The organism is Streptomyces sp. NBC_00005, from assembly GCF_045160215.1.
Classification (GTDB): domain Bacteria; phylum Actinomycetota; class Actinomycetes; order Streptomycetales; family Streptomycetaceae; genus Streptomyces.
Genome location: NZ_CP108316.1, coordinates 7,924,287 through 8,385,659 on the forward strand (window position 1 = coordinate 7,924,287; position 461,373 = coordinate 8,385,659).

General features: G+C 69.8%; 395 protein-coding genes, 1 tRNA gene, 13 pseudogenes and 1 riboswitch (2 of these 410 running past the window's edge). Of the genes and pseudogenes, 227 read left to right on the top strand and 182 right to left on the bottom strand.

Annotation, left to right across the window (positions count from 1 at the left end; all coding sequences use genetic code 11):
- Positions 1 to 1,673 carry the 5' portion of a bifunctional metallophosphatase/5'-nucleotidase gene (locus OG303_RS36300; RefSeq protein WP_405877664.1) on the bottom strand. 124 nt of this gene lie to the left of the window's left edge, so only the first 1,673 of its 1,797 coding nucleotides appear in the window; the start codon lies at positions 1,671 to 1,673; its stop codon lies off the left edge, out of view.
- Positions 1,674 to 1,822: 149 nt separating this feature from the next.
- On the opposite strand from OG303_RS36300, the gene OG303_RS36305 reads away from it, so the two are divergent.
- Entirely contained in the window at positions 1,823 to 2,539 is a 717-nt protein-coding gene (locus OG303_RS36305) for an SIMPL domain-containing protein (protein ID WP_405873824.1), read from the top strand.
- Between the two features lie 176 nt (positions 2,540 to 2,715).
- Positions 2,716 to 4,152: a pyruvate kinase gene (gene pyk / locus OG303_RS36310; protein ID WP_405873825.1), complete on the top strand. Its 1,437-nt coding sequence runs from the start codon at positions 2,716 to 2,718 to the stop codon at positions 4,150 to 4,152.
- 14 nt (positions 4,153 to 4,166) lie between these two features.
- Here pyk and OG303_RS36315 read toward each other — a convergent pair whose 3' ends face one another.
- Both OG303_RS36315 and OG303_RS36320 read right to left on the bottom strand, forming a co-directional pair.
- On the bottom strand, positions 4,167 to 4,955 hold the full coding sequence (locus OG303_RS36315; protein WP_405873826.1) for a helix-turn-helix domain-containing protein: 789 nt from the start codon (positions 4,953 to 4,955) through the stop codon (positions 4,167 to 4,169).
- 105 nt (positions 4,956 to 5,060) lie between these two features.
- A tRNA-Leu gene (locus OG303_RS36320) sits at positions 5,061 to 5,135 on the bottom strand.
- 99 nt (positions 5,136 to 5,234) lie between these two features.
- Between OG303_RS36320 and OG303_RS36325 the strand changes: the two genes are divergently transcribed.
- Complete coding sequence (locus tag OG303_RS36325) at positions 5,235 to 5,891, top strand: ANTAR domain-containing response regulator (protein WP_405873827.1); 657 nt, start codon at positions 5,235 to 5,237, stop codon at positions 5,889 to 5,891.
- 83 nt (positions 5,892 to 5,974) lie between these two features.
- On the opposite strand, the gene OG303_RS36330 is transcribed toward OG303_RS36325, so the two are convergent.
- From OG303_RS36330 to OG303_RS36365, 8 genes are all read right to left on the bottom strand, one after another.
- Positions 5,975 to 6,691, bottom strand: a complete 717-nt coding sequence (locus OG303_RS36330; RefSeq protein WP_405873828.1) for an ABC transporter ATP-binding protein — start codon at positions 6,689 to 6,691, stop codon at positions 5,975 to 5,977.
- Positions 6,688 to 7,572: an ABC transporter ATP-binding protein gene (locus tag OG303_RS36335; protein WP_405873830.1), complete on the bottom strand. Its 885-nt coding sequence runs from the start codon at positions 7,570 to 7,572 to the stop codon at positions 6,688 to 6,690. The genes OG303_RS36330 and OG303_RS36335 overlap by 4 nt, the downstream gene beginning before the upstream one ends.
- On the bottom strand, positions 7,569 to 9,353 hold the full coding sequence (locus tag OG303_RS36340) for a branched-chain amino acid ABC transporter permease (RefSeq protein ID WP_405873831.1): 1,785 nt from the start codon (positions 9,351 to 9,353) through the stop codon (positions 7,569 to 7,571). The genes OG303_RS36335 and OG303_RS36340 overlap by 4 nt, the downstream gene beginning before the upstream one ends.
- A gap of 5 nt (positions 9,354 to 9,358) precedes the next feature.
- Complete coding sequence (locus tag OG303_RS36345) at positions 9,359 to 10,291, bottom strand: branched-chain amino acid ABC transporter permease (protein WP_405873833.1); 933 nt, start codon at positions 10,289 to 10,291, stop codon at positions 9,359 to 9,361.
- 115 nt (positions 10,292 to 10,406) lie between these two features.
- Positions 10,407 to 11,630: a branched-chain amino acid ABC transporter substrate-binding protein gene (locus tag OG303_RS36350; RefSeq protein ID WP_405873835.1), complete on the bottom strand. Its 1,224-nt coding sequence runs from the start codon at positions 11,628 to 11,630 to the stop codon at positions 10,407 to 10,409.
- A 177-nt stretch (positions 11,631 to 11,807) separates the two neighbouring features.
- A complete protein-coding gene (locus OG303_RS36355) occupies positions 11,808 to 12,569 on the bottom strand; it encodes a hypothetical protein (protein ID WP_405873836.1) in 762 nt (253 codons plus the stop codon).
- A gap of 79 nt (positions 12,570 to 12,648) precedes the next feature.
- Positions 12,649 to 13,119 carry a PaaI family thioesterase gene (locus tag OG303_RS36360; RefSeq protein WP_405873838.1) on the bottom strand — a complete coding sequence of 157 codons (471 nt, stop codon included), beginning with the start codon at positions 13,117 to 13,119 and terminating at the stop codon, positions 12,649 to 12,651.
- Positions 13,120 to 13,170: 51 nt separating this feature from the next.
- Positions 13,171 to 15,450 carry an FdhF/YdeP family oxidoreductase gene (locus OG303_RS36365; protein WP_405873839.1) on the bottom strand — a complete coding sequence of 760 codons (2,280 nt, stop codon included), beginning with the start codon at positions 15,448 to 15,450 and terminating at the stop codon, positions 13,171 to 13,173.
- Between the two features lie 160 nt (positions 15,451 to 15,610).
- Here OG303_RS36365 and polA point away from each other — a divergent pair, with 160 nt between their 5' ends.
- Both polA and OG303_RS36375 read left to right on the top strand, forming a co-directional pair.
- Positions 15,611 to 18,337 (top strand): DNA polymerase I, encoded by a 2,727-nt coding sequence (polA, locus tag OG303_RS36370; protein WP_405873841.1) that lies wholly within the window; start codon positions 15,611 to 15,613, stop codon positions 18,335 to 18,337.
- 581 nt (positions 18,338 to 18,918) lie between these two features.
- Positions 18,919 to 19,278 (top strand): hypothetical protein, encoded by a 360-nt coding sequence (locus OG303_RS36375; RefSeq protein ID WP_405873843.1) that lies wholly within the window; start codon positions 18,919 to 18,921, stop codon positions 19,276 to 19,278.
- Between the two features lie 99 nt (positions 19,279 to 19,377).
- On the opposite strand, the gene OG303_RS36380 is transcribed toward OG303_RS36375, so the two are convergent.
- Positions 19,378 to 20,244 (bottom strand): DUF4184 family protein, encoded by an 867-nt coding sequence (locus OG303_RS36380; protein WP_405873844.1) that lies wholly within the window; start codon positions 20,242 to 20,244, stop codon positions 19,378 to 19,380.
- Positions 20,245 to 20,576: 332 nt separating this feature from the next.
- Here OG303_RS36380 and OG303_RS36385 point away from each other — a divergent pair, with 332 nt between their 5' ends.
- From OG303_RS36385 to OG303_RS36395, 3 genes are all read left to right on the top strand, one after another.
- Complete coding sequence (locus tag OG303_RS36385) at positions 20,577 to 22,286, top strand: lytic murein transglycosylase (protein ID WP_405873845.1); 1,710 nt, start codon at positions 20,577 to 20,579, stop codon at positions 22,284 to 22,286.
- Between the two features lie 138 nt (positions 22,287 to 22,424).
- Positions 22,425 to 22,559 carry an SPW_0924 family protein gene (locus tag OG303_RS36390; RefSeq protein ID WP_405873846.1) on the top strand — a complete coding sequence of 45 codons (135 nt, stop codon included), beginning with the start codon at positions 22,425 to 22,427 and terminating at the stop codon, positions 22,557 to 22,559.
- A 21-nt stretch (positions 22,560 to 22,580) separates the two neighbouring features.
- Positions 22,581 to 23,573, top strand: a complete 993-nt coding sequence (locus OG303_RS36395; protein ID WP_405873847.1) for a DUF3068 domain-containing protein — start codon at positions 22,581 to 22,583, stop codon at positions 23,571 to 23,573.
- Here OG303_RS36395 and hrpB read toward each other — a convergent pair.
- On the bottom strand, positions 23,563 to 26,040 hold the full coding sequence (gene hrpB, locus OG303_RS36400; RefSeq protein WP_405873848.1) for an ATP-dependent helicase HrpB: 2,478 nt from the start codon (positions 26,038 to 26,040) through the stop codon (positions 23,563 to 23,565). The two genes, OG303_RS36395 and hrpB, sit on opposite strands and share 11 nt — an antisense overlap.
- A 126-nt stretch (positions 26,041 to 26,166) precedes the next feature.
- Positions 26,167 to 27,041: pseudogene (locus OG303_RS36405) on the bottom strand (class I SAM-dependent methyltransferase).
- 317 nt (positions 27,042 to 27,358) lie between these two features.
- Here OG303_RS36405 and rpsA point away from each other — a divergent pair.
- From rpsA to OG303_RS36430, 5 genes are all read left to right on the top strand, one after another.
- Positions 27,359 to 28,867: a 30S ribosomal protein S1 gene (rpsA, locus tag OG303_RS36410; protein ID WP_405873850.1), complete on the top strand. Its 1,509-nt coding sequence runs from the start codon at positions 27,359 to 27,361 to the stop codon at positions 28,865 to 28,867.
- A 362-nt stretch (positions 28,868 to 29,229) separates the two neighbouring features.
- Positions 29,230 to 30,756, top strand: a complete 1,527-nt coding sequence (locus tag OG303_RS36415; protein ID WP_405877666.1) for a flavin monoamine oxidase family protein — start codon at positions 29,230 to 29,232, stop codon at positions 30,754 to 30,756.
- A 128-nt stretch (positions 30,757 to 30,884) separates the two neighbouring features.
- Entirely contained in the window at positions 30,885 to 31,823 is a 939-nt protein-coding gene (locus OG303_RS36420; protein ID WP_405873851.1) for a PAC2 family protein, read from the top strand.
- A gap of 45 nt (positions 31,824 to 31,868) precedes the next feature.
- Positions 31,869 to 32,498 carry a dephospho-CoA kinase gene (coaE, locus tag OG303_RS36425; RefSeq protein ID WP_405873852.1) on the top strand — a complete coding sequence of 210 codons (630 nt, stop codon included), beginning with the start codon at positions 31,869 to 31,871 and terminating at the stop codon, positions 32,496 to 32,498.
- Positions 32,499 to 32,548: 50 nt separating this feature from the next.
- Positions 32,549 to 32,929, top strand: a complete 381-nt coding sequence (locus OG303_RS36430; RefSeq protein WP_405873854.1) for a tetratricopeptide repeat protein — start codon at positions 32,549 to 32,551, stop codon at positions 32,927 to 32,929.
- Positions 32,930 to 32,966: 37 nt separating this feature from the next.
- On the opposite strand, the gene OG303_RS36435 is transcribed toward OG303_RS36430, so the two are convergent.
- The gene (locus OG303_RS36435) at positions 32,967 to 33,242 is read right to left on the bottom strand and encodes a DUF6343 family protein (RefSeq protein WP_405873855.1); all 276 of its coding nucleotides are present in this window, start codon (positions 33,240 to 33,242) and stop codon (positions 32,967 to 32,969) included.
- A 69-nt stretch (positions 33,243 to 33,311) separates the two neighbouring features.
- Between OG303_RS36435 and OG303_RS36440 the strand changes: the two genes are divergently transcribed.
- Both OG303_RS36440 and OG303_RS36445 read left to right on the top strand, forming a co-directional pair.
- On the top strand, positions 33,312 to 34,211 hold the full coding sequence (locus tag OG303_RS36440) for an acyltransferase domain-containing protein (protein ID WP_405873856.1): 900 nt from the start codon (positions 33,312 to 33,314) through the stop codon (positions 34,209 to 34,211).
- A gap of 169 nt (positions 34,212 to 34,380) precedes the next feature.
- On the top strand, positions 34,381 to 34,827 hold the full coding sequence (locus OG303_RS36445) for a DoxX family protein (protein ID WP_405873858.1): 447 nt from the start codon (positions 34,381 to 34,383) through the stop codon (positions 34,825 to 34,827).
- A 102-nt stretch (positions 34,828 to 34,929) separates the two neighbouring features.
- Here OG303_RS36445 and OG303_RS36450 read toward each other — a convergent pair whose 3' ends face one another.
- From OG303_RS36450 to OG303_RS36460, 3 genes are all read right to left on the bottom strand, one after another.
- Positions 34,930 to 35,490, bottom strand: a complete 561-nt coding sequence (locus tag OG303_RS36450; protein ID WP_405873860.1) for an RNA-binding S4 domain-containing protein — start codon at positions 35,488 to 35,490, stop codon at positions 34,930 to 34,932.
- A gap of 359 nt (positions 35,491 to 35,849) precedes the next feature.
- Entirely contained in the window at positions 35,850 to 36,281 is a 432-nt protein-coding gene (locus OG303_RS36455) for an SRPBCC family protein (RefSeq protein WP_405873862.1), read from the bottom strand.
- Between the two features lie 107 nt (positions 36,282 to 36,388).
- The gene (locus OG303_RS36460) at positions 36,389 to 36,556 is read right to left on the bottom strand and encodes a hypothetical protein (protein WP_405873864.1); all 168 of its coding nucleotides are present in this window, start codon (positions 36,554 to 36,556) and stop codon (positions 36,389 to 36,391) included.
- A gap of 137 nt (positions 36,557 to 36,693) precedes the next feature.
- Here OG303_RS36460 and OG303_RS36465 point away from each other — a divergent pair, with 137 nt between their 5' ends.
- A complete protein-coding gene (locus OG303_RS36465; RefSeq protein WP_405873866.1) occupies positions 36,694 to 37,389 on the top strand; it encodes a uracil-DNA glycosylase in 696 nt (231 codons plus the stop codon).
- Between the two features lie 37 nt (positions 37,390 to 37,426).
- Positions 37,427 to 38,389 (top strand): prolyl aminopeptidase, encoded by a 963-nt coding sequence (gene pip, locus OG303_RS36470; protein ID WP_405873867.1) that lies wholly within the window; start codon positions 37,427 to 37,429, stop codon positions 38,387 to 38,389.
- A 536-nt stretch (positions 38,390 to 38,925) separates the two neighbouring features.
- Here the strand turns inward: pip and OG303_RS36475 are convergent.
- The 5 genes and pseudogenes from OG303_RS36475 to OG303_RS36495 form a co-directional block, all read right to left on the bottom strand.
- Positions 38,926 to 39,819 carry a helix-turn-helix transcriptional regulator gene (locus OG303_RS36475; protein ID WP_405873869.1) on the bottom strand — a complete coding sequence of 298 codons (894 nt, stop codon included), beginning with the start codon at positions 39,817 to 39,819 and terminating at the stop codon, positions 38,926 to 38,928.
- 27 nt (positions 39,820 to 39,846) lie between these two features.
- A complete protein-coding gene (locus tag OG303_RS36480; protein ID WP_405873870.1) occupies positions 39,847 to 40,653 on the bottom strand; it encodes an SDR family oxidoreductase in 807 nt (268 codons plus the stop codon).
- Between the two features lie 214 nt (positions 40,654 to 40,867).
- The gene (locus OG303_RS36485; protein WP_405873871.1) at positions 40,868 to 41,329 is read right to left on the bottom strand and encodes a hypothetical protein; all 462 of its coding nucleotides are present in this window, start codon (positions 41,327 to 41,329) and stop codon (positions 40,868 to 40,870) included.
- 8 nt (positions 41,330 to 41,337) lie between these two features.
- Positions 41,338 to 41,855: pseudogene (locus OG303_RS36490) on the bottom strand (transposase); the annotation flags it as partial.
- 67 nt (positions 41,856 to 41,922) lie between these two features.
- Positions 41,923 to 42,588 (bottom strand): GntR family transcriptional regulator, encoded by a 666-nt coding sequence (locus tag OG303_RS36495; protein ID WP_405873872.1) that lies wholly within the window; start codon positions 42,586 to 42,588, stop codon positions 41,923 to 41,925.
- 179 nt (positions 42,589 to 42,767) lie between these two features.
- On the opposite strand from OG303_RS36495, the gene OG303_RS36500 reads away from it, so the two are divergent.
- A complete protein-coding gene (locus tag OG303_RS36500) occupies positions 42,768 to 44,240 on the top strand; it encodes an NCS1 family nucleobase:cation symporter-1 (RefSeq protein WP_405873873.1) in 1,473 nt (490 codons plus the stop codon).
- 5 nt (positions 44,241 to 44,245) lie between these two features.
- On the top strand, positions 44,246 to 44,968 hold the full coding sequence (locus OG303_RS36505) for an aspartate/glutamate racemase family protein (protein WP_405873875.1): 723 nt from the start codon (positions 44,246 to 44,248) through the stop codon (positions 44,966 to 44,968).
- Between the two features lie 204 nt (positions 44,969 to 45,172).
- Here the strand turns inward: OG303_RS36505 and OG303_RS36510 are convergent, their stop codons facing one another.
- From OG303_RS36510 to OG303_RS36525, 4 genes are all read right to left on the bottom strand, one after another.
- On the bottom strand, positions 45,173 to 45,619 hold the full coding sequence (locus OG303_RS36510) for a GNAT family N-acetyltransferase (RefSeq protein ID WP_405873876.1): 447 nt from the start codon (positions 45,617 to 45,619) through the stop codon (positions 45,173 to 45,175).
- A gap of 118 nt (positions 45,620 to 45,737) precedes the next feature.
- Complete coding sequence (locus tag OG303_RS36515) at positions 45,738 to 46,136, bottom strand: RidA family protein (RefSeq protein WP_405873878.1); 399 nt, start codon at positions 46,134 to 46,136, stop codon at positions 45,738 to 45,740.
- Positions 46,137 to 46,340: 204 nt separating this feature from the next.
- A complete protein-coding gene (locus OG303_RS36520; RefSeq protein WP_405873879.1) occupies positions 46,341 to 46,913 on the bottom strand; it encodes a hypothetical protein in 573 nt (190 codons plus the stop codon).
- 163 nt (positions 46,914 to 47,076) lie between these two features.
- The gene (locus tag OG303_RS36525; RefSeq protein WP_405873881.1) at positions 47,077 to 51,498 is read right to left on the bottom strand and encodes a LamG-like jellyroll fold domain-containing protein; all 4,422 of its coding nucleotides are present in this window, start codon (positions 51,496 to 51,498) and stop codon (positions 47,077 to 47,079) included.
- A 298-nt stretch (positions 51,499 to 51,796) separates the two neighbouring features.
- On the opposite strand from OG303_RS36525, the gene OG303_RS36530 reads away from it, so the two are divergent.
- The 5 genes from OG303_RS36530 (at position 51,797) to OG303_RS36550 (ending at position 61,162) form a co-directional block, all read left to right on the top strand.
- Entirely contained in the window at positions 51,797 to 59,605 is a 7,809-nt protein-coding gene (locus tag OG303_RS36530) for a ricin-type beta-trefoil lectin domain protein (RefSeq protein WP_405873882.1), read from the top strand.
- Positions 59,598 to 59,996 carry a toxin-antitoxin system YwqK family antitoxin gene (locus OG303_RS36535; protein ID WP_405873883.1) on the top strand — a complete coding sequence of 133 codons (399 nt, stop codon included), beginning with the start codon at positions 59,598 to 59,600 and terminating at the stop codon, positions 59,994 to 59,996. The genes OG303_RS36530 and OG303_RS36535 overlap by 8 nt, the downstream gene beginning before the upstream one ends.
- Positions 59,997 to 60,225: 229 nt before the next feature.
- Positions 60,226 to 60,738, top strand: a complete 513-nt coding sequence (locus OG303_RS36540; RefSeq protein WP_405873884.1) for a hypothetical protein — start codon at positions 60,226 to 60,228, stop codon at positions 60,736 to 60,738.
- A gap of 80 nt (positions 60,739 to 60,818) precedes the next feature.
- Positions 60,819 to 60,977 carry a hypothetical protein gene (locus OG303_RS36545; RefSeq protein ID WP_405873885.1) on the top strand — a complete coding sequence of 53 codons (159 nt, stop codon included), beginning with the start codon at positions 60,819 to 60,821 and terminating at the stop codon, positions 60,975 to 60,977.
- The gene (locus tag OG303_RS36550) at positions 60,974 to 61,162 is read left to right on the top strand and encodes a hypothetical protein (RefSeq protein WP_405873887.1); all 189 of its coding nucleotides are present in this window, start codon (positions 60,974 to 60,976) and stop codon (positions 61,160 to 61,162) included. The genes OG303_RS36545 and OG303_RS36550 overlap by 4 nt, the downstream gene beginning before the upstream one ends.
- Before the next feature lie 829 nt (positions 61,163 to 61,991).
- On the opposite strand, the gene OG303_RS36555 is transcribed toward OG303_RS36550, so the two are convergent.
- From OG303_RS36555 to OG303_RS36565, 3 genes are all read right to left on the bottom strand, one after another.
- A complete protein-coding gene (locus OG303_RS36555) occupies positions 61,992 to 62,891 on the bottom strand; it encodes a replication-relaxation family protein (protein ID WP_405873889.1) in 900 nt (299 codons plus the stop codon).
- Between the two features lie 584 nt (positions 62,892 to 63,475).
- A complete protein-coding gene (locus OG303_RS36560; protein ID WP_405873890.1) occupies positions 63,476 to 63,931 on the bottom strand; it encodes a hypothetical protein in 456 nt (151 codons plus the stop codon).
- Between the two features lie 14 nt (positions 63,932 to 63,945).
- Positions 63,946 to 64,686 carry a hypothetical protein gene (locus OG303_RS36565; RefSeq protein WP_405873891.1) on the bottom strand — a complete coding sequence of 247 codons (741 nt, stop codon included), beginning with the start codon at positions 64,684 to 64,686 and terminating at the stop codon, positions 63,946 to 63,948.
- A gap of 147 nt (positions 64,687 to 64,833) precedes the next feature.
- On the opposite strand from OG303_RS36565, the gene OG303_RS36570 reads away from it, so the two are divergent.
- The 7 genes from OG303_RS36570 to OG303_RS36600 all read left to right on the top strand — a co-directional run bounded on the left by OG303_RS36570 (position 64,834) and on the right by OG303_RS36600 (position 77,308).
- Positions 64,834 to 65,553 carry a Crp/Fnr family transcriptional regulator gene (locus OG303_RS36570; protein WP_405873892.1) on the top strand — a complete coding sequence of 240 codons (720 nt, stop codon included), beginning with the start codon at positions 64,834 to 64,836 and terminating at the stop codon, positions 65,551 to 65,553.
- Positions 65,554 to 65,721: 168 nt separating this feature from the next.
- Complete coding sequence (locus tag OG303_RS36575; protein ID WP_405873893.1) at positions 65,722 to 68,124, top strand: ATP-binding protein; 2,403 nt, start codon at positions 65,722 to 65,724, stop codon at positions 68,122 to 68,124.
- A gap of 11 nt (positions 68,125 to 68,135) precedes the next feature.
- Positions 68,136 to 68,381 (top strand): hypothetical protein, encoded by a 246-nt coding sequence (locus OG303_RS36580; RefSeq protein ID WP_405873894.1) that lies wholly within the window; start codon positions 68,136 to 68,138, stop codon positions 68,379 to 68,381.
- Positions 68,382 to 68,791: 410 nt separating this feature from the next.
- Positions 68,792 to 70,399, top strand: a complete 1,608-nt coding sequence (locus OG303_RS36585; protein ID WP_405873895.1) for a TIGR02677 family protein — start codon at positions 68,792 to 68,794, stop codon at positions 70,397 to 70,399.
- Positions 70,399 to 71,841, top strand: a complete 1,443-nt coding sequence (locus OG303_RS36590; protein ID WP_405873897.1) for a TIGR02678 family protein — start codon at positions 70,399 to 70,401, stop codon at positions 71,839 to 71,841. The genes OG303_RS36585 and OG303_RS36590 overlap by 1 nt, the downstream gene beginning before the upstream one ends.
- Positions 71,838 to 76,016 carry a TIGR02680 family protein gene (locus OG303_RS36595; RefSeq protein ID WP_405873898.1) on the top strand — a complete coding sequence of 1,393 codons (4,179 nt, stop codon included), beginning with the start codon at positions 71,838 to 71,840 and terminating at the stop codon, positions 76,014 to 76,016. Before OG303_RS36590 ends, OG303_RS36595 begins: the two co-directional genes overlap by 4 nt.
- Positions 76,013 to 77,308, top strand: coding sequence for a TIGR02679 family protein (locus OG303_RS36600; RefSeq protein WP_405873899.1), 1,296 nt, complete (start codon positions 76,013 to 76,015; stop codon positions 77,306 to 77,308). The genes OG303_RS36595 and OG303_RS36600 overlap by 4 nt, the downstream gene beginning before the upstream one ends.
- Before the next feature lie 194 nt (positions 77,309 to 77,502).
- Here OG303_RS36600 and OG303_RS36605 read toward each other — a convergent pair whose 3' ends face one another.
- The 14 genes from OG303_RS36605 to OG303_RS36670 form a co-directional block, all read right to left on the bottom strand.
- Positions 77,503 to 78,300 carry a hypothetical protein gene (locus OG303_RS36605; protein WP_405873900.1) on the bottom strand — a complete coding sequence of 266 codons (798 nt, stop codon included), beginning with the start codon at positions 78,298 to 78,300 and terminating at the stop codon, positions 77,503 to 77,505.
- Positions 78,301 to 78,339: 39 nt separating this feature from the next.
- Positions 78,340 to 78,831 carry a hypothetical protein gene (locus OG303_RS36610; RefSeq protein WP_405873901.1) on the bottom strand — a complete coding sequence of 164 codons (492 nt, stop codon included), beginning with the start codon at positions 78,829 to 78,831 and terminating at the stop codon, positions 78,340 to 78,342.
- Positions 78,828 to 80,105 (bottom strand): MCE family protein, encoded by a 1,278-nt coding sequence (locus OG303_RS36615; protein WP_405873903.1) that lies wholly within the window; start codon positions 80,103 to 80,105, stop codon positions 78,828 to 78,830. The genes OG303_RS36610 and OG303_RS36615 overlap by 4 nt, the downstream gene beginning before the upstream one ends.
- Positions 80,102 to 81,262 (bottom strand): MlaD family protein, encoded by a 1,161-nt coding sequence (locus OG303_RS36620; RefSeq protein ID WP_405873904.1) that lies wholly within the window; start codon positions 81,260 to 81,262, stop codon positions 80,102 to 80,104. Before OG303_RS36620 ends, OG303_RS36615 begins: the two co-directional genes overlap by 4 nt.
- On the bottom strand, positions 81,259 to 82,383 hold the full coding sequence (locus OG303_RS36625; protein WP_405873906.1) for an MCE family protein: 1,125 nt from the start codon (positions 82,381 to 82,383) through the stop codon (positions 81,259 to 81,261). Before OG303_RS36625 ends, OG303_RS36620 begins: the two co-directional genes overlap by 4 nt.
- Positions 82,380 to 83,360, bottom strand: coding sequence for an MCE family protein (locus tag OG303_RS36630; RefSeq protein WP_405877668.1), 981 nt, complete (start codon positions 83,358 to 83,360; stop codon positions 82,380 to 82,382). Before OG303_RS36630 ends, OG303_RS36625 begins: the two co-directional genes overlap by 4 nt.
- Positions 83,361 to 83,539: 179 nt before the next feature.
- Positions 83,540 to 84,577, bottom strand: coding sequence for an MCE family protein (locus OG303_RS36635; RefSeq protein ID WP_405873908.1), 1,038 nt, complete (start codon positions 84,575 to 84,577; stop codon positions 83,540 to 83,542).
- Positions 84,574 to 85,818, bottom strand: a complete 1,245-nt coding sequence (locus OG303_RS36640; RefSeq protein WP_405873910.1) for an MCE family protein — start codon at positions 85,816 to 85,818, stop codon at positions 84,574 to 84,576. The genes OG303_RS36635 and OG303_RS36640 overlap by 4 nt, the downstream gene beginning before the upstream one ends.
- 5 nt (positions 85,819 to 85,823) lie before the next feature.
- Positions 85,824 to 86,648 (bottom strand): MlaE family ABC transporter permease, encoded by an 825-nt coding sequence (locus OG303_RS36645; protein ID WP_405873911.1) that lies wholly within the window; start codon positions 86,646 to 86,648, stop codon positions 85,824 to 85,826.
- 3 nt (positions 86,649 to 86,651) lie between these two features.
- On the bottom strand, positions 86,652 to 87,422 hold the full coding sequence (locus OG303_RS36650; RefSeq protein ID WP_389034282.1) for an MlaE family ABC transporter permease: 771 nt from the start codon (positions 87,420 to 87,422) through the stop codon (positions 86,652 to 86,654).
- The gene (locus OG303_RS36655; RefSeq protein ID WP_405873913.1) at positions 87,419 to 88,363 is read right to left on the bottom strand and encodes an ABC transporter ATP-binding protein; all 945 of its coding nucleotides are present in this window, start codon (positions 88,361 to 88,363) and stop codon (positions 87,419 to 87,421) included. The genes OG303_RS36650 and OG303_RS36655 overlap by 4 nt, the downstream gene beginning before the upstream one ends.
- Positions 88,364 to 88,542: 179 nt before the next feature.
- On the bottom strand, positions 88,543 to 89,583 hold the full coding sequence (locus tag OG303_RS36660) for a sigma-70 family RNA polymerase sigma factor (RefSeq protein WP_405873914.1): 1,041 nt from the start codon (positions 89,581 to 89,583) through the stop codon (positions 88,543 to 88,545).
- Positions 89,584 to 89,637: 54 nt separating this feature from the next.
- Positions 89,638 to 90,690: a lytic transglycosylase domain-containing protein gene (locus OG303_RS36665; RefSeq protein ID WP_405873916.1), complete on the bottom strand. Its 1,053-nt coding sequence runs from the start codon at positions 90,688 to 90,690 to the stop codon at positions 89,638 to 89,640.
- 1,177 nt (positions 90,691 to 91,867) lie between these two features.
- A complete protein-coding gene (locus tag OG303_RS36670; protein ID WP_405873917.1) occupies positions 91,868 to 93,412 on the bottom strand; it encodes a choice-of-anchor P family protein in 1,545 nt (514 codons plus the stop codon).
- A gap of 563 nt (positions 93,413 to 93,975) precedes the next feature.
- Here OG303_RS36670 and OG303_RS36675 point away from each other — a divergent pair.
- The 7 genes and pseudogenes from OG303_RS36675 to OG303_RS36705 form a co-directional block, all read left to right on the top strand.
- Positions 93,976 to 96,075, top strand: coding sequence for a UvrD-helicase domain-containing protein (locus OG303_RS36675; protein ID WP_405877670.1), 2,100 nt, complete (start codon positions 93,976 to 93,978; stop codon positions 96,073 to 96,075).
- Positions 96,076 to 96,365: 290 nt separating this feature from the next.
- Positions 96,366 to 99,671, top strand: coding sequence for a type ISP restriction/modification enzyme (locus OG303_RS36680; RefSeq protein ID WP_405873919.1), 3,306 nt, complete (start codon positions 96,366 to 96,368; stop codon positions 99,669 to 99,671).
- Positions 99,672 to 100,460: 789 nt separating this feature from the next.
- On the top strand, positions 100,461 to 101,393 hold the full coding sequence (locus tag OG303_RS36685; protein WP_405873921.1) for a transposase: 933 nt from the start codon (positions 100,461 to 100,463) through the stop codon (positions 101,391 to 101,393).
- Between the two features lie 35 nt (positions 101,394 to 101,428).
- A complete protein-coding gene (locus OG303_RS36690; RefSeq protein WP_405873922.1) occupies positions 101,429 to 101,929 on the top strand; it encodes an NUDIX domain-containing protein in 501 nt (166 codons plus the stop codon).
- A gap of 85 nt (positions 101,930 to 102,014) precedes the next feature.
- Positions 102,015 to 102,371, top strand: a pseudogene (locus OG303_RS36695) (transposase family protein); the annotation flags it as partial.
- Positions 102,372 to 102,422: 51 nt separating this feature from the next.
- A protein-coding gene (locus tag OG303_RS36700; RefSeq protein WP_405863487.1) for an IS3 family transposase occupies positions 102,423 to 103,675 on the top strand; the annotation gives its coding sequence in 2 pieces (ribosomal slippage) (positions 102,423 to 102,705 and positions 102,705 to 103,675; 1,254 coding nt in all).
- A 29-nt stretch (positions 103,676 to 103,704) separates the two neighbouring features.
- Positions 103,705 to 104,115, top strand: a pseudogene (locus OG303_RS36705) (transposase); the annotation flags it as partial.
- Between the two features lie 231 nt (positions 104,116 to 104,346).
- Here OG303_RS36705 and OG303_RS36710 read toward each other — a convergent pair.
- Together OG303_RS36710 and OG303_RS36715 are read right to left on the bottom strand one after the other, a co-directional pair.
- Positions 104,347 to 105,504 (bottom strand): IS4 family transposase, encoded by a 1,158-nt coding sequence (locus tag OG303_RS36710; RefSeq protein ID WP_405873924.1) that lies wholly within the window; start codon positions 105,502 to 105,504, stop codon positions 104,347 to 104,349.
- 172 nt (positions 105,505 to 105,676) lie between these two features.
- A complete protein-coding gene (locus tag OG303_RS36715; protein WP_405873926.1) occupies positions 105,677 to 105,868 on the bottom strand; it encodes an HNH endonuclease in 192 nt (63 codons plus the stop codon).
- 145 nt (positions 105,869 to 106,013) lie between these two features.
- Between OG303_RS36715 and OG303_RS36720 the strand changes: the two genes are divergently transcribed.
- Positions 106,014 to 107,306, top strand: coding sequence for a hypothetical protein (locus OG303_RS36720; RefSeq protein WP_405873927.1), 1,293 nt, complete (start codon positions 106,014 to 106,016; stop codon positions 107,304 to 107,306).
- A gap of 482 nt (positions 107,307 to 107,788) precedes the next feature.
- On the opposite strand, the gene OG303_RS36725 is transcribed toward OG303_RS36720, so the two are convergent.
- The gene (locus tag OG303_RS36725) at positions 107,789 to 107,980 is read right to left on the bottom strand and encodes a hypothetical protein (protein ID WP_405873929.1); all 192 of its coding nucleotides are present in this window, start codon (positions 107,978 to 107,980) and stop codon (positions 107,789 to 107,791) included.
- Between the two features lie 338 nt (positions 107,981 to 108,318).
- Complete coding sequence (locus OG303_RS36730) at positions 108,319 to 110,025, bottom strand: TIGR04141 family sporadically distributed protein (RefSeq protein WP_405873930.1); 1,707 nt, start codon at positions 110,023 to 110,025, stop codon at positions 108,319 to 108,321.
- 131 nt (positions 110,026 to 110,156) lie between these two features.
- Here OG303_RS36730 and OG303_RS36735 point away from each other — a divergent pair, with 131 nt between their 5' ends.
- Positions 110,157 to 111,812: an N-6 DNA methylase gene (locus tag OG303_RS36735; protein ID WP_405873931.1), complete on the top strand. Its 1,656-nt coding sequence runs from the start codon at positions 110,157 to 110,159 to the stop codon at positions 111,810 to 111,812.
- Between the two features lie 15 nt (positions 111,813 to 111,827).
- Here the strand turns inward: OG303_RS36735 and OG303_RS36740 are convergent, their stop codons facing one another.
- The 3 genes from OG303_RS36740 to OG303_RS36750 are packed head-to-tail and all read right to left on the bottom strand — an operon-like array spanning position 111,828 to position 117,061.
- Positions 111,828 to 113,963 carry a UvrD-helicase domain-containing protein gene (locus OG303_RS36740; RefSeq protein WP_405873932.1) on the bottom strand — a complete coding sequence of 712 codons (2,136 nt, stop codon included), beginning with the start codon at positions 113,961 to 113,963 and terminating at the stop codon, positions 111,828 to 111,830.
- Between the two features lie 30 nt (positions 113,964 to 113,993).
- Complete coding sequence (locus OG303_RS36745) at positions 113,994 to 115,247, bottom strand: McrC family protein (protein WP_405873933.1); 1,254 nt, start codon at positions 115,245 to 115,247, stop codon at positions 113,994 to 113,996.
- Positions 115,244 to 117,061: an AAA family ATPase gene (locus OG303_RS36750; protein WP_405873934.1), complete on the bottom strand. Its 1,818-nt coding sequence runs from the start codon at positions 117,059 to 117,061 to the stop codon at positions 115,244 to 115,246. The genes OG303_RS36745 and OG303_RS36750 overlap by 4 nt, the downstream gene beginning before the upstream one ends.
- Before the next feature lie 152 nt (positions 117,062 to 117,213).
- Between OG303_RS36750 and OG303_RS36755 the strand changes: the two genes are divergently transcribed.
- Genes OG303_RS36755 through OG303_RS36775 form a run of 5 tightly spaced genes read left to right on the top strand, consistent with a single transcriptional unit; the run spans position 117,214 to position 126,244 of the window.
- Positions 117,214 to 118,692, top strand: coding sequence for an RNA polymerase sigma factor RpoD/SigA (locus OG303_RS36755; protein ID WP_405873936.1), 1,479 nt, complete (start codon positions 117,214 to 117,216; stop codon positions 118,690 to 118,692).
- Between the two features lie 60 nt (positions 118,693 to 118,752).
- Positions 118,753 to 121,902, top strand: a complete 3,150-nt coding sequence (locus OG303_RS36760; RefSeq protein ID WP_405873937.1) for a helicase-related protein — start codon at positions 118,753 to 118,755, stop codon at positions 121,900 to 121,902.
- The gene (gene drmB, locus OG303_RS36765) at positions 121,899 to 123,773 is read left to right on the top strand and encodes a DrmB family protein (protein WP_405873939.1); all 1,875 of its coding nucleotides are present in this window, start codon (positions 121,899 to 121,901) and stop codon (positions 123,771 to 123,773) included. Before OG303_RS36760 ends, drmB begins: the two co-directional genes overlap by 4 nt.
- 5 nt (positions 123,774 to 123,778) lie before the next feature.
- On the top strand, positions 123,779 to 124,891 hold the full coding sequence (locus OG303_RS36770) for a hypothetical protein (RefSeq protein ID WP_405873940.1): 1,113 nt from the start codon (positions 123,779 to 123,781) through the stop codon (positions 124,889 to 124,891).
- A gap of 45 nt (positions 124,892 to 124,936) precedes the next feature.
- Positions 124,937 to 126,244, top strand: a complete 1,308-nt coding sequence (locus tag OG303_RS36775) for a hypothetical protein (protein ID WP_405873942.1) — start codon at positions 124,937 to 124,939, stop codon at positions 126,242 to 126,244.
- A 78-nt stretch (positions 126,245 to 126,322) separates the two neighbouring features.
- On the opposite strand, the gene OG303_RS36780 is transcribed toward OG303_RS36775, so the two are convergent.
- From OG303_RS36780 to OG303_RS36790, 3 genes are all read right to left on the bottom strand, one after another.
- Positions 126,323 to 126,742 carry a PIN domain nuclease gene (locus tag OG303_RS36780; protein ID WP_266440277.1) on the bottom strand — a complete coding sequence of 140 codons (420 nt, stop codon included), beginning with the start codon at positions 126,740 to 126,742 and terminating at the stop codon, positions 126,323 to 126,325.
- Positions 126,742 to 126,996 (bottom strand): type II toxin-antitoxin system VapB family antitoxin, encoded by a 255-nt coding sequence (locus tag OG303_RS36785; protein WP_405873943.1) that lies wholly within the window; start codon positions 126,994 to 126,996, stop codon positions 126,742 to 126,744. The genes OG303_RS36780 and OG303_RS36785 overlap by 1 nt, the downstream gene beginning before the upstream one ends.
- Positions 126,997 to 127,118: 122 nt before the next feature.
- Positions 127,119 to 127,553, bottom strand: a complete 435-nt coding sequence (locus tag OG303_RS36790; protein ID WP_405873945.1) for an ATP-binding protein — start codon at positions 127,551 to 127,553, stop codon at positions 127,119 to 127,121.
- A gap of 166 nt (positions 127,554 to 127,719) precedes the next feature.
- Between OG303_RS36790 and OG303_RS36795 the strand changes: the two genes are divergently transcribed.
- Together OG303_RS36795 and OG303_RS36800 are read left to right on the top strand one after the other, a co-directional pair.
- A complete protein-coding gene (locus OG303_RS36795) occupies positions 127,720 to 128,607 on the top strand; it encodes a Scr1 family TA system antitoxin-like transcriptional regulator (RefSeq protein ID WP_405873946.1) in 888 nt (295 codons plus the stop codon).
- Positions 128,604 to 128,795: a DUF397 domain-containing protein gene (locus OG303_RS36800; RefSeq protein WP_405873948.1), complete on the top strand. Its 192-nt coding sequence runs from the start codon at positions 128,604 to 128,606 to the stop codon at positions 128,793 to 128,795. The genes OG303_RS36795 and OG303_RS36800 overlap by 4 nt, the downstream gene beginning before the upstream one ends.
- A gap of 79 nt (positions 128,796 to 128,874) precedes the next feature.
- On the opposite strand, the gene OG303_RS36805 is transcribed toward OG303_RS36800, so the two are convergent.
- The 4 genes from OG303_RS36805 to OG303_RS36820 form a co-directional block, all read right to left on the bottom strand.
- Positions 128,875 to 129,291: a hypothetical protein gene (locus OG303_RS36805; protein ID WP_405873949.1), complete on the bottom strand. Its 417-nt coding sequence runs from the start codon at positions 129,289 to 129,291 to the stop codon at positions 128,875 to 128,877.
- A 150-nt stretch (positions 129,292 to 129,441) separates the two neighbouring features.
- Complete coding sequence (locus OG303_RS36810; protein WP_405873950.1) at positions 129,442 to 133,554, bottom strand: Eco57I restriction-modification methylase domain-containing protein; 4,113 nt, start codon at positions 133,552 to 133,554, stop codon at positions 129,442 to 129,444.
- On the bottom strand, positions 133,554 to 136,505 hold the full coding sequence (locus tag OG303_RS36815) for a DEAD/DEAH box helicase (RefSeq protein ID WP_405873952.1): 2,952 nt from the start codon (positions 136,503 to 136,505) through the stop codon (positions 133,554 to 133,556). The genes OG303_RS36810 and OG303_RS36815 overlap by 1 nt, the downstream gene beginning before the upstream one ends.
- Before the next feature lie 44 nt (positions 136,506 to 136,549).
- Entirely contained in the window at positions 136,550 to 142,957 is a 6,408-nt protein-coding gene (locus OG303_RS36820) for a protein kinase domain-containing protein (protein ID WP_405873953.1), read from the bottom strand.
- A 1,400-nt stretch (positions 142,958 to 144,357) separates the two neighbouring features.
- Between OG303_RS36820 and OG303_RS36825 the strand changes: the two genes are divergently transcribed.
- Complete coding sequence (locus tag OG303_RS36825) at positions 144,358 to 144,615, top strand: transposase (RefSeq protein WP_405873954.1); 258 nt, start codon at positions 144,358 to 144,360, stop codon at positions 144,613 to 144,615.
- A gap of 393 nt (positions 144,616 to 145,008) precedes the next feature.
- Here OG303_RS36825 and OG303_RS36830 read toward each other — a convergent pair whose 3' ends face one another.
- Genes OG303_RS36830 through OG303_RS36840 form a run of 3 tightly spaced genes read right to left on the bottom strand, consistent with a single transcriptional unit; the run spans position 145,009 to position 146,647 of the window.
- Positions 145,009 to 145,863, bottom strand: a complete 855-nt coding sequence (locus tag OG303_RS36830; RefSeq protein WP_405873955.1) for a helix-turn-helix domain-containing protein — start codon at positions 145,861 to 145,863, stop codon at positions 145,009 to 145,011.
- A gap of 24 nt (positions 145,864 to 145,887) precedes the next feature.
- The gene (locus OG303_RS36835) at positions 145,888 to 146,415 is read right to left on the bottom strand and encodes a DUF6879 family protein (RefSeq protein ID WP_405873957.1); all 528 of its coding nucleotides are present in this window, start codon (positions 146,413 to 146,415) and stop codon (positions 145,888 to 145,890) included.
- A complete protein-coding gene (locus tag OG303_RS36840) occupies positions 146,387 to 146,647 on the bottom strand; it encodes a hypothetical protein (RefSeq protein WP_405873959.1) in 261 nt (86 codons plus the stop codon). The genes OG303_RS36835 and OG303_RS36840 overlap by 29 nt, the downstream gene beginning before the upstream one ends.
- A 606-nt stretch (positions 146,648 to 147,253) precedes the next feature.
- Between OG303_RS36840 and OG303_RS36845 the strand changes: the two genes are divergently transcribed.
- From OG303_RS36845 to OG303_RS36885, 9 genes and pseudogenes are all read left to right on the top strand, one after another.
- Positions 147,254 to 147,394 carry a hypothetical protein gene (locus tag OG303_RS36845; RefSeq protein ID WP_405873960.1) on the top strand — a complete coding sequence of 47 codons (141 nt, stop codon included), beginning with the start codon at positions 147,254 to 147,256 and terminating at the stop codon, positions 147,392 to 147,394.
- A gap of 131 nt (positions 147,395 to 147,525) precedes the next feature.
- On the top strand, positions 147,526 to 147,765 hold the full coding sequence (locus OG303_RS36850; RefSeq protein ID WP_405873961.1) for a hypothetical protein: 240 nt from the start codon (positions 147,526 to 147,528) through the stop codon (positions 147,763 to 147,765).
- A gap of 454 nt (positions 147,766 to 148,219) precedes the next feature.
- Entirely contained in the window at positions 148,220 to 148,531 is a 312-nt protein-coding gene (locus OG303_RS36855) for a hypothetical protein (protein WP_405873963.1), read from the top strand.
- A gap of 11 nt (positions 148,532 to 148,542) precedes the next feature.
- Positions 148,543 to 153,060 carry a DUF6531 domain-containing protein gene (locus tag OG303_RS36860; RefSeq protein ID WP_405873964.1) on the top strand — a complete coding sequence of 1,506 codons (4,518 nt, stop codon included), beginning with the start codon at positions 148,543 to 148,545 and terminating at the stop codon, positions 153,058 to 153,060.
- Between the two features lie 55 nt (positions 153,061 to 153,115).
- Complete coding sequence (locus OG303_RS36865) at positions 153,116 to 154,114, top strand: hypothetical protein (RefSeq protein WP_405873965.1); 999 nt, start codon at positions 153,116 to 153,118, stop codon at positions 154,112 to 154,114.
- A gap of 102 nt (positions 154,115 to 154,216) precedes the next feature.
- Positions 154,217 to 154,644, top strand: a pseudogene (locus OG303_RS36870) (DNA/RNA non-specific endonuclease); the annotation flags it as partial.
- 56 nt (positions 154,645 to 154,700) lie between these two features.
- Entirely contained in the window at positions 154,701 to 155,243 is a 543-nt protein-coding gene (locus tag OG303_RS36875) for an SMI1/KNR4 family protein (RefSeq protein WP_405873966.1), read from the top strand.
- A gap of 28 nt (positions 155,244 to 155,271) precedes the next feature.
- The gene (locus OG303_RS36880; protein ID WP_405873967.1) at positions 155,272 to 155,421 is read left to right on the top strand and encodes a hypothetical protein; all 150 of its coding nucleotides are present in this window, start codon (positions 155,272 to 155,274) and stop codon (positions 155,419 to 155,421) included.
- Between the two features lie 224 nt (positions 155,422 to 155,645).
- Positions 155,646 to 156,062: a contact-dependent growth inhibition system immunity protein gene (locus OG303_RS36885; RefSeq protein WP_405873968.1), complete on the top strand. Its 417-nt coding sequence runs from the start codon at positions 155,646 to 155,648 to the stop codon at positions 156,060 to 156,062.
- Between the two features lie 156 nt (positions 156,063 to 156,218).
- Here the strand turns inward: OG303_RS36885 and OG303_RS36890 are convergent, their stop codons facing one another.
- The 4 genes and pseudogenes from OG303_RS36890 to OG303_RS36905 form a co-directional block, all read right to left on the bottom strand.
- Positions 156,219 to 156,764, bottom strand: coding sequence for a hypothetical protein (locus OG303_RS36890; protein ID WP_405873970.1), 546 nt, complete (start codon positions 156,762 to 156,764; stop codon positions 156,219 to 156,221).
- Between the two features lie 957 nt (positions 156,765 to 157,721).
- Positions 157,722 to 158,235, bottom strand: a pseudogene (locus OG303_RS36895) (transposase); the annotation flags it as partial.
- Entirely contained in the window at positions 158,235 to 158,876 is a 642-nt protein-coding gene (locus OG303_RS36900; protein ID WP_405873972.1) for a DUF6461 domain-containing protein, read from the bottom strand. The pseudogene OG303_RS36895 and the gene OG303_RS36900, both read right to left, overlap by 1 nt.
- Positions 158,877 to 158,962: 86 nt before the next feature.
- Complete coding sequence (locus OG303_RS36905; protein ID WP_405873974.1) at positions 158,963 to 160,879, bottom strand: hypothetical protein; 1,917 nt, start codon at positions 160,877 to 160,879, stop codon at positions 158,963 to 158,965.
- Between the two features lie 648 nt (positions 160,880 to 161,527).
- On the opposite strand from OG303_RS36905, the gene OG303_RS36910 reads away from it, so the two are divergent.
- The 3 genes from OG303_RS36910 (at position 161,528) to OG303_RS36920 (ending at position 165,664) form a co-directional block, all read left to right on the top strand.
- Positions 161,528 to 162,298, top strand: a complete 771-nt coding sequence (locus OG303_RS36910; protein ID WP_405873975.1) for a nucleotidyltransferase domain-containing protein — start codon at positions 161,528 to 161,530, stop codon at positions 162,296 to 162,298.
- A gap of 79 nt (positions 162,299 to 162,377) precedes the next feature.
- Positions 162,378 to 163,109, top strand: a complete 732-nt coding sequence (locus tag OG303_RS36915) for a hypothetical protein (protein WP_405873977.1) — start codon at positions 162,378 to 162,380, stop codon at positions 163,107 to 163,109.
- Positions 163,110 to 163,756: 647 nt separating this feature from the next.
- Positions 163,757 to 165,664 (top strand): FUSC family protein, encoded by a 1,908-nt coding sequence (locus OG303_RS36920; protein ID WP_405873979.1) that lies wholly within the window; start codon positions 163,757 to 163,759, stop codon positions 165,662 to 165,664.
- Positions 165,665 to 165,749: 85 nt separating this feature from the next.
- Here the strand turns inward: OG303_RS36920 and OG303_RS36925 are convergent, their stop codons facing one another.
- Both OG303_RS36925 and OG303_RS36930 read right to left on the bottom strand, forming a co-directional pair.
- Positions 165,750 to 167,714 carry a glycoside hydrolase family 3 protein gene (locus OG303_RS36925; RefSeq protein ID WP_405873980.1) on the bottom strand — a complete coding sequence of 655 codons (1,965 nt, stop codon included), beginning with the start codon at positions 167,712 to 167,714 and terminating at the stop codon, positions 165,750 to 165,752.
- A gap of 358 nt (positions 167,715 to 168,072) precedes the next feature.
- On the bottom strand, positions 168,073 to 169,227 hold the full coding sequence (locus tag OG303_RS36930) for a GH12 family glycosyl hydrolase domain-containing protein (RefSeq protein WP_405873981.1): 1,155 nt from the start codon (positions 169,225 to 169,227) through the stop codon (positions 168,073 to 168,075).
- An 866-nt stretch (positions 169,228 to 170,093) separates the two neighbouring features.
- Here OG303_RS36930 and OG303_RS36935 point away from each other — a divergent pair.
- On the top strand, positions 170,094 to 170,759 hold the full coding sequence (locus tag OG303_RS36935; RefSeq protein WP_405873983.1) for a TetR/AcrR family transcriptional regulator: 666 nt from the start codon (positions 170,094 to 170,096) through the stop codon (positions 170,757 to 170,759).
- 80 nt (positions 170,760 to 170,839) lie between these two features.
- Here the strand turns inward: OG303_RS36935 and OG303_RS36940 are convergent, their stop codons facing one another.
- The gene (locus tag OG303_RS36940; protein WP_405873985.1) at positions 170,840 to 171,352 is read right to left on the bottom strand and encodes a winged helix-turn-helix transcriptional regulator; all 513 of its coding nucleotides are present in this window, start codon (positions 171,350 to 171,352) and stop codon (positions 170,840 to 170,842) included.
- A 100-nt stretch (positions 171,353 to 171,452) separates the two neighbouring features.
- On the opposite strand from OG303_RS36940, the gene OG303_RS36945 reads away from it, so the two are divergent.
- Positions 171,453 to 171,887: a nuclear transport factor 2 family protein gene (locus tag OG303_RS36945; protein WP_405873987.1), complete on the top strand. Its 435-nt coding sequence runs from the start codon at positions 171,453 to 171,455 to the stop codon at positions 171,885 to 171,887.
- On the opposite strand, the gene OG303_RS36950 is transcribed toward OG303_RS36945, so the two are convergent.
- Positions 171,876 to 172,517 carry a response regulator gene (locus tag OG303_RS36950; protein WP_405873988.1) on the bottom strand — a complete coding sequence of 214 codons (642 nt, stop codon included), beginning with the start codon at positions 172,515 to 172,517 and terminating at the stop codon, positions 171,876 to 171,878. The genes OG303_RS36945 and OG303_RS36950 overlap by 12 nt on opposite strands.
- Positions 172,514 to 173,740 carry a sensor histidine kinase gene (locus OG303_RS36955; RefSeq protein WP_405873990.1) on the bottom strand — a complete coding sequence of 409 codons (1,227 nt, stop codon included), beginning with the start codon at positions 173,738 to 173,740 and terminating at the stop codon, positions 172,514 to 172,516. Before OG303_RS36955 ends, OG303_RS36950 begins: the two co-directional genes overlap by 4 nt.
- Positions 173,741 to 173,923: 183 nt before the next feature.
- Between OG303_RS36955 and OG303_RS36960 the strand changes: the two genes are divergently transcribed.
- The gene (locus OG303_RS36960) at positions 173,924 to 174,697 is read left to right on the top strand and encodes a class I SAM-dependent methyltransferase (protein WP_405873992.1); all 774 of its coding nucleotides are present in this window, start codon (positions 173,924 to 173,926) and stop codon (positions 174,695 to 174,697) included.
- Between the two features lie 57 nt (positions 174,698 to 174,754).
- On the opposite strand, the gene OG303_RS36965 is transcribed toward OG303_RS36960, so the two are convergent.
- Positions 174,755 to 175,708, bottom strand: coding sequence for an endonuclease/exonuclease/phosphatase family protein (locus OG303_RS36965; protein WP_405873994.1), 954 nt, complete (start codon positions 175,706 to 175,708; stop codon positions 174,755 to 174,757).
- 139 nt (positions 175,709 to 175,847) lie between these two features.
- Here OG303_RS36965 and OG303_RS36970 point away from each other — a divergent pair, with 139 nt between their 5' ends.
- The 3 genes from OG303_RS36970 (at position 175,848) to OG303_RS36980 (ending at position 178,778) form a co-directional block, all read left to right on the top strand.
- Positions 175,848 to 177,230: an amidohydrolase gene (locus tag OG303_RS36970; protein ID WP_405873995.1), complete on the top strand. Its 1,383-nt coding sequence runs from the start codon at positions 175,848 to 175,850 to the stop codon at positions 177,228 to 177,230.
- Positions 177,231 to 177,348: 118 nt separating this feature from the next.
- Positions 177,349 to 177,561, top strand: coding sequence for a hypothetical protein (locus OG303_RS36975; RefSeq protein WP_405873997.1), 213 nt, complete (start codon positions 177,349 to 177,351; stop codon positions 177,559 to 177,561).
- 35 nt (positions 177,562 to 177,596) lie between these two features.
- A complete protein-coding gene (locus OG303_RS36980) occupies positions 177,597 to 178,778 on the top strand; it encodes a cytochrome P450 (protein WP_405873998.1) in 1,182 nt (393 codons plus the stop codon).
- A 21-nt stretch (positions 178,779 to 178,799) separates the two neighbouring features.
- Here the strand turns inward: OG303_RS36980 and OG303_RS36985 are convergent.
- A pseudogene (locus tag OG303_RS36985) lies at positions 178,800 to 178,892 on the bottom strand (pentapeptide repeat-containing protein); the annotation flags it as partial.
- Between the two features lie 57 nt (positions 178,893 to 178,949).
- Between OG303_RS36985 and OG303_RS36990 the strand changes: the two are divergent.
- Both OG303_RS36990 and OG303_RS36995 read left to right on the top strand, forming a co-directional pair.
- The gene (locus tag OG303_RS36990) at positions 178,950 to 179,639 is read left to right on the top strand and encodes a DUF899 domain-containing protein (protein WP_405873999.1); all 690 of its coding nucleotides are present in this window, start codon (positions 178,950 to 178,952) and stop codon (positions 179,637 to 179,639) included.
- 165 nt (positions 179,640 to 179,804) lie between these two features.
- Complete coding sequence (locus tag OG303_RS36995) at positions 179,805 to 179,990, top strand: hypothetical protein (protein ID WP_405874000.1); 186 nt, start codon at positions 179,805 to 179,807, stop codon at positions 179,988 to 179,990.
- A gap of 44 nt (positions 179,991 to 180,034) precedes the next feature.
- Here the strand turns inward: OG303_RS36995 and OG303_RS37000 are convergent, their stop codons facing one another.
- The 3 genes from OG303_RS37000 to OG303_RS37010 all read right to left on the bottom strand — a co-directional run bounded on the left by OG303_RS37000 (position 180,035) and on the right by OG303_RS37010 (position 183,259).
- Positions 180,035 to 181,891: an ABC transporter ATP-binding protein gene (locus tag OG303_RS37000; protein WP_405877672.1), complete on the bottom strand. Its 1,857-nt coding sequence runs from the start codon at positions 181,889 to 181,891 to the stop codon at positions 180,035 to 180,037.
- A gap of 256 nt (positions 181,892 to 182,147) precedes the next feature.
- Positions 182,148 to 182,588 (bottom strand): hypothetical protein, encoded by a 441-nt coding sequence (locus OG303_RS37005; RefSeq protein WP_405874001.1) that lies wholly within the window; start codon positions 182,586 to 182,588, stop codon positions 182,148 to 182,150.
- On the bottom strand, positions 182,579 to 183,259 hold the full coding sequence (locus OG303_RS37010; RefSeq protein WP_405874002.1) for an ATP-binding protein: 681 nt from the start codon (positions 183,257 to 183,259) through the stop codon (positions 182,579 to 182,581). The genes OG303_RS37005 and OG303_RS37010 overlap by 10 nt, the downstream gene beginning before the upstream one ends.
- A gap of 272 nt (positions 183,260 to 183,531) precedes the next feature.
- Between OG303_RS37010 and OG303_RS37015 the strand changes: the two genes are divergently transcribed.
- The 3 genes and pseudogenes from OG303_RS37015 to OG303_RS37025 all read left to right on the top strand — a co-directional run bounded on the left by OG303_RS37015 (position 183,532) and on the right by OG303_RS37025 (position 185,465).
- Positions 183,532 to 184,392, top strand: coding sequence for a helix-turn-helix transcriptional regulator (locus OG303_RS37015; protein ID WP_405874003.1), 861 nt, complete (start codon positions 183,532 to 183,534; stop codon positions 184,390 to 184,392).
- Complete coding sequence (locus OG303_RS37020) at positions 184,393 to 184,647, top strand: DUF397 domain-containing protein (RefSeq protein ID WP_405874004.1); 255 nt, start codon at positions 184,393 to 184,395, stop codon at positions 184,645 to 184,647.
- A 50-nt stretch (positions 184,648 to 184,697) separates the two neighbouring features.
- Positions 184,698 to 185,465: pseudogene (locus OG303_RS37025) on the top strand (SAM-dependent methyltransferase).
- 17 nt (positions 185,466 to 185,482) lie between these two features.
- Here the strand turns inward: OG303_RS37025 and OG303_RS37030 are convergent.
- The gene (locus OG303_RS37030; protein ID WP_405874006.1) at positions 185,483 to 185,623 is read right to left on the bottom strand and encodes a hypothetical protein; all 141 of its coding nucleotides are present in this window, start codon (positions 185,621 to 185,623) and stop codon (positions 185,483 to 185,485) included.
- Positions 185,620 to 187,116 carry a PLP-dependent aminotransferase family protein gene (locus OG303_RS37035; RefSeq protein WP_405874007.1) on the bottom strand — a complete coding sequence of 499 codons (1,497 nt, stop codon included), beginning with the start codon at positions 187,114 to 187,116 and terminating at the stop codon, positions 185,620 to 185,622. Before OG303_RS37035 ends, OG303_RS37030 begins: the two co-directional genes overlap by 4 nt.
- 47 nt (positions 187,117 to 187,163) lie before the next feature.
- Here OG303_RS37035 and OG303_RS37040 point away from each other — a divergent pair, with 47 nt between their 5' ends.
- Positions 187,164 to 187,685: a carboxymuconolactone decarboxylase family protein gene (locus OG303_RS37040; protein WP_405874008.1), complete on the top strand. Its 522-nt coding sequence runs from the start codon at positions 187,164 to 187,166 to the stop codon at positions 187,683 to 187,685.
- A gap of 34 nt (positions 187,686 to 187,719) precedes the next feature.
- On the opposite strand, the gene OG303_RS37045 is transcribed toward OG303_RS37040, so the two are convergent.
- The 3 genes from OG303_RS37045 to OG303_RS37055 form a co-directional block, all read right to left on the bottom strand.
- Positions 187,720 to 189,207: a glutamate synthase subunit beta gene (locus tag OG303_RS37045; protein ID WP_405874009.1), complete on the bottom strand. Its 1,488-nt coding sequence runs from the start codon at positions 189,205 to 189,207 to the stop codon at positions 187,720 to 187,722.
- Positions 189,208 to 189,373: 166 nt separating this feature from the next.
- A complete protein-coding gene (locus OG303_RS37050) occupies positions 189,374 to 189,853 on the bottom strand; it encodes a DUF1772 domain-containing protein (RefSeq protein ID WP_405874011.1) in 480 nt (159 codons plus the stop codon).
- A gap of 186 nt (positions 189,854 to 190,039) precedes the next feature.
- Positions 190,040 to 190,735 carry a DUF2293 domain-containing protein gene (locus OG303_RS37055; protein ID WP_405874012.1) on the bottom strand — a complete coding sequence of 232 codons (696 nt, stop codon included), beginning with the start codon at positions 190,733 to 190,735 and terminating at the stop codon, positions 190,040 to 190,042.
- 138 nt (positions 190,736 to 190,873) lie between these two features.
- Between OG303_RS37055 and OG303_RS37060 the strand changes: the two genes are divergently transcribed.
- From OG303_RS37060 to OG303_RS37070, 3 genes are all read left to right on the top strand, one after another.
- Positions 190,874 to 191,515 (top strand): uridine kinase, encoded by a 642-nt coding sequence (locus tag OG303_RS37060; RefSeq protein ID WP_405874014.1) that lies wholly within the window; start codon positions 190,874 to 190,876, stop codon positions 191,513 to 191,515.
- A 98-nt stretch (positions 191,516 to 191,613) separates the two neighbouring features.
- Positions 191,614 to 192,027 carry a PPOX class F420-dependent oxidoreductase gene (locus OG303_RS37065; RefSeq protein WP_405874015.1) on the top strand — a complete coding sequence of 138 codons (414 nt, stop codon included), beginning with the start codon at positions 191,614 to 191,616 and terminating at the stop codon, positions 192,025 to 192,027.
- Between the two features lie 135 nt (positions 192,028 to 192,162).
- Positions 192,163 to 192,591, top strand: a complete 429-nt coding sequence (locus OG303_RS37070) for a CBS domain-containing protein (RefSeq protein ID WP_405874017.1) — start codon at positions 192,163 to 192,165, stop codon at positions 192,589 to 192,591.
- An 18-nt stretch (positions 192,592 to 192,609) separates the two neighbouring features.
- On the opposite strand, the gene OG303_RS37075 is transcribed toward OG303_RS37070, so the two are convergent.
- Positions 192,610 to 193,737, bottom strand: coding sequence for a magnesium and cobalt transport protein CorA (locus OG303_RS37075; protein ID WP_405874019.1), 1,128 nt, complete (start codon positions 193,735 to 193,737; stop codon positions 192,610 to 192,612).
- Between the two features lie 274 nt (positions 193,738 to 194,011).
- Between OG303_RS37075 and OG303_RS37080 the strand changes: the two genes are divergently transcribed.
- Positions 194,012 to 194,806, top strand: coding sequence for a methyltransferase domain-containing protein (locus tag OG303_RS37080; RefSeq protein WP_405874020.1), 795 nt, complete (start codon positions 194,012 to 194,014; stop codon positions 194,804 to 194,806).
- 439 nt (positions 194,807 to 195,245) lie between these two features.
- Positions 195,246 to 195,674 carry a VOC family protein gene (locus OG303_RS37085; RefSeq protein WP_405874022.1) on the top strand — a complete coding sequence of 143 codons (429 nt, stop codon included), beginning with the start codon at positions 195,246 to 195,248 and terminating at the stop codon, positions 195,672 to 195,674.
- Positions 195,675 to 195,751: 77 nt separating this feature from the next.
- Here the strand turns inward: OG303_RS37085 and fdhA are convergent, their stop codons facing one another.
- The 3 genes from fdhA to OG303_RS37100 all read right to left on the bottom strand — a co-directional run bounded on the left by fdhA (position 195,752) and on the right by OG303_RS37100 (position 198,575).
- Positions 195,752 to 196,978: a formaldehyde dehydrogenase, glutathione-independent gene (gene fdhA / locus OG303_RS37090; RefSeq protein WP_405874023.1), complete on the bottom strand. Its 1,227-nt coding sequence runs from the start codon at positions 196,976 to 196,978 to the stop codon at positions 195,752 to 195,754.
- 118 nt (positions 196,979 to 197,096) lie between these two features.
- A complete protein-coding gene (locus OG303_RS37095; RefSeq protein WP_405874025.1) occupies positions 197,097 to 197,651 on the bottom strand; it encodes a methylated-DNA--[protein]-cysteine S-methyltransferase in 555 nt (184 codons plus the stop codon).
- A gap of 48 nt (positions 197,652 to 197,699) precedes the next feature.
- On the bottom strand, positions 197,700 to 198,575 hold the full coding sequence (locus OG303_RS37100) for a glycerophosphodiester phosphodiesterase (RefSeq protein WP_405874026.1): 876 nt from the start codon (positions 198,573 to 198,575) through the stop codon (positions 197,700 to 197,702).
- A 280-nt stretch (positions 198,576 to 198,855) separates the two neighbouring features.
- Between OG303_RS37100 and OG303_RS37105 the strand changes: the two genes are divergently transcribed.
- The 7 genes from OG303_RS37105 (at position 198,856) to OG303_RS37135 (ending at position 207,546) form a co-directional block, all read left to right on the top strand.
- Positions 198,856 to 199,722 carry an MHYT domain-containing protein gene (locus tag OG303_RS37105; protein WP_405874028.1) on the top strand — a complete coding sequence of 289 codons (867 nt, stop codon included), beginning with the start codon at positions 198,856 to 198,858 and terminating at the stop codon, positions 199,720 to 199,722.
- 40 nt (positions 199,723 to 199,762) lie between these two features.
- On the top strand, positions 199,763 to 201,901 hold the full coding sequence (uvrB, locus tag OG303_RS37110; RefSeq protein ID WP_405874029.1) for an excinuclease ABC subunit UvrB: 2,139 nt from the start codon (positions 199,763 to 199,765) through the stop codon (positions 201,899 to 201,901).
- 160 nt (positions 201,902 to 202,061) lie between these two features.
- Positions 202,062 to 202,640 carry a TerD family protein gene (locus OG303_RS37115; RefSeq protein WP_405874031.1) on the top strand — a complete coding sequence of 193 codons (579 nt, stop codon included), beginning with the start codon at positions 202,062 to 202,064 and terminating at the stop codon, positions 202,638 to 202,640.
- 82 nt (positions 202,641 to 202,722) lie between these two features.
- The gene (locus OG303_RS37120) at positions 202,723 to 204,717 is read left to right on the top strand and encodes a TerD family protein (protein WP_405874033.1); all 1,995 of its coding nucleotides are present in this window, start codon (positions 202,723 to 202,725) and stop codon (positions 204,715 to 204,717) included.
- Between the two features lie 224 nt (positions 204,718 to 204,941).
- A complete protein-coding gene (locus OG303_RS37125; protein WP_405874035.1) occupies positions 204,942 to 205,943 on the top strand; it encodes a TerC/Alx family metal homeostasis membrane protein in 1,002 nt (333 codons plus the stop codon).
- A gap of 127 nt (positions 205,944 to 206,070) precedes the next feature.
- A complete protein-coding gene (locus OG303_RS37130) occupies positions 206,071 to 206,385 on the top strand; it encodes a hypothetical protein (RefSeq protein ID WP_405874036.1) in 315 nt (104 codons plus the stop codon).
- A 60-nt stretch (positions 206,386 to 206,445) separates the two neighbouring features.
- A complete protein-coding gene (locus tag OG303_RS37135; protein WP_405874038.1) occupies positions 206,446 to 207,546 on the top strand; it encodes a calcium:proton antiporter in 1,101 nt (366 codons plus the stop codon).
- On the opposite strand, the gene OG303_RS37140 is transcribed toward OG303_RS37135, so the two are convergent.
- The gene (locus OG303_RS37140) at positions 207,536 to 208,840 is read right to left on the bottom strand and encodes an MFS transporter (RefSeq protein WP_405874039.1); all 1,305 of its coding nucleotides are present in this window, start codon (positions 208,838 to 208,840) and stop codon (positions 207,536 to 207,538) included. The two genes, OG303_RS37135 and OG303_RS37140, sit on opposite strands and share 11 nt — an antisense overlap.
- 62 nt (positions 208,841 to 208,902) lie before the next feature.
- Positions 208,903 to 209,949, bottom strand: a complete 1,047-nt coding sequence (locus tag OG303_RS37145) for a S66 peptidase family protein (RefSeq protein ID WP_405874040.1) — start codon at positions 209,947 to 209,949, stop codon at positions 208,903 to 208,905.
- Between the two features lie 103 nt (positions 209,950 to 210,052).
- Here OG303_RS37145 and aroQ point away from each other — a divergent pair, with 103 nt between their 5' ends.
- Positions 210,053 to 210,526 carry a type II 3-dehydroquinate dehydratase gene (aroQ, locus tag OG303_RS37150; protein ID WP_361277639.1) on the top strand — a complete coding sequence of 158 codons (474 nt, stop codon included), beginning with the start codon at positions 210,053 to 210,055 and terminating at the stop codon, positions 210,524 to 210,526.
- A 25-nt stretch (positions 210,527 to 210,551) separates the two neighbouring features.
- Here aroQ and OG303_RS37155 read toward each other — a convergent pair whose 3' ends face one another.
- The 5 genes from OG303_RS37155 to OG303_RS37175 all read right to left on the bottom strand — a co-directional run bounded on the left by OG303_RS37155 (position 210,552) and on the right by OG303_RS37175 (position 214,827).
- Positions 210,552 to 211,304 (bottom strand): amino acid ABC transporter ATP-binding protein, encoded by a 753-nt coding sequence (locus OG303_RS37155; RefSeq protein ID WP_405874042.1) that lies wholly within the window; start codon positions 211,302 to 211,304, stop codon positions 210,552 to 210,554.
- A complete protein-coding gene (locus OG303_RS37160; protein WP_405874044.1) occupies positions 211,301 to 212,218 on the bottom strand; it encodes an amino acid ABC transporter permease in 918 nt (305 codons plus the stop codon). The genes OG303_RS37155 and OG303_RS37160 overlap by 4 nt, the downstream gene beginning before the upstream one ends.
- Entirely contained in the window at positions 212,215 to 213,102 is an 888-nt protein-coding gene (locus tag OG303_RS37165; protein ID WP_405874045.1) for an ABC transporter substrate-binding protein, read from the bottom strand. Before OG303_RS37165 ends, OG303_RS37160 begins: the two co-directional genes overlap by 4 nt.
- Positions 213,103 to 213,428: 326 nt before the next feature.
- Complete coding sequence (locus OG303_RS37170) at positions 213,429 to 214,085, bottom strand: MBL fold metallo-hydrolase (RefSeq protein WP_405874046.1); 657 nt, start codon at positions 214,083 to 214,085, stop codon at positions 213,429 to 213,431.
- A gap of 55 nt (positions 214,086 to 214,140) precedes the next feature.
- Positions 214,141 to 214,827, bottom strand: a complete 687-nt coding sequence (locus tag OG303_RS37175; protein ID WP_405874048.1) for a maleylpyruvate isomerase family mycothiol-dependent enzyme — start codon at positions 214,825 to 214,827, stop codon at positions 214,141 to 214,143.
- Positions 214,828 to 215,050: 223 nt separating this feature from the next.
- Between OG303_RS37175 and uvrA the strand changes: the two genes are divergently transcribed.
- Complete coding sequence (gene uvrA, locus OG303_RS37180; RefSeq protein WP_405874050.1) at positions 215,051 to 218,080, top strand: excinuclease ABC subunit UvrA; 3,030 nt, start codon at positions 215,051 to 215,053, stop codon at positions 218,078 to 218,080.
- 165 nt (positions 218,081 to 218,245) lie between these two features.
- Here the strand turns inward: uvrA and OG303_RS37185 are convergent, their stop codons facing one another.
- The 4 genes from OG303_RS37185 to OG303_RS37200 form a co-directional block, all read right to left on the bottom strand.
- Positions 218,246 to 219,157, bottom strand: a complete 912-nt coding sequence (locus OG303_RS37185) for a carbohydrate kinase (RefSeq protein ID WP_405874051.1) — start codon at positions 219,155 to 219,157, stop codon at positions 218,246 to 218,248.
- Entirely contained in the window at positions 219,138 to 220,265 is a 1,128-nt protein-coding gene (locus OG303_RS37190) for a LacI family DNA-binding transcriptional regulator (protein ID WP_405874052.1), read from the bottom strand. The genes OG303_RS37185 and OG303_RS37190 overlap by 20 nt, the downstream gene beginning before the upstream one ends.
- Positions 220,266 to 220,378: 113 nt before the next feature.
- Positions 220,379 to 221,335 (bottom strand): hypothetical protein, encoded by a 957-nt coding sequence (locus tag OG303_RS37195; protein WP_405874053.1) that lies wholly within the window; start codon positions 221,333 to 221,335, stop codon positions 220,379 to 220,381.
- Positions 221,336 to 221,546: 211 nt separating this feature from the next.
- Complete coding sequence (locus OG303_RS37200; RefSeq protein WP_405874055.1) at positions 221,547 to 221,921, bottom strand: response regulator; 375 nt, start codon at positions 221,919 to 221,921, stop codon at positions 221,547 to 221,549.
- A gap of 257 nt (positions 221,922 to 222,178) precedes the next feature.
- Between OG303_RS37200 and OG303_RS37205 the strand changes: the two genes are divergently transcribed.
- The 3 genes from OG303_RS37205 (at position 222,179) to OG303_RS37215 (ending at position 226,772) form a co-directional block, all read left to right on the top strand.
- Complete coding sequence (locus tag OG303_RS37205; RefSeq protein ID WP_405874057.1) at positions 222,179 to 223,510, top strand: ABC transporter substrate-binding protein; 1,332 nt, start codon at positions 222,179 to 222,181, stop codon at positions 223,508 to 223,510.
- A 220-nt stretch (positions 223,511 to 223,730) separates the two neighbouring features.
- A complete protein-coding gene (locus OG303_RS37210) occupies positions 223,731 to 223,961 on the top strand; it encodes a hypothetical protein (RefSeq protein ID WP_405874058.1) in 231 nt (76 codons plus the stop codon).
- Between the two features lie 9 nt (positions 223,962 to 223,970).
- Positions 223,971 to 226,772 carry a PAS domain S-box protein gene (locus tag OG303_RS37215; protein ID WP_405874060.1) on the top strand — a complete coding sequence of 934 codons (2,802 nt, stop codon included), beginning with the start codon at positions 223,971 to 223,973 and terminating at the stop codon, positions 226,770 to 226,772.
- A 109-nt stretch (positions 226,773 to 226,881) separates the two neighbouring features.
- Here the strand turns inward: OG303_RS37215 and OG303_RS37220 are convergent, their stop codons facing one another.
- Complete coding sequence (locus OG303_RS37220; RefSeq protein ID WP_405874061.1) at positions 226,882 to 227,034, bottom strand: hypothetical protein; 153 nt, start codon at positions 227,032 to 227,034, stop codon at positions 226,882 to 226,884.
- A gap of 211 nt (positions 227,035 to 227,245) precedes the next feature.
- Between OG303_RS37220 and OG303_RS37225 the strand changes: the two genes are divergently transcribed.
- The 14 genes from OG303_RS37225 to OG303_RS37290 all read left to right on the top strand — a co-directional run bounded on the left by OG303_RS37225 (position 227,246) and on the right by OG303_RS37290 (position 244,606).
- Positions 227,246 to 227,920: a response regulator gene (locus OG303_RS37225; protein ID WP_405874062.1), complete on the top strand. Its 675-nt coding sequence runs from the start codon at positions 227,246 to 227,248 to the stop codon at positions 227,918 to 227,920.
- 64 nt (positions 227,921 to 227,984) lie between these two features.
- Positions 227,985 to 230,069 carry an excinuclease ABC subunit UvrC gene (gene uvrC, locus OG303_RS37230; RefSeq protein WP_405874064.1) on the top strand — a complete coding sequence of 695 codons (2,085 nt, stop codon included), beginning with the start codon at positions 227,985 to 227,987 and terminating at the stop codon, positions 230,067 to 230,069.
- Positions 230,066 to 231,019 carry an RNase adapter RapZ gene (gene rapZ / locus OG303_RS37235; protein WP_405874065.1) on the top strand — a complete coding sequence of 318 codons (954 nt, stop codon included), beginning with the start codon at positions 230,066 to 230,068 and terminating at the stop codon, positions 231,017 to 231,019. Before uvrC ends, rapZ begins: the two co-directional genes overlap by 4 nt.
- Positions 231,016 to 232,083 carry a uridine diphosphate-N-acetylglucosamine-binding protein YvcK gene (yvcK, locus tag OG303_RS37240; protein WP_405874066.1) on the top strand — a complete coding sequence of 356 codons (1,068 nt, stop codon included), beginning with the start codon at positions 231,016 to 231,018 and terminating at the stop codon, positions 232,081 to 232,083. The genes rapZ and yvcK overlap by 4 nt, the downstream gene beginning before the upstream one ends.
- A complete protein-coding gene (gene whiA, locus OG303_RS37245) occupies positions 232,074 to 233,063 on the top strand; it encodes a DNA-binding protein WhiA (RefSeq protein WP_393868114.1) in 990 nt (329 codons plus the stop codon). Before yvcK ends, whiA begins: the two co-directional genes overlap by 10 nt.
- 170 nt (positions 233,064 to 233,233) lie before the next feature.
- Positions 233,234 to 236,188 (top strand): M14 family zinc carboxypeptidase, encoded by a 2,955-nt coding sequence (locus OG303_RS37250; protein ID WP_405874068.1) that lies wholly within the window; start codon positions 233,234 to 233,236, stop codon positions 236,186 to 236,188.
- A gap of 223 nt (positions 236,189 to 236,411) precedes the next feature.
- On the top strand, positions 236,412 to 237,422 hold the full coding sequence (gene gap / locus OG303_RS37255; protein WP_405874070.1) for a type I glyceraldehyde-3-phosphate dehydrogenase: 1,011 nt from the start codon (positions 236,412 to 236,414) through the stop codon (positions 237,420 to 237,422).
- A gap of 134 nt (positions 237,423 to 237,556) precedes the next feature.
- On the top strand, positions 237,557 to 238,768 hold the full coding sequence (locus OG303_RS37260) for a phosphoglycerate kinase (RefSeq protein ID WP_405874072.1): 1,212 nt from the start codon (positions 237,557 to 237,559) through the stop codon (positions 238,766 to 238,768).
- Positions 238,769 to 238,774: 6 nt separating this feature from the next.
- Positions 238,775 to 239,551, top strand: a complete 777-nt coding sequence (tpiA, locus tag OG303_RS37265) for a triose-phosphate isomerase (protein ID WP_405874073.1) — start codon at positions 238,775 to 238,777, stop codon at positions 239,549 to 239,551.
- Positions 239,552 to 239,647: 96 nt separating this feature from the next.
- The gene (gene secG / locus OG303_RS37270; RefSeq protein ID WP_405874075.1) at positions 239,648 to 239,884 is read left to right on the top strand and encodes a preprotein translocase subunit SecG; all 237 of its coding nucleotides are present in this window, start codon (positions 239,648 to 239,650) and stop codon (positions 239,882 to 239,884) included.
- Positions 239,885 to 240,096: 212 nt separating this feature from the next.
- Entirely contained in the window at positions 240,097 to 240,432 is a 336-nt protein-coding gene (locus tag OG303_RS37275) for an RNA polymerase-binding protein RbpA (protein WP_078856302.1), read from the top strand.
- A gap of 133 nt (positions 240,433 to 240,565) precedes the next feature.
- A complete protein-coding gene (locus OG303_RS37280; RefSeq protein WP_405874076.1) occupies positions 240,566 to 241,834 on the top strand; it encodes an MFS transporter in 1,269 nt (422 codons plus the stop codon).
- A gap of 55 nt (positions 241,835 to 241,889) precedes the next feature.
- Positions 241,890 to 243,545 (top strand): glucose-6-phosphate isomerase, encoded by a 1,656-nt coding sequence (pgi, locus tag OG303_RS37285; protein ID WP_405874077.1) that lies wholly within the window; start codon positions 241,890 to 241,892, stop codon positions 243,543 to 243,545.
- A 98-nt stretch (positions 243,546 to 243,643) separates the two neighbouring features.
- Positions 243,644 to 244,606 carry a proline-rich domain-containing protein gene (locus OG303_RS37290; protein ID WP_405874078.1) on the top strand — a complete coding sequence of 321 codons (963 nt, stop codon included), beginning with the start codon at positions 243,644 to 243,646 and terminating at the stop codon, positions 244,604 to 244,606.
- A gap of 27 nt (positions 244,607 to 244,633) precedes the next feature.
- Here OG303_RS37290 and OG303_RS37295 read toward each other — a convergent pair whose 3' ends face one another.
- The 3 genes and pseudogenes from OG303_RS37295 to OG303_RS37305 all read right to left on the bottom strand — a co-directional run bounded on the left by OG303_RS37295 (position 244,634) and on the right by OG303_RS37305 (position 248,688).
- On the bottom strand, positions 244,634 to 247,342 hold the full coding sequence (locus OG303_RS37295) for an FtsX-like permease family protein (protein ID WP_405874080.1): 2,709 nt from the start codon (positions 247,340 to 247,342) through the stop codon (positions 244,634 to 244,636).
- A gap of 84 nt (positions 247,343 to 247,426) precedes the next feature.
- Positions 247,427 to 248,080: pseudogene (locus OG303_RS37300) on the bottom strand (ABC transporter ATP-binding protein); the annotation flags it as partial.
- A gap of 92 nt (positions 248,081 to 248,172) precedes the next feature.
- Positions 248,173 to 248,688, bottom strand: a complete 516-nt coding sequence (locus OG303_RS37305) for a PadR family transcriptional regulator (RefSeq protein WP_405874081.1) — start codon at positions 248,686 to 248,688, stop codon at positions 248,173 to 248,175.
- 128 nt (positions 248,689 to 248,816) lie between these two features.
- On the opposite strand from OG303_RS37305, the gene OG303_RS37310 reads away from it, so the two are divergent.
- The 5 genes from OG303_RS37310 to OG303_RS37330 all read left to right on the top strand — a co-directional run bounded on the left by OG303_RS37310 (position 248,817) and on the right by OG303_RS37330 (position 255,517).
- Positions 248,817 to 250,091 (top strand): ABC transporter substrate-binding protein, encoded by a 1,275-nt coding sequence (locus OG303_RS37310; RefSeq protein WP_405874083.1) that lies wholly within the window; start codon positions 248,817 to 248,819, stop codon positions 250,089 to 250,091.
- Positions 250,092 to 250,234: 143 nt separating this feature from the next.
- Positions 250,235 to 251,860: a glycoside hydrolase family 13 protein gene (locus OG303_RS37315; RefSeq protein ID WP_405874084.1), complete on the top strand. Its 1,626-nt coding sequence runs from the start codon at positions 250,235 to 250,237 to the stop codon at positions 251,858 to 251,860.
- Positions 251,861 to 251,987: 127 nt separating this feature from the next.
- The gene (locus OG303_RS37320) at positions 251,988 to 253,313 is read left to right on the top strand and encodes an ABC transporter substrate-binding protein (protein WP_405874085.1); all 1,326 of its coding nucleotides are present in this window, start codon (positions 251,988 to 251,990) and stop codon (positions 253,311 to 253,313) included.
- 6 nt (positions 253,314 to 253,319) lie between these two features.
- Positions 253,320 to 254,681: a carbohydrate ABC transporter permease gene (locus OG303_RS37325; protein WP_405874087.1), complete on the top strand. Its 1,362-nt coding sequence runs from the start codon at positions 253,320 to 253,322 to the stop codon at positions 254,679 to 254,681.
- Positions 254,678 to 255,517 (top strand): carbohydrate ABC transporter permease, encoded by an 840-nt coding sequence (locus OG303_RS37330; RefSeq protein WP_405874088.1) that lies wholly within the window; start codon positions 254,678 to 254,680, stop codon positions 255,515 to 255,517. Before OG303_RS37325 ends, OG303_RS37330 begins: the two co-directional genes overlap by 4 nt.
- 164 nt (positions 255,518 to 255,681) lie before the next feature.
- Here the strand turns inward: OG303_RS37330 and pgl are convergent, their stop codons facing one another.
- From pgl to tkt, 5 genes are read right to left on the bottom strand one after another with little or no spacing between them, the layout of a single operon-like run.
- Positions 255,682 to 256,464 carry a 6-phosphogluconolactonase gene (gene pgl, locus OG303_RS37335; RefSeq protein WP_405874089.1) on the bottom strand — a complete coding sequence of 261 codons (783 nt, stop codon included), beginning with the start codon at positions 256,462 to 256,464 and terminating at the stop codon, positions 255,682 to 255,684.
- Entirely contained in the window at positions 256,461 to 257,570 is a 1,110-nt protein-coding gene (opcA, locus tag OG303_RS37340; RefSeq protein WP_405874090.1) for a glucose-6-phosphate dehydrogenase assembly protein OpcA, read from the bottom strand. Before opcA ends, pgl begins: the two co-directional genes overlap by 4 nt.
- Positions 257,567 to 259,105, bottom strand: a complete 1,539-nt coding sequence (gene zwf / locus OG303_RS37345) for a glucose-6-phosphate dehydrogenase (RefSeq protein WP_405874091.1) — start codon at positions 259,103 to 259,105, stop codon at positions 257,567 to 257,569. The genes opcA and zwf overlap by 4 nt, the downstream gene beginning before the upstream one ends.
- Before the next feature lie 4 nt (positions 259,106 to 259,109).
- The gene (gene tal, locus OG303_RS37350; RefSeq protein ID WP_405874093.1) at positions 259,110 to 260,228 is read right to left on the bottom strand and encodes a transaldolase; all 1,119 of its coding nucleotides are present in this window, start codon (positions 260,226 to 260,228) and stop codon (positions 259,110 to 259,112) included.
- Positions 260,229 to 260,261: 33 nt separating this feature from the next.
- A complete protein-coding gene (tkt, locus tag OG303_RS37355) occupies positions 260,262 to 262,349 on the bottom strand; it encodes a transketolase (protein ID WP_405874095.1) in 2,088 nt (695 codons plus the stop codon).
- Between the two features lie 377 nt (positions 262,350 to 262,726).
- Here tkt and OG303_RS37360 point away from each other — a divergent pair, with 377 nt between their 5' ends.
- From OG303_RS37360 to OG303_RS37370, 3 genes are all read left to right on the top strand, one after another.
- Positions 262,727 to 263,680: a heme o synthase gene (locus OG303_RS37360; RefSeq protein ID WP_405874096.1), complete on the top strand. Its 954-nt coding sequence runs from the start codon at positions 262,727 to 262,729 to the stop codon at positions 263,678 to 263,680.
- 93 nt (positions 263,681 to 263,773) lie between these two features.
- Positions 263,774 to 264,106: a hypothetical protein gene (locus OG303_RS37365; protein ID WP_405874098.1), complete on the top strand. Its 333-nt coding sequence runs from the start codon at positions 263,774 to 263,776 to the stop codon at positions 264,104 to 264,106.
- 104 nt (positions 264,107 to 264,210) lie between these two features.
- Positions 264,211 to 265,317, top strand: coding sequence for an amidohydrolase family protein (locus OG303_RS37370; protein WP_405874099.1), 1,107 nt, complete (start codon positions 264,211 to 264,213; stop codon positions 265,315 to 265,317).
- A 22-nt stretch (positions 265,318 to 265,339) separates the two neighbouring features.
- Here OG303_RS37370 and OG303_RS37375 read toward each other — a convergent pair whose 3' ends face one another.
- The 4 genes and pseudogenes from OG303_RS37375 to OG303_RS37390 form a co-directional block, all read right to left on the bottom strand.
- A complete protein-coding gene (locus tag OG303_RS37375; RefSeq protein WP_405874101.1) occupies positions 265,340 to 266,350 on the bottom strand; it encodes a COX15/CtaA family protein in 1,011 nt (336 codons plus the stop codon).
- A gap of 49 nt (positions 266,351 to 266,399) precedes the next feature.
- Positions 266,400 to 267,173, bottom strand: coding sequence for an ABC transporter permease (locus OG303_RS37380; RefSeq protein ID WP_405874103.1), 774 nt, complete (start codon positions 267,171 to 267,173; stop codon positions 266,400 to 266,402).
- Positions 267,170 to 268,093, bottom strand: coding sequence for an ABC transporter ATP-binding protein (locus OG303_RS37385; RefSeq protein ID WP_405874104.1), 924 nt, complete (start codon positions 268,091 to 268,093; stop codon positions 267,170 to 267,172). Before OG303_RS37385 ends, OG303_RS37380 begins: the two co-directional genes overlap by 4 nt.
- 10 nt (positions 268,094 to 268,103) lie before the next feature.
- Positions 268,104 to 268,964: pseudogene (locus tag OG303_RS37390) on the bottom strand (aminoglycoside N(3)-acetyltransferase).
- A 172-nt stretch (positions 268,965 to 269,136) separates the two neighbouring features.
- Between OG303_RS37390 and OG303_RS37395 the strand changes: the two are divergent.
- The 9 genes from OG303_RS37395 to OG303_RS37435 all read left to right on the top strand — a co-directional run bounded on the left by OG303_RS37395 (position 269,137) and on the right by OG303_RS37435 (position 276,134).
- Complete coding sequence (locus tag OG303_RS37395) at positions 269,137 to 269,889, top strand: helix-turn-helix transcriptional regulator (RefSeq protein WP_405874105.1); 753 nt, start codon at positions 269,137 to 269,139, stop codon at positions 269,887 to 269,889.
- Positions 269,886 to 271,310: a Fe-S cluster assembly protein SufB gene (sufB, locus tag OG303_RS37400; RefSeq protein ID WP_405874106.1), complete on the top strand. Its 1,425-nt coding sequence runs from the start codon at positions 269,886 to 269,888 to the stop codon at positions 271,308 to 271,310. The genes OG303_RS37395 and sufB overlap by 4 nt, the downstream gene beginning before the upstream one ends.
- A 62-nt stretch (positions 271,311 to 271,372) precedes the next feature.
- Positions 271,373 to 272,554, top strand: coding sequence for a Fe-S cluster assembly protein SufD (gene sufD / locus OG303_RS37405; RefSeq protein ID WP_405874107.1), 1,182 nt, complete (start codon positions 271,373 to 271,375; stop codon positions 272,552 to 272,554).
- Positions 272,554 to 272,874 carry a non-heme iron oxygenase ferredoxin subunit gene (locus OG303_RS37410; RefSeq protein ID WP_405874109.1) on the top strand — a complete coding sequence of 107 codons (321 nt, stop codon included), beginning with the start codon at positions 272,554 to 272,556 and terminating at the stop codon, positions 272,872 to 272,874. Before sufD ends, OG303_RS37410 begins: the two co-directional genes overlap by 1 nt.
- A 7-nt stretch (positions 272,875 to 272,881) precedes the next feature.
- Positions 272,882 to 273,646: a Fe-S cluster assembly ATPase SufC gene (gene sufC / locus OG303_RS37415; protein ID WP_405874110.1), complete on the top strand. Its 765-nt coding sequence runs from the start codon at positions 272,882 to 272,884 to the stop codon at positions 273,644 to 273,646.
- Positions 273,643 to 274,899, top strand: a complete 1,257-nt coding sequence (locus OG303_RS37420) for a cysteine desulfurase (protein ID WP_405874112.1) — start codon at positions 273,643 to 273,645, stop codon at positions 274,897 to 274,899. Before sufC ends, OG303_RS37420 begins: the two co-directional genes overlap by 4 nt.
- A gap of 16 nt (positions 274,900 to 274,915) precedes the next feature.
- Positions 274,916 to 275,383, top strand: a complete 468-nt coding sequence (gene sufU / locus OG303_RS37425; protein WP_405874114.1) for a Fe-S cluster assembly sulfur transfer protein SufU — start codon at positions 274,916 to 274,918, stop codon at positions 275,381 to 275,383.
- On the top strand, positions 275,380 to 275,712 hold the full coding sequence (locus OG303_RS37430; RefSeq protein ID WP_028809645.1) for a metal-sulfur cluster assembly factor: 333 nt from the start codon (positions 275,380 to 275,382) through the stop codon (positions 275,710 to 275,712). The genes sufU and OG303_RS37430 overlap by 4 nt, the downstream gene beginning before the upstream one ends.
- Before the next feature lie 44 nt (positions 275,713 to 275,756).
- Positions 275,757 to 276,134: a VOC family protein gene (locus OG303_RS37435; RefSeq protein WP_405874115.1), complete on the top strand. Its 378-nt coding sequence runs from the start codon at positions 275,757 to 275,759 to the stop codon at positions 276,132 to 276,134.
- Between the two features lie 36 nt (positions 276,135 to 276,170).
- Here OG303_RS37435 and OG303_RS37440 read toward each other — a convergent pair whose 3' ends face one another.
- Complete coding sequence (locus OG303_RS37440; RefSeq protein ID WP_405874117.1) at positions 276,171 to 276,998, bottom strand: AbfB domain-containing protein; 828 nt, start codon at positions 276,996 to 276,998, stop codon at positions 276,171 to 276,173.
- Between the two features lie 216 nt (positions 276,999 to 277,214).
- Here OG303_RS37440 and OG303_RS37445 point away from each other — a divergent pair, with 216 nt between their 5' ends.
- The 3 genes from OG303_RS37445 (at position 277,215) to dapD (ending at position 279,216) form a co-directional block, all read left to right on the top strand.
- Positions 277,215 to 277,535 (top strand): DMT family transporter, encoded by a 321-nt coding sequence (locus tag OG303_RS37445; RefSeq protein WP_405874119.1) that lies wholly within the window; start codon positions 277,215 to 277,217, stop codon positions 277,533 to 277,535.
- The gene (locus OG303_RS37450; protein ID WP_405874121.1) at positions 277,535 to 278,098 is read left to right on the top strand and encodes a TetR/AcrR family transcriptional regulator; all 564 of its coding nucleotides are present in this window, start codon (positions 277,535 to 277,537) and stop codon (positions 278,096 to 278,098) included. Before OG303_RS37445 ends, OG303_RS37450 begins: the two co-directional genes overlap by 1 nt.
- A 128-nt stretch (positions 278,099 to 278,226) precedes the next feature.
- Positions 278,227 to 279,216 carry a 2,3,4,5-tetrahydropyridine-2,6-dicarboxylate N-succinyltransferase gene (dapD, locus tag OG303_RS37455; RefSeq protein WP_405874122.1) on the top strand — a complete coding sequence of 330 codons (990 nt, stop codon included), beginning with the start codon at positions 278,227 to 278,229 and terminating at the stop codon, positions 279,214 to 279,216.
- Between the two features lie 53 nt (positions 279,217 to 279,269).
- Here dapD and OG303_RS37460 read toward each other — a convergent pair whose 3' ends face one another.
- The gene (locus tag OG303_RS37460; protein WP_405874123.1) at positions 279,270 to 279,773 is read right to left on the bottom strand and encodes a hypothetical protein; all 504 of its coding nucleotides are present in this window, start codon (positions 279,771 to 279,773) and stop codon (positions 279,270 to 279,272) included.
- A gap of 137 nt (positions 279,774 to 279,910) precedes the next feature.
- On the opposite strand from OG303_RS37460, the gene OG303_RS37465 reads away from it, so the two are divergent.
- Positions 279,911 to 280,471 (top strand): SigE family RNA polymerase sigma factor, encoded by a 561-nt coding sequence (locus tag OG303_RS37465; protein WP_405874125.1) that lies wholly within the window; start codon positions 279,911 to 279,913, stop codon positions 280,469 to 280,471.
- Positions 280,468 to 281,688 (top strand): WD40 repeat domain-containing protein, encoded by a 1,221-nt coding sequence (locus OG303_RS37470; RefSeq protein WP_405874126.1) that lies wholly within the window; start codon positions 280,468 to 280,470, stop codon positions 281,686 to 281,688. Before OG303_RS37465 ends, OG303_RS37470 begins: the two co-directional genes overlap by 4 nt.
- 4 nt (positions 281,689 to 281,692) lie before the next feature.
- Here OG303_RS37470 and dapA read toward each other — a convergent pair whose 3' ends face one another.
- Complete coding sequence (gene dapA, locus OG303_RS37475; protein WP_405874127.1) at positions 281,693 to 282,595, bottom strand: 4-hydroxy-tetrahydrodipicolinate synthase; 903 nt, start codon at positions 282,593 to 282,595, stop codon at positions 281,693 to 281,695.
- A 162-nt stretch (positions 282,596 to 282,757) separates the two neighbouring features.
- Between dapA and OG303_RS37480 the strand changes: the two genes are divergently transcribed.
- From OG303_RS37480 to OG303_RS37510, 7 genes are all read left to right on the top strand, one after another.
- Positions 282,758 to 282,895 (top strand): hypothetical protein, encoded by a 138-nt coding sequence (locus tag OG303_RS37480; RefSeq protein WP_405874129.1) that lies wholly within the window; start codon positions 282,758 to 282,760, stop codon positions 282,893 to 282,895.
- Positions 282,892 to 283,566: a hypothetical protein gene (locus OG303_RS37485; protein WP_405874131.1), complete on the top strand. Its 675-nt coding sequence runs from the start codon at positions 282,892 to 282,894 to the stop codon at positions 283,564 to 283,566. The genes OG303_RS37480 and OG303_RS37485 overlap by 4 nt, the downstream gene beginning before the upstream one ends.
- Positions 283,567 to 283,725: 159 nt before the next feature.
- The gene (locus OG303_RS37490; RefSeq protein ID WP_405874132.1) at positions 283,726 to 284,139 is read left to right on the top strand and encodes a phage holin family protein; all 414 of its coding nucleotides are present in this window, start codon (positions 283,726 to 283,728) and stop codon (positions 284,137 to 284,139) included.
- Positions 284,136 to 284,723 (top strand): DUF3618 domain-containing protein, encoded by a 588-nt coding sequence (locus OG303_RS37495; protein WP_405874133.1) that lies wholly within the window; start codon positions 284,136 to 284,138, stop codon positions 284,721 to 284,723. Before OG303_RS37490 ends, OG303_RS37495 begins: the two co-directional genes overlap by 4 nt.
- 52 nt (positions 284,724 to 284,775) lie before the next feature.
- Positions 284,776 to 285,477: an antibiotic biosynthesis monooxygenase gene (locus OG303_RS37500; RefSeq protein WP_405874135.1), complete on the top strand. Its 702-nt coding sequence runs from the start codon at positions 284,776 to 284,778 to the stop codon at positions 285,475 to 285,477.
- Positions 285,478 to 285,580: 103 nt separating this feature from the next.
- Positions 285,581 to 286,192, top strand: a complete 612-nt coding sequence (locus OG303_RS37505; RefSeq protein WP_405874136.1) for an ArsR/SmtB family transcription factor — start codon at positions 285,581 to 285,583, stop codon at positions 286,190 to 286,192.
- Positions 286,193 to 286,208: 16 nt separating this feature from the next.
- On the top strand, positions 286,209 to 286,943 hold the full coding sequence (locus OG303_RS37510; RefSeq protein WP_405874137.1) for an SRPBCC domain-containing protein: 735 nt from the start codon (positions 286,209 to 286,211) through the stop codon (positions 286,941 to 286,943).
- Between the two features lie 19 nt (positions 286,944 to 286,962).
- Here OG303_RS37510 and OG303_RS37515 read toward each other — a convergent pair whose 3' ends face one another.
- Positions 286,963 to 288,789, bottom strand: a complete 1,827-nt coding sequence (locus tag OG303_RS37515; RefSeq protein ID WP_405874139.1) for an endonuclease/exonuclease/phosphatase family protein — start codon at positions 288,787 to 288,789, stop codon at positions 286,963 to 286,965.
- 277 nt (positions 288,790 to 289,066) lie between these two features.
- On the opposite strand from OG303_RS37515, the gene OG303_RS37520 reads away from it, so the two are divergent.
- Complete coding sequence (locus tag OG303_RS37520) at positions 289,067 to 290,503, top strand: hypothetical protein (protein ID WP_405874140.1); 1,437 nt, start codon at positions 289,067 to 289,069, stop codon at positions 290,501 to 290,503.
- Positions 290,504 to 290,562: 59 nt separating this feature from the next.
- Here OG303_RS37520 and OG303_RS37525 read toward each other — a convergent pair whose 3' ends face one another.
- From OG303_RS37525 to OG303_RS37535, 3 genes are all read right to left on the bottom strand, one after another.
- Positions 290,563 to 291,009: a hypothetical protein gene (locus tag OG303_RS37525; RefSeq protein ID WP_405874142.1), complete on the bottom strand. Its 447-nt coding sequence runs from the start codon at positions 291,007 to 291,009 to the stop codon at positions 290,563 to 290,565.
- Positions 291,010 to 291,046: 37 nt separating this feature from the next.
- Positions 291,047 to 292,207 (bottom strand): hypothetical protein, encoded by a 1,161-nt coding sequence (locus OG303_RS37530; RefSeq protein ID WP_405874143.1) that lies wholly within the window; start codon positions 292,205 to 292,207, stop codon positions 291,047 to 291,049.
- Between the two features lie 72 nt (positions 292,208 to 292,279).
- Entirely contained in the window at positions 292,280 to 292,519 is a 240-nt protein-coding gene (locus tag OG303_RS37535) for a hypothetical protein (RefSeq protein WP_260326520.1), read from the bottom strand.
- Positions 292,520 to 292,831: 312 nt separating this feature from the next.
- On the opposite strand from OG303_RS37535, the gene OG303_RS37540 reads away from it, so the two are divergent.
- From OG303_RS37540 to OG303_RS37575, 8 genes are all read left to right on the top strand, one after another.
- Complete coding sequence (locus OG303_RS37540; protein ID WP_405874144.1) at positions 292,832 to 294,280, top strand: alkaline phosphatase PhoX; 1,449 nt, start codon at positions 292,832 to 292,834, stop codon at positions 294,278 to 294,280.
- A gap of 517 nt (positions 294,281 to 294,797) precedes the next feature.
- A complete protein-coding gene (locus tag OG303_RS37545) occupies positions 294,798 to 296,381 on the top strand; it encodes a TROVE domain-containing protein (RefSeq protein WP_405874145.1) in 1,584 nt (527 codons plus the stop codon).
- An 84-nt stretch (positions 296,382 to 296,465) separates the two neighbouring features.
- On the top strand, positions 296,466 to 297,119 hold the full coding sequence (locus tag OG303_RS37550; RefSeq protein WP_405874147.1) for a GntR family transcriptional regulator: 654 nt from the start codon (positions 296,466 to 296,468) through the stop codon (positions 297,117 to 297,119).
- 20 nt (positions 297,120 to 297,139) lie between these two features.
- Positions 297,140 to 298,156, top strand: coding sequence for a 1-aminocyclopropane-1-carboxylate deaminase (locus tag OG303_RS37555; RefSeq protein WP_405874149.1), 1,017 nt, complete (start codon positions 297,140 to 297,142; stop codon positions 298,154 to 298,156).
- Positions 298,157 to 298,238: 82 nt separating this feature from the next.
- Positions 298,239 to 299,279 (top strand): LacI family DNA-binding transcriptional regulator, encoded by a 1,041-nt coding sequence (locus tag OG303_RS37560; RefSeq protein WP_405874150.1) that lies wholly within the window; start codon positions 298,239 to 298,241, stop codon positions 299,277 to 299,279.
- A gap of 171 nt (positions 299,280 to 299,450) precedes the next feature.
- Positions 299,451 to 300,737, top strand: coding sequence for an ABC transporter substrate-binding protein (locus OG303_RS37565; RefSeq protein WP_405874152.1), 1,287 nt, complete (start codon positions 299,451 to 299,453; stop codon positions 300,735 to 300,737).
- A 1-nt stretch (position 300,738) separates the two neighbouring features.
- On the top strand, positions 300,739 to 301,758 hold the full coding sequence (locus OG303_RS37570; RefSeq protein ID WP_405874154.1) for a carbohydrate ABC transporter permease: 1,020 nt from the start codon (positions 300,739 to 300,741) through the stop codon (positions 301,756 to 301,758).
- Positions 301,748 to 302,617 (top strand): carbohydrate ABC transporter permease, encoded by an 870-nt coding sequence (locus tag OG303_RS37575; RefSeq protein WP_405874155.1) that lies wholly within the window; start codon positions 301,748 to 301,750, stop codon positions 302,615 to 302,617. The genes OG303_RS37570 and OG303_RS37575 overlap by 11 nt, the downstream gene beginning before the upstream one ends.
- A gap of 17 nt (positions 302,618 to 302,634) precedes the next feature.
- On the opposite strand, the gene OG303_RS37580 is transcribed toward OG303_RS37575, so the two are convergent.
- Positions 302,635 to 304,083: an MFS transporter gene (locus tag OG303_RS37580; protein WP_405874156.1), complete on the bottom strand. Its 1,449-nt coding sequence runs from the start codon at positions 304,081 to 304,083 to the stop codon at positions 302,635 to 302,637.
- A 138-nt stretch (positions 304,084 to 304,221) separates the two neighbouring features.
- Here OG303_RS37580 and OG303_RS37585 point away from each other — a divergent pair, with 138 nt between their 5' ends.
- Positions 304,222 to 304,788, top strand: a complete 567-nt coding sequence (locus OG303_RS37585) for a TetR/AcrR family transcriptional regulator (protein ID WP_405874158.1) — start codon at positions 304,222 to 304,224, stop codon at positions 304,786 to 304,788.
- Positions 304,789 to 304,917: 129 nt separating this feature from the next.
- On the opposite strand, the gene OG303_RS37590 is transcribed toward OG303_RS37585, so the two are convergent.
- The 7 genes from OG303_RS37590 to OG303_RS37620 form a co-directional block, all read right to left on the bottom strand.
- The gene (locus tag OG303_RS37590; protein ID WP_405877674.1) at positions 304,918 to 306,132 is read right to left on the bottom strand and encodes a TerD family protein; all 1,215 of its coding nucleotides are present in this window, start codon (positions 306,130 to 306,132) and stop codon (positions 304,918 to 304,920) included.
- A gap of 109 nt (positions 306,133 to 306,241) precedes the next feature.
- The gene (locus OG303_RS37595; protein ID WP_405874159.1) at positions 306,242 to 307,231 is read right to left on the bottom strand and encodes a zinc-dependent alcohol dehydrogenase family protein; all 990 of its coding nucleotides are present in this window, start codon (positions 307,229 to 307,231) and stop codon (positions 306,242 to 306,244) included.
- Positions 307,228 to 308,073, bottom strand: a complete 846-nt coding sequence (locus OG303_RS37600) for a carbohydrate ABC transporter permease (protein WP_405874161.1) — start codon at positions 308,071 to 308,073, stop codon at positions 307,228 to 307,230. Before OG303_RS37600 ends, OG303_RS37595 begins: the two co-directional genes overlap by 4 nt.
- Positions 308,070 to 309,008, bottom strand: a complete 939-nt coding sequence (locus tag OG303_RS37605) for a carbohydrate ABC transporter permease (protein WP_405874163.1) — start codon at positions 309,006 to 309,008, stop codon at positions 308,070 to 308,072. Before OG303_RS37605 ends, OG303_RS37600 begins: the two co-directional genes overlap by 4 nt.
- On the bottom strand, positions 309,005 to 310,378 hold the full coding sequence (locus OG303_RS37610; protein WP_405874165.1) for an ABC transporter substrate-binding protein: 1,374 nt from the start codon (positions 310,376 to 310,378) through the stop codon (positions 309,005 to 309,007). The genes OG303_RS37605 and OG303_RS37610 overlap by 4 nt, the downstream gene beginning before the upstream one ends.
- Before the next feature lie 77 nt (positions 310,379 to 310,455).
- Positions 310,456 to 311,226, bottom strand: coding sequence for a DeoR/GlpR family DNA-binding transcription regulator (locus OG303_RS37615; protein ID WP_405874167.1), 771 nt, complete (start codon positions 311,224 to 311,226; stop codon positions 310,456 to 310,458).
- A gap of 282 nt (positions 311,227 to 311,508) precedes the next feature.
- Positions 311,509 to 312,333, bottom strand: a complete 825-nt coding sequence (locus OG303_RS37620; protein ID WP_405874168.1) for an NAD-dependent epimerase/dehydratase family protein — start codon at positions 312,331 to 312,333, stop codon at positions 311,509 to 311,511.
- A 296-nt stretch (positions 312,334 to 312,629) separates the two neighbouring features.
- On the opposite strand from OG303_RS37620, the gene OG303_RS37625 reads away from it, so the two are divergent.
- A complete protein-coding gene (locus OG303_RS37625) occupies positions 312,630 to 313,571 on the top strand; it encodes a 5-dehydro-4-deoxyglucarate dehydratase (protein ID WP_405874169.1) in 942 nt (313 codons plus the stop codon).
- Entirely contained in the window at positions 313,568 to 314,731 is a 1,164-nt protein-coding gene (locus OG303_RS37630) for a hypothetical protein (protein WP_405874170.1), read from the top strand. Before OG303_RS37625 ends, OG303_RS37630 begins: the two co-directional genes overlap by 4 nt.
- Here OG303_RS37630 and OG303_RS37635 read toward each other — a convergent pair.
- Positions 314,668 to 315,903, bottom strand: a complete 1,236-nt coding sequence (locus tag OG303_RS37635) for an MFS transporter (protein WP_405874172.1) — start codon at positions 315,901 to 315,903, stop codon at positions 314,668 to 314,670. The two genes, OG303_RS37630 and OG303_RS37635, sit on opposite strands and share 64 nt — an antisense overlap.
- Before the next feature lie 111 nt (positions 315,904 to 316,014).
- Between OG303_RS37635 and OG303_RS37640 the strand changes: the two are divergent.
- The 3 genes and pseudogenes from OG303_RS37640 to OG303_RS37650 form a co-directional block, all read left to right on the top strand.
- A pseudogene (locus tag OG303_RS37640) lies at positions 316,015 to 316,161 on the top strand (DUF6010 family protein); the annotation flags it as partial.
- Positions 316,162 to 316,215: 54 nt separating this feature from the next.
- The gene (locus tag OG303_RS37645; RefSeq protein ID WP_405874174.1) at positions 316,216 to 316,803 is read left to right on the top strand and encodes a TIGR03086 family metal-binding protein; all 588 of its coding nucleotides are present in this window, start codon (positions 316,216 to 316,218) and stop codon (positions 316,801 to 316,803) included.
- A 3-nt stretch (positions 316,804 to 316,806) separates the two neighbouring features.
- A complete protein-coding gene (locus OG303_RS37650; protein WP_405874175.1) occupies positions 316,807 to 316,959 on the top strand; it encodes a hypothetical protein in 153 nt (50 codons plus the stop codon).
- Here the strand turns inward: OG303_RS37650 and OG303_RS37655 are convergent.
- Genes OG303_RS37655 through OG303_RS37665 form a run of 3 tightly spaced genes read right to left on the bottom strand, consistent with a single transcriptional unit; the run spans position 316,940 to position 319,454 of the window.
- A complete protein-coding gene (locus tag OG303_RS37655; RefSeq protein ID WP_405874177.1) occupies positions 316,940 to 317,758 on the bottom strand; it encodes an ABC transporter permease in 819 nt (272 codons plus the stop codon). The genes OG303_RS37650 and OG303_RS37655 overlap by 20 nt on opposite strands.
- A complete protein-coding gene (locus OG303_RS37660) occupies positions 317,755 to 318,762 on the bottom strand; it encodes an ATP-binding cassette domain-containing protein (RefSeq protein WP_405874178.1) in 1,008 nt (335 codons plus the stop codon). The genes OG303_RS37655 and OG303_RS37660 overlap by 4 nt, the downstream gene beginning before the upstream one ends.
- Before the next feature lie 26 nt (positions 318,763 to 318,788).
- A complete protein-coding gene (locus OG303_RS37665) occupies positions 318,789 to 319,454 on the bottom strand; it encodes a DUF4097 family beta strand repeat-containing protein (RefSeq protein WP_405874180.1) in 666 nt (221 codons plus the stop codon).
- Positions 319,455 to 319,750: 296 nt separating this feature from the next.
- Between OG303_RS37665 and OG303_RS37670 the strand changes: the two genes are divergently transcribed.
- From OG303_RS37670 to OG303_RS37760, 19 genes and pseudogenes are all read left to right on the top strand, one after another.
- The gene (locus OG303_RS37670; RefSeq protein WP_405874182.1) at positions 319,751 to 320,494 is read left to right on the top strand and encodes a helix-turn-helix domain-containing protein; all 744 of its coding nucleotides are present in this window, start codon (positions 319,751 to 319,753) and stop codon (positions 320,492 to 320,494) included.
- 189 nt (positions 320,495 to 320,683) lie between these two features.
- Positions 320,684 to 321,340, top strand: coding sequence for a GntR family transcriptional regulator (locus OG303_RS37675; protein ID WP_405874183.1), 657 nt, complete (start codon positions 320,684 to 320,686; stop codon positions 321,338 to 321,340).
- On the top strand, positions 321,337 to 322,248 hold the full coding sequence (locus OG303_RS37680) for a dihydrodipicolinate synthase family protein (RefSeq protein WP_405874184.1): 912 nt from the start codon (positions 321,337 to 321,339) through the stop codon (positions 322,246 to 322,248). Before OG303_RS37675 ends, OG303_RS37680 begins: the two co-directional genes overlap by 4 nt.
- The gene (gene araD, locus OG303_RS37685) at positions 322,245 to 323,984 is read left to right on the top strand and encodes an L-arabinonate dehydratase (RefSeq protein WP_405874185.1); all 1,740 of its coding nucleotides are present in this window, start codon (positions 322,245 to 322,247) and stop codon (positions 323,982 to 323,984) included. Before OG303_RS37680 ends, araD begins: the two co-directional genes overlap by 4 nt.
- Positions 323,985 to 324,097: 113 nt before the next feature.
- Positions 324,098 to 325,033: a carbohydrate ABC transporter permease gene (locus tag OG303_RS37690; RefSeq protein ID WP_405874187.1), complete on the top strand. Its 936-nt coding sequence runs from the start codon at positions 324,098 to 324,100 to the stop codon at positions 325,031 to 325,033.
- A complete protein-coding gene (locus OG303_RS37695) occupies positions 325,030 to 325,914 on the top strand; it encodes a carbohydrate ABC transporter permease (RefSeq protein WP_405874189.1) in 885 nt (294 codons plus the stop codon). The genes OG303_RS37690 and OG303_RS37695 overlap by 4 nt, the downstream gene beginning before the upstream one ends.
- On the top strand, positions 325,914 to 327,245 hold the full coding sequence (locus tag OG303_RS37700) for a polysaccharide lyase family 1 protein (protein WP_405874191.1): 1,332 nt from the start codon (positions 325,914 to 325,916) through the stop codon (positions 327,243 to 327,245). The genes OG303_RS37695 and OG303_RS37700 overlap by 1 nt, the downstream gene beginning before the upstream one ends.
- Positions 327,242 to 328,396 carry a Gfo/Idh/MocA family protein gene (locus OG303_RS37705; protein ID WP_405874192.1) on the top strand — a complete coding sequence of 385 codons (1,155 nt, stop codon included), beginning with the start codon at positions 327,242 to 327,244 and terminating at the stop codon, positions 328,394 to 328,396. The genes OG303_RS37700 and OG303_RS37705 overlap by 4 nt, the downstream gene beginning before the upstream one ends.
- Positions 328,396 to 329,241: a PmoA family protein gene (locus OG303_RS37710; protein WP_405874193.1), complete on the top strand. Its 846-nt coding sequence runs from the start codon at positions 328,396 to 328,398 to the stop codon at positions 329,239 to 329,241. The genes OG303_RS37705 and OG303_RS37710 overlap by 1 nt, the downstream gene beginning before the upstream one ends.
- Positions 329,238 to 330,773, top strand: a complete 1,536-nt coding sequence (locus tag OG303_RS37715) for a family 43 glycosylhydrolase (RefSeq protein WP_405874194.1) — start codon at positions 329,238 to 329,240, stop codon at positions 330,771 to 330,773. Before OG303_RS37710 ends, OG303_RS37715 begins: the two co-directional genes overlap by 4 nt.
- 33 nt (positions 330,774 to 330,806) lie before the next feature.
- Positions 330,807 to 331,883 (top strand): annotated as a pseudogene (locus tag OG303_RS37720) (polysaccharide lyase family 1 protein); the annotation flags it as partial.
- Between the two features lie 121 nt (positions 331,884 to 332,004).
- Positions 332,005 to 333,342: an ABC transporter substrate-binding protein gene (locus OG303_RS37725; protein WP_405874195.1), complete on the top strand. Its 1,338-nt coding sequence runs from the start codon at positions 332,005 to 332,007 to the stop codon at positions 333,340 to 333,342.
- A gap of 134 nt (positions 333,343 to 333,476) precedes the next feature.
- Positions 333,477 to 334,283 (top strand): rhamnogalacturonan acetylesterase, encoded by an 807-nt coding sequence (locus OG303_RS37730; RefSeq protein WP_405874196.1) that lies wholly within the window; start codon positions 333,477 to 333,479, stop codon positions 334,281 to 334,283.
- Between the two features lie 17 nt (positions 334,284 to 334,300).
- Positions 334,301 to 335,614 (top strand): polysaccharide lyase family 1 protein, encoded by a 1,314-nt coding sequence (locus OG303_RS37735; RefSeq protein WP_405874198.1) that lies wholly within the window; start codon positions 334,301 to 334,303, stop codon positions 335,612 to 335,614.
- Between the two features lie 126 nt (positions 335,615 to 335,740).
- Positions 335,741 to 336,874: a pectinesterase family protein gene (locus OG303_RS37740; protein ID WP_405874200.1), complete on the top strand. Its 1,134-nt coding sequence runs from the start codon at positions 335,741 to 335,743 to the stop codon at positions 336,872 to 336,874.
- Position 336,875: 1 nt separating this feature from the next.
- Positions 336,876 to 337,910 carry a pectinesterase family protein gene (locus OG303_RS37745; protein ID WP_405874202.1) on the top strand — a complete coding sequence of 345 codons (1,035 nt, stop codon included), beginning with the start codon at positions 336,876 to 336,878 and terminating at the stop codon, positions 337,908 to 337,910.
- A 21-nt stretch (positions 337,911 to 337,931) separates the two neighbouring features.
- Positions 337,932 to 339,122 carry a dienelactone hydrolase family protein gene (locus tag OG303_RS37750; protein ID WP_405874204.1) on the top strand — a complete coding sequence of 397 codons (1,191 nt, stop codon included), beginning with the start codon at positions 337,932 to 337,934 and terminating at the stop codon, positions 339,120 to 339,122.
- 81 nt (positions 339,123 to 339,203) lie between these two features.
- Positions 339,204 to 340,316, top strand: a complete 1,113-nt coding sequence (locus OG303_RS37755; protein ID WP_405874205.1) for a right-handed parallel beta-helix repeat-containing protein — start codon at positions 339,204 to 339,206, stop codon at positions 340,314 to 340,316.
- Between the two features lie 118 nt (positions 340,317 to 340,434).
- On the top strand, positions 340,435 to 341,232 hold the full coding sequence (locus tag OG303_RS37760; protein WP_405874207.1) for an HAD family acid phosphatase: 798 nt from the start codon (positions 340,435 to 340,437) through the stop codon (positions 341,230 to 341,232).
- Here the strand turns inward: OG303_RS37760 and OG303_RS37765 are convergent.
- On the bottom strand, positions 341,225 to 343,435 hold the full coding sequence (locus OG303_RS37765; protein WP_405874208.1) for a family 43 glycosylhydrolase: 2,211 nt from the start codon (positions 343,433 to 343,435) through the stop codon (positions 341,225 to 341,227). The genes OG303_RS37760 and OG303_RS37765 overlap by 8 nt on opposite strands.
- A 237-nt stretch (positions 343,436 to 343,672) precedes the next feature.
- On the opposite strand from OG303_RS37765, the gene OG303_RS37770 reads away from it, so the two are divergent.
- A complete protein-coding gene (locus tag OG303_RS37770) occupies positions 343,673 to 344,827 on the top strand; it encodes a right-handed parallel beta-helix repeat-containing protein (protein ID WP_405874209.1) in 1,155 nt (384 codons plus the stop codon).
- Positions 344,828 to 345,142: 315 nt separating this feature from the next.
- Here OG303_RS37770 and OG303_RS37775 read toward each other — a convergent pair whose 3' ends face one another.
- A complete protein-coding gene (locus tag OG303_RS37775) occupies positions 345,143 to 345,976 on the bottom strand; it encodes a hypothetical protein (protein ID WP_405874210.1) in 834 nt (277 codons plus the stop codon).
- Entirely contained in the window at positions 345,973 to 346,539 is a 567-nt protein-coding gene (locus OG303_RS37780) for a SigE family RNA polymerase sigma factor (RefSeq protein ID WP_405874211.1), read from the bottom strand. Before OG303_RS37780 ends, OG303_RS37775 begins: the two co-directional genes overlap by 4 nt.
- Positions 346,540 to 346,771: 232 nt before the next feature.
- On the opposite strand from OG303_RS37780, the gene OG303_RS37785 reads away from it, so the two are divergent.
- A complete protein-coding gene (locus OG303_RS37785; RefSeq protein WP_405874213.1) occupies positions 346,772 to 348,223 on the top strand; it encodes an NCS2 family permease in 1,452 nt (483 codons plus the stop codon).
- Positions 348,224 to 348,233: 10 nt separating this feature from the next.
- On the opposite strand, the gene OG303_RS37790 is transcribed toward OG303_RS37785, so the two are convergent.
- The 4 genes and pseudogenes from OG303_RS37790 to OG303_RS37805 form a co-directional block, all read right to left on the bottom strand.
- Positions 348,234 to 349,691 carry a peptidoglycan D,D-transpeptidase FtsI family protein gene (locus OG303_RS37790; RefSeq protein ID WP_405874214.1) on the bottom strand — a complete coding sequence of 486 codons (1,458 nt, stop codon included), beginning with the start codon at positions 349,689 to 349,691 and terminating at the stop codon, positions 348,234 to 348,236.
- A 55-nt stretch (positions 349,692 to 349,746) separates the two neighbouring features.
- A pseudogene (locus OG303_RS37795) lies at positions 349,747 to 349,968 on the bottom strand (response regulator transcription factor); the annotation flags it as partial.
- Between the two features lie 10 nt (positions 349,969 to 349,978).
- Positions 349,979 to 350,449: a GNAT family N-acetyltransferase gene (locus tag OG303_RS37800; protein WP_405877676.1), complete on the bottom strand. Its 471-nt coding sequence runs from the start codon at positions 350,447 to 350,449 to the stop codon at positions 349,979 to 349,981.
- 12 nt (positions 350,450 to 350,461) lie between these two features.
- A complete protein-coding gene (locus OG303_RS37805) occupies positions 350,462 to 351,235 on the bottom strand; it encodes an IclR family transcriptional regulator (RefSeq protein ID WP_405874216.1) in 774 nt (257 codons plus the stop codon).
- Positions 351,236 to 351,379: 144 nt separating this feature from the next.
- On the opposite strand from OG303_RS37805, the gene OG303_RS37810 reads away from it, so the two are divergent.
- Together OG303_RS37810 and OG303_RS37815 are read left to right on the top strand one after the other, a co-directional pair.
- Positions 351,380 to 352,909 carry an aldehyde dehydrogenase (NADP(+)) gene (locus tag OG303_RS37810; protein WP_405874217.1) on the top strand — a complete coding sequence of 510 codons (1,530 nt, stop codon included), beginning with the start codon at positions 351,380 to 351,382 and terminating at the stop codon, positions 352,907 to 352,909.
- Between the two features lie 46 nt (positions 352,910 to 352,955).
- Positions 352,956 to 353,564 carry a DUF1349 domain-containing protein gene (locus tag OG303_RS37815; RefSeq protein WP_405874219.1) on the top strand — a complete coding sequence of 203 codons (609 nt, stop codon included), beginning with the start codon at positions 352,956 to 352,958 and terminating at the stop codon, positions 353,562 to 353,564.
- A 95-nt stretch (positions 353,565 to 353,659) separates the two neighbouring features.
- Here OG303_RS37815 and OG303_RS37820 read toward each other — a convergent pair whose 3' ends face one another.
- Positions 353,660 to 355,027: an MFS transporter gene (locus tag OG303_RS37820; protein WP_405874220.1), complete on the bottom strand. Its 1,368-nt coding sequence runs from the start codon at positions 355,025 to 355,027 to the stop codon at positions 353,660 to 353,662.
- A 70-nt stretch (positions 355,028 to 355,097) separates the two neighbouring features.
- Here OG303_RS37820 and OG303_RS37825 point away from each other — a divergent pair, with 70 nt between their 5' ends.
- The 6 genes from OG303_RS37825 (at position 355,098) to OG303_RS37850 (ending at position 360,278) form a co-directional block, all read left to right on the top strand.
- Positions 355,098 to 356,093, top strand: coding sequence for a GlxA family transcriptional regulator (locus tag OG303_RS37825; RefSeq protein WP_405874222.1), 996 nt, complete (start codon positions 355,098 to 355,100; stop codon positions 356,091 to 356,093).
- Positions 356,090 to 356,596, top strand: a complete 507-nt coding sequence (locus tag OG303_RS37830) for a GNAT family N-acetyltransferase (RefSeq protein ID WP_405874223.1) — start codon at positions 356,090 to 356,092, stop codon at positions 356,594 to 356,596. Before OG303_RS37825 ends, OG303_RS37830 begins: the two co-directional genes overlap by 4 nt.
- 74 nt (positions 356,597 to 356,670) lie before the next feature.
- Complete coding sequence (locus OG303_RS37835; protein WP_405874225.1) at positions 356,671 to 357,387, top strand: DsbA family oxidoreductase; 717 nt, start codon at positions 356,671 to 356,673, stop codon at positions 357,385 to 357,387.
- A gap of 99 nt (positions 357,388 to 357,486) precedes the next feature.
- The gene (locus OG303_RS37840) at positions 357,487 to 358,536 is read left to right on the top strand and encodes an aminotransferase class V-fold PLP-dependent enzyme (RefSeq protein ID WP_405874226.1); all 1,050 of its coding nucleotides are present in this window, start codon (positions 357,487 to 357,489) and stop codon (positions 358,534 to 358,536) included.
- 73 nt (positions 358,537 to 358,609) lie between these two features.
- Positions 358,610 to 359,224 (top strand): RNA polymerase sigma factor, encoded by a 615-nt coding sequence (locus OG303_RS37845; RefSeq protein ID WP_405874227.1) that lies wholly within the window; start codon positions 358,610 to 358,612, stop codon positions 359,222 to 359,224.
- A gap of 49 nt (positions 359,225 to 359,273) precedes the next feature.
- Positions 359,274 to 360,278 (top strand): maleylpyruvate isomerase family mycothiol-dependent enzyme, encoded by a 1,005-nt coding sequence (locus OG303_RS37850; RefSeq protein WP_405874228.1) that lies wholly within the window; start codon positions 359,274 to 359,276, stop codon positions 360,276 to 360,278.
- Positions 360,279 to 360,303: 25 nt separating this feature from the next.
- Here OG303_RS37850 and thpD read toward each other — a convergent pair whose 3' ends face one another.
- The 5 genes from thpD to OG303_RS37875 all read right to left on the bottom strand — a co-directional run bounded on the left by thpD (position 360,304) and on the right by OG303_RS37875 (position 364,947).
- Positions 360,304 to 361,191: an ectoine hydroxylase gene (gene thpD, locus OG303_RS37855; protein WP_405874229.1), complete on the bottom strand. Its 888-nt coding sequence runs from the start codon at positions 361,189 to 361,191 to the stop codon at positions 360,304 to 360,306.
- Between the two features lie 6 nt (positions 361,192 to 361,197).
- On the bottom strand, positions 361,198 to 361,602 hold the full coding sequence (locus tag OG303_RS37860) for an ectoine synthase (protein ID WP_405874230.1): 405 nt from the start codon (positions 361,600 to 361,602) through the stop codon (positions 361,198 to 361,200).
- 21 nt (positions 361,603 to 361,623) lie between these two features.
- Positions 361,624 to 362,895, bottom strand: coding sequence for a diaminobutyrate--2-oxoglutarate transaminase (gene ectB, locus OG303_RS37865; RefSeq protein WP_405874231.1), 1,272 nt, complete (start codon positions 362,893 to 362,895; stop codon positions 361,624 to 361,626).
- Between the two features lie 58 nt (positions 362,896 to 362,953).
- Positions 362,954 to 363,460 (bottom strand): diaminobutyrate acetyltransferase, encoded by a 507-nt coding sequence (ectA, locus tag OG303_RS37870; protein ID WP_405874233.1) that lies wholly within the window; start codon positions 363,458 to 363,460, stop codon positions 362,954 to 362,956.
- Between the two features lie 386 nt (positions 363,461 to 363,846).
- Positions 363,847 to 364,947, bottom strand: coding sequence for a pyridoxal-phosphate-dependent aminotransferase family protein (locus tag OG303_RS37875; protein WP_405874234.1), 1,101 nt, complete (start codon positions 364,945 to 364,947; stop codon positions 363,847 to 363,849).
- 186 nt (positions 364,948 to 365,133) lie between these two features.
- Between OG303_RS37875 and OG303_RS37880 the strand changes: the two genes are divergently transcribed.
- The 10 genes from OG303_RS37880 to OG303_RS37925 all read left to right on the top strand — a co-directional run bounded on the left by OG303_RS37880 (position 365,134) and on the right by OG303_RS37925 (position 376,915).
- A complete protein-coding gene (locus tag OG303_RS37880; protein WP_405874236.1) occupies positions 365,134 to 365,985 on the top strand; it encodes a transporter substrate-binding domain-containing protein in 852 nt (283 codons plus the stop codon).
- A complete protein-coding gene (locus OG303_RS37885) occupies positions 365,982 to 366,815 on the top strand; it encodes an amino acid ABC transporter permease (RefSeq protein WP_405874237.1) in 834 nt (277 codons plus the stop codon). The genes OG303_RS37880 and OG303_RS37885 overlap by 4 nt, the downstream gene beginning before the upstream one ends.
- Entirely contained in the window at positions 366,812 to 367,609 is a 798-nt protein-coding gene (locus OG303_RS37890; protein ID WP_405874239.1) for an amino acid ABC transporter ATP-binding protein, read from the top strand. The genes OG303_RS37885 and OG303_RS37890 overlap by 4 nt, the downstream gene beginning before the upstream one ends.
- Positions 367,610 to 367,715: 106 nt before the next feature.
- Positions 367,716 to 368,807, top strand: coding sequence for an amidohydrolase family protein (locus OG303_RS37895; RefSeq protein WP_405874241.1), 1,092 nt, complete (start codon positions 367,716 to 367,718; stop codon positions 368,805 to 368,807).
- Between the two features lie 244 nt (positions 368,808 to 369,051).
- Positions 369,052 to 369,990, top strand: a complete 939-nt coding sequence (locus OG303_RS37900; protein ID WP_405874242.1) for an SCO1860 family LAETG-anchored protein — start codon at positions 369,052 to 369,054, stop codon at positions 369,988 to 369,990.
- A gap of 285 nt (positions 369,991 to 370,275) precedes the next feature.
- Positions 370,276 to 371,130 carry an ABC transporter permease gene (locus tag OG303_RS37905; RefSeq protein WP_405874244.1) on the top strand — a complete coding sequence of 285 codons (855 nt, stop codon included), beginning with the start codon at positions 370,276 to 370,278 and terminating at the stop codon, positions 371,128 to 371,130.
- Positions 371,127 to 372,014, top strand: coding sequence for a carbohydrate ABC transporter permease (locus tag OG303_RS37910; protein WP_405874246.1), 888 nt, complete (start codon positions 371,127 to 371,129; stop codon positions 372,012 to 372,014). The genes OG303_RS37905 and OG303_RS37910 overlap by 4 nt, the downstream gene beginning before the upstream one ends.
- 92 nt (positions 372,015 to 372,106) lie before the next feature.
- On the top strand, positions 372,107 to 373,756 hold the full coding sequence (locus OG303_RS37915; protein WP_405874247.1) for a sugar ABC transporter substrate-binding protein: 1,650 nt from the start codon (positions 372,107 to 372,109) through the stop codon (positions 373,754 to 373,756).
- 43 nt (positions 373,757 to 373,799) lie between these two features.
- Positions 373,800 to 374,861 carry a LacI family DNA-binding transcriptional regulator gene (locus OG303_RS37920; RefSeq protein ID WP_405874249.1) on the top strand — a complete coding sequence of 354 codons (1,062 nt, stop codon included), beginning with the start codon at positions 373,800 to 373,802 and terminating at the stop codon, positions 374,859 to 374,861.
- Positions 374,862 to 374,974: 113 nt separating this feature from the next.
- On the top strand, positions 374,975 to 376,915 hold the full coding sequence (locus OG303_RS37925; RefSeq protein WP_405874251.1) for a DUF2264 domain-containing protein: 1,941 nt from the start codon (positions 374,975 to 374,977) through the stop codon (positions 376,913 to 376,915).
- Here OG303_RS37925 and cobC read toward each other — a convergent pair.
- From cobC to cobM, 6 genes are read right to left on the bottom strand one after another with little or no spacing between them, the layout of a single operon-like run.
- Positions 376,857 to 377,939, bottom strand: coding sequence for an Rv2231c family pyridoxal phosphate-dependent protein CobC (cobC, locus tag OG303_RS37930; RefSeq protein WP_405874253.1), 1,083 nt, complete (start codon positions 377,937 to 377,939; stop codon positions 376,857 to 376,859). The genes OG303_RS37925 and cobC overlap by 59 nt on opposite strands.
- Positions 377,929 to 378,855 (bottom strand): sirohydrochlorin chelatase, encoded by a 927-nt coding sequence (locus OG303_RS37935; RefSeq protein WP_405874255.1) that lies wholly within the window; start codon positions 378,853 to 378,855, stop codon positions 377,929 to 377,931. The genes cobC and OG303_RS37935 overlap by 11 nt, the downstream gene beginning before the upstream one ends.
- Positions 378,852 to 379,466, bottom strand: a complete 615-nt coding sequence (locus OG303_RS37940; protein WP_405874257.1) for a precorrin-8X methylmutase — start codon at positions 379,464 to 379,466, stop codon at positions 378,852 to 378,854. The genes OG303_RS37935 and OG303_RS37940 overlap by 4 nt, the downstream gene beginning before the upstream one ends.
- Complete coding sequence (gene cobJ, locus OG303_RS37945) at positions 379,463 to 381,196, bottom strand: precorrin-3B C(17)-methyltransferase (protein ID WP_405874259.1); 1,734 nt, start codon at positions 381,194 to 381,196, stop codon at positions 379,463 to 379,465. Before cobJ ends, OG303_RS37940 begins: the two co-directional genes overlap by 4 nt.
- Positions 381,193 to 382,428, bottom strand: coding sequence for a precorrin-6y C5,15-methyltransferase (decarboxylating) subunit CbiE (cbiE, locus tag OG303_RS37950; RefSeq protein WP_405874260.1), 1,236 nt, complete (start codon positions 382,426 to 382,428; stop codon positions 381,193 to 381,195). The genes cobJ and cbiE overlap by 4 nt, the downstream gene beginning before the upstream one ends.
- Positions 382,425 to 383,243: a precorrin-4 C(11)-methyltransferase gene (gene cobM / locus OG303_RS37955; protein WP_405874262.1), complete on the bottom strand. Its 819-nt coding sequence runs from the start codon at positions 383,241 to 383,243 to the stop codon at positions 382,425 to 382,427. Before cobM ends, cbiE begins: the two co-directional genes overlap by 4 nt.
- 130 nt (positions 383,244 to 383,373) lie before the next feature.
- Here cobM and OG303_RS37960 point away from each other — a divergent pair, with 130 nt between their 5' ends.
- Positions 383,374 to 384,102 (top strand): ZIP family metal transporter, encoded by a 729-nt coding sequence (locus OG303_RS37960; protein WP_405874264.1) that lies wholly within the window; start codon positions 383,374 to 383,376, stop codon positions 384,100 to 384,102.
- A gap of 65 nt (positions 384,103 to 384,167) precedes the next feature.
- Here the strand turns inward: OG303_RS37960 and cobI are convergent, their stop codons facing one another.
- From cobI to OG303_RS38010, 10 genes are all read right to left on the bottom strand, one after another.
- On the bottom strand, positions 384,168 to 384,920 hold the full coding sequence (gene cobI, locus OG303_RS37965) for a precorrin-2 C(20)-methyltransferase (RefSeq protein WP_405874265.1): 753 nt from the start codon (positions 384,918 to 384,920) through the stop codon (positions 384,168 to 384,170).
- A complete protein-coding gene (locus tag OG303_RS37970; protein ID WP_405874267.1) occupies positions 384,917 to 386,374 on the bottom strand; it encodes a cobyrinate a,c-diamide synthase in 1,458 nt (485 codons plus the stop codon). The genes cobI and OG303_RS37970 overlap by 4 nt, the downstream gene beginning before the upstream one ends.
- Entirely contained in the window at positions 386,374 to 386,973 is a 600-nt protein-coding gene (gene cobO / locus OG303_RS37975) for a cob(I)yrinic acid a,c-diamide adenosyltransferase (RefSeq protein WP_405874269.1), read from the bottom strand. Before cobO ends, OG303_RS37970 begins: the two co-directional genes overlap by 1 nt.
- A complete protein-coding gene (locus OG303_RS37980) occupies positions 386,973 to 388,985 on the bottom strand; it encodes a putative cobaltochelatase (protein ID WP_405874272.1) in 2,013 nt (670 codons plus the stop codon). Before OG303_RS37980 ends, cobO begins: the two co-directional genes overlap by 1 nt.
- Positions 388,982 to 392,638 carry a cobaltochelatase subunit CobN gene (gene cobN / locus OG303_RS37985; protein WP_405874273.1) on the bottom strand — a complete coding sequence of 1,219 codons (3,657 nt, stop codon included), beginning with the start codon at positions 392,636 to 392,638 and terminating at the stop codon, positions 388,982 to 388,984. Before cobN ends, OG303_RS37980 begins: the two co-directional genes overlap by 4 nt.
- Positions 392,635 to 394,170, bottom strand: a complete 1,536-nt coding sequence (locus OG303_RS37990) for a cobyric acid synthase (protein ID WP_405874274.1) — start codon at positions 394,168 to 394,170, stop codon at positions 392,635 to 392,637. Before OG303_RS37990 ends, cobN begins: the two co-directional genes overlap by 4 nt.
- The gene (locus OG303_RS37995) at positions 394,167 to 395,150 is read right to left on the bottom strand and encodes a cobalamin biosynthesis protein (protein ID WP_405874276.1); all 984 of its coding nucleotides are present in this window, start codon (positions 395,148 to 395,150) and stop codon (positions 394,167 to 394,169) included. The genes OG303_RS37990 and OG303_RS37995 overlap by 4 nt, the downstream gene beginning before the upstream one ends.
- 99 nt (positions 395,151 to 395,249) lie before the next feature.
- Positions 395,250 to 395,392: riboswitch (cobalamin riboswitch) on the bottom strand.
- Positions 395,393 to 395,535: 143 nt separating this feature from the next.
- Entirely contained in the window at positions 395,536 to 395,757 is a 222-nt protein-coding gene (locus OG303_RS38000; protein WP_405874278.1) for a hypothetical protein, read from the bottom strand.
- A gap of 35 nt (positions 395,758 to 395,792) precedes the next feature.
- Positions 395,793 to 397,040, bottom strand: a complete 1,248-nt coding sequence (locus tag OG303_RS38005) for an anion permease (RefSeq protein WP_405874279.1) — start codon at positions 397,038 to 397,040, stop codon at positions 395,793 to 395,795.
- 154 nt (positions 397,041 to 397,194) lie between these two features.
- Entirely contained in the window at positions 397,195 to 397,944 is a 750-nt protein-coding gene (locus OG303_RS38010; RefSeq protein WP_405874280.1) for a lysozyme, read from the bottom strand.
- A gap of 196 nt (positions 397,945 to 398,140) precedes the next feature.
- Between OG303_RS38010 and OG303_RS38015 the strand changes: the two genes are divergently transcribed.
- The 7 genes from OG303_RS38015 (at position 398,141) to OG303_RS38045 (ending at position 405,781) form a co-directional block, all read left to right on the top strand.
- The gene (locus tag OG303_RS38015) at positions 398,141 to 398,872 is read left to right on the top strand and encodes a class II aldolase/adducin family protein (RefSeq protein ID WP_405874282.1); all 732 of its coding nucleotides are present in this window, start codon (positions 398,141 to 398,143) and stop codon (positions 398,870 to 398,872) included.
- 113 nt (positions 398,873 to 398,985) lie between these two features.
- Entirely contained in the window at positions 398,986 to 400,104 is a 1,119-nt protein-coding gene (locus OG303_RS38020; RefSeq protein WP_405874284.1) for an alpha/beta hydrolase family protein, read from the top strand.
- 179 nt (positions 400,105 to 400,283) lie between these two features.
- Positions 400,284 to 401,684, top strand: coding sequence for a hypothetical protein (locus OG303_RS38025; RefSeq protein ID WP_405874285.1), 1,401 nt, complete (start codon positions 400,284 to 400,286; stop codon positions 401,682 to 401,684).
- 151 nt (positions 401,685 to 401,835) lie between these two features.
- Entirely contained in the window at positions 401,836 to 402,600 is a 765-nt protein-coding gene (locus OG303_RS38030) for a hypothetical protein (RefSeq protein WP_405874287.1), read from the top strand.
- Between the two features lie 90 nt (positions 402,601 to 402,690).
- Positions 402,691 to 404,289, top strand: coding sequence for an ABC-F family ATP-binding cassette domain-containing protein (locus tag OG303_RS38035; protein WP_405874288.1), 1,599 nt, complete (start codon positions 402,691 to 402,693; stop codon positions 404,287 to 404,289).
- A gap of 335 nt (positions 404,290 to 404,624) precedes the next feature.
- Positions 404,625 to 404,846 carry a helix-turn-helix domain-containing protein gene (locus OG303_RS38040; RefSeq protein ID WP_004002281.1) on the top strand — a complete coding sequence of 74 codons (222 nt, stop codon included), beginning with the start codon at positions 404,625 to 404,627 and terminating at the stop codon, positions 404,844 to 404,846.
- Between the two features lie 131 nt (positions 404,847 to 404,977).
- Complete coding sequence (locus OG303_RS38045; RefSeq protein ID WP_405874290.1) at positions 404,978 to 405,781, top strand: enoyl-CoA hydratase/isomerase family protein; 804 nt, start codon at positions 404,978 to 404,980, stop codon at positions 405,779 to 405,781.
- Between the two features lie 4 nt (positions 405,782 to 405,785).
- On the opposite strand, the gene OG303_RS38050 is transcribed toward OG303_RS38045, so the two are convergent.
- Entirely contained in the window at positions 405,786 to 406,517 is a 732-nt protein-coding gene (locus OG303_RS38050) for a nucleopolyhedrovirus P10 family protein (protein WP_405874292.1), read from the bottom strand.
- 88 nt (positions 406,518 to 406,605) lie between these two features.
- Between OG303_RS38050 and OG303_RS38055 the strand changes: the two genes are divergently transcribed.
- Genes OG303_RS38055 through amaP form a run of 5 tightly spaced genes read left to right on the top strand, consistent with a single transcriptional unit; the run spans position 406,606 to position 408,977 of the window.
- A complete protein-coding gene (locus OG303_RS38055; protein WP_405874294.1) occupies positions 406,606 to 407,094 on the top strand; it encodes an Asp23/Gls24 family envelope stress response protein in 489 nt (162 codons plus the stop codon).
- Positions 407,095 to 407,138: 44 nt separating this feature from the next.
- A complete protein-coding gene (locus tag OG303_RS38060; protein ID WP_242774341.1) occupies positions 407,139 to 407,324 on the top strand; it encodes a hypothetical protein in 186 nt (61 codons plus the stop codon).
- On the top strand, positions 407,321 to 407,740 hold the full coding sequence (locus tag OG303_RS38065) for an Asp23/Gls24 family envelope stress response protein (RefSeq protein ID WP_405874296.1): 420 nt from the start codon (positions 407,321 to 407,323) through the stop codon (positions 407,738 to 407,740). Before OG303_RS38060 ends, OG303_RS38065 begins: the two co-directional genes overlap by 4 nt.
- Positions 407,737 to 408,393, top strand: coding sequence for a DUF6286 domain-containing protein (locus tag OG303_RS38070; protein WP_405874298.1), 657 nt, complete (start codon positions 407,737 to 407,739; stop codon positions 408,391 to 408,393). The genes OG303_RS38065 and OG303_RS38070 overlap by 4 nt, the downstream gene beginning before the upstream one ends.
- Positions 408,394 to 408,398: 5 nt before the next feature.
- Positions 408,399 to 408,977, top strand: a complete 579-nt coding sequence (gene amaP / locus OG303_RS38075; protein WP_405874300.1) for an alkaline shock response membrane anchor protein AmaP — start codon at positions 408,399 to 408,401, stop codon at positions 408,975 to 408,977.
- A 45-nt stretch (positions 408,978 to 409,022) separates the two neighbouring features.
- Here amaP and OG303_RS38080 read toward each other — a convergent pair whose 3' ends face one another.
- From OG303_RS38080 to OG303_RS38100, 5 genes are read right to left on the bottom strand one after another with little or no spacing between them, the layout of a single operon-like run.
- Positions 409,023 to 409,778 (bottom strand): SDR family oxidoreductase, encoded by a 756-nt coding sequence (locus OG303_RS38080; protein WP_405874301.1) that lies wholly within the window; start codon positions 409,776 to 409,778, stop codon positions 409,023 to 409,025.
- A 5-nt stretch (positions 409,779 to 409,783) separates the two neighbouring features.
- On the bottom strand, positions 409,784 to 411,568 hold the full coding sequence (locus tag OG303_RS38085; protein ID WP_405874303.1) for a glycoside hydrolase family 15 protein: 1,785 nt from the start codon (positions 411,566 to 411,568) through the stop codon (positions 409,784 to 409,786).
- Between the two features lie 34 nt (positions 411,569 to 411,602).
- The gene (locus tag OG303_RS38090) at positions 411,603 to 411,893 is read right to left on the bottom strand and encodes a hypothetical protein (protein WP_405874305.1); all 291 of its coding nucleotides are present in this window, start codon (positions 411,891 to 411,893) and stop codon (positions 411,603 to 411,605) included.
- Positions 411,890 to 412,477 (bottom strand): RNA polymerase sigma factor, encoded by a 588-nt coding sequence (locus OG303_RS38095; protein WP_405874307.1) that lies wholly within the window; start codon positions 412,475 to 412,477, stop codon positions 411,890 to 411,892. The genes OG303_RS38090 and OG303_RS38095 overlap by 4 nt, the downstream gene beginning before the upstream one ends.
- Positions 412,474 to 414,012, bottom strand: a complete 1,539-nt coding sequence (locus OG303_RS38100) for a sodium:solute symporter (protein ID WP_405874308.1) — start codon at positions 414,010 to 414,012, stop codon at positions 412,474 to 412,476. Before OG303_RS38100 ends, OG303_RS38095 begins: the two co-directional genes overlap by 4 nt.
- Positions 414,013 to 414,176: 164 nt before the next feature.
- Here OG303_RS38100 and OG303_RS38105 point away from each other — a divergent pair, with 164 nt between their 5' ends.
- The 4 genes from OG303_RS38105 to OG303_RS38120 all read left to right on the top strand — a co-directional run bounded on the left by OG303_RS38105 (position 414,177) and on the right by OG303_RS38120 (position 417,998).
- Complete coding sequence (locus tag OG303_RS38105; protein ID WP_403455193.1) at positions 414,177 to 414,389, top strand: DUF3311 domain-containing protein; 213 nt, start codon at positions 414,177 to 414,179, stop codon at positions 414,387 to 414,389.
- Positions 414,390 to 414,529: 140 nt separating this feature from the next.
- Positions 414,530 to 416,629: a carbon starvation CstA family protein gene (locus OG303_RS38110; protein ID WP_405874309.1), complete on the top strand. Its 2,100-nt coding sequence runs from the start codon at positions 414,530 to 414,532 to the stop codon at positions 416,627 to 416,629.
- Positions 416,626 to 416,814, top strand: coding sequence for a YbdD/YjiX family protein (locus OG303_RS38115; RefSeq protein ID WP_405874311.1), 189 nt, complete (start codon positions 416,626 to 416,628; stop codon positions 416,812 to 416,814). Before OG303_RS38110 ends, OG303_RS38115 begins: the two co-directional genes overlap by 4 nt.
- A 251-nt stretch (positions 416,815 to 417,065) precedes the next feature.
- A complete protein-coding gene (locus OG303_RS38120) occupies positions 417,066 to 417,998 on the top strand; it encodes a hypothetical protein (RefSeq protein ID WP_405874313.1) in 933 nt (310 codons plus the stop codon).
- Positions 417,999 to 418,001: 3 nt separating this feature from the next.
- Here the strand turns inward: OG303_RS38120 and OG303_RS38125 are convergent, their stop codons facing one another.
- From OG303_RS38125 to OG303_RS38135, 3 genes are all read right to left on the bottom strand, one after another.
- Positions 418,002 to 418,793, bottom strand: coding sequence for an SURF1 family protein (locus OG303_RS38125; protein WP_405874315.1), 792 nt, complete (start codon positions 418,791 to 418,793; stop codon positions 418,002 to 418,004).
- A gap of 63 nt (positions 418,794 to 418,856) precedes the next feature.
- On the bottom strand, positions 418,857 to 419,090 hold the full coding sequence (locus tag OG303_RS38130; RefSeq protein ID WP_405874316.1) for a hypothetical protein: 234 nt from the start codon (positions 419,088 to 419,090) through the stop codon (positions 418,857 to 418,859).
- An 83-nt stretch (positions 419,091 to 419,173) separates the two neighbouring features.
- Positions 419,174 to 420,166, bottom strand: coding sequence for a DEDDh family exonuclease (locus OG303_RS38135; RefSeq protein WP_405874317.1), 993 nt, complete (start codon positions 420,164 to 420,166; stop codon positions 419,174 to 419,176).
- 182 nt (positions 420,167 to 420,348) lie between these two features.
- On the opposite strand from OG303_RS38135, the gene OG303_RS38140 reads away from it, so the two are divergent.
- The 6 genes from OG303_RS38140 to OG303_RS38165 all read left to right on the top strand — a co-directional run bounded on the left by OG303_RS38140 (position 420,349) and on the right by OG303_RS38165 (position 426,568).
- A complete protein-coding gene (locus tag OG303_RS38140) occupies positions 420,349 to 421,146 on the top strand; it encodes an acetoacetate decarboxylase family protein (RefSeq protein WP_405874319.1) in 798 nt (265 codons plus the stop codon).
- A complete protein-coding gene (locus tag OG303_RS38145) occupies positions 421,146 to 422,030 on the top strand; it encodes an SDR family NAD(P)-dependent oxidoreductase (RefSeq protein ID WP_405874321.1) in 885 nt (294 codons plus the stop codon). Before OG303_RS38140 ends, OG303_RS38145 begins: the two co-directional genes overlap by 1 nt.
- Before the next feature lie 21 nt (positions 422,031 to 422,051).
- On the top strand, positions 422,052 to 423,344 hold the full coding sequence (locus OG303_RS38150) for an amidohydrolase family protein (protein ID WP_405874322.1): 1,293 nt from the start codon (positions 422,052 to 422,054) through the stop codon (positions 423,342 to 423,344).
- Positions 423,341 to 424,573 (top strand): amidohydrolase family protein, encoded by a 1,233-nt coding sequence (locus OG303_RS38155; RefSeq protein WP_405874324.1) that lies wholly within the window; start codon positions 423,341 to 423,343, stop codon positions 424,571 to 424,573. The genes OG303_RS38150 and OG303_RS38155 overlap by 4 nt, the downstream gene beginning before the upstream one ends.
- An 84-nt stretch (positions 424,574 to 424,657) precedes the next feature.
- Complete coding sequence (locus tag OG303_RS38160; RefSeq protein WP_405874325.1) at positions 424,658 to 425,368, top strand: VIT family protein; 711 nt, start codon at positions 424,658 to 424,660, stop codon at positions 425,366 to 425,368.
- 153 nt (positions 425,369 to 425,521) lie between these two features.
- Positions 425,522 to 426,568, top strand: a complete 1,047-nt coding sequence (locus OG303_RS38165; RefSeq protein ID WP_405874327.1) for a zinc-dependent alcohol dehydrogenase family protein — start codon at positions 425,522 to 425,524, stop codon at positions 426,566 to 426,568.
- Positions 426,569 to 426,647: 79 nt separating this feature from the next.
- Here the strand turns inward: OG303_RS38165 and OG303_RS38170 are convergent, their stop codons facing one another.
- The 3 genes from OG303_RS38170 to OG303_RS38180 form a co-directional block, all read right to left on the bottom strand.
- Complete coding sequence (locus OG303_RS38170; RefSeq protein WP_405874329.1) at positions 426,648 to 427,658, bottom strand: CopD family protein; 1,011 nt, start codon at positions 427,656 to 427,658, stop codon at positions 426,648 to 426,650.
- 100 nt (positions 427,659 to 427,758) lie between these two features.
- Positions 427,759 to 429,123, bottom strand: coding sequence for a CoA transferase (locus OG303_RS38175; protein ID WP_405874331.1), 1,365 nt, complete (start codon positions 429,121 to 429,123; stop codon positions 427,759 to 427,761).
- A 109-nt stretch (positions 429,124 to 429,232) separates the two neighbouring features.
- Positions 429,233 to 430,762 (bottom strand): S8 family peptidase, encoded by a 1,530-nt coding sequence (locus tag OG303_RS38180; protein ID WP_405874333.1) that lies wholly within the window; start codon positions 430,760 to 430,762, stop codon positions 429,233 to 429,235.
- A gap of 251 nt (positions 430,763 to 431,013) precedes the next feature.
- Here OG303_RS38180 and OG303_RS38185 point away from each other — a divergent pair, with 251 nt between their 5' ends.
- From OG303_RS38185 to moaA, 3 genes are all read left to right on the top strand, one after another.
- Positions 431,014 to 431,370 carry a DUF485 domain-containing protein gene (locus OG303_RS38185; protein WP_405874334.1) on the top strand — a complete coding sequence of 119 codons (357 nt, stop codon included), beginning with the start codon at positions 431,014 to 431,016 and terminating at the stop codon, positions 431,368 to 431,370.
- Positions 431,367 to 432,992, top strand: a complete 1,626-nt coding sequence (locus OG303_RS38190) for a cation acetate symporter (RefSeq protein ID WP_405874336.1) — start codon at positions 431,367 to 431,369, stop codon at positions 432,990 to 432,992. Before OG303_RS38185 ends, OG303_RS38190 begins: the two co-directional genes overlap by 4 nt.
- A 163-nt stretch (positions 432,993 to 433,155) precedes the next feature.
- Positions 433,156 to 434,145, top strand: a complete 990-nt coding sequence (gene moaA, locus OG303_RS38195) for a GTP 3',8-cyclase MoaA (RefSeq protein ID WP_405874338.1) — start codon at positions 433,156 to 433,158, stop codon at positions 434,143 to 434,145.
- Positions 434,146 to 434,181: 36 nt separating this feature from the next.
- On the opposite strand, the gene OG303_RS38200 is transcribed toward moaA, so the two are convergent.
- Entirely contained in the window at positions 434,182 to 434,397 is a 216-nt protein-coding gene (locus OG303_RS38200; protein ID WP_405874339.1) for a hypothetical protein, read from the bottom strand.
- A 235-nt stretch (positions 434,398 to 434,632) separates the two neighbouring features.
- Positions 434,633 to 435,028: a DUF3099 domain-containing protein gene (locus OG303_RS38205; protein WP_405874340.1), complete on the bottom strand. Its 396-nt coding sequence runs from the start codon at positions 435,026 to 435,028 to the stop codon at positions 434,633 to 434,635.
- Between the two features lie 246 nt (positions 435,029 to 435,274).
- Here OG303_RS38205 and OG303_RS38210 point away from each other — a divergent pair, with 246 nt between their 5' ends.
- The gene (locus tag OG303_RS38210) at positions 435,275 to 435,556 is read left to right on the top strand and encodes a GlsB/YeaQ/YmgE family stress response membrane protein (RefSeq protein WP_405874342.1); all 282 of its coding nucleotides are present in this window, start codon (positions 435,275 to 435,277) and stop codon (positions 435,554 to 435,556) included.
- A gap of 112 nt (positions 435,557 to 435,668) precedes the next feature.
- On the opposite strand, the gene tyrS is transcribed toward OG303_RS38210, so the two are convergent.
- Genes tyrS through OG303_RS38225 form a run of 3 tightly spaced genes read right to left on the bottom strand, consistent with a single transcriptional unit; the run spans position 435,669 to position 439,896 of the window.
- Entirely contained in the window at positions 435,669 to 436,937 is a 1,269-nt protein-coding gene (tyrS, locus tag OG303_RS38215; RefSeq protein WP_405874344.1) for a tyrosine--tRNA ligase, read from the bottom strand.
- A gap of 44 nt (positions 436,938 to 436,981) precedes the next feature.
- The gene (locus OG303_RS38220) at positions 436,982 to 438,376 is read right to left on the bottom strand and encodes a metallopeptidase TldD-related protein (protein ID WP_405874345.1); all 1,395 of its coding nucleotides are present in this window, start codon (positions 438,374 to 438,376) and stop codon (positions 436,982 to 436,984) included.
- Positions 438,373 to 439,896 (bottom strand): TldD/PmbA family protein, encoded by a 1,524-nt coding sequence (locus OG303_RS38225; RefSeq protein ID WP_405874347.1) that lies wholly within the window; start codon positions 439,894 to 439,896, stop codon positions 438,373 to 438,375. Before OG303_RS38225 ends, OG303_RS38220 begins: the two co-directional genes overlap by 4 nt.
- A gap of 274 nt (positions 439,897 to 440,170) precedes the next feature.
- Here OG303_RS38225 and fabG point away from each other — a divergent pair, with 274 nt between their 5' ends.
- The 3 genes from fabG to OG303_RS38240 all read left to right on the top strand — a co-directional run bounded on the left by fabG (position 440,171) and on the right by OG303_RS38240 (position 442,170).
- Complete coding sequence (fabG, locus tag OG303_RS38230) at positions 440,171 to 440,875, top strand: 3-oxoacyl-[acyl-carrier-protein] reductase (protein WP_405874349.1); 705 nt, start codon at positions 440,171 to 440,173, stop codon at positions 440,873 to 440,875.
- A gap of 5 nt (positions 440,876 to 440,880) precedes the next feature.
- Entirely contained in the window at positions 440,881 to 441,648 is a 768-nt protein-coding gene (gene fabI, locus OG303_RS38235; protein ID WP_405874351.1) for an enoyl-ACP reductase FabI, read from the top strand.
- Between the two features lie 174 nt (positions 441,649 to 441,822).
- Positions 441,823 to 442,170: a hypothetical protein gene (locus OG303_RS38240; protein ID WP_405874353.1), complete on the top strand. Its 348-nt coding sequence runs from the start codon at positions 441,823 to 441,825 to the stop codon at positions 442,168 to 442,170.
- Here OG303_RS38240 and OG303_RS38245 read toward each other — a convergent pair.
- The gene (locus OG303_RS38245; protein WP_405874354.1) at positions 442,151 to 442,840 is read right to left on the bottom strand and encodes a FadR/GntR family transcriptional regulator; all 690 of its coding nucleotides are present in this window, start codon (positions 442,838 to 442,840) and stop codon (positions 442,151 to 442,153) included. The two genes, OG303_RS38240 and OG303_RS38245, sit on opposite strands and share 20 nt — an antisense overlap.
- A 70-nt stretch (positions 442,841 to 442,910) precedes the next feature.
- On the opposite strand from OG303_RS38245, the gene OG303_RS38250 reads away from it, so the two are divergent.
- From OG303_RS38250 to OG303_RS38265, 4 genes are all read left to right on the top strand, one after another.
- On the top strand, positions 442,911 to 444,215 hold the full coding sequence (locus tag OG303_RS38250; protein ID WP_405874355.1) for a CynX/NimT family MFS transporter: 1,305 nt from the start codon (positions 442,911 to 442,913) through the stop codon (positions 444,213 to 444,215).
- 43 nt (positions 444,216 to 444,258) lie between these two features.
- Positions 444,259 to 444,375 (top strand): SGM_5486 family transporter-associated protein, encoded by a 117-nt coding sequence (locus OG303_RS38255; protein ID WP_097262240.1) that lies wholly within the window; start codon positions 444,259 to 444,261, stop codon positions 444,373 to 444,375.
- Positions 444,376 to 444,546: 171 nt separating this feature from the next.
- Entirely contained in the window at positions 444,547 to 444,753 is a 207-nt protein-coding gene (locus OG303_RS38260; RefSeq protein ID WP_405874357.1) for a hypothetical protein, read from the top strand.
- Between the two features lie 89 nt (positions 444,754 to 444,842).
- Entirely contained in the window at positions 444,843 to 445,361 is a 519-nt protein-coding gene (locus OG303_RS38265) for a SixA phosphatase family protein (RefSeq protein WP_405874359.1), read from the top strand.
- 86 nt (positions 445,362 to 445,447) lie between these two features.
- Here the strand turns inward: OG303_RS38265 and serB are convergent, their stop codons facing one another.
- Positions 445,448 to 446,662, bottom strand: a complete 1,215-nt coding sequence (gene serB / locus OG303_RS38270) for a phosphoserine phosphatase SerB (protein ID WP_405874360.1) — start codon at positions 446,660 to 446,662, stop codon at positions 445,448 to 445,450.
- Positions 446,663 to 446,841: 179 nt separating this feature from the next.
- Positions 446,842 to 448,776 carry a streptophobe family protein gene (locus OG303_RS38275; protein ID WP_405874361.1) on the bottom strand — a complete coding sequence of 645 codons (1,935 nt, stop codon included), beginning with the start codon at positions 448,774 to 448,776 and terminating at the stop codon, positions 446,842 to 446,844.
- A gap of 240 nt (positions 448,777 to 449,016) precedes the next feature.
- Between OG303_RS38275 and OG303_RS38280 the strand changes: the two genes are divergently transcribed.
- Positions 449,017 to 451,548 carry an FHA domain-containing protein gene (locus tag OG303_RS38280; RefSeq protein WP_405877678.1) on the top strand — a complete coding sequence of 844 codons (2,532 nt, stop codon included), beginning with the start codon at positions 449,017 to 449,019 and terminating at the stop codon, positions 451,546 to 451,548.
- Positions 451,549 to 451,642: 94 nt separating this feature from the next.
- On the opposite strand, the gene OG303_RS38285 is transcribed toward OG303_RS38280, so the two are convergent.
- The 3 genes from OG303_RS38285 to OG303_RS38295 all read right to left on the bottom strand — a co-directional run bounded on the left by OG303_RS38285 (position 451,643) and on the right by OG303_RS38295 (position 454,484).
- On the bottom strand, positions 451,643 to 452,404 hold the full coding sequence (locus OG303_RS38285) for a transglycosylase SLT domain-containing protein (RefSeq protein WP_405874362.1): 762 nt from the start codon (positions 452,402 to 452,404) through the stop codon (positions 451,643 to 451,645).
- A 299-nt stretch (positions 452,405 to 452,703) separates the two neighbouring features.
- A complete protein-coding gene (locus OG303_RS38290) occupies positions 452,704 to 453,789 on the bottom strand; it encodes an S-adenosylmethionine:tRNA ribosyltransferase-isomerase (RefSeq protein ID WP_405874363.1) in 1,086 nt (361 codons plus the stop codon).
- Entirely contained in the window at positions 453,786 to 454,484 is a 699-nt protein-coding gene (locus OG303_RS38295; protein ID WP_405874365.1) for an SDR family NAD(P)-dependent oxidoreductase, read from the bottom strand. The genes OG303_RS38290 and OG303_RS38295 overlap by 4 nt, the downstream gene beginning before the upstream one ends.
- Before the next feature lie 226 nt (positions 454,485 to 454,710).
- Here OG303_RS38295 and OG303_RS38300 point away from each other — a divergent pair, with 226 nt between their 5' ends.
- From OG303_RS38300 to chpE, 3 genes are all read left to right on the top strand, one after another.
- Positions 454,711 to 455,856: a GAF domain-containing sensor histidine kinase gene (locus tag OG303_RS38300; protein WP_405874366.1), complete on the top strand. Its 1,146-nt coding sequence runs from the start codon at positions 454,711 to 454,713 to the stop codon at positions 455,854 to 455,856.
- Positions 455,849 to 456,490, top strand: a complete 642-nt coding sequence (locus OG303_RS38305) for a response regulator (protein WP_405874367.1) — start codon at positions 455,849 to 455,851, stop codon at positions 456,488 to 456,490. The genes OG303_RS38300 and OG303_RS38305 overlap by 8 nt, the downstream gene beginning before the upstream one ends.
- A 171-nt stretch (positions 456,491 to 456,661) precedes the next feature.
- On the top strand, positions 456,662 to 456,904 hold the full coding sequence (gene chpE / locus OG303_RS38310; RefSeq protein WP_405874369.1) for a chaplin ChpE: 243 nt from the start codon (positions 456,662 to 456,664) through the stop codon (positions 456,902 to 456,904).
- Between the two features lie 223 nt (positions 456,905 to 457,127).
- On the opposite strand, the gene OG303_RS38315 is transcribed toward chpE, so the two are convergent.
- The gene (locus tag OG303_RS38315; RefSeq protein WP_405874370.1) at positions 457,128 to 457,916 is read right to left on the bottom strand and encodes a hypothetical protein; all 789 of its coding nucleotides are present in this window, start codon (positions 457,914 to 457,916) and stop codon (positions 457,128 to 457,130) included.
- A gap of 138 nt (positions 457,917 to 458,054) precedes the next feature.
- Between OG303_RS38315 and OG303_RS38320 the strand changes: the two genes are divergently transcribed.
- The 3 genes from OG303_RS38320 to OG303_RS38330 all read left to right on the top strand — a co-directional run bounded on the left by OG303_RS38320 (position 458,055) and on the right by OG303_RS38330 (position 460,454).
- Positions 458,055 to 458,852: an ABC transporter ATP-binding protein gene (locus OG303_RS38320; protein ID WP_405874371.1), complete on the top strand. Its 798-nt coding sequence runs from the start codon at positions 458,055 to 458,057 to the stop codon at positions 458,850 to 458,852.
- A 94-nt stretch (positions 458,853 to 458,946) separates the two neighbouring features.
- Complete coding sequence (locus OG303_RS38325; RefSeq protein ID WP_405874373.1) at positions 458,947 to 459,378, top strand: NfeD family protein; 432 nt, start codon at positions 458,947 to 458,949, stop codon at positions 459,376 to 459,378.
- A 131-nt stretch (positions 459,379 to 459,509) separates the two neighbouring features.
- Positions 459,510 to 460,454, top strand: coding sequence for an SPFH domain-containing protein (locus OG303_RS38330; protein ID WP_405874374.1), 945 nt, complete (start codon positions 459,510 to 459,512; stop codon positions 460,452 to 460,454).
- Positions 460,455 to 460,527: 73 nt separating this feature from the next.
- Here OG303_RS38330 and OG303_RS38335 read toward each other — a convergent pair whose 3' ends face one another.
- Entirely contained in the window at positions 460,528 to 461,034 is a 507-nt protein-coding gene (locus OG303_RS38335; RefSeq protein ID WP_405874375.1) for an HNH endonuclease, read from the bottom strand.
- Positions 461,035 to 461,177: 143 nt separating this feature from the next.
- A protein-coding gene (locus OG303_RS38340) for a YbhB/YbcL family Raf kinase inhibitor-like protein (protein ID WP_405874376.1) crosses the window boundary here: on the bottom strand, positions 461,178 to 461,373 show its 3' end. 344 nt of this gene lie beyond the right edge of the window; 196 of the gene's 540 nt are visible here — the last part of the coding sequence; the start codon falls outside the window, past its right edge; the stop codon is at positions 461,178 to 461,180.

Sequence of the window (461,373 nt, forward strand, 5' to 3'; positions counted from 1 at the left end):
CACACCTCCGTCGCCGACGCCACATGCGGGAACGCACCACCACCATTGGCACGGTAATTGTTCACCGCCAGCACGAACTGCTGCGCGTCATCCAGCGCGGCACCGCCATAGGTCAGGTTCTTGATCCGCGACCCCGCCGCCTGAGCGACATCGATCTCGTACCCGAGCCCCGACACATAGTCGTAGTTGTAGTCCGGGCGGCCGTTCGCATTGGTCAGCTTCTCCACGTCGACCACCGCACCGGCCGCCGTCTGCACGAAGTACTCCGCCGAATACTCCAGATACGCCCGCAGCTGCGCACCCGTCATCAACTTCGCGACCAGCGTGTTGTCGTACACATACAGACCCGACAGATCCCGGATCGTCACCTCACCCGCCGGAATCTCCGAAGTCCGCGAGAACGGCGACGCCTGCGCGATGACCGGCAGCGAAGCAAACGAAGTGCCCGCCAGCGCCGCCTTCACCACGTCCTCCTGGACCTTGGTGATCAGATCGATGATCGGCGCATCCTTGTACCGCGCCTCGAGAGTCGTCAGCGCCTGCGTCGCCGTACCCACCACCTGGTTGACGTACTCGACGACCTTCGCATGCTCGTCCGACAACAACTTCGTGATCTTCGGATCGTCCGCGACCGACTTCGAGTTCAGCAACGACGCGGCCACCGACTCGACCTCCCACCGGCCCTTGCTGAACACCAACTCGAAGTCGAACAGGCTCAACCGCTCGGCGAAGCACAACGGCTCCGACAACACGACCGTCCTGCCCGTCTGCTCATTGGTGACCTTCAACTCCGGTATCTCCACATGCGCGTGCCCGACCAGAATCGCGTCGATCCCCGGCACCCGCTGAGCCACCAACGCCGCCGAATTCTCGACATACGGCAACTGATCACCATACGACGACGTCCCCGACGAACCCGAATGCGCCGACACGACCACGACATCCGCACCCATCGCCCGCAGCTTCGGCACCCACTTCGCCGCCTGCTCCTCCAGCCCCGGAAACGTCAACTTCCCCTGCACATACGCCTTGTCCCAGATCGCGATACCCGGATTCGTCAGACCCAGCACCGCAACCTTCACCGGCGGCAGACCCGGAACACGCAACGTCTTCATCAAATACGGCGGGAAAGCCGGCTTCTGCGTCTTCGCGTCCAGCGCATTCGCACCCAACAGCGGGAAATGCAGCTGGTCCTCGAACTTCCGCAACGTCTCCAGGCCGTAGTTGAACTCGTGGTTGCCCAGCGCCGCGGCGTCGTACCCGATCGCGTTCATCGCCTGCGCCATCGGATGCACCGGACCACCCTTCGCGGTGATCGGATCAACCTTCGCGTAGTAGTACGTCAGCGGAGTGCCCTGAATCGTGTCGCCCGCATCCAGCAGCAGCGTGTTGCAGCGGCCCTTCTCGGCCCGCACCTGGTTCACCAGCGTCGAAATACGCGCCAGCCCCATCGCGTTGCCGGCCGCGTCGCCGTACTCCGCGTCCTTGAAGTAGTCCCAGTTGAAGACATGACCGTGCAGATCGGTCGTGCCCATCACAGTGAACGAGTACCGCTTCACAGGCCTCCTCGCCTCCGCAGCCTCGGCCGCCGGAGCCGCCACCGCACCCGCCAGCGCCACCCCCGCCCCGGTCGCGGCCGACTTCTTCAGGAACTTCCGACGGTTCAAGGGCATGTCTGGATCTCCTAGAGGAACGGTCAACAACGCGCGTAGATTCTGACCCGGACACGGCAAGAGACAACAGACCCCGCAGGTTTCGATCTGATGACCCAACCCCGCCACCCCCAGCCCGAAAACAGCCAAGGAGTGACAGAGTTGGACGTATGACCACCCCTCCCACAGACGACTCCCACCCCGCCGTCCCCTACGGCACCCCCGACGCCCCCCGCATCGCCGTCCGCGGCGAAGCCCGCCTCGAAGTCGACCCCGAAATCGCCCGCATCGGCATCACCGTCACCTCCCGCGGCAAAGACCGCCGCGCCGCCCTCGACGACCTCACCCGCCGCAACACCACCGCCCTCGACCTCATCAAGACATACGGCGACGCAGTCGAACACCTCGAAACCGGCTCCTTCTCCATCACCCCCGAACTCAAAGAACACGGCCGCGGCGAACGCATCCACGCTCACCACGGCCGCGTCCACATCACCGCCGAACTCGCGGACTTCACCGCCCTCGGCGAACTCACCACCCGCCTCGCCGACCTCGAACTCACCCGAGTCGACGGCCCCTGGTGGGCCCTCAGACCCGACTCACCCACCCACCGCCAAGCCCGCCAACAAGCAGTCAAAGAAGCAGTCCAACGAGCCAGGGAATACGCCGAAGCACTCGGCACCACACTCGCCGCACTCGTAGAACTCGCCGACATCGGAGCCGAAGACGCACACCCCTACCCACCCGCCCCCGGCACCCGCATGCGCTCCATGGCCTACGGCGCAGCCGCCGAAGACACCCCGGCAGCACTCGACCTCGAACCCCAACGCCAACGAATCTTCGCCGCAGTCAACGCCCGATTCACCATGGCCCCACCACAGCTCTAAAGCTCTGAAGCTCTGAACACCGGCACCGCAATATCCACATACACAAGGCCGTTCGAATGCTCATCAGAGCACGTCCGCGCACAATTCAATACTTGTCAACGACCCTTCACCCAAAGGTTGTTGAGCAGTCACGCACCACCAATTCGCTACCCACCGGTAAGGCCTAGGCTCACACCATGCGCCGAGCAAAAATCGTCTGCACCCTCGGGCCCGCCACCGACACCTACGACCAGATCAAAGACCTGGTCGACACCGGAATGGACGTCGCCCGATTCAACCTCAGCCACGGCACCCACGCCGAACACGAGGAGCGCTACCAACACGTACGAAAGGCCTCCGACGAAACCGGCCACAGCGTCGGAACCCTCGCCGACCTTCAGGGCCCGAAGATCCGACTCGGCCACTTCACCGAAGGCCCCGTACTCCTTGAACGCGGCGACACCTTCACCATCACCGTGGAAGAAGGCGCCGAAGGCAACGGCCACACCTGCGGCACCACCTACCCCGGCCTCGCCACCGACGTCACCCCCGGCGAACGCATCCTCGTCGACGACGGCAAAGTCTGCCTCGAAGTCACCACCATCGACGGCCCCCGCATCCACACCACCGTCATCGAAGGCGGCATCGTCTCCGACCACAAAGGCCTCAACCTCCCCGGAGTCGCCCTCTCCGTACCCGCCCTCTCCGACAAAGACGAAACCGACCTGCGCTGGGCGCTGCGCACCGGCTTCGACGTCATCGCCCTCTCCTTCGTCCGCAGCGGCCGCGACATCAAAGACGTCCACCGCATCATGGACGAGGAAGGCCGCCGCCTCCCCGTCATCGCCAAGGTCGAAAAACCCCAGGCCGTCGACGCCATCGACGACATCGTCGCCGCCTTCGACGCCATCATGGTCGCCCGCGGAGACCTGGGCGTGGAGATGCCCCTCGAACAGGTCCCCATCGTCCAAAAGCGAGCGATCAAGCTGGCAAAGCGCAACGCCAAGCCGGTCATCGTGGCCACACAGATGCTCGACTCGATGATCGACAACTCCCGCCCGACACGAGCGGAGGCGAGCGACGTCGCGAACGCCGTCATCGACGGCACGGACGCCGTGATGCTCTCCGGCGAGACCAGCGTCGGCAAGTACCCCATCGAGACCGTCCGGACGATGGCGAAGATCGTCGAGGCGGCCGAGGAAGACATCCTCGCCAAGGGCCTCCCGCCCCTGACCGAACACAACAAACCCCGCACCCAGGGCGGCGCGGTCGCCCGCGCGGCAGCAGAAATGGGCGACTTCCTCGGCGCCAAGTTCTTGGTCGCCTTCACCCAGTCCGGCGACACAGCCCGCCGCCTGTCCCGCTACCGCTCCCCGATCCCGCTCCTGGCCTTCACCCCGGAGCCGGCAACGCGGTCGCAGCTCAACCTGACGTGGGGCGTGGAGACGTTCCTCGGCCCCGCCGTGGACTCCACGGATGCGATGGTCTCCCAGGTGGACGAGCTGCTGCTGAAGTACGGCCGCTGCCAGAAGGGCGACGTCGTGGTCATCACGGCGGGGTCGCCGCCCGGGGTGTCCGGCTCGACGAACATGGTGCGGGTGCATCACATCGGGGAGGACGACAGCCCCAAGTAGCTTGCGCTGGGCGGCTAGTACTTGGGGCCCACGTGGGTGTCCATCAGGGCTACGGAGGCTTTGCGGGCGATGGAGATGTTGAACGGGTCGCTGCCGCGGGCGAGCGTGGTCCACTCGACGCCGACCTTGTCGAGTGTGTTGGTGAAGAGCCTCCGGATGTCGTCCGACTTGTTGGCGAAAAAGTAGCGCGGGTATTCGTAGCGTTTGCGTTCACCGGCTACGAGGCGGGTGGTCCAGTTGGTGATGCGGCAGCCGTCGGAGTGGATGAGGCCGCGGATGAATTCCCACGGGTGGGCGTCGACAATGGCTTGCTGCCAAGGTTCGAGGGTGATGGAGCGCTCGTGCTTCTTGCCGGGGCCGTGCTGGGGGAAGAGGCAGTACAGGTGCTTGGAGTAGACCTTCACGTTGCGGCAGCCGATCTTGCGGACGCGGCAGACGGAGTTGTCGGGGAACACTGAGCGCATGGCTCGTTCGCAGTCATCCATGAGCCCGGGCCAAGAGTCAGCACACGTGATCATGAGGTTGGGTACGCGGTGCGCGGAGTGGTGGCTGATATGGCCGTCGCCCAAGTAAAGCCCGAGCAAGTAGCTGTATGCAGCTGTGTCGAGGTCTCGTCCATCGCACTGAGGGCACTTCGGATCGTGCCCCCCGGGGCATTCGCCGCGTTTCGCGCGATCGAGGTGCTTCCAGTACGAGATGGTGCCTGGCGGCACGTTGAACTCGCGGGCGACCTCTGCGTTCTTCGCGCCGTTGCGGAGTAATGCCAGGGCCCTTTGTCGAACCTCAGTTCCGTGGAAGATCATGTGGACACTCTGTGCGAGCGGCCGGAGTGGCGTGCAGCAAAAAGCGGATGTTCACGAGAACGGGAACATCCGCTTCTTGGGTCAACCTTGGAATCTAAGGAAAAGTGCCCCAGGTGGGATTCGAACCCACACTGTCCGCTGTTTGAGAGCGGCCTCTCTAACCGGTTGGAGTACTGGGGCCTTCGAAAGGAAGGAGAACTGCAACCCCTCGCGCACCCACCTTACCGCAGCTAGGTAGGCTCTTGTCAGCAGCACCCCTGCCCTGAACAAGGAGCCCCCGTGACCGCCCCCGAGTCGCCCCAGCCCGTAGACGCGCCCGACGACGACAAGTCGCACGTGCCTCCGCTGACGACCCGTGTCGTCATCGCCGAGGACGAGGCCCTGATCCGTCTCGACCTCAAAGAGATGCTGGAGGAGGAGGGCTACAGCGTCGTCGGTGAGGCCGGTGACGGTGAGCTGGCCATCGAGCTCGCCCGTGAGCACCGGCCGGATCTCGTGATCCTCGATGTGAAGATGCCGAAGCTCGACGGCATCTCGGCGGCCGAGAAGATCGCCGAGGAGCGGATCGCTCCGGTGCTGATGCTTACCGCGTTCTCGCAGCGCGACCTTGTGGAGCGAGCCAGGGACGCGGGTGCGATGGCCTACCTCGTGAAGCCGTTCAGCAAGAGTGATGTCGTGCCGGCCATTGAGATGGCGGTCTCCCGGTTCACGGAGTTGAAGGAGCTGGAGAACGAGGTCGCCGACCTCACGCTGCGTCTGGAGACGCGGAAGCTGGTGGATCGTGCGAAGTCGGTTCTGCAGACCGAGTACGGGTTGAGTGAGCCGGCTGCGTTCCGGTGGATCCAGAAGACGTCCATGGATCGGCGGATGTCGATGCAGCAGGTCGCGGAGGCGGTCATTCTGGACGCGGACGAGAAGAAGGCGGCCAAGGGCTGACCTCGAGGACCCAAGCGCATAACGAGGCCCGCGTCCCTGTTTCAGGGGCGCGGGCCTCGTCGTACGGCAAACGCGGTGGGGACTCAGTCTTCGCCGAGGTAGGCCTTTCGGACCGACTCGTCGTGGAGGAGGTCCTGGCCCGTCCCGGAGAGGACGATGTTGCCGACTTCCATGACGTGGCCCTGGTCGGCGAGTGAGAGGGCTGCCTGGGCGTTTTGTTCGACGAGCAGGATCGTTGTGCCCTGGGACTTCAGCTCGACGATGGTCGACATGATCTTCTGCATCATGATCGGGGAGAGGCCCATGGAGGGTTCGTCGAGCATGAGCAGTTTGGGCTGGGACATGAGTGCGCGGCCCATGGCGAGCATCTGCTGTTCTCCGCCGGACAGGGTGCCTGCGGCCTGTTTGCGGCGTTCCCCGAGGATGGGGAAGAGGTCGTAGGCGCGCTGGATGTCCTTTTCGATGCCTTCTTTGTCCTTGCGGAGGAAGGCGCCGAGTTGGAGGTTTTCGGTGATGGTCAGGCGGGGGAAGATGTGCCGGCCTTCGGGGGAGTGTGCGAGGCCGAGGGCGACGATCTTGTGGGCGGGGGTGCCTTTGAGGGGCTTGCCTTCGAAGAGGATGTGGCCGTTGCTGGGCTTGAGGAGCCCGGAGAGGGTGCGCAGGGTGGTGGTCTTGCCGGCGCCGTTGGTGCCGATGAGGGTGACGATCTGGCCGGCTTCGACGGTGAAGGAGATGCCCTTGACGGCTTCGATCTTGCCGTAGGCGACCTTGAGGTCCTCGACCTCGAGTAGTGCGGTCACGGGGCGGTTCCTTCCTTGCTGGTGGTGCTCTGCGCTCCTCCGCCGGCTTCGGCTGCTTCGACTTCGGCGAGTTCTTCTTCGCCGGGGGCGCCTTCGAAGGGGGTGCCGAGGTAGGCGGCGATGACGCGTTCGTCGCCCTGGACGACGTCGGAGGTGCCTTCGACGAGTTTTTCGCCTTGGACGAGGCAGGCGACGCGGTCGCACAGGTTGAAGATGAAGCGCATGTCGTGCTCGATGACGAGGACGGCGATGCCCTTGTCGCGGATGGCGAAGACGAGTTCTTCGGTGGCCCGCGTTTCTTGGGGGTTCATGCCGGCGGTGGGTTCGTCGAGGAGGAGCAGGCCGGGGTCGCTCGCGAGGGCTCGGGCGATTTCGAGCTTGCGCTGTTCGCCGTAGGGGAGGTTGCGGGCGAGGTGGTCGGCTTTGTGGGCGAGGCCGATGAACTCGAGGAGTTCCATGGAGCGTTCGCGGGAGGCGGCTTCGGCTTTGCGGAAGCCGGGGCCGCGCAGGAGGGCGGACCAGAGGCCTTCTTTGGTGCGGGTGTGTCGGCCGACGAGGACGTTTTCCAGGACGGTCATGTTGGCGAAGAGCCGGATGTTCTGGAAGGTGCGGGCGATGCCGGCGCTGGTGACGAGGTGTGGTTTGGGCGGTAGGACGGTGCCTTTGTAGGAGACCTTGCCTTCGGTGGGGATGTAGAGGCCGGTGAGGCAGTTGAAGAAGGTGGTCTTGCCTGCGCCGTTGGGTCCGATGAGGCCGACGATCTCGCCGCTGTTGACGGTGAGGTCGACGCTGCGTACGGCGGTGAGGCCGCCGAAGCGCATGGTGACGCCGCTGGCTTCGAGGACGGGGCTGGTGGCCGTGGTGGTGGTCATGGTGGTCACGCCCCTGCCTTGGTGACGCCGACGGTGGTGTCGGGAAGGCTCTGTTCGGGGATGTCGAGTTGTTCTGATTCGTGGAATTCGAGTTGGCGGCGCCGGTTGGCGATGATGCCTTCGGGGCGGAAGCGCATGAGGATGACGAGGGCGAGGCCGAAGGCGAAGAGTTGGTACTCCTTGAGGAAGCTGAGTTTCTCGGGGAGCAGGTAGAGGAGCGTGGCGCCGAGGATGGGGCCGCCTACGGTGCCCATGCCGCCGAGGACGACTGCGGCGAGCAGGAACGCGGAGTTGGGCGGTACGGAGCCGGCGAATTGGTAGGGCGCCGGGTTGACGCTGTAGCCGACGTGGGCGCTGACGGTGCCGGCGAGGCCTGCGAGGGAGGCGCCGAGGGCGAAGGCGATGAGTTTGACGCGGAAGCCGTTGATGCCCATGGCGGTTGCTGCGGTTTCGTCTTCGCGGATGGCGATCCAGGAGCGGCCGATGCGGGAGTCGGCGGCGCGGTTGAAGACGAGGACGACGATGGCGGTGATGATCAGCATCAGCAGCAGGTAGTTGGCGAATCGGCCGATGGTGATGGAGCCGATGCTGTGGGTGCTGCCGAGGTTGAAGCCGAAGATCTCCAGGTCGGGGATCATCGAGATGCCGTTGGGGCCGTTGGTGATGTTGGGTCCGGAGGAGCCGTCGAGGTTGTTGACGGTGATGCGGAAGATTTCTCCGAAGCCGAGGGTGACGATGGCGAGGTAGTCGCCGCGCAGTCGCAGGGTGGGGGCGCCGATGAGGACGCCGAAGATGAGCGATGCGGCCATGCCGGTGAGCATGGCGGCCCAGAAGGGGAATTGGACGCCGGAGAAGCGGGAGAACTCGGAGCCGGAGACGAGGGCTGCGGCGTAGGCGCCGACGCCGAGGAAGGCGACGTATCCGAGGTCGAGGAGTCCGGTGAGGCCGACGACGATGTTGAGGCCGAGGGCGACGGTGGCGACGACGAGGATGTTCACGCCGAGGTTGGCGTTGTGTTCGTTGTTTTCGACGAAGGGGAAGAGTGCGGCGGCGAGGAAGGCCATGGAGGTGGCGAATCCTTTGTGCCGGGCGTTGAGGGTGGAGAAGCGGTCGGCGAGGCCGGCGGCGATGAGTGCCCAGGTGCCGAAGATGACGAGCAGGAGGTAGCCGATGAACGTTTCGCTGGCGTCGGGGTCGACTCCGATGCCGTAGGCGAAGACGGTCAGGGCGAGGGCGGTGGCCGCGGTGATGACGAGGCGTTCGGCCCAGGGGGGGAGTTGGTCGGCGGGGGGGATGTTGTCGGGCTTGCTGATCCAGGCCTTGAGTGTGTTGCCGGGGCTGGGCAGTGCGAGAGCGCCGAGGAGGGCGATCAGGGAGGCGACGGCGGCGACGTAGGCGCCGGGGTCGAGGTTGGCGAGACCGCCGAGGTCGACCGCGATCGCGATGGCGGTGAACCAGCTGACGGCGAAGGCGGATGCGGCGGCGAGGAACACGGGTGCGGTGGCGCCGGCCGGGTTGAGCCAGGTGAGGCCGCGTATGTTCCAGCGGGTGAGGGCGAAGAGCAGGGTGAGGATGCCGGCGACGAGGGCGAGGATCTGGAGTCCGGCGGGGGAGCCGTAGTAGGTGAGGTCTCCGGGGAAGTCGGAGGTCCAGGTCCAGCTCATGTAGGTGCTGGCGATGGTGCCGATGGCGCCGAGGGCGATGAGGACGCGGGCGGCGGACTGGGGCAGGGCGATGAGGCCGCGCGGGGTGTCCGGCGTGGTGGGCGTGGTCTTTTCGGTGGTTGTCATGGTGGTCACGCCCTGTCCGCGACGCGTTCGCCGACGAGGCCTTGTGGCCTGAAGAGCAGTACGAGGATGAGGAGGACGAAGGCCCAGACGGAGGACCAGCCGCCGCCGCCGAGCTGCTGCATGCCGGGGATTTCGTCGATGTAGGAGGTGGCCATGGTTTCGGCGAGGCCGAGGACGAGGCCGCCGATCATGGCGCCGTAGATGTTGCCGATGCCGCCGAGGACGGCGGCGGTGAAGGCTTTGAGGCCCATCTGGAAGCCCATGTCGTATTTGATCTGCCCGTAGCGCAGGCCGTAGGCGACGGCGGCGACGGCGGCGAAGAAGCCGCCGATGGCGAAGGCGATCACGATGATGCGGTTGGTGTCGATGCCCATGAGCTGGGCGGTGTCCGGGTCTTGGGCGGTGGCCTGCATGGCGCGGCCGGTGCGGGAGAGGCGGACGAAGAAGGCGAGGGCTGCCATGCAGATGGGGGCGGCGATGATGACGAACAGGGAGCCGCTTTGGATGTTGATGGAGCCGAGGTGCCAGGGGCCGGCGTCGATCTGGGGGAAGTTCCGGTCGGTCTTGGCGTTGGGGTACCAGTTGAAGACGGCCTGTTGGAGTGCGAGGGAGAGGCCGATGGCGGTGATGAGGGGGGCGAGGCGTGGTGCGCCGCGCAGTGGCCGGTAGGCGAAGCGTTCGGCTCCGACGGCGATGAGGACGGAGACGAGTCCGCCGCCTATGAGCATCGCTGGGAGGGCTATCCACATGGATGTGCCGTTGGGCAGGACGTAGAGGTAGACCGTGAGCGCGCCGAAGCCGCCGGTCATGAAGATCTCGCCGTGGGCGAAGTTGATGAGCTGGACGATGCCGTACACCATCGTGTAGCCGATGGCGATCAGCCCGTACATCGAGCCGAGGAACAGCCCGTTGGCCAGCTGCTGCGGCAGGGTGTTCACCGCATGGCCTCCATGTGGTGGGGAGTGAGCAGGGGCGTGGAACGGGCCGCGCGGTGACGGTGGTCGGCCGCGCGGCCCTGGGGGTGGTGCTAGCGGCAGTTCGGGCTGGTTTGGGTCAGCCGGTGAACGTGCCGCTCTTGACGGCCTTCCACTTGCCGTCGGTGACCTGGTAGACGGTCAGCTGCTTGTTGGTGGTGTCGCCGTACTGGTCGAACGCGACGGGGCCGGCGACGCCGTCGAACTTGGTCTTCTGGACCTCGGAGACGATCTGGGCGCGGGCGTCGCTGGGGATCTTGCCGTCCTTCACGACGTTGCCAATGGCCTTGATGATGGCGGTGGCTGCGTCGTAGGAGTAGCCGCCGTAGGTGCCGTAGTCGCCCTTGAGGCCGGCTGCCTTGTACTTCTTGATGAAGTCCTGGGCGGAGGCGAGGGTGTCGACGGGCTGGCCGACGGAGGTGACGAGGTCGCCTTCGGAGGTCTTGCCGGCGGTCTCGATGTAGGTCGGGGTGAACATGCCGTCGCCGCCGAAGAGCGGGATCTTGGCGCCGCCGTCCTTGAGCTGCTTGGTGAGCTTCTCGGACTCGTCGTACTGGCCGCCGTAGTAGACCAGGTCGGCCTTGGAGGTCTTGATCTTGGTGACGAGGGCGGAGAAGTCGGTGTCGCCGGTGTTGACGTGGTCGGTGCCGGCGACCTTGCCGCCGGCCTTGGTGAAGCCGGCCGTGAACAGCTTGGCGAGGCCCGCGCCGTAGGTCTGCTTGTCGTCGACGACGAAGACGCTCTTCTTCTTGAGCGTGTTGTACGCGTAGTCGGCCGCGAAGCCGCCCTGGAGGGCGTCGGTGGTGGCGGTGCGGAAGTAGGTCTTGAAGGGGCGGACCTTCTTCGTCTGCCAGTTCTTGCCCTGGGTGAGCTCGGGAGCGGTGTTGGACGGCGAGATCTCGACCAGGTTGGCGGTGGCGAAGACCTGCTGCATCTGGGTGGCCACGCCGGAGTTCAGCGGGCCGACGACGCCGAGCACCTTGTCGTCGTTGACGAGCTGGGTGGCGTTCTGCTGGCCGCTGGCGGGGATGGCCTTGTCGTCGAGCGCCTGGACCTTGAAGGTCACGCCGGGGACGAGGTTGTTCTTGTTGGCGTCGTCGACGGCCACCTGGACGCCGCCCTGGATGCCGAGACCGGTGGCGGAGTTCTGGCCGGTCAGCGGTGCGTCGACGCCGATGATGACCTCGGTCTTCTTGCTGCCGCTGTCCCCACCCTTGTCGTCGTCACGCGATCCGCAGGCGGTCAGCGTGAGAGCGCCCGTGGTGAGTACGGAGGTGAGTATGACCAAAGAACGGTGTCGCACGTTGAATCCTCTCCCTGGCGCCGGCGGCCCTGCTGGGCTGCCGTGTATCTCGCCGGGCCGTACTGGGGTGGTGCTGGGCCGTGCTGCAGACGCGCCCGGCGGCGCGGTGACTGGGCGTGACTCTAAGCCTGTCTGTCTGGCGGCGGCATCGGTGTGGGCTGGCTTGTGACTTTCTTGTTATGACGTGCCGGAAGATGAGCTTGTGTGAAGGTCGTTCTCGGCCGGTTTGGCGGGAAGGTGTCGGGTCCACATCGTGAGAACCCGCACTTCCCGTTGGACGTGGGGCTGGGGGAGTGCCCGGGTGGCGTCGCAGGCCGTGTGAAGGAGGTCGGAGAGGTCGCGGGAGTAGCGGCCGCCGAAGATGAAACTGTACTGCTGTATTGCGTTTTTGTTACGCAGCGTTACGTCGAGGAAGGGGAGGTTGACGTTGCGGGGGAGTGCGGTGCAGTCGGTGACGGTGATCCGCACGGTGAGGTGGTGGGGGCGTCCGGCGTGGACGGTGAAGGACGTCGGGGGTGTGGTGCGGGTGCGCAGGCCGGCGGGGGCGGCGTCGATGTCGGAGACGGTGACGGGCGGTCCGTCGTGTACGGACACGTCGAAGAGGAAGTTCCTGCTGGTGGCGGCGCCGGGGTTGTCCGCAAGTCCCTTGTAGTGGAAGGCGGTTGTGGCCGAGGGCCGGGGGGTCGGCGGGCGGTCGGGTGGCGTGTTCGGGGGTGGTGCGGGCAGGAGCCACACGGCCGCGGCGGCGAGGGCGGCCGCGGCTGTCGCGAGTGCGGTGGTGCGGGTGCGTGGGGGCAGGGCGCGCCAACGTTCGGTCAGGCGGGGTGAGTCGGTGCCGATGACGTCGGGTGGCGGCCCGGCCTGGGGGGTGTGGGGGGTGTCGCCGCGGGGGTGTGCCTCGGTGGGGTCGGCGGGTTCGACGGGGCCGACGCCGCTCATGTCCGGGGCCTCATGGGGGAAACGGTAGGTGCGGCGGGCGCGCCGGGACAGGGTGCGGTGGGAGAAAGGCGAGGACCGGTCAGCCGGCGGCGGGCAGTGGTACCTCGCGCAGCAGGCAGGTCAGCCGTGCGCTGCACACGCGCCGTCCGTCTTCGTCGCTGATGACGATCTCGTACGTGGCTGTGGTGCGGCCCCGGTGGACGGGGGTGGCGACGCCGGTGACCAGGCCGGAGCGGACGCCTCGGTGGTGGGTGCAGTTCAGGTCGACGCCGACGGCGATCTTGGAGCTGCCGCCGTGCAGCATGGAGCCGACGGAGCCGAGGGTCTCGGCGAGTACGGCGGAGGCGCCGCCGTGCAGCAGTCCGTAGGGCTGGGTGTTGCCCTCGACCGGCATGGTGCCGACGACGCGGTCCGCGGAGGCTTCGATGATCTCGACGCCCATGCGGGTGCCGAGGTGTCCGGCGGAGAAGAGGGCCGGGAGGTCGACGCCGAGTGCGGCGTACTCGTCGATGACCTCCTGCGGGAACTTCACGTACTGCTTCTCGCCCATGGCCCTGCTCCGTTCGTCCTGATCATTCGTCCAGCCTGCCTGAGCAAACGCTCAGTCGGTTGCCGATTGTTCCAGACGTACGACGACGGACTTGCTGGCCGGGGTGTTGCTGGTGTCGGCGGTGGCGTCGAGCGGGACCAGCACGTTGGTCTCCGGGTAGTAGGCGGCCGCGCAGCCGCGTGCCGTCGGGTAGTGCACGACCCGGAAGCCGCTCGCCCTGCGCTCCACGCCGTCCTTCCACTCGCCGACCAGGTCGACGTACGACCCGTCGGCGACCCCGAGCGTCCGCGCGTCGTCGGGGTTGACGAGCACGACCCGGCGGCCGTTCTTGATGCCGCGGTAGCGGTCGTCGAGGCCGTAGATCGTGGTGTTGTACTGGTCGTGCGAGCGCAGGGTCTGCAACAGCAGCCGGCCTTCGGGCAGTTCGGGGTACTCGACGGGGGCCGCCGTGAAGTTCGCCTTGCCCGTCGCCGTGGTGAAGCGGCGTTCGTCGCGCGGGGCGTGCGGGAGGGTGAAGCCTCCGGGGTGGGCCACGCGCGCGTTGAAGTCGTCGAAGCCGGGGACCACGCGCGCGATGCGGTCACGGATCGTGGCGTAGTCCTTCTCGAACTCCTCCCACGGCACGGTGCTGTCCTCGCCGAGCACGCGGCGTGCCAGGCGGCAGACGATGGCCGGTTCGGACAGCAGGTGGGTGCTCGCGGGCTCCAGGCGGCCGCGGGAGGCGTGCACCATGCCCATGGAGTCCTCGACGGTCACGAACTGCTCGCCGCTGCCCTGGAGATCGCGCTCGGTGCGTCCCAGGGTGGGCAGGACGAGCGCACGCGCGCCCGTGACGGCGTGCGAGCGGTTGAGCTTCGTCGACACGTGGACGGTGAGGCGGGCGCGCCGCATGGCCGCCTCGGTGACCTCGGTGTCGGGGGAGGCGGAGACGAAGTTGCCGCCCATGGCGAAGAAGACCTTCGCCCGGCCGTCGCGCAGGGCTCGGATGGCCTCGACGACGTCGTAGCCGTGCTCGCGCGGCGGTGCGAAGCCGAACTCCTTCTCCAGGGCGTCCAGGAAGGCGGGTGCGGGGCGCTCGAAGATGCCCATGGTGCGGTCGCCCTGCACGTTCGAGTGGCCGCGCACCGGGCACACGCCCGCGCCCGGGCGGCCGATGTTGCCGCGCAGGAGAAGGAAGTTGACGACCTCGCGGATGGTCGGCACGGAGTGCTTGTGCTGGGTGAGGCCCATCGCCCAGCACACGATGGTGCGCTGCGAGGCGAGCACCATGCGCAGCATCTGCTCGATCTCCTCGCGGGTGAGTCCGGTGGCGGCGAGGGTCTCGTCCCAGTCGGCGGCGCGGGCGGCTGCCGCGAACTCCTCGTAGCCGTGGGTGTGTTCGTCGACGAAGGTCTGGTCGACGGCGTCCTCGGTCTCGAGGATCAGTTTGTTGAGGAGGCGGAAGAGGGCCTGGTCGCCGCCGATGCGGATCTGCAGGAACAGGTCGTTGAGGGCGGCGCCCTTGAGCATGCCGTGCGGGGTCTGGGGGTTCTTGAACCGCTCCATGCCCGCCTCGGGCAGCGGGTTGACGCTGATGATCTTGGCGCCGTTCTCCTTGGCCTTCTCGAGGGCGGAGAGCATACGCGGGTGGTTGGTGCCGGGGTTCTGGCCGGCGACGATGATCAGGTCGGCCTTGTAGAGGTCCTCCAGCAGGACGCTGCCCTTGCCGATGCCGATCGTCTCACTCAGTGCCGAACCGGACGACTCGTGGCACATGTTGGAGCAGTCGGGCAGGTTGTTCGTGCCGAGCTGCCGGGCGAACAGCTGGTAGAGGAAGGCGGCTTCGTTGCTGGTGCGGCCCGAGGTGTAGAACAGCGCCTCGTCGGGGGAGCCGAGGGCGGCGAGCTCCTCGGCGACGATGTCGAAGGCACGCTCCCAGCTCACCGGCTCGTAGTGCGTGCCCCCTTCGGGGAGATACACGGGGTGCGTCAGCCGCCCTTGCTGGCCCAGCCAGTAGCCGCTGCGGTTCGCGAGGTCGGCGACGGAGTGCGCGGCGAAGAACTCGGGGGTGACCCGGCGCAGGGTGGCCTCCTCGGCCACCGCCTTCGCGCCGTTCTCACAGAACTCCGCCTTGTGCCGGTGGTCCGGCTCCGGCCAGGCGCAGCCCGGGCAGTCGAAGCCGTCCTTCTGGTTGACGCGCAGCAGGGTCAGCGCGGTCCGCTTCACGCCCATCTGCTGCTGGGCGATGCGCAGGGTGTGCCCGATGGCGGGGAGTCCCGCCGCTGCGTGCTTCGGCTCGGCGACCTGCGGCGCGTCCTGGACCGGGTCGCTCTGGGGCGGCTTCGTCGCCATCGCGCACTCTCCTTCACAGACACATGCGGGATACCCCTTCACAGACATGTGCGAGGCACCACTTCGATCCTCGCACGTGCCGGTGACAGCGAGGCTGTCAGGAGGGCGACCGGGGCGTGCGGGGGTCGGAGTGTCAGTGGCTCGTGGCAGGATCGGGGTCGTGGCAGAGACAGCATCGAAGAAGACCGAGAAGACCTCCGGCGGCAAGCGGCCCCGCCTCATGCTCATGGACGGGCACTCGTTGGCCTACCGCGCGTTCTTCGCGCTGCCCGCGGAGAACTTCACGACCGCGACGGGCCAGCCGACGAACGCGATCTACGGCTTCGCGTCGATGTTGGCCAACACCCTGCGTGACGAGGAGCCCACACACTTCGCGGTGGCCTTCGACGTCTCCCGAAAGACCTGGCGCTCCGAGGAGTTCACGGAGTACAAGGCGAACCGCTCCAAGACCCCGGACGAGTTCAAGGGCCAGGTCGAGCTGATCGGCGAGCTCCTCGACGCGATGCACGCGTCGCGGTTCGCGGTGGACGGCTTCGAGGCGGATGACATCATCGCCACCCTCGCCACCCAGGCCGAGGCCGAGGGCTTCGAGGTGCTGATCGTCACCGGCGACCGCGATTCCTTCCAGCTGGTCAGCGAGAACACGACGGTGCTGTACCCGACGAAGGGCGTCTCCGAGCTGACCCGGTTCACCCCGGAGAAGGTCTTCGAGAAGTACGGGCTGACGCCCGCGCAGTACCCCGACTTCGCTGCCCTGCGCGGCGACCCGTCCGACAACCTGCCGGGCATCCCCGGGGTCGGCGAGAAGACCGCCGCGAAGTGGATCAACCAGTTCGGTTCGTTCGCGGAACTCGTGGAGCGCGTCGAGGAGGTCAAGGGCAAGGCCGGGCAGAACCTGCGCGACCACCTGGAGTCCGTCCAGCTCAACCGCCGCCTGACCGAGATGGTGCGCACGGTAGAGCTGCCCAAGGTGGTCGCCGACCTGGAGCGCGCTCCGTACGACCGCACGGCCGTCGCGATGGTCCTGGACACCCTGGAGATCAGGAACCCCTCGCTGCGTGAGCGGTTGTTCGCGGTGGACCCGGGCGGCGAGGAGGCCGGGGCGACTCCGGTGGCCGCCGCCGGCGTGGAGGTGGACGGGACGGTGCTGGGCACGGGCGAGCTGCCCGGCTGGCTCACCGAGCACGGCGTGCAGCCGCTCGGCGTCGCCACGGTCGACACCTGGGCGCTGGGCACCGGCTCGGTCGCCGAGGTCGCCCTCGCCACTGCCGAGGGTCCGGCCGCCTGGTTCGACCCGTCCCAGCTGGACGAGGCCGACGAGAGCGCATGGGTGGCCTGGCTGGCCGCCGACGACCGCCCCAAGGTCCTGCACAACGCCAAGGGCGCCATGCGGGTCTTCGCCGAGCACGGCTGGAGCGTCGCCGGTGTCTCGATGGACACCGCGCTGGCCGCCTACCTGGTCAAGCCGGGCCGCCGCTCCTTCGACCTGGACGCGCTGTCCCTGGAGTACCTGGGCCGCGAGCTGGCCCCCGCCGCGGCGGCCGACGGGCAGCTCGCCTTCGGTGCCGACGACGGTGCCGAGGCCGAGGCCCTCATGGTGCAGGCCCGCGCGATCCTCGACCTCGGGGAGGCGTTCCGGGGCCGGCTGGAGGAGGTCGGCGCCGCGGACCTGCTCCAGGACATGGAGCTGCCCACCTCCGTCCTCCTCGCCCGCATGGAGCGGCACGGCATCGCCGCCGACCGGGCCCACCTGGAGGCCATGGAGCAGATGTTCGCCGGCGCCGTCCAGCAGGCGGTGAAGGAGGCGCACGCGGCGGCCGGGCACGAGTTCAACCTGGGCTCGCCCAAGCAGCTCCAGGAGGTCCTCTTCGGCGAGCTGGGCCTGCCCAAGACGAAGAAGACCAAGACCGGCTACACCACGGACGCCGACGCCCTGGCCTGGCTCGCCGCCCAGACGGACAACGAACTGCCGGTCGTCATGCTCCGCCACCGCGAGCAGGCGAAGCTGCGGGTCACCGTCGAGGGCCTGATCAAGACGATCGCCGCCGACGGCCGCATCCACACCACCTTCAACCAGACGGTCGCCGCGACCGGCCGCCTGTCGTCCACGGACCCGAACCTGCAGAACATCCCGGTCCGCACGGACGAGGGTCGCGCGATCCGCCGAGGCTTCGTCGTAGGCGAGGGCTTCGAGTCGTTGATGACGGCCGACTACAGCCAGATCGAACTGCGCGTGATGGCCCACCTCTCCGAGGACGAGGGCCTGATCGAGGCGTTCACCTCCGGCGAGGACCTGCACACCACCGCGGCCTCCCAGGTGTTCGCCGTCGAGCCCGCCGGGGTGGACGCGGAGATGCGCCGCAAGATCAAGGCCATGTCGTACGGCCTGGCGTACGGCCTGTCGGCGTTCGGCCTGTCCCAGCAGCTGAACATCGACGCGGGCGAGGCGCGTGGCCTGATGGACGCGTACTTCGAGCGCTTCGGCGGCGTCCGGGACTATCTGCGCCGGGCGGTCGACGAGGCGCGGGCGACGGGCTACACGGCGACGCTCTTCGGCCGCCGCCGCTACCTCCCCGACCTCAACAGCGACAACCGCCAGCGCCGCGAGGCAGCCGAGCGCATGGCCCTCAACGCGCCCATCCAGGGCACCGCCGCGGACATCGTCAAGATCGCCATGCTCAAGGTGGACGGCGCACTGCGGACGGCGGACCTCACGTCCCGCATGCTCCTCCAGGTCCACGACGAAATCGTCCTGGAGATCGCCCCCGGCGAGCGCGCGGCGGTGGAGGAGATCGTCCGCCGCGAAATGTCCGACGCAGTCCAGCTGAACGTCCCGCTCGGGGTTTCGGTGGGCGTGGGGGCGGACTGGGAGTCGGCTGCGCATTAGCCTCCGGCGGGGGGCGGGGTCTTGGCTTGCGCCCGGTAGTGCGGCGGGCGCATTCTCCGTGCGGGGGTGCGCCTGGGGGGGCGTCTGCTGTGGGATGGCGGGTGCTGTGTCCCTGCGGGCGCCGCTGGACGTGTTCGCGGGAGTCGGCGGTGGGACAGGGCCCAGGCCCGCATCCGGCAGTGCCGGGACTGGCCCTCCGCGGCAGCGGCGGGTAGTCGTGCCGGCGCGGTCCCGCAGTCTCGCGGCACCGGACCGACCCGGGCACCCGCGACCGGCCGATCCGCAACATCCCCGGCCCAGGCCCGCACCCGGCAGTGCCGGGACCGACCCTCCGCCGCAGCGGCGGGCAACCATTTCGGCGCAGTCCCGCAGTCCCGCAGTCCCGCAGTCCCGCAGTCCCGCAGTCCCGCAGTCCCGCAGTCCCGCAGTCCCGCAGTCCCGCAGTCCCGTGACACCGAACCGACCCAGGCACCCGCGACCGGCCGATCCGCAACATCCCCGGCCCAGCCCCCGCAGGGCCCGTCACTCAGGTGGCCCCCGCGAAAAGGCCCCCACCGCCTTCGCCCCGTCAGGATGCGGGCATGGGTATACGCATGCTCAACCGCCGGCCGGCGAGAGCGCAGGCGAGTGCCGAGGTGGCCTCCGCCGAGCCACCCGCGCCGGTGCCGGCCTTCGCAGCCGGCGCAAGCACCGCCCGCATCCCCACCGACCTCGCCGTCGTCCTGCGCCGCACGGCGGCGGACCTACGGCGCCGACTGCCCTGGCGTGCAACGGGTCCCTCGGAGCCGCGCGCCTGGCGGCTGTGGGCCGGACTGGGCCGCAGTTATCTGGCCGGGTTCGTCGTCCGCGTCCGCCGGTGCCGCTCCGCACGCACCGTCACGGTGTTCATCGTGACCGCCGGCACCCTCACCGACCGCCCGGACGGCCCGGCTCCGCGCTGACCGGCTCCGGTTCCCCGACGGCCGCCGCTGGGCGCCGCACGCTGGCCCCCGCCGCGTAGAGCAGCATGCTCAGCACGAGCCCCGCGCTGGCCGGCACCCTCACCGACCGCCCGGACGGCACGGCTCCGCGCTGACCCGCTCCGGTTCCCTGACAGCCGGCGCCGGGCGCCACACCCTGACCCCCACCCCGTACAGCAGCACGCCCAGCACCAGCCCCGCGCCCGCCCCGAAGCACACCGTCGGGATGAGTTCCCACGGCTTCGCCGTCGAGCCCCAGTACGCCCACCACTTGCTCGCGCGCTGCGCGGCCCCCACCACCGCACATCCGCCGATCAACGCCCCGGCGCACCACCGATCCCGAACCGACAACACGGCGACACCCACCGGGCCCGTGCCCGGTGCCTCCGCCGGTACCCGCGCCAACGCACGTGCCAGCCACACCGCGATCACCACCGCGGCCACCGCAGAACCCCCGTACTGCAGATACCAGTACAGAGGAAAGCCCGAGAAGTCCCGGCCCAGTACGGGAAACAGCCGCATGCCCCACCGGTCGAGATGCGTGAAGGCGTCCCACACCACGTGGGTCAGTGCGCCGAGGGCCGCGGAGACGTACCAGCGCGCGACCAGGGACGGTCGTACACGCGCGCGTGGCGTCCCGCACCGCAGCAGGGCGGCCGGGCGTGGCTGCCAGGTCGGGGGCAGCAGTGCCACCAGTGGCTCGCGCAGCAGCAGCCACAGTCCGACCAGTGCCCAGGCCACCAGCACGTCGACCGTGAAGACGCCGGGGAAGGAGTGCGTGACGTCCCCGAACTCCATCGCCCCGGACACCGCACTCGCCGCGTAGTAGGTCATGTCGGGCGCGAAGGAACCGGCCACGAGCATGGCCGGAACCAGTCGGCCTCGGCCGGTCCCGTCGGGACGTACGGCGGGCAGCATGGCGGCCGCATGGCTCAGGGTGAACGGCAACTGGGCTCCTCGCACGGGACGTTGCCCGGGCGCAGCCGTGTCGGCGCCGGCCCGGGTGATCACTTCGGTCCAGTATGCGGGCCGTGACGCCGCCCCGATGGGACATGGCCAACTGGTGAAATTCGGGCACGAACGGGTCCCCGTGGAAAGGAAGTTGTCGTAGGGTCGCCTGGGTCACCGTGCCGGGTGGCACGGTCGAACAGGCGAACGGAACAACTCGACAGCAGTACGAGGGCAACCCGCACGCCGGGTCGCTCGTCCCAACAGGGGCGAGCACGCACGCTCGGCAGACGAAGAGGGACGCTCGCGCGTCCACGGGAGGGGTTCACTCTATGGCGGCGCAATTCGGCAGGAGGCTGGCCAAGGGGGCGGCAACCACCGCCGTGGCCGCGGCCGCGGTCGCAGCCCTGTCCGCGTCCCAGGCTCCGGGAGTCTCGGTCGACGACCACGGCAGACGGACCGCCTCGGACGCGCAGCCCTCACCCGATGCGACCGCCGGCGACGGCGCCGCGACCGGCAACTCGCCGTACTACACGGACCTGCCGCCGCTCAACAGCCCGAGCCCCTCGCCGACCATAGGCACTCCGGTCTCCACGGGCGACTCCGAGTCCGGCATCCCCGCGACCGTCCTCGACGCCTACAAGAAGGCCGAGGCCGAGCTGCGCGGCTCCAAGCCCGGCTGCAACCTGCCCTGGCAACTGCTCGCCGCGATCGGCAAGGTGGAGTCGGGCCAGGCCCGCGGCGGCAACGTCAACGCCGACGGCACCACGATCACCCCGATCCTCGGCCCGCAGCTCGACGGCAACGGCTTCGCGCTGATCAAGGACACCGACAACGGCCAGTACGACGGCAACAGCCATTACGACCAGGCCGTCGGTCCCATGCAGTTCATCCCGTCCACCTGGGCGTGGGCGGGCCGCGACGGCAACGGCGACGGTGTGAAGGACCCCAACAACGTCTACGACGCCGCCCTCGCCGCCGGCCACTACCTGTGCCGCAACGACTGGGACCTGTCCGCCCACGCGGACCTCAACCGCGCGATCCTCAGCTACAACAACTCGCAGGACTACCTGAACCTCGTCCTGTCGTGGCTGGAGTACTACCGCAAGGGCACCCACGAGATCCCGGACGGCACCGGCTCCATCCCCTCGGGCCGCAGCGACGACTCGACCGGGGCCAGCACCTCTCCGTCTCCCTCGGAACCGGACAAGTCGAGCCCGAGCCCGAGCCCCACCAAGCCGGGCGGCAGCACCAGTCCGACCACGCCGAGCGACCCGACCACGCCGGGCAGCCCGTCCCCCACCCCCACCGACACGGTGGACCACCTGGAGGACGCGGGCACCGCGAAGCTCACCGCGATGGCCGGCGACGCCTTCGCCAAGAAGATCAGCACCAAGGCCGAGACCAAGGCCGGCAAGGCCGTCGGCAAGGTCAGGGTCCGCTTCACCATCGTCGGCGACACCGACACCACCTTCACCGGCGGTGAGAGCGTCGCCACGGTCACCACCAACAGCTCCGGCGTGGCCGTCGCCCCCACCCTGCAGGCGGGCGAGAAGACCGGCGACCTGACCGTCCGCGCCACCGTCGTGGGCCGCTCGGTCACCGGCCTCGACTACAAGGCCACCGTCACCGAGCGCGTCGCCGACACCCTCGTCCGCACCAGCGACACCGCGCTGACCTGCACTCCGGGCGGCACGTTCGCCGACCAGGTCGAGGTGAAGGCCACCTACAAGGGCGCCGTCGCCGACAAGGTCGCGGTCACCGCCATGCTGATCAAGTCGGCGCTCGACCCGACCGAGGACGACAAGGGCCCGTACTTCAAGGACGCCGACGGCAAGACCGTCCGCACCCTGACGGGCCTCACGACGGATGCGAAGGGCCTGCTGGAGCTGCCGAAGCTGTACTCCGACGACAACACCGGCACCTTCATGCTCCGTGTCACCACTGCGGGCGGCGCGGCGATCAACGTCCCGCTGACCGTGGCCGCCGCCGACACCTCGGCGAGCCCGTCCCCCAGCCCATCGGCGAGCCCCTCCGCGTAACACCTCACGATCGGGCGCCCCTTCCGCTTCGGCGGCAGGGGCGCCCTCGTGTGTGTGCAACGTGTTCTCATCTCGCCCACCCGTTGCTACGGTGCCGGACCTGACGATGTATCAGTTCCAGTCCGTCGGGAGGCAGGCATGCGCGCCCTGATCGCCGCCGCGACCGGTCTCGCCCTCGCGCTCGCGCTGGTCTTCACCATCACGGCCATGGGCAGTCCCACCGGCAAGACGTCCCCGAAGCCGATGCTGACGACGGTGCCCGCACACCCGTAACCGCCCGGGAGGGAGGCCGAGATGCGCCGCAAGGCCAGTCTGGTCCTGCTCGCCTTCGCCGTGTTCTTCGCGGCGCTGTCCCCGCTGCTGCGCTACTACGCCTTCCCGCGCCTGGCAAAGATCCCCGCCAACCAGTACCAGGACATGGTCCTGGAGGCGAAGGGCGCGACCCTCCTCGACTACGGCACGATGAAGGCGCGGAAGGTCTCCAAGGTCACCATCGTGCAGACCCTCAAGGGCAACGTCGAGGCCGCGAAGAAGATCGACAAGACGGCCGGCCGGGACGTCGTCGTCTGGGACGGCCTGTCCTATGTCCAGGGCCCCGACGGCAAGATGGTCTCCAAGATCCCCGAGCGCTACATCTTCGACGCACACAGCCAGGCCCCGGTCCACGCCACCGGCGAGATGGTCGACGGGGACGCGGTGAAGCGGACCGGCATCGAGTTCAAGTGGCCGTTCCTGACGCAGAAACGGGACTACGAGTACTTCGACGCGCAGACCCGCACCACCAACCCCATCCACTACAAGGGCACCCAGAACTTCCGCGGCCTCGAGGTCTACTACTTCGAGCAGACCATCCCCTGGACCAAGGTCCACTTCCCGAAGACCATGCCGGTCAAGGGCGTCACCCAGGAGTCGCTCGCCAAGACGGGGACGAGCATCTGGTACACCACGGTCCGCAAGTTCTGGGTCGAGCCGGTCACCGGCGCGCCCGTCTACGGCGAGGAGATCCACAAGGAGGAGCTCCGCGGCGGCACCCTGCTCGGCGGCCGCGACAAGGTCACGGCCTTCGCCGGTCACGTGAAGATGCGCGAGGACTACATCAAGCACACGGTCGCCCTGGTCAAGTCCAACCGCACCCTGGTCCTGCTGATGACGTCGTATCTGCCCTGGGGCTTCCTGATCCTCGGCGCGCTCCTGCTGTCGCTCTCCCTCTACCTGGAGGCGCGCAGCCGCCGCCCCGGCGACCCGGAACCGGCCGAATCCGCCACGCCGGAACCGGTCACCGCCTGAGCCGTTGGTTGGTGTAGCGCGTCGGTTCGGCGGTGGCGGGATCCTCGGGCCACGGATGCTTCGGATACCGGCCGCGCAGCTCCGCCCGTACGCCCTTGTAGCCGTCCTTCCAGAAGGAGGCGAGGTCGGCGGTGACGGCGGCCGGGCGGCCGGCGGGGGAGAGGAGATGCACGAGCAGCGGCACGCCCGCGACGGCGGGCGACTCGTGCAGCCCGAACATTTCCTGCAACTTCACGGCGAGCACGGGCTGTTCGGGGTTGCCGTAGTCGATGCGAATCCTGGACCCACTCGGTACGGCGATCCGTTCCGGCGCGAGTTCGTCGAGCCGCGCGGCCTCCCCGGACGCCCACGGCAGCAGCCTGCCGAGCGCCTGCCCGGCGTCGATCCGCGCGAGGTCAGCGCGCCGCCGGGCCCGGCTCAGCTCGGGCTCCAGCCACTCGTCCACGCGCGCGTGGAGCGCATCGTCGGATACCTCGGGCCACGGCTCCCCGAGGTGCAGGCGCAGGAACGCGAGCCGCTGACGCAGTACGCCGGCGTCGGGCGTCCACCGCAGCAGCCCGAACCCTTCCTGCCGCAGCCCTTCGAGAAGCGCATCGCGTACGAGTACGGGGTCGGCGTCCCTCAAGGGCCGCACCGCCAGCTCGATCGCGCCCAGCCGTTCCACCTGCCGCGCCACGACGTCGCCGTCGGCCCAGTGGACCTCCTGGGCCTCGGAGTACAAAGACGCCGCCGCCGACCGGGCCGTGTCCTCGTCGACCACGGCGGCCAGCTGCACGCGCGCGTGCCCCTTGCCGACGGGACGATCCGCGACGGCCACGGCGATCCACGGGGCACCGCGCAGCGGGCTGCCGTCGCGGAGCTCGGCGCGGGTGCCGGAGGCCATGAGGTACGAGCCGCCGTCGGCCCTGGCGACCCGCTCGGGGAAGGCGAGGGCGGCGACGAGTCCCGCGGTGCGGTCGTCCGCGCTGTGCGCCGATGAGTTCTCGCCGTTCGCCCGTAGCCGCCGTACCTCCGCACGCCATCGCGCCGCATAGGCGTCACCTCCACGCCGAGCAGTGCGCAGGGCGGCCGCCAGGTCGTCCCCGTACTCCCTCGGCGCCTCCTCGCTCAGCAGCGCGACTGCCTCGGCCCCGGCACCGGAAGTGTCCAGCAACGCCCGCCCCAGCCGCGGATGCACGCCCAGCCGAGCCAGCGCACCGCCCCGCTGCGTGGCCCGGCCGGCCAAGTCCACCGCCCCGATGGCCACCAGTACGCCTCTCGCCGCCGCCATCGCCCCGGCCGGCGGCGGATCCAGCAGGGCCAGCCCGGACGCTTCCGGGTCCCCCCAGCACGCCGCCTGCAGGGCGAACGCCGTCAGGTCGGCCACCTTGATCTCCGGCGACGGGAAGCGCGGCAGACGCGCGTCCTCGGCCTCCGCCCAGCACCGGTACACCGCACCCGGCGCCTCACGCCCGGCCCGCCCGGCCCGCTGCCGTCCGGCCGCCTGCGAGGCCCGCACCGTCGTCAGCGCGCTCAGCCCGCGCGCGTGATCGACGCGGGGCTCCCGCGCCAGCCCCGAGTCGACGACCACCCGGACACCCGGAACGGTCAGCGACGACTCGGCCACCGAGGTCGCCAGCACCACCCGGCGCCGCTGCCCGGGAGCCAGCACCGCGTCCTGCACGGCGGCCGGAGCCCGCCCGTGCACCTGCAGTACCTCGATGCCGCCGAGATCCCCCAACTGCCCCGCCACGCGCGCGATCTCGCCCACGCCCGGCAGAAAACACAGCACGTCCCCGTCCCGCTCGGCCAGAGCCCGCCGCACCAGCGACGCCACATGCGCGAGCAGCGCCGGATCGACCCGCATGCCGTGCGGCGGCCGCACGGGCCGTACCGGCGGCGCCCACACGACGTCGACCGGATGCGCGGCACCGTCCGCCTCCACCACCGGCGCCCCGCCCAGCAGCCGCGCCCACCCCTGCGCGTCGGTCGTCGCCGACGCGGCCACCAGCCGCAGCTGAGGCCGCAGCGTCTCCCGTACGTCCCAGAGGAAGGCCGCCGCGGTGTCCGCGTCCAGGTGCCGCTCGTGGCACTCGTCGAGCACCACCACGTCGACGCCGGCCAGCTCCTGGTCGCGCTGCAGCCGCTGGAGCAGCACACCGGTCGTGACGACCTCCACGCGCGCGTGGCGCCCGACGACCCGCTCGCCGCGCACGGTGTACCCGACGCTCTCGCCGACCTTCTCGCCCAGCAGCCACGCCATCCGCCGCGCCGCCGCCCGCGCCGCGATCCGCCGCGGCTCGGCCACGACCACCCGCCGTGCCGGCCCGTCACCGAGCAGCCCCGCCAGCGCCAGCGGCACCAGCGTCGTCTTGCCCGTACCGGGCGGCGCCACCAGGACAGCGGTGCCGTGCCCCTCCAGCGCGTCGGTCAGGGCAGGCAGAGCACCGCGTACGGGCAGCACGTCCAGGGCGTCGTAACGGATCACGCCCCTAGTGTCGTACGTCCGCGAAAACGCCCCGCACGCGCGCGTGCGCGAAAACGCCCCGCACGCGCGCGTGCGGGGCGAGCTCCTCCGCGTACGCGCGCGTGCGGATGAAGATGAAAAAGCGAATCAGTCCCGCTCGCACACGAAGATCGCCGTACCGGGGATCAGGTTCCCGCGCAGTGGTGACCAGCCGCCCCACTCCGAGGTGTTCCAGGCCGGCCACTCCGGCTCGACCAGGTCGACGAGGCGGAAACCGCCGGCCACCACGTCGCGCACCCGGTCGCCGAGCGTCCTGTGGTGCTCGACGTAGACCGCGCCGCCGTCCTCGCCCTGCTCGACATAGGGCGTGCGGTCGAAGTACGAGGAGGCGACGGACAGGCCCTCGGGGCCCGGCTCGTCCGGGAACGCCCAGCGGATCGGATGGGTCACCGAGAAGACGAAGCGGCCGCCCGGACGCAGCACCCGGCGCACCTCCCTCAGCACCAGCACCGGGTCGGCGACGAAGGGCAGCGCCCCGTAGGCCGAACACGCCAGGTCGAAGGAGCCGTCCGCGAAGGGCAGCGTGCCCGCGTCGGCGCACACCAGAGGGAACGACGCGCCGATGCGCAGCGCGTGCTGGAGCTGGCGGTGCGAGATGTCCAGGGCGACCGGGCGGGCGCCCTGGGCGGCCAGCCAGCGCGCGCACTGGGCCGCGCCCGCGCCGATCTCGAGGACGTCCCTTCCCTTCAGCTCCTCCGGCGGGCCGAGCAGCTCCGCCTCCACCTCGTCGAGTCCCTCGGGACTCCACACGAACCTGTCGTCGCCGAGAAACGTGCCGTGCTCGACCTGGTACTCGTCCGCGTTCCGGTCCCACCAGCCCCGGTTCGCCCGGGCACTTTCCGCGGCGCCCGACGCGCGCCGGGTGGCCTCGGGCTCGAACGCTTCGCCCTCTTGGATGATCGGCTCCCTCGTCGTACTCTTCCGTCACCTTCACGACACCACCGACCCACTGGCGGTGTCACAGAAGGGGTCTCTCAGGCCTGCGTGGCCTCCAGAGACGGTTCTTGTGCCGGGTATGCGGCGATCCGCCCCGGGTGTGCGCCTTCGCGCATTGACCCTGCCCGGCTGCCCCCGTATGCTACAAGTTGCGCTGCGGGCCTGCGCTCCTCAGACGTAGCAGGCTGCGCTCGCATCTGTCGTATGTCCCCTCGGTTGTCGAGGCGCCATCACCATTGTCCGGTGGGGCGCTTCCTTGGCTGTCCGGCTTCTTCAGAGCGATACGGGCTCCCGGCGTAGCAGTACCTACGACTTCAATGTCCGTACCGGAGCCCTTTCCCACATGACGAGCAGCACCGAGACCACCGCAACGACCCCGCAGGTTGCGGTCAACGACATCGGTAACGAGGAAGCATTCCTCGCCGCGATCGACGAGACGATCAAGTACTTCAACGACGGCGACATCGTCGACGGCGTCATCGTGAAGGTCGACCGGGACGAGGTCCTGCTCGACATCGGTTACAAGACCGAAGGTGTCATCCCGAGCCGAGAGCTCTCGATCAAGCACGACGTCGACCCCAACGAGGTCGTCAAGGTCGGCGACGAGATCGAGGCCCTTGTTCTCCAGAAGGAGGACAAGGAAGGCCGCCTGATCCTCTCGAAGAAGCGCGCCCAGTACGAGCGCGCCTGGGGCACCATCGAGAAGATCAAGGAAGAGGACGGCATCGTCACCGGTACCGTCATCGAGGTCGTCAAGGGTGGTCTCATCCTCGACATCGGCCTCCGTGGCTTCCTCCCGGCCTCCCTGGTCGAGATGCGCCGCGTTCGCGACCTCCAGCCCTACGTGGGCAAGGAGCTCGAGGCCAAGATCATCGAGCTGGACAAGAACCGCAACAACGTGGTCCTGTCCCGCCGTGCCTGGCTGGAGCAGACCCAGTCCGAGGTCCGCCAGACGTTCCTCACGACCCTCCAGAAGGGTCAGGTCCGCTCCGGTGTGGTCTCCTCGATCGTCAACTTCGGTGCCTTCGTGGACCTGGGTGGCGTCGACGGTCTGGTCCACGTCTCCGAGCTGTCCTGGAAGCACATCGACCACCCCTCCGAGGTTGTCGAGGTCGGCCAGGAAGTCACCGTCGAGGTCCTCGACGTCGACATGGACCGCGAGCGTGTCTCCCTGTCGCTGAAGGCGACCCAGGAAGACCCGTGGCAGCAGTTCGCCCGCACCCACCAGATCGGCCAGGTCGTGCCCGGCAAGGTCACGAAGCTGGTTCCGTTCGGTGCGTTCGTCCGCGTGGACGAGGGCATCGAGGGTCTGGTGCACATCTCCGAGCTGGCCGAGCGCCACGTGGAGATCCCGGAGCAGGTCGTCCAGGTCAACGACGAGATCTTCGTCAAGGTCATCGACATCGACCTCGAGCGCCGTCGCATCAGCCTCTCGCTGAAGCAGGCCAACGAGGCCTTCGGTGCCGACCCGGCGACGGTCGAGTTCGACCCGACCCTGTACGGCATGGCCGCGTCGTACGACGACCAGGGCAACTACATCTACCCCGAGGGCTTCGACCCCGAGACCAACGACTGGCTCGAGGGCTACGAGTCCCAGCGTGAGGTGTGGGAGAACCAGTACGCCGAGGCGCAGACCCGCTTCGAGCAGCACCAGCAGCAGGTCATCAAGTCCCGCGAGGCGGACGCTGCGGCTGCCGCCGAGGGCGGCGACGCTGCGGGTGCGGCTCCGGCCGCGTCCGGTGGCGGCGGCGGTGGTTCGTACTCCTCCGAGGGCCCGGACAACTCCGGCGCGCTGGCCTCGGACGAGGCGCTTGCCGCCCTGCGCGAGAAGCTGGCCGGTGGTCAGAGCTGAACGCTGCCGCTGAGGCTTAGCCGTTGAGCTTGAGGGCCCGTACCTTTCGAGGTGCGGGCCCTCAGTGTTGCCCAGAAGCAGGGTTGTCGTTCGGCTGCGGGCCGGCGGGGGCTTGTCGCGCCCACGCGGCGGAGCCGCACATCGATACAGCCCCGCGCCCCCAAAGGCATTCACGTCACCCCTTGCAGAAACGTGCGGGATACACGAGTAACTGATGGGCCGTAACGCGGCGTTGGGAGGCTCCCCCGGTCATTCGGGATCGGGAAAAGGGGAGCCGACAGATGGCACACACTCAGCACACCTCCGGCGGCAGCCGCCGCGCATTCCTTCGCAACGTAGGCCTCACCAGCGGTGCAGGCGCCATGTTCGCCACCATGGGGGCCCTGGGCCTCGCCCCCACCGCGCAGGCCGCCCAGCGCGAACAGCCCTTCCGGGCCCTCAACGCAGGCGACTTCAGCCTCACCGGACGCGGAGCCGCCAAGGTCGTCATCGTCGGCGGCGGCATCGCGGGGCTCGCCACCGCGTACGAACTCGGCAAGGCCGGCTACGACTGTACGGTCCTGGAGGCCAGAGGCCGCACCGGCGGACGCAACTTCACCGTGCGCGGCGGCGACACGACGACCGACCTGTACGGCAACACGCAGACCGCCCGCTTCACCGACGGCCACTACATGAACTGCGGGCCCGCCCGCATCCCGCAGTGGATGGTCACCCTCGACTACTGCCGTGAACTCGGCGTCCCCATCGAGGTGTTCACCAACGTCAACGCCGACGCGTACCTCTACAACGAGTCCGCCGGAATGACCAAGCCCATGCGGTACCGGACGGCGAAGGCCGATGTCTACGGCTACGTCTCGGAGTTGCTCGCCAAGGCCACCAACAAGGGTGCGCTCGACAAGGAGTTGACCTCCAGCGACCAGGAGCGGCTCGTCGACTTCCTCAAGGACTGGGGCGAGCTCGGAGACAAGTTGACGTACGAGGGCGGCGAGCGCCGCGGGTACACGACGGTGCCGGCCGCCGCCGGCACCCCGGGCGTGCTGCTCGGGGACGTTCCCTCCGCCTCCGAGGTCTTCGCCAGCGGGGTCGGGCGCTACTTCTCCTTCGAGTTCGGCTTCGACCAGGCCATGTTGATGTTCCAGCCCGTCGGCGGCATGGACCAGATACCCAAGGCGCTCACGCGCGCGATCGGCGCCCACCGCATCCGTACCGGCGCGGTCGTCGCGAAGATCACCGACAAGGGGAGCGGCGTCTCGGTCACCTACACCCAGGGCGGGCGCACGAAGGTCGTCGACGCCGACTACTGCGTCGCCGCGCTGCCGCCCAACATCCTCGCCAAGGTCCCGCACAACCTCGGCTCCGGAGTGCAGACCGCGCTGGAGGCCATCACTCCGTCCTCCGCGGCCAAGATCGGCCTGGAATACCGGTCCCGCTGGTGGGAGCTCGACCACCACATCTACGGCGGCATCACCGAGACGGATCAGGACGTCACCCACATCTGGCACCCCTCGTACGGCTTCCATGGTGAACGAGGCGTCCTCATCGGGTATTACAACTATGACGACGACGCGGACTCGTACGCGAAGCTCACCCCGAAGGGGCGGGAGGAGCGGGCGGTGGCCGCCGGCGTGAAGATCTACGGCGACAAGTACCGCACCGAGCTCGCGTCCTCCTTCTCCCACCACTGGCGCCAGACGCCCCACCTGGAGGCCGCCTGGCACGACACCCCGGGCGGCCCCGACGACGTCCGCTACAAGCCGCTGAACGAGCCGACCGGACGCGTCTGGTTCGCCGGCGATTGGCTCAGCTACACCGACGCCTGGCAGCACGGCGCGTTCACCTCCGCGCGCAGGGCGGTCACCTCGCTGCACGCGCGCGTGCTGTCCTCGTAGGTCTGCGGCAGGGGAAACCGCGGCAGGCCATGAAAAGCCCGTAAGAGACGCCTGATCAGGGGCACGGGCGGGAATGCCCGTGTCCCGGGGCGCGTTGTGCTGTACGAACACGAGGAGGAGCGGTCACAGTGCTTGATCCGCAGGGTTTGTACGCATGGGAGCCGAAGGGCCTGGCTGCAGTCGACATGGCGCTCGCCCAGGAGTCGGCCGGCCTTGTCATGCTCTACCACTTCGACGGATACATAGACGCGGGCGAGACCGGCGACCAGATCGTCGACCGGCTCCTCGACTCGCAGCCCCACCAGGTCGTCGCCCGCTTCGACCACGACCGGCTTGTGGACTACCGCGCCCGCCGCCCGCTGCTGACCTTCAAGCGTGACCGGTGGACCGAGTACGAGGAGCCCACGATCGACGTGCGGCTCGTGCAGGACGCCACCGGAGCGCCCTTCCTGCTGCTGTCCGGACCCGAGCCGGACGTGGAGTGGGAGCGCTTCTCCGCGGCCGTCCAGCAGATCGTGGAGCGGCTCGGCGTCCGCCTGTCCGTGAACTTCCACGGCATCCCCATGGGCGTCCCGCACACCCGCCCCGTGGGCCTGACCCCGCACGGCAACCGCAACGACCTCGTCCCGGGCCACCGCAGCCCCTTCGACGAAGCGCAGGTCCCCGGCAGCGCCGAGTCCCTGGTCGAGTACCGCCTCATGGAGGCCGGGTTCGACGTGCTGGGCGTCGCCGCGCACGTGCCGCACTACATCGCCCGGTCCGTGTATCCCGACGCTGCCCTGACCGTCCTGGAGTCCATCACGGCCGCCACCGGTCTGGTGCTCCCCAGCATCGCGCACTCCCTGCGCACGGACGCGCACCGCACACAGACGGAGATCGACCGGCAGATCCAGGAGGGCGACGAGGAGCTCACCGCTCTCGTCTCCGGCCTGGAGCACCAGTACGACGCCGCGGCCGGCGCCGAGAGCCGGGGCAACATGCTCGCCGAGCCCGTCGACATCCCGTCCGCGGACGAGATCGGGCTCGAGTTCGAGCGCTTCCTGGCGGAACGCGAAGGCGACAACTGACGGCCGCCGAGCCCGCTGTCAGTGCCAGGCCCTAAGCTTCGGCTCATGCTGAAGGTGGGCCTGACCGGCGGGATCGGTGCCGGCAAGAGTGAAGTGTCGCGACTGCTCGTCGAGTGCGGTGCCGTGCTGATCGACGCCGACCGCATCGCGCGCGAGGTCGTCGCGCCGGGGACGGCCGGGCTGGCGGCGGTCGTCGAGGCCTTCGGCGACGAGGTGCTCACCGCCGACGGCAGCCTGGACCGGCCCAGACTGGGGTCGATCGTCTTCGCCGACCCGGAGAAGCTGGCCGTCCTGAACTCGATCGTGCACCCCCTGGTGGGCGCGCGGTCGCACGAGCTGGAGGCAGCGGCCGCCCAGGACGCCGTCGTGGTGCACGACGTGCCGCTCCTCGCCGAGAACAGCCTGGCTCCCCTGTACGACGTCGTGATCGTCGTCGACGCGAGCTCCGAGACCCAGCTCGACCGGCTCGTGCGGCTGCGCGGCATGACCGAGGAGGACGCCCGCGCGCGCATGGCCGCCCAGGCGACCCGCGACAAGCGCCGGGAGATCGCGGACGTCGTGATCGACAACGACGTACCACTGGCAGAGCTGGAGCGCCGCGTGAAGGACGTCTGGGCGGACCTGCTCCGCAGAGCGCATGCGGGCACCGCCTCGTCCCAGCGGTCCCAGGAATAGCGGCCCCCTTCCGGGGCGTTGAACCGTTCCAGTGAGGGAAGGACTTTGCCGTGCCCGAGATCAGCGGTTCGACCGGACGTACTCCGGAGACGCATGTCATCGACTTCCGTGCCGCCGAGCAGCTGCTCAACGCACGGGACCCGCGGGGCGCGGTGAAGCTGCTCGACTCAGTCATCGCCGCGCACCCGGAGAACACCGCCGCCCGGCTGCTGCGCGCGCGTGCCTTCTTCGCCGCCGCCCAACTGCGGCCCGCGGAGCTGGAGTTCACGATCGTCCTGGAGCGCGAGCCGGACAACGCGTTCGCGCACTTCGCGCTCGCCCGGACCTTTGAGCGCCGGGGCGAAGCCGAGCAGGCCAAACGCCATTTCAGACTGGCCGCCGCGCTGGACCCCAACCCGGAGTACCTGAAGGCGGCGCGGTTCGAGTCGTGAGCGCCGGCCAGGGCCGCCTGTCCGGCGGATCAGGCCCTCAACGGGGCCGGCTCTCCGGCGGACGGTACGGGGGAATGTTGCGGCCAGGCTGGTAGTGCGGACCCTCGCGGATGTGCTTGAGGATGACGGCCATGTCGACCGTGATCACCAGCCACAGCACCCCGCAGGCGGCCGCCCACCCGGGGCGCCCCACGAGGGCGAACGCGGCCGTACCGAAGATCGCCCAGACCAGCCCCCACACGCTCAGCCAGAAACGCGCACGCAGCGCACTGCGCGCGGTCGTCGGCTCACTGCCGGTACGCATCGCAATCATTGCTCCTGTTGGCAACGTACTCTTCGGGACGGACGTTCACCAACGGGAACGGGACTAGGGGGTCGCCGCGTGCTGCCGGATGCCGATGAGCTGGCCGAGGTACTGCTCGACCTCGCCGTACCGCACGAGGACATCAACCAACTCGTACGGATGGGCCGACGCGTGACGGACGACCCCGAGCTGCGGCGCTTCCTCGAGGCGTCGGTCGACGAGCTGGTGCGGGGCATGGGGGAGATCGGCGGCCCGGTCGACCTGCCCCAGCTCGACTGGGCGTCGGGGCCGCTGCAGCGCTGCTTCCCCGTGTACGTGTTCGTGGCCGCGCTGCCGCACACGCGCGCGTACCACCGCGCGCGGGGCATCCCCGACGACGTCTCCCGGCGCACCCTCGCCGACCTCGGCCGGAACATGGCCGTGCACCACAGGCGGTACGGCCGGGCGGGCCTTCAGGCGCCGTGGTGGCTCACCCACCACTTCCGGGGAGAGCTGTACCAGCTGGGGCGGCTGCAGTTCGAGCGGGCGCGGCACGGGCAGCGCACGTCGCGGGTGCTCGCGGCGGCCGGCCTGGACGTGGCGCCCGGCACTCCCTGCCTCAACGTCCATGTCCCCGACTACTTCGGCCCGCTGTCACCGGCAGCGTGCGAGCGCTCGCTGGCGCTGGCGGAGGAGTTCTTCGCGCGGCACTACCCGGAGGAGAAGTACCGGGCCGCGCTCTGCCACTCCTGGCTGCTGGACCCGCAGTTGAAGGAGTATCTGCCCGCGGACTCCAACATCGTGCGGTTCCAGGATCGCTTCCGGGTCGCCCGCGAGGACCGGGAGACGGCCGACAAGGAACCGGTGCAGTTCGTGTTCGGCGACCCGGAGCTGCCGGTCGAGAACCTGCCCCGACGTACCGCGGTGGAGCGGGCGGTCGGTGACCACCTGCGGGCGGGCCGGCACTGGTACATCGGGCACGGGTGGTTCCCGCTCTAGTGGCAGTGCCAGTGCCTGTCGCGGCACTAGGCCTTCTGGGACTCCAGGGCCCCGGTGCTCCACGTCGCCCGCGCGTCCACGAAAGTCCGCCGGCCGGCGATGAGTTCCGCGGCGACGGTCGGTCTACCCGTGTGACAGCAGCACGCACCGCTTCCCACAGGAGAACCCGATGTCCGAGACCGCCGCCCCCGTCGCATCCGCCCCCGTCATCGCCGAGTCCGCGGCCGCCCGCGGCCGCCGCGCCCGCATCGCCCTGCGCACCGTGCAGGTACTGCTCGCCCTTTTCTACGGCCTCGCGAGCGCCCTGCCCAAGCTGATCGGGAACTCGTACGCCGTCGACGCCTTCGACAAGATCGGCTGGGGCAGCACGGGCATGTACATCATCGGCGCCCTCGAACTGGCTGGCGCCGTGGCCCTGTTGATCCCGGTGCTGCAGTCGGTCGCGGCGGTCGCGCTGAGTGGTCTCATGGTGGGCGCGTTCGTCGTCCAGACCACCGTCTTCGACGGCGAGAACGCGGCGACCCCGCTGATCCTCATCCTGCCGCTTGCCCTGATCGCCTGGGCCCGGCGCGGTTCCAACACCGATCTGCTGCGGCTGGTACGACGACGGGCGTGACGCCCTGCATACGATGCTCCGCCACGACGGCGGTGGCGCCCGGCGGGACCTGGGAGGTCCGGGCCGGACGCCACCGCCGTATGTCGTCGCCGTCCCTCCGCGTCACCGTCCGCCGGGACGTTCCGCAGCGCCACCGCCATCGCCGCCCATCAGGCCCCGCAGGCGTTCCATGTCGCGGCGGTCGCGCTTGGTCGGGCGGCCTGTGCCGCGGTCGCGGATGCCGGCCGGGGCGACGATCTGGCGGGGCGGCGGGGGCGGTGAGTTGTCGACGTAGCACTGGGCCGCCACGGGGGCGCCGACCCGCTTGCGGATCAGCCGCTTGACGATGACGACCCGCTCCCAGCCCTCCTGCCGCACGCGCACCTCGTCGCCGATCCGCACGGAGTAGGCGGGCTTCACGCGCTCACCGTTCACATGCACATGTCCGCCCTTGCAGGCGGCGGCGCCCAGCGAGCGGGTCTTGGCCAGACGTACGGCCCAGATCCAGCTGTCGATCCGCACGTTCGCGCCGTCCGCCGGGCCCGCGGCCTCCGCGGCGGCGATGGCGGCGACGATCTTGGGGTCGACGGGCTCGGGGGTGGCGGCCTTGGGCCCGGCGGCCTCGGGAGCCGTTTCCTCGGCGGAGCCCGGGCCGCCCGTCTCCTCGTCAGCTTCGGAAGCCATGCCTTCGACCTTAGTCCCCTGATGCGGGTGAACCGGACGGAATTCTTTGCCCGGGGTCACGCAGGAAGAGTGCGCTGGTGAGGACGCCGAGCAGTACGACGGCCGTGTTCAGGGCGACCGCCGTCGCCTGCACCGCCGAACCCGGTTCCTCCGCTGAGGCGGCCCTGCGCCTCCTGGGTGGCGTCACTTCCCCGGCGGCCACGGCGGCAGCCGCACCGGCCGTATGCCCACCGGCCACGACTGAGGCGACGTACTCGGGAACGCGTCCCTGACCAGCGGCGATGACGAGCCGCCACGGACCGTGGACTCTGTGCACCACCGTGACCGGGAGTCCGCAGAGCCTGGTCTTCCCGCTCGTGTCACCGCCTTCGTTCCACGTACGTCTTGAAGTGCTGCAGATCGTTGCGGACGACCCGCTCGATGGTGCTCGCCTGGGCGAATCCTCTCGGACCGCCGAAGCTGTCCCTGAGAGTGTCGGGGTCGTACTCGAGGCGTGCCTGGATCCGGGTGCGGCTCTGGTCGATCGGCTGCAGGGAGAAGGAGCCCATCAGCTCGGGGGCGCCCATGGTCTGCCACTCCATCACGCGTTCCCCGCTGCGGTCGGAGACCTCGGCCTCGAATTCCCGGGCCCGGCCGCCGGCCTCGACGTCCAGATGCGCCCGCCCTTCCGTCTCCATACGGGCGCCGCGCACTCCATCCACGAAGCGCGAGTAGTTCTCCACCTCGTGGAGGCTCTCCCAGGCCTGGTCAATCGGGACTCCGACATTGACGTGTTCTACGAGGGTGCTCATGGCCCACCTCCGGGTTCGGCTCATCGCGCATGGCCTGCTGTCCCCAGTGTGCGCCCGCGACCCCTTGGCAGGCGCCCCGGGAGGCAGCCTTCGGGATCATCCGGCGGCTACGTTGTGCCGTTCCACGCGTACGGTCCGCCGCCGCGCCATTCGATCAGCTCAGGGTCGTCGACGGCCAGGTCCTCCCGGGCAGGCAGGCAGGCCCGCACGTGCAGGCAGTCCAGTACGTCGAAGAGGCTGTAGGCGGTGCCGTCGGGCTCGGCGTGGATCGTCACGCGCCGTCCGCCGCCCGCCGTCCGATTGCAGGGGAAGCACGACGACAGGGGGGTGCACGTCCATGACTCCGGCATGCGTCGGGATGGGCAGACCTGCCGTTCGGCGCCCGCGCATCCGGAGGCCATACGGTTGAGCCATGGACAGCCTGGCCGATCTCGACGCCCGCATCGCCGGATGCGCGGCCTGTCCTCGGCTGGTGGAGTGGCGCGAGGAGGTCGGGCGGACCAAACGGGCGGCCTTCCAGGACTGGACGTACTGGGCGCGGCCGGTCCCCGGCTTCGGGCCCGCCGACGCGTCGCTGCTGATCGTCGGCCTCGCCCCCGCCGCCCACGGCGGCAACCGCACCGGCCGCATGTTCACCGGCGACCGCTCCGGGGACGTGCTGTACCGGGCGCTGTACGACGTGGGTCTGGCGAACCAACCGACCTCCGTCACCGCCGACGACGGCCTGGAGCTGCACGGCGTCCGCATCACTTCGCCCGTGCACTGCGCCCCGCCCGAGAACAAGCCGACCCCGGGTGAGCGGGACACCTGCCGGCCCTGGCTCGTCGAGGAGCTCACGCTGCTGCGGCCCACCCTGCGCGCGGTCGTCGTGCTCGGCGCCTTCGGCTGGCAGGCCGCGCTGCCCGCGTTCGCCGCGGCGGGCTGGACGGTGCCCCGGCCGCGGCCTGTCTTCGCGCACGGCGCGCGCGTGGCGCTCGACGGCCTCGACCTCTTCGGCTGCTTCCACGTCAGCCAGCGCAACACCTTCACCGGCAAGCTCACCCCCGAGATGCTGCGGGACGTGCTGCGTACGGCGGGGGAGGCGGCGGGGCTGCCCGTCCGAAATTGAGGAGCACGGGCGGCGGCAAGGACGCTACGGTGCCCCGATGGCGCGCTATCCGGAGATCGAACCGTACGACCACGGCATGCTCGACGTCGGCGACGGCAACCGCGTCCACTGGGAGACCTGCGGAAACCCGCACGGCAAGCCCGCGCTGGTGCTGCACGGCGGCCCGGGCTCCGGCTGCACCCCCTACTTCCGGCGCCTCTTCGACCCCGCCGCCTACCGGATCGTGCTGCTCGACCAGCGCGGCTGCGGGCGTTCCACACCGCACGCGAGCGCGTACGACACCGACATGAGCGTGAACACGACCGCCCACGTCATGGCCGACCTGGAGCTGCTGCGCCGGCAACTGGGCATCGAGCGCTGGCTGGTGTGGGGCGCGTCGTGGGGGGCGGTGCTGGGACTGCGGTACGCGCAGACGCATCCGGGGAGCGTCTCCGAGCTGGTGCTGACCGGGATCGCGACCGGCTCCAACCCCGAAGTGGCCTTGCTGACCAGGGGACTTGGGCAGATCTTCCCGGAGGCCTTCGAGAGGTTCCTCGCCGAACTGCCCGTCGGGGAACGCGAGGGCAACCTCGCCCTCGCCTACAACTGGCTGATCGAGTCGCCCGACCCCGAGGTGCGGGCGCGGGCGGCGCGGGCCTGGACCGACTGGGAAACGGCGGTGGCTCCCGCGCCGCCGAGGTCGATCGCGCGGTTCGAGGACCCGGCGTTCCGCATGGGCTTCGCCCGCACCGTCACCCACTACTTCGGCAACGACCACTTCCTGGGCGAGGGCAACGACGAGGGCGTCGTCCTGCGCGACGCGCCCCTGCTGAAGGACATCCCGGGCACCCTCGTCCAGGGCAGCCTCGACCTCGGCAACCTCCTCGGGATCACCTGGCGGCTCCATCACGCCTGGCCCGGAAGCGAGTTGGTCGTGGTGGACGACGTGGGACACAACGCGGGCGCGCCGGACATGGCGACGGCGCTGGTGGCGGCGACGGACAAGTACGCCGGACGCTAGCGCCTCGGCAGACAGTGTTCGCCCCGTCGCGCAAACACTGTCTGCCGCGGCACTAGGGCCTGGGTGTGGTTGCGATCAAGCAGTGTGACTGAGCGCCCGAGTTGGTTGTGACCGCGCCTCCGTGATGACTACGGCTGGAGGCGGATTCTCGCCGTATGCAGGACAGGTATGGCCTCCCTCCACATCTGCTGCTCTGGTCATTTCGATGTGGCTGATGTGACCTTGGGCCACGCCGACGCCAGAGGGTTGGTCCAGCCGTCGGTGGCAACATCAAGATCCTCATAGCAGGTGTCGAGTCAGCTGATTCACCGATCCGAACCTGGACCGATTACCCGGCCAAGGCCGCGTGACGAGCCACTAGCGCGTTGTCGTAGGCATCCCCCTACTGCTAATCGATGATGCAATTCCATCCAGCGCAGCAGTTTCCGCAATCGCATTCGAGTTGTATTGGCCCGGCATCGCTGTGATGGATCAGCCCGTCACCGACACGGAGTCGGGCGTCATCGCGCCGCCACAGCGCCATCTTCGGGGTTGGACTATCCGTTGTGTGCTTCGAGCTCGGTCGCCAGCGTCTGTTGGGTGGCCGCCCACGACGCCAGGAGCGCCAAATTGTCAGCGGTCGGTGTGCCCGCGGGTGCGGTGTAGACGTTGAGGTGCAGGCCGGGTTCGGCGGGCAGTTCCAGGGACTCGACGTCCAAGTCGAGCTGGCCCACGATCGGATGGCGCACACGCTTGCGGCCGGACCGGTGCAGCCGCACGTCCTGAGATGCCCACCGCTGCCGAAATAGCTCACTGCACGTTGACAGTTCGCCGACTAGGGCGATCAGCTCCTCGTCGTGCGGATTGCGGCCGGCTTCCATGCGTAGCTTCGCGGCCGCGTCACCGGTAATTTGGTCGTAGTCGACAAAGAAATCTCTGGCCGCCTCGGGGTTTAGATAGACGAACCGCGCTGTGTTCGCGGGCCGTCGCGGGTCGGCCAGCACCGGTGAATACAGCGCGCGAGCGAGTTGATTCATGGCGAGCACGTCATAACGGCCGTTACCGATCCAGGCCGGCGCATCGGAGATCGCGTCGAGCACCTGCTGCAGCGTGGAGCGCACCGTCACGGCAGGCCTACGCCGGCGTGGGCCGCTGGGCGCCCTGGATTGGCGCGCGAGATGGAACAGGTGGTCGCGCTCGGCCTCGTCGAGTTGCAAGGCAGAGGCCAACGCGTCGAGCACGCCATCGGAGGCACCGGCGAGGCTGCCGCGCTCCATGCGCACGTAGTAGTCGACCGATACCCCCGCCAGTAGCGCTACCTCCTCGCGGCGCAGACCTTTGACCCGACGGTTGCCGCCGTAAGCGGGCAGGCCCGCCTGCTCGGGTGCGATGCGGGCGCGACGCGAGCTGAGAAACTCCCGGATCTCGGTGCGTAGATCCATCGTGGCCATCCCCTCACCGTAAGCCCGTCCCGCAGTTTAAGGGGTACCCGATGCGGTCGTCGCGATGCCGCCGTCTACCGGGATGACGGCGCCCGTGAGGTAGGACCCAGCCCGGCTAGCGAGAAACACGGCGATACCCGCCATGTCGTCGTCGCGGCCGAGCCGGCGCAGAGGGGCCGCCGCTGCGATCGTGTCGCCGATGGCATCGAGCGTGGACGCCATCATCTGCGACGGGAACACTCCCGGTGCTACCGCGTTCACCGTGACGTGCTGTGGGCCCAGCTCTCTGGCAAGCACCCTGGTGAGTTGATGGAGTGCCGCTTTGCTGCTGGCGTACGAGTAGTTGGGTGACTGGGCGACGTGGATGGCGGCGATACTGCCGATGTTAATGATCCGCGCGGGATCATCGGCGGTGCCCGCCTTGCGAAGTGCGGGGAGCAGCGCCTGCACCAGCCAGAACGGCGACTTGAGGTTGAGGTCGATCACTGCGTCCCAGGCCTCGTCCGGGAACGTCGCCAGCGGCTCGCGCCACATCGCTCCCGCGTTGTTGACAAGGATGTCCAGGCGTTCCGAGTCGACCTTGACAAGATCAGCGAGGCGCTGACACTCGTCGTGCCTGGACAGGTCGGCGGGGATTGCTTGAACGTCGCCGAATTCGGACAGCAGATGCTGTGCCTCCGCGCACGTGTCTGCCTTGCGTGAGCTGATGACGACGCGGGCGCCCGCCTGGAGAAGGCCGCGCGCTATCATCATCCCAATGCCCCTGGTGCCGCCAGTGACAAGGGCGTACTTCCCACTCAGATCGAAAAGTTCTGTGTGAGTGGTGAATTGGTTATCCGCCATTGGTCTCCGTCCCTTCTGTCGTGGAAGAATGCGCCGACATGGTCGCGCATTCGGGGCAGCTGAATTGAACTGATGGGGGTAAAGCTGCCGTGCGTGTCCATGGAGTGTTGTCGGCGCTTTCGACTCAACCAGGTTGACAGGCGTTTTGGGCGTCTGGGAGACCCTGGTGATGCAGGTACTGTGAGAGCCCCCCTTGCCTGGTGCGCTGACTCCGTCAGGAGACGAGTGGCGGGGGCTCTCCACTTGGATGAGCCGGGTCGATGTGGTAGGGCTGGAATGCGGAGTTGGCGGCGGGAGCGTAGGGGCGATTGGACATACGTGTGACCAGCTGCCACATGCGGCGCTCATCCTCCAGGCTCTTCGGGAGGGCGAGCCCGAGTCCATCGGCAAGTGGTTTGCGGCCAAGGTTGACCAGAGCTCGTACAGCTGCGGCCCATTCGTCGGTGGCGGCCACAGCAGCGTGGTACCAGACCGGGGTCAAGATAATCAGGCAGATACCTGTGGAAATGAGCACCGGACGATCGGCGCGCGAGGCAGACAGCGAGGCGAACGCGGTGATTGCCACAACTGCGTGCCCGTATAGCAGGGCTACGAAGAAGTCGACGTTCGTGCGGGCAGTGACGACCTGTTTGTTGGTCGACTCCGGGACAACGCTGGTCAGTTCGTTCCACAGCAACTGCGTGTCCGGGACCTGCCGAGCAGGGCTTGCTTCAAGCGGAGTTTGCGCCGTCGCCGCTCGTCCTGCTCGGGGTCTTCACTGCTTTCCTGCCCGTTCTGCTCCTGCGGGCCTCCCCCTTTTTGCCGGGCCTGCTCCTGCTCGGCGGCGGCTTCCTCAAGGGCGTCCATGACTTCCTTGCCGATGCGCATCCCGGCGGCGTCGTGGTGGGCGCGGGCGGTAGTGGAGTCGACGCTGACCAGGGACAAGTCAGTCTTCCTCTGGCGGGCGGCCTCGGTGATCAGGCCTTCCAGCAGCGCGGTGAAGACGTCGGCGTCCCTCCAGACCCGGTAGCGGCCATAGACCGTCGGCCAAGGACCGAACTCATGGGGCATCTCCCACCACTGAGCGCCGGACCGGAACCGCCAGATCACCCCCTCAAACTGCTCCCGTAGCCGCTCGGGGTACGGGCCGAACCCGCCGACCGGCAGTAGGGCTCGATCAACTTCCGCTGATCGTCGGTGAGTTGCCTGCGCGTCTCGCCCAGCGTCTTACGGGATCCCGTCCTTGCACGGGGACGGAACTCGAAGACTGATCACAACGTCACACAGACCCTAGGTGGGTTCGCCCTCGCCGAACAGATGCCGCACCGTCGACCGGTAGTTGGTCTGCACGTGGGCGAGTGCGTGGGCGCGGGCGCGGTCCGGGTCGCCGGAGGCGATGGCCTCGTACAACTCGCGGTGTTCCACGAGGAGTTGGGGCCACTCCTCGTTCCGTCGGGTCATCCAGCGCAGCCGGCCGGCGACCGGCTCCAGGGCTTCGGTCAGCAGGCTGTTGCCCGCCATCGCCACGATGCGGTCGTGCAGGCGGCTGTTGATGTCCGTGATCAGCTCCGCGTCCGCCGCCTCGGTCGCGGCGGCCGCGCGGTCCAGGAGCTCCTCGACTTCGGCCAGATCCTCCGGTGTCGCGTGTGAGGCGGCGAGTCCGGCCGCGTAGACCTCCAGGGCCTCGCGCAGTTCGAACAGTTCCCGCACGTCGTTCGGGGTGAGGCGGCGTACGACCGTGCGGCGCGGTGTCTCGAAGTGGACGAAGCCTTCGGCGACCAGCGCGCGGATCGCCTCGCGGACCGGCACCCGGGAGACCCCGAGGCGGTCGGCCAGCTCCCGCTCGACCAACCGGTCGCCGGGGCGGAGGCTGCCTGCGATGATCTCCTGCCGCAGGCTCGCCAGGACGCGCTCGCGGACCGCGCCAAGGGGTTCGATCTTCGTCGTGGAGCTCATGGAGCCATTTTTGCCGACTCCGGGGGTGTTTTACGGAGCGTTAACAGTGACGACATCGGTCGGAATGCTTGACGGCGGGACCATGTCGGCAGTTTGGTATACCAAACGAGGTTCACCGAACGACCGGAAACCGACCGAACAGCAGCGCTCCTCCTCCGTCCCCGTCCCATGGAGGCCCCGTGTCCCTCGCCGACCGTGCCGAAGCCACCGGCGCACCAGCGTTCGTCCCCGACCCCCGGCTCACCAACGAAGACCTCGCGCCCGCCGGGAAGCGCAACTGGAAGGTCTTCGACCTCTTCGCCATGTGGATGTCCGACGTCCACAACCTCGGCAACTACACGTTCGCCGCCGGCCTGCTGGTCCTCGGCATGAACGTGTGGCAGGTCTTCACGTCCCTGCTCGTCGGCTTCGTACTCATCTACGTCGGCATGAACTGGATGGGGAAGATCGGCCAGGCCCACGGCGTCCCGTTCCCCGTCATCAGCCGCATCAGCTTCGGCGTGTGGGGCGCCAACATCCCGGCCCTCATCCGGGCCGTGATCGCCATCATGTGGTACGGCATCCAGACCTACCTGGCCTCGGTCGCCGTCAACGTGATGCTGCTGGCCGCCTGGCCGGGCCTGGAGTCCTGGACGCACCACTCCTTCCTGGGACTTGACGCGCTCGGCTGGGTGTCGTTCCTGTCGCTGTGGCTGATCCAGGCGCTGATCATCACTCAGGGCATGGAATCCGTAAGGAAGTTCCAGGACTTCTGCGGCCCGGCGATCTGGCTGGTGATGATCGCACTCGCCCTCTGGATCCTGTCCAAGGCCGACTGGACCATCTCACTCACCTCCACCCCGCACCCGGTCTCCTTCGGCGAGCAGTGGCGGCAGTGGTTCGGCGCGATCGGCCTGATCCTGGCCACGTACGGCACGCTGATGCTCAACTTCTGCGACTTCTCGCGCTTCGCGCCGGACTACAAGACCGTGCGGCGCGGCAACTTCTGGGGCCTGCCCATCAACTCCACGGCCTTCGTGGTCGTTTCGGTGATCGTCACGGCCGGTTCGCTGGAGGTGTTCGGCCAGGCCATCACGGACCCCGCGGAGTTGGTGGCGAAGGTCGGCAACACCTGGGTGCTGGTCGTGGGCGCGTTCACCTTCGCCGTCGCGACCATGGGCGTCAACATCGTCGCCAACTTCGTCTCACCGGCGTACGACCTGGCCAACGTCTGGCCGCAGAAGATCACCTTCAAGGTCGGCGGCATGATCAGCACGGTGGCGGCCCTGGTCGTGACCCCGTGGAACCTGTTCTCCAACCCCACGGTCGTCAACTACTTCCTCGGCGGCCTCGGCGCCTTCCTCGGCCCGCTGTTCGGCGTGATCATGCTCGACTACTACTGGGTCAAGCGCGGCCGCGTCGACGTGAACGAACTGTTCGACGCCACGCCCGGCTCCCGCTACTACTACCGCAAGGGCGTCAACCCGAAGGCCCTGTGGGCGTTCCTCCCCTCGGCCGGTGTCGCGGCCGTACTCGCGCTCGTGAAGACCTTCAGCGACGTGGCCCCGTACTCGTGGTTCATCGGCACGGCGCTGGCGGCCGGCCTGTACGCGCTGCTGTGCCGGTCCGAGCGGACCGCTTCCGCGACTGTTCCCGCCGCTGTGGAGGTCTGACGAACGTGCGGATCGTCGTCACCAACTGCAACACCACGCAGGAGATGACCGAGGAGATCGTACGAGGTGCCCGGGCCGCGGCAGGCCCGGGCACCACCGTGCTCGGGCTGACCCCCGCGTGGGGCCCCGAGTCGGCGGAGGGCTGGCTCGACAGCTATCTGTCGGCCGCGGCCGTCCTCGATCTGCTGCGGACGTATGAGGGACCGTCGTACGACGCCGTCGTCATGGCCGGGTTCGGGGAGCACGGGCGGGAGGGCGTCCGGGAGTTGGTGGACGTGCCGGTGGTCGACATCACGGAGGCAGCGGCGCATCTGGCGTGCCTGTTGGGGCGGAGATACGGGGTCGTCACGACGCTGGAGCGCTCCTGCGGCCAGATCGAGGACAGCCTGGAGCTGGCGGGGGTGGGGCGCAACTGCGCCGCCGTGGTCGGGACGGGACTGGGTGTCCTCGACCTGGGGGACGGGGAGCGGACGGAGGCGGCGTTCCTGGCGGCCGCTGAGCGGGCCCGCGAGGCCGGGGCGGAGGTCCTGGTGCTCGGCTGCGCCGGGATGACAGGGCTGCAGCGGGCGGTGGGGGAGAAGCTCGGGCTGCCGGTGGTCGACGGGGTCGCGGCGGCCGTGAAGCTGGCGGAGTCGCTGGTGACGATGGGGCTGAGCACGAGTCGGGCAGGGAGTTATGCGAAGCCGGTGGTGAAGAGGCGGGCGTGGGGGCGACCGCAGAGCTTGTAACCACGTTCATCGACGCTGAGCGGCATGAACCTTCCCGGCGGACTCACCTCGGTGGCCGACGGACTCCACCTGTGGGCTCGGGGTCACCGGGCACCTGAGCACCTGGGGCTTGCGGCCCGGGTGGCGGACTGGGCGTTCTGGCGTTGCTACCGCGGCGTAGACGGCCGACCACGCAACGCACAAGCCTGAGACGGTCGTTGGAGCTCAGGGCCGCCACACGTACCGCACATCCGGCTCCCGCTCCTCGTTCCCGCTGCCGTCCGTGTACTTGGCGCAGACGAAGCCGTGCCGCTCGTAGAACCGGTGGGCGGGCTTGTTGACCTGGAAGGTCCACAGGCTGAGTCCGTCCGGACTCCGCTCCTTGGCCAGCTCGACGAACCGGTCGCCGATGCCTCGCCCTCGCCAGTCCGGGTGGAGATAGAGCTGGGAGAGCTCGTCGTCCTTGAGCACCATCACCCCGACGATCCCGCCCGCGTCCCCGGCATCCGCCACCCAGGTCTCGCGCAGTGGCACCACCACCTCGCGGAAGTAGTCCCGCACTTCGGCGGCGGACCTGGGGCTGACGACGGTCGGTAGCGCGTTGGCGAAGGAATGCAGCCAGACGTCGGCTGCCGCGGTGGCATCGGGGGCGGTGGCTCGGCGGAGGGCCACGGTGAAGGGTGCGGATGGTTCGGATGGGACGGATGGTTCGGAAGGCAAGGGCGGATCCCGTCAGTCGTCGTCTTGGCCGTCGTCTCGGTTGTCGATTCAGTCGGCGATGCTGTGGTCGTCAGGGAACAACGGCGGTCGCCGTAATCTCCACCAGCTGCCCGGTGTACCCGAGACACGCCACGCCGATCAGCGTCGAGGAGTGCGGCCCGACGCTGAGCCCGGACGCCTCGACGACGTCCCAGACGGCGGACAGCGTTGCGGTGTCGCTGCTGACCACGTACACATCGGTCGCCAGGACGTGCGCGAAGTCGCTGCCGACGGCGCGCAGTTGTTCTTCGAGGTTGGCCAGCACCTGCTCGGTCTGCCGGACGGGGTCACCCTCGCCGACCAGATTTCCGGCCGCGTCGAGGGGGACGGACCCGGCGAGGAACGCGAGCTTGGTGCCGGCCTCCACGACGGAGGCATGGGAGTAGGTGGGCGGCGGGAAGAGGGCGGGGGAGGTGACACGCCGGATCACGAGTGCGGCTCCTTGAGTGGACGTGGGACAACCCGACGATGGTCCGGCCTGTCGACCGGGGGCGCATCCGAATTTCCACGGGACGCGAGCGCGTTGCGCTTGTGCCACGGGGCGACGGCCATGATGTCCAGCGGTCAGCCCTGCCACGTGCTGTGCAGATCCCCCACCTCCTGAACGCACTGACGGAGGCTTCGGCCGCGTCTGTCATCCTGGCGGTGGACCGTACTCCCGTTCACGCAGCTGCCGTTCGCACTCCCGCGCAAGGTCCGGGTACGCCTCGGAGATGGCCATGTAGACCCTGCGCCGCAGCAGTTGCTCCGCCGCCGAGCGGCCGGTGCTTCCGAACAGCTCGTCCAGCAGATCGTCGTAGCGGGTCAGGCGGTGGCGCAGGTAGTTGACCTTCCAGCGAGCCAGCGCGGCGGGATCGACGCTCTCGACCGTGGCGGGATCCGGGACGTGGGTCCAGCGCTCATACGCCCGCTCCTCGTCCCGGCGATTGCGGTGCTCGACCGCCAGCGCCGCGAGCCTGGGTGTGGTCAGGCGCGGCACCTCGATCGGTTCCGCCGCGATCCGCGCCAGCACCTCCCGTCGCCTGCGCTGCGCGGACGCCTTCGCCGCGTCGGACCGCCGCGTGGCCGTGGCCGACGCAGCCCTGAACTCGTCGCTCCGCTCGGCGGCTTCGACGCGCTCGATGGAGTAGAGGCGGGTCTGCGGGGCCGCGCGGAAGTACGGGTTGGTGCGGAGCAGATCGGGTTCACCGAGGAGCTGGCGGACCATCCCGGCCGTCCATCCGCGCGCCCGCAACCGCGCCAACGAGAGGTGCGTACCCGCGAAACCCCCTTTCTCCCCGCCCCCTGGATCCTTGTCGCATGACGTCATCGCCGACTCCCCCGTCGTTACACTGAGTGACGACTTCATTGATAACGCACGCCACTGACAGTCACCCGAGCTGCGTCAGCGTCGGAGTACCACCGGGCGCCGTCGCGTCCGCCGGAGGAAGGGCCGTCGGGTAGAGACGGACGTCGCTCAGGCGGCCGTTGGCATATTCGCCGTAGGCGCCCTGGAACATGCGGCGGCCGAACTGGACGGGACCCGCGGCGTTCCAGGTCGTGCCGGCGTAGGCCTTGGTGGCGGACAGGTGGCCGTTCACGTAGAGGAGCAGTTGGTCTGCGTCGGCGTCGTAGACCCCGACGAGGTGGGTCCACTTGCCCGCCACGGCCTTGGCGCCATAGGCCGCGGTGAAGGCGGTGCTGGTGGAGTCGTCGTTGTGGCGGCCGAAGGCCCAGACCTGGGCTCCGGAGGAGTAGTAGAGCTGGAAGCCGTTGGCCGCGCCGACGGAAGGGGCGTCCGACTGGGACACGAACGTCGAGTTGCTTCCGGACAGGGAGTTCAGCTTGACCCAGGCCGAGACGGTGAAGCTGCCGCTGGTGTCCACGCCGGGGCCGGATGTGGCGGCGTAGGCGGTCGTGCCGTTCAGGTTCAGGGCCGTGCCGCGGTCGGTGTCGGCTGCCCAGGCGGCCCCGCCGGTCAGTGTGGCCGCTGCGTTGCCCGTCGGATCGGCCGCGGTGCTGCCCGTGCCGTCGTCGAGGTTCCAGCGGTGGGTGGCGGTGTCGGTGACGGTGCCGAGCGAGACGGGGTCCGCGAAGGCGGCGGTGGTGCCGGACGGGGTGGCACCGGGGTACTCGGTCAGCTGGCCTGCGGTGTCGGTGGCGTAGAGATCGGGCTTGCCGTCCGGGCCGCCGGTGGCGCTGTTGACGTCGCCGGGGGAGGCGACGGTCGGGTAGTCGCGGGCGCGCAGGAGCATGGGCAGGCCGGTAGCGGGGTGTGCGTTCCAGCCCGTGGTGGCGCTCGTCGTCCAGTTCTGCGCGGCCGAGGCGTTGCAGGTGTAGAGGCGGACCTGGGTGCCGTTGGTCGTGCTCGCGCCCGGGTTGTCCACACACTTGCCGGACTGCGGGTTGACCAGGCTGCCGGAGGAGCCGATGGTCCACTTCTGGGATCCAGCGCCGTTGCACTTGTAGAGCTGGAGCAGGGTGCCGTTGTCCGTGCCGCCGTCGGTGGCGTCGAGGCACTTGCCGAGGACGCGCAGGGAGCCGTCGTCGTGCAGGACCCACTGCTGGGCCGCGCCGCCGTTGCACGTGTAGATCTGGATCTTGGTGTGGTCGGCGGTGTGTGAACCCGCGTCGTCCAGGCAGAGCGTGCCGCCGGAGGAGGTCTTCACGGCGGAGACGAGCGCGGTGCGGACCGGGGCGTGCAGCAGCTTCGGCAGGAGGGTGCCTGCGTCGACGTCGATCGGGAACGTGTAGACGGTGCCCGAGGAGTCGTCGCGGGCCCACAGGGTGGGCGTACCGCCGGTGAGCTTGCCGTTGCCGTCGTCGTCCACGGAGAAGGTGCCGCCGACCCGGCCGGGGGCGATCAGGGTCAGGCCCGACCAGTCGCCGTCGCCGAGCAGGAGCGGGTGGCCGAGGTGGTTGACGCCGTAGGTCTGGTACAGCCAGAGCTTGTTGTTCTCCACCGTGATCACGGCGGGGTGGTCGGCGTTGCCGTACACGTCTCCGTCGACGACCAGTTGGGAGATGTCCCAGGGTTTCGCCGGGTCGTAGCCCGCGCCGGCGCAGCGGTCGGTGGGGACGGTGTCGGTGGCCTCGCAGTCGTCCTTGGTGACGACGTCGTAGCGGCGGCCGACGTAGCCCGGGAAGGTGGAGTAGGGCGTGCGCGGGAAGGCGCCGTCGTCCTTCGGGTCGAGGTCGTTCTTGACCACGTACAGCTGCTGGGTTTTGCGGTTGTAGGCGAGCAGGTCGTCGTGGGTTTCGCCGTGCAGGTTGCCTCGGTGGGCGATCAGGTAGTCGTTCCAGGTGCCGGTGGGCGCGCCTTTCGCGGTCGACACGATGACCGGGCCGGTGATGGTCGGCGCGGTGCCCTCGACCGGGCCGTCCTGCGCCGGGGCGGGGGACTGGGCGGGGTCGCTGTCACCGGGGACGAGTTCCAGGTCGCCGGTGCTGGTGGTGGCGAGCAGGTCGGGGCTGCCGTCGCCCGTGACGTCCCCCGGGGCGATCTTCGTCTTGGGGTTCCAAGGCGCGGTGAAGGTGTAACTGGCCGGGTTCTGGGAGAGGTTGCCGGCCCGGTCGACCGCGGCGACGTACAGATTGTGCACGCCCCAGTCGGTGACCGGGATCGTGACGGTGCCGGAGGCGGTGGCGCCGCTGGTGGCGGTCACCTTCGCCGTATGGCCGGTCGTGGCGGTGGGCTGGCTGTCGAGCTGCCACAGGAAGTGGTCGATGCCGCTGGACTTGCAGCCTGCCGGGTCGCAGGTGTCGGCCGGGGTGTTGTCGGCGGCGGAGACGGGGAAGTCCGCGGTGACGCCGCTGCCCGCGTAGGTGTCGCCGGCGCCGCTGCCGACCGGCGGGAAGTGCGGGTTGTCGGCGACCGTCGGTGTCTGCGGCGGGGTGAAGTCGGTGTCGAACCAGCAGTGGTCGCTGAGGTCCGACTTCAGCTTGATCGAGGAGTTGTCCTGGGCGTAGACGTCCCAGCCGTACTCGTGGCCGTCCTTGAGCGTGAAGCCGATCGGTGCGTCGGCGTCCTGGCCGGAGGCCACCATGCCGCTGTCCGGAGTGCCCTTGTCCACCGGGTTGCCGTCGGCGTCGAGGTCGGTGCGGTCCCAGACGTGGTAGTGGGCCTCGGCGTGCTCTCCGGAGATGTGGGTGGTGACGGTGGAGTGCAGCTGGATGTTGCTGCCCGCGTTGCTGTAGGTCGTCGCGCCGATCCAGCCGATCGCGCCGCTGCCGGTGACGCAGTCGCCGTCCGCGCCCAGCGGCTTGGGCGTGGTGCGCACCTTGGTCGGAGTGTCCGGCGGGATGTCGAAGTTGGTGGTGAGAGTGAGGACCTGGGACATACGGAGGTAGTCGAGGTTGGAGCTGGTCTTCGACTCGTTGCCGAACAGACCGATGGTCCAGGTGCCCTTGTTGCCCTTGGCGATTTTCTGGATCTGGTCGTCGACGCGGAAGGAGGCCGTGCTGTTGGAGCAGTTGCTGTTGCCGTTCGCCCCGCTGGGGACGGTGGTCTTCACGGCCGGATAGCCGTTGTCGTCGAGGGTGTCGGGCTGGTGCTTCCAGTCGGTGTTCTCGTTGATGGTGCCGGTGGTGTGCAGGGTGATCGGCTGGTCGTGGGAGCAGTCGACGCTGGCCGCGTAGGTGGTGCTGACCTTCACCTCGGACTTGATGACGGTCATGGACGGGTCGAGACCGGCCGTGTTGACGGCGTAGTACGACCGCTCCAGGCCGACCCCGCAGGCGCCGCCCCACTGTTGGTAGCCGACGCCCTCGCCGTTGGTCTGCGGCTTGTTGTACTGCGGGGCGTCGGAGCAGGCCGAGCTGGAGTACACCTCGTCGAAGGCACCGGACTTGCCGGTCACCGGGTTTTCGAACGGGTCGATGTAGACGGGGTAGTGGGTGCCGGGGTCGTCGAGCACCGAGGTCTTGGGCGCCAGGGTGAGGGAGTCGGCGGTGGTGGTCATCGGCACCTGGTCGACCTGGGCGCCGGGGCCGGGGCCGGCCGCGGAGGAGGCGGCGGCGGAGGGCGCCGGGTCGTCGGTGGCCGCGCGCACGAAGGACGCTGCTCTGGCGGTCGCCGCTGTGTTCGTCGTCGCTGTCGTGCTGGAGTCCCACATCAATGGCGGCGGGCTGGTGTACGACACCGAGCCGTCGGGTGCGCTCGCCGTCATGCCGCCGGCCGAAGTGGCCGCCAGATCCAGGCCGTCGGTGTCCGTCGCGACCGCGAGCCTGCGGACGCGGGGGTCGGCCGCGGCCTGCGCGTCATGCACGATCAGCACATCGCTGAAGCCGCCCTGGTCCGTCACGGTCACCGACAGGTCGACGCCGGGCAGGACGGACGGGTACAGCGCCGTGTCGCCGCTGACCTGCGGTGCGGGCAGGGCGAAGGGCATGGTCAGGCTCATGCTGTGCCCGGCGGGATCGGTGAGGGTGGCCAGCGGCCCGTTGCCGCCGTCGGACAGGCGTACGCCGCTGGGCGTGGCCTTGGGGGAGTACGTGCCGTCGGCGCCGGCGGTGAGCGTGGCGTCCACCGGAACCCAGGCGCCGTCCTGCCGGACCCGCACGGGAAGGACGGCCGAGGTCGTGGTGAACGAGCCGTCCGGATTCGCGGTTACGGTGTCGGTCTCGCTGGTCAGAGCGTCGACCGGTACGGAGGTGCCGTCGGTGACCGCCTGCGCTTGTGCTGCGAGCAACGGGTCGGACGTGTCGGCGGGTTCATCGGCGGCGACGGCACCGCCTGGAACAGCGAGTGCGGTCAGCAGCAGCGCGGCGAGCGCGGGAAACAGCGCCAGTCTGCGGGCGGATGACGGCAGCACAGAACAACTCCTTCGCACAGCGGACAGGGCAGACGCGAGATCTGCGACCATCCGCGCCTGGATCGGCCCGCTGGACGGCGGTCAGGACGTCAGCGGTGGCGTGCGGCGGTGATGTTCGCTCCCCCGGCACCGAACGTACACAGAAAAAGCCAAAAGCAATCACAAAGTTGTCATGGCATTGGCAAAGAGTCTTGAGTCTCGTTCAAGACTCTTCCTAGCCTCGCCTCCTGGATCACGCCGACCACGTGACCTTTCACAACGGACCGTCAAGTCCGTTCCATACGGGGGTACTTCTCACGTGGGTGTGCGAAGAACGCTGACGCTGCTCTCTGCCTTCGTCGCCGCCATGACGTTGCTGGTGACCGGTGCGGTGGCGCAGAACGGCGTCGGGCCGTACGTCTTCCACGGCGACTTCTGGAAGCCGAAGCCGCTGCCGACGACGCCTGCCGTGGGCGACCACGAACTGAGCCGCCCGAAGACTCTCCACCCTCGTGGCTACCGTCCGCTGACCCGCTACAAGACGACCAAACCCGCCTGGCCACAGGCTGGTTCACACACGGTCGCCCTCCAGAGCAAGCCGGCCAGGGCGGGCTCGTTGCCGGTGTGGGTGGCATCGGCGAGCGGCAAGGGTGCTTCGGGGGTGCGCGTCCAACTTGCCTCCCGCACACAGGCGTTGAGTGCCGGCGCCGACACCGGCCTTCTGGTCGGACTGGGCCGTACCAAGTCCCGTACCGCCAAGGTCGGCGTCGTCATCGACTACTCCTCCGTCGCCAAGGCCTACGGCGGCGGCTACGGCTCCCGACTCACCCTCACCCGTCTCCCCGCCTGCGCCCTGACGACGCCTCAGCGCCCCGCCTGTCGCACCCGCACACCGCTGAAGGCCACCAACCGGGCCGCCGCGAACCAGCTCACCGCGACCACCACATCGGACTCGGCCATCGCCGTCACCTCGGGCAGCCGGGGCTCGCAGGGCGATTACTCGGCGACTTCGCTGACCGCGGAAGGGAGTTGGCAGACCAGCGGCACCGGCGCGTACACGTACTCGTACCCCATCGAGGCACCGGCCGGCGTCGGGGACACCGGCCCCTCCGTGGCGCTGTCGTACGACTCGCAGTCCGTGGACGGCGAGACCTCGGCCCGCAACTCGCAGGCATCGTGGATTGGTGACGGCTGGGGCTACCAGCCGGGCTTCGTGGAGCGCTCGTACCGCTCCTGCGGCTCGCTCCTCGACTCCGACGGAAAGAAGATCCTCAAGGGCTCGGGCGACGACTGCTGGGGCGGCGCCAACGCGACCGTCTCCTTCGGCTCGCACTCCGGCGTCCTCGTCCCGACCGACAGCTCCGGAGTCCCGGGCGAGATACGGGAGTTCAGGCTCCAGGGCGACGACGGCACCGTCGTACAGGAGCTGTCCGGGGCAGCCAACGGCCTGCACGACGGCACCTACTTCCGCGTGCTGACCACCGACGGCACCGCCGCGTACTTCGGCGCCGACCACTCGCCGACCGGCCCCGGCACCAAGGGAGCGGCCTCCTCCGACTCCGGCGACGACTCCACGCACGCGGCCTGGGGTGTGCCGGTGCTGCACCCGCGGTCCTCCGACCCGTGCCACAGCGACGCAGACGGCAAGAAGTCCCGCTGCGACAAGCCCGAGGGCTGGCGCTGGAACCTGGACTTCGTCGTCTCGCCCAGCGGATTCGTACAGCGTTACGACTACGCGACCGAGACCGGCTACTACGACCTCGGCGGTGGCCAGGCGGCGGCGACCGACGACAAGGACGACACCGGCGACCTCACCTCGTACACCCGCGGCGGCACGCTCACCTCGATCTCGTACGGCTACACCCTCGACGACGAGCAGACGGGCCGTATCCCGTCCGCGCAGGTGGCCTTCGCCTCCAAGCAGCGCTGCCGGACGACGTCCTCCTTCACCGACTGCTCGGCGGGCAACCTCGACGACAACACCGCACCGCACTGGCCGGACGTCCCCTGGGACCTGCACTGCGACTCGACCGACAAGACCAAGCTGCCGGACGACGCCACCAAGGTGCCCACGGATGTCTGCGTCACCTCGGCGCCGACCTTCTGGTCCACGACCCGGCTGGACTCCATCACCACCAAGGTCCACGTCAAGGACGGCGACACCGACAAGCTCGTCCCGGTCGACTCCTACGACCTCGGGCAGGTGTACTCCGATGCGGGCGGCACCGTCGACCCGGTCACCGGCACCACTGTCGACCCCAAGGACGCGGGCTCGCTCCAGGCCGTGATGTGGCTGCAGTCCATCAAGCACACCGGCCAGGACACCTACGGCAACGGCAACAAGGACATCGCGCTCAACCAGGTGTCCTTCACCGGCACCGAGATCGACAACCGGGTGGACGACGACTCCCCGTCCGCGCCCCCGCTCTACCGTCCGCGCATCTCCAACGTGCAGACGGAGACCGGCGAGTCGATCACCGTCGAGTACGACCAGAACCCGTGCGCGGGCAAGTCGCTCGACATCAAGTCGGCCGACTCCAACACCAACTCCTGCTATCCCGTGTACTGGACGGTGCCCGGCGCCTCCAAGCCGATCGCGGACTGGTTCAACAAGACCACCGTCCACAGCGTCACCGTCGCCGACCTGACGATCGCCGCCCAGTACAACCCGGACGCCTCCAAGATCCCGGCGGGCTCCGAGGCGCACGTCTCCACGTATGCCTACTCGGGCGCCGCCTGGCACCGCGACGACTCCGACCTGACCGACGACCAGTACCGCACCTGGGACCAGTTCCGCGGCTTCCGCAACGTCACCGTGCGCACAGGCAAGGCCCCCGAGCCGGTCACCCAGCAGACGACCACCTACCTCCAGGGCATGGACGGCGACTACAAGGCCGACGGCAGCCGCCGCTCCGTCAACGTGGCCGCCACGGTCGGCGGCAAGACCGTCGAGACGGTCCCCGACGCCGACCAACTCGCAGGTACCGCACTGCAGTCGGACACGTACACCGCCTCCGGCGGCACGGTAAACGCCTCCACGGTCAACGGCCCGTTCGACTTCACCACCACCGCACACGCGGACCGCACCTCATGGACGGCCTGGACCCAGGAGGACCACCCCGGCGAGACCAAGCCGGACAAGGCCACCCTGCCCGACCTCACCGCCCGCCGCATCAAGTCCACCCAGACGCACGGCTACTCCCTGCTGGCGGACGGCAGTTGGCGGCACACCCGCAGCGACACCGCGTACGACGACCAGGGCCGTGTGCAGTCTGTGGACGCGCACGGGGACGTCTCCGTGGCCGCGCAGGAGAAGTGCGCCTCCACCGACTACGCGACCCCGCCTTCCTCGGCCGGCAACAGCATGCTGCTCGCCTACCCGGACCGCATCACCACGGTCTCCGGGCCCTGCGGCACCAAGCCCGGCACCGACACCCTGCTCTCGGACAAGAAGGTCTACTACGACGGAGACGGCTCCGTCACCGACCTCGGCTCCTACGGCACCGTGGTCCACCCACGTGTGACGGGCACCCAGGTCGCCACCGGCTTCGGCGGCGACGGCACCGAGAACTGGCGTACCACCAGCGGTATTTCCTACGACGTCGCCGGCCGCGTCACCGATGCCCTCGACGTCACCGGGAACGGCACCCACACCGACTACCTGCCCAAGTGGAGCAGCGCGGGCGGCAACACCAACCCGACCAGCATCGTCTCCACCAACCAGAAGAACTGGACGGTCACCTCCACCCTCGACCGCCTGCGCGGCCTGCCCCTCGAGAACCTCGACGCCAACAACCGCGTCACGGACATCACTTACGACGCCCTCGGCCGCCGTACCGCCGTCTGGCTGCCCGGACGCGACAAGGCGACGCAGAGCGCGGACATGACGTTCGCGTACTCCATCAATCCCGGCGCGGTCCCCGCCCCCGGCGGCACCATCACCCAGCCCGGCGACCCGTCCTCCGTCACCACGCGCACCCTGCGCGAGGACGGCACGTACTCGACGTCGATCAGCATCTACGACGGGATGCTGCAGCCCCGCCAGGTCCAGGCGCCCGCCGACGGCGACTCGGACTCCGGCCGGATCATCTCCGACACGTTCTACGACTCCCACGGCTGGCCGAGCGCCTCGTACGCCCCGTACTCGGAGCCGGACCACTCTCCGTCCGCCACCCTCTACGCGGCCAACGAGAACGAGATCCCGGCCGAGACCACGACCGCCTACGACGGCCAGGGTCGCGCCACCGAGAGCACCCTGTGGCACCAGGCGGTCAAGCAGTGGAGTACCAGCACGACCTACCCGGGCGCCGACGAGACCGACAGCACCCCACCGGCCGGCGGCTCGTCGACCGCCGCCTTCACCAACGCCCTCGGCCAGACGGTGAAGTCGGTGGTGAAGAACACCGGTGCCACGGTCACGCTCAAGGGCGGCAGCATCATCCCGTCCGGCACCTCACTGACCTCCAACAGCGTGCGCCTGACCATGCAGGCCGACGGCAATCTGGTCCTCTCTGCGCTCGCGAGCGGCAAGACCCTCTGGTCCAGTGACACGAGCGGAAACCCGGGCGCCTACGCCCAGTTCGGCACGGACGGCAACCTCGCCGTCTACACCGCCTCCGGCACCTCCAAGTGGACCACCGGCCTGACTGCGACCACGGGCGCCACCCTCCGGGTCCGTACGGACTCCACGCTCGCCGTCGTCGGCAGCGACGGCAACACGGTGCTGTGGAAGCAGGGCACGGCGGGCGCGGTCCCGGCCGCCGACGCCATCACGCGCTACACCTACACGCCCGCCGGTCAGATCGACTCGGTCAGCGACAGCGCGGGCAACTCCTGGTCGTACAAGTACGACCTGCTCGGCGAGAAGACCTCCCAGACCGACCCCAACACGGGCACGACGAGCTTCGACAAGTACGACGTGCAGGGCAACCTGCTGCAGACCACCGACCCACGCGGCCAGACGCTGTCGTACAGCTACGACTGGGACAACCGCGTGACAGCGGAGTACGCCGCGCCCTGGTCGGCCACGCCCGACCCGGCCAAGCAGCAGTCCTCCCGGGTCTACGACACCCTGGCCAAGGGCTATCCGACGTCTTCGACGCGGTACGTGGGCGGGGCGGCGAGCGGCAGCGCGTACACCGAGGCCGTCACCGGCTACAACACCGCTTACCAGCCGTTGGGTTCGACGCTCACGATCCCGGCCGCCGACGGCTTCCCGGGCACGGCGGGCAAGGACAGCGGCACGGTCACGTACACGCTGACCTCGACGTACACCCCCAACACGGGCCTGCTGGCGACGACCCAGTACCAGGCGGACGGCGGCCTGCCGGCCGAACGCATCGGCTACGGCTACACGTTGCAGGGCGCGCTGGACGGTTTCGGCGGCTACATCAACGCGGCCAACACGCCCTCATATCTGGACGGCACGGTCCACGACCCCTTCGGCCGGGTCCTGCAGACCAACTACGGCCCCACGGGCAAGGAGTTGGCCACCTTCGCCCAGTACGACGTGACGACGGGCCGCACCACGCAGACCAGCAGCATGCTGCAGACGTCGACCACGGCCCTGGACGTCGCCAACTACCGCTACAACCAAGCCGGCGAACTCACGGCTTCGGACGACCTCCAGGACAACACGACTCACGACACGCAGTGCTTCGCCTACGACTCGTTCCAGCGGCTGACCGCCGCCTGGACGGACACCGCAGGGATCACCGACTCCGGAACCGCACCGGTGGGCGCGGTCGGCGGCTGCACCACGGCCTCCGTGCAGACCGGCGCGGCGCCGGTGAAGACGAAGACGGTCGGGGGACCGGCGCCGTACTGGCAGACCTACACCTACGACCTGCTCGGCGACCGCACGGGCACGGTGAACCACGACACGGCCGGCAACGCGCTGGCGGACACCACCCAGGCGACGTCGTACCCGGGCACGGACGGCACGGCTTCTGTGGGGCACCCGGACCAGGCGGGCGCGACGACGACCAGCAACCCGGGTACGGGTACGGCGACACAGACCCCGTCGTACACGGATGCGGCCGGCAAGAACGCGGGCAACACGGTCAGCCGGGCGACGAAGACGACGGGTCAGATCACGACCGGCTTCACCCTCTCCGGCGGTGGCAAGCTGTGCGTCGAGGAGACGGGGTCCGGCGCGAAGGTCGACGTCAACACGTGCAGTTCGTCGGCCGCGGCCCAGAAGTGGGCGATCGGCACCGACGGCACGGTGAAGGCGGGCGGCTTCTGCCTGGACACCGCGGGCAACGCGACCGCGTCCGGCACGGGCGTGGTGGCCGAGGCCTGTTCCTCGGACGCCACACAGAAGTGGCGCGTCACGTCGACCGGGACGCTGGTCAACGCGGCCAAGAGCACCCTGTGTCTGACCGACCCGAGCGCCAGCTCCACCAAGGGCACCCAGCTGACGCTGGCCACCTGCGGCGGCAAGGGCCAGAACTGGTCGACGATCACGGCGGGCGCGCTGCCGGCGGGGCAGACGCAGACGTTCACGTACGACGCCGAGGGACGGACGGCGACGGTCTCGACGCCGTCCGGCACGACGAACCGTACGAGCAAGTACCTGTACGACGCCGACGGCAACCTGCTGGAGCAGACGGCGTCGGTCGACGGCACGGACAAGACGCGGGTGCTGTATCTCTTCGGCGGGGCAGAGCAGCTGACGCTGGACGTGGCGGCGAAGACGTGCACGGCGCTGCGCTATTACTCGGGTCCGGACGGGACGCGGGTGACCCGTTCGAGCTCGGGTGATGTGACCTACCAGGTCGCCAACGCGCAGGGCACGGCTACGACTTCGGTGGCCGCGGACGATCTCGCCGTCACACGTCGGTACTACGACCCGTACGGCAACCCGCGCGGCGCGAAGCCGTCGTCGTGGGTTGCGGCGGACGAGAACCACGGGTTCCTGGGCAAGCCGAGCGACTCGGTGACGGGTCTTGATCTGCTGGGTGCGCGGAACTACGACCCGGTGCTGGGGAGGTTCCTGACGGCGGACCCGCTGTTCGAGGCGGGCGATCCGAACCAGATGGGCGGGTACACGTACGCCGGGGACAATCCGGCGACCGGCAGCGACCCGACCGGCACCATCAGGGTCAACCCTGACGGCACGCAATGCAGCGGTGGCTGGAACGAGTGCGGGCCAGGGAACGTTAGCTCCGGAAACTCTGGAAGCACCGGCAACACCAACACCTCCAGCGGCAACACCGGAGGTTCGCCCACTCCTTCCCCCTCGCCGGAAGCGCCCCCGACTCCCGGGCCTTACCCTCCTGCGCCCCACAATTTCGTCAACGACGTCGCCTTCAGCATCGTCAAGACGGTCTATGACCTTGCCAACTGCGAGTTCTGGCTCAGCGGAGGCGGCCCAGACCACGACGCCTCCTGCGAAACCGCCGGCGGTGTCGTTTCGGGCGGCGGCCTCGAAGGCGGCGCCGCCGGGGTGGCGGAACGCGGTGCGGCGGTGGACGTCGAGGGCGCGGTCGAGGGCGCTGCCGAAGGCGACGCGGCCGCTGCGGCAGGCGCGGGCGCCAAGGCGGTCGACGACGCGGCGGCCGACATGGCGGACCTCGTGGCCATGAAGCGGGCGAATGCGCAGGCGCGGGCGGAGGAGGCGGACGCCGAGGCGGCCAAGGCCAGCAAGCCGACAACCGGGGCGTCAGGCACCACCAAGCCGTCGGGCGGCGGTGCGAGCGCCGACCAGGACGCGGCCGACGAGACGCTGCGGACTGCCGTTCACCAGAGATACAAGGATGTCACCACGCAGGGCAGTCCCCGCTACCAGACCAACAGAGAGCGGGGGCCCGTGCTCACCGGCGCCATGGACAACGTGACGGGTGACATTACCTTCGGCCAGAACACAGGCATTCCCAGCCCCCTTCACCCCACCTTCCAGGACCGCATCGACAACTTCGAGGGCGAGCCCGCAGAGTTCAAGGGAGTGCCCGGGAGCCACTCCGAGATCAATGCCCTGAACGAAGGGATGCTGGCTCGTCCCGGCTCCATCCTCGAAGAATTCACTGTCTACAATGTGCGACTCAAGGGCACTCTGAAGGGGCAACGCATCATCCGGTGCGACAACTGCCAGCAGATAACGGACGGGGCACGGGAAATTGAATGAGGTTCCCGACGACGACCTCGATTTCGACGAGGATCTGATCTACACGTACCGGGGCGAGCTGTTCACAGGGGTTGGATACGAAGAGTCCGACGGCCGACGGATCTCCGAGATCCATTACGTGAACGGCAGGCAGGAGGGCGTCTCCCGCGGCTGGCATGCGGACGGGAGCCTGTGCGAGGAGACCTCGTACCGGCAGAACGTCCTGCACGGGACGCGCTTCCGCTATGACACCGAGGGGCATGTGCGGCTGGAGGAGAAGTACGAGTACGGAATCCTTCTGTCCAAGGTCGAGCGCAATGCCCAAAGGGAAGTGACGGACACCTTCGAACTGACGCCTACGGATCCGCTGTGGAAAACCCTGATCGACTTCCGAGGCCGTTTCAAATGGTGAGTGTCCGGGACTGAAACAACGTCAACCGGACACGTTCTCGTGCCGACCGGGAGTTGCGTGTGCGTCGACGCCAGGCCGTGACGCTGGACTTCATGCCGGCGGCGAGCTGCGCCTGTCGGCTCGCCCGTCCCCGGTTGCCCGTCAGAGAAAACGGGACGCGGCGCGAAAGAGGTCTGGGACGAGATGCCCATCCATATGGTCGTCCCCACCTGACACCGGAGGTACGGCGATGGCAGTCAGACTCTCGTTGATCCAGGCCGAGCGGGTCGACTGGGGTTCGCTGCGGTGCGGATGCGGCAAGACGGGCGCGCACATTCCCGAGACCTTCGCCAGTCTGCTCGTGGCCGGCACGCCGCAGGAGATCGCAGACGCATCTCTGGAGGGACACGTCTACATTCAGTCCCTGCTTTTTGAAGTGGCAGTGCCGGTAACCTCCATGATCGTGGCGGCGCTGAGCGAGGAGACGTCGGAGGCCGTGCACATCCGGCTTATCGATGAGCTCATTTCCTGCGTCGGAGGAGAGTCTCATTGGACCGAGGTCGAGGCGGGTGCTCCGGAACTCGAGGTCGACTGCCAGATCGTGGCGCGCGAGGGGATCTGGACGCTCTATCAGGAGTACGCGACCGGCCGTGCGTCGATGGCTCGGATGATCCTTGACGCGGTGGACACCGATCGCGAACGGTTCGAGTACTTCGACGCCAAGTTGATCGACCGGGTGAGAAAGCGGGCAAAGCGGCGGTGACCGACGGGCGGCGTCGCGCCTTGTCCCAACCCCGTCGTTCGTGGGGTGAGTTGGCGACTTGATGAGGAGCGGTCCCACGTATGCGATTGATCGATGTGGAGATCGGTCGGTACAACTGGTCAGCGTTCGCCTGCGGATGTACGAAGACGGCCGCGCACCTGACCGATGACCTGCTGCGGCTGGCAGCGGAGCAGTCCAGCGAGGAGGCACGGGCGCTTCACATCGAAACCACGCCATGATTCAGTCGATTCCGCAGGAACCGGCGGCGCCCGTCGCCTCGGTGCTCATGGCGGCGCTTGCGGGCGACCTTTCCCCTGGGGCGAGGTTCGTATGCCTGGATCTGCTTGGCGGGCTGGTGTTCAGCGACGACGACTCGTCGGAGTTGTGCCAGCAGATCGCGCGGCAGGGGCTCTGGTTGCTGTAACGGGACCTGCGGTCAGGCACCTTGCCTGGAATTGTCGCTTGCGCCTATCACGTCCTGAGGGTGATCGAGGACGATGAGGACCGGCTCCGCGCCTACCGGAATGCAGGGCAGCTCAATCTGCCCGACTACCTCGCCGACTGAAGATCCGGACAAGGCCATGAGTCTCGCGCAGGCGGAGTTGGAGAGGCATGCCTCCGGACCGATGGTGTCTGGATCTGGCCGAGAAGTCTTGCCTACTACGTCGTCAGGTACCACGTGGAGCTACCGGGTGACTTCCTGCGGCACATGGAGGCCTCCCGACGGACGGCACCAATCCCGGACGACGACGCCCTGGACGCCGTCGTCGATCAGTTCATGCTGGAGGAGTCCGTGTTTCTTCCACGGCACCGGTGAGGTCGCCAAGTAGGAAGTGGCACTGGGCCAGGCCAATGCGGTCCAGGGCGTGGCTGCGGATGTCCTCGGGACCCTGAAGGGTCAGGGCCTGGCGGATTTCGCCGGCGCGCAGGGCGGGGCGCTGGGCGGCCGCGTGTGCGCAATCGGATGGTGGCCGGGTTGCGCGCACGCGCCTCTGGGCGGCTGCGCAGGCTTCGATTCGCCCGCGTGCGCTGACTGCGCAGCCGTCCACGAGTACTGCGCACCTGCTGCGCGCTCGGTGTGCGGTTCTTTGCGCAATGCTGTGGTCGGGGCTGTGGTCGGGGCTGTGGTCGGCCCCATGGTCGGGGTTGTGGTCGGCCCCATGGTCGGGGTTGTGGTCGGGCCCGTGGTCGGGCTCTGCGCAGCCGCTGCGCACCGACGCGGTGGGTGGGTGCGCAGCGGCTGCGCAGGCCGTCTACGCATCCTGGGACTGGCTCCAGACGACTCTGCTGTCGGGGTCCCGGATGGGGCGCCACACCGGCGACGAAGGACCGTTGTTGCGCAGGTCGGCCAGCGATGCGGCCACAACGAGGACGTCGCGTAGGAACAAGTCCAGCTTCCAGTCGCCCGGGGCCGAATGCAGGGCGCGGATGCGGGTGTTGACGCCGGCGGGGCCGGTGCCGTCCAGGACGAACAAGAGGCGGGGGAAGAGCGGGTAGCGCTTTCGCCATTCCTCCTGCTCCGGTTCCTGTCCGATGGTCGGCCGGCGGCGCCCGGGGGCGGCGGGCACGTAGTGGTAGAGGCGGGCGTAGGCGGTGAGCTTGGCGGCCAGGCGTTCCGGGCCCATGGTGGCCCGGTCGACCTCGACGAATGCCCGCAGCATTGACCCGTTGCCGTCGGCGGGTCCGCGCCGGTAGTACATCAGTGCGTCGGGGATGACGGCCTCACCACTCCCGATGGGGTGGTAGACCTCGGGCAGCCAGTCCAGCGGCCTGCACAACTCGCCGCGGCGGCGCGCGTCCTCAAGAAAGAGGAGCGCGGTCTCGGTCACTGTCAGGGTGTGTCCGACCCGCAGCCGCGCTGCAGTCGGATCGGCCACAGTCTTCGGTGGCCGCCGTCCCCGCAACTCCGGCCACTCGGAGGCGATTCGCACACCGTACGAGGTGGGAAACCACACGCGCAGTCGCCCGGCCTGGGGCAGGGTGATGCGGTCGACGAGCCCCTCTTCGCGCAGTTTGGCAAGCCGCCGCCGGGTCTGCTCCCTGCGCACTCCAGGGGCGATCACCCGGTGCATCTGTTCGGTGGTGGCCATCCGGTACTGCGTCAGCACCGCCAGCGCCATCCGGTCGTCACCGCTCGTATCCACGTCGGTCATCGTCGGGCCGTCTTTCCTGTACGGGGCGGCGCCGTCCTGCCCGGCGCCGCGCATACCGGCCACAGCAGCAGCCGACCCCGACCGGACCACCGACCACGAAGCCCCGACCACGGTCACGATGCGACAACACCGCCCCCGACCGTGCCGATATCCCCGCCGACAACTGTCCCTGCGCTGCTGCCTCGCCAGCGCCATTCCTGCAGGTCACCACGCATCCTTTGGCGTGGTCGCCAGCCCGACATCCCCCTCTGCACACCCCCACGCACGCCCCAAAGACAAAAGAAAGGCAGGGGACGGCGGGCGAACGGGCGGGCGCGTGCCGGCGGGGGATCGGGGCCGCAGTTGTCCGTGTTGCGCGTCGGCGGAGCCTCCGCGCTCGTGCGCCGCGGGAATGCGGCGCGCACAGCAGCACCGACGAGAGGGTGGGGTCGGATTCGTGCACCTCGGCCATGACGGCCCTGCCGTGGGTGCTTTGAGCTCGTAGCAGGAGCTGGTTGAAGTGCCCTGGTCGGGCGTGACCGATGTGATGATTCGGCTGTTCGAGAGGGCATGAGCACCCGGCCGTGGATCGTGGACGACGGTGGCTATGCCCCCGCACCGGGTTGAGATCCGCCGTGGCCCGGCCAGTGCACGGTCTGGTCGCCGCCTTGGACGGCGAAGACCGGGCCGGAACCGTGAGCGGTGTTGGTCTGCTCCAGGTGCGCGTGGACAACCTCCCGGCGGTCGTCCGGCATCGTGCGCCGTACCTCCTCTACCAGGCGCGCGAGTGGCTCACGGCAGGACGGTTCCCGGCGGAGCAGGGCTTCTAGTTCCACTTCCCAGGAACCCAAGAGTGCCCGCCGTACGACGTCGGGGGCCGCGGCCCCCTCGACGAGCGCGGCGTGGCTGTCGAGTCGGGTCGTGATCTCCCGGCGCCGCCGACCGGACCGGCGGAACAGGTCGGCTACGCCGTCGCGCATGGTCTGCCACAGTTCTGTGGTCATCGCGGCGACCAGGGCGGTCGCTCCGGCTCCCGCGAGCGCGGCCAGTTCGTCCTCCACGTAACTCCCCTTCCTCACTCAGGCGTGCGTCCGTTGACGGTCAGGTCCCCGTTCTGCGTGGCGTAGACGACGCCGTGCCCTGAAGCCTTGTTGACCATCTTCGAGAGGCCCGCCGGACGGTCTTTTCGGTGCGGCTCGACGGCCTGGTCCGGGGCAGCCGCTGCCTCCGGCAGAGCGACTGCCCCGGGCAGGTGCAGCCAGGCGCTCGCCGAGTACTCCTTCACCGCGACGTCAACCCGCCGGAAGGACTCGGGATCGATGCCCGGGTAGCCGTGCCGCACCGTTTCGTCGTAGAAGTGCTGCGAGACAAGGAGCGACGCGGGCACCGTGTCGGGTGCCCCGGCCAGCGCCTCCCGGGCCGGGCTGGCGTCAAGCAGTCGGGCGAGCACCTCCAGCGGCCCTCCAGCGGCACCGGTCCGTCCGAGCCACACGTCACCGGCATGCAACGCCACCCTGAGGCGGATCCGCGTCGACCGGGCGGCCGTCCGGTTGTGCGCGTGCAGCCGGACCACCAGCTCGTGGAACAGCGGGTGGATCAGCCTGGACTTCGGCACCCGCGCCGGGGCGACGATCCGAAAGCCGTCCCCGAGGTCGTTGAACCGGCATGCCTGCCAGTCGATTCCGCTCTCCTTCAGCGACTCCTGAAGCATGGTCAGGAGCACCTCGCGGATGCGCAGCAGGGCCACGTCGCCCCGGCCCCCCGAACGTTCGATGTCCACAGCCACCATGGGCCGGTACTCCAGTACTGCGTCCATGCGTTCCTCCCGGTCCTGCCGCGCCCCTAACTGTGCACCAGGCGTGGGCAGGAGATCCCGTCCCCATACGGAATCCGTCGAAGTCGTCTACAAACACGGGCTGTTGGGAGCCATGGTCGGTACCGCGCCGGGGTGCACACTGGTGCCGTGGTGAATCCTGGGGAGCGGGGGGTCGGGCAGTGGCCGCGCGAGACGTGGGCGTGGCCGTCGGCGAGCGTACTCGGGGGGCTTCCGCAAGCGGCGCGTGACCGGCTGCTCGCGCTGGGGGCCCTCGCGCGCTACCCGACCGGCCGGGTGCTGATCCGTGAAGCGGAGGAGAGCACGTTCATGCTGATCCTGCTCGACGGGGTGGTCAAGGCGACCGGACGCACCAACGACCACCGGGACGCTCTCCTGGCCGTTCGTATGGGTGGCGACCTGGTCGGCGAGTTCGCCGCGGTCGACGGGAGGCCACGGTCCGCGACGGTGACAACGTGCGGGCCGGTCATCGCCCGCGTCGTGACCCGGGTCGACTTCCTCGACTGCATGCGGCACGACCGGCGGATCGCTCAGGCGGTCAACGAGTCGATCGTCGCGAAGCTGCGGGTCGCGACGAGCCACCGCATCGACTTCACCGGCTGCGACGCTCCGACCCGGCTGGTCCGGGTGCTCTACCAGATCACCATGACCTACGGAGAGCGCAGCGGCGAGGGCGCCGTCATCCGCTGGCCGATCACCCAGCCCGAACTGGCCACCCTCGCCGGCACGGCGGAGCCAACCGTGCAGAAGGCACTGCGAAGGCTCCGTGAAGCAGGTGTGGTGTCCACCGGCTACCGGACCTTCAGGGTCGAGAATCTCGCTCAGCTACGCCAACTCGCCTTCGCCTGAAGGCCCGTACGGTCCCGAGTGAACGTGGGGAAACCGTCGTAGGACGGTATTCGGGCGGCAGCAGGCCATTAGCGTGACAGCGGGCCGACGGCCTCCTGGACGGGGGAGGGCCTGATGTCTCGCGACAGAGGCGACGACAGCGGACGACCGCACGAAACAGGGGGAGCGATGCCAGACGCGGACGACGACACCTCGACACCTGTCGGACCGAGCGTGGCGCACCGGATCGACGTTGGCGGCAGTGTCACCGGCTCCGTGATCGCGGGCAACCACAACGTGGTCGTCGACGCGCAGCACGGCTCGCAGGTCACCGTGGTGGTGGGTCCCGAACGGCCCCACCCCCAGCGCCGGGAGCGGGCCGAGGTGCTGCCCCGGAGCCTGCCGGAGCCGGTGGGCCGGGAGGAGGCGGCGCAGGCGCTGGCGGCGGCCGTCCGTGCCGGAGGACCGGTGCAACTGTGGGGGCCGCCCGGAGTCGGCAAGACCACGCTGTTGCGGCACGCCGCGCGGCTGCTGCCTCCTGGGCCGGACGGGACGGTGTTCCTGGGCGGGGCCAATCGCGACGTCGAGGATCTCGCCCAAGACGTGTTCGAGGCCTGCTACGAGGCCCCCGGGTACGCGCCGAACCGGACCGAGCTGCAACGGTTGATGACCGGTGTGCGGGTGACGGTGTACGTGGACGACGCCGACCTGACGTCCGATCAGCTGCTGGAGCTGATGGACGCGGCTCCCCAGGCGACGTTCGTCTTTGCCAGTGCCGAGCGGACGCTATGGAGCGGCGGCACGGCGCTGGAACTGTGCGGTTTGTCGCAGACCGCCGGACTTGAGCTCCTGGAAAGGGAGTTGGGCGGCCCGCTGCCGGGCATGGACCACGAGACCGCCGCCGCCCTGTGGCAGGCCGCCGGCGGCCTGCCGCTGCCGCTGCTGCGGGCGGCTGCGGTGGCGCGCTCCGACCCTCAAGGCGAGGGCAGACTCCCGCGCGTCGGCGAAGTCACCGACCTGCTCCCGGCGTTGCTCGACCAACAGGCCGAGGACGAGTCGGTGATGGGGGTGCTGCACCTGCTCGCGACCTTCGACGGGGCCGAGGTGGCGGCCATACATGTAGGGGCACTGACGGACGTGGCGGAGCCCGACGCAGTGTGCGACCGCCTGGTGCGCCTGGGACTGGCACGTCTCGGCGAGTACGGCTACGCCTCCGTCGCCGACACGGTGCCGGTGGTGCGCGGACGGTTTCCCGCACCGTTCCCGGCCGAGCGGCTGTGCGACCACTTCACGCGGTGGGCGACGCTTCGGGAAACCGCGCCGCAGGAACTGGCCGCCCACGGCCGGGTGCTGGAGAAGGTGGCCGAGGTGGCCGAGTCGGCGGGGCGCCCGGACCTGGCTGTGCGACTCGCACGGGCCACGTCACCGGGGCTGGCCCGCTCGCTCAGGTTCGGCGTGTGGGGGCGGCTGCTCGGCCGTGGCTGGGTCGCGTCGCGCGCCGCGGGCGACCGGCAGGCCGAGGCGTACTTCCTCCACGAGGAGGCTGTTCGGGCCCTGTTGATCGGCAGGCGGGTCGTGTACGCGGCGCTACTGGCCCAGGCGGCGTGGCTCGGGCATGAGCTGGCCGCCGGCTCGGCGAACGGTGCCGGCGGAGGAGCGGCGGCTCACGCGAGCGGTGGGCAACCTGCCTTCGACGTCCATCACTACATGGGCCAGCATGGCTTCGGGTCGGCCCACTCCGGTGCTTCCGTCGGTCACGGCGCTGTGGCCCAGCCGTCGGCGGGGGCTGGAGGCGGAGGGTCCTGGGGCGGGGCCTCGGGGCATGGAGATGGTGGTGCGTCTGCTGCTTCGGGGCACGGAGGTGGCGGTGCGTCTGCCGCTTCGGGGCACGGAGGTGGCGGTGCGTCTGCTGCTTCGGGGCACGGAGGCAGCAGTGCTTCGGCTCTCACGGGCCACAGCGGGGCGTCCGGCGGCGCCGCACACTCGTTGGGCGCCGGTGGCGGTTCCTGGGGCGGCGTCACGACCGCGTCGTCCGGTGCCGCGACAGCAACGACAACGGCGACGGCGGCGGGTGCGGGCGTGAGCAGCCTGGTCACAACCATCGTCTCCCTGGTCATCGCCTGTGCGCTCGTCGGCGGCGTGGGCTACGCCATCAGCTCGTCCAGTTCCCACGACGGACAGTCGCGGTCGGGTGACGCGCGCAACGAGGCGCTGCCGACCCCGTCGTTCTCCCTCCCGTCAGAACTGACAGATACCTCGACCCCCACCGACGATCCCCTCGCGAACCCGCCAGGGTGTGATGAGGAGTCCGACGCGCACCAGAAAAACGATCAGACCATGGCAACGGCGCCGATCACGAACCCCGGCGCTGATCAAGCGTGGGCCTCATCCGAGCAGCAGCTCTCCGAGGACCTGGCAGCAGCGGCGGATGTGGCGACCGACCCATCGATCAAGGCGGCGATCCAGAAGGAGTCTTCCGACAGCGCCTCTCTCGCGAGCGCGATCACCGGCAATGACAACGCGGCCGTGAGCCGGTACGTCGAGGCCACCGGCGCCGACTCATCTGCGGTGCTAGATCTCTGCTACTCGTAGGAGCCATCATCGTGTCACCGTCACAACCGCCGCCGTCGGGCGACGAGTTCACCATCCGGATCGGCGGCGACGTGTCCGGCCCGGTCGTCGTCGGCCACGACAACCACGTCGAAGTGCACCAACCTGCCCCCGCGACCCCATCCGTGCCCGAACCGGACCCCGCGACGTCGACCCAGACCAACACGGCGAAGGACCACGGCACTGTCTACGCCGTCACCAACGGCGACATGCACATTCACCAGGACGGCCCGACCTGAGACACCGCGGCTCAGCCGCCCACAAACACGGTCACCAGGCAGACCCTCTCCCGCAGTCCAACTCGGTCACTCGGGAGTGGTCACTACCTGGCTCGCCGGTTCCGGAAACGCCGCCGAATACCCGATGCGCGAGCGCTGGTACCCGACTGACATGACCGACGGGGAATGGGTGGCGGGGAGGCCGTTGCTGCCGGTGCCGGGCTGGATGCCCGATTCGCCTGCCATCAGAGTCCGGCTTGGGCTTGAAGCGTGATCGCAGCTCCCCGGTTCGGCTGAGCTCGGTCTTCCGCGCCAGCAGTTCCCACCGGGACATGCACGCGCTGTACATCGGCGGCCGGAGAGCCCGCACCGCCCAGCCGATTTTCCCGACTTCCTCCGGAGTGTCAGTGGCGGTCCGTACGCTCGGAAGCATGAAGGGGGACGAACTGCACGAGGGATTGGGTGGCGAACGATCAGGTGAGGGGAGCGACAGCGAGGTCTGGCAGCGGCTGAGTGCGTACGCCTATCTCAGTGCGCCCGAGCGGCTGGAGTACGTCGCGGTGATGCGGGTGTTCTGCGGCACTCTGCTCGCGGACCTGGCCGTACCCGATGTGCTCGGCAAGCTGGCGCAGGCGGGTGGTCCGGTGGCGGCGCTTGGTGCGGAGACGCTGACTGCTCGGCTTGAACAGCTTGTGCGTTGGGGGAATCTGCTGCGCAGCACGCACACGGTCACGGCGACCAGCATCGCCGAGTACCAGCGCTCCCGGTCTCGTTATCAGCTGTCCAAGCTGGGGGAGCGCGTACAGCGCGACGCGGACGAGGTGCTGGCCGGAGCGGACGCCGCGCGTGAGGTCAGCAGTGAGCTGCTCACGCTCGTCGACCGGGGCCTTGGCGAGATCGCCGCTCTGGCGGCCGCCCCAGGTGGCGCGGACCCGCAGCAGGCACTGGAGAAGATCAGCACCCTCTTCGCGCAGTTCGCCGAATTCGCCGAGTCGGTGCGGGACTTCTACGCCTACCTGGGCCAGGTACTCGCCCGCTACGACCTCGATGGAGCCGAGTACCAGGGGTTCAAGGAGCTGCTGCTCGACTATGTGGAGGCGATCACCGAGGACGTGTCCTTCCGCGCACCGCGCATCGCCGCGCACCTGCGGGCGATCTGGCCGCACTTGCCCACGCTGCTGAGTCGTATCGACGCCCATGCGGCAGGCATTGGAGCGCTCTCCAGTGCCTTGCCGGAGACGCGGGTGCAGCGCAGCCGGGGGCGTGAACTGGCTGACTGGGAGGGGCTGCGCGACTGGTTTGCCGACAGCGACGGTCAGGGCAGCCAGGTGGACCAGCTGCGGGATGCGACCCTGCGTGCCCTGCAGTCGTTGCTCGCCAACGCCAAGCGGATGCTGCGTTCGGCGTCGGGAGAGATGTCCCGGCGCAGGGACCTGTTGAGGCTCGCGGCCTGGTTCGATGCGGCGGAGCCGGAGGAGGCCCACGACATCGCGGTCGCCGCATTCGGGCTGTACGGGGCACGTCACCTGGGCGTGGCGCCGAATCCCGATGCGTCTGTGCCGGCGTATGTGAGCTGGTGGACCGGGCCCGTTGTGGATGTGCCGGTGGCGTTGCGCGAGCGCGGCAGCCGCGCCCTGCGCGGGCGGTCCGCGGCGGTGGAGGACCACGGCGAGCAGAAGCGGCGCCTGGTGGAGCAGGCACGTGAGCAGGTCGCCGCGCGTCAGGCCGCTGCCGCCGAACTGCGCAGCGCCTCGGGGCGGTTCGACCAGGTCAGGCTGGGCTCCGCCGCCATGCGGCTGCTGCTGGAGCTGCTCACCACCGCCCTCGGCAATGCCCAACTGCACACAGAAGCCGGTGAGTTCCTGCTCGAGGGTGCGCAGGCCGGTGACGAGGACCTGGGCATCAGGCTCACCGCCTGGCGCACCCCGGGCCGGCACACCGTGCTGCGTTCCGTGGACGGCGACCTGACGGCGGACGATCTGACCCTGGTCGTCGACAGCAGCGCGTCGGCGCCCGCCGCCCGGGAGGCGAGCGCCTGATGGCCCTGCCCTCCGCCCACGACGTGGCGCTGGCCGCCGAGCGTCGTACCGCCGCACGTCTGCTGCTGGCCCACCCCCTGGTCACCAGCGGCGGCCCGTACAGCGACTCCTTCCCGCTGATCCGGCGCCACGCCGACTGGCTCGCCCAGCGCTTCCAGCAGGTGTTCGGCTATCGGCTGCTCGTCGAGGCGTCGTACGCCCGCCTGTTCAAGGCGGGCCTTGGCCCCGGATCCGGTCACCGGCTTCAGCGACCGTCCACCGGTACGCCGTTCACGCCACGGACGTACGCCTACCTGGCTCTTGCCCTGTCTGTCCTGGTCACCGCCCCGGAACAGCTCCTGCTCTCCCAGCTCGTCGCCGATCTGAGGGCCGCGGCCGTCGACGCCGGGATCGACATCGACGACACCGGGCGGCAGGCCGAGCGGCGCACGCTGGCAGCCGCGCTGCGGCAACTCGTCGACTGGGGTGTCCTGACGGAGACCGAGGGTCATGTCTCCGCCGTCGCCGAGGAACGGGGCGGCGAGGCGCTCCTCACCGTGGACCGTGAGATTGCCCGTACGGTCGTCGCCGGCCCGCTGGGGCCGAGCCGCGACGGAGCGGATCTGGTGCGTCGCGCAGCCGACCCCGGCTTCGGCGGCCCGCGTACGTACGTCCGCAGGCGACTCGTCGAGACTCCCGTCGTCTATCTCGACGATCTCGCGGGCGCGGAGCGCGAATGGCTGCGGACCCGGCAGCGACGCGAGTCCCAGGCCTTCTCCGAACTGCTGGGCCTGGAGGCCGAGATCCGCGCCGAGGGCATCGCCCTCGTCGATCCGGACGACGAACTCACCGACCTGCACCTGCCCGGTACGGGCACGGTCGCTCAGGCGGCGTTGCTCCTCGTGGAGCGGCTGGTGGACCGGCTGCGCCCCACCGACCCCGGTCACCCGGCGGTCGGCGGCCGGCTGGTCATCGGGGTGCCCGTCCCGGACGGGCTGTTGCCGGAGCTGCTCGACGAACTGGTCGAGGCATACGGACGGCGCAGCAACTGGCAGCGCGGCCTCCTGGACGACCGGGACGCGCTGCTCGCCGCCGTCCTCGACCTCCTGGTCCGCATGCGGCTGATTGCACCTGCTGGTCCGGTGCGCGCGGACGGTCATGGCCTGCCCGAGGGATACGAGGACGCCGTGCCGGACGGCCGCGCGGTCACCGACGTGTCGGGGGCCCGCGCGGCGGGCAGCGGCGGCTGGGTGCTGCTCGCCGCGGCTGCCCGGTTCGCCACGACCGTGGCCGTGAAGCCCGCCACAACCGTGGCCGTGAAGTCCGCCACCACCGTGACCGTGAAACCCCGTACGCCCCGTGCGGAACAGCCCGAGGCTGACAGCGCCGCCCCCGTCAATGCCGAGTCCGTCACTGCCGATTCCGTCACCGCCGATTCCGTCATTCAGGAGCAGCCCCGGTGAACCGCACGCCGTCCCCGCACCGCTACCGCCTGCACCGCGCCGGCATCCGCAACGTCTGGCAGTACGACGAGCAGGAGTTCTCTTTCGGCGAGGGCCGCCTGCTGCTGCGCGGCAAGAACGGCGCGGGCAAGTCCAAGGCTCTTGAGATGTTGCTGCCGTACCTCCTCGACGGGGACGCCCGCGCCCTGGACGCCACCGGCACGGGCCGTACCACGCTGCCGTGGCTGATGCTCGACGGATTCGAGCAGACCAACCGGCTGGGCTACCTGTGGGTGGAGTTCGCGCGGACGGACGCGGAGGGGGAGCAGCACCATCTCACTCTCGGTGCGGCCATCCGGGCCTCTCAGTCGACCAGGACGGCCAAGCCCTTCTTCTTCGTCACCCCGCTGCGGGTGGGCGAGGACCTGCACCTGGCCCCTGCAGCACAGCCGCTCCCCATCGACCAGCTCAAGTCGTGTGTCGGCGCGGAGAATGTCACCGACCGCGCCGTGGAGCACCGGGCACGCGTTGCCCGCGAACTGTTCGGCCTCACCGATCCGGCGCGCTACCGCAACCTGCTCCACCTGATGCACCGCCTGCGCCGCCCCACCATCGGCGACCGCATCGACTCCGGCGGCCTGGTCAGCGTCCTCGCCGAGACACTGCCCGCGCTCGACGACGAGGTCGTGGAGAAGGTGGCCCGCAACCTCGACGACCTGGACGCCGTACGCAACGACCTCGGGCGCCTGGAGCGGACCGACGAGGCATTGCGGACCTTCCTCTCCGGTTACCGCGGCTATCTGCACGGGGCGCTGCGCCGCCGGGCCGGCCAGGTGAGTGACGAACTGGAACGGCTGGCGCAGTACCGGCGCGCGGCGAGCGACGCGGCGCGGAAGGCGACCGAACTCCGTACGGACGAGGAAGAAATCGCCGCCCGCCTCGACGTTCTCGTGGCGGAGTCGGAGGCGGCCGAGACGGATCTCGCTGCCCTGCACGCCAGTGCCGCCTACCGCAGCCTGCAGGAGCTCGGGGAGAAGCGCGCCACGGTGAGCGCGCTGCACAGCGCGGCAGCGACCGCATTCAAAGCCCTGCGCCAGGCCCACAGCGGTCAGGAAGAGGCAGGGCGACGGCTCACCGACGATGCCGGAAGGCTTGGTGCGGAGCTGACCGAACTCGCCACCGCCCACGGAGAGTTGCTGCGGGAAGCGGAGCGCTCCGGACTCGATCCCGTACACCTGGGAGAGCCCCCGCTGGCCCCTGTGGCGCCGCTCGCCCCCGCCGCGGCAGCTCAACTCACGGCACCGGACGGCGACTTCCACCTCATCCGGCACAGCGAAGTACTGGCCCTCGACACGCAGACCTGCGCCGACGCCCTGCACGCCTGGGACACCCAACTGGACGCCGCGGGATCGGTGATCAGAAACCGTGTCCGGGCCGTCACCGAGTTGATCGCGCTCCTGGAGAAGGCACGCCTGGCGCGGCGGGAGGCACAGGAGGCCGACGCTGCCCGGGAACGCCTGGAGGAGCAGGCGGAGGAGACACGTGCCCGGGCCGGGCGCCGCCGGGAGGAGGCGGCACGCGAGGGCGAGGCGTACGCCGACGCCGTCCGGGTCTGGACCGGGCGACTGCACAGCCTCACCGGTGTGCCGCTCGACGCGTTGCGCGCGCTGACCGTTCACGACCCGGCACAGGATCCGCTGCCTGCGCACGTTCCCGAAGCGGTGGCCGACACGGCACGCTCACTCCTCGACGAGTGGCTGGCAGCACTGGGCGAACAGCGCGACACCCATGCCGTGGCGATCCGTGAACTCACGGCCGAACACCGCCGCCTGCGCCACGACCGGGACGACTGGGAACGCCGTACCGACCCCGCGCCCACACCCCCACCGCACCGCTCGGCACCGCGCACAGCCGGCACCGGCGCACCCCTGTACCGGCTCGTGGACTTCAAGGTGGACTTGAAGGACGGCACAAGTCCGGCCGCAGGCCCAGGGCTGGAGGCCGCACTCGAAGCGAGCGGCCTGCTCGACGCCTGGGTGCTGGCCGATGGCACCGTCCTGGACCCGAACGCGCTGGACACCCTCCTCGTCCCCCAAACCCCTGCCGCCGGCCCCACGCTCGCCGACGTGCTGCGTCCGGTCGCGGCGCCGGACAGCGGGGTGACGGCCGAGCGGGTCGAGAGTGCGCTGCGGGCAGTGGCCTTGGTGACCGAGGGAGCCATGGAGGCGACCGGGGAGTCCGTGATCGGCACGGACGGCTCCTGGAAGCTGGGCGCCGCCTGCGGTCGACACATCAAACAGACCGCCGAATACGTCGGTGCGGAGGTGCGCGCCGAGACCCGCCGCCGAGCCCTGGCCGAACTCGACCGGCAACTCGCCGAGGTGCAGGAGCAGTTGATCGAGCAGGAGCGGAGGCTGCGCCTGCTGACGGAGCACCGCACGCAAGTGGCCGACACCCTGAGCCACCCGCCCGCCGCACGGGGCCTGACCGACGCCTGGGCCCGCGCCGCCGAGGCCGAGCGCACCGCCCAGGTCCTTTCCGGCCAGGCGTCCGCGGCCGCCCGCGAGGCGGAGCAGGCGCGCGCCCGCGCGGTCGCCGCCCGCCGCGAGACCGAAGCCACGGCAGGCGCACACGACCTCCCCGCCGATCCCACCGCCCTCGACTCCGTACGACTCGCCCTGGACCGTCTCACCACCGGTACCCAGCGGCTGCGCGGGCGGCTGCGCACCGTCGCCGCATCCGCCGACGGCCACCGCCAAAGCCGCGAGGACTACGAACGTGCTCTGACCTCCCGCGCAGAGGCGGAGTCCGACTATGCCGAGCCGCTCACCCGCCTGGACGCGGCGCGCCGCACGGTGCAGGCCTTGGAAGAGGCCCTGGGCGCGTCGGAGCAGGAGATCCTCGCTCGTGAGAACGAAACCAAGCGCCGCCTGGAGGCGGTACGGCGCCAACTTCCCGGCGTACAGCGGGACATGGGCGACACCCACGACGCACGTGTGCGCGCGGAGGAGGACGAGCGGGTACGACGCCAGGCGCAGGTCGAGCAGGAGGGCGAGGCGATCGCGAGCGGAAGACGACTGCGTACGGCCTTGTCCCTACCGGGCGTTGGCAGAGGCGCCGGCCTCGACCTCCCGACTCAAGAGGAGGCAACTGCCGCCGAGGACGACGCAAGCGACCGCACCAGGGCACTGCGCCGACTGACGGAAACCGTGCGAGGCTCCCTGGACGCCGAGCGACGCGACCTCTCGGACACCGCCCTCCTCAACCGTCACACGGAGCTGCGCGACCAGCTCTCCGGGGGCTACGACGCCACCCTCGAGGAACACGACGGCATCAAGGTCTGCCGCCTCGTCGACGACCACGGCGCACACGACATCGCCGTGGTGGGCGAACGCATCGCCGCACAGGCGGCCGACGCACGCGAACGGCTGACGGAACGCGAACGCGAGGTGTTCCAGCGGTTTTTGACGGGAGAGCTGGGCGACCACCTGTCGGCCCAGGTCCTGGCCGCCGGGGCGTTGGTGGCCGCCCTGAACACCACCCTGTCCACGGTCCGCACCTCACACGGACTGGGCATCACGCTCGACTGGAAACTGGCCGATGCAGTGGAGGCCGACGTCAGGGCGGCCGTCGACCTCCTGCGCAGCCCCTCCGGACTGCGCACACGCGACCAGTCCGAACAACTCCGCGACGCCCTGCAGCGCCGCATCGAAGACGCCCGCCGCGCCGACCCGGCCGCAGGCTACGCGGCCCACCTGCGCACCGCCCTCGACTACCGAGACTGGTTCACCTTCACCCCCTGGGTCGTCAACGACGCGGCACCCGCCAGCCGCCGCAAACTCTCCGGCCGCACCGGTCTCAGCCAGGGCGAGCAACGCGTCCTGTCCTACCTCGTCCTCTTCGCCGCCGCAGCGGCACACTTCACCAGCCTCGCCGAAGCAGCCCCGCACGCCCCCCGCCTGATCCTGCTCGACGACGCCTTCGCCAAGGTCGACGAGCCCACCCACGCCCGCCTCGGCCGCATCCTGGTCGACCTGGACCTCGACTTCGTCCTCACCAGCGAACGCCTCATCGGGAACTGGCCCGACGTACCGTCCCTGCACATCTACGAGTGCCTGCGCGACCCGCACGTACGAGGTGTGGCCACCCTGCACTACACGTGGAACGGACGACAGCGGCGGCTGATGTCGGTATGACGCACCGAGACGCCCAAACCGAGCCCCGGGACGCCGAGACCCTCACCTTCCTCACCCGCCCGGGCCTCACCCGCCTGTGGACCGCCGCGCGGACCCGCCTGGAACGCAACGGCCTGCAGCCGACCGGCACGATCAGGCTCCAGAACCTGGACGCTGAGGAACGCGAAGCACTGTCCCTCCTGCTGGCGCGACCACTCAGCACCCCCACCGCCACGATCCGCCTGCCGGACCTCGATACCCGCCTGCGCACCAGCGCACTCGCCCAAGGCCTGACCGCGACCCTGGAAGAACTGGGCCCACCCCTGACCGACCGCCGCGCGGCCCGCGACGAGGCGGTGGCCCAGCGCGCCGGTCTGTGGTCCGCGGCGGAGGCGGCCCTCGCCGCGACCTCCCTGTCCGCACAGCCGTGGGCGGTCCGCTGGCTGGAGGAGACCCGACGTGCCGGCACGATCGCCCGCCAGGACCCACATACCGCAACCACCGTCCTCACCCAGGCGATCGGAACCCTGGCAACGCTCTTCCCCGGCACCGACGCGAACCCCACCCCCGTCGTCTGGGGCCGCGGCGAACTGGCCACCCGCACCACCGGTTCAGCGCACGGTTTGGACGACGGCACGGTCCTCGCCCGCCTGGTCCTGCGCGGCATCGCCCTGGCCACGGGTGCCGAGCAGCCCACCGATGCACCGGGACGCCGGGCCCTGTGGCGCCTGGCCTCGGTCACTCCGGACGAGGTGTCCAGCACGGTGCTCACCTACGGCCTGCGGCCGACGGGAGGGACCTGGGGCGAGCAGCTTCTGTGCCGGCGGGCAGACCACCACCTGGAAACCCACCTGACCTTGCGCGAACTGCGCGCCCTGCAGCTGGAGTTGCCTGCCCACACCCGCATCCACGTCTGCGAAAATCCACGCGTGGTCGAAGCCGCGGCCGACGCCGGCTGCACCGCGCCCCTGATCTGCACCTCGGGCAACGCGACGACGGTCGTACTGACACTGCTGGACGCACTCGCCGCCACCGGATGCGTCTTCGCCTACCACGGTGACTTCGACTGGCCGGGCATCGCCCTGTCCAACCGCGTCATGGATCGATACGGCGCCGAGCCTTGGCGGATGAGAGCGCAAGACTACGAATACCTCGCCACGCGCACCCAAGTACACGGCACACCACAGCTACTCCTGTCCGGGCCGAGGATCGAGGCCATCTGGGATCCGGAACTGGCCTCGACGATGGATGCCTTGGGAATCGTCCTGCACGAGGAGGCGGCTCTCGATCTGCTGTTGGAAGACCTGTCATAGACGGGCGACGCGCGCCCGACAACGTGTCGCGGTGTCGAAGAGGAGGGGCTGCTGCGCAGAACGATGTGCGGTGACAGCCCACGATGGTGAACCAGCGGTTATCGCGGCTCGTGGAGACCGTTGTCTCGGGCTCCGGGAGGAACCAGGGGAACAGAACCCGGCGTACAGCCCGACTCGTCTGGGAGAAGCGGATGTCAGAGCGCGTCGACGGTGCTCACCTTCCAGCCGTCGGCCGTAAGGGACAACGTCATCCGCACCCGGTTCAGGTCCACCCGGGAGCCCGAGACCTGGGTGCTCGTGGTCACCTGGTTGACGAAGAGGAGAAGCACGGCCCGGTCCGCAGAGACTGAGACCACGGAGGCTGCCGGGGAGCCGCCGGTGGGCTGCGCCACCGTCGCTTTCACCACCCCGTGGTACTTCCTGGCTGTCGGCCCGACCACCGTCGTGGTGGTCTTCTGGTATTCGTCGCGGAAGTGCCCGGTGAGCCGGGCGCGCGCCGCGGCGAAGTCGCGGTCCAGATGCCGGTAGTCGTACGACAGAACGACAGGCGCCGCCTGCCGCGCGGCCGTGAGTGCCTGCACCCGGGCCTGCTCGGCCCGCGCGTCCTCCCGGTACCGCCACCCGAGCACGCCGACCGCGACCAGGCCCGCCGCGAGCAGGACGCACAGGACCGCGTTGAGTCGCCGCCGCAGACCGCGCCGCGTCGCCGTACCTGGGCCGGGCTCGCCCTCCTCCTCCGGCCGGTCCTCCCCGAAGGACTCCGGCGAGGGCTCGGGCGGGTCGTCCCAGCCGTCCTCCCCTTGGGCCTCGATGAGCACGGTGCGTCCGGCGTCGGGTGCCTTGGGCTGCCCCGGGGCCTCCTCGTCGGTGGCCGCCGGGCCCGGCTCGCGGTGGCCGCGCTCCGCGCGCTTGGCCGCCGCGCGGGCGGCCGCGGTCATGGTGCGCCGGGTGCCGGGACCGGAGCCGCTGCCTCGGGTGGTCGTCTTCGCCACGGTCTTACTCCTCATGGTGGTACGGCGGGGAGGGTGCGGTCAGCCGACGAACTCGACGTCGGAGGTCAGCCAGCGGCCGTCCCCGTGCACCAGGTCGAGCTGCAGCCGATAGGTGCGCGCCTCGCCCTTGGGCACGGCGGTGTTGGTCACCTTGCTGTCGGCGACCACCAGGACGCGGGCCGAGTGCTCGTCGGACCGGACGATGCCCGCTTCGAGGACCTGGCCCTCGGACACGGACTTGTTCTCGGCGACGAGCTTGGTCAACTGCCCGGTCTGCGCGGCGAACTGCTTCTTGAAGTCGCCGGTGGCGTCCTCGAGGACGTTCGCGCTGTCCCGGTCGTAGTGCCGGTAGTCGAGCGAGGTGAAGTTCAGCGCCGACTGGCGGGCCGCAGCCAGGATGTCCTGGCGCCGCTGCTCCGCCTCGCGTTGGTCGTGGAGCCCAAGGCTCAGCCAGAGCGTCAGCGCGGTCGTGAGGACGGTCGCCACGACGAGCCCCACCGACCACGCCCTGCCCGTCAGGGCCCTGCTCATGCCATCGGTCCAACGAGCAGCCATTGCCACGACTCCTTTCCGAACACGGCCTGTTGGCCGCCCGTCGAGCCGATCTCGACGGGCCTTCCGTCCGGACCGGTGGCAGTGCCGGTCTCCGGGTCGTACGGCGTGACGTACGCCGTCTGGTTCGTACCGCCGGAAGTGGCGGACGCGCCGGGGGCGTTCTGCGCGCCCCGCACCGACGTCTTGCTTCCGCGCGGGGCCGTGCAGCGCGCGTCGGTGTTCGCCTTGCGCGTGCTGGTGTCCGCGGGGTCGCGCCATGTCGTTCCGTATCCCTGGGTGCACGGCGGCGGGTCGTCGGCGTTCACCACCAGGCCGAAGTGGGTGGTGCCGTCGCCCGGAACGACCGTGTAGCTGCCCGCGACCAGTGCCGGGAAGGTGACCAGGGTCTGCTCCACGCCGGGCAGGTGTGCCAGGGTGACCTGGCCGCCGCTGATCAGGTTGGCCAGCAGGACCGACAGCCGTGGTCCGGTGGACTTCAGCAGCGAGTTCACCTGTTGCGCGGCCGGCGTCGCGTTGCCGATCAGCTTGCGCAGGTCCCCGTCGCTCGACTTCAGCTGTGCGGAGAGTGCCGCCAGATCGTGCGCGAACGACTTGATGGACGAGCCCTGGTCGGCCTGCGTCTTGAGGACCTTCCGCGAGTCCTCGATGAGTGAGATCGTCTGGGGCAGTGAGTCGGACGCGGACTCGACGAGCGCGTTGCCCGAGTCCACCAGCCGGCTCAGGTTCGGTCCGGTGCCGGAGAAGGCCTTGCCCAACTCGTCGACGGTGACCCGTAGATCGTCCTTGCCGACCGAGTTCACCAGCCGGTCCAGGCTGAGGACCAGGTCCGTCGTGGGCAGCGGCACGCGGGTGCTGCCGCGCGGGATGGAGCTGCCGTCGAGCAGATACGGGCCGTGGGAAGTGCGCGGCTGCAGATCGACGTACTGCTCGCCCACCGCCGAACGGTTCGCCACCACGGCGAGCGTGTCCGCCGGGATGTGCGGCGCGCCGTCCTTGATGTCGAGGGAGACCGAGACCCCGTCGGAGCCGGTCAGCCGCAGCGCGCCGACGCGACCCACCGGCACCCCGCGGTAGGTGACCTCGGCGCCGGGGAAGATGCCCCCGGAGTCGGCGAAGTCCGCCTGCACGGCGTAACCGCGGCCCAGGAGGTCGTCCACCAGGCCCGTGTACTCGGCGCCGACATACGACACTCCGACGGCGGTGACGACGGCGAAGGCGAGCAACTGGACTTTGACCGTACGTGTGATCACGGCTGAACCCCCTTCAGCATCAGTTCCGCGAGCGCCAGGTCGATCCCCTCGGGCAGCTCTCCTTGGGTGGTGTAGCTGCTGGTGCACACCGGCGGGCACAGCGGACCGCCGCCGCCCGATGGGGCCGACGGGACCGAGGGGGACGGCACACTCGGGGTGCTGGGCAGCGCGGTGGGCGTCGGGACGGCCGGCAGGTCCGGAAGATCGGGTACGTCGGGGGTCTCGGGTTCCTGGGAGTTGTCGTTGCCGGACTTGCCGGAATCGCCCGCCAGGTTGCCGTAGAGGTCCGACAGATCGAGGTCGGCGGTCAGGTCGAGGTTGACGTAGTCGCCCTTGACGGCGTCCACCGCGTTGCGCGGGAACGGGTAAGTGGTCAGCAGTTCGAGGGAGTTGGGCAGGTCGTTGCCCGCCTTGTTCAATTGCTGCAGGATCGGCCGCAGTTGCCTGAGGTTCGCGACCGTGTCGTCGTGCGAGGCCGTGACCACCTTGGTGCCCGTCTTGCCCAGCTTCGACAGGGCGGTGAGCATCTTCGTCAGATCGCGCCGCTGGTCGGCAAGGACCTTCAGGGCGGGCGGCATCGTGTCGACGGCCTTGGCGATCGTCTTCTTCTCCTTCCCGAGCCGCTTGGCGAGCGCGTCGACAGCCTTGAGGGCACGGACGATGTCCGCGCGCTGGGCGTCCAGGCCGCCGACGAACGTGTTCAGCTCCTTGAGCAGCGATCTGACCCGGTTCTCCCGGCCGTTCAGGGCCTTGTTCAGCTCCACGGTGATCGTCTTGAGCTGGGCCACTCCGCCGCCGTTGAGCAGTGCGGACAGCGCCACGTACTTCTCGCCGAGCATGCTGGTCTGGCGCAGCTCGGCGACCGCGTTGGCGGGCAGCTTCACCGAGTCGGCGACCCGCAGCCGTACGCGCGCGTGCCAGCCGTTGAGCTGCACCTTCTCGACCGCGCCCACGGTGACGTTGTTGACCTTCACCGCCGACTGCGGCACCAGGTCGAGTACGTCGCGGAACTCGACGGTGACGTGGTAGGCGTGGCCGTCCGCGGCGGCACCGCCGGGCAGCTGGACGTCGTACCAGCCGTTGAACTCGCAGCCGGTCAGCAGCAGCGAGCCGACGGCTGCCCAGGCGACCGCCCCGCCCTTGCGCAGTGCGCTCATGCGTTGGCCCCCAGAATTCCGCCGAGCGTGCGGTCGACCGTGCCTGTCACCGCGGAGCCCTGAGGCACCTTCGGCAGGGAGTCGAAGAGCTCCTTGAGCTCCTTGCAGTCGGGGTTCTTGCCGCCTTCGTCGCCGGTCGTTTTCAGTACGGAGCACAGCAGCGAGGCCGGATCCTGCGCCTGCTGGGCGTTGTTGCGGGTGTCGAGGGTGCCCGAGGACGGGTTGTAGGCGTTGTTCAGGTTCGACAGACCCGTGGGAGCGACCTTCAACAGCTCCTCCAGCGCGGCCCGTTGGGTGACGAGTACCTTGGTCACCTTGCTCAGACCCTTCACGTCAGAGGTCAGCGACTTCTTGTTCTTCTTCACGAAGTGGGAAACGTCGCCGAGCGCCGTTGCCAGGTTCTGCAGCGCCGCCGCGAGGTCCTTGCGCTCACCCGCGAGCTGCCCGGCGACATCGGCGAGGCTGGTGTTGAACGACCGCACGCTCTTGTCGTCGGCGGCCAGCGCCGCCGTGAACACCTGCAGATTCCGGACCGTGCCGAAGAGGTCCGTGCGGCCGTCGGACAGCGTGGTGACCGCCTGCGAGAGGTCCTCGACCGTCTGGTTGAGGTTCTTGCCCTGGCCGTGGAGGTTGTCCGCGCTCACCCCGAGCAGCCGCGACAGCGAGCCGTCCTTGTTGGCGCCCTTGGGGCCGAGCGCTTCGGCCGTCGTGTGCAGACTGTCGAAGATGCGGTCCAGCTCGACCGGTACGGCCGTGCGCTTCTCGGGGATGACGGCGCCGCTGCGCATCGCCGGACCGCTGCGGTAGACCGGCAGCAGTTGTACGTAACGGTCGCTGACCACCGAGGAGTTGATGATCGCGGCCTTGGCGTCGGCCGGGACCTTGCGGCCCGCGTCGTACTCCAGCTCCACCCGCACCCGCTCGCCCTGCGGCGTGATCCTCTTGACCTCGCCGATCCGGACGCCGAGGACGCGGACGTCCGAGCCGGGGTAGATGCCGACGGTGCGTGGGAAATACGCGGTGACGTGCACGGACTCGGAGCGCGGCCACAGCACGTAGGTGAGAGCGGCGACCAGGGCGAGTGCGGTGAGCAGGGCCAGGCGCCTCTTCAGGTTCTTCACTGCGAGCCTCCCGTCCGCGGTACCACCGGAGCGGCGACCAGGTTCTGGACGTAGCTGTCGAACCAGCGGCCGTTGCCGAGGGCGTTGGTGAAGACCCGTACGTAGGGCGCGAGCAGCCCGACGCTCCGGTCGAGGCTGGACTCATTGCGTTCGAGCATCTGCACCACGCGGCCCAGGCCCTTGAGCGCGGGCCCGATCTCCTTGTCGTTGTCGTCGACCAGGCCGGAGAGCTCGATGCCGAGCGTGGCGGAGCTCTTCAGCAGCTTGTGGATCGCCTTGCGCCGCTTGCTGATCTCCTTGAACAGCTTGTCGCCGTCCGTGACCAGCGCGGAGAAGTCCTTGGAGTGGTCGGCCAGTACGCCCGTGACGCCGTTCGCGTGGTCCAGGAGTTCGCTCAGCGCCTTGTCGCGCGAGGCCACCGTCCGGGAGATCTTCGACAGGCCCTTGATGGACGCCCGTACCTCGGCGGGCGAGTCCTGGAAGGTGGTGGAGATGGTGTCCAGCGCCTTCGCCAGCCGGTCGGTGTCGACGTCCTCCGTGGTCGTGGTGAGGTCGCTGAAGGCCTGTACGACGTCGTACGCCGGAACCGTCCGCTTCAGCGGGATCTCGTTGCCGGGCTTCAACTGCCCCGGTCCCTTGGGGTACAGCGCGAGGTACTTCGCGCCGAGGATCGTCTTGACCCGGATCGACGCGCCGGTCTCGGTGCCGAATTTCGGATCGCCCTTGATCTTGAAGGTGACTTTGACATGGTCGCCGTCCAGATCGACGTCATCGACCTTGCCGACCTTGACGCCGGCGATCCGCACCTCGTCGCCGGGCTTGAGGCCGCCCGCCTCCGAGAAGGCCGCGCTGTACGTCTCGCCGTCGCCGATCAGCGGCAGGCTGTCGGCGTTGAACGCGGCCACGGCCAGCAGCCCGAGGACGGTGAGACCGACGGCGCCGATCACCACGGGATTGCGCTCCCGGAACGGGGTCAACCGCGGGCGGCGTACCCGGATACGGGGCAGCTTGGGTGGGTCGATGCGGACTTTCACCAGGGGTTCCGGGTGGCGGGGGCGGGGTGCCCGGCGCGGCAAGAGCCGTATTTTCGGGAGCTTGGGTGGGTCGATGCGGACCTTGACCAGCGGCTCCGGGCGGCGCTTGCGGGAGCGCTTCATCATGCGCCGCACCTCGCCCTCGCCACGTGCAGCTCCGGTGTGAGCACCTGCTTTGTCTTCGGCAGCACGATCCGGCCGTCGAAGTCGCAGAGGTAGAAGTTGAACCACGAGCCGTAGGACGCCGTCCCCGTCAGCTCGCCCAGCTTGTTCGGCAGCCGCTTCAGCACGCCCTCCACGGTCTTCTCGTTCTTGTTGAGCGTTCCGGTCAGATCGGTCAGCTCGGCGATGTCGCCCTTCAACGGTGGACGCGCGTCCTTGAGCAGCCCCGAGGTGGCGTCCGTCAGGTCGCCGATGCTCACCAGCGACTGCCCGATGGGCTTGCGGTCGGCGGACAGTCCCGAGATCAGCCGGCGCAACTGCTTGAGCAGCCCGGAGAAGCGGGTGCCGCGCTTGTCCAGCGTCTCCAGCACGGTGTTGAGGTTGTCGATCACCGAGCCGATCAGCTTGTCGCGGCTTGCCAGGGTCGTGGTGAGCGAAGCCGTGTGCACGAGCAGGCTGTTCACGGTGCCGCCCTCGCCCTGGAGTGTCCGGATGATCTCGGTGGCGAGCTGGTTGACGTCTTGCGGGCTGAGCGCGGCGAACAGTGGCTTGAAGCCGTTCAGCAGCGCGTTGAGGTCCAGCGCGGGCTGGGTGCGCGACAGCGGGATCGTGGCGCCGGGCTTCAGCCGGGTGCCGTCTCCCGCGCCCTCGGTCAGGGCGACGTAACGCTGTCCGACCAGGTTCCGGTAGCGGACGACCGCGCCGGTGCTGCTGCGCAGCGGACGGTCCGCGCTGACCGTGAAGGTGACCTGCGCCAGCGTCCGGTCCTTGATGCTGATGCCCTCGACCTCGCCGACTCGTACCCCGGCCACCCGGATGTCGTCGCCCTTCTCCAGGCCGGTGACATCGCTGAACACCGCGCGGTACGTGTGCTCGGGGGTGAGGGAGATGTTGACGATGGTGGCGGCGAGCAGGGCCGTCGCCAGGATCGTCACCAGGGCGAAGAGGCTGAACTTGATCAGCGGTGCGGCGGCCTGTCGGGCTCCTGTGGTCCTCATGTGACACTCACCGCCGTCCCGCGCGCCATCGGCCCGAACAGCAGGGTCGCGACCGGCGGCACCTGGTCGGCGGGCACGCCCATGACGGGCGCCACGAGCGAGCCGACGGCGCGCTGCTCGGCCCGGGTGGCGGACACGCCGACCGGGCCGGACGAACTCCCCTTCTTCGAACCGTCGTTGAGGTGGACCCCGGGCGCGGGCACCGGCGGATGGGGCAGCTCGCGGCAGTTGGGCCCCGACCGTTCGCCGTAGCGGGGATACTCACCCGGTTCGTACGCCCCCTGCTGGCGGACGACTTCGAGCGTGATGTGCATCTTGCCGCCGCGGAACGCCTGCTCGGAGGCCTGCTCCTCGCGGACCAGGCCGGCCAGGAGGCAGGGGTACTCGGGCGAGTAGCGGGCGAAGAGGTCGAGCGTGGGGCGGGAGATCCGGCCCAGGGTGATCAGCCGGTCGCCGTTCGCGTCGAGGAAGTCGTCCGCGGTGCCCGCGGCGGTGGCCGTCGTGGTGAGCGCGGACGCGAGCCGGTCCCGCTGCTCGACGATGGTGCGGCTGGTGGTGACGGTGTTGCGCAGGATCTCCATCAGGTCGGGAGCCGCGTCGCCGTACGCCTCGGCGACGTCGGCCAGGCGTGCGAAGTCCTCGGTGAGGGACGGCAGGTGGGGATTGAGGCGGTGCAGATAGTCCTCCACGCGCGTGAGGTTGTCGCCGATCCGGTCGCCGCGCCCTTCGAGGGCGGTGGCGAACGCGGAGAGCGTGGCGTTGAGCTTGCCGGGCTGCACGGTCCGCAGCAGCGGCAGCAGGTCGTTCATCAGCTGCTGGAGCTCGATGCCGACACGGGTGCGGTCCTGGGTGATGACGTCCCCGGCGCGGATGGGGCGAGCTGACGGGTGCGCGGAGTGCGCGGGCGCGACCAGATCGACGTACTTCTCGCCGAACAGCGTTTTGGGCAGCAGGCGGGCGTGCACGTCGGAGGGGATGTGGGCGACGTACTGCGGCTTCAGCGCGATGTCGAGCGTCGCCTTCGTCCCGTCGGCGTGCACCGCGCGCACCTCGCCGACCAGCAGTCCGCGCAGCTTGACGTCGGCCCGCGGATCGAGCTGGTTGCCGAGGCTGTCGGCCTCCAGCTTGATCCGTACGGCCGGGGTGAACACCTGCTGGTACACGGCGACGGACAGGGACAGCAGCAGGCCGAGCACAGCGAGGAACACCAAGCCGTACAACCGCAGTCTCAGCACTCTCATACGGCTCACCCCGCAATCCGCACGGTCGTGTTGGCGCCCCAGATCGCCAACGACAGGAAGAAGTCCAGGACGTTGATCGCGACGATCGAGGTCCGCACGGCGCGGCCCACGGCCACGCCGACGCCCGCCGGGCCGCCGCTCGCGTAGTAGCCGTAGAAGCAGTGCACCAGGATGATCAGGACGGCGAAGACGAGCACCTTCCCGAAGGACCACAGCACGTCGACCGGCGGCAGGTACTGCTGGAAGTAGTGGTCGTAGGTGCCCGCGGACTGCCCGTAGTAGCCGGTGGTGATGGTGCGGGCGGCGAAGTACGAGGACAGCAGCCCGATCACGTACAGCGGGATCACCGCGACGAAGCCGGCGATCATCCGGGTGGTCACCAGGAACGGCAGCGAGGGGACGCCCATGACTTCGAGCGCGTCGGTCTCCTCGCTGATCCGCATCGCGCCGAGCTGCGCCGTGAACCCGGCGCCGACCGTGGCGGACAGGGCGAGCCCGGCCACCAGCGGGGCGATCTCCCGGGTGTTGAAGTACGCCGAGAGGAACGCCACGAAGTTGGAGGTGCCGAGCTGGTTGAGCGCGGCGTACCCCTGCAGGCCCACCTCCGTGCCGGTGAAGAACGACAGGAAGGCGATGACGCCGACCGTGCCGCCCACGACGGCGAGCGCGCCGCGGCCGAAGCTCACCTCGGCGAGCAGCCGCAGGATCTCCTTCTTGTAGCGGCGCACGGTGCGGCCCGTCCACGCCAACGAGCGGCCGTAGAAGGAGAGTTGGGCGCCCAGCGCCTCGAGTGAGCGCAGCGGGCGGGCGAGGAGTCTTTGAGGTCGCATCGGCTAACCCCTCTGCGGGACGACCTGGAAGTACACCGCGGTCATCACGAAGTTCGTCACGAACAGCAACATGAAGGTGATCACCACCGACTGGTTCACCGCGTCGCCCACGCCCTTGGGCCCGCCCTTCGCCGTAAGTCCCTTGTACGAGGCGACGATTGCCGCGATCGCGCCGAACACCAGCGCCTTGATCTCCGCCGCCCACAGGTCGGACAGCTGGGCCAGCGTGGTGAAGGAGGCGAGATAGGCGCCCGGTGTGCCGTTCTGCAGCACGACGTTGAAGAAGTAGCCGCCTGCGACACCGACGACGGACACCAGGCCGTTGAGCAGCACCGCCACCACCATCGACGCCAGCACGCGCGGGACGACCAGCCGGTGAATGGGGTCGATGCCCAGCACCTGCATCGCGTCGATCTCCTCGCGGATCTTCCGCGCCCCGAGGTCCGCACAGATGGCCGTGCCGCCGGCGCCCGCGATCAGCAGCGCGGTGACGATCGGCGATGCCTCCCGCAGCACCGCAAGGACCGAGGCGGCCCCGGAGAACGACTGGGCGCCGAGCTGCCGGGTCAGACTGCCGATCTGCAGCGCGATGACCGCGCCGAAGGGGATGGACACCAGGGCCGTCGGCAGGATGGTGACGCTCGCGACGAACCAGGCCTGCTGGATGAACTCCCTTGCCTGGAAGGGCCGTCGGGGCATGGTCCGGACGACGTCCAGGGCCATCGCGAAGAGGTTCCCCGACTGCCTGAGCGCCCCGGTCGGTGACAGGCTCATGCGTCCGCCACCGCCTTCCGGTGCAGCTCGGCCTCGCGTCTCGCGATCGCCTCCCAGCGGGGCGGGCGGGTGATGCCGGGGCCCGGCAGCAGGCGCGGCGTCATGTCGTTGCCGACGTGGCGGGCTTTCCGGTCCGCTTCGCCGAGCCGCGCCAGCTCCTGCTCGACCTGCGCGGCGTCCTTCTCCTCCGCCATGCCGATCGGGCCCTGCATCCGGCCGTTCAGGAACTGCCGTACGACCGGCTCGTCACTGGTCAACAGCTCCTCGCGCGGCCCGAACATGACCAGCTCGCGCCGGAACAACAGCCCGATGTTGTCCGGCACTTGGCGGGCCGAGGCGATGTCATGGGTGACGATCAGAAATGTCGCGTTGATCTGCGCGTTGAGGTCGACGATGAGCTGGTTGAGGTACGCGACGCGCACCGGGTCGAGGCCCGAGTCCGGCTCGTCGAACAGGATGATCTCCGGGTCGAGCACCAGCGCCCGCGCCAGCCCGGCCCGCTTGCGCATCCCGCCGGAGATCTCGCCGGGCAGCTTTCCCTCGGAGCCGATCAGCCCGACCATGTCCATCTTCTCCAGCACGATGCGCCGGATCTGGCTCTCGGGCTTACGGGTGTGCTCGCGCAGCGGGAAGGCGATGTTGTCGTACAGGCTCATCGAGCCGAACAGCGCCCCGTCCTGGAACAGCACGCCGAAGAGCTTCCGCACTTCGTAGAGCTCGTGCTCGCGCAGTTTGGTGACGTCCCGGCCCGCGACTTTCACGGAACCGCGCTCCGGCTTCAGCAGTCCGACAAGCGTCTTGAGGAACACCGACTTGCCCGTACCCGAGGGGCCGAGCATGACCGAGACCTCCCCGGCGGGCAGCGTCAGCGAGACGTCCTGCCAGATGACCTGGTGACCGAAGGACTTGGTCAGCCCTTCCACACAGATCTCGACACCCATCCGGTCCACCCTTCAGCCGTGGAGCAGCTCCGACATCTGCTCTACGGGGAGGGGCGGGGCGTCCGTCGCGACGGACGCGGATTTTTTTTCCGGCCTCTTGCGGCCGGGGTTCCACCGGGTGGACGGCAGCGTTTTTTCCGGCGGTTCTACGGGTTCCACGGCGTGCTTTGGGCGCGGTTCTACGGCAGTGCGGTCGGCGTCGGTACCTCGACCGGGGCGGAGGGCGTGGCGAGAGCATCAGGGACGGCCGGAAGCGTCGCCGGGACCGTGGACGTGGCCGGCAGATCGGGGCGGCCGGGCACGCTCGGCAGGTCGGACACGCCGGGGACGTCGGGGACGGACGGCGCCGGTGACAGCGAGGCGTCCGGCAGCGGTGGCACCGACAGCGGCAGCAGCGACCGGTCGTGATTGCCGGACGGCACCGTCGGCGCCGTCCCGGGAGGCGTCGAAGCGGCCGACAGACCGCGGGCGTTCGGGGCGGCTGCCCGGCCGGCGCCGTCGGGCCGGACGGTCTGCGTCGTCGCCCGGGACATACGGGACGCGGAGGGGCGAGCCGTGCCATGCCCGTCCCCACCGTGGACGTACGGCAGCACGAGCCCCGTCACCACCAGGGTCGCGGCTGTCGAGGTCACCGCCACAGCCTGCGCGTGTCCGCCTGCGCGCAGCTTTCCGCGCCCCCACAGGAAGAGGGCGAGGCCCAGCGTTCCGGCCAGCGAGTTGCGCAGCGTGCGCCGGGCCCGGGCGAGCAGCGACTCGACGGTGCGATAGCTCAGCCCCATGCGCACGGCGACCTGGCCGACGTCGAGGTCCTCGGACTTCAGCCGGAGCGCTTCGGCCTGGCGCGCGGGCAGTTCCCCGCTGCGCACGGCCAGCCACTTGGCCTCGGCCCGGTCGCACACCGCCTCCTCGACGGGCACCGGGCCCGGTGCGACGAGCGTGGGGCTGCTGCGTACCTCGGCCTCGCGGTTGACCTGGCGGTACCGGTCGACGCACAGCCGCATGGTCACCGTCGTCAGCCAGGCGCCGATGCGCTCGTCGTCCAGATCGGGGCGCTCCGCGGCGCGCAGCATCGCCTCGTGCACCGCGTCCTCGGCGTCCTCCGGGCTCATCGACCTGCGCCGGGCCACCTTGAGCAGTTGCTCGCGGTGGCTCCACATGCGCTGCCAACGGTCATGGGCCGCCTGTATATCCGCGGGCATGTCGGGCATGTCCATCGCCATGAGGGCCCCTTCGCGCTCACCCGCCGGTCCGGTGCCGTCCGGCGGGTGGCGACATTACCGCCCAGTATCCGCAGTTGTGGAGGGGGCGGAGGCCATCGAATCCACACCGTTGCTGGTCAGCGGGCCGCCGCTGGGCAGCAGGTCGCCGCCGGGCAGTTCGATCTCCGTGCCGGGCGCGGGGAGTTGGGGTTCCTTCGTCTCCTTGCCCCCGCCCGCCGAACGGGACGTGCCGGGGGTCGGCGAGGCAGGTGCGGACGGAGTCCGGGACGGGGAGGCGCTGGGACGGGGGGACGGTGTCGGCTTCGGCGTGGGTTTCGGCCGCGACGGCTCGGGGCGTGCCGAAGCCTCCGCGGAACTGTCCGGCACCACCCGGTGCCCTTGCAGGAAGTACGCGTACCAGGCCCTGACCGTGCGGAGATACGCCCCTGAGTGGTTGTAGCCGAGGGCCGCCCGGTCCAGCTCGGCCGGGTCGGAGAGGTCCCGCCCGCCCGCGCACAGATAGCGCCCGGCGGCGAGTGCCGCGTCGAAGACGTTGTCCGGGTCGGCCCGCCCGTCGCCGTTGCCGTCCGTGCCCCAGCGCGCCCAGGTCGACGGGATGAACTGCATCGGTCCGACCGCCCGGTCGTAGACCGGGTCCCCGTCGTACGCGCCGCCGTCGGTGTCCCGCACGACGGCGAAGGCGCCGCCGTCCAGCCGCGGCCCCAGGATCGGCGCCGCGGTGGTACCGTCCGCCGTCACCCGACCGCCCCGCGCCTGCCCGGACTCCACCTGGCCGATCGCGGCCAGCAACTGCCACCGCAGCCGGCAGCCGGGCGCGGTGCGCGCGAGCTCCGCCTCGGCGTGCCGGTAGGCGGCGAACACGCTCGCCGGCAGCGCGGCGCCCGCCACCGACGCCCCGCGCTTGCCTTCCTGGGCCCGCAGCGGCGGGAGGTCGGTGCGGTACCGGGTGTCGCCCGACACACTCGGCTCGTGCTCGGCGGGAGCCTGCCGCGGGAGCACGGAGGCCTGCGACGGGACCGCCCCCGGCGGCTGCGACGCGGTCAGCGCCGCCATGGCCACCGCCGCGATCGTCGCACCCCTGGCGCCTCTGGCTCTGTGCCCTGCCATGTAGCGCTCCCCTCCTTGTGGGCTGATGTCGTCTGCTCTACGGAGGAGGGCGGCGGGTCCGTCGCACGGAGCGGGGCGATTTCGGGAAGAGGGTCCGCATGCGCGTCCATCAAGACCTCCCTGAGCGGCCGGGGCGGTCCGGTCCCGACGGGGGACCCGAGCTGGGCGCGCACGCGGGAGAGGCTGCTGCGCAGAACGATGTGCGGTGACAGTCCACGGTTGTGAACCAGCGGTTATCGCGGCTCGTGGATGGCGTCCCAGGCTCCGCGAGGAATCCGGGGGAACAGCCCCGGCGTACAGCCCAACTCGTCTGCCGGCTGGGTTCTGGCTGCCTCCTCCTGGAGGACCTCAGACGAGGGGAATGCCCCTCACGGCTGACGATTCAAGGCGAACCATGCCGGTGCCTTTCTGGCTGGCACGACGGGGCAGTCACCTGGCACCGGCTGCTGGCAGAAACTGGCTGCGTTCACCGTGCCACGAAACACGCAGCGCCTCACGTGCCCGGGTGCAAACGACAAACAGCAGGCTCAACTCACCCAGGAGGTCCTCTCGGTGCTGCTGAGGGTCGATCTATTCGGCAGTGACTGCGCTGCGCATGGGGACGACTCCGTCGTTCACCCCGGCGACAGCCATGCAACGGAACTCCAGGCCCTTCATCCGGTGCATCGTCCCGATACGTACCCCGTCACCCGTCGCTGATGACATACCAAGGACAGTCGCGGACACACCGCGCTGAAAGGCCAACCACCCGCCAGCCGCGTCCCTAACCTCACGGGTCAATACACCTAGGACGGCCAGTTCGAGAGGAGGAATTGCGCGTTGAGCCGACGCTCGTGAGGGCGCGTTTCACAGGTCGACTGGCGACGTGTCGTCGCCGAGCTGTGGGACCACGCGTGTCATCAAGCGCTCTTCCAGGACGGACGCGTAGATGGCGGCTCGGGTGGTGGCGGGGTGGCTCGGTGGCCAGATCCCGCGGTGGAAGACGCAACGGCGACCGCGGAAGAGCATCACTGTCGTGGCGGCGATGACCACGTCGCCCGTGGTGTCGGGTACGACTTCGCAGGCGACTGACTCCAGTTCGCCGCCCCGTCGTTCGCAAAGATCCTGGACAGCCCGGAGGGCGGACCGGAGGAATACGTCCGTGTATTCCTCCGGTCCGCCCCAGCTGGCGGGGTCGTCAGTCACCGCAGTTGTGCATCGCGCTGTCCGTCGAGGCAAGAACGACCTCGCCGCCGCCGTCGGGAAGGACGAGGCGGATGCCGTTGACCTTGAGGCCGGCGTCGGTGCCGGTCGAGGGCAGTTGTTCGTTCACGATGAGCCGGCCACCTCCGACGAGCGGGATCTCCTTGTTGGGGTCACCCGACACGGTAACCGGAGCTCCCGCGATCTTCAGGGTGAGTGTGGTGCTGCCCGTGGTCTTGCCGCACTCGCTGCTGGAGTTCGCGGTGAGCCCGGACACCTCGATGAGGGGCACACCGGGCAGTCCGATGCGTGCCTGCGCCACGGTCGAGGTCGCCGTGACCTTGCCGGGGGCGAGCGTCGTGGTGACCTTGGGGCACAGCTTCTGCACGGACAGCAGGAGCGAGGTGTACTCGGCCGAGCACGGGGTGTCGGTCGCGGTCGCGTCCGCCGTGCGGACGGTTCCGGTGTCGGGTTGCGGGTCGATCTCCAGCAGCGGTACGCCGATGAGGCCGACGTGCGCCGAGATGCCGTAGGCGCGGCCTGTCGCGTATTGGAGCTTCAGCTGTGCGGAGGTGTCGGAGGCCAGGTAGCCAGCGTCACCGGCAAAGGACGCGTGCAGCGGGACGGTGGCAGAGTCGGTCAGCGGCTGGTCCACCGACGCGACGGTGCAGCTCGCGGTACCCGTGTCGCTCGTCGTTCCCGTGCACGTCTGCTCGTCGTCTCCGGTTCCGAGGTCGAAGCGCACACTACGTCCGGGCACCGGGTCTCCGTGGAAGTCGGTGAGCTTGGCGGCCAGTTGGGCCGGGGTGCCGTTGGCGAGGTGCGTCACTCCGGTGTAGTCGAGTTTGGTCGGTGAGGTTAGGCCCACTTCGGCGGACGTGCTGGAGGGGTTGTAGTCGTCATCGCCGCCGAAGGTGACCGCGACAGGCACCGTGTTGGACGTTCCTTGCGGCTGTTCGACGGAGGCGATGGTGCAGGTCGCCGTGCCGGATGCGGTGGTGGTGCCCGTGCACGTCTGCTGTGTGGCCCCCGTGCCCAGCGCGAACCGCACGGCACGACCGTTGATCGGCGTCCCGAAGTTGTTGGTGAGCTTCGCCGAAAGGCTGGCCGGTGAACCATTCTCCGCGCTGTCGGCACCGGTGTAGGTGAGGGCCGTGTCCACCTTGTGGGGCTGCTCGGGACCGGTGCAGTCAGCGGCCTGGAAGCAGGGCAGGAAGTAGTAGGCGGTGATGATTCCGAACGGCCTTCCGTCGCCCGAGCGTGGGTCGTTGTGGGTGACGTACACGACGACGAGGCTGAAGTCCGTATTGGTGCAGATCACCCGGTTGTCCGGGGCGGGGACACAGAGGCCCTCGGTGCCGACGGTCTCCTGGATGTCCTCGTGGTCGGGCACCACACCGTGTTCCAGGATGTGACGCCTGCCGAAGCCGTCCACGGGCGGATTGCACTCGGGGCTCTTGCAGTCGCTCTGCCCCTCGCGCAACGGGATGTCGTTGCCCGCCGTACCCCGGAAGGAGTCGACGACGGTCCAGTCGATCATGTGGGGGTTCGGATCCCCGGGATCGGCGGTTGCAGTACCGGGTGTGACGAGAGCACCCAGCAAACCCAGGAGCAGGGCGAGCAGGGCTGATGTCAGATTTCGACGGGCCCGGTTATACGCCGGGACACGCGTGGGCGTGCGCGGGTGACCGTGAAGAACCGGCACGGAATCCCCTCCTTGTGACCGGGCCGCCCGATGACGGCCCGGCGCCCCCGCGACGTCCTGACCGCCCCGGGGATACCCACCCTGCCGTCAGGTAAGGGACATGACAAACCCTTGTTGTGTGACGGCGAGTCGGTCAGCGCACGGTCAGCAGTTACATGCGTTTGGAGGCCAGTGATCAGGCCCTTCATTCGCCGCAGAATCCCCAATCGGCCACGGCGTCGCAGTGTTCTCGGTGGCGGGTGGTCTGTCGACGGTGCGCCGGCTTCAACGCCATGTGCCCGATGACCGCAGGCATGGCTGAAGTCGTTCGGTGGGGATGAACTTGGTCAGTCGTGCGCCCTGCCCTGTCCATCGCTGATCGTCTTAAGATCACTACTCTGCGTACGAGGGAGCGTGGCATGGCGGCTGGTGGATCGGCATCACGGCGCGCGCAGGAAGCGCGGCGGCAGGAGCGGCTGCTCAAGGAGCAGTGGCAGACGGCCCGACGGCAGGCACGCCGTTGGGAAGCCGCGAGCGAGGGCGAACGCAGGGTCGCCGCCCAGCTGTTGGTCCTGACGGCGCGCGGGTGGCGGTTACTCGTTGACCGCAGGTGGCCGGGAACGCGGGCGGCCAACGTGGACATGCTGTTGGTCGGCCCCGGAGGTGTGTTCGTTCTCGACGTCAAGAACTGGCGCACCGCACCAGAGGCTTCGGAGGGAAAGCTCCGTGTCGGCGGAGAGGCCCGCGATGAGCACGCTACCAAGCTCTTGGCCGTGACGAAGGCGGCCGAGTCGGCGGTGGCGTCCTTGGGGATGTCCCCAGTCGCGGTCCAACCCCTCATGGTCTTCGCGGGCCACCGCGTAGATGCCTGGCTGGGCAGGATCCGGCTACTGGGGGAGCATGAGGTTGGGCCGGCCCTGCTGTCGGAGCGCAGTCGACTTCGCGCCGAATCCGTACGTGCCATCGCTGACCACCTGGAGCGGGTCTTCCCCGAGCACGAGGGATCGTCCGTAACACAGACAGAGCCGTCCCTGCCTCAAGTGCAGCCCCAAGGAGAGCTGTCCGACGGCTTGTTCGACCTTGACGGCCTGCGCGAGGCGGCTCTGGAAGAAGCGCTGCGGGCCCCGATCGAACAGTGGATGACCTTCCTCCACCCCGATCAGGTAGCTCTGGTACGCCGCAACTGGGCCGGTCCCGCACGGATCAGCGGCCCGGCAGGCACTGGCAAGACCGTCGTCGGCCTGCACCGCGCGGCACACCTCGCTCAGCGCACCACCGGCCGGCTCCTGTATGTCACCTTCGCCAACAACCTCCCGCGGGTGCAGGCGACTTTTCTCAAGACCATGTCTCCCGCCGTGGCCGACAGGGTCGACTTCCGAAGCCTGCACTCCTGGGCCCAGGAGTTCCTGCACGACAGCGGTGTCCCCGTCCGGTTGCACGGAGACAAGGCCCAGACCGCTTTCAGCCTCGCCTGGAAGAACGTCGGCAGGGACAGCGCCCTGACTGAGATCGACCCGGCCCCGGGATACTGGAAGGAGGAGATCGACCACGTCATCAAGGGTCGCGGCATCACATCCTTCGAGGAATACGCCACGGTGCCCCGCCGACGCCGTCGCGCGAGTCTGCGGCGTCCGCATCGGCAGGCTGTCTGGGCTCTGTACGAGGCGTACGAAGCGCTTCGCATCGAGCGCGGCGTGCACGACTTCAACGACGTCCTCTCCCTCGCCCTGGCAGAAGCGTGGCGCAACACAGCACAACACCGCTATGCGGCAGTGATCGTCGACGAGGTCCAAGACCTGACCTTGATCGGAGTACGGCTCCTACACGCTCTCGTTGGCGACGAGCGCAACGGACTGCTTCTGGTCGGCGACGGCCAACAGGCTGTCTACCCCGGCGGCTTCCGCCTGTCCGACGCTGGCATCGACATCCGCGGCGACCGCGGGCAAGTGCTGCGAACCAACTACCGCAACAGCAAGGAGATCCTCGACACGGCGCTTGCGGTCGTCGCCGAGGACTCCTTCGAGGACATCGACGGGCTCCGAACGCCAGGTCGCCGAGACGTCGATCTCACGTATCACGACGGCAACGTGATCCGCGTTTCGAAGCCGACACTGGCCGAGCACGACCAGGCCCTCCTGGAGGCCCTGCGCGACCTGCCGCCCGGAGCTCGCCCGGACACCGCGGTGCTGTGCCCGTCCATGCGCGCCATCGGCCACTACCAGCGGCTCCTCGAACGGGCGGGCATCTCTGTATGCCTGCTGGAGCACTACGACGGCCGCCCCGTCGACGCCGTCAAACTCGGCAGCTACCGCCGAGCCAAGGGTCTGGAGTTCAAGCGCGTCTACCTCCCAGAGCACGACGCGGCCTTGGCGAACGGCTCCCGCACGCCCGACGCGGAAGCCTCCGAAACCGAACGCGAGCGCAACGAGCTGGCCCGCAGCCAACTCTTCGTGGCCATGACCCGAGCGCGTGATGTGCTGTGGCTGGGGAGTGTGAACCGGTATACGGAGGGGCGATGACGGACAGGACATGTGGGCCAATGCGCGTACCGGAATCCCGGTTGCGATTCAGAGTGGCAGGCCCCTGCTGCTCGCACGGCGTCGTCTGTGGTTTGAAACCAGGGACCCCTGCCGCTGATCGGACGGTGGCTTGGGGCGGCTGCGGCGCGGGATGCGCTCTTCACAATCTGCTGTCTGCTCTTTACATTCGGTAAGAGCGTGATGTCGGGATAGGGCCCGGAGTGTTCGAGAGCAGGGTGCGGCCGTGAGGTTCGCACAACCGTCGGCCGCTTTGACCGCAAGGGGGCGGCATGGCGGTACGAGCAAATCAACGCGGCACCTACGAAGAAGCCGTGCGGGTGGCCGTGTCCGCCTTCGGGGCCGAGGTCACCCCGAAGCTAAAAGGCGGTGGGTGGCAAGAGGACCAACTCCGTGGCCCGCTCGAGACCTTGATCCGGGCTGTCGGAGCACGCTTGGGGTTCACCATGACCCTGACCGGTGAGGTTCCGCTCGTGGATCTACGGGCCAGGCCCGACTATGCGGTGTCGGTTGACGGATCCCTCGTCGGTTACATCGAGTTGAAGAAGCCCGGGCGCGGGGCAGATCCCTCCCTCTTCACTGGGGACAGCGCCGCCCAGTGGGAGAAGCTACGTCTATTGCCCAACATCCTGTACTGCGACGGCGACGAGTTCGCGCTGTATCGCAGCGGCCAAATCGTCGGGCAAATCGCCCGTATGAAGGGTTCAGTCCTCACATCGGGGACCCGACTCACTCCCGACGGCGGCGCGCTGGCCCGGGTGCTCCAGGACTTTCTCACCTGGCAGCCGAAGCCACCCCGTACCACCACGCAGTTGGTTCGGTCTGTCGCCGGTCTGTGTCGTCTGCTCTGTGACGAGGTGGCCGAGTCGATGGTTCAGGAGAAGGCCGGCAGGCGCCGCCGAATTTTCACAGAGATCGCCGAGGAGTGGCGACGACTGCTCTTCCCCGAGACAACCGATGATGAGTTCGTTGAACAGTTCGGCCAGACAGTGGTATTCGCCCTTCTGTTGGCTCGGGTTGAAGGCATCGCATTCGAGGGAGAGTCCGTACACGCCATCGCCTCGAAGCTGGGCAAGCGGCATTCCTTGATGGGCAAGGCTCTCGATGTCCTCACCGAAGAGTCGGCGACCGGTGACCTGTCCACCACGCTCGACACGTTGCTGCGGGTGGTGGGGGCCGTCGATTGGAGCCGACTTGACGACGGTTCCGGAGATTCCTACCTCCTCCTGTACGAGGACTTCCTGCAGATCTATGACCGTGAGTTGCGCGTGCGTACCGGCTCGTACTACACGCCGCATGGCGTGGTCGAGGCCATGGTTCGCCTGACCGAGGAGATTCTGAAGAGGTCTTTCGGGATCACGACGGGGTTTGCGTCATCGGAAGTGGTCGTCGTTGACCCTGCCATGGGGACGGGCACCTTCTTGTTGTCGGTCCTCAAGCGGGCCGCAGCCACCATCACTGATGAAGAAGGCCCCGGAGCGCTCGGTCCCCGGCTCCGGCAGTTGGTTGGCCAGCGGCTCATCGGTTTCGAACGACAGATCGGCCCATACGCCGTGGCGGATCTGCGGATGCACGCACTGTTGAAGGACTACGGATCCGCTGCTCCGAGACAGGGATTGCGCCTCCTGGTGGCCGACACTCTCGACAATCCGAGGGCCGAGTTCAACTGGATCCCCCACACTTATCGCCCCCTCGCGGAATCCCGTCGGCAGGCCAACAAGGTCAAGCGGGACGAGCGCGTCATGGTGGTCATAGGCAACCCACCCCACGATGCCGTTACCCGAGGTGCGGGCAAATGGATTGAGGCAGGTGATCCAAATGTCGGAGAGGACCCGCCGCTCGACGACTTCCGACTGCCTGGCAACGGTACCTACGAGTCGAAGCTGTCGAACCTGCACGTCTTCTTCTGGCGCTGGGGGACATGGAAAGTTTTCGACGCCCACTCTGATGCACCATTCGGTGTGGTTGCTTACATCACGCCGAAAGCCTGGCTGAAGAGCCGCGCCTTCGCTGGCATGCGCCGCTACCTGCGGAAATCGGCCGATGAAGGCTGGGTCATCGATCTCTCCCCCGAAGGCCAACGATCTGCCGTGGCGAACCGCCTCTTCCCGGATGTCGCCCAAGAGCTATGCATCGCGGTATTCGTGCGTCGACGAGACGACCACCGCGAGGACAGTGCTCTCGTGCACCATCTGAAAGTGCACGGGCATCGAGACGACAAGGCCCGGCGCTTACTCAGCTTGACCCTCGACGACCCCGAGTGGCGTGACTGCGCAACGGAAGACACAGATCCCTTCCTTCCGGAAGGAGACGACTTGTGGATGGGCGCTCCCCTGCTCAGGGACCTGATGCCGTGGTCCTCACGTGGGGTGACGCCCGGCCGCGTATGGGTCTATGCACCGGATGAGGCGACGCTCCGCAAGAGATGGCGCATCTTCCTGGGAGCCGACTCAACCGAGCGCAGAAAACTCTTCGGAGAGGCCAGGGACCGTACGATCGACAGCCGAGTGACACCTCTTGCCGGAACGACCGGATACGACGCAACTCCATTACGACAGGAGAGGCGACCACAGCCCGATCCCGTCCAGGTTGGGTACCGCTCCTTCGACCGCCAGTTGATCCTGCCGGATCACCGGCTCATGGTGGTCGCGCGGCCCGACCTCTGGCGGGTCCGGGGAGATCATCAGGTGTTCACCGTGGAGCAGAACGCCCATCCCGTCGTAAGCGGACCGGCCCTCGTGTTCAGCGCGCTGATCCCTGACATGCACTACTTCAACGGACGCAGCGGTTGTGCCCGGCCGCTCTACCGCGATGCACAGGGCGAATCTCCCAACATCGCTCCCGCCCTGCTCGACGTGCTCTCACGACGGCTCGACACGCCAGTCACGCCGGAAGACTTACTTGCCTATGTCGCCGGGGTCGTCTCCCATTCCGCCTACACTGAGCGCTTCCGGGAAAACCTCGAAGACCCTGGCGTCCGGGTACCACTGACCGGCGATGTTCTTCTGTGGGACCGTGCGCTTCGTATCGGCCGTCGAGTGCTGTGGCTGCACACGTATGGGGACCGCTTCTCGGACCAGGCAGAAGGACGCACGCGCGAGACGCTACGGCTTCCCTCTGACCGTCCTCGCTGTGTCGTGGAGATACCAGACACGGAGGAGGGAATGCCGCAAGACCTGCGACACGAGCCGGACGAGCAGCGCCTGTGGATCGGTTCGGGATGCATCGCTCCCGTGCCGCCATCCACCAGGGAGTATCAGGTCTCCGGGATGAACGTATTGGACAAGTGGTTCGGCTATCGCCGGAAGAAGCCTGCGGGCAAGCGACGTCTGGAACTCGACCATGTGGTGGCCCGTCGTTGGTCTCCCGACTGGACAAGCGAGTTGCTGACGCTGCTCAACATCCTTGGCTTGTTGGTCCAGGAGGAACCGGCTCAACGAGAACTGCTGGAAACGGTCTGCTCTGGCCCCCTCATCTCCGTACGGGACCTGGCAGAGGGGGGCGTTCTCCCGGTGCCACGGCAGGCACTCAAGCCCGTCACACCCGCCGCTGGGCGAGACACAATGCCGGGGTTGTGACGCCTGGGGGCGGGCCCCAGTCCTATGTCACCAAAGGGCGGCTGTGCACCTGTTAGACGAGGACACGCGTTGTGGTCGTCGAGACGTCCTGAGCGATGGCCGGCTATCGGCGATGACCCGAAGGAACGTGGGACGGCCTCGCATGGTGACTACGGTCAGCCGTCGGTCCTGGATTCGCGAACGTGCAGCCCGGAGAGCGATCGGCTGTCCAATCCTGAGCGGCCCCAGCGAGTAACCCTTGGGAGACCCCGACCAAGATCTTCTCCCAGATTTCTCCCAAACAATCTCCAGGAACCACTCAGGGACCCGACGCGCTAAGCGGATCAGCCCCTGACCTGGTACTTCACTGTCAGGGTGGCGGGATTTGAACCCACGACCTCTTCGTCCCGAAGCAACTTGGGTGGGGGCGCTGCCTTGGAGCGGAGTTCCTCTCACCTGCGCTGATGGTCCGCAGGCGTCCGTACTCGTCCGCCGTTGTTCGTCGGCGTTGTCACGCAGTTAAACACTCACATGGGGTCTGGCCCACTCCCGAGCTGGGCTGGCATCTGTGGTGCGGCTGCCGCCATGAGTGCCCGGCGAAGCGCGCGCTGGCCATGCTTCCGCTCCAGGCCGCTGTCTGAGCTTCCCCCGGTGTGCGGGAGGTGCTGATCAGCTGGTCAGGGCGGGTTGACGGGGTTTCAGGTTCGTTCGTTCGGCCGTTGCCTGGTCGGCGTAGTGCTTCTCCTCGAACTCGACGGGGCTGAGGTAGCGAGTCGTTTCTGGATGCGCCGGGAGTTGTAGAAGCCGTCGATGACCCCGTTGCCCAATTCGGGGGATTTTCAATTGATCACCGTCCCGATGGTCGTCCAGGGGGCGATCCTGCTGGTCAAGGGCGGGCCGGATGGCTCGGAGCAGCCCTTTTTCGAGCTGGGGGTGACGGCGATGTCGATGGGGGCGACTCGTGGGGAAGAAGTTCCTGAAGCGACAAGCGACATCGCTCGTGCGGTGTTCCCGAAGGGGTGCCTCGCGATACGGATTCGCGATCAACTCGGCCTCGTTTTCTGCGACGACGAGTTCCGGGAAGCGTTTGGGGTCCGGGGCCGCCCTGGCATCTCACCTGGTCAACTGGCGTTGGTCAGTGTGCTGCAGTTCGCCGAGAACCTGACTGATCGGCAGGCTGCGCATGCGGTGCGCTCCAGGATCGACGTGAAGTACCTACTCGGGCTGGAACTGTCCGATTCCGGCTTCGACTTCACCGTACTGTCTGGGTTCCGGCAGCGACTGCTGGAGCACGGGCTGGAGAACAGCATCTTGGACTTGCTGCTGAAACGGCTGACAGGGCTCGATCTGGTCGCGGCCGGCGGCCGGCAGCGCACCGACTCCACCCACGTGCTGGCGGCCGTCCGCAGCCTGAATCGGCTGGAGTTCGTTGGTGAGACCCTGCGCGCTTCATTGGAAGCACTGGCCGTTGCGGTCCCGAACTGGCTCGTGAGCTGGATGGATCCGTCGTGGCAGGAGCGTTACGGGGCACGGACCGACGCTTACCGTCTGCCTGCTGACCGGGCCGAGCGAGATCGGCTCGCTCAGCAGATCGCCGCCGACGGATATCAGCTCCTCGAAGCCGCGCATGCCCGCACCGCGCCGGGATGGCTGCGCGAAGTGCCTGCCCTGTCCGTGTACCAGCGTCGCAAAGTGCCTGGGGCCGCCGAACTCGCCCGCCGCGCACGAGAGGCACTGACCTAAGCTGCCCACCAACCGGCCGACGAAGGGACGTAACCGTGGCTCAGCCGCAGACCGATGACCAGCCCAAAGCCCTCAAGCCCGCTCTCGAATCCATGACCTTGCTGGTTGCCGCCGTCATCGTCCACGACCAGTCCACCAACCGCGTCGTCCTCCTCCAGCGCAGCCAGAACGCCAAGTTCGCCCAGGGCATGTGGGACCTCCCTGTCGGCAAGAGCGAACCTGGCGAGCCCATCACCGAAACAGCCGTGCGGGAGCTGCACGAGGAGACTGGCCTGACGGTAAAGCCGGAGTCCCTCAGAGTCGCCCACATCATCCACGGCGCATGGGGAGTCGAAGCGCCCAACGGCTTCCTCACTGTCGTCTTCGCCGCCCACGAATGGTCCGGTGATCCGGAGAACCGGGAACCGCGCAAGCATGCGCAGGTCTGCTGGGTTGACGCCGATGCCATCCCCGAGGCGTTCGTGGACACCACCGCCAGCGCCCTGCGGCGGTATCTCACCGGCGGGCCCCAGGTGTCCCTGGACAGCTGGAAGTAGGGAGGGCTTTCGTGCCGGCCCGTTGGCGTGGTGTTGGTTAGAGGTTGTCCCGTAACCGGTGGGGCGGTTGGTGCCTTGGCTGGGCATGGGTGGGGTGATTTCAGCTGATGATCCGAAGTGGATCGAGCCGTTCGCCGGGTTGAGCGAGGTGCAGTTCGCCAGGCTGGTGGCGTTGGTGCGGCGTCGTGGTGGTGACGTTCAACGGGGCCGTCCCTGGCGGTTGCCGCTGGAGGACCGGGTGTTGCTGGTGGCGACGTACTGGCGCACGAACCTGACGTTGCGGCAGGTGGCACCGTTGTTCGGGGTCTCGAAGTCCGCGGCCGACCGCTTCCTCGATCACCTGGCACCGCTGCTGGCCATCGCGCCGGCCCGACGTCCGCGCAAGGACACCGTCTACATCGTCGACGGCACCTTGGTGCCCACCCGGGACCGCAGCGTCGCAGTGAACCGTTCCGGGTTCGGTAGGGACTCGATCGTTTGAGAGGATCGAGTTATGGCACGTCCTTCCCAGTACCCGCTTGAGCTGCGCCGTCGTGCGGTGCGGATGGTCGCCGAGGTGCGGCCGGAGTACGACACCGAGTGGGCCGCGATGAAAGCGGTCGCCCAGAAGCTGGGCATCGGCACGACCGAGACGCTGCGCAAGTGGGTGCGGCAGGACCAGATCGACGCCGGGACCCGTCCGGGCACGACGAGCGAGGAGTCGGCCGAGCTGAAGCGGCTGAAAAAGGAGAACGCCGAGCTGAAACGGGCCAACGACATCCTCAAAGCCGCGGCGTCTTTCTTCGCGGCCGAGCTCGACCGGCCACACACACGCTCGTAGCGTTCATCGACGAGCACAAGGACCGCTTCGGCGGCGTCGAGCCGATCTGCCGGGTCCTCACCGACCACGACTGCAAGATCGCCCCGTCCACCTACTACGCCCACCACAAACGCCAGGCCGCACCCGCAGCCCGCACCGTCCGCGACGCCGAACTGAAGACTCTGATCACACAGGCGTACGAGGCCAACTACCGTGTCTACGGCGCCCGGAAGATCTGGCGGCACCTGAACCGCCAGGAGGTCGCGGTCGCCCGCTGCACCGTCGAACGCCTCATGCGCGAACTCGGCATCACCGGAGCGGTCCGCGGCAAAAAGGTGATCACCACGATCCCCGACGCGAGCGCGGAACGGGCCCCGGACCTCGTGGACCGCGACTTCGTCGCCCCCGCCCCGAACCGCTGCTGGGTCGCCGACTTCACCCACGTCACCACGTTCGCCGGCGTCGTCTACGTCGCCTTCGTCGTGGACACCTTCTCCCGCCGCATCGTCGGCTGGGCAGCAGCCACATCGAAGGAGACACGGCTCGTCCTGGACGCCCTCGAGATGGCCTTGTGGCAGCGCGACCGAGACCAACGCCCTTACGAGAAAGGCGAGTTGATACATCACTCCGATGCCGGCTCGCAGTACACATCGTTCGCGCTCGCCGAACACCTCGACCGCGCAGGCATCGCCGCGTCGATCGGATCGGTCGGCGACGCCTACGACAATGCCCTCATGGAGTCCATGATCGGCCTGTTCAAGGCCGAGTTGATCAAGCCCCGTCGGCCCTGGAAGACGCTTTCCGAGGTCGAACTCGCCACCGCCGAATGGGTCGACTGGTACTGCCACCGTCGGCTCCACGGTGAAATAGGGCACATCCCGCCCGCCGAATACGAGACCAAGTACTACCGCGAAACCACGAAACCCAAGGTCACAGTCACGACCTAGAGTCTCGATCAAACCCGGAACGGTTCACAGCGTCCAGCAAGAACTATCGGTACTCGACGAATCTGCAGGTCGTCGTCGATGCCAACAGCCGCCTGGTGGTGGCGATCGGCCTCCCGCTGCCCGGCAGCCGCAACGACTGCCGGGCCTTCACCGAGTCCGGCATCGACCGGGTCTGCCGCGGCGCCCCGACCATCGCCGACGGCGGCTACCAGGGCACCGGCCTGCTCATCCCGCACCGCAGACGACGAGGTCAGAGACACCTCAGCCCGCAGCAGGAAGCAGAGAACGCCGTCCACCGCCGGGCACGGGCACGAGTCGAACACGCCCTGTCCCGGCTGAAGAACTGGAAAATCCTGCGGGACTGCCGACTGAAGGGCAACGGCGTTCACCAAGCGATGCTGGGCATCGCCCGGCTCCACAACCTGGCCCTCACTGAATAACTCACACCCCATACGGGACAACCTCTAGGGCCAATGCCGTTGCTTTAGTGGTCGTGCCACCGGTTGTTCAAGGTCACGGCGACCGGTGGGCGACGGCTGCTGGAGGGTTCGTCAGGAGCTTTGCTGACGTAGCCGGTGACGCAGGAACGAATCTTGCGAGGGCAGTCACGGGATCTTCGGCGGGGCAGCAGACTGCGACCGATTTCAGAGAGTCCCAGGCGTCGGTCCCTCTTACGGGCTGAGGGGGGAAAAGCCGCTCGGTGAGATCACAGAGCGGCGGACGACGTGCAGAGCCCGGGTGAACGAGGTCCGCTCAGCGATGCTGCAGTGCAGGCGGGCGGCCTCCTCCAGCAGATCCCGGGTGGCATGGTGCACGATCAAGTGCGCATAGATCTCCTGCCGCACGCCGTCCGGTGTCTGCGACCTGAGCACCGGCCGCCCGCGTTGGTGGGTCTTGATCTCATCGAAGACGAGCTCGATCTCCCAGCGCCGGGCGTAGAGGACGGCGAGTTCTTCGGCGGGGTACTTCTCGTGGTCGGTCAGGCTGGTGATGAGCCGGACGATGTCGGCCTGCCCGTCGACGCGGTACTCGATTACCCGGACCAGCGCCGGCGGCGCCTTGACGGTTCCGGCCGCCTTGCTGTGTTTGTTCGCCTCGATCCGGGCAAGGTAGCTGCCGTCGGGCAGAACGTCCTGGACTCGGCGGGCTTTGCGTCGTTCGATGCGCCACAGCAGGTGTGTTCCCTGGTCCCGGAGCCGGTGCCAGCGGGCCAGACCCCACAGTCCCCGGTCGGCCAGTAACAGCGTGCCCGTCCCGATATGGGCGTCCAGAGCGTCGGAGACGATGCGCTCGGAATCCTTGAAACCGCCGATCGCGGCGTCCAGGACGGCGTGAGAAGAACACTCGGCCACCGCGACCACTCTGGCCTGCGGATAACCCATGGGACTGCGCTGGGAGCCGGACTTGCCAAAGGCATCGTTGTTGCCCGCGGAGTCGGGCACGGCCAGAAGTATCCCGTCCAGGGCCAGCACTCGTAGCCCTCGGAACAGCTCACCGTCAGCGCCGAGCGGCCGGGCCACGGACCGGAACAGTTCCCGCATCACCGGCCAGCCGAGCCGCTGCCGGGCCCTGCTCAGCGACGACTTGTTCACCCCCGACCAGGACCGCAGCCCTTTGTCGCCGGTCTTCACCAGCCGCAGGACCTCCAGGTAGTCGGCCTGCGGGAACAAGCACATCGCCAGGACGAAGTACACCGTGAACCGGGCGGACAACAGACGCCGACGCTTCTCCGAACGCCCTGCCTCACCCACCACCCGGTCCACCAGCTCAGGCGGACACGACCGGGTCAGGACTCCCAACCCCAGTCGCTCAAGTCGCGATATCAGCACACGACTTCAACCGCTCGACCCTCGCAAAAGCAACGGCATTGCCTCTAGGGCAGGGGTGTCGTTGCACCGGCGTAGCAAGCTGACGAGGAGGATTGAGGTGCTTCGCGCTGAGGTGGAGTCCCGACGGCAGGCCGCGACGGTGGCGGGCATAGGGGGTGATGCCGACTCGGGTTCACCATCTTCGGGAGGCCTTCAGTGACACTGCTCCGGCCGCTCGGTTGCCCCGAGCGCTGTTGCAGGTGTGATGTGCTCTGCGGGCGTTCTCCGCGTCGAGGAGGTCGCCGCTGCGGCTGAGGGGTACGGCGTGGTCGAGGGTGAACGCGTCGTGTATGGCTGGCTGCAGTGCTTCGGCGATCGTCTCCATGACCTCCTGCCGTCCTTCGTCGGGCAGTTCGGCAACTCGCACGGCAGCGCCTGTGTTATTGAGAGTGCATGTTTTTCCGCGTCCTCTGTGGGAGACTGGCGCAGCTTCCCGGGGGGGTAGCACCGAGAACTCTCAGGTGAGACATATGAGCGAAGCCCCGTGGCATGTTCGCACGCTTGCACTTTGGCACCCGATCAGGCAGCGCATGGAAGCTGCGAAACCCAAACAACTGCGTGCCGCGTTCCGAGCAAGAGCCGAACGCAAGGTTTCCGACGCTGTACGTCGGGAATTTGCGAATGTGCGACCAGCGACATTGCCTTTGCATGGCATCGAGAATGGCGCACGCATCGATATTCAAAAGAGGATTAGGTGGGCACTATATAGGGAGGCGAGCATTAGTGCCAAACGTGCTATCGGTGAAAAGATCTACGCGACGATCTTAAAAGCGGTGCTCGCTCTCACGCTTGGCTTTATTGTATTTGTTAACGGCTGGTACGTACTGCTGGGTATCGGACTTTGGTACGTGGGATGTATTCCATTCGCTCTGCTTTTGCTCGCATTCGATTGGCTCCCTAAGAGGGTAGCAATCGCTGCCCTCCTCGCACTCGTTCTATACATTATTGGCGGTCCGCTTGTCGCTGCGGTAGCGTACTTCCTGAGTCCTTCCTCCCTCATGCCGGAGACTGTATTCGGCTTCCTCGAAGAGAGTACTGCGCGTAATCTAGGTGCTGGTATTGCGGGCGCTGCATACTTTATCCTCGGATGCCTTCTTGTAGTCGTCATCGGCGATATTGTTAATTCTCTGCTTGGTAAATACCTGAGCATGCAGGATCCCGCATCCGGGCCGTACGATGAGTCCATCTCGAAGTGGGCCCAAGCGCTTCGATGCCTGGTTTCTGCGGCGCCAAATTGGCCAACTCGCCGTTTGGTGGCAAGTGTGAACCGAGAGCTTAGTGGCCTTGCGTTCATAGTAGAGTCCGAACTTTCTATGTCATGGCTTCGCCCTTTCGTTCCAGGTCTATTTCCTCAGCTCAACTCGGAAGCGCACAGAGTGTCCGAGTGTATCCGCCAGAACAGAAACGTACTGCTTCGTTGTGGTCGGGGGGCGGAGTTCGAACGGGTCGTCGAGTCAATTTCGCATGGCCTGGTTTCACTGGCTTTGGGGAGCCGTGAACGACTTCTCGATAATGCCCCCGAGGTTGCAAAAGGCACCATCGTGAAGGATGTTATTAAGCGAATGTATCCGGGATTTGTATTCCTTGGCGCGGGAATTCTCCTCCCTCTGATTCCGCAGATAGCAGAGCAAGGAGAGGTGGCTACGAATGTGCGGATTGCGTTCATCGTGATGGGTGTTCTGGCGATTGCTTCTGCTCCCACAGAGGCAGCGCAGAAGGTGAACGACGTTATTGCCAAGATCCTCCCCCTTGGCAAACCCTGACGGTCCAGCCCACAGACCTCAGGAAGTCCGTGGATCTCACTTGAGATCTCATTGCTGATCCCGGGAGCTGGAGCGAGGGGACGTCGTGGGAGGCCCGCCGGCTCTGGCCTTCCTTGCTATTGACGAAGCCAAGTCCCGAGACCCGAGAGGAGCTCACGACCTGACAGCCAGACTGAGGGGCGGCCACTACCTCTTCGTCCCGAAGCAACTTGGGTGCGTGCTCCACCAACGCGACGGCCAGAGCGGACACGGTCGACGAGCAGTTGCCTGCCGTGAACGGTCAGCCGGGCATTACGGTGGGACATGAGGGCCTCCGTGCGGTGAAGATTCGACACCTCCACCACACACTGAGGCCTTCGCCATGATCAAGTCCGGTCAGGGTTAACAACGCTCGTGATCAATACGCCTAGACGCCATGTCGATCGTCCCGTCACTGACCAGGAGATACGAGGCGAACTCCCTGGTTCAGAGCAGGACGGGGTTCACCTGCTGCCCGACTTGATCCACGGCCACTTAACAGTGCAGACCACTACGGGCACGACGAGCATGGTCAGCATCCACAATCCCACGCTCGCCGGCGAGTAGATGTAGTACTGCCATTCCTCGGGTAGAGCCGACGGCGCGAGCAAGAGCACGATCAGCATGGTCCACGTGACCAGCACTGATGCCGCCATGCGTACTGCCACCATCCCTGTGGCCCTCTCTGCAACTGCCCGTCTCTTGGGGACGAATGATAGAACAGGTCGCCTCCCTGCCCACGCCACCCATCGTGGCCCGCCGGATTTGATACAAGATGATCAAGCTGGCGCTTCCTCGGCTCCTGCTCCACGACGGGGCCGCTTCAAGTACGGGACAGTCCTTAGCGTGCCGTCGCGGCTGTCATCGGGCAGCTAACGAAGGCTGTGGCGCCCAAATGGTTTGGGAGTGCCATCGGTTCCCCGCAGATAGGCGAGTGTGGCGGTCTGAGGCTCTCTGTCGACCGGAGAAGAGAGCGAACCAGCGGCCAAGGTTGTCAGTCGGGGACAGCCGCCCCGACGCCTACGCGATTTGAGGGAAAGAGCAGTGCGTTTACCCTGCCCTCCGGAATACCGACGACCTCGACAGTCACCCCTCGTGCTGCCAGGGCCTTCGCGGTCTGGGCGATGGCGATCTGGGAGAAGCCGAAGACGGAGTCCGGGGTCAGGTTCTCGCGGTTCTTGAGGAGCATGGCGAGGACGATCCGTTTGGGCGTGAAGTCGTCCGGGAGTACGAGTTCGCCCCGGCTGAGCCGGGCCACCTTCGCGGTGAACTCCGCGCGGACCCGAGCGGACTCCTGGAGCAGCTCCACCGCCACCCTGGCCTGGTTGAACAGGTGACTCAGCGGACCGGAACCGCCCGCGCGCTTGACGAGGACGAGCGTGCCGTCGGGCATGAGCAGGTCGCAGATCTCGACCTGGTCCCTGGGACGGAGTGGATTGGCGACGTTCCTGGTGTCGAGGCAGAGCCAGTCGGTCCGTTCCTCGTCGGCCACCCTGTTGTTGTAGGCGTTCTCCGGCTCACCGTCGATCCACGCGGGAAGGGAGACGGAGGGCGACGGCGAGAACAGCGCCGCCACGGCCGCCCGGCACTCGTCCACGTAGGCGGCCCCGGCCTCGTACCACTCACCGTCCATCAGGAAGAACCGTCTGGAGCCCAGGGAGATCCCGGCCTCCAGCCACGTCAGCGCGCTGGTGACGGCGAGCGTGTCGGCCACACCGGCCCGACGATCCCTGGCAAGGGTCACGGTCCCCTCACGCAGCGCCCTGATGCGCGCGCCGGGCGGTGCGAGTCGGGCCCGGGTGAGGACGTAGTCGGGGTCGAAGTCGTCGGAGCGACGGGCACCGGAGCTGTTGATCCGCGTCACGTACATGGTGGCCTCCGCGTATGCCGCATGGTGTTCGGACGGGACGGAGACGGAGATCCGTCCGTCGGCGGGACGCCCGAGGAGGTCGTCCAGGGCCTGGTCGAGGACGTCGAGGGCGGTCGTGTCCTCGACCGGCACGATGTGGTCGACGAACTCCAGTTCCTGGTGCGGGATGTCCTCGCGGCAGATTCTGGCGATGGCCCGCAGATCGGAGAGCAGTGCCTCGGGTTCGACCCCGAGGGCGATTCTCAGCCCGCACCCGCCCTGGGCGCTGACGGCCCTTCCGCGGGTGTACCGCGACCGGGTGAGCGGCAGCTCGTCGAGGTAGCCGCCCAGGCTGCGCACGATGCGCGAGTGGTCGCGGATGCCGAGCAGCGGGACCGGGGCGCCGCCCGGCACCAGGGAGATGTCGGTGCGCGCCTGCCCGAGAGACCGGCAGACCGCGCCACGGATCAGGTTCGGATCCATCTGCCGGACGGCGAAGGAGAGGCCGAAGCGCTTGTCCTTGAGGTGGTCGGGGATCAGCCGGTACCCCTGGTCGCAGCCGATGGCGTACACCGTGCCGTCGACGGCGAGCAGGAGCACGGCGGCGGTGCGCCGGACGCCTTCGGTGATCGTGATGCCGGTGGTGCGCGCCATGGGGGCGCACCAAGGGGCCTCCATGCGCTCCATTCCGCAGGTGACGTACACGGCCGGGACCCCGAGCGCCTCGGGTAGATGCGGATCGGCGCCGAGCCTATCCAGAAGTTCGAGGTTGAGGGCGTCCAGCATGGCGTCCTGAGTGGGAGCGACGCCGGACAGCCGGTAGACGGTGCGTACTTCGGTGTTCGATGCCATGAGGGTGCCTCCGTGGGCCGCTGTAGTTCAGGAGAAGTCCAAGTACACGAGGGAGGGTGACATCAATCTGTGTACATTGTCAACAGAGTGACCTGCTGGAAGGTGGACGATGATCCGTGTACGCTGGGGCTATGACGGACAACGCCGCTTCATCGGTCGGCCCGCTTGTCACCGGCGCCGAGATCGCTCGGCTGGCCGGAGTCACCCGGGCCGCTGTCTCCAACTGGCGCCGGCGCTACGACGACTTCCCCGCACCGGCGGGGGGCGGCGCGAACAGTCCGCTCTACGCGCTCGCCGAGGTTCAGGATTGGCTGGACAGGCAGCGCAAGGGCCAGGAGGTCTCTCCCGAGGTCGAGTTGTGGCAGGCCCTGCGGACCGCGTACGGGGATCAGATGGTCGCGGGCCTGGCCGCGGTCGCCGCAGTGCTGGCAGGGGAGTCCGAACCGGGGCTGCCGGACGATGTCGCCGCCCGCGTGCGGCAGCTCGCCGAAACAGAGGCACCCGTCGGTGTCGTAAACGGTCTGACCGACCGGTTCATGGACTCCGCCCGGCGTGCGGGATCCGACCAGGTGACGCCCGAGCGTGTGGTGCGGGCTGTGTGCCACTTCGCGCCCGAACTGCCGGCCGGTGCCACCGTCTTCGATCCTGCCTGCGGTATCGGGGTGCTGCTTCTGTCGGTCGCCTCCGAGGCGGGGACGCGCTGCCGTGGCCAGGAAATGGATGCTGACAGCGCCCGTTTCGCCCAGCTACGTGCCGACCTCCTGGGCCGTTCCGAGGTGCGCGTCGTGGCGGCTGACTCCCTGCGCGCGGACGCATGGCCGGACCTCAAGGCGGATCTGATCGTCTGTGACCCGCCGGCCGGCGTGACGGAGTGGGGGAGGGAGCAACTGCTGCTCGACTCCCGCTGGGAACTCGGCACCCCGTCCAAGGCCGAAGGGGAACTCGCCTGGCTCCAGCACGCGTACGCGCACACCGCGCCCGGCGGCCAGGTCCTCATGGTCATGCCGGCCTCGGTCGCCTATCGCAAGGCAGGTCGCCGCATCCGGTCGGAACTCGTACGCCGGGGCATCGTGCGCCAGGTGGTCGCCCTGCCGCCGGGGACGGCGACCTCGCACTCCCTGCCCGTCCATCTGTGGTGTCTACGGCGTCCCGAGAACACCTCGGGTGCGGACACGCACCACACCGTGCGCATGATCGACCTGACCGACAACAGCCCCGACGGGGGCCTGGAGCCCCGGGCCGACCAGACCGTGGACGTACCACTGATCGAGCTCCTCGACGACACAGTCGACCTGACCCCCGGCAGTCACCTGCGCTCCCGGCACCGTGACTACCCCGGTGAGTACGAGGCCCTGCGCAAGCAGTTGCAGGAGCAGGTGCGCCGGCTCGCCGCCTTCCTGCCCGAGCTCGCTCCCGGCGGCGGACCGGGCTCGCTGGACGGTGCCACCACGAGCGTCGCGGATCTCGCCCGTGCCGGACTCGTGGAGTACCACGGCCCGGAACCGGTCTCGGCCAGCGAGCAACTCGACACGGACTATCTGCAGGGTTTCCTGCGCAGCTCCGGCAACGCCCGCCGCTCCACCAGCGCGAGCGGGACCTACCGTTTCGACGCCCGGGGCTCGCGCATCCCCCGCATGGACATCGAGGAGCAGCGCCGGTACGGCTCCGCGTTCCGGGCGCTGTCCGCGTTCGAGGAAGGGCTGCGCAAGGTCGACGAGCTGAGCCGGCAGCTCGCCGAGGTCGCCCGGGACGGCCTCGCCACGGGAGCCCTGGCTCCTCAGGAGTGAGGACCGGGCGGACGCTCAGGCGGCGTGCGGCAGAAACGGACTCGCTGCTCCGCTCCACGTCACGCTCAGCGCCTCGCGGGCCCGGGTGCAGGCGACGAAGAGCAGGCAGCGTTCCCGGAGGAGGTCGGCGTAGTGTTGCAGCGGGTCCGCCTCACGTGGAGTGATCTCACGGGCGAATGGGACGGTGCCCTCGGTGACACCGAGGACGGACACCGCCCGGAACTCCAGCCCCTTCATCGCGTGCATCGTCGCCAGTCGTACCCCCTCGGCCCCCTGCGCGATCTGCCCTTTGACCCGAAGTACGGGGATCCCGGCGGTCTTCAGTTTCTCCTCGGCCGTGTCCAGAGAGAGGTTGAAGCGTGCGCACACGCCGATCTCGTGCGTCGCGAGGCCCTCGGCGAGCAACGCCCGAACCCGGTCCACCAGCGCCTCGGTCTCCTCCTGCCGGGTCGTGTAACCCTGCACCTGGGGATAGCGCCCGTGGAGCAGGGAGCGGTACCCGGCCAGCGAGTCCGTCCCCTCGCCTTCGAGCGCGTCGACGGTGACGGGCGCCAGGAGCCGCGCCGACCAGGCGAGGATCTCCTCCGTGGAGCGGTAGTTGAGGCGCAGCCGGAAGCTGCGGCCGGCCGTCATGATGCCCAGGGAGCCGAGCGAGACGCGGGAGTCGTAGATCCGCTGGTGCGGGTCTCCGGTGGCGAACAGGTCGTCGGGACCGGGGGTGACGGCAGCGCGCAGCACCCGCCACTGCGCGGGGTGCAGGTCCTGCGCCTCGTCGACGACCACATGGGCGTACGGAGCAGGCTCGCCGGCGAGGAGTTCTGCCGCGCGGGCGCAGATGCGTAGGTGTGTGGTCTCGCCGCGGTCGCGCAGGAACTGCTCAAACCGCTCCACGCCGCTCCACACCTCCCGGCGGCGTGTGGGACCGAGACCGGTGCCGCGGCCGCGGCGGCTCGCGCCGAGGTAGGCGTCCAGGTCGCGGAGGTTCTGGCCGAGCACGACGTGCCGGTACTCCTGGGCAAGGAACTGGGCGGTGAACGGCAGTCCGAGCTGCTTGACGGTCTTCTCCCACAGCTGCCGCTGTTCCCGGTCCCCGATCGGCTTGGGCGCGGCCGCCGACTTCGCGCGCACGACGCCGTTGGCACAGGCGTCGACCGTCGTCACGTCGACCCGCGCCAGCAGCTTCTCGTCCCCGTCGAGGAGCAGGCCGAGCATGTCGCGCAGTCCGGCGGCGAGGGCGTTCGTGTAGGTGGTGAGCAGGATGCGGCCGTCCTTGGAACGACCGAGCAGGTGCTTGACCCGGTGCAGGGCGGCCACCGTCTTGCCTGTCCCGGGTCCGCCGGTGACCTGGACGGGGCCGCCGTACGAGGTGCGGTAGGCGACGCGCCGCTGGGAGGGGTGGAGGAAGACGCGCCAGGCCTCGAACGGCTTCTCCAGCATCTCCTCCAACTCCCGCGGCCCGGTGACCAGTCGGATGCGTGCGGGAGTGTTGGCGATGACCGTGGCCAGGTCCTCGACCGGCTCGGCGGGCGCGTCGGCGGGCCGACGGACGGCGACGACGTCCCGGTAGACGTCTTCCGGGCTGAAGCCCTCGGCGAGGTACTGGAGCACCTCGAGCTGATCCTCCGGCAGGAGGGTGGAGAACGCCTCCAGCTGGGCCTTGTCCACCAGCGAGCGCGCGGCGCGCAGCACTTGGTCGTCGATGCCGAGCTCGCGCAGGGTGCCGTCGGAGACATCCGCGAACAGCAGCCGAGGTGCCGTGCGAGCGGCGCTCTCGTACAGCGGCGTCAGCTCGTCGAGGGCGACGGCGTTGCGCACCTCCAGGGCACGCGTGGCGGAGTTGGCGCTGTACAGGCGCTTCGCCGCCCAGGTGTAGGCGTCGTCGTGCGGCAGGACGTTGACCAGCAGGAACGTATCGCTGCCGTCGTCGGGGGCGAGGACGACGCCCCGCCAGAAGTCGGTGATGCGGATCGTGCGCATCCGTGTGTCACGGGCGTTCTCGACGGACTCCAGGTGCAGTCCCTTGTCGGCGTTGAGTTCGGCAACGCTCAAGGCATGGAATTTCGCCATGGCCTTGCGCACTCCGGCTCGGACGGGCTTCTCCAACGTGTCGTAGCCGTCCCAGAAACTCTGGGCGAAGGCGAGCCGGGGCATGAGGTCCCTCCCTTTCTGCCTGACGGTGTCTCATGATCGTGGAAGTGGGGCGGTCCCGGCCAGACGTCCGGCGATGTTCCCCAGAGCTGACAGGAGTTGGCCCGGCTCGCGGGAGAGGTCGAGGCTGTGCTGGTACAGCCGTACGCCCCGGCCGTCCGGCCCGCCGGTCGTGCCGCGCACCTCGTGGAAGCGCTCGGGCCGCCGCCCGGCCGCGTACACGAGATGCGCCTCGCGCAGGCCGAGCACGGTGGCGTACGCGAGCGCCTGGTACAGGTCGGCATTGTGCAGTCCGTCGGCCTTCTCGACCTTGTACTTGGCGTCGACGACGGCCAGCGGTGTGCGGCCGTCACCAGTGCGGACAACCAGGTCGGGGCGCATCCCCACGAGACCCGCGAGGTCGAGGCGATGGGGGTCCTGGAGTCGTGCGGTCAGGCCGTGCTCCCGGAGGGCCTCGCGCAGGGCGACCGTGACGAAGTCCTCGAACAGTTTGTTCATGTCGAGCAGGAAGCCGTCCACGGCCAGCGGGTCGGCCCCGGCCGGCCGGTGCTCCGGCGAGGTGCCGCGCAGGACGGCCTCGGCGAGCCGCAGCGCCGGCTGGTAGCGGGAGTTGAGGCGGGACGGCTGCCAACGCGGCAGTTCCTGCCCCCGTATCAGCGGCAGCGCGTCGGCGAGACGTACCCGCTGATGGGCGAGGCGCCGCCGGACCGGACCCGGAACGCCCGGCAGACGCAGCAACCGCTCGGTGGCGGCCCGCAGGATGCGGTTCTCGGCGGTGTCGGCGGTGTACGCGTCGTAGGTGATCTCCACGGGTGGTGTACGGCCGAAGTGCCGCCGGATCTGCTCGGCCTCGCGCAGCCGCCCACGCACGACCAGCGCGGACTCCTCCACCGCGCGGTAGCCCTGGAGGACCCCCTGTCGCAGTGCCGCGTCGATCCGCCGCTCCACGGCGTGCGCGAGGGCGGGGACGACGTCGTCGTGGGCGCCGGTGTCGACGGTACCTTCCCGGCTGTCGCGCCAGGCGCGTGCCGGGTCGAGGCTGAACCCGAGCAGGAAGAACAGCCGGCTCACTGGGGTCTTGGGCATGATCCGTACGACCGGACCGCCGGGCGTGCGCACGGCGCCGACCCGGCTGCCCGCTCGCAGCAGCCAGTGCCCGTCCTGGCCGGGATCCGGGGTCGCGCTCTCCAGGATGCCGGAGGCGGCGAGGGCCCGCCCGGCCGTGGCGCCCAACGGGACGGAGACGGCGGGTCCGTACTCGCGCAGAGTCACCTCCAGCACGGTCATGGGCGCTGCTCGCGCAGCGAGTCGAGGCCGTAACGGGCGGCGACGTCGAGGCCCTCGCCGTAGTGGTGCTCCTCGAGAAGCGGCAGGATCTTCGTGCGCCAGGTCCGTTCGAGGCCGCCGTCGCGGTACACACCCGGCTTCATCAGGTACGAGGGCCCGATGGCGAAGTCGGTGTCGTCGATACGGGCGTTGAGGGCGTCGAGCAGGCGGGCGGGTTCCAGGTCCCGGCCCTCGCGCTTCAGCCAGCGCGCGAGCAGCCCGGCGGTCGGCTCGGTGCGCGGGGACAGCTCCACGAACGCGAAGCGGCGCCGCATCGCCGCGTCCACCAACGCGATCGAACGGTCGGCGGTGTTCATCGTGCCGATCACGAAGAGGTTGGGCGGCAGTGCGAAGTCGTCCCCGGAGTAGGTGAGTCGGACGGACCTCGTCCGGTACTCCAGGAGGAAGTAGAGCTCGCCGAAGACCTTCGCCAGATTGGCCCGGTTGATCTCGTCGATGATCAGGAAGTGCGGGATGTGCCGGTTGCCCTCGCGGGAGGCGAGATCGGCGAGCTCCCGGAGCGGGCCCGCCGTCAGCCGGAAGGCCACTTCCCGCGTCTCGGGGTCCTCCACGGGCCGGAACCCCTCGAAGAAGTCCTCGTAGGCGTACGAGGGGTGGAACTGCACGATCTTGACCTGCTCCGGGCCGCCGCCGAAGTACTCGGCCAGCTTCATCGCCAGATACGTCTTGCCGGTGCCCGGCGGGCCGAAGAGCACCAACTGCCTTTCGTCAAGGAGGAGTTCACGCATCTCGTCCAGCCATGCCCGGTCGTGGACGAGGAGGTCGGTGGCGAGTGCGCCGGTGATGTCCGGCAGTGACAGCTCCCGTTGCACGGGCCGTTCGGCGGCGGGGCGCTCGCCGCCTGTCGCCGGAGCCGTGTGCTCGGCCTGTCCTGCGAGCCCGTCCAGCGCGTCCAGGACACCGGTCAGATCGACGACGTCATGCTGCACGGACAGCTTCTGCTGCACTTCCTCCGGAAGCTCCTCGTACGCGTGGCTGTCCGCCTGCCAGGCGACCGTCCGCCGCAGATTGGACAACCCGCCCGGCGACGCGCTCTGCACGGCTTCCCCGGTGACGCGCCCGACGTGCAGCAGGCCGTCGCTGATTGCAGCCACCGTGTCACCGACGCGCATCTGCGTCAGAAAGGCGTGCAACTCGTCGACGAGGCCCCGCTTCTGGTTGTACGAGGCCGCCCCTTCGTACCCGTCCTCGACGAAGCGGCGCAGCGTGCTCTTGGTCGGATCGGTCTCCTCCAGGGGCGGCAGATGCGCGCCCGCGAGCGAGACGAACTCCTCCTGCAGCCACAGCTGCCGCACCAGGTTGTGCCCCGAGACATTGGAGCCGCGCACCAGCCACGCCTTGCGTGGGGCGCGCCAGCCGGTGGACAGATAGTCGGCGAGGGGGTGGCCCTCGGTGGTGCGCCAGGACTCCGGGCCGGAAGCGTCGTAGCCGTACACCAGCGCGGCGGCGGCCGAGGAGGAGTTGCACTCGATGTCCCGTGCCGCCACCCACCGGGGCGGTGCCTGCGGCCGGTCGGGATCGGTGGGTGCGTCGACGAGCCCGCCATTCGCGCGCAGCTCCGCGCGGGTCCGGCGGGCGTGGTCGCCGAGCCCGGGCCATGCTTCGCCGGCCACCGTCGAACCCTGCTCCAGGAGGAACTTGTGCGTGCCGTTGCCGCCGAACTCGGCGAGCAGATGCCCGCGAGCCTCACCGCCGTCCTGGAGGAGCTTGATGCGGAACTCGGGCGTGCCGGGGAGGCGTTCGGGCTGAGGCATGGATTCACCTTACCTGTTGACACTGTCAAAGTACCAGGAGTACAAGTAAACGTATGCACAGAATGTGTTGACGATGTAAACGTATCGATCGTAAAGTGTGGATGTCTCAGGTGGGCTTGTTGGTGCTGGGGGGTGCCATGAGGGGGAAGCCGATGGCCGAGGTCGAACGGCGCACGATCGAGGCGGAGTTGCCGTCCGTCATCGAAAGACTGCAACACCGCGCCTCCCGTGCGGGCATGGTCAGTCAGCGGGTCTTCGCGGAGGAGGCGGACCGGCTCGGGCTCGGGACCGACGAACAGCGGCGACGGCTCCGCAACGGGCTAGCCTCGCTCGGCATCCATGTGAAGCCCTCGCGCAGGGCCGCAGTCCCGTCGGTAAAAGCGTCGGTGGAAGTGCCCCCCGTCGCACCGCCCGCCGTCCCTTCAAAAGCTGCCAGGCGCCTGGCCCAGGCCCGGCAGATGCTGGCCCGCTACGCCGACGCCGGTGGCACCGTCAGCAAGCTCGCCCACGACGGCGTCGTACGACTTCACGGGCTCGGCCCCGCCGAAGCGCGTGAACTGACCGCCGACTTCCCGATCACCCGCCCTCGTCCGCCCCGCGTGCCGGTCCAGGCGGTGACGGGCGGTCAGGCCGGGCCCGCGGCGCCCGCCAAGGCGCCGATCGCCAAGAAGCCCGCCCGCTCCGCCGTTTCCGCCACGGAGCCGCGACTGGCCGACGCCGTGCGCGCGGCCCGGGCCGTGCTGGAGGCGGACCGGTGGCGGCGGGGCACAACCAAGGTGCTGCTGAAGGCGGAGGAGGAGGTCGGCCTCGCCGTTCTCCTCCGCGGCGGTGAGGACCGCCTCGGCCGTACCGACCGCCTCGGCCGTGATGTTCCGGTGGAGGAGATCGCCGCACTGCCCCGCGACAGCGAGCGGTGGCGCGCTTACGAATGCCTCGTCCTGCACAATCAGCGGCTCGTGTGGAAGCTCGCGCTCGGCTACCAGGGACGCGGACTGGACGTCGAAGATCTCGTCCAGCACGGAACCATCGGAGTGATGCGCGCGGTCCGCAAGTTCGACGCCACCAAGGGCTTCAAGTTCTCGACCTATGCGACCTGGTGGATCAAGCAGACCATCACGAGGGCCATCGCCGACGAAGGCACCCTGATCCGACTGCCCGCGTACGTCCACGAGAAGGTCAGTAAGGTCGCCGTCGCTGAGCGCAAGCTCCTGAACGAAGGTCGCCCCAGGACCGTCGACAACGTGGCCTACGTCAGTGGCCTCACCTTCGCCGAAGTGGAGGAGGTCCGCAGGATCAGCCGGCCCACCGACTCCCTGGACCGGATCATCGGCGAGGACACCGCACTCGGTGACCTGATCATCGGGCCGAGCCGCTTGCCCGGACCCGCCGTCGTGCTAATCCGCAAGGAGCTGATGGCGCAGCTGCGGCTGGTCCTGGAGCACCTCAACGAGCGCGAGCGGTACATCCTGATCCGGCGCACCGGACTCGACGGCGACGAGCCGGACACGCTGGACGAGATCGGGGTCGTCTACGGCGTCACCCGAGAGCGCATCCGGCAGCTCGAGTCGAAGGCCAAGGCGAAGTTCGAGGGACACCTCCTCCGCCACGGGCTGCTGTCGCGGCCCCGCTGAAGCCGACGCATCCCACATCGTCCCCTCTCCCCCCGCACCCTCTTCCGAAGGAACCCGCACATGGACCCGCGCCAGGAGCTGGTCGACTACCTCACCCGCCAGCTCGTCGGTCCCGTCGGCGGTGCCGACGAGGTGCTCGACGCGCCGCCCGACCGGCAGTACCTGATGGGCACGCTCTACCCCCAACAGGCCGACCTCCAGCGGCAGCTCGCCCTTGCGGCCGACGACCCCGAGGCGCCCTGCGCCGAGCAGGACGCCCCCGACGTGGACCCGGATCCCGACCCGGTGCCCGAGACCAACAGCTGGCTGCCCGCGTCCCTCGGCGTCAGCTTCTACACCGACGCCGTGGACGTCGAGGTGAGCTGCGCCGCCGCCCGCTACGAGACGCGGCGCAACGAACCGGGCCGCGGTAGGCGTTGGCAGCGGATGTCCCTCAAGCCCGAGACGCACACCGTCGGCCCGGACCGGACGGAGGTGCCCGTCCTCGATGGCCGTGCGAAGATCCAATTGACCCGCCGCTCCTACGGCGATGGCACCCTCGTCACCGTTGCCCTGGTCAACGAAGCCCGCCACGACGGCTCCGACGGCAAGGCGCCGAGCTGGGACGACATGCTGTTCCAGTGCCGACTCACAGCCCGCCCCGCCGACGGCGCCGTGCTGCCCTATCCCAGCGTCCGGCTCGCCAGCCGTGACCCCGAGGAACGCGAACTGCGCCTCCAGTACCGGCATGTCGTCACCCATGCCGTCGGCCACGGCTGCGCCGTCCGCGAGGAGTACGGCGAGGACGGCGGCGTCGCCCTCCTCGCCTGCGAGGCCCTGCCCCGCGCCGAGGTGCCAGCCATCCGGGCCGGCGGCCCGCTCGACGCCCCCGTGCTCACCATCTCCCACCTTGCCGACCCGACTGTCAGCGGCGACCAACTCCGCGAAGAACTAGCCGAGTTCGCCGCCTCGTACCACGCCTGGTACGTGGGCCAGCGATCCGTCGAGGTGCCGGACTGGGGACGGGAGGCAGCGGAGCGGATCCTCGACCGCGTCCGCCAGGCGGTCACCCGCATCGAGGCGGGCGTGCGCACCCTGTGCGACCCGGACCGCCCCGAACTCCTCGCCGCTTTCCGCATCGCTCAGCGCGCCATGCTGCTCCAGATGCGGCACTCCGCCCCCGACCAGGCCGGTCGGCGATGGCACCGCTCGGACTCGGTGGCCATCGACCCGCCCGTCGACACCCAGGCCACCTGGCGCCCCTTCCAGCTGGCCTTCTTCCTCCTCGCTCTCGACGGGGTCGCCGACCCCGGACACCGCGACCGGGAGACCACTGATCTGATCTGGTTCCCCACCGGTGGTGGCAAGACCGAGGCCTATCTGCTGCTGGCCGCCTTCACCATCGCCCTGCGCCGGATCCGTGGCGAAGGCGACGGCACCGCCGTGCTCAGCCGCTACACCCTGAGCCTGCTCACCACCCAGCAGTTCCAGCGCGCCGCCACCACGATCTGCGCCCTGGAGCACCTGCGCCGCACCGAACCGGAACTCGGTCTGGGCGGCGAGCCGATCACCATCGGCCTGTGGGTCGGCGACAGCACGACCCCCAACGACTTCGAGAAGGCCGAGCGCACCTTCGACGAGCAGCGTCAGGCCTCGCACCCCGAGGATGTCTTCATCCTCGACCGCTGCCCGTGGTGCGGCACCCGCATCCTGCCGGCGACCTGGTCCAGCGTCCGCTCCGACTACGGAGTCCACGCGGAGAAGGACGACTTCGCCTTCAACTGCACCCGTGACGAGTGCGCCTTCCACGACGTCCTGCCGGTCGCCGTCGTCGACCAGCACCTCTACCGGAACCCGCCCACCTTCGTCCTCGGCACCGTCGACAAGTTCGCGCGGCTCGCCTGGGAGCCCGGCTCCGGCCGTCTCTTCGGCGCCGGCACCGGCAACCCGCCCCCGTCGCTGATCATCCAGGACGAGCTGCATCTGCTCACCGGACCGCTCGGCACCACGGTCGGTCTCTACGAAGCGGCCATTCTCGAGCTGTGCACCGACCAGGACGGCCGCCCGCCCAAGATCGTCGCCGCCACGGCCACCATCCGGCGCTCCACCGAGCAGGTCCGAGCCCTGCACCACCAGGACGTCCAGCTCTTCCCGCCGTCCGGACTCGACGCCCGCGACAGCTTCTTCGCCGTCCCCGACACCGGCCGCCCCGGCCGTCTCTACCTGGGTGTCATGGCGCTCGGCCACACCGCGGGCCGCGGCGCCGTCGCCACCACGGCGGCCATGCTCCAGGGCGTCCACCAGCTCCCCGAGGAACACCGCGACGACTACTGGACGCTCGTCGCCTACCACCACAGCCTGCGGGAACTCGGCCGCACCGTCACCGCGGCCGGCGACGACATCCCCGCCCAGCTCCGTTCCCTCGACGAGGGCGCGGGCACGCGCGCGCTGGGCGGCGAGCAGGTACAGCAACTCGACAGCAGCGTGCCGCGCGCCGAACAGCCGATCCTCCTCGACCGCCTCGAGAAGCCCCGGACGGATCCCCGGTCGGTGTCGTTCCTGCCGTGCACCAACATGCTCTCCGTCGGCGTCGACGTGAAGCGGCTCGCCTACCTCCTCATGCAGGGCCAGCCCAAGACCACCGCCGAGTACATCCAGGCCACCAGCCGCGTCGGCCGTCACCACGTGCCCGGACTCGTCGTCACCTACTTCAACGCCACCCGCCCACGCGACCGTTCGCACTACGAGACCTTCATCGACTACCACCGGGCCCTCTACCGGTACGTCGAACCCGCCAGCGTCACCCCGTGGTCGGTGCCCGCCCGCCGCCGCGCCCTGCACGCCGCGCTCGTCATCCTCGTCCGCCACCGGCTCGGCCTGGCCGCCGAGAACCAGGCCGGACTGCTCACCCGCCACAAGGACGAGGCCACGCGGATCGCCGACGCCCTCGCCGAGCGGGCCGCGATCGCCGAGCGCGACGCCACGGGAGCGGACGCCGCCTCCGTACGCGCCGACGTCCGCGAGGAACTCGGCCACCTCCTGGACGCCTGGTACCGCCAGGCCGAGTCGGCCGAAGCCGAGGGCAAGAAGCTGTACTACCGCAGCCAGGGCAAGGGGCAGCACAACCTGCTCAAGTCCTTCGAGCAGCGCTACGGCCTGTGGGAGACCCTGAACTCCATGCGCAGCGTCGACCGAGAGTGCCAGATCACCGTGACGGGAGCAGGAAAGTGACGCGCAAACTCCGGGTCCGCCAGGCGCAGACCGTGCTGCCGTTCGGCGTCGGCGCCGTCCTCGACGTGCAGGGCGAGTCCTTCGTCGCCGCCGGCATCGAGACCTGGCCGCAGGCCAAGACCCCCGTCCCCTCCGAGCGGCTGGCCACCCGCCTGGGCGCCACCGGCTTCTACGCCGCACCCCACACCCTCAACGACCGCTACGACCAGCCCGACCGCCCCGGCGTCCCCTATGTGCGCTTCCCCGGCTGGCTGTTCTGCGGGTCCTGTCGGGCCATGGTCCGCTTCCTGCGCGAGCACGAGAAGCCCGGCGAGCCGCCCGTCTGCACGTCCTGCTCCGCCGCACCCCGCCTCACCCCCATGCGGTTCGTCCGTATCTGCGCGGACGGGCACCTCGACGACGTCGACTGGTGGTACTGGGCCCACTCCAGCCTCGCTCCCGAACTGCGGGCCGCCTGCTCCGAGGCGAAGCACGCCTGGAAGGCACGCCGGCTCAGCTTCCGGGTTGCCGACCGCGCCTCCGGACTCGAAGCGCTCTCGGTTCGCTGTGGAGCGACCCGGGACGGCGGCAAGCCGTGCGGTGCCGAGCGGGATCTGCTCGACATCCTCGGCCCCCAGGGCGGCCGCTGCTCGGGCCGCAACCCCTGGCAGCGCCGGAACGAGAACTCCTCCTGCAGCCAGCAGGTCCACAACGTGCAGCGCACCGCCGGCAACGTGTACTACCCGGTCGTCTTCTCGGCCCTCGACATCCCCCAAACCGCCGAACCGTCGCGGGCGGAACAGGACTTGGCGGAAGCAGTCCGCGGCCACGGCTACTGGACAAACCTGATCGACACACTCGGCACGTCCCGAGCCGACCTCTTCCGCGGCATGATCAAGGAAGACACCGACGCCCCCGACAGCCTCATCGACCAGCTCCTCGCAGAGGCCACCGGCGCCCCCGCGCCCCTGCCCGCCGACCGGCCGGAGCCCGCGAAGCTCGACCTGAGCCGCGACGAGTGGTACGCCTTCGACGCCGTCGAACTCCCCGAACCCACCAAGGAGTTCGAGATCCGTCGCGGTGGACTCGACCTCGACGGCGAGACGGAGGAGCCCTGGGCCACCCTCGACGCGCACATCGACGGCATCGTCCTCGCCGACCGCCTGCGCGAGGTACGGGCCCTGACCGGATTCCGCCGCCACTCCCCGCACGGCACCCTCGTACGCGCCGACACCAGCGGCCGCCTGCGCTGGCTGCCCGCGACCGAGGTCTACGGCGAGGGCATCGTCCTCACCCTCGACGAGCAGCGCCTGACCGACTGGGAAAACGACCCCCGTGTCCGGGCACACGTCCACGGCGTCCGTACGGACCTGGACGCGTCGTTCCGCGACGAGCAACTCGCCGAGACCGTGGGCAGCGAACTCTCCCCCCGCTTCCTGCTCCTGCACACACTCGCCCACCTCCTCATCCGCCAGCTCTCCTTCGACTCCGGCTATACCACCGCCAGCCTGCGCGAGCGCGTGTACGGCCGCCCCGAGTACGGCCAGCGCGGACTGCTGATCTACACAGCCGCCGGTGACGCGGAGGGCACCCTCGGCGGCCTGGTCCGGCAGGGCGAGGCACCGCACTTCGCCGAGACGCTCATCCGCATGCTGGAAGCCGCCGCCTGGTGCTCCGCCGATCCGCTCTGCGCCGAGCACACCGGCCAGGGCTTCGGCAACCTCAACCGGGCCGCCTGCCATGCCTGCACCCTGCTGCCCGAGACGAGTTGCCAGACCGGCAACACCCTCCTCGACCGCGCCCTGGTTGTCGGCTCCGCCCGCGTCCCCGGCTACTTCACCGACGTCCTCACCGCGAGCCGCGAGTACGCGGCCGCCATGGCACTGGGATGACGCCCATGACCACCGCGAACGCCGCCGTCCTCCACCCCGACCTCATCCACGTCCAACGCGACTGCCTGGACGCCCTGCCGCTGACCGGCCACCACGTCGTCAGCGGACCGCCCGGCAGCGGCAAGAGCCTGCTCGCCGCGCACCGGGCCGTCCACCTCGCCCTCACCGGCAGACCCACCCTGCTGCTGTCCCGCTCCAACCTTCTGCGCCAGCTCCTGCGGGACACCCTCCAGGGCCTCACGGTCCCCGGTGCCCCCGCCGAAGCCGCCACCGTCCACGGCTGGATCCAGCGCCGCTTCGGCCACGACGCACCGCGCACCGAGGACGGCTGGTTCGACTGGACGGCCCTCACCGGCCGCGCCGCCGAGACACTCGGCAGGGACGAGGCGGCCACGCCCCACCTCGTCGTCGACGAGGGTCAGGACCTGCCGCCGGGCTTCTACCGGTTGGCCCGTATCGCCGCCGCCTCCGTCACGGTGTTCGCCGACGAGTGCCAGCGCCTCACCGAGACGAACTCCACCCTCACCGAGATCACCGACGCCCTCGGCCGCTCCACGGGACGTGCCGAGGTCGGCGGCAACCACCGCAACACCCGCGAGATCGCAGCCCTGGCCGAGCAGTTCCGCATCGGCGGTACCCGCCCCAGCCTGCCCTTCCGCAGCGGCCCGGTGCCCATCGTCCGCCACTACTCGGGCGACAAGGATCTCGCCGCCGACATCGCCACGATGGCCGCCGGACAGCCGCGGCACCGCATCGGCGTCATCGTCAACTCCCTGCGTACGGCGGCCGACCTGATGCGGCGCCTGGAACGGGCCGGCCTCGCTCACGAGCCCCAGCTGTACAGCTCGGCGGCCTCCGCCGGCCGCTACCGCGACCTGGAGCTCACCCGCCCCGGCGTCGTCCTCGTCCACCGGGCCAGCGCCAAGGGCCTCGACTTCGACACCGTCGTCATCGCCGACGCCGACTCCGACTCCGCCACCGACCCCACGGCGGCGACCCTGCGGATGGCGTACTACGTCATGATCACTCGCGCCCGGGAGCGGCTGGTGCTGGGCTGGCAGGGAAGTCGGATGCCGCGGCATCTGGAGGGGCTGCCGGGATGGGCGCACATGCGGTGATGGCGCGACTGAGGCCACGAGCATGTGGGAAGACAAGGGGAGACGATGACTGACGACCACAAGACGACCGTGCCCGTGTGGACACTGGCGACCGCTGACGTCCGGGTGCCAGGGTTGACCGCGGGCGAGTCGATGACGGCTGAGCGCCTGGCTGAACTGCGCGGAGTGCTGGCCGTCCTGGCCGACGAGCCGATCGTCACACTTGAGGTGCATCCGCTGCCCGACACGATCGACCGCGGCCGTGGCATCCCGCTCGACGCCGTGAGTCCCTTGGCGCAGCACCTGTCGGAGTTCATCACGCAATCGGCGCGAAGTTCCCTTACGGCGGCCAGGGCGACCGCTTCCGGGGAGAATCTGTATCGCATGGTGGTCCCGGCGAAGGTCGCCGCCCAGTTCGGGCAGGGCATCGTTCGACCGATGGCGTCGAAGGCGGCGGCCGGTGGCATCCACGGTGCACTCATGAACTCAACGGGCATCGCCGCCAATGCGACGTTCGTGCCGGTCGGAGGAGCGGCAGCGGCGGGCGCAGTCGGTGGGGCCGGTGCGACCGCCGGCGCCGCGGTCGCCGGGGGCACGGCGCTGACCGTCGCCGCTCCGCTCGTGCTCATGGCCGTGGCGGTGGGGGTGAGCGCCCATGCCGACCACAAGCGCCAGCAGGCCATCGAACACATCACGGAACTGCTGGAGCAACTTCAGCAGGACAAGCTCGACGACGAGCACAGCGCACTCAACGGCTGCCGTGCCGCCATCGACAAGGCCACGGCCATCCTGCTCGACCAGGGCAAGCTCGGTGCCTCGCTGGGACTCGACTCGGCGGTGCACACCATCGACACGGCGTTGAGCAAAGCAGACCTCCGCCTGGCCCGATGGCAGAGTGCGCTCGACAGACTGCCCGAGGGCGAGGCCGTCGAACTCGGCACGCTGACCAAGTCGTTCCCCGGCGTCGACGACCATGGCGGCACGTTCCGCACCCACCTCGAACTCGCTTCCCTGGCTGTCGCGCTGATGCGGCGGGTCGTCGTCCTCCAGGCCGTCGAGCATGCCCAGAGCGACCCCGGCAATCCGTTCGAGAACTTCACCCGCGCACTCAAGCGCGATCAACAGCGCCTCGACGAAAGGGAGTCGAGCATCGCCGGTGTCCTGGTACGCCTGTCGGCACTGGAACTGGCACGCCCGAACGGTTTGCGACCCGTTTTCACGACGGGCGAAGTCGATCGCCTGATGAGTGCGGCACACCGGATTCACAAGCTGGGCGACGGCGTCACGGCCAACAGCCGCACTACAGACGTGGCGATTGAGATCGCCCGCGACAAGGACGGCTCCGTGGTCGTGTTCCCTGCGCTGCCCGCGTAGGCGTGACGCGCTCGCACTCACTTGATGAGTGGTGCGGGGTTGCCCGAAACTTCGAACGTGGTCGTGACTCCCTTCGCCTCACCGGTCGGCACTGCCGGGTGGGACGACCCATTCAGTGGGTTGGCCGGTGAGGGAGGCGATCATGTCGAAGTCCCCGTCGTAGTGGAGGACCGTTCGCCGGTTCAGTTCCGCTGTGGCGGCGATCAGCAGGTCGGGGAGGGACAGAGCGCGGTGGAAGCCTGCGTTGAGGGCATGGCGCTGGTTCTCGAGAGCGCGGGTGAAGGTGTCGTCGTCGGTGCCGAGGTAGTCGAAGGCGCGGAGCCAGGTGCTGATCCGTGTCGCCTCCGCGCTGTCCCGTGCGGAGTGGATCATCTCGAACTCGGTGGGCCGGCACACGGCGAGGAGGTAGCGCTCGTGCAGAGGCTTGAGCACCGCCTTGACGCTCGGCTTCGTCCAGCGGGCGAGGGCGGACTTGTCGATCAGATAGCGGTCCTGCATCAGGCGACCCGGCCTCCGTTGCGGTCACCGTCGCGCTTGAGGGAGCCGTCTGCGTTGCGAGGCCCGGTGTTCTCGACGATCTCACTGAAGTCGAGCTCCCCGGCCTCCATGGCGTCGAAGCCCTCCTGCCGCAGATGCCTCTTGACGGCGTCCTCCATGGCGAGGCGGACGGCTTTGGCCTTCGTTTTGGTCCCATAGATGCGCATGGCCTCGGCGACCATGTCCTCATCGAGGTCGATGACGGTTCTGGCCATGTGGATGATCCCTTCGGAGGCAGTCTCAACTCGTGAAACGATACCATTCTTCACTCATTATAGATATCGTTTCAGGCCGAGGGGTGGGTGGTGGATGCCGGCTGTGGCGTTCGTAGCCGTCCTCACGGTGTCGAGAGCGCGGCCCGGACGGTCTTGCCGCTGGGCGGGTAGGGGACGCAGTCCCAGTGGTCGGCGAGGGTGGCGACGAGGAAGAGGCCGCGCCCGCAGGGGTGGAGCGGGTCGGTGTCCATCGGCGGGATGTGCGGGAGCAGGTCCCCGCGGGAGTCGGTGACTTCGACTCCGAGGTGGCCGGCCAACGGGTTGAAAGCGAGCGTGAGCCGGAAGCAGCGGCCTGGCAGGCGGCCGTGGAGGGCGGCGTTCGCGGCGAGCTCCGCCACGACGATCTCGGCACGCTCCGTGAGGTCCTGCCCGGCGCCCCAGGACTGCAGTTGGGTCACGGCAAGCAGCCGGGCGAGCCGGGCGCCTCGTCGCGTAGACGACAGCAGTTGCGTGAAGGCGAGGGTGGGGGCTGCCAGTTGGGGAGCAGGTTGGTTCATGACGCCAGCGTGGCGGTCGCGCACGGGTGGGTGGGAGTACGGCACCCCGTACGCGGAGTCAGCGTACGGGCACGGGGAGTGGACAGTACGAGGTGCCTGCCGTCACGCTGAGTGGCGAGTGCGGGTGGCGTGCGGAGCCGCCGCGGTACGGAGAGAGGGGCGGCGGATGGGCATCGTCGAAGGTGACGCGGACGCGGCCGGGGGCGTCGAGACGCGGGCGGTTCCGGCGGGGGAGTGGGAGCGGGAGCCCCATCCGTCCGACAGTCTGCGCACGTTCGGCGCGGTCGTCCAGGCACTGCGCGAACATGCCGGGCTCAGCCGGGCCGACCTCGCCGCGCGAGTCCAGTACTCCAAACACACCGTGGAATCCGTGGAGTTGGGACGTCGCATGCCGGATGCGGCGTTCGTGGACCGCGCGGAGGAGGTGACCGGCAACACCGGTGCGCTACGGAAGGCCGCCCGGCATCTCACGCGAGGCGAGGCGGGACTGGCGGCCTGGTTTCGGCGGTGGGCTCGGCTGGAGCGGGAGGCGGTGAGTTTGTGTACGTACGAGTGTCGGCTGGTGCCGGGGCTGTTGCAGTCGGAGGCGTATGCGCGGGCGGTGTTCGAGGGCACGATCCCGCTACGGACGGATGAGGAGCTGGAGGCGCAGCTTGCGGCTCGGATGGAACGGCAGGCGGTGATGCGGGAGCGGCCTACCGTGCCGTTCAGCTTCATCGTCGAGGAGCATGTGTTCCGGCGGCGATTCGGGGACGCGGAGGCGATGCGGGAGCTCCTCGATCACGTGCTGGAGCGGAGCACTCCGCGCAACGTGACGCTTCAAGTGGTGCCGCTGGATGCCGGGTTGCACGCGTGCCTGGATGGGCCCGTACAGATTCTGGAGACCCCGGAGGGGCAGCGGCTCGGCTACTCCGAGGGACAGAAGAACGGGCGGCTGATCTCCGACCCGAAAGAGGTGAGTGTCCTCTGCCAGCGCTATGACACACTGCGCTCGCAGGCCCTCAACCCGAAGGAATCCCGGGACCTGCTGGAGCGACTGCGAGGAGAGCTATGAGCAGCGGTACGACGGAACTCGCCTGGTTCAAGTCCAGCTACAGCGGCAGTGAGGGCGACAGCTGCGTGGAGATCGCGATTGCCGAACAGGCCGTTCACGTACGGGACTCCAAGGACGTGGGTCGCCCGGCGTTCGCGGTCGGACGTGAAGGCTGGACGCCGTTCGTGCGGTTCGCGGCAGGGCGTTGAGCAGTGGTTGGTGTGCCGTCCGTCGCCGGGATGCCGGAGTGGCGGGCGGTACGCGGTTTCCGGGGGTGCCCGTGCCGTCTCATGCCTCGTCGATCGGCGTGTAGCCGAGGGCGGCACGGTTGATGTAGCGGTCGCCGAGGTCGCGGGCGGGGGTGGGCTTCGGCTGCTGCGTGGGGGATTTCGCCGTGGACTTCTTCGCGGTGGGCTTCTTGCCGGTTGCGGGGGCGGCGGCCGGCGTTGATTTCGGCTTTCTGGTGCCTTTGGCGCTTCTGGCGTTCTTCGTGGCCGTCGTGTTCCGCGCCTCGAACTTCTTGCGGAGCTCGGAGAGTTGCTCGCGGTGCTGGGCGGTCTGTTCGGTAGGGAGCGCGTTCACGATGGCGCGGGCCCGGCTCAGCATGTAGCGCGCCTGATGCCAACGCTTGGCCTTGATCGCCGTGCGGGCCAGCTCGATGGTCTGCTGCAACGCCTTGAGCTTCGCCTTTTCCTTCCGGGGCATGGGAGATTCCGCCCCGCTCCCACGTCGTTGCACGGCAGCGCGTTGACCCCAGTCGGTTCCTGACGTCAGGACGACGGTGGTGCGGGGGTTGCTGGTCTGGCTTCGACGTACCACGGGGCGTCAGCTCCTCGGGCGGGCGTTGCGGAGGGTTCAGTCGTGGCGGGGGCCGTGGCCCGGGGGCGGGGTGAGAGTGGAGCGGTAGGTGCCGGACTCGCCCTCGGTGAGGGGGGTCTCCAGGGTCAGGCCCGCGGTGGCCATGCGGTCGTATTCGGCGAGGATCAGGTTCTTGGTGCGGTACTCGCCGTGGGCCTTCACGTCGTTGTCGCGGGTGACGTTGAAGGTGTCCAGGATGTAGGCGGTGTCGTCGCGGTCGATCCCGTAGAGGTGGAAGAAGAGGGCGTCCAGCTCGGCGTGGATTACTGAGCGGCGGTCCTCATCCCAGCAGAACGGGGCGCCGGTGTCACCTAGGTCGCGGGCGAACGCGGCCATGTCGGCAGCGGTGTAGACGAGTTCGAGCACGCGAGTTGTGATGAAGGCCGTATGAGGAGCAAGCTGTTGAGGTGACGCGATGGGAAGCTGTTGCATCGTAAAGAACTTGATATGGCTACCGCCGACTTTCTGACGCGCGGCGAAGTCCGTTACCAATGAGGATAGGCATGCCAGTAGCCCAGATTTCGGGTCAGCTTCGGGAAATACGAGGAGGGTACTGCCAGGGGGCGCTGAACGGGGGAAGGCAAAACTGATTAGGGTGCGTTCATCGCTTGCGCGGCAGATGTCGCGCCAGCCAAGCAGCCAGCCCCGATCCCAACCCTTCTTGGCAAGTAGCGTGGCAACACCGGCTGCCTTGAGCTCAGCTCCTGTTTTCTTGTCGAATTCTCCCGTCGGTGCATTCTGCTCCGGCGCCCAGTAGTGCGGCATCGCGATGGCCGAGGGGTCTTGGTGTTGTGCCAGGGTGAAGCGAGGGAGTGTTCCTTTATTGAGGTGCTGTGCCGTGGCTTTCTCATACGTTGAGAAGCGGTGGTCGTAGTGATGGAGCATCTTTGCCTCGTATAGCGGAAGCAGGCGCTCGCCACCTCGGACCAGGACGTTGCCGTCGAGGCGCCAGCCATCCCTGATGAGGTCGTCGAAGGTCTCGCCCTTTTGCGCAGACGGGCGGAAGAGGTGAGAATCGCTCGTCATGTTGAACAAGCCCTGCATGAAGGTGACGCCCCACGGGTTGCCGTCTGCCCGGTTGGCGTCGACCAAGACAGGGACGCGGCGATAGATTCCCAGGGTGATCTCGGCGTCCCGGCGGCTACTGAACACCGGGCATGTACCAGTGTTGGGGTTCATGAGGAGAAGCTCCGCTGCCGTCAACTGGTAACTGCGCTCGGGAATTTGCTCGGGCTGGCGGATCTTGAAGACGATCTGGGCCGGATTGTGAAGATCGCCCTGGCTGCGCAGCGTGAGGAGGCAGAAGGAAACGCGATTGGTGACCTGGGGGAAGAGTTTCTCTTCGTTGTCAAAGCTGAAAAGGGCCGCCAGTTGTCCCTTGCTCACCAATTCCTTGAAAAAGTCCTGCGTCGTCGCGTCCGTGGCGATGCCTGATGGGACAATGACGCCGGTCCGCCCTGTCGGAGCGCTCAAGCGGCGGTCTTGCTCTGTGAAGATGGTGTCGGTCTTGATGCGTCCACGTCCGCACAGCGGATAGAGCTCAGATACGCTGGCGAAGTGTCGCGTTCCGTCGATGGCTCGCTTGGCCTTCTCGTAGGCCATGTAGAGGCCGGCATTCTCGGACCGCAGGCGAGCGATTAGCCTTTTGCGTTGGGCGCCTGACGCCTCTGCGATGTCAGGGGCGGGTGAGGCGAAGAACTCCTGTTCCTTGAGCTCAAGGTTTTCCCACGGCGGATTCCCCACCACCGCGTCGAACCCCCCGACCCACCCCGTTCCCGGCTGCACGCCGACGCCCGACTCCGGGACCGCGAACACTTCCGGGAACTCCAGGTGCCAGTGGAAGAAGTGGTATTGGTCCCGTAGCCGCAGGATCTCCGTATACGTGGCGTCCGAGACAGCGGACTGGTTGCGGCTGCGCAGGGCGCGGAACACCTGGTCGGTCGGGGCCTCTGCGGCGCCCTCGTGCTTTGGCCACACGAACGCGGCGCACCACGCATCGGCGGCGTGCAAGTCCTGGACATAGGACGTGGACTCGACGTAGGCCCTGTACGCGGATTCCTGGGCCCGTACCTGCTCCAGGGAGTCGGCCGGGGCGGCGGTGATCCGGGCGAGCTCGGCGGCGTACTGGTCGTTGCTGGGCAGGGTCTCCGTATCGAAGGACAGCTCGTCCTGGCCGCCGCGCTGGGTCTTGTTCCGCTTGACCAGACCGGCCGCGTACTTCCTATCGTCGCCCTCGATCGGCTTGAACGCGTCGTCCGGGACGCCCTCCGCCAGCAGCTTCGGCGTCGCGCCGATAAGCCCGTTGCCCTGCTTGACGTGGGCGTCGAGGAAGCCGAGCGGCTTGCCCGGCTCCAGGGCCTCCAGCCACAACGAGACCTTCGCCAGCTCCACGGCCATCGGGTTGAGGTCGACGCCGTAGATGCAACGGGCGATGACCTCGTGCAGAGCGTGGCGCACGGCGTCAACGGTCGGTTCCGGATTGCGCTCACGCACCGATGCGACGCGCTTGGCGATGCGCCTAGCCGAGGCGACGAGGAAGTGTCCGGAACCACAAGCCGGGTCACAGACCGTCAGGGACAGCAGCTCGTCGACGATGTCGTCAGCTGGGTCGGGGCGACCGGCCGCCGTGGCGCGCTGCTCGCCACGCTTGACCGCGTCATCGATCACCGGGTCGAGAGTCGTGTCCAGCAGGCACTCGATGAGCGAGGCCGGGGTGTAGTAACTGCCCGTCGTCTTACGGCTGTTACCTGCCACCTCCACCAACTCGAAGGAGCGGTCCGTCGCGGAGTGCTTCGGCTCCAGCTCCAGCAGGGACTCGTAGACCGAGCCCAACTCCTCAGCGTCTAGGTGGCGGTAGTCGACGGAGCGCCAGCGACGTGCGCCCGGGTCGCGTACCTGGGCGAGGTGGCGGACGGCCGCCAGCAGCGACTCGTTGGACAGCTTCAGGCCGTCGAGCGGCGCGTCGGTCTCTGTGTGGGAGAACAGGCCACCGAGGCCGGGCAGCCCCAGCTCCGGGCGGCCGCCCTCCGTACCCAGGGCGGCGAGGACGATCCGCAACGCCTCGTACTGGTCACCGTGAGCCGTCCCCTGACGTCGGCGGGCCCGCACACGCAACCGGGCCGAAGAGAAATACCGCTCGTACGCCTCCCGCTCCCGCTCACCCGCCTTCGGGTCGAGCAGCGCCTCCCGGTCCTCCGCGACGAAGACGAACAGCAGCCGATAGACCAGCCGCAGCAAAGCATCCCGAAGTGCCTTCGGGTCGATGTCCTCGCGCAGCCGGGCATTGTCCGGATGCCGCAGGAACCCGGTCCCGAGCACGGTCAGCGCGTTCTGTACCCCCAGCCGCAGCTGATCCAGCGCCCGCGCCCCCGAAGTAACGGCTTCCGTCCGCCACTTCTCCAGCCAGCACCCCGAAGCCGCCGCCCCCTCCGCCACCTCGAACCGCGACGCGTGCAGCACGCAGTACAGCAGCACGAACTCGCTGAACAGCTCGCCGTCGAAGATGGCTTCCAAGTCGAAGTCGACGTAGGCGGCCGTCGCGAAGGACGACGAGTCGCGCAGCAGGCGCAGGCGACGGCCGTTGGTGAGGACCGCCCACAAGTGGGCCTCGGTGCGGTTGAGGCAGTCCTGGAGCATGGACTGGGCCGGGACCTGGCCCGCCGCCGGGCGCTTGTCCAGGTCCTGGTTCCAGGGGATGAGGTGGACGAGGGCCGGGCCGTGGCGGTGGGAGACCGGGAAGCGCTTCTCCGGGTCGGAGTCGGCCGGGATGCCCGTCGCGCCGACCTCCGTCAGCGCGCCGAAGTCCAGCTTGCGGAAGAGCTGGGAGAGCCAGTCGGTGCCGGCGCGGCCGGTCGGGTCGGCGGCGGGGGCGCCGGTCTCGGGGTCGGCGGGCAGGGCGGTGCGCAGGTCGCGCCAGAGGGGCTTGAGGTACTCCCAGGCGCGCTCGGCCTCTTCGCGTACGGGGACCGAGGAGGGCAGGCCGTAGTCGGCGGACTTGGTGCCCGGCAGGTTCCGCGCCTCGGGGATGCGCAGCAGCATGTCGGCGGGGAGCAGTCCGCCGACCGTGGTGACGGCGGTGAAGGCCAGGGCGGTGCGGGTGGCGGCGGACATCAGGCTTCGGCTCCGGACACGGTAGAGGCGGGCTGCGGCAGGTACACGTACACGCCGAGGACGTCGGCGGGCTCCTGCGGGACGACCTTCAGGCCGCGGACGATCTCCTCGTTGGCCTTGCGGACCCGGCGGTGCGAGGCGTCGAGGTCGGCGGCCAGCCGCGTGCCGTACTCGGTGAGGTGCGCGGCGAGGTCCGGCAGGCCGTCCAGGTCGCGGGTGATCTGGTTGCGGGCCCGCTGCTCGTGGGTGTTGGCACTCGCGTGGGCCGCGAGGAGTGCGGCGGCCGCTTCGTCGTCCAGCCAGCGGGCACGGGAGGGCAGGCCCTCGTAGGCGAGCAGGCGGGCGTCCTCGGCGACCAGCTGTCGCTCGCCGGTGCGGGACGGGAGTGTGAGGTGGAAGCGGTAGCGGACCAGGAGGAGCGTGGTGCGGATCGAGACCGCGTCCGTGGTGACCACACCGCAACGGCGGGCCGGGCGGGGGCCCTGGGTGTTCGCGTCCAACGCGGAGTCCAGGACGTACGAGGCGACGGCTCCGATCGCTGGGTCGGTGCGGACCAGGGCGGCCTCGCCGCGGGCGATCGCCGGGGTGGTGCGGAACGGGATCTCGCGGTCCTCCTCGACGAGCCGGCCGCCGAGGGTGGCGGCGAGCGCGTCGCGCAGGCCCGCCGGGGTGCCGCCGACCTGGGCGGTGAAGTCGCCGCTGTCGTCGCGCGGGTCGCGGACCAGCGCGTCCAGGTCGCGGAGCGCCTCCAGGGCGAAATCGCGGACCTCGTCGGCGCCGCCGAGCGCGGCTCGTACGGCGGCGACCTCGCGGGCCACCTCCTCCGGATGGATGGTGCGCTGGGCGTACTTGGACTGGGAGGTCTTCTCCCGCTCGGCGGCCGAGGTCCACTCTCGTTCGACGCGGTCGAAGGACTCCTGGTGGCCGTCCATGTCGAACAGGCTTTCCTGGCTGCCCTGACGACCGTGCAGCAGCAGCCACTCCACGACGGCGTCGGTGACGCCGGAGGCGGTCTCGTCGGGGACGGAGACGGAGATGCCCAGGTCTTTCTTGATCTGCCGGTGCTTGGCGAACAGCACCTCCAGGACCTTGCCGTCGATGCCGTTGTCCTCGCCGAACATGGTGATGACCCGGACTTGGTCGCGCTTCTGGCCGTACCGGTCGACGCGGCCCTCGCGCTGGTCGTGGCGGGTCGGGTTCCACGCGAGGTCGTAGTGGACTACGGCGTCGAAGTGGTGCTGGAGGTTGACGCCCTCGGAGAGGCAGTCGGTGGCGATCAGCACGCGGCGGACGGCCGGGTCGCCGGCCTCCTCGGCGGACTCGGCGCCGAGTTCCTCGATGCGCTCCAGACGCTGCTGCGGGGAGAGGGTGCCGGTCACGGCGGCGATCTTCGTCTTCTTGCCGAGCTTGCCTTCGAGCTGCTCGGCGAGGTACTCGGCGGTGGGGATGTAACGGCAGAAGACGATCGGGTGGTAGCCCTCGGCGAGAAGGCTCTTCAAGTGCCGGGTGAGTGCTTTCAGCTTCGCGTCCTCGGCCGGGCCGACCAACTGCGCGGCCCGCTGGGAGAGTTCGAGCAGCCGGGCGCCCGCCTCCTCCGACTCGGCGGCGCCCGGCGCGACGTCCACGCCCTCCAGCCGGTCGTTGTCCGCGGAGTCGGCGGCCACCTTGGCGCCCAGCGCGTCCGCCTCCTGCGCGGTGCGGGCGGCGGCGGACTCGGAGCGGGTCTTCAGGGTCTGCGCGGCGGCCGCCGGCGAGGACACCATCGAGCGCAGCAACGCGATCACCGACCACCAGGCGACCCGGGCCTCCCGCTTGCCCTGCCCCCCGGCCGCCTCGACACGGTCCCTGGCGTAGGCGATGGCGTCGTCGAGCAGCGCCCGGTAGACGGGGGTCAGCTTGTACGGCTCGTCCTTCGTCCAGCGGTCGGACGGGAAGGCGGTCCGCTCGGCCAGGGAGTCGTCGGCGAGGCCGTCCTCCTTGGTGAGGTAGGTGCGGACGTCGGCGCGCTTGCGGGCCACGAAGTACTCGGCGAGCTTCGCCCGCCCTGCCGGGGCTTCCAGGTTCACCGTCGCCAGGTCGGGCCGCACCAGGCCGAGCAGGTTGCGGAACGCGGACTCCTTGCCGGAGTGCGGGGTCGCGGTCAGCAGCAGCAGATGACGGTTCGCGTCGGCGGAGACCCTCCGCAGCAGCTCGTAGCGGAGCTGGTGAGAGTTCGAGGAGGACGACGTGCCGCCCTGCGTGGCGTCGTCGGCGGCCACGCAGGAGTGGGCCTCGTCGACGATCACCAGGTCGGGACAGTGCCGTACGAAGTCCTCGCGGTGACGGGTCGACTTGATGAAGTCCGTCGAGATGATCGTGAACTGGTGCTTGTCGAACAGGGACTGGCCCAGCTCCAGGCCGCGCTCCAGACGCGACACCGTGGAGGCCAGGACCAGTTCGGCGTCGATGCCGAACTTCTCCCGCAGCTCGCCCTGCCACTGCTCGGCCAGGGCCGGGGAACAGAGCACGGCCAGCCGGGTCGCCTCGCCCTGCGCGAGCAGCTCCTTGGCGATCAGACCCGCCTCGACCGTCTTGCCGATACCGACGTCGTCCGAGATCAACAGCCGTACGGTGCGCTGCCGCAACGCCATCAGCAGCGGCACCAGTTGATAGGCGCGGGGTTCCACGGCGATCGACGCCAGAGAGCGGAACGGGCCCGCGCCCGACCGGAACCCGATGCGCAGCGCCGTACGCAGCAGACCGGCGGCCCGCTGGTCTCCCAGGTCGGCCGCGCTCGGCGCCGCGAACTCGGCGGGCCGCACCTCCTCGAACGAGGGGAACACGGCCGCGATGTCGTCCTCGCTCCCGCCCAGCGGGCGCAGCACCAGCATGTCGGCGGCGCTCTCGGGCAGCACCACCCATTCCCGGCCACGGGCGGCGACCAGCGAGCCGGCTGTGTACGTGAGGCTCATGAGATGTCTCGGTTCCTAGCGGTCGTGGGAAGCGGCGGGAGTGGTCAACGGAGGTGGAAATAGGTGGCGTTGTGGTCGGCGATGGCGTCCCAGTCCGCGTCCGTGGGGAACCGTAGAACGTCCCAGCCGGCCTCCTCCAGGCGGTACCCGGCCTCCAGGTCACGGCCGGTGTCGGGCGTGTGGCCGGGGACGTCGACGAACACGGCGAGGTCGGCGCCGTCCAGGTGGAAGACGAGGTCGGGGCACGCGTCCGCCTCCGGGACCCGGACGCGGACGTCGTCGGGGAGCCGGTAGCCCTTCGCCCTCAACCAGCCGAGCAGGTCACCGTCCGCGACGAGGGCCGCCAGGTCGGCCTCCACCGGGGTCGGCGAGGTGCTCCCGGACCCGGAGGACGTCGGGGTGGGTGAGGTGCTCTGGGATCCGGAGGCCGCCGGGGTCGCTGAGGCGCCCTGGGTTCCGGAGGCTGCCGGGGCCAGCCTGCGGAACTGTTCGCTGCGGGACTCGCCGCGGTCCTCCCGCTCGGTACGGGCCTCGGCCAGCCGCACCAGAAGAGGGCGGGCGGTGTGTCGGCTCAGCTGACGGTGGTGCGTCTGGTTGGCGTAGGTCAGCAGGCAGGCGTAGCAGCCGCGGGCGCACTTCTCTCCGTCCGCCGGTCCGCCTTCGTCCTCGCCGGTCTCCGGGTCGAAGTGGCAGATCTCCAGGGCGGTCTTCGCGGCCTTGGCGAGGGCGTCCGTGTCGTGCTGGATGCGGCGCAGCACACCGGCGCCGCCCTCGGCGGCCTCTGTGAACAGCATGCGGCGGCGCGGGCCGTCGTCCGGCGGCAGCAGCTCCGCGGTCAGCTCTGAGTCCTCCAGCTCGAACGCCGCCTCGATGCCCCGCTCCAGCGCGTACAGGCACGACAGGGCCACCGGCTCGGGCAGTGGCTCTTCCAGGGTGACGACAAGGATGTTGCGGCGGTCCTCCACGAACGGCAGGACCCGCTTCTTGCGGCGCTTCTCGTTGCCGTCCTCGTCGACCACCGGCATGCCGGTGCCCTCGATGGCGTCCGCGGCTGCCCGGTCGTTGAGCCAGCGGCCGTCGCCGAGGTCCAGCCAGTAGCCGTCCGGCTCGTTCTCCTTGTCGCGGACGCGGCCGAGATTGGTGATCCGGACCGTCGCCGAGTCGCCGTAGTCCAGGTCGAGGACGGGCGCCCCGTCGGCGTCGCCGACATGCGAGGTGAGGCGGCCCTTGCGGGCGCCGTGGTCCTGGAAGGCGTACGAGGTCTCCAGTCGGAACCCGGCCCGGCGGCGCTCCTCCTCGTCGGAGGAGATCCGCTCGCGCGGCGTGGTGTACACGGTGTGCAGATGGAGCAGACCGGTGCGCTTGCCGCGCAGTTGCTCCCCGCACATGTCGCACTGGTCGGCGCCGGGCCTGACGACGTAGTGATAGCCGCAGCCGTCGCACCGCCGGGCCTCCGCTGTCGCCAGCTCGCCCGAGGCGTCCGGCGGCAGCTGCACCCGGGTGACCTGGTAGCGGGCACCCTCGTGGTAGATGAGCGCGCCGGGGCCGAACTCGCGGATCGCGAGGAACCGGGGACGCTGGAGATAGTCGCCGTCGGCGTTGCGGCGGTTGCCGGAACGCGGGATGTACGCGGCCAGCGGCAGCCGCGGGAAGCTGTAGCCGGGCAGGAACCCCTCGGACGCCAGATACCGGTACGGATTGAAGTCGCTCATGACGGACTTGCTGTCGACGGAGCGGTTCAGCAGCAGGTTCGTCTGCGTCTCGGCCTCCCGGCGGCGGCTGCGCGCCCGGCTCTGCTCGCCCTGCGAGAGGGTGTGGTCGACGACGCGCCTGTTCTGCTCGTACTGGTCGATGACGGCCGCCCGGAACAGGTCGCGCCACCGGTCGAAGGCGGCGTCGAACTCCGCCGGTGCGCGCTCGATCCGGTCCTCGATCCACTCGTCGTACCACCACGTTGTCGCTTTGAAGTCCGCGATCAGTGGGGCGAGAACGGTACGGGCGGTGTCGGCCGCGCGTCTGCGGGCGTCCTCGTCCAGGGACCGGTTGAGGAATTCGGAACGGAGTGGCAGTGGCATCAGCGGATCGGGGCGGTCGTCGCCTTCGGGGTCGTAGGCGACGTCGATGACCTCCGGTATCGCGGCGCCGAGCTTCATGTCGGCCTCCGCCAGCCAGATGCCCTGGAGGTGGGAGCGGACCAGATCCTCGTTGGCCAGGTCCAGGCGCGGCGGGGCCACCTGCCCCGACACCATGGCCTGGGAGCGGCGGAAGTAGTACTGGTCGTGGCTGTTGCCCGTCGCGCAGTACGTGGTCACCAGCGCGGGCTGACCGGAGCGGCCCGCCCGGCCCGAGCGCTGCGCGTAGTTCGCCGGGGTCGGCGGCACATTGCGCATCAGCACGGCGTTGAGCGAGGAGATGTCCACGCCCAGCTCCATCGTCGGCGAGCAGTACAGCAGGGGCAGTTCGGCGTCCCGGAACTGCCGCTCGCGCTCCAGCCGGTCCTCCGGAGTGACCTGCGCGGTGTGCTCCCGCGCGTACATTCCGGCCAGCTCGGCGGCCGCGGTCCGGTACAGGTCGCGGAAGAACGGGTTGACGCGCGGGCCCTCGCCGCTGCTGTAGGTACGCGCCAGCGGGTCGACCGCGCCCCGTTCACCGTTTCCGGCCCGCCAGATCAGTGCGGCGGCGGACACCCGGTAACCGGTGCGCTTCTGAGCCGCACGGCGGCGGTAGGCCGGGCCGGAGTGCTCGGGGGCGCTCTCCACCTCGCGCACCAGCTGCTTGTCGCGCAGCACCTTCAACAGGTCCTCGATGACGGTCTGGACGTCGTCCAGAGGGAGGTCGCGCAGTTCGGGCATGTTCCGCCGCAGGTACTTGCCGAACTTGCCACGGGCCGACAGGAACTGCGCGGAGCGCTCCATACCGGGCCGTGAACCGTAGGGATAGGCGGTTCCGACGGTCGGCCGGTCGCTCTCGCCCAGCACCCACGGCCCGGTGAGGCGCTCCTCGCTCGCCCGCTGAAGGGTGTCGAAGTCGTCGCGGAAGTACTGCACGTCGATGGCGAGGGCACGCCGCATGAAGTCGAGCAGCGTACGGCCGATCTCCTCGCGCAGCGCCGGGTCGGCGTCGCGCAGCACGGCGTGTGCGGACTGCCAGCACTCGGGGTTGGCGGCGATCCAGTCCAGATCCTCGTAGTCGATCCGCAGCAGCCCCGTCTGCTCCAGGTTCGGCATGGTGATGCGCCAGCCGCGCTCCAGGTCGCGGTAGAGGCGGTATCCGACGACGTCCCGGAAGGCCTTCGTGGCCCGGCGCTCCATGGACGGAGCCAGGTCCGCGCCGGCCGCGTACTCGCGGGGCGCGAGGCCCATCACCTCGGTGACGGCCTCGGCGAGTTCGTCGTGATGCAGCCCTTCCTCACCGGCTCGCACCGCGGCCTGGTAGAGGGCGCCGCGCAACTGGGTCACCTGGGCGAAGTCGTTGAAGTGGCCGGCCTGCAGCGAGGCGTCCTGTCGGTTGTCGACGAAGGTGAGAAGTTTGCGCGCCTCCTTGCCCAGGCTCTCCTCCGGCACCGCGCGCAGGGACTTCACGATCGACGCGGAGATCAGCGAGGTCGCCGAGGAACGCCCCTCCTGGTCCAGGGTGGCCAGCTTGGCGAAGTCCCGGCCGCGGGTCTGCTCATAGGAGACCTGGCAGTGCACGCAGAACAGGAACGGCGCCGGCACGAACGCCGCGACCAGCCCCTCGCCCGACTCGTTTCCGTGAGCGTCCACGACGACCCGCTTGGGCACCCGGGGCCTGTAGGACTTCTTGACGACCGTCACGCCCTGGGCGTCCGGCTCCAGCCACGACTCCGGCAACCGCCGGTCGTCCACGGCCTTCTGCGGATCGGCCGGCCACTCGTAGTCCTCCCCGGTCATGCCCAGGTACAGATAGCCCTCACCCTGGCGGCCCCCGGACGCGGAGGTGTTCCGACGCGGCTCGTACCGGAACGCGCCGCCGTCCTCGGTACGCCAGACGGTCAGGTACTCCTGGCCGCACTCACGGCAGAACGCCAGTGGGAACAGCGGCTTGCCGTCGCTGTCCGGTTGCTCCAGCTGGTAGGTGCGGGTGAGCGGCCGGGTGAGCGGATCCTCCAGCGTCGTGTAGACGGTGTCGCCCTTGGAGAGGAACTGGTGCAGCCGGAACGCGAACAGCGGCCGATCCGTCCTCGGGTTCTTGGCCTGTGCGCCCGCCTCCAGGGTGGTCCTGATTGCGTCGCGCACGCTCTCCTCGGCGACCCCGGACTCGGCGGCCAGTTCCTCCGCCGCCTTCTCGACCGTGCCCGGGGCGCAGCGCCGCAGCGGTCCCGTATCTTCCTCGCGCTCCAGACCGAACCGGGACTCCACCCAGCGGGCCAGCGGGTCCTTCGTCAGCGCGTCGTACGAGCGGGGCGCCGCCGGGACCCGCAGCCGCTCGGCGGGTACGGTCGCGGGCGCCTCGTCCGTCGCTCGGACCAGGGTCTCGCCGATGACCCGTTTCGGCAGCACCGTGGTACCGAACAGCCGGCCGGCGACCTTGGCCACCTCGCGCTGCTGGTCCTCCCACGAGCCCTCGGTGGACATGGTCGCCGAGGTGCCGATGCACTGCAGGCTCGCGGAGGCGCGGCAGGCCTCACGCACCCGGCGGATCAGGAACGCCACGTCCGCACCCTGCCGGCCCCGGTAGGTGTGCAGCTCGTCGAAGACGAGGAACTGCAGCCCCTCGGCCATGCGGATCAGGCTGGTCCGGTCGTCCGGCCGGGTCAGCATCAGCTCCAGCATCACGTAGTTGGTCAGCAGGATGTCCGGAGGGTCCTTGCGCAGCTTCCGACGATCCTCGTCGGACTCCTGGCCGGTGTAGCGGGCGAAGGTGACCGGCTCCCGGCCATTCCCGAAACCGTGGCGCAGAAACTTCTCCAGCTCCCCGAGCTGCGAGTTGGCCAGCGCGTTCATCGGGTAGACGACGATCGCGCGTACCCGGCCCCCCGCGGCCGTTCCCGCCGCCTGACGCTCCTTCAGTACGCGGTCCACGATCGGGACGATGTACGCCAGCGACTTGCCGGAACCGGTGCCGGTGGTGAGCACATAGGAGTCGCCCGCCTGCGCGGCCTCGATCGCCTGCCGCTGGTGGAGGTGGAAGTTCAGCGGCCGACCGTCCGGGCGCGGCGAGGTCTCCTTCTTGCCGGCCTGGAAGATCTCCGCGCACTTGGGGTGGAGCACCCCGTCCCGCACGAGGTCGGTGACCTGGCCACCGTCGGCGAAGAACGGGTTCAGCGACAGCCACGGGTCGGGCCACTGCGACTTGGCGGCAAGGTCGTCCGCGACGAAGCCGTCGATCCGGGCGTCCCGGATCACTGTCGCACTCTTGGTGAAGTCCTCGTACTCGCTGATCAGATCGGCGTGGATACCGAAGACGTCCATCGCCTCGGGCAGGCGCGGTTCCCTGCGCGGCACGAGTGCGGGCACGGCCGGGGCGGGCTCGGGGAGCAGGGCGCGCAGCCGTGCCACCGGGTCCATCGCCTGCCAGTGCGGAGCCAGCAGGGCGGCCGTGTCGTCCGGCGCGAACGCGAGCGGGATCAGCGCCTCACGGACCAGAGCGGCGTTGTCGGGCCGCAGTTCGGCGTCCTTCTCCAGCAGGCGGTCCACCAGCCGGACCAGCTCGGGGGGCAGATCCGGGCGCACCAAGGTGAGCCGGGGCGGCCGCTCGTGCTGGTGCTGTTCGGAGAGCTCGTAGGGGGTTCTCGCGGAGAACGGCGGCCGTCCGATCAGCAGCTCGTACAGGATGCAGCCGAGCGCGTAGAGGTCGGCGGACGCGGAGACCTGTTCGGCGCGGAACTGCTCGGGCGCCATGTAGCGGGCCGTACCGACGCTGACCCCCGTACTGGTCAGGCGTGTCTGGTCGGGATCGTCGACGACCGAGCCCATGCCGAAGTCGAGGACTTTGACGGTGCCGTCGCGGGTCAGCATCGCGTTGGCCGGCTTCAGATCGCGGTGGACGACCCCGGCGGTGTGCGCGGCGGTGAGACCGGCGGCGATCTGCGCCCCGATGGCGGCGGTCCAGGAGACCGGGAGCTGGGGCTCCTCATCGATGAGGTCCGCGAGCGGATGGCCGTCCAGCAGTTCCATGGCCAGGTAGGGCAGGCCGCTGCCGCCCGGCGCCTGGTCCACGCCGCCGTCGATCAGCAGGGTGAGGTTCGGGTGGCCCTGGGAGAGCATGCGCATGATCCGCACTTCGCGGCGGAAGCGGTCGATCTCCTTGCCTGATCCCGAGGCGTCAACCGCGATTCCGGTCCGGCTGCGCAACACGGTCTTGACGGCGACCTGCCTGTGCGGGGATTCCGGGGCGGCCTGAAGGTCTTCAGCCCGGTGCACCTCGCCCATGTTTCCGCGCCCCAGGATCCCCGCGATCCGGAAGCGTCGGTCGACCGTCTCCAGGCCCACTGGCCCTCCCCCGCTTCACCCGTCGTATACAAGGTGGGTACATCCCGTAGGGAGCGTAGTACCTTCACCCGTTGAAAAGGATGAGGTATGCGTGTTGACGGTGTCAACGGATCTCTGCTTGTGGTCGAGTGATTAGTGAGCTGGTGGTGGTAGGCCGCAGGTCATCCAGTGGTCGCGCCTGGGTGGTGTGAACGCTGATTGAGCTGATTTGGCCCCACGGCGAAGGGAGGGAATGGCCGTCTCGGATCGATTCCTGACCGCATCTCTTCTGCTCGCCCAGTGCCGCAGGGAGCCATTCCAATGACTCCGTGCCCAGAACCACGCCTCCACCGATCCCGGCGGTTCAATTCGTCCTTTTGGCTCGATTGATACTCCAGCGTCCTCCAGGCTGAGGTCGGCGAAGTCTCAATGGCCGAGTCAAGTCGTCCGCAGCCCGGTCTGCCACTCGATGCGAACTATGGGCGGGACGGTGGCTGAGGTCTGCCCGGCTGATCAGACGATCGCTGGCGGTTGGCGTTGGTCGGCTGCGGTCGCGGCGGTTGCTGTACTTCGCTGCTGTACGGCAACCGGCTCCACATCATCGGTCCTGCCGCCGTCGTCTACGACGCAACCCCCCGAGCCTCTGCTTTTTCAGGCGAGTTGATCGTACGGCCAGGATCATGATCCGGCCCGACAACGACAGACGTCGACGCCCCGTGACATACCGCTGCGTACGCTGATGTCCGTTGCCGTTGCCGTCAGACTGCGGTCAGGGGCGTCGGCCAGGGATGGTGTCGGGCACGGGCACCTTCTGATTAATCGGACATACGGTGGCTACGACGGAGTCGCCAGGCGCGGATCTCGCCGTAGAGCACGGATGCCGCAAGTATGAAGAGCACGGTCTCTATGCTCGCTGACCACGGTTCAGGCACCCACCAGTGACCTATGACCGCCCACCCAGCGAGGATTAGCACGGCAAGGATGTAGCCGCGCAGACGCACACGCAGCCGACGCACATCGTGCCGTGGTTCAACTGCCATGATGGCCCTGTGTCATTGCGGGATTATGCTTGATCACAAAGCGTATGCTGCTCACCTCTGCCCGGTAGGTCAATACTCCAGCAGGGACTCGGTGTTGGATCACGTATCGGCTAGTTCTTCTGGAAGTGATGAGCGAGGTCTCCCACGTGCACCGCTCCCCTATCGCCTGCCTTCTGACCAGCGCCGTTCCCGGGGCTAGTTGTCATCGTCTGTAAACGCCGGTTCGCCTCGCACGGCCCAGGGGCGGGGTTGCGTCCAGGGAAGTGGTGTACGGGTTCGACCTGATCCGGGGGTTTGCTCCGGCTTCAGGGTGATGCCCGCATAGACAAACGGCCACCGGCTGATCTTCGAAGTGTCGAAGCCTCGAAGGAGATCAGCACGATGACCGCACCAGACAGTCCGCCCCTGCACGCCCTCGCGGAAGACAACCTTGCCGCGGCGAGTCCCGACCTGCTGCGCGCGATGGTCAAGACGTTCGCCGACGCGCTCATGTCCGCGGAGGCCGATGCCCTCTGCAATGCCGAATACGGGCAGGTCAGCGACGAACGCGTCAACCACCGCCGTCAGCACCAGCACATCGCTCCAGACGAAGATCGCAACGGCGGTCTTCAACTCCGGGAAGTGCTCCTCATCGAATGACAGCCCACCCAGTGCAAGCACCTCAGCCAGCACCGAGAGCCAGAGCAGCGTGCAGAAGAGGGCGAGCCCCCACTGCAGACGCGCTGGGGTGTTGACGAGTAAGTCACGGAGACGGCGAGGCACACCCATTGATGGAGGACATCCACTACCGAGTCCACGATGCCGATAGCGGGGCACTACTCGGGTCCGGGACCGGACGCAAAGGATCTCTCGGAGCGGTGGTCGACCATTGCGCCCGGATCCAGGCGGCCCACCCTGATCGACATCTCGTCATACGACCATACGACCAATCCGCTGGCCTCAAATCTGACAGGCCGCTGGGACCGCAGACGGCTCTCACCCAGGAGCGTCAGGCCTCAACCCGTGAGTGCGGGGCAACGAGGATGACCACGGTCAACGCAGCGCGCCGATGGCCTTCACGATCAGGGCGCGCGCGTCGGCCCCGTACACCGCCATGCCGCGCAGTTCCTCGAAAGCCCTGACGTACAGCTCAATCTCGGAGGGCTGGTTGATCCGCACACGGGCGGAGACCAGCTCGACGGACACGAGCTTGTCGTCGTACACATGGAAGGTCTCGCGCGGCCAGTGAGAACGCAGGCGCGCGGCTGCCGGGATGACGCCGAGGGACACGGTGGCTATCGCGCCGGCGGTGAGGAGGTAACCGAGCTGCGCGGCCATGGCGTCCGCTTCGGCGATCTGGCAGTACAGGACGGACTCTTCGATGAGCAGGACGAAGCGGCGGCCGGGGTCGTGGATGATGCGCGAGCGCTCGACCCGGGCGTGCGCGGCTTCGGTGCTGTCATCGTCAGGGAGCTGACGAAAGCGGGCCGCCGCGCCGAGGACGCCGGCTGCGTAACCCTCGGTCTGCAGGAGACCGGGGACGAGCGTGGACGAGTACACGCGGAACAGGTCGGTGGTGCGGAAGAGCTTGCCGGTGTTCTGCTGCAGCTCGGTGAGACCCCTGCGGGTTTGGTGGCGCCATTCCCTGTACATCGACTCGGCGTTCACCGATTGCACGATGATGTCGTGCGCCTGGGGCTTTGCCCCGGTGGCAGCGCACCACTGGCGGATGTCGTTGGTGGTGGGGGCAGTGATCGAGTTCTCGATGCGGGACGTCTTGGAGTGGTGCCAGCCGCACCGGTTGGCCAGCTCGGTGATCGTCAGGCCTGCCTCCTTGCGGAGGTCGCGCAGCCGTCCGGCGATGGCTGCGCGCGCGGCCTGGGCGGACGAGGATGGGGAGACGGGCATGAGCTGGCTTACCGGCGCTTCCTGCTAGTGGATCTCGTACTGGTCGTGAGGGACGGCCCTGGCCCACACCTCGTCGAATGCGGTGGCGCACAGCTTGGCGGCGGCGGGATCGTCGGAGAGTTCCTGACCTGCCGACCAGCCGTCGCCAGTGAAGTGGTTCCACCGGATCAGGCGGTTGTCGAAGAGCCAGAAGTCGTTGCCCGGCAGCGGGATGTCGGATGCGCGCCGGCGGGGCAGCCACCGCACCTCTTCGCCCGCGGCGACGTTGGTGAAGGTGCCGGAGTGCTCGAAGCGGATGTACTCGCTGACGGGCTCGGACACGATCCGCGCACGCCGTACAGCAACCCCGCGGGCAACGGTCTCCTGGACCATGTCGAGCCACGGCCGCCACCAGGAGGCCCGGTCCGCCGGGTCGTGGCGGAACCCCTGGCGCCATGCCTCGAACTGCTGCCGCTCTTTGTCGACCGAGTAGGCGTCGCGCATCTCCAGGTGCACCGCGGTGTGGGTACAGCCTGCGATGAGTTCAGCGAACGTCGGCACGCTCGACGGCATCGCACGCCTCCCTGATCATCGGCACCATCCGGGCGGGGATACGGATCACGGCCTCATGCTCCGGGATGCCCACCGCATGGCCGGGGACGGTGAACTCGGCGCACTCCGCTTCGAGTTCGGGGCTGGGCTTCCAGCCCTGGAGGACGAGTTCGTCTTTCTCCTGGTCGACCCAGACTGTAGGGCTCTCGTCGTCGCCGGTGTTCGGGTCGATACCGATGAACTGCAGTGCCACGGCTGTCTCCCTCGATGTGTTGTGCAGTTTTCTGCAATACCGTCACGCCATACGGCCGCAGGGTCAAGGGCACGAATCCGCCAACGTTCCTCTACAGATGAGGTGTGCTGCACAGTTCTGCACATTGCTGGCTGCGCTGCCCGTCGCGCTCCTAGCGTTGGGAGACATGACGAAACCCGGCGGCCGCTGTGAACGGCCCCGGGCGTGGCCGACTGGATGGAGTCGACATGCCGGAGAATACGCAGACTGCGGGCACCGCGAACACCCCCACTGGCTACGGCTGGTGCGCATGGCACCAGGCATATAGCCGAGGCGTGCGGCTCATCTCCGCGCAGGACGCAGGCTCAGGTCCGGGCACGCAGATGAGCTGCTTCGCCTGCCACTCCTGCCGCCAGGCATACGACCTGGTGCCGCTCGCTGACCGGCCGTGAGCGGCGAGAGCTCCAGCCCCGAGTGCGCGTTCCTCATGCACAAGCTGTGCGCCGGGCCCAAGGTGATCCGCCGGAAGGGCGCGCCGGCATGGGAGGCACCCCTCCTGACTCTGCGCTGCGGCTGCCCCTGTCACGGTCGCCGCCGGTCGAACGCTGTGAAGACGGGAGCCGCCTCGTGAGCCAAGCCACCCTGCCCCGCCTGTCGAACGGGCACCGCTACTGCTGGGCCGAGCACCCGCGCACGCACGTCCGCTGCACCGACCCGGCCGGGCACTCCGGTACGCACTGGCACGCGTACAGCAAGACCAGTTGGTAGACCCCCGAGCCCGGCGCGACGGTGTGCCGGGCACGGGTACAGCCCGTCCGTCCCTGTACCCCGTGAGCTCTGGGGGCGGACGGGATCAGGCCCCGGAGGGTACGGCCTGTGTCGGCTTGGGATATCAGGTCGTGGCAGACATCCCCGACGAATTGATCAAGCTGGAACGTTCCGCCAAGGACGCGCGAGAGAAGCTCACCGGCCTCGACGGCGAGGCGCACGACGTCCAGCGGAAGGTGTGGCGCGCGGCGGCCGTGGACTTCCAAGCCGCGGTGACGGAGCACGGAGCGCGCGAGGGCGTGAGCATGTCGCGGCACGAGTTGGAGCAGGCGGTGAAGAAGGCCGTGCGGCACGCAGTGCCGGAGGGCTGACGGCTACGCCTCGTCAGGCCGCGTGCGGCCAGGTACTGGAACACCACCTCCGCCGTGCCGCCACGCCCGCCACCCGGGTAAAGCATCAACGGCCAGATCCCGCGGCCCGGTGCGCCCGCCTCCCCGAGCATGAAGAACGCGCTGGTCGTGACCTGGCCAGCCCTGTGCCCGATCCAGGCGCCGAGCTCCTCCCAGCGGGCGAAGAGCGCGCGTACTGCCTCTACCGTCTCGGATGAGTCGTCCGCCGCGAGCTGACGGAACCGGTCGGCGTGTGTCCTCGGCCTGGCCGCCGGGGGTGCGCTGCGCGGTGTCCTCGCCGTTGGCTTTCCGGAGATGTGGGAGACGATGACGATCTTTGCTCGCGCTTGGGGTGCGCAATACCTCCCGCTTAACCCCTCTCCATAGTGTCTTGGGGTTGGCATGTGCACAGAGTGAAGTACGGGGGCTGGGTGGCGTGTCGGACCTGAAGAAGGAAGCCGCATCCATGCACAAGGCGGCCTCGGGGCTGCGCAAGGTGGGGCATCACACGGCGAAGCCGTTGCAGGAGTTCAAGGCGGAGTCGCACGACTTGTCGGCGCTGGGCGCGCTGGGCGACCTGCTCTCCGCCACGAACGAGATACGTGAGGGCATGACCACCCTGGCCAAGCTGACCAAGCAGCTGGACGAGGAGTGGGAGGACGAGGCAAAGCTGTTGGGCGAGGTCTCCGACGCCTTCGACCTCCTCGACGTGTTGCTGGCGGCCGCGGCGCAGGCGAAGAAGGGCTGAGCGGCCCAGCGATGGTGGACCTCAACCCGCTGCACTACGTCAACAAGTTCAACCACATGTTCGGCGACACCCTCGCCAGCGGTCTGGAGTTTTTGGGCATCACTGACCCCGCGGTGGATCCGGATGGCGTGCGGGAGATCGCCAAGAAGTGGCGGCATCTGGCCACGGGTCTGGACGATGCGGCGGAGGCCGCGCGCAAGTCGCTGGCGGATGTGGAGTGGGAGGGCAAGGCCGCCAAGGCGTTCACCAAGCGGTCCAAGGCGGCCCGCAAGCAGGCCACAGAGATGGCGCACTCCCTGCGCGAGGGCGCGAAGGCGCTGGACGACTTCGCGGAAAAGGCACACGAACTCCTCTCCGAGATCGGCGTGATGCTGGCGGAGATCGCCGAGTTCGAGATCGCGGGTCTGGCGCTGGACGTCCTGACGTTGGGTGCGTCATCGGTGGCTTCCACGCTGATGGCGGGCGAACGCGCGCTGAAGGTGGTCGCGTTGATCGGGCGGATCGAGCGGGAGGGCAGCGCGCTCGCCTCCGTGATCCGCGAGGTGATGGAGGTCATCCGGGGGGTGGAGCGGGCGCTGAAGGCGCTGAAGGAGATCCGGGGCGTCTCCGCGGTGGCCAAGATGGCCAAGGAGGGCATGAAGTTCTCCGCCTTCGAGACGCTGCTGACGGACCCGTCCGCGTTCAAGGACCCAGGGAAGCTGGCCGGCATCCTCACCGAGGGCGCGGTGATGGGCGTCGGCTTCGGCGTCCTCGGCAAGGCCCTGGGCAAGGGCCTGAAGGCCCTCAAGCCCAGTGAACTGGCCAAGCTGTCCAAGGCGTTGAAGCTGAGCGGAAACGATTTGTCCCGACTCAAGCTGCGCCCCGGCGAGCTCGAGAAGCTCGAGGCGGGGATTCAGGCGGCGGAGAAAGAGTGCAAGCTCGACCCGATCGACGTGGCCACCGGTGCCATGTTGCTGCCGCAGACCGACGTGGAGCTGCCCGGTGCCCTGCCGCTGATCCTGGAGCGCACCCACATATCCTCCTATCGCTGGGGTGGATGGTTCGGGGCGTCCTGGGCCTCCACCATCGACCAGCGGCTCCAGGCTGCCGACGATGGCATCACCTACGCCGCCCCCGACGGCTCCAGACTCGTTTTCCCCCGCCTCAGTCCCGACACGAACGAACCGGTGTACCCGGAAACCGGTCCGCGAATATCCCTGGCCTGGGACCTCGAGGTCGACGGCGCGATGAGGATCACCAACGCCGCGACCGGGCTGGCTTACATATTCCACACCCCGCAGCCCACCGACGACGCCGAGTCGGTCGACCTGCCCCTGCAGGCGATCGAGAACCGCCACGGCCAGCGCATCACCGTCCACTACGGTGACGACGGCACCCCTGCCGAGGTATCCCACTCCGGCGGCTACCGCATCGCCCTCGACCGCCATCCCGACCTCCCCCGCATCGCCGCGCTGCGCCTGCTCGACCCCGAACACGCCGATGGCCGGGGAACGGTGCTCGTGTCCTACGGGTACGACTCGGACGGCCACCTCAGTGAGGTCCGCAATTCGTCCGGACAACCTCTGCGCTTCACATACGACGCGGAGGGTCGGATCACCTCCTGGACCGACCGGAACTCCAACTCGTACTCCTACACATACGACGACCAGGGCCGAGTCGTGTACACCGAAGGCAGCGGTGGCTTCCTCACGGGCACGCTCACCTACGACGACACCACCCGCACCACCACGGTCACCAACGCCCTCGGCCACAGCACCCGATACGAGCACAACGAGGCGTTCCGGCTCGTCCGCGAAACCGGCCCCCTCGGCAACACCACACACCAGGAGTGGGACACCTACGGTCGACTGGCCGCCGTCACCGACTCCCTCGGCCACACCACCCGCCACCACTTCGACGAGCAGGACCGCCTGACGTCGGTCGTCCATCCGGACGGCCGGGAAACCGTGGCGGAGTACGACGACCGCGGCCTGCCTGTGGCGATCACCGGGCCCGACGGCGGCGTCTGGCGCCAGGAGTACGACGACTCCGGCAACCGGACATCGGTCACCGACCCGGCGGGCGCCACCACGTGCTACGCATACAGCGCGGCGGGCTTCCTCAGCTCCATCACCGACGCGCTCGGCAACACCTCGCACTTCCGCTACAACAAGGCAGGTCTGCCGGTCGAAGTGTCCAATCCGCTTGGCGCCGTGACCTCGTACGCCTACGACGCCCTGGGACGGCAGGCCGTCGTCGCGGACGCCCTGGGCAACACCACCCGCCTGGAGTGGACCCCGGACGGACAACCGGTCCGTAACACAGCCCCTGACGGCAGCAGCGAATCGTGGACCTACGACAGCGAAGGCAACTGCATCTCGCACACCGACGCGCTCGGCGGCGTCACGCGCTTCGAGCACGGCGACTTCGACCTGCTCACCGCCCGCACCGGCCCGGACGGCGCCCGCTACACCTTCACCCACGACACGGAGCTGCGCCTCACCCGAGTCACCAACCCACAAGGCCTGTCCTGGAGTTACGAGTACGACGCAGCCGGACGCCTGATCTCCGAAACGGACTTCGACGGCCGCACGCTGAGCTACACCTACGACGCGGCCGACCGCTTCGTCTCACGGACGACCTCGCTCGGCCAGACCATCACGCACGAGCTCGACGCCGCAGGCCGCATCCTCGCCAAGGACGTCGACGGTAAGCGCACCACCTACACCTACAACAGTGCGGGCCACCTCGCCACGGCCACGACCGAGACGTCGAACCTCGTCCTCGAACTCGACGCTCTGGGCCGGGTTCTGGCCGAAACGGTCGACGGTCGCACGACGCGTTACACCTACGATGCCCTCGGCCGCCGCACCACTCGTACGACCCCACGCGGTGCCGTCACCCGCCTGACACGGGATGCGGGCGGCATGCCCACGGGTGTGTCCCTGGCGGGACATGTCCTCGCCCTCTCCCGTGACGTGCTCGGTCGAGAGACGACCCGCGCTTTCGGGCCGTCCTCCGCCCCCGTCACGCTCAGCCACACCTGGGACGAGTTGAACCGACGCACCGGCCAGCGCCTGGCGACCACGCAGCGCACTCTGCGCTCCCGCGCATACGACTACCGCCCTGACAGCAGCCTCACCGGCATCACTGACCAAGTCACGGGCGAGCAGCGTCGCATCACGCTGGATTCCGTCGGACGCCCGTTGGCAGTCACGGCCGACGGCTGGTCCGAGTCGTATGCCTACGACCTGGCCGGCAACCAGACGACCGCACGCTGGCCCGACAGCGCCCCGCATCCCGAAGCCCGAGGGGAGCGCTCCTACGCCGGAACGCGCATTCGCACCGCGGGCGCCATCCGATACGAACACGACGCCGCAGGGCGCACCACCCTGCGCCAGAAGATGCGCCTGTCCCGGAAACCGGACACCTGGCGCTACGCCTACGACGCCGAGGACCGCCTCGTCTCCTGCACCACACCCGACGGCACGGTGTGGACCTACAGTTACGACCCCCTGGGCCGCCGCACCGCCAAGCACTGCATGGCCGCTGACGGCGAAACCCCACAGGAGACCGTCCACTTCACCTGGGACGGAACCGACCTCGCCGAGCAGGCCGACACCTCCACCGGCGTCATCACCACCTGGGAGTACGAGGGCGACCACCCCATCGCTCAGCTCGAACGGAGACTCGACGTCCCCGCATCCCCTCTCGGCAAGGCAAGCCAGGAAGAAATCGACACCCGCTTCTTCGCCATCGTCACCGACCTGGTCGGCACCCCCACCGAGCTCGTCGACGAACACGGCGCCATCGCCTGGCACACCCGCGCCACCCTATGGGGCACCACGAGCTGGAACGCCGACGCCGGCGCCTATACGCCGCTCCGCTTTCCCGGCCAGTACGCGGACCCCGAAACCGGCCTCCACTACAACTTCTTCCGCCACTACGACCCGGATACCGCTCGCTACACCACCCTGGATCCCTTCGGCCTGGTGCCGGCCCCCAATCCTCTCGCCTACGTCCACAACCCCCAGACGTGGAGCGACCCCCTCGGCCTGGTGCCGAAAGCCTGCAAGATGGACAGGTACAAATGGGACGGGAGTATTCGATTCGGCAAGCTCGACGATCTGAACCGCCCGACGGGAGTCTGGGCGTCGCTGCGCAAGGAGATGCTGCGCACAGGCAGCGAAGCAGGCACCACATGGACGCCCGGCTGGCGAGGTGACGGAACAGCCTTCAACGAAGCGCGCGGCCATCTGCTCGCCAACATCCTGGGCGGTCCGGGCAAGGGCCCCCTGGCGCGCCACAACCTGGTCACGCTGACCCAGAACCCGGTGAACACGCCGGTGATGAAGCAGCTCGAGGCCAAGGTCTTCGAAGCCGTGAAGAAGGGCGAAAATGTTCAATACTCGGTGACGCCCCACTACGAGGGAACCAATCCGATCCCGACCAAGCTGAACATATCCGCTCACGGAAACCGCGGATTCTCGTTGACCGAGGTGCTGGAGAATCCTGCCTCGGGCGTTCGGACGGCGATTCCTAAACTGTGACGCAGCCGCCACAACCTCAAGGACGATCATGACTCGTACCACGCCCCCGCGCCCCGTGGACATCGAGGCAGAGTTTCCCGAACTGTCCGGCTATCGCAAGGTATGCACGAGGCTCCATCCGCGGCCCGGGACGCCGAAGCCGCAGGAGAGCTCGGTCGGTGGCCCGTTCCTGTGGCCTCGGGACGAACCCTGGCCGACCTGCCGGGCGCCGCATCCGCGGGATCGGGGCAGGCGTGTCGAGAACGTCCATGAGTGGCGCCGGATCCTCGCGGAAGCCTGGCGCCGCGACCCTGACGTGGGGCCCTCGGCAGAGGAGCTGGACATCCTGTCCGCTCTCGAGCGGGAGTACCACGTCCCAGGGCTCGGGGAGACGGACCCTGTGCCCCTTCTGCCCGTGGCCCAGGTGTTCGTGACGGATGTCCCGGGCCTTGCGGCACCTGCAGGTTGTGACCTCCTCCAAGTGCTGTGGTGTCCATTCGATGCCCATGGCGCGCAATCAGGTCCCGACGTGCACGTGCAGTGGCGCAGTTCGGCCGGGATCGGCGAGACACTTGCCGATCCTCCCTGCCCCGAGGTGATCGGCGACGCCGGATATGTTCCGGAACCCTGCGTGCTGGATCCCGAACAAGTGGTGGAGCACGAATACAGCGAACTCCTGAGTGATGATCTGCAGGAGCGGATCGAGGCCTGGGAGGCCGAAGCCGAAGAAGCGGCCGAGGAGTCGTATGACGAAGAAGAGGCCGACTTCATTACCTACCACCATGATCTGTCCATTGCGCCGGGTTGGAAGATCGGCGGCTATGCGTCGTGGAGCGTGACCGGACCGTCGGAAATGACGTGTTCCTGTGGGGAGCCCATGCAGCTTCTGCTGACCATCGACAGCAGGGAGTGGGATGGAGGAACGCTCAGCTGGGTTCCCGTGGAAGACCGCGACCTCATCAACGAGTCCGAGGCGAACGCTCCTACACAGGTGACCGTCGGCCGAGGAGGATCCCTCAACATCTTCACCTGCTCCGCGAACCCGGCCCACGAGCACAGGGTGAGCATCCAGTGAGCCGCCGATAGCTTGCACCTCAACGCCGACCGGCGGGACGGCCGTCGACCGCGCGGCCGGGAGAGGTCGCTCCGTCGGCGTCGAGGAACAGGTCGGTGAGCGCCCGGCGACGAGGGCCATGTCACCTGGGGCGGTCGTGTCTGCTACTGGGCAGCGGGGCCCGGCGGTCGCGCCACAGGTATGGAGGCCACCATCGAGCCCGACATGACCGGAGGAAAGGCCAACCATCAGGCCAACGTGCCGGGTTACCAGAAGTACATGAAGCTCAACGAGACTCACCTGCTCGGTGCCCAGATAGGCGGCTCGAACAAGGACCGCGCAATTTCGTCACCATGCATCGATTCGCCAACTCGCCGGTCATGCGGAAGGTTGAAGACCAGATCAGAGCAGCGGTCGACCGAGGCGAAACCATTCACTACTCTGTGACGCCCATCTACCGGTCCAACGACCCGAGCGAGGTCGTACCGCTGGGACTCACTTTGAAGGCCCGGGGCAGCAGCGGCTTCACCTTCACTCCCTACGAACGCGGACACTGTCTTGAACGTTCACAAGCCCAAGTACCCCCTGCAGAAAGGATCCGCCCGCATTGCACCCTGCCGTGGAACGCCTTTCCGGGATCATTCCTCCGGGTGCTCCGCGCCGCTCACGCGACTGGCCGGCCGCCGAGCAACGGCTCGGTACCCCCCTGCCGGAGGACTACAAGGAACTCGTCGAGACCTACGGAGGCGGCGTCTTCGACGAGACCATCTGGCTTCTGGACCCGGATTGTCCCGACCAGGACTACAACCTCCTCGGCCAGGCCACGGAGCGCGCAGAGATCCTTGCCAACCTGTGGCAGACCGAAGCCAAGCCGACGGAACTCCAGAGCGATGCCGACGCGCAGGTCCTGCCCTGGGCCTATCTCGAGGACAGCGGCGCGTACCTGTACTGGCTGCGGCAGCCGGGACAGAAACCGACCGAGTGGACGGTCATGCTCAACGAAGGACGAGGCCCGGAATGGGAACACCACCCCACCCAGTGCGCCCCCTTCCTCCTTTCCGTCCTGACAGGGGAAGCCGAGACCGAGTACTTTGCCGACCTGCCCATCGACAGTCACCAGTTCGATTCCAACGACGAAATTCTCGCGTAGCCGCGACGTGAGTCGTCGATGAGTACAGGTGGACGGACCCGACCAGGCGGTTCGAACGCCGCGCACGTCCTCTTTGGAGCTTACGCACAAGGAGCACATGCGGGGCATTGGCCGCGTCATCGCCGACTCCTGGCCCTACGACGACCCGCTGGGCTGCGTGATCCTCGAAAAGGCGTGATTTGCCGAAAATTTCCTCAAGAGCGTCGCCTCACCTGTATGAAATGGTCAAAATAGATGCCTTGTTGGATGAACGACGTCATGGGCGCATCCGTCGACGAACTCGAGTCGCCTCAACGTCGGTCGGCGAGACGGCCGTCGGCCGCGCGGCTGGGAGCGGCCCCTGCCGATGCGAACAGCAGAACTGGTTCTCCTCGGTAGCCAGGTACACGGAAGGAACCGTCGATGCCCCAGCCTGTCGACCGTACTCAGTCCCTTGAGCAGCTCGAGAGACAACGCTGGCCAGATCCCGCCGAAGACACGACCCCCATGGTCAAGAACGTCCATGAGCTGCGTCGTCGCCCCATCGGAACGTTGGAGCCGCACGAGCTGGCCCGGTTGATCGGTCAGGACGTTGGCTTGCCATTGCTGCTTCCGCTTGCCGTGGAGATCCTGCGAGACACCGCCCCCAACCAGGCAGTCGGCGGCTGGTACGACGACGACCTGCTGTACGCGGTCGTGACCAGAGGGCCGCAGGTATGGGCAGAGGCCCCGGACCTGGCACGCAATCTCAAGGAGACCGCAGCGATGCTGAGCGACCTTTCACGCTACGTTAAACAGGAGGTTGACGACTTCCTCGCCTCGCTCCCCGAGGGGATTTGACGTCAAACCGGGGGTGCAGTGCCATGCTTCGCAAATCGCGCCAGGAACTGGTTCAAGTCGTTCAGCAACTTATCGATGCAGCGCTGCCAGAAGATGAAGAGGATCGCCTCCTCGGAGAACTTAAGGGGAGTGTTCTGTATCCACGGGTCAGCGACCTCATCTATTATTCCGACCCTCCTTTGACGGCTGAAGAAGTGGTAGACCGAGCTCTCGCATATCGTCCGATCGAGCTGTAGTCCGGTCGGCCTCCGACGAGTTCTGTGGCTTGGGGAGCTTCAACGTCGGCATGTGAGACGGCCGTTCGGCCGCATGGCCGGGAGAGGTCGCTCCGCCGGCGTCGAGGAACAGGTCGGTGAGCGCCCAGACACAGGAATCGAGCAGGTGCGGGGACTTCTCTTCGGCTTCGGAGGCGCCGACGTACGTCGTCATCTGCTCCAGCACCGCGAACGTACGTGGCGGGCCGGCGTGGCTGATGCGGGACTGGGACTGCTCGTACAGCATCGCCACCGGCGCCGCGCGGGCGCGTTTGCCGCGGGTGGCGTGGACGATGCGGCACGGGACCGTCGGATCGACCTCGGCGAGGAGGGCGGGGAGGTAGTCGCCGCCGTTGTTGACCTCGATGACCACGTAGTCGGCCTGGTGCTCGTGGTAGAGGGCTGCGGCGCATCGCCGTCGTCGGCGTGTAGGGGGCCTGTTCTGCATGGAAGGCGTAGCCGCGGGGGCGGCGGTCGCCGTACCTCTGCTCCAGAGGGAAGCAGCAGCCGGCCACCGTGAAGGCGGTCAGGTCCGCGGAGTCAGTCGTCGTGACGGCCGGGTCGACGGCGATGACCAGGCGGTCGAGGGGCGGGACGGCGGTGCGGGCGATGCGGAAGCCCTCGACCTCGAACATCCACTGCTTCCACAGGGCGCCCTCGACGTCCTCGATGAGGACGCCGTCGAACTCCTGGCGGCCCAGGCGGGTCCCGCCCGTACTCGGAGTCGAGTTCGGCGAGAGCGGCGGGGGAGAGGTTGGCGCGGTTGTCCTCGGTGCGGCCGAAGGTCAGGACGACGGTGGAGCCGGAGCGACGACCGCGGTCGACGAGGCGCTTAACGTGGGGGAGCGGCTTGGGAGTGGTGGAGATGACGACCTGCAGGGACGGGGCCTCGCGCAGGCAGAACCACAGCATGTCGTACACCGACTGGGCGGTGTGGCGGTTCCACGCCGCGTAGGGGAGGCGGCCCAGATGCGCCCAGCCTCGGCAGCCGACTTCGCTTGCCCCAGCCGCGGCCCGTCAGCATTGTCCAGGCCGGCCATTCGCCTTCAGGGAGTCGCTGCGAGGCACGGTCGTGGTGGTGCAGCCATTTCTCGTGCGGGAGGCTGCCGCAACCGGCGCACGATCGCAGGCCCAGCGGCGCGCCGACACTGCGTCGGCCTGGATCAGTCCGGAGACCTCGGCCTGCAACCCGGCGTCGGACATCCCGGCCGGGTCCGAAGCGCGGCAGGCGGATCGGCCGTCAGGTCTGATCGCCGCCCAACGTGCCGATGCGTGCCTCGAGTTCGCGGGGCAGTTGTTCCATGCGGGCGCGGCGGTCCTCGTCCGTCATGCTGGAGACGTCTGCCGTGTCCGCGCCCGCGGGCCGGGCGAAGGTCTCGGTCAGGTCCATGCCGTACGCGGCGCTGCTGCGGATGCGGGCGCGTTCCTTGTGCTCGGCGGCCAGGGCGTCGCGGTGGCGGGCGCTGGCGTTGCGCCATCGCAGGTAGGCGTGCAGGGCCTGGGTCTGCACGGTGTGGTTGGGGTGGTTCGAAGTTGGCGATGGTGAACTGCCGCAGTGGTCCAAAGTGGGCTTCGAGCGGGTTCGCCCAGGACGCGTAGGTCGGGGTGAAGCAGAGCTTGACCTTGATCTTCTTCGCCCAGCGGCGGATGTCGGACCCTTTGTGGGCGGACAGGTTGTCCGGATCGACTTCAGCGCGGCCAGCGTGTTGGCGGCACTCTTTTTTGCGGCGGTTGACGGCCCACAGGCGGTTGTCGCCGACCGAGTAACAGCCGTGGAAGTAGCGCACCCCGTGGCTGCGGTGGTAGGTGGCCGGCACCCGGTCGGGGCGTTTGCGTTCGGCCCAGCCCGAGCCTGCGGTGGGCCAGATCCCGAGCTGGCCGAACTCGTCGAAGGCGAAGATCCGGTCCGGGAAGGTGGTCACCAGGAGGACGGAGGTGAGGTGCGGGTGACCACGGCAGGAAGCTGCCCGCTTTCGATCACCTGCCGCGGGAGTGACAGCCCGAAATGCTCGCCGACGACCTTCAATACCCGGCGCTTCTCTTCGGCAGGCGACAGCTCCTCGTCCTCGCCGAGCAGGTCGTCGATGCTGTCTTCCGGCGGGATGACTCCGGCCGCTTCCAGCGCCGGGCGCAGTAGGTCGGGCTGGGCTCCGACGGGGTCGTAGCCGAAGCCCAACTCGAAGTGCAGCTGCAGCTCACCGTCGGCGAGGTACGTGAAGAAGGAGGGTGGATCGTCCGGCCGTGGGTCGAAGATCAGGACCTCGGCGCCGCGGGACGTTGCTGGGTCCAGGGCCCAGCCGTCACTGCCCACGCACTCCACGATGAACGACCAGTCGCCGCTTTGGCCGATGCGGCCGACGCAGTAGATCTGCGTGAGGTCGACCATGCGGTGCGCTTCCTGGATGGTGAGGGCGGGCCCGACCTCGACAGGCTCGTGGTCGGCCATGCGTTCGGCCAGCTGCTGAGGGCTGAGGCCGCGGGCGCAGGTGATGTACAGGTCGGTGGCGCTCGGGCTCGTGCCGCGCCAGGCATCGGCGATCCATGCGAGGTTTTCAGGCATTGCGGTTCACTCCTTCCGTGCACAACGTGGTGCTGGTGGGGCACAGCGAGAACCAGTGCTGTGCCCCACCAGCGGTCAGAAGACTGTCACGGCTTGGGAACCGTGCAGGTCACGGTCGCCTTGGATGCGTCGCAGTGCGTGAACTGGGGGAAGTTCACCCAGTACGGGTCCTGGTCGAGCAACCGGTACTTGCCGGAGAAGCCCCCGCTGAACGCTCCACCCATCGAGGTGGAGTTGATCCATCCCGACATGGCTGAGCGGCCACAGACTTCCTTCCATGTCGGAGCAGGCACACGGATGTCGTCGTACAGGTGCCATTCGCCCTGCTTGACCCGGGTGGCGTAGGTCTGCACGCAGTCGTTGCCGGTGTCGACCTCGTTCATGCCGCCCATGCCTGCGGGCATGCCGCCGGAGTTGTAGGTAGAGGCGTAGGCGAACTCGTCACATGACGCCTTGTCGGTCGCGCTGATCTCGGGAACGGTGGTGGCGTCCGGGTTGCCGTAGGTGGCCGCCCATCCGTCAGGGCAGATCACCTTGCGGTTGTCGTCCGGGTCACGGTTGTGCGCGTTCTTGTCCTCGGCAGGAAGAAAGAACAGTGGCTTGTTGGCTGCCTTGCTCCCGGGGTGGGTGGGCAGCTTGGACTGCATCAGCCACGCGTGTGCGACGGCCGGCGGCGTCTTGGCGAAGTTCATCACCCACGTCGGGATGTACTTGTAGAAGGCGCAACCCGGTGTGTCCGAGGAAATCTTGTCGCAACGGATCTGCGCACCATCGGCCTGCCACCGCGTCGCGGCCGGGTTGGCCACCGGTGAGTAGGCGGTGATCTTCGTGGACAGGTCCAGCTTGTCCGCGTTGTTAGCCGCGTTCCAGGTGTGGTCGATCTTCCCGACCGCCGAGTGCGAGAACGGATCCGCCCCCGTCCACTCCAGCGCCCCGTCCCACGACTGCGGTCCGTTGGAGCACCGGTCAGCCAGGAGGCAGTCGAACTCCACGTTGAGTGTCACCGAACCGAACTTCGGGTCGACCTCCACCGGCACGAGGACGAGCTGCTGCGTGAACGTCGCCGAGTTCCCCGCCAGTTTCACCTCCTGGCCGACGGCCCAAGAGGCGTTCAGGATTTCACCGGTGGGCTTGCCGTCCTTGACGACGATGCCCTGGTACTCGTACGTGAAGCTGCCGATGCATGCCTCGTACCTCTTGATGTGCGAGTCGAGGAGGTTCGCACACCAGTCGACCAGGTGGGGCAAGGCCGCGTTCGCCCCCTTGGTGAGGGCGTCGCGGGTCTTCTTGCTGTCATCCGGTACCAGCCGCGAACACGGCTGAATCCCCGTCTTCTTGTTCAACTCGCCGCAGTTCCAGCCGCCTTCGGCGCTCAGACCGATGGGCGGTTCGGTCGGCTCGACCGCGACCATGGACGGCTGAGCGATCTTCTGCGGCTCCTGGTAGTCGTCCTGATTGACGGTCGGAGCGTCCTTGTTCGGCTCGGGCAGGGTGATGCTCACAGCCCGGCCGCGCGTGTGGAACTTCGCCCATGACGACCAGTCGGTCTCGTACAGGCTGCCGTCGAAGGCGCTGGTACGGAAGGCGTAGGTGGTGTTCGTCTTCAGGTCGCCGTATCTGAGGGTCACCGACGCCGTTCCGCCGGATGTCACGAAGTCGGACACGACCACACCGTACGCGGCGGGTTTGCCGGTGTCGGGGTCGGTGAGCTGGACCTGGTCCTTCGGGTTGCCGCTGGCGTCCGTCGTGTAGACCTGGAAGGTCAGGTCCGCCTTGTCGCCGTCGGCGTCGGTGACGGTGTTGCTGAGTGTGACGTTGGTGCGATTGGTCTGCCACACGCCCGCCGAGTCCTTGGTGGATGGCGGGCCGGCCTTGAGGTTCTTTCCTGAGACGGGCCGGTTGTTGTTGGCCTTGATGAGTGCCTCCGGGCCTGCCGCAGGCCGGGAGGACGGCGCATAGTCCCAAGCGGGAGTGCTGTCGCCGCTGTCGGCTGCGGCGGCCACGCCGCCGGATCCCAGGAGCAGGATCGAGCAGGCCCCGAGGGCGAGTTTCGACAGGATGCGTCTTCTTCTGGAGCTTGCTAACAAGAGAGATTTCCCCTCTGGCCCCGCCCACAGGTTCCCTCTGAGCGAGGCTCGTCGGTTGCAATTGGTCGCACTGACGTTCTATGGACAGTTGACCTGGGCGGCAAGGTCATCAACAGAGGCACACACCATGAAATGGATGTGGTGGACGTGACGCTGGACACGGTTGTGCGCTGCGGGGTCACGATCCTGTGAGGAGGCTGTGAAGGCGCCTGAGTGCCTTGAAGGGAATCTGAGGTTCAACATCGAAGCGGCGTCAGCGGTTTCAACGCCGCGGTGGGTTCATTGCCGGCCCCCTGTCCCGCCCCTTCACCCCGTGACCGTTGTCGAGTCCCGTTACGGATGTGTCTACGAGCCCGGCGCCTGGCTCGCGTTTCCGTGCCCCCTCGACGAGTTGCCGGACGGGTGGGACGAAGCTGACGTTCCTGCATGAGGTTCTGGGACGAGAATCCCCATGCGGCGGGAGGCGGGAGCACGCCGGCCGAGGCGTACACGGCGCTCATGGCTCGCCTTCTCCCATGACGATGCGGATACCCACTGCCCGATCGACCGACAGGAGCCGTAATCGTGCCCGCCTTCACCGACCAGGCCTTCCTCGACGACATCGCCGACCGCCTCGCCGCCCTCCCCACGGTCCAGGCCGTCGCCCTCGGCGGCTCCCGCGCTCAGGGCACGCACCGGCCCGACAGCGACTGGGACCTGGCCGTCTACTACCGAGGCCCCCTCGACCCCGCCGACCTCCGTGCCCTCGGCTGGGAGGGCGAGGTCTCCGAAGTGGGCGGCTGGGGCGGTGGCGTCTTCAACGGCGGCGCCTGGCTGACGATCGACGGGCGGCGCGTCGATGTGCACTACCGCGATCTCGACGTGATCGAGCACGAGTTGGCGGAGGCGGAGGAGGGGCGGTTCCGGGTGGAGCCGTTGATGTTCCATCTCGCCGGGATTCCGAGCTACCTGGTCGTCGCGGAGCTGGCGATCAATCAGGTGCTCCGGGGTGAGCTGCCACGGCCGGCCTCGTACCCGGAGGAGCTGCGTGTCTCCGCCGTCGAACGCTGGCGCGGCACCGCCCACGCCACCCTCGCCTACGCGAAGGCCAACCACGCCCCAGCCGGCCGCCTTACGGAGGTCGCGGGCTGCGTAGCCACGGCCGCCATGCAGACCGGGCATGCCGTGCTGGCGGCGCGCGGGGAGTGGGTGACGAACGAGAAACGGTTGCTGGAGCGGGCCGGGCTGCGGGGGATCGATGCCGTGCTCGGGCAATTGGGACCGGATCCGGAGGCGTTGGCACGGGCGATCGCCGACGCGGAGGCGCTTTTCGCGTCCGTCTTCCCGGCCGCGTGATCTGCATCCCTGTCTGCCGCCGGCGCTGGGGCAAATAATCCTTCGAGTTGCCCCAGTTCCCCCTGCTACCGTCCCTCACGTGGCGAAACTCAATCAGATCATCGCAGTGGAGAAGGGCATCAAGTCCAAGGCCCATCAGGACCTGACGGCTGCTCATCACGGGCTGCAGAAGCCCGCGTTGCTGGCCGGTATCTCGCGTACGTACCAGCCGAAGGACGAGGAGGGTGAGCAACTGCCGCCCGAGTCGACGCGAGTTCAGGTGCAGGCCGAGGGCGTGTTGCGGGAGACCGCGGCGACCCTGACCCGGCTGTTCGACGTGACCGCCACCAAGGACTGGGCCAACTGTGCCGCTCGTGCGGACGTGAAGGTGGATGGGCGGGTGCTTGTCGCCGATGTGCCCGTCTCTTACCTCCTCTTCCTTGAGAAGCAGCTTGTCGATCTCAACACGTTCGTACGGAAGTTGCCCGTCCTCGACGCCTCCGAGTCGTGGGTTCAGGACCCGTCCACCGATGCTTGGAAGACCGAGCCGGTGCGCACCCTTCGTACGAAGAAGGTGCCTCGCAACCACGTCAAGGCGGAGGCCACCGAGAAGCACCCGGCCCAGGTCGAGGTCTACTACGAGGACATTCCCGTCGGGTACTGGACCACCGTGAAGTTCTCCGGTGCGCTTCCGGCCCGTCGCGTCAATGAACTCCTCGACCGCGTCGAGAAGTTGCAGCAGGCCGTGAAGTTCGCGCGGGAGGAAGCGAACGGCGTCGACGTCGTCGACCAGCGGGTCGGGGACGCCGTGTTCGGCTACCTCTTCCAGTAACCCAGTAACCCAGTAACCCGGCTATCCCAGTAGCCGAGTAACCTTTAGACTCCCCGGTCCCTTGCGACCGGGGTGCGCGAAGAGCGCAAGCTGAAGCTGAAGCTTGTCGTGAATGCGCGGTTCCAGTGGAGGTTCGAGTCCTCCTCGCGGCACTCAAGAGCAACTCCCTTGCCGCGGTAGCCCAACTGGCAGAGGCAGACCGCGATCAATCTCAGACTCTCGCTCCAGACTCAGCATTCGCCGTCGATCGCCGGATCGACCGGGTTCAGGCCCCAGTACGTCGAGATGCTGGTTCAAGTCCAGTCCGCACAGCTCGATGTGCGGTGGTCCAAAGGCAGGACGCGACGACCTCAGACTGACCTGGACCCTCAAGTGTGCCGGCGTGCGAACATGGGCGGCATCACAGGGCCCGGGGGCAGGCTACGCCCCCGGGTCCGCCTTCGTTTCCGCAGTCGCGCAGCCGCCGTACCGGGATTGCGTTCATAAAGAACGCGGCTTTCCCTTCGATCGTCACATCGCGGAAATACGAGCGTTCCCGTACCTCCAAGTACGCCATCTACCGTGGACACCACACCCGCCCACAGCCCGGCCACCGTCGCCCGAAGGCTCACCCCCGCCCTCGTCGAGACGACAGGAGCCCACTCTCCGTGTCCCGCCCCGCCGCCCGCACCGGCACCCGGCCCCGTACTTTCGCCCTCCCGCCCTGGCTCGCCCACGCCCTCCGTGCCCAGCGCGGGCCCGTCCCCTGGAGTGCGGTCGTGCGCGGGGCCCTCGCCGCCGGGCCTCTTCTCCTCGCTGCTGTCCTTCTCGACCGCACCTCGCTCGGTGTCGTTGCCGCCATCGCCGCCATGCTCGCCGGGATCAATGACCGGCCCGGCAGTCGGCGGGCTTCCGTCCGGCGGCTTGGGGTGCCCGCGCTCGCGGGAGCGGGCGGGCTGCTGGTCGGGACGTATGCCGGAGAGCATGTCGGAGCGGTCGCGCTCACCGTCCTTCTCACCGGCATCGGGCTCTTCGCCGGTGGGATCAGTGCCATCGGCCCTGTCGCCTCCGGCGCCGGTACGCAGTTGCTCGTCGCCTCCGCGATCGGGGCCGGGATGCCGGTCCCGGAGGCGGGGTGGCTGCGCGCCCTTGCCTATCTCGCGGGCGCCGGGTGGCTGATCGCGCTGCGACTGCTCCTCCCTACGCCCGGTGCCACCGCCGGCGACTTCCGGTTCGACGGGGAGCGGGACGCCGTAGCCGCTGTGTACGACGCCATCGCCGACCTTCTCGAGGCTGCCGGGAGTGATGACGCAATCGCCCGTCGCGTCGCGCTGACCGCTGCGCTCGACCATGCGCAGGACGCCCTCGCCGGGCCGCGGTTGCGGCGGTACGCCTCCTCCTCCCACGAGCGGCGGCTGCACGCGCAGTACGCCGCCGCGCTGCCGTTGGGCGAGGCCGCGACTGCTCTCGCCTGGGCCGGGGAAGCCGTCACCGGGCGGGCGTCCGAAGGGCCCCGGCGGCTCGCGGCCGCCGTGCGCGGCAGCTCCCATACCGGGCCGCTGCCCGCGCCCCACCGTTCCGCCCCCGCCCTGCGCGCCCTCGACGACGCCCTCCTCCACGCCGCCGACGCCTTCGACCAGGGAGAGGGGAGCGATCTGCACACCCGGAGGAGGACGGCAAGAAGTCTGCTCCGGCTCGCCTTTGGTGCCGGCGGGCGTGAGTACGGGCTGCGGGTCGCCCTGTGCTTCGGGGCCAGTGCCGCCGTGGCCCAGGCCCTGCATCACGCCCGCTGGTACGGGCAGCACGAGCACTGGTACTGGCTGCCCGCCACCGCCGTTTTCCTCGTCAAGCCCGATCTCGGGCCGCTCGCGTCCAGGGTGTTGAACCGCGCGGCGGGCACCGTACTCGGTGCTCTCCTGTTCGCCGGCTTCGCCGCGGTACTTTCCCGGCCCGAGGGGCTCATCGCGCTCGTGGCCGTCAGTGGGGCCCTGATTCCTGTCGCCACGCGGCACTTCGCCGCCCAGACCGCCGTCGTCACCGTGCTTGTCCTGGCCCTGGTGATGGTCGGCGGGGAGCCGCAGGCCTCCGCCGGCCGGATCGGCGAGACGCTGCTGGCTTGCGCGATCGTGCTCATCGTCGGGCATCTGCCGATGCCGGGGCAGCGGGGCGGGCGAGTGCAGGCCCGGCTCGCCGCGGCGGGCAGCGCCGCGTACGCCTACCTCCACCACGTCCTTGGTGAGTCCCGCGGCCCGGACCCGACAACGGGCCCCGACTCCCGTGCCACCCGCTGGACCCTCCGCCGCGAGGCCTACCGCAAGCTCGCCGAGGCGCGTACCTCCATCGCCCTCGCCGCCGCCGAACTCCCCGCGCTCGCCCGGCACTCGGAGGGCGCGGACGAGGTCGTCGTCACCCTTGAACGGCTCGTGGACGCCACCACCGCGTGCGCCGTGCACCTCGACGACTCGGGCCGTCTCTCACACCGGGACCGTGCGCAACTCGCCGAGCTTCTCGGCGAGTTGGAACACAGCCGCGAGCGCACGGGGCTACGACTGCCCGAGTTGCCCCACGCCGTGTAGCGGACGAGGCTACGACTCCCCAGAACTTCCCCCAACTGCCCCTGGCTGCACCGTTGTTGAGAGCGGGTCTGGACAGGAGGGTCAGTCAGTGCTTGGTGGTCAGGCCGTAGCCGTAGGGGAACAGCGGGTCGTAGTTAGCGTCGCCGATGTTGATCGGTTCCTGGGCCTCGCTGCGGGGCCAGGTGACGGGGAGTTTTCCGGTGAAGGGGTGCTTGCCGAACAGCACGTCGGCGACGCCTTCGCCTTCGCTGCCGGGGAGCCAGGACATCACGAAGGCGTCCGCCTTGGGCAGTTGGCCGGTGATGATCTGGGGGCGGCCGGCGACGTCGAGGACGATGCAGGTTTTGATGGCGGAGCAGACGCGGTCGATGTTCGCGCGGTCGGTGGCGGAGAGGTTGAGGGTGTGGCCGCCGGTACCGACGTCTCCCATGCCTTCGGCGTAGGGGGTTTCGCCTACGACGACGATGCCGACGTCGGAGCCGGTGGTGGGGGCGGTGGCGTCGGCGCTGTAGGTGACGTTCTTCGCGTTCTGCTTGATGCCCTGGAGGATGGTGGTGCCGGGGAAGGCGGTGTTGCCGGACTGGCCCTGCCAGGAGACCGTCCATCCGCCGGCCTGGTTGCCCAGGTCGTCGGCGTTGACCCCGGCGACGTAGAGGTGTTGGGAGGGCCTGAGCGGCAGCGCGTGGTGGTCGTTCTTCAGGAGCACCTGGGATTCGGCGACCGCGCGGCGGGCCACGGCACGGTGGGCGGGCGAGCCGACGGTGCCGATGTGGGTGCGGTCGGTGTAGGGGTGCTCGAACAGGCCGAGTTGGAACTTCGTTCGCAGGATCCGGGACACGGCGTCGTCGATGCGGGACATCGGTACCCGGCCGGCCTGGACCTCGGCGGTGAGGGCCTGCTCGAACTGCGGCGCGTCATAGGGCTGCATGAACATGTCCATGCCGGCGTTGACGGAGGTGCGGACCTGGGTGGCGAAGTCGCCCGGGAGTTCGGTGATGGCGTCCCAGTCGCTGATGAGGAATCCGTCGAAGCCGATCTTCTGCTTCAGGACGTCGGTGAGCAGTTCCTTGCTGGCGCTCATCTTCACCGGCTTGCTGCCGGGCACGTCGGTCCACTGGACCGAGGAGTAGGAGGGCATGATGCTGCCGACATGGTGGAGCTGGACGGCGGTGACATACGGCGCGAGATCGATGTCCTGGAAGCGCCGGTGGCTGGTGATCGTCACACCGCGGTCGATGGTGTAGTCGTTCGTGGTGGATGTGCCGTAGGTGGTGTCGCCGTCACCGGCGAAGTGCTTGACGGTGGCCAGCACGCGGTCGGGCCGGGCCAGATCGCTCGTACGAGTGCCCTGGAAGCCGTCGACGGCAGTCGTCATGCGCTGCACCAGCCGTGGGTCTTCGCCGAAGCTCTCGTAGGTGCGGCCCCAGCGTTCGTCGCGGGTGACGCACACGCACGGGGCGAAGACCCACTGCGGGCCGGTGGCGCGGGTCTCGGTGGCCGTGATGTGCTCCTCTGCGGCCACCAGTTGAGGGTCACGGGTGGCACCCATGCCGATGTTCTGCGGGAAGATCGTCGCGCCGACCAGGTTGCCGGCACCGTGCACGGAGTCGATGCCGTACAGCAGCGGGATGTGCAGCCGAGTCGTCAGCGCTTGCTTCTGGTAGCCGTCGACCATGTCCGCCCACGCCTTGGGCGTGTTGGGCGTCGGAGCGGAGCCGCCGCCGGACAGGAGCGAGCCGAGGTTGAGGTTCGCGATCTGCGTGGGGTCGGCGTCGACCGAGCCGCGTTCGGCCTGGGTCATCTGACCGATCTTCTCCGCCAGGGTCATGCGGCCGAGCAGGTCCAAGACCCGCTGCGCCGTGGGCAGTTCGGGGTAGAGATAAAGCGGCGTCCGGCTGTCGGCGGTGGCCGCGATGCCGGGTTCGGCCAGGGCCGATGAGGCCGGGATCGCCGTGGCGACCAAGGCAGTTGCGGCCAGCAGCAGGCCTGCCGTGCGTCGGCCGGTGGTGAGTCGTGGCGCCAGGACGTGGCGTGCGGGCTGATGTCTCACGTCGATGCTCCCTTGGATGGGGCCGCCCCGCTCGGAGCGGCCGGGATGCAGTGGTGCAGTGCTGTCCGGGGTGGCGCCCCGCAGCCTCGTTCGCGCTGCGGGGCGCCCGCCGTTGCAGTCGGGGTTCACTCAGGCCGCCGTGCGACCGGGGGGAGAGGCGTGACACGGCAGATCGCTGGGACCTACCTCTCGCGGCAGGTCGCTGGAACCTGCCTCACGCCTCGGCAGCACGTCTCCTTCATGAACACCCTCGGGCTACGGCACCCGCCGCCCGCGGCGCACCATCCCGTGGTGCGCGGCCCCAGGCGGCAGCCTGGTCATACGTCCCGGCGTCGAGCCTTGCCGCGCCGGGGCGTCGCTACTTCTGCGTCCAGACCTGGTTGGGCTGTATGCCGCCGCCGTAGCAGTCCCACAGCTGCAGCAGCGCGCCGTTGCCGGAGCCGGCGGCGTCCAGGCACTTCCCGGACTGGGGGTTGGTGATGGTGCCGTTGGCGTTGGACTGCCACTGCTGGGCGCCGGTGCCGTTGCACGACCAGAGCTGCACCCTGGCGCCGTTGGCCGTGGAACCGGCGGCCACGTCAAGGCACTTGCCGGACTGCGGGTTGACGAGCGTGTCGCCGGTCCGCGTCCACTTCTGGTTCGAGCCGGTGCCGCAGTCCCACAACTGGACGGGGGTGCCGTCGGCCGTGCCCCAGTCCTTCAAGTCCAGGCAGCGGCCGCTCTGCTGCCCGACGATCGTGCCGGACGTACCGCCACCGTCACCGCCGCCATCGCCCGAGCCGTTGGAGTCGTAGGAGAAGGAGTTCACCGCCAGGCCGGGGCCGCCGACCCAGGGCTCGAAGCCGAACTGCACGCTGGTCATGTACCACGCCGATGACAAGTAGCCGCGGCTGAGCGAGTCGTTGGTGAAGTCCTTGATGTTCACCGTGATCGCGTTGGTGGGCTGCTGGCGGACGTAGGAGACGGTGTTCCAGGCGATGCCGCTGCCCTGACGGCCGTACCAGACGTCCCAGTTGGCGCCTTCGATCCACGCCGTCCCGACCATGGTGCCGAACGGCGTGGGCGACCCGGAGTGGTTGGCCCAGATCATCATTTCCTCGCCGTTGTTCTGGCCCGACGGGTTGGGGCTGGTGTCAAACCAGATGTCGTACGCGGCGTCCCACTGCCCGTCGGCGGTCGAGAAGTCGACGCTGGACTGCGGGTTGCCGAAGGCCGACACCTGCAGCGGCAGGCCGTTGCCGCTGGAGCAGTTGCCGTAGTGGCAGCCGGCGTAGATCGAGGGATACGCCGCCGGCGCGCCGCTGGTGCCCACGTCGTGCCAGCCGGTGGTGACCTTGAAGCCGTCGTCCGACACGTCGATGCACTGGGGGATCGAGTCACCCCACTCGTTGTTCTGGACGACGTACTTGCCGCCCGAGACCTTCATGCTGTCGGTCTTGCCGCACAGGGTCGTGTTCGCGGACGCCGGCGAAGCACCGGCCAGGGAGAGGGCAACCAGGAACAGGGCAGCCACGACTGCCGCGACTGCCGCAGCCCCACGGCGCGGCTTCATTCGCGATCTGGTCAGGCGCGGCTTCATGCGTGCTCTGGGCATGCGTGATCTGGGCATAGGAATCCTTTCGATCGCCGGGCGTCTGCGGCTGCCCGGACGGTGGGGGATGGATTCGAGGTGCTGGGAGCGCTCCCATTCGCGGAAACGCCGACGCCGGAATCTTCCGGAAATGAAATGAGGGGGGTCCGCGTCAAGGCGGCCCGTCAGTGCCGCCTTTGAGGCGGAGCCAGTACGCGGCATGCGAGCTCGCCCAGCTCACTCACGCCGCGACACATGAAGCCAGCGGGGCTGATTGCCTGTCAAGCGGTCTGCATGCGTTCACTTTGTGAAGCAATTGCGGTGTGCGTCTGACGAGCGCGAATGGGTCGGTCTCGAACCGGACCGATCTCGAACAAGCCCCTGCCGGATGCCGCATGCTGGTCGCCGCACCCCTGGATGGCCACTTCGGCGAGCGCTGTGATGACTTCGCGCCTCGGCGTCTGTGAATTCACCGGTCGAACATGCCCCTTGCCGATGCTTCCGGACGGGTCTAAGGTGCCGTCCTAGATAAGTCACTAGCTAGTAGCTACTAACTAACTCGCCCTGGTAGCCACTGGTAGTCACTGGCAGGGACAGGCTGCGGGCCATCGTCGGCCCGGGAGCGGAAGCGGGTGATGCCCAAGATCGGTCAGCCACTGGACGGTTCACGCATCGCAGTATTCGACCGCCGTGGTCGCCCACCGAGGCGGGTCGGGTGATGAGACACTGACGGCCACTCGGGGAACGTACTGTCCCTTCAGCGCTGTCCCGCAACGACGGTGACGCCCGACGGAGAGGTCCTGGCGAACATGGCTGAGGGGGCGCCCGCGTACCGGCGCGACCGGCCACGACTGCCTGCCGCCGAGCGGCGGCGCCAGATCATCGACATCACCTCCGCGCTTGTCGCGGATCGCGGTTTCTGGGGTCTGTCGATGCAGGACGTGGCCGATCGGTGCGGGCTCACCGTTCCCGGTGTGCTGCGCCACGTCGGCTCCAAGACCGGCTTGCTCGTCGCGGTGCTGGAACACCGGGATGTCGAGGATGCCCGATCGCTTCGCGCCCAACTCGGCGTCGGTGAGGACGAGGTCCCGGACGAGTGGTCCGCCGGCGGCCCCGACGGAGTCGGCCTGCGGCAGTTGTGCTCGGCGACGATGCGGCGCAATGCGCAGCAGCCGGAGATCGTACGGCTCTTCACCGTGCTCGAGGCCGAGTCGTTGACACCGAGCCATCCGGCGCACGCCTACTTCGTGAAGCGACAGAAGCAGGCGATTGCCGCCTTCACGTCCTTGGCCAGGGAGCTCAGCGAACGTCCGGACTCGCTCGCCCGGCACATCGTGGCGATGATGGACGGCCTGCAGATCCAGTGGCTGCGCGCTCCGCAGACGTTCGACCTGGTCCGGGAGTGGGAGGACGCCGCTGAGGTGCTCTTCGGCGAACCCGAGGATGCCGCGCCCAGGCAGAAGCGGACCGGCTGACCGAACCGACGCGGTGGCTCCGGACCGGGAGCAACTCACCAAGCTGCTGGGCGAGTTGGAGAAACCGCGAACGGACCGGGCTATGGCTGCCCCATCTGCCCCACACCGTGCAGCACCGTGTCCACCAGCGCCGTCCCCGGCGCCCTCCGCCCGCCCGGCCCCGCCGTGTGCCTGACCTCCCCCGGCCTCAGCTCGCCCCCGCACTCCGAGCACGTGACCCGTGCCTGGGCCACGTCCCCGCACGTCTCGTGCACCAGTACCAGCGGCGGTCCCGCCACCGCCCGGTGCCGGTCGCCCCACGTCAGCAGCGTCAGGACGGCGCCGTACAACTCCCGCCCGGCATCGGTCAGTTCGTACTCGTAGCGCACCGGACGCTCCTGGTACGCCACCCGCTCCACCACTCCCTCCGCGACCAGGTGGTCGAGGCGGTCCGCCAGGATGTTGGTGGCGATGCCGAGGTCGGCGCGCAGGTCCTCGTAGCGGTTCAGGCCGAGGAAGAGGTCGCGCAGGATCACGACCGTCCACTGGTCCGCCACGACGGCCGCGGCCCGTGCCACCGAACAGTGCATCCGCGAGAAACGCTCACCCTTCATACGGCCAACGGTATCCCTTGCAATCCACAAGTGACCTGCCTAGCCTCTTCATGGAGGGTCACTTGCAAAGAGCAAGCCATTCTCAGGAGTGAGGTACCGCATGTACCACGCCATCGTCCGCCGCAAGGTCCGCAACCTCTGGCGCACCGTCGGCAGCGGGGACGCCGGCGGCTATCGGCAGGCCGTCGCCCTCGCCGCCCCCGACGTGCACTTCCGCTTCGTCGGCGACACTCCGATGGGCGCCGATCTGCGCGGCCGGGACGGCTTCGCCGACTGGTTCGAGCGTTTCGAGCGGACGTTCCCCGGGCTGCGGCTGACCCTCCAGGACATCGCCGTGCAGGGTCCTCCGTGGAACACCACGGTCGTCACGCGGCTGCGCGTGCGCGGCACGCTCGCGGACGGCGGCGCGTACGAGAACGAGGCCATGCAGTGGGTACGGCTGCGCTGGGGGCGGATGGTGGAAGACACCGTTCTGGAGGACACGCTCCGGCTCGACCAGGCCTGTCGGCGGCAGGAGGCAGCGTCACGCCAGTAGCCGCCGCTCCTTCGCCACCGCCACCGCCCCCGCCCGCGTCTCCACCCCCAACTTGCCGTAGATCCGGCCCAGATGGGTCTTCACCGTCGCCTCGCTGATGAACAGCGCTCGGGCGATCTCGCGGTTGCCGAGGCCGCGGGCGAGCTGGCCGAGGATCTCGTGTTCGCGGTCGGAGAGGGTGGGGCGCGGGCTGCGCATCTGGGCCAGCAGGCGGTCGGCGACCGGTGCCGAGAGGGCCGTACGGCCGGAGGCGGCGCTGTGGATCGCCGCGAAGAGTTCGTCCGGGCGTTCCGCCTTCAGCAGATACCCCGTGGCGCCCGCCTCGATGGCTCGGGTGATGTCGGCGTCGGTGTCGAACATCGTCAACACCAGGACGCGGGGCGCCACTTCAGCGTATTCACCGCCGGCTGTCAGGTGACGGGTGGCCGTCACGCCGTCCATGCCGTCCCCGAGTTGGAGGTCCATCAGTACGACGTCGGGGTGCACGCGCGCGGCCATGGCGAGCGCCTCCTCGCCGCTGCCCGCCTCGCCGACCACCTCGATGCCGGCCGCGCTCGACAGCAGGGCGCGCAGGCCGGCCCGTACCACTGCGTGGTCGTCGCACAGCAGAAGACGGACGGGGGTACTCACGAGACGCGCTCCTTGAGGGGTTCGGCGACGAAGGGGACGGTGACCGTGACGACCGTGCCCTCGCCCGGCGTCGATTCCAGGATGAGCGTGCCGCCCGACTGGCGGGCCCGGATGCGCATGGCCGGCAGGCCGTGACCCCGCGTGCGGCCCGGTTCCGTCGGCAACTCCGCCACCTCGAACCCCCGCCCGTTGTCCGCGACGTCCAGCGAGATCTGGTCGTCCAGGCAGGTCAGGGTCAGCGCGGCCCGGGTCGCGGCGGAGTGCTCGCGTACGTTGGCCAGCGCGCCCTGGGCGATGCGCAAAAGGGCGGCCTCGATGCGTTCGGGGAGCGGGCCCGCCTCGCCGTCGAGGTGGAACTCCACCGCGAGACCGGGACCGCTCTCCCGTTCGGCGAGCGCGCTCAGGGCCGCGGGCAGGGAGTTCTCCGCGAGGTCGGCCGGTGCCAGGTCGTGGACGAAACGGCGGGCCTCGGCGAGGCTGCGGGAGGTGATTCCGGCCGCCTTGCGGAGGTGCGCGCGGGCCGCGTCCGGGTCTGTCTCCCATACGCGCTCGGCGGCCTGCAGCAGCATCTGCTGACTGGACAGGCCCTGCGCGAGGGTGTCGTGGATCTCCGTCGACAGCCGCTGCCGTTCCGCCAGGACGCCCGCCCGGCGTTCGGTGGCCGCGAGGTCGCGGCGGGTGCGGACGAGGTCGTCGATCAGGACGCGCTGCCGGGCCGCCTGACGCTGGAGACGGACCAGTACGGCGATGGCGACCGCGGCGACGGCGGGCGGAGCGATGACCATGTTGGGGTTGAGCGTGCCGTCGGCCACGCGTACCTCGGTGACGACGACCAGCCCGGTGAGTACGGCGGCCAGCGGCACCGACAGCCGCGGGGGCAGCGCGTGCAGACCGGCGAACAGCAGCGGCATCGCGCACCAGGTGGCGCTCGGCGCGAGGACGAGCAGCACCACCCAGACCGCGGACACCGTAGCCAGCCAGGCCAGGTGGCGTGCGGTCGGCGGCGAACCGGGGCGGGGGGCCGGGGCCACGAAGTGCCCGAGGACGTAGATCAGGCAGAAGATGGTGAAGAGAGCCACCACCCATCCCGTACGGGCACCGCCCTGGTCGCGGGTCAGGAAGCGCGCGAACGACGAGCACAACAGCAAAAAGAACGCGCCGTGCACGACCGCGGCCAGCCGGCGCTCGTCGGGATCGGTGGCCGTGGGGGACGGCCGTCTCATCGTTCGCTGCCTCATCCTCCGTGTCTAACGCGACGCACTCCCGACCGCATCAACCGATCGGCTGACATCGCGTTCACCCGAACCGCCCTCGGACCTGCTCCTGTCGGCCGAGCCGTCCGCCCCGTCCACGCCCCGAGGCTGGAAGCTGACCCCATGCCACCAGCTCGGAAAGGCAACGGCGCCATGCCTGCCAAGAACCTCACCGCCGACCGCTCCGCCCTCGGCCACCGACTCACCTACGCCCTGCGCCATCCCGACCGGGTGCCCCGCCATCTGGCACGCGCCGCCAGGGACATGTGGCTGAGCCGCCGCCACCCGGACCACGTCTCCTACTACCGCGCCGTGATGCGCTCGGACACCCGCGCCGACCCGGACGCGGCGGTCGGCAGCCGCAACCGGGAGCGCTGGCTGGCGCTGGGGGCCATGCAGTTCGACTACCTCGTCGGCCACGGCCTGCGGCCCGAGCACCACATGCTGGAGATCGGCTGCGGCAACCTGCGCGGCGGCTGGCGGTTCATCCGGCACCTGGAGCCCGGGCACTACTACGGCATCGACATCTCGCCCGACATCCTGGTCGCCGCGCAGGACACAGTCGTGGACATGGGCCTGGAGAAGCGGCTCCCCACCCTCACTCCCGTACGCGACCTGACGCTGACCTTCCTGCCCGACTCCCACTTCGACGTCGTCCACGCGCACAGCGTCTTCTCGCACTCCCCGCTCCCGGTCATCGAGGAGTGCCTGTCCCACGTCGGGCGGGTGCTCGCACCGGGCGGCTGGTTCGACTTCACCTTCGACCGCACGGAGGGCGAGGAGCACCAGGTGCTGAGGGAGGACTTCTACTACCGCACCGAGACGCTGGTGGCGCTGGCCGAGAAGCACGGGCTGCGGGCCCGCTTCATGGAGGACTGGGAGGAACTCCCGCACGGCCAGTCCAAGATCCGGGTCACCGCACCCTGAGCTGCCGCCTGCCGCCTGCCGCCTGCCGCCTGCCGCCTGCCGCCTGCCGCCTGCCGCCTACGGCCCCAGCCGCACCCACACCGGCGCATGGTCCGACCCCGGCTTTCCCCGCCGGTCCGCCGGATCCGGCCCCACCGACGGCAGCCGCAGCGTCCCGTCGCCCGGGAGGCCCGTGCCCGCCGCCGTCACCCGCCGGACCAGGCGGTGGCTCACCAGGATGTGGTCGATCAGCTCACGCCGTCCGGAATTGATGCGGGAGTAGCGCTGCTCGGCGGGGATCAGCGGGGCCACGTCCCACAGCCGCAGCGCGTCGCCCTGGTCCGGCCTGTCGTAGCCGGGTGTGCCGATCTCGGAGCCCGGCGGGCCGAGCAGGATCTGTGTGGTCGCGGCCTGCACCTCGTCGTTCAGGTCGCCCAGCACGGCGACGTCCCGCTCGCGTCCGTCCCCGGCCAGCAGGACGTCGGCCAGCGCGCGCAGCGTCGTCGCCTCGGCGGCCCGCCGGTAGAGGGCGTAGGCGCCGTAGCGGGCCCGTTCGCCCTCGTCGTGGGGGAAGAAACGGCCTCCCGGGTACGACAGCAGTTTCGACTTGAGATGGGCCACGGCCACCCGCAGCGGGCCGAAATCGGTCGCCACCTCGATCGCCAGGAAGCCGCGGCCCGCCGCCGACACCTGCGCACCGGAGTCGTTGTCCTGTATGGGGCGCAGCTTCGCCGGGAACGCGTTCGTGTCCGACAGCACCTCCATCGCCCTACGACCGAGGAATCCGACCCGGATGCCCCGGCCGTCCGGATGCTCCGACAGCGCGACGTGCCAGTCGCCGTCCAGCATGTCGACCAGGTCGCCCAGCGCCTCGGGCTCACCGACCTCCTGTACGCCGAGCAGCGTCGGGTCGAGGTCCGTGAGCACGGCGGCCAGGGCGGCCAGCTTCGTCTCGTAGGCGGCCTTGTCCTTGGGCCCGAAGGGGCCGCCGGGCCGGTACAGGTTCTCCAGGTTCCAGGTGCCGAGGATCATGCCGGGCCCCTCTCCAGAAGCCTTCGGACGAGCCGTGGTGTGAGGCCAGGGTCCCTGTCCGGCCGATTCCGCGACAGAGCCGCGACCGGATGCGCGGTTCGGCTCACGCGACCCGACGACCGCGTCGTACGTTGGCGGGATGACCGACTCTCCCGCCGATCCGTCTCCTGCCGATCACTCTCCAGCCGATCTCATCATTACCGGCTGCACCGTCCTCGTGCACGACGATCAAGAACGGACCGGGTTCGAGGAGGACGCGGCCGTCGTCGTACGGGACGGGGTCGTCGAGTCGGTGACGACCGCCTCCGCGGTGGAGCACCTCGCCGCGGCCGAGCGCATCGACGGGCGCGGGCAGGTCGCGATGCCCGGCCTGATCAACTGCCACACGCACGCGCCGATGGTCGCGCTGCGCGGCGTCGCCGAGGACCTGCCCACCGAGGAGTGGTTCAACGACGTCGTCTGGCCCATCGAGTCCAACCTCACGGAAAAGGACGTGGAGTTGGGGGCGCGGCTGGCCTGCGCCGAGATGATCCGCGGCGGCGTCACCTGCTTCGCGGACCACTACTTCGCCATGGACGCGGTCGCCGCCGTAGTCGCCGAGTGCGGGATCCGGGCCCACCTCGGAGAGGCGTACTTCTCCTCCCAGGGGCCTCAAGGCCGGGAGAAATCCCTGGAGTTCGCGCTACGACACCGGGGCGGCGCCGGCGGCCGCATCACCACCGCCCTCGCCCCGCACGCGCCCTACACCGTCGACGACACCGACCTCACCGCCACCGCCGAACTCGCCCGGGAACACGGCCTGCCGGTCCACATCCACGCCGCCGAGAACCGCGACCAGACCGAGGTCAGCCTCGACCGCCACGGCATCACTCCCGTCGAGGTCCTCCACCGCACCGGACTCCTCGACGCCGACGTCCTCATCGCGCACGGCACCGGCATCCTCGACCGCGACCTGCCCCTTCTCGAAAACGCCAGCGGCCGCGTGGCCGTCGCCACCGCGCCCCGCGGCTACCTCAAGTTCGCCTGGCCCACCACGACTCCGGTCCGCGCCCTGTACGACATCGGCGTCCCCGTCGGACTCGCCACCGACGGCGCCGCCTCCAACAACTCCCTCGACGTGTGGGAGGCGATGGCGCTCACCGCCCTCATCCAGAAGTCGACCACGGGCGACCCGCGATGGCTGACGTCCCGTCAAGCCCTGCACCACGCAACGCTGCAGAGCGCGCGGGCGGTAGGCCTCGGCGACACCCTCGGCACCCTGCGCCCCGGCCGCCGGGCGGACATCATCCTCGTCGACCTCACCGGTCCGCACACCCAGCCCGTCCACGACCTCGCCGCCACCCTCGTGCACAGCGCCCGCTCCTCCGACGTACGGACGACGATCGTCGACGGGCGGGTACTGATGCGCGACCGCGAGCTGCTCACCCTCGATGTCCCGGCGGTGGTAAGGGAGTTGGGGGAGCGGATGCCGGCCCTCCTCGACCGGAGCCATGGTCGGCGCATCCAGGATTACAAGACCTAGAAACCGGCCTCATACAAGTACTTTGCCGCCAACCAGCAGTAACCAGGCGGTCGCGCTGGGTGGTTTCACGCTACACAAGAAGGCCGGGACAGACTCGTCCGAGGGGAAGGGCCGGCCGGTGGAGCTGACGATCGATGTCGGGGTGCTGCTCGCTGTGATCATTGCCGTGCGGCTGGGGCGCCGCACCGAGGCTCGCAGCCGGAACGACGAGAAGCTCACCGTGGCCATCGTGTTGGTGTTCGGCATACTGATCGCCCCCACCGCTTTCGGCCAGGGCGTTCTCGACGTCGTCGGTCAACTCGCCCAGGGCATAACCCAGTCGGGCAGGTGATCTCGTCGGCGCCCCGGCGCCCCTAGGGTGAGGTCATGGATCCCGCCGACGGCCTCCTCGACCACCCGTACGACGTCTACCGGCGCCTGCGCGACACCGCGCCCGTGCACAGCATCGCCGGACCGGACGGCACTCCCGCCTGGATCGTCACCCGCTACGACGACGTGCGTGCGGCCCTCGCCGACCCACGGCTCTCCGTCGACAAGCGGCATGCCACGGCGGGCACCTACAAGGGCTTCTCCCTGCCGCCCGCGCTCGACGCCAACCTTCTCAACATGGACCCGCCCGACCACACCCGCATCCGCCGCCTGGTCGGCCGGGCCTTCACCACGCGCCGCGTCGAGCAGCTCCGTACGCCGATCCGGCGCACCGCCGACCAACTCCTCGACGCGCTCGGCCCGCACGGCACCGCCGACCTGGTCGCCGCCTACGCCGCACCCCTGCCGATCACCGTCATCTGCGACCTGCTCGGCATCCCGGAGCAGCAGCGCCTGGACTTCCGCGTCTGGACCGACACCCTCATCGCCCCCGACCCGGCGCGTCCCGAAGCGGCCAAGGAGGCGGTGGTCGCGATGCTCGGCTACCTCACCCAACTCCTCGTGGACAAGCGCCGGGAACCGGCCGACGACCTGCTCTCCGACCTGATCGCCGTGCGCGACGAGGGCGACCGGCTCAGCGAGGACGAGTTGATGTCCCTCGCCTTCCTCATCCTCTTCGCCGGATACGAGAACACGGTGCAGCTCATCGGCAACGCCGTGCTCGCCCTGCTGCAACACCCCGAGCAACTGGCCGACCTGCGCGAGGACATGTCGCAACTCCCCACCATGGTGCAGGAGTTCCTCCGCTACGAGGGCCCCGCCCTGCTCGCCATCCGGCGCTTCCCCGTCGAGGACGTGACGATCGGCGGCGTCACCGTCCCGGCCGGCGAGACCGTCTGGGTCTCCCTGTCCGCCGCCGACCGCGACCCCGCCCGCTTCCCCGACCCCGACCGCCTCGACCTCGCCCGCGACGCCTCCGGCCACCTCGCCCTCGGCCATGGCATCCACTACTGCCTGGGCGCACCCCTGGCCCGCGCCGAGACCGAGATCGCCGTCGCCGCCCTCCTGGAGCGCTTCCCCGAACTCACGCTCGCGGACAAGGACCTGCGATGGCGCCGCTCCCTGCGCGCCCGCGGCCTGGTCGACCTTCCGGTGACGTACGCACAGAAGAACTCCTGACAGACGATCACCTGACAGGCGAACTCCTGACAGACGTACTCCTGACAGACGTACTCCTGACAGACGAGCTCGCGACAGAAGAACTCCCGGCAGAAGAATTTCTGAAGCAGCGATGAGTTCTGCCCCTCCGCACGGTCACCACCCGGAAGGGACCGTTGCACAGGAGGGGCCATGTCGCTTCCGGAGATCGTCTCGCGCGAGCAGTGGCGTGCCGCACGCGAGGAACTGCTCGCCAAGGAGAAGGCGCTCACGCGCGCGCGTGACGCGCTCAATGCCGAGCGGCGTCGGCTGCCGATGCTCGCGGTGGACAAGGAGTACGTCTTCGAGGGCGGCGACGCGAAGGCCACCCTTCCCGACCTGTTCGAGGGGCGGCTCCAACTCGTCGTCTATCACTTCATGTTCGCGCCCGAGTGGGACGCCGGCTGCCGCAGCTGCTCGGGATTCCTGGACCAGATCGGGCATCTGGCACATCTGAAGGCGCGGGGCACGACCTTCGCGGCCGTCTCCCGGGCGCCGTACACGAAGATCCTGCCGTTCAAGGCGCGGATGGGGTGGACGCTGCCCTGGTACTCGTCGTACGGCAGCGACTTCAACCACGACTTCGACGTGACCCTGGAGCATGAGGGGGAGCCGGTTGAGCGGCCCGGCGTCAGCTGTTTTCTGCGGGACGGCGAGCGGGTCTTCCACACCTACTCGACCTACGAGCGCGGTCTCGACGGACTCGGCTCGACCACCAGCTTCCTGGACCTGACCGCGCTGGGCCGGCAGGAGGAGTGGGAGGAACCGGAGGGGCGGGCGTCGGTTCTGGGGGCGCCAGCAGGCAGCGAGCGCATTCGGTATCACGATGAGTACGAGGAATGAAACGGAAAGTAGTCGATTTGTGTCCGGGATCTTCACTAAGTGACCGGATCCTCACACTCCGCGCTGAACGAGTGTCAACTACGTCTCAGTCCCGCAACTGAGCGAGGCGTTCTGCCCCTGGAAGGCGTTAACTCCTACAAGCACGACGCTTTCTGGAGGTGCAGGATGGTGAACGGGCGAACAGTGCTCGAACGCTTTCCCGCGGGTGGCCCGCGGGGATCGTGGCCGGCCGAGGAGTTCGCGCACGCGCGGCGCCTGGAAGGGCTGGCCGCCGAGGTCGTCATGGACCTCGCGACGGACACGTTCCTGGTGGTCGTCGGCGGCGACGCGGCCGTGGACGCGGTCGCCTGACGACGTGAGCCCGCTCTCAGGGCGGGCCTTCACGCCACTCCTCCTCATCCGGCCTTGGGCACCGGCGCCGTGAACTGCTCCGCCTGGAGCGAGTACAGCTCCGCGTAGATGCCACCGCTCGCCAGCAGCTCGTCCGGGGTGCCGGACTCCGCGAGGCGGCCCTGGTCGAGGACGTGCACCAGGTCCGCGTGGCGCACGGACGCCAACCGGTGAGTGATCAGGACGACGGTCTGGCCGGCCGAGGCCAGGGCGCGGATCTTCTCGAAGACCTCCAGTTCGGCCCGGGCGTCCAGGGCCGCCGTCGGCTCGTCCACGACCAGGATCCGGCCGCGCCGGTACGCAGCCCGCGCGATGCCGAGCCGCTGCCACTGACCGCCGGACATCTCGTGGCCGCCGCTGAAATTGCGGGCCAGCAGGGTGTCCAGGCCGCGCGGCAGATCCTCCACCACGTCCTGGGCCCCGGCCTCGGCGAGCGACGTGGCCATGCGCTCCTCGGTCAGGGGCGCGGAGGAGCGGCCGACGGCGACATTGACGCGGGCCGTGAACGGCCAGCGCTTGAAGTCCTGAGCCAACATCGCGACCCGCTCGGCGAGTTGATGCCGGTCCGCGGTCGCCGCGTCGACGCCGTCCCACAGGATCCGGCCCCCGTCCGGTTTGTACAGGCCCGCGAGCAGCTTGATCAGGGTCGTCTTGCCGGAGCCGTTCTCGCCGACCAGCGCCACGATCCGGCCGAGCGGGAGGGAGAGCGTGACGTCGTCGAGGGCGGGGCGGGAGGACTCGCCCGGGTAGCGGAACGTGACGTTCTCGAAGCGGATCTCCCGTGGCTCCTCGGGCAGCGGGTCGCCGCCGACCGGAATCGCCCGTTCGGCCGCCTCGACGTAAAGCTTCTGCAGATCGCCCACGAACAGGGCCTCCTGGTGGAGCGAGTTGATCTCCAGGACCAGGCTGTCCAGGCTCGAGGAGCCCGTACGGATCGCGATCACGGCCGTCCCCGCAACCGACAGGGCCATCGCCCCGGACAGCAGCAGCCCGCCGAGCGTCGCGTACGTCGCCGTGGTCGCGAGGCCCGTCCAGGTCGCCGCGATCAGCCCGGTGCGCGCCGTGAGCCGGGCCAGCCGGGCCTGCTCCGCCTCCGCGGTCTCCGACATCGCGCGGAAGTGACGCAGCAGGAAGGGCCCGATGCCGTGCACCCGGATCTCCGGCGCGGCGGCGGGCTCGGTGAGCAGCCCGCTGATCAGCTGCCCGGCACGCACGTGCTGCACCCAGATGTGGAAGGACTCGTAGCGGCGCCGGGCGTTGGTCAGCGCGCTCCACGCGCTGGGCAGCGTCATCGTCGCGAGCAGCGGGAGCAGCGCCGGGTGCAGCACGGTCAGCACGCCCGCCGCCGCGATCAGCGAGATCATCGCGTTCACCACGCGCGTGGCGTACGAGATCATCCGCCGGGCCGAGGCGGCGCCGTACTGCGCGGTGTCCAGGAGCTTGTGGAAGGCGTGGTCCTCGATCGCGGCCAGTTCCACGGCCGCCGCCCGCTCCAGATACAGCTCCGTGGCCACCCGCTCCACCTTGGGCTCCAGGCGTCCGGTGGCATACGTCGACGCGGCCCGCAGCAGGGCCCCGACCAGCATGACGGCGGCCATGGCGATCAGCGCGGGTGCGGCGCCGCGCAGCCGGTCCTCGATCGGGCCACCGGTGATCAGCCGGCCCAGCACGCTGTTGACCGCGAGCAGACTCACCGCCTGGGTCGCGCCCCGGCTGACCTCGGCCGCCAGCACGATCCGCGCCGCCTGCCGGTCGGCCTGCCACGCGAGCCGGAAACTCGATCCCAGCAGGCCCGGCAGCCGCGTCACCATGGCCCGGAAGTTCAGCTCCAGAAACGTGTCCCGGTGCTGGCTCCAGCCCATGTCGTAGCGCAGGGGTCCCCCGAAGAGCAGCTGCTCCGACTCGGAGACCTCGGGAGTTCCCGAGTCACCCCGCTTCTTCCGCCCTCCCGAGCGTCCCCTCTCCTCCCGCCATTTCCCCACGGTCGGCCTCCCCCGATCCACGTCGACGAAGGGTCACTATCGCCGGGCCGCGTCCCGTCGGGCAGGGCGCGCGGGGGAGAAGGGCGAGAGCGCGGGCGTACGCCCTTCAGCAGCGGGATGTTTACGCAATCACGGTCTACGCGATGGCCGGCCGCGACCACGTCGGCGTCGTCCCCGTCACCCGGCACAGGGCCAGGTACAGCGGGATCGGCGGCGTGTACGGGAGCTTGCCGGTCGGCCGGTGGATGAGGTCGGGGACCGCCGGGGCGTCCGGAACTACCGCCCCGGCGGCGTACTGCGTGGGCGCCGGCCACTCGAGTGCGTAGTCGGAGTCGGACGGGACGAGCAACCACCAGTGCGCCTCGTCGGCGTAGACGCACCCCACGCGCGGCAGCCGGGGCAGCACCAGCGGGCCGAAGCGGGCGGGTATCTCCACCGCGTCGCAGCCCAGCGGGGCCGTCATACCGTCCGGCACGGGCAGCCGCCGGGGCGTGCCCGGGGTGTGCAGTCCGCGCCGGAGGCGGACCAGCGTGTCCAGGGTCAGTACCTGGCCGCCGGAGACAGCCCTCACCGCCATGCGCCCCCCGTTCCGTGCTGCCTGTGGTGTGCGTCCGCCTCGTCCTCGTCGCCCGAACCGCCGGGCGGGCCCGGCTTGGGGCGGGCTCCCCAGCCCAGGTCGTTGTACGGCTCGTTCGCCTCCGGGGGCGCCGCAGCAGATGTGCAGGGCCCGCAGTCGTGGCCGAGCGTGTCCGGGAAGGCGGCCTGGCGCGGCAGTTCCGCCCAGACCAGCAGTCCCGGGCCGTGTTCGCGTGCGCCCCAGGCGTCACAGAGCGCGTCGATGAGGAGCAGTCCCCTCCCGTGCTCCTCCTCGGGCCGCGCCCGCAACGGATGGGGCTCACCCGGTGCGCAACCTTCGTCACGCACGGCTATGCGCACCAGCTCGTCGTCGTCGTGCAGCTCGCAGACTATGTGGCTGCTCGCCGTGTGCACGAGGGCGTTGGTGACCAGCTCGGAGATCACCAGGGCCGCGGTGTCGCAGATGTCCTCGCACACCGACCACACGTTCAGCCGGGCCCTCGTCAGGCGCCTGGCCTGCGCGGGAGAGCCCGGATGTGCGGCCAGCTCGAAGCGGAACCGGCGCTCGGCAGCGGCCCTGTCGGGGCCTGCTGCCGCCGCGGTACCGAGACCGAGCGGGCGGCCTGCGGCAGCGTCTGTTCCTAATGGCGCGGACGGAATCACGCTTGCCACTATCGCCCCGCCGTGAACACTTGGCAAGTGTCACTCTGAAAAATGCAGAGTGCTGTGTGACGTGGTGAAGGGCCGTGGCACACTGCTCGCAACAGCACGTTGAGCGGCGCCAGTTGGGATCGATGGAGATCCGTACGAAACCGTACAGATCTTCTAATGGGTCTTCGAATGGCGCCGCAGGGCTGTCAGCATGCTTTCGAGGCAGGCGTGAACCCCTCGCGGCCGTCCTGCCAGGGATTTCAGGGACGTCGGCGACTTGGTGGAGGTGGAGCGTGAGTGAACCGCGGTCCGCGCCGACGGTCGGTCAAGTCGTGCTCGGTCGCCGTCTGTTGGACCTGCGGGAGCGTGCGGGCCTCAAGCGTGAGGAGGCCGCCCGCATCCTCCGCGTCGCCCCCGCCACGGTCCGCCGCATGGAGATGGCCGAGGTCTCCCTCAAGATCCCCTACCTCCAGCTGCTGTTGAAGGCTTACGCCGTCTCCGACGAGGAGGCCGAGGCCTTCGTGCAGCTGGCCGAGGAGGCCAACAGGCCCGGCTGGTGGCAGCGCTTCCACGACATCCTGCCCGGCTGGTTCTCCATGTACGTCAGCCTGGAGGGTGCGGCCGGCCTCATCCGCTCGTACGACCCGCACTTCGTGCCCGGTCTGCTGCAGACCGAGGACTACGCGCGGGGAGTGCTGCGGTCGGGCGCCATAGGCCAGACCAGGCCCGACGACATCGAGCGCCATGTCGCCCTGCGCATACAACGCCAGGAACTGCTCACCCGTCAGGACGCGCCCCGTTTCTGGGCCGTCATGGACGAGACCGTGCTGCGCCGCCCGGTCGGCGGCCCGGAGGTGATGCGTGCCCAGATCGACAGGCTGCTCGAGGCCACGAAGCTGCCCAACGTGACCCTGCAGGTCGCGCCCTTCACCAACGGGCCGCACCCCGGCACGTTCGGGCCCTTCGTGCTGTTCCGATTTGCCATGTCAGAACTGCCGGACATGGTCTACAGCGAGTACCTGACCGGCGCCGTCTATCTCGACGCGCGCGCGGAGGTGGCGACCCACCTCGAGGTCATGGACCGCATGGCGGCGCAGGCCGCTACGGCACATCGCACGAAGGAGATCCTCCTGGATCTCCGCAAGGAGCTGTGAATGGATCGCATCAAGTCGCGCAAACACGTCTACAACGGCATGCCCGCGCGGGAGTTGGGCAGCGAGGGCTGGCACAAGCCGTGGAGCGGCGGCAACGGCGGGAACTGCTTGGAGGCCATGAAGCTCGCCGACGGACGGATCGCCGTCCGCCAGTCCACCGACCCGGACGGGCCGGCGCTGATCTACACCACCGACGAGATGACGGCGTTCATCGAGGGTGCCAAGGCGGGGGAGGCCGACTTTCTGCTGTCGTGACGTGTGATGGTCCGACGCTCGTTCAACTCCCTGCTCTTGATATTGAATTGATGGATAATCAGTTAATGGTTGAGATTGACACCGGCAAGCCGCATCCGGCGCGGATGTACGACTGGTACCTCGGCGGCAAGGACAACTACCCGGTCGACGAGGCCATGGGCCGGCAGATGCTCGCCCTGGACCCGCGCGTGCCCGTCATGGCACGTGTCAACCGGGCGTTCATGCACCGCGCCACCCTCCCCCAGGGCTAAACGCCCGGGGGGACCCCCAGGCTGGCCCAGCACGGCGTACGGCAGTTCCCGGACGTCGGCACCGGCATCCCCACCGAGCCCAACCTCCACCGGATCGCCCAGGAGATCGCACCCGAGGCCCGCGTCGTCTACTGCGACAACGACCCGATCGTGCTCGCCCACGCCGCCGCCCTGCTGAGGGGCGCGGACGGGGGCGTCACGGAGTACCTGCAGGCCGACGTCCGCGATCCGGACGCCGTCCTCGAAGGCGCCAGGAAGATCCTGGACTTCGGCCGGCCCGTGGCCCTGTCCCTCGTGGCGCTGCTCCACTTCGTCTCCGACGAGGACGGCGCACACGAGCTCGTCCGCCGGCTGCTGTCCGAACTCCCCTCCGGCAGCTACCTGGTGGCCAGTCACGCGACCGCCGACTTCACCCCCGAGGAGTTCACGCGCTTCGTCGACGGTCCGGAACTCGTCGCGCCCGGAGTCGAGGTGCCGCAGCTGTGGCACCCCGAGCTGGGCGAGCCGGTCCCCGGGCAGGACGACGGGGTCATTCCGGGGTACGGGGCGGTGGCGCGCAAGCCGTAGCCACCCGGCGGCCGGGCTCACACCCACGACCGGATGCGTCGCGGGGCGTCCACGAGACGGCTCACGACCACCACCGGGAGCGGCGGCTGCTCGGTCTTGCCGGGGCTGAGGTTCAGCCCCGGCTCAGACCTGCTCGAGCCGGTGCCGGGGCGGCTCATCCAGGGGCAGGATCCCGGAGCCCGCCCGGCGGCAGGATCCGGCACAGCGCCTCCAGTGCGGCCCCGTACGCGTGCTCCGAGGGCGTCGCGTATCCCACGACGAGACCGTCGCGCGCGGCGGTGTCCGTCTCGGGGTGCCGGAACTCGGCGAGGCCGTCGAGGGCGATGCCCTGCCATGCGGCGGCCTTGACGGCGGACGGCTCGGTGCCGGGCGGCAGTCGCAGCACGGCGTGCAGTCCCGCCGCGACCCCGGTGACCTCGATGTGCGGTGCCTGCGCGGCGAGCGCCGCGACGAGGCGGTCCCGGCGGCTCCGGTACCGCTGCCGCATACGCCGTACGTGACGGTCGTACGAGCCGGAAACGATGAAGTCGGCGAGGCTCAGCTGGTCGAGGACGCTCGCCCAGGCCTCGCGCTCGCCCTTGGCCGCGAGCACGCCGCCGACGTACCGCTCCGGCAGCACCATCCACCCCAGCCGCACCGCGGGCGACAGGCTCTTGCTGACCGAGCCGAGGTAGATCACCCGCTCGGGATCGAGGCCCTGGAGGGCCCCGACGGGCTTGCGGTCATAACGGAACTCCCCGTCGTAGTCGTCCTCCACGACCACCCCGCCACGCGCGCGTGCCCAGTCGACGACCGCGGCGCGGCGCTCGGCGTGCAGCGGTCCGCCGGTCGGGAACTGGTGGGCGGGCGTGAGCAGCACGGCACGCTCGCGTGCCAACCGCTCCACGCGGGCGCCCTGTTCGTCCAGGGGGAGCGGTACGGTCCGTACGCCCGCGGCCGCGAGCAGCTCCCGGTGGAAGGGCAGCCCGTACGCCTCCACGGCCAGGGGTCCGCCGAGCACGCGGTCCCGGCCGCCGAACAGCAGCCGCAGCCCGTGCGCGAAACCGGAGCAGATCACGATCCGGTCCGGCTCGGTACGCACACCACGCGCCCGTGCCAGGTACTCCGTGAGCGCCTCCCTCAGCTCGACGCGACCGGCAGGGTCGCCGGGCCCGAACACCTCGTTGGGCGCCTGCTGGATGGCCCGTCGGTAGGACGCGAGCCAGGCCGAGCGCGGGAACGCGGACGCGTCCGGGGTGCCCTGGCGGAGATCGTGCCGTGGGCCGCCGGGATGGGGCGGCGGCTTCGGACCACGCGCGCGTGGAGGCGCTGTCGACGCACGCGCGCGTGGAGGTGCCTTTACGGGCGCGCGCTCGGCGTGTCGTAGGGGTTCGGCCCGCTCCGCGACCCGGGTGCCCGAGCCCTGGCGCGCGGTCAGCCAGCCCTCCGCGACGAGCTCCGCATACGCGTCGGCCACCGTGTTGCGGGCGACACCGAGGTCGGCGGCGAGCGAGCGGTACGGCGGCAGCCGGGTGCCCGGAGCCAGCCGCCCACTGCGCACGGCCTCGCGCAGCGCCTCGGTCAGCGCGGCACGCCGCCCACCCGCACCGGCCAGTTCCAGATGCAGGTCGGCCCCGATCCGCTCGGCGGAATTGACCCACGTTTTCGCCATGGAAATGCACCCTACCGTGGGTCTTTTTACCTCATAGGTTGGAGCACATGACGACGAACACCACGCACCTGACGACGAACGCGACCGTCCCTTCCGCCACACCCGCCGTGGCCGAAAAGACCCGCCTCGACTTCGCGAAGTCCGCCCCGAAGGTCTTCCGCGCCCTCATCGGCTTCGACGCCGCCGCCCGCGAGGGCCTCGACCCGGCCCTCGTTGAACTGATCCAGATCCGCGCCTCGCACATCAATCACTGCGCGTACTGCCTCCACATGCACACGGGCGACGCCCACAAGGCCGGCGAGAGCGAGGACCGGCTGCACATGGTCGCCGTCTGGCGCGAGGCCCGCCACTTCTTCACCGAGCGGGAACAGGCGGCTCTCGCCCTGACGGAGGCGGTGACGCTGGTGGCCGACGGCGGCGTCCCGGACGAGGTCTACGCGCAGGCCGCGGCCCACTTCGACGAGCAGGAACTGGCCCATGTCCTGGCCCTGATCTTCACGATCAACACGTGGAACAGGGTGGCGCTGTCGACGGGCAAGGTGGCGGGCACGGACGAGCGGCGCCGCTGACGCGCCGCTCCGACATCGACTTCCGAACGGCGCTCTACACGGTCATCGGGCGGTCGTACGGCCCGATCGGCGCCGGCAGCCGCGAACTCCCCGTCAGATAACGATCGACCGCCGCCGCCACCGCCCGCCCCTCGGCAATCGCCCACACGATGAGCGACTGTCCGCGGGCGGCATCCCCGGCGGCGAACACGCCGAAGGCACTCGTCGCGAACCCGGCGTCCCGAGTGATCGTCCCGCGAGGCTCCATCGCCAGCTCCAACTGGTCGATGAGCCCGTCCCCCCGGTCGGGCCCGGAGAAGCCGAGCGCGAGCAGAACGAGATCGGCGGGCAGCGTCCGCCCGGTGCCGTCCACCGGCTGCCGCCGCGCGTCCACCTCGACCAGGTGCAGCGACCGCACATGCCCGCTCTCGTCGCCCGAGAAGCGGAGCGTGGACGCCGCGAACAGCCGCGCGTCCGCGTCCGCCGCCGGCGCCGTCTCCAGATCGCGGGCCTCCTCGTGGGCGGCCGACAGCCGGTAGATCTTCGGGTACGTCGGCCACGGCTCGGCGTCCTCGTCGCGATCGGCGCCGGGCTGGGCGTAGATGTCCAACTGCGTGACGGACGCGGCCCCTTCACGCACCGCGGTCCCCAGGCAGTCCGCCCCCGTGTCACCGCCGCCGACGATGACGACGTGCTTCCCGGCGGCGGACATCGGGGAGCTCTCCAGATCCCCTTCCCGCACCCGGTTGGACAGCGGCAGATACTCCATCGCCTGCTCTATCCCAGCCAACTCCCGCCCCTGCACGGGCAGTTCACGCCACGCGGTCGCCCCCGTCGCGATCACCACGGCGTCGTAGCGCGCCCGCAGCTCGGTCGCCCCGACATCCCGCCCGACCGCCGTCGACGTACGGAACTTGGTCCCCTCGGCCCGCATCTGCTCCAGCCGCCGGTCGAGATGGCGCTTCTCCATCTTGAACTCGGGGATGCCGTACCGCATCAGCCCGCCGAGCCGGTCGTCCTTCTCGTACACGGCGACCGTGTGCCCCGCCCGGGTCAATTGCTGTGCCGCCGCCAATCCCGTGGGCCCCGAACCGATCACCGCGACGGTCCGCCCGGACAGCCGGTCCGGCGGCCGCGGCGGCGCGAACCCCAGCTCCCACGCCTTGTCGGCGATGGCGACCTCGACGTTCTTGATGGTGACCGCGGGCTGGTTGATGGCAAGCACACACCCCGCCTCGCACGGCGCCGGACACAACCGGCCGGTGAACTCGGGGAAGTTGTTCGTCGCGTGCAGCCGGTCGGCCGCCGCCCGCCAGTCGTCCCGGCTGACCAGGTCGTTCCACTCGGGGATCAGATTGCCCAGCGGACAGGCGTCGTGGCAGAACGGGATGCCGCAGTCCATGCAGCGATCGGCCTGCTTGGTGATGATGGGCAGCAGCGCCCCGGGGACGTAGACCTCGTCCCAGTCCCGGACCCGCTCCTCCACCGGCCGGCGGGGCCAGTCGCGGCGAGGCGTGGTCATGAATCCCTTGGGATCGGCCATGGCCGTCTCCCTTGCGTACGCGTACGACGAGCCGTACGACATCGGGCAGCACCCTTTCGGCCACGATACGACTCCCCGGCCAGGTGCGCAGAGGGGACGGACAGCGCTTTCCGCCCCCTCTTCTCAGAGATCCCCCAGGGCTCGCCCCGAACTTCTCAGCACCCTCTCAGGTCAGCGCGAGCACAAACGCCAGCGCCGAGCCGGCCGAGGCGACCGTGCGGACGTGGTTCCAGAACGTCCACTCGCGCACGTACGACGGCCAGTACGCGGCCGCCTCCTGCGTGCCCGGGTCCAGCTTGGCCAGCACGTCGTTGCGCGGCACGTTCGCGACCATGGTCACGCCGAAGCAACCGAACAGATACAGCGCGCTGCCCACCAGCAGCTCCACCCTCCCGTCGCCCGGCCACAGCACGAACGTCACCACGGCGATCACCGCGCACAGCACCGCCGACCCCACGAACACGAGCATGAACGCCGGCATCACCGCGGTCACGTTGATCGCGTTCATCGCGGCGACCCCCTGCGCCGGCGGCAGCGCGGCGAGCGCCCTCATCACGAACGTCGAGAAGCCGCAGAAAACCCCGGCCACCAGGCCGGTCCCGAGCACACCCAGCACCGTCAGCCAGAAGTACGGTCCATCGATCACGTCAGGTCAACTCCCCGTATCGGGCCGAGACTTGCCCGGCACCTCCCGTCACCACAAGTGAAATTCCGTACGAGCGCGGTGACCATGGCCGAAGAACGCGGGCACATACGCGAGCGTCCAACCATGATCCACCGGTCCGCCGCCCGTGCAAGGTGAGCCCGGCGCCCGCCGCCCGCTTCCCCTTCGTCAACCGACCCCCGCCCTTCCCGATCGCCACCCCCGCAGCACCGTCTCCACCCCCGCCCCGATCCGCCGCCGCGCCTCGTGCCGCGGCACCCCGCTCATCAGCAGCTGGTCGTACGGCGTGTCCGTGTGCCGTACGGACGCCACCACCGCCGAGACCACCGCCGGCTCGGACAACGCCCGCCCCGCCGCGCTCCGGCCCACCCGCCCGCTGCCCCGCGCCGACGCGTGCGCCGCGATCGCCTGGGCCCGCTTGGCCGGGCAGCCGGGAAACAGCCGCCGTATCTCCGCCGTGAATGCCTCCGTGAACCGCACGTCCTCCGTGGCCCGCCGCCGGGCGTCCCGCACCCGGCGCCGCCGCCGCGCCTCCGCGTCCGCGAGGCACCGCTCCTCGGCCCGGGCGAGCCCCGCCTCCTCGACCAGGACGCCCTGCCGCTCGTACCGCCCCTTGCGCCGGTTGAACCGCACCACCACCGCCGACAGCGTGCTCTCCTCCCGCGACCGCCGCGTCAGCGCCGTGTCGCCGCGCGGCAGGAACACCAGATGCCCGAGGTCGGCACAGTCGAGACACCGTGGCGCGCTCTCTTCGAGCACGAGCAGCGCCAGCGGTCCGGCGTGACACTCCTTGCAGTGCCGTCTCTTGAGTGGCTGGAAGACGAGAAGCCCGGTGCGTGGCGGGGGAGTTGCAAGACGTGCCATAAGTGATTCATTCCCCCTGACGGGACTCCGGACTACCGCGAAATCACGCCCTCTGCACCCTCGCCCTGCGCACCCTCCTCCTGGGCACGCGCCTCTCCCGCCGGTGCACACCGCATCCCGACCGGCGGCTGACGCATCATGGGCCGTGTGCGACTCGAAGCGATCACCTGGGACCGGCTCGGCGACCTCCTGGCCGAGCGGCTGCTCGACCTCAAGCCGGCCGACGGCAGCCCCTGGCCGCGCATCGCCTTCGACGGCGCCCCGGCAGCCCGCCCGGGAGACCTCGCCGAGCGCGTCGCCGAAGCCCTGCGCATACGCGGCCGCCCCTCGCTGACCGTCGGCGCCGAGGGCTTCCTGCGCCCCGCCTCGCTCCGCCTGGAGTACGGCCACCAGGACGTCGACGCCTACTACGACGGCTGGTTGGACACCGGCGCTCTGTGGCGCGAGGTGTTCGGCCCCCTCGAACCCGGCGGCGACGGACGAGTCCTGCCCGACCTGTGGGACCCCGTCACCGACCGCGCCACCCGCAGCCCCTACGTCCAACTCCCGCCCGGCGGCTTCCTGTTGCTGCACGGCCCCCTCCTGCTGCGCCACTGGTTCCCCTTCGACCTGACCACCCACGTCCTCCTCTCACCCGGCGCCCTGCGCCGCCGCACCCCTGAGCCCGACCACTGGACGCTCCCCGCCTTCGAGCGCTACGCGGACGAGACCGACCCGGCCGGCGCGGCAGACGTCCTGGTGCGCGCCGACGACCCGCGCCATCCGGCGTGGAGAGGTTGATCGGCCGGAGAGGCCGATTGGTCGGAGAGGCAAGTTGCTCGGAAAGGTTGATCGGCAAACCGCTTTTATATGCACGCGCATGTAGTTACTCTGGCTCCATGACGACCTCATCGAGTGATCCCGTCCCCTTCGCCGACTCGGTCCGCGCTCTTCTCGACGGCAAGAACTTCGCCAGCGTCGCCACCCTCGGCCCCGACGGCGCCCCGCAGAACTCCGTGGTCTGGATCAAGCGCGAGGGCGACACCGTGCTCTTCTCCTCCACCGACGGGCGCCAGAAGGTGCGCAACCTCCGTCGCGACCCCCGCATCAGCCTCTCGGTCTTCGACCTCGCCAACCCCTACACCTCGGTCGAGATCCGCGGCACCGCCGAGATCCTCCCCGACGAGGGCAAGCGGCTCCCGCACGAGCTCTCGCACAAGTACCTGGGCATCGACCCGCCCGCCGAGAAGGACGACGAGGTCCGCGTGATCATCCGCGTCGTCCCGCGCAGGATCGTCGGCTTCTCGGCCTGAACACAGTCACCCCGGGACGTCTGTTACCGCGGAGTTCCAGGTGCACGGGCCACGCCGCGCGGCGAGAATGTAGGGCGCCGGGACTAGCGGTGCGTTCCCGCGCCGCGCCGGCCGTCCGGCACCGGGAGGTACTCCATGACCACCGCCGGAGACATCATGCACCGTGGCGCCCAGTGGATCCCCGCGCACGAGACGCTGGACCGCGCGGCCCAGCTGATGCGCGACCTGAACGTCGGAGCCCTGCCCATCAGCGACCAGAACGAGCGGCTCTGCGGCATCCTCACCGACCGCGACATCGTCGTCGGCTGTGTGGCCATGGGCCACGACCCGGCCAAGGTCACCGCGGGCGAGATGGCCCACGGCACCCCGCGCTGGATCGAGTCGGGCGCCGACGTCGGAGACGTGCTCCGGGAGATGCAGGACCACCAGATCCGCCGGCTCCCCGTCATCGAGAACAAGCGGCTGGTCGGCATGATCAGCGAGGCCGACCTGGCCCAGCACCTGGCGGAGAACCAGATCGCCGACTTCGCCCACAGCGTGTACGCGAGGAGCACGACGCGCTGACCCGTCCCAGGGACCGCGTCACAGCCAGCCGTTGCGCCGGAAACCGCGGTACAGCACCAGGCACGCCACCGAAATCACGCCTATGACCAGGGGGTATCCGAACCTCCAGTGCAGCTCCGGCATGTGATCGAAGTTCATGCCGTACACACCGCAGACCATCGTCGGCACGGCGATCACCGCGGCCCAGGCCGTGATCTTCCGCATGTCCTCGTTCTGGGCCACGGTGACCTGCGCGAGGTGGGCCTGCAGGATCGAGTTGAGCAGTTCGTCGAAGGCGGCGATCTGCTCCTTCGCCCGCATGAGGTGGTCGAGGACGTCCCTGAAGTAGGCCTGTATCTCCGGGCCGACCACCCGTATCGGCCGGGTGGCGAGCTCCTCGACCGGGCGGCCGAGCGGGACGACGGCCCGCTTCAGCTCCAGGAGTTCACGCTTGAGCTGGTAGATCCGGCCCGGGTCGGCCCGCGCGCCGTTCTCCGCGAACACGTCCATCTCCACCTGGTCGATGTCCGCCTGCACCGAGTCGGTGACATGCAGATAGTCGTCGACGACATGATCCGCGACCGCGTGCAGAACGGCAGACGGCCCCTTCGCCAGCTGCTGCGGGTCGGACTCCAGCCCCTCGCGCAGAGGGCCCAGCGAGCCGTGCATCCCGTGCCGGACCGTGATCACGAAGTCCTCGCCGACGAACACCATGATCTCGCCGGTGTTGACCACCTCGCTCGTCGCCGTCAGCTCCTCGTGCTCGACGTAGCAGACCGTCTTGAACACCGCGAACAGCGTCTCGCCGTACCGCTCCAACTTCGGGCGCTGGTGGGCCTCGACCGCGTCCTCGACCGCCAGCGGATGCAGGTCGAAGAGCTCGGCGATGCCCGCGAACTCCTGGTCCGTCGGCTCGTGCAGCCCCAACCACACGAACCCGTCCCGGTGCTTGCGCACGCGCTGCACGGCGTCGACCAGATCGCTGCCCCCGGGCGCCCGCACACCGTCCCGGTAGGTCACACAGTTCACCACCGAGGAGCCCAGCGGGGACCGGGCCGGGTGACTCAGGTCGACGCGGGGGCGCCGCCGGGCCAGCCGTGCCACCCTGCGAAGGCCGCCGACCCTGCCGAGGTTCGTGACCTTCCGCAGATTCCCTGCCATGGACATCTGGATCTCCTTGCGTGGATCTCCGTGCTCGATGCGCGGTTTGCGGTTCGCCTCCGTGGTGAGCCGCCTGTCTTTGCCTTGGCGGGCCAGTTTGCCAGGTCTGTGTAAGCGGCGGGTGAGCCTGTGGGAGCAGGGCATTCCGCTTGGTTCCCGCCTGTGGACGACGGGTTCGCCGCCGGGGGCGTCAAGGTGCGCCGAATCAGGCTTCGGCCATCTCGTCGCAGGCGCCGCGTCGGCCGCTTCCGGAAAGCAGGGCAACTGGGATCATCGCGCCATGACGCGATCCGACGGGTATCTCCTCGACAACCGGCAGACCGAGGCGCGAGAGCGCTTCGACGCCTTCGCCACCCTCTTCGACCCCACGACCTTCCGGCACCTCGAAGGGTTCGGCATCGGCTCCGGCTGGCGCTGCTGGGAGGTGGGCGCGGGCGGCACCTCGGTGGTGTCCTGGCTGGCCAAGAAGGTCGGTCCGACCGGAAAGGTCGTCGCCACCGACATCGACACGTCCCTGCTCGCCTCCGTGGCCCGGCCGCCGGTGAACGTGCGCGTCCACGACGTGGGTGCCGAGGAGCCGCCGGGCGAGGACTTCGACCTGGTGCACGCCCGGCTCGTTCTCGTCCATGTGCCGGACCGCGAACGGGCGTTGCGGTCGATGATCAAGGCCCTGCGCCCCGGTGGCCGGCTCCTGCTCGAGGACGCCGACCCGGCCCTGCAGCCCCTGGTCTGCCCCGACGAGCACGGCCCCGAGCAGCAGCTCGCCAACCGCCTTCGGCACGGTTTCCGCAAGCTGCTCGCCGACCGGGGCGCCGACCTCGCCTACGGGCGCCGCCTCCCGCGCCTGCTCCGCGAGGCCGGTCTGCGCAACGTGGAGGCCGAGGCCTACTTCCCCCTCACCTCCCCGGCCTGCGCCGCCCTCGAGTCGGCCACGATCCGCCAGGTCCGCGAACGCCTCGTCACCGCGAACCTCGCCACGAACGAGGACATCGACCGCCACTTGGCGAACGTCGCGGCCGGCGGGATGGACCTGGCCACAGCCCCGATGATCTCGGCGTGGGGGCGCAAGGCGTAACCCTGCGGGGAGGCGGCGGGGTGCCGGAGGGGCTGCGGCAACTCCACCGGGGCTGCCGTTGCCGAGCTGCGGCCGGCAGCCGGAGGGCAGCGCGCCGCCCGCTCACCGGCCGACGTCGCCCCCCGGCCCCAGACGGGTACTCGCTCACGGCCCGCCGACGCCGCCGACCGCCCCGCGTGCCGCCCGCTCACCGGCCGATGTCGCCCCCCCGGCCCCCGACGGGTGCTCGCTCGCGGCCCGCCGACGTCGCCCGTCCAGCGCGGAGGCCCGTCTGTGGCTGGGTGGTGCCCGCGACGTGCGGCTCGGCCTCGTCGGCGCCACCTGCACCATGTGCGTGCGTGTGTCCTGTCCGACTCCCTCGGCTCTGGCGCGCGGCAGGCGCGCGGTAGCTCCGGCCAGACCCTTGCGGCCTGTGAGGGACGACACCAGGCTGAAGAACATGACGGACAACACGACACGTCTCGACCATGTCGTCCTGTGGGTACACGACCCGGTCGCCTCGGCCGACTTCTACGAGAAGGTGATCGGGCTGCGGCCACTGCGGATCACCGAGTTCTCCGCGGGGAAAGTCTCCTTCCCTTCAGTACGGCTCAACGACGAGACCATCCTCGACCTCATGCCCCACTCCATGGCAGAGCGCATGAAGATGCTCCCGGGCGCCGCCGACAGCGCGGGCCACCCGGTCAACCACGTCTGCTTGGCCCTGCCCGGCGACGACTTCGACGCCCTGCACAGCCGCCTCCAGGAACGCGCCGCCCCCGTCTCCGAGCTCTCGTACGACTCCTACGGCGCCCGGGGCAAGGCCACGCGCAGCTTCTACTTCCGTGACCCGGACGGAAACGTCTTCGAGGCCCGGCACTACGACTGACGACCAGCCGCGGGTGCAGAAAGGGGTGCCCACGCGTACGCGTGGGCACCCCCTCTTCTTTCCTGCTGTTCAGGAGCTCAGACAGGTCGTACGCCGCTCAGCGCTCCGTGTGGATCGAGCACGTACTTGCGGCTGGCGCCCTGGTCGAACTCGGCATAGCCGCGCGGTGCGTCGTCCAGGCCGATGACGGTCGCGTTGACCGCCTTGGCGATGTGCACGCGCCCGTGCAGGATCGCCATCATCAGGCCCCGGTGGTACTTCATCACCGGGCACTGCCCGGTCGTGAAGTGATGGCTCTTGGCCCAGCCGAGGCCGAGCCGCACCTTCAGCGTCCCGGACTTCGCGTCGTCGTCGATCCCGCCGGGGTCGTCCGTGACGTACAGCCCGGGGATGCCCAGGGCACCGCCCGCGCGCGTGACGCCCATCAGCGAGTTCAGGACCGTCGCGGGCGCCTCGGGAGCGTCCTTGCCGTGGGCCCGGGCCTCGAAGCCGACCGCGTCGACCGCCGCGTCCACCTCGGGCTCCCCGAGGATCTGCGCGAGCTGGTCCTCGATGCTGCCCTGCGAGACGTCGACGGTCTCACAGCCGAAGCTCCGCGCCTGGGCGAGGCGTTCGGCATTGAGGTCGCCGACGACGACCACGGCGGCACCCAGCAGCTGCGCGGACGCGGCTGCCGCCAGACCGACCGGGCCCGCCCCGGCGACGTACACCGTCGAACCCACACCGGCGCCCGAGCTCACCACGCCGTGGAAGCCGGTCGGGAAGATGTCCGACAGCATGGTCAGGTCGAGCAGCTTCTCGCGCGCCTCGGCCGCGTCCGGGAACTTCAGCAGGTTGAAGTCCGCGTACGGGATCATGGCGTACTCGGCCTGGCCGCCGACCCAACCGCCCATGTCGACATAGCCGTAGGCCGCGCCGGGGCGAGCCGGGTTGACGTTCAGGCAGATGCCTGTCTTGCGCTCCTTGCAGTTGCGGCACCGCCCGCAGGCGATGTTGAACGGTACGGAGACGATGTCGCCGACATCGATGAACTCGACGTCCGGACCCCGTTCGACGACCTCTCCGGTGATCTCGTGTCCTAGAGCCAGCCCCTCGGGCGCGGTCGTCCGCCCGCGCACCATGTGCTGGTCACTTCCGCAGATGTTGGTGGCGAGCACCTTGAGGATCACACCGTGCCGGCACTTGCGGCCGACGTTGTCGGGTGCGACCCCCGGCCCGTCCTGGAGTTCAAGCGTCGGGTAGTCGATGGTCCTGACTTCCACCGCGCCCGGCTTGAGATATGCGACTGCCCTGTTTCCGGTCATGCGTGATCGCCGTCCCTTCGGCTCCGAGCTTTCGGATGCCAGTGGCTGTACGCATCACCGAGTCTGCTACTGCCTCCGCTTCCCGGCCACCCTTCGCGTGCCCCTCAGAACCTGTGGCTCAGAACAGCGGCTCGGGCAGCACCCCCTCCAGAGCGAGCAGCTTGCGCTTCGTCTCGAGCCCGCCCCCGAACCCGCCGATGCCCCCGTCGCTCTCCACCACCCGGTGACAGGGCACGACGACCGGCAGCGGATTGGACCCCATCGCCACTCCCACCGCCTGGGCCGCGCCCGGCTGGCCCACCCGCCCGGCCAGGTCGCCGTAGCCCACGACCGCGCCGTACGGGACGCCTGCTGCCAGTTCGCGCAGCACCTGCCGGTTGAAGCCCGAGATCAGCGACCAGTCCAGCGGCAGCTCGAAGTCGCGCCGCTCACCAGCGAAGTACGCCTGGACCTGCCCTATCGCGTCGGCTAGCAGCGGCGAGTCGGGTGCCTCCACGGGCTCGCCGCCCAGCCGGGACGCCAGCCGGTCGAGCGCCTTGTCGCGCACCGCCTCGGTGGCGTGGAACACGACGTTGACCAGGCCTTCGCGGGTCGCGGCCAGCAGCAGCGGACCGATGTCGGTGCCGACAATCGCCCACACGACCTGCTGTTCGTACTGCCCATCGCTGTCCATGCGCCCACCGTACGACCCGCCACTGACAACGCCCCGGGGAAGCCGGGCTCAGGGTGCCTGCAGCGCGGCCCGGACCACGTCGGGCTTGTTGGTGATGACGCCGTCGACGCCGTACCGGGCGACCTTACGGGCGGTGTCCGCGTCGTCGACGGTCCATGCGAAGACGGTGAGCGGCCGGCCGTGCGGTCCCGTGACGGAGTGCACGGCGGCGACGTAACCCCGCGAGATCGAGCCGTACGACGGATTGATCCCGTCGGTGAAGCTCGCGTACCCGGGCAGGTCCGCGACGCGCGGCGTGCCGAGGAAACCCGTCGTGACGGCGGGCTTGAGGTCATGGACGATCCGCAGGCTGTCCGCGCTGAAGCTCTGCACGATCAGCCGGCCGGCCAGGTGCTGCCGGTCGAGCCAGCCCTCGTTGCCGAGGAGCTTCAGGGTCTGCTGCTCGATGCCCGGGTACAGCTCGGGGTTCTTGATCTCCAGGAGCAGCTTCTGGTGGTTGTGCTCGACGCGGCGCATGTACTGCTTCAGTGTCGGCACGCGCGTGCGGCTGTACTGGGGGCCGAACCAGCTGCCCGCGTCGAGGCGCGCGATCTCGGCGGCCGTGAAGTCCTTGATCTTCCAGGGCGCCCGGCCGGGGAAGACCTCCTCGACGTCGGTCGTGCGCTGCAGGCTGTCGTCGTGGATGACGACGAGCTCGCCGTCCTTGGTGCGCTGGACGTCGTTCTCGACCCACGGGATGCCCAGCTGCGCCGCCCGGTCGATGGAGGCCAGCGTGTTCTCGGGGGCGTAGGCGGACGCGCCCCGGTGGCCGATGACCAAGGGCCCCTCGCCGACGTCGCCCGCCCGGGCGTCGGAGCTGGGCACCAGCAGGGCGGCGGCCCCCAGGAGCGCCGTGGCGATGGCGGCGACTGCGCGCGCGTACATGCGTACTCCTCACGTCGATCGATCACGGACAGCTCAACTGTGACAGCAGAGCGTCAACGACGGCGGGGTACAGGATGGCCACACAATGAATGGAGTTGGCCAAGTCCGCTCACTGGTGCCGCACAACTGAGGCAACGGCGTGTTTCTTTGCCGGAAAATCGTTCGACCATTCCGGTGGGAGTCATACTCTCTGCCTCAGCCCTGACCGCTCGGGCGGTCCTGGCAGGGGGCGCATTTCAGGGAATTCCGGGACGTAAGAGGGCGGGAAGGGCAGCCGCGCATGCAAGGCACGGTCGACGGATTCAGCTACGGACTCGTCACACCGCTGGTGGCCTATCTCATGGCCTCCTTGGGCGGAGCCCTGGGGCTGCGCTGCACCACCAGATCCATGCTCGTCGCGCGCTCCTGGAGGCCCGGCTGGCTGGCCCTCGGTTCGGCGGCCATCGGCTCCGGCATATGGACCATGCACTTCGTCGCGATGATGGGGTTCACCGTCAAACAGGCGCCGATCCACTACGACAGGCTGACGACGTTCGCCAGTCTCGGGGTCGCCATCCTCATGGTGGGCATCGGGATCTTCATAGTCGGCTACAAGGGTGCGAAGGGGGCGGCGCTGTTCACCGGAGGCACGATCACCGGCCTGGGAATAGCCTCGATGCACTATTTGGGCATGGCCGGAATGCGCCTGAACGGACAGCTGGAATACAACACGCTGACCGTCGCCGCCTCCGTCGTCATCGCGATGGTCGCCGCGACCGCGGCCCTGTGGGCGGCCGGACAGGTCCGGGGGTTCCGGTGGAGCGTGGGCGCGAGCCTCATCATGGGACTCGCCGTCAGCGGCATGCACTACACGGGCATGGCAGCCCTCAGCGTCCATCTCCACGACACGGCCGCCCCCACCACCGGTGACGACCCCGCGGCGCTGCTGTGGCCCATGCTGGTCGGCCCCCTGGCCTTCCTGCTCCTCGCCGGCGTGGTCGTGGTGTTCGACCCGCTGATGGTCATGGGGAAGCCCGACTGGACCCCCGTCGAGAAGAAGCCGGGCGTCCCGGCCCACCCGGCCGTCCACCACCCCACCCACCGCCCCCCGCTCCGCCCGGTCCGGCAGCCGGGCCGACGCGGTTCCCGCACCCCGCAGAACCGCTGATCGGACCGCGTTGTCAGTGGCGGGTCGTACGGTGGATTCCATGCGGCCCGTTTCCAACATCGAACGCACGGTGGCGCCCTTCGAGGTCGTCAGCTCCTACCAGCCCAGCGGCGACCAGCCGACGGCCATCGCCGAGCTGGCCAAACGCATCGAGGCAGGTGAGAAGGACGTCGTCCTGCTCGGCGCGACCGGCACCGGCAAGTCCGCCACCACCGCGTGGATGATCGAGAAGCTCCAGCGCCCCACCCTCGTCATGGCGCCGAACAAAACCCTGGCCGCCCAGCTGGCGAACGAGTTCCGTGAACTCCTGCCGAACAACGCCGTCGAGTACTTCGTCTCGTACTACGACTACTACCAGCCAGAGGCGTACGTCCCGCAGTCGGACACCTACATCGAGAAGGACTCCTCGATCAACGAGGAGGTCGAGCGCCTGCGCCACTCCGCGACCAACTCGCTGCTCACCCGCCGCGACGTCATCGTGGTCGCCTCGGTCTCCTGCATCTACGGCCTGGGCACCCCGCAGGAGTACGTCGACCGGATGGTCCCCCTCAAGGTCGGCGACGAGATCGACCGCGACCAGCTGCTGCGCCGCTTCGTGGACATCCAGTACACGCGCAACGACCTGGCCTTCACCCGCGGCACCTTCCGCGTCCGAGGCGACACCATCGAGATCTTCCCGGTCTACGAGGAACTCGCCGTCCGCATCGAGATGTTCGGCGACGAGATCGAGGCCCTCTCCACCCTCCACCCCCTCACCGGCGAGATCATCAGCGACGACGAGCACCTCTACGTCTTCCCTGCCACGCACTACGTCGCGGGACCCGAGCGCCTCGAACGGGCGGCCAACGACATCGAGAAGGAGCTGGGCGAGCGCCTCGCCGAGCTGGAGAAGCAGGGCAAGCTCCTGGAAGCCCAGCGCCTGCGGATGCGCACCACCTACGACCTGGAGATGCTCCGCCAGATCGGCTCCTGCTCCGGCGTCGAGAACTACTCGATGCACTTCGACGGTCGACTGCCCGGCTCCCCGCCGAACACCCTGCTGGACTACTTCCCGGACGACTTCCTGCTGGTCATCGACGAGTCCCACAACACCGTCCCGCAGATCGGCGCGATGTACGAGGGCGACGCCTCCCGCAAGCGCACCCTCGTCGACCACGGCTTCCGACTGCCCTCCGCCCTGGACAACCGGCCCCTGAAGTGGGAGGAGTTCCAGGAGCGCATCGGGCAGACGGTCTATCTGTCGGCGACCCCGGGCAAGTACGAGCTCTCCCGCGGGGACGGCGCCGTGGAGCAGATCATCCGCCCCACCGGCCTGATCGACCCGGAGGTCGTGGTCAAGCCCACCGAGGGCCAGATCGACGACCTGGTGCACGAGATCCGGGCGCGCACCGAGAAGGACGAGCGCGTCCTGGTCACCACGCTCACCAAGAAGATGGCCGAGGACCTCACGGACTACTTCCTGGAGCTCGGCATCCAGGTCCGCTATCTGCACAGCGACGTCGACACCCTGCGCCGCGTCGAGCTGCTGCGCGAACTGCGCTCCGGCGAGTTCGACGTCCTGGTCGGCATCAACCTCCTGCGTGAGGGCCTCGACCTGCCCGAGGTGTCCCTGGTGGCCATCCTCGACGCCGACAAGGAGGGCTTCCTGCGCTCCGGTACGTCGCTGATCCAGACCATCGGCCGCGCGGCGCGCAACGTCTCCGGCCAGGTCCACATGTACGCCGACAAGATCACCCCGGCGATGGAGAAGGCCATCGAGGAGACCAACCGCCGCCGGGAGAAGCAGGTCGCGTACAACACGGCGAACGGCATCGACCCCCAGCCGCTCCGCAAGAAGATCAACGACATCGTCGCGCAGATCGCCCGCGAGGACGTCGACACGGAGCAGCTGCTCGGCTCGGGCTACCGCAAGCTCAAGGACGGCAAGGCCGCCAAGGCACCCGTGCCCGCCCTCGGCGGCAAGGCTGCCGGCGGCGCCAAGTCGGCCAAGGGCAAGGCGAAGGAGACGGTCCCCACCGACCGCCCCGCGGCCGAACTCGCCGAGCAGATCGAGGAGATGACGGCGCGCATGCGCGCCGCCGCCGCGGACCTCCAGTTCGAGATCGCGGCCCGGCTGCGCGACGAGGTCTCGGAGATGAAGAAGGAACTGCGACAGATGAGGGAGGCGGGCCTGGCCTGACCTCCCGCAGCCACCGCCGGACCTCGGCACATGCGCTCTGTGTTGCAAGACCGACACAAAGCACGGGTCGGGGTACGGCAGTGTCAGTGGCGCTGCGTAGGGTTCTGGTCAACCGCGGACTCCGCGGCAACAGGGGACAGTTCGAGAGGGGAATCAGCGCGTGACCGTCAACATGACCAAGGGTCAGGCCATCAGTCTGCAGAAGAACGACGGAGGCAGCCTGACGTCGGTGCGGATGGGTCTCGGCTGGCAGGCGGCTCCTCGGCGCGGCCTGTTCGGCACCCGCACCCGGGAGATCGACCTCGATGCCTCCGCCGTCCTGTTCGCGGACAAGCAGCCGGTCGACGTCGTCTTCTTCCGCCACCTGGTGAGCGACGACGGCTCCGTGCGCCACACCGGCGACAACCTCGTCGGCGGTGTCGGCCAGGGTGGCGACGACGAGGCGATCCTCGTCGACCTGGCGCGCGTCCCGGTCCACATCGACCAGATCGTCTTCACCGTGAACTCCTTCACGGGCCAGACGTTCCAGGAAGTGCAGAACGCGTTCTGCCGTCTGGTCGACGAGACCAACGGCCAGGAGCTCGCCCGCTACACGCTCGCGGGCGGTGGCGCGTACACGGCCCAGATCATGGCGAAGGTGCACCGCTCGGGCCCGGGCTGGACGTTGACGGCCCTCGGCACGCCGGCCAACGGCCGCACCTTCCAGGACCTGATGCCGTCGATCCTGCCGCACCTGTAGGACGCTCCCGTCAGGGCCTGTCCGAGGACTGGCCCTGACGGCACACGACACGACACACCAGCTACACGGGGGGACGAGGGCGATGACGGCCGAGCTGGTGCGGGGACAGAACCACCCGCTCTCCCAGGCCCGTCTCGAGATCCGGGTCTCGGCAGGCACACCGATCGTGGCCTCGGCCACACTCAGCGACGAGCACGGCAAGGCCCGCGGAGTCGAATGGGTGGCCCACCCGGGCGCGCCCACTCAGCCGGGGCTCGAGGTCTCCAGGCAGGCCGCCGCCGACCACCGTCTCGCGGTGGATCTGGACGCCGTGCCGGAGGCCGTGCACCGGGTCAATGTGCTGCTCGCCCTGCCCTTGGAGGGCGGGGGAGGCCCCGTCCGCTTCGGCGCCGTCGCTGCCCCGTTCGTCGCGGTCACCGGTCTCGACGGCACCGAGGTCGCCAGCTACACGATCACCGGTCTGGACGCCGAGTCGGCCGTCGTCGCCCTGGAGCTCTACCGCCGGCAGGGCGCCTGGAAGGTGCGTGCCGTCGGCCAGGGGTACGCGGGCGGCCTCGCCGAACTCCTCGCCGACCAGGGCCTGCCGGAGGCCCACCACCTCGCGGGCACCATCAATGAGGCGGTGGCCCAGGGCCTGGCCCGCTCGGTGCCGGCGCCTCCGCAGCGCACGGCGGACGGCGACCGCACGCGCCAGGCCGCCGCACCGGTGCAAGGCCCCGACCAGGGCGGCCCCGCACCCCAGGGCAACGGTCGTACAACCCCGCAGCCCACGTCTCCGTACGGACCGCAGGGTACGCAGCCCGGTTACCCCGCGGACCCGTCCGCGGTCACCCAGCCGTCCACGCCCACCGCAGGCGGCCCGGTCGACTACAGCCACCCGGGACGGCAGACCGCCGCCCCGCCGCCGCCCCCGCCGACCGCACCCCCGGCCCCGCCCGGCCGGCCCGCGCAGCCCGTCGCGGGCGACGCGACCGGCTGGTCCATGGACGAGCGGCTGTACAACCAGGTCTGGGGCATGTTCGAGGACCTGGCCCGCACCACGGCCGCGTACCGCAGCGCCGTCGACTTCGCCGAATCGCGCATGGAGAAGGAGCTCGACCAGGCTCTGTCCGACCCGCGCAGCAGGATCGGCGGGCAGGGCGACGCCGCGCGCGAGGCGGCCCGCGCCAAGCACGCGCAGCTCGTCGATCAGGCCCGGAAGGCGCTCGACCGGGACCTCGCCCAACTCGCCGCCGAGGCCGATGTCGTCGAGCCCGCGCTGCCGCCCGCGTTCGCGCGCTGGGACAACCCCGTCTGGCACGGCTACCAGGTGCCGATGGAGATCCCCATGGCCCTGCGCGTGGGCGACCTCTATCTGCCCGAGAGCGAGCTGCTGCGGATCCCGATGCTGGTCCGCCTGCCACTCGAGCGTGGCCTGTGGATCGACAGCGGACGTGCCGGATCACTCGACGAGTCGTTCGCGGACGCCCACGAACTGCGGCACCTCGCGATGGACACCGCGGTGGCGCTGGCGGCCCGGCTGCTCGCGGTCCATCCGGCGGGTGAGTTCACCGTGCACGTCATCGACCCGGCGGGCTCCGCGGTCAAGGCGCTCGCGCCGCTGGTGCAGAGCGGCGTGCTCGCGGCCCCGCCCGCCCTGGGTGCGGCGGGGGTGGCGGACGTCCTGACCCGGCTCACACAGCGCGTCGACCTGGTGCAGATGGCAGTGCGCGGCGGTGCGGCCGACGCGCTGCCGCCCGGCCTCGACACTGCCGAGCAGCTCCTGATCGTCAACGACTTCCCGCACGGCTTCGACGACCGGGCGGTGACCCAGCTGCGCTACCTCGCGGACGAGGGTCCGGCCGTCGGCGTCCACCTGATGATGGTCGCGGACCGCGAGGAGGCCGCCGGCTACGGGCCTTTGCTCGACCCGCTGTGGCGTTCGCTGCTGCGACTGACCCCGCTGCCCGACGACCACCTCGCCGACCCGTGGGTCGGCCATGCCTGGACGTACGCGCCGACGCTCGTGCCGCCCGGCAGCCAGGTGCTCCTTCAGGTGCTCACCCAGCTCGCGGCAGCGCGTACCAAGTACATGTAAAGCGCCCTGACCAGGGAACTTGGTCCTTCTTTTACCAATCGCTTTACCTTTCCTTGGTGATTGGGGTACTGTTTTCCACACGGAGGGGAGTACTCCCTATCTGCTGCGGCGTACCCGTCAATACGGATCAGGCCAGATCCCGGGGCGTCGGCCCATCTTTGGGTGGAAGAGACCTCCGGCAGCGACGACGCTGACATTTGCCGTTACGTACTGCCGGAGGCGCAGTGGATGTTTCCGTGAACCTATGGGTTCTGACCATCGTGGGCCTTGCCGCCCTCATCGCGGTCGACTTCTTCATCGGCCGTAAGCCGCACGACGTCTCGATCAAGGAAGCCGGGATCTGGACGGTCGTCTGGATCGCCCTCGCCGGGCTGTTCGGGCTCGGCCTGCTCGTCTTCGGCAGCGGCCAGGCCGGCGGCGAGTTCTTCGCCGGCTTCATCACCGAGAAGTCGCTGAGCGTCGACAACCTCTTCGTCTTCGTCCTGATCATGGCGAAGTTCTCGGTGCCCTCGCAGTACCAGCAGCGGGTCCTGCTCGTCGGCGTCCTCATAGCCCTGGTGCTGCGGGCGATCTTCATCGCCGCCGGTGCGGCGATCCTCGCCAGCTTCGCCTGGGTCTTCTACATCTTCGGCGCCTTCCTCATCTGGACCGCCTGGAAGCTCATCCAGGAAGCCCGGTCCGACGACGAGGACGAGGAGTTCGAGGAGAACAAGCTGCTCAAGGCCGCCGAGCGCCGCTTCGGCGTGGCCGACCGGTACCACGGCACCAAGCTGTGGATCCAGCAGAACGGCAAGCGGGTCATGACGCCGATGCTGGTCGTGATGCTCGCGATCGGTACCACCGACGTCCTGTTCGCACTCGACTCGATCCCGGCGATCTTCGGCCTGACCCAGGACCCGTACATCGTGTTCACCGCCAACGCGTTCGCGCTGATGGGTCTCAGGCAGCTGTACTTCCTCATCGGCGGACTGCTGAGGAAGCTGGTCCACCTCAGCTACGGCCTGTCGATCATCCTGGGCTTCATCGGCGTCAAGCTGGTGCTGCACGCGCTGCACGAGTCCGGGGTCCACGTTCCGGAGATCTCCATACCGGTCTCCCTCGGCGTGATCTGCGCGGTCCTGATCGTCACCACGATCACCAGTCTGAGGGCGTCCAAGAAGCAGGCGGCGGCCGAAGCGGCGCGGGCGGAGAGCGAAGGCGCTCCGAAGGACAGCATCGAGGCCTGACCCCGACCGACGTAGAAACAACCATCACCGGGAGCGGTGCGCGGCGAATTGCCGACCTCCGCTCCCGGTGCTTCGTTGGGTGCTGGGCGCTCCCGCCCCGGGAGAGCCATGGCCGGGTGGAGGCACCGTGGACGCACCGATGAAGTTCGTGCAGATCGTCGACTTCGAGACCGACCGCATCGAGGAGATGCGGGCCCTGTCCGAGGGGATGGACGAGAAGTTCGCCGGCCGCAGCGGCGGCCCGACGCACCGCCTCGTCCTGCACGACCGCAACAACCCCAACCGCTACCTCGTCGTGATGGAGTTCAACTCCTACGAGGAGGCCATGCGCAACAGCAACGACCCCGAGACCACGAAAATGGCCGAGCAGATGGCCGTGTTGTGTACCAGGCCGCCGTCCTTCACGGACTGCGACGTGGTGGAGATGACCGAGTTCAAGTGACGCCCACGGGCCCCGCACCGCCGGAGTGCGGGGCCCGTACGCCTCTGCGACGATCGCTTCATGATCGCTCGGCTGAGGTCGCTCACGACACAGTGGACGTCCGTCGTGCCGGTGCTCGCGATCGTCCTGCTGGCCTTCACCTGGGGGCGCGACCTGCCCGGCGCGGTCGTCGCGGTGGTGACACTCGTCCTCGCGGGCGCCGTGCTCGCCGCCGTGCACCACGCCGAGGTGGTCGCGCACCGGGTCGGCGAACCCTTCGGCTCCCTGGTGCTCGCCGTCGCCGTCACGGTCATCGAGGTCGCCCTGATCGTCACCCTCATGGCGGACGGCGGCGACAAGAGCTCGACCCTGGCCAGGGACACCGTCTTCGCGGCCGTGATGATCACCTGCAACGGCATCGTCGGCATCTGCCTCCTCGTCGCCTCCCTGCGCCACGGCACCGCCGTCTTCAACCCCGAGGGCACCGGCGCCGCCCTCGCGACCGTCGCCACCCTGGCCACGCTCAGCCTGGTGCTGCCGACGTTCACCACGAGCAAGCCGGGCCCGGAGTTCTCTTCCGTGCAGCTCACCTTCGCCGCGATCTCCTCGCTGATCCTCTACGGCCTGTTCGTCGCGACCCAGACCGTGCGGCACCGCGACTACTTCCTGCCCATCACCCGGCAGGGCGAGGTGATCACCGCGGACGACCACGCCCACGCGCCGTCCGCCCGCACCGCCTGGATCAGCCTCGGTCTGCTCGGTCTCGCGCTGATCGGCGTGGTCGGGCTGGCCAAGGGCGTCTCGCCCACCATCGAGTCCGGGGTGGAGGCCGCCGGACTGCACCAAGCCGTCGTCGGCGTGATCATCGCCCTGCTGGTGCTGCTCCCCGAGACCATCGCCGCCTTGCGCTCCGCCCGCCGCGACCGGGTGCAGACCAGCCTGAACCTCGCCCTCGGCTCCGCCATGGCCAGCATCGGCCTGACCATTCCCGCGGTCGCCCTGGCATCCCTGTGGCTCTCCGGCCCGCTCGTCCTCGGCCTCGGTGCCACGCACATGGTGCTGCTCGCGCTGACCGTGGTGGTGAGCTCCCTGACCGTGGTGCCGGGCCGGGCCACGCCACTGCAGGGAGGGGTCCATCTGGTGCTGTTCGCGGCGTACTTGGAGCTGGCGATCAATCCATGACCGCCTTCGCGACCACCACCGGCGCCGGCCGCGTCTCGGGCAGCAGCGCGAAGCACCCCAGGCTCAGCAGCGCGATCCCCGTCAGATACGCGCCCACGCCCCACGGCACCCGACCCCCGTGCGCGGCGAGCGCCGTTGCCGCGATCGGCGTGAGCGCGCCCCCGAGCACCCCGCCGAGGTTGTAGCCGACCGCCGCTCCCGTGCAGCGCACCCGCGGCTCGTACAGCTCGGGCAGATACGCGGCGATCACGCCGAACATCGTGATGAACGCGAGCAGCGCGCCCAGGAAGCCGGTGAACATCAGCAGCGGCTCACCGGTCGCGAGGAGGGCGACGGTCGGAAACATCCACAGGACGGCGGCGGTGCACCCGGCCAGGCACATCGGCCGTCGTCCGTAGCGGTCCCCGAGCAGCGCGGCCAGCGGTGTGAGCGCGCCCTTCACCACCACCGCGGCCATGATGCAGGTCAGCATGACGGTACGGCTGACTCCGAGCCGTTCCGTCCCGTACGCGAGGGACCAGGTCGTCACGGCGTAGAAGATCGCGTACCCGACCGAGAGCGCCCCGGCCGTCAGCAGGACGAGGCGCCAGTGGTCGCGCACGACCTCCGCGAGTGGCACGCGCGCGTGGTCGTCGATTTCGAGGAAGCCGGGGCTCTCGGTGAGCGACGACCGCAGCCACAGCCCCAGCGTGGCCAGCACTCCCGCCACCCAGAACGGCACTCGCCATCCCCACTGCGCGAACTGGGCGTCGGACAGCGTCGCCGACAGCGCCAGCACCACTCCATTGGCGAGCAGGAACCCGAGGGCGGGCCCGACCTGCGGGAAGCTCGACCACAGTGCGCGCCGTTCGGCCGGCGCGTGCTCGGCGGTGAGCAGCACGGCCCCGCCCCACTCGCCACCGAGCCCCAGTCCCTGCACAAAGCGCAATACGAGCAGCAGCACGGGCGCAGCCACACCGATCGACCCGTACGTCGGCACACAGCCGACCGCGACCGTGGCGGCGCCGGTCAGCAGCAGCGAGCCGACGAGGACCGGCCGGCGTCCGCGCCGGTCCCCGATGTGCCCGAACAGCACCGAACCCAGGGGCCGCGCCACGAACCCCACGCCGAACGTCGCGAAGGCGGCGAGCGTCCCCGCCAGCGGCGAGAACGCCGGGAAGAACAGCGGCCCCAGGACCAGTGCCGCGGCGGTCCCGTAGACGAAGAAGTCGTAGAACTCGATGGCCGTGCCGGCGAGCGAGGCGGTCGCGAGCCGCAGCATGGAGGGTGCCCTTACGGAGCGTACGTCGTGCATGCCGCGTCAACTACCCACGGTGACCGCGGGTTACGGGGGCGTGCGGGCGCGATCGGGCCTGGTCAGTACGTGACCGTGATGCGCCGGGCGGGGCCGTCGACGCGGACGACGCCGCCGTAGGGGATGACGAGTTGTGGATCGGTGTGCCCGAAGTCCACGTCGAAGACGATCATGGTCTCGGGGGCGTACGTCCGCATGGCCCGCAGCACGGCCTCGCGCTGCCCGGCGGCGTAACGGGCGGCCTCCTCCGGGCTGTTGGGGCGCTCGAAGGACCAGGTCTTCGCGCGGCCCATCAGCAGCACGGAGAAGCGCTGCAGGAGCCCGCGCTCGCCCATGTTCCGCAGGGTGCGGAAGACCTCGTCGGCGCTCGGCAGTTCCTCCGAGGTCTCCAGCAACAGCACACCGCCGTCGTACTCGCCCAGGTCGTGCGAGATCTCCCGGTCGGCCATCAGCAGCCAGCCCAGGATCTCCAGGTTGCCGCCCCAACTGCGGCCCTCCACCGACCGGTCGGCGTTCACCCAGGTCCAGCCGGTGCCGGGCCGGGTGTCCGGTTCCGCGTCGAAGGTCGCGGGGTCCGCCCAGTCGCGATTGACGTCGTTCCAGCCCTCGGCGGGCTTCAGCTCGTACTCGCCGGAGGTGAACAGCGCCGCCCGCAGGGAGTCGGCGGTCTGCGGGTGCATGGCGCCGGGGCGGCCGAGTTCGCACATCACCGTCGCGCCGTGGTAGGCGACGATTCCGGAGTTGCGCAGATACACGAGGAGGTTCGTGTTGTCGCTCATCCCGAAGAACGGCTTCGGGTTCGCCCGGATCAACTCCCGGTCCAGCAGCGGCAGGACGGTGATCTGGTCGTCGCCCCCGATGGACGCGATGACGGCCTTGACGTCAGTGTCGGCGAACGCGGCGTGGATGTCGTCGGCCCGCTCCTGGGGCGTCGAGCCCATCGTGCGGGTCGCCGGATACTCGACCGGTTCGAGCCCGTACTCCTTGCGCAGCCGCTCGAGACCGAGTTCGTGGGGGCGCGGAAAGAGCCCGGGGAGGCCGGCGCCGGGCGAGATCACGGCCACACGGTCGCCGGGCGAGGGCTTGGGAGGGTACGAGATCGTCGTCATGACGGGAGGGTACGGGCCGTCCCGCCGCGAACGCACCGTGATAAACCGGGTCCGAACAGCGGTCCTCGCCGGATCGCCGCAACCCCACCGGACCGGAGGAACCGTGCCCCGCACCCTGGCCAACGCCCCGATCATGATCCTCAACGGGCCCAACCTGAACCTGCTCGGCCAGCGCCAGCCGGAGATCTACGGCAAGGACACCCTCGCCGACGTCGAAGCCCTGTGCGCCAAGGCGGCGGCCGCGCACGGCGGCACGGTGGACTTCCGGCAGTCCAACCACGAGGGCGAGTTGGTCGACTGGATCCACGAGGCGCGGCTGAACCACTGCGGGATCGTGATCAACCCCGGTGCCTACTCCCACACGTCGGTCGCGATTCTGGACGCACTCAACACCTGTGACGGACTGCCGGTGTTGGAGGTCCACATCTCCAACATCCACCAGCGCGAGTCGTTCCGGCACCACTCGTACGTCTCGCTCCGCGCCGACGGAGTCATCGCCGGGTGCGGTGTGCAGGGCTACGTGTTCGGCGTGGAGCGCGTCGCGGCGCTGGCGGGGGCGGCACGGGCCGACGCGTAAGCCCCGACGACCAGGAGCGCGACTCTTACAGCCGCCCCGCCTCCACGATCCGCCGCAGGAAGCGCTGCGTGCGCTCCTGCTGCGGGTCGCCGAAGACCTGCTCGGCGGTTCCGCGCTCCAGGACCACGCCCGAGTCCAGAAAACAAACCTGGTCGGCGACGTCACGGGCGAAGCCCATCTCGTGCGTGGCCAGCACCATGGTCATGCCGTCGTCCTTGAGGTCGCGGACGACGGCGAGGACCTCGCCGACGAGCTCCGGGTCCAGGGCAGCGGTGACCTCGTCGAGCAGCAACAGCCGGGGCCGTACGGCAAGGGCACGGACGATCGCCACACGCTGCTGCTGGCCGCCGCTCAGCCGGTCCGGGTACTCGGCCGCCTTGTCGCCCAGCCCGAGCCGCTCCAAAAGCTCCCGTGCGCGCTCCTCGGCCTCCGCGAGGGCCACGCCGTGCACGCGCCGCGGGGCGAGGATGATGTTGTCCAGGACGGTCATGTGCGGAAAGAGGTTGTACGCCTGGAAGACCACGCCGATACGGCGCCGGACCGCGTCCTGGTCGACGCGCGGATCGGTGATCTCCTCGCCGTCCAGCCAGATCGCCCCGTCGTCGATGTCCTCCAGGAGGTTCGCGCACCGCAGCAGCGTCGACTTGCCGGAACCGGAGGCACCGATCAGCGCGGTCACCGTGTGCGGGGCGACCTCCAGGTCGACGTCCCGCAGGACGACCGAATCGCCGAACGTCTTGCGGACGGACTCCATGCGCAGCACGGGCGCGTCGCTCATATCGATCCTCCCTGGGCCCGCCGGCGGTCCATCCGGGCCGTCACCCAGTCCGTGAAGCGGGTCATCGGGATGGTCAGCGCCACGAAGACCAGGCCCGCGACGATGTACGGCGTGTAGTTGAGGCTGCGCCCCACGATGATGTCCGCGGCGCGTACGGCGTCGATCGCACCGCCGATCGACACCAGCCCGGTGTCCTTCTGCAGCGACACCAGGTCGTTGAGCAGCGGCGGCACTTGACGGCGTACGGCCTGTGGCAGGACGACGTACCGCAGCGCCTGCCGGTTGCTGAGGCCGAGCGAACGGGCCGCCGCGCGCTGCGAGGGGTGGACGGACTCGATGCCGGCGCGGAACACCTCGGCCACGTACGCCGAGTACGTCAGCGTGAGCGCCGTACCGCCGAGGAGGACCGGGTCGACGGTCACGCCCTGCAGGCGCAGCGCCGGAACGCCCAGGACGACGATCATCAAGTTAATGATGAGCGGAAGCCCGCGGAAGAAGTCCGTGTAGGCGGCGGCCAGGAAGCGCAGTGGGAAGAACACCGGGCCGCGCAGCGTACGCGCGATGGCGATGAGCATCCCGAGGACGAGTACGGCGACGCCGCAGATCAGCAGCAGCCGGATGTTGAGCCACAGTCCTTCGAGGACCTTGGGGAACGCCTCGCGCGCATACTGCCAGTCGAAGAACGTCTCCTTGGTGCGCGGCCAGCCGGGCGCGTTGACGACGATCAGGTAGAGGACGACGCCCGTCACGAGCGTGGAGAGCGCGGCGATCGCCGTTGCGCGGCGGGCACGCGCGCGCTTGAACGCCTCGCGCTCGATCCGCCGCTGCGACGGGACGTAGCCGTCGCCCCCGCCGCGCATGTCGCCCTTGTCGTCCGCGCCCTCCTGGCCGGACTCGTCCTTCGTGACCGTCACTTGAGCACCGGGGCGTCGACGGCGTCGGAGAGCCACTGCTTCTCGATCTTCGCCAGCGTGCCGTCCTTGCGCAGGGCGTCGACGGCGCCCGTCACGCACGAGGTGAGCGCACTGCCCTTGTCGAGCACGAGCCCGAACTGCTCCGGCGTACCGGCCTGGTTCTCGAACTGCCCGACGATCTTGGCGTTCGTCACCTCGGCCGCGGTGATGTAGAACGCGGTCGGCAGGTCGACGACGATGGCGTCGACCTGGCCGTTCTTGAGCGCGGACTTGGCCTGGTCGTTCTTGGCGTAGACCGCGGCCTGCTGGGTCGGCTTCACCACGTCGTCGATGTAGTCGAGGCTGGTGGTGCCGACCTGGGCGCCCAGCTTGAGACCCTTCAGGTCCGCCACGCTCGTCGCCTTCGCGGCCTTCGAGCCCTTCAGCGCGATGACGGCCTGGCGCACGTCGTAGTAGCCGGACGAGAAGTCCACGGCCTTCTTGCGCTCGGCACTGATCGACACCTGGTTGATGTCGAAGTCGAAGGTCTTCACGCCGGGCGCAAAGGCCTTGTTGAAGGGCACGCTCTGCCAGACGACGGCGCTTTTGTCATAGCCGAGCTGCTTCGCCACCGCGTACGCGACCGCCGACTCGAAGCCCTTGCCGTTGGCGGGCTTGTCGTCCTTGAACCACGGCTCGTACGCGGGCTCGTCCGTGGCGATCGTCAGCTTCCCGGACGTCTGGGTGGCCAACTTGCCCTTGGCGCAGGTGTTTTTGGCCGACCCGGACGGCGAGGCAGCCGCCTTCTCGTCCGGCTGCGGAGCACAGCCGACAGCGGTGGCGAGCAGGGCTATGGCTGCGGTGGCAACGGCGCGGCGCGGTACGCGACGAGGGGCAAGGTGCATGGCGGGAGATTGGCAGTCCGGCATCCCGTTTGTCGAGGTCACGACCACGAATGTCCGCATAGTGGGAACGCGTGTTGCGGTCTTGTGAACACTTCGCCGGAGGATGCACGCCGGGGCCGCCGGTCGAGGGCGGGGATCGAAAGACCGGCGGCCCGTACCGCGCAGGAGCCGTCATCCTGTGCGGGGCTGCTTCCAGTTGACTGCGCAACAAGGTGCGCGGGGAGCGCGCGCATGACTCCGGCTCGTGTGAATGCTTCACACGGGGCGTGCGCGGTGAGCCGCGCGCGGGGCGTCGGCCGTTCCCGCGCGCCCCCGCCCAACGGCGGTCACCACCCGCGCGCGTGCCACTCCGGCAGATGCGGTCGCTCCGCGCCCAGGGTCGTGTCGTTGCCGTGTCCCGGGTAGACCCAGGTCTCGTCCGGCAGTGCGCCGAAGATCTTCGTCTCGACGTCGTGGATCAGACTGGCGAACGCCTTCGCATCCTTACGGGTGTTGCCGACACCTCCCGGGAACAGGCAGTCCCCCGTGAACACATGGGGATGCCCGTGCGGGTCGTCGTAGACGAGGGCGATCGAGCCCGGTGTGTGCCCGACCAGATGGCGCGCGGTGAGCTCCACGCTCCCCACCCGGACGGTGTCGCCGTCGTCGACGAGGACGTCGGTCGGCACGGGGATGCCGGTGGCGTCGTCCCGGCCCGCGTACGTGCGGGCGCCGGTGGCCGTGACGACCCGGGCGAGCGCCTGCCAGTGGTCGCCGTGCTGATGCGTGGTGACGACGGAGGCGATGCCGTCGTCACCGATCATGCCGAGCAAGGTGTCCGCGTCGTTGGCCGCGTCGATCAGCAACTGCTCGTCGGTGGCCCGGCAGCGCAGCAGATAGGCGTTGTTGTTCATCGGGCCGACCGCGATCTTGGTGATCATCAGGTCCTTCAGCTCGTGCACGTCCGCCGGGCCGCCGACCGTCACCTGTCCGCTGTACGTCATGCCGGTCAGCCTATAGCGGGGGAGTGCGCCCGGGCTCCCGCGGTGGGCCGCGCGGTCACAGCGGGGGAAGCGCCGGCAGCGAGCCGCCCGCCACGGTCAGCGCGGAGCCGTCGCGGCGCCCGGCGAGCCACCCGAGCAGCTCGGGTGCCGGGCCCGAGACGGTGATCTCCGGCTCCGTCGTCTCCCGGCCCGTCCGCCACGCGCGCGTACCGTCCGTCAGACGCGTGGAGGTCACCTCGGGGTGCCCGGAGTAGCGCTCGGTGAGGAAGTCGATCTCCCGCTGGGAGAACTCCGCCGGCACATCCTCCAGCTCGTACCCGATGCCGAGGTCCACATGGTGCAGCTCCACCTCGCCCCACCGGCGGAAGGGCACCATGGACGCCGAGTCGGTGACCCCGTTGCGCAGCTCCACCGTGCGCGACCAGTCCGCCGGTGCGGCCTCCGTCTCCTGGAAGCGGGCCGCGCACGCGCGCAGGTCGGCGAGCTGGACGTCGAGGGGGCGCGGGGCGTCCCGCTCGATGTCGGCGTCGCGGGCCTCGCCGGACGCGTACATGGGGCGGCCCTCGAGGACGTTCACGAGAGCGTCCGCGTTGCGGGCGAGGTGGGCGAGGATGTGGCCGCGGGTCCAGCCGGGGAGCCGTGACGGCTCGGCCAGCGAGGCGTTGTCCAGTTTGGCGGCTGCGGTGAGCAGCCGGTCCGTCGCGTCACGTACAGACGCCAGGTCATGACCGTGATCAATCATGGTGCTGACCCTAGCCCCGCCACACCTTTGGGTGAAGGTGGTGAAGCTGTGCCGTAAATCGAATGCACGTGCTATATGGTCGGGAGCGGCGTCGGGCATGCTGGAGGGCCGGGGATTGTTATGCATCCGGGAATCCGACCGGCGTTGTCAGTGGCTCCCCCTAGTCTGAGAAAGCACGGGGGCCTCGCCCCTGTCACTTCTCTCAAGAAAGGTGCGGACCGGCGTGGCCGACCGTCTCATCGTCCGTGGCGCGCGCGAGCACAACCTCAAGAATGTCTCGCTCGACCTGCCGCGCGACTCGCTCATCGTCTTCACGGGCCTGTCGGGGTCGGGCAAGTCCTCGCTGGCCTTCGACACCATTTTCGCCGAGGGGCAGCGGCGCTATGTGGAGTCGCTCTCCTCGTACGCCCGCCAGTTCCTCGGTCAGATGGACAAGCCGGACGTCGACTTCATCGAGGGCCTCTCTCCGGCCGTCTCCATCGATCAGAAGTCGACCTCGCGCAATCCGCGCTCGACGGTCGGCACCATCACCGAGGTATACGACTACCTGCGTCTGCTCTTCGCGCGCATCGGCAAGCCGCACTGTCCCGAGTGCGGCCGCCCGATCTCGCGCCAGTCGCCGCAGGCCATCGTCGACAAGGTCCTGGAGCTGCCGGAGGGGAGCCGCTTCCAGGTGCTGTCGCCGTTGGTGCGCGAGCGCAAGGGAGAGTTCGTCGATCTCTTCGCCGATCTCCAGACCAAGGGCTACAGCCGTGCGCGCGTGGACGGCGAGACCATCCAGCTCTCCAACCCGCCCACGCTGAAGAAGCAGGAGAAGCACACCATTGAGGTGGTCATCGACCGCCTCACGGTGAAGGAGTCCGCCAAGCGTCGTCTCACCGACTCGGTGGAGACCGCCCTCGGCCTCGCCGGCGGCATGGTCGTGCTCGACTTCGTCGACCTCCCCGAGGACGACCCCGAGCGCGAGCGCATGTACTCCGAGCACCTGTACTGCACGTACGACGACCTGTCCTTCGAGGAGCTGGAGCCCCGCTCCTTCTCGTTCAACTCGCCCTTCGGCGCCTGCCCCGATTGCTCCGGCATCGGCACGCGCATGGAGGTCGACGCCGAACTGATCGTCCCGGACGAGGACAAGTCCCTCGACGAGGGCGCCATCCACCCCTGGTCGCACGGCCACACCAAGGACTACTTCGGCCGCCTGATCGGCGCCCTCGCGGACGCGCTCGGCTTCCGCACGGACATCCCCTTCGCGGGTCTGCCGCAGCGCGCCAGGAAGGCCTTGCTGTACGGCCACAAGACGCAGATCGAGGTCCGATACCGCAACAGGTACGGCCGCGAGCGCCTGTACACGACGCCCTTCGAAGGCGCCGTCCCCTTCGTCAAGCGCCGGCACGGCGAGGCCGAGAGCGACGCCAGCCGCGAGCGCTTCGAGGGCTACATGCGGGAGGTGCCCTGCCCCACCTGTGAGGGCACCCGCCTGAAGCCGCTCGTCCTCGCGGTCACGGTCATGGAGAAGTCCATCGCCGAGGTCTCCGGCATGTCCATCAGCGACTGCGCGGACTTCCTGGGCGAACTGAAGCTCAACGCCCGCGACAAGAAGATCGCCGAGCGCGTGCTGAAGGAGGTCAACGAGCGGCTGCGGTTCCTGGTCGACGTCGGCCTGGACTACCTCTCGCTGAACCGCGCGGCCGGCACGCTCTCCGGCGGCGAGGCCCAGCGCATCAGGCTTGCCACCCAGATCGGCTCCGGCCTCGTCGGCGTCCTGTACGTCCTCGACGAGCCGTCCATCGGCCTGCACCAGCGCGACAACCACCGGCTGATCGAGACCCTGGTCCGGCTGCGCGACATGGGCAACACGCTCATCGTCGTCGAGCACGACGAGGACACCATCAAGGTCGCCGACTGGATCGTCGACATCGGTCCCGGCGCGGGCGAGCACGGCGGCAAGGTCGTGCACAGCGGCTCCCTGAAGGAACTGCTGGACAACGCCGAGTCGATGACCGGTCAGTACCTGGCGGGCAGGAAGTCGATCCCGCTGCCCGACATCCGGCGACCGCAGGACCCGTCCCGCCGGCTCACGGTGCACGGCGCCCGCGAGAACAACCTCCAGGACATCGACGTCTCGTTCCCGCTGGGCGTGTTCACGGCCGTCACGGGCGTGTCCGGTTCCGGCAAGTCGACGCTGGTCAACGACATCCTGTACACGCACCTGGCCCGCGAACTGAACGGCGCGAGGAGCGTTCCGGGACGGCACACGCGCGTGGACGGCGACGACCTCGTCGACAAGGTCGTGCACGTCGACCAGTCGCCCATCGGCCGCACCCCGCGCTCCAACCCGGCGACGTACACCGGCGTCTTCGACCATGTCCGCAAGCTGTTCGCCGAGACCACCGAGGCGAAGGTCCGCGGCTATCTGCCCGGCCGCTTCTCCTTCAACGTCAAGGGCGGCCGCTGCGAGAACTGCGCGGGCGACGGCACCATCAAGATCGAGATGAACTTCCTCCCGGACGTGTACGTCCCGTGCGAGGTCTGCCACGGCGCCCGCTACAACCGGGAGACCCTGGAGGTCCACTACAAGGGCAAGTCCATCGCCGAGGTCCTGAACATGCCGATCGAGGAGGCGACGGCGTTCTTCGAGGCCGTCCCCGCGATCGCCCGTCACCTGAACACCCTGAAGGACGTCGGTCTCGGCTACGTCCGGCTCGGCCAGGCCGCGACCACATTGTCCGGCGGCGAGGCCCAGCGTGTGAAGCTCGCCAGCGAGCTGCAGAAGCGCTCCACCGGCCGTACGGTCTACGTCCTCGACGAGCCGACCACCGGTCTGCACTTCGAGGACATCAGCAAGCTGCTGAGGGTGCTGTCCGGCCTGGTCGACAAGGGCAACACGGTCATCGTCATCGAGCACAACCTCGACGTGATCAAGACCGCCGACTGGGTCGTCGACATGGGCCCGGAGGGCGGCGCCGGCGGCGGACTCGTCGTCGCCGAGGGCACGCCCGAGGAGGTCGCCGGGATCCCGGCGAGCCACACCGGCAAGTTCCTGCGGGAGGTCCTCGGCGCCGACCGGATCAGCGACGCGGCCCCGGTGCCTGCCCCGCGCAAGACGGCGGCCAAGGCGGTCGCGGCCAAGTCGACGGCGAAGACGACGGCGACGGCCAGGACCGCCAACAGCACGGCCACCAAGAAGGCGGCGGCCGGCACCACGAAGAAGGCGGCACCCGCGAAGAAGACGACGCGGGCGCGGAAGGCCTGAGCAGATCCGGAGCAGGGCCTGAACAGGACCGGAGGAGGTCCGGAACAGGGCCTCAGCAGGACCGGAGAAGGTCCAGAGCGGTGCGGCGCCCCGCGGGAGAACTCCCCGCGGGGCGCCGCGCGTTGTAGGCCTGCTGCCGGGCCGCCCCCGAAGGGCGAACGGCCCCTATACCTCGCCCACTTCGGACGCGTACGGCGGTTCGGCGCCCGCGCGGGAGCATGTGATCGCCGCCGCCCGGGCCGCGAACCGCAGCAGCCGGGTCCAGCCTTCGGCGCCCAGACCCGCGAGCCCCTCCGCGGACAGGGCGTCGCGGGCGGACAGGCCGTGCAGCAGGGCCGCGTTCACCGTGTCGCCGGCGCCGATGGTGTCGACGACTTCGACCTTCTCGCCCGGCACGGGGTACACGGATCCGTCCCGGGTGAAGGCGGTGAGCCCGTCGCCGCCATGGGTGATCACGACCGCCGAGGGGCCCGCGGCCAGCCACTCGCGCGGGGTGCCGCCCAGCCACTGGGCGTCCTCCTCGGAGAGCTTCAGCAGGGACACCGAGGGCAGCCAGCTCTTGAAGCGGGCCCGGTAGGCGTCCGCGTCGGGGATCAGGCCCGTCCGGATGTTGGGGTCGAGCGCGGTGAACACGCCCTGGGCGGCCGCCCTGCGCAGCACGGTCTCGTAGGCGGTCGCGCCCGGCTCCAGGACGAGCGAGCAGGTGCCGAAGGACACGGCTCGCGTCCCGGCGGGGAGTTCCTCGGGCGCCGCGAACAGGCGGTCGGCGGTGCCCTCGACGTAGAAGGCGTAGGACGCCGAGCCCTTCACGTCGAGCGTGGCGACCGCCAGGGTGGTCGGCTCCGCACCGCGCTGCACGGCCGAGACGTCCACGCCCGTCTCCCGGAGCCGGTCGAGCAGCGCCTCACCGAAGGCGTCGTACGAGGTGCGGGAGCAGAAGGCCGTGGGGGAGCCGAGGCGGCCAAGCGCCACGGCCGTGTTGAACGGGCCGCCGCCGAGCGCCGGCTTCAGGCCCGCCAGGGCACCCGTGCCCTGCGGTACCAGGTCGATCAGGGCCTCACCGGCGACGACGATCACGAGACGGTTCCTTTCTCGAACTCTCGGGCTTCTTGGGCTGCTCCGACTTCGCGGGCAGTTCGGGGTGTTCGGGCCGCGCCTGGGCGGGCGGCTCCTCCGGGCAGCCGCACGAGGTGCGGTGAACGAAGGTGCACGGAAGCCGCATGGTGCGTGCGGGGCGGTCCGGGGCGGCGAGTCGTTCCAGGAGCACCCGCACCGCCTGGGCGCCGATCTCCTTGCTGGGCTGGGCGATGGCGGTGAGCCGGGGCGAGAACAGGTCCGCCCAGGCGAAGTCGTCGAAGCAGCACAGAGCGATGTCGCCGGGCACCGACAGACCGCGTGCGCGCAGGGCACGCAGGGTGCCGATGGTCATCGCATTGTTGGCGGTGACGAGTGCCGTGGGCGGGGCGGCGAGGGAGAGGAGCTCCTCGGTGGCGCGTTCGGCGCCGGAGGACTCGGAGTCGCCGTGCACCACGAGGCGCTCGTCGTGAGGGAGCCCGGAGGCGGCGAGGCCGCTGCGGTATCCGGCGATGCGTTCGCGGGTGGTGCTGTACCCGGGCAGCCCGGCGACCAGGGCGATACGGCGGTGGCCGAGCTCGGCGAGATGGCCGACCAGCCGGGCGGTCGGTTCGGCGCTCTCGGCGCAGACCTGGTCGTAGCGCGGTGTGCCGTCGGCCGCGGTGTCGACGAGCCGGTCGAGGAAGACGGCCGGTACCTCGTGCCGGCCGAGGTAGGCGACGAGCTCGCCCGGGTGCGCGGAGGGGGCGACGATCATGCCGTCGACCCGGCGCTCGTGCAGCAGTTGGACGACCTTGCGCTCGTGCTCCGGGTCGTCGTGCGGATCGGCGATGAGCAGGCTGTAGCCGTGCTCCAGGGCACCGGCCTCGACGCCCTGGAGGATCTCCGTGAAGTACGGGTTGCTGATCGCCGACACCGCGAGCCCGATGGACCGGGTGCGCGAGGTCACCAGGGAGCGGGCGAGCGTGTTCGGGGTGTAGCCGAGCCGGTCGATGGCGTCCAGGACCGCCTGGCGGGTGTGGGGGAGGACGGGCCGGGTGTCGTTCAGGACGTGCGAGACGGTCGCCACGGAGACCCCGGCGCTCCGAGCGACATCGGCCATGGTGGCCATCGCGTTCCCCTTCCTGAGCCGCACCCCTGCGCCGACGGCGCGTGGCCTTCCGGCCGGGACGCTATCCCATTCGAGGGCAGACGTAAACGCTTGCGCAAACGTTTACGTCCGGCTCACTCCCAGTCCCACCCGATCCCCACGATCCCTGTCCGGACCCGGGGCTCGACGAGGTGGACCGAGTGGTGGCGGCCGCTGAGGGGGAGTTCCTGGCGGCCGCTGCGCGGGGCCGCCGGTGAGTGCTGGGCGAAGCGGTGGCAGCGGGACGGCAGGGCGTGTTCGTCGAAGCGCACCTGGAGCGCGTACTGCCCGCCGGCCGGCCCGAAGCCGCGGACGTACTCGCGGGACACGCCCGCGGTGCCGTCCTCGACGCCGTAGCGGAAGAGGAAGGTGTCGCCGGCCCGCAGGCGGGTGTCGAAGAGGAGCTCGGCCACGAGTACGCCGGTGTCGTGGTGCACGCGTATGCGTCCCGTGCGGCAGTTCTCCAGCGCCTGCACCCGCATGCGTTCCGGTGTGCAGCCCGGGTCGCCGTGGTGGACGGCCACGAAGCGGTCGACGCCGTCCTTGTGGGCGCGCACGATGTGGTGCGACTCGCGCCCCGCCAGCTCGCGCCGCGGGCCGATCCGTACCAGCTCGTGGTGCCCCAGGGTGTGCAGCCCGCCGTCGAGGGGCGAGCCCAGCTCGGCCATCAGCCGCTCCAGGACGCCCGACGCCTCCACCAGGGACCGGTAGGAACGGCCCGCGGGCCGCTGCGCGGACGGGTCCTCGTCGGTCGTGGCGAGCAGCCGGATCAGGGACTCCTCCGGCAGCTGGAGGATCTCCTCCAGTGCCCGCACGGCCCGCAGGGACTCGGGGCGCTGCGGGCGCCGGGCACCCTGCTGCCAGTAACTCAGGCTCGTGACGCCGACCTTGACCCCGTAGCGCGACAGATGGTGCTGCACGCGCTGCAGCGGCAGTCCGCGGGCGGCGATCGCGGCACGCAGCGCCACGTGGAAGGGGCCGCCCCGCAGGGCGGAGTCCAGTTCCGCGGTCGCGACGGCGGCGACGTCCGCGTGCTGTGTGGCGTGCGGCATGCAGGGGCTCCTCTGTGAATGCTCGCCACGGCTGGTCGGGCCGTGTCCACGCTGTCTTTCGGGGCCACCCCGTCGGCGTCGGGGGGTCTTCACATCCGTACGCCGTCGTTCACGGCCCCGAGTTCCCCCGCATTGAAGCGTGTTGACCAAGTCCCGACAACACCTGACGCCCAACACCGGCGTACTCCTGGCCGAGACGCGAGCGGCGGTCTCAAGCCGGTGCGGTGGTCCCGTCGTCGCCGAGCACCTCCCTGATCGCCCGCGCGGACAGGTCGGACTTGTGCAGGAAGCCGCGGGCCGGGCTGCCGGCGACGAGTTCCTGGAAGTCCTCCAGGGTGTGCGTGGAGATCAGGATGATGACGGAGGAGACACGGTCGGCCAGTTCCAGCGCGATGTCGAAGCCGCTCTCGCCGTTGAGCTCGAGGTCCACCAGGACGATGTCCGGAACGAGCTCCGCCGCCCGCGCGACAGCCTCCGCACCCGTCGAGGCCATGCCGACGACGGGTATCCCGTCGCGCTCCAGCAGAGTGCGTGCGGCCTCCAGGAACCGGATGCTGTCATCGACGAGGAGACAGCGCATGGACATGCTCACAGGGTGCCCATCGACAGGTGATTGCGCCTTCCGGCTACCCGGAAAGAGTGGGTGCCAGAGCTACCGGTCAGCTGGAATGTGCTCAAGTCCGGTGCCGAATCCGCCGGTTCGTGCTCACGTAGCGCAGCGAGAGGTCACGAGCGGTAGCATGAGGTCGCCCTGGAGAGGCCGTGGAAGCCCGGTCGAGTGGGGGGTGCGCGATGAAGGCGGCGCTCAGCAACTTCGGAGTCCCTCATAGGTGTCGCGCCCTGATGTCCGGGCTGCTGGGGATCGCGCTGCTGCTGGCCGGATGCGGTGCCGGTGGGAGCGGCGACAACAAGGCGAAGAAGGCGCCGGGCGACACGACCTGCGACGGCAGGATCGACGGCACCGCCCATGTCACGGTGTGGTTCCACCAGGGCCCGCCCGGTGAGGTCGGCACGCTGCAGAGCCAGGTCAAGGAGTTCAACAAGGCGCAGAACAAGGTGCGCGTCGAACTCGTCAAACTGCCCGAACAGCGTCCGTACGCCGATCTGGTCGAGTCCGCCGCGGCCAGCGGCGACCTGCCCGACCTGCTCGACTTCGACGGCCCCAACCTCTACAACTACGCCTGGTCCGGCAAGCTCAAGCCGATCGACTCCTGCGTGCCCGAGAGTGTCCGGGAGGACCTGCTGCCCTCGGTCCGCCGACAGGGCACCTACGCGGGGCGGTTGTGGGGCATCGGCACCTTCGACTCCGGGATGGGACTGTACGTCCGTCCGTCGGTGCTGAAGAAGGCCGGCGTCCGCATCCCCAAGGGCATCGGGGACGCCTGGACCGCCGACGAGTTGACCGGGATCCTGGCCAAGCTCCGCAAGCGGGGCTACCGGACGCCGCTCGACCTGGGGCTCGTCTACGCGGCGCGGGGCGACGAGTGGAGCACGTACGGCTTCGCGCCCGCCGTGTGGTCGGCGGGCGGTGATCTCATCGACCCGAAGACGTTCCGCACGGCCGACGGCTTCCTCAACAGCCCGGAGTCCGTCAAGGCGCTCACCACCATGCAGGGCTGGGCCAAGGCCGGCTACACCGAACCCGACAAGGACGAAAAGGCCTTCGACGAGGGTCGTAGCGTCATCTCCTGGGCCGGCCACTGGCGGTATCCGCAGTACACCAAGGCGTTCCCCGGCGACGTGGCGATCGTGCCGCTGCCCGACTTCGGGAACGGCACCGTCACGGGAATGGGCTCCTGGCAGTGGGGCATCACGTCCGGGGCCACCGACGGCGACGCCGTCTGGAGCTTCCTCGCCTATCTGCTCCAGCCGCGGCAGGTCCACCGGATGAGCGTGGCCAACGGCGGAATCCCCGGCACGGACAAGGCCGTGAAGCTGTCCCCCAAGTACGACGTGGGCGGCGGCGAGCACCTCTTCATCGAGCAACTGCGCGCCGGGATCGCGCGACCGCGACCGCAGACGCCCGCCTATCCGGCGATCACCAGCGCCTTCGGCCGTGCCTTCACGAAGATCATGCTGGACAGGGCTTCGGTGAAGGCGGCGCTCGACCAGGCGGTCGAGGCCATCGACAAGGATGTGGCAGCCCACGACGGCTATCCGCAGAAGGGGCCATGACCGCCGGCTCCCCGGCCCGTACGGCGATGCCGCCGGGGCCGGCCGCCTCCCGGGTGCGCCGAGGGCGCCTGGACCGTCGGCGCGTTCAGGGGCATGCTGAGGAAGCTCCGCAAGCGGGGCTGCAAGGCGCCGCCCGGCTCGGGCTGTTGTGCTCGACCCAGGGCGTGGACGGAACGCGTACGGCTTCGCGCCCGCGGTGCGGTCGGCGGGAGGTGACCTCATGGGCTCCTGGCAGTGGGCGGTCCCGGCGATTCCAGTGATCCCCGCCACCGGCGCCGACCCGGATCCCGGCCGGCGCTTCCCGGCCTTCCTCCCGAGCCCCGACGAGGTGGTGTGCATGACGGACGTCAACCGTGCGATCCCGGCGACCGGACCGGCGCTCGACCGGGCGGTCGAGGCCATCGACCAGGACCTCGCCGACCACCAGTACTACCCGCCCACCGGCCGCTGAGGACCGGCCATGAGCCGCTCCCCGCTCACAGGACGCCTCCCGCTCGGCAGACGCTCACCGCTCGCCCGGCAAAGGCGTACGGCGGCCAAGTCGCCTTCCCCGCGCGGGAACCGCACGCCCTTCCTCGCCCGCCTGCGCGTCGGCCGCAAGCTGATGCTGCTCGTGCTGCTGCCGGTGACCGGGATGCTGGTATTCACCGTCTTCAGCGCGGTCGCCCAGTGGCAGGAGGCACGCAGGCTGGACCGTTTCCACACGGCGACCGCGGTGTCGTTCGCGACCACCGAGGTCTCCGACGCCGTCGCGCGCGAGCGGATCGCCGCCGTGCTGGCCCGACTGCGCCCCGGCCCGGTCACCCTGGCCGAACGGTCCGCGGCCGAGCGGGCCACCGACCGCACACTGCTGCGGGCCACCGCCCGGGCCGCCTCCTGGCCACACGCCGACGTCGCCGGCGAACTCGAAGCCGTCGGCCGCCAACTCCACGCGGCACGCGTGCAGACGGGCACCGCCTCGCTCACCGCGCCCGCGGTCGTCCAGCAGTACCAGACCATCGAGGACGAACTGCTCGACTCCGTCTCCGCCCTCGAATCCGGGCGCCCCACCAGGGCGGCGGGCCGTGCGGCCGACGCCCACATCGCGCTGGTGAGGGCCATCGAGGCCGCCGAACGGGAGCGGGCCGAGCTGGCCGTCGTGCTCGCCGAGCCCGCCGACCGGCGCCCCACCGCCGCCGGACGCTGGAGTGCGCTGGAGGAGGCCCAGCTGCGGGAGTTCCGGCAGAACACCTCCGACCGGCTGAGCGCCGAGCTGTACAGCACGCAGTTCGAGGCCCCCGGACGAGCCGTGCGCAAGGTCCGCGACATGCTGACCTCCGAGCCCCGGGCCGTGCACTGGCCCACGTACGACCGCTGGCTCGCCGACTCCAAGGCCCGCATCGAATCCCTGCGCGGCATTCAGGACCAGGCCGCGCAGGCACTCGACGGGACGAGCGCCCACGACCTGCACGTCGCCGAGAACAAGGCGGCGCGCGACCTCGCCGGCTCCCTGGCGGTCCTCCTGGTCGTCACCGTCCTCGCCCTGGCCCTGCGGCGTTCGATCACCCGGCCGCTGAGCGAGGTCTCCGCGGGCGCGCGGGCGCTGTCGTCCGGCGATCTGTCGTACGACATCCGCTACGCCGGGCGCGACGAACTCGGCGATGTCGCCGACACGTTCCGCGAACTGCGGGTGAGTACGGAACGACTGGCCGCCGAGATCCGTTCCATGAACACGGCGATCGACGACAACCGGCTCGAACACCGGGCCGACGTCGCCTCCTTCGACGGCACCTGGGCCCAGCTGCTGGGCGGCATGAACGGCACCATGGCGTCCTTCGCGGCGGCGCACGGGCGGCGCAAGAAGGCCGAAGAGGAACTGGAGGGCATCTTCAACCTCTCCCTCGACCTGTTGTGCATCTCCGGTGTCGACGGCTGCTTCAAGCGCGTCAACCCGGCCTTCGAGCGCATCCTCGGCTACCCGGCAGAGATGCTTCTGTCCAGGCCGTACATCGAGTTCGTCCACGAGGAGGACCGGGCCGGCACCCTCGCGGCACTCGAACGGCTGGCCGGCGGCGTCGAGTTGGCCGAGTTCGAGAACCGCTACCTGCGCCGGGACGGCACCGAGTGCTGGCTCCAGTGGAGCGCCCGGCCGGTCCCCGAGGAGGGCCTCATCTACGCCGCCGCCCGCGACGTCACCGAGAGCCGCCGCACCGCCCGGGAACAGGCCGCGCTGCGCCGGGTCGCCACCCTGGTGGCCCGCGGTGCCCCGTCGTCCGAAGTGTTCGCGAGGGTGGCGCAGGAGGTGGGGGACCTGCTGAACACGACCGCGGCCGTCCTGCGGCACGAGCCCGACGCCAGCCGTACGGTCCTCGGGACCGCGCACGGGATCCTGGATGAGGCCGAGCGGACGACACGCGAGGCACGCCGCGACGCGGGGCGAAGGGCGATCGATGAGGTGGCCCGGACTCGGCGTGCGGCCCGCGTCGGCCGCGCCGTGGCCTCGCCCATCGTCGTCGACGACCGGCTGTGGGGCTTCATCGTCGCGGCCTCCTCGCTGCAGTCGCTGCCCGAGGGGACCGAGTCGCGGCTGGGCGACTTCACCGAACTCGTCGCCACCGCCATCGCGAACGCCGACAGCCGCGCCCAGTTGACCGCTTCACGCGCGCGCGTGGTGGCCGCCGGGGACGCCTCCCGGCGCCGGATCGAACGCGATCTGCACGACGGAGTCCAGCAGCGGCTCGTCGCGCTCCAACTGGACCTGCGGCTGGCCGAGTCCATGCTCGCCGAGCCGACGTCCGAACTCGCCGAACAGCTGGCCCACGTCAGCAAGGGCCTCGACGACGCCTCCCGGGACCTGCTGCAGGTGGCCCGCGGCATCCACCCGGCCATCCTGTCCAAGGGCGGCCTGGGTCCCGCCCTGCGCTCGCTGGCCCGGCGCTCCGCCGTCGCCGTGGAACTCGACCTCAGACTGCCCGCCCCACGCCTGCCGGAGCAGTTGGAGGTGGCCGCGTACTACGTGACCTCCGAGTGCCTCACCAACGCCGTCAAACACGCGCACGCGGGCGTGGTGGGCGTCGAGGCCGAGATCCGCGACGACGTCCTGGAGCTGACCATTCGCGACGACGGCACGGGAGGCGCCGAACCCGGCCGCGGCTCCGGCCTGATCGGGCTCATCGACCGGGTCGAGGCGATCGGCGGCAAGCTGGACGTCAGCAGCCCACGGGGCCGGGGGACGACGCTGCACGTGCGGCTGCCGCTGAGCGGGCCCTCGACGGACGGGTGACCGCCCGGGCGTACGCGGGGGGAGTAGTCCAGGACGGGGGAACCTTGGACTTGGTGACGTTCGCGTACGACCGGGCGGTCGTGTCGGACGGAGAGGCAGCCGTCCGGTTCTAGGGGCGGTCGATTCCGCCGTGTTGTTCGTCCCGCAGGCGCTTGGCGCGCACCACATCGGGGTCCCTGGGGTCCAGGACGTCACTCCACGCGTGCGTGTCGTCCGTGTACCGGCGGGCGCGGACCGACCGCCGTGGTTTCTCGATCCGCATCCGACGCATCCCGCAGCCCTTCGAGCCGTGACCCGCCCGCTCTCGCCCGAGCCGGCCGGTCCACCTGCATCTGCACTGGTACGAGAATCGCCTGGATACGTTCCCATGTCGTCACGGCAGGCCCCCAATTCCGTTTCCGGCTAGCCGGAAACGGACGGGTCGGGCAGGCTGTTGGGCGCGCACCGATCGGGGGGTAAGGGGGGCCGGGGCCATGGACGACGCATCGCAGCAGCCCGCGCGGGGACGGGTGGTCCTCGCAGACGACGACGTGCTGCTCCGGGAGGGGCTGGCCAGCCTGTGCGAGCGGGTCGGATACGACGTCGTCGGGCAGGCGGGGGACGCCACGCAGCTCCTGGAACTGGTCGCCGCCGAACGCCCCGACCTCGCGATCGTCGACATAAGAATGCCGCCGGACCACTCCACCGAGGGCCTCAAGGCGGCCCGCCGGATCCGCGAGCGCCACCCCACCACCGGCATCCTCGTCCTGTCGGCGTTCATCGAGGTCGAGGAGGCCCTGGAACTGCTGGCGAGCGGCCGCAAGGTCGGCTATCTGCTCAAGAGCCGGGTCACCGTCGTCGACGAGTTCATCGAGGCACTGGAGCGCATCCACCGGGGCGGTTCGGTCGTCGACCCCTCCCTGGTGCAGGAGCTGTTCTCCGCCCACCGCCGCGACGACCCGCTGTCCCACCTCAGCACCCGGGAGCGCGAGGTCCTGGCCCTGATGGCGGAGGGCCGCTCCAACGCGGGCATCGGCCGCAGGCTGTGGGTCACCGAGGGCACCATCGAGAAACACGTCCGCAGCATCCTGGGCAAACTCCACCTCACCGAGGACACCGACGACCACCGACGCGTCCTGGCCGTTCTCACCTTCCTCGAGACCCGGTAGCCCCCGCTACGGCGTTGTCCACAGGCCCGCCGCACTGTCACCCCTCGCCAGTAGGGTGTGAGACATGGCCGATCCCTCCAGCTACCGCCCCAGGCCGGGTGAGATCCCGGACTCTCCGGGGGTGTACAGGTTCCGTGACGAGCACCGCCGGGTGATCTACGTCGGAAAGGCGAAAAGCCTGCGCCAGCGCCTGGCGAACTACTTCCAGGACCTGACGAACCTCCACCCCCGCACCCGCACCATGGTCACCACGGCCGCGTCCGTGGAATGGACCGTGGTGTCCACGGAGGTCGAGGCCCTGCAGCTGGAGTACTCCTGGATCAAGGAGTTCGACCCCCGGTTCAACGTCAAGTACCGCGACGACAAGAGCTACCCGTACCTCGCGGTGACGATGAACGAGGAGTTCCCGCGCGTCCAGGTGATGCGGGGCCAGAAGCGCAAGGGCGTGCGCTACTTCGGGCCGTACGGGCACGCGTGGGCGATCCGCGACACCGTGGACCTCCTCCTGCGCGTCTTCCCCGTGCGCACCTGCTCGGCCGGCGTCTTCAAGAACGCCGCCCGCACCGGCCGCCCCTGCCTGCTCGGCTACATCGGCAAGTGCTCGGCGCCCTGCGTCGGCCGCGTCACCCCCGAGGAGCACGGCGAACTGGCCGAGGAGTTCTGCGACTTCATGGCCGGCCGCACGGGGACGTACATCCGCCGCCTCGAGAAGCAGATGACGCTGGCGGCCGAGGACATGGAGTACGAGCGGGCGGCCCGCCTGCGCGACGACATCGAGGCCCTGAAGAAGGCCATGGAGAAGAGCGCGGTCGTGCTCGCCGACGCGACCGACGCCGACCTGATCGCGGTCGCCGAGGACGAGCTGGAGGCGGCCGTCCAGATCTTCCACGTCCGCGGCGGACGCGTCCGCGGCCAGCGCGGCTGGGTCACCGACAAGGTCGAGGAGATCACCACCGGCGCCCTCGTCGAGCACGCCCTGCAACAGCTCTACGGCGAGGAGAAGGGCGACTCCGTCCCCAAGGAGGTCCTCGTCCCGGCGCTGCCCGACCCGGTCGAGCCCGTCCAGGAGTGGCTCACCGAGCGCCGCGGCTCCAACGTCTCCCTGCGCATCCCGCAGCGCGGCGACAAGAAGGCCCTGATGGAGACGGTGGAGCGCAACGCCCAGCAGGCGCTCGTGCTGCACAAGACCAAGCGCGCCTCCGACCTGACCACGCGCTCGCGTGCCCTGGAGGAGATCGCCGAGGCCCTCGACCTGGACAGCGCCCCGCTGCGGATCGAGTGCTACGACATCTCGCACCTCCAGGGCGACGACGTCGTGGCCTCCATGGTCGTCTTCGAGGACGGCCTGCAGCGCAAGAGCGAGTACCGCCGCTTCCAGATCAAGGGCTTCGCCGGGCAGGACGACGTCCGCTCCATGCACGAGGTGATCACCCGCCGCTTCAGGCGGTACCTCGTCGAGAAGGAGAAGACCGGCGAGTGGGTCGAGGACGGCCCGCAGCGCGACGGCCTGCAGGACGACGGTCTTCAGGACGGCAGTGTCCCGAACGGCGGCCTCAAGGACGACGAAGGCCGCCCGAAGAAGTTCGCCTACCCGCCCCAGCTCGTCGTCGTCGACGGCGGCCGGCCCCAGGTCGCGGCGGCCAAGAGGGCCCTCGACGAGCTCGGCATCGACGATGTCGCCGTGTGCGGCCTCGCCAAGCGTCTGGAGGAGGTGTGGCTGCCGGACGACGAGGACCCGGTGGTCCTGCCCCGCACCAGCGAGGGCCTCTACCTGCTGCAGCGCGTCCGCGACGAGGCCCACCGCTTCGCGATCACCTACCAGCGCGCCAAGCGGGCCAAGCGCTTCCGGTCGAGCCCCCTGGACGACGTGTCCGGGCTCGGGGAGACGCGCAAGCAGGCACTGCTGAAACATTTCGGTTCGTTGAAGAAACTGCGATCCGCCACCATCGACCAGATCTGCGAGGTTCCCGGCATAGGCCGCAAGACGGCCGAGACCATCGCCGTGGCCCTCGCCCAGGCGGCTCCGGCCGCGCCCGCCGTGAACACGGCGACTGGAGAGATCATGGAGGAGGAACCCGGAACGATGGGTTCCAGCGGGCAGCCCGTGGCCATGGGCGTTCCGGACGAACGACGGGGGCAGGAGACATGAACGTGAACGAGCACGATGGACAACAGAGCGAAGCCGGAGACGGAGCACAGGTGAGTACGGGCAGCGAAACACCAGGGGTGCCCGAGGCGGCCATCCCCGAGCTGGTGATCATCTCCGGAATGTCCGGCGCGGGCCGGTCGACCGCCGCCAAGTGTCTGGAGGACCTCGGCTGGTTCGTCGTCGACAACCTGCCGCCCGCGCTGATCCCCACCATGGTGGAGCTCGGCGCCCGCTCACAGGGCAACGTGGCCAGGATCGCGGTCGTCGTCGACGTCCGCGGCCGCCGCTTCTTCGACAACCTCCGCGAGTCCCTCGCCGACCTGGAGGCGAAGCACGTCACCCGGCGGATCGTCTTCCTGGAGTCCTCCGACGACGCCCTGGTGCGCCGCTTCGAGTCCGTGCGCCGCCCGCACCCCCTCCAGGGCGACGGCCGCATCGTCGACGGCATCGACGCCGAGCGCGAGCTGCTGCGCGAGCTGCGCGGCGACGCCGACCTGGTGATCGACACCTCCAGCCTCAACGTGCACGAACTGCGCGCCAAGATGGACGCCCAGTTCGCCGGTGATGAGGAGCCCGAGCTGCGGGCCACCGTCATGTCCTTCGGCTTCAAGTACGGCCTCCCGGTCGACGCCGACCTGGTCGCGGACATGCGCTTCCTGCCCAACCCGCACTGGGTCCCGGAGCTGCGCCCCTTCACCGGTCTCAACGAGGAGGTGTCGGCGTACGTCTTCAACCAGCCCGGCGCCAAGGAGTTCCTTGACCGCTACGCCGAGCTGCTCAGGCTCATCGCGGCGGGCTACCGCCGCGAGGGCAAGCGGTACGTGACCATCGCGATCGGCTGTACGGGCGGCAAGCACCGCTCGGTCGCCACGTCGGAGAAGCTGGCCGCGCGCCTCGCGGCCGAGGGTGTGGAGACGGTGGTCGTGCACCGGGACATGGGACGCGAATGACGGAACGTTCTCCTCGGCTGAGCAGGCTGCGCCGGGTCGTGCCCGAGTCCCGCTCGGGCCGGCCCGTCGAGGCCCGCGGCGCCCGGCCGCGCCGCCGCGGCGCCCAGCCCAAGGTGGTCGCCCTCGGCGGCGGCATGGGCCTGTCCGCCTCGCTCGCCGCTCTCCGCCGGATCACCGGCGACCTCACCGCCGTCGTCACCGTGGCCGACGACGGCGGCTCCAGCGGGCGCCTGCGGGACGAGCTGGGCGTGCTGCCGCCCGGCGACCTGCGCAAGGCGCTCGCCGCGCTGTGCGGCGACGACGACTGGGGCCAGACCTGGGCCCGCGTCATCCAGCACCGCTTCCAGTCCCAGGGCGACCTGCACGAGCACGCGGTCGGCAACCTCCTGATCGTCGCCCTCTGGGAACAGCTCGGCGATCACGTCCAGGCGCTCGACCTGGTCGGCAAGCTCCTGGGCGCCCACGGGCGCGTGCTGCCCATGTCCGCGGTACCCCTGGAGCTGCAGGCGCTGGTCAAGGGCCACGACCCGGACCGGCCCGAGGAGGTCGACACCGTGCGCGGCCAGGCGAACGTGGCGCTCACGACCGGCGAGGTGCAGTCCGTGCACCTGGTGCCGCACGACCCGCCCGCGGTCCCGGAAGCCGTCGCGGCGGTCCTCGACGCCGACTGGGTCGTCCTCGGTCCTGGCTCCTGGTTCTCCTCGGTCATCCCGCACCTGCTCGTGCCGGAACTGCTGGACGCGCTCGTCGAGACGAAGGCGCGCCGGGTGCTCCCGCTGAACCTCGCTCCGCAACCCGGAGAAACCGAAGGCTTCTCCCCGCAGCGTCATTTGGAGGTTTTGGGACGACACGCCCCTAAACTCGCCCTGGACGTGGTGCTGGCCGACGAGGCCGCGGTGCCCGACCGCGACGTGCTCACCGAGGCCGCCAAGCGCCTCGGAGCCGCGGTCGAGCTGGCGCCGGTGGCCCGGAGGGACGGAACCCCTCGGCACGACCCGGAGCTGCTGGCCGCCGCGTACGACCGTATTTTTCGGATGCATGGAAGGATCGGCCCATGGCGATGACGGCAGCGGTGAAGGACGAGATTTCCCGGCTCCCCGTCACCCGGACCTGCTGCAGGAAGGCGGAGGTCTCCGCCATTCTGCGGTTCGCCGGCGGCCTTCACCTGGTCAGCGGGCGCATCGTGATCGAGGCGGAGCTGGACACCGCGATGGCGGCGCGACGTCTGAAGCGGGACATCCTGGAGATCTTCGGCCACAGTTCCGAGCTGATTGTGATGGCTCCGGGCGGACTGCGCCGCGGTTCGCGCTACGTCGTCCGGGTGGTCGCCGGCGGTGACCAGCTGGCCCGGCAGACCGGCCTGGTGGACGGGCGGGGCCGGCCGATCCGCGGTCTGCCGCCGCAGGTGGTCTCGGGGGCCACCTGCGACGCGGAGGCCGCCTGGCGGGGTGCCTTCCTGGCGCACGGCTCGCTCACCGAGCCCGGCCGCTCGTCCTCCCTCGAGGTGACCTGCCCGGGCCCGGAGGCCGCGCTCGCCCTGGTCGGCGCCGCCCGCCGCCTGTCGATCGCCGCGAAGGCCCGCGAGGTACGCGGTGTGGACCGCGTGGTCGTGCGCGACGGCGACGCGATCGGCGCCCTGCTGACCCGTCTCGGCGCGCACGAGTCGGTGCTGGCCTGGGAGGAGCGCCGGATGCGCCGCGAGGTGCGCGCCACGGCGAACCGTCTCGCCAACTTCGACGACGCCAACCTGCGCCGCTCCGCGCGCGCGGCGGTCGCCGCCGGAGCCCGTGTCCAGCGCGCCCTGGAGATCCTCGCCGACGAGGTTCCCGAGCACCTCGCGGCCGCCGGGCGCCTGCGCATGGACCACAAGCAGGCCTCGCTGGAGGAGCTGGGCGCGCTCGCCGACCCGCCGCTGACCAAGGATGCCGTCGCCGGCCGTATCCGCCGCCTGCTGGCGATGGCCGACAAGCGCGCCTCCGACCTCGGCATCCCGGGCACGGAGTCCAGCATCACCGAGGAGATGGCCGACAACCTGGTCGGCTGACCCCCGTAGGAAGATCGCTGCGGAGGATTGTTCAACACGCCGGTGCCGACGCCCATTTGGGCCGTCGGCACCGGCGTTTGTCTGTCCTTGAGGTGCTCTTGACTCGATCATGAACTGTCATGAGCCTGGCAACAGTTCGCTGCTGCGGCGGACTACTGCTAGGGGGGTTCATGAGACACAGAGCGAGATCGATCCTCGCTGTCGGCGCGCTCCTGATCGGCGGAGCGAGCCTCGTACCCACAGCCCAGGCGCAGAACGGAAGTTCGCAGGGGACCGACCCCAATGAGGTCAAGGTCTTCCGCGCGGACGTCACCGCCCAGCAGGTACCCCTGCTGCTGGCGGCCGGACAGGACGGCCATGAACTCGGCGAGAAGGTCCCCGCGAAGGGCACGGCCTCGGTCGAGGTCTACCTCACCGACCAGCAGGCCCAGGGCCTCGAGAAGAAGGGCGTCGACCTCACCGAGCACACGCTGTCGGCCAAGGCCGACAAGCGCGTCGAGGCCGCCGCCGAGGGCGTGTTCCGTCCGTACGGCGGAAGCGGTGGTCTCAAGGAGGAGATCGTCAGGACCGGACAGGAGAACCCCGGCCTCACCAAGGTCGTCTCCATCGGCAAGACGGTCAACGGCCAGGACATCCTCGCGCTCAAGATGACCAAGGGCGCCAAGCAGTCCAAGGACGGCTCGAAGCCCTCCGTCCTCTACATGTCCAACCAGCACGCGCGCGAGTGGATCACGCCGGAGATGACCCGGCGGCTGATGCACTACTACCTGGACAACTACAAGACCGACAAACGCATCAAGAAGATCGTCGACTCTACCGAACTGTGGTTCGTGCTCTCGGCCAACCCCGACGGCTACGACTACACCTTCAAGAACTCCGACACCCGCCTGTGGCGCAAGAACCTGCGGGACGTCAACGGCGACGGCGTCATCTCCACCGGCGACGGCGTCGACCTCAACCGCAACTTCGCCTACAAGTGGGGCTACGACGACGAGGGTTCGTCCCCCAACGCCACCAGCGAGACCTACCGCGGCGCGAGCCCCGGCTCCGAGCCCGAGACGAGGGCGCTGGACGCCTTCGAGAAGCGCATCGGCTTCTCCTACGGCATCAACTACCACTCCGCCGCCGAACTCCTCCTCTACGGCGTCGGCTGGCAGGTGGCCACCACGACGCCCGACGACGTGATCTACAAGGCGCTCGCCGGCTCGCCGGACAACTCCGCGATCCCCGGCTACCGTCCGCAGGTCTCCTCGGAGCTGTACACCACCAACGGTGAGGCGGACGGCCACGCGGCGAACGCCAACGGCATGTCGATGTTCACCCCCGAGATGTCGACCTGTCAGACGGCCTCGAACCTCGACCCGAACGACCAGTGGAACGCGGCCGACTGCCAGTCCGTCTTCAACTTCCCGGACGACGAGAAGCTGATCCAGGACGAGTTCGAGAAGAACATCCCGTTCGCGCTCTCGGTCGCCGAGACCGCCCCGCACCCCGACACGGCGTCCTCCTCGCTGGGCCTGACCGCCGCCGACTTCACGCCGGCCGAGTTCGCCACGTCGTACTCCCGCGGCGCGGACCAGGAGGTCTCCGTCGTCGTACGCAAGGCCGTGCGCGACAAGGAGCTCAAGTACCGCGTCAACGGCGGCCGTACGCAGGACACGGCGCTCAGGGCCTGGAAGGGCGGCGAGACCTACGGCGGTGAGGACAACCTGCACTTCGACGAGTACCGGGCCAAGGTCCGGGACGGCGACCCGGGCGACAAGGTCGAGGTGTGGTTCACCGGTAAGGCCAAGAGCGGCAAGAAGGTCTCCAGCAAGCACTTCACCTACACCGTGGCCCAGCGGGCCAAGGCCGACACGCTCGTCGTCGCCGAGGAGGGCGCGGCCGCCACGCAGGCGCAGACCTACGTGGACGCGCTGAAGGCCAATGGCCGCAAGGCGCTCGTCTGGGACGTCGCCACCCAGGGCGCGCCCGACGCGCTCGCCGTGCTGGACCACTTCAAGACGGTCGTCCACTACACGGGCGCGAGTGTCCCCGGCAACGCCACCCAGCTCCAGCTGCGCGCCTTCCTCAACGAGGGCGGCAAACTGATCGAGGCGGGCGAACAGGCCGGCGGCAACGTCGACCTCGGCGGCGGCACCCTGTCGAACGACTTCAGCCAGTACTACCTGGGCGCCTACTCGCGTACGTCGACGCCCGGGGCCACCGGCTTCACCGGCTCCGGCAAGCTCGACGGCTTCAGCGGGGCGCTCGGCGCTGCGACCGGCAACCCGCTGGACAGGGCGGGCACGTACGGCGTCACCTCCGACTCGCTGCCCGTCGACACGTACCCGCAGTTCGCGAGCGCGGGCGCGGGCCAGTTCGCGGGGACCGTCAACCCGTACGGCCCGTACGCGGGTTCGTACATGGCGGCCGCCGTCCACACCGACGACTCCTACAAGCGCCTCACCCGCACCGTCGACCTCTCCGGCGTGAGCGCGGCCGACAAGCCCACCCTGCGCAGCCAGTTGCTGTGGGACACCGAGCCCGGCTACGACCACGTGATCGTCGAGGCGCACACCACCGGCGGCGACGACTGGACGACGCTGCCCGAGGCGGGCGGCGCGACCCGCACCACCGTACCGACGGAGTGCGAGGCGGGCTTCCTGGTGAACGAGCACCCGTGGCTCGAGCACTACCTCACCTTCGCCCCCAGTGGCTGCACCGCGACCGGCACCAGCGGCTCCTGGAACAGCCTCACCGGCGCCTCCAACGGATGGGAACAGGTCAACTTCGACCTGAGCGCGTACGCCGGCAAGTCCGTCGAGGTCTCGATCAGTTACGTCACCGACCCGGGCAGCGGCGGCCACGGCGTCCTCGCCGACGAAGCCTCGCTCGTCGTAGGCGGCACGGCGACACAGACCGAGGGCTTCGAGACGTCGCTCGGTGCCTGGAGCGTGTCCGGACCGCCTGCGGGCAGCCCGGCCGTCCTCAAGGACTGGGCGCGCACCGGAGCGCTGTTCAGGACATATGGAGCGGTCACCACCGACCGGACCGTGCTGCTGGGCTTCGGCCTGGAACACGTCACCGCGGCGGCCGATCGCAACACCCTCGTCAAGAAGGCGCTCGCGGCCCTCGAAGGGTGAACACCCTGGTCAACGAGGACTAGCTGTCCGTAGTCAAAAAGAGTGATCGGAACTTCCGGCCGGGCGGTCCGTACCCCTACTGGCGGGTACGGACCGCCTGCCCGTGTATGGGCCGTCTCGATGTCACCACGGAGGCTCCAGGGAGGTAGGGTCGTAGGCGGTCGGGGACATCCCATACAGCTCGCCGGTCTCGAAACCGGCGTACCAACGAGGAGATCGGTTCGTGACGATCCGCGTAGGCATCAACGGCTTTGGCCGCATCGGTCGTAACTACTTCCGCGCGCTGCTGGAGCAGGGTGCTGACATCGAGATCGTGGCTGTCAACGACCTGGGTGACACCGCGACCACCGCTCACCTGCTCAAGTACGACACCATCCTGGGCCGTCTCAAGGCCGAGGTGTCGCACACCGCCGACACGATCACCGTCGACGGCAAGACGATCAAGGTGCTGTCCGAGCGCAACCCCGCCGACATCCCGTGGGGCGAGCTGGGCGTCGACATCGTCGTCGAGTCGACCGGCATCTTCACGAAGAAGGCCGACGCCGAGAAGCACATCGCCGGCGGCGCCAAGAAGGTCCTCATCTCGGCTCCGGCCAAGGACGAGGACATCACGATCGTGATGGGCGTCAACCAGGACAAGTACGACGCGGCCAACCACCACGTCATCTCCAACGCCTCCTGCACCACCAACTGTGTGGCGCCGATGGCCAAGGTCCTCGACGAGAACTTCGGCATCGTCAAGGGTCTGATGACGACGGTCCACGCGTACACGAACGACCAGCGCATCCTGGACTTCCCGCACTCGGACCTGCGCCGCGCCCGTGCCGCCGCCGAGAACATCATCCCGACCACGACCGGTGCCGCCAAGGCCACCGCCCTGGTCCTCCCGCAGCTCAAGGGCAAGCTGGACGGCATCGCGATGCGCGTCCCGGTCCCGACCGGTTCGGCCACCGACCTGGTCGTGACGCTGCAGCGCGAGGTCACCAAGGACGAGGTCAACGCCGCGTTCAAGAAGGCCTCCGAGGACGGCGACCTCAAGGGCTACCTGGCGTACACCGAGGACCCGATCGTCTCCTCGGACATCGTCAGCGACCCGGCCTCCTGCACCTTCGACTCCTCCCTGACCATGGTCCAGGAGGGCAACTCGGTGAAGATCCTCGGCTGGTACGACAACGAGTGGGGCTACTCCAACCGCCTCGTCGACCTGACGGTCTTCGTCGGCAACCAGCTCTGACCGACAGAGCAGGCACGTCGATGTGAATGCAGGGCTCGGGCAGCGCAGGGACGCGCCGCCCGGGCCCTGACTCACGTACAGATCAGCCCTCTTAGGATCACGAGCATCACGAGCCCTTCTCAGGAGTCCCCTCAATGAAGACGATCGACGAACTTCTCGCCGAAGGCGTCGCGGGCAAGCGGGTCTTCGTCCGCGCCGACCTCAACGTGCCGCTGGACGGCACCGCCATCACCGACGACGGCCGCATCCGCGCCGTGCTGCCCACCGTGAAGGCCCTCGCTCAGGCCGGCGCGCGCGTCGTCGTCGCCTCGCACCTCGGCCGGCCCAAGGGCGCGCCGGACCCGGCCTTCTCCCTCGCCCCCGCAGCCGCCCGTCTGGGTGAACTCCTGGGTGCGGACGTGGCGTTCGCGAGCGACACCGTCGGCGAGTCCGCCCGGTCCACCGTCGCCGGCCTCGCCGACGGCCGGGTCGCCGTCATCGAGAACCTGCGCTTCAATGCCGGCGAGACGAGCAAGGACGACGCCGAGCGCGGCGCCTTCGCGGACCAGCTCGCCACCCTCGCGGACGTCTACGTCGGCGACGGCTTCGGCGCGGTGCACCGCAAGCACGCCTCGGTCGTCGACCTTCCGGCCCGCCTGCCGCACGCCGCCGGCTACCTCATCGCCACCGAGGTCGCCGTCCTGAAGAAGCTCACCGAGGACGTCAAGCGCCCGTACGTCGTCGCCCTCGGCGGCGCCAAGGTCTCCGACAAGCTCGCCGTCATCGACCAGCTGCTCGGCAAGGCCGACCGCATCCTCATCGGCGGCGGAATGGCGTACACCTTCCTCAAGGCCAAGGGCTACGAGATCGGCAAGTCCCTCCTCCAGGAGGACCAGATCCCGGCGGTCCTGGAGTACGTCGAGCGCGCGGAGAAGACCGGTGTCGAGCTCGTGCTGCCCGTCGACGTGCTGGTCGGCCCCGAGTTCCCGGACCTGAAGACCAAGGCGCCCGCGAACCCCACCGCCGTCGCCGCGGACGCCGTCCCCGCCGACGGCATGGGCCTGGACATCGGTCCGGAGTCCCGCAAGCTGTACGCCTCGAAGATCACCGACGCCGCCACCGTCTTCTGGAACGGTCCGATGGGCGTCTTCGAGCACCCCGATTTCGCCGAGGGCACCAAGGCGGTCGCCCAGGCCCTCCTCGACTCCCCGGCCTTCACGGTCGTCGGCGGCGGCGACTCCGCCGCGGCCGTGCGCCTCCTGGGCTTCGACGAGAACGCATTCGGCCACATCTCGACCGGCGGCGGCGCCTCCCTCGAATACCTCGAGGGCAAGACGCTCCCCGGCCTCGCCGCACTGGAGGACTGACCCCTTATGAGCACGCGCACGCCGCTGATGGCGGGCAACTGGAAGATGAACCTCAACCACCTCGAGGCCATCGCCCACGTCCAGAAGCTCGCCTTCGCCCTCGCGGACAAGGACTACGAGGCCGTCGAGGTCGCCGTCCTGCCGCCCTTCACCGACCTGCGCTCCGTGCAGACCCTGGTCGACGGCGACAAGCTCAAGATCAAGTACGGCGCCCAGGACATCTCGGCGTACGACTCGGGCGCCTACACCGGCGAGATCTCCGGACCGATGCTGGCCAAGCTGAAGTGCACGTTCGTGGCGATCGGCCACTCCGAGCGCCGGCAGTACCACAACGAGACCGACGAGCTGGTCAACGCCAAGGTCAAGGCCGCCTACAAGCACGGCCTGACCCCGATCCTGTGCGTCGGCGAGGAGCTGGAGGTCCGCGAGGCGGGCAGCCACGTCTCGCACACCCTCGCCCAGGTCGAGGGCGGTCTCAAGGACCTCCCGGCCGAGCAGGCCGAGACCATCGTGATCGCCTACGAACCGGTGTGGGCCATCGGCACCGGCAAGGTCTGCGGCGCCGAGGACGCGCAGGAGGTCTGCGCCGCCATCCGCGGCAAGATCGCCGAGCTGTACACGCAGGAACTGGCCGACCAGGTGCGCATCCAGTACGGCGGCTCCGTGAAGTCCGGCAACGTCGCCGAGATCATGGCCCAGGCCGACATCGACGGTGCCCTGGTCGGCGGTGCCTCGCTGGATGCCGACGAGTTCGTCAAGATCGTGCGCTTCCGAGACCAGTGAGTAGGCCCTAGCGGCGATACGTCGTACTCTTGCGGGGGCGCAGCTCTGTGGCTGTGCCCCCGTCGTCCATCCGAATCCGAGGAAGTTGGTCCAGCCGTGGTTTTGGGGTTCTCGATCGCCCTGATCGTCTTCAGCCTGCTGATGATGCTGCTGGTGCTGATGCACAAGGGCAAGGGCGGCGGCCTCTCCGACATGTTCGGTGGCGGCATGCAGTCGTCCGTCGGTGGCTCTTCGGTCGCCGAGCGCAACCTGGACCGGATCACCGTCGTGGTCGGTCTGCTGTGGTTCGCGTGCATTGTCGTACTCGGCATCATCATGAAGACGAACAGCTGAGCAGCGACGCACACAGCACGTACATTCCGCACGTAAGGCCCCATGTTCGGTACGCGCAGCTGAGCGCGGCCTATCATGGGGCTTGCGTCTAGGTGTGGGGGCTGTAACTCCAATCACTGGACGCGCGTTGGGCCTTACGTAGACTGAGGCGCTCGCAACGAGGCGAAAACGCCGACTCGCTTCGCGGCACCATCACGCAGGGAGTTACGACCGTGGCAAGTGGCAACGCGATCCGAGGAAGCCGGGTCGGGGCGGGGCCGATGGGCGAGGCCGAGCGCGGCGAGTCCGCGCCGCGTCTGCGCATCTCCTTCTGGTGCTCCAACGGGCACGAGACGCAGCCCAGCTTCGCGAGCGACGCGCAGGTTCCCGAGACCTGGGACTGCCCGCGCTGCGGCTTCCCCGCCGGACAGGACCGGGAAAACCCGCCGGACCCGCCGCGCACCGAGCCCTACAAGACGCACCTCGCGTACGTCAGGGAGCGGCGCAGTGACGCGGACGGCGAGGCGATCCTCGCCGAGGCGCTCGCCAAACTGCGGGGCGAGATCTAGGAGTTGAGAGCCGGCCGGGCACCGAGAGGTGCCTGGCCGGAGCTGTTTCGTGCCCGGGCGGCCGACTGCCCCCGGACCGATTGTCAGTGGTGCCCTCTACGGTTTGTGTATCGACGAATCGTGAGGGGGAGCTGTGGCGACGGTCGAGGGGACGGGCACGCTTGTGCCCGCGTGGCGCGGGGGCTTCGGGCGGCTGTGGACGGCCGCGGTGGTGTCCCGGTTCGGGGACGCGCTGCGGGGTGCGGCGCTGCCGCTGCTCGCCGCCTCGCTGACGGACCGGCCCCTGCTCATCGCCTCGGTGACTGCCTGCGGCTATCTGCCCTGGATCGTCTTCGGGCTGCTCGGCGGCGCGGTCGCGGACCGGGTGGACCAGCGGCGCGCCATGTGGACGGTGGATGCGGTACGAGGACTGCTCGTCGCCGCCTTCGCCGTGGCCGTCGCGCTCGGTCACGCCTCGATCGCGCTGCTCCTCGCGCTCGCCTTCGTCCTGACCACCCTCCAGACACTCTTCGACAATGCTTCCACGGCTCTGTTGCCCGCCCTGGTCGACCATGAGGCGCTCGGCAGTGCCAACGCACGTCTGATGACCGGGCAGAAGATCGCGGGCGGTCTGATCGGGTCGCCCGTGGTGCCGCTGCTGATCGCCGCGGGGGCCGCCGTTCCCTTCGTGGCCGACGCGGGGACCTTCCTGCTGGCCGCCGCACTGGTCGCCTCGCTGCGGACCACGGCACCCGACCGCAGGCCCAAACCGGCGGGCAGCACCCTGCGCCGGGAGATCGCGGACGGGCTGCACACCCTGTGGCGCGACCGGGCCCTGCGCGGACTGTGCGCCGCCACGGCCCTGTGCAACATCGGCATGGGCGCCCTCATCGCCACGCTGGTGATCCTGGTGACCGGCTGGCTGGACGCCGGCACCGCCGGATACGCGGTGGCGACCACCGCGTACACCGTCGGCGGCCTGGCCGGGGGAGCGGCGAACCGGCGGATCACCGCCAGGCTCGGGCCCATGCGGGCCGTGCTGTTCGCCGGCCTCGTGCAGATCGGCGCCCTCGTCGTCATGGGCGGCGTGCGCAGCCTGACCGCGCTGGCGGCGGCCCTCGCCGTCTTCGGCTTCATGGGCATGGTGTGGAACGTCAACACCACGACCCTGATGCAGCAGCGCACCCCCGCCGACCTGCTGGGCCGGGTCAGCTCCGCCTTCCGCACGCTGGCCGTCGCCGGGGCGCCGCTGGGCGCCCTGCTCGGCGGGGCCGTCGCCACCGCCTGGGGGCTGAACACGCCCGCCCTGCTCGCCGCCGCCTTCTTCGTTCTGTCGGTCCTCGCACTGATACCTGCCCGCACGTCGGACGTACCTGTTGGTGCGCCGCACGACGACGCCACGACAGCTCACGTCACGCGCTGATCAATTAGGTTGGGACCGGCAGCGGGGCAGGCAGGAAAGAAGGCTGAAGTCCGAAATGAACGCAGACGGCCGTACCAGGCTCAACCAGACGCCCGAGTGGACCGCGCTGGCCAAGCACCGTGAGGAGCTCGGCGAGGTGCGGCTGCGGGAGCTGTTCGCCGCCGACCCGGGCCGCGGCGCCGGGTACACGCTCCAGGTCGGCGACCTGTACATCGACTACTCCAAGCACCTCGTCAACGACGAGACCCTGCGGCTGCTGCGCGAACTGGCCGCCGCAACCGACGTGTTCGGCCTGCGGGACGCCATGTTCCGCGGCGAGAAGATCAACGTCACCGAGGACCGGGCGGTCCTGCACACCGCGCTGCGGGCGCCTCGGGACGCGGTGATCGAGGTCGACGGCGAGAACGTCGTCCCGCACGTCCACGCCGTGCTGGACAAGATGAGCGCCTTCGCCGAGCGGGTTCGCTCCGGCGCCTGGACCGGCCATACCGGTAAGCGCATCAAGAACGTCGTCAACATCGGAATCGGCGGCTCCGACCTGGGTCCGGCGATGGCGTACGAGGTGCTGCGCAGCTACACCGACCGCGGCCTGACGGTCCGTTTCGTGTCGAACGTCGACGGGGCCGACCTGCACGAGGCAACCCGCGACCTGGACGCTGCGGAGACGCTGTTCGTCATCGCGTCCAAGACCTTCACCACCATCGAGACGATCACGAACGCGACCTCGGCGCGCGAGTGGCTGCTCGGTGAGCTGAAGGCGGGTCAGGAAGCCGTCGCCCAGCACTTCGTGGCGCTGTCGACGAACGCCGAGAAGGTCGGCGAGTTCGGCATCGACACGGCCAACATGTTCGAGTTCTGGGACTGGGTCGGCGGACGGTACTCGTACGACTCGGCGATCGGGCTGTCGCTGATGGTCGCCATCGGCCCTGACCGCTTCCGGGAGATGCTCGACGGGTTCCGGCTGGTCGACGAGCACTTCCGGAGCGCACCCGCCGAGTCCAACGTGCCTTTGCTGCTCGGCCTGTTGGGCATCTGGTACGGCAACTTCCACGACGCCCAGTCGCACGCGGTCCTGCCCTACAGCCACTATCTGTCCAAGTTCACCGCCTACTTGCAGCAGTTGGACATGGAGTCCAACGGCAAGTACGTCGGCAGGGACGGGCGGGAGGTGGACTGGCAGACCGGGCCGGTGGTGTGGGGCACCCCGGGCACCAACGGGCAGCACGCGTACTACCAGCTCATCCACCAGGGCACGAAGCTGATCCCGGCGGACTTCATCGGCTTCGCCGAGCCGGTCGCCGAGCTCAGCGACGGGCTCAAGGCGCAGCACGACCTGCTGATGGCCAACTTCTTCGCCCAGACGCAGGCCCTCGCTTTCGGCAAGACACCGGACGAGGTGCGGGCGGAGGGTGTGCCGGAGGAGCTGGTGGCGCACAAGACGTTCAAGGGCGGTCACCCGACGACGACGATCCTCGCGCGCGAGCTGACGCCGTCCGTGCTCGGTCAGTTGATCGCGCTGTACGAGCACAAGGTGTTCGTGCAGGGAGCCGTCTGGAACATCGACTCCTTCGACCAGTGGGGCGTCGAGCTCGGCAAGGTGCTGGCCAAGCGGGTCGAGCCCGCGCTGACCGAGGGAGCGCAGGTGCCGGGTCTGGACGAGTCCAGCAAGGCATTGGTCGCCAAGTACCGGGAGCTGCGCGGCCGGGCGTAACACCGCTGCGACAGGTGCGGAAAGCAGGCGGCACATGACCGTCCGCTTCCCGTAGACTCCCGGGTGATCATGAACACGACCGCTCGGGGGAGCGCAAGGTGAGTAATCCACAAGGGAGTTGGACCGGCGGCACGCTCACGGCCCGAACCTTTCTGAAGCCTCATCAGGTGGCGCGGGCGGTGTTCCATCCGGCGTGGATTCCGGAGGCGGTCGACCCGTCGGTGGAGCAGCTCAAGCGCGTGCGGGTCATCGCCGGGGCGGTCGCGGCGCTCGGCGTCTACACCTTCGTCGAGGGCGGGTTCGCCTTCGACGAGATGCTGGACAACGCGGCCACCGCATCCGCCGTCCTGTTCTTCCTCACCCCGCTGACGGTCGGTGTGATGCTCTACGTCTGGCGGCGCGGCGGCACGGTGCGGCAGTTGCGGGTGCCGCTCGTCAACTCGCTCAAGCTGCTGCTGCTCTTCATCGGCTCGGTCTTCACGACCGTGCTGCTCTTCCGGCTGGGCGACGCGTTCGGGGTTCTCCCGAAACTCGTGCTGACTCTCGCCGGGATGTGGATGGCGTTCTTCGCGATCGCGGGTGCGGTCAAGCTCTCCGGGAACTTCTTCGGTAGTGCCGCGGTGCATCGCGGTCTGCCGCCGCTGCTCGCCACGGTGACGACCTGGCTGATGGCGATCCCCGACCTCGTCACGGGCGATCTGCACGGGCTGAGTCTCACGATGGGGATCGTGTTCATCCTGGGCGCCCCCGTGACGGTCACCGGGATCTCCCTGCTCGAACTGCGACGGCTCAGGCGGCGGTACGGCGTCCGGCTGACGGCACACCCGGCCACGCTGCCGCGGATCGTTCCGCAGCCTCTGCGACCGCCGCAGCCACCGCAGTACGCGCCGAATGCGCAGAACGGGTTCCTCCCGCCGCAGGGCAACCCGTACGGGAGTCCTTACGGGAATCCGTACGGTCAGCCGCAGGGGAATCCTTACGGTGGCCCGTTCGCGCCGGGTCCGGGGAACCCGTACGGCCCGCGTCCGCCGTACAACCCGCAGAATCCCTACGGCAGTTGACGCGTACGGCCTCCCCGGTCGGGCCGGTCAGGCCACCGCGCTGAGCGTGTCCGCGAGTCGTCGGCGTGCCGCACGCGCCGCCGGCAGCGCGGCGAGTCCGGCCGCGCCCAGCACCGCCGCAGCGCAGAACAGCACCAGCAGCAGTGGCGACGGCGCCTGGGCGATCCCCGATCCGATGCCGCTCGATCTGCCCTGGGCGTCGATCAGCCAGTGTGCGAGGGGTGTGCCCAGGGCCGTACCGGCGAGGACGGCGGCCAGGGCGGTGCAGCCGGTGGCGGTCACGGTGATCGCGGTGATCTGGCGCGGGGACAGGCCGATGGCCTTGAGGGCGAGCAGGTCGCGTTCGCCCTCGCGGACGGTGCCGCCGATCGCGGTGAGCAGTTCGATGAGCCCGATGAGGGCGAGGACGACGATCAGGCCGACGACGACTCCGCGCAAGGGCGAGAGCCCGTCGGCCGGGTTGGTCACGGCGTGCACGTCCAGGTGTCCGTGGCCGGCGGCGGCCAGCCGGCGGGCGACCTCGTGCGGGTCGGCGCCGGGGCTCAGGCGGAGCTGGTAGAGGGTCGGGGTGAGATGCGGGTCGTTCTCGCGGAGGGTGTCGAGGGAGGTGGAGATGACTCGGCCGGCGTTCTCCGGCTCGATGCTGCGCCCCACAATGTGCAGGATCTGCGGCTGATCGCCGACCGTCATCCGTACCCAGTCGCCGACGTGGACGTCCAGCAGGTCGAGCAGGCCCTGCCCGGCCACCGCCTCGTCGCTGCCGCGCGCGGGGCGGCCCTCGGCCAGGGCGTACGGGTAGGGGTTCTTACCGGTGCCGAGACCGCGCAGGGCGATCGTCGCCGTCTGGCCCGGGACCAGGGCGGCCACCTCGAGGCCGGGGTAGGCGGCGGCGACCTGCGGGTCGCGTTCCAGCAGGGCGCGGGCGGCCCGGTCGCTCAGGCCGGAGTCGGCGTGGACGGTGAGCGCGGCCGGGAGCCCGATCTGATCGGGCCTGCTGTGGAAACGGTCGATGGTGGTCCAGGCGCTCATCGCCACGACGATCAGCAGCAGGGGCAACGCCAGCCGGGCCACGGTGGCCATCGACCGCAGCCGACGCACGGAGGCCGTATGCCAGCCCAGAACCAACGCGGGCGGCACCCCCAGGCCCAGGGCCCGTCGCGCCATACCGGACAGCTGCCCGCCGGAGGGAGCGGCGGGGCGCAGACGCGGGGTGTGGGGCGCGGCGGCGGGGTGCCCGCCGGGGGAGGCCGTGGGGCGATGGTCGGGGGCTGGTTGCGCCGGTCGTGCCGGGTCCGGCGGCTGGTGGTGTGACGGGGTGGTGGACTGGAGTCGCAGTGCCCGTCGTGCTGCTCCGAGCAGCCCTCCGCGTCCGGCAAACCCGCGGGTCTGAGGTTCGGTTGCCGGTCGTCCCGGGTCCGGCGGCTGGTGACCGGACGATGCAGAGGGTCGCAGTCCCAGCGCCCGCCGTGCTGCCCCGACCAGCCCTCGGCCTCCGGTGGCGGCGGCCCGAGGGCTGGGTGTCAGTCCCGCCGACGCTGGCGCCCCGTGGTCCGACACTGCCGTGGGCCGTAGTCGCCATGCCCGTCGTGCCGCGCCCAGCCCCCCGGCTCGCGCCGACGCGGGTCGTGCCACCGGTACTGGTGGTATTCGGCCCGCTCGCCAGGCCGCGAGGCCCGTTGTTGCGCCGATGAACAGGATCGCGGCCACCGGGATGGCGAACAGGGCCACCGTGTGGGCGGGCAGCCCCTGCCACACGCCGAGGGCTTCTCCGAGGCGGCCGGGGAAGCGGCTGCCCAGGGCCTGGGTGAGGGTTGCCGCGGTGACGGCGCCCAGGACGGCGTAGGCGATGTGCTGGAACAGGAAGACGCGGACGACCTGGGCCGGTGTGAAGCCGATCGCCTTCAGGACCGAGATGTCCCGCAGGTGGCCGCGGATGCGGGTGGCGATCGCGCCGTGGACGGCGAGGCCGGCGGCGACCAGTGCGCCCAGGCCGAACAGGCCCAGTACCTGGCCCAGCAGCCGGTTGTCGCCCTGCGCCTCCGCCCTGGCCTGCTGCCAGGTGGACACCTCGCCGATGGCGCCGGCGCCGAGGACGGTGACGGCGCGCTGGACGGCGTAGTCCGTGTCGTCGGGGTCGGTGAGGCGCAGGCCGATGACCTTGCCGGTGGGGTGGGGCACGGCCGAGGGGAGGGCCCAGACCAGGCCCGGCTGTTCGCCCGGGCGGTAGCGGGGCTCCGCGCTGTCCGCCACCCCCAGCACGGTCACCGTCCGCGCCTTGCCCGGCAGGGTGAGCGTGTCGCCCGGTTCGGCCAGCAGGGCGCGGGCGAGGCGGCTCTCCAGGACCACGCCGTCGGGGGTGGCGGGGTCCAGCCAGTGGCCGGAGGTGAGGAGGGGGCGGCTGACGCTCGGTCGCTCGGGCGTCGCGCGCAGTTCGACGGAGGCGCGGGTGCCGCGTGAGGCGAGCGTGGTGGAGGCGACGGGGTAGGGGCCGGCGACGGACTCGACGCCGCTCACGTCCGCCAGCTTCGCCACCTGGGCGGACTTGCCCGTATGGATCCAGACGTGGGCGCCGCGCTCCTGCGTGAAGATCCGTTGCCAGGGGTTGGTGGCGTAGCCGAACAGAGCCGCGGCCAGCAGCAGCGACACGACGATCCCGGCGGTGGCGAGCACCAGGAACAGCGCCTCACCGCGGTGCGTGCGCAGATCTGAGTGCGCCCAGCGCAACGTCGCTCGCACGCGGCTCAGCCCTTCCGGGGGTCGTCGTACACCCGCGGGCCAGTCACCCGCAGGTCAGTCACCCGTATCTCAGCCACCCGCATGTCAGTCCTTGAGCTCCAGCACGCCGGATATCCCGGTCCCGCGGGCCGGCTTGCCGTCCAGCTCCGCGTCGTCCGCGATGCGTCCGTCGAAGAAGCAGATCACCCGGTCCGCGGCGCTCGCCAGCCGGGCGTCATGGGTGACCAGCACGATCGTCTGGCCGCGCTGGTGGAAGCGGGACAGCAGCCGCGTCACCTCGCGGGTGCCCTTGCTGTCCAGGCTGCCCGCGGGCTCGTCGGCCAGCAGCAGCGGCGGATGGTTGACCAGGGCGCGGGCCAGCGCGACCCGCTGCTGCTCACCGCCGGACAGCTCGCCCGGCATGCTCCGCTCCTTGCCCGCGAGCCCCAGTTCGGACAACAGCTCCTCCCGGCCGGCGCGCGCCTGCTTGGGCGCCACCCCCGCGAGCAACGCGGGCAGCTCCACGTTGTCGGCGACGGACAGATTCGACACCAGGTTGAAGAACTGGAAGACGATCCCGATCCGTTTCCTGCGCTCCACCGCCCAGCGCGCCTCGCTCCAGGCGTCGGTGCGCTCACCGTCCAGCCGGATGCTTCCGCCGTCCGGCCGCTGCAAGCCGCCCAGCAGGTGCAGCAGCGTCGACTTGCCGGCGCCGGACGGCCCGGTGACGGCCACGAACTCGCCCTGCCGCACCCGCAGATCGACCCCGCGCACGGCATGCGCCGGGGCGCCCTCGCCATAGTGCGTCTTGACCAGGCCCTCGGCGCGCAGCACGGGAGCGGGACTGTCGCTCACTCCAGCTCCTCCAGCTCTTCCTGGCACCGTTCCAGCCAGTCGAGGTCGGCCTGCAGGTGCAGCATCGCGCCTTCGATCAGCAGGTGGGCGATGCGGTTGTCGCGGTCTTCGGCGGCGGCCAGCTTCGACAGGTCGCGCATGGTGTTGAGGTACTGCCGCCGCTGCCTGTTGATCAGGGCGATCTGCTCGGCGAGACCGGTCTGCGGAGCGAGCGCCAGCTTCATGAAGAACTCGTCCCGCACCCGCGGCTCGTCCTCGGGCTCCTCGAACCAGGCGCGCAGCGCCTCCCGCCCGGTGGCGGTGAGGTGGTACACCTTTTTGTTCGGCCGGCTCGACTGCTCGACGTCCTTGCCCTCGATCAGCCCTTGCTTCTCGAGGCGGCCGAGGGTTACGTAGATCTGGCCGACGTTCGGCTGAGGGTACGCGGAGCCCAGCAGTTGCTCAAGGTCCTGCTTGAGTTCGTAGCCGTGGGCCGGGCCGCGCGCGAGGAGTGCCAGGAGGGGCAGGCGCACGTGTGCTGTCCTCCAGTCCTCGTCCTCGGAATGTGCTCCAGGCCCTAGTATCGCGCATACCTAACAGGTATACATGGCCTCTGTCCCGGGCGAGGATGCCCGTGGTGCCGGTGTACAGGGAGGAACCTATGCGGTGGATACACGCCGCCGGTAGGGGCCTTCTCGTTCTCGTCGTGGTCATGACCGGGTACGTGGCCTCCGGCGCCCGCGCCGACGAGGGGACCGCGGGCGGCCGCGGGCCTCTGACGCTCGCCACCGCCGGAGACCTCACCGGCTATCTCGGCCCCCTCCTGGAGGGTTGGAACCGTACCCACCCCGGCGAGAAGGTCACCCTCGTCGAGCTGCCGGACTCCACCGACGAGACCCACGCCCAGATGGTCACCGACCTGCGCGGCGGCGACCGCAGCCGGTTCGACGTCCTCAACATCGACGTCAACTGGACCTCGGAGTTCGCGGCCGCCGGCTGGATCCGGCAACTGCCCCGCGACCGTTTCCCGCTGAAGACCTTCCTGAAGCCGGTCGTCGACACGGCGACCTACGACGGGCATCTGTACGCCGTCCCGTACGTCACCAACGCCGGCCTGCTCCTCTACCGCAAGGACGTCCTCGCCAAGGAGGGCGTCCCGCCACCGCGCACCTGGGCCGAACTGGAGCGGGACGCGAAGACCATCGCGCCGAAGTACGGACTCGACGGCTACGCGGGGCAGTTCCTGCCGTACGAGGGCCTGACCGTCAACGCCGCCGAGGCCGTCTACTCGGCGGGCGGCAGCATCCTCGGTGACGAGGGCGCCCGCGTCACCGTGGACTCGGCCGCCGCCCGCGAGGGCATCGGGTTCCTCGCCCGGGGCGTGCGCGAGGGCTGGATCCCGAAGAAGGCCCTGACGTACAAGGAGGAGGAGTCGAAGCAGGCCTTCCAGGACGGCAAGCTGCTCTTCCTCCGCAACTGGCCCTACGCCTACGTCGGCGCCTCGGCCAAGGGCTCCCCGGTCGCCGGCAAGATCGGCGCCGTACCGCTGCCCGGGCCGCACGGGCCCGGCACGAGTGTGCTCGGCGGCTCCAACCTGGCCGTCAACACGCACGCATGGCACCCCGACTCGGCCGCGCGCCTGATCGCGTACCTCACCAGCAAGCCGGTCCAGCGCCAGGTCCTCACGCGCGGCGCGCTGCCGCCCGTACGCGCCGCGCTCTACGAAGACCCGGATCTGATACGGCGGTTCCCGTACCTGCCGACGCTGTACACGAGCATCGTCAACGCCCAGCCGCGCCCCAAGAGCCCGCGCTACGACCAGGTCACCCTGGTGGTGCAGGCGGTCGTACAGGACGCGATGACCGGGCACGAGACGCCTGCGGCGGCGGTGCGACGACTTGCGCGGGAGCTGGCGGCCGTCTCCAGCCGCGGCTAGGTATCTACTTACCTGTTAGGTAACGCGGACGTCTCATCTGGCTTCAGAGTGACCTCATTGGTCCGTATTTGTCACATCAACTCGTCGGTAGCTTCCGTTCTTTTCATTGACACCTTCGCGACGCACCTACCTAACATGCATGCATGTTGAGTAAGTACCGCTGGTGGCGGGACGCGGTGATCTACCAGGTGTACGTCCGCAGCTTCCTGGACAGCACCGGCGACGGCATCGGCGATCTGGCCGGGGTCCGGGCCGGACTGCCGTATCTGAAGAAGCTGGGCGTGGACGGGATCTGGCTGAGCCCCTTCTATCCCTCGCCGCAACACGACCACGGCTATGACGTGGCCGACTACTGCGACGTCGACCCGCTGTTCGGCGACCTCGCCGAGTTCGACCTGCTGATGGCGGCCGCCCGGCGGCTCGGCGTGAAGGTGCTGCTCGACGTCGTGCCCAACCACTGCTCCAGCGAGCACCCGTGGTTCCAGGAAGCGCTCGCCTCGGCGCCCGGCAGCGCGGCCCGTGCCCGCTTCCACTTCGCCGACGGCCGTGGCGCGGACGGTTCCGAGCCGCCCAACAACTGGCACTCCATGTTCGGCGGCCCCGCCTGGACCCGGGTCACCGAGTCCGACGGCCGCCCCGGCCAGTGGTACCTGCACATGTTCGCGCCCGAGCAGCCCGACTGGAACTGGCGCATCCCGGAGGTCCCCGCCGAGTTCGACCGGGTGCTCCGCTTCTGGCTCGACCGGGGCGTCGACGGCTTCCGCATCGACGTCGCCGCCGGTCTCTTCAAGCACCCCGACCTGCCCGACTCCCCGGACCCGGAGGCCGACGCCCGCACCCGCGACTCCGTCAACCCGCTCGCCTGGAACCAGCCCGAGGTGCACGACGTGTGGCGGCACTGGCGGGCGGTGTGCGAGGAGTACACGGCACGGGACGGCCGTGAACGGCTGCTGGTCGGCGAGGTGTCCGTGCCGACGGCCCGCGAGCACGCCGAGTACGTCCGCCCGGACGAGCTCCACCAGGCCTTCTTCTTCGATCTGCTCGGCGCCCCCTGGAACGCCGACGCCTTCCGCAAGGTCATCTCCGAGGCCATGCAGGACATCGCCGGTACGGGATCGACGGTCACCTGGGTGCTCAACAACCACGACCAGGTCCGCACCGTCACCCGCTACGGCGAACCCGCCACCGAGGGCAGCGGGATCGGCGCCGCCCGCGCCCGTGCCGCCGCGCTCCTGATGCTGGCGCTGCCCGGAGCCGCGTACATCTACCAGGGCGAGGAACTCGGTCTGCCCGAGGTCGTCGACCTGCCCGACGACGTGCTCACCGACCCGATCTTCCACCGCACCGGAAGCCGTGCCCGCATCCGCGACGGCTGCCGGGTGCCGCTGCCGTGGTCCGGACAGGCGTCGCCGTTCGGCTTCACCTCCGGCGCAGAGAGCGCACGGCCGTGGCTGCCACAGCCGTCGTACTTCGCCGAGTACGCCACCGACCGGGCCCTCGCCGACACCCGCTCCTTCTGGCACCTGTACCGCGACGGCCTCCAACTCCGGGCCGCACTGCCCCAGTTGGGCGAGGGCTCGCTCGACTGGCTGGACACCCCGCCCGGCGTCCTCGCCTTCGTCCGCGGCGACGGCCTCGTGTGCGCCGTCAACTTCGGTACGGCGACGGTGCCCGCGCCGGTCTCCGGCACCCCCCTGCTGTCCAGCGGCCCGTGTCCGATCGGGGTGCTGCCCGGCTCCACGGCCGCCTGGTGGATCAGCGACCGCTGATCACGTCAGCCACCCCTGATCACCACGTCAATCACGCCCGGCTACCGCGTCAGTCACCCCTGACTGGCACGTCAATCACGCCAGATTGCCCGTCAATTTCCCACCCCTCGAAGGGACATCAACGAAGATGCGACGACGTACGACCATGCTCTCCAGCTGCACCGCCCTTGCCCTCGCCCTCGGCGCGACCGCCTGTGGCGGTGGCGGGCCGGTCTCCGCCGGTGGTGGCGACAAGGGGCTCAGCGGCCAGACCGTCACCGTGGCCGGAGTCTGGTCCGGCACCGAGCAGAAGAACTTCCAGAAGGTGCTGGACGCGTTCAGCGAGAAGACCGGCGCCAAGACGCAGTTCGTGTCCACCGGTGACAACGTCTCCACCGTCGTCGGCAGCAAGATCGAGGGCGGCAACGCGCCGGACGTGGTGATGGTCCCGCAGGTCGGCGTGTTGCAGCAGTTCGCGAAGAAGGGCTGGCTCAAGCCGCTGTCGGCCACCACCGAGAAGTCCGTGGACGCCGGGTACGCGCCCGTCTGGAAGAAGTACGGCAGCGTCGACGGCCACCTCTACGGCCTCTACTTCAAGGCCGCCCACAAGTCGACCGTCTGGTACAGCCCCGACGCCCTCGACCAGGCCGGCGTCAAGCCGCCGAAGACGTACGACGCGATGCTGAAGGCCGGGCACACGGTCTCCGACTCCGGGCTCGCCGCGTTCTCGATCGCGGGCGAGGACGGCTGGACCCTCACCGACTGGTTCGAGAACATCTACCTCTCGCAGGCGGGCCCCGAGAAGTACGACGCCCTGGCCGCCCACAAGTTGAAGTGGACCGACGCGTCGGTGGTCAAGGCGCTGACCACGCTCGGGAAGCTCTTCAAGGACAAGCAGCTGATAGCCGGCGGCCAGAAGGAGGCCCTCAACACCGACTTCCCGGGCTCGGTGGAGAAGGTGTTCGGACCCAAGCCCGAGGCCGGCATGGTCTACGAGGGCGACTTCGTCGCCGGGGTGGCGCATGACCAGTTCGGCAGGACCATCGGCACCGACGCGAACTTCTTCCCCTTCCCCGCGGTCGACGGCGGCAAGGCGCCGGTGGTCAGCGGCGGCGACGCGGCCGTCGTCCTGAAGGACGGCAAGAACGCCACGGCCGGTATGAAGCTCCTGGAATACCTGGCGACTCCGGAGGCCGCGGCCGTATGGGCGAAGGCGGGCGGCTTCCTGTCCCCCAACAAGAAGCTCGACCTCGCCTCGTACGGCGACGACGTCTCGCGCGCGACCGCCAAGTCTCTTGTCGGGGCCGGTAATTCGGTCCGCTTCGACATGTCGGACCAGGCACCGGCGGCCTTCGGCGGGACGAAGGGCGCGGGGGAGTGGAAGCTGCTCCAGGACTTCCTGCGCGACCCGTCCGACCCGAAGGGGACCGCGGCGCAGCTGGAAGCCGCGGCGGCCAAGGCCTACAAGGGCTGACGGACGATGACCGCTACGTTGGTGAAAGAGGCAAGTCCGCCTGCGGTCGGGGCGGTTGAGCGGGCCCGGCGCTCACGTCGGCGGGCCCGGTTCATCGCCCTCCTGTTCGTCTTCCCGGCGCTGCTCCTGCTGGGAGCCCTGGTCGTGTACCCGGTGCTGTTCTCGATCGGTCGCAGCTTCTTCGACGCGTCCGGCACGCGCTTCGTCGGCGGCGAGAACTACACCGAGATGTTCCGGGACCCGGCGACGCTCAAGGCGGTGCGGAACACGGCCATTTGGGTCGTGGTGGCGCCCGCGCTGCTGACCGGCCTGGGCCTGATCCTCGCCGTACTGGTGGAGAAGGTCCGCTGGGCGACGGCCTTCAAACTGCTGCTGTTCATGCCGATGGCGGTGTCCTTCCTGGCGGCGGGCATCATCTTCCGGCTCGCCTACGACCAGGACCCGAACAAGGGCGTGCTGAACGCGGCCGTGGTCGGCGTGCACGACGCCTTCAAGGGCACCTCGCAGTATCCGACCGCACGGGCTCGCGAGGGCCAGGGGCTGAAGGCGGGGACGGACGGCTCGTACCGGACGAGCGGGAGCGTGTCGCCGGGGGAGTCGGTGACGCTCGGGCTGGTGGGCGTGGCGCCGAAGGACCTGCCGGGCGGCGCCGAGCCCGCGTATGCGGCCGCGAGTCGCAAGGCGGCGGCCGACGAGGTGCGCGGAGTCGTCTACCTGGACTTCACGCCCGGCGGGGGTGGCAAGCAGGGCAAGGTCGACCGGCGCGAGAGCGGGCTGCCGGAGATGAAGGTCGAGGCGGTGCGCGACGACGGGACGACGGTCGCGCATACGACGACCGCGGCCGACGGGTCCTTCCACTTCTCGGGGCTGAAGTCCGGCTCGTACACAGTGGAGTTGCCCGCGTCGAACTTCGCGCAGCCGTATCAAGGCGTCTCCTGGCTCGGACCTGCGCTCGTCACGCCGGCGATCATCGGGGCGTACCTGTGGATCTGGACGGGCTTCGCGATGGTGCTGATCGGTGCCGGTCTCGCGACCCTGCCGCGGGACGCGCTGGAGGCGGCGCGGATGGACGGCGCGAACGAGTGGCAGATCTTCCGGCGCATCACCGTGCCGCTGCTGGCACCCGTGCTGACCGTGGTCTTCGTGACCCTCGTGATCAACGTGATGAAGGTCTTCGACCTCGTCTACATCATTGCGCCGGGCCCGGTGCAGGAGGACGCGACCGTCCTCGCGACGCAGATGTGGCTGGTGTCGTTCGGCGGCGGCAACAACCAGGGTCTCGGCAGCGCGCTCGGCGTGCTGCTCCTGCTCCTCGTCCTGCCCGCCATGGTCTTCAACGTCCGTCGTTTCCGAAGGAGTCAGCGATGAACGCGGTCAGGCGTGGCCTGGGCAACGGCGTGGTGCAGGCCTTCCTGGTGCTGATCGGCCTGGTGTGGGTCACCCCACTGGCGGGGCTGTTCGTCTCGTCGCTGCGGTCGGCGCAGGATTCGGCCACGAGCGGCTGGTGGACGGTGTTCTCCAGTCCCGGCCGGCTGTCCTTCGACAACTACTCGGCGCTGCTGAAGAACGCCGGGATGACGCAGGCGTTCTGGAACACGGTGCTCATCTCCGTGCCGGCGACCCTGCTGGTCGTGGTGCTCGCTGCGCTGGCCGGATACGCCTTCGCCTGGCTCGACTTCCCCGGCCGGGAGGCCATCTTCCTGCTCGTGGTCGCCCTGTTGGTGGTGCCGGTGCAGATCGGCCTGCTGCCGGTGGCCAAACTCTTCGGTGAGCTGGGGCTGTTCGGCACGATTCCGGGTGTCGTGCTGTTCCATGTGGCGTACGGACTGCCGTTCGCCGTGTTCCTGCTGCGGAACTACTTCGCCGAGATGCCGAAGGAGATGCTGGAGGCCGCCCGCATGGACGGGGGCAGTGAGTGGCGGATCTTCACGCGGCTGGTGCTGCCGGTGGGGCGGCCGGCGATTGCCTCTCTCGCCATCTTCCAGTTCCTGTGGGTGTGGAACGACATGCTGGTGGCTCTGCTGTTCGCGGACAGCTCCTCACAGCCGTTGACTGTGCAACTCCAGTCGCAGATACGGCAGTTCGGGAGCAACATCGATGTGCTGGCGCCCGGGGCGTTTGTGTCGCTGGTGGTGCCCGTGGTGGTGTTCTTCGCGTTTCAGCGGCACTTTGTGCAGGGGGTTATGGCGGGGTCCGTGAAGTGAGGGTGCCGGCCGAGGCGTGAATCCTTTGGCCCGCCAGGATCTCTCAGCCCGTCCGGCCTTTGAGGACGAGGCGGTTCAGGCCGATCGGGGGTCTGGGGGCGGAGCCCCCAGGGGACGGGAATGGGTAGGGGCGGCGGGGGCGAAGACCCCTCGCCGCCCCCAACTCACGGCGAAGCCGGCGGATAAAGCGACCGTGGCAGCTGGGATGCCGCCGCCGAGTCCAGCAGCCACAACGTCCGCGAACGCCCACGCGCACCCGCAGCAGGCGCCTGCACCTCACCCGCGCCCGACAGCGCAATCGCCGCAGCCTGCGCCTTGTCCGCACCGGCGGCAAGGAGCCAGACCTCCCGCGCCGCCCGGATCGCCGGCAGCGTCAGAGTCACCCGCGTCGGTGGCGGCTTCGGCGCGCCATGGACGCCCACCACCGTGCGCTCGGTCTCCCGTACCGCCGGGAGCTCCGGGAAGAGGGACGCGACATGCGTGTCCGGACCGACGCCCAGCATCAGGACGTCGAACGTGGGCACGGCCCCGTGGTTCTCGGGGCCCGCCGAACGGGCCAGTTCCTCCGCGTAACCCGCCGCCGCCGCTTCGACGTCCGCCCCGAACAGTCCGTCCGACGCGGGCATCGCGTGCACGCGCTTCGGGTCCAGCGGTACGGCGTCGAGCAGCGCCTCACGGGCCTGCGTGACATTGCGCTCCGGGTCGCCCTCGGGGAGGAAGCGCTCGTCTCCCCACCAGAGGTCGAGCCGGCTCCAGTCGATCGCGTCCCGGGCCGGTTGGCCGGCCAGGGCCGCCAGCAGGCCGTTGCCGTTGCGGCCGCCGGTGAGGACCACGGACGCGTAGCCCCGGGAGGCCTGCGCGTCCACGATCTTCGTGATGAGGCGGGCCGCGGCGGCCTGCGCCATCAGTTCCTTGTCGCGGTGCACGACCAGCTGCGGAGTACTCACTTCGCCGCCGCCTTCTTCGCCCCGTTCCTCAACGGTGCCTCCTCCGCCGCCGCTTCCGGTGCGGAAGCTTCAGCAGCGGCCTGGGCCGACTCCCCTTTGGGAGCGGGCTCCCCGCTTTTGGACGCCGGCTCATCATCGACGGAAGCCGCCGGCTCCTCGATCGAAACCGACGGTGCCGGTGCCGCGTTGAGCCGGTCCACACCGAACCGCAGGGCCGACGCGTACGTGTCGTCCGGGTCCAGCCGCCGCAGCTCCTCGGCGATCAGCTCCGCCGTCTCGCGCCGCTTCAGCGCCACCGCACGGTCCGGCTGGCCCTGGATGGACAACGTCGCGAGCGAGCCGTCCGCCCTGTCCAGGACTATCTGGCCCGTGTCCGTCGCCATGCGCACCGACGTCAGGCCCGGTCCGCCGGACAGCGACCGCTTGACCGGTACGTCCAGCCGGTCCGCCAGCCACATCGCCAGCAGCTCGCAGCTCGGGTTGAACTCCTCGCCCTCCACCTCGACGGACTCCACCTCGCAGGTGACCTGGTCGAGGGCGGCGGCCAGCATCGAGCGCCAGGGCGTGATGCGGGTCCAGGAGAGGTCGGTGTCGCCGGGGGTGTAGGTGTCGGCGCGGGCCGTGAGCTCCCGTACCGGCTGCTCCGCGGCGTACGTGTCCGTGACGCGGCGCTGGGCGAGGGCGCCCAGGGGGTCGTTCGCCGGGTCGAGGGGCGCGCTCACCGGCCACCAGGCCACCACCGGGGCGTCCGGCAGCAGCAGGGGGAGGACGACGGACTGCGCGTGGTGCACGACTTCGCCGTACAGGCGCAGCACGACCGTCTCGCCCGTGCCCGCGTCCGCGCCCACCCGGACCTCGGCGTCCAGACGGGACTGCGTACGGTCGCGGGGGGAGCGCGAGACGCGCCTGATGACCACGAGGGTGCGCGAGGGGTGCTCGTGCGAGGCGTCGTTCGCGGCCTTCAGGGCGTCGTAGGCGTTCTCCTCGTCCGTCACGATGACCAGCGTCAGCACCATGCCGACGGCGGGCGTGCCGATGGCCCGCCGCCCCTGCACCAGCGCCTTGTTGATCTTGCTGGCCGTGGTGTCCGTGAGGTCTATCTTCATGGCCGGCGCCAGCTCCGTCCGTCTCGCTCGAGCATTTCGTCCGCTTCGACGGGGCCCCAGGTACCGGAGGGGTACTGGGCCGGCTTGCCGTTCTTGTCCCAGTACTGCTCGATCGGGTCGAGGATCTGCCAGGACAGCTCGACCTCCTCGGTGCGCGGGAAGAGGTTGGAGTCGCCCAGGAGGACGTCCAGGATCAGGCGTTCGTACGCCTCCGGGCTGGACTCCGTGAAGGACTCGCCGTAGGCGAAGTCCATCGACACGTCACGGATCTCCATCGACGTGCCCGGCACCTTCGAGCCGAAGCGGACCGTCACACCCTCGTCCGGCTGGACGCGGATGACGATCGCGTTCTTGCCGAGCTCCTCCGTCGCCGTGTGGTCGAAGGGGGAGTGCGGGGCCCGCTGGAAGACGACCGCGATCTCGGTGACGCGGCGGCCCAGGCGCTTGCCGGTGCGGAGGTAGAACGGGACGCCCGCCCAACGGCGGTTGTCCACCTCCACCTTGATCGCCGCGTAGGTGTCGGTCTTCGAATTGACGTTGATGCCCTCCTCCTGGAGGTACCCGACCGCCTTCTCGCCGCCCTGCCAGCCCTCCGCGTACTGCCCGCGCACGGTGTCCCGGCCCAGGTCCTTCGGCAGCCGTACGGCCCCGAGCACCTTGGTCTTCTCCGCGGCCAGCGCGTCCGCGTCGAAGGAGGCCGGCTCCTCCATGGCCGTGAGGGCCATCAGCTGGAGCAGGTGGTTCTGGATGACGTCACGGGCGGCGCCGATGCCGTCGTAGTAGCCGGCGCGGCCGCCGATGCCGATGTCCTCGGCCATGGTGATCTGCACGTGGTCCACGAAGGACCGGTTCCAGATCGGCTCGAACATCGTGTTGGCGAAGCGCAGCGCCAGGATGTTCTGGACGGTCTCCTTGCCCAGGTAGTGGTCGATGCGGAAGACCTGGTCCGGGGCGAAGACCTCGTGGACGACCCTGTTGAGGTCCTCGGCCGACTTCAGGTCATGACCGAAGGGCTTCTCGATGACCGCGCGCCGCCAGGAGCCGCTGCTCTGGTCGGCGAGGCCGTGCTTCTTCAGCTGCTGGATGACCACGGGGAAGGAGCGCGGCGGCACCGACAGGTAGAAGGCGAAGTTGCCGCCCGTGCCCTGTGCCTTGTCGAGCTCCTCGATGGTGGCGCGCAGCCGCTCGAACGCGTCGTCGTCGTCGAAGGTGCCCTGGACGAAGCGCATCCCCTGGATGAGCTGCTGCCAGACCTCCTCGCGGAACGGCGTACGGGCGTGCTCCTTGACGGCGTCATGGACCTCGGCGGCGAAGTCCTCGTGCTTCCACTCGCGGCGGGCGAAGCCGACCAGCGAGAAGCCCGGCGGCAGCAGACCCCGGTTGGCAAGGTCGTACACCGCGGGCATCAGCTTCTTTCGGGACAAATCGCCCGTGACGCCGAAGATGACCAGGCCCGACGGCCCCGCGATGCGCGGAAGCCGTCGGTCGGCGGGGTCACGAAGCGGATTCGCTCCGGAACCGGTGAAAGGAGCCAAGAGATCAGCCCTCCGAGGGGGCGAGGCGCTCCAGCTCCGCCTCGGTCGACTTGAGCAGGTCGTTCCAGGACGCCTCGAACTTCTCGACGCCTTCGTCCTCCAGGAGCTGCACCACGTCGTCGTACGAGATCCCGAGCTTCTCGACGGCGTCGATGTCGGCGCGGGCCTGCTCGTACGTGCCGGCGACGGTGTTGCCGGTGATCGAGCCGTGCTCCTCGGTGGCCTGCAGGGTGGCCTCCGGCATGGTGTTCACCGTGTTCGGTGCCACCAGGTCGTCGACGTACAGGGTCGGCTTGTACGCCGGGTCCTTCACGCCGGTGGAGGCCCACAGCGGACGCTGCTTGCGGGCGCCCGCGTTCTCCAGCTTGCTCCAGCGGGCCGAGGAGAAGACCTCCTCGTACGCCTGGTAGGCCAGACGCGCGTTGGCGACGGCGGCCTTGCCGCGCAGCGCCTTGGCCTCGTCGGTGCCCAGGGCGTCGAGCCGCTGGTCGATCTCGGTGTCCACGCGGGACACGAAGAAGGACGCCACGGAGCGGATCAGCGACAGGTCGAGGCCGCGCGCCTTGGCCTTCTCCAGGCCGGAGAGGTAGGCGTCCATGACCTCGCGGTAGCGCTCCAGCGAGAAGATCAGCGTGACGTTGACGCTGATGCCGAGGCCGATGACCTCGGTGATCGCCGGAAGGCCCGCCTTGGTGGCCGGGATCTTGATCAGCGTGTTGGGACGGTCGACCAGCCAGGCCAGCTGCTTGGCCTCGGCGATCGTCGCCTTGGTGTTGTGGGCCAGACGCGGGTCGACCTCGATCGACACGCGGCCGTCCTGGCCGTCGGTGGCGTCGAAGACCGGACGCAGGATGTCGGCGGCGTCGCGGACGTCCGCCGTCGTGATCATGCGTACGGCCTCGTCGACGGTGACCTTGCGGGCTGCGAGGTCGGTGAGCTGCTGCTCGTAACCGTCGCCGCTGCTGATCGCCTTCTGGAAGATCGTCGGGTTGGTGGTGACGCCCACGACGTGCTGCTGGTCGATCAGCTCAGCGAGGTTGCCGGACGTGATCCGCTTGCGCGACAGGTCGTCCAGCCAGATCGCGACGCCTTCTTCGGAGAGGCGCTTGAGTGCGTCTGTCATGGAATTACATCTCCTACGTGTCGTATGTGAGCGTCAGCGCTGGGCGGCGGTGATGGATTCCCGCGCCTTGGCGGCCACGTTCTCGGCAGTGAAGCCGAACTCGCGGAAGAGGACCTTGCCGTCGGCCGAAGCACCGAAGTGCTCCAGGGAAACGATGCGACCGGCGTCCCCGACGTACTTGTGCCAGGTGAGACCGATACCCGCCTCGACCGCGACCCGCGCCTTCACGTGCGGCGGCAGGACGCTGTCCCGGTACCCCTGGTCCTGTTCCTCGAACCACTCCACGCACGGCATGGACACGACCCGCGTCGGCACACCGTCCGCCTCGAGCTGCTCGCGCGCCTCGACGGCGACGTGCACCTCGGAACCGGTCGCGATGAGGACGACCTCCGGCGTTCCGGTGGAGGCCTCGAACAGCACGTAACCACCCTTGGCCGCGTCCTCGTTGGGCTCGTACGTCGGCACACCCTGGCGGGTCAGCGCCAGGCCGTGCGGGGCGCCCTTGCCGAAGACCTTGGTGTAGCGCCCCAGGATCTGGCGCCAGGCGATCGCGGTCTCGTTGGCGTCGGCCGGGCGCACGACGTTCAGGCCCGGGATGGCGCGCAGCGAGGCCAGGTGCTCGATCGGCTGGTGGGTGGGGCCGTCCTCGCCCAGGCCGATGGAGTCGTGCGTCCACACGTACGTCACCGGCAGGTGCATCAGCGCGGACAGGCGCACCGCGTTGCGCATGTAGTCGGAGAAGACCAGGAACGTACCGCCGTAGACACGGGTGTTGCCGTGCAGGGTGATGCCGTTCATCTCCGCGGCCATGGAGTGCTCGCGGATGCCGAAGTGGATCGTGCGGCCGTACGGGTCCGCCTCCGGCAGCGGGTTGTCCGCCGGCAGGAACGAACTGTTCTTGTCGATGGTCGTGTTGTTCGAGCCGGCCAGGTCGGCGGAGCCGCCCCACAGCTCGGGGATCACGGCACCGAGCGCCTGCAACACCTTGCCGGACGCGGCACGGGTCGCGATGCCCTTGCCCGCCTCGAAGACCGGGATCTTCTCCTCCCAGCCGGTGGGCAGCTCGCCCGCGTGGATCCGGTCGAACTCGGCGGCACGCTCGGCGTTGTTCTGGCGCCACAGCTGGAACGACTTGTCCCACTCGGCCTTCGCCTCGCGGCCGCGCTCCAGCGCCTGACGGGCGTGCTTGAGGACCTCGTCGGAGACCTCGAAGCTCTGCTCCGGGTCGAAGCCCAGGACGCGCTTGGTGGCCGCGACCTCGTCGTCGCCGAGCGCCGAGCCGTGCGCGGCCTCGGTGTTCTGCGCGTTCGGGGCGGGCCAGGCGATGATCGAGCGCATCGCGATGAAGGACGGCTTGTCCGTCACCTTCTTCGCGGCCTCGATCGCGTTGTAGATCGCGTGCGGGTCGATGTCGCCGTCCGGCTTCGGGGCGACGCGCTGCACATGCCAGCCGTAGGCCTCGTACCGCTTGACGGTGTCCTCGGAGACGGCCGTCTCGGTGTCGCCCTCGATCGAGATGTGGTTGTCGTCCCACAGCAGGATCAGGTTGCCCAGTTCCTGGTGGCCGGCCATCGAGGACGCCTCGGCGGAGATGCCCTCCTGGAGGCAGCCGTCACCGGCGATCGCGAAGACGAAGTGGTCGAAGGGGGACTCGCCCTGCGGAGCGTCCGGGTCGAACAGACCGCGCTCGTAACGGGCGGCCATCGCCATGCCCACCGCGTTGGCGACACCCTGGCCGAGCGGACCGGTCGTCGTCTCGACGCCCTTGGTGTGGCCGTACTCCGGGTGGCCGGGGGTCTTCGAACCCCACGTGCGGAAGGCCTTCAGGTCGTCCAGCTCCAGGCCGAAGCCGGCCAGGTAGAGCTGCGTGTAGAGGGTCAGGGACGAGTGTCCGGCGGACAGCACGAAGCGGTCGCGGGCAACCCAGTCCGGGTCGGCCGGGTCGTGCCGCATCACCTTCTGGAAGAGGGTGTATGCGGCGGGCGCCAGGCTCATCGCCGTACCCGGATGGCCGTTGCCGACCTTCTGTACGGCGTCGGCGGCCAGGACGCGGGCGGTGTCAACGGCCCGCTGGTCCAACTCGGTCCACTCGAGGTCTGTGGTGGTCGGCTTGGTGCTCACCCTGGGTCAGGGCTCCTCTCCACATGTCACGCATGTCGAATACCGGTGCACTTGGCGCCCACCGGCCGCTGTCGAGCCTACCCCCGTAAGAACGTGCAATTTTTCGAGTCATTCCAGACTGCCGGGCCTTCGGGGGATCCGCCTCCCGACTGGGCGGATCGCATTCGGCAACTGAATACGCAGCTGCTCATCCGGCTGCTCAATCGAGCTTCGGTACGACCGATGCGCGCACCCGTGCGCGGCTGGTCAAGGGCCTCTCCCAACACGACCCCACCCCCGCGAAGGTCGAGGTATGGGCAACGTCTACAGTGGCGTGGTACGCGCGGGCCTCTACCGGGACTTCACACGGTGATGCCTGCTGGGATGTCTCTGTAGGGGTGTGCGTGACGGCCGTCGAATCCCGTCCAGCGGGGGTACTCGGTGCAAGCGAGAGCCCGCGTCACCGGCCGTTCGGGGCCCGTGTCAAGGCGTTCGTGGCGCTGACCAAGCCGCGGATCATCGAGCTCCTGCTCATCACCACCGTTCCGGTGATGTTCCTCGCCCAGCAGGGCGTGCCCGACCTGACGCTGGTGCTGCTCACCTGCCTCGGCGGCTACCTCTCCGCGGGCGGCGCCAACGCGCTGAACATGTACATCGACCGCGACATCGACGCGCTCATGGACCGCACCTCGCAGCGCCCCCTGGTCACCGGCATGGTCAGCCCGCGCGAGTGCCTCGCCTTCGGCATCACCCTCGCCGTGGTCTCCACGCTCCTCTTCGGCCTCACCGTCAACTGGCTGTCGGCCTGGCTGTCGCTCGGCGCGCTCCTCTTCTACGTCGTCGTCTACACGATGATCCTCAAGCGCCGTACCTCGCAGAACATCGTGTGGGGCGGCATCGCCGGCTGCCTTCCGGTGCTCATCGGCTGGTCGGCCGTCACCGACTCCATGTCGTGGGCGCCGATCGTCCTCTTCCTCGTCATGTTCTTCTGGACGCCGCCGCACTACTGGCCGCTGTCCATGAAGGTGAAAGAGGACTACGCGCGCGTGGGCGTGCCGATGCTGCCGGTCGTCGCCTCCAACAAGGTGGTCGCCAAGCAGATCGTGATCTACAGCTGGGTGATGGTCGCGGTGTCGCTGCTCCTGACCCCGCTGGGCTACACGGGCTGGTTCTACACGCTCGTGGCACTGCTGGCCGGCGGCTTCTGGCTGTGGGAGGCGCACGGGCTGCAGAACCGCGCCAAGGCCGAGGTGACGGGCGGGAAGCTGAAGGAGATGCGGCTGTTCCACTGGTCCATCACCTACGTGTCGATCCTGTTCGTCGCGGTCGCGGTGGACCCCTTCCTGCGCTGACTCCCTGTGTGACGTCCGACGGGCGGGGTGCGTGGCCAAGGCCACGCACCCCGCCCGTCGCCGTTCGATGTACCCGTCGGTAGCATCCTGACCATGGCAGACACGCAGCAGGTTGACCCCAAGGCCGAGCGCAAGGCGGCGAAGCTCGCCAAGCAGATCAGTGCCTTCTCCAAGGCGCACGGCGGGGCCGAGGGCCAGGTGGCGTACATCGGCGAGCGCGGCGCGCGCATCGTCCTCGTCGGCGAGGACGGCGGCTGGGGCGACCTGGTGGCGCCCTCGTACGAGCTGGCCGAGAAGGCCGTGGAGAAGTCCGGCATCACCGTCCACGAGGACTTCGACGGCGAGTTCGCGGCCAAGGTGAAGACGGGCCCGTACGAGTGGACGCGCATGGCGGGGATCCAGCTGGGCGGTCCGAGCAACAGCTGACAGCTGCCGGCGGTTCACACCGGGTGTGTGAGAGCAACACCTAGTGCCCGGTTCACCCGTTAGGACCTGTAACCGACGCAGGGTCCAGCACACGGGGAGTCCGGATGATCGAAACGCCGTCCCTCGTGGACCAGTACTGCCACGGCGTACTGCGGACGGAGCTGGGCCTCGGCACCTTCGAGGCCCAGCTGGCCCGCACCGAGGGCCCGCCCGCCCCCGGCACCACACTCTTCGACACCCAGACCGGTTTCGCCGTACGCCGTTGGTGCCCCCCGCTGCTCGGTCTGGAACCGCACTGTCCCCCCGCCCGTTACCTCGCCCGGCGTCGTGAACTGGGCGTACTGGAAACGGGCCGCAGGCTGCTGCGCGGCAGCGGCATCACGACGTACCTGGTCGACACCGGGCTGCCCGGCGACCTCACCGGGCCCACCGAGCTCGCGTCCGCAGGCGCCGCCGAGGCCCGCGAGATCGTCCGCCTGGAGTTACTGGCCGAACAGGTCGCCGACACCTCCGGCACCGTCGAGTCCTTCCTCGCCAACCTCGCGGAGTCGGTGCACGGCGCCGCCGTGAACGCCGTGGCCTTCACCTCCGTCGCGGGCGTACGGCACGGCCTGGCGCTGGCGCCCGAGCCGCCGGGGCCGGGGGAGGTGCGAGGCGCCGCCGGCCGGTGGCTGACCGGGCGCCGGGTGGGCGGCGAGCTGAGCGATCCCGTGCTGCTGCGGCACCTGCTGTGGATCGCCGTCGCCTCCGGCCTGCCGCTCCAACTGCACGCGGGGCTCGGCGAACCGGGCCAGCGCATCGACCGTACGGACCCGGTGCTGCTCACGGACTTCGTCCGCGCGACGGCCGGTCTCGGCACCGACCTGGTCCTGCTGCACGGCTACCCCTACCACCGCCACGCCGCCCACCTCGCCGGCGTCTTCCCGCACGTGTACGCCGACTCGGGCGCCGCCCTGGTCCGCACCGGCGCCCGCGCCGCGACCGTCCTCGCGGAGATCCTGGAACTGGCCCCCTTCGGCAAGATCCTCTTCTCCAGCGGCGCCCATGGGCTGCCCGAGCTGCACGTCGTGGGGGCGCAGCTGTTCCGGGAGGCCCTGGGGCGCGTGCTGGGCGGCTGGGTCGCCGAGGGGGCGTGGTCGCCGACGGACGCGCAGCGGGTGGCGGGACTGATCGCGGCCGGGAACGCGCGCAGGGTGTACGGGCTGGAGTGAGCCGTACTGACTGACAGGGCCGCTACGCGCGCGTGCCCACCGTCACCTCGGCCGAGGGGCCCGGCAGGTCGGCGACGACCTCCGGCCGTTCCCGCAGCGCCAGCAGCACCCGCAGCACCCCGATCCACACCAGGGCCGAGCCGAGCATGTGCAGGCCGACCAGGGCCTCGGGGAGGTTGGTGAAGTACTGGACGTAGCCGATGACGCCCTGCGCGAGCAGGATCAGGAAGAGCTCGCGGGCGCGGTGCAGCGGGCTCTTGGGGGCGTCGACCGCCTTGAGGATGAACCACAGGGCGAAGGTCAGCGTGACCACGATCCAGGCCAGTACGGCGTGCAGCTTGCTGACCGTCTCCCAGTCCAGCGGCATCCGCTCGACCTCGCTGGAGTCACCCGCGTGCGGACCGGAGCCGGTCACCACGGTGCCCACCGCGATCAGCAGCACGGAAGCGGCGACCAGGAACCACACCAACTGCTGCACGGGCTTGCCGACCAGTGGGCGGGGCGCCCCGTCGCCCTCGCGGGTGCGCTGCCACATCACGGTGGCGACCGCGATCAGCGCCGAGGCGAGCAGGAAGTGGGCCGCGACCGTGTACGGGTTGAGGCCGACCAGGACGACGATGCCGCCCAGCACCGCGTTGCTCATGACCAGCCAGAACTGCAACCAGCCGAGACGGGTCAGACTCCGCCGGTACGGCTTCTCGGAGCGCGCGGCGATGATCGCCCAGCCGATGGCGGCGCACAGCACGTACGTCAGCATGCGGTTGCCGAACTCGATGGCGCTGTGGAAGTTCATGGCACCGGTGGGCGCGAGCGAGTCGGCGGTGCACTTGGGCCAGGTCGGGCAGCCGAGCCCGGAACCGGTCAGCCGCACCGCACCGCCGGTGACCACGATGACCACCGACATGACGAGCGCGGAAAGAGCCGACCGCTGAACCGTCCGGGGTTCCGGGGTCCAGCGTGCGGCGATGAAGGAGAGCGGGTTGCGCAGGGCCGCCACGGTGTCGGCGCGGGTCAGGTTTGGCACGGGCACCATCGTAGGCCGCTGCTTGTGCACGCTTTCACGAGGGTCCGTAACGGCACACCTACTCCCAGCGGAAGAACTTCCCCGCCACAGCCAGCCCCACAACAGCCCACACCCCCAGAATCCCCAGGTCCCCCCACGGCATCCCCGCCCCGTGCTGCAGCACGTCCCGCAACCCGTCCGACAGAGCCGAGATCGGCAGCAAGCCCAGCACGTCCTGCGCGCCCTGCGGGAACTTGTCCATCGGGACGATCACGCCGCCGCCCACGAGGAGCAGCAGGAAGACCAGGTTGGCGGCGGCCAGCGTGGCCTCCGCCTTCAGCGTGCCCGCCATCAGCAGGCCGAGGCCCGAGAAGGCCGCCGTGCCCAGGATCAGCAGGAGCAGGACGGCGAGTGGGTTGCCGTGCGGCGACCAGCCCAGTGCGAAGGCGATCACCGTCAGGAGGATCACCTGCAGGATCTCCGTGACCAGCACTGACGCCGTCTTCGCGGTCATCAGGCCCCAGCGGGGGAGCGGCGAGGAGGCGAGGCGCTTGAGGACGCCGTAGCGGCGTTCGAAGCCCGTCGCGATGGCCTGGCCCGTGAAGGCGGTGGACATCACGGCGAGGGCCAGGATGCCGGGGGTCAGGAAGTCGACGGACTTGCCCGTCCCCGTGTCCACGATGTCCACCGAGCTGAACAGCACCAGCAGCAGCGTCGGGATCACGGCGGTCAGCAGCAGCTGCTCGCCGTTGCGCAGCAGCATCTTCGTCTCGAGCACGGCCTGCGCCGCGATCATGCGGGGGAGGGGCGCCGCGCCGGGCCTCGGCGTGTAAGTGCCCGTGGCGGTCGTCATGAGCGGAGCTCCTTGCCCGTCAGTTCCAGGAAGACGTCTTCCAACGTGTGCCGCTCCACCGAGATCCGGTCCGGCATCACTCCGTGCTGCGCGCACCAGGACGCCACCGTCGCCAGCAGCTGCGGGTCGACCTTGCCGACGACGCGGTACGAGCCCGGCGTCAACTCCGCCGCCGAGCAGTCCGCCGGGAGTGCCTTCAGCAGGGAACCCACGTCCAGGCCGGGGCGGCCGGTGAAGCGCAGGGTGTTCTCGGCGCCGCCGCGGCACAGCTCCTCCGGGGAGCCCTGGGCGATGACCCGGCCGGCGTCGATGATGGCGACGTCGTCGGCGAGCTGCTCGGCCTCGTCCATGTAATGCGTGGTGAGGATGACCGAGACGCCGTCGGTGCGCAGGTCGCGGACGAGATCCCATGTCGCGTGCCGGGCCTGCGGGTCCAGGCCCGCGGTCGGCTCGTCCAGGAACACCAGCTCCGGACGCCCCACGACCGCCATCGCGAGCGCGAGCCGCTGCTGCTGGCCACCGGAGAGACGGCGGTACGTCGTACGACCGCAGCCGCCGAGGCCGAGCCGCTCTATGAGCGCGTCCACATCCAGCGGGTTCGCGTGCAGCTTGGCGACATGCCGCAGCATCTCGTCCGCCCGCGCGCCCGAGTAGACGCCACCGGACTGCAGCATCACGCCGATGCGGGGATGCAGCTCACGGGCCTGCCGCACCGGGTCGAGGCCGAGAACGCGCACCGCGCCGGAGTCCGGTTTGCGGTATCCCTCGCAGGTCTCGACGGTGGTCGTCTTGCCCGCGCCGTTCGGGCCGAGTACGGCGGTCACGCCCGCCTTGGCCACCAGGTCGAGGCCGTTCACAGCGGTTTTCGTGCCGTACCGCTTCACCAGGGCCTGAACCTGGACCACGGGCTCACTTCGCATGGGCCAGAGTCTAGGTACGGGCTCGGCGGCCCGGACCGGCGGGTGCAGGATCTCCACTCCCGGGTACCGCGGGGATCTCGTCCTCCCGGGACCGGTGCAGCGCCAACCACCGCTCCGCGTACGCCACCGCGTCCGCCACGGGGAACAGCCGTGCGTCGGCCGCGCCCACCTTTCCGCGGACGACGGCACGGTCCCGCTCGAAGTCGTACCCCAGCTCGTCGAAGCGCTCGGAGGTGATCGACACCTCGGTCACCACCTCCCAGCCGCCGCCGGGCGCGGGCCGCCCCACCCGCACGAGCGGCGACGGTATCCGGTACTCGGCGAGATGGAAGCTCGTGCACGCCTCGTACCGCGCGCCGAGCAGCAGGACCCGCGCGCCCAGCCTCTCCAGCCGCGCCAGCGGGCTCTGCTCGCCGAGCCGGCAGTCGGTCGCGTGGCCGTCGACGATCTCCGCCGCGCGCGGGCCGAGTGCCGCGAACGACGTCTGGGGATGCGCACTACGCAGCGCGCCCGGCCACCGGCGCACGGTCTCCGGGATCACGCCGACCCCGCGCGACGGTGTGACCAGCGGGTCGTACGCGGGCATCGTGGCCCGGATCCGCTCCCACTACTCCTCGGGCACCGGCGGGTTGCCCCACAGCGCCGGGTCCGAAAGGCCGCCGGACTGGGTCGGCACGACCAGAGTGCCCATCTGGCCGAGCGCGTCGAGAAGTCCCTGGACGACCGCGACGGCGCCTCCGCAGACCCAGCCGAGGGAGCTGAGCGAGGAGTGCACGAGAAGGATCTCGCCGGTCTCGACGCCCAGCGTGCCAAGTTGTGCGGCGACGGTGTCCCGAGTGACAAGAGGGCCGGTCGGAGGGGGTGTCGACATGGTTCGGCAGTGTCCCGGAAGGCGCCGGGCGACGCCACCGAATTGCCCGCACGCCGATCGATCAAAGATCGTTTTCGCAGGTCAGGTTAGGTGTGCCTAAGTGATGCAGGGCACCGTCCATCCGTCGGGACGCGGCTTGCCCGCCCCAGAGGAATTACGCAACAATGGCGTTGTGAAAAACGTCGGCGAGGCTCTGGTGCCCCCCACGGGGGCGCACCAGGAAGAGCACGCGACCGGTGAGCGCTCGACACGCAACCGCGTCGCGCGATCCATCCTGGACCACGGGCCCTCGACCGTCGCCGACCTGGCCGGGCGCCTGGGCCTGACCCACGCGGCCGTACGGCGTCATCTGGACGCACTGGTCGCCGACGACGTCGTGGAGGCTCGCGAGCAGCGGGTGTACGGCGCGCGGACGCGCGGCCGTCCCGCCAAGGTGTTCGCGCTCACCGACTGCGGCCGCGACGCCTTCGACCAGTCCTACGACAAGCTCGCCGCGGACGCCCTGCGCTGGATCCAGGAGCGGTTCGGCGGGGACGAGGCGGTCGTCGCGTTCGCACGCGCGAGGATCGCCGAGCAGGCCACCGCCTACCGCAAGGCGATCGAGGCCGCCGCCCCCGAGGAGCGCACCGAAGCCCTGGCCAAGGCCCTGAGCGCGGACGGGTACGCTGCTACGGCTCGCAGCGCCCCCCTCCCGCAAAAAGGTGAGCAGCTCTGCCAGCACCACTGCCCGGTGGCCCATGTCGCGGAGAAGTTCCCGCAGCTGTGCGAGGCGGAGACCGAGATCTTCTCCCAGCTGCTCGGCACACACGTCCAGCGGCTGGCGACCATCGCGCACGGCGACGGCGTCTGCACGACGTTCATCCCCAAGATTTCCCAGACCACTCATCACGCATCTGCAAGTACCGCCGGGAGGAACCCCGCATGACGCTCCCCATCGAGGAGACTGCCCACCCTGAGCTCGAGGGTCTGGGCAACTACGAATACGGCTGGGCCGACTCCGACGTGGCCGGTGCCTCTGCCAAGCGCGGCATCAACGAGGACGTCGTCCGGGACATCTCCGCGAAGAAGAACGAGCCGGAGTGGATGACCAAGCTCCGCCTCAAGGGCCTGCGCCTGTTCGACAAGAAGCCCATGCCGAACTGGGGCTCGGACCTGTCGGGCATCGACTTCGACAACATCAAGTACTTCGTGCGCTCCACGGAGAAGCAGGCGGAGTCCTGGGAGGACCTGCCCGAGGACATCAAGAACACGTACGACAAGCTCGGCATCCCGGAGGCGGAGAAGCAGCGCCTCGTCGCGGGCGTCGCGGCCCAGTACGAGTCCGAGGTCGTCTACCACCAGATCCGTGAGGACCTGGAGGAGCAGGGCGTCATCTTCCTCGACACCGACACCGCTCTGAAGGAGCACCCGGAGCTCTTCAAGGAGTACTTCGGCACCGTCATCCCGGTCGGCGACAACAAGTTCGCGTCGCTGAACACCGCGGTGTGGTCCGGCGGTTCCTTCATCTACGTGCCCAAGGGTGTGCAGGTCGAGATCCCGCTCCAGGCCTACTTCCGCATCAACACGGAGAACATGGGCCAGTTCGAGCGGACCCTGATCATCGTCGACGAGGGTGCCTACGTGCACTACGTCGAGGGTTGTACGGCCCCGATCTACAAGTCGGACTCGCTGCACTCCGCGGTCGTCGAGATCATCGTCAAGAAGAACGCCCGCTGCCGCTACACGACCATCCAGAACTGGTCGAACAACGTCTACAACCTGGTCACCAAGCGCGCCGTGGCGTACGAGGGCGCGACCATGGAGTGGATCGACGGCAACATCGGCTCCAAGGTCACCATGAAGTACCCGGCCGTCTACCTGATGGGCGAGCACGCCAAGGGCGAGACCCTCTCCATCGCCTTCGCGGGCGAGGGGCAGCACCAGGACGCCGGCTCCAAGATGGTCCACATGGCGCCGAACACCTCCTCCAACATCGTCTCGAAGTCCGTGGCGCGTGGCGGCGGCCGTACGTCCTACCGCGGTCTCGTCGAGATCGGCGAGGGCGCCCACGGCTCCAAGTCCAACGTGCTGTGCGACGCGCTGCTCGTCGACACCATCTCCCGCTCCGACACGTACCCCTACGTGGACGTCCGCGAGGACGACGTGTCCATGGGCCACGAGGCCACCGTCTCCAAGGTCAGCGACGACCAGCTCTTCTACCTGATGAGCCGGGGCATGACCGAGTTCGAGGCGATGGCGATGATCGTGCGCGGCTTCGTCGAGCCCATCGCGAAGGAGCTGCCGATGGAGTACGCGCTGGAGCTCAACCGGCTGATCGAGCTGCAGATGGAAGGCGCGGTCGGTTAAGACCCGGTCTTCTGTACAGCAGCTAGCGAAATCTGACGTAGGAAGAGAGCAGACCGACAGCCATGGCTGAGGCTCAGAACATCCCCGTGGGGTCCACCACCGCGGGCCAGATCGCGGTGGCCGCCGAGTCGACCGTCGCCACGCGCATGAGCGCCCCCCCGTCCTTCGACGTGGCGGACTTCCCGGTCCCGCACGGCCGCGAGGAGGAGTGGCGGTTCACCCCGCTGGAGCGCCTGCGCGGGCTGCACGACGGCACCGCCATCGCGACCGGCGAGGGCGTGAAGGTCGACGTCCAGGCCCCCGAGGGCGTCACCGTCGAGACCGTGGACCGTGACGACCCGCGCCTCGGCAAGGCGGGCACCCCGGTGGACCGCATCGCCGCCCAGGCCTACTCGGCGTTCGAGAAGGCCGGCGTGATCACCGTCCCCAAGGAGACGGTGCTCACCGAGCCGATCCGCGTCACCGTGCACGGCGAGGGCGGTGTCTCCTACGGCCACCAGGTCATCGAGCTGGGAGCCTTCGCCGAGGCCGTCGTCGTCATCGACCACACCGGTGACGCGGTGCTCGCCGCCAACGTCGACTACATCCTGGGCGACGGCGCCAAGCTGACCGTCGTCTCGGTCCAGGACTGGGACGACAAGGCCGTGCACGTGGCCCAGCACAACGCCCTCATCGGCCGGGACGCCACCTTCAAGTCGTTCGTGGTCACCTTCGGCGGCGACCTCGTACGTCTGCACCCGCGCGTCGCCTACGCCGGCCCCGGCGGCGAGGCCGAGCTGTTCGGGCTGTACTTCACGGACGCGGGCCAGCACCAGGAGCACCGCCTCCTGGTCGACCACAACACCCCGCACTGCAAGTCGAACGTCGCCTACAAGGGCGCGCTGCAGGGCGAGGCCGCCCACGCGGTGTGGATCGGCGACGTCCTCATCGAGGCCAAGGCCGAGGGCACGGACACGTACGAGATGAACCGCAACCTGGTTCTGACCGACGGCGCCCGCGTCGACTCCGTGCCGAACCTCGAGATCGAGACCGGCGAGATCGTCGGCGCCGGCCACGCCTCCGCCACCGGCCGCTTCGACGACGAGCAGCTCTTCTACCTGATGGCCCGCGGTATCCCGGCCGACGAGGCCCGCCGCCTCGTGGTCCGCGGCTTCTTCGCCGAGCTGGTCCAGCAGATCGGCGTCGACGACATTCAGGAACGCCTCCTCGTGAAGATCGACGAGGAGCTGGAGGCGTCGGTCTGATGTCGGCATTCGTACGCGCCTGCGGACTGAGCGAGCTGGAGGAGGACACCCCGAAACGGGTGGAACTCGACGGCACGCCGGTCTCGGTCGTGCAGACCGAGGGGGAGGTGTTCGCGATCCACGACATCTGCTCGCACGCGAACGTCTCGCTCTCCGAGGGCGAGGTGGAGGACTGTCAGATCGAGTGCTGGCTGCACGGCTCCAGCTTCGACCTCCGCACCGGCAAGCCGTCCGGTCTTCCCGCGACGCGCCCCGTCCCCGTATACCCCGTAAAGATCGAAGGGGACGACGTTCTCGTCTCCCTCAACCAGGAGTCCTGAGGCACCCATGGCAACGCTTGAAATCCACGACTTGCACGTCACCGTCGAGGCCGACAACGCCACGAAGGAGATCCTCAAGGGCGTCGACCTCACCGTGAAGCAGGGCGAGACGCACGCCATCATGGGCCCCAACGGCTCCGGCAAGTCGACGCTCGCCTACTCGCTCGCGGGCCACCCGAAGTACACGATCACCGGCGGCACCGTCACCCTCGAGGGCGAGGACGTCCTGGAGATGTCCGTCGACGAGCGCGCCCGCGCGGGCCTGTTCCTGGCGATGCAGTACCCGGTCGAGGTCCCCGGCGTCTCGGTCTCCAACTTCCTGCGGACGTCCGCCACGGCCATCCGCGGCGAGGCCCCCAAGCTGCGCACCTGGGTGAAGGAGGTCAAGGGGGCCATGGAGCGCCTCAACATGGACCCCGCCTTCGCCGAGCGCAACGTCAACGAGGGCTTCTCCGGCGGTGAGAAGAAGCGCCACGAGATCCTCCAGCTCGAGCTGCTCAAGCCGAAGATCGCGATCCTCGACGAGACCGACTCCGGCCTCGACGTCGACGCCCTGCGCGTCGTCTCCGAGGGCGTCAACCGCGTCCGCGAGACCGGTGATGTCGGCACCCTGCTGATCACGCACTACACGCGCATCCTGCGCTACATCAAGCCCGATTACGTCCACGTCTTCTCCGGCGGTCGCATCGTCGAGTCCGGCGGCGCCGAGCTCGCCGACAAGCTGGAGAACGAGGGCTACGAGGCATACACGAAGGGTGGCGCATCCGCGTGACACAGCTGCCGGGCCTCCTCGACACAGAGGCGATCCGCAAGGACTTCCCCATCCTGGACCGCCAGGTCCACGACGGCCGGAAGCTCGTGTACCTGGACAACGCGGCGACCTCGCAGAAGCCGCGCCAGGTGCTCGACGCCCTGAACGAGTACTACGAGCGCTACAACGCCAACGTCCACCGCGGTGTGCATGTGCTCGCCGAGGAGGCCACGGCGCTGTACGAGGGCGCGCGCGACAAGGTCGCGTCGTTCATCAACGCGCCGAGCCGCGACGAGGTGATCTTCACCAAGAACGCCTCCGAGTCGCTCAACCTCGTGGCGAACATGCTGGGTTGGGCCGACGAGCCCTACCGCGTGGACCACGAGACCGAGATCGTCATCACGGAGATGGAGCACCACTCCAACATCGTGCCGTGGCAGCTGCTCTCGCAGCGCACGGGCGCGAAGCTGAAGTGGTTCGGCCTGACCGACGACGGTCGACTGGATCTGTCGAACATCGACGAGATCATCACCGAGAAGACGAAGATCGTCTCCTTCGTGCTGGTGTCGAACATCCTCGGCACGGTCAACCCGGTCGAGGCGATAGTGCGCCGTGCGCAGGAGGTCGGTGCGCTGGTCTGCATCGACGCCTCGCAGGCGGCGCCCCACATGCCGCTGGACGTGCAGTCGCTCCAGGCCGACTTCGTGGCCTTCACCGGCCACAAGATGTGCGGCCCGACGGGCGTCGGCGTGCTCTGGGGCCGTCAGGAACTGCTGGAGGACCTGCCCCCGTTCCTGGGCGGCGGCGAGATGATCGAGACGGTGTCGATGCACTCGTCGACGTACGCTCCCGCCCCGCACAAGTTCGAGGCGGGCACCCCGCCGATCGCTCAGGCGGTCGGTCTGGGCGCGGCGATCGACTACCTGTCCGCGATCGGCATGGACAAGATCCTCGCCCACGAGCACGCGCTCACGGAGTACGCCGTGAAGCGGCTCGGCGAGGTTCCGGGCCTGCGGATCATCGGCCCGAGCACGGCCGAGGACCGGGGTGCGGCGATCTCCTTCACGCTCGGCGACATCCACCCGCACGACGTGGGCCAGGTTCTCGACGAGGAGGGCATCGCGGTCCGCGTCGGCCACCACTGCGCGCGGCCCGTCTGCCTGCGCTACGGAATTCCTGCGACCACGCGAGCGTCGTTCTATCTGTACTCCACGCCGGCCGAGATCGACGCTCTGGTCGACGGACTGGAGCACGTACGGAACTTCTTCGGCTGAGGGGCGTGCTGAAACCGTGAAGCTGGATTCGATGTACCAGGAAGTCATCCTGGACCACTACAAGCACCCGCACGGGCGTGGTCTTCGGGATGGCGACGCCGAGGTGCACCACGTCAACCCGACGTGCGGCGACGAGATCACCCTGCGGGTGAAGTACGACGGCACGAAGATCGAGGACGTCTCGTACGAGGGCCAGGGCTGCTCGATCAGCCAGGCCTCGGCCTCCGTACTGAACGAACTGCTGGTCGGCAAGGACCTCGCGGACGCCCAGAAGGTCCAGGAGACCTTCCTGGAGCTGATGCAGTCCAAGGGCAGGATCGAGCCCGACGACGCGATGGAGGAGATCCTGGAGGACGCGGTCGCGTTCGCCGGTGTCTCCAAGTACCCGGCCCGGGTCAAGTGCGCCCTCCTCAGCTGGATGGCGTGGAAGGACGCAACGGCCCAGGCCCTGGGCGGGGCCGAAGCCGAAAGGAACACGGCATGAGCGAGACCGTTGAAATGAAGCCGGCCTCGGAGGAAGAGGTCCGCGAGGCGCTGTACGACGTCGTCGACCCCGAGTTGGGCATCGACGTCGTCAACCTCGGCCTGATCTACGGCATCCACATCGACGACGCGAACATCGCGACGCTCGACATGACGCTGACGTCGGCGGCCTGCCCGCTGACGGACGTCATCGAGGACCAGGCCAAGTCCGCCACGGACGGTCTCGTCTCCGAGCTGCGCATCAACTGGGTCTGGATGCCGCCGTGGGGTCCCGACAAGATCACGGACGATGGGCGGGAGCAGCTTCGGGCGCTGGGGTTCAACGTCTGAGTGCCTTCTGCGTGCTTGTGTGAAACGGCCATACCTTTGGAGGTATGGCCGTTTCGCTGCATCACATCGTCGTCGACGCCCACGACCTTCCCGGGCTCGCACGGTTCTGGTGCCAGGTCCTCGACTGGAAGGTCCTGTCCGAGAAGGAACGCGAAGTCGTCATCGGGCCCGACGAGTTCGCGCCGACCGGTATCTGTTTCATGCCGGTGAGCGACCCGAAGTCCGTCAAGAACCGGCTGCACTTCGACCTCGCTCCGGACGACCGGGCGACCGAGGTCGAGCGGCTCCTCGGGCTCGGGGCGCGGCGGGTCGACATCGGGCAGGGCGACGCGGTCGGGTGGGTGGTACTCGCCGACCCCGAGGGCAACGAGTTCTGCGTCCTGCGGCCGAAGACCTCGCTGATCGCCTTCCGGGACGCCTAGTGCCGTGGCAGCAATAGCACGTTCCGAACCCGGCTCTCAGGCCAGTCCGCCCACCAAACGGAACGCCGAATCCGCGCGGTACAGGTCGCTCTGCTGGTACGGGTCCAGTTTGAGCTGGAAGTTCTGGTGGCGCAGGAAGCGGCCCGGGTAGTTCACCGACTCCAGCATGACCGCACCCGAGTACGACGACGCCCGCGGGCAGAATGTCGCGTCCTGCTTGAACAGGGCGGATCCGTCGTTGCGTTCGGAGCGCAGCAGGAAGTTGCGGTGGCGGAGATAGGTGCCGTCGGTCGTCGCGAAGGAGTAACACGACGAGTCGGCCAGGCCCTTGACCGCCTTGAAGGTGGCGTCCTGCCGCGCCGAGGCGGAGGTGATCGGGTCGAGTTTCACGAAGTCGCCGCTCACGTGCCAGTAGCGGTCCGGGTAGTTGACCGAGCGGACGGACCTGTAGGTGGCCGAAGGCTTCGGCTCGGCCGGTGAACTCGCGTGGGACGTCGAGGACTTCGAGGGCTTGGCGCCGCCTGCCGCGGACGGGGAGCCGTTCTCCTGGGGTGCCGTGGAGGTGCTGGGCCGACCCGTGGCCAGACCGCTCTTCCCGGCGGGCTCCGTCGTGGAGGGCGTGGCGAAGGAGATCAGGCCCGGCACGGTCGCGGACTCGGCGGACGACGGGTCCTTCGAGGCGCGTGATGGGCCGTCAGAACCGTTGTCCATCACGGCTATTGCCGTCACGCACGAGACGATCGTGACCAGGGCCAGCGCACCGGCCAGCCAGAGTCTTCGGGTTCCGGGGGGCCGGGACGTGTCGGGGACCCAGCCGTTCTCCCAGGGTTGGTTCGGAGGCGGCTCTGGGGTGGTTTCTGGCATGCGCTGTTCCTCCAGCGGCGCACAAGGCGGTGGCCGGGGGTGAGGGTGGGGTGACTGAGCGGTGAAACCCTAGTGGAGTGGAGCCAGGGTCGGGAGCGGTTTCAGCGAGCGATTTCTATGAAAATTGAACCTCCTCATGCGGAACGCCGGCCCTCACATCCAGCCCGCACGACCGGTGGGGCGCCTGGCGGAGCGCCGTTATGTACACTCGTACGCATGGGATTCCTTGTGCTCCTCGCGGCCATCGCCGCCGAGGTGGGCGGCACTACCGCCATGAAGTTCAGCCACGGCTTCAGCCGGCTGTGGCCCTCGGTGCTGACGATCGTCGGCTACGGCGTCTCCTTCGCACTGCTCGCCCAGACACTCAAGACCATGTCGGTCGGCATGGCCTACGCGATCTGGGCCGGTCTCGGCACCGCCGCCATCGTGGGGATCGGCATGCTCTTCCTCGGGGAAGGGATGACCACCCAGAAGGCCGCCGGGATCGCGCTGATCATCGTCGGGGTCGTGGTGCTCAACCTGGGGGGCGCGCACTGATGGCCCGTCGCTATGACCCCGACCGGCGCCAGCGGATCATCGACGCCGCGATCCGGGTGGTGGGCGAGAAGGGCCTGGCCGGCCTGAGCCACCGCTCGGCCGCCGCCGAGGCGGACGTACCGCTCGGCTCGACGACGTACCACTTCAAGACCCTCGACGAGCTGATGGTCGCCGCACTGCGGCAGGCCAACGAGGGCTTCGCCAAGGTCGTCGCCGCGCACGGCGCACTGGAGGACACCCGGGGCGACCTGGCCGCGGACCTCGCGGGGATCCTGGGCGAGTGGCTGAGCGGCGAGCGCAGCGGAGTCGAGCTGGAATACGAGCTCTACCTCGCCGCCCTGCGCCGCCCCGCCCTGCGCCCCGTCGCCGCCGAGTGGGCCGAGGACCTCACCGACCGGCTCGCCCGGCGCACCGACCCGGTCACGGCACGCGCGCTCATCGCGCTGATGGACGGCATCTGTCTGCAGGTGCTGCTGACGGGGGCGCCCTACGACGAAGGGTTCGCGCGCGAGGCGCTGGCGCGGGTGGTGTCCGGTCCTGCCGTCCCTTCCGGGAAACCGTGAACTCTCCGGTGCACGTCGGGGATGCGGGAGGCGCCCGGCACACCCTGACGAACCAGGGGTGGCCCGGTACCTGAGACACCGCCCCCGGTGGTTGGCCTCCGCACCCTCCCGCCGGTTAGGTTGCCCTCATGACCGACACGACTGCTCCTCGTACCACCGGCGCCGTGGCCACCGGCCTTGCCACGATCGCCGCCGACGGCACTGTTCTCGACACCTGGTTCCCCGCCCCCGAGCTGAGCGCGGAGCCCGGCCCGTCCGGCACCGAGCGGCTGTCCGCCGAGAAGGCCGTGGAGCTGCTCGGCGAGGGCGCCGCGAAGGCGATCGGTGCGGATGCCCGCCGGGGCGTCGAGGTGGTCGCGGTGCGCACGGTCATCTCCACCCTCGACGAGAAGCCGATCGACGCACACGACGTCTACCTGCGCCTGCACCTCCTCTCGCACCGGCTCGTCAAGCCGCACGGCCAGAGCCTGGACGGCATGTTCGGCTTCCTCGCCAACGTCGCCTGGACCTCGCTCGGCCCGGTGGCCGTCGACGACATCGAGAAGGTGCGGCTCAACGCCCGGGCCGAGGGCCTGCACCTCCAGGTGACCTCGATCGACAAGTTCCCGCGCATGACGGACTACGTCGCCCCCAAGGGCGTCCGCATCGCCGACGCGGACCGCGTGCGGCTCGGCGCGCACCTCGCCGAGGGCACCACCGTCATGCACGAGGGCTTCGTCAACTTCAACGCGGGCACCCTCGGCACGTCGATGGTCGAGGGCCGTATCTCCGCCGGTGTCGTGGTCGGTGACGGCTCGGACATCGGCGGCGGCGCCTCCACCATGGGCACGCTCTCCGGCGGCGGCAACGTCATCATCGCCATCGGCGAGCGCTGCCTGATCGGCGCCGAGGCGGGCGTAGGCATCGCGCTCGGCGACGAGTGCGTCGTGGAGGCCGGGCTGTACGTCACCGCGGGCACGCGCGTGACCATGCCGGACGGACAGATCGTCAAGGCCCGTGAACTCTCCGGCGCCTCCAACATCCTCTTCCGCCGCAACTCGGTCACCGGCACGGTCGAGGCCCGCCCGAACAACGCGGTCTGGGGCGGTCTGAACGAGATCCTGCACAGCCACAACTGAGCGGTACGACCACACAGGGCGCCCTCCCGTCGGCAGACGGGAGGGCGCCCTGGTCATGTCCGCAGGGCTGCCGCGAAATCCGCCAGGGCCGTGAAGTCGTCCTCGAGCAGGCCAAGGCGCGGGCTGACGTGGTGCAGGAGGGCGGGCCCGGAGTGGTGGGCGGCCACGAACTCCTCGTCCGCCGGGCCCTGTTCGTCGTCGACCCAGGCGAAGGGCCGCCCCTCGGCGTACCTCACGATCGCCTCCGTCTTCCAGTGCACCCCGTCGGGGCGCAGGGCGAACAGGCCCTCGCCGAAGTCGACGTACGGCAGCTCGGGCAGGCCGACGACGGGGGCGATCCAGCGGTTGGCGGCGTCCATCCACGTCGTGGCCCAGCACAGGTCGAAGTCGAGGGCGAGAAGTGCCGGGCCGTGGGAGGGGCTCAGCCAGACCCGCAGCGCGCGGCCGGGGTGCAGCGCCACCCTGATCGTCGTGTAGCCCTGCGGGCGTCGCTCGGGCTGTGCGGCGTACGGGTTGAGGGGGCCGTCGACGTCGAGGAACAGCAGCGGGCGGCTCACAGGGACAACGTACGGCAGCGAGGACGCGAAGCCGGTGGAAATTTCTTTGCGCGACAGGCATAGCGGCGGGTCGCCGGACGCGTCACAAGGGGCACAGGGGCGGGGCACCGGCCGCCGCCGGGGAAGAGAAGGTGACGATGAATGCCGAAGGGCTGGAGAGTTTCCGTGAGTTCGTCGACAGCAGGTCGTCCGCCCTGCTGAAGACCGCCGTGCTGCTCTGCGGGGGAGACCAGCACGCCGGTGAGGACCTGCTGCAGAACGCGCTCGTCAAGGCGGCCGGGAAGTGGCAGCGGATCGAGGAGCCCGAAGCCTACGTACGGCGGATCCTGTACCGCCAGCAGGTCAGCCGCTGGCGGCTGAAGTGGCGCAGACGGGAGGTCAGCGTCGCCGAACCGCCCGAACGGGGCCCGCACTCCGGTGACACGGCCGCCGCGGCCGAGCTGCGCGTCGTGATGCGCGAGGCGCTCGGCCGGCTCACCGCCCGTCAGCGCACCGTGCTGGTGCTGCGCTACTTCGAGGACCTGCCGGAGGCCGACGTGGCCCGCCTGCTGGGCTGCTCCGTCGGCACCGTACGGTCCACCACCCACCGCTCGCTCGCCCGGCTGCGCGCCCTGGCGCCGGAGCTGGCCGTGCTCGGCCCGGCGGACGCCGAGCTGCTGCCGTCCCGTGACTACTCGCCCGTGGAGGTGCGTCCGTGAACGTCGACGAACTCGTACGCGACGCCCTGCGCGAGCAGGCCGGGGACCAGCTCCCGCTGCCGGCCGGGTTCGCCGACCGCGTCCTCGCCGTCCGCCGGCGCCGCCGTACCCGCAGGATCGCGGCCGTCGCCGCGGCCACGGCGGCCGTGGTCGCCGTCGCGGTGGCCGTGCCGATGCTCGACTCCGGCAAGAAGGACGTACGTCCCTCGGGCGTCGTGGACCGGAAGGAGGTCAACGCCCACCCCGACCAGTCGCCGCCGCGTGACCTGATCTCGGCCGGCGGAACGACCCTGGCCGCGTACTACGTTCAGCAGACGGACAAGGAGACGAAGGACACCGCTGTCAGCCGGCGGACCTACTACCTGTTGAACCCGAAGACGGGCAAGTACGAGAAGACCACCAAGTGGTCCTGGGTCGCCGTCGCGCCCGGCTCGGCGACCGCCGCCGTCCTGGAGCGGGACCTGCCCGCCTCGCGCATCGGTCTGCTCGACCTGGCCTCCGGCGAGGTGAAGCGGTGGATCAAGCTCGACCACGGGGTCGGCGGGCTCGCGTTCTCCCGCGACGGCCGCAAACTGGTCGCGACGACGTACCGCGACAACCCGGACGCACTGTCCAAGACGCAGGGCAGCAAGGACTGGTCGCCGGACATGGAGTCCAGCCGTTCCGGTTTCTACGTCCTCGACGTGGTCTCCGGGAAGGGCCCCTGGACCGAGGTGAAGATCAAGAGCGACCCCAATGACCCCACGGGAGGCAGTTTCCTCAACTCCCGCCAGGACTTCGCCCTCACCGACGACCACCGGCACGTCTGGGCCGGAAACCCGATGGGCAGTATCGGCAAGCAGTTCTGGGACTTCACGGGCAAGGAGGTCTCCGCGCCGGCGGGCGACAAGTACCTGGAGTGGTTCGTCGACGCCGGGAAGTCGCCGAACGGCAAGCTCGTCGCCGGGGACTTCGCCGGCGAGGGGTGGAAGACCGCGTCCTGGCTCGTCGACGCACTCACCGGCGAGAAGACCAAGGTGCGCGGCCAGCAGCTGCTCGCCTGGGTCGGCAACGACAAGCTCATCGCCTGGGACATCGACAAGAACGTCAAGAACGAGTTCCACAACCGGCTCGTGCTGGTCACCATCGGCAGCAACAAGGAGGTGCCGCTCAGCGGCTTCCGTCAGGGCAACGACGCAGACGCCGGACGCTGGGAGCCGGTCTTCGCCCAGCCCTGACCGGTCAGCCGGCCGTGAGCTCCTCATAGGCCGCCAGCAGCCCGTCGACCGCCTCGCGGCCGGCGGGCCGCAGCGGGGCGCGGACCGGGCCCGCGGGCAGGCCGAGTTCGGTGAGCAGGGCCTTGGTGGTGACCGAGCCGGGCAGGCCCGCCGACATCATCGACTCGATGAGGGGTGTGGCGCGTTGCTGGAGGCGGGCGGACACGGGGGTGTCGCCCGCCTCGAACGCGTCGATGACCGCACGGAGTTGCTCCGGAACCACGTTCGCGACCGTGCTGATGTAGCCCGCGCCGCCCACCGCGTACAGGGCGAGGTTGTGCTCGTCGCAGCCCGCGTAGTACGCCAGGTCCGTGCGGGCGAGCACCTTCTGGGCGCCGAGGAAGTCGTAGGAGCAGTCCTTGACCGCCACGATCCGGGGGTGCTCGGCGAGGCGGATGATCGTGTCGGGCTCGATGCGGGTGCCGGTGCGGCCCGGGATGTCGTACAGCGTGACCGCGAGCCCGGAGGAGTCCGCGACCTCGCGGAAGTGCGCCTCCAACGCGTCCTGCGGAGGCCTGCTGTAGTACGGGCTCACCACCAACAGGCCGTCCGCGCCCGCCTTTTCGGCCTGCCGGGCGAGTTCCACGGTGTGCCGGGTGTCGAACGTTCCGACCCCCGCCACGACCGGCGTCCGGTCGCCCACCGCCTCCCGCACCGCCTCGACGAGCGCCGCCTTCTCGGCGTCCGTCGTGGTCGGCGACTCGCCCGTCGTACCGGAGAGCACCAGACCGTCGCATCCACGGGACACCAGATGCCCGGCGAGCCGCTGCGCGCCGTCGAGGTCGAGCGCGCCCTCCTCGGTGAAGGGCGTGATCATCGCGCAGAGGGCGCGGCCGAAGGGAGGGGCGGAGGCGGTGGCAGTCGTCATGGGAGTAGTGTCGGCGCGAGGACAGTGAAGCTCCACTTAATTCTTCTACGGGGTATCGCTAAGCAGAGCTGCGAGATCTGAGACCGGGCGCTATGTCCAAATCGGCCCTTCATGGGTCACCATGGCCAGGATGGTCACCGGCAGCGCGTCATGGGAGGCGACATGAAGCTCGGCAAGGCACTCGCCACAGGAGTCGCGGAGGAGCGGCCCCAGGTGGACGGCCAGGAACCCGAAGAGCTCGAACTCCCCGAGGAGATCAAGGAACTGAAGGCCTCCGAAGAGGTTCCGGCGGCCCGATGAGGCTGCGGCTTCCGGAGGAACGCCCGACGGAGCCGCCGACCGGATACAAGATCGCCCACCCGGTGCTGTCCCAGGACGGCACCCGGGCCGGGTTCACCGGTGTGTCGCTGGGCGGCGCGCTGCCGTACGGAGTGCTGGCCGACGCGTCCTGCGTCTACGGCCTGCGCCACAGGGCACCGCACCGCCGCTGCGACTGCGGCTTCCACTGCGTGCACGACCGCGCGGCGGCCGAGGCTCTGCTGTGCACGGCCGAGCACCGGGCGGCCCTCCTGCTCGAGGTCTCCGTCCTGGGCGCCTACATCCGCTTCGAGCGCGGCTTCCGCTACGCCCGCCAGCGGGTACGGACCGCCACGGTCGGCTCCTGCGCGTGCGGCACGGTCGCCGCGGCACTCGCCGACGCGGGCTGGGGCCGGCCTGGCTGGCGCGCGCTGGCCCCCTCCTGCGCGGGCTGCGTCCGCGGCCGTACGTCCGTCTCGCTCGCCGCGTTCGCGCGGCTGGGCGGGGAGGGGCTGCGGGTGGTGGCCGGCAGCGGCGACGCGCTGGCGTCGGCCGACCTCGGCACGGCCGAAGGGCTCGGCGTGCCCGAACTCGTCGCGGAGGCTGCCCTGTTGCAGGCCCGCCTCGACTGGTTCCAGACCCAGCTCGGACGGCTCGGCGAGCGCGGCGAGTGAGCCGAAGGGGCTCTCGACACCGACTCGACACCGACCGAAGCGCCCCGCAGGCGAACCGAGCCTTGAGCGCGGTCCCGGGGGTGGACGGCAGGGGTAGTCAGGGCAGGTCCGGGTACCCGGGATGTTCCGAGCGAGAGGAACACGCAAGGAGGCGACCCCGTGACCGGGACCATGCACTCCGGGCCGGTGCGCGACGAGCACCGCTCGGTGGGCTTGCTCGTCGGACAGGCCACCGAGCGGCTTTCCCGGCTGGTACGACCGGAAGTGGCCCTCACCAAGGAGGAGTTGGCCGCCAAGGGCCGGCGCGCAGGGCGTGGCGGCGGACTGCTCGGCGCCGCGGGCGCGTTCGCAGGGCTGCTCGCCCTGTCCGGCACGGCCGTCGCCGCCCTCTCGCCGACGCTGTCGGTCTGGGCCTCGGCGCTCATCGCCACGGCGGTGCTGTTGGTGATCGCGGGCCGGCTCGCCGCGACCGGCTACGCCCAACTGTGCCGCGCCGCACCCCCCACGCCCGAGGAGGCCCTCCGCAGCGTCAGGGCCGATGTCGAGGAGATCAGGGAAAGGGTGCACCGATGACGGACAGGGCAGGGGAGCAGGGGCCGGGTGTCGAGGCCGCGCGGGCGGTCGGCGCCAAGGGGCCCGACGAGCTGCGGCGGCAGATCGAGCGGACGCGCAGCCAACTCGGCGAAACAGTGCAGGAGTTGGCGGGCAGGATGGATGTGAAGGGACGCGTGCAGACCCGGGCGGCCGACATTAGGGACAAGGCGGGCGCGATGACCGTACAGCTGCGCAGCACCGCCGCGCAGGCCGGTCACACCGTGCACGAGCGGGCCACGCTGGCGGGCCACAAAGTCCATGACGGGGCGACGAAGGCCGGCCACAAGGTCCACGACGGGGCGACGAAGGCTGGTCACAAGGTCCACGACCGGGCGGCAAGGACCGGTCACCAGGCCCAGGACCGGGCGCTGCGGGCAGGTCACTCATCCCAGGACAAGGCGACGGAGTCCGGGCACGAGCCGGAGCACAGGGTGGAGCACGGTGTGCCGTGGCCCGCCCGCCCCGTCGTCGGGGCGGCGGTGCGGCATCCGCGGCCGACGCTGGTCATCGGCGCGGCCCTGGCCGTGGTCGTGGTGGTGGGGTGGAGGTATCCCAAGCGGTGACGGAACAAGACCTCTTGACCTGAATCTTGGTTGAGGTTGAAGGGTGGTCGGCATGACTCGTCGTACCGACACCCACCCCGACCTCGCCGACCCGCGCATCGGCGCACCCTTCTTCAGCACCTGGCGCGTGGGCACCCCCCTGCGTCAACGGCAGACCGTCGAAGCCGTCGCCGCCGCCTGGGAGCGCCGCCCCTGGCCCGCCGACGGCCTGCTCGGCTACCACGTCTACACGGCCCACGACGCCTCCACGCTGCTCCACTACTCGCAGTGGGCGAGCGAGCAGTCCTACGAGGCCTTCGTCAGGACGCAGCGCCAGGAGCGCGTCGACGAGATCGACACCGCCGTACCCGGCATCGAGCGGCTGGGTTTGGGGCGCTACCGGAGGTACCGGAGCGGCGTCCGGGACGGGGAGACCCGTGTTCTCGGCTGCATCGTCCTCGTCGACATCGAGTTCGAGGGCCCCGATCCCGACCGTCAGCGCGCCTGGGTCGACGCCGTCTTCGAGGCCCTGGAGAGCGAGCCCGCCCCGCACCCCGGCGGTATTTCCGCCCACTTCCACCTCAGCACCGACGGCACCCGCGTCCTCAACTACGCCGAGTGGGAGAGCGCCCTCGCCCACATCGAGGCCCTGTCCGCACCCGGCGACGGCATCGGGTCGTCCACCGCCCAGTGGGAGCGCGTTCAGACCTGGCCGGGGCTGAAGAGCACCACGGTCAGCCGTTACGACCATGCGCTGGGGCTCATTCCCGACTGAGACCCGTCCCCATGGGTCCGGGCCTCTCACCGATGATCCCAGGCCTCTCACCGAAAACTGAAGCCGTCTGGACAAAAAAAGTTTTCGGTGAGACGGTGGACTCATGTTGGACGTGACCGTGATCGAGGACCCCGAGGCCGCCGCCGTCTCCCTGGACCCCATAAGGGCCAGGCTGCTCGCCGAGCTGGCGGCCGGCCCGGCGTCGGCGGCGATGCTGGCCGGCAAGGTCGGCCTGCCGCGGCAGAAGGTGAACTACCACCTCAAGGCACTGGAGCGGCACGGCCTGGTCGAGCTGGCCGGGGAGCGCCGCAAGGGCAATGTCACCGAGCGGCTGATGCAGGCGACCGCGGCGTCGTACGTCATCTCGCCGCTCGCGCTGGCCGCCGTGCAGCCGGACCCCGACCGCTTCCGCGACCAGCTCTCCGCGCACTGGCTGCTCGCGCTCGGCGCCCGACTGGTGCGGGACGTCGGCTCGTTGATCACCGGCGCGACCAAGGCCCGCAAGGGGCTTGCCACTTACGCGCTGGACGGCGAGGTCCGCTTCGCCTCGGCCGCCGAACGGGCCGCGTTCATCCAGGAGTTGACGGCGGGTGTGAGCGCGCTGATCCGCAAGTACGACGCGCCCGGCGCCGAGGGCGGCCGCGATCACCGGATCGTCGTCGCCGTACACCCCACGGTCAAGGGCCAGCAGCCCACCCAGGAACTCGAGCAGTAACAACCAGGAGCCTGCCATGTCCAAGGAATTCGAGATCGCCCGCGAGTTCGAGGTCGACGCCACGCCGGAGGAGGTGTGGGCGGCGATCACCACCGGAACCGGAGGCTATCTGTGGCCGATGGAGCCGCCCGAGCCGCGGGTCGGCGGCACGGGGCCCTTCGGGTCCAGGGTCACCGCCTGGGATCCGCCGCACCGCTACACCAACCGCGTGGAGGACGTCGACGGCATCGCCGAACAGACCCTCAATCAGCTCGACTACACCATCGAGTCACGGGACGAGGGCCGGCGCGCCTGGGTGCGGTACGTGCACAGCGGGATCTTCGTCGACGACTGGGACAACCAGTATGACGGCGCCGCCAGGCACACCGACTTCTATCTGCACACCCTGCGGGAGTACCTGGTCCACTTCGCGCCCCGGCCCGCCGCGTTCGCCACCTTCGACGGACCCGAGGCCTCGAAGGCCGCCGACGCGCTCGCCGCCGTCGGACGGGCGCTCGGCGTCGGCGAGGACGTGGCCGCCGGAACGCGGGTGACGGTCCAGGGACCCGACGCGTTCGACGCCGTGGTCGACTTCCGCAACCCGTACTTCATCGGACTGCGGACGGACCGGGGGCTCACCCGCTTCTTCGGGCGCAACCACTGGGGCCACCCGGTCGGCATCTCCCTGCACGACTTCACGCCGGGCGCCGACATCAAGGAGTGTGAGGCCGCCTGGCAGGGCTGGCTGAACGGAGTGTTCAACCAGCCCTGATCCAGGGGGAGTTACTGCATCACGGACGGAACCGCAGCATCTGCGGGTCGTGGTCGCTGATCTGGTCGTTGAACTCCGAGTTGACGTGCACGCTGTCGTACTCGAAGTCGCAGGCCCGGCGGATCGACGGGCTGATCAGGATCTGGTCCAGGACCTGCTGGTTGCCCTGGTAGTCGTACGTGTAGCGCTCGCTCTTCGGCAGCGACTGGATCGCCGACCACAGCGCGCCGTCGCTCTCCAGGATCTTGGTGGTGCCGGAGAAGTCGAAGTCGTTCATGTCGCCGAGCGCGATGACGTCCGCGTTCTTCTGGACGTCCAGGATGCTCTTGACGAACGCGTTGACCAGCGTCGCCTGGGCGTGGCGCTGGGTCTCCGAGCTGCGCACCGGCGGCTGGTACTGCGCGGTCAGACCCTGGTCGCCACCCTTGGAGTTGAGGTGGTTGGCGACCACGAAGACCGTCTTGCCGCGGAAGACGAACTCGCCGGCCAGCGGCTTGCGGCTGTTGGCCCAGGCGGAGTCGGCCGGGGCGACGCGGCCGGGGGAGGCCGTCAGCTGCGCCTTGCCGTGCACCTTGGTGACGCCCACCGCGGTGGTGGAGTCGCCGCCCGCGCGGTCCGTGAAGGACACCCGCTCCGGGTTGAACAGGAAGACCTGGCGGATGTTGCCGCCGGGCTCGCCGCCGTCCTGGTCGTTGACCGGGTTGATCGAGCGCCACTGGTACTTGGGGCCGCCCGCCGCGACGATCGCGTCGATCAGCTTGTTCACCGTCACGTCGGCGGCGACCGTGCCGTCGTCCGTCGCGCCGTTGTTGTCCTGGATCTCCTCCAGGGACACGATGTCGGGCGACTGCAGGTTGTTCACGATCGCGGCGGCGTGCTCGGCGAAGGTGGCGTCGGACGGGTCGAGGTTCTCGACGTTGTACGTCGCGACCGCCAGCTCGCTGCGCGACTGCTTCTTCGTCGTCTCGCGCTGGAGACCGCCGCTCTTGAGCGTGCCGATCTCGTTCGCGACGAGGGTGTAGCCGCCGAACTGGTTGTAGTCCATCGGGCCGGCCGTGGTGCCGGTCAGCGAGTCGCCGACGTTCGCCACCGGGAAGTCGGCCGTCGCGCCCAGCGACTGGATCTGCAGACGGCCGGTGTTCTGCGCGTCGTAGGAGCCGTAGAGCGTGCCACCGCGGCGGGTGGGGTTCTCGTGCGGCTTCACCGTGACCCACAGCTCGGTGTACGGGTCGGTGGCGGTGACCACCCGGGTGTTCTTGACCTGGACGTTCATGCCCTCCAGGGACTCGTAGTAGTCCAGGGCGTACTTCTTGGGCTGCAGCGTCAGGGCGTTGATCGAACCGCTCGCGGCGGTGTCGCCCGCCGGGGTGTAGCGCGAGGGCACCGACTTCGCGTCGATCACCGTCGCGGCCGGGACCGCGTTGCCGGTGGAGACGGTGGTGATCGTCGGCTTGGTGATCTCGGTGACCGACTGGTTTCCGGACGAGGTGCCGCCCGGCACGTACTCGGAGACGGTGCCGGTGACCGTGACGGAGTCACCGACCGCGACCTTCGGGGTGGAGCTGGTGAAGACGAACACGCCCTCACTGGTGGCCGGATTGTCGTCCGGGTTCGGATCCTGGATCCAGAAACCTCTGGAGGAACCGTAGGTGCGCACGCCGGTGACGATTCCGGCCACATCCGTGACCTTCTGGCCGGCGTACGCAGACGTGCGCGTGCTGCCCTGGATGTCATGGATGCGCACGGAGTCCGCGTGCGCGGGAGAGGTCAGGACGACGGCGGAGGCCGCGGAACAGACGGCGGCGACAGTGAGCGCGGCGAGACGCGCGGAGGTCTTGCTCGGCAACGGGATCCCTCCGGGGACATACGTGAGTGCCGGGACGAGGGTGGTGCGTACAGCGGTCGGAGCCGCGACCTGTGGGGCGGTGGCGACGCGCGTAGAAAATACAGTGAACAGGTGTCCGCCAGATTTCTACGCGCGTCAATCTCCTGCGTGGTCACGCCACTTGTCAAGGTTTCGGCCATGTACAGGGGTCGTCCACGAGATGAACCGGGCGGCATGGGTGGAAATCCGTCTAGGCTGAGCGGCTGAGTGGTACGACGCGCCCGAGGAGAACCAGCCGATGTCAGACAGCTCCCCCCTGCCGCCGGTGCGGCTGCATCCCGAAGCGGAGCTGGCGCGGGACGCGTTGTCCACGCCGTTGCTCTCGCGGGCCGCGCGGCTCGCCCGCTGGGCCGGCCCGGACACCCGGGTCGACGCCGGGGGCGGGCTCGTCGAGGAGCAGCTGCCGGCGGCCGCCGAGGTGCTCGGGCTGAGCGGGAACGACGCGGCGGCCTTCGCGAGCGAGGCCTGGCGGGTCGCCGTGGACACCGGGCTCGTCGAGATCGCCGACGAGGACGAGGGCACCGTCGCCGCCGGGGAGGACCTGGCACTGCTGATCGGAGGCTCGCCGCACGAGGTGCTGACCGTGTGGCAGGAGGCGCTGGAGACGGTGCTCGCCGACGCGAGCGTGCCCGACCTGGACGGCCTGGAAGGCGCACTGGACGAGGGCGGCCAGATCGACTTCTCCCAGCTGGAGTGGGACCCGGAGGCGGAGGCCGAGTTCCTCGACGGCGTCCTCGGCAACCTGTACCTGCTGGCGGTCAGCGAGGACGGACCCGGCGAATCGCCGGTGCCGCTGCCCGCCCTCGCCGCCTCGATGATTGTGCCCAGCGACATGGGGGAGCCCACCAACGACGTCCTGGAGCAGGTCTCCGACGCGATGATGCGGCTCGACGACCAGTTCCGGCTGCTCGCGCCGGTGGGACTCGTCGAGTACCAGCCGGTCGACGAGGCGCTGATGGCGGACCTCGAGGAAGCCGTCGAGGAGTCCGCGGCGCCGCTGGACGACACCGATGTCTCGCGCTACGGCATGGTGCGGCTGACCCCCCTCGGCCTGTACGGGCTGCGGGCGCGGCTGTTGGAGGCCGGGCTCACGGCGCCCGCGGTCGGCGACCTCGTGGACAAGGGCGCCGACGCGCTGTTCGACGGGACGGCGACCTTCCCTCCGGCCGCGGCGCACGCCGAGACCGAACAGTGGCTGGCCCGCCGCGAACCCCTCGCCGCGGCACGAGAGTTGCTGGCGGCGGCACGCGGCGCGGACGCCGGTGCGCCCCTGCGCCGGCTGCGCTGCCAGCAGGCGCTGTCGCTCGTCGGCGCGGAGGCCGAGCCGGCGCTGCGGGATGTCCTCGACGACGCGGAGCTGGGCGGGCTCGCCCGGGTCTGGCTGACCGAGCAGGGGGCTCCCGACGTACCGGCGCCCTCCGAAGCGATGATCTTCTGGCTGACCATCGACACGATCGCCGCGCAGCTGGCCGCGGAGGGCAACTCCGAGGAACTGCGGGCACTGGTACAGGGTTTGGCCGCTCAGCACGGCGGCTTCTTCGCGACGGCCTGGCGGGTCGACCACCCCGCCACGGCGGACGTGCTGGAGGCGATGGGGCGGCTGCATCCGGACAAGCGGATCGCCAAGGAAGCCAGGAAGGCCGCCTTCAAGGCCCGTTCGCAGCAGGGAAGTTGACATAGCTGTGGCGGGGAGGTCGCTGACCTCCCCGCCACAACACTCAGTCGTTCACCGCCTCAGCAGTGGTAGATCGTCGTGTGCTTGAACGACGACGTCGACCCGTTGAAGCCGTACGTTCCCCGGTACGCCGGCGGGTTCTGGAACTCGCCGACGACGGTGATCGTGTCGGCGCACGTGCCCGAGCCCGTCCGCTTCGCGTCCAGGCGGAACGTGTCACCGACGAAGCCGCCCGTGATGTCCCACGGAGCCCCGCAGATGCCGGAGGTGATCTGGCCGCCCGTCACCACATACGGATGGGTGTTGGGGTTGAACTTCACCTCGATGCCGAAGGTGACGGCGCCGTTGTGCAGTTCCAGCTTGGCGGACGTGGAGACTGCCTTGTCGGACACGTCCTGCTGTGAGGCGAACGCCTCGTCGCGCGTCTTGACTTCCGCGCCCTGGGGATTGTGGAAGCGGTGTTCGGAGCCGGCTTGGCTCTTCTGCCGCTTGGCCTGGGTGGTCATGCTGATTCCCTCTTCCCGTACGGGTGTTGAGTGACCGTCAGGCCAGCTGCTCGGCGATTTCCACCCGCAGCAGTGCGCGAACGTTCTCGATGTGGTTGGCCACGGTGACGACCGAGGAGCCCGCGAAGAGCAGACCGGTCGCGACGTTGTCGAGGGAGGTCACCAGCGAACCGGAGTCGCCGCCCGCCGAGATGCTCGTGGTCAGGACCTGGTCCTTGAACCGGGCCGTTCCCGCCGTGCCGTAGTTGACGTCGATCGTGGCGTCGACCGCGATGATCCGGCCGAAGCTGATGTTCGTCGTACGGCCGGTCTTCTTCACCAGGTCGCCGACCGCGACGTTGGCCTTGCGCCGCCAGGCGCGCGGCGCACCGCTGAAGTACTGCTCACGGGTGGCGTCCTGGAAGTCCACGGCGCCGAGCGCGCAGTCCACCACGTTGTTGTGGCGCTCCACCGGGATCTGCGGCGCGAACTGGATCGTGATGAACCGGTCCAGGGTCGCGATGCGGTCCGCCGGGTCCGTGCCGCCGTCGAACGCTCCGGGCTGCAGGATCGGGCTGCCCAGCTGTGCGCGGTTGGAGTCGGCCAGCACGTGGTTGTTGGAGAGGATGTAGAACTTCGACGGTGTCCCGAGGCCGGGCCCCGGGGGGTCGACGGTGGCGCCCGGCAGGAAGTCGTACACCACGCTGCCCAGCGTGCCCGCCGTCACCCGTACGTTGCCGACCGAGAAGCCGGAGGGGGACGGGCGCATACGGCGCTTGAGGAGCTGCGGCTCGAACTGTCCGAGCCCGCTGAGCTCTTCCAGCAACGGCTGTGACAGGCCCGCGAGTTGCTCGGCCGTGCTGCCGTCGCTCTGGTAGGAGACACCGCGGTCCTCGGAGCGGCCCGAGGTCCTGCGCTGCTGCTGACGCTGCGCGGCGACATGGCCGACCGCGACCACGTCGGTGGGGGTGCCGTCGTCCATCATCCGCGGGATGACATCCCGCTCGGGAAGCTGGGACTCCGGAACCTTCTGGGTCACGAACACCAGCACGGCTGCCTCGCCCGTGGCCTGTCCGTCGATCCACTTCACGCCGTGGCCGAAGCCGACGACGTTGGCCAGCGGCGACTGCGGCCGCAGGAAGTCTGAATTCGCTTGCTGGCGGGAGCTGTCACTCAGCTGACCACCAGTCGGTCCTCGCATCATTTCGGGCTGGCTCACGCCAGACCACCTCTTCAGTTTTCGGCTCAGGGTTCCTACGGACCGCGGCGCGGTGACTCAGCGCTCAGCGGCTCACAAGTCGCCTTCCTGAGCGCTCACTTCACCGATCGCGAGCACGCGCACCGGCACGCCGTCGAGCTCGTCCGGAACCACGTCTTCTTGAAGGAGCCGGTCACGGGGCACTTTCCGGGTGACGAAGACGATGATCACGTCCTGTCCCGAGTGCTCGTCCCTCCCGGTGCCGACTCCGCTCACATGGGCCAGCTTCATGAGCCGGCCTTCGTGGAGGCGACTCACCCGCTTTGCGTCCATCGGGCTCGCCTCCCCTTCGGGTGGTGTGCTCTTCCTGTCTATGTCCGGGGGCAGGCAGAGTCAAGGCAATCTGAAATGAATCACGAATTTCGCCCCTATCTGCGCCTGTTGACCTTGTTTACGAAGAATTTTCCGATCAATTTCCCGAACCCGAGGGATTTTTGATGCCGCTGGGCGAGCGCATACGGATTCATGGAAGAGAGCCCGGTGAAGTCGCCCGGTGTTCAACTCCCGTTCAGGCACGGGCGGGAGCGTGGCGCCGACCCGAGGTCCGCCACCCTCCACGGCACACCCACCGTCACAGGAGACACCATGTCGCTCACCCGCAGGGACTTCGCCAGAAAATCCGCGATCACCGGTGCCGGTGTCGCGCTGGCGGGCAGCGTCGGCGCCCTCGCCACCGCCCCGAACGCCCTTGCCGCCACGGACACCGAGAGCGCGGGGGAGGAAGCGGCCCACGCGCACGGCGGCGTCGGGTACGGACCGCTGATCGCCGACCCGGACGGCATCCTCGCCCTCCCCGCCGGCTTCAAGTACCGCATCATCACCTACAGCGGCAGGACCAAGCTGGAGTCGGGCGAGTTCACGCCCTCCAACCACGACGGCACGTCCACCTTCGACGGCCCGCGCGGCACCACCCTCCTCGTCAACAACCACGAGCTGGCCGGCCCCCGCGCCCAGTGGCCCCACCCGGTGCCGCTCACCGAGGGCCTGGTCTACGACCCGGCCGCGGCCGGCGGCTGCACGGTCGTCGAGGTCCGCCCCGGCGGCAAGGTCGCCGAGTGGGTCGGCATCGCGGGCACCGCCACCAACTGCGCCGGTGGCAACACCCCTTGGGGTACCTGGCTCACCTGCGAGGAGACCGAGGACAAGACCGGCACCAACGGCTTCACCAAGGACCACGGCTACGTCTTCGAGGTCGACCCCTCCGACCGCCGCGCCAACCACAACCCGAAGCCCATCAAGGCACTGGGCCGCTACGCCCACGAGGCCGTCGTCATCGACCCCAAGCGCGGCCACGCCTTCCTCACCGAGGACGCCGCCACCCCCAACGGCCTCCTGTACCGCTGGACCCCGCCCGAGGACTTCTGCCACGGCCACGGCAAGCTGCGCACCCTCGCCGACGACGCGGGCACCCTCCAGGCCTTCAAGTGCTTCGACTCCGGCGGCAAGTTCGTCGACGACCTCTCCCGCGCCACCAGGATCGGCACGGTGTACGGCGTCGACTGGGTCGACGTCCCCGACCGCGACGCGAAGACGGTCTCCGTGCGCAAGCAGTTCGGCGCCGGCGAGATCACCCGCGCCCGCAAGCTCGAGGGCATGTGGTGGGCCGACGGCGGCACCTACATCGTCTCCTCGTTCGCCCGCGCGGAGAGCCCCGTCCAGCACGACGGCCAGGTCTGGTTCTACGACCCCAAGCGCCGCACGCTGACGCTGAAGGTCCTCCTCGGCGTGAACCCCGACCCCTCCAAGGACGGCGCCTTCGACGGCCCCGACAACATCACCGTCTCCCCGTACGGCGGCCTGGTCATCGCCGAGGACGGCGAGGGCGTCCAGCACCTGTTCGGCGCCACCGACAGCGGCCGTACGTACCCCATCGCCCGCAACGACCTGAACATCGGCACCGAGGAGGAGCCCGAGTTCAGCGAGTTCACCGGCGTCACTTTCTCCCCCGACGGCAGGACGCTGTTCGCCAACATCCAGACCCCCGGCATCATGCTGGCCATCACGGGCCCCTGGAAGCGCCAGAAGCGCGGCTGACGCTCCGCCGGCGTTCTTACGGGAATTAATTCGCTCGCCCGACTCGCGGCCGTCCTCCTAAAGTTATGCACGTCCAGGTGCGAAGGCAGGACCTACTTCCACTCTTAATGGGGCGGCCGCGGGTTCGAATCCCGCCACCGGTACAACACGCCGGTGTAGCTCAGGGGCAGAGCACCTACGTCGGTTCCGCCGACTTCGATCTCTGGACACCACAACTTCATGCACCTCCCGGTGCGCAGGCTGCGGCTACTTCTTTTGCAAAGAGAACCAGATGCCGCCGCCGACTTGATCTCGGGAGGCGCAGCACATGGTGGGTGCCCGGTGCGCAGGCAGCGGATACTTCAGGGGCTGGTGGGGTGAGAATCCCCGTGCGGGTTCGAATCCCGTCATCGCTTCGGGCGGTGTGGCGGAACGGAAGACGCGCCAGTTATAAGCAACCGCAGTCGACTTCGACCTCGGACACCCACCTTTTGCTGCTCCTCCCTCCGAAACAGCAATGAATTCGGGGGAATTCACCATGGCGCGATTCAACACACGTGCGGCCAAGGCGCAGCCCACCTCGCGAGTGACGTCGACGGGCCGAGTGCTCCGTACGTACGAGGGCGGCCGCGGCCGTGAGCGGGACGCACGCTCCGAGCTCTTCCTTCTGTCGGTCGCCAACTTCGTGTCGCAGCAGACCTTCTACGAGACCGGCGCCGACCGCGACGACCGGTTCGCGAAGCTCGTGCGCGAGCTCGCCGTCACCGACCCGGCGTGGACCGCAGGCCTGCTCGGCTGGCTGCGCGGCGAGGGCAACCTCCGTACGGCCTCGATCGTGGGCGCCGCCGAGTACGTGAAGGCACGCCTCGACGCGGGCGCGACCGACGGCCCGTCGAACCGGCAGGTCGTCGCCTCCGTACTGCAGCGGCCCGACGAGCCCGGCGAGCTGCTCGCGTACTGGACCGCGATGTACGGCCGCAACGTCCCCAAGCCCGTCAAGCGAGGCGTCGCCGACGCCGTGCGACGGCTCTACCACGGCAAGTCGCTGCTGAAGTACGACACCGCGTCCAAGGGCTACCGCTTCGGCGACATCCTCAACCTGGTGCACGCGGCGCCGGATCCGGACAAGCCGTGGCAGGGTGAGCTCTTCCAGTACGCCCTCGACCGCCGGCACAACCCGGACACCGCCGTGCCGCCCGCGTCGAGCCGTGTGCTCACCGCGCACCGCGAGCTGATGGCGCTGCCGGTGGACGAGCGCCGCGCGGTGGTGACCTCGCAGGACGGTGCGGAGCGGCTCGCGGATGCCGGCATGACCTGGGAGGCGCTGGCCGGATGGCTCCAGGGCCCGATGGACCGGGCGGCCTGGGAGGCCGTGATCCCGTCCATGGGTGCCATGGCGCTGGTCCGCAACCTGCGGAACTTCGACGAGGCCGGGGTCTGCGACGAGGTCGCGGCCCAGGTGGCGGCGAAGATCAGCGACCCGGCCGAGGTCACGCGCTCGCGGCAGTTCCCCTTCCGCTACCTCGCGGCGTACCAGCACGCGCCCTCGCTGCGCTGGTCGTACCCGCTGGAGCAGGCGCTCGGCCACTCGCTGGCCAACGTGCCCGCGCTGCCGGGTCGGACGCTGGTGCTCGTGGACCGCTCGGGCTCGATGTTCTTCTCGCGGATGTCCGACCGCTCGCAGCTCACCCGGGCCGACGCGGCGGCGATCTTCGGCACGGCGCTCGCACTGCGGGCGGCGGACGCGGATCTCGTCGAGTTCGGCACGTCGAGCAACAAGGTCGGGTTCCGTCAGGGCGAGTCGGTGCTGAAGATCCTCGGCCGCTTCGGCGACCTGGGCGGCACCGACACCACCGAGGCGGTGCGCCGCCACTACCGGAAGCACGACCGGGTGCTGATCGTCACCGACGAGCAGTACGCCTACAGCCACTACGGCGACCCGACCGAGCAGGTCCCGCCGCACGTGCCGGTCTACACCTGGAACCTCGCCGGTTACCGGGCGGGCCACGGCCCGTCGGGCAAGGCGAACCGGCACACCTTCGGAGGCCTCTCGGACGCGGCCTTCCGGATGGTGCCCCTGCTCGAGAGCGCTCGGGACGCCGACTGGCCCTGGGCGGCCTGAGCGTCGAAGCGTGGCCCGCACTTCCACGGGGGGTGCGGGCCGCACCCTTGTCCGCGGCCGTCATTGACATCTAACATTTCAGTTGTGGAAGCCATACGACCCGTCCAGCGCACCCTGCTCAGGGACCGCGCCTACGCGGCGATCCGGGACGCCATCGTGGCCGGGGAGCTCGAGCCCGGTGCGGTGGTGCGGGACGCCGAGCTCGCCGAGCGGCTCGGGCTGTCCCGGGCGCCGGTGCGGGAGGCCTTCTCCCGGCTGGTGGACGAGGGGCTCCTGGAGAGCAAGCCGCAGAGCTACACGCGGGTCACCCCGGTCGTCACCGCCGACGTACGGGACGCAGCCGCCGTGGTCGGCGCCATGCACGAGCTCGCCACCCGGGTCGCCGTGCCCCGCCTCTTCGCCGCCGACGTCCAGGCGATGCGCGCGGCCAACGAGCGGTTCGCCGCCTCCGTCGGCGCGGGTGACGTCGACGGGGCCCTGAGCGCCGACGACGCCCTGCACGACGTCCTGGTCCGGGTCGCCGGCAACCACGCGGCCGCCGCCACCATCGCCCGCTACACCCCCCTCATCCGCCGCCTGGAGCGCCGCCGCTTCGGGGAGAGCACCTGCCGTTCGGCCGGACTGCACGAGCAGCTGATCGACGCCTGCGCGGCCGGACGCGTGGACGAGGCGGTCCGCGTCACCGCGGAGATCTGGCGGAGCCTCGCAGAACTCGTCGACCTGACCGACGGCGACTGATCCCGACCCCGGGAGGACCCATGTCCCTTTCCTCGTACGAGCGTTACCCCCTCCTCTTCGGCCCCTCCCCGGTGCACCCGCTGGAGCGCCTGACCGCCCACCTCGGCGGCGCCTCCCTGTGGGCCAAGCGGGAGGACTGCAACTCCGGCATCGCGTACGGCGGCAACAAGACCCGCAAGCTGGAGTACCTGGTCGCCGACGCGCTCGCCAAGGGCTGCGACACGCTCGTCTCGATCGGCGGGGTCCAGTCCAACCACACCCGTCAGGTCGCCGCCGTCGCCGCCCGCGCCGGGCTCAAGTGCGTGCTGATACAGGAGAGTTGGGTGGAGTGGCCCGACTCGGTGTACGACAAGGTCGGCAACATCCTGCTCAGCAGGCTCGCCGGGGCCGACGTACGGCTGGTGAGGGCCGGGTTCGGGATCGGCTTCAAGGACAGCTGGGAACAGGCGCTCAGGGAGGTCGAGGAGTCGGGCGGGAAGCCGTACGCGATCCCCGCCGGAGCCTCCGACCACCCGCTCGGCGGCCTCGGCTTCGCCGGCTGGGCGTACGAAGTCGCCGAGCAGGAAAGCGAGTCGGGGGTCTTCTTCGACACCGTCGTCGTCTGCTCGGTGACCGGGTCGACCCAGGCGGGCATGGTCGCCGGGTTCGCCGCCTTGGAGGAGGCGGGCGGCCGTCCCCGGCGCGTGCTCGGCATCGACGCCTCGGCGGCACCCGCCCGCACCCGGGAGCAGATCGCGCGGATCGCCCGGAACACCGGCCGACTCATCGGCGTAAAAAGGGAGTTGACGGAGGCGGACGTGGAGCTGGACGAGCGCTACCACGCGGGCACGTACGGCATCCCCGACGAGACCACGCTGGAGGCCATGCGACTCGCCGCCCGCACCGAGGGTATGGTCACCGACCCCGTGTACGAGGGGAAGTCGATGGCCGGGATGGTGGACCTGGTCGCGCGCGGGGAGATCGCCGGGGGCTCCACCGTGCTCTACGCCCACCTGGGCGGGCAGCCGGCGCTGAACGCGTACAGCGCCCTCTTCTAGGAGGCCGGACGCCTCGGCGTCGGTCGGCGGACACGAGATCCTCCCTCCACCCACGGCGCCGTCGCCGGTTACAGTGATCGGCGTGTGGGCGGACAACCAGCAGCGTGAGCCGGGTATGGGGCGGCCCGAAGAGCCTCGGCGCCGGGCCACCATCCATGACGTCGCTCAACTGGCCGGAGTGTCGCGCCAGACGGTCTCCCGAGCGGTCAACGACAAGGGGGAGATCGACCCGGCCACCAAGGAGCGGGTGCTCGAGGCGGCCCGGCTGCTGAACTACCGGCCGAGCCGCTTCGCGCGGGGCATGGTCCGCAAGGGCACCTTCACCACGGGTCTGGTGATCCCGGACCTGATGAACCCGTTCTTCCCCGAGGTGGCCGCCGGTGTCCTGGAGGCCGCCGAGCAGCGCGGCTGGCAGGTGGTGGTGTGGGACTCCCGCACCGACGAGGCCCGCGAGCGGGAGGCGCTCGACGCGCTGTCCCACCAGGCGGACGCGGTCGTGGGCTACTTCAAGAACGACGACGAGGTGCTCGCCCGGCATCTCGGCGGCGTACCCCTGGTGCTGCTGGAACGCGGCCCGCAGCAGACCCGGTTCGGAGCCGTCGGCATCGACGTCGCCGCAGGTCTGGAGCAGGGCATGGCCCATCTGGTGCGGGCCGGGCACCGCAGGATCGGCATGCTGGACGGTGAGCGGGACTTCGCCGGTCCCCGGCTGGAGGCTTTCCTCCACGAGATCCGGCGGCACGGCCTGGCCGTCGACGACAGCTCGATCGTGCTCTGCCCGGAGCACAGCGTCGCGGGCGGTGAGGCGGGCGCGGCCCGACTGCTGGACGCCAGGCCGGACCTCACCGCGGTGGTCGGCTTCAACGACCTGATCGCCATCGGAGCGATGCGCGTCGCCCGGGGGCGCGGGCGGCGGATCCCGGACGACCTGGCCGTCCTGGGCTTCGACGGGCTCTCGCTGGGCGAACTGGTGGAGCCCGCCCTCACCACCCTGCACATCGACAAACGGCGGCTCGGCCGGCTGGCCGTCGAGCAGGTCGCGCGGCTGCGGGCCGGCGAGGAGCCGCTCAGCGGCACGGACGCCTGGGTGATCCCCGAGCTGTTGGTACGAGCCTCGGCCTGAGCCTTCCGGGCACCCCTCCCGGAACGCGGCAACAGATAGCGCTTGCACGTGTCTTGACAGCTATTTTCGGCCGCCCCAATACTCATCGGCAACGTTCACGTGAACGTTCACGGAGTCGTTGACATCGTTGTCCCTCCTGAAAGCGAGTGCGCGCTCATGCCACACCGAACGATGTCCCGCAGGCGCCTGCTCGGCGCCTCCCTCGGTGGTGCGGGCGCCGCTGCGCTGGGCCTGTCGGGGTGCGGGAGCACCAACGGCTCGGTCTCGGCAGGCACCGACCACCTCAGTATCTGGTACTGGAACGGGTCGTTGAGCGACAAGCTGCTCGCCACCTCCGCGCGCGGAGTGCCCGGGGTGCCGGGCCTGAAGGTGAAGGGTTCGCCGATCGCCGGCGACTACAAGTCGAAGATCCGCACCAGCCTGGCGGCCCGCGCCTATGTGCCCGACCTGGCCTGCGCGAACTCCGACATCTCGGTGTTCTTCCCCGACGAGAAGGAGTTCCTGGATCTGAAGGACCTCGGGGCGGACGCCGTCGAGGACCAGTACCTGGACTGGAAGTGGAAGAGCGGCATCAGCCCGTCGGGCCGGATGGTCGGCTTCCCGCTCGACGCGGGACCCACCGCGCTCTACTACCGCAGGGACCTGTTCGAGAAGGCCGGCCTGCCCACGGAACCGGCCGAGGTCGCCGAGGCCACCTCGACCTGGGACAAGTACCTGGCCCTCGGCAAGCAGCTCAAGGCCAAGGCGCCCACCCACCCTTACCTGGTCTCGCAGATCAGCTACGTCTTCCGGATGGCCCTGTACCAGAGCCCGAAGCAGTTCGTGGACGTCGACGACCGCTTCATCGGCGACCAGGCCCACGTCAAGCGCGCCTGGGACCTGGCGGTGGAGACGTACCGGCAGGGGCTGAGCGCCCGGGTCCTGGACGCCACCCCCGACTTCAACTCGGCGATGAGCGGCGGCCGGATCGCCTCGATCCTCAACGCCGTCTGGTACGTCAACGGCCTCAAACAGACGGCGCCGAAGACCTCCGGCACCTGGCGGCTGACCGCCCTGCCCGGCGGCCCCACCAACTACGGCGGCTCGTACGTGACGATCACCCGCTACTGCCGTGACCCGGAAGGGGCGTTCGCCTTCCTGAAGTGGATGCTCGGGCCGGAGAACCAGCTCAAGAGCTACCAGGAGATGGCGCTCTTCCCCACCACCCCCTCCGTCTACAGCCGGCCCGAGATGCGCAAGCCCGACCCGTTCTTCGGCGGTCAGATACCCGTCGACGTCTTCGGCCCGGCCGCGAAGAACGCCCCGGTCCTCTACTTCAGCCCCTACGAGAACACCGCCAACACACCTGTCTTCCAGGAGCTGACCAACGTGGAGACGCTCGGCAAGAACCCCGACAAGGCCTGGCGGGACGCCATGAACGCGGCCGAGTCGGCACTGTCCCAGCAGGGGGTGAGCTGACATGGCCACCGTCGCAGGAGCGGCCCCGGCCCCCGCGGCCGACAGCGGCGAGGAGACGGCAGGCCGGCGCGATGACGCCGGAGCCCCGCGCGGAAGGTGGCGGCGCCACCTTCCGCCGTACCTCGCCATCTCGCCGTACTACGTGCTCTTCGCGGTCTTCGGCGCCTTCCCGGTGTTCTTCTCCCTCTACCTGTCCTTCCAGGACTGGGACGGCATCGGCGCCATGCGGTACGTCGGGCTCCAGCAGTACGAATGGCTGCTGCACGACCCGGTGTTCTGGCACTCGATCCTCAACACGTTCGAGATCTGGTTCATGTCCACGGTGCCGATGCTGTTCCTGGCGCTGGTCATCGCCTTTCTGCTGAACTCGCAGGTGCGCTACGCCTCCGCCCTCCGGGTGGCGTACTTCGTCCCGAACGTCACCTCGATGGTCGCCATGACCATCGTCTTCGGCTCGGTGTTCGCCCAGGCGGGTCTGGCCAACTCGCTGCTCAAGGCGGTCGGGGCGGACGGCGTCGGCTGGCTGACCTCCTCGCTCGGCATCAAGTCGGCGATCTCCCTCATGATCATCTGGCGGTGGGTCGGCTACAACGCCCTGATCTTCCTCGCCGGTCTGCAGGCCATCCCCACCGAACTCTTCGAGGCGGCCCGGGTCGACGGGGCGAACAGCCGGCAGACCCTGTTCCGGGTCATCGTGCCGCAGCTGCGCCCGGTGATCCTCTTCGCCGTCATCACGTCCACCATCAACGGGCTGCAGATCTTCTCCGAGTCCCAGGTGCTCTTCTACTCCGACGACCCCGGCACCACCGGCGGACCGGGCCAGGAAGGCATGACCATCGTGCTCTATCTGTGGCAGAAGGCCTTCAACGACCACCAGTTCGGCTACGGCGCGGCGATCGGCTGGTCGCTCTTCGCCCTCATCGCGCTCTTCGCGATCGTCAACTGGCGGCTGGTGTCCGGTTCCGAACGCGACGACCGTCCCCGTATCTCCTTGCGCAAGGGGGCCCGCAATGGCCGCTGACCACACGACCTCGAGTGCCGGGCTCGTCATCGGCTCCGGCAGCAGGCGCTCCCGGATCGGCGTCCGGCTGACGCTGCTGTTCGGTGTGGTGGTGTCGCTGTTCCCGTTCTACTGGCTGGTGGTGATGGCGTCCGGAACCACCCAGGACATCTTCGCCTACCCGCCGAGGCTGGTCCCGGGAACACATCTCCTGGACAACATGCAGAAGGTGATCCACCGGATCGATTTCTTCGGCTCGCTGTTCAACACGGTCGTGGTCTCCGTCACCGGTACCGTCCTGGTGCTGTTCTTCGACTCGCTGGCCGCCTTCGCCTTCGCCAAGTACGACTTCCCGGCCAGGAAGCTCCTCTTCGGCATCCTGCTGGCCACCTACATGATCCCGGTGCAGCTGTCGCTGGTCCCGCAGTTCGTCACGATGGCCCACTTCGGCTGGGCCGGTTCGCTCAAGGCGCTGACCATACCCGCGGCCGCCAACGCCTTCGGCATCTTCTGGATGCGGCAGTACGCCAAGAACGCGCTGCCCGACGAACTGCTGGACGCCGGGCGGATCGACGGCGCCGGCTTCTTCCGCCTGTACTGGCAGGTCGCGCTGCCGCTGTTCCGCCCGGCGCTGGCGTTCCTCGGCATCTTCACCTTCATCCACCTCTGGAACGACTACATCTGGCCGCTGGTCGTGATGATCGACCCCGACCGCGTCACCCTCCAGGTCGCTCTGGCCAACCTCAACGTCGCCTACAACACCGACTATGCGGTCGTGATGGCCGGGGCGTTGATGAGTGTCCTCCCGTTGATCGTCGTCTTCCTGATCGGGGCCCGGCACTTCCTGCGCGACCTTGCTGCCGGAGCGACGAAGATGTGACGTGAGGTGACGGTGCGTCAGGAGCCTGCGGGTTTCGGCCTGTTGCCCGTGATGACGAACGCGCAGATCAGCAGGGCGGTGAGCGCGATGAGTGCGCCCACGCCGAACGCGCGCGCCGACCCCTCGGTGAGGATCTCGGCCGGCGATCCGGACGCGTGCCGGGTCGCCGTGCCGAAGACCGTGACCAGGACGGACAGTCCGAGGGTGCCGCCGAGCCACTGGAGGGTCTGCAGCAGACCGGAGGCGGCGCCCGCCTCGCGCGGCTGGATGCGGGCGAGGATCGTCACGTTGAGCGGCATGAAGCTCAGTCCGACGCCGATGCCCATCAGCAGCAGCGGGCCGAGCAGGCCGGCCGGGTAGCCGTCGCCGGGTTCGAGCCGCCACAGCCAGGCGGTCGCGGCCACGAGCAGACCCATGCCGGTGAGCAGGACCGGCTTGGCGCCGAACCGGGCCAGCAGTCGCGGCACGAAGCGGACGGTGGTGAACATCGCCAGGGTCATCGGAAGGAAGGCGAACCCGGCGCGCAACGGGCTGTACTCCAGGACCTGTTGGCTGATCAGCGTGAGGAAGTAGAACGCGCCGAACATGCCCGCGGGCAGCAGCAGCACGCCCACATAGCCGCCTGCGCGGTTGCGGTCGGAGAACAGCCCGAGCGGCATGATCGGCTGGCTCGCCCGGGACTCGACGATCGTGAAGCCGACGAGCAGCGCCGCCGCCGTGGTGAACCCGAGCAGCGCCTGTGTGTCGCTCCAGCCCGCCTCCGAGACCCGGATGAAGGCGTACACGAGCGAGGACATGCCCGCCGTGCCGGTGAGTGCGCCCGCCGCGTCGAACCGCCCTGCGTGGCGGGGGGTTTCGGTGACGAAGCGGGGTAGGGCGAGGGCCACCGCTGCCCCGATCGGGACGTTGATCAGCAGGGCCCAGCGCCAGGACGCCCAGGAGGTGAGCATGCCGCCGAGCACCAGACCGATGGAGGCGCCGATGCCCGCCATGGAGGCGTAGATGCCGAGCGCGTGGTGCCTGCGTGGGCCGTCCGGGAAGTTCGTGGTGATCAGGGCGAGGGTGCTGGGGGCGATGAGGGCGGCGCCGACGCCCTGCAGTGCGCGGGCCGCGAGCAGCCAGGCGCTGTCGGTGGCGAGCCCGCCGAGCAGGGAGGAGCCGGCGAAGAGCAGGACGCCGGTGGTGAGGGTGCGGCGGCGGCCGATGATGTCTCCGACCCGCCCGCCGAGCAGCAGCAGGCCGCCGAAGGCGAGCGTGTAGGCGTTGAGGACCCAGGACAGGCCGGTGCGGCTGAAGTCGAGGTTCTTCTGGATGTCGGGCAGTGCGACATTGACGACGGTGGAGTCGACGCCGACCATCAGGTAGGCGGTGACGATGACGAAGAGGACGGTGCCGAGCCTGGCGGATCGCGGTGGTGCGGAGGGCGCGTCGGTCGTGACGGACGGTGCGGACGACGGGGTGGACATGGAGTTTCTCCCGGTCTGGTGTCCCCGGACGAGGTGCACGCGGGCAGCACGGACTGCCCGCACAGATAAGCGGGGACTGTCTCCGTTTAACTCTCGCTAAGATACGGAGAGGGTCCCCGGTTCGCAAGGAGTATCTGGATGACGCAGGTCAAGCCCATGCGCGCGGACGCTCGGCGCAACTACGAGCGGCTACTGCAGGCCGCGGCGGAGGCCTTCGCCGAGCACGGGGAGGGCGCATCGCTGGACGACATCGCCAAGCGGGCGGGGGTCGGGTCCGGCACGCTGTACCGGCACTTTCCGACACGTCAGGCGTTGCTGGAGGCGGTGTACGTCGACGCCATCGAGGCGCTCGCGGCGCGCGCCGACGAGTTCGCGCGTGAACTGCCGCCGGGCGAGGCGCTGGTGGAGTGGCTGAACGAACTCAGCGTCGGGATGATCCAGGTCCGGGGCCTCAAGTCCCTGCTCGGCTCGGCCGTCACGGACGGCAGCTCCGCCGTGGTCACCGCCTGCGGCAACTCCGTGAAGGGCGCGGCGGAACGGCTGGTCTCGGCGGCGCAGCGGGAGGGGACCCTGCGGGAGGACGTCGAACCGATCGAGATCCTGCGGCTGGCGCACGGTGTGGCCACGGCGTCGGAGCTGGCGAACGGTGAGGCGACGTACATCCGGCGGTATTTGTCGCTGCTGACGGATGGGCTGCGGGCATAGCTCGGCGGAGCTTGAAGGTGACCGGTGCTGCAGCTGGGCGGGGGTGGGCGCGCGACCCGGCGGTGGCGGGGTGCCGCTCTGATTGGGTCGGGAGCCGACCCGGCGGCACCCCTGCCCGCAGCTGTGCGGCTACAGCGCCTGGGCTGCCGGCTTCACCATGTTCCGTACCGTGCGGGCCTTCACGAAGTCGCCCAGTGCCGTCATCTCCCACTCGCCGGTGAACTGGCGGATCAGCTTCGCCATCATCACGCCCGTCTGGGCCTCGGCGTTGGTGAGGTCGAAGCGGACGAGCTCCTCGCCGGTCGCCGCGTCCAGGAGGCGGCAGTATGCCTTGGCGACCTCGGTGAACTTCTGGCCGGAGAAGGAGTTGACAGTGAAGACCAGGCCGGTGGCGTCCTGGGGGATGCGGCCGAGGTCGACCACGATGACCTCGTCGTCGCCCCCGCCCTCGCCCGTGAGGTTGTCGCCGGAGTGCTTGATCGCTCCGTTGAGGATGGACAGCTTGCCGAAGTAGCAGCTGTCGATGTGGTTGCGCTGCGGGCCGTACGCGATGACCGACGCGTCCAGGTCGATGTCCTTGCCGCCGTAGGCCGGCTCCCAGCCCAGGCCCATCTTGACCTGGGAGAGCAGCGGCTGGCCGCCCTTGACGAGGGAGACGGTCTGGTTCTTCTGGAGGCTGACCCGGCCCTTGTCGAGGTTGATCTTTCCGGCGCCGGGGGCGGGAGCCGCGGCGGCGGGCGGGGCCGGGGGAGGCGGCGGCGTGGTCGACAGGGGCGGGGCCGACCGGGCCACCGGGGTCTGCAGGGTGGGCGTCGGCGGGGCGACCGGCTGGGGAGGCGCGGCCGCGGCCGGCTCCTCCACCGTCACGCCGAAGTCGGTGGCGATGCCCGCGAGGCCGTTGGAGTAGCCCTGGCCGACGGCGCGGGCCTTCCAGGCGCCGTTGCGCAGGTAGATCTCCACGACCACCAGTGCCGTCTCGGCGCCGAGCTGCGGGGGCGTGAACGTGGCCAGGACGGCGTTGTCGTCCGCGCTGCGGATGGTGGCCGTCGGCTCGACGCCCTGGAAGGTCTGGCCGGATGCGTCCGGGCTGGCGGTGACGATGATCTTCTCGATACCCGGGGGGACGGCGGCGGTGTCGACGACGATCGCGTCGGGGGCCGTGCCGCCGCCCGACCGGTACGTCACGCCCGGGCCGCTCGGCTGGTTGTAGAAGATGAAGTCGTCGTCGGAGCGCACCTTGCCGTCGCCCGTGAGCAGCAGGCCCGATACGTCGAGCCGCACGGGGGCGGCGACGTCCACCGTCACGCGGGCGGTGGAGAGAGGGATGTTCGAGCCGGGGGTCATAGCTGTCATGCCGGGTGAACGAGCGAGGTCGCTTTACCGTTCCCTTACCCTTCGGCCAATTGGCCGGACGGGCTGAGAACGAGATCAGCCCGTCCGGCGGGGAGAACCCCTACGGCACCACCACGATCTTGCGGCCCACCCCTGCCGCGAACTGTTCCAGTGCCTGCGGGTAGCGCTCCAGCGGGATTCGGTCGCTGATGAACACCTCGGGGTCCAGGACGCCGTTCGCGAAGAGTTCGGCGGCGCGTTCGAAGCTGTGGAGGACGGCCATGGAGCCGGTGATCGTGATCTCCTGGTTGTAGATGCGGTACGGGTCGATCGTCACGCGTGTCGCGTAGTCCGCGACCCCGAACTGCAGGAACGTGCCCGCCTTGGCCACCCGGTCCAGGCCGTCCTGGATCGCCGCCGCGTTGCCCGTCGCGTCGATCACGACGTCCCATCCCTGCGGCCGGTCCAGTTCGTCCGCGTTGGCCGCCGATCCCGACACGCCCAGCCGTTGCGCCGTCTCCAGGCGCGTCGGGTTCAGGTCCACCACGTCCACGCTCGCCGCGCCCGTCCGCTTGGCGAGCTCCAGCATCATCAGGCCCATCGTCCCGGAGCCGTAGATCAGGACGTGCGCGCCCAGGCGCGACTGGAGGACGTCGTAGCCCCGTACCGCGCACGACAGGGGCTCCACCAGAGCCGCGTCCTCGGTGCGGACGTGGTCGGGCAGCCGTACGCAGTTCGCCACCGGGGCGAGGGCGTACCGTGCCGCTCCGCCCGCCGTCGTCACGCCGATCGCGGCCCAGCGCTCGCAGAGGTTGTTGTGGCCCGTGCGGCAGTACCGGCACTCGTAGCAGTACAGGGAGGGGTCCACCGCGACCCGGTCGCCGACCGACACCTCGGTGACCTGGGTGCCGACGCCGACCACCTCGCCCGCGAACTCGTGCCCGGGCACGATCGGCAGCTTCGGCGCGAACTCGCCCTGGAGGATGTGCAGATCGGTGCCGCACAGGCCGCAGGCGGCGACCTCGACGACGACCTCGCGGGGACCGGGCGTCGGGTCGGGGACCTCGGTGACGACGGCGCGGCCCACGGACTCGATGACGGCGGCCTTCATTTCACGGCTCCAAGCGACAGGCCCTGGACCAGCTTGTCCTGGGCGGCGAACCCCGCGGCGAGCACCGGCAGGGAGATGACGAGCGACGCGGCGCACACCTTCGCCAGGAACAGGCCCTGGCTGGTGATGAAGCCGGTCAGGAAGACGGGGGCGGTCTCCGCGACCACGCCCGTCAGGACTCGGGCGAACAGCAGCTCGTTCCAGCTGAAGATGAAGCAGATCAGGGCCGTCGCCGCGATGCCCGGCACGGCGATCGGTGCCACCACGCGCGTGAGGATCGTCGGCAGGCGTGCTCCGTCGATCTGTGCCGCCTCGATCACCGCCACCGGGACCTCGGCGAGGAAGGACTGCATCATCCACACCGCGATCGGCAGGTTCATGGAGGTGTAGAGGATGACGAGCAGCCAGATGTTGTCCAGCATGTCCGTGTTCTTGGCGAACAGGTAGATCGGCAGCAGGCCCGCCACCACCGGGAGCATCTTCGTGGACAGGAAGAAGAACAGGACGTCCGTCCACTTCTTCACCGGCCGGATCGACAGGGCGTACGCCGCCGGGAGCGCGAGGACCAGCACCAGGGCCGTCGACGCCAGCGACGCCACCGTCGAGTTGATCAGCGCCGGCCAGGGGCTCGCGCCGCCGCCCGTGCCGAAGAACTCGCGGTAGCCGTCCAGGGTCAGGGCGGCCCCGAAGGACGGCGGGTTGGTCGCCGCGTCCGCCTCCGAGTGGAAGGACGTCAGGGCCATCCAGGCGATGGGCAGGAAGAACAGCAGACCGATCAGCCAGGCCAGCAGGCCGAGGCCCGCTCCGCGGCGGCTGCGGGTGCGTACGGCGATGGTGCTCATGCGCGGGACGCCTCCTCACGGAACAGGGACGACACGACGCGCAGGGCGAAGGTCGCGATGATGATCGAGCCGATGACCACCAGGACGCCCGCGGCCGAGGCGAGGCCGTTCTCGTGGGCCTGGTAGAAGCTCTGGTAGACGGTGTAGGGGAGGTTGGCGGTGCCCAGGCCGCCCGAGGTGATGGTGAAGACGGCGTCGAAGTTCTGGACGATGTAGATCGAGCCGAGCAGGGCGCCGAGTTCGAGGTAGCGGCGCAGGTGCGGCAGCGTCAGGTGGCGGAAGACCTGCCAGTCGTTCGCGCCGTCCACGCGCGCGGCTTCCATCTGCTCGTTGTCGCGGCTCTGCAGCCCCGCCAGCAGGATCAGCATCATGAACGGCGTCCACTGCCAGACCAGGGATGCCTCGACCGCCAGCAGCGGGGTGTTGGAGATCCAGTCCGGTTGCCCGCCGCCCACGTAGTGCAACAGTCCGTTGAGCAGGCCGTATTCGGGGTTGTAGAGGACGTGCTTCCACAGGAGGGCCGCGGCCACGGGGACCACCAGGAAGGGGGCGATCAGGAGGGTGCGGACCGCTGCCCGGCCCCGGAACTTCCGGTCCAGGAGCAGGGCGAGGATCAAGCCCAGGACCAGGCTGACCAGGACCACTGTCACCGTCAGCAGGACCGTCGTCCACACCGAGTGGCGCAGGTCCGCGTCGGTCAGGACCTCCTTGTAGTTGTCGACCCCGGTGAAGTGGCGGGCCTTGGGATACAGGGCGTTCCAGTCGAAGAACGAGATCACCAGGGTGGCCACGAACGGGAGTTGGGTCACCGCGATCATGAAGATCAGGGCGGGCAGCAGGGGGGCCCGGGTCGACCAGGCACGCAGGCGCGCGGAGGGCCGGCGCGTCGTGCGTACGGGAGTTGCCGTTATGGGGGCGGTTGTCATCGCGCTCATCGTCCCTCGTACTCCTTCGAGATCTTCTCGGCGAGCTGCTGGGACTTCTTCAGGGCCGAGTCGACGGATTGACGTCCGGCGATGGCCGCGCTGATCTCCTGCGAGACCTTGGTGCCGAGATCGGTGAACTCCGGGATGCCGACGAACTGGATGCCGGGCGCGGGGCGCGGCTGCACTCCCGGGTCGTTGGGCTTGGCGCCCTCGATGGCCTCCTTGGTCATCTCCTGGAAGGCGCCGGCCTCCTTGCGGTAGTCGGCGTTCGTGTACGTCGAAGCGCGCTTGCCGGCGGGGACGTTGGACCAGCCGCTCGTGTCGCCGACCAGCTGCTCGTACTGCTTGCTGGACGCCCAGGACACGAACTTCCAGGCCTTGTCGGGGTTGCGGGACGCCTTCTGGATGCCCCAGGCCCAGGTGTAGAGCCAGCCGGAGGAGTTGGTCTTCTCGACGGGGGCGGGGGCGTAGCCGAGCTTGCCCTTGACGGGGGAGTTGGACGCCTCCAGTGATCCGGCCGCGGACGTGGCGTCGTACCACATGGCGACCTTGCTCTGCGTCATGTTGTTGAGGCACTCGGCGAAGCCGGACTGGGCGGCACCGGACTCACCGTGCCCCCGCACCAGGTCGACATAGAACTTCGTCGCCTTCTCGAACTCGGGGGAGTCGAGGTGCGCCTTCCAGTTCTTGTCGAACCAGGTGCCGCCGAAGGTGTTCACGACGGTGGTGAGCGGGGCCATGAGTTCGCCCCAGCCCGGCAGGCCGCGCAGACAGATGCCGCGCATCCCGGACTTCGCCCCGTCGACCTCGGCGGCGATCTTCGCCACCTGGTCCCAGGTGGGGTGGGCCGGCATCGTCAGGCCCTTCTCGGCCAACACGTCCTTGCGGTACATCAGGAAGGACGACTCGCCGTAGAAGGGCTGGCCGTAGAGCTTTCCGTCGTCGGCGGTCAGCGACTGGCGCATCGGCTTGAGGACGTCCTGCTCGTCGTAGCCGGGGTCCTTGGCGACGTACGAGTTCATCTCCCTCAGCCAGCCGTTCTTGGCGTAGATGGGTATCTCGTAGTTGCTGAGCGTCGCGACGTCGTACTGGCCCGCCTGGTTGGCGAAGTCCTGGCTGATCTTGTCGCGGACGTCGTTCTCCGGCAGGACGGTGAAGTTCACCTTGATGCCGGTCTCCTTGGTGAAGTGCGCCTTGGTGAGTTTCTGCAGCTCCACCATCTGCGGGTTGTTGACCATCAGGACGTTGATGGAGTTGCCGCCGGAACCGGACCCGCCCGCCCCGACCCAACAGCCGGAGAGCAGCGGGGCGAGCAGCGTCCCTGCGGCGGCCATGGCGAGCGTGGCTCGCGGCGGCCGTCGTCGGCTCTGGGTGCGCATGGATCGCTCCTGGACATAGAGGGATATAAAGGGCGCCCGTGGGCGTGGGGATGCCCTGCGTGACAGCTCGGTCGGGGTCAGACCCTGATGACCTGCGGTCCCAGCAAGGAGTAGCGGTGTGCCTCGGAGGAGGGGAGCAGGGTGCTGGTGACGATCGTCTCCAGTGCGCCGATCTCCGCGAAGCGGCAGAAGCTGACCGCCCCGAACTTGGTGTGCACGCCCGCGAACACCGTGCGGCGCGAGGCCCGGATGGCCTGCGCCTTGACCTCGCTGACCGCGGGGTCGGGGGTGGTCAGGCCGTGCTCGCGGGAGATGCCGTTGGCGCCGATGTAGGCGAGGTCGATGACGAAGCCGGCCAGCATCTTCGTCGTCCAGTGGTCGACGGTGGCCAGGGTGCCGGAACGCACCCGGCCGCCGAGCAGCAGTACGGAGATGCCGTCGGCCTCGGCGAGCGAGCCCGCGACCGGCAGGGACGCAGTGACCACGGTCAGCGGCCGGTCCCTGGGCAGTGCCTCGGCGATGAGCTGCGGGGTGAAGCCCTCGTCGACGAACACGGTCTCGGCGTCCCCGAGCAGCTCGGCCGCGGCGGTCGCGATCCGGCGCTTCTCGGGTACGTGACTGGTGGCACGGAACTCGAGCGTCGTCTCGAAGCCGGCGCTCTCCACGGGATAGGCGCCGCCGTGGGTGCGGCGGACCAGGCCGTGGTCCTCCAGGGCGCGCAGATCCCGCCGTACGGTCTCCTTGGCCACGCCCAGTTCGGCGGCGAGCGCGGTGACGTCGACCGAGCCGGTGGCGCGAGCGGCCCGCACGATTTCCCGCTGGCGTTCTTCCGCCGTCTTCGCCGTCATCGTCGCACCTGCTTCCCTGCTCACTGCCCGTTCGGGCCCGGTGAGGCCCACGGGGGAAGTTCTACTCCCGGTGCGCGGCACTGACCAGGCTTGTTGCAGGTCCGATGATGCCCGCATGCGCCCGTTTGCGCAGCGGAGTGCCCGCCTCGGACCTGCGCGGCTGTGAGAGAGGGCGTGGGAGCGGGCAGGCGCGGTGCCCGAATACGACGGCGGGCGGGCCCGTTCGGTGCCCGCCCGCCGTTGCGAACGATCGTTTTTCGCCGTGCAGCTGTCTCAATGGCCTCAGTACGGCCAGATCGGCGGGTCGCTCACGAAGTGGCCCCCCAGGTGGGCGTGCGCGATGTTCTCCGGGTCCAGCTCGCCCTGCTCGGCGATCAGCTTCTCGGCGTACGGCTCGGAGTCGTCCTGCGGCTCGTAGCCGAGCGCCCGTGCCGTCGACAGGTCCCACCACAGGCGGGTGTTGGCCGAGGAGCCGTAGACGACGGTGTGGCCGACATCCTCCGCGGTCAGGGCCGCGTGGAAGAGGCGGGCGCCGTCGGGCGGGCTCATCCAGATCGACAACATGCGCACGCTGGTGGGCTCGGGGAAGCAGGAGCCGATGCGCACCGACACCGTCTCCAGGGCGTGCTTGTCCCAGTACAGCTGCGCGAGGTCCTCGCCGAAGGACTTGGACAGGCCGTAGAAGGTGTCCGGGCGGCGCGGGGTGTCGATGGGGATCAGCTTGTCCGCATCGAGAGGGGTGTCGCCCCGGGGGTGCGGGGTGAAGCCGACCGCGTGGTTGGAGGAGGCGAAGACGATGCGGCCCACGCCCTCCTCGCGCGCGGCCTCGTACAGGTTGTACGTGCCCTCGATGTTCGCCGCGAGGATCTTCTCAAAGGAGGCTTCCAGGGAGATGCCGGCAAGGTGGATGATCGCGTCGACGCCCCGCACCGCCTCGCGCAGGGCCTTCTTGTCGGCGAGATCCGCGGTGATCGCGTCCGGGTCGCCCTCGATCGGGCGCACGTCGAGGAGGCGCAGCTCGTAGCCGAAGGCCGGGAGCAGGTTCCGCATCAGGGTGCCGAGCCCGCCGGCGGCGCCGGTGAGCAGAACGGTGCGGGGAGCGGGCATCCTCGGGTCTCCTTGGGTCCGCCGCCTGAGACAGGTGGCCGCATGGATGGACAGTATTCACATTCATGGACACGCTATGGAGCACTGCCGCGCTCCGTCAAGTGTCGCGCGGAGCGGCTGGATCCGCTCCCTTTCCCGCCTCTTTCCATTTCGTTTCCGCTGATGTCTTGCCGGTTTGCGCGCTTGACCCGCCCGGAGTCGGCTCCATAGTCTGGCGTTGTTCAGAAATATAGACGCCGATCAGAAGAACGTACGCGCCTGTCCCAGAACGTACGCGCCTGCATCAGGGAGAGCCCGTGACGCCAGCCCCCCTCGCCACTCGACTCAGCATCCCCAGCGGGCCGCTGTTCTTCCCGGTCACCGCCTACGGCCCCGACGGCTCGGTCGACCTCGACGTGTACCGCGCGCATGTGCGCCGCGGGGTCGAGGCCGGGGCCGCCGCGGTCTTCGCGTGCTGCGGCACCGGTGAGTTCCACGCGCTCACGCCCGAGGAGTTCGAGGCGTGCGTCCGGGCGGCCGTCGAGGAGACCGACGGGCGGGTGCCGGTCGTCGCCGGCGCCGGCTACGGGACCGCGCTCGCCGTGCGCTACGCGCGTCTCGCCGAGGCGGCCGGTGCGGACGGACTGCTCGCCATGCCGCCGTACCTCGTCCTCGCCGGGCAGGAGGGGCTGCTGCGGCACTACCGGGAGGTCGCCGCCGCGACCGCGCTGCCCGTCATCGTCTACCAGCGCGACAACGCCGTGTTCACCCCTGAGAGCGTCGTCGAACTGGCCCGCACGGCCGGGATCATCGGCTTCAAGGACGGCCTCGGCGACCTCGACCTGATGCAGCGCATCGTCAGCGCCGTACGCACCGAGGTCCCCGGCGACTTCCTCTACTTCAACGGACTGCCGACCGCCGAACAGACGCAGCTCGCCTACCGCGGCATCGGCATCACGCTCTACTCCTCCGCGGTCTTCTGCTTCGTCCCGGAGATCGCCCTCGCCTTCCACCAGGCCCTCGAGTCCGGCGACGACACCACCGCGCACCGCCTCCTCGACGGCTTCTACCGGCCGTTCGTCGAGCTGCGCGCCCAAGGGCGCGGCTACGCCGTCGCCCTCGTCAAGGCCGGCGTACGGCTGCGCGGACTCGACGTCGGCGAGGTCCGGCCGCCGCTGCACGAGCCGACCGAGGATCATGTGAAGCAGCTCGCCGAGCTGATCGAGCGCGGGTATGCCCTGTTGGAGGAGAGCAAGTGAAGGCGTCGACTTTCGTCTACCCCTGGGATGTCAACGGGGACCCGGAGGCCGCCGGGCGCATCGCCGCGCTCGGCGTGCGGCAGGTGACGCTCGCCGCCGCGTACCACTCCACGCGCGCGCTCACGCCCCGCCACCCGCGCCACCGCATCGTCACCGCCGAGCACGCCAGCGTGCTCTACCCCGCGGACGCGCGCTGGGAGGGGCGCCTGCTGCGCCCGTACCCGGCCGGGGACTGGGCGCCCGGGGACGCGTACGGCGAGGCCGCGGCGGCGCTCGCGGACGCCGGTCTCGAGGTGCACACCTGGGTCGTGCTCGCGCACAACTCCCGCCTGGGCGCCGACCATCCGGACACCTCCGTCGTCAACGCCTACGGCGACCGCTACCCGTGGGCCCCGTGCATCGCCCAGCCCGCCACGCGCGCGTACCTCGTCGATCTGGCCGCCGAGGCGGCCGTACGGCCGGGGGCGCGCGGCACCGAGCTGGAGTCGCTCGGCTGGTACGGGCTCCAGCATCTGCACGCCCACGACAAGACCGGCGGCGTCGGCCTCGGGGACGCCGGAATGTACCTGATGGCGCTCTGCTTCTGCCCGGTCTGCCGGGAGGGATACGGCGAACAGGGCGTGGACGCCGACGAGTTGGCGGCCGCCGTGCGCGACGCGCTGGAGCCGCTGTGGCAGGGCGCGCCCGACGACGAGGACTGGGCCGGAGTCGAGAAGCTGCTCGGGGAGGAGAACGCGGCGGCCACGCGCGCGTGGCGCGACGCGACCGCCCGCACGCTCCAGGAGGCGGCCGTCGCCGCGGTCCGCGCGGCCGCACCGGACGGCTTCCAGGTACTGCTGCACGCCGACCCGGTGACGTACCACGTCGGCGCCAACCCCGGTGTGGACCCCGCGCACATCCTGTCCGTCGCGGACGGCGTGGTCGTGCCCTGCGCGGGCGGTCCGGGTCTGCTGACGCCGTTCGCCGAGCAGGGCCGCGAAGGGGCCGTCGTCGCCGCCAACTTCCCCGTGATCTCGGGGATGGGCGGCAGCCCGGGCACGCTCGCGGCGGACGCGGCCCAGGCGCGGCGCCTGGGCGCCACCGAACTGCGGCTGTATCACGCCGGGTTGGCGTCGGACGGCGACCTGGAATCCGTGCGCTCGGCCCTAGCCGGGCTCTGAAGGAGCGAGACCGCAGTCCCGAGCAGCCCCACGCCCATGACGAGCAACAGCAGCCGGTAGTCGACCAGTTCGACCAGCACCGCACCCGCGGCCAGCCCGAGCACGTTCGGCGTGAACATGAGCGTGTTGGCCGTGGCGGCCGCACGGCCCAGCAGCGCGTCCGGCGTCTCGCGCTGCACGGCCGTCATCGCGGCGATCAGGACACAGGGCAGCCCGGCCCCGCACGCCGCGCTGCACGCCAGGGCCACCGGGACGGACGGTACGGCCCGCAGTGCCACGGCGACGGCAAGCAGCGCGATGCCGTACGCCGCGAAACGGCGTCCGCCGAGATGGCGCAGGGCGGGTCCGGACAGCAGCCCGACCGCCACCGAACCGGCGCCCTGCACCGCGTACAGCACACCGGCGTAGGCGGGGGAGCGGCCGAGGCCGTCGACGACGGCGTAGATCAGGGTGCCGCCGACGCCCGCGAAGAGCATCGTGGTGCCGCCGGCCAGGACGAGAGGGCGCAGCCGCGCGTGCGCCCACAGGAAACGCGCGCCCTCGGACGTCTGCGTCCGCCAGTCGTCCGTGGCCGGCACCGGCTTCTCCTCGCGGACGCGCAGGAGGGCGTACACGCCGGTGGCCAGGACGAACGTGACGGCGTCCAGCAGGGCGACGCTCGGGCCGCCGTACGCCGCGTAGAGGCCCGCGCCCGCGAGCGGGGCCAGGAGTTTCATGCCCTCGGTGGCCGTCATGCGCAGTCCGTTGAAGGCGCCGAGCAGGGACGGGTCGACGGCGGCGGCCACGAGCGCCGACTCGGCCGCGTCATGGACGACGCCTGCGGCGCCGTAGACGAAGAGGACCGCGTAGAGGAGCCACAGGCGGCCGGGGGAGTCGACGGTGAAGAGGGTGAGCAGGAGGGCGGCCAGCAGGAGGTTGGTGCCGATGAGGAGGGGCTTGCGGCGGACGCGGTCGGCGAGTGTGCCGAGTACGGGCCCGACCAGGGTCGGGGCCCACATGGCGAGCAGGCACAGCGCGGCCAGTCCGTTCGAGCCGGTGAGGTCCTTGACCCACACGCCCGAGGCCAGCCACAGCGCGGACGTGCCGAAGCCGGAGATCACCACGCCGGTCAGATACAGCCGCGCGTTGCGGTCGTGCAGGACGCGTACCGGCGTCCATGTCGATGTCGTCATGCCTGGCCATGGTGGGTCTAAGGCCCCCGCCCCGGCATGAGGCAGGTGCCCTATGAATGGCCGCGGAAGTGACGGCGGGAACCCGTGGAAACCTGTCGGTCAGCCCCATTCAAGGGCAACCCGATCGTCCCGTTCGCCCACAACTCCTCGCTGGGCTGCGCGATCTGCGACCCGGTGATCGCGTCCTGGTGCCTGGGCGGGGGCCGGACGCCGGCCGAGCTCGTGTGCACGGCGCGGGTCGAGACCGCCGGGCGATGAGTTTCGGGGCCGCGGCCGGTCTACCTCTCAGTACACGACTGTGAGGAGCAGCGGATGACTGACACGACCCTCGACCTCGGCCCCCAGACGCGCGTCGTCGCGCGGCTCGCGGAGGGCGTGAGCGAGGAGCAACTGGCCGACGCGACGCCCTGCCCGGACTGCGCGGTGCGCAACATGCTGGGTCATCTGCTCGGCCTGTCCATCGCCTTCCGCGACGCCGCCCGCAAGGACCTCGGCGTCACGACCGACACCAACCCGGGTGCCGCGGCCCCGGAGCTCGGCCCCGGCTGGCGCGCGGAACTGCCCAAGGTCCTCGACGAACTCGCCGACGCCTGGCGGGACCCGGCAGCCTGGACCGGCATGACCCGCGCGGGCGGACTGGACCTGCCCGGCGCGGTCGCGGCCGCCGTGGCAGTCGACGAACTGGTGATCCACGGCTGGGACCTGGCCCGCGCCACCGGCCAGGAGTACACCCCCGACCGGGCCGCACTGCAGGCATCGCACGACTTCCTGCTCGCCGCGGCCGAGGACCCGAGCCGGGGCGGCGGCATCTTCGGGCCTGTCGTCCCCGTACCGGCTGACGCGCCGCTGCTCGACCGGGCGGTGGGGCTGAGTGGACGGGAGCCCGGCTGGACACCGTGATCCATGGGCGTGCGGCCACCGCGCACACGCACGCCGGCCGAGAACGCCGACGGGGCGGCGCGCGCCGACGTGGTGTCGGAGTACGCCGCCCTGGGGCGGGACGAGGTGCGGGAGGTGGCCCGCGTGCTCATGCCGGTTACTTCGGGTCGCGCTTGAACGACGCCGTCGACCAGCGGTAGCCGAGCACCGCCAGACCGATGGACCAGGCGATGGCGAGCCACCCGTTGTGGCCGATCCCGGTGCCGAGGAGAAGTCCGCGCAGGGTCTCGATGACCGGTGTGAACGGCTGGTACTCGGCGATCGGCTGGAACCAGCCGGGCATCGCGTGGATGGGGGTGAACGCGCTGGAGATGAGCGGCAGGAGGATCAGCGGCATCGCGCTGTTGCTGGCCGCCTCGGCGTTCGGGCTGGCCATGCCCATCCCGACCGCGATCCAGGTGAGCGCCACGGCGAAGAGCGCGAGCAGCCCGAACGCCGCGAGCCACTCCAGGGCCGTGGCGTCGGTGGACCGGAAGCCGATGGCCACGGCGACCGCGCCGACGAGGACCACGCTGGCGATCGACTGCAGGACGCTGCCGACGACGTGCCCGATGAGCACGGAGCCGCGGTGGATCGCCATCGAACGGAAGCGGGCGATGATGCCCTCGGACATGTCGGTGGAGACGGACACCGCGGCCCCGATGACGGTACTGCCGATGGTCATCAGCAGGATGCCCGGGACGACATAGGCGATGTACGCGGAACGGTCGGCGCCGCCACCGCCGATGCCCGCGCTCATCACGTCGCCGAAGATGTAGACGAAGAGCAGGAGCAGCATGACCGGGGTGAGCAGCAGGTTCAGGGTCAGCGACGGGTAGCGCCGGGCGTGCAGGAGGTTGCGGCGCAGCATCGTGGACGAGTCGCGTACGGCGAGGGAGATCCGGGTCGGGCGGGTGGGAGCCAGAGGGGTGCTCATCGGGCAGTCTCCTTGGGCTGGTTGGGCTGGTCGCGCTGAACCGGCACGATGCTGCCGGTCAGCGCGAAGAACACGTCGTCGAGGTCGGGGGTGTGCACGGTCAGCTCGTCCGCCTCGATGCCGGCGGCGTCCAACCAGTCGAGGATGGAGCGCAGTTCGCGCTGGCTGCCGTCGCTGGGGATCTGCAGCGACAGCGCCTCGTCGATGCCCGTCCCCCGGTTCGAGCGAAGCCGGGAGTGGGGGAGGGTGGCCTCGCGCAGCGCGACGGCGGCGGACTGGTAGGCGGCCGGGTCGGTGAAGCGGAGCCGGACGTGTCCGCCCGGGACGAGCCGCTTCAGCTCGTCGGCACTGCCCTCGGCGGCGATCTTCCCGTCGCTCAACACCGCGATACGGTCGGCGAGTTCGTCGGCCTCGTCCAGGTACTGGGTGGTGAGGAAGACGGTGACGCCGTCGGCGACCAGCTCGCGGATGATGCCCCACATGTTGTGGCGGGAACGCGGGTCGAGGCCGGTGGTCGGCTCGTCGAGGAAGATGATCCGCGGGTTGCCGACCAGGGTCATGGCGATGTCGAGGCGGCGCTTCATGCCGCCGGAGTAGGTGGCGGCGGGCTTCTTCGCGGCCTCCACCAGGTCGAAGCGCTCCAGCAGTTCGGCGGCGAACCGCCGTCCCTCGCGCTTGGACAGGTGGTGCAGATCCGCCATGAGGAGCATGTTCTCCTCGCCGGTGATCAGCCCGTCGACCGCGGAGAACTGCCCGGTGACACCGATCGCGGCCCGTACGGCCTGCGGGTCGGCGGCCAGGTCGTGGCCGCCGACGTGCAGTTCGCCGGCGTCGGCGGAGATGAGGGTGGAGAGGATCTTTACGGCGGTGGTCTTGCCGGCGCCGTTCGGGCCGAGCAGGGAGAAGACCGTGCCGGCCGGCACCGCCAGGTCGATGCCGTCGAGCACGACCTTGTCGCCGTAGGACTTGCGCAGCCCGTTCGCCGCGATGGCCAAGTCGGTCATGATGAGGGCTCCTTCGGGGGCTGCGGTCAGAGGCTGCGGGCGGTGATGTCGCCGTGGGAGGTGGTGGCGCGGATGTCGAGTTCGGTGGTGCCGTCGTTCTTGAGGGCGTTGCTGACGCGGCCGTGGCCGGTGCCGGCGTCCAGGGCGGCCGAGACGCCGGCGGCGGCGGTGATGGAGATGTCGCCGGACTGGGTGCGGAGCACGAGGGTGTCGCGCACGGCTTCGGCGATCCGGATGCTGCCCCTTGCGGTGCTGATCTCGGCGGGGCCGCCCAGCCGGCCGACCTCGACGTCTCCGTCGATCGCGGTGAGGCGGAGGCTCGCCGCCTCGTCGATCTTGATCTGGCGGTAGGCGCCGTCGAAGGCGATGTCGCCCAGGCGGCCGACGCCGCGCAGTTCGGTGCTGTCCGTCTTCGCCTGGACGCGGGAACCGGCGGGCAGTTGGACGGTCACCTCGATGGATCCGGAGTGGCCGAGGACCCGGTTCTTGGCCGGTGCGGTCTCGATCCGCAGGACGCCGTCGCCGTATTCGACCGTGGTCTGCTGCGCCGCTTTGACGTCGCGGCCGTTCGAGGCGTCCGCGGGCAGGATCTCGACCGTGGTGTCGGCCCGGTCGGCGGCGATGAACCGGATGCGTCCCGCGGGGATGTCGAGGACGGCGGAGATCGGGGCGGGGGTGTCGAACTTCTGCATCGTGCTCTCCTCAGTTCGCTTGGTTCGTTCGGTTCGTTCGGTGCGTTCGCTTGTCGTTTCCGACAGAGGAAAAGCTACGTTGCGTTCACGGTTTCAGCAACGTACTCGTTGCGTTGAATCTCCATCATTGCAGGTGAAAGCTAAGAAATTGTTGCAATGGTCTTGCTGCTTAATGCAACAGCAGCCGTCTAGTCGTTGCAATGAATTGAGAGTGAACGCTATGCTCAAGGCGCTACGGACCACCACGGACCGCCACGGCCCACGAAGGCCTGCGAAGGCACGAAGGAGAGAGTGCGATGCCGGGAGGCAGGCTCACCCAGCAGGAACGTCAGCAGATCGCGCTGGGGCTGGCCGACGGCCTCGCCTACGCGGAGATCGCCAGGCGTCTCGACCGCCCCACCTCGACGATCACGCGTGAGGTGATGCGCAACGGCGGCCCCACCGCCTACCGCGCCGACCTGGCCCACCGCGCCACCGAACACCGCACCCAGCGGCGCAGGCAGGCCGCGCCCCGTGGGGCGGAGGCACCCCCGCAGGCTCACGGACGCGATGCCGAGGCGGTGCGCGAGTACGAGGAGCTGTTCACCACCGTCGTCATGCAATCGGGCATGCCCAAGATGATGTCCCGGGTCCTGGCCTGTCTCTGCCTCACCGACGAGGGCAGCCTCACCGCGTCCGAACTCGTCCAGCGCCTCCAGGTCAGTCCGGCGTCCGTCTCCAAGGCGATCACGTTCCTCGAAGAGCAGGGCCTCGCCCGCCGGGAACGCGACGAACGCCGCCGCGAGCGCTACGTCGTCGACGACGACGTCTGGTACCAGTCGATGATGGCCAGCGCCCGCTCCATCGCCCATATCGTCGAGATCGCACGGCAGGGCGTCGGTGTCCTCGGCCCCCAGACTCCGGCCGCCGCCCGCCTCGAGAACATCGCCCGCTTCCTCGACTTCGTCTCCGAGAGCACCGCCCGCGCCGCGGAACAGGCCCGCGAAATCCTCCACACGAAGCCCGAGACGTCCCCGGACGACACCGCCGAGCCGAGCTGATCCCGGGGCCGGGGACGTCGCCAACTCGGTCAACGGCGCCCCGGCGGCCCCGACTTCTTTTGTCGGAAGCATTGACGAAACATGCGCCCCCTCCTACCTTCAACGCGTCGTACTTCGTACGTCATATATGAGACGCGATACGCGAGATCAGATACCCCAGATCTGATACGTGACTTCCGAGAGGCGCGCATGACCTCTGTGCCCACGCCGATCCCGTCCCGCACGCAGTACGTGCTGGATGCGATCAAACACCGCATCCTCACCGGGCAGTTGACGCCGGGTCAGGCCCTGGTCGAGACCGAGCTCGCCGCACAGTTCGGGGTGTCCAAGACCCCGGTGCGCGAGGCGCTCAAGACCCTGGCCGGCACCGGGCTCGTCGTGATGAACCAGTACAAGGGCGTCACGGTGCGCATGGTGGACGCGGACATGGCGCGCGAGGTCTACGACGTGCGGTTGCTGCTGGAGCCCGAGGCGCTCAGGCGCGCGGTGAAGCGCGGGGCCTCTCTCGACGCCGCCCGCACCGCGCTGACCCGCGCGGACGATGCGGGCGACACCGCCGAACGTTCCCTCGCCAACCGGGAGTTCCACCGCGCCCTGTACGTGCCGTGCGGCAACCCGCTGCTCGGCCGGATGCTCGACGAGGTCCGCGACCAGGCCGCCCTGGTCTCCGCCGTCGCCTGGGCCGCCAACCCCTCCTGGGAGCGGGAGGCCGCCGAGCACCGCGAGATCCTGCGGCTCGCGCTGGACGGCGACGCGGACGGGGCCGCGCGTGCGCTCCACGCCCACATCGCGTCGTTCGTCCAGCGGGCGTTCCCCGGGGCGCCGGAACAGGAAGGTCAGGAATGAGCAGCGTGACGTTCGAGACCCAGCGGGCGGCCCTGGCCGACGTGGTGGCGATCCCGGTGACACCGTTCACCGAGGACGGCACCGTCGACCAGGACACCCACCGGGCCCTGCTGCGTCGGCTGCTCGAAGGCGGGATCAGGACCCTCACCCCCAACGGAAACACCGGCGAGTTCTACGCCCTCGCCCCTCAAGAGCGGCAGCTCGTCACGGAGTTGACCATCGACGAGGCCGGCGACCGCGCCGTGATCCTCGTCGGCGTCGGCCACGACGTGCCCACCGCCATCGCCACCGCGCGGCACGCCCGCGAGTACGGCGCCCGGATGGTGATGGTCCATCAGCCCGTCCACCCGTACGTCTCCCAGGGCGGCTGGGTCGACTACCACCGCGCCATCGCCGCGGCCGTCCCCGAACTGGGCGTCGTCCCGTACATCCGCAACGCCCAGCTGTCCGGCGCCCGCCTCGCCGAACTCGCCGACGACTGCCCGAACGTCATCGGCGTCAAGTACGCCGTCCCGGACGCCGCCAAGTTCGCCGCCTTCGCTCGGGACGCGGGGCTCGACCGCTTCGTGTGGGTCGCGGGGCTCGCCGAGCCGTACGCCCCCTCCTACTTCTCCGCGGGTGCCACCGGCTTCACCTCCGGACTCGTGAACGTCGCCCCGTCCGTTTCGCTGAACATGATTGAAGCGCTTCGATCCGGCGACTATCCGGCCGCCATGAAGGTCTGGGAGCAGATCCGCCGCTTCGAGGAGCTGCGCGCGGCCAACGGCTCCGCCAACAACGTGACCGTCGTCAAGGAGGCCCTCGCCTCCCTCGGCCTGTGCCGCCGCGATGTGCGCCCACCGAGCAAGCCGCTGCCGGAGGACGAACGCGCCGCCGTCGCCGCCATCGCCGCGGGGTGGTCCATATGAACGCCCCTCTCAGCAGGAAGAGCCCGGAAGAGCTCAGAAGCCACCAGTGGTACGGCACCGACGGCCTGCGTTCCTTCAGCCACCGCGCCCGCACCCGCCAGCTCGGCTATCTGCCCGAGGAGCACCTCGGCAAGCCGGTCATCGCGATCCTCAACACCTGGTCCGACATCAATCCATGTCATGTCCATCTCAGGGATCGTGCGCAGGCCGTGAAGCGTGGGGTGTGGCAGGCGGGCGGCTTCCCGCTGGAGTTCCCGGTCTCCACCCTCTCCGAGACCTTCCAGAAGCCGACCCCGATGCTCTACCGCAACATGCTCGCGATGGAGACCGAGGAGCTGCTCAGGTCGTACCCGGTCGACGGCGCCGTGCTCATGGGCGGCTGCGACAAGTCCACGCCCGCACTTCTCATGGGTGCGGCGAGTGTCGACCTGCCGGCCGTCTTCGTCCCGGCCGGCCCCATGCTTCCGGGCCACTGGCGCAACGAGGTCCTCGGCTCCGGCACCGACATGTGGAAGTACTGGGACGACAAGCGCGCAGGTCTCATCGGCGACTGCGAGATGACCGAGCTGGAGAGCGGCCTCGCCCGCTCGCCCGGGCACTGCATGACGATGGGTACGGCGTCCACGCTCACCGCCGCCGCGGAAGCGCTCGGCGTCACCGTCCCGGGCGCGTCCAGCATCCCGGCCGTCGACTCCGGGCACGACAGGATGGCCGCCGCGGCGGGCCTGCGCATCGTCGAACTGGTCCACAGGGACCGGAAGTTGTCCGACATCCTCACCGAGGACGCCTTCGAGGACGCCGTCACCACCGTGCTCGGCCTCGGCGGCTCCACCAACGCCGTGATCCACCTGATCGCCATGGCGGGCCGGGCCGGCGTCCGGCTCACCCTCGACGACTTCGACCGCGTCGCGCGCACGGTGCCGGTGCTCGCCAACGTACGGCCCGGCGGACAGACGTACCTCATGGAGGACTTCCACTTCGCCGGCGGCCTCCCCGGGTTCCTCTCCCGGATCCCGGACCTGCTCCACCTGGAGCGGCCGACGGTCTCGTACGAAACCCTGCGCGAGCAGATCGCCGGGGCGCAGGTGCACAACGATGACGTCATCCGGACCCGGGACAACCCGGTCGCGAGCGAGGGCGGGGTAGCCGTCCTGCGCGGCAACCTGTGCCCGGACGGCGCCGTCATCAAGCACATCTCCGCCGAGCCGCACCTGCTCAAGCACACTGGTCCCGCGGTCGTCTTCGACGACTACAGGACCATGCAACGCACCATCAACGAGCCGGAGTTGAACATCACCGCCGACAGCGTGCTGGTGCTGCGCAACGCCGGACCCAAGGGCGGCCCGGGCATGCCCGAGTACGGCATGCTGCCGATCCCGGACCACCTGCTCAAGCAGGGCGTGCGGGACATGGTCCGCATCTCCGACGCCCGGATGAGCGGCACGAGTTACGGCGCGTGCGTGCTGCACGTCGCGCCCGAGTCGTACATCGGCGGACCGCTGGCCCTCGTCCGCACCGGTGACTCGATCACCCTGGACGTCGAAGCCCGCACCCTTCAACTCAACGTGGACGACGAGGAGTTGGAGAGCAGGAGGGCGCAGTGGACGCCGCCGCCCACTCGGTACGAGCGCGGTTACGGCGCGCTCTACAACGAACAGATCACCCAGGCGAACACCGGCTGCGACTTCGAGTTCCTGGCGCGGCCGGGCAAGGTGCAGGACCCCTACGCGGGCTGACCCGCAGCAGCACGACCTCGCACACCCATGCGCAGAGAGAAAGCGCTTCCCGCTCGACGCACGCACGACGAACGCTCGACGCACGCACGACGTACTGAGAACGGAGACCAGTCATGGCCCAAGCCGCAGCCGTGGCGAAACCGCCCGCGCCACCCCGGCGGCGCCGTGCCTCCGCGACCCCGCGCAGGCTCCCGTACCTGCTGATCGCCCCGGCCGCCCTGCTCATGCTGGGCTTCATCGCCTACCCGGTCATCAGCGTCTTCTACTACAGCCTGCAGAACTACAACCCCACCAAACCCTGGCGCAACGGCTACGCGGGCCTCGACAACTTCGTCCACGCCTTCACCGCCGACCCGCAGTTCTGGGACACGCTGACCTTCAGCGCCAAGTGGGTCTTCGTCGAGGTCGGACTGCAGCTGCTGTTCGGTCTCGCGCTGGCCCTCATCGTCAACCAGACCTTCGTGGGGCGGGCGGTGGGCCGCTCGCTCGTCTTCTCCCCGTGGGCCGTGTCCGGTGTGCTGACCTCCGCGATCTGGGTGCTGCTCTACAACTCCCAGACGGGCATCACCCGTTACCTCGCGGACATGGGCATCGGCTCGTACGGCACCAGCTGGCTGTCGGACACGTCGACCGTCTTCCCCGCCGCGATCGTCGCCGACCTCTGGCGAGGCGTCCCCTTCTTCGCGATCCTCATCCTCGCCGACCTGCAGTCCGTCTCGAAGGACCTGTACGAGGCCGCCGAGGTCGACGGGGCCAGCCGTATCAAGCAGTTCTGGCACATCACGCTCCCGCACCTCAAGGACGCGATCGTGCTGTCGACGCTGCTGCGCGCGGTGTGGGAGTTCAACAACGTCGACCTGCTCTACACCCTCACCGGCGGCGGACCGGCCGGCGAGACGACCACGCTCCCGCTCTACATCGCCAACACCAGCGTGGACGCCCACAACTTCGGCTACGCATCGGCCCTGACCACGGTGGCGTTCGTGATTCTGCTCTTCTGCTCGATCGTCTATCTGCGGCTGAGCAAGTTCGGAGGTGGCGAGAAGTGATCACCGAGATCGCACCCGCTCCGGGACCCGTGGTGGCCGAGCCCGCAAGGCCGAGGAAGAAGCGCCGGGCCTGGGACGAGGCCCCCCGCTGGCAGATCTACGTCCCCCTGTCGATCTACCTGCTCTTCACCCTGATCCCCTTCTACTGGATCCTGCTCTTCGCCCTGCGCCCGCCCGGCTCGACCTCGCTGGTGCCCTGGCCGATGACCTTCGACCACTTCGAGAAGGTCTGGAACGAGCGGTCGTTCGGCGTCTACTTCCAAAACAGCGTGCTGGTCGGCGTCGCGACCCTCGTGATGACGACACTGGTCGCGCTGGCCGGCGGCTACGCCCTCGCCCGGTTCGACTTCCGCGTCAAGAAGGCCTTCATGCTGGCCCTGCTCTGCACGCAGTTCGTGCCGGGCGCGCTGCTCCTGGTGCCGCTCTTCGAGATCTTCGCCAACCTGCGGATGATCAACTCGCTGGTCAGCGTCATCATCGCGGAGACGGTCTTCCAGCTGCCGCTGTCGATGATCCTGATCAGCGGGTTCATCCGGAACGTGCCGTACTCGCTCGAAGAGGCCGCCTGGGTCGACGGCTGCAACCGGTTCACGGCCTTCCGCATCGTCGTACTCCCGCTGCTGCGGCCCGGGTTGATCGCCGTCGGCTCCTTCGCCTTCGTGCACGCCTGGAACCACTTCCTGTTCGCCCTGATGTTCCTGAGCGACCAGAGCAAGCAGACCATCCCGGTCGGCCTCAACACCCTGATGAGCGCGGACAGCGTCGACCTCGGCGCGCTCGCCGCGGGCGGCATCATCGCGGCCGTACCCGTCGTGATCGTGTTCGCCTTCATCCAGAAGTGGCTGATCACCGGCTTCAGCGCAGGGGCGGTGAAGGGCTGATGAGCATCAGGATCCGTCATCTCGCCATCTCCGGCGCCCTGTTGGGAGTCCTCTGCGTCCCGGCGCACGCCGACTCCGGGGACACCGGCCGGAGCACCGACCGGGGCACCGGCCGCGACATCAGCCGGGACGTCCTGGCCGCAGACGACGGCTGGGCCGCGTACGGCACCGGCACCACCGGAGGGTCGAGCGCCGACGACGCCCACGTCTTCACCGTCACCGACCGCGCCGGCCTGGTCCGCGCCCTGGACGGCGGCAGCGACACCCCGAAGATCATCAAGATCGCCGGGACCGTCGACGCCAACACCGACGACGACGGCCACCACCTGGACTGCGCCGACTACGCCACCGACGGCTACAGCGTGAAGAAGTACCTGGCCGCCTACGACCCCCGCACCTGGGGTTCGGCCAAGCCCAGCGGCGAGCAGGAGGACGCCCGCCAGGCGTCCGCCGCCAAGCAGGCCGAGCGGGTCACGCTGCCCGTCGGCTCCAACACCACCATCGTCGGGCTCGGTTCCTCCGCGGTTCTGAAGGGCGCCAACCTCCAGGTCAAGAACGCGAACAACGTCATCATCCGCAACCTCGACCTGCGCGACGCCTACGACTGCTTCCCCGTCTGGCAGCCCAACACCGGCGGCCTCGGAGACTGGAAGACGTCGTACGACAACATCTGGCTGACCGGCGCCACGCATGTGTGGGTCGACCACGTCACCGCCTCCGACAAGGGTCACCCGGACGACGCCGAGCCCACCTATTTCGCCCGCAACTACCTGCGCCACGACGGCCTGTTGGACATCACCAACGCCTCCGACCTGGTCACCGTCTCCTGGAGCCGCTTCCAGGACCACGACAAGGCGATGCTCATCGGCAGCAGCGACTCGGCGACCGGGGACCGCGGAAAGCTCCGGGTCACCCTGCACCACAACCAGTTCGACTCCGTCGTCCAGCGCGCGCCGCGCGTCCGCTTCGGGCAGGTGCACGTCTACGACAACCGGTACGTCGTCCCCGAGGGCGCCGAGTACCGCTACTCGCTCGGCGTGTCCACCGAGTCCGGCGTCTATGCCGAGAACAACGCCTTCCACACGCCCGGCCACGTCGAGGTCGCCGACCTGGTGAAGAGCTGGAACGGCACCGCCCTGCACCAGACCGGCACCCTCTTCAACGGCCGTCCGGTGGACCTGCTGGCGATCTACAACGCCTACAACTCCGGCAGCGAGCGCGATCTCACGGCGGACGTCGGCTGGACACCTACCCTGCACACAAAGATCGACAGCGCCGAGGTGGCCGACCGAGAGGTGGCGCGCGGCGCGGGCGCAGGGAGGATCCCATGAACGTACCGACGACCGTACCGATCGTTCTCGCGGGCGCACGTGGCCACGGCCACTGGCACCTGGACAACATCCGCCGCCTCCAGGACAAGGGAATCGTACGGCTGGCAGGCATCTGCGAGCTGACCCCGCTGGCCGCGTCCGAGCTCCCCGAGGGCCTCGGCACGCCCGAGCAGTCCGCCGACTTCGGCGCGCTCCTCGACTCCACCGGCGCCCGGATCGCGGTGATCTGCACGCCGATCCCGACCCACACCGACCTGGCGCTCACGGCCGCCGGGAAGGGCGTGCACCTCCTGCTGGAGAAGCCGCCCGCGCCGTCGTACGCCGAGTTCCGCCGGATGGCCGACGGGGTCGCGGAGGCGGGCGTGGCCTGCCAGATCGGCTTCCAGTCGCTGGGCTCGCACGCCCTCCCCGCGATCCTCGGGATGGTGGAGGAGGGGGCGATCGGCGAGGTCGTCGGGATCGGTGGGGCCGGTGCCTGGGCGCGTCCGGAGGCGTACTACCGCCGTGCGCCCTGGGCCGGCAAGCGCCGCCTGGGCGGCGTCGACGTGATCGACGGCGTGCTGACCAACCCCCTCGCGCACGCCGTCGCCACCGCCCTCGCCCTGAACGGCACGACGCACGCCGAGGACGTCACCGGCATCGAGCTCGAGCTGTTGCGCGCCAACGACATCGAGTCCGACGACACCTCCTGCGTCCGCGTCACCACCGCACAGGGCGGCCAGATCACCGTCGCCGCGACCCTGTGCGCCGAGGACCCCGACGAGCCGTACGTCGTCGTGCACGGCGACCGCGGCCGGATCACCTTCTGGTACAAGCAGGACCGCGCCCTGCTCCAGCGCGCCGACCACGGCCCCGAGGAGTACGAGTACGGCCGCACCGACCTGCTGGAGAACCTGGTCGACCACCTCACCGACGGCGTCGAGCTGCTGGTCACCCCGGCTTCAACCGGCGCCTTCATGAAGGTTGTTGAAGCGATTCGACAGGCCCCCGACCCGGCCCCGCTGCCGCCCGGGGCCTGGCACCTGATCCCCGACGAGGACCGCAGGGTCGTCCCCGGCATCGACGGACTCGTCGCGGCCGCCGCCGACTCCCTCGCCCTCTACTCCGAGCTCGGCGCCACCTGGGCCCTACCGAAAGAGGTGAGCACGTGATGACGACCACCGACTCGCCCGTGCTGCGCGTGGCCGGCCGCCCGGTCGGCCGCTACGTCACCCGGCCCGAACTGCAGCCCCGGTTCTCGCCGCGCCCGTATCTGCACCCCGTCACCACCCTGGCCGGCACGGCGGTCACCGAACTCAGCCCCGCCGACCACACCCACCACCTCGGCGTCGGTGTCGCCGTTCCCGACGTCGAGGGGCACAACTTCTGGGGCGGCCGCACCTACGTCCGCGACCAGGGCCCCACCGAGCTGGACAACCACGGCGCCCAGCGCCACACCGCCTTCCAGCTCCGCGACCCCGACGGCTTCGTGGAGGAGCTGCGCTGGGTGGCGTCCGGCGGCGAGCTGCTGCGCGAGCGCCGTACCGTCGCGGCCACCGAACTCACCGACTCCGCCTGGGCGTTGGACTTCACCTTCTCGCTCACCAACGTCACGCCCGACCCGCTGTCCATCGGCAGCCCGGCCACCAACGGCCGCCCCGGCGCGGCCTACGGCGGCTTCTTCTGGCGGGCCCGCAAGGAGCGGGAGACCCCGCAGGTCTTCACCGCCGACCGCGAGGGCGAGGCGGAGGTCCACGGCACCCGTGCCGACTGGCTGGGCCTCGCGGGCGCCACCTGGACCCTCGTCTTCGCCGGCGCCACGGACGCCACCCGTAGGGACCCGTGGTTCGTGCGCACCGCCGAATACCCGGGCGTGGGCTCGTCGTTGGCCTACGACGAGCGGCTGCCGATCCCGTCCGGCGAGACGGTCGTACGGCGGATCGTCACCGTCGTCGCCGACGGTCGCCTCAGCCGGGGCGAGGCGGCGGCACTGGTGCGCAAGGCGGTGAGCCAGTGACCACGTACACGAATCCGGTCCTCGACGCCGACTGGTCCGACCCGGACGTCGTCCGCGTGGGCGACGACTTCTACCTCACCGCGTCGAGCTTCGGCCGCGCGCCGGGCCTGCCGCTGCTGCACTCCCGCGACCTGGTCAACTGGACGCTGGTCGGCCATGCGCTGCAACTCCTCGAACCCGCCGCCGAGTTCAGGACCCCGCGGCACGACTGCGGAGTCTGGGCACCCTCGTTGCGCCATCACGACGACCGCTTCTGGATCTTCTGGGGCGACCCCGACCAGGGCATCTTCCAGATCAACGCCCGGGAGATACGCGGTCCTTGGACCCGCCCGCACCTCGTGAAGGCCGGCAAGGGACTCATCGACCCCTGCCCCCTGTGGGACGAGGACACCGGCGAGGCCTACCTCGTGCACGCCTGGGCCAAGTCCCGCTCCGGCATCAAGAACCGCCTCACCGGCCACCGCATGCACCCGCACGGCACCGAACTCCTCGACGAGGGCAAGCTGATCGTCGACGGCGACAGCATTCCGGGCTGGTTCACCCTGGAAGGCCCCAAGCTCTACCGGCACGACGGCTGGTTCTGGATCCTGGCGCCCGCCGGGGGAGTGGAGACCGGCTGGCAGGGCGCCTTCCGCTCGCGCGAGTTCTTCGGGCCGTACGAGGAGAGGATCGTCCTCGAACAGGGGGACACCGACGTCAACGGGCCGCACCAGGGCGGCTGGGTGCGCACCCCGTCCGGCGAGGACTGGTTCCTGCACTTCCAGCAGCGGGGCGCCTACGGCCGGGTCGTGCACCTCCAGCCGATGAGCTGGGGCACGGACGGCTGGCCGCTGCTCGGGGACGGCGGCGTCCCCGTCGCCGTACACCGGCGTCCCGACCTGCCGCCGCAGTCGCACGCCGCGCCCGCCACGGACGACGACTTCCCCGGCGGACGCTTCGGCCGCCAGTGGTCGTGGACCGCCAACCCGCAGGACGGCTGGGCCACCCACCACTCAGGCGACGGGCTGCGGCTGACCTGCGTCCGCTCGGCCGACACCCACGACCTGCGCAGACTGCCGAACGTGCTCACGCAGCGGCTGCCCGGCGTCCCGTCCGCCGTCGAGGTCGAGCTGAAGCTGCACAGCGAGGAGCCGGGCGCCCGGGCCGGACTCGCCGTCCTGGGGGACGCGTTCGGCTGGATCGGCCTGGAGCGGGGAGCCGACGGGACGGTGCAGCTCGTGCACCGGTTCGCCGAGGCGGTCGCCGTGGGGGCACCTCCCACGCCTTTCGGGCAGTGGGGGAATGAACGGGACGCCGCCCCTCCGCGGCTCGCGCCCGAGGGTCGCGTGAGGCTGCGCATCGAGATCGGCGCCGGCGCCCGCTGCCGTTTCTTCCACGACCTCGGCGAGGGCCCGCGGCCGTCCGGCCCCGTCTTCGCCGCCACCCCCTGGCGCTGGGTCGGCGCCCTGCTCGGCCTGTTCGCGCTCGCGCCCGTCGGATCCGGTCACGCCGGCGCGGCAACCTTCACGCACTTCAGGATCGACTCCTTGTAGCCCACCGCACCCGTATGCCTGTTGGGAGCCGCAATGACGCAGCACCTCCATAGCAAGCGCTTGCCGAGACCGGGGACCGGCAAGGTCCTGGCCGCCGTGATCGGGTTGGTGGCCGCGCTGAGCCTCGGGGCGATCGGGCAGGCCAAGGCCGCGACTCCGCTGAGCACGTCGGCTTCGGCTTCGGCTTTCGCCTCCGCCGGCGCCGACCGCTTCAGCGACCGGCCGCACGGCTTCGCCTCGCTCGCCGGGGGAACCAGCGGTGGAGCGGGCGGCAAGGTCGTGACGGTCACCGACCAGGCCGCGCTGGCCAGGTACGCGGCGGCCGAAGAGCCGTACGTCATACGGGTGTCGGGGGCGATAACCGTCGAACCCTTCGGTTCGGACATCGTCGTCGGCTCCAACAAGACGATCATCGGCGTCGGCGACACCGGCGAGATCGTGCACGGGGAACTGCACCTCGACCCCGGCACGCACAACGTGATCATCCGCAACCTGACGATCCGGGACTCGTACGTCGAGGGCGACTGGGACGGCAAGACGCAGGACTTCGACGCCATCCAGATGGACACCGTCGACCACGTCTGGATCGACCACAACCGGCTCACGCATATGGGCGACGGACTGATCGACCTGCGCAAGGACAGTCAGTACATCACCGTCTCGTACAACCGGTTCAGCAACCACAACAAGGCGTTCGGCATCGGCTGGACGACGAACGTCAAGACCCAGGTCACCATCGACCACAACTGGTTCACGGGCACGAAGCAGCGCAACCCGTCCGCCGACAACTGCGCCTACGCACACCTCTACAACAACTACCTGTCGGCGCAGGTGGCCGACGGCGACCCGGTGTGGACGTACGGGAACTGGTCGCGGGGCCACACCAGGATGGTCATCGAGAACAGTTACTACGACGGCATCCAGCACCCCTATCAGGCGGACGCCACCGCGGAGTTGGTGCAGCGCGGGTCGATCCTGAAGAACACCGGCGGGCGGACCGACGAGTGGGGCGCCGCCTTCGATCCGCACGCGTTCTACGACTACCGGCTGGATCCGGCCGCTGCCGTGCCCGCTCTGGTGAAGCGGTTCTCGGGGCCGCAGAAGCGGATCGACTGGGGGCCCCACGCCCGCAGTTGATCGCTCCGTCGTAGCACCCCCATGGAGCAGTACTGCCTTGCAGACCCCCCACAACTTCATATCTCAGTTGGATCCAGAAGGAGAGAGCCGACCAATGAAGAGCAGCATCCGCAGAAGCAGGCGCGCGGCCGTCGCCGTCGCCCTGGGCTCCGTGCTCGCGCTGACCGCCACCGCCTGCGGCGACGACGGCAGCGGCAGTGCGGGGGACAAGGGCAACGAGGGCTCCGGCAAGGGCGAGATCACCTTCTGGGACAACAACGGCGGTGTCCGCACCGACATCTGGAAGGAGATCATCGCCGACTTCGAGAAGAAGAACCCGGACATCAAGGTCAACTACGTCGGGATTCCCGCCGCGAGCGCCCAGTCCAAGTACGACACCGCCATCCAGGGCGGCGGCCTGCCGGACGTCGGCGGCGTGGGCACCGCGATGCTCGCCGAGGTCGCGGTCCAGGGCGCGCTGGAGCCGCTGGACAGCCGGCTCGACAAGAGCTCGCTGAACGGCAAGCTGAGCCAGAACCTGGTGGACAGCAGCAAGGCCGCGGGCGGCGGCGACAAGCTGTACCAGGTCCCGACCTCCTCCAACAACGGCACGCTCTGGTACCGCACCGACCTGTTCAAGAAGGCCGGTCTGGACGCGCCGACCACCTGGTCGAAGTTCTACGCGGCCGCCGACAAGCTCACCAACAAGGGCAAGAACCAGTTCGGGTTCACGATCCGTGGCGGCGAGGGCTCCATCGCGCCGGCCATCGACGCGGCGTACAGCCAGAGCGGGATCACGTCGTTCTGGAACGGCGACAAGACCACGGTCAACGACCCGAAGAACGTGGCCGCGTTGGAGAAGTACGTCGCGCTCTACAAGAAGGACACTCCGTCCGCCGACGTCAACAACGACTTCACCAAGATGGTCGCCCAGTGGGACAGCGGCACGATCGGGATGCTGAGCCACAACCTCGGTTCGTACCAGGACCACTTGAAGGCGCTGGGTGCGGACAAGTTCCGGGGGCTGCCGAACCCGACGCAGGACGACGGCACCCGCGTGCAGATCTCCAACCCCGTGGACGGGTTGAGTCTGTTCAAGTCCAGCAAGAACAAGGCGGCCGCCTGGAAGTTCATCGAGTTCGCCGTCTCGCACGAGGAGAACTCCAAGTTCAACGAGTCCGCGGGGCAGATTCCGGCGAACACGGAAGCCGCGCAGGACGCGTGGATTCAGAAGGCCGAGCCCACGAAACTGGCGGCCGAGGCGCTGAACGGCAGCGGTACCAAGATTGTGCAGTTGCCGTACTACCTGCCGGACTGGAACACCATTTCCAAGTCCGACAACGAGCCGAACTTCCAGAAGGTGCTGCTCGGGAAGATGAGTGCGAAGGATTTCCTGGACACGTTGGCCGATCAGTTGAACGCTGCTCAGGCTGACTGGAAGAAGAACCACTGAATCGGGTGGTTGCTGTTGTGGGCGCGGCCGCGGGTCCGTTGTGGCTGGTCGCGCCCACGTGGCGGAGCCGCACATCGATGCAGCCCCGCGCCCCTAGGGGATTTCCCCTTCCCCCCTGTTCGAAAGGCACCGTTGTGTCCCTTACTCGCAGACAGGTCACCTCCGCTGCAATCGCAGCCGTTCCTCTCGCTCTGGCGGTCAATGGGACCGCCCAGGCCGCCCCCAGGCGCCGTACCCTCTACATCGCGGGTGATTCCACCGCCGCGCAGAAATACGCCGACGCCGCTCCCGAGACCGGGTGGGGTATGGCGCTTCCGTTCTTTCTCCGGAAAGAGCTGCCCGTCGCCAATCACGCGGTGAACGGGCGTAGTTCGAAGAGCTTCATCGACGAAGGCCGGCTCGATGCCATCCTCGGGCTGATCCGGCCGGGAGATCTGCTTCTCGTGCAGTTCGCACACAACGACGAGAAGAGCGAGGACCCCACCCGGTACACCGAGCCGTGGACGACGTACCAGGACTACCTGCGTCAGTACATCGAGGGCGCCCGTGCGCACGGTGCCCGGCCCGTGCTCGCCACCCCCGTCGAACGCCGCAGGTTCGACGCGGACGGCAACGCCGTGCCGACCCACGGCGACTATCCCGCGGCGATGCGTGCCCTCGCGCAGGAGGAGCGGGTGGCCTTGCTCGACATCGAGGCGCTGTCGCTCGCGCTGTGGCAGCAGCTCGGGGTCGAGGAGACGAAGGTCTACTTCAACTGGACCGACACCGAGCAGGACAACACGCACTTCAATCCGCCGGGCGCGATCGCCGTGGCGCGGCTCGTGGCGCGGGAGCTGCTGCGCACACGGGTGCTCGGAGCGCGCGACGTCGTCCGGCTGCACGACGAGATCCCCACGTCCTGGATCACCTGGCCCGAGGCGACCGACGCCTCGGTCGCGTAACCAAGGAGAGCCGCACAGTGCGTACACGGAAATGTCATGGACGCGTCATAGTGTCCGTCGTGGGTTGCACCGCCCTCGTGCTCGGGGTCACGGGGATGTCCGCCGCGCAGGCCCAGCCCCGGGACCTCGCCCGGCAGGTACTCGGCGCGAAGGACGGCTGGGGGGCCTACGGCACCGGCACGACCGGCGGCGCGGCCGCCGACGCCGCGCACGTCTACACCGTCACCGACTGGGCCGGCTTCAAGGCCGCCCTCGCCGACGGCGGCAGCGCGCCGAAGATCATCAAGGTGCAGGGGATCATCGACGCCGACGGGCCGAGCTGTGCCTCGTTCCAGGTGCCGGGCTACGACTTCGACGCCTATCTGGCCAAGTACGACCCCGCCGTCTGGGGGCACGACAAGACCCTGGACGACGAGCCCGACGACAGCCCCGAGGGTCTGCGCCGGGCCTCCGCCGTCAACCAGGACGCCTACATCAAGGCGAACGTCCCGGCCAACACCACCATCATCGGCGTCGGCAAGAACGCCGGCTTCAACGGCGCCAGCCTCCAGATCAAGGCCGTCGACAACGTCATCGTCCGCAACCTGACCTTCGACAGCCCCCTCGACTGCTTCCCGCAGTGGGACCCCACCGACACCGCCGACGGCAACTGGAACTCCGAGTACGACAGCGCGGTGGTCTACGGGTCGACGCACGTGTGGATGGACCACGACACGTTCACCGACGGCGACAACCCCGACAGCACGCTGCCGAACTACTTCGGGCGGATCTACGAGCAGCACGACGGCGAACTCGACATCGTCAAGGGCGCCGACTACGTCACCGCGTCCTGGAACGTCTTCGAGGACCACGACAAGACGATCCTGATCGGCAACAGCGACAGCGCCTCGACGGCCGCCGTCGACCGCGGCCACCTCAAGGTCACCTTCCACCACAACCTGTTCTCGAACCTGGTGGAACGAGCCCCGCGGGTCCGCTTCGGACAGGTTGACTCGTACAACAACCACTTCGTGGCCAAGGACGGCTACTCCTACAGCTACGGCATCGGCATCGAGTCCCAACTCGTCGCGGAACACAACGCGTTCACGCTGCCGGACGGGATCGGCGCCGGGAAGATCCTGAAGCGCTGGAACGACTCGCCGCTCACCGCCGACGACAACTACGTCAACGGCGAGAAGACCGACCTGATCGCCGTCCACAACGCCGAAGTGCCCACCGAGATCCTCCAGTCGGGCCGGACCTGGACGCCCACCCTGCGCACCGAGGTCGACCCGGCCAAGGCGGTCCCCGGGATCGTCGACCACTGCGCGGGCGCGGGCAACCTGCGCTGACACCCCCGTTCGCAGCCGGCCCCACCCCTTCGCGACGGGCCGGGACGACCCGGTCCCGGCCCACCCCCACGGCGAGGAAGTACCCGCACGCCCAAGACGAGCCGCACCTCGAAGGAGCACACCCGCATGCCTTCGCCCCACCACCTCCAACTCCCCCTGTCCAGACGGGGATTCCTCCTGGCGAGCGCCGGGGCGGGCGCCGCGCTCGCCCTCGCCTCCGCTCCAGCGCGCGCCGCCGGTGGACCCCGCCCGTTCGGCCGCTACGGTTCCCCGGACCGCCGCCTCACCGCCAAGACCCTCTACGTCGACCCGCGCGGCCGCGGTGACTTCACCACCGTCCAGGCCGCGGTGACCGCGGCGAGCGGCAGCGGCCGGACACTGGTCCTCGCACCGGGCACCTACCGCGAGACAGTCGCCGTCGACACCACGCGCACGGACGCCACCTGGATCGGCGCCTCGGAGGACCCCCGGGACGTCGTGATCGTGTACGACAACGCGGCCGGCACCGCCAAGCCCGGCGGCGGCACCTACGGCACCACCGGATCCGCCACCACGACCGTGCAGGCGGACGGCTTCACCGCCCGTTGGATCACCTTCGCCAACGACTGGCTGCGCGCCGACCACCCGGACATCACGGGCACGCAGGCGGTGGCCATCAAGGTGCAGGGCGACCGCAGCGCCTTCACCGACTGCCATTTCCTCGGCCACCAGGACACGCTGTACTCCGACTCGATCGCGCTCGGCACCTTCGCCCGCCAGTACTACGCGAACTGCTACGTCGAGGGCGACGTCGACTTCGTCTTCGGGCGGGCCACGGCGGTCTACGAGCAGTGCCACTTCCGCACCCTGGACCGCACCGACCTGGCCACCGCCCCGTACGGCTTCGTCTTCGCGCCCTCCACGGCGGTCGCCAACCCGCTCGGCTACCTGGTCACGCGGAGCCGGGTGAGCAGCGAAGCACCGGACACCTTCTACAAGTTGGCCCGCCCCTGGGTGCCCGGATCGGACACCACCGCCCGCCCGATGCTCACTGTCCGGGACACCCGCCTCGGCGCCGGCATCGACGCGGTCGCGCCCTACACCAACATGTCGGACACCTTCCCCTGGCAGAGCCAGCGGTTCGCCGAGTACCGCAACACGGGCCCCGGCGCCGTGATCACCATCCCGGAGAACCGGCCCCAACTCACCGCCGAGCAGGCCGAGTCGGCGACCCGCACGGCCTACCTCGGCGACTGGACGCCATGGAAGGAGGACTGCTGACATGCGCCGACGCACCCTCCTCGCGGGCATCACTGGTATCGCGGGCGGTCTCGTCGCCGGCGGTGCCACCCCCGCCTTCGCCCGCGCCGCCGGCCACGTCCTGCACGTCCGCCCCGGCGAATCCGTGCAGGCGGCCGTGGACGCCGTAGACGGACCCGGCGGGACGATCGTCGTGCACCCGGGGACGTATCGCGAGGTCGTCAACATCCCTTCCGGCAAAGGCGAGTTGACGCTCTGCGGCGCCACCCGCGACCCGCGCGACACCGTCATCGTCTTCGACCACGCGAACGGCACGAAGAAGCCCGACGGCACGACGTATGGCACCGCGGGCTCCGCCACCTTCACCTCGGCGGCGCCCGGACTGACCGTCCGCGACCTGACCCTCGCCAACGACTGGCTGCGGGCCGACCACCCGGACATCACCGGCACCCAGGCGGTGGCCGCCTACACCTATGGCGACCGGACCCGTTTCGAGAACGTCCGGCTGCTGGCCCACCAGGACACCCTGTTCGTCGACACGACCGCGCTGGACGTCTTCGACCGGCAGTACTTCCGCCACTGCTACGTCGAGGGCGACGTCGACTTCGTCTTCGGGCGGGCGACCGCCGTGTTCGAGCAGTGCCACTTCCACACCCTGCAACGGGACGTGGACTTCACACCCAAGGGCATGGTCTTCGCCCCCTCCACCGCCCGCGCCAACCCGCACGGCATCCTCGCCGTCCGCTCCCGCATCACCTCGGGCGCCGAGGACGGGACGTACAAGCTGGCCCGGCCCTGGGTGCCGTCGTACGAGACGACCGCCTGGCCGTCGCTGGTCGTGCGGGACACCTGGATCGGGTCCGGGATCGATCCGGTCACCCCCTACGTCAACATGCGCGACGCCTATCCCTGGCAGACGATGCGGTTTTGGGAGTACCGCAACACGGGCCCGGGAGCGGTGATCACGGTCCCGGAGAACCGGCCTCAACTCACGGGCGCCGAGGCCCGGTTGCACACTCGCGAGACATATCTCGGTGATTGGCGGCCTCATGCCTAGGGCCGAGCGTCGGGCGGCCGTATGAACACGGGCGAGCAAGTGGGCCGCCGGACCTTCGTGACCGGTGCCGCCGCGGCGCTTCTCGCGGGGGCGACGGGTACGGGGACCGCCGAAGCCGCCGAAGTCACAGCAGCCGCCGAAGCCGCGGGTCTCGTCGGAGGGAACCTGCCGGACTTCTATCCCTCCCTGAAGGACGAGCTGAACTTCCCGCTCGCCTGGGGCACTTCACCCCTCCGCGACTTCCGGGCCTGGCGGCGCGCCGCCCGCGCCAAGGTCGCGGAGCACCTTCTCGTCGAGCGGCAGGACGGGACGCCGTACGCCCCCGAGTTCACCGATCGCTCCCAAGGCGACGGATTCACCAGGGAGTTGGTGACTCTCTCCCTCACCCGCCACGAACGCGTCCGCGGCGCACTGCTGACCCCGCACGGCACCGGACCCTTCCCCGCCGTGCTGCTCCTGCACGACCACGGCGCCAAGTTCGACATCGGGAAGGAGAAACTCGTCCGGCCCTGGTACGACGACACGCGCCTCGCCTCCGCTCAGGCCTGGGCCGACAAGTACTTCAGCGGCCGCTTCGTCGGTGACGAACTGGCCCGGCGCGGCTACGTGGTGCTGTGCGCGGACGCGCTCGGCTGGGGCGACCGCGGCCCCGTCGACTACGACCAACAGCAGGCCCTCGCCGCCAACTTCTACAACCTCGGCTCCTCCCTCGCGGGGCTCATGGCCCGCGAGGACGCCCGGGCCGCCGGATTCCTCGCCGGTCTCGACCGCGTGGACACGCGCCGTGTCGCGGCCGTCGGGTTCTCCATGGGCGCCTACCGCGCCTGGCAGACCGCCGCGCTCAGCGACGACGTCGCGGCCACCGCCGCCGTGTGCTGGATGACCGGCCTGAAGGAAATGATGGTGCCCGGCAACAACACGCTGCGCGGGCAGTCCTCGTACTACATGCTCCATCCCGGGCTCGCCCGGCACCTCGACATCCCCGACGTGGCGAGCATCGCCGCCCCCAGGCCGATGCTGCTGCTCGACGGCGAGCAGGACCCGCTGTTCACCGCCGAAGGCGTCCAGGTGGCCTACGCCAAGCTGCGTGCCGTCTGGACCTCCCGCCACGCCGCGGAGCGGCTCCGTACCGAGATCTGGCCGGGGCTCGGCCATGTCTTCACGGAGCCGATGCAGGACGAGGTCTTCACCTGGCTCACCTCTGTCCTGTGAACCGTCCCCGCTCCATCCCCCGCACCGAAGCGATCCCCCTTCACTGAACGACTCACCGAACGACGAAAGGACCCGCACGTCATGCTTCGTCGAACCGCTCTCGCCCTGTCCACCGCCGTCGCCGCCGGCGCCGCCCTGCTCGCACTGCCCGCGCCCGCCCAGGCCGCCACCGTGGTCGTCAGCAACTCGACCGACCTGTCCAACGCCATCAAGAACGCCACCGCCGGCACCGTCATCCAGGTCCGCGGCGGCACCTACTACCCGACGGCCACCCTGCAGTCCACGGCCAACGGCACGTCCTCCTCGCCGGTCACGCTCACCGCGTACGGCTCGGAGACCGTGAAGATCGACGGGTCGTCGCTGCCCTCCGGCTCCTGGATCTTCAAGCTGACCGCCGACTACTGGAACGTCTCCAACATCACCTTCCAGAACTCCCCGGACAGCGCCGTCGTCTGCCAGTCCTGCACCGGCACCACCTGGAACAACATCAAGACCATCAACGGCGGCGACTCCGGCTTCACGCTCACCGGGGACGGCACGGTCAACAACACCGTCAAGAATCTGGACAGTTACGGCAACTACGACGCCGCCACGCACGGCCAGAACGCCGACGGCGTCGCCATCAAGTTCGGCTCCGGCACCGGGAACCTGGTCACCGGCGCCCGGCTGTACAACAACTCCGACGACGGCATCGACCTGTGGTCCTTCTCCTCGCCGGTCACCATCGAGCACACCTGGTCCTTCGGCAACGGCGTCAACCGCTGGGGCGACTCCGCCTTCGAGGGCAACGGCAACGGCTACAAGCTGGGCGGCAACGGTCCCTCGGTCGCCCACGTCGTCAACAACTCCGCCGCCTGGGGCAACGCGGGCAACGGCTTCACCGAGAACTCCAACACCGGCGCCATCGTCATCAACCGCACCACCGCCTACGCCAACAGCAAGTGGGGCTACTACTTCGCCACCAGCTCCGCCAAGCTCGGCAAGAACCTCGCGGTCAGCAACGGCGGCGGCTCGGTCAGCAAGGGCTCCTCGGTCTCCTCGGCCGGCAACAACTGGGACTCCGGGATCTCGACGCCCGCCTTCAAGTCGACGGACGCGAGCAGCACGTACAACGCCCGCAGTTCGAGCGGCACCCTGCCCGCGACCACGTTCCTGACGACGGGCTCGACGACCATCGGGGCGACGATGAACTGACGGATATCGATCCGGAACCGCCCCGTCCGGGCGCTTGACCCGTTTTTTGCCTGCAAATGAGGTATCGATCGGGCAACGGGTCTCGCGCCCACGGGGGTGACGCGCGTAGAAACCTGTCATGCATAAGCCACTGCGTATCGCGGCGATCGCCGCAGTGTGTGCCCTCACCGGTGCCGCTCTCTACGGCGCCGGTGCGGCCACGGCCGGACAGTCCACGGCCAACTCCACCCACGAGCCGTACAACATCGGGCTCCTGGTGAAGGACATCGACACCTATTACGGCACCACGGCGGACGCCAACGGCGTGTACCAGGCGTCCCCGGACAGCCCGTACGCCAAGGACCTGGCGCACATCGACTCCGCCGCCAGGAAGTACATCGACCAGGCGGCCCGCAAGGCCCACCACCGGGGCGAGAAGCCCGCGGTCGTGTTCGACATCGACGACACGCTGCTGCTCAGCCTCGACTACGAGAAGCGGTACAACTACACGTACAACTCGGCCACTTGGGCGGCGTACGTCAACAAGGCGGACCGTCCGGGCGTCTTCGGCACTGCCGAGCTCGTTCAGTACGCGGAGAAGAAGGGCGTCGAGGTCTTCTACAACTCCGGCCTCAGCGAGGCGCAGCGCTCCGCCGCGGTCGAGAACCTGAAGAAGATCGGCGCCGATGTGAACCTCGACGCCGACCACATGTTCCTCAAGAACACCGCCAACCCGCCGTCGTACCTGAGCGGTTGCGCGACGGCGGGCACCTGGACCTGCACGACCGTGCAGTACAAGGGCGGCACCCGCCAGCACATCGAGAAGGACCTCGGGTACGACATCATCGCCAACTTCGGCGACCAGTACTCCGACCTGGACGGCGGTTACGCCGACCGGACGTACAAGCTGCCGAACCCGACGTACTTCGTCAGCTAGACCGCAGCGGTCTCACCGACTCCAGGGTCGGCACCACCGGCTTGATCGTGCCGTCGGCCGCGAACTCCATGCGGTCGATGGTGGTCTCCCGGTGCATGCCGTCGCCGCCGGGCCTTCCGGGCCCGTTGAGGGCGAACCGGTGGTATGTGACATACCACTGGTCCGTGCCCGGCACGTTCACCACGGAGTGGTGGCCGGTGCCGAGGATCCCGTACTCGGGACGCTTCGACAGGATCGTCCCCCGCTTGGTCCATGGGCCGAGCGGGGACGGCCCCGTCGCGTAGGCCACGTGGTAGTTCTCGCTGCGCGTGTCGTCCTCGGACCACATGAAGTAGTACGTGCCCTTGCGCTTGATCACGAAGGACCCCTCACGGAAGTTGTCCGGGGTGATGTCCTTCACCTTCGTCGCGTCGTACGACGTCATGTCGTCGTTCAGCGGCACCACATACCCGTGACCGTTGCCCCAGTAGAGATACGACGTGCCGTCGTCGTCCGTGAAGACGGCCGGGTCGATCATCTGGCCGCCGAGTGAACCGCCCTTCGCCACAAGGGGTTTGCCCAGCGCGTCCTTGAACGGGCCGGCGGGGGAGTCGGCGACCGCGACCCCTATCTGCTGCTCGGCGCAGAAGTAGAAGTAGTACTTGCCGCTGCGTTCGGCGATCGCCGGGGCCCACGCGTACTTGTCGGCCCATGACACGTCCGGGCCCAGGTCGAGGATGACGCCATGGTCCTTCCAGTGGACCAGGTCCCTCGACGAGTACGCCTTGAAACTCGTGCTGCCCCAGCCCTGGTTGCCGTCCGTCGTCGGATAGATCCAGTACTGGCCGTCGAGGTAGTGCACATCCGGGTCGGCGTTGAGGCCGGGAAGGACCGGACTTCGGGTGGGCACCGCCTCGACCGTCCAGCTGCGGCTCGTGCCGTCGGCCGCCGTCACGGTGTAGGTCTGCGGCGTGCGGAAGTCGCGTCGCGTACCGGACCCGGGGCTCACGGTCGCCCCCTCACTCACGGCGATCCGCGGGGCGAGACGCGAGAGATCGGCACCCGGCTCCATCGGCAGCACCACCTTCGAGGAGGCCTCCGTGACGACGGCGTACCCCTTCTGTTCCTTCGCCGTCGCGTCCACGACCGAGGTGGCGGTGGCGGGATACGCGCCCAAAAGTCGGTCGTACTCCTTCTGCGTTACCGGAAGTACCGTGCCGTGCCGGGGACTTGAGGGCAGCTGGTAGTCCTTGGACATCGTCCACTTGCCGGAGTCGAGATCGGTGGTCTCGAAGGGGACATAGCCGCGCTCGCCGTACTCGTCGATGAACAGGTACCACTTCTTCTCGGTGTTGGACCTGAAGACCGTGGGCCCCTCGCCGCGGTCGATCGAGTCGCTGCCGATGCAGTCGGAGACGAAGTCGTACGTGGTCGACGTCAGGCTCGTCGACTTCTCACCGGTGATGAACTTCGAGCACGGCGAGCTGGAGGACGGGTCGCGTTCGTCCTTGGTGTAGCGGTAGTAGGTGTCCTTGTACTTCACGACAGTCGAGTCGATCACCGAGTAGCCGGGGTCGTCCCAGACCTTCGGCTCGCTGAAGGCGCGGAAGTCCTTCGTCGTCGCGTACAGCATCTTGTTGTACGTCGATCCCGTGTGGCCGGGGTCGTCGTCGGCGTACAGCTTCGACGCCCAGAAGACGACGTACTCCCCGAGCGAGTCGTCCCAATAGGCCTCCGGCGCCCAGGTGTTGCCCGCGTTGTCGGGGGCCACCTGCACCAGCCGCTGGTCGGTCCAGTGGACCAGGTCGGTGGACTCCCAGATCATGATCGACTTGCTGCCGTGCCGCTGGACGTCGTCCCAGCTGCCGCTGCTGTTGTGGTACATCCGCAGGTCGGTGGCGATCAGGTAGAACTTGTCGCCCTTCGGGGAGCGGATGACGAAGGGATCGCGCAGCCCCTTCTCCCCGATGGTCGACGTCAGGACCGGCTTGCCCTGGTTCAGCTCGCGCCAGTGCAGCGGGTCGTTGCCGCGGCTGAGGGCGTAACGGATCTGCTCGCCGTCCGCTGTGCCCTCGCCGGTGAAGTAGGCGAAGAGATAGCCGGCGTACTTGGGGTGGCTCACGGGCGGGGCTCCTGAATGTGCGGTGCCGGCGGTACTGGGCGGGGCGGTGAACAGGCCGAGGAGGAGTGCGAGGCAGGCGACGAGCACGGCTCTGGGGCGCATGGGCAATCCTGTCGGAGTGTGGGGGATTCTGTTGGGGGATGCGGCGCCTTCGGAGTGTCACCAGCGGGAAACAGCACGTCAACCGGTAAGCGGGGGGTGAGCGGTGGCGAAAGTTTCGCTTGTTTTCGAGGGGGCGCGGCAACCTCTTCCTGCCATGGCGGCGACTGGGTTTCAGAAACGGGCCGGGGCGGCCCCTCCGGCCCGTTTCGCCTCCATCCCCTAGGAAAGGAACGCCCAGTGCGACTCAGCACCGGACGCCACCGCAGGACGCGCACGCTCTCGATCGCCGCCGCGGTGGCCGTCTCCGCCGGGGCGGGCGGCGTCTACCTCGGCCTGTCGGGCGGCGGCGCCCAGGCCGCCACGACGACGGTCACCGTGTCCAGCACGGCCCAGCTGGAGTCGGCCGTGAAGAACGCGGCCGCCGGCACCGTCATCCAGGTGCGCGCCGGCACGTACTACCCGACGGCCACCCTCAAGTCCACGGCCAGTGGCATGAGTTCGAACCGCATCACCCTGCAGGCGTACGGCAGCGAGAAGGTGAGGATCGACGGCTCCAAGCTGCCCGACGGCTCCTGGCTCACCGGGATCTACGGCAGCTACTGGACCGTCCAGAACCTCACCTTCCAGAACTCCCCGGCCCAGGGCTTCGTCGTCACCTCGTCCACCGGCGGTGTCTTCAAGAACCTGGTCACCGCGAACAACGGCGACTCCGGTTTCACGCTGCGCGGCGACAACACGGTGAACAACCTTGTGCAGAACCTGGACAGTTACGGCAACTACGACCCCGCCGGACACGGGCAGAACGCCGATGGGATCGCGATCAAGTTCGGCTCCGGCACCGGCAACAAGGTCACCGGCGCGCGCCTGTACAACAACTCGGACGACGGCCTCGACCTGTGGCAGTTCTCCTCGCCGGTCACCGTCGAGCACTCCTGGGCCTTCGGCAACGGCAAGAACCGCTGGAACGACTCCTCCTTCGAGGGCAACGGCAACGGGTTCAAGCTGGGCGGCGGGGGCGTCGCGGTCGCGCACATCGTCAACAACAACGCGGCCTGGGACAACACCCTGAACGGGTTCACCGAGAACTCCAACACGGGCGCCATCGTCCTCAACCGCAACACCGCGTACGCGAACACCGAGGCGGGGTTCTACTTCGCCACCGGCAAGGCCCGGCTCGCGCGCAACCTCGCGGTGAGCAACAAGGGCGGGCCGGACAAGTTGAGTTCGAAGACGGCCTCCGCCGCGAACAACTGGGACAGCGGGGTCGGCACGCCGGCGTTCAGGTCGACGGACGCGACCACCGCGTACGCCTCGCGGCAGTCGAGCGGGGCGCTGCCGGCCACGACGTTTCTGACCACGGGTTCCACGACGATCGGATCCACCATGAACTGATGGCGCGCCGCGGGCTGCGGGCCGGTGGTGGCCGGTCGCGCCCGCGCGGCGGAGCCGCACATGTCACAGCCTCGCGCCCGCAAGGGACGCAAACGCCCCCGCCGGTCGTCACCGGCGGGGGCGTTCTTGTCGCCGACGAGGGGGGCTCAGTCGGCGGCTGCTGACCGAGGGGGGCTCAGGTCAGCAGGTCCGTGCGGTCCGACGACGGGCCGGCGCCGAGGCGGGCCGTACCGTCCGAACCGCTCTGCGAGTGGTTCCGTCACATCATGGTCGCCACTGGAGCGGAAAAGGTTGCCGCCCCTCTTCAAGATTCTTTCAGGAGTCGCCCTCGTCGTCCGTGTGCGCCGCGAAGTCCCCGCCCACCGCGCGCCGCTGCCCGTCCGCCGTGCCACTGATCGTGTAGGCGTCGTCCTTGGCGTCCCGGCCGCCGCGCTCGTGGTTGTACTGACCGGCGAACACCCACTCGCCCTTGGCGACCGTACGGCCCTCCTTGAGCACCCAGGTGTAGACGAGGAAGCCGTTCTGCTCGCCGACCGTGAGGTCGAAGTCCTGCTCCGGCAGCGAACGCCAGGCGCCGGCCGTGCTCACCCCGCCCGTCTGCGCGACCTTCAACTGCACGGTGAGGGCGGTGAGTTTGTCGCTCGTCTTGAGTGTGATGTTGCTCTGCGCCCAGAAGTCGTTGCTGTGCGGGTCCACCGAGCCGTCCGACCACAGCGGGCCGTCCTTCTCGCCGCCGGCGGGCGGCAGCGCGGAGGTGGAGGGCTTCACGGACGGGGAGCTGCTCGCCTTGTGCGACTGCGGTGGCCTGCTCGGCGTCGGGTCCACCGGCGGCACCGGCGCCCGGCTCGTCGCGTCCGGCGAGGGCGTGGGGGAGACCGAGACCGTCTGCTGCTGCGGGTGACCGTCGTCCTTCACCGCGGACGCGACCGCGTAACCGCCTACCGCGAGCATGCCCGCGACAGCGGCCGTCGCACCCACCACCCGAGCCCAACCCCACACCGGCGCACGGGTCTCCCGGTGGTCGGGGTGGCTGCGCTCGCTCATGCCCCGCTCGATCCGCGCCAGGATGCGGGCCCCGTCAGGCTCGTGGGCCTCGGCCGCCTCGTGCAGCCGAGCGCGCAGCTCGTCGTGCACGTCCTGCTGCCTCATCGGTCCCGTCCTCCGGTCTCGCCGCCGCGCACCATCGCCGCATGCACCTTCTGTGGAACGCCCTGGGAGCCCAGCAGCCTCTGCAGCTCGGCCATTCCCTTGGACGTCTGGCTCTTAACCGTACCCACGGACACACCCAGGGCGAGAGCGGTGTCCTTCTCCGACAGGTCGAACGCGTGCCGCAGCACCACACACGCCCGTTTCCTGAACGGCAGCCGGCGCAAGGCCTCCTGGACGTCGACCACACCCGCTATGTCGGGGTTCTCGGTCTTCTCCTCGCGCTGCGACCAGAACAGCGAGATCCGCCGGCGCTCGCGCACGGCGCTCCGGATGCGGGTGCGGGCCAGGTTGGCGACCACTCCGCGGGCGTAGGCGGCCGGGTGGTCCGCCGCGCGTACCCGGTCCCAGCGGTGCCACAGTGCGAGCAGCGCGTCGGCCGCCAGGTCGTCGGCGGCGTCCGCCTCACCGGTCAACAGGTGGGCGAGACGGGACAGTTCGGCGTAGTGCCGCTCGAAGAAGGCATGGAACTCCACGGAGGCTGCGTCGTCGACGACAGTGCCCATGGGCCAACCTCTCTGTGTGTGTCATGTAGATGTCATGTGATCATCCGGAGGTGACCCGGACGAGATCCGGAAGCGTAGCAGTGATCAACCCTTGCCTCGCACGGGACTTCGAACGCAGTCTGGCGGGTCGACCCCGATTCCGTAACACGGTGAAAACCTGAAACGCGTTCAACGCGGGAACAATCCAGCCAGCATCCGCACACTGATCAATCAGGCAACAAGGAGTACCCGCATGTCCGACACCAAGCAGGCGGCCGGCCGACCGGAGGCCGCGCCACCGGCGGCGAACGGCCTCGACCGGTTCTTCAAGATCTCCGCGCGGGGATCCACCTTCGGCCGGGAGATACGCGGCGGCTTCGCCACGTTCTTCACGATGGCCTACATCCTTGTCCTGAATCCCATCATCCTCGGCAGCGCGAAGGACAAGTTCGGCCACAGCCTCGACACCGGCCAACTCGTCACCGCCACCGCCCTGGTGGCCTGTGTAATGACGATCATCATGGGCGTCGGCGGCAATCTGCCGCTCGCCATCGCGGCGGGCCTCGGCCTCAACGCCGTGGTCGCCTTCCAGCTCGCCCCGCTGATGAGCTGGCCCGACGCGATGGGTCTGGTCGTCCTCGAGGGCATCCTGATCTGTGTCCTGGTGCTCACCGGGCTGCGCGAGGCGATCATGAACGCCATTCCGCAGCAGCTGAAGCAGGCGATCGGTGTCGGCATCGGCCTGTTCATCGCCTTCATCGGCTTCGTCGACGCCGGCTTCGTCAGCCGTATCCCGGACGCGGCCCAGACCACCGTGCCGGTCCAACTGGGCGCCATCGGCCGCCTGACCGGCTGGCCCGTGCTCGTCTTCTGCCTCGGCGTGCTGCTCACCATCGCCCTGCTCGCGCGCAAGGTGAAGGGCGCCATCCTGATCAGCATCGTGACCATGACGATCGTCGCGATCATCATCGACTCGGTGGCGGACATCAAGAGCTGGGGCCTGACCACCCCGCACGTGCCCGACAAGATCGTCTCCGCCCCCGACTTCGGACTCGTCGGTCACTTCAGCCTGTTCGGCGGCTTCGCGAAGGCCGGCATCATCACCGCCGTCCTGCTGGTGTTCACCCTGATCCTGTCGGACTTCTTCGACGCCATGGGCACCATCGTCGGCATCAGCGCGGAGGCCGGGCTGCTCGACGAGCAGGGCCAGGTGCCGGGCATCGGCCGCGTGCTGTTCATCGACGGCGCGGCGGCGGTGGCCGGCGGTCTGGGTTCCGCCTCCTCCAACACCGCCTACATCGAGTCGGCGGCGGGCGTCGGCGAGGGGGCCCGCACCGGGTTCGCCAACCTGATCACCGGCGGCCTCTTCGGCCTCGCGCTCTTCCTCACCCCGCTGCTGACGATCGTCCCGCTGCAGGCCGCGGCCCCCGCGCTGATCGCGGTGGGCTTCCTGATGATGACCCACGTCAAGCACATCGACTGGGACCGGTACGAGATCGCCATCCCGGCGTTCCTGACCATCGCCGCCATGCCGTTCACGTACTCGATCACCGATGGCATCGGCGCCGGGTTCCTCGCCTACGTCCTCATCAAGGCCGTCCTCGGGAAGGCGAAGGAGGTGCACTGGCTGCTGTGGGGGGTCTCCGCGCTGTTCCTGGTGTACTTCGCGATCGACCCCGTGGAGCAGATCCTGGGCGTGAAGTAGCCGAACGGGCTCAGTTCTTGAGTGCCGCCTCCATCATGGCCCTGGCCACGGGGGCGGCCAGTCCGTTGCCGCTGACCTCCGAGCGGGCGGCGTTGGACTGCTCGACCATGACCGCGACGGCGACCTCCTTGCCGGTCGAGTCGGACTTGCCGTAGGACGTGAACCAGGCATACGGCGTCTTGCTGTTGTTCTCGCCGTGCTGGGCCGTGCCGGTCTTGCCGCCGACGGTCACGCCGGAGATCTTCGCGTTCGTGCCCGTGCCCTGCTCGATGACCGTCTGCATCGCCGACTGCAACTGCCCGGCGGTGTCGGAGCTGACGATCTCCTTGGTGCTCGTGCTGTCGTCGTAGTTCTTCAGCACGTCGCCGCCGCTGTCGGTGATCTGCGAGACCATGTGCGGCGAGACCAGCTTTCCGCCGTTGGCTATCGCAGCCGACACCATGGCCATCTGCAACGGGGTCGCGGTGACGTCGTACTGGCCGATGCCCGTCAGGGCCGTGGACGACTTGTTCATGTCCGAGGGGTAGACGCTGGTGTAGGCCCGCACCGGCACGTCCTGCGCGGTGTCGTTGAAGCCGAACTTCTCGGCCATCGCCTTGACCTTGTCCTGGCCGAGGTCGACGGCCATCTTCGCGAAGACGGTGTTGCACGAGTACTGCAGCGCGGTGCGGATCGTCGCGTTCTCACAGGGCGCGGACGTGCTCTCGTTCCTCAACGGAGTGACCGTGCCCGGCAGCGTGTACGGGTCCGGGCTCTTCGTCTTCTCGTCCACCGACGAGTACAGCCCGTCCTCCAACGCGGCCGCCGCCACGACCAGTTTGAACGTCGACCCCGGCGGCAGCGGCTGGCGCAGCGCACGGTTGGTCAGCGGCTTGTCCGAGTCCGCGTTGAGCTTCTTCCAGGCCGTGCCCGCGGTGTTGGCGTCCGTCAGCGAGGACGGGTTGTACGACGGTGTCGACACGACCGCCAGGATCCTGCCGGTCTTCGGGTCGATCGCGACAGCGGCGCCCTTCTTGTCGCCGAGCGCGTCGTACGCCGCCTTCTGCACGTCCGGGTCGATCGTCGTGACCACGTTGCCCGGATCGGCCCGCTGGCCGGTGACCGTGTCCATCGCGGTCTTGAGCCGGTTGTCCGTGCCGTCGAGCAGGTCCTGGTAGATGCCCTCCAGCTGGGTCGGCGCGTAGGCCTGCGAGGCGTAGCCCGTCACCGCCGCGTACAGCTTGCCGTCCTTGTAGGTGCGCTTGTACTTGAGGTCACTGCCCTTCGTCGCCGCGGAACCGGTGATCGAGTTGCCGGCCACGATGATGTTCCCGAGCGGCTCCGCGTACGTCTTGATCGCGTTGCGCCGGTTGTCCTTGTCGTCCGCGAGGGCCTGGCCGTCGTAGTACTGCACCCACGTAGCCCTGATCAGCAGAGCGAACACGAGCAGCAGCGTGAAGACGGACGCCCGCCTGATCGTCTTGTTCATCCCGCTCAGAAGGACGAGCAGGACGGAGCAAATCGTTCCCGTCCGCCCTGATTTCTCATCGGGCGTTCATGAAGCCCGCCTCGTAGGCCGCGATCACCGCCTGCGTGCGGTCCCGGGTGCCGGTCTTCGCCAGCACCGCCGCCACATGCGACTTCACGGTGGCCGGGCCGACCTCCATACGGCGCGCGATCTCCGCGTTCGTCAGCCCGGCCGCCATGTGCCGCAGCACCTCGCGCTCCCGGCCCGTGAGCTTCGCCACCCAGGCCTCCGGACGGGGGAGTGGGCCCTCACCCCTCCAGCGTCAGCACGACCTCGTCGATCTCCTCGCCGCGCGCGTTCGCGAACCCCGAATCCCGGGCGGTCACCCGGAAACCGCACTTCTCCAGGACGCGCCGCGACCCCGCGTTGTCCGCCGCGGCACGCGCGTACAGCGGGCGCTCGCGCACCTCGTCCAACAGCGCCCGCAGGGCGGCCGTCGCCACGCCCCGCCCCCAGTACGCGCGGTCCACCCAGTACGTGACCTCGCGCTCGCCCGGCTCCCCGTAGACCGACGCGCTGCCCACCACGTCACCGTCGGCCAGGACGGTCCGGGCGACGACGTCCGACGAGCGGATCCGCTTCCAGCGCGCGTCGAAGGCGTCCCGGTCGGTCGGGTCCTTGGGCGTGAAGGCCGCCATGTGCAGGGCCTCCGGATCGTTCATCTGCCGGTAGAAGACCGGCAGATCACTGTCGTGGACCTCGCGGAGCACCACGTCCATCGCGTCCATCCGTCAGAGCCTCCGGGTCGCCAGGGTCAGCCGGTCGCGCGCGTCGAACAGCGCGTCCTTCACCATCTGCTCGTGCGCGGGCGTCAGCCGCGCCACCGGCACCGAGCAGCTGATCGCGTCGCGCGCCGGAGTGCGGTAGGGGATCGCGACGCCGAAGCAGCGCAGCCCCAGCGTGTTCTCCTCCCGGTCCACGGCGAAGCCCTGCTCGCGGACCTGGTGCAGCTCCTCGATGAGCTTCTCCCGGTCCGTGATCGTGTTCTCCGTGAGGGTCGGCAGCGTCTCCGGGAGCATTTTGCGGACCTGCTCGTCCGGGTACGTGCTCAGCAGCGCCTTGCCCAGCGAAGTGGAGTGCGCGGGCAGGCGCCGCCCCACCCGCGTGAACGGACGCAGGTAGTGCTGCGACTGGCGGGTGGCCAGGTACACCACATTCGTGCCGTCCAGCCGGGCCAGGTGGATCGTCTCCGTGGTGTCGTCCGACAGCCGGTCCAGCGTCGGCCGGGCCGCCGCGACCACCTCGTCGCCGTCGATGTACGACGTTCCGACCAACAGTGCCCGTACGCCGATGCCGTAGCGTGTGCCCGTCGCGTCCGTCTCCACCCAGCCCAGCTCCACCAGCGTGCGCAGCAGCATGTACAGGCTGGACTTGGGATAACCGACGGCCTCCTGGACCGATGCGAGCGAGTGCATACCGGGCCGGCCGGCGAAGTACTCCAGCAGCTCCACCGTCCGCACCGCGGACTTGACCTGCGCCCCGCCGCCTGTCTCGACTGCCGACATCGCCCTTGACCCCTTCGTTGGACGGGAAATAGTCTCCAACAGCATATTCATCATCAGAGACAGCGTTCAGTATATCGAACGACCCTGGTGGATGACCCAGATACTGCGGCATTACAGCGCAAGACATACGTGGAGGGACCCGCGGTGGCAGCAGCACCAGTCTGGAGTGTCGACCCCCGAACCGGGAAGCAGCGCGAACAGGTTGCGGTGGAGGCCACAGCCCAGGAGGTGGACACCGCCGTCCGTGCCGCACACGCAGCGCGCGGCTCTCTCGCCGACCGCGCGGTCCGCTCGGCATTCCTGCGCACCGCCGCCGAGCAGCTCGAGGCCGCGAAGGACTGGCTGGTCGAGACCGCCGACGCCGAGACCGCGCTCGGCCCGGTCCGCCTCACCGGCGAACTCGCCCGCACCTGCTACCAGTTGCGCTCCTTCGCGGACATCGTCGACGAGGGCGCCTTCCTCGACGTGATCATCAACCACCCGGACGACACGGCGACCCCGCCGATCCCGGACCTGCGCCGCCACAAGGTGCCGCTCGGCGTCGTGGCCGTCTACTCGGCCTCCAACTTCCCCTTCGCCTTCTCGGTCGCCGGCGGCGACACCGCGAGCGCGCTGGGCGCGGGCTGCCCGGTCGTCGTCAAGGCCCACCCCGACCACCCGGCCCTGTCCGAGCTGGTCGCCAAGGTGCTGCGCCGGGCCGCCGCCGCGCACGGCATCCCCGAGGGCGTCATCGGCCTGGTCCACGGCTTCGAGGCGGGCGTCGAGCTCGTCAAGCACCCCCTGGTCTCGGCGGCCGGCTTCACCGGTTCCGTACGGGGCGGCCGTGCCCTCTTCGACGCGGCCGCCGCGCGTCCGGTGCCGATCCCGTTCCACGGCGAGCTGGGCTCCCTGAACCCGGTCGTCGTCACCGAGGCCGCGGCCGCGGAGCGCGGGGAGGCGATCGGCACGGGGCTCGCCGGTTCGATGACCCTGGGCGTCGGGCAGTTCTGCGTGAAGCCGGGGCTGGTTCTCGCCCCGGCCGGTGCGTCGGGCGACCGGCTGCTGAAGTCCCTGACGGACGCGGTCAGCGACACCGAGGCGGGGGTCCTGCTGGACCACCGCATGCGCGACAACTTCATCGCCGGTGTCGCCGAGCGTGCCGAACTCCCCGACGTGGACTCCCCGGTGACCCCGGGCGCGGGCAGCGAGCACACGGTGAGCGCGGGCTTCCTGACGGTGTCGGCGGACAAGCTGACCAGCGAGGGGGCGTACGACCTGCTCCTGGAGGAGTGCTTCGGGCCGGTCACCGTGGTGGCCCGCTACGAGGACGACGCCGAGGTGCAGGGAGTGCTGTCCCGGCTGCCGGGCAACCTCACCGCGACGGTCCACCTGTCGACGGAGGAGGCGGCCGGCGAGGGCCGTGGCGCGGAGATCCTGGCCGAGCTGACCCCGCTGGCGGGCCGTGTGCTCGTGAACGGATGGCCGACGGGTGTCGCGGTCGCTCCGGCCCAGCAGCACGGCGGCCCGTACCCGGCGACCACCTCGACGTCGACGTCCGTCGGCGGCACGGCCATCGAGCGGTGGATGCGGCCGGTGGCGTACCAGAACGCCCCCGAGGCGCTGCTGCCGCCCGAGCTGCGGGACGACAACCCGCTGGGGCTGCCTCGTCGGTTCAACGGGCGTCTCGAACGCTGAACACCTCGGGCACCCGGCGAACATCGTGACCTGAGACACTCTGGCGATGGACGTGAAACTTCCCGAACTGCCCTTCCCCCTCCGTACTTATGGCCCCGAGGGCAACTGGTCCCACGAGGACGGAGTGCTCACCGGATGGGCCGGGCCCCGGCAGGACCGGTTCGTGCCGCCCACCGGGGAGGCGTTGGAGCCAGCCTCCGACGCGCCCCGGCTGCTCGGGGCGCCCGAAGGGGACTTTCAGCTGATCGCCCGCGTCACGGTCGGGTTCGCCGGGGCCTTCGATGCCGGGGTGTTGTACGTCCATGTCGGTGAGCGGGCCTGGGCCAAGCTCTGCCTGGAGCTGTCCCCGGACGTACCCACCGTGTGCACGGTGGTCACCCGGGGGCACTCCGACGACGCCAACTCCTTCAGCGTGGACGGCAGTTCGGTGTGGCTCCGGGTGAGCCGCACCGGACGTGCCTTCGCCTTCCACGCTTCCCGCGACGGCGAACGCTGGACCTTCATCCGGCTGTTCACGCTGGGCGGGGAGAAGGAGACCGGTGATGCCCTGATCGGCTTCATGACGCAGTCGCCGATGGGGGCGGGGTGTGTGGTGACCTACGACCACATCGAGTTCCGCCCCAACTGGCCCAAGGACCTGAGAGACGGCAGCTGAGGCATGTCAGCCCGTCCGGGGGCACCCCCTCTGGGGGACTTTGAGGACGAGGCCGTTCAGGCCGAACGGGGGTCTGGGGGCGGAGCCCCCAGCACCTACCGCAACCGTGAAGTCGCCGCGGCCGTCACCGCGAGCAACCCCGCGCTGATCACCAGGCTCCACCGCATCCCGTCGGCGAACCCGCCGGAGACCAGCGTTCCGAACACGGCGATCCCCAGGCCGCCCGCCACCTGCCGCGCGGCGTTGAGCACCCCGGCCGCAAGGCCCGCCCGCTCGGCCGGTACGGCCTCCATCATCGCGGCCGTCAGCGGCGGCACCGTCAGCGCGCAGCCCAGTGCCAGCGGGACCAGGAGCAGGGCCACCACAACCGGAGGCGTGCCGGCGTCGACGTACAGCAGGACGAGCAGTCCGCCGACGGCCAGAACCTGCCCGACCAGCATCGGCAGCCGCGCTCCGTAGCGTCCCGCGAGCTTGCCCGCCACCACGTTGGTCACCGCGATCAGGCCGGTCATCGGCAGGAACATCAGCCCGGCGGCCAGCGCGGACAGGCCCTGGACCTGCTGGAAGTAGAGCGAGAAGACGAAGACCACGCCGTAGAAGGCCACGCTGACCGCGGCGCCCGCCGCTACCGCGGCGGTCACGGTGCGGCTGCGGAACAGGCCGAGGGGGACGACCGGATGGGGCTGCCGGGCCTCGACGCGGAGAAAGACCCCGCCCGCCACGACGGCCACCACCAGTGCCACCACCCCCGTCGTGCCGCCCTCGATCACCGCGAACGCCAGGGCCGTGAGCGTCACCGCCGCCGTCACCTGGCCCGGCAGGTCCAGCGGTGCCGGAAGTCGCTGCGAGCGCGGGGCCCGCACCAGCAGCGCCAGTGCCACTGCCCCCAGCGGGATGTTGACGAAGAAGATCCCGCGCCAGTCCCACACCGTGGTCAGCGCACCGCCCGCCACCGGGCCCAGCGCCACCGCCACCGAACCGCCCGCCGCCCACGCGGCCACCGCGCGGGCCCGCCGCGCCGGATCCCCGTACGCCTGCCGTACGAGCGCCAGCGAGGCCGGCAGCACGACGGCCGCGGCCACGCCCTGCGCCACCCGGGCGGCGATCAGCGCGGGCAGGTTCGGGGCCAGCCCGCAGGCCACCGAGGCGAGGGTGAACACGGTGATGCCGAGCGCGTAGGCGCGGCTCGCCCCGGCCCGGTCCGAGAAGGCCCCGGTGGACAGCATCAGCGCGGCGAAGGAGAGCGTGTAGGCGTCCACCACCCACTGAAGGCCGGACATCCCGCCGCCCAGCGCATGGCCGATCGAGGGCAGGGCCACGTTCACCACGGAGGCGTCGAGGCCGATCAGCGCGAAGCCGAGCAGGGCGGCGGTGAGAGTGAGCGCGGGAGAGGGCTTCTTGGGCTCCAACCCGCGCTCGGCAGGGGCGAGTTGATCGCCCTCGAGGCTCTGGTTCGTCGTCATGTGCCCATGGTGCGGACCTCCGCCGTCGTACAGTAGTGGCCTGAATGCCACGCACCCGGAGGTTCTGGCCATGTCCGAGGGACCCGTCCCGCACCGCGTCGCCGTGATCGCGCCCTCGCCCGTCTCGATGTTCAACCTCGCCATCCCCGAGATGCTGTTCGGCAAGGTCGACATCGACGGACGGCCGGGCTACGAGGTGGTCATCTGCGCCGCCGAGGCGGGGCCGGTCCCCACCAGCGGAGGGCTCGACCTGTACGTACGCGACGGGCTCGAGGCCGTGCGGGAGGCGGACACGGTGGTCGTCGCCGGCACCGGAGCACCCTACGAGCCGGACCCGCGGATCGTGGCCGCCGTCCGTGAGGCGGCCGACGCCGGCAAGCGGATCGCGTCCCTGTGCACGGGCGCCTTCCAGCTCGCCGAGGCGGGCCTGCTGCAGGGCCGCAGGGCCACGACGTACTGGGCACACGCCGAGGAACTGCGCAGGAGGTACCCGCAGATCGACCTCCAGGGAGACGTGCTCTACGTCCAGGACGGCCCGTACGTCACGGCGTCCGGCTACGCCGCCGGCATCGACCTGTGCCTGCACGTCATCCGCACCGACTACGGCGCCGCCGTCGCCAACGAGGTCGCCCGTCTCGCCCTGGTCGCCCCCGTACGGCCCGGCGGCCAGACCCAGTTCACCCACACCCCGCTGCCGCCCGAGCGCGGCCACGCCTGCTCCGACACCCGCGGCTGGGCCATGCGCAACCTCGACAAGCCGCTCACCCTCACCGACCTGGCCCGTCACGCGGGGATCTCGGTACGGACGCTGACCCGCCGCTTCCACGCCGAGAGCGGGGTCAGCCCCTTGCAGTGGCTGCTGCACCAGCGCATCGAGCGCGCCAGGGAACTCCTGGAGACCACCACCCTGCCCATGGACCAGGTGGCCCGCGCCTGCGGTCTCGGCACGGCCGACTCGCTGCGCGCCCATGTGATCCGCCGGACCGGTCTGACGCCGAGCGCCTACCGGGCGCAGTTCACCCGGCTGGGAACCGAGGAGGTCGTGGGCACGTCCTCCGCTGCATGATCAGAGCGCACCGGACCGTCGACTCCCTGGTGATCAGAACCGCCCTGCCGGCCGAGGCCGCGGCCGTCGCCGCGCTGCACGTGCGGGCCCGTGCCACCTACTATCCGGACGGTCTGCCGGACGACGGCCACGACTGGCCGGCCCGCTGGAGCGAGGCCATCGGGCGGCCCGAGGGCCATGTGCTGTGTGCGGTGCGCGACGCCCGTCTCGTCGCCATCGCCTCCTTCCGCACCCCCGAGGGCGCCCCCGCGGAAACGGTCAAGCTGTTCCAGTTCCACGTCGCCCCCGACCAGTGGCGCTCCGGCGTCGGTACGGCCCTGCACGCCGCCTGCGTCGAGCAGTGGCGCGCTGACGGCAGGCGCACAGCCGTCCTCGACGTGCACGCCGACAACGAGCGCGCCCAGGCCTTCTACGCCCGCCTGGGCTGGGTCCCGGACCCGGAGAACCCGCCCGCCGAAGGTGACCACCACCTCTTCCTGCGGTATGCGGTGACCGGGGAATGAACCTCGCTGCTTGAACGTTCAGCTACTCGGCGGAGGGTGCCTCCGTACCCGTACGAGCTGGAGAGAGCCAGAACATGAAGGTCGAGATCTGGTCGGACATCGCCTGCCCCTGGTGCTACGTGGGCAAGGCCCGCTTCGAGAAGGCGCTCGACTCCTTCCCGCACCGTGACCAGGTCGAGGTCGTGCACCGCTCCTTCGAGCTGGACCCGGGCCGCGCCAAGGGCGACGTCCAGCCGGTGATCAGGATGCTCACCAAGAAGTACGGCATGAGCGAGGCGCAGGCGCAGGCCGGCGAGGAGAACCTGGGCGCGCAGGCCGCCGCCGAGGGCCTGGAGTACCGCACCCGGGACCGCGACCACGGCAGCACCTTCGACATGCACCGCCTGCTGCACCTCGCCAAGGAGCAGGGCAAGCAGGACGAGCTGATCCAGGGCCTGTACAAGGCGAACTTCGCCGAGGAGCGGTCCGTCTTCAGCGAGGGCGAGGAGCGACTGGTGGAGCTCGCCGTCGCGGCCGGTCTGGACGCCGAGGACGCCCGCAAGGTGCTCGCCGACCCGACCGCGTACGCCGACGAGGTCCGCGCCGACGAGCGCGAGGCCGCCGAGCTCGGCGCGAACGGCGTGCCGTTCTTCGTGCTCGACCGCAAGTTCGGCATCTCCGGCGCACAGCCCGCCGAGGTCTTCACGCAGGCGCTGACCCAGGCGTGGGGCGAGCGCTCGCCGCTGAAGCTGATCGACGAGGGTGGCGCTGAGGCGTGCGGTCCCGACGGGTGCGCGGTTCCGCAGCACTGACAAAGCGCGCAGGTCGGGGCGGACGTATAAGCGTTCCTTAGTGGAACCACGTAAAAATCGTCAATGGACTATGACTTCGCCCGGGCCCACAGTGGACTCATGGAGACCTTCGAGAGCCTCGTCCGTGCCGAGTTCGCCCCGAAGAACACCTACCTGAACACCGCGAGCACCGGGCTGGTACCGGCGCGCACCGTGGCCGCCATGCGCACCGCCGTGGAGGCCGCGGCCGCGGGTGCTCCGACCGACATGTTCGGCGACGTCGAGGCGAGCCGTGCCTCCTTTGCGCGGCTCGCCTCGGTCCCCGAGCGCCGGGTGGCGGCCGGTGCCTCGGTCGCCGTCTACAGCGGACTGATCGCCGCCTCGCTCCCCGAGGGCGCCGAAGTCCTCACCGCCGAGGGCGACTTCAGCTCCGTCGTCAACCCCTTCCACGTCCGCTCCGACCTCAAGGTGCGCAGCGTGCCGCTGGAGCGGATCGCCGAGTCCGTGCGGCCCGGCACCGCCCTGGTCGCGGTCAGCGCCGCACAGTCCGCCGACGGGCGCGTCGCCGACCTGCCCGCGATCCGGGAGGCGGCGCGCGAGCACGGGTCGCGTACGTACATCGACGCGTCCCAGGCCGCCGGATGGCTGGACCTCGACGCGGACGCCTACGACTACTGCGCCTGCGTCGCCTTCAAGTGGCTCGTCTGCCCGCGCGGCGTGGCCTTCCTGGTCGTTCCGGAGGACCTCGGCGGACTCACCCCGCTGTTCGCCGGCTGGGTGGCGGGGGAGCGACCCTGGGACGCGTGCTACGGCCCCATCGACGAACTCGCCCACTCCGCACGGCGGTTCGACGAGAGCCCCGCACTCTTCTCCTACGCCGGCGCCCGCCGCTCCCTCGAACTCCTGGAGGAACTCGGCACGGACGCCGTACGCGCCCACGACCTCGCCCTCTCCGACCGCTTCCGCGCGGGCCTGGCCTCCCTCGGCCACGAGCCCGTCCCGTCCCCGGGCTCACCGATCGTCTCCGTACCCGGACTCGGCCGCCGCCAGGGCGAGTTGAGCGGCGCCGGGGTCGAGGTCTCCGACCGCGCGGGCAACCTGCGCGCGGCCTTCCACCTGTACAACACGCCCGCCGATGTCGACCGCCTGTTGGACGTCCTGTCCGCCTGAACGGCCGGCGTGCGTCCTGCCGGTCTTCTCCGAAGCACTGGCGCGGTTCCTGTGGGGACGCTAGGAAGGGCACGTGGAGTCCACGGGCAGTACCTCCGTACAGCAGCCCGCCGACGCGGAGCTGCACCGGCGGCTGGTGTACGGGGACGAGTCCGCGCTGGCCGAGGTGTACGGGGCGTACGGGGCTCTGGTGCGGCGGGTCGCCGTGCGGGTCACCCGCAGTCCGGGCGCCGCCGAGGACGTGGCGCAGGAGGTCTTCGCCCAGCTGTGGAGCAGGCCGTACGCCTTCGACGCGGAGCGGGGTTCGCTGCGCACCTGGCTGTCCATGCTCGCCCACCGGCGGGCCGTGGACTGGGTGCGCAGCGAGGCCCGGCACCGCAAGGACGCGCGCGCCGACGACTCCGCGCTGCACGCCATCCCGGACGCCTCTCCCGGCCCGGACGAGACGGTCGTCGACCGCGAACGCTCCCTCCTCCTGCACTCGGCCCTCGCCGAACTCCCGCAGCCCCAGCGGGAGGTGGTGCATCTCGCCTACTTCGCGGGCCGCAGCTACCGGCAGGCCGCCGTCGAGCTGGGCATCCCCGAGGGCACCGCCAAGACGCGGTTGCGCACGGCTTTACGTACCTTGGCAGCTTCTTTAACGGATTTGACCGACCCGCCCGACCCCGCGCTGGAAAGGGGCGCATGATGGCGACAGGGTGTGCTGCGGGGTGTCCGGCAGCGGAAGGAGGCGTCCGGTGAGCAACGACCACGACGGTGTACGCGACCTGCTGGCCGCCTGGGCCTTCGGCGCCCTCCCGCCGGCCGAGGAACGAGCGGTGCCCGGGCACCTCGCCGAGTGCGAGAGCTGCGCGGCGGAGGCGGAACGCCTGCGCGAGACCGTACGACTGCTCGACGGACCGGGAGGCAACGGCACGGCCGCGCGCTCCACCCCCGGCGCCCCGTCCGCCGCCCTGCGGGCCCGCCCCGCCGCACCCCGGGTCGCCGCGCACGCCGCCCCCTATGCCGCCGCCGTCGCCGGGCTCAGGGCGCTGCTGCCCGAGGCGGAGGGCCGCTGGGGCACGCCGGTCGTGCACGACTGGGACGTGCACGCGACCGTCGCCCACCTGCTCGCCGCCGACGAGTCGCTCGCCGGGCGGCTCGGCATCGCGGCACGCGTACCGGCCTCCCCGGTGGCGCAGGACGCGCGCTGGGAGGACGCCTGGAACCGCCGTACCGCCGACGTCATCGCGCACGAGCACGGCCGTATGCCCGAGGAGACGGTCGCCGACTGGGCCGCGCAGGCCGCCGCCCTGCTCGCCGCGCCCGAGGCCCACGATCCCGAACGGGCCGCCCGGGCAACGATGTTGATGGGTGTACGGCTGCCCGTCGCCGACCACTTCGTGGTGCGCGCCTTCGAGGCGTGGATCCACACCGACGACATCGGCCGCGCCCTGGGCCTCGCCGTCCCGCCGCCGCCCGCCGTGCACCTGGGGCAGCTGGTCCGGCTGGCCGTCCGCATCCTCGGCCTGGCTCTCGGGCCCACCGCGCCGCCGGTGCTGTTCGCCGTCGACGGCTACGAACAGTGGGTGCTGGGCTCGCAGGACGATCCGGTACGGGCCGAACTCGCCCTGGACCCGATCGCGTTCTGCCTCCTGGTCGGAGGCCGACACACCCCCGAGGAAGTGCCGCGCCGCACCGCGGGAGACGAGGACGCCGCCAGGAACGTACTGGAGCGGGCGGCGTCACTGTCCTGGCTGTGACGCCGCCCGCTCCCTCAGTCCCTGCTCACTTCACCGGGGTGAAGTCCCGCGCTCCGATGAACTCCGGTCGCCGGATGGGCGCCGCGAACGGCTCGACGGCCTCGTTCTCCACGCTGTTGAACACGATGAAGACGTTGCTGCGCGGGAACGGCGTGATGTTGTCGCCGGAGCCGTGCATGCAGTTGCAGTCGAACCAGGTCGCCGAACCGGCCCTGCCCGTGAAGAGCTTGATGCCGTACTCGCTCGCCATCTTGGTCAGCGCCTCGTCCGACGGCGTGCCCGCGTCCTGCATCTGCAGCGACTGCTTGTAGTTGTCCTCGGGCGTCGCTCCCGCGCACCCGAGGAACGTCCGGTGCGACCCCGGCATGATCATGAGGCCGCCGTTGGTGTCGTAGTTCTCGGTCAGCGCGATCGAGACGGACACCGTGCGCATGTTCGGCAGACCGTCCTCGGCGTGCCAGGTCTCGAAGTCCGAGTGCCAGTAGAAGCCGCTGGCCCCGAAGCCCGGCTTGACGTTGATCCGCGACTGGTGGACGTACACGTCCGAGCCGAGGATCTGACGCGCCCGGCCCACGACGCGCTCGTCGCGCACCAGCCTCGCGAACACCTCGCTGATCCGGTGCACCTCGAAGACGGAGCGGATCTCCCTGGACTTCGGCTCGATGATCGACCGCTCGTCGGCCCGGATCGCCGGATCGGCGATCAGTCGCTCCAACTCCTGGTGGTAGACGGCGACTTCGTCGTCGGCGATGAGCTGCTCGACGGGCAGGAAGCCGTCGCGCTCGTACGCCTGGAGCTCGCCCACCGAGATCGGCCCGGGATCGCCGGGGGCGCCCCAGGCGACGGGGTCCTGGCGCGGGACCGTCACCTCGGTGGCGGCGCGGCTGGGGTAGAGATCAGTGACGGTGGTCATGTGATGTCACACCTCCTCGGGTTCGGTGAGCAGCGGGTAGACGCCGTTCTCGTCGTGGTCCTCCCGTCCGGTCACGGGCGGGTTGAAGACACAGATGCAGCGGAAGTCCTCCTTGATCCGCATCGTGTGCCGCTCGTGCCCGTCGAGGAGGTACATGGTGCCGGGCGTGATCGTGTACTTCTGCCCGGTCTCGTCGTCGGTGAGCTCGGCCTCGCCCTCGACGCACACGACGGCCTCGATGTGGTTCGCGTACCACATCGACGTCTCCGTACCCGCGTACAGAATCGTCTCGTGCACGGAGAAGCCGACCCTCTCCTTGGCGAGGACGATGCGTTTGCTCTCCCACGTCCCGGACGCGGCCTTCACATGCCGGTCGGTGCCTTCGATGTCCTTGAACGAACGGACGATCACGGTGCTGCACTACTCCTTTGGTCAGTTGGTTTCGCGTACGGCGCGGGCGAGGATGCTGAGTCCCTCGTCCATCTCCTCGGCCGTGATGGTGAGCGCCGGGAGGAGCTTGACGACCTCGCCCTCCGGGCCCGACGTCTCGATGAGCAGCCCGAGTTCGAAGGCGCGCCGCGCCACCCGGTTCGCGCGCTCCTTGTCGTGGAACTCCAGGCCCCACACGAGGCCGCGGCCGCGGTACTCCTTGACGTCGGCGAGGTTCTCCTCGGTGATGGCGACGAAGGCCTGCTCGACCTGCTCGCCGCGCTTCCGGGTCTGCTTCTCCATCGCGGACCCGTCCGCCCAGTACGCCTCCAGGGCGGCGGTGGCGGTGACGAAGGCGGGGTTGTTGCCGCGGAAGGTGCCGTTGTGCTCGCCCGGCTCCCAGATGTCCAGCTCGGGCTTGAACAGGCACAGAGACATGGGCAGTCCGTAGCCGCTGATCGACTTGGACACGGTGACGATGTCGGGCGTGATGCCGGCCTCCTCGAAGGAGAAGAAGGCACCGGTGCGGCCGCAGCCCATCTGGATGTCGTCGACGATGAGCAGCATGTCCTGGCGCTCGCACAGCTCGGACAGCGCCCGCAGCCACTGAGGGCGCGCGACGTTGATGCCGCCCTCGCCCTGCACGGTCTCGACGATCACGGCCGCGGGCTTGTTGAGCCCGGAGCCCTGGTCCTCGAGAAGCCGCTCGAACCACAGGAAGTCCGGGACCTGGCCGTCGAAGTAGTTGTCGAACGGCATCGGCGTGCCGTGCACCAGCGGAATCCCGGCGCCGGCCCGCTTGAAGGCGTTGCCGGTCACGGCGAGCGAACCGAGCGACATCCCGTGGAAGGCGTTGGTGAACGACACGATGGCCTCGCGCCCCTTCACCTTCCGTGCCAGCTTCAGGGCCGACTCCACGGCGTTCGTGCCCGTGGGGCCCGGGAACATGACCTTGTACGGCAGGTCGCGCGGCCGCAGCACCAGGTTCTGGAAGGACTCCAGGAAGGCGCGCTTGGCGGTGGTCGACATGTCGAGCCCGTGCGTGACGCCGTCCCGCTCCAGGTAGTCGATCAACGCCCGTTTCAGGACGGGGTTGTTGTGCCCGTAGTTGAGCGAGCCCGCCCCGGCGAAGAAGTCCAGGTACTCGTGGCCGTCCTCGTCGTACATGCGGCTGCCCTGCGCACGGTCGAAGACGGTGGGCCAGCCGCGGCAGTAGCTGCGCACCTCGGACTCGAGTGTCTCGAAGACGCTGAGGTCGGGCTGGGTGATGGTCACGACGAATCGCTCCTCGTTGTTGCGTGGGGGGAGTGCGTGGGGGTCGTCAGTGGGGCGGTCAGAGGGAGAGGGGACCGATGCGGTACAGGACCTCGGGGTCGTGCGGTCCGTCCGGGAACAGGCCCGCGTCGAACAGCACCTCGCGCTCCACGAGGGCACCGTGCCGCTCGGCGAACGAGCTGAACAGGCGCTCGGAGCCGGTGTTGCCCGGCGTGATGGTGGTCTCCACGGCGGTGATCCGGTGTGCGGCTCCGGCCCGCGCGACCACCCCGTCGAGCAGCGCCCCGGCGAGCCCGCGACCGCGGAACGCCTCGTCCACCGCGACCTGCCAGACGAGCAGGGTGCGTGGACGGTCCGGCCGCACGTACCCGGTGACGAAGCCGACCGGCTCCCCGCGTCCGTCGCGGGCCACCGCCGAGGTGGCGGCGAAGTCGCGACACCACAGGAGATAGCTGTACGACGAGTTCAGGTCGAGGGCCTTCGAGTCCTTGGCAATCCGCCACAACGCGGTTCCGTCCGAGACCTGCGGACGGTCGATGTGCAGATCTGCTTGCGCGGCAGTCATGCGAATTGAATTTACCGAGCGAAATTCAAAATTGCATCGTCGGTGAGGGTTACGAACGACCGGGCCCTGTGTTATCGCGCGGGCGCGGGCGGCCGCACGGATCCAGGGCGATAGCGCAGGTATTATCCGGAAAATAGGGGGCAAATCAACCGCGATGTGTAACGCGTCACAAGCATGTAACCCCCACGAGATCTGTCCGAATTCCCCCGGTTGACGTTCGCAGAATCTTTGCGTTTAGGTCGGGGAAAAGCGGGCAGAAGAATACGGGAAGCTGCGCCGAATTGAATTCAGAATTACACCCTGAGTTTATGCCCTGAATTAGGCGCCGGTTACTCCGTCGATGCGTTCTCGAAGGATGTCCGCGTGGCCGTTGTGCCGGGCGGTGGCTACCGCCAGTTGTCCTCCGCCGCCCGCCGGGCCCCTTCCGGATCCACCGTCAGCCCCCTCTCCGCCAGCGCGGCACCCAGCGCCGCCAGGCACCCCTGCACCACACCCACCGTCGCGTCGACCCCGTAGTGATTGACCCGAATCATCTCCTTGGCCAGCGCACCCCCGCCCGCCGCCAGCGGCAACGCGGGGTCCGACGACAGCGCCCGCGCCACCAACTCCGACGCGTCAACACCCGCCGGTGCCCGCAGAGTCGTAGCGACCGGCGCCGCCTCCCGGGCGTCGTGGACATACGGCTCCAGCCCGCCGCCCAAGGCCACCGCTCCGGCCCGAGTCGCCGCCGCGGCCGCCGCATGCCGAGCCATCACGGCTGCCGGCCCGAGCGTCTCGATCCGCTCGACACACGCCTCGAGCGCCAGCATCTCCAGCTGCGCCGGCGCATGCAGCAGTACCTTCCGCCCGCCGTCGACCCACCGCTCCTTCCAGTCCAGCAGCGAGAGATACGACCGCCGCGGCGCCCCCGCGTTCCCCGCCATCCGCGCCCACGCCCGCTCGCTCACCGACACCGCGGACACTCCCGCCGGCCCGCCCATCGCCTTCTGTGCCCCGATGACGCACAGGTCCACGCCCCACGCGTCCGGCAGCACGGGCTCCGCCCCGATCGAGGCGACGGCGTCCAGATAGAACAGCGCCCCCTGGTCCCGCACGACCTCCCCGATCTCCGCGACCGGATTGGTGTTGCCGGTCGCCGCCTCCGCATGCACCAGCGACACGAAGTCGATCTCGGGATGCTCGGCGAACGCGGCCCGGATCTGCTCGGCGGTGACGGCCGTGTGGAAGGGCACGGCGAGGTCGATCACCGTGGCCCCGCAGTCCCGCAGCCAGTTCCCGAAGGTCTGCCCGTACGGACCCGTGATCACGTTCAGCGCGACGGTCCCCGGCCCGGCGGTCCCGCGGATCGCCCCCTCCAGCGGCAGCAGTGCCTCGCCCTGCATGATCACGACGTCCTGCTCGGTGCCGAGCAGCCGCGCCACGCGGTCCTCGATCGAGGCGAAGTGCGCGGCGCTCAACGGGGGCAGATCGAGGAAGGGATGGGTCACGGCGGTGCTCTCTTCGTTCAAGAAGGTTCAGGAGTGGTCGACTCGGTCGAGGGTATCCGCCCCTCGTGACCCTCCCTCCACTTGCGACTTCTTAGGCCGGACAGCCCCGCAACCATCGGTTTGATTTGAGAGACCCAAACTTCTCCTTATAATCGGAACCCACAGTTCCCACACAGGAGGCCACCCGTGAAGACGTTCTCCGGGCGCCGGACCCGCATTCTGGCCGCCACCACAGCGACGGCCGGGCTGGTGCTCGTGGCCGCCTGCACGTCCACCGACAACGGCGGCAGCGGGAGCAAGACGGCCGCCGGTGGCGTCGAGCTCGTCAAGGCGGGACAGCTCACCACGTGCACGCACCTGCCGTATCCGCCCTTCCAGTCGGAGATCGACGGGAAGGTGCAGGGCTTCGACGTGTCGTTGATCGACCTCGTGGCCAAGGACCTCGGCGTGAAGCAGCAGATCCTCGACACGCCCTTCGAGAACTTCAAGACTGGCGCCTTCCTCAACTCCGGGGAGTGCGACCTGGCCGCGGCCGGCATGACCATCACCGCCGAACGCAAGAAGAACGTCGACTTCTCCGACCCGTACTTCGACGCCACCCAGGCGCTCCTGGTCGACAAGAACAGCAGCATCACCTCGCTCGCCGACGCGAAGGCCAAGAAGGTCAAGCTCGGCGCCCAGGCGCAGACCACCGGCGAGGACTACGCCAAGAAGCAGGGCTTCGACCCGGTCTCCTTCGAGTCCTCCGACGCGGTCCTCAACGGCCTGCGCGCCGGCCAGGTCAAGGCCGTCATCATCGACTACCCGGTCGTCCAGGGCTGGCTGAAGACCAAGGCCAACGCCGACGCCTTCAAGCTCGCCGGCAACATCAACACCGGTGAGCAGTACGGCTTCACGGTGAAGAAGGGCAACACCGAGCTCCGCGACGCCATCAACAAGGCGATCAAGGACGCGAAGGCCGACGGCACGTACAAGAAGCTGTACGAGAAGTGGATCGGCCCGTACGACCAGTCGGCCGCGTCGCCCTCCGCGTCATGACCCCCACGGGCGTACAACTCCAGCCTCGCAAAAAGGGACTGACCCGGAGTCAGAAGCGCAGCGTCTCGCGCGGCGCGCAGTACGTCGTCTTCGTCGCCGCCGTGATCGCCTTCGCGGTCTCGGCCGACTGGGGGCGGCTGAAGAACCAGTTCGCCCAGTGGAGCATCGCCCGGCAGATGTTCCCGGACGTCATCACACTGGCGCTGAAGAACACCGTGCTCTACACCCTGTCCGGCTTCGTCGTCGGACTGGCGCTCGGCATGGTGATCGCGCTGATGCGGCTGTCGTCCGTCGGCCCCTACCGCTGGCTGGCCGGCATCTACATCGAGATCTTCCGTGGCCTGCCCGCACTGCTGATCTTCATCTTCATCGGGGTCGCCGTCCCACTGGCCTTCCCCGGCACGGAGATCGTCGGCGGCACGTACGGCAAGGTGGCCCTCGCGCTCGGCCTGGTCGCCGCCGCCTACATGGCCGAGACGATCCGCGCGGGCATCCAGGCGGTGCCCAAGGGGCAGATGGAGGCGGCCCGTTCACTGGGCTTCTCGCCCGCCCGCGCCATGATCTCGATCATCGTCCCGCAGGCGTTCAGGATCATCCTCCCTCCCCTCACCAACGAACTCGTCCTCCTCTTCAAGGACTCCTCCCTCGTCCTGTTCCTGGGCGTCACCCTGGAGGAACGCGAACTGTCCAAGTACGGCCGCGACCTGGCCAGTACGACCGCCAACTCCACACCGATCCTGGTCGCCGGCCTGTGCTACCTGCTGGTCACGATCCCGCTCGGCTTCGTCGTACGCCGTATGGAGGCGAAGGCCCAGGAGGCCGTCAAATGACCGAGAAACCTCCTACGGCCGGCCCGGAGATCCAAGTACGCGGTCTGCACAAGTCGTTCGGCGACAACGAGGTCCTGCGCGGCATCGACCTGGAGATCGACCAGGGCGAGGTCGTGTGCGTCATCGGTCCGTCCGGCTCGGGCAAGTCGACGCTGCTGCGCTGCGTGAACCTCCTCGAACAACCCACCAAGGGTCAGGTCTTCGTGGGCGGCACCGAACTCACCGACCCCGACGTCGACATCGACGCCGTACGCCGCCGTATCGGCATGGTCTTCCAGCAGTTCAACCTCTTCCCGCACCTCACGGTGACCGAGAACCTCACGCTGCCGCAGCGCCGGGTGCTCGGGCGGGACAAGGCGGCGGCCGCCAGGGTGGCCGCCGAGAACCTGGAGCGGGTGGGCCTGTCGGAGAAGGCGGACGCCTACCCCGCCTCCCTCTCCGGCGGCCAGCAGCAGCGCGTGGCGATCGCGCGATCGCTGTCGATGGGCCCCGAGGTGATGCTGTTCGACGAGCCGACCTCGGCGCTCGACCCGGAGCTGGTGGGGGACGTACTCGCCGTCATGCGGATGCTGGCGCGCGAGGGCATGACGATGATGGTCGTCACCCACGAGATGACCTTCGCGCGCGAGGTCGCCGACCGGGTCGTCTTCATGGACGGCGGCGTGATCGTCGAGGACGGCCCGCCGGCCCAGGTCATCACCGCCCCGAGCCACGAACGCACCCGCCACTTCCTGTCCCGGCTCCTGGACCCCGCGATGGCCGAAGTGGAGGAGGACCAGGGCCGCGCCCCGTAGGTGCGCGGGGGTATCGACATGCGGCTTGGCCGCGTGGGCGCGACCAGCCACGATGCGACCGCAGCCGACGAACGGCCCTTCCCGCGCAGCGCATATCGTGCAGTACATGAGCGATCAGGCGGTGCTGCACGTAAAAGGGCGGGTCCTCGTCGGCCCCGATGACGTCCGCGACGAGCTGTGGGTGGTCGACGGCCGCATCTCCTACGACCGCCCGGCCCACGCCCGCGACACGCGCACGGTCGAAGGCTGGGCCCTGCCCGGCCTGGTGGACGCCCACTGCCATGTGGGCCTCGGCCCGCACGGCCCCGTCGAGCAGGACGTCGCCGAGAAGCAGGCGCTGACCGACCGCGAGGCGGGCACCCTCCTCATCCGCGACGCGGGCTCGCCCTCCGACACCCGCTGGATCGACGACCGCGAGGACCTCCCGAAGATCATCAGGGCCGGGCGGCACATCGCCCGCACCCGTCGCTACATGCGGGACTACGCCTGGGAGATCGAGCCGGACGAGCTGGTCGCGTACGTCGCCCAGGAGGCCCGCCGCGGCGACGGCTGGGTGAAGCTGGTCGGCGACTGGATCGACCGCGACCTCGGCGACCTGGCGCCCAGTTGGCCGCGGGACGCCGTCGAGGCGGCCATCGCCGAGGCCCACCGCCTGGGGGCCCGCGTCACCGCCCACTGCTTCGCCGAGAGTTCCCTGCGGGACCTGGTGGAGGCGGGCATCGACTGCATCGAGCACGCGACGGGCCTGACGGACGACCTGATCCCGCTCTTCGCCGAGCGGGGCGTCGCGATCGTCCCGACCCTCGTCAACATCGCGACCTTCCCCCGGCTCGCGGAGGGCGGCGAGGCCAGGTTCCCGCAGTGGTCGGCTCACATGCGCCGCCTGCACGAACGCCGTTACGACACCGTCCGCAACGCCTACGACGCCGGGATCCCGGTGTACGTCGGCACCGACGCGGGCGGTCACCTCGCCCACGGGCTGGTGGCCGGCGAGGTCGCCGAACTGGTCACCGCGGGCATCCCGACCATCGAGGCGCTGACGGCGACGACATGGGGCGCGCGGACGTGGCTCGGGCGCCCGGGGCTGGAGGAGGGCGCGGCGGCGGACCTCGTGGTGTACGAGGACGATCCGCGTATCGACGCACGTGTGTTGGCGACCCCGCGGCGGGTAGTGCTGAACGGGCGGGTTGTCGGCTAGTTGACGCGGTGCGCGCCGTCTCGTGCGCCGGTGTAGCAAGGGCGGCGTTGAGAAAGCCTTGCGGAAGCCCTGAGTTGGCTTGCGATTCTGCGGTCGGAAAGTGGACATCTGTGCCGCAGGATTCGAATACGTACACGGGAAACACACGTTGGGGTGAAGTGATGGTGGAGTGCCACCAGTTCACTCTTGGTGCGTAATTCTTGGCGCGTCCCAACTTGTTCTCCCTACAAGGAGTCCCCAAACCTTGAACGGCAACAACTTCCGCGTGCCCGCACGCCGCCTCGCCACCGTCGCGACGGCAGCGGCCCTGGCCGCCGGTCCCGCGGTCCTGGTCGGCGCGGGTTCCGCCCACGCGACCACCGACGGGGGTCGCGCGAGCGCCGTCGTCCTGCGCACCGGGCTCAACGTGTCCCTGCTCAACAAGACCGTGAACGTCCCCCTCGCGGTCTCCCTCAACCAGGTCGAGGCGCCGAACAGCGCCGAAAAGACCGCGCTGACCGCCAACCTGGACGGCGTGAACGGCGGAAAGCCCTTCAGCGTCCTGAGCGCGGACGTGGCGAAGTCGAAGGCGACCGTCACCGCCACGAAGGCCGAGGGCTACACCAACCTCGTCCACGCGAAGGTCCACGTCCCCGGTCTGCCCCTGCTGTCCCTCGTCGAGGTCGAGCAGGTCACCTCGAAGGCGACCTGCGAGGCCGGCCAGAAGCCGGTCGCCGACTCGAACGTGCTCGGCTCGGTGACCGTCCTCGGCAAGAAGGTCACCCTCAAGGCCGGCGGCACGACCGAGGTCAAGGTCCCCGCCGTCGGCGACGTGACCCTCGCCCTGTCGAAGACCGAGACCACGTCGCGCGCGGCAGCGGCCACCGCGCTCGAACTCAATGTGTCCGTCAACCCGTTGAAGCTCAACGTGGCCGACGTCAAGGGCACCGTGACCCTTGCGAAGGCGACCTGCGAGGCGCCGAAGGCGGCGGCCGGCCAGACGGGCGCGAGCGCGGACCCGACGGGTGACCCCGGTGACGCCACCGGCACCAGCGCCACCAGTGACACCAAGGCCCAGAGTGCGGGTACCAATCTCGCCGAGACCGGCGGCAGCTCCATGACGCCGTACATCGCGGGCGGGGCGGTCGCCCTGCTCGTCGCCGGCGGCGGAGCGGTGGCGCTGGCACGACGCGGCCGCGGCTGAACCGACAGGTGTCCTGACACCTGGACCGACAGCTGAACCGACAGCCCTGACAGATGGCGGAAGCCAGAGGCGGAAAGCCTTTTCTGTCAGGGCTGTTGACCGTCAACTGAAAACGTTTTAACTTCCCCTCACTCCGACTTCGAGACATGAGGGGGACCCGTGGCCGCTGTACTACGGGAACACGCAGGTACAGGGGAGGTGAGGGCGGCACGTCGTCGACCCGACGACGACCGTCCGCGACGAAAAGGTTTTCAGAGCCGCAGTTCACGCACCCTCGCCCTGCTCATGCTCCCCGGCCTCGCCTACTTCCTCCTGTTCCACTACGGCGCCCTGGCCGGCAACGTCATCGCGTTCAAGGAGTACGTGCCCTTCGACGGCCTCTGGGGCAGCCCCTGGGTGGGCCTCGGCAACTTCCAACGGATGTTCCAGGACGGGGAGTTCTGGTCCGCCGTCCTCAACACCCTCTGGATCGCGGCCCTCCAGCTCGTCTTCTACTTCCCGGTGCCGCTCGCCCTCGCCCTGCTCCTGCACAGCCTCACCTGGAGCAGCGTCCGCCGCTTCGTGCAGTCGGTGGTGTATCTGCCGCACTTCATCTCGTGGGTGATCGTTGTCGCCCTTTTCCAGCAGCTGCTCGGCGACACCGGACTGCTCAACTCCTCACTCGGCGGCATGGGTCTGCACACCGTCGACATCATCGGCAACCCGGACGCCTTCAAGCCGCTCGTCGTCGCCCAGGTGATCTGGAAGGACGCCGGCTGGGGCACGATCATCTTCCTCGCCGCGCTGGCGCAGGTCGACGAGCAGCAGTACGAGGCCGCCGCGATCGACGGTGCGGGCCCCTGGCGCCGCTTCTGGCACGTCACCCTGCCGGCCATCCGCCCGGTGATCGTGCTGCTGCTCATCATGCGGCTCGGTGACATCCTGTCCGTTGGCTTCGAGCAGATGCTGCTCCAGCGCGACGCGGTCGGCCCGGAGGCCTCCGAGGTCATCGACACCTTCGTCTACTACCAGGGCATCGTCGGCGGCGACTACGGATTCGCCGCGGCCGCGGGCCTGTTCAAGGGCGTCGTCGGCGCACTCCTCGTCTACGCCGCGAACAAGGTCGCCCACCGCCTCGGTGAACAGGGGGTCTACCGATGAGCGCCCATGCCCGGCCCGGCTGGATGGAGAAGCCGAGGCCCGTCACCCAGGCGGGGAAGGCCGTCGCGCTCGCCGCCGTCGTGCTCCTGGTCTGTGTGCCGTTCCTGGTGATCGTCTCGACCTCCCTCGCCTCCACCGACGAGGTCGTGGCGGGCGGCGGCTGGGTCCTGTGGCCCACCGACCCGTCCCTGAAGGCCTACCGGGACATCCTCGACGGCGGCATCGTCACCCACGCCCTCGGCGTCAGCGCCGGCGTCACGATCATCGGCACCCTGCTCAGCCTTGCCTGCACAGTGACCCTCGCCTACGCCCTCTCCCGCCCCGGCGTCTTCGGCGGCAAACCGGTGCTGCTGCTCGTCCTGTTCACGTTCCTCTTCCCGCCCGGCATGATCCCGAGCTTCCTGCTGGTCAAGGAGCTGGGTCTGCTGGACAACTACGGATCGCTGATCCTCCCGGTGCTCGTGAACGTCTTCAACCTGGTCGTCCTGCGCGGCTTCTTCCAGGGCATCCCCGAGGAGTTGTACGAGGCCGCACGGCTGGACGGTGCGGGGGACTGGCGGGTGCTGTGGTCGGTTGTCCTGCCGCTGTCCAAGGCCGCGTCGGCCGTCGTCGGCCTCTTCTACGCGGTGGCGTACTGGAACTCCTGGTTCTATGCCTCGCTCTACCTGGAGAGCGACCACTGGCCCCTCCAACAGGTCCTGCGCACCTATGTGGTGGCCGGTTCCGGGCTCACCGACGCGACCACAGGCGAGGGCACGGTCACCGCACCGCAGACCGTGCAGATGGCGGTCCTGGTGATCGCCACCGTGCCGATCCTGATCGTCTATCCCTTCCTGCAGAAGTACTTCACCAAGGGCGTGCTCACCGGCGCCATCAAGAGCTGAGCTCCAACCGGTGCCGGCAGACCGGTAGGAGCCGACAGCCCAGCAAAAGCTGACAGTCCATCAAGAGCCGCGTGTAGAAAGGCGACCTGCTCATGCCCAGCATGTCCCGACGCACCCTCCTGCGCTCCATGGCGGTGGGCGGCGCAGCACTCTCCGCCCCCGCCCTGCTGACCGCCTGCTCCACCAGCTCCGGCGACAGCGACATCTCCAACGCCGGCAAGAAGCTCGCCCCCTGGCCCGACTACCGTCCTGCGAAGGGTCCCCAGCCGGACCTGGCCCCCACCGAGGCCGGAGTCCAGGCCGGTTACACCGCCTACCCCTCCGACCTCGTCCAGTCCGTTTCCCGCACCCCGGGCGACGGCTCGACCGTCAAGGTCATGTCGGTGTCCTTCGGCACACCCCCGAAGCCCGCCTCCGCCAACAGGTTCTGGGCCGCCGTCGAGAAGGCGCTCGGCGTGAAGATCGAGTACACGATCATCTCCCAGGCCGACTACCAGAAGAAGATGGCCACGGTGATGGCCGGGGACGCCGACACGCTGCCGGACATCATCAACCTGTTCTCCGGGTTCGTGCTGCCCCGCGAGGCCCAGTTCGTGCAGCGTCGCGCCGAGGACCTCACGCCGTACCTGTCGGGCAGTGCCGTCGCCGACTACCCCAACCTGGCCAACATCCCGACCCACGCCTGGCGCGACATGGGCCGTATCGGCGGTCGCATCTACGGCATCCCGTTGGAACGCCCGCTGCCCGGCTCCACGCTCTGGATCAACCAGGGCATGTTCAGCGACGCGGGCATGAAGGAGGGCTGGACGTCCGACGACTTCGCCGCCGTGACGAAACAGGCGACCAGCGGTCGTACGTACGCCCTCGGGGCCGCTCAGGGCTCGCTGTTCGGCAACGCCGTGCACTCCGCCGCGCACAACGCGCCGCAGGGCTGGTCCGTCACCAAGAACGGCACGTTCGAGCCGGGGTACGCCGACGAGCGTTACAGGGCCGCCATCGCCTTCCAGTCGGGGCTGCGCAAGGCCGGCTCGTACTACCCCGACTCCACGTCCGTCTCCCAGATCGACCTGACCACCCTCTACTACAACGGCACCGTCGGCTCCATGCAGGACGGCTTCGGCGCCTACCTGCCCAAGTACCTCGAGTCGCAGGGCAAGTTGTCCCCGGCCGCGGCGCTGCCCTACAGCGTGGACGGCGAGCCCGGCGGAATCGTCGCCGCCCGCCGCTCCTTCGGCTACACCATCCTCAAGAAGGCGAAGAAGGAGCGCATCCAGCTGCTTCTGCGCATCCTCGACCACCTCGCCGCCCCCTTCGGCAGCAAGGAGTGGGAACTCGTCCACTACGGTGTTGAGGGCACCCACTTCACCCGCGGCAAGGACGGCTCCCCGGAGCCCACCAAGCTCGGTGACGTCGAGAACAACACCAACCTGCCGTTGAAGTACCTTGCCGAAGGCCCCCAGGTGCTCTTCGTGCCGGGTCTGCCGGACGCCGTACGGGCCTTGCACACCTGGCAGCAGAAAACGGTGCCGCACGCCATCCGCAACGCCTCCTTCGGCCTGCAGTCCGCCACGAACAACTCCCAGGGCACGACCCTGAAGGCGCTGCTCGACGACACCGTCACCGGGATCGTCGCGGGCCGGCTGACCCTTTCGGAGTGGGACGCGACCGTGAAGAAATGGCGTGCCCGGGGCGGCGACAGAATGGCCGAGGAGTACGCGAAGGACTATGCGGCCAACAGGTGAACCGCCGCTGGTGGCAGAGGGGACACGGGGGATGGGAGACGGCATGGCGGGCAGGGGACGGGTCACGATCCGGGAGGTCGCCGAGCGGGCGGGCGTGTCCATCGCCACGGCCTCGCGTGCACTGAGCGGCAACCATCCGGTGCCGCCTGCCACCGCGGCCCGTGTCCTGCGTGCCGCTCGCGAGCTCGACTATGTCGCCAACGCGCATGCCCGCGCCCTGGTGGGCGGCGGTCGCAAGATGGCCGCGGTCGTGGTCCGCCAGGTCACCAGTCCCTTCTACGCCCAGGTCGCCGAGGGTGTGGAGGCCGAGGCCGCCGACCGGGGGTGGCTGTGCGTGGTCGGTGCGACCGGCGGGGATCCGCAGCGTGAGATGGAGTTCGTGCAGCTGATGCGGGAGGAGGGGGCGCGGCTGGTGATCCTCGTCGGAGGGGTGGTGGAGGACGACGCGTATCGCTCGCGCGTGGCGCACTATGCCCAGGCGCTCGACGCGACCGGCGCCCGCCTGGTGTTGTGCGGGCGGCCCGCGCCGGATCCCGAGATCCCCGCTCTCGTCGTCGAGTTCGACAATGAGGCGGGGGCTCGTGCGATCACCGGGCATCTGTTGTCTGCCGGTCATCGCCGGATCGTGTTCCTCGGCGGGTTGCCCGGTAACACCGCGCTCGATGCACGGGTTGCGGGGTATCGGGCCGCGCTTGCCGAGTACGGGTTGTCCCCGGCGGCCGCGCGGGTCGTCGACTGTGGCCTCGGTCGCGCGGCGGGCCTGCGGGCCATGGGCGAACTCCTCAAGGAGACAAGGGAGTTCACCGCCGTCGTCGCCGGGGACGACATGGTCGCGGCGGGTGTGCTGCGCGCTGTTGCCGATGCGGGGCTTGTCGTCCCGGACGACATCTCGGTCGTCGGGTACAACGACATTCCGCTCGCCGAGGACTTCAATCCGCCGTTGACGACTGTTCGTACGCCTGCGGAGGAACTCGGCCGGGCGGCCGTGCGTATCGCTCTGCGCGACCCTGAACACGCCGGTGGCAGGCACCACTTGCTCGGTACTCACATCGTCGTGCGCCGAAGCGTCGCTGGGCCGGAAAGGCTGTCGGGCGACTGCGGGTGAGTTGTGGGTGGTCGCGCCCACGCGGCGGAGCCGCATATCGATCAAGCCCCGCGCCCCTTTGGGGCGCGTTGCTCCTGCCCGGCATCTGATCAACACGGAGGACTCACCACCGCATGACCGCGCCCGACGTGTCGCTCCCCGGCCCGAAGCACCTGCCCGACCTTCCGCCTCCGGACCCGGTGGTCTCGCCCCTCACCGGCTGGACCCGCGCCCACTGGGAGGTGCTCGCCGACCGTCTCCTCGACGGCCTGCTTCCTTACGCCTCCCCGGGCTTCGCCCAGTACCGTCCGCCCGGTCCGCCCAGCCACTCCGGTCCTTGGTCGGACGGGCTGGAAGGGTTCGCCCGCTCCTTCCTCCTCGCCGCCTTCCGTATGGCCGGCTCCGGAGGACGCGTCGGCCCCGCCCTCATCGAGCGGTACGCCACAGGACTCGCCGCCGGTACCGACCCGCACCATGCCGAACGCTGGCCGCCCATCACCGACCGGGCGCAGCCGATGGTCGAGGCGGCTTCCGTCGCCATCGGCCTGCATGAGTCTCGGCTCTGGCTGTGGGACCAGCTCGATGACCGCGTACGCGAGCAAACCGTCCACTGGCTCGGTGACTTCGTCGGTGCCGACGTCAACGACTCCAACTGGCGGCTGTTCCAGGTCATCGTCGAGGAGTTCCTCGCCTCGGTCGGCGCCCCGTACCGCCGCGCCGAGATCGACGCCGGGCTCGCCCGGTTGGACGACTGGTACCGGGGTGGCGGCTGGTACACCGACGGGGACGGGCGGAAGTTCGACTACTACAACGCCTGGGCGCTGCACCTGTATCCGGTGCTGTGGGCGCGGATCGCGGGCCCGCGCGCGGACGCGGACACGGTGGCGCGACACCGCGTCCGGCTGCGTGAATTCCTCGGCGTCCACCAGCACTTCTTCGGTTCCGACGGGGCTCCGGTCCATCAAGGCCGGTCCCTCACCTACCGGTTTGCAGCCGCCGCCCCGTTGTGGGCCGGTGTCCTGGCCGACGCCACGCCGTTGCCGCCCGGCCGCACCCGGCGCCTCGCCTCGGGCGCCCTGAAGCACTTCGCCGAACGCGGGGTGCCCGACGAGCGGGGCCTGCTCACGCTCGGCTGGTACCGGCCCTTCCTCCCCGTCACCCAGCGTTACTCGGGCCCCGCCTCCCCGTACTGGGCGAGCAAGGCCTTCCTCGGCCTGCTGCTGCCCGAGAGCCATCCGGTGTGGACGGCACCCGAAGAGCCCGCGCCCGTCGACACCGCCGATGTCCGCGTGGCCCTGCCCGCTCCCGGCTGGCTACTGCACTCCACCGCCGCCGACGGGATCGTCCGGCTCGTCAACCACGGCAGCGACCGGCTTCCGCCCCCGCCCGCGACCGAGGAGGACAGTCCGCACTACTCCCGCCTCGCCTACTCCAGCGCGACGGCCCCCGAGACGCCCGGCCCCGACAACCACCTCGCGCTGCTCGCGCCCGACGGCACCCCTTCCCGGCGCGGTCGCATCCAGCCCCTGGGCGCCGAGGGCCGCCGCGCCGCTTCCCGGCACGGCGACAGCAGTGGCTGCGGCAGCGGCATCGAGACGGTCAGTGTGGTGCACGGTCCGTGGGAGGTGCGGGTGCATCGCGTCGACGCACGGACCAACACGCCGGTACGGGAGGGGGGTTGGGCGGTCGCTGACGACTTTGCCCCGCCGGTTGCCCTTACCGGACCGGGCACGGCGCTGGTCCGCCGCGCCGACGGACTCACCAGCGCGATCGTCGGTCTGTACGGCTGGAGCGACGCCGAGGGCACGGTCGTGCATGCTGTCGGCACCAACGCCGTCGGACACCGTTCGGCGACGCCCTGCCTTGAACTGGCCCACGGCGCACGGTTGTTGGTGACCCTGGTCGTCCTGACCGCCGACCAGGACGTCCCGCTCACGGGAGCGGGCGCGAACGTCGACGGCGACGGAACCGTGGAGATCCGCTTCCCGGACGGCACTCTCGAGCGGGTGCCGCCGGTCAGCGTCGCGACGACGCCAGGGTCAGTGCCTGGTCCAGCGCCTGGAGGAAGGAGTTGACCGTCGCCCGGTCCCGCACCGCCAGCCGCAGCCACTGCTCGTCGAGCCCCGGGAAGGTGTCTCCTCGTCGTACGGCGAAGCCCAGGTCCCGCAGGTGCCGTCGCACGGCCGCCGCCCTCGGCACTCGTACGAGGACGAAGGGACCCTCGGCCGGTTCCGCGAGCCGCAGCCCGTCCGAGGCGAACTCGCTGAGCCCGGCGACGAGATGGGCCCGGTCCGCGGCGATGCGGTGGGCCGCGTGCGCCGCCTCGGCCAGCGCCTGCGGCCCCATGCAGGCCTCGGCGGCGGCCAGCGCGGGCGTGGACACCGGCCACAGGGGCTGGGCGCGTTCCAGGTCGGCAATCGTCTCGGGGGCGGCCAGGACGTAGCCGATGCGGAGTCCTGCCAGCCCCCAGGTCTTGGTCAGGCTGCGCAGGACCACGAGCCCCGGCACGTCCGTCCGGCCGGCCAGCGCCTCGCGCTCACCCGGCACCGCGTCCATGAACGCCTCGTCGACGACCAACGTCCGCCCGGGGCGGGCGAGTTCGGCGATGGACGCGACAGGGTGGAGGACGGACGTCGGGTTCGTCGGGTTGCCGATCACCACCAGATCCGCGTCCTCGGGGACCGCCGCCGGGTCCAGCCGGAAGCCGTCCTCCTCCCGCAGCAGCACCCGGCCCACCGTGTGGCCCGCGTCCCGCAGCGCCGCCTCCGGCTCCGTGAACTGGGGGTGGACCACGACCGGTTGACGCACTTTCAGAGCCCGGGCCAGCAGCACGAAGGCCTCGGCCGCGCCCGCCGTCAGCAGCACCCGCTCCACCGGAAGACCGTGCCGCGCCGCCACCGCCGCGCGCGCGGCCCGGCCGTCCGGATAGGCCGCGAGCGAGCCGAGCGAACCGGCGACGCGCTCGCGCAGCCAGGCCGGAGGAGTGCCGGAGCGGACGTTCACGGCCAGGTCGACGAGCGCCGAACCGTCGTCCCGTACCTCCGCGTCACCGTGGTGGCGCAGGTCGTGGGTGCCGTCGGTGTTCCCCTCAATGCGCATGGGCGTGTCCGTCGTGGTGGTGATGGCCGTGGTGGTGATGGTGGCCGTCGTCGTCCGGGTGGAAGTGCGGCTGCTGCGGCAGCCCCACCTTGTCCTCGAAGCCGGGCAGCGCGATTCGGTACACGCACGAGTCGCAGTTCATCCGCAGGTCGCCCTTGACGGCTTCCTCGTACCGCTCCAACACCAGGTCGAGCAGCTCCGGTTCCGGACCGATGACGTCCGCGGACCGCACCTCGATCTCCGGGTGCGCGGCCGCCCAGCCCTCGGTCTGCTGCCGCACCCGGTCCGGCAGGATGCCGGTGAAGAGGAAGTACGGGAGGACCACGATCCGTTCGGCGCCCAGCTTGACGCACCGGTCCAGGCCGCTGGGCACGTCAGGTGCCGCCAGCGACACGAACGCCGTCTCCACGCCCGCGTATCCGCGCCCTTCCCACAGCAGCCGCGCCGCCTTGTGCACCTCGGCGTTGGCGTCCGGGTCGGTGGAGCCGCGGCCGACGAGCAGCACGGTCACGTCCGCCCGGTCCTGCGGGGTGCGCGCGGTCCCTCCGAGCGCCTCGTCCAGCCGTCGCTCCAGGACCGACAGCAGCGAGGGGTGCGGGCCCAGCGGGCGCCCGTAGGTGTACGAGATCCCCGGGTGCCGTTCCTTCTCGCGGGACAGCGCCGCCGGGATGTCCCCCTTGGCGTGCCCGGCGGACACCAGCATCAGCGGCACGGCGGCGAACCTGCGGACACCCCGCGCCACCAGTCCCGAGACGGCCTCGCCCAGCGGCGGCGCGGACAGCTCGATGAAGCCGCCCGCGACGGGCATGTCGGACCGGAGCTGCAGCTGCCGTACGAAGTCGCGGAACGCCTCGGCTCCGGCGTCGTCCCGGGTGCCATGACCGGCGATGAGCAGGGCGGGCGGCGGGGTGGTCACGATTTCTCCTCGGACTGTGAGTCTGACGGTGCGGCGGGATGCGAAACGGGGTGATACAGCAGGGCGTTGAGCGCGGCGGCGGCGACCGCCGACCCGCCCTTCTCGGACACGTTGCTGACGGCGGGCAGCCCGCTCTCGCGCAACGCGGCCTTGGACTCGACCGCGCCGACGAAGCCGACGGGCAGCCCGATGACGAGGGCCGGGGCCGCGTCCAGGGCCAGCAGTTCCTCCAGCGCGGTCGGAGCGTTGCCGATCACCCAGAGGGCGCCGGGCCCGACCTGCTCGTGGGCGAGCCGGATCGCGTGCGCCGAACGGGTCAGCCCGGGACCGGACTCGGCGTCCCTGAGCCGGCAGACGGTCTCCCGCCGGGTGATCCCGGCGCCCACCATCTCGACGTCGACGACCACGGGCGCCCCGGCGTGCAGCGCGACGTGCGCCTTCTCCAACTGCCCCTCGTCCAGCACGAGATCGCTCGCGTAGTCGAGGTCGGCGGCGGAGTGGATGACCCGCTCCACCACCGCGCGCGTCAGCGGCGGGAAGTGCGAGGTGTCCAGGCGGGCACGCAGCCGCCGGTAGGACTCCTGCTCGATCGGGTGGACCACACGGTTCACTGGGCGCCCTCCTGTTCCTGCCCCGCGGCGGAGCCGCTCGTCGATGCGGCCTCCTGCCAGCGGTAGCCGCGCGGCGTCACCATGCGCCCCGCGATCCGCCGGGTCGCCGTGTTGCCCACGGTCACGACCGTCATCATGTCGACCGTCGCCGGGTCGAGCGAGGCCAGGGACGTCACCCGGCTGGATTCGTCCGGCCGCGACGCGTTGCGTACGACACCGACCGGCGTCGTCGGCTCCCGGTGCTCGGCGAGGATCGCCAGGGCCTTCGGCAGCTGCCAGTCCCGGCCGCGGGAACGGGGGTTGTAGAAGGTGACCACGATGTCCGCCTCGGCCGCCGCGCGGACGCGTCGCTCGATGACCTCCCACGGCGTGTGCAGATCGGAGAGGCTGATCGACACGTGGTCGTGCCCGAGGGGCGCACCGAGGATCGCCCCGGCCGCGAGCGCGGCGGTGACGCCGGGAACGCCGATCACGTCGATGTCGTCGGACGCCTCGGCGAGGGCGGGGGAGGCCATGGCGTACACGCCCGCGTCCCCGCTGCCGATCAGCGCGACGGCCTGTCCCTTCCGGGCCTCGGCCACCGCGGTCCGCGCCCGCTCCTCCTCGGCGCCGAGCCCCGACTCCAGGATCCGGGTGCCGGGCCGCAGCAGGTCGCGGATCTGGTCGACGTACTGGTCGAGCCCGACGAGCACCGAGGCGCGCCGCAGTTCGGCCTCGGCGCGCGGGGTGAGCAGATCGCGGGCGCCGGGACCGAGCCCGACCACCGCGAGCCGCCCGCGCCCCGGACGCCGTACGACGGCACAGGTCGCCATCGCCGGCTGCCCGTCCGCCCGCTCGGACTTCCGCTTGGGGACGAGGAGTTCACCGCCGCGCGCGAGTGCGGAGGCCTCCGCGACGGAAGGGGTGCCCACGGCGGCGAGGGGAGCCTCGGAGGGGTTGGGGACATCGACCGTCGCCAACTCCTCGGCGGAGTACGTCACTACGGGCACCCCGAGCCGCGCGGCCGCCTCGACGATGCCGGGCTCCTCGCGCTTGGCGTCCACGGTGGCGAGCTCGGCGACGCTACGAGGCGACAGTCCCGCGTCCCGCAACGCGCCCTCGACCAGCCCGAGCACCTCCTCGACCGGGGCGCCCTTGGACGCACCGACACCGACGACGAGGGTCGGCGGGCGGAGCAGCACCTCACCGGCGGACGGTTCGACCGCACGGTCCGTCAGCCGGACGGTGTGCGCGCCCTGCGCTGCGAAGGGCACGGGAGGCAGCGGCCACGCCACCTCGGCGTCCAGGACGACCGGCTCTCCGTCCAGCAGGGTCCGCGTCACGCCGGCGACGTCGCCCTCCACCGGGAGACCGAGCGTGTCCAGACCGGGGATGCCGACGGCGTCCGTAGCCGTGGTGACGACAGGCTCGGCACCCAGCAACTCACCCACCCGCTCGGCGAGTTCGTTGGCGCCGCCGCCATGCCCACCGACCAGCGACACGGCGAACCGCCCGCCCTCGTCGACGCACACCACACCGGGGTCGGACGCCTTGTCGCCGAGCAGCGGCGCCACGAGCCGTACGACGGCTCCGGTCGCCAGGAAGCACACGAGCTGCTCGCACTCCGCGAACGCGGCGCGTACGGCGTCCTTGACGGGACCCTCGTACACGCGCGTGCGGTCCGGCCACGCCGCGGCCAGCCGGTCGCGCGCCGCCGCCCCCGCCGCGGTGGCGGAAATGAGGCCGATCACAGGGCAACTCCCTCTCGATACACGGGGTTTCTGACACCCCACAGCAGGAAAACCGGATTGGTCGCCGCGAGCCGGGTCACGTCCCCCGGCAGCGGTGCGAGCCGGGACGACTGCAGCAGCACCCCGTCGCAGTCGAACCCGGCACCGGTGAGCGCGGTGCGCACCGCGGGCACCCGGTCCAGCGCGGCCATGGCGACCACGACCGTCCGCCGGGCCCGCCGCGCACACGCGCCGACGATGTCGGGCAGCTCGCGCCCCCCGCCGCCGACGAACACGGCGTCGGGATCGTCGAGTTCGGACAGCACCGCGGGCGCCGCCCCGTGCACCACGTGCACGTCGACGCCGTGCGCACCCGCGTTGGCGCGGATCCGCTCCACCCCGTCCGGGGCCTTCTCGACCGCGCTGACGGCGGCGCCGAGGCGTGCGCACTCCACGGCCACGGATCCCGAGCCGGAGCCGACGTCCCAGACCAGGTCGCCGGGGCGCGGCCCGAGCCGGGCCAGCGCCAGGGCCCGTACCTCGAACTTGGTGATCATCGAGTCGCGGTGCGCGAAGTCGCCCTCGTCCAGCGCCCACTTGTCGGGCCGTGCGGCCCCCGCGAGCGTCCGTACGGGACCGAGCGTCCGCGTCTCGTCCAGGCACAGGACGACACTCACCGCCGTACCCCAGTCGCGGCCCGCGGCCTCGGCGGGGGAGACCCGCTCCAGGCGCTCGTCCCCGGAGCCCAGCGCGGAGGCGACGACGAGGACCCGGCCGGGCGCGCTGCGGGCCAGCGCGGCGCCCAACTCGGCGGGCCCGGCACCGGGCCCGGTCAGCACGGCGACCTTCGGATGCGCCCGGCACACATGGAGGGCCGTCCGCGAATCCCGCCCGTGCGCGCTGACCACGACCGCGTCGTCCCAGGTCAGCCCCAGCCGGGCGAAGGCGGTGGCGACGGACGAGACACCGGGCCGCACGTCCAGGCGATGCGCACCGAACCGCTCGGCCAGCGCCCGCACGATCCCGAAGAACCCGGGATCCCCGGAGGCCAGCACGACCACGCGCCGGTCCTTGCCGACGTACTCCTCCATGGCGTCCAGGGCGGGCGCCAGCGGCCCGAGGACGATCCGCTCGGCGTCCTCGGGCAGCGGTACGGCGTCCAAGTGCCGTCGCCCGCCCACGACGAGCTCGGCCCCCGCCACCGCATCGAGCGGAACCGGCGTGCCCGTCCCCGTGCCGACCACCGTGATCACGTACTGGCACCCCGCGCGCGCAGGGCCCTGCGGGCCTCCGGGTCGGCCTTTCGGTAGCCGTGGAAGTGGCCGGGGTGGTACAGGTGCGAGCGCGTGCCCTCGGCGTCCAGCGCCGGGCCGACCAGGAAGAGGGTGTGCTTCCAGAGCTTGTGCTCCTTGACCGTCTCCTCCAGCGTCGCGATCGTGCACCGCACGACCAGTTCCTCGGGCCAGGTCGCCTGGTAGGCGACGACGACCGGAGTGGAGGTCGGGTAGCCGCCCTCCAGCAACTCCCGCACCAACTGACCGCTCCGCGCGGCCGACAGGAAGATCGCCATGGTGGTGCCGTGCTTGGCGAACTCCCGCACCTCCTCCCCGGGCGGCATCGGTGTCTTGCCGCCGCCGAGCCGGGTGAGGACGACGGACTGCGCGACCTCCGGGATGGTCAACTCGCGCTGCGCGAGCGCGGCGACGGCCGAGAAGGCGGACACACCGGGCACGATCTCCGTCTCGATGCCGATCCGCGCACACCGGTCGAGCTGCTCCTGGGTCCCGCCCCAGAGGGCAGGATCACCGGAGTGAATCCGGGCGACCCGCAGGCCTTCGGACCGGGCCCGCCGGTAGACGTCGACCACGTCCTCCAGCGACATCGTCGCCGAGTCGAGGATCTCCGCGTCCTCGCGCGCGTGCTCGAGGACCTCCGCCTGGACCAGGCTCGCGGCCCAGATCACGACGTCGGCCTCGGCGATGGCGCGCGCGGCACGGAACGTCAACAGGTCGGCGGCGCCGGGGCCGGCACCGACGAAGGTCACCTTGCCGGTGGGGGCATCGGCCATGGGAAAGGTCCTCTCTGGTAAATCTCTTGGTCCTGCAGATGCTGCGTTTTACGGGTGCCGCGTCCTACGAGAGCGGCGGATGTTGCTGTCGGATGTGCGTGAACGAGGGTTGATCGGATACGAAGGGCTCATGGCGGTCTTCGTCGCGCTCGGCGCGTTCCTGATGACGCTGGCCGGCGGCTGGACGGCACAGCGTGTGACCGACCGCCGCCACCTGGTCCTGGGCCTGGCCGGCGGCCTGATGCTCGGTGTCGTGGGCCTGGATCTGCTGCCGGAGGCGCTGAAGGCGGCGGGCGAAGAGGTCTTCGGCGTCCCGGCGGCCCTGCTCCTGTTCGTGGCCGGATTCCTGCTGGCTCATCTGGTGGAACGCCTGCTGGCCGCCCGTCAGGCCGCGCACGGCGGGGAGGAGACCAACGGCCGGGCGCCCGAGGTGGGCCTCACGGCGGCCGCGGCGATGGTCGGCCACAGCGCCATGGACGGCGTGGCCATCGGCGCGGCCTTCCAGGTCGGCGGCGGCATGGGCGCGGCGGTCGCGCTCGCGGTCGTGGCCCACGACTTCGCGGACGGCTTCAACACGTACACGATCACGAGCCTGTACGGAAACGCCCGCCGCAAGGCGCTGGGCATGCTGTTCGCGGACGCGGCGGCACCGGTGGTCGGCGCGGCGTCCACCGCGTTCGTCACCATCCCGGTGGGCCTGCTCGGCGGCTATCTCGGACTGTTCGGCGGCGTACTCCTCTACCTGGCCGCGGCCGAGATCCTTCCCGAGGCCCACCACGAACACCCCGCCCGCTCGACGCTGCTGTGCACGGTGGCCGGGGCGGCGTTCATCTGGCTGGTGGTGGGCCTGGCCGGATGACCCGACGCCGGTCACGCCGATCACGTCGATCACGTCGGTCTCATCGGTCATGTCGGCCACGCCGATCACAGCTTGCCGCCGCGCCCGCCGTCGCGCGGCGCGGGCGCGATGAGGGTGGAGAGATAGGGAAGAGGAGCACCGTCGAGCTCGGCGGCCGGCCGGATGAACTCCGACTCCAGCCCGAGCGCGGAACCCCACACGGCGTCGTCGATCCGGCCGGTCTCGCGCAGCGCCTCGGCGACCTCGCCGGCCTGCCGCCCGAACTTGTAGGCGACGACGGTGCCCGGCCCGCCCAGGGCGTCCTTGAGCACGGCGGCCCCGGCGGTGACGGGCACGAGGGTGAGCGGCTCGGTGCCTTCGGTGAGCACGGCCCCCGACCTGGCCGCGAGATCCTGCATGGCGGTGATCCCGGGCACGGTCTCCACCATGGTCCCCGGCACCAGTTCGGCGATGGTCTGCGCGAGGTAGGTGAACGTCGAGTACACGTTGGGATCGCCGATGGTGGCGAACGCGACGGAGTCGTTGGCCCGCAGCAACTCGGCGACCCGCGCCCCGGCAGCGTCCCAGGCGGCCTCGCGCCGCCCGCGGTCGCTGCGCTCGTTGAGCGCGAACACGACCCGGACGACCTTCTCCTCGGCCACGTAGTGCAGGACGGTGGCCTCGGCCCGGCCGGGCTCTCCGCCATCCTTTCCATCGGATGCGGCCATGACGGGCACGACGACGACATCGGAGGCCCGCAGGACATTGACCCCCTTGACGGTGACCAACTCCGGATCCCCGGGACCCACCCCGACCCCGATCAACCTGCTGCTGCTCATGACGTCCGGCACCTCTCCACGAACCGACGGGCGACACCGGGCTCGGACGCCCAGTGCGTGTGCAGATAACTCGCGTGCACACCTTGTTGTACGAAACCTTCGACCCGCGGCGCCGGGGCGCGCACACCCCAGGCGGGAGCCGCCCCCGCCCCGGGCTCGACGACCGTCCGATGAAACTCGTGCCCACGCATCCGGGTTCCGGTAGCGGCAAGCACACTGTCGCTGACGGCCACGGCGTCGCGATACCCGAGAGTCAGCCGCTCGGACATCCGGGCGCCGGCATCGAGCACCCCGCACATCGGCAGCCCGTCGAGCTCCCGGCACAGATACAGCAGCCCGGCACACTCGGCGGCAACGGGAGCGCCAGTCTCTGCGAGAGCTGCAACGGCCTTCCGCAGAGGTTCGTTGGCGGACAGCTCGGCGGCGTAGACCTCGGGAAACCCGCCACCGATGACCAACCCGCGTGTCCCGTCCGGCAGTTCCTCGTCACGGAGGGGGTCGAAGGGGACGACTTCGGCACCGGCGGCGGCAAGCAGTTCACTGTGCTCGGCATAGGAGAAGGTGAAGGCGGACCCACCGGCGATGGCGACCCGCACTCTTGAGCCCGGGCCGGCTCTGTCAAGCCCGTCTGGGGGTCCCCCCTCTGGGGGAGTTTGAGGACGAGGCCCTTCGGGCCGATGGGGGTCTGGGGGCGCAGCCCCCAGCGCCTCCGCCGCATCCCAAGCCGCACACGACAACACACCCGCACCACGCGCCAGCTCAGCCAGCGCCGCGAGATCGCACCCGGCGGCAACCTGCGCCGCCATCGCCGCCACGGCCTCCACCGCGGCAGCGCGCCGTTCGGCAACCGGCACCAGCCCCAAGTGCCGTGAAGGCGTGTCCACTTGAGCCGTCCGCCGCAATACCCCCAGCACAGGCACGCCGGCCGAGTCCAACGCCTCCCGCAGCAGCTCCTCGTGCCGGTCGGACGCCACCTTGTTCAGGATCACGCCCCCGACCCGCACCTCCGGATCCCAGGAGGCAAACCCGTGCACCAACGCCGCCACGGACCGGGACTGCGACGACGCGTCCACCACCAGCACCACCGGCGCCCGCAACAGCTTCGCCACATGAGCGGTGGACGCCAGTTCACCCTCCCCCGCGGCCCCGTCGAACATCCCCATCACACCTTCGACGACGGCGATGTCACACCCCCGAGCCCCGTGCAGGAACAACGGCCCGACGGACTCGGGCCCGCACAGGTACGCGTCGAGGTTCCGCCCCACCCGCCCGGTGGCGAGCGCGTGGTACCCGGGGTCGATGTAGTCCGGCCCGACCTTGTGCGGGGACACGGCCAGCCCCCGCGCGGCGAACGCGGCCATCAACCCCGTGGCGACGGTGGTCTTGCCGCTGCCGGAGGACGGCGCGGCGATCACCAGCCGGGGGACGGACGCGACGGACACGGAGGAGGACATCACCACTCGATACCCCGCTGCCCCTTCTGCCCGGCGTCCATGGGGTGCTTGACCTTGGACATGTCGGTCACGAGGTCGGCGAAGTCGACGAGCTTCTCGGGCGCGTTCCGCCCGGTGATGACGACATGCTGGGTACCCGGCCGCTCCCGCAGCACCGCCACGACCTCGTCGGTGTCCACCCACCCCCAGTGCATCGGGTAGGCGAACTCGTCGAGCACATACAGCTTGTACGTCTCGGCGGCGAGGTCCCGCTTGACCTGCTCCCAGCCCTCGCGGGCCTTCTCCTCGTTGTCCATCTGGGAGTCCCGCTGAACCCAGGACCACCCCTCGCCCATCTTGTGCCAGTCGACGGACCCGCCTTCCCCGGACGCCCCCAGCACCCGCAGCGCGTTCTCCTCGCCGACCTTCCACTTCGCCGACTTGACGAACTGGAACACCCCGATCGGCCACCCCTGGTTCCAGGCCCGCAGCGCGAGCCCGAAGGCGGCGGTGGACTTGCCCTTCCCGATCCCGGTGTGCACGACCACGAGCGGCCGGTTACGACGCTGACGAGTCGTCAGTCCATCGTCCGGTACGACACTCGGCTGCCCCTGCGGCATTACGCGACCCTCCTCGAAGTCCCCTGCGTCCTCTGCGCCCCCTGCACGTCCCGCACCAGCCCGGCGATCGAGTCCGCCCGCAACTCGTCGAGCGTCACCGCCGCGCCTTCGAGCTCACCCGCGAGCTGCCCGGCGAGCCCCAGCCGCACGGGCCCGGACTCGCAGTCGACGACCACGGACGCGACCTGCTCGGCCGCCAGCAGCCGAGCCGCCCGCCCGGCCAGCGCGACCGGTTCCGGACCACCCGTGGCCCGGCCGTCGGTCACCAGCACCACGAGCGCCCGCCGCGCCGGATCCCGCAACCGCTCCACGCGCAGCACGTCGTGCGCCTTCAGCAGCCCGGCCGCCAGCGGCGTGCGCCCACCGGTCGGCAGCGACTCCAGCCGTACGGCCGCCGCGTCCACGGACGAGGTCGGCGGCAGCGCGAGCTCGGCCGCCGCCCCCCGGAACGTCACCAGCCCCACCTTGTCCCGCCGCTGATACGCGTCCAGCAGCAGCGACAGCACGGCCCCCTTCACGGCACTCATCCGCTGCCGGGCCGCCATCGACCCGGAGGCGTCGACCACGAACAGCACGAGGTTCCCCTCGCGCCCCTCCCGGGTCGCCTGCCGCAGATCGTCCCGCCGTACGACCAGCCCCCGCCCCGACCGCCCGCGCGCCCGCTGATGCGGCGCGGCCGCCTGCACGGTCGCCGCCAAGTGCAGCTTGGTCAGGGCTCCGCGAGGCCGCCGCGCCCCCGTCGTCCGGCCGTGCTCGGTGCGTGCCCGCGAACGCCGCCCGGCGGCACCCTCACCGATCCCGGGCACGCTCAGCACCTTCGTGCGGAACGGCTCGGAGGCCCGTACGGCGGACTGCTCGCCGGCTCCCGAGGGCTGCGGCTCGCCGCCCTCCCCGGCCTCCGGCTGCGCACCGGTGTCACCGCCCTGCGGACCGTCCGAGTCGGAGGGCGGCTGCCCGCCACCACCGCCGGGTCCGTCCGGCCCCGGATCGTCGTCCTCGGGCTCCCCGAACTCCTCCAGCGTCTCGTCGAGCTTGTCCTCGTCGAGTCCCGGGGCGTCGAAGGGATTACGCCGCCGCCGGTGCGGCAGCGCGAGCAGTGCCGCCTGCCGTACGTCCTCGGCGAGCACGTCGGTCCGCCCGGCCCACGCCGCCAGCGCCGTCGCCGTGCGCGCCATCACGATGTCGGCCCGCATGCCGTCCACCTCGAAGGCGGCGCAGGTCGCCGCGATCTGCCGCAGCGCCCCGTCGCCCAGGCGCACCGACGGCAACAACTCCCGGGCGGCGACGATACGTTGACGTACCGAAGCCTCCTCGTCCGCCCAACGGGTCGCGAAACCGGCCGGATCGTCGTCGTAGGCGAGTCGCCGCCGTACGACCTCCACCCGCTGGTCCGGTTCCCGCGAGGCCGCGACCTCCACGGTCAGCCCGAAGCGGTCGAGCAACTGCGGCCGCAGTTCGCCCTCTTCGGGGTTCATGGTCCCGACCAGAAGGAAACGGGCGGCATGGCGGACGGAGACGCCCTCGCGTTCGACGTACGAGGCGCCCATCGCGGCGGCGTCCAGGAGCAGGTCGACCAGGTGGTCGTGGAGGAGGTTGACCTCGTCGACGTAGAGGATCCCGCGGTGCGCGTCGGCGAGCAGGCCGGGCTCGAAGGCCTTGACGCCCTCGGCGAGCGCCCGCTCGATGTCCAACGCGCCGACGAGCCGGTCCTCCGAGGCACCGACGGGCAGTTCGACCATGCGTGCCGGGCGCGTCTCGAACGCCCCCGGCTCGTGCGGGCCGTCCGGGCAGGCGGGGTCGGGGGAGTCGGGGTCGCAGGAGAAGCGGCAACCGGACACGACGTCGAGCTTCGGCATGAGCGCCGAAAGGGCGCGCACGGCCGTCGACTTGGCGGTGCCCTTCTCGCCGCGCACCAGCACACCGCCGACCGCCGGCGACACGGCGTTCAGCAGCAGCGCGAGCCGCAGGTCGTCCTGGCCGACCACGGCCGTGAACGGGAACGGGGTACTCACTTGTCGTCGCCCTCCAGATCGCCTTCGAGCTCCAGATACGTGGCGCGCAACCGCTCCAGTGTGTCCGCGTCCGGTTCGGCCCACAGCCCGCGGTCGGCGGCCTCCAGGAGCCGTTCGGTGATGCCGCGCAGCGCCCACGGGTTGGACTTCTTCATGAACTCCCGGTTCTCCGGGGCGAAGACGTACTCGGCGCTGAGCTTCTCGTACATCCAGTCGTCCACGACCCCGGCCGTGGCGTCGTACCCGAAGAGGTAGTCGACGGTCGCCGCCATCTCGAAGGCGCCCTTGTAGCCGTGCCGCCGCATCGCCGCCATCCAGCGCGGGTTGACCACGCGGGCCCGGAACACCCGGTGGGTCTCCTCGCCGAGGGTGCGGGTCTTGACCTGGTCCGGGGTGGCGGAGTCGCCGACGTAGGCCTCGGGGCTCTCGCCCGTCAGATGGCGCACCATGGCGACCATGCCGCCGTGGTACTGGAAGTAGTCGTCGGCGTCGACGAGATCGTGCTCGCGGGTGTCGACGTTCTTCGCGGCCACGGCGATCCGCTTGAACGCCGTCTCCATGTCGCCGCGCGCGGCCCGCCCGTCGAGCCCGCGCCCGTACGCGTAGCCGCCCCACACCGCGTACACCTCGGCGAGGTCGGCGTCGCTGCGCCAGTTGCGGGCGTCGATCAGCGGCAGCAGCCCGGCCCCGTAGGCCCCCGGCTTGGAGCCGAAGATCCGGGAGGTCGCGCGCCGCCGGTCGCCGTGCGCGGCGGTGTCCTCGTCGGCGTGGGCGCGGACGAAGTTCTGCTCGGCGGGCTCATCCGCATCGGCCACCGCGCGCACCGCGTCGTCGATCAGCCCGACGACGTGCGGGAACGCGTCCCGGAAGAAGCCGGAGATGCGGACCGTGACGTCGATGCGCGGCCGGCCGAGCTCCGCGAGCGGCACCACCTCGAAGCCGGTCACCCGGCGCGAGGCGTCGTCCCACACCGGCCGGCAGCCAAGCAGCGCCAGGATCTCGGCGATGTCGTCGCCCTGGGTGCGCATCGCGGACGTACCCCAGACCGTCAGGCCGACCGACTTCGGGTACTCGCCGGTGTCCTGCAGGTACCGCTGGATCAGTGAGTCCGCGAGAGACTGCCCGACCTCCCAACTCAGCCTGGAGGGAATGGCCTTGGGGTCGACCGAGTAGAAGTTCCGGCCGGTCGGCAGGACGTTGACCAGCCCGCGCGTCGGCGAACCGGAGGGACCGGCGGGGACGTACCCGCCGTCAAGTGCCTTGAGGATGTGGCCGATCTCGTCGGTGGTCCTCGCCAGACGCGGCACGACCTCGTTGCAGGCGAACTCCAACACCGCGACGGCGTCCGGGAGTTCGAAGCCGAGCACCTCGTGAACGAGGGCCGGGACGGTCGCGACGTCCCACGCCCGCGCCTCCATGCCCTCGGCGACCCGCCGGCACAGCTGCTCCAGCAGGTCGATGGCGTCGGCGGCCGTACGGGACGGTCCCTCGACGAGGTCGGACAGCTCGGCCGGCACCTTCACCGGCGCCCCGGGCTCGGCGAGCAACTCCTTCTCGCTGAGCCCGAAATGGGCCGCGAGCGAGGCCCGCAGCCCCGGCAGCGCGTTCGCCTGCCCGCCCCACACCTGCGAGGCGCGCAGCACGGCGAGCACCAGGTTCACACGCGGCTCGTCGACCGGACCGTCACCCAGAATGTGCAGGCCGTCCCGGATCTGTACGTCCTTGATCTCGCACAGATAGCCGTCGATGTGCATGACGAACTCGTCGAAGTCGCCGTCGTCCGGCTGCTCGTCGACGTGCAGGTCGTGGTGCAGCTCGGCCGTCTTGACCAGCGTCCAGATCTGGGCCCGCACCGCCGGGGCCTTGGTCGGGTCCAGGTCGGAGACGAGCGCGTACTCGTCGAGCAGCTGCTCCAGCTTGGCCAGGTCGCCGTACGTGTCGGCGCGGGCCATCGGCGGTACGAGGTGGTCGACGACGGTGGCGTGCCCGCGCCGCTTGGCCTGGGTGCCCTCACCGGGGTCGTTGACGATGAAGGGGTAGATCAGCGGCAGTTCACCGAGGACGGCGTCCGGCGCGCACCCCTTGCCGAGGCCGAGTCCCTTGCCCGGCAACCACTCCATCGTGCCGTGCTTGCCCATGTGGACGATCGCGTCGGCGCCGAAGCTGTTCTCCAGCCAGCGGTACGCCGCCATGTAGTGGTGCGACGGCGGCATGTCGGGGTCGTGGTAGATCGCGATCGGGTTCTCGCCGAAGCCGCGCGGCGGCTGGATCATCACGACGACGTTCCCGAACCGGAGTGAGGCCAGCACGATGTCGTCCCCGTCGACGTACAGGCTGCCCGGCGGCTCGCCCCACGCCTCCAGCATGCCGTCCCTCAGCTCCGGGTCGAGCTTGTCGAACCATGCCCGGTAGTCGGCGAGCGGCACGCGCGCGGGTGCGGAGGCGAGCTGCTCCTCGGTCAGCCACTCCACGTCGTGACCGCCGGCCGCGATGAGCCGGTGGATCAACTCGTCGCCGCCCGCCGGGTATGCGGTGACGCCGTAGCCGGCTTCCTTGAGGGCGTCCAGGACCCGCACCGCCGACGCGGGCGTGTCCAGTCCGACCGCGTTGCCGACGCGGGAGTGCTTGGTCGGGTAGGCGGTGAAGACGAGCGCGAGCTTCTTGTCCGCGTTCGCCTTGTGCTTCAACCGCGCGTGCCGTACGGCGATTCCGGCGACCCGCGCGGCCCGCTCGGGGTCGGCGCGGTACACGGGCACGTCGTCGGGACCCTGCTCCTTGAAGGAGAACGGCACGGTGATGAGCCGCCCATCGAACTCCGGGATCGCGACCTGCATCGCCGCGTCCATGGGGGACAGGGCGGCGTCCGACCCGCTCCAGGCCGCGTGCGACGAGGTGAGGCAAAGGCCTTGCAGCACCGGCACGTTGAGATCCGCGAGCGCGCCGATGTCCCAGGCCTCCTCGTCACCGCCGGCCGAGGCCTGCGAGGCGTGGGTGCCGCCGGCGGCGAGGACGGTGGCGACGAGGGCGTCGGCCTTGCCGAGGATCTCGTACAGCCCGGCGTCCGCGCCGCGCAGCGAACCGCAGTACACGGGAAGGGCGTTGGCGCCCCTCGACTCGATCGCGTCGCACAGGGTGTCCACGAAGGCGCTGTTGCCGCTGAGCTCATGGGCCCGGTAGAAGAGCACACCGACGGTCGGCCGCCCGTCCACGAACGCACGCTCGCCGTGGACGCCGTACTCGGGCATCTTCTGCGGCTCGACGAACCCCTCGCCGGTCAGCAGCACGGTGTCGGAGAGGAACCGGGCGAGCTCGGTGAGGTTGGCGGGCCCGCCCTCGACGAGGTACCTGAGTGCCTCGGCCACGACACCGGCGGGCACGGACGACTCGGCCATCAACTCCGCGTCGGGGACGGTCTCTCCACCCAGCAGCACGGTCGGGACGCCGGACGCCTTCAGCGCGGCGAGCCCGTCCTCCCAGGCCCGCTTTCCGCCCAGCAGCCGTACGACAGCGATGTCGGCGCCGTTCACGAGACCGGGCAGCTCCTGAGCCACATCGACCCGGGTGGGATTGCCGATCCGGTAGTCGGCACCGGACGCGGCCCGGGCCGCCAACAGATCCGTGTCGGCGGTCGACAACAACAACACTGTGCTCATGCGGGCGCTCCCGGTGGAATGAAAGGCAGTCCTTGCGGCGCGCCGGACTCGATGAGCCGCCACAGCGCGTCCGTGTCCGCGTGCTGTTCGATCAGGTCGCCGAGCCGGTCGAGCTGCTCCTCGCGCAGCGCGGCGAACGAGGTGTCGGGGGACGGCACGAAACGACGGCCCGCGGCGGCCGCCACCTCGCGCAAGAAGGCCCGCCGGAACCCGTCCGACTCCAGCGAACCGTGCCAGTGCGTGCCCCAGGTCTGACCGACCCGGCAGCCGTCCAGGCTGTGTCCTTCGCCATCGGAGATGAACGCTTCTCCGCCTGCGATCTCGGCGACCCCGTGATGGATCTCGTACCCCTCGACCGGCTCGCCGAGGGCTTCGCCGACCGGCCGGGTGAGGGTCTTCTCGCGCGCGAACCGCACGCGGACGGGCAGCACTCCGAGCCCTTCGACGTGTCCGCGCCGGCTCTCGACCTCGTCCTCGATGTGCTCGCCGAGGATCTGGAAGCCGCCGCAGATGCCGAGGACGGGCCTTTGCTCGAAGGCCCTTCGGACCAGGGCGTCCGCAAGTCCCCGCTCCCGCAGCCACTCCAGGGCCCGCACGGTCCCGCGGGTCCCGGGAACGACGACGAGGTCGGCGTCGGAGAGCTCCTCCGGCCGGTCCACGAACCGCACCACGACACCCGGTTCGGCGGCCAGCGCGTCCACGTCCGTGAAGTTGGACATGAGGGGAATCGCGCAGACGGCGACGCGCAGGACGTCCTCGCCGACGGGCGGGGCGGTGTTCGACTCGCGCACCGTCCCCCGCAGCGAGACCCTCAGTCCGTCCTCCTCGTCGATGCCGAGGCCGTGCTGGAAGGGCAGGACGCCGTACGTCCGCCGCCCGGTGAGCCCGTGCAGCATGTCGAGCCCGGGCTCCAGGAGGCCGACGTCCCCGCGGAACTTGTTGACGAGGAACCCGGCGACGAGCTCCTGGTCCTCGGGCGAGAGGAGCGCGACCGTCCCGAAGAAGGAGGCGAAGACACCGCCGCGGTCGATGTCGCCGACGACGAGCACGGGAAGCCGCGCGTTCCGGGCGACCCCCATGTTCACGATGTCCGTCCGCCGCAGGTTGATCTCGGCGGGAGAGCCCGCCCCCTCACAGATCACCGCGTCATACGTGCCCCGCAACTCGGCGAGGCAGTCGAGAACGGTCCCGAGAAGCTGCTGCTGGCGCCCCCCGTGATACCCGCGCGCACTCAGCTCCCCAACGGGCTTGCCCATGAGCACGACCTGACTGCTCTGGTCGCCACCGGGCTTGAGCAGCACGGGATTCATGAGCGCGGTCGGCTCGACCCGGCACGCCTGCGCCTGCATGGCCTGAGCCCGCCCGATCTCGGCGCCCTCGCGCGTCACGAACGAGTTGAGGGACATGTTCTGCGCCTTGAACGGTGCGACCTTGACGCCCTGCCGTACGAGCCAACGGCAGATCCCGGCGGTGACGACACTCTTACCGGCGTCCGAGGTGGTGCCGGCGACGAGGAGCCCCCCGCCGCTCATGACGCACGTCCCGACAGCTGCAATTTCTGGGGGCGAGGGCGCCTTGCGACCCGTCCCCGCAGCACCGCACCCGCCGCACTGACCCCCAACGCCAGCCACCCGACGCGCTGCGACAACCGCACAGCCCGCTCGATGTCCCCCACGTCCACGGACCGTCCCTCCCCGTTCAGCACAGGACGATGCTCGACCCGCCCCCCGTACGCCAACGTCCCGCCCAGCCGCACCCCGAGCGCCCCGGCGAACGACGCCTCCACGGGCCCGGCATTGGGACTCGGATGCTTCGCCGCATCGGCACGCCAGGCTCTTACGGCCCCCCGGCGGTCACCCCCGGCAACGGCGGCCAGGACGGCGGTCACTCGCGCCCCCGGCCACCCCGCCACGTCGTCCAGCCGCGCGGAAGCCCAGCCGTAGCGCCGGTACTTGGGCGACTTGTGTCCGACCATGGCGTCGAGGGTGTTGACGGCCCGGAAGCCGAGCAGCCCCGGCACCCCGCCGACGGCCCCCCACACCAGCGCCCCCACCACCGCGTCGGAGGTGTTCTCGGCGACGGACTCGACGACGGCCCGGGCGATCCCGTCGGCGTCGAGCGCCTGCGGATCCCGTCCGCACAAGTGCGGCAGCCTGGCCCGGGCGGCCTCGACGTCGCCCGCTTCGAGGGCGCGCCCGATGCCCCGGGCCTCGCGCGCGAGCGAAGTCCCGCCGACGACGGCCCAGGTGGCGGCGGCGGTCACCGCGACGGAGGCGGCACGGGAGGGACGTACGGCCGAAGTGGCGACGGCTCCGAGCGCGACGGCTCCACCGGCGCACACGAGGGTGTGCAGCGTTCCCCACCCGCGGTGGTCCCGCCACAGCACCCGTTCCACGGCACCGGCGGCCCGCCCGAACGCGGCGACCGGATGCCCCCGGCGCGGATCGCCGAGGAGGAGGTCGCCGAGGAGGCCGGCGGCGGCGCCGTACGCGAAGACGCGATCGGCACGCATCGGCTCAGCCGGCCGAAGGGTCGGGCAAAGGTCGGGCGGTGACGCTCAACAGGCAGCCGCGCATGGCGATTTGTCCTCACTCAGGGTGTCCACGCCCTGGTTCGACGAGACCGGCGGTGAGAGTTCCTGGCTCCCGGGACTTCCTACCCCGGTGACAGTGGCGGGACCGCGCCGGACTTGCACCGGCTTCCTCTCTTGCCGCCGTACATGGCCCCGGCAGTCCACCACGGGGTTGGAAGGGCCGTCAACTTGCCGTTGACCTGCGACGGGAGAGTGTGCTGAGACCCACACAAGGGTGGTCGACGGGGTCACAAGTACGGGCACAAGAACGTGGGGTGCGGGACGGAGATCCGTCCCGCACCCCACGGGTGTTCAGGGTGATGCCTCAGACGACGATCAGCGAGATCCCGTACGCCACCGCCGCCGCGCACGCCGCGAAGCACACGTACGCGCCGGTGACCGCGGCCGTGGCCGAGCCGCCCTGAGCGGTCGCCCGCTCGCGGCGCGACAGGCCCATGATGCCGAGGGTGAACAGGGTCACGAGTCCCACGGTGACCGCGAGGCTGACGCCGAAGACGGAGCCCAGGGTTGCCCAGTCGATCTTCATGCTGCTTCTCTTCCTTTGTACCGGGTGGGCGGGGCTCAGACGGCCGCGGCCGGCGGGGTGGCCGGGTCGGGGGTGGCGGTCGTGGCCGGGGCGGGGATGGTGGCCGTCAGGTCCTCGGTCACCGTGCCCGCCGGGGGCGGGGTCACGGCGGCGATGGCCGTGGTCACCACGCCGGCCGGCTCCTCGGCCTCGTTGACGTTCGACGCGTCGACGACCTCGCGCCGGGAGATCTTCCAGATGGCCGCGCTGGAGGTGATCAGGAAGACGGCGACGACGGCCGTGCCCCAGTCGCCGAGATCCGTGACCGACTCGGCGAGCGCGCCCACCAGGGCCGCGGCCGGCAGCGTCAGGCACCAGGCCACGAGCATGCGGGTCGCCGTCGACCAGCGGACCACGCCGCCCTTGCGGCCCAGGCCCGCGCCCATCACCGAGCCGGAGACCGAGTGGGTGGTGGAGAGGGAGAAGCCGAGGTGCGAGGAGGCCAGGATGACCGTGGCCGCGCTGGTCTGGGCGGCGAAGCCCTGCTGCGGCTGGAGCTCGGTCAGGCCCTTGCCCATGGTGCGGATGATGCGCCAGCCGCCGAGGTAGGTGCCGAGCGCGATGGCGAGGCCCGCGGAGAGGATGACCCAGGTGGGCGGGTCCGAGTCGGGGGCGACGACACCGCCGGCGACCAGGGCGAGGGTGATGACGCCCATCGTCTTCTGCGCGTCGTTGGTGCCGTGGGCCAGCGAGACCAGGCCCGCGGAGGCGATCTGTCCGGCGCGGTAGCCCTTCTCGGCGGCCTTGCCGTCGGCCTTCTTGCCGAGGGTGTACGACAGCCGGGTCGCGAGCATCGCCGCGACACCCGCCACGATCGGGGCGGCGATCGCCGGGATGAGCACCTTGGTGACGAGCACGTCGCCGTGCACGGCGCCCATGCCGGCCGAGGCGATGGTGGCGCCGATCAGACCGCCCATCAGGGCGTGCGAGGAGCTGGAGGGGAGTCCGACCAGCCAGGTCACCAGGTTCCAGAGGATCGCGCCGACCAGCGCCGCGAAGATGACCTCGGGACGTATGCCGGTCTCGTCGACGAGACCCTTGGAGATCGTGTTGGCGACCTCCACGGAGAGGAAGGCGCCAACAAGGTTCAGCACGGCGGACATGGCCACCGCGACCTTGGGCTTGAGTGCGCCGGTCGAGATGGTGGTGGCCATCGCGTTGGCGGTGTCGTGGAAACCGTTCGTGAAATCAAACGCGAGTGCGGTTACGACCACAATCGCGAGGATCAGCGAGAAGTTTTCCATTTACCCAGGCAATCGTTCGAAGTCATCGGTCGGTTGACCGTAGGAAACCTGAGTGAACGGAAGATGAACTGAGGAGGTCTGTGGAGTGACCGGGTAAGGGGGGTCGCCGCTCCGCCCGGTCCCGGCGACCCCCTGGGCCCTCGGCGCCCCTTGGCTAGTAGCCCCGGGCGAACTTCTTCAGCTGGGCCTGGGACCCGTTGAAGAGATTCTGATCACCCGGCAGACCGCCGCTGTTGTCGTACTGCCAGAAGGTCCAGAACGACCATCCGGCCGGCAGTGATCCCGCGTCCGCCGAGTTGTGGCGGGCGATCCACAGTGCGTGGTTCGAGGCGAGCGCGCGGCTGCTGCCGGTGCACGTGTTCCACCAGTGGGCGGTCGTGTAGATCACCGGGCGGCGGCCGGTGAGCCGCTTCACCTCGTTGCTGAACGACTTGATCCAGTTGACCATGCCGCTCTTGCTGAGCCCGTAGCACTTGTGCTTCGAGTCGTACGGGTTGTACTCGATGTCGAGCGCGGGCGGCAGAGTCCAGCCGTCCGCGCTCCACCTGCCGCCGTTGCGTACGAAGTACGCCGCCTGCGTCGTGCCCGACGTCTTGTTCGGCAGCGCGAAGTGGTACGCCCCGCGGATGATGCCGGCGCTGCGGGCGCCGTTGTACTGCTGGCCGAAGTACGGGTTGCGGTAGTTGGTGGACTCGGTCGCCTTGACGTAGACGAACTTGGCGCCCTTGGCCTTCGCCTTGGACCAGTTGACGTTCTTCTGGTGCGAAGAGACGTCGTGCCCCTTCGGCGGGCTCGCCGCCGACGCCGGAAGATCGGCGAGAGCGGTTCCCCCAACGGTGAGCGCCGTCACACAGACCGCGATGACGCGGGTGCGGCGGCGGAACGGTTTGCGATCACGGGCCATATTTCCCCCCGGAATGGCGACGTGCACGACAAATCAAGCGGAGATTACTGGACGGTCGTTGAACCCTCGTCGATCCCAGGCCAAGCGCGGGAGGAGAGGGGTATGTGCCGATAAGGGGTCTTTCGGAAGCGTGGCTTCCGCCCTAAAGTGCCCCCGCCCGGCGGCGGGTTGGGCACGTGCCTGGGAGGATCGCGGCATGGCTGAGCAGTCGCGGGAACAGCGGGGCGAGCGGGATGCGCGGGAGGGCGCACAGGATGTGCCGGAGGGGTGGGGGAGGAGTGCGGGCGCCGAGGAGGCGCGCGCCTGGGAGGCCCTCGTCGGGGCGGCCCGCCGCACGGTCTCGGACGGTCTCGTCGTCGGCACCTCCGGCAATGTCTCGGTGCGCGTCGGGGACACCGTGCTGGTCACGCCGTCGGGTGTGCCCTACGACCGGCTCACGCCCGCGGACGTGACCGGCGTCGACCTCGACGGCCGGCAGGTGCTCGGCGCCCTGGCCCCGACCAGCGAGCTGCCCATGCACCTCGCCGTCTACCGCACCACCGACGCCCGCGCCGTCGTCCACACGCACGCCGTGCACGCGACGGCCGTCTCGACGCTCGTCCCGGAGCTCCCGGCGATCCACTACATGACCGGCGCCCTCGGCGGCCCCGTCCGAGTTGCCCCCTATGCGACATATGGCACCGATGAGTTGGCCGAGAACATCCTCCACGCCCTCGCCGACCGCACCGCCTGCCTCCTCCAGAACCACGGCACGATCACCTACGGCACCACCCTCGACCAGGCCTACGACCGCACGGCCCAGCTGGAATGGATGTGCCGGCTGTGGCTGACGGCGTCCTCGGTGCCGGGCATGTCACCCGCGTTGCTGTCCCGGGAGCAGGTGGCGGAGGCGGGGGAGAAGCTGCGGGGGTACGGGCAGCGCGGGTGAGCCCGCGCGGTGCTCGCCGGCGGGTGGACACAGCACGCCGCCGCCGACAGCCCGCATCACCCCGACCCTTCCTCCCGCTGGCCGCCGACCGGGTCCGCCAGGACACTGGACGGGTGCGCACAGTCAAAGCGACGGCCGCGGCCGTCACCGTAGCCCTGGCGGCCGGCGCGGCAAGCGTGGCCGCCGGCCGGTTCGCGAGCGACGCGGCGCTCAAGGCGCCGCCGGGCAGGCCGCTGCCCACCGAACCCCGGCTCACCGTGCACGCCACGGCCGCCGGCCAGATCGCGCTCACCCGCGACCTCGCGGCCCTGCGCCCCGGCATCTACGGCCTGTCCGGCAACGGCAACCACGCGGTCGTCGGCCCCGTCCTCGACACGGCCACGCACTCCGCCGACAGCGTCGTCCGCCGTCTGGAGCGCGTCACGCACGGCACCCTGGAGCCCGGCGACAAGGTGTGGCTGACCCCGAACGTGCACATCGGCAATCCCAGCGCCGCCCTCGGCCTCGACCACGCCGACGTCGACATCCCGGGCGAACTCGGCTCCCTGCCCGCCTGGTTCGTGCCCAACGTGCGGGACACCTGGGTGATCACGGTGCACGGCCTGGGCGGCACCCGCGAACACCCCATGAACGTCATGGAGTTCCTGCACCGCCAGCGCTTCCCGGTGCTCGACCTCGCCTACCGCGGCGACCTCGGCGCACCCCGCTCCCCGGACGGGCTGAACCATCTGGGCGAGACGGAGTGGCGCGACGTGGACGCGGCGATCCGCTACGCCCAGCGCTACGGCGCCAAGCACGTCGTCCTGTACGGCTGGTCCACCGGTGCCACCATGGCGCTGCGCGCCGCCGCGCACTCCGGGCTGCGCGACAGCATCTCGGGGCTGATCCTGGACTCCCCGGTCCTCAGCTGGTCGACGACGCTGCGCGCCCTCGCCTCGGCCCGCCGCACGCCGGGCGCACTGCTTCCGCTCGCCGTACGGGCCGCACAGGGCCGCACGGGAATGGAGCGCGACCGCACCGCGGAGGCCGCACAGCTCACCGTGCCGACGATGATCTTCCACGGCCCGGACGACACGCTGGCCCCTTGGGAGTACTCCCGTCGGCTCGCCCACGCCCGCCCCAACCTGATCGCCCTCCAGACGGTTCCGCACGCCTCGCACGGAGCGATGTGGAACGCCGACCCGAAGGCCTACGAGGAAGCGCTGCGCCGCTTCCTCACCCCGCTCATGTGACCCTCACGCGGCGCCGGGCCGGAGTGGAGCCGGGCAGTCGGCACCATTCCGTTTAAGGCCGTACCACTGGCCAGTTCTCGGCCCCGAGGCGCCCGCCGGACCCCGTGCGTTGGCCAGTCCCGTCGCCCGCGGTGACATTCCGTTTGGGTTTTCGGACCGTCAACCGGAAGACTGCACCCGTGACGTCCCGTATCCCGCGCGACTCCAGGCTTCGACTCGTCCGCCCGCGACCCCTGGCCGCCGCCCCCACAGCTGTGAACCAGCGGCGCCCGCGCCGCCCCGCGCCCCGCCCTCCGGAGGGCACACCGGCGCCCGCGGAGCTGGCCAGAATGGCTCGCTCCGGTCTGGCCGCCGCGGCCCGCGTCGCCCGCTGGGCCGACGCCGCGCTCGGCCCGGGCAGCGACGGCGCGACCGCCGACGGCAAGGCCACCCTCGCCGACGCGAGCGCCGAACGGGCCTCCCGGGACCTGGGCCTGACCGTGGCTCAGGTCCGCGCCGACTGGGACACCGCCCGCCTCGCCGGCCTCGTCGAGGTGCACGGCGACAGCGCCCGCCCCGGCTGGCGGCTGCGTGCCTGGAACCGCGACGACAGCGCCGTACTGCGCGGCTGGGTCGCCCTCTTCGACGCCTGGTCGCTCGCCCACGCGGAGCCCGCGGAGCACGAGCCGGCCGCCGTCGCCGAGGTCGTCTCGGCCATGCCCCAGGTGCTCTCCTTCCTCCAGCTGTCCGCCGGGCCGGTCCCGGTCGACCAGCTCCTCGACCTCCTGGAGCAGCGCGTCACGGAGCTGCGCACCGAGCGCTGCGAGATCCCCTACGGCCCGCAGCCCGACCCCCTGCAGCAGCCGCAGGCCGACGACACCCCGCTCGCCCCCCTCCTCGACTGGGCCCTGCACGCCCTCGCCTCCGTCGGTGCCCTCACCTACGGCGACGCACAGGCCACGCTCACCCCGCTCGGCAGCTGGGCGGTCTGGGTCAAGCTGGAGCAGATCTGCGTCGCCGCGCAGAGCCCCGCCGGGAACATCGAGCAGGCCGCCGAGGACATGCTCCGCGGCTGCGCCCAGCTCCGCCCCAACGCCGCCCGCGCCGAATACCGCGCCTGGCTCGCCGCCCGGCCCGTCGGCAGCGCCGTCACTGAACTCATCGACGCCGCCCGCGGCGACGACGCCCTGCTGCGCGGCCTCGCCTTCGAGGCGCTCCGCGTCGTCGGCGCCCCCGCCGAGCCCGACGTCAGCGCCGTGGCCGACGAGCCCACGCTGCGGCCCTACGCCCTGCTGTGGCTGGCCGAGCACGACGGCGTCGACCCCGAGGACGCCCACGAGGTCCTCACCCGCCAGGAGGCCACCTGGCTGTGGGTCGACACCGCCGCCGCCGTCGCCGACCACGGAGAGGCCCCGATGCTCGTACGGCACCTGGAGTCCGCCGTGCAGCCGACCGTCCCCTCGCTCCTGGACGAGGTGCGCGCCGTCGGCCATCCCCGCACCGTGCAGGTCCTGGTCGCGCTCGCCGCGGCGCACCCCGACCCCGCCCTGGCGAAGGCCGTACGCCGCGCCGCCTTCCAGGTCCACACCGGCGGCAGTTAGTCACGGACCGGGCGTCAGGATCCCGGCGAGGGGCCGAACGAGGGACCCACCCCCACTCGCCCGCCGTGTCACGACGCCATATCCGACCGCTGCCCGCTCGCGTGGCTACGCTCTGCGCCGGATTCCGAGGGCAATGGGTGCCGAAGGGGGCATGGTGGTCGTTCTGCCGGTCGAGGTGACGGAGCCGAGCCCCGCCGCCCCGGGGCCCACCGGGCGTCCCGAGTTTCGCCGCCTCCTGCCCGCCGCCCTCGCCCTCCTCCTGGCGGCGCCCGTCCTGGCCGCCGCCCACCAGGCCCGCCCGGTCCCCTACGGAGACCACCTCACCGTCCACGCGCGCGTGCAGCACGGCTCCGCACAGGGGCCGACAGCACTGCGGACCCGCAGGACGACCGTCGAGGCGTACGACCGCACCACCGTCGAAGTCCGGTGGCGCTACGCACGCGAGGGCCACCGTCCGCTCGCCGTGCTCCCCGCGCGCGGGGACGCCATCACGCTCTGGGACGACGGACTGGTCACCGCCACCGACGGCGCGTCCGTCCGTTGGCACCGCGCCCTCCCCGCGGCCGCCGACTGGCTTCCCGCCCAGGGCGGCACCGGAGTCCTGCGCCCCCTGGGCCGAGGGATCCTCGCCGTCGTCACCCCGGCCCGAATCACCGCCTACCGCATCGCCGACGGCGACCTGCGCTGGGTGCTGCCCGCGGGCGAAGGGTGCGCCTTCCTTCCCGGGCGTGCCGTTCGTCACGCCGGAGCGCTGATCGTCGCCCGGCCCTGCCCGGAATCGACGTGGACGTCCCAGCTCATCGCCGTCGACGACCTGGGCCGGATCACTCCGCACCGCACACCCCTCGGCAACGACCTCCCCGGTGGGCGGCCCGAACACCCGAACACAGAAAAAGTGGTTGCACAGCGCCGTTAGACTTGGCCCATGGCCATTCTCCTCGCGCATTAGACGGCGGGAACGCCTCAGCCGCCCACCCGTCACCCCTGTCTGCCTTGGAGCCTGTCCGTGATCTCCGCCTCCGGTATCGAGCTGCGCGCCGGTGCTCGCGTCCTCATCGAGTCCGCCTCCTTCCGAATCGCCAAGGGCGACCGCATCGGCCTGGTCGGCCGCAACGGCGCCGGCAAGACCACCCTCACCAAGGTCCTGGCCGGCGACGGCATCCCCGCCGGGGGCACCGTCACCCGCTCCGGCGAGGTCGGCTATCTCCCGCAGGACCCGCGCACCGGCGACCTCGACATCCTCGCCCGCGACCGTGTCCTGTCCGCGCGCGGTCTCGACGTACTGATCCGCAAGATGCGCGAGAACGAACAGCGGATCGCCAACGGTCAGGGGTCGACCCGCGAGAAGGCGCTGAAGCAGTACGAGCGCCAGGAGACGGAGTTCCTCACCAAGGGCGGGTACTCCGCCGAGGCCGAGGCCGCCACCATCGCCGCCGCGCTCAACCTGCCCGACCGAGTGCTCGGCCAGCCGCTGCACACGCTCTCCGGCGGTCAGCGCCGCCGTATCGAACTGGCCCGCATCCTGTTCTCCGACGCGGACACCCTGCTGCTCGACGAGCCCACGAACCACCTCGACGCGGACTCGATCGTCTGGCTGCGCGACTACCTGAAGACCTACCGCGGCGGCTTCATCGTCATCTCCCACGACGTCGACCTGGTCGAGACGGTCGTCAACAAGGTGTTCTACCTGGACGCCAACCGGGCCCAGATCGACATCTACAACATGGGCTGGAAGCTCTACCAGCAGCAGCGCGAGGCCGACGAGAAGCGCCGCAAGCGCGAGCGGCAGAACGCCGAGAAGAAGGCCGCAGCACTGCATTCGCAGGCCGACAAGATGCGCGCCAAGGCCACCAAGACGGTCGCCGCGCAGAACATGGCCAAGCGTGCCGACCGGCTGCTCGCCGGACTCGAGGCGGTGCGCCAGAGCGACAAGGTCGCCAAGCTGCGCTTCCCCGAGCCCGCGCCGTGCGGCAAGACGCCGCTCACCGCCGAGGGACTGTCGAAGTCGTACGGCTCGCTGGAGATCTTCACCGACGTCGACCTGGCGATCGACAAGGGCTCCCGCGTCGTCATCCTCGGCCTCAACGGCGCCGGCAAGACCACCCTGCTCCGCCTCCTCGGCGGCGTCGAGACGCCCGACACCGGCGAGGTCGTCGAGGGCCACGGCCTCAAGCTCGGCTACTACGCGCAGGAGCACGAGACCCTGGACCCCGAGCGCACGGTCCTGGAGAACATGCGGTCCGCCGCCCCCGACCTGGACCTGGTCGAGGTGCGCAAGACGCTCGGCTCGTTCCTGTTCTCCGGCGACGACGTCGACAAGCCCGCCGGTGTCCTGTCCGGTGGGGAGAAGACCCGCCTGGCCCTCGCGACCCTGGTCGTGTCCTCCGCGAACGTCCTGCTGCTCGACGAGCCGACCAACAACCTCGACCCCGCCAGCCGCGAGGAGATCCTCGGCGCCCTGCGCACCTACAAGGGCGCGGTCGTCCTGGTCACCCACGACGAGGGCGCCGTCGAGGCGCTGCAGCCGGAGCGGATCATTCTGCTTCCGGACGGAGTCGAGGACCTGTGGGGTGCGGACTACGCGGATCTCGTCGCCCTGGCTTGATCGAATGCGTGATCCACAGCGTATGGATCATTCGGCGGATCCGTGATCCATCATCTGTGTGAGATCTCCTCGTACCGAAGTGTGTCCTACATCGATTTCACGGCCGGGTTCTTTATCGACAAGGGCCCGGCCGTCGCACGTCTCTGACCTGGTGCTTCGTGAAATAACCCGTTCGGCGGTACGAACATCTCCGGGTGGAATTACAGATTCCGCTTGTGGGGACGCGCTCCTGTCGTCAAAACCCTGTCCCACGGACCTTGCCGAATGGGTGGCCATGAACGCCCGGAGGGGTGATCATGAGGGGACCAGAGCGCACTTCCCATGAGGAGGCACGGGTGGCCGAGACTCTGAAGAAGGGCAGCCGGGTAACCGGCGCCGCGCGCGACAAGCTCGCGGCAGACCTGAAGAAGAAGTACGACTCCGGTGCGAGCATTCGGGCACTGGCCGAGGAAACCGGCCGCTCGTATGGCTTCGTGCACCGGATGCTCAGCGAGTCGGGCGTCACGCTCCGTGGGCGTGGCGGGGCGACGCGGGGCAAGAAGGCCGCCTCGTCCTGATCCCGGGCGGCTCATCGGCTCTTCGATGGTGGCCACCCGGTCGGTCGGTAGATCGGCCGGGTGGTTACTGTGCAGTCACTTAGCTTTGCGCTTTAGCTTGCTCTGCTGACCGCACTCATCGGAGGCACCCCATGGCTTCGCCTGCCCAGGACCTCGGTCCGGTACTAGACAAGGACGGCGTACGGCTCACCGTCGACGACGCGATCGCCACGGTGACGCTGACCAACCCGGCCAAGCGCAACGCGCAGAGCCCCGCCATGTGGCGTGCTCTTGCCGAGGCGGGGCGGGTCCTGCCGGGCTCCGTCCGCGTCGTCGTGCTGCGCGCCGAGGGGCAGTCCTTCTCGGCCGGTCTCGACCGGCAGATGTTCACGCCCGAGGGAATCGAGGGCGAGCCGACGTTCATCGACCTTGCGCGTAGCAGCGACGGTGAACTCGACGCGAGCATCGCCGAGTTCCAGGCCGGTTTCACCTGGTGGCGGCGCAGTGACCTCGTGTCAGTCGCCGCCGTCCAGGGGCATGCCATCGGTGCGGGCTTCCAGCTCGCGCTCGCCTGTGACCTGCGCGTCGTCGCCGACGACGTGCAGTTCGCCATGCGCGAGACCAGCCTCGGGCTGGTGCCGGACCTGACGGGCACGCATCCGCTCCTCGGGCTGGTCGGCTACGCCCGCGCCCTGGAGATCTGCGTGACCGGCCGAGCTGTCCTGGCCGAGGAGGCCGTCAGCACGGGCCTCGCCAACCTCGCCGTACCGGCCGACCAGCTCGAGGGCGCCGTACGCGACCTGGCGTCGGCGATCCTTGCGGCGCCCCGGGACGCGGTGATCGAGACCAAGGCGTTGCTTCGCGGGGCGCAGGGGCGGGACTACGACGCCCAGCGCGCCGCCGAGAGGGCTGCTCAGGCGCGGCGGCTGCGGGACCTCGCGGGCCTCGGCGAGTAGGCGCTCAGCCGACCGCCGTCACCAGCACCGCCACCGTCGGATGATCCGGTAGCGCCTCTCTCACCACCGCACGGACCTCCCGGGCCACCTCCACGGCCCGGTGGTCCGCGTCCACCGCCAGTTCCACGCGCGCGTGGCGGTGCGGCAGCGCGCCCTCCTCGTGCCGCTCCTCGATGTGCACGGCCCGGCCCAGGCCGCCCGTCAGGTGGGTCACCCCCGGAACGGAAAGGGCGGCGCCCGCTGCGCGTCCCTCGTCGCCGTCGCCGGGTTCCGGGGCGCGCGGCGGCTCCGGCGGTCCTGCGGGGACGGGTTCCGGTTCCTCGCCCTGCAGGGGTTCCTCGTCCAGCAGGGCCGTGACCCGCAGGTCCACCTCCGCCACCGTCAGGCCGAGCAGCTCCGTCGCCGCGGCCGCCAGCGTCGTACGAAGAAGGGCCGCCGTCGTCGGCAGCGGCTCGGCCGCCGTCGCCTCGAACTCCGCCGTCACGCGCAGCGGTCCGGGCGGCAGGGCGCTGGGCGGGGGCGGTACGGCGGGGTCGTGGACGTCATCCGGGTCGGCGAGGGCGATCCGGAGCACGTCCAGCCGTACGCCGCGCAGGTGGTCCGCCGCGCGGCGGAGCACTGTCTCGGCCGCCCTCTCGGAGATCCATGCGCCATCGCGCGCGCCGCCCAGAGGCAGAATTCTGCCGAGCCCGAGCTGATGCCGTACTGCCCGCGTCCACCGGTCCGCCGTCGTCATTCCTCCAGCCTGCCGCATCCCTGACGCGCGATCGCGCAACCCCGCTTACGGTGGTCGGAGGGACGACGATTCGAAGGGACGTGCGGTCATGACCGACATGACGGAAAAGAATCGGACGGGGACCCTCGAGGGCGACAACGAGCCGGTGCAGACCCGCAAGGCGACCCGGCGTGGCGGGGGAGACCCGGCCGGGCGTGGGCGGACCACCATTGCCGACGGAGTCGTGGAGAAGATCGCCGGGCTGGCCGCGCGGGACGTCGTCGGCGTGCATGCCATGGGCAGCAGTGGCATTTCGCGGACCTTCGGGGCCGTGCGGGAACGGGTCCCCGGCCAACAGAAATCGGTGACGCGAGGGGTGAAGGCCGAGGTCGGCGAGGTACAGACCGCGCTCGACCTGGAGATCGTCGTCGACTACGGCGTGGCGATCGCCGACGTGGCCCGGGCCGTGCGGGAGAACGTCGTCGCGGCGGTGGAGCGGATGACCGGCCTCGAAGTGGTCGAGGTCAACATCGCGGTGAGCGACGTGAAGCTGCCGGAGGAAGAGGACGAGGAACTGGAGCAACCCCGGATCCAGTGACATGCCGGCGACGGAACCACTGACGGACAGCTGAGGAGCGCACGATGAGCATGGCCGTGGTCGGCATGATCGCCGGCATGGCGTTGGGTTTCGCCGGGTATTTCGGCGGGTTCGGTGCCTTCCTGCTGGTGGCTGCCCTGGGCGCCATCGGTTTCGTCGTCGGCCGATTCCTCGAGGGGGATCTGGACTTCGGCGACTTCTTTCGCACCCGTGACGACCGGCGGCGGTGACGCCCGTGAGCAACGGGGTCGGTGAGCTGCGTGGACCTCTGACGGTCGTCGCACCCGGCGAGCGCGGCGCGACCCGGATCGCCGACCGCGTCGTCTCGAAGATCGCCGCGCAGGCGGCGCGCGAGGCGCTGGGCGCGCTGCCCACCGCGTCCACCCGCCCCCATGCCACTGTCGTCGTCCTCCCCCACTCTCAACTTCGTTCGAGCGGGGGGACCCCCATCGGCGCCGCCCGGATCAACATCCACCTCGACCTCGACTACCCCTGCGACATCGGATCCCGTTGCGCGGATGTGCGTCGACATGTCGCTTCGCGGGTACGCGCGTTGGTGGGCATGGAGGTGCCGGAGGTCGCCGTCCACGTGGAGCGGCTGCACCTGACCCCGGCGCACGGCGCGGCACAGGGGAGGACGCGATGAGCGAGCCCCAGGGCTCCGAGGGCACCACACAACGACTGCCGGTCATCGAGAAGGAACCCGGCGGCGACGCCGACCACGGGCCGCCGCCCCCGCCGGAGAGCGAGGGCGCCCGCGAGGGCCGCTTCTGGTCCGCGCGTCGTGTCCCCGCGGCCGTCGTCGCGGTGCTGCTCCTGGGCGTCACGGGCATCTTCCTCTACGACATCGCGGCCGTCCGCGCCGACCGGCCCGCGATGAGCTGGCGTCGCGGACTCGCCCGGCAACTCGCCGAGCGCCCCCTCGACGACATCTGGGTGCTCGTCGGCGCCGGTGTCGCCGCGGCCCTCGGCCTCTGGCTGATCGTGCTCGCCACCACGCCGGGCCTGCGCGCCGTCCTGCCGATGCGGCGCCCCCACGCCGACGTACGTGCCGGACTGCACCGTGAGGCCGCCGCCCTGGTGCTGCGCGACCGCGCCATGGAGGTCGCCGGCGTCCAGTCGGTACGCGTGCGGATGCGCCGCGCCCGCGCGGACGTCAGCGCCGTCTCCCACTTCCGCGAACTGGACGACGTGCACGCCGACTTGGACAGCACGCTCGCCGAGGCGATCAGGGGACTGGGGCTCGCCCGGCCCCCCGCGCTGTCGGTCCACGTACGGCGGCCCGGACGGAAGGGATGAGGGCGATGCTCAGGACCGTCAACCGCGTGGTGATCGGGTTCGTCGGGCTCGTGCTGCTCCTGCTCGGCGGCTCCGTACTGGCCGTCGGCCTCGGCCTGCAGCCGCCCTCCTGGTGGATCCACGACAGCCGGCACGACGTACTGCTCAGCGATGCCGAGCGCACCCGCTGGCAGGACGACGGATGGTGGTGGCCGACCGTCCTCGCCGTACTGGCCGTCCTGTTCCTGCTCGCCCTGTGGTGGCTGACCGCGGTCCTGCGCCGGCGCCGCCTCACCGAGGTCCTGGTCGACACCGGCGACGGCGAGGGCGCGTTGCTGCGGGGGCGGGCCCTGGAGGGCGTACTGGCGAGCGAGGCGGGCCAGTTGGACGGCGTCGCCCACGCCCACGTCCATCTGACGGGCCGTCGCACCGCCCCCGAGACCCGCGTCCAACTCCTCCTGGAACCCCACGTGGACCCGGGAACGGCCCTGAACCACCTGACGAACGAGGCCCTGACGCACGCCCGCAACTCGGCGGGCTTGGCGGCGTTGCCGGCAGAGGTCCGCCTGAAGGGGGTCAAGCACCGTGCGGAAAGGGTCAGTTGAGCGCCCCTTCAGGGGTGCGACCGATCAACCCCCACTCAGCGGCACTCAGAATCCGTGCCGCATGCCCCCGTCCACAGGCACCATGATTCCCGTCAGGTAGGAAGCGGCGGGAGACAACAGGAATGCGGTCGTCCGCCCGAACTCCTCCGGCTTCCCGTACCGCCGCAACGGAATCCGCGACTCATTGGCCGCCCGGGTGGCCTCCGGATCCGCAGACAACCCGTCCAGCTCACGCACTCGATCCGTGTCAATGCGAGCCGGCAGCAACCCCACGACCCGAATCCCCCGCGGCCCCAATTCATCCGCGATCGACTTGGCGAACCCGGCCAGCCCCGGCCGCAGACCGTTCGAAATGGTCAGCCCGGGAATCGGCTCATGCACCGAGCCGGACAGCACGAACCCGATCACGCCCCCGGCGTCGAGTTCCGCGGCAGCGGCCCGCGCGAGCCGGACCGCCCCCAGGAACACCGACTCGAACGCGGACTGCCACTGCTCGTCCGTGTTGTCGGCGACAAACCCGGGAGCCGGCCCGCCGACGCTGATGAGGATGCCGTCGAAGCCGCCGAACCGCTCGCGCGCGGCAGCGATGAGCCGCGCGGGCGCCTCCGCGTCCGCGTTGTCGACGGCGACCCCGGCCGCGTTCGGCCCCAGCTCGGCCGCCGCGTCGGCGACCCGCTTCTCGTCCCGCCCCGTGAGAACAACCTTCGCGCCGTCGGCGACGAGCTCGCGCGCGGCGGCGTTGCCGAGGCCGCGCGTGGCCCCGGTGACGACGTACACCCGGTCCTTCAGTCCAAGATCCATGGCCCCTATCCTGCCTCGTCGCCCCCGAACAGGGCGAGGGCGGTGTTCACCAGGCCGACGTGGCTGAAGGCCTGCGGGAAGTTGCCGAGCAGCCGGTCGCCCACGGGGTCGTACTCCTCGGCCAGCAGACCCACGTCGTTGGCGAGCCTCACCAGCCGTTCGAACAGTTCCCGGGCCTCCTTCCTGCGGCCCGTCATGTGCAGCGCGTCCGCGAGCCAGAACGAGCACACCAGGAACGCGCCCTCCCCGCCGGGCAGTCCGTCGACCGTCGTCTCGTCCGTGCTGTAGCGGCGCAGGAAGCCGCCGTGGTCCAGCTCTTCGCGGATCGCGTCGATGGTGCCGACCACGCGCGGGTCGTCGGGCGGCAGGAAGGCGACGCGCGGGATGAGCAGGAGAGCGGCGTCGAGTTCGCGGGAGCCGTAGGACTGCGTGAAGGTGTTCCGCTCGGAGTCGAATCCCTTGTCGCACACCTCGCGGTGCACTTCGTCGCGCAGCTCGCGCCAGCCGTCGAGGTCACCCTCCAGCTTCGGGTTCTTCTCCAGGGTTCGCACGGCACGGTCCGCGGCCACCCACACCATCACCTTCGAGTGCACGAACTGACGGCGGCCGCCGCGCACCTCCCACAACCCCTCGTCGGGCTGTCGCCACTCCGAGCGCAACCAGTCGACGAGGGCGACCTGAATCGCCCACATGTGCGGCTTGGTGGACAGTCCCGCGTCGCGGGCCAGCGCCAGCGAGTCCATGACCTCGCCGTACACGTCCAACTGCAGCTGTTCCACGGCCTGGTTGCCGATGCGTACGGGCGCCGACTGCGCGAAGCCGGACAGCCACGGCACCTCGAACTCGGGCAGTCGTCGCTCGCCGGCCAGGCCGTACATGATCTGCAGGTCGGCCGGGTCACCGGCGACGGCGCGCAGCAGCCAGTCGCGCCAGGCCTCGGCCTCCTCCCGATAGCCCAACGACAGTCCCACGTTCAGGGTGAGGGTGGAGTCGCGCAGCCAGCAGTAGCGGTAGTCCCAGTTGCGGACGCCGCCCAGCTCCTCGGGGAGCGAGGTGGTGGGCGCGGCGACGATGCCGCCGGTCGGCCGGTAGGTGAGGGCCTTGAGGGTGATCAGAGAGCGGACGACGACGTCGCGGTACGGGCCGTCGTAATGGCACCGCTTCGACCACTTCTGCCAGTCCCGGACGCTGGCGCGCAACACCTTGTACGGGTCGATGAGCGGCGGGCGCGGTTCGTGCGAGGGGTGCCAGGTGAGGACGAACGCCACCTTCTCGCCCTCCTCGATCGTGAACTCCGAGTACGTACTGAAGTCCTCGCCCCAGGTGTGCACATGGGGTTCGCTGCGCAGCCAGACCGAGTCGGGGCCGGCGACGGCCACCCGATGCCCGCCGGACTTGCGCACCCAGGGAACGATCGAGCCGTAGTCGAAGCGGATCCGCAGCGTGCTGCGCACCGTCACGCGGCCGCTCAGGCACTCGACGACGCGTACGAGGTCGGGGGCGCGGTCGCGCTGCGGCATCAAGTCGGTGACGCGCACCGTGCCTTCGGCGGTCTCCCACTCGGTGTCCAGGACCAGGGTGTCGGGGCGGTAGGAGCGGCGGGTGCAGGGTCCCTCGGCGCCTTTGGGCGCGATGCGCCAGTAGCCGTTGTCCTCGTCGCCGAGCAGCCGGGCGAAACAGGCCCCCGAGTCGAACCGGGGCAGGCACAGCCAGTCCACGGAGCCGTCCAGGCCGACCAGGGCCGCGGTCTGCTCGTCGCCGATGAGGGCGTAGTCCTCGATGCGGTGCACGGAGTTGCGAGTTCCCGGTGCGGGGGCGGGGCAATCAGGGGAGGGGCCGGGGGAGTGACGAATGGGTCACGGCGGTCGTCGAGAAGATCACGCCCGCGTGCGACGGCGTCTGGTTCAGCACCCACAGGCCGATCAGCGTGGCCAGGGCGAACACCACGGTGATCAGTACGGCGAGGACGAGCCGTCGGCGTCGTTCGCGCCGCAGCCATTCGCCGCGTGCCGTGCGATAGGCGTCCGGGGCGGCATGCACCCCGTCGGCGAGCGCGGCGAGGGCCTCGCTCAGTTCCCGCTCCGTGCGGTCCGGACTGGTGCCACGATGCGTCATCGCCGGGCCTCCATCGCCTGGGTGAGAGCGGCGAGGCCGCGTGCCGTGTGTGTCTTGACCGAGCCGGCGGAGATCCCCATCGCGGCGGCGATCTCGCTCTCCTTCAGCCCGAGCCAGTGCCGCAGCACCAGTGCCTCGCGCTGCCGGGCCGGCAGCACCTGGAGCGCGTCGATCAGGACGCGCTGGTCGTCGCGCAGCAGCGCCGCGCTCTCGGCGGAGGCGACGGTCTCGTCCGGCGGAACGGGCGGGTTCTCCACGTGCCTGCGGGCGACCTGGAGGTGACGTATGCGCATCCGGGTCAGATTGCAGACGGTGGAGCGCAGATACGCCTCCGCCGCCTCGACGTCCCGCAGCCGCCGCCACTTGCGGTAGATCTGGTAGTACGCCTCGGCCACCACGTTCTCCGGGTCGTCCGCGCCGAGCAGCACGGCGAGGCGCAGCATCGAGGAGTAGTGCAGCTCGAAGAGCCGGGCGAGAGCGGCCTCGCGCTCCACCTCGGCCGGGTCGGCCAGGGCGGGTGCGAGGGTCTCGCCCGGTGGCTCGACATACGGCTCCGGCAGGGGAGTTGGGTGTCTGCGTCTCACGGTTGGTGCGCTCCCGTCTCCGGGTGCCGCCTGATGGTCAGGCGGGACGGCAGGTCGGTCAGGTCGGCGCCGCGCGGGACACCGAGGCGTTCGAGGGCAGCGGTGCCGGCCACCGCGACGATCAGGTTGAGCAGGAGGGCGGCGAGCCCGGCGTAGATCTCCAGCGGTCCGAAGCCGAGGGCCACGATGGACGAGAACCCCTCGCGCACGACCATGTAGGTCCCGGCCAGCATGCCCACGCCCCACCCGGCCAGCAGCGCCCGCGGGTGCAGGCGGCCGGTGAACAGGCCGACGGCCACGGCCGGGAAGATCTGCAGGATCCAGACCCCGCCGAGCAGTTGGAGGTTGACGGCGTCCTGGTCGCGCAGCCCGAACACGAACGCGACCGCCCCCACCTTCGCCGTGAGCGACACCGCTTTGGCGATGCGCACCTGCCGCTTGGGCGTGGCCGTGGGATGCACGTATTCGACGTACACATTGCGTACGAAACTCGTGGCGGCCGCTATCGACATCACCGCGGCCGGGACCAGCGCCCCCACGGTGATCGCGCCGAACACCAGCCCGGCCAGTGGCCCCGGCATCAGCCGGTCCACCAGCATCGGTACGGCCGACTCGGCGCCGCCCTTCGGCGCGCGCACCCCGGCCGCGAGGGCCGCGATGCCGAGGAACCCGAACAGGGCGAGCAGCCCCGTCCAGGCGGGCAGGGCCACGCAGACCTTGCGCAGGGTGCGCGGCCCGTCGGCGGCGAACCCGGCGGTCAGCACATGCGGGTACATCAGCAGGGCGAGCGCGGAGCCGAGGGCGAGGGTGGCGTAGGCGGGCTGCTGCGCGGGCGACAGCAGAAGCGGAGTCCCGAGCCGCCGCGCCGCCCCGTCGAAGACCGGGCCCGGCCCGCCGAGCCGTTCCAGGACCAGCCAGCACACGGCGGTGAGCGAGACGAAGACCGCGACGGCCTTGAGCGCCGAGATGACCGTCGGCGCCCGCAGCCCGTGCCGGTAGGTGGCCACCGCGAGCCCCGCGAACAGCGCCACCATCACCAGGTCCCCGGCCACGCCCCGCGGATACACGCCCCCGGCCGTCAACACCGCCCTTATACCGAGCAGTTGCAGCGCCAGATACGGCATCGTCGCCAGGATCCCGGTCAGCGCGACGACCAGGGCCAGCGGCGGCGACCCGTACCGGCCGCGCACGAAGTCGGCGGCGGTGACGTAGCCGTGCCGGCGGGCCACCGTCCACAGGCGGCTCAGCAGCACGAAGGCGAGCGGACAGACGATCACCGTGTACGGCACGGCGAAGAAGGCGGGCGCCCCGTTGCCGTACGCGAGTCCCGGTACGGCGGTGAAGGTGTACGCGGTGAAGATCGTGCCGCCCAGCAGGAACCAGGTCCACACCGGACCCAGGCTCCGGTCGGCCAGCGCCCAGCCCTCCAGGGACGGCAGCCGGTCGCTCGGGTGCAGGCGCCGCGCGGTGACGGCCAGCAGCGACGCTCCGCCGATCACGGCGAGAAACGTCGCGGTCATGGCGCCATCGGCCATGGGTCACCGTCCTTGGTGTGTGCCCTCGCGGGAGAGTTGCGCGGGCGGCCGGAACGGATGACACGGAACCGGCGGGAAATTTCCCGGAAATTCGCTGTCAACCGGATCCGGGGAGTGGGCAACTCTTGCACAGACCCACAGCGAACGGGAGAGGAGCGCAGGTCATGGCACGGACCGGTCATCACCGGCTACGGCGCGTCGCGATCGCCGTACTGCTCCTCGCACCCGCCGCGGGTCTGCTGTGGGTCCCCTGGTACGCCGGCGCGGAGCCGCGGCTGGCGGGCACGCCGTTCTTCTACTGGTACCAGCTCGCCTGGGTGCCGGGGTGCGGCCTCTGCCTGCTCGCCGCGTACGCGCTGACGGACCGACATCGCTGAGCCGCATTCCCCGCCGAGGGCACACCCCCGGTTCGCCCACCCGTAGTTCGCACACCCCGTAGTTCGCACACCCGTAGAGGTGAGGAGCCGCCATGCCCGCGTCCGCCCTTCAGGCGCCCGAAAAGCCAGAAAAGACACGTATGTCACCACGGTCGGTCCTGCTGTGGGCCACCGTCTCCCTGCTCGGCGCGGTCGCCTGGGGCGTCCTCGCCCTGGCCCGGGGCGAGAAGATCTCGGCGGTCTGGCTGGTGGTGGCCGCGCTCGGCTCGTACGCCATCGCCTACCGCTTCTACTCCCGCTTCATCGTCCGCCGCATCCTGAAGCCGGACGACCGCCGGGCCACGCCGGCCGAACGCATGGAGGACGGCGTCGACTTCCACCCCACCGACCGCCGGGTGCTCCTTGGCCACCACTTCGCCGCCATCGCCGGCGCCGGACCGCTGGTCGGACCGGTGCTCGCGGCGCAGATGGGCTACCTGCCCGGCACGATCTGGATCGTGGCCGGGGTGATCTTCGCGGGAGCGGTGCAGGACATGGTGGTCCTGTTCCTCTCGATGCGGCGGGACGGCAAGTCGCTCGGGCAGATGGCCCGTGACGAGATCGGCCGGGCGGGCGGGGCGGCGGCGCTGATCGCAGTGTTCGCCATCATGATCATTCTGCTGGGCGTGCTGGCCCTGGTCGTGGTCAACGCCCTCGCGCACTCCCCGTGGGGCACCTTCTCCGTCGCGATGACCGTCCCCATCGCCCTGTTCATGGGCTTCTGGCTGCACCGCATCCGCCCCGGCCGGGTCGTGGAGACCAGCCTCATCGGCGTGGTGCTGCTCCTGCTGGCGATCGCCGGCGGCAGCTGGGTCCAGAACTCCTCGCTGGCGTCCACCTTCACCCTCAGCCCCACGACCCTCGTCTTCTGCCTGATCGGCTACGGTTTCGTCGCCTCCGTGCTCCCGGTCTGGATGCTGCTCGCGCCGCGCGACTACCTCTCCACCTTCATGAAGATCGGCACCATCGCGCTCCTCGCGGTGGGCGTCGTGGTCGCCGCGCCCGTGCTGCACGCGGACGCGGTCAGCAAGTTCGCCACCTCGGGCGCGGGCCCGGTCTTCGCCGGCTCCCTCTTCCCCTTCCTCTTCATCACGATCGCCTGCGGCGCCCTGTCGGGCTTCCACGCCCTGGTCTCCTCCGGCACCACGCCGAAGCTGATCCAGAAGGAGTCCCAGATCCGGATGATCGGCTACGGCGCCATGCTGATGGAGTCGTTCGTCGCGATCATGGCCCTGATCGCCGCGGCCACCCTCGAACCCGGCCTGTACTACGCGATGAACGCCCCCGCCGGACTGCTCGGTACGACGGCGGAATCGGCGTCCCACGCGGTGGCGGGCCTCGGCTTCACCATCACCCCCGACCAGCTGACGCACGCCGCCAACGCGGTCGAGGAACAGACCCTGATCGCCCGCTCCGGCGGCGCCCCGACCCTGGCGGTCGGCATGTCGGAGATCTTCTCCGGCATCTTCGGCGGCACCGCCATGAAGGCCTTCTGGTACCACTTCGCGATCATGTTCGAGGCACTGTTCATCCTGACCACCGTCGACGCGGGCACCCGGGTCGGGCGCTTCATGCTCCAGGACATGCTCGGCAACGTGTGGAAGCCGATCGGCCGGGTCAACTGGAAGCCGGGCATCTGGCTGTGCAGCGGCCTGGTCGTGGCCGCCTGGGGCTACTTCCTCTACAGCGGCGCCACCGACCCGCTCGGCGGAATCAACCAGCTCTTCCCGCTCTTCGGCATCGCCAACCAGCTGCTGGCCGCCGTCGCCCTCACCGTCTGCACGACGGTCCTGATCAAGTCCGGCCGCCTGCGCTGGGCCTGGGTCACCGCCGTCCCGCTCGCCTGGGTGGTGGCGATCACCTTCACCGCGGGCTGGCAGAAGATCTTCTCCGACGACGCCAAGGTCGGCTTCTTCGCCCAGCGCGCCAAGTACGCCGACGCCATCGACGCCGGTCAGGTGCTGCCGCCGGCCAAGAGCCTCGACGACATGCACACCGTGGTCACCAACTCCACCGTCGACGGCGTCCTGATCGCACTGTTCCTGCTGCTGGTCGCGGTCGTGATCGTGAACGCGGCTGTGGTGTGCGTACGGGCCGTGCGGTCGCCCGAAGCGCTGCCGACCACCGAGGCGCCGTACGTCGAGTCCCGTATCGAGGTGCCCGAGCAGGCCGGCGAACCCCTGGTCGGGGCCCGGTCATGAACGCCCGACAGTGGGTGCGGACCGTGCACTGGTACCTGCGGGAGCTGACCGGCGAGGCCGAGTACGACCGCTACTGCGAGCGTCACCGGCGCCACCACCCGCACGCACCTGTCCCGACCCGCCGCGAGTACCAGGTGGTGCGCACACTGCACCGCGAGACCCACCCGCAGGGCCGCTGCTGCTGACCGCGATGGCCGGCCGATCCGGCCGGACGTCCGGCAGAGCTGCCGGGCCGGTCCGACGCCCGGCCGACCCGCCGGACAGGCCCGAGGGGCGGGCGCCCGACCGGGCGCCCGCCCCTCGTCGCTCACTCGTCGCTCACTCGTCACTCGTCACTCGTCACTTGTCATTCGGCATTCGTCATTTCTCGTACCTCGTACCTCGTGCCTTGTACGAGACCGGGACCGGGACACAGGAGCAAGGGGAACAGGACCCGATGTTCAGACGCCGACCAGCCCTGCTGATCCGTCCCGAACTCGACGACCACGCGCTGCACTCGGCCCTGGAGGAGCTCCGCCCCGGCCGGCAGCTCCACGGCCTCGGGGTGGATCGCAGCCGTCCGCTCTGGGAGCCGGTCGCCGAGTTGCTGGGCGACACGGGGCGGGACTGGGACCGCCGGGTGCACCGGGTCTCGGTGCTGGCGCGGAACCTGCCGCCCTCGGTCTCCGAGCGGTGGGTCGCCGCCCGGCCCGGCGACGGGGACGCCCTGGTGCTGCGGGCATGGGAGCGGTCGGTGCGGGCCGCGGACGAGGGCCGGGGCGCCGCCCGCGAGGCCGAACAGGCGTGTCTGCGGGCCGCCGAGTACTGCCCCGAGGACCCGACTCCCTGGCTGGCGCTGCTGGAGTTGATGCACTCCTTCGCCGTCCCGGTCAGCGACGCGGTTCCCGTGTGGAGCGAGGCCGTCACCCGCGCCCCCTGGCACCGGACCGCCTACCACCAACTGCTGCGCTATCTGTCCCCGCGCGGACACGGCACGGTCGTCGACATGCTGGACTTCGCCCGGCAGGGCGCGGCCCGTGCACCGCACGGATCACCGCTCGCCCTGCTCCCCGTCGCGGCCCGGGTGGAGCTCGTCGCCCACCGGCAGCGGCAGATGTCCCTCGGGGCCGACGGCCACTGGCACGAACCCCGGGCGGCCGACGAACTGGCCGCGGCCCTGACCGGCTGGTTCGGCACGACCGCCGCGCCACACGCCGAGGTCGTCCTCGACCTCAACGTCCTCGCCTTCGCCCTGATCCGGACGCACCGCCCGGCCGAGGCCGCCGCCGTCTTCCGGCGCATCGGCCGCCATATGACGCCCCATCCGTGGAGCCTGCTGCCCGAGCCGGAGCGCACGTTCCTGTACTGGCGGGACAGCTTCGGACGGTGAGAGTCAGACCGCGGCCGGCTCCGCCTGAGCCGCGTCCTCGTCGGCCGCCTCCGTCCGGTCGCGGCGCTCCCGCCGGACCAGGACCCACCAGCCGTACGGGACGCCCGCGGCGAACAGCCACCACTGGATCATGTACGCGTAGTTCAGCGGGGCGTCTTCCTGGCCCGGATCGGAGATCTGCTCCGGGGTGTCGCCCTTCGGCTCCGGCGCCGTCTGCTGGATGTAGCCGCCGAGCACCTCGGCGCCCAGACGGCGGGCCTGCTCCTCGCTGTTGATCAGCATGATCTGCCGGTCCGGCAGCCCCTTGAGGTCCTTGATGCCGCTCGCCGCGGTCGTCTCGTCGGGCATCAGCCGCCCGCTGACGGTGACCTGGCCGCTCGGCGGCGCGGGAACCTTGGGGAACGCGGTCTGGCTCGGACCGTTCGAGGGGATCCAGCCCCGGTTGATCAGCACGACCTTGCCGTCCGTCAGGACGAACGGGGTGAGGACGTGGTAGCCGACCTCGTCGTCCTCGTTGGTCCGGCGGCGGACGACGACCTCGTCCTTGGTGTCGAAGTGACCCGTCGCCGTAACCGTGTGGTACCGGTCGTGAGTGGTGACGGCGTGCCCGGGCGAGGTCATGTCCTCCACCGGCACCGGCTTGGCGTGCAGCGCGTCGGAGACCAGCTGGTTGCGGGCGCTGCGCTCCTCGTAGCGGTGCATCTGCCAGATGCCCAGCCTGATCATCGTGGGGATGAGAAGGAGGGCGACCAGCGTGAGGATCACCCACTGCCGGGTCAACAGGAAGCGGTACACCCCACGACCGTACAACTCGGTCGTGGGGTGCATTCAGGCGGGTGCCGGTCGGGGCTTTCGGACTCACACCTTGTCGACGATCCCCGCCTTCCCCGCCGAGCGGGCGCAGTGGGCGCCGCAGTACCACTGACCCTCGACCTCGACACCCTGACCGATGATCTGCACCCGGCAGTGCTCGCAGATGGGTGCCATGCGATGGATCGCACAGGAGAAGCAGTCGAAGACATGCACCGCGCCCTGCGCGTGCACCTCGAAGGTCATTCCGTAGTCATTACCGCAAACTTCGCATCTCGCCATGCGCCACAGGGTGAGCCGTCGGCGCCGCGCGGGCGAGCGGGTGCCGGGCGAGTCGCGCACCAATCACCCGTCCGTACGGCTCCTCAATCCGAGGCCGGCTCGACATCCCTGAGCAACTGCCCGAACGCCGCCTCGTCCACCACCGGTGTGCCGAACTGCCGGGCCTTGACCACCTTCGACGTACCCGAGTCGGGGTCGTTCGTGACGAGCAGGCTGGTCAGCCGGGACAGACTCGTCGCCACGTGCAGCCCGGCCTCGACCGCGCGGTCCTCCAGCAGCTCCCGCTCGATCGAGGTGTCTCCGGAGAAGGCGATCCGCATGCCCTGCTTGAGCGGTTTGCCGTCTTCGAAGCGCCCCGGGTTGGGGTAGGGGCAGGCGGGCCTTTTGCGGGCGGGGCGCCAACTGCTCGGCCGGTAGCTGCCGTAGCCGCCGCCCGCCTGCTGTCCGATCCGCGGCGCCGGCCGGTCCGCCCACTCCGTCAGCGGCCGGCACTCGTGCAACGGCAGCCGTACACCGCCGGCCGCGGCCGCTCTGAGGCTCGGCCGGAACGCCTCCGCCAGCACGCGCGCGTCGTCCAGCGCGTGGTGCGCACGCTGCTGTACGACGCCGAAGTGCGCGGCCAGCGACTCCAGCTTGTGGTTGGGCAGCGGCAGGCCCAGCTCCTTGGAGAGCGCGATCGTGCACAGCCGCTGGCGCACCGGCGCCTCGCGCTCCGCGCGCGCGTACTCCCGCGCGATCATCTGCCAGTCGAAGACCGCGTTGTGCGCGACGAGTACCCGGCCGTCCAGCCGGGCGGCGAACTCCTCGGCGATGTCAGTGAAGAGGGGTGCGCCCTCGAGTACGTCGCTCGTCAGACCGTGGATCCACACGGGCCCCGGGTCCCGCTCCGGATTGACCGTCGTGTACCAGTGGTCCTGGACCTCGCCGCGCGCGTCCAGGCGGTACACGGCCGCGGAGATGATCCGGTCGTCGCGCGCCAGCCCGGTGGTCTCCACGTCGACGACCGCGTATCCCTGCGGATACGCGGTCGGCCACTCTGTCGGGGAGGACGCTGCGGTCGCGAGGTCTTCGAGCATGGTCCCAGAGGATACGGGCCGACACTGACAGTCCTGTCCGTCAGGTGCCCTTGCGCGGCGGTCTGTTCGAGTGCCGCGAATGGCGCGAATGTCTGTGCGCGCGGCTATGGACCTTTTCGGCGCCCGGTGCAAGCGTGCTGCCCGCCCGGCGTGTGACGGTCGACGGAAGGGCGGTACGGCGTATGGCACGCGTACGGTACGGGGCACGGACCGAGGCGGAGATCGCCGCCGCGCGCACAGCGAGCGCACAGCTTCCCGACATCTGGTCCACCGGTGTGGCGGCCCTCTGGGAGACCGACCCGGACGCGCTCGCGGCCGTCCTTCCGCCGCCCCTGAAACCCACGGGCCGGCCCCTGGTCCGGGTGAACATCAGCAAGGTCGACCTGCCCGGATACCCGCTCGGCGCGGGCTCGTTCGCGGTCTCGGCCAGTCATGCCGACGTCGACGGCTGGTACCCGCTCGTCATGCCGATGACCCACGAGCGGGCCCTCACCGGCGGTCGCGAGGTCTTCGGGGAGCCCAAGAAGCTCGGCGAGGTGACGGTCGAACGGGAGGGGCTCGTCGTGCACGCCTGGATGGCCCGGCACGGCATCGCCTTCGTCGAGGTGCGCGGTGCGGTCGGCGAGGAACTGCCGCTGCCGGAGCCGAGCCGGAAGACCGACTTCTACTTCAAGTTCCTTCCCGCGGTGGACGGTTCGGGCTTCGACGCCGATCCGGTGCTCGTGCACTGCCTGCGCAACGAGAAGGTGCGCCGGCTGGAGCGCGTCACCGGGGACGTCGTCCTGCGCGAGTCCATGTACGACCCCGTGGCCGACCTCCCGGTCCGCCGCCTCCTCGAGATCACCCTCGGCGAGAAGACGAGCGACCAGCGCGGCAGGGTCGTCGAACGGGTCGCCGCCGAGGCCCTGTTGCCGTACATCCACCAGCGCTACGACGATCCGCGGCAGATCCTCGACGCGCCACCGGAGGGGAGCCACTGATGGAGCTTCACGCCGGACAGGTCGCCGTGGTCACCGGAGCGGCGAGCGGGGTCGGGCTCGCGATGGCCCGGCGGTTCGCGGCCGAGGGCATGAAGGTCGTCCTCGCGGACGTCGAGGAGGGGGCGCTGGACAAGGCCGCCTCCGAGCTGCGCGCCGAGGGCGCCGACGTGCACGCGCGCGTGGTCGACGTCGGCGAGCGTCAACAGGTCCTGGATCTCGCCGAGTCGGTGTACGAGACGTACGGGGCCGTGCACGTCCTGTGCAACAACGCCGGCGTCGGCTCGGGCGCCGAAGGGCGTATGTGGGAGCACGAGCCGAACGATTGGAAGTGGGCCTTCGCCGTCAATGTGTGGGGCGTCTTCCACGGCGTCCAGGCGTTCGTTCCACGGATGATCAACTCGGGTCAACCCGGTCATGTCGTCAACACGTCCTCCGGCGACGGCGGTATCTCCCCGCTGCCCACCGCCTCCGTCTACGCCGTCACCAAGGCGGCCGTCGTGACGATGACCGAGTCCCTCTACGCCCACCTGAGAGCCGAGCACGCGCGCGTGGGAGCGTCGGTGCTCTTCCCCGGGCCGCACATGCTGCGCACCGGCCTGTGGGAGTCGCACCGCAACCGGCCCGCGCGGTACGCGAAGGAGCGGCCGCGCCGGACGCCGTACCGCAGCCTCGGCCAGTGGGAGGCGGCGATGCGCGCCGCGGGCAAGGAGGTCAACTTCACGCCGGTGGAGGAGGTCGCGGAGCTCGTCGTCGACGGCATCCGCGCGGACCGCTTCTGGCTGCTGCCGCCGAGCGAGCACAGCGACGCCCAGATCCGCGCGCGGGCCGGGTCCATGCTCGACCGCACGAACCCGTCGTACCTCGAAAGCTTCATTCTCGACTAGTCGTTCTCGACCGAGGGGGCCATGGTGACCGACCAGAACCAGGACCCGTACCTGATCATCTCCTCCGACTGCCACGCCGGGCTGCCCACCGAGGAGTACCGGCCCTACCTGGACGCCCGCTTCCACCGGGACTTCGACGGCTTCCTCGCCGGGCGCGACCGGCGCCGCGCGGAGATGACGCGGCTCGGCATCCGCAACGAGGCGTTCGCGACGAAGTGGTTCCAGGACAACGAGGAAGGCCTGCGCGGGGGTTGGGACACCGCGCAGCGACTGAAGGAACTCGACGGCGACGGTGTGGCCGCCGAGGTCGTCTTCCCGGACGCCGACGCCGTGGACAGCCGGACGGCAGCACCCTTCGGCGTCGGCCTGGGCCTCTCCGGCGACCAGGACCCGGAGTTGGGCATGGCGGGCGCGCAGGCGCACAACCGCTGGCTGGCGGACTTCGTGTCGGAGCACCCCGAACGGCACTGCGGGGTCGCCCTGTTGCCGATCACGGCGGACGCCGAACGGGTCGTCGCCGAGGTGTACCGCGCCAAGGAGTCCGGCCTCGGCGCCCTGATGATCCCGTCCATGTGGGTCGACAAGGAGCCGTACCACGACCGCCGCTACGACCCGGTGTGGGCGGCGGCCGCCGAGTGCGGGATGCCGGTGGTGACGCACTCGGGCGCCGCCCCGCGGCACGAGTACGGCGACCACCTCGGGATCTTCGTCTCCGAGGTCACCTGGTGGCCCGCCAGGCCGTTGTGGTTCCTCCTGTGGTCCGGCGTCTTCGAGCGCCACCCGGGCCTCAAGTTCGGTGTGGCGGAGTCGGGTTGCTGGTGGCTGCCGAACCTCCTGTGGTTCATGGACCGCCTCTTCCTGGGCGCGCACGGCGGCAAGAAGCTGTCTCCGTTCCAGGAGGTGAAACGGCCGCCGCACGAGTACCTGGACCGCCAGGTCTTCATCTGCGCGACCAACACCAAGCGCCGTGAACTGGCCCAGCGCTACGAGATCGGCGTCGACAACATCCTCTGGGGCAGCGACTTCCCGCACCCCGAGGGCACCTGGCCCGACACGCGCGCGTGGCTGCGGCGCACCTTCCACGACATCCCGGTCACGGAGACGCGCCGCATGCTGGGCCTGGCGGCCGCGGAGGTCTTCGGCTTCGACGCCGAGAGGCTGACCCCGCTGGCCCGCCGCATCGGCCCCACCCCGGCCGACCTCGGCCAGCAGGACGACCAGGAGGCCGTGGCGGTGTCCTGGGCGCGCTCGCGCGAGGTGGGCCGGCACTGGTTGACCGACCACGACTTCCCGGTACTGGGGGCGGACCGATGACCACGGACGAGCGCTACACCGTCATCTCCGCCGACTGCCACGCGGGCGCGGACCTCCTGGACTACAAGCCCTATCTGGAGAAGCGGTACCACGACGAGTTCGACGCGTGGGCGGCGACGTACGTCAATCCGTACGAGGACCTGCTCGCCGACACGGCCGACAAGAACTGGAACTCCGAGCGCCGGGTGGCGGAGTTGGAGGAGGACGGCATCGTCGCGGAGGTGCTGTTCCCGAACACCACCCCGCCGTTCTTCCCGTCCGGCTCCCTGACGGCCCCCGCCCCGACCGCCGAGGAGTTCGAGCGGCGCTGGGCCGGGCTGCGCGCCCACAACCGCTGGCTCGCGGACTTCTGCTCGGCGGCACCGGGCCGGCGGGCGGGGGTCTTCCAGATCCTCCTGAACGACGTCGACGCGGCGGTGCAGGAGATCAGGTGGGCCTCCGGGGCGGGTCTCAGGGGCGGTCTGACGCTGCCCGGCACGCCGCCGGGCTCGGGTCTGCCGGAGCTCTACTCGCAGGCGTACGACCCCATCTGGGCGGTCTGCGAGGAACTGGGCGTCCCCGTGAACCACCACGCGGGCACGGCGTCCCCGCCGCTGGGCGACGAACCGGCCGCGCGCGCGGTGTTCATGGTCGAGACGACCTGGTTCTCCCACCGAGCCCTGTGGCACCTGGTCTTCGGCGGTGCCTTCCGCCGCCACCCCGGGCTGAAGCTGGTGCTGACCGAGCAGGGCTCGGGCTGGATCCCCGGGGTGCTCGAGATGCTGGACTACTACCACGGGCGCCTGGTCGCGGCCGGGACGAAGGCGAACACCGCAGAGGCCAAGTTCGGCGCGGGCCTCGCCGCCCGCATGGGCAAGCCACCCTCGGAGGTGTGGCGCGAGAACTGCTTCGTCGGCGCCAGCTTCATGCGCGCCCACGAGGTGCCCCTGCGCGACCGCATCGGCATCGACAAGATCATGTGGGGCAGCGACTATCCGCACGACGAGGGCACGTATCCGTACTCCCGCGAGGGCCTGCGCATCGCGTACGCGGGCGTGCCGCGCGACGAGGTCGCCGCCATGGTCGGCGGGAACGCGGCCCGCGTGTACGGCTTCGACCTGGACCTGCTGGACCCGATCGCGGCGAAAGTCGGGCCGACGGTGGCGGAGTTGGCGGAGCCGCTGACCGAACCACCGGCGGACGCGACGAGCCCGGCGTTCGCGCGGGGAGCGTCGGTACGGGTCTGGTGACGGCAGTTCGGGTCAGTTGACGCCCGTACGGGTCTGATGACGTCGGTACGGTTCTGGTGACGTCCGGGGTGGGATCCTCCGGGAGTGACGGAACCAACGCACGACGAGGCGCACAGTGGCTCACTGGGCGAGCGGCTGAACTGGCTGCGAGCGGCCGTGCTGGGCGCGAACGACGGCATCGTCTCCACCGCCGGTCTCGTCGTCGGTGTGGCCGGCGCGACGGACGACCGCTCGGCCCTGCTCACCGCCGGGCTGGCGGGCCTGCTGGCCGGGTCGATGTCGATGGCCGCGGGGGAGTACGTGTCCGTCTCCACTCAGCGGGACTCGGAGAAGGCCGCCCTCGCCCTGGAGAAGCGGGAGCTGCGGGAGCAGCCGGAGGCCGAACTGGCGGAACTGGCCGGGCTGCTCCAGGAGCGGGGGATGTCGCGCGAGGTGGCCCGGGAGGCGGCTGAGCAGCTGACGGAACGGGACGCGCTCAGGGCGCACGCGCGCGTGGAGCTCGGCATCGACCCGGACGAGCTGACCAACCCCTGGCACGCGGCGTGGGCGAGCTTCGTGTCGTTCACCGTGGGGGCGCTGCTGCCGCTGCTGGCGATCGTGCTGCCGCCCGCGGAATGGCGGTTGTGGGTCACCGTGGTGTCGGTACTGGCCGCGCTCGCGCTCACCGGCTGGTCCAGCGCACGGCTGGGCTCCGCCGCGGCCGGCCCGGCGGTCCTGCGGAACGTGGTGGGCGGGGCGCTGGCGATGGGCGTCACCTACGCGGCCGGGACGCTGCTGGGGGTGGCGGGGGTGTAGCGGGCACACGGCCCGGCTCTCGGCCGCGACCGCGCCGTTCCCCCTGGTCCGCGGCGCCCTCGCGGGCGACGCGCGACGACGACGGCGTACCGTGAAGGGCGCTCGACCACCCCCTGAGCGCACCCACGACACCGCACGAGAAGGATCCTCGCCATGCGCGCCACCACCATCCACGCCCCGTACGACACGCGCGTGGAGGACGTCCCCGAGCCCGTGGCGCAGCTGCCCACCGACGCCGTCGTGCGGGTGCTGCGCGCCTGCATCTGCGGCAGCGACCTGTGGGCGTACCGCGGCGAGGCGGCCAGGCAGCCGGGGCAGCGCATCGGGCACGAGTTCCTCGGCATCGTCGAGGAGACCGGCTCCGAGGTGAGCACCGTGCGCCGGGGCGACCTCGTCGTCGCGCCCTTCATGTGGTCCGACGGCGTCTGCGACTACTGCCGCGAAGGCCTCACCACCTCCTGCGAGCACGGCGGCTTCTGGGGCGCGGTCGGACACGACGGCGGCCAGGGCGAGGCCGTGCGCGTGCCGTTCGCCGACGGCACCCTCGTGCAGCTCCCCAAGGACGCGGCCTCCGACGACCACCTGCTGTCCGCCCTGCTGACCCTCTCCGACGTCCTCGGCACCGGCCACCACGCCGCCCTCGGTGCGGGTGCTCGCCCGGGCGCCACGGTCGCCGTGGTCGGCGACGGAGCCGTCGGCCTGTGCGCGGTGCTCGCCGCCAAGCGGCTCGGCGCGGAGCGGATCATCGCACTCGGCCGCCACGAGGTCCGTACGGACATCGCGCGCCGCTTCGGCGCCACCGACGTCGTCGCCGAACGCGGGGACGCGGCCGTCGAGGCCGTGCGCGAACTCACCCGCGGACAGGGCGCGCACTCCGTCGTCGAAGCCGTCGGCACCGAGCAGTCCATGCGTACGGCGGTCGGCATCACCCGCGACGGCGGCGCGATCGGCTTCGTCGGAGTGCCGCACGGCAGCGGCACCGGTCTCGACCTCGGCGTCATGTTCGACCGGAACATCGCGCTCCGCGGCGGCGTCGCACCGGTCCGCGCCTACATCCCCGAGCTGCTGCCCGGCGTCCTGGACGGCGCCCTCGACGCCTCGCCGGTCTTCGACATGACGGTCGGCCTGGAGGGCGTCCCCGACGGCTACAAGGCGATGGACGAGCGCACGGCCCTCAAGGTGCTCGTCATCAACGGTTGATCAAGCCCCAATCAACCCCGGGCCGGCCTTCGGATCGGCCTCGGATCAATCCCGTCAATGGTTGATCAACCGATCGACGTCACGACCAGCGGATCGGCAGCGGCAGCGCCGTCAGCAGTCCCGACACCACGACCACCACCCCCAGGGCGACGACCTCCGCACGCGCGGGGGAGCAGGCGGTCAGCGGGTCGGCGGCGCGGCCCAGCCGGATCCGCGCCCACAGGGCGAGCACGGCGACGGCGGCCACGAGGATCACCTTGGCGAGCAGGGTGCGCCCGTACGCCGTCGTCGTCAGCTGATCCAGGATCGTGGCCGACGGCATCCGGCGCAGCGAACTCCACACACCGGTCGCGGTGATGACGGCGAGCAGGACTGCCGCCACGCGCGCGTAGAGCCCCAACAGGGCCGCGCCCGCCTCGGAGGGACCCCACCCTCGCAGTGTCCGCAGCGCGTGCAGCAGGCCGCCCGCCCAGAGCGTCGCGCAGGTCAGGTGCACGAGAGTCAGCCCGGACCCGAGGAGCGGATTGTGCTCGGTGGTGGGATGCGCCCGCAGGGCCTCGGCCACGATCACCGCGGCCACCGGCCACAGTTGGGTGGCCGGGCGGCGCGAGCGGGCGCACAGGGCGGCCGCGAGGAAGGCGTTGAGCTGGACCAGGGCGAGCTTGCCCTCCCGGGAGTCGTACAGTCCGCCGACGTCGATCTGGGCGAGGCTGTGCGGCACCAGATTGCCCGTGGACACGACGGACGCGAGCCCCAGGGCGGCGACGAAACCGGCGACGGCCGTGTACGGGGACCAGCTGCGGGGCGCGCCCACGGGGGCACCGGGCAGCGAGCGGACCAGACGGTTCACGAACAGCTCGCCCACGGGGACGCACAGCGCGGCGAACAGCACCACCCGCAGCAGCGCGATGCCGCCGACACCCGGCGCGGCGGCCTCCCCGGTGCCGTGCAGCGCGGCGGACGGGCCCAACAGCGGTATCAGGGAGGCCAGCGCCACCAGGACGAGGGCGGCGACGGCCCGGCCGGCACCGGGACGCCGTACGGGCCCGCTCGCGTCTGCCGCCCCGGCAGTGGTTCTGGGCAAGGTCACCTCGAGATCTTCACCAGCCGTCGCAGAGCCGGGCAAGTGAAGTAAAACAACTGGCGGTACGGCATTCCGCACGAAGATACGTTTTCGGTCGCCCCCTGGCTCAGACCCACCGTGCGGAATCCGACCCCCAGGGCACCGGCGGCCGCGCCCAGTCGGTCGGCCCGCCCGCGAAGGACACCGGCGGCAGGACGTACCGCAGCCGCCCGAGCGCACTGTCCGTCTCGGCGAGCCAGGGCCCGGGCCCGTCGTACGAGTCGTCGCCCGCGGCACCGGCTCCGATGCCGTTCACGAGCCACTCGGCCGTCCGCGCCAGCGCCAGCCGTACGAGCCGGCTGCCACCCTCGTACGACTGCTCCGTCAGCGCCCGCAGCACGGCGGCCGCGAGCAGATAACCCGTCCCGTGGTCGAGGGCCTGCGCGGGCAGCGCACCCGGCTGCTCCGCCGAGCCCTCGACGGCGGCGATCCCCGAGGCCACCTGCACCAGGCTGTCGAAGCCCCGCCGCTCACGCCACGGCCCGTACGCGCCCCATGCCGACACCTGCGCCACGACCACCCCGGGCCGCCGCTCGGCGAGTGCCTCCGGGGAGAGCCCGAACCGGTCCAGAGCGCCCGGGCGATAGCCGGTGACGACGACGTCCGCCGCCGCGAGCAGCTCGTCGAAGGTCCGTCTGTCCGCCGCGAGGTCCAACGTCGCCGACCGCTTCCCGAACCCCGTGTCGGCGTGCTGGTCGGGGAGTTCGGGCAGGTGCGGCGGGTCCACGCGCAGCACGTCCGCGCCCAGCAGGGCGAGCGTGCGCGTGGCGATCGGACCGGCGAGGACCCGGGTCAGGTCGAGGACCCGCAGACCGGCGGCGGGCAGCAGGGGAGCGCCGTCGATCGGGGCCAGCACGCGCGCGGGTGCGGAGTCGAGCCGCTCGCGCTCCACGAGAGGCCGCGCGGCCACCGCGGCCGCCTGCTGGTGCGCGGCCCACTCCTTGGGTGTCCGCAACGCCACGGCCAGCCCTCCGGCCGCGTACACGGCCTCCTCGACCGCCGGCGCGGACCGTTCGGCGAGCGCCGCCTCGACGGCGGCCACGTCGTCCCGTACCCCCAACGCGCCCAGCAGCCGGGCCCGGTGGTGCGGATAGTTCGCGTGCGTCCGTACCCACCCGTCCGCCGTCCGCCAGAACCGCGACAGCGGCGCGAAGCCGACCGGGACCCGCCCGTCGACCAGCAGATGCCGCTCACTGTGGAAGGCCGCGGCGACGGCCCCGTCGTCCACCAGCACCCCGGGCACCTTCCCGAGCCCGCCCCGCCGCGCCCCCGACTCGGCAGCGGCCAGCGCACACGCTCCGACACAGGCCCGCGCCAACTCCCGCACGGGAAGGCGCGCTTGGAGTCCTCCCCGGCGTACGACGGTCGAGACGCGCGAAGCCAGGGCGGGATCTCCGCCCAGTTCGGCCCAGGCCATCTTGATTTCAGTCATGGCATCACTATGCATTATTGATTCAATCAATATGAGGCCGAACCATCACAGCACGCAGAAGGGCCGGAGGGGTGCACCCCTCCGGCCCTTCGCTTCACCCGCGCAGGTTCTACTTCACCGCGCGCAACGCGTTGACGATGCCGAAGCCGTAGAAGCCGTTGACGTGCTTGCCGCCCACGCAGGTCGCGTCGACGACGCCGTCGCCGTTCCCGTCGTACGGGTCGGTCGGGCAACCCGGGTTGTCGGCCTGCGCCTTGAGGAGCGCCTGCAGCCGGGCCGGGGACGCGTGCGGGTGCGTCGACTTCAGCAGCGCGGCGACGGCAGCGACGTGCGGCGAGGCCATCGACGTGCCCTGGAGGTAGCCGTACTGGTTATTCGGCAGGGTGGACAGGATGCGGCCGTCCTTCGAGGGCGTGTCCGCCGCCTTGAACTTGTCGCCGCCCGGCGCCGCGACGTCGATGACGCCGTCGCCGTAGCTGGAGTAGTACGACTTGGCGCTCGTGACGCCCGTCGCGCTGACCGTGACGACACCCGGCAGCTGGGTCGGTATGTCGAAGCACTCGTGCGGGTCGACCGTCCGGGTCACGGGGGTCGAGTCGTCGGGGCTGGAGTCGTCGGTGAGGGCGTTCGAGTCGAGGTCGTCGTTGGAGTTGCCCGCCGAGGCGACATTGAGCGTGCCCTTGCGCTGGGCGTACAGCTGGGCCCTGTTGACCGAATCAACGATGGCACGTTGATCGGGGTCGTCCATGCAGTTGTACAGCCACGGATCAACGTAGTAGCTGTTGTTGGTGACCTCGACGCCGTGATCGGCGGCGAACACGAAGGCGCACACGACGCTCTCCGGGAAGAACAGCGAGTTCGCGTCCGGCTGCGCCACGGTGATGCTCGCGACCTTCACGCCGGGCGCGACCCCCGCGACACCGATGCCGTTGCGGGCCGCGGCGATCTCGCCCGCCACATGGGTGCCGTGGTAGTGGTTGCCGTCGTTCACCGGCCGCCAGGCGCCGTACGTCGTGTCCGCCTTGCCGCTCGCGCAGTTCGCGGACTGCGAGGCGGAGAAGTTGGGCGCGATGTCCGGGTGGGTGTCGTCCACGCCGGTGTCGATGACGGCGACGGTCACCTTCTTGCTGCCCGGGTCGATCCGGGCCGCCTTGTCGGCGCCGATCGCTCTGAGGTCCCACTGGTCGGCCTCGAGGGGTTCCTCACCGGCCGCCGAACTCTTCGCCACCTTCGCGGCCTCGGCCTTGGAGAGGTACCGCACCGCTCCCTCGTCCGTCGTCCCGGCCGCGGTCACTGGCGAGGTGCGCGAGGCACCCGCCGACTGCACACCCCGCACCTTGCGTATCTGCTCGGCGAAGGTGGCATTCGTGGAGTGGGCGACGATCACGCCGATCCTGTCGTACGAGGCGACGACGGTGCCGCCGGCCGCGGCGATCGCCTGCTTGACCGACTTGATCGTGTGATGGTCCGTCCTGGTGTTGACGAGGTACGCGAAGTTCTCCGCGTCGGCGGCCTGTGCCGTCGACTCCGCGCGCGGGGCGGCCTGCGCGGCCGCCGGCAGGAAGCCGAGCGAGGCGGTCAGCGACAGCACGACCGGCACGGCGAGGGCGAGCCGGCGTCTGGAACGCAGATGAGCCATGGGATCTCCACATCATCCGGAAACGAAACCGCCCGAGACACGGTGGCGCTCGGGCAGGTACATGACGGGTGGTGCAGGTGCCGAAGCTATCGTCCGAAGTCACCCCCAGCAATGCCTGCCGGGGGTGACTTCGGAAAGTGGCCGAGGGAGTTGAACCTGCCCTCGCGTGGCGCCGTGACCTTGGACAGGGAGCACTAGGACACTCGCTCCCTGTCCCCGTCACAACCGCATCCGCAACGCGAGGAGACTCCGTGGCCACCGAGACACCTCCCCCCTCGAAATCCCAAGCCCGACTCCCCTCCACCGAGGAGTTCGTCGCGGAGCAGGAGAGCGCGGAGTTCGGTGAACTGCGCCGCGCCCACCGCTCCTTCGCCTTCCCGCTGACCGTCGCCTTCATCGCCTGGTACCTGCTGTACGTCCTGCTGTCGAACTACGCGGACGACTTCATGGGCACCAAGCTGTTCGGCAACATCAACGTCGCCCTGGTGCTGGGCCTCGCCCAGTTCCTCACCACGTTCCTCATCGCCTGGTGGTACTCGCGGTACTCCGCCGCCAAGCTCGACCCCAAGGCCGAGGCGATCAAGTCCCGTTTGGAGGGCGACGCATGAGCATCACGCAGCAGACCGTGCTGGCCGCGGGTGAGGCGAGCGAGCACCGGCCGCTGATCATCACCCTCTTCTCGGTGTTCGTCGTCGCAACCCTCGTCATCACCGTGTGGGCGGGCCGCCAGACGAAGGACGCCGCAGACTTCTACGCCGGCGGCCGCCAGTTCACCGCCTTCCAGAACGGCCTCGCCGTCTCCGGCGACTACATGTCCGCCGCGTCCTTCCTCGGCATCGCGGGCGCCATCGCGCTCTTCGGCTACGACGGCTTCCTGTACTCCATCGGCTTCCTGGTCGCCTGGCTCGTCGCCCTGCTCCTGGTCGCCGAGCCGCTGCGCAACTCCGGCCGCTACACCATGGGCGATGTCCTGGCCTATCGGATGCGCCAGCGCCCGGTCCGTACGGCGGCCGGCACGTCCACCATCGTCGTCTCGATCTTCTACCTGCTGGCCCAGATGGCGGGCGCCGGCGTCCTGGTCTCCCTGCTTCTCGGTATCACCAGCGACGCCGGCAAGATCGGCATCGTCGCGCTCGTAGGCGTCCTGATGATCGTGTACGTCACCATCGGCGGCATGAAGGGCACCACCTGGGTCCAGATGGTCAAGGCCGTGCTGCTCATCGCGGGCGCCCTGCTGCTGACCTTCCTGGTGATGCTGAAGTTCAACTTCAACATCTCCGACCTGCTGGGCAAGGCCGCCGACAACAGCGCCAAGGGTTCGGCCTTCCTGGAGCCCGGCCTGAAGTACGGCGCCACCGGCACCACCAAGCTGGACTTCATCTCCCTGGGCATCGCCCTGGTCCTGGGCACCGCGGGCCTGCCGCACATCCTGATCCGCTTCTACACGGTGCCCACGTCCAAGGCCGCCCGTAAGTCCGTGAACTGGGCGATCGGCCTCATCGGCGCCTTCTACCTGATGACGCTCGCGCTGGGCTTCGGCGCCGCGGCGCTGATCAAACCGGCCGAGATCATCGCCTCCAACAAGGCGGGCAATACGGCGGCTCCCCTCCTGGCGCTGCATCTGGGCGGCGTCGACTCCAACTGGGGCGCCATCCTTCTCGCCTCCATCTCCGCGGTCGCCTTCGCCACGATCCTCGCGGTCGTCGCAGGCCTGACCCTGGCCTCGTCCTCGTCGTTCGCGCACGACATCTATGCGAACGTCATCAAGAGGGGGCAGGCCACCGAGAAGCAGGAGCTGCGCGCGGCCCGCTGGGCCACGGTCGGCATCGGCGCGGTCTCCATCGTGCTGGGCGCCATGGCCCGCGACCTGAACGTGGCCGGCCTCGTCGCCCTCGCCTTCGCGGTCGCCGCCTCCGCCAACCTGCCGACCATCCTCTACAGCCTCTTCTGGAAGCGGTTCACCACCCAGGGAGCCCTGTGGTCGATCTACGGCGGCCTGGTCACGGCGGTCGGCCTGGTGCTGTTCTCGCCGGTCGTCTCCGGCAAGGAGACGTCGATGTTCCCCGACACCGACTTCCACTGGTTCCCGCTGGAGAACCCCGGCATCATCTCGATCCCGGTCGGCTTCCTGCTGGGCGTCATCGGCACCTACCTGTCCAAGGAGGAGCCGAACACCGAGAAGTACGCGGAGCTGGAGGTCCGGTCCCTGACCGGCACCGGCGCCCACTGACCACCGAACACGCCCCCTGAGCGGCCGCGTCGTAGATCCCTACGACGCGGCCGCGCCGTACCTCGTGGGATCGGGCCGGAGTCGTTGTCGGTGGGGTCACGTAGGCTCGCAGGTGACGGGAAAGACAGATCCGCACTGATCCGCTACGAGGGAGGGGGCCCACGTGCTCATCGACACCTACGGCCGAGTGGCCACCGACCTGCGGGTCTCGCTGACCGACCGGTGCAACCTCCGGTGTACGTACTGCATGCCCGAAGAGGGCCTGCAGTGGCTGGCCAAGCCCGACCTGCTCAGCGACGACGAGATCGTCCGCCTGATCGACATCGCCGTCACCTCCCTGGGCATCGAGGAGGTCCGCTTCACCGGCGGCGAACCCCTGCTGCGTCCGGGCCTGGTCGGCATCGTCGAGCGGGTCGCCGCACTGCGCCCCCGCCCCCAGATGTCCCTGACGACGAACGGCATCGGGCTCAGGCGCACGGCGACGGCCCTGAAGGCAGCGGGCCTGGACCGGGTGAACGTCTCCCTCGACACCCTCCGCCCGGACGTCTTCAAGACCCTCACCCGCCGGGACCGGCACAAGGACGTCATCGCGGGCCTCGAGGCCGCCCGCGACGCGGGCCTGACCCCGGTCAAGGTCAACACCGTCCTGATGCCCGGGTTGAACGAGGACGAGGCCCCGGACCTGCTCGCCTGGGCCGTGGAGCACGACTACGAACTGCGCTTCATCGAGCAGATGCCCCTGGACGCCCAGCACGGCTGGAAGCGCGAGGGCATGGTCACCGCGGGCGACATCCTGGCCTCGCTGCGCACGCGCTTCGAGCTGACCGAGGAGGGCGCGGACGAGCGCGGCTCCGCCCCCGCCGAGCGCTGGGTCGTGGACGGAGGCCCGCACAGCGTCGGCGTCATCGCCTCCGTCACCCGCCCGTTCTGCGCGGCCTGCGACCGCACGCGCCTCACGGCCGACGGCCAGATACGCAACTGCCTGTTCGCCAGGGAGGAGACGGACCTGCGCGCAGCCCTGCGCTCCGACGCCCCCGACGAGGAGATCGCCCGCATCTGGCGGCTGGCGATGTGGGGCAAGAAGGCCGGGGCGGGCCTGGACGACCCGACCTTCGTCCAGCCGGACCGCCCCATGTCGGCCATCGGGGGTTAGTGAAGCGCCCCGACGACCGACTCGCGGTCAGGACGCTCAGGCGTCCTGCGCTTCCCAGTCCCGCAGAAGCACGACGTCCTTCAAGAACCCGCGCACGCCGAGGAATTGGGACAGATGCTCCCGATGCTCCTCGCACGCGAGCCACGTCTTGCGCCGCTCCGGTGTATGCACCTTCGGGTTGTTCCACGCGAGCACCCACACGGCGTCGGCACGGCAGCCCTTGGCAGAGCAGATCGGGGTCTCGTCACTCACGGGTTCGTCTCACAACCGGGCTGAACATGGCAAAAAGAAGCGACAAACAAGGCGACGCCGAGCAGCCACGGGGGGAGCTGCCCGGCGTCGGTCTGTCGCTCCGACGGGGGATGCGGAGCGCCTACGAAGTATGTCACGGGTGACCCGCCGCCCGGCACTGGAACAACATGATTGATCTGAGCTTTTCTTGAGCTTGGTGCGGAGCCGACTTCCGCTTTGTGGCCCTCCGCAGTGATCACGCACGGTCGTGCGGTTCGCTTCTTGCGCCCGGTGTCGGCTCGGTCGCGAGGTCTTCCGGGACCGGTTCCGCGAAGCCGTCATTCGTCCGCGGCGGCGTGATCATCGGACGCATCGGGGCACGCACGAACGTCGACGGAAGCGACGGCGCGTTCTCCCGCCCGGCGTTCGCGATCACCACGGCGATGTAGGGGAGGACCAGCCCGAGCACCAACGCCACGATCGCGACGTGCCGTTCGACGTTCCACAGGGTGGCCGCGAGGATCACCGACACCGTACGGACCGACATCGAGATGACGTACCTGCGCTGGCGGCCGCGCACATCCTCGTCGAGGCTCGTCCGAGCCCCGGTGATCCGGAACACCTGGCCATTGCCGCCATGCTGCTTCCGCATCACATTCCACCATCCGTCCGTATCGGACTGTCCCCGTCCCCGTGTCGGGTCCGACCCCGGTCAGAGGACGACACCCGGACACGTCCCACGTTACGCCGCGCCTGCGTCGCCTACGAGACCGGGTCACCTCCAGCCTGGGCGAGCGGCCTCAGCCGCGGCACGTACAGCCGTGCCCGACATGCGCCGTACGGTGCATGGGCCGACACTGGGAGTAATGCTCACGTCGAGCCGTACGAGGAGGCAGCCATGGGCTGGTTGTGGGCGATCATCGTCGGATTCGTGCTGGGTCTGATCGCCAAGGGGGTCATCCCGGGCAAGCAGCACAGCCCTCTCTGGCTGACCACCATCTGCGGCATGCTCGGCGCCATCGCCGGCAACGCCCTCGCACGCGCGGTCGGCGTCGACTCGACCCGGGGCATCGACTGGAGCCGGCACGTGTTCCAGCTCGCGGCCGCGATCATCATCGTCTTCGTGGTCGACATGGCGTACATGGCGACTGTGGGGAGGCACAAACAACAACGGGCTTGACTGCGGGCGCCCCAAAGGGGCGCGAGGCTGTATCGACACGCGGCTCCGCCGCGTGGGCGCGAACGACCACGACGAAGCCGCGGCCCGCAGACACCCCGCACCCCTACGGCGATTACGCCCCGGTGACCTCGACGGCGGCAAGATTCTTCTTGCCGCGTCGCAGCACCAGCCACCGCCCGTGCAACAGATCCTCCTTGCCCGGGACGGAGTCCTCCGCGGCGACCTTGACGTTGTTCACGTAGGCCCCGCCCTCCTTCACGGTCCGTCGCGCAGCGGACTTGCTGGCCACCAGCCCGACCTCGGCGAGCAGGTCCACGACCGGACCGAGCTCGGCGACCTGGACGTGCGGCACCTCGGCGAGCGACGCCGTCAGCGTCTTCTCGTCCAGCTCCGCCAGCTCGCCCTGCCCGAAGAGGGCGCGGGACGCGGCGATCACCGCGGCCGTCTGGTCGGCGCCATGCACCAGTGTCGTCAGCTCCTCCGCCAGCGCGCGCTGGGCGGCACGCGCCTGCGGACGCTCCTCGGTCTGCTTCTCCAGCTCCTCGATCTCGTCATGAGACCTGAGACTGAAGATGCGCAGGAACTTGGAGACGTCCCGGTCGTCCGCGTTCAGCCAGAACTGGTAGAAGGCGTACGGCGTGGTCATCTCGGGGTCGAGCCAGATCGTGCCGGACTCCGTCTTGCCGAACTTGGTGCCGTCGGCCTTGGTGATCAGCGGTGTGGCCAGCGCGTGCACCACGGCCTCGGGATCGACCCTGTGGATCAGGTCGGTGCCCGAGGTGAGGTTGCCCCACTGGTCGCTGCCGCCGGTCTGCAGTGTGCAGCCGTGCCTGCGGTACAGCTCCAGGAAGTCCATGCCCTGCAGGATCTGGTAGCTGAACTCGGTGTAGCCGATGCCCGCGTCGGAGCTGAGCCGTCGGGCGACGGCCTCCTTCGCGATCATCTTGTTGACGCGGAAGTACTTGCCGACGTCCCGCAGGAACTCGATGGCCGACAGACCCTGCGTCCAGTCCAGGTTGTTGACCATGACCGCCGCGTTCGGGCCCTCGAAGTCGAGCAGTGGCGCGATCTGCGCACGCAGCCGCTCGACCCACTGGGCGACGACCTCCGGAGAGTTCAGCGTGCGCTCCGCGGTCGGCTTCGGGTCGCCGATCAGACCCGTGGCGCCCCCGACCAGGCCCAGCGGGCGGTTGCCCGCCTGCTGGATCCGGCGCATCGTCAGGATCTGCACGAGGTTGCCGAGGTGCAGGCTGGGCGCGGTCGGGTCGAAGCCGCAATAGAACGTGACGGGACCGTCCGCGAACGCCTTGCGCAATGCGTCCTCGTCAGTGGAGAGGGCGATCAGCCCACGCCACTTCAGTTCGTCGACGATGTCCGTCACGGTTCTCGTATCTCCTTGAGTGGTCTCGTGAATCAGGTACGAGGTTATACGCCCTGACTGACAGAGCTCATATTGAAGTCCGGCACCCGCAGGGCCGGCATCGCAGCCCTAGTGAACCAGTCGCTCCATTCCCTCGGCAGCGTCTTTTCCGTGCGTCCCGCCTCCGTGGCCCGGCCCAGCAGATCCACCGGCGACTCGTTGAACCGGAAGTTGTTGACCTCTCCCGTCACCTCGCCGTTCTCGACGAGGTAGACGCCGTCCCTCGTCAGGCCGGTGAGCAGCAGCGTGGCCGGATCGACCTCGCGGATGTACCAGAGGCAGGTCAGCAGCAGCCCGCGCTCGGTGTTCGCGACCATCTCGTCCAGGGAGCGGTCCTCGCCGCCGGTCAGGATGAGGTTGTCGATCGCGGGAGCCACCGGCAGCCCCGTCAGGCCCGCGCTGTGCCTGCTGGTCGTCAGGTGCGCCAGCTCGCCCTGCCGCACCCAGTCGGTGGCCGTGAGCGGCAGGCCGTTGTCGAACACCGACTGGTCGCCGCCGGAGCTGTGCGCGATCACGAAGGGCGCCGACTCCAGACCCGGCTCATTCGGATCGCTGCGAAGGGACAGCGGCAGTTCGGTCAGCCTGTCGCCCACGCGCGTGCCGCTGCCCGGCTTGGAGAACACCGTGCGCCCCTCGACCGCGTCCCGGCCCGAGGCCGACCACATCTGGTAGATCAGCAGATCCGCGACCGCGGTCGGCGGCAGCAGCGTCTCGTACCGGCCCGCCGGCAGCGCGATCCGCCGCTCGGCCCAGCCGAGGCGTACGGCGAGCTCCGCGTCCAGCGCCGCCGGGTCGACGTCCTTGAAGTCCCGGGTGGAACGGCCCGCCCACGCCGAGCGCGTACGGTCCGGCGACTTGGCGTTCAACTCCAGCGTCCCGTTGGGCTGGTCGTGCCGCAGGCGCAGGCCCGTCGACGTACCCACATAGCTCGACACCAGCTCGTGGTTGGCGAAGCCGTACAGCTCCCGGCCGCCCGCACGCGCGCGTGCGAACGCCTCGCCGAGTGCCGGGGCGAAGTCGGCGAAGACGGCGGAGGTGGTCTCGGCGGGCGCGTCCGTGAACTCCGGCGACTGCGCCACGCCCGTGACCAGCGGCTGCGCGTCCTCGGCGGGCCCGGCCCCGCGCGCGGCGGCCTCGGCGGCCCGGACCAGGGGCTCCAGCTCGTCCACGGTCACGGCAGAACGGGAGACGACGCCGGACGCCGTGCCCTCCTTGCCGTCGACCGTCGCGACGACCGTGAGCGTACGACCGCGCGTGACGCCGTTCGTGGTGAGCGCGTTGCCCGCCCAGCGCAGGTTGGCGGTCGAGTGCTCGTCGGCGATCACGACGCAGCCGTCGGCGGTGGACAGCGCCAACGCCCGCTCGACGATCTCGTGCGGCTTGTTCGTGCGGGCGCTCATCGACCGGCCTCCTGCGTGGTGTTGAGGATGTTGACGCCCTTGAAGAGGGCCGACGGGCAGCCGTGCGACACGGCCGCGACCTGGCCCGGCTGGGCCTTGCCGCAGTTGAAGGCGCCCCCGAGGACATAGGTCTGCGGGCCGCCCACCGCGGCCATCGAGCCCCAGAAGTCGGTGGTCGTCGCCTGGTACGCGACGTCCCGCAGCTGCCCGGTGATCCGCCCGTTCTCGATCCTGAAGAACCGCTGACCGGTGAACTGGAAGTTGTAGCGCTGCATGTCGATGGACCAGGACCGGTCCCCGACGACGTAGATCCCGCGGTCGACCCCGCCGATCAGGTCCTCGGTCGACATCCCGGCCGGATCCGGCTGCAGCGACACATTGGCCATGCGCTGCACCGGCACATGACCGGGGGAGTCCGCGAACGCGCAGCCGTTGGACCGCTCGAACCCGGTCAGCTTCGCGATCCGCCGGTCCAGCTGGTAGCCGACGAGCGTGCCGTCCTTCACCAGGTCCCAGGACTGGCCCTCGACGCCCTCGTCGTCGTAGCCGACGGTCGCCAGGCCGTGCTCGGCGGTGCGGTCGCCCGTCACGTTCATCAGCTCGGAGCCGTAGCGCAGCTTGCCGAGCTGGTCGAAGGTGGCGAAGGAGGTGCCGGCGTAGGCGGCCTCGTAGCCGAGCGCGCGGTCGAGTTCGGTGGCGTGGCCGATGGACTCGTGGATGGTCAGCCACAGGTTGGACGGGTCGACGACCAGGTCGTAGAGGCCCGACTCGACGCTCGGCGCGCGCATCTTCTCGGCGAGCAGTTCCGGGATCTGCTCGAGTTCGCTCTCCCAGTCCCAGCCGGTGCCGGTGAGGTACTCCCAGCCGCGTCCGACGGGCGGCGCGATCGTCCGCATCGAGTCGAACTCGCCGCTCGACTCGTCCACCGACACGGCCGTCAACTGCGGATGCAGCCGCACCCGCTGCTGTGTGGTCACGGTCCCCGCGGTGTCGGCGTAGAACTTGTTCTCGTGCACGGTCAGCAGCGAGGCGTCGACGTGGTTGACCCCGTTCGCCGCCAGCAGCTGAGCGCTCCAGTCGGCCAGCAGCGCCGACTTCTCCTCGTCGGGCACGGAGAACGGGTCGATCCCGTACGACGAGATCCACGTCTTGTCGGTGTGCACGGGCTCGTCGGCGAGCTCCACCCGCTCCTCCGAGCCGGCCGCCTTGATCACCTGGGCGGAGAGCTTCGCCATCGCGACCGCCTGCGAGGCGACCTTGGCGGCGGCGTCGAGGCTCAGGTCCACCCCCGACGCGAAGCCCCACGTACCGCCGTGCACGACCCGCACCGCGTACCCGAGGTCGGTGGTGTCCGACGAACCGGCCGGCTTCGCGTCCCGGAAGCGCCAGGACGCGCTGCGCACCCGCTCGAACCGGAAGTCCGCATGCTCGGCACCCAGGGCACGCGCGCGTGCCAGCGCCGCGTCGGCCAGGGCGCGTAGGGGAAGTGCCGTGAAGGCTTCGTCGATGGAATGAGGCACCGAGGTCTCTCCTTGTTGTCGTGACCTGTCGTGACCTGCCGTGGCCGGTGGTGACCTGAAGGCTGCTCCGATCATGTCGCGCGAGCGGGCCCGAGGACCACAGGTTTCGGTCCGGTACCGGGAACTTTCTGTAGGGACCCGACAGCGAGTCCCGTTAGCCACTGTCGGTGCCCGATTGTCCGCGGGAGCTCCGGGACCGATAGGTTTTCGGGGAAGCCGCCTGTCATTCAGGTGTTGGGCGGAGGCATCAGACCGCTATCGAAAGGGTGATCCGTTGAGCCGCTCGGTTCTCGTCACCGGAGGCAACCGGGGCATCGGCCTCGCCATCGCCCGCGCATTCGCCGACGCCGGTGACAAGGTCGCGATCACATACCGCTCGGGTGAGCCGCCGGCCGGTTTCCTCGCCGTCAAGTGCGACATCACCGACACCGAGCAGGTGGAGCAGGCCTACAAGGAGATCGAGGCCGAGCACGGCCCGGTCGAGGTCCTGATCGCCAACGCCGGTGTCACCAAGGACCAGTTGCTGATGCGGATGTCCGAGGAGGACTTCACGTCCGTCCTCGACACCAACCTCACCGGCACCTTCCGCGTGGTCAAGCGCGCCAACCGCGGCATGCTGCGCGCCAAGAAGGGCCGCGTCGTCCTCATCTCGTCGGTCGTCGGGCTGTTCGGCGGTCCCGGCCAGTCCAACTACGCCGCCTCCAAGGCTGGCCTGGTCGGCTTCGCGCGCTCCCTCGCCCGTGAGCTGGGCTCGCGCAACATCACCTTCAACGTCGTCGCGCCCGGCTTCGTCGACACCGACATGACCAAGGTGCTCACCGACGAGCAGCGCGAGAGCATCGTCAAGCAGGTGCCGCTCGGCCGTTACGCCCAGCCGGAGGAGGTGGCCGCGACGGTGCGGTTCCTCGCCTCGGACGACGCCTCGTACATCACTGGAGCCGTCATCCCTGTTGACGGCGGACTGGGAATGGGTCACTGATCACCATGAGTGGAATTCTCGAGGGCAAGCGCGTCCTGATCACCGGTGTGCTGATGGAGTCCTCCATCGCCTTCCACGCCGCCAAGCTGGCCCAGGAGCAGGGCGCCGAGATCATCCTGACCGCGTTCCCGCGGCCCACGCTGACCGAGCGCATCGCCAAGAAGCTCCCCAAGCCCACCAAGGTCATCGAGCTCGACGTCACCAACGACGAGCACCTCGGGCGCCTGGCCGACATCGTCGGAGAGGAGCTCGGCGGCCTCGACGGTGTCGTGCACTCCATCGGCTTCGCGCCGCAGGACGCGCTCGGCGGCAACTTCCTCAACACGCCGTTCGAGTCCGTGGCCACCGCCATGCACGTCTCGGCGTACTCCCTGAAGTCGCTGACCATGGCCTGCCTGCCGCTGATGCACAACGGCGGCTCGGTCGTCGGCCTCACCTTCGACGCGCAGTTCGCGTGGCCGCAGTACGACTGGATGGGTCCGGCCAAGGCCGCCCTGGAGGCCACCAGCCGCTACATGGCGCGTGACCTGGGCAAGCAGAACATCCGGTGCAACCTCGTCGCCGCGGGCCCGATCGGTTCCATGGCCGCCAAGTCCATCCCGGGCTTCGCCGAGCTGGCCTCCGTGTGGGACTCCCGCTCCCCGCTGGAGTGGGACCTCAAGGACCCGGAGCCGGCCGGCAAGGGCATCGTCGCCCTGCTGAGCGACTGGTTCCCGAAGACCACGGGCGAGATCATCCACGTGGACGGCGGTCTGCACGCCATCGGCGCGTGATCGCCGGCACCGCGGTCTGACCACGATCGAGGGCGCGTGTCCAGTCGGATGCGCGCCCTCGGCATGTCACCCGTTCGGCCTATCCGGCCGGGCGGAGCCGGGCCTCAACTGCGCACTCTGGATTACGTGTTCAGCACGTGATTCCCTCCCCAGCACGGCCGAGGAGGTCCCCTTGTGCGCCTGTTCCGCAGCCTGGCCTCAATGACCGTCGCCGTAGCTCTCGTGATGTCCCTGCCGTACCAGGCGATGCCGCACACGCGCGTGAAGCCCGGGAAGCCGCCCTCCCCGCAGCCCTTCGGCGCCGAGTGCCGCACCAAGGTCACCGGATCCCATGTGACCGCGTACTGCCACAACCCCTATCCGGGGACCGACCGCGTCGGCCTGCACGTCGAGTGCGCCCGTTGGTGGGACCTCGACACCGACGGGACCCCGGTCGACGTCGGACCGGCGACGACCGTACGGCTCACCGGACGGTGCTGGAAGGAAGTCGGCTCGGTCTGGGTCAGTCACCAGAAGCGGTGAACCGTCCGGGACGGCACAGGAACGGATAGCTCGCCGCCGCCGCACCGGCCGCCTCGGCGTCGCCCGCGCGGATCGCGTCGACCAGGCGCGTGTGCTCCATGTACGTCTCCGGCGTCAGCTCCTCGCCGACGTCCTCGCGCAGCCAGTCCCGCAGCACCTCGCCGAGGTCCGCGTACATCGCGGTCATCACGTCGTTGTGGGAGGCCGCCACGACCGCCAGGTGGAAGGTCGCGTCCGCCCTCACGAACGCCTCGGCGTCGCCCGTCTCCCAGGCCTCCTCGCGCCGCACGAGCAGCGCGTCGAGCTGCTTGAGGTCCTTCTCCGTGCGCCGCTGGGCGGCCAGCCTGGCGGCGGCCGACTCCAGGGTGGAGCGCAGCTCGGCGATGTGGCTCGGGTCCGCGTCGGCGAAGCGGCGGTGCATCACGCCCGCCAGCTCGCTGGTCGCCACGACGTACGTGCCCGAGCCCTGGCGGATGTCCAGCAGACCGTTGTGCGCGAGCGCGCGGACGGCCTCACGGACCGTGTTCCGGGCCACGCCGAGCTGCTCGACCAGCTCCGGCTCCGTCGGGATGCGCGAGCCGACCGGCCACTCGCCCGAGGTGATCTCGTGGCGCAGCGCGGCGATGACCTGCTCGGACAGCGCCGAGCGACGGGGATGACTCAGGGGCATGGCACACCTTCGCACGGGAAGGGCGGGCGAGGTCGACCCGGGAATGGACAACCAATCATCCCATGATTCTATGATGGGCGGCATGGCACGCGAGGAAACCCCGACGACGACGTCGACGAAGCCCCCCATCCGCACGTCGGCGGCGAGCCCGGCCCCGGCCCCCGCCACGCGCGCGTGGACGATGCGGCTGCTCGTGCTCGGCATCGTCCTGACCGCGCTCAACCTCCGCCCTGCCATCACCAGTTTCGGCGCCCTGCTCGAAGACGTCCGCGACGCGCTCGGCATGAGCGGCAGCGTGGCCGGACTGCTCACCTCGGTGCCCCCGCTCTGCTTCGCCGTCTTCGGCGTCATGGCCCCACGCCTCGCCCGCCGCTTCGGACCGGGCGCCGTCGTGTGCGCGGGCATGGTCGCGATCACCGCGGGGCTGCTGATACGGCCGTACATCGGCGGCACGGCCGGCTTCCTGGCCGCCAGCGCGCTCGCCCTCATGGGCATCGCGGTCAGCAACGTCCTGATGCCGGTCATCGTCAAGCGCTACTTCCCGGACCGGGTTGGCTCCATGACCGGCCTCTACTCGATGGCCCTCGCCCTGGGCACCGCGGCCGCGGCAGCGGTGACGGTGCCCATGACCGAGGCGCTGGGCGGGAGTTGGCAGTCGGGGCTCGCGGTGTGGGCGGGCCTCGCGGCCGTGGCCGTACTGCCGTGGATTCCGTTCGTACGGCAGCGGGGTGCGGGTCCCGCCGAGCAGCCGGCCGGGCAGCGGGAGCACGCGCGCGTGGAGGCGCCCGTGCTGCGGATCACCCGGAGCCGTACCGCCTGGGCGCTCGCCGTCTTCTTCGGGCTCCAGGCCACCGCCGCCTACATCACGATGGGCTGGATGGCGCAGATCTTCCGGGACGCGGGCGTGCCCGCGGGCACGGCGGGGCTGCTGCTCGCCGTCACGATGGTGATGGGCGTGCCCCTGGCCTTCGTCATTCCGCGCGTCGCCACCAGGCTGCCGCACCAGGGGCCGATCGTGATCGCGCTGGGCGCCTGCGGCCTGGCCGGTTACGCGGGCCTGTACCTCGCACCGGCCGCCGGTTCCTGGGCCTGGGCGCTACTGCTCGGCATCGCCAACTGCGCCTTCCCGCTGGCCCTCACGATGGTCGGCATGCGGGCCAGGAGCGGCGCGGGCGTCGCCCAGCTGTCGGCCTTCGCGCAGAGCACCGGCTATCTGATCTCCATCCCCGGTCCGCTCCTGGTGGGCGTGCTCTACCAGCACAGCGGCGGCTGGGGTCTGCCGATCGCGCTCATGGCCGCGCTGATGGTCCCGCAGATGGTGGTCGGCGTCCTGGCGGGGCGCAACCGCACGGTGGAGGACGAGGCGGCCCGCTGACCCCGGCCGAACCGTCACGGGCGCCAGGTGCAAGACTTGCCGCATGCCAGTGCTCGATCCGAACCCCCAGAACGGCCAGAAGAAGATGCTGCTCGTCTTCGGCTCGTTCCTCGCCATCTTCGTGATCATCGCCGTCATCGCGACGATCGCCTCACCGTGACGCCCGACCCCGGGGCCCGATGGTGGGGCTAGCCCCACCATCCCCTAGGGGGTGAGTGTCAGGGTCAACTGGGTGGATCTCCGGATGGGTTGAGGGCTCCGGATTCCGTAACTTCGAAGTGTGGCCGCGAGCGGCGGACCACCGTCCACTCGAAGACCAGCGGAGGCACCCATGTCGGCCCCTACGCACACCCGCCCCCACCCGGCGACCACGGGTGGCGTCGACATCCGGCTGCCCTGGTGGGCCCTCGCCCTGCCGACGCTCGCCTTCATCGTGCTCCTGGCACTGATGCTGAACCCGACGGACGCGCACGCGGCGGCGAGCGACCCGGCGATCACCCACCTGTTCGAGCGTGCGCAGCAGCTCATAGCGGGCTGAGCACCGGTTGAGCCGGCCCGCTGAGCACCACTTCAGCCGCCAGTCAACTACCTGCGCCGCATGGCCTGTTTCGTGCGAAGCTGGGTTCCATGAGCGTCGCAGAACCCCGCAGGATCGTCCTCTTCCGGCATGCGAAAGCCGACTGGCCACAGGTGACCGACCATGAGCGCCCCCTCGCTGAGCGGGGCCGCACGGAAGCCGCAGTCGCCGGGCGCAGGCTGGCCGACACCGGCATCCCCTTCGATCTGGCCCTCTGCTCCACCGCGACCCGGACCCGCGAGACCTGGAAGCTCGCCGTCCACGAGTTGGCGCACCGGCCGAAAACCGTCTACGAGGAGCGGATCTACGACTCCTCGCCCGGCGAGCTGATCGCGCTGCTCAACGAGACCCCTGAAGACGCGCAGAACGCCATACTGATCGGCCACAACCCGGGCGTGCAGGGCCTCGCCGACATCCTGGCGGGCTCGGCCGACGGCGACGCCCGTGAGCGGATGAACCGCTTCGGCTTCCCGGCCGCCGCCTTCGCCGTCCTGTCCTTCGAGGGCTCCTGGAAGGCCCTGGAGCCGGCCGTGGCCACGCTGCTCGACTACTGGGCGCCCACCGAGTAGGCGACAGGACGAGCGCGCAGGCGACACGACTGCCGAGGGGCTCGGCACCATGCGGTGCCGAGCCCCTCGATGCGTGGGTACGGGCGCTATTCGCCGACGTGCGTGTCGGCCGCCTCGACCTCTTCGCGGGTGACGCCCAGCAGGTACAGGACCGTGTCCAGGAAGGGCACGTTCACCGCGGTGTGCGCCGCCTCCCGTACGACCGGCTTGGCGTTGAAGGCGACGCCGAGACCGGCCGCGTTGAGCATGTCCAGGTCGTTGGCGCCGTCGCCGATCGCCACGGTCTGGGCCAGCGGTACGCCCGCCTCGGCGGCGAACCGGCGCAGCAGCCGCGCCTTGCCCGCGCGGTCGACGATCTCGCCGGTGACCTTGCCGGTGAGCCTGCCGTCGACGATCTCCAGCGTGTTGGCCTGGGCGAAGTCGAGCCCCAGCCGCTCCTTGAGATCGTCGGTGACCTGGGTGAATCCACCGGACACCACACCCACCTGATACCCGAGCCGCTTCAGCGTGCGGATCAGCGTGCGGGCACCCGGTGTCAGCCGTACCTCACTGCGCACCTTGTCCACCACGGAGGCGTCGAGCCCCTCCAGGAGCGCCACGCGCGCGTGCAGCGACTGCTCGAAGTCCAGCTCCCCGCGCATCGCGGCCGCGGTCACCTCGGCGACCTTGTCCTCGCAGCCCGCGTGCGAGGCGAAGAGCTCGATCACCTCGTCCTGGATGAGCGTCGAGTCGACGTCCATGACGACCAGGCGCTGCGCCCGCCGGTGCAGTCCCGCGGCCACCACCGCGACATCGACACCCAGTGCCGCAGCGTCCGTCACCAGGGCGGTGCGCAGCGGCTCGGTCTCGACGCCGGACACCGCGAACTCGACCGCCGTCACGGGGTACTTGGCGAGGCGGAAGATACGGTCGATGTTGCCGCCGGTCTTGGTGATCCTGGCGGCGATCTGTGCCGTCGCCTCCGAGGTGAGCGGATGGCCGAGCACCGTGACCAGTGAGCGCCCGAGGCCGCGTGGCCGGTTGTCACCGCGGCCGGAGATGATCTCCGCCTGCATCTTCATCGACTCGGCCCAGCTGTGGACGGTCGCCCGCAGATCACCTTCGAGCCCGGCCGGCGGCGGGGTCACGAGCGCGCACAGCACGATCCGGCCACGGGTGACGACCTGCTCGATGTCGACCACGTCGACGGAGTAGGCGGCGAGGGTGTCGAAGAGACCGGCCGTGATGCCCGGCCTGTCCTTGCCGAAGATCTTGACGAGAAGGGTGGGGGCGTCAGAAGTCGAGGTCTGCGAAGCGCTCATGGTGTACCCACCGTATCCGGCACGCAGTGCCTGTCGCCGCCGCGGTCCGCCTAGCGGACACGGAACAGTGGATGTCGGCAGGGTGACGCGCGCCTTAAGTATGGGCCACACCCGCATCGTCCGCACCGACGGGCAACGAGCAGCGCGGGAGACACGCGCCCGTCACCCACACATGCAGCTCACGGACGCCCCTTGGGCTTCCCGGGTGGGGGAGGCGGCGGTGGCGGAGGCGGCGGTGGCCCCGCGTCCGGAGGGGACGGTGGCCGGTTTCCGGACCGTGGCCGGGGCGGCCGGCGCGGCGATCGCGGAGGCGGGCCCCCGATCGGCCGGGCCACCGTGGGCGCGCCGTAGACGTTGCTGTTGCCGGGGCCGGGTGGCGGCGACATGCCGGGGCCCTGCGCGTCGCCGGACGGCGGCCGTGCGTCCTCCGGTTCCCGCAGCTCGTCCGGCACCTGCAGATACGGATTGGTGGCCGGGTTCGGCGCCCGGTACGGCGTGCCGGGCGTGTACGGCCCCGACGCACCCCCGCGCGCGCCCGCCCCACCCGCAGGCGTCCCGGCCCCGGCCCCGGACTCGTGCGCGTACTGCGGAGGTCCGGCACCCCCGGCCGGCGCTGCCTCTGCCGCGCCCATCAGGGCCAACGGCGACGCCCGCCGTCCCGCCGCGCCGGTCGCCCACGCCAGCAGCGCCCCGACGGCCCCCGCCCCCGCACCCCACAGGGCGCCGAGGAGCAGAGCGATGCCGAGGTGCCCCTGCAGCTCGATCCCCGCGCCGAACGCGTCGAAGCCCAGCACCGACAGCGAGGCGTCCACCGACACCTCGGTCAGCCACGCGAGCAACGGCAGCGTCAACGCCGTGACGACCCCCAGCCGCAACGCGCACTGCCCCGCGAACCGGAGGGCGCCCGAGCCCCGTACAGCCGACGGACCCGCACCTGTGGAAGCCCCGGGCCCCCAAGTCCCCGCGGCCCCCGCGCCGCCGCCCGCGGAGGCGACCTGGGCGGCGACCGGTGTCCGCGCCGCGGTCAGCACGCCCGCCAGCAGCATCATCACGGCCGCCGCCACCCCCAGCAGCCACACCCGCCCGTCCAGGTCCGCCAGCCGCCCCAGCGTCACCGACTGGTCGGTCTTCGCGGTGAGCAGGTCGTCCAGGGGATCAGGCAGGAACTGGGCCAGCGGGCCGCTCGCGTTGCCGTCGAACGGCACGAACAGGCCGATCGGGATGCCCAGCCAGGTGCCGTTGGGCGCGCCCAGCAGCGCGGCACCGAAGATCCGCTTGGGATGGTCGTCGCCGATCGCCGCGTACGCCGCCGCCGCGAGGCCCGCCGCCACTGCCATCAGCATCACCGCGACGATCGCCGAAGCCGCCGGGCGTACGACCCGGTGCACGGCCTCCCAGCCGCGAGGCAGGGGTGTGCGGCGCGAGACCAGCAGGGCGATCAGCAGGATGCCTGCCGACCAGGCGAAGCCGCCGAGCAGCGTCGGCGCCGTGTCGACGGTGAAGCCGACCGCCGCCTTCGCGTCGATGAGGTTGCCGATGTTGTCGGGCAGCAGCCCGCCGATGTCACCGATGTCGCCGAGGCCAGGGATGTCGACCCCGCCGCCTCCGCCTCCGCCACCGGGCAGCTTGTCGAGGCCCAGCGAGCCCCCGTCAATTGTGATGACGTCGTGACCTGCCCAGGCCAGCCCGCCGAGCGTCGCCACGAACAGCGCGACGACCGCGCCTGCACGCGCCAGGAGTTCGGCCGACGCGATCCCAACTCCCGCCGCACGCAAGGACCGTAGGAAGAACCACGACAGCAGCAGCGCGCCGACCAGGCTCACGCCCAACGGCGTGATCGTGACGGCCGTGTGCGCCTCCGCGCCTTTCAGGCCGAACGCGGACACATCGCCGGACGGCGTGACCGAACCACCCGCCGCAAGCGCCACGACCGCCGCGGTCATCGGCCCGAGCGAGGCCGAGGAGTCGGCCTCCAGCAGGTGCAGGCCCAGCGCGGCCGTGCCCGCCATTCCTATCAACGCCCAGCTCACGCAGGCGATCGCGGACAGCAGGACGTCTCCCCACGGCACCCTCGTGCCGCTCCTCGCAGACTCGACACTCGACGACGCGCTCATGGCAGACCCCCCGATCCGCGGTGCGGCACGGTGGCCGCGCATGTCCCCCTCGCGTGGATTACCACTCTCCGGGTCGCTTTCAACCCCGTCAACGGAACCAGCGGATGCGTACGTGCGTGGTCTTCACAAGGCCCGACTTTCGGTCAGGGGGGCGAGCCTGAAATAGTTCCCGACGATGTTCGACATCCCTAGACTCCCTGTGATGGGGGTAACTCGGGGGACTACTCAGTGGGGCATGGAGTGCCGGAACTCGTACTGGAATTGAATGGACGTACCTGGACGCTCGATCCGTCCAGGCCGTACACCCTCGGACGCGATCCGCAGGGGGACATCGTGCTCGACGACGCCAGGGTGTCCTGGCGTCACGCCACGATCAGCTGGAGCGGCCGCAGTTGGGTCATCGACGATCACGGCAGCACCAACGGCACGTTTGTGCAGGGGCAGCGGATCCATCAGATGGAGATCGGGCCCGGCTCGGCGGTGCATCTCGGCAACGCCACCGACGGCCCGTGTGTGAACGTCTCCGGATCCGCCGCCGTGGCGGCGCCGCAGGCCCAGCCCCAGCAGCAGCCGTACGCCGCCCAGGGCGCGGGCCCCGGCCCCGGCTGGGCGCAGCAGGCACCGCAGCAGCAGGCCCCGCAGGCCGGCTGGCAGCAGCCGCAGCAGGCCGCACCGCAGCAGGCGGCCGGACAGATCCCGCCGCAGCAGGGCCCCGGTGGTGGCGCGGGGGCGCCGCCGGTCTACGGCGACCGCAGCCCGACCACGTTCCACCAGTTCTCGCTGGGCCGCGTGATGCGCATCGGCCGTGCGCTGGAGAACGAGCTGGTCGTCTCCGACCTGCAGGTCTCCCGGCACCACGCCGAGTTCCACGCCACGCCCGACGGCCGCTTCGAGATCCGCGACCTGGGTTCTCACAACGGCACGTACGTCAACGGCCAACCGATCGCCAAGGGCGGCTCGCAGCTGCTCGGCCCGAACGACATCGTCGGTGTCGGCCACTCCACGTTCCGCTTGGTCGGCGACCGGCTCGAGGAGTTCGTCGACACCGGTGAGGTCTCCTTCTCGGCCCGCCACCTGACCGTCACGGTCGACGGCGGCAAGCAGATCCTCAAGGACGTCTCCTTCGGCGTCCCGGAGAAGTCGCTGATCGCGGTGATCGGCCCGTCCGGCTCCGGAAAGTCGACCCTGCTCAAGGCGCTCACCGGCTACCGGCCCGCCAACCAGGGCGACGTCCTCTACGACAACCGGAACCTGTACAAGCAGTTCGCCGAGTTGCGCCAGCGCATCGGTCTGGTCCCGCAGGACGACATCCTGCACAAGGAGCTGACGGTCAAGAAGGCGCTCAAGTACGCGGCCAAGCTCCGCTTCCCGGCCGACACCACGGGCGCCGAGCGCGAGGCCCGCATCGACGAGGTGCTGCGCGAGCTGAAGCTGGACATCCACAAGGAGAAGAAGGTCACCTCCCTCTCCGGTGGCCAGCGCAAGCGCGTCTCGGTGGCTCTCGAGCTGCTCACCAAGCCGTCGCTGATCTTCCTGGACGAGCCGACCTCCGGCCTCGACCCGGGCATGGACCGCGACGTCATGCAGCTGCTGCGCGGCCTCGCCGACGACGGCCGTACGGTCCTCGTGGTCACCCACTCCGTGGCCGAACTGGCGATCTGCGACAAGCTCCTGGTGATGGCCCCGGGCGGTTCGGTCGCCTACTTCGGTCCGCCCGAGGAGGCGCTGAACTTCTTCGGCTACGACACCTGGGCCGACGTCTTCTCCGCCTTCGAGAACTACCGCGACTACGACTGGGCGGGCCGCTGGAAGGGCTCGCAGCACTACCAGATGTACGCCGCGGACATCGACGCCGTCGCTCCGCAGTCCGTACAGATGCCGCCGATGCAGGCGATGAAGCCGCCGAAGCCGCAGGGCTGGATGTCCCAGTTCGTCACGCTGGTGCGCCGCTACACCTCGGTGATCGCCTCCGACAAGGGCTTCCTGGCTCTGACGGTGATCCTGCCGCTCGTCCTCGGCTCGGTGAGCCTGCTCATCGACTCGGGCAAGGGCCTGCTGCCCAACCCGATGATCAACCAGGCGACCGGCCAGCCCGTCCCGAACGGCACGGCCACCACGGTCCTGCTGATCCTCGCGGTCGGCGCCTGCTTCGCCGGCGCCGCGAACTCCGTCCGTGAGCTGATCAAGGAACGGGTCATCTACGAACGGGAGCGCGCGACGGGCCTGTCCCGGTCCGCGTACCTGATGTCCAAGGTCTTCGTGCTCGGCTTCATCACGGTGCTGCAGGGCCTGATGGTCGGCGTCATCGGCTTCGCCAGCCGTGAGATCCCGAAGGAGGGCCTGGTCTTCGGCAGCGCCACGCTCGTCGAGCTCTCCGTACCGATCATGGCGCTGGGCTTCACCTCGATGATGTTCGGCCTGATCATCTCGGCGTTGGTGAAGACCGCCGAGAAGACCATGCCGCTGCTGGTCATGTTCGCGATCATCCAGGTCGTGTTCACCGGCTGTCTGTTCGCGCTGAACGGCGCGGTCGGCGTCAACCAGTTCTCGTACCTGATGCCGTCGCGCTGGGCGGTCGGCGCCGCGGGCGCCACGCTCGACTTCAACAAGATCAGCCCGCCCGGCAAGGGCAACAGCAACGACCCGCTGTGGGAGCACACCGTCGGCACCTGGGGCATGGACATGGCCGCCCTGATCGTCCTCGGCATCATCTGCGGCTTCTTCGTGGCCCGCTTCCTGCGCCGCCACGAGCCGGAGGTCATGCGCAAGTAGTCACTTCCGTACGACGCTCTCGTACGGCGCGAAGGGCGGCACCCGTCAGGGGGTGCCGCCCTTCGGCGTTCACGTGGAGAGGTCCGCGCCGACCTCAGTACGCGCTGTTGACGTTGTCCATGGAGCCGTACTTGTCGGCCGCGTAGTTGGCAGCGGCGGTGATGTTGGCTACCGGGTCGTAGATGTTCCAGGACGTGCCGGCGACGTGATAGGCCTTGAAGGTCGGCGGTATGACCTGCAGCAGCCCCTTCGACGGGATGCCGTTGATGGCGTTGATGTCCCAGTTGTTGATGGCGTTCGGGTTGCCCGACGACTCCCGGATGATGTTGCGGTACAGGCCGTTGTAGCTGCCCGGGATGCCCTTGGCCTTCATGATGTCGAGGGACTCCTTGATCCAGCCGTTGAGGTTGTTGGCGTAGGTCTTGGTGGCGGCCTTCTTGAGGGCGGCACGCTTGGCGGACCGGCTCGCGGCCTCCTTCGCCTTGCGCGCGGCCTCTGCCTTCTTCTTGGCCGCGGCAGCGGCGGCCGCCTTCTTCTTCGCTGCGGCCTCGGCGGCGGCCTTCTTCTCGGCGGCGGCCTTCTTCTTCGCAGCGGCCTTGGCCTCGATGGCCTCGGCCTTCAGGCTGGCACCGGCGAGCCGGTCGGTGACGCTGGCCTTGACGTCCTTCACCTGCTGGGAGCCGTACTCCACCTTGGCCGTGGAGACGGCCGCCTCGTTCGTGGTCGTATCGGCGTTGCTGGGAACCGTGGAGAGCGCGATGGCGGCGGCACCGAGGGTGGCGACACCGGCTATGGCGATCTTGTGGCGGCGGGTCAGCGAACGACTGAGACGGCGAATGTGGGTGTTCTTGGGCATGGCAGACGGACCTCTTCGAATAGCGCGGAGGTCGCTCTCTGTCCGGCGGGGGACACGGGTCCTTCCCGCACAAACGCCGCGGTGGGAACCCGCGGCGCTGAGCGACGAGAGCCATTCTTAGCGGCCGCAAAATGCCGTGGCAAAGGTGTGACGTACGATCCCGGGTAGTGGAGGAGGGAAGGGCAAAACGGGGCAGACTGGACCGTCTGCCCCGCTCAAATGGGGACCCTTTGTCTCCTAACGTCCTTCGTACGTGATGTGCGCCCTATGTGCGGGCTCACATCGAGCCCGTAACAGTCTCACCAGCAGTTGCTGAAGCAATGCTCTGTGTGAGGAGCCTCCTCCGGGAGGATGAGGTGGACGTCCCCGAACTCGTGCCACAGGTACAGCCCGTGCAGCGCCGCCTTGTAGCTGTGGTCGATCGCGGCCCGACCGGCGATCGCCTCCAGCATCAGCAGATGCGAGGCCTCCGGCTCGTGCAGCCCGGTCAGCAGCCCGTCCACCACCCGCACCCCGCGCTCCGGGGTGACCACGAGGTCCGTCCACCCTGCACGCGCGCGTACGACGCCGTCCGGCTCCGCCGCCGACTCCACGGCCCGTACAGCGGTCGTCCCGACGGCCACGACCCGCCCGTCCCCGGCCCGCACCGCGTTGATCAGCCGCGCCGACGCCTCCGGCACCGAGAACCGCTCCGGATACGGCGGCTCGTGCACCTCCGCCGAGGCCACCCCGGTGTGCAGCGTCACCGGCGCGAACTGCACCCCTCGGCTCACCAGCTCCGCCACCAGCCGCGCCGTGAAGGGCCGCGCCGCACTCGGCATCTCCGCGCTGCCCGCCCCGTCGGCGCACGGCAGCGCGAACACCGTCTGGTACACGGACAGCGGCTGGTCCCGTTCCGTATAGGAGTAGCGAATGGGCCGCCCGTGCTCCCGCAGCATCCCGAGGACCCCCGCCCCCGACGCCCGCGCCCACCACAAACGGTCCCCGTGCGCGCTCAGCGGCTCCTCCAGGACCAGCCGCGCGCCCCCGGGCAGCCGTACCTCCATTCCCGCGGGTCCGCCCGCACGCGCACGCGTGGTGCCCTTCCCGTCGGGATCCCGCAGCTCGACCGCCCACCGCCCGTCGTCCCCGCGGGTGGAGAAGTGCACCACCACGCGTGCGTGCCCGGCCCGTCCGTCCACGGCCGCGGCCAGCGTCGTAGAGGTGTTCACGACGAGGAGATCCCCGGCCCGCAGCAGCCGCGGCAGCTCCACGAACGCGTGGTGCGACACCTCACACCCGCGCGACACGAGCAGCCGTACGGCGTCCCGGTCGAGCCCCGCCCCGCGCTGCTCGACCGGGATCCGTGCCGACAGTTCCTCCGGTACGCGCACCGCCACCGTCATCGCTGCTCCTCCAGCAGCGCCGGAGCCGCGTAGCGGCCGCTCGCCGGCCGCTCGTCGAGGAGCCGCAGGAAGGCCGGCACCACTCCGGCCGGCGCAGGCCGCGGATCGCCGTCGTCCGGTACGGCCGCCGCGTACAGGTCCGTGGCCATGTCACCCGGGTCGACCGCCCAGATCCGCAGCCCCGGCTCCTCCTCGCCCAGCACCGCCACGAGGTGGTCCAGAGCCGCCTTCGACGCCCCGTACCCGCCCCACGTCTCGTAGGCCTCGGCGGCCGCGTCCGAGCTGACCGCGACCACGGTGCCCGCCCCGGACGCCCGCAGCAGCGGCAGCGCCTCCTGGACCAGGCCCAGCGCGGCCACCAGGTTCACTTCCAGTGCCCGCCGCAGCCCCTCCAGGGGCAGCGCCTCCAGCCGTACGAGCGGCTCGGCGCCCAGCGCGCTCGCGTTGTTCACCAGCAGGTCGACGCCGCCCAGCTTCCACGCGGCCGCCACCAGCTCGGCCCGGTGGCCGGCGTCCGTGACGTCCCCGGGCAGGGCCCTCACGCGCGTGCCGTACGCGGACACGGCCTGCGCGGCCTCCGTGAGGACCCCCTCGGTTCTGGCGTCGAGCACCAGATCCCAGCCGCGCGCGGCCAGTGCCTCGGCGAGCGCCCGCCCCAGCCCCTTCGAGGCCCCCGTGATGATCGCTACCGGCATGACAACCGTCCCCTCGTCTCGCCCGCCTTTTGATCGGCGGTGCCATCAACGTAGGAACCGGGCCGCCCTTCCCGCCTCGGACGGGGGCCGCAAAAACCGCGGTCCTTCGGCCTAAGCCGCCGGTCCCGGGCCCCGGACCTAGTCCGCCGGGCCTAGGTCCACCGGCGCAGTCCGCATCGCCACAGGTCCGATCCGCGTTGTCACACCCCGCCGGTACCTTGAGGACATGAGTCAAGGACCCCGGTCCGGCCTCGCGGCGGTGAGTTCCGCGCTGCTGGCCATGAGCAGACATCTCGAGGTGCGCGACGTCCTCAAGACGATCGTCGCCTCGGCCCGAGAGCTGCTCGGCGCGCAGTACGCGGCACTCGGCGTCCCCGACGACCACGGCGGCTTCGCCCAGTTCGTGGTCGATGGCGTGAGCGACGCGCAGTGGAAGGCCATCGGCCCGCTCCCGCGCCAGCACGGCATCCTCGCCGCGATGCTCCAGGAGGCGAAGATCGAGCGCCTCGCCGACGTGCGCAGGGACCCCCGCTTCGAGGGCTGGCCCTCCGCCCACCCCGACATGTCCGACTTCCTGGGCCTCCCGATCAGGGACGGCGACGAGGTCATCGGCGCGCTTTTCCTGGCCAATAAGAACTGCCCCAAACCGGAAGGCGGTTGCGGCTTCACCGCGGAGGACGAGGACCTGCTCGCGATCCTCGCCCAGCACGCCGCGATCGCTCTCACCAACGCCCGCCTGTACGAGCGCAGTCGCGAACTGACGATCGCGGAGGAGCGCTCCCGCCTCGCGCACGAACTGCACGACGCGGTCAGCCAGAAGCTCTTCTCCCTGCGCCTGACCGCCCAGGCCGCCGCCGCCCTCGTCGACCGCGACCCGTCCCGCGCCAAGGGCGAGCTGCAGCAGGTCGCCGTGCTCGCCGCCGAGGCCGCCGACGAACTGCGCGCCGCCGTCGTCGAGTTGCGCCCCGCGGCCCTCGACGAGGACGGCCTCGTCAACACCCTGCGCACCCAGATCCAGGTCCTCGACCGCGCCCACACCGCGCGCGTGACCTTCGACAGCTGCGGCGTTCGGGCACTGCCGGCCGCCCAGGAGGAGGCCGTTCTGCGCGTCGCCCAGGAGGCCCTGCACAACGCCCTGCGGCACTCCGGGGCGGAGCACGTGGACGTGGCCCTGGCCCGGCGCGGCACCGGAGCGGTCCTTCGGGTGACGGACGACGGAAGCGGCTTCGACCCGCACGCGATACGCCGCGCGGGACGCCACCTGGGCCTGGTGTCCATGCGTGACCGCGCGAGCGGGGTCGGCGGCATGCTGACCGTGGAATCGGCGCCCGGCAAGGGCACCACGATCGAGATGGAGGTCCCCGGTGGCTGACGCAATCAAGGTGCTGCTCGTCGACGACCACCAGGTGGTCCGCCGCGGCCTGCGCACGTTCCTCGAAGTGCAGGACGACATCGAGGTCGTGGGCGAGGCGGCCGACGGCGCCGAAGGAGTCGCCCGCGCCGAGGAGTTGAGGCCCGACGTCGTGCTGATGGACGTCAAGATGCCCGGCATGGACGGCGTGGACGCGCTCCGCAAACTCCGTGAACTGGACAACCCCGCACGCGTACTGATCGTCACCAGCTTTACCGAACAGCGCACGGTGGTCCCGGCCCTGCGCGCGGGCGCCGCCGGGTACGTCTACAAGGACGTGGACCCGGACGCCCTGGCCGGTGCCATCCGCTCCGTCCACGCGGGGCACATCCTGCTCCAACCCGAGGTGGCGGGCGCCCTGTTGTCCCAGGAGGAGGCCAACTCGGGCCAGGGAAGAGGCGGTTCGCTCACCGAGCGGGAGCGCGAGGTGCTCGGCCTGATAGCGGACGGTCGCTCGAACCGCGAGATCGCCCGCGCCCTCGTCCTGTCCGAGAAGACCGTGAAGACCCACGTCTCGAACATCCTGATGAAGCTCGACCTGGCGGACCGCACACAGGCCGCCCTGTGGGCCGTGCGGCACGGCGTGACCGGCTGAAACGCGGCGCGCGCGCCGGGGACGCCATGGCAATACGGAGGGTTCCCTTCCGGACTGAGATTCATACCGTCGTGGGAATGTCCCCCGGATGGCGCATCCTTCGTGGATCTCCGCCGTTCTTCAGTGCGTGCTGCGGCGAGTGCCGCGGCTACCGCTAGGGAGGGCTTAGAAGTGAAGAACCTGAAGAAGGCAGCGGCCGTGACGATGGTGGCCGGCGGTCTGATCGCCGCGGGTGCGGGCATGGCTTCCGCCACCGACGCGCACGCCGACGGCAAGGCCGTCGGCTCGCCCGGCGTCATCTCGGGCAACCTCGTCCAGGCCCCGGTGCACATCCCGGTGAACGCGGTGGGCAACAGCGTGAACGTCGTCGGCGTGCTGAACCCCGCCTTCGGCAACCTGGGCGTCAACCGCTGACGCTCGCCTCACGGCGTGCAGTGACCACCGGCCTCCCGGGCGCTCCCGGGAGGCCGGTCAGTTTTTCAGGCGGACCTTTTCACGGCGGCCTCTTTTCAGCGCCGGTCGGCGCCCCCAGCCCGTCCGGCGTTTGAGGACAAGGCCGTTCAGGCCGACACGGGGGCCTGGGGGTGGAGCCCCCGGACACGGTCACATCAACCGGCAGCCACAAGAACCCCGGCGCTCACCGAACCCCCCGCTCCCGCTCCTCCACAACGGAGTTGTACGCGGCGACAAGAGCCCGCCGAGCCACCCGCTCCACCGGCCGCAAGGCCTCGGACCTCGCCGCCATCTCGGCGGAGCTGACCGCACCCCCATGCCCGTTCTCCTGGGCGAGGGACATCAGCAACCCGATCCGCTGCGCCAGCTCCAACACCCGCACCGCCCGCGGCGGATACCCCGGAGCCAACACCTCCCGCCCCCGCTCGGCCCGCGCCCGGTACGCCTCGATCGCCGCCTCCGCCACCGGCCCCGACCCGGCGACATCCAACCGCGACAGAACCTCCGTCGCGTCCCGCAACGCCTCCGCCAGCTCCCGCTCGGCCTCACCCAGAGACGGCACGTCGGCCGGCGGCGCCTCCCGCACCGGCAGGCAGTGCCACACGACCTCGACATGCACATCACCGTCGGGCCCGGCCTCGTACACCTCCGGCACCAGCCCGAGCGCGGCGCCGTGACAGACCACCGCCTCCTCGGCGTCCATCGCCCGCGCGTTGAAGTCCGGCGGCCCGCTCAGCCCCAGCGGATGCCCCGGCGCCGGCAGCGCGATCCGCAGCCCCGTCACACCGAGCGCCCGCAGCCGGCCCAGCGCGAGCGTGAGCCCGACCGGCGCCGACTCACCGGACAGCCCCTCCACCCGGTGCACGGCATCGTCCCCGACGATCGCGAGCACGGCGTCGTCCGGCGAGACAAGTCCGGCCAAAAGGGCGTTTCCCCAGGCGGCAAGGCGTCCTGAACGCGGTTCCGAGAGCATGCCCCCACCATAAGGACCGGACCGATGGAATGGGCCGGCCGACCGGTGGCGTAGATTTCCTTGGGGGCTGCGCCCCCAGGCGCACGCGACAGCCGAGATGCCGAGACCGGTCACACTGCAAGGGGAGACAACGCGCTCATGAGCGATGTTCTGGAGCTTCAGGACGTATCCGTGGTCCGGGAGGGCCGGGCTCTGGTGGACCAGGTCTCCTGGTCGGTCAAGGAGGGCGAGCGCTGGGTCATCCTCGGCCCCAACGGCGCCGGCAAGACCACCCTCCTGAACGTCGCCTCCAGCTACCTCTACCCCAGCAATGGCACCGCCACCATCCTCGGCGAGACCCTCGGCAAGCCCGGCACCGACGTCTTCGAACTGCGCCCGCGCATCGGCATGGCAGGCATCGCCATGGCCGACAAGCTCCCCAAGCGCCAGACCGTCCTGCAGACCGTGCTGACCGCCGCGTACGGCATGACCGCCGGCTGGCACGAGGACTACGAGGACATCGACGAGCAGCGCGCCCGCGCCTTCCTCGACCGCCTCGGCATGACCGAGTACGTGGACCGCAAGTTCGGCACGCTCTCCGAGGGCGAGCGCAAGCGCACCCTCATCGCCCGCGCCCTGATGACCGACCCCGAACTGCTCCTCCTCGACGAGCCCGCTGCCGGCCTCGACCTCGGCGGCCGCGAGGACCTCGTACGCCGCCTCGGCCGGCTCGCGCGCGACCCGATCGCCCCCTCGATGATCATGGTCACCCACCACGTCGAGGAGATCGCCCCCGGCTTCACCCACGTCCTGATGATCCGCCAGGGCAAGGTCCTCGCCGCCGGCCCGCTGGAGCTCGAACTCAGCTCCCGCAACCTCTCCCTCTGCTTCGGTCTCCCGCTGGTCGTCGAACAGGTGGGCGACCGCTGGACGGCTCAGGGCCTGCCGCTGTCCTGACCGTGTGAAGTACCCGCGAAAACACGGGTAAGAAGCCCCGTCCCGCCACATCGCGCCCTGTCCGAGGCACGACTTGCGGTCCTACCATGACCATGTGAACGACATCGACGCATGGGTGTGGTGGCTCGTCGGCGCGGCTGCGCTCGGAATCCCCCTCGTGGTCACGGCGATGCCGGAGTTCGGCATGCTCGCGGTGGGCGCCGTCGCCGCCGCCGTCATCGCCGGACTGGGCTTCGGAGCCGTGGCCCAGGTGCTCGCCTTCGTCGTCGTCTCCGTCGCCCTCATCGCCGTCGTACGGCCCATCGCGGTCCGGCACAGCGCGCAACGTCCCCAACTCGCCACGGGTGTGGAGGCGTTGAAGGGCAAGCAGGCCGTCGTACTGGAGCGGGTGGACGGCTCCGGAGGCCGGATCAAGCTGGCCGGCGAGGTCTGGTCGGCGCGCTCGCTCGACACCGGGAGCGCCTACGAAGTGGGGCAGGAAGTGGATGTCGTGGAGATCGAAGGGGCCACCGCGATCGTCATCTGACCTCGTAGGACTCAACTGAACCGAACAGCACACGAGTTGTGCGACGGTCTGACACACTCGACCAGCAAGATCTTCAACAACCATAAGATCTTCCGAAAGCGCCGAGGCGGAGAAGGGTACGGGGAACGACGATGGAACCGGTCATCATCGTCCTGATCATTCTGGTGGTGTTGGTCTTCATCGCCCTGATCAGGACAATCCAAGTCATCCCGCAGGCCAGCGCCGCCATCGTCGAGCGCTTCGGCCGCTACACGCGGACACTCAACGCGGGCCTCAACATCGTCGTCCCGTTCATAGACACCATCCGCAACCGCATCGACCTGCGCGAGCAGGTCGTGCCGTTCCCGCCGCAGCCGGTGATCACCCAGGACAACCTTGTCGTCAACATCGACACGGTCATCTACTACCAGGTGACCGACGCCCGCGCTGCCACGTACGAAGTCGCCAGCTACATCCAGGCGATCGAGCAGCTCACTGTCACCACGCTGCGCAACATCATCGGCGGCATGGACCTCGAGCGGACCCTCACCTCCCGCGAGGAGATCAACGCGGCCCTGCGCGGCGTCCTCGACGAGGCCACCGGCAAGTGGGGCATCCGCGTCAACCGCGTCGAGCTCAAGGCGATCGAACCGCCCACCTCCATCCAGGACTCGATGGAGAAGCAGATGCGCGCCGACCGTGACAAGCGCGCCGCGATCCTCACCGCGGAAGGTACGCGCCAGGCCGCCATCCTCACCGCCGAAGGTGAGAAGCAGTCCCAGATCCTGCGCGCCGAAGGCGAGGCCAAGGCCGCGGCCCTGCGCGCCGAGGGCGAGGCCCAGGCGATCCGTACGGTCTTCGAGTCCATCCACGCCGGCGACCCCGACCAGAAGCTGCTCTCCTACCAGTACCTCCAGATGCTCCCGAAGATCGCCGAGGGCGACGCGAACAAGCTCTGGATCGTCCCCAGCGAGATCGGCGACGCCCTCAAGGGCCTGTCCGGCGCGTTCGGCAACCTCGGCCCCATGATGGGCGGTTCGGGCGGCGGAGGCTCCGACAAGGCAGCGGAACGGCGCGAGAAGCCGGCCATAGACTGACAGTCGCCGACAGCCGTCATACGAGACTGGGGCCCACCTCCCGACGGAGGTGGGCCCCAGTTCTACGTACGCTCTAGGCCGCGGGCTGAGCCAGCCACTCCGGCAGCGCCTCGAAGTCGTCCTGCCCCAGCGCCAGCAGCATCGCGCCCTGCGGGGTCGGCTCGAACGGCTGCCGCAGCAGAGGCATGCCCGCCTGCTCCGGAGTCCGGTCCGCCTTGCGGTGGTTGTCCTCCGCGCACGAGGCGACGGTGTTCAGCCACGAGTCCTGACCACCCTGCGCCCTGGGCACCACGTGGTCCACGGTCGTCGCGCGCCTGCCGCAGTACGCGCACCGGTGCCGGTCCCTGATCAGCACACCCCGCCTCGACCACGGAGCTTGTCTTCGGAACGGCACCCTTACGTACCTGCACAGCCGGATCACCCGGGGCACGGGTATGTCGACCGCGGCTCCGCGCATGCGCAGCTCGGGGTGGGCCTGCTCGACAACGGCCTTGTCCTGCAGCACCAGAACGACGGCTCGATTCAACGTCACCGTCGACAGCGGCTCGAAGCTCGCGTTCAGCACCAGCGTGTCCCGCATCGCGCCCACCTCCTCTGTGCATCGGCCCACCCCCTGGCGGGCTGGATCAACTCTGGCCGGGCGCGCCGAGATGGACAACGCAATAAAAAATGCCCGCCTCTGATCACTTCCAAGACCAGAGGCGGGCAAACGTTCAATGAACGTCAGGCTTCAGCGGGTGCTTCGTACTCACCGACCAGTTGGGCGCGCGCCAGCGTGTGGAAGCGCAGATTGAAACCGACGACCGCGGGAGAGACGTCCGAATCCGGTCCCAACTTCTCCTCGTCCACGGCGTACACCGTGAACACGTACCGGTGCGACCCGTCCCCGGGCGGCGGCGCGGCACCGCCGAAGTCCTTG

Bases quoted from the DNA above. Each gene is read 5' to 3' on its own strand.
- OG303_RS36305 (WP_405873824.1), top strand. From the start codon at position 1,823: ATGACCACCCCTCCCACAGACGACTCCCACCCCGCCGTCCCCTACGGC.
- pyk (WP_405873825.1), top strand. From the start codon at position 2,716: ATGCGCCGAGCAAAAATCGTCTGCACCCTCGGGCCCGCCACCGACACC.
- OG303_RS36315 (WP_405873826.1), bottom strand. From the start codon at position 4,955: ATGATCTTCCACGGAACTGAGGTTCGACAAAGGGCCCTGGCATTACTC.
- OG303_RS36340 (WP_405873831.1), bottom strand. From the start codon at position 9,353: ATGACAACCACCGAAAAGACCACGCCCACCACGCCGGACACCCCGCGC.
- OG303_RS36355 (WP_405873836.1), bottom strand. From the start codon at position 12,569: ATGAGCGGCGTCGGCCCCGTCGAACCCGCCGACCCCACCGAGGCACAC.
- OG303_RS36360 (WP_405873838.1), bottom strand. From the start codon at position 13,119: ATGGGCGAGAAGCAGTACGTGAAGTTCCCGCAGGAGGTCATCGACGAG.
- OG303_RS36365 (WP_405873839.1), bottom strand. From the start codon at position 15,450: ATGGCGACGAAGCCGCCCCAGAGCGACCCGGTCCAGGACGCGCCGCAG.
- OG303_RS36375 (WP_405873843.1), top strand. From the start codon at position 18,919: ATGGGTATACGCATGCTCAACCGCCGGCCGGCGAGAGCGCAGGCGAGT.
- OG303_RS36385 (WP_405873845.1), top strand. From the start codon at position 20,577: ATGGCGGCGCAATTCGGCAGGAGGCTGGCCAAGGGGGCGGCAACCACC.
- OG303_RS36390 (WP_405873846.1), top strand. From the start codon at position 22,425: ATGCGCGCCCTGATCGCCGCCGCGACCGGTCTCGCCCTCGCGCTCGCG.
- OG303_RS36395 (WP_405873847.1), top strand. From the start codon at position 22,581: ATGCGCCGCAAGGCCAGTCTGGTCCTGCTCGCCTTCGCCGTGTTCTTC.
- rpsA (WP_405873850.1), top strand. From the start codon at position 27,359: ATGACGAGCAGCACCGAGACCACCGCAACGACCCCGCAGGTTGCGGTC.
- OG303_RS36415 (WP_405877666.1), top strand. From the start codon at position 29,230: ATGTTCGCCACCATGGGGGCCCTGGGCCTCGCCCCCACCGCGCAGGCC.
- coaE (WP_405873852.1), top strand. From the start codon at position 31,869: ATGCTGAAGGTGGGCCTGACCGGCGGGATCGGTGCCGGCAAGAGTGAA.
- OG303_RS36435 (WP_405873855.1), bottom strand. From the start codon at position 33,242: ATGATTGCGATGCGTACCGGCAGTGAGCCGACGACCGCGCGCAGTGCG.
- OG303_RS36445 (WP_405873858.1), top strand. From the start codon at position 34,381: ATGTCCGAGACCGCCGCCCCCGTCGCATCCGCCCCCGTCATCGCCGAG.
- OG303_RS36450 (WP_405873860.1), bottom strand. From the start codon at position 35,490: ATGGCTTCCGAAGCTGACGAGGAGACGGGCGGCCCGGGCTCCGCCGAG.
- OG303_RS36455 (WP_405873862.1), bottom strand. From the start codon at position 36,281: ATGAGCACCCTCGTAGAACACGTCAATGTCGGAGTCCCGATTGACCAG.
- OG303_RS36465 (WP_405873866.1), top strand. From the start codon at position 36,694: ATGGACAGCCTGGCCGATCTCGACGCCCGCATCGCCGGATGCGCGGCC.
- pip (WP_405873867.1), top strand. From the start codon at position 37,427: ATGGCGCGCTATCCGGAGATCGAACCGTACGACCACGGCATGCTCGAC.
- OG303_RS36475 (WP_405873869.1), bottom strand. From the start codon at position 39,819: ATGGCCACGATGGATCTACGCACCGAGATCCGGGAGTTTCTCAGCTCG.
- OG303_RS36480 (WP_405873870.1), bottom strand. From the start codon at position 40,653: ATGGCGGATAACCAATTCACCACTCACACAGAACTTTTCGATCTGAGT.
- OG303_RS36495 (WP_405873872.1), bottom strand. From the start codon at position 42,588: ATGAGCTCCACGACGAAGATCGAACCCCTTGGCGCGGTCCGCGAGCGC.
- OG303_RS36520 (WP_405873879.1), bottom strand. From the start codon at position 46,913: ATGGTCCGCCAGCTCCTCGGTGAACCCGATCTGCTCCGCACCAACCCG.
- OG303_RS36540 (WP_405873884.1), top strand. From the start codon at position 60,226: ATGGCAGTCAGACTCTCGTTGATCCAGGCCGAGCGGGTCGACTGGGGT.
- OG303_RS36545 (WP_405873885.1), top strand. From the start codon at position 60,819: ATGCGATTGATCGATGTGGAGATCGGTCGGTACAACTGGTCAGCGTTC.
- OG303_RS36550 (WP_405873887.1), top strand. From the start codon at position 60,974: ATGATTCAGTCGATTCCGCAGGAACCGGCGGCGCCCGTCGCCTCGGTG.
- OG303_RS36555 (WP_405873889.1), bottom strand. From the start codon at position 62,891: ATGACCGACGTGGATACGAGCGGTGACGACCGGATGGCGCTGGCGGTG.
- OG303_RS36565 (WP_405873891.1), bottom strand. From the start codon at position 64,686: ATGGACGCAGTACTGGAGTACCGGCCCATGGTGGCTGTGGACATCGAA.
- OG303_RS36575 (WP_405873893.1), top strand. From the start codon at position 65,722: ATGCCAGACGCGGACGACGACACCTCGACACCTGTCGGACCGAGCGTG.
- OG303_RS36585 (WP_405873895.1), top strand. From the start codon at position 68,792: ATGAAGGGGGACGAACTGCACGAGGGATTGGGTGGCGAACGATCAGGT.
- OG303_RS36590 (WP_405873897.1), top strand. From the start codon at position 70,399: ATGGCCCTGCCCTCCGCCCACGACGTGGCGCTGGCCGCCGAGCGTCGT.
- OG303_RS36600 (WP_405873899.1), top strand. From the start codon at position 76,013: ATGACGCACCGAGACGCCCAAACCGAGCCCCGGGACGCCGAGACCCTC.
- OG303_RS36610 (WP_405873901.1), bottom strand. From the start codon at position 78,831: ATGAGCAGGGCCCTGACGGGCAGGGCGTGGTCGGTGGGGCTCGTCGTG.
- OG303_RS36620 (WP_405873904.1), bottom strand. From the start codon at position 81,262: ATGAGCGCACTGCGCAAGGGCGGGGCGGTCGCCTGGGCAGCCGTCGGC.
- OG303_RS36635 (WP_405873908.1), bottom strand. From the start codon at position 84,577: ATGAGGACCACAGGAGCCCGACAGGCCGCCGCACCGCTGATCAAGTTC.
- OG303_RS36640 (WP_405873910.1), bottom strand. From the start codon at position 85,818: ATGAGAGTGCTGAGACTGCGGTTGTACGGCTTGGTGTTCCTCGCTGTG.
- OG303_RS36645 (WP_405873911.1), bottom strand. From the start codon at position 86,648: ATGCGACCTCAAAGACTCCTCGCCCGCCCGCTGCGCTCACTCGAGGCG.
- OG303_RS36650 (WP_389034282.1), bottom strand. From the start codon at position 87,422: ATGAGCCTGTCACCGACCGGGGCGCTCAGGCAGTCGGGGAACCTCTTC.
- OG303_RS36655 (WP_405873913.1), bottom strand. From the start codon at position 88,363: ATGGGTGTCGAGATCTGTGTGGAAGGGCTGACCAAGTCCTTCGGTCAC.
- OG303_RS36660 (WP_405873914.1), bottom strand. From the start codon at position 89,583: ATGGCGATGGACATGCCCGACATGCCCGCGGATATACAGGCGGCCCAT.
- OG303_RS36665 (WP_405873916.1), bottom strand. From the start codon at position 90,690: ATGGCAGGGCACAGAGCCAGAGGCGCCAGGGGTGCGACGATCGCGGCG.
- OG303_RS36670 (WP_405873917.1), bottom strand. From the start codon at position 93,412: ATGATCGACTGGACCGTCGTCGACTCCTTCCGGGGTACGGCGGGCAAC.
- OG303_RS36675 (WP_405877670.1), top strand. From the start codon at position 93,976: ATGGCGGCTGGTGGATCGGCATCACGGCGCGCGCAGGAAGCGCGGCGG.
- OG303_RS36680 (WP_405873919.1), top strand. From the start codon at position 96,366: ATGGCGGTACGAGCAAATCAACGCGGCACCTACGAAGAAGCCGTGCGG.
- OG303_RS36685 (WP_405873921.1), top strand. From the start codon at position 100,461: ATGACCCCGTTGCCCAATTCGGGGGATTTTCAATTGATCACCGTCCCG.
- OG303_RS36715 (WP_405873926.1), bottom strand. From the start codon at position 105,868: ATGGAGACGATCGCCGAAGCACTGCAGCCAGCCATACACGACGCGTTC.
- OG303_RS36720 (WP_405873927.1), top strand. From the start codon at position 106,014: ATGAGCGAAGCCCCGTGGCATGTTCGCACGCTTGCACTTTGGCACCCG.
- OG303_RS36725 (WP_405873929.1), bottom strand. From the start codon at position 107,980: ATGGCGGCATCAGTGCTGGTCACGTGGACCATGCTGATCGTGCTCTTG.
- OG303_RS36730 (WP_405873930.1), bottom strand. From the start codon at position 110,025: ATGGCATCGAACACCGAAGTACGCACCGTCTACCGGCTGTCCGGCGTC.
- OG303_RS36735 (WP_405873931.1), top strand. From the start codon at position 110,157: ATGACGGACAACGCCGCTTCATCGGTCGGCCCGCTTGTCACCGGCGCC.
- OG303_RS36740 (WP_405873932.1), bottom strand. From the start codon at position 113,963: ATGCCCCGGCTCGCCTTCGCCCAGAGTTTCTGGGACGGCTACGACACG.
- OG303_RS36745 (WP_405873933.1), bottom strand. From the start codon at position 115,247: ATGACCGTGCTGGAGGTGACTCTGCGCGAGTACGGACCCGCCGTCTCC.
- OG303_RS36750 (WP_405873934.1), bottom strand. From the start codon at position 117,061: ATGCCTCAGCCCGAACGCCTCCCCGGCACGCCCGAGTTCCGCATCAAG.
- OG303_RS36755 (WP_405873936.1), top strand. From the start codon at position 117,214: ATGGCCGAGGTCGAACGGCGCACGATCGAGGCGGAGTTGCCGTCCGTC.
- OG303_RS36760 (WP_405873937.1), top strand. From the start codon at position 118,753: ATGGACCCGCGCCAGGAGCTGGTCGACTACCTCACCCGCCAGCTCGTC.
- OG303_RS36770 (WP_405873940.1), top strand. From the start codon at position 123,779: ATGACCACCGCGAACGCCGCCGTCCTCCACCCCGACCTCATCCACGTC.
- OG303_RS36775 (WP_405873942.1), top strand. From the start codon at position 124,937: ATGACTGACGACCACAAGACGACCGTGCCCGTGTGGACACTGGCGACC.
- OG303_RS36780 (WP_266440277.1), bottom strand. From the start codon at position 126,742: ATGCAGGACCGCTATCTGATCGACAAGTCCGCCCTCGCCCGCTGGACG.
- OG303_RS36785 (WP_405873943.1), bottom strand. From the start codon at position 126,996: ATGGCCAGAACCGTCATCGACCTCGATGAGGACATGGTCGCCGAGGCC.
- OG303_RS36790 (WP_405873945.1), bottom strand. From the start codon at position 127,553: ATGAACCAACCTGCTCCCCAACTGGCAGCCCCCACCCTCGCCTTCACG.
- OG303_RS36795 (WP_405873946.1), top strand. From the start codon at position 127,720: ATGGGCATCGTCGAAGGTGACGCGGACGCGGCCGGGGGCGTCGAGACG.
- OG303_RS36800 (WP_405873948.1), top strand. From the start codon at position 128,604: ATGAGCAGCGGTACGACGGAACTCGCCTGGTTCAAGTCCAGCTACAGC.
- OG303_RS36805 (WP_405873949.1), bottom strand. From the start codon at position 129,291: ATGCCCCGGAAGGAAAAGGCGAAGCTCAAGGCGTTGCAGCAGACCATC.
- OG303_RS36810 (WP_405873950.1), bottom strand. From the start codon at position 133,554: ATGTCCGCCGCCACCCGCACCGCCCTGGCCTTCACCGCCGTCACCACG.
- OG303_RS36815 (WP_405873952.1), bottom strand. From the start codon at position 136,505: ATGAGCCTCACGTACACAGCCGGCTCGCTGGTCGCCGCCCGTGGCCGG.
- OG303_RS36825 (WP_405873954.1), top strand. From the start codon at position 144,358: ATGACCGCACCAGACAGTCCGCCCCTGCACGCCCTCGCGGAAGACAAC.
- OG303_RS36830 (WP_405873955.1), bottom strand. From the start codon at position 145,863: ATGCCCGTCTCCCCATCCTCGTCCGCCCAGGCCGCGCGCGCAGCCATC.
- OG303_RS36835 (WP_405873957.1), bottom strand. From the start codon at position 146,415: ATGCCGTCGAGCGTGCCGACGTTCGCTGAACTCATCGCAGGCTGTACC.
- OG303_RS36860 (WP_405873964.1), top strand. From the start codon at position 148,543: ATGGTGGACCTCAACCCGCTGCACTACGTCAACAAGTTCAACCACATG.
- OG303_RS36885 (WP_405873968.1), top strand. From the start codon at position 155,646: ATGCCCCAGCCTGTCGACCGTACTCAGTCCCTTGAGCAGCTCGAGAGA.
- OG303_RS36890 (WP_405873970.1), bottom strand. From the start codon at position 156,764: ATGCAGAACAGGCCCCCTACACGCCGACGACGGCGATGCGCCGCAGCC.
- OG303_RS36900 (WP_405873972.1), bottom strand. From the start codon at position 158,876: ATGCCTGAAAACCTCGCATGGATCGCCGATGCCTGGCGCGGCACGAGC.
- OG303_RS36935 (WP_405873983.1), top strand. From the start codon at position 170,094: ATGGCTGAGGGGGCGCCCGCGTACCGGCGCGACCGGCCACGACTGCCT.
- OG303_RS36940 (WP_405873985.1), bottom strand. From the start codon at position 171,352: ATGAAGGGTGAGCGTTTCTCGCGGATGCACTGTTCGGTGGCACGGGCC.
- OG303_RS36945 (WP_405873987.1), top strand. From the start codon at position 171,453: ATGTACCACGCCATCGTCCGCCGCAAGGTCCGCAACCTCTGGCGCACC.
- OG303_RS36955 (WP_405873990.1), bottom strand. From the start codon at position 173,740: ATGAGACGGCCGTCCCCCACGGCCACCGATCCCGACGAGCGCCGGCTG.
- OG303_RS36960 (WP_405873992.1), top strand. From the start codon at position 173,924: ATGCCTGCCAAGAACCTCACCGCCGACCGCTCCGCCCTCGGCCACCGA.
- OG303_RS36965 (WP_405873994.1), bottom strand. From the start codon at position 175,708: ATGATCCTCGGCACCTGGAACCTGGAGAACCTGTACCGGCCCGGCGGC.
- OG303_RS36970 (WP_405873995.1), top strand. From the start codon at position 175,848: ATGACCGACTCTCCCGCCGATCCGTCTCCTGCCGATCACTCTCCAGCC.
- OG303_RS36980 (WP_405873998.1), top strand. From the start codon at position 177,597: ATGGATCCCGCCGACGGCCTCCTCGACCACCCGTACGACGTCTACCGG.
- OG303_RS36990 (WP_405873999.1), top strand. From the start codon at position 178,950: ATGTCGCTTCCGGAGATCGTCTCGCGCGAGCAGTGGCGTGCCGCACGC.
- OG303_RS36995 (WP_405874000.1), top strand. From the start codon at position 179,805: ATGGTGAACGGGCGAACAGTGCTCGAACGCTTTCCCGCGGGTGGCCCG.
- OG303_RS37000 (WP_405877672.1), bottom strand. From the start codon at position 181,891: ATGGGCTGGAGCCAGCACCGGGACACGTTTCTGGAGCTGAACTTCCGG.
- OG303_RS37005 (WP_405874001.1), bottom strand. From the start codon at position 182,588: ATGGCGGTGAGGGCTGTCTCCGGCGGCCAGGTACTGACCCTGGACACG.
- OG303_RS37020 (WP_405874004.1), top strand. From the start codon at position 184,393: ATGGATCGCATCAAGTCGCGCAAACACGTCTACAACGGCATGCCCGCG.
- OG303_RS37030 (WP_405874006.1), bottom strand. From the start codon at position 185,623: ATGAGCCGCCCCGGCACCGGCTCGAGCAGGTCTGAGCCGGGGCTGAAC.
- OG303_RS37035 (WP_405874007.1), bottom strand. From the start codon at position 187,116: ATGGCGAAAACGTGGGTCAATTCCGCCGAGCGGATCGGGGCCGACCTG.
- OG303_RS37040 (WP_405874008.1), top strand. From the start codon at position 187,164: ATGACGACGAACACCACGCACCTGACGACGAACGCGACCGTCCCTTCC.
- OG303_RS37045 (WP_405874009.1), bottom strand. From the start codon at position 189,207: ATGGCCGATCCCAAGGGATTCATGACCACGCCTCGCCGCGACTGGCCC.
- OG303_RS37055 (WP_405874012.1), bottom strand. From the start codon at position 190,735: ATGGCACGTCTTGCAACTCCCCCGCCACGCACCGGGCTTCTCGTCTTC.
- OG303_RS37060 (WP_405874014.1), top strand. From the start codon at position 190,874: ATGGGCCGTGTGCGACTCGAAGCGATCACCTGGGACCGGCTCGGCGAC.
- OG303_RS37065 (WP_405874015.1), top strand. From the start codon at position 191,614: ATGACGACCTCATCGAGTGATCCCGTCCCCTTCGCCGACTCGGTCCGC.
- OG303_RS37070 (WP_405874017.1), top strand. From the start codon at position 192,163: ATGACCACCGCCGGAGACATCATGCACCGTGGCGCCCAGTGGATCCCC.
- OG303_RS37075 (WP_405874019.1), bottom strand. From the start codon at position 193,737: ATGTCCATGGCAGGGAATCTGCGGAAGGTCACGAACCTCGGCAGGGTC.
- OG303_RS37080 (WP_405874020.1), top strand. From the start codon at position 194,012: ATGACGCGATCCGACGGGTATCTCCTCGACAACCGGCAGACCGAGGCG.
- OG303_RS37085 (WP_405874022.1), top strand. From the start codon at position 195,246: ATGACGGACAACACGACACGTCTCGACCATGTCGTCCTGTGGGTACAC.
- fdhA (WP_405874023.1), bottom strand. From the start codon at position 196,978: ATGACCGGAAACAGGGCAGTCGCATATCTCAAGCCGGGCGCGGTGGAA.
- OG303_RS37095 (WP_405874025.1), bottom strand. From the start codon at position 197,651: ATGGACAGCGATGGGCAGTACGAACAGCAGGTCGTGTGGGCGATTGTC.
- OG303_RS37100 (WP_405874026.1), bottom strand. From the start codon at position 198,575: ATGTACGCGCGCGCAGTCGCCGCCATCGCCACGGCGCTCCTGGGGGCC.
- OG303_RS37105 (WP_405874028.1), top strand. From the start codon at position 198,856: ATGCAAGGCACGGTCGACGGATTCAGCTACGGACTCGTCACACCGCTG.
- uvrB (WP_405874029.1), top strand. From the start codon at position 199,763: ATGCGGCCCGTTTCCAACATCGAACGCACGGTGGCGCCCTTCGAGGTC.
- OG303_RS37120 (WP_405874033.1), top strand. From the start codon at position 202,723: ATGACGGCCGAGCTGGTGCGGGGACAGAACCACCCGCTCTCCCAGGCC.
- OG303_RS37135 (WP_405874038.1), top strand. From the start codon at position 206,446: ATGATCGCTCGGCTGAGGTCGCTCACGACACAGTGGACGTCCGTCGTG.
- OG303_RS37140 (WP_405874039.1), bottom strand. From the start codon at position 208,840: ATGCACGACGTACGCTCCGTAAGGGCACCCTCCATGCTGCGGCTCGCG.
- OG303_RS37145 (WP_405874040.1), bottom strand. From the start codon at position 209,949: ATGACGACGATCTCGTACCCTCCCAAGCCCTCGCCCGGCGACCGTGTG.
- OG303_RS37155 (WP_405874042.1), bottom strand. From the start codon at position 211,304: ATGAGCGACGCGCCCGTGCTGCGCATGGAGTCCGTCCGCAAGACGTTC.
- OG303_RS37165 (WP_405874045.1), bottom strand. From the start codon at position 213,102: ATGCACCTTGCCCCTCGTCGCGTACCGCGCCGCGCCGTTGCCACCGCA.
- OG303_RS37170 (WP_405874046.1), bottom strand. From the start codon at position 214,085: ATGACGTACAGCGGACAGGTGACGGTCGGCGGCCCGGCGGACGTGCAC.
- OG303_RS37175 (WP_405874048.1), bottom strand. From the start codon at position 214,827: ATGATTGATCACGGTCATGACCTGGCGTCTGTACGTGACGCGACGGAC.
- OG303_RS37190 (WP_405874052.1), bottom strand. From the start codon at position 220,265: ATGGCCACCATGGCCGATGTCGCTCGGAGCGCCGGGGTCTCCGTGGCG.
- OG303_RS37195 (WP_405874053.1), bottom strand. From the start codon at position 221,335: ATGCCGCACGCCACACAGCACGCGGACGTCGCCGCCGTCGCGACCGCG.
- OG303_RS37200 (WP_405874055.1), bottom strand. From the start codon at position 221,921: ATGTCCATGCGCTGTCTCCTCGTCGATGACAGCATCCGGTTCCTGGAG.
- OG303_RS37205 (WP_405874057.1), top strand. From the start codon at position 222,179: ATGTCCGGGCTGCTGGGGATCGCGCTGCTGCTGGCCGGATGCGGTGCC.
- OG303_RS37210 (WP_405874058.1), top strand. From the start codon at position 223,731: ATGGGCTCCTGGCAGTGGGCGGTCCCGGCGATTCCAGTGATCCCCGCC.
- OG303_RS37215 (WP_405874060.1), top strand. From the start codon at position 223,971: ATGAGCCGCTCCCCGCTCACAGGACGCCTCCCGCTCGGCAGACGCTCA.
- OG303_RS37220 (WP_405874061.1), bottom strand. From the start codon at position 227,034: ATGCGGATCGAGAAACCACGGCGGTCGGTCCGCGCCCGCCGGTACACG.
- OG303_RS37225 (WP_405874062.1), top strand. From the start codon at position 227,246: ATGGACGACGCATCGCAGCAGCCCGCGCGGGGACGGGTGGTCCTCGCA.
- uvrC (WP_405874064.1), top strand. From the start codon at position 227,985: ATGGCCGATCCCTCCAGCTACCGCCCCAGGCCGGGTGAGATCCCGGAC.
- rapZ (WP_405874065.1), top strand. From the start codon at position 230,066: ATGAACGTGAACGAGCACGATGGACAACAGAGCGAAGCCGGAGACGGA.
- yvcK (WP_405874066.1), top strand. From the start codon at position 231,016: ATGACGGAACGTTCTCCTCGGCTGAGCAGGCTGCGCCGGGTCGTGCCC.
- whiA (WP_393868114.1), top strand. From the start codon at position 232,074: ATGGCGATGACGGCAGCGGTGAAGGACGAGATTTCCCGGCTCCCCGTC.
- OG303_RS37250 (WP_405874068.1), top strand. From the start codon at position 233,234: ATGAGACACAGAGCGAGATCGATCCTCGCTGTCGGCGCGCTCCTGATC.
- OG303_RS37260 (WP_405874072.1), top strand. From the start codon at position 237,557: ATGAAGACGATCGACGAACTTCTCGCCGAAGGCGTCGCGGGCAAGCGG.
- tpiA (WP_405874073.1), top strand. From the start codon at position 238,775: ATGAGCACGCGCACGCCGCTGATGGCGGGCAACTGGAAGATGAACCTC.
- pgi (WP_405874077.1), top strand. From the start codon at position 241,890: ATGAACGCAGACGGCCGTACCAGGCTCAACCAGACGCCCGAGTGGACC.
- OG303_RS37310 (WP_405874083.1), top strand. From the start codon at position 248,817: ATGCGGTGGATACACGCCGCCGGTAGGGGCCTTCTCGTTCTCGTCGTG.
- OG303_RS37315 (WP_405874084.1), top strand. From the start codon at position 250,235: ATGTTGAGTAAGTACCGCTGGTGGCGGGACGCGGTGATCTACCAGGTG.
- OG303_RS37320 (WP_405874085.1), top strand. From the start codon at position 251,988: ATGCGACGACGTACGACCATGCTCTCCAGCTGCACCGCCCTTGCCCTC.
- OG303_RS37325 (WP_405874087.1), top strand. From the start codon at position 253,320: ATGACCGCTACGTTGGTGAAAGAGGCAAGTCCGCCTGCGGTCGGGGCG.
- OG303_RS37330 (WP_405874088.1), top strand. From the start codon at position 254,678: ATGAACGCGGTCAGGCGTGGCCTGGGCAACGGCGTGGTGCAGGCCTTC.
- opcA (WP_405874090.1), bottom strand. From the start codon at position 257,570: ATGAAGATAGACCTCACGGACACCACGGCCAGCAAGATCAACAAGGCG.
- tal (WP_405874093.1), bottom strand. From the start codon at position 260,228: ATGACAGACGCACTCAAGCGCCTCTCCGAAGAAGGCGTCGCGATCTGG.
- OG303_RS37365 (WP_405874098.1), top strand. From the start codon at position 263,774: ATGGCAGACACGCAGCAGGTTGACCCCAAGGCCGAGCGCAAGGCGGCG.
- OG303_RS37370 (WP_405874099.1), top strand. From the start codon at position 264,211: ATGATCGAAACGCCGTCCCTCGTGGACCAGTACTGCCACGGCGTACTG.
- OG303_RS37375 (WP_405874101.1), bottom strand. From the start codon at position 266,350: ATGGTGCCCGTGCCAAACCTGACCCGCGCCGACACCGTGGCGGCCCTG.
- OG303_RS37380 (WP_405874103.1), bottom strand. From the start codon at position 267,173: ATGACGACCGCCACGGGCACTTACACGCCGAGGCCCGGCGCGGCGCCC.
- OG303_RS37385 (WP_405874104.1), bottom strand. From the start codon at position 268,093: ATGCGAAGTGAGCCCGTGGTCCAGGTTCAGGCCCTGGTGAAGCGGTAC.
- sufB (WP_405874106.1), top strand. From the start codon at position 269,886: ATGACGCTCCCCATCGAGGAGACTGCCCACCCTGAGCTCGAGGGTCTG.
- sufD (WP_405874107.1), top strand. From the start codon at position 271,373: ATGGCTGAGGCTCAGAACATCCCCGTGGGGTCCACCACCGCGGGCCAG.
- OG303_RS37410 (WP_405874109.1), top strand. From the start codon at position 272,554: ATGTCGGCATTCGTACGCGCCTGCGGACTGAGCGAGCTGGAGGAGGAC.
- sufC (WP_405874110.1), top strand. From the start codon at position 272,882: ATGGCAACGCTTGAAATCCACGACTTGCACGTCACCGTCGAGGCCGAC.
- OG303_RS37430 (WP_028809645.1), top strand. From the start codon at position 275,380: ATGAGCGAGACCGTTGAAATGAAGCCGGCCTCGGAGGAAGAGGTCCGC.
- OG303_RS37435 (WP_405874115.1), top strand. From the start codon at position 275,757: ATGGCCGTTTCGCTGCATCACATCGTCGTCGACGCCCACGACCTTCCC.
- OG303_RS37440 (WP_405874117.1), bottom strand. From the start codon at position 276,998: ATGCCAGAAACCACCCCAGAGCCGCCTCCGAACCAACCCTGGGAGAAC.
- OG303_RS37445 (WP_405874119.1), top strand. From the start codon at position 277,215: ATGGGATTCCTTGTGCTCCTCGCGGCCATCGCCGCCGAGGTGGGCGGC.
- OG303_RS37450 (WP_405874121.1), top strand. From the start codon at position 277,535: ATGGCCCGTCGCTATGACCCCGACCGGCGCCAGCGGATCATCGACGCC.
- dapD (WP_405874122.1), top strand. From the start codon at position 278,227: ATGACCGACACGACTGCTCCTCGTACCACCGGCGCCGTGGCCACCGGC.
- OG303_RS37465 (WP_405874125.1), top strand. From the start codon at position 279,911: ATGAATGCCGAAGGGCTGGAGAGTTTCCGTGAGTTCGTCGACAGCAGG.
- dapA (WP_405874127.1), bottom strand. From the start codon at position 282,595: ATGACGACTGCCACCGCCTCCGCCCCTCCCTTCGGCCGCGCCCTCTGC.
- OG303_RS37480 (WP_405874129.1), top strand. From the start codon at position 282,758: ATGAAGCTCGGCAAGGCACTCGCCACAGGAGTCGCGGAGGAGCGGCCC.
- OG303_RS37485 (WP_405874131.1), top strand. From the start codon at position 282,892: ATGAGGCTGCGGCTTCCGGAGGAACGCCCGACGGAGCCGCCGACCGGA.
- OG303_RS37495 (WP_405874133.1), top strand. From the start codon at position 284,136: ATGACGGACAGGGCAGGGGAGCAGGGGCCGGGTGTCGAGGCCGCGCGG.
- OG303_RS37500 (WP_405874135.1), top strand. From the start codon at position 284,776: ATGACTCGTCGTACCGACACCCACCCCGACCTCGCCGACCCGCGCATC.
- OG303_RS37505 (WP_405874136.1), top strand. From the start codon at position 285,581: ATGTTGGACGTGACCGTGATCGAGGACCCCGAGGCCGCCGCCGTCTCC.
- OG303_RS37510 (WP_405874137.1), top strand. From the start codon at position 286,209: ATGTCCAAGGAATTCGAGATCGCCCGCGAGTTCGAGGTCGACGCCACG.
- OG303_RS37520 (WP_405874140.1), top strand. From the start codon at position 289,067: ATGTCAGACAGCTCCCCCCTGCCGCCGGTGCGGCTGCATCCCGAAGCG.
- OG303_RS37525 (WP_405874142.1), bottom strand. From the start codon at position 291,009: ATGACCACCCAGGCCAAGCGGCAGAAGAGCCAAGCCGGCTCCGAACAC.
- OG303_RS37535 (WP_260326520.1), bottom strand. From the start codon at position 292,519: ATGGACGCAAAGCGGGTGAGTCGCCTCCACGAAGGCCGGCTCATGAAG.
- OG303_RS37540 (WP_405874144.1), top strand. From the start codon at position 292,832: ATGTCGCTCACCCGCAGGGACTTCGCCAGAAAATCCGCGATCACCGGT.
- OG303_RS37545 (WP_405874145.1), top strand. From the start codon at position 294,798: ATGGCGCGATTCAACACACGTGCGGCCAAGGCGCAGCCCACCTCGCGA.
- OG303_RS37555 (WP_405874149.1), top strand. From the start codon at position 297,140: ATGTCCCTTTCCTCGTACGAGCGTTACCCCCTCCTCTTCGGCCCCTCC.
- OG303_RS37565 (WP_405874152.1), top strand. From the start codon at position 299,451: ATGTCCCGCAGGCGCCTGCTCGGCGCCTCCCTCGGTGGTGCGGGCGCC.
- OG303_RS37570 (WP_405874154.1), top strand. From the start codon at position 300,739: ATGGCCACCGTCGCAGGAGCGGCCCCGGCCCCCGCGGCCGACAGCGGC.
- OG303_RS37575 (WP_405874155.1), top strand. From the start codon at position 301,748: ATGGCCGCTGACCACACGACCTCGAGTGCCGGGCTCGTCATCGGCTCC.
- OG303_RS37580 (WP_405874156.1), bottom strand. From the start codon at position 304,083: ATGTCCACCCCGTCGTCCGCACCGTCCGTCACGACCGACGCGCCCTCC.
- OG303_RS37585 (WP_405874158.1), top strand. From the start codon at position 304,222: ATGACGCAGGTCAAGCCCATGCGCGCGGACGCTCGGCGCAACTACGAG.
- OG303_RS37590 (WP_405877674.1), bottom strand. From the start codon at position 306,132: ATGACCCCCGGCTCGAACATCCCTCTCTCCACCGCCCGCGTGACGGTG.
- OG303_RS37595 (WP_405874159.1), bottom strand. From the start codon at position 307,231: ATGAAGGCCGCCGTCATCGAGTCCGTGGGCCGCGCCGTCGTCACCGAG.
- OG303_RS37600 (WP_405874161.1), bottom strand. From the start codon at position 308,073: ATGAGCACCATCGCCGTACGCACCCGCAGCCGCCGCGGAGCGGGCCTC.
- OG303_RS37605 (WP_405874163.1), bottom strand. From the start codon at position 309,008: ATGAGCGCGATGACAACCGCCCCCATAACGGCAACTCCCGTACGCACG.
- OG303_RS37610 (WP_405874165.1), bottom strand. From the start codon at position 310,378: ATGCGCACCCAGAGCCGACGACGGCCGCCGCGAGCCACGCTCGCCATG.
- OG303_RS37615 (WP_405874167.1), bottom strand. From the start codon at position 311,226: ATGACGGCGAAGACGGCGGAAGAACGCCAGCGGGAAATCGTGCGGGCC.
- OG303_RS37620 (WP_405874168.1), bottom strand. From the start codon at position 312,333: ATGCCCGCTCCCCGCACCGTTCTGCTCACCGGCGCCGCCGGCGGGCTC.
- OG303_RS37635 (WP_405874172.1), bottom strand. From the start codon at position 315,903: ATGACGACATCGACATGGACGCCGGTACGCGTCCTGCACGACCGCAAC.
- OG303_RS37645 (WP_405874174.1), top strand. From the start codon at position 316,216: ATGACTGACACGACCCTCGACCTCGGCCCCCAGACGCGCGTCGTCGCG.
- OG303_RS37650 (WP_405874175.1), top strand. From the start codon at position 316,807: ATGGGCGTGCGGCCACCGCGCACACGCACGCCGGCCGAGAACGCCGAC.
- OG303_RS37655 (WP_405874177.1), bottom strand. From the start codon at position 317,758: ATGAGCACCCCTCTGGCTCCCACCCGCCCGACCCGGATCTCCCTCGCC.
- OG303_RS37660 (WP_405874178.1), bottom strand. From the start codon at position 318,762: ATGACCGACTTGGCCATCGCGGCGAACGGGCTGCGCAAGTCCTACGGC.
- OG303_RS37665 (WP_405874180.1), bottom strand. From the start codon at position 319,454: ATGCAGAAGTTCGACACCCCCGCCCCGATCTCCGCCGTCCTCGACATC.
- OG303_RS37670 (WP_405874182.1), top strand. From the start codon at position 319,751: ATGCCGGGAGGCAGGCTCACCCAGCAGGAACGTCAGCAGATCGCGCTG.
- OG303_RS37675 (WP_405874183.1), top strand. From the start codon at position 320,684: ATGACCTCTGTGCCCACGCCGATCCCGTCCCGCACGCAGTACGTGCTG.
- OG303_RS37680 (WP_405874184.1), top strand. From the start codon at position 321,337: ATGAGCAGCGTGACGTTCGAGACCCAGCGGGCGGCCCTGGCCGACGTG.
- araD (WP_405874185.1), top strand. From the start codon at position 322,245: ATGAACGCCCCTCTCAGCAGGAAGAGCCCGGAAGAGCTCAGAAGCCAC.
- OG303_RS37690 (WP_405874187.1), top strand. From the start codon at position 324,098: ATGGCCCAAGCCGCAGCCGTGGCGAAACCGCCCGCGCCACCCCGGCGG.
- OG303_RS37700 (WP_405874191.1), top strand. From the start codon at position 325,914: ATGAGCATCAGGATCCGTCATCTCGCCATCTCCGGCGCCCTGTTGGGA.
- OG303_RS37705 (WP_405874192.1), top strand. From the start codon at position 327,242: ATGAACGTACCGACGACCGTACCGATCGTTCTCGCGGGCGCACGTGGC.
- OG303_RS37710 (WP_405874193.1), top strand. From the start codon at position 328,396: ATGACGACCACCGACTCGCCCGTGCTGCGCGTGGCCGGCCGCCCGGTC.
- OG303_RS37725 (WP_405874195.1), top strand. From the start codon at position 332,005: ATGAAGAGCAGCATCCGCAGAAGCAGGCGCGCGGCCGTCGCCGTCGCC.
- OG303_RS37740 (WP_405874200.1), top strand. From the start codon at position 335,741: ATGCCTTCGCCCCACCACCTCCAACTCCCCCTGTCCAGACGGGGATTC.
- OG303_RS37745 (WP_405874202.1), top strand. From the start codon at position 336,876: ATGCGCCGACGCACCCTCCTCGCGGGCATCACTGGTATCGCGGGCGGT.
- OG303_RS37750 (WP_405874204.1), top strand. From the start codon at position 337,932: ATGAACACGGGCGAGCAAGTGGGCCGCCGGACCTTCGTGACCGGTGCC.
- OG303_RS37755 (WP_405874205.1), top strand. From the start codon at position 339,204: ATGCTTCGTCGAACCGCTCTCGCCCTGTCCACCGCCGTCGCCGCCGGC.
- OG303_RS37760 (WP_405874207.1), top strand. From the start codon at position 340,435: ATGCATAAGCCACTGCGTATCGCGGCGATCGCCGCAGTGTGTGCCCTC.
- OG303_RS37765 (WP_405874208.1), bottom strand. From the start codon at position 343,435: ATGCGCCCCAGAGCCGTGCTCGTCGCCTGCCTCGCACTCCTCCTCGGC.
- OG303_RS37775 (WP_405874210.1), bottom strand. From the start codon at position 345,976: ATGAGGCAGCAGGACGTGCACGACGAGCTGCGCGCTCGGCTGCACGAG.
- OG303_RS37780 (WP_405874211.1), bottom strand. From the start codon at position 346,539: ATGGGCACTGTCGTCGACGACGCAGCCTCCGTGGAGTTCCATGCCTTC.
- OG303_RS37785 (WP_405874213.1), top strand. From the start codon at position 346,772: ATGTCCGACACCAAGCAGGCGGCCGGCCGACCGGAGGCCGCGCCACCG.
- OG303_RS37790 (WP_405874214.1), bottom strand. From the start codon at position 349,691: ATGAACAAGACGATCAGGCGGGCGTCCGTCTTCACGCTGCTGCTCGTG.
- OG303_RS37800 (WP_405877676.1), bottom strand. From the start codon at position 350,449: ATGGACGTGGTGCTCCGCGAGGTCCACGACAGTGATCTGCCGGTCTTC.
- OG303_RS37805 (WP_405874216.1), bottom strand. From the start codon at position 351,235: ATGTCGGCAGTCGAGACAGGCGGCGGGGCGCAGGTCAAGTCCGCGGTG.
- OG303_RS37815 (WP_405874219.1), top strand. From the start codon at position 352,956: ATGGACGTGAAACTTCCCGAACTGCCCTTCCCCCTCCGTACTTATGGC.
- OG303_RS37820 (WP_405874220.1), bottom strand. From the start codon at position 355,027: ATGACGACGAACCAGAGCCTCGAGGGCGATCAACTCGCCCCTGCCGAG.
- OG303_RS37825 (WP_405874222.1), top strand. From the start codon at position 355,098: ATGTCCGAGGGACCCGTCCCGCACCGCGTCGCCGTGATCGCGCCCTCG.
- OG303_RS37830 (WP_405874223.1), top strand. From the start codon at position 356,090: ATGATCAGAGCGCACCGGACCGTCGACTCCCTGGTGATCAGAACCGCC.
- OG303_RS37835 (WP_405874225.1), top strand. From the start codon at position 356,671: ATGAAGGTCGAGATCTGGTCGGACATCGCCTGCCCCTGGTGCTACGTG.
- OG303_RS37840 (WP_405874226.1), top strand. From the start codon at position 357,487: ATGGAGACCTTCGAGAGCCTCGTCCGTGCCGAGTTCGCCCCGAAGAAC.
- thpD (WP_405874229.1), bottom strand. From the start codon at position 361,191: ATGACCACCGTCACTGATCTCTACCCCAGCCGCGCCGCCACCGAGGTG.
- ectA (WP_405874233.1), bottom strand. From the start codon at position 363,460: ATGACTGCCGCGCAAGCAGATCTGCACATCGACCGTCCGCAGGTCTCG.
- OG303_RS37885 (WP_405874237.1), top strand. From the start codon at position 365,982: ATGACCCCCACGGGCGTACAACTCCAGCCTCGCAAAAAGGGACTGACC.
- OG303_RS37890 (WP_405874239.1), top strand. From the start codon at position 366,812: ATGACCGAGAAACCTCCTACGGCCGGCCCGGAGATCCAAGTACGCGGT.
- OG303_RS37895 (WP_405874241.1), top strand. From the start codon at position 367,716: ATGAGCGATCAGGCGGTGCTGCACGTAAAAGGGCGGGTCCTCGTCGGC.
- OG303_RS37905 (WP_405874244.1), top strand. From the start codon at position 370,276: ATGCTCCCCGGCCTCGCCTACTTCCTCCTGTTCCACTACGGCGCCCTG.
- OG303_RS37910 (WP_405874246.1), top strand. From the start codon at position 371,127: ATGAGCGCCCATGCCCGGCCCGGCTGGATGGAGAAGCCGAGGCCCGTC.
- OG303_RS37915 (WP_405874247.1), top strand. From the start codon at position 372,107: ATGCCCAGCATGTCCCGACGCACCCTCCTGCGCTCCATGGCGGTGGGC.
- OG303_RS37920 (WP_405874249.1), top strand. From the start codon at position 373,800: ATGGCGGGCAGGGGACGGGTCACGATCCGGGAGGTCGCCGAGCGGGCG.
- OG303_RS37925 (WP_405874251.1), top strand. From the start codon at position 374,975: ATGACCGCGCCCGACGTGTCGCTCCCCGGCCCGAAGCACCTGCCCGAC.
- cobC (WP_405874253.1), bottom strand. From the start codon at position 377,939: ATGCGCATTGAGGGGAACACCGACGGCACCCACGACCTGCGCCACCAC.
- cobM (WP_405874262.1), bottom strand. From the start codon at position 383,243: ATGGCCGATGCCCCCACCGGCAAGGTGACCTTCGTCGGTGCCGGCCCC.
- OG303_RS37960 (WP_405874264.1), top strand. From the start codon at position 383,374: ATGGCGGTCTTCGTCGCGCTCGGCGCGTTCCTGATGACGCTGGCCGGC.
- cobI (WP_405874265.1), bottom strand. From the start codon at position 384,920: ATGAGCAGCAGCAGGTTGATCGGGGTCGGGGTGGGTCCCGGGGATCCG.
- OG303_RS37970 (WP_405874267.1), bottom strand. From the start codon at position 386,374: ATGTCCTCCTCCGTGTCCGTCGCGTCCGTCCCCCGGCTGGTGATCGCC.
- cobO (WP_405874269.1), bottom strand. From the start codon at position 386,973: ATGCCGCAGGGGCAGCCGAGTGTCGTACCGGACGATGGACTGACGACT.
- cobN (WP_405874273.1), bottom strand. From the start codon at position 392,638: ATGAGCACAGTGTTGTTGTTGTCGACCGCCGACACGGATCTGTTGGCG.
- OG303_RS37990 (WP_405874274.1), bottom strand. From the start codon at position 394,170: ATGAGCGGCGGGGGGCTCCTCGTCGCCGGCACCACCTCGGACGCCGGT.
- OG303_RS37995 (WP_405874276.1), bottom strand. From the start codon at position 395,150: ATGCGTGCCGATCGCGTCTTCGCGTACGGCGCCGCCGCCGGCCTCCTC.
- OG303_RS38000 (WP_405874278.1), bottom strand. From the start codon at position 395,757: ATGAAGATCGACTGGGCAACCCTGGGCTCCGTCTTCGGCGTCAGCCTC.
- OG303_RS38005 (WP_405874279.1), bottom strand. From the start codon at position 397,040: ATGGAAAACTTCTCGCTGATCCTCGCGATTGTGGTCGTAACCGCACTC.
- OG303_RS38010 (WP_405874280.1), bottom strand. From the start codon at position 397,944: ATGGCCCGTGATCGCAAACCGTTCCGCCGCCGCACCCGCGTCATCGCG.
- OG303_RS38015 (WP_405874282.1), top strand. From the start codon at position 398,141: ATGGCTGAGCAGTCGCGGGAACAGCGGGGCGAGCGGGATGCGCGGGAG.
- OG303_RS38030 (WP_405874287.1), top strand. From the start codon at position 401,836: ATGGTGGTCGTTCTGCCGGTCGAGGTGACGGAGCCGAGCCCCGCCGCC.
- OG303_RS38045 (WP_405874290.1), top strand. From the start codon at position 404,978: ATGGCTTCGCCTGCCCAGGACCTCGGTCCGGTACTAGACAAGGACGGC.
- OG303_RS38050 (WP_405874292.1), bottom strand. From the start codon at position 406,517: ATGACGACGGCGGACCGGTGGACGCGGGCAGTACGGCATCAGCTCGGG.
- OG303_RS38055 (WP_405874294.1), top strand. From the start codon at position 406,606: ATGACCGACATGACGGAAAAGAATCGGACGGGGACCCTCGAGGGCGAC.
- OG303_RS38060 (WP_242774341.1), top strand. From the start codon at position 407,139: ATGAGCATGGCCGTGGTCGGCATGATCGCCGGCATGGCGTTGGGTTTC.
- OG303_RS38070 (WP_405874298.1), top strand. From the start codon at position 407,737: ATGAGCGAGCCCCAGGGCTCCGAGGGCACCACACAACGACTGCCGGTC.
- amaP (WP_405874300.1), top strand. From the start codon at position 408,399: ATGCTCAGGACCGTCAACCGCGTGGTGATCGGGTTCGTCGGGCTCGTG.
- OG303_RS38080 (WP_405874301.1), bottom strand. From the start codon at position 409,778: ATGGATCTTGGACTGAAGGACCGGGTGTACGTCGTCACCGGGGCCACG.
- OG303_RS38090 (WP_405874305.1), bottom strand. From the start codon at position 411,893: ATGACGCATCGTGGCACCAGTCCGGACCGCACGGAGCGGGAACTGAGC.
- OG303_RS38100 (WP_405874308.1), bottom strand. From the start codon at position 414,012: ATGGCCGATGGCGCCATGACCGCGACGTTTCTCGCCGTGATCGGCGGA.
- OG303_RS38105 (WP_403455193.1), top strand. From the start codon at position 414,177: ATGGCACGGACCGGTCATCACCGGCTACGGCGCGTCGCGATCGCCGTA.
- OG303_RS38110 (WP_405874309.1), top strand. From the start codon at position 414,530: ATGTCACCACGGTCGGTCCTGCTGTGGGCCACCGTCTCCCTGCTCGGC.
- OG303_RS38115 (WP_405874311.1), top strand. From the start codon at position 416,626: ATGAACGCCCGACAGTGGGTGCGGACCGTGCACTGGTACCTGCGGGAG.
- OG303_RS38120 (WP_405874313.1), top strand. From the start codon at position 417,066: ATGTTCAGACGCCGACCAGCCCTGCTGATCCGTCCCGAACTCGACGAC.
- OG303_RS38130 (WP_405874316.1), bottom strand. From the start codon at position 419,090: ATGGCGAGATGCGAAGTTTGCGGTAATGACTACGGAATGACCTTCGAG.
- OG303_RS38135 (WP_405874317.1), bottom strand. From the start codon at position 420,166: ATGCTCGAAGACCTCGCGACCGCAGCGTCCTCCCCGACAGAGTGGCCG.
- OG303_RS38140 (WP_405874319.1), top strand. From the start codon at position 420,349: ATGGCACGCGTACGGTACGGGGCACGGACCGAGGCGGAGATCGCCGCC.
- OG303_RS38145 (WP_405874321.1), top strand. From the start codon at position 421,146: ATGGAGCTTCACGCCGGACAGGTCGCCGTGGTCACCGGAGCGGCGAGC.
- OG303_RS38150 (WP_405874322.1), top strand. From the start codon at position 422,052: ATGGTGACCGACCAGAACCAGGACCCGTACCTGATCATCTCCTCCGAC.
- OG303_RS38155 (WP_405874324.1), top strand. From the start codon at position 423,341: ATGACCACGGACGAGCGCTACACCGTCATCTCCGCCGACTGCCACGCG.
- OG303_RS38165 (WP_405874327.1), top strand. From the start codon at position 425,522: ATGCGCGCCACCACCATCCACGCCCCGTACGACACGCGCGTGGAGGAC.
- OG303_RS38175 (WP_405874331.1), bottom strand. From the start codon at position 429,123: ATGACTGAAATCAAGATGGCCTGGGCCGAACTGGGCGGAGATCCCGCC.
- OG303_RS38180 (WP_405874333.1), bottom strand. From the start codon at position 430,762: ATGGCTCATCTGCGTTCCAGACGCCGGCTCGCCCTCGCCGTGCCGGTC.
- OG303_RS38190 (WP_405874336.1), top strand. From the start codon at position 431,367: ATGAGCATCACGCAGCAGACCGTGCTGGCCGCGGGTGAGGCGAGCGAG.
- OG303_RS38205 (WP_405874340.1), bottom strand. From the start codon at position 435,028: ATGCGGAAGCAGCATGGCGGCAATGGCCAGGTGTTCCGGATCACCGGG.
- OG303_RS38210 (WP_405874342.1), top strand. From the start codon at position 435,275: ATGGGCTGGTTGTGGGCGATCATCGTCGGATTCGTGCTGGGTCTGATC.
- OG303_RS38220 (WP_405874345.1), bottom strand. From the start codon at position 438,376: ATGAGCGCCCGCACGAACAAGCCGCACGAGATCGTCGAGCGGGCGTTG.
- fabI (WP_405874351.1), top strand. From the start codon at position 440,881: ATGAGTGGAATTCTCGAGGGCAAGCGCGTCCTGATCACCGGTGTGCTG.
- OG303_RS38245 (WP_405874354.1), bottom strand. From the start codon at position 442,840: ATGCCCCTGAGTCATCCCCGTCGCTCGGCGCTGTCCGAGCAGGTCATC.
- OG303_RS38250 (WP_405874355.1), top strand. From the start codon at position 442,911: ATGATGGGCGGCATGGCACGCGAGGAAACCCCGACGACGACGTCGACG.
- OG303_RS38255 (WP_097262240.1), top strand. From the start codon at position 444,259: ATGCCAGTGCTCGATCCGAACCCCCAGAACGGCCAGAAGAAGATGCTG.
- OG303_RS38260 (WP_405874357.1), top strand. From the start codon at position 444,547: ATGTCGGCCCCTACGCACACCCGCCCCCACCCGGCGACCACGGGTGGC.
- OG303_RS38265 (WP_405874359.1), top strand. From the start codon at position 444,843: ATGAGCGTCGCAGAACCCCGCAGGATCGTCCTCTTCCGGCATGCGAAA.
- serB (WP_405874360.1), bottom strand. From the start codon at position 446,662: ATGAGCGCTTCGCAGACCTCGACTTCTGACGCCCCCACCCTTCTCGTC.
- OG303_RS38275 (WP_405874361.1), bottom strand. From the start codon at position 448,776: ATGAGCGCGTCGTCGAGTGTCGAGTCTGCGAGGAGCGGCACGAGGGTG.
- OG303_RS38285 (WP_405874362.1), bottom strand. From the start codon at position 452,404: ATGCCCAAGAACACCCACATTCGCCGTCTCAGTCGTTCGCTGACCCGC.
- OG303_RS38290 (WP_405874363.1), bottom strand. From the start codon at position 453,789: ATGACGGTGGCGGTGCGCGTACCGGAGGAACTGTCGGCACGGATCCCG.
- OG303_RS38295 (WP_405874365.1), bottom strand. From the start codon at position 454,484: ATGCCGGTAGCGATCATCACGGGGGCCTCGAAGGGGCTGGGGCGGGCG.
- OG303_RS38300 (WP_405874366.1), top strand. From the start codon at position 454,711: ATGAGTCAAGGACCCCGGTCCGGCCTCGCGGCGGTGAGTTCCGCGCTG.
- OG303_RS38315 (WP_405874370.1), bottom strand. From the start codon at position 457,916: ATGCTCTCGGAACCGCGTTCAGGACGCCTTGCCGCCTGGGGAAACGCC.
- OG303_RS38320 (WP_405874371.1), top strand. From the start codon at position 458,055: ATGAGCGATGTTCTGGAGCTTCAGGACGTATCCGTGGTCCGGGAGGGC.
- OG303_RS38330 (WP_405874374.1), top strand. From the start codon at position 459,510: ATGGAACCGGTCATCATCGTCCTGATCATTCTGGTGGTGTTGGTCTTC.
- OG303_RS38335 (WP_405874375.1), bottom strand. From the start codon at position 461,034: ATGCGGGACACGCTGGTGCTGAACGCGAGCTTCGAGCCGCTGTCGACG.